Source organism: Halorientalis sp. LT38, assembly GCF_037031225.1.
Lineage (GTDB): Archaea > Halobacteriota > Halobacteria > Halobacteriales > Haloarculaceae > Halorientalis > Halorientalis halophila.
Genome location: NZ_JAYEZN010000001.1, coordinates 987,810 through 1,449,182, shown reverse-complemented (window position 1 = coordinate 1,449,182; position 461,373 = coordinate 987,810). Strand labels below are relative to the sequence as shown.

The 461,373-nt window shown below is 65.1% G+C and carries 420 protein-coding genes, 6 tRNA genes and 6 pseudogenes (2 of these 432 running past the window's edge); 240 read left to right on the top strand and 192 right to left on the bottom strand.

Features of this window, described 5'->3' with window-relative positions:
- From U5918_RS07420 to U5918_RS07385, 8 genes are all read right to left on the bottom strand, one after another.
- On the bottom strand, window positions 1–308 hold the 5' portion of the coding sequence (locus tag U5918_RS07420; protein ID WP_336000585.1) for a DUF5811 family protein. 52 nt of this gene lie to the left of the window's left edge; only the first 308 of its 360 coding nucleotides appear in the window; it begins with the start codon at window positions 306–308; its stop codon lies off the left edge, out of view.
- A 40-nt stretch (window positions 309–348) separates the two neighbouring features.
- Complete coding sequence (locus U5918_RS07415; protein ID WP_336000584.1) at window positions 349–825, bottom strand: pyruvoyl-dependent arginine decarboxylase; 477 nt, start codon at window positions 823–825, stop codon at window positions 349–351.
- A gap of 204 nt (window positions 826–1,029) precedes the next feature.
- The gene (locus U5918_RS07410) at window positions 1,030–3,876 is read right to left on the bottom strand and encodes a PKD domain-containing protein (protein ID WP_336000583.1); all 2,847 of its coding nucleotides are present in this window, start codon (window positions 3,874–3,876) and stop codon (window positions 1,030–1,032) included.
- Window positions 3,877–4,813: 937 nt separating this feature from the next.
- The gene (locus U5918_RS07405; RefSeq protein WP_336000581.1) at window positions 4,814–6,733 is read right to left on the bottom strand and encodes a heme-binding protein; all 1,920 of its coding nucleotides are present in this window, start codon (window positions 6,731–6,733) and stop codon (window positions 4,814–4,816) included.
- A gap of 48 nt (window positions 6,734–6,781) precedes the next feature.
- Window positions 6,782–8,608 carry a site-2 protease family protein gene (locus tag U5918_RS07400; protein ID WP_336000579.1) on the bottom strand — a complete coding sequence of 609 codons (1,827 nt, stop codon included), beginning with the start codon at window positions 8,606–8,608 and terminating at the stop codon, window positions 6,782–6,784.
- Window positions 8,609–8,698: 90 nt separating this feature from the next.
- Window positions 8,699–10,345, bottom strand: a complete 1,647-nt coding sequence (lysS, locus tag U5918_RS07395; RefSeq protein ID WP_336003306.1) for a lysine--tRNA ligase — start codon at window positions 10,343–10,345, stop codon at window positions 8,699–8,701.
- Between the two features lie 50 nt (window positions 10,346–10,395).
- Window positions 10,396–11,088: a UMP kinase gene (pyrH, locus tag U5918_RS07390; protein WP_336000578.1), complete on the bottom strand. Its 693-nt coding sequence runs from the start codon at window positions 11,086–11,088 to the stop codon at window positions 10,396–10,398.
- A gap of 26 nt (window positions 11,089–11,114) precedes the next feature.
- A complete protein-coding gene (locus U5918_RS07385; protein WP_336000577.1) occupies window positions 11,115–13,097 on the bottom strand; it encodes a PAS domain-containing protein in 1,983 nt (660 codons plus the stop codon).
- Between the two features lie 132 nt (window positions 13,098–13,229).
- On the opposite strand from U5918_RS07385, the gene U5918_RS07380 reads away from it, so the two are divergent.
- The 5 genes from U5918_RS07380 (at window position 13,230) to U5918_RS07360 (ending at window position 16,885) form a co-directional block, all read left to right on the top strand.
- Window positions 13,230–14,060 carry a molybdopterin synthase gene (locus tag U5918_RS07380; RefSeq protein WP_336000576.1) on the top strand — a complete coding sequence of 277 codons (831 nt, stop codon included), beginning with the start codon at window positions 13,230–13,232 and terminating at the stop codon, window positions 14,058–14,060.
- A gap of 323 nt (window positions 14,061–14,383) precedes the next feature.
- Window positions 14,384–14,641 (top strand): DUF7123 family protein, encoded by a 258-nt coding sequence (locus U5918_RS07375; RefSeq protein ID WP_336000575.1) that lies wholly within the window; start codon window positions 14,384–14,386, stop codon window positions 14,639–14,641.
- Window positions 14,642–14,757: 116 nt separating this feature from the next.
- Window positions 14,758–15,864 (top strand): site-2 protease family protein, encoded by a 1,107-nt coding sequence (locus U5918_RS07370; protein WP_336000574.1) that lies wholly within the window; start codon window positions 14,758–14,760, stop codon window positions 15,862–15,864.
- Between the two features lie 131 nt (window positions 15,865–15,995).
- The gene (locus tag U5918_RS07365) at window positions 15,996–16,487 is read left to right on the top strand and encodes a YciE/YciF ferroxidase family protein (RefSeq protein WP_336000572.1); all 492 of its coding nucleotides are present in this window, start codon (window positions 15,996–15,998) and stop codon (window positions 16,485–16,487) included.
- A gap of 191 nt (window positions 16,488–16,678) precedes the next feature.
- Window positions 16,679–16,885 (top strand): hypothetical protein, encoded by a 207-nt coding sequence (locus U5918_RS07360; protein ID WP_336000571.1) that lies wholly within the window; start codon window positions 16,679–16,681, stop codon window positions 16,883–16,885.
- A gap of 98 nt (window positions 16,886–16,983) precedes the next feature.
- Here U5918_RS07360 and U5918_RS07355 read toward each other — a convergent pair whose 3' ends face one another.
- Together U5918_RS07355 and U5918_RS07350 are read right to left on the bottom strand one after the other, a co-directional pair.
- The gene (locus U5918_RS07355; protein WP_336000570.1) at window positions 16,984–18,276 is read right to left on the bottom strand and encodes a YncE family protein; all 1,293 of its coding nucleotides are present in this window, start codon (window positions 18,274–18,276) and stop codon (window positions 16,984–16,986) included.
- Window positions 18,277–18,319: 43 nt separating this feature from the next.
- Window positions 18,320–18,496, bottom strand: a complete 177-nt coding sequence (locus U5918_RS07350; RefSeq protein WP_336000569.1) for a hypothetical protein — start codon at window positions 18,494–18,496, stop codon at window positions 18,320–18,322.
- A gap of 285 nt (window positions 18,497–18,781) precedes the next feature.
- On the opposite strand from U5918_RS07350, the pseudogene U5918_RS07345 reads away from it, so the two are divergent.
- Window positions 18,782–18,940: pseudogene (locus U5918_RS07345) on the top strand (D-beta-hydroxybutyrate dehydrogenase); the annotation flags it as partial.
- Window positions 18,933–19,955 (top strand): patatin-like phospholipase family protein, encoded by a 1,023-nt coding sequence (locus U5918_RS07340; RefSeq protein WP_336000567.1) that lies wholly within the window; start codon window positions 18,933–18,935, stop codon window positions 19,953–19,955. The pseudogene U5918_RS07345 and the gene U5918_RS07340, both read left to right, overlap by 8 nt.
- 33 nt (window positions 19,956–19,988) lie before the next feature.
- Here U5918_RS07340 and U5918_RS07335 read toward each other — a convergent pair whose 3' ends face one another.
- Window positions 19,989–20,723, bottom strand: a complete 735-nt coding sequence (locus tag U5918_RS07335; protein WP_336000565.1) for a helix-turn-helix domain-containing protein — start codon at window positions 20,721–20,723, stop codon at window positions 19,989–19,991.
- A gap of 88 nt (window positions 20,724–20,811) precedes the next feature.
- Between U5918_RS07335 and U5918_RS07330 the strand changes: the two genes are divergently transcribed.
- The 6 genes from U5918_RS07330 to U5918_RS07305 all read left to right on the top strand — a co-directional run bounded on the left by U5918_RS07330 (window position 20,812) and on the right by U5918_RS07305 (window position 27,009).
- Complete coding sequence (locus U5918_RS07330) at window positions 20,812–21,924, top strand: MBL fold metallo-hydrolase (protein WP_336000562.1); 1,113 nt, start codon at window positions 20,812–20,814, stop codon at window positions 21,922–21,924.
- Window positions 21,925–21,927: 3 nt separating this feature from the next.
- Window positions 21,928–23,214, top strand: a complete 1,287-nt coding sequence (locus tag U5918_RS07325; RefSeq protein ID WP_336000560.1) for an MFS transporter — start codon at window positions 21,928–21,930, stop codon at window positions 23,212–23,214.
- Between the two features lie 167 nt (window positions 23,215–23,381).
- Entirely contained in the window at window positions 23,382–24,809 is a 1,428-nt protein-coding gene (locus U5918_RS07320; RefSeq protein ID WP_336000558.1) for a dihydrolipoyl dehydrogenase, read from the top strand.
- Between the two features lie 86 nt (window positions 24,810–24,895).
- Window positions 24,896–25,252, top strand: coding sequence for a DsrE family protein (locus U5918_RS07315; protein ID WP_336000556.1), 357 nt, complete (start codon window positions 24,896–24,898; stop codon window positions 25,250–25,252).
- Window positions 25,253–25,364: 112 nt separating this feature from the next.
- On the top strand, window positions 25,365–26,426 hold the full coding sequence (locus tag U5918_RS07310) for a DUF3179 domain-containing protein (RefSeq protein ID WP_336000554.1): 1,062 nt from the start codon (window positions 25,365–25,367) through the stop codon (window positions 26,424–26,426).
- Entirely contained in the window at window positions 26,413–27,009 is a 597-nt protein-coding gene (locus tag U5918_RS07305) for a hypothetical protein (protein ID WP_336000553.1), read from the top strand. Before U5918_RS07310 ends, U5918_RS07305 begins: the two co-directional genes overlap by 14 nt.
- A gap of 51 nt (window positions 27,010–27,060) precedes the next feature.
- Here the strand turns inward: U5918_RS07305 and U5918_RS07300 are convergent, their stop codons facing one another.
- The 3 genes from U5918_RS07300 to U5918_RS07290 form a co-directional block, all read right to left on the bottom strand.
- A complete protein-coding gene (locus U5918_RS07300) occupies window positions 27,061–27,477 on the bottom strand; it encodes a histidine kinase (protein ID WP_336000552.1) in 417 nt (138 codons plus the stop codon).
- 344 nt (window positions 27,478–27,821) lie between these two features.
- A complete protein-coding gene (locus tag U5918_RS07295; RefSeq protein WP_336000550.1) occupies window positions 27,822–28,118 on the bottom strand; it encodes a DUF7521 family protein in 297 nt (98 codons plus the stop codon).
- 2 nt (window positions 28,119–28,120) lie between these two features.
- On the bottom strand, window positions 28,121–28,471 hold the full coding sequence (locus tag U5918_RS07290; protein ID WP_336000548.1) for an ArsR/SmtB family transcription factor: 351 nt from the start codon (window positions 28,469–28,471) through the stop codon (window positions 28,121–28,123).
- Window positions 28,472–28,601: 130 nt separating this feature from the next.
- Here U5918_RS07290 and U5918_RS07285 point away from each other — a divergent pair, with 130 nt between their 5' ends.
- The 3 genes from U5918_RS07285 to U5918_RS07275 all read left to right on the top strand — a co-directional run bounded on the left by U5918_RS07285 (window position 28,602) and on the right by U5918_RS07275 (window position 30,144).
- Window positions 28,602–29,276, top strand: a complete 675-nt coding sequence (locus U5918_RS07285; protein ID WP_336000546.1) for a plastocyanin/azurin family copper-binding protein — start codon at window positions 28,602–28,604, stop codon at window positions 29,274–29,276.
- Between the two features lie 375 nt (window positions 29,277–29,651).
- A complete protein-coding gene (locus U5918_RS07280; RefSeq protein ID WP_336000545.1) occupies window positions 29,652–29,825 on the top strand; it encodes a UPF0175 family protein in 174 nt (57 codons plus the stop codon).
- The gene (locus U5918_RS07275) at window positions 29,815–30,144 is read left to right on the top strand and encodes a PIN domain-containing protein (protein ID WP_336000543.1); all 330 of its coding nucleotides are present in this window, start codon (window positions 29,815–29,817) and stop codon (window positions 30,142–30,144) included. Before U5918_RS07280 ends, U5918_RS07275 begins: the two co-directional genes overlap by 11 nt.
- Before the next feature lie 83 nt (window positions 30,145–30,227).
- Here U5918_RS07275 and U5918_RS07270 read toward each other — a convergent pair.
- From U5918_RS07270 to U5918_RS07260, 3 genes are all read right to left on the bottom strand, one after another.
- Window positions 30,228–30,335, bottom strand: a tRNA-Ile gene (locus U5918_RS07270).
- A 43-nt stretch (window positions 30,336–30,378) separates the two neighbouring features.
- Window positions 30,379–31,125, bottom strand: a complete 747-nt coding sequence (locus tag U5918_RS07265; protein ID WP_336000541.1) for an HFX_2341 family transcriptional regulator domain-containing protein — start codon at window positions 31,123–31,125, stop codon at window positions 30,379–30,381.
- Window positions 31,126–31,528: 403 nt separating this feature from the next.
- Window positions 31,529–31,633, bottom strand: a tRNA-Asn gene (locus U5918_RS07260).
- A 96-nt stretch (window positions 31,634–31,729) separates the two neighbouring features.
- Here U5918_RS07260 and cca point away from each other — a divergent pair.
- The gene (gene cca, locus U5918_RS07255) at window positions 31,730–33,124 is read left to right on the top strand and encodes a CCA tRNA nucleotidyltransferase (RefSeq protein ID WP_336000539.1); all 1,395 of its coding nucleotides are present in this window, start codon (window positions 31,730–31,732) and stop codon (window positions 33,122–33,124) included.
- Here the strand turns inward: cca and U5918_RS07250 are convergent.
- The 5 genes from U5918_RS07250 to U5918_RS07230 all read right to left on the bottom strand — a co-directional run bounded on the left by U5918_RS07250 (window position 33,103) and on the right by U5918_RS07230 (window position 37,521).
- Entirely contained in the window at window positions 33,103–34,113 is a 1,011-nt protein-coding gene (locus U5918_RS07250; RefSeq protein ID WP_336000537.1) for a histone deacetylase family protein, read from the bottom strand. The two genes, cca and U5918_RS07250, sit on opposite strands and share 22 nt — an antisense overlap.
- Window positions 34,110–34,550, bottom strand: coding sequence for a histone family protein (locus U5918_RS07245; RefSeq protein ID WP_336000535.1), 441 nt, complete (start codon window positions 34,548–34,550; stop codon window positions 34,110–34,112). Before U5918_RS07245 ends, U5918_RS07250 begins: the two co-directional genes overlap by 4 nt.
- A 56-nt stretch (window positions 34,551–34,606) precedes the next feature.
- Entirely contained in the window at window positions 34,607–36,073 is a 1,467-nt protein-coding gene (locus U5918_RS07240; RefSeq protein ID WP_336000533.1) for a single-stranded DNA binding protein, read from the bottom strand.
- Window positions 36,074–36,196: 123 nt separating this feature from the next.
- Window positions 36,197–36,844 (bottom strand): twin-arginine translocation signal domain-containing protein, encoded by a 648-nt coding sequence (locus tag U5918_RS07235; protein ID WP_336000532.1) that lies wholly within the window; start codon window positions 36,842–36,844, stop codon window positions 36,197–36,199.
- 59 nt (window positions 36,845–36,903) lie between these two features.
- On the bottom strand, window positions 36,904–37,521 hold the full coding sequence (locus tag U5918_RS07230; RefSeq protein WP_336000531.1) for a DUF7504 family protein: 618 nt from the start codon (window positions 37,519–37,521) through the stop codon (window positions 36,904–36,906).
- 149 nt (window positions 37,522–37,670) lie between these two features.
- Between U5918_RS07230 and U5918_RS07225 the strand changes: the two genes are divergently transcribed.
- From U5918_RS07225 to U5918_RS07215, 3 genes are all read left to right on the top strand, one after another.
- A tRNA-Arg gene (locus tag U5918_RS07225) sits at window positions 37,671–37,743 on the top strand.
- A 369-nt stretch (window positions 37,744–38,112) separates the two neighbouring features.
- Window positions 38,113–39,063, top strand: coding sequence for a metallophosphoesterase family protein (locus U5918_RS07220; protein ID WP_336000529.1), 951 nt, complete (start codon window positions 38,113–38,115; stop codon window positions 39,061–39,063).
- A 1-nt stretch (window position 39,064) separates the two neighbouring features.
- On the top strand, window positions 39,065–39,766 hold the full coding sequence (locus U5918_RS07215) for a DUF7260 family protein (protein WP_336000527.1): 702 nt from the start codon (window positions 39,065–39,067) through the stop codon (window positions 39,764–39,766).
- Between the two features lie 34 nt (window positions 39,767–39,800).
- Here the strand turns inward: U5918_RS07215 and U5918_RS07210 are convergent, their stop codons facing one another.
- Together U5918_RS07210 and U5918_RS07205 are read right to left on the bottom strand one after the other, a co-directional pair.
- Entirely contained in the window at window positions 39,801–40,529 is a 729-nt protein-coding gene (locus tag U5918_RS07210; protein WP_336000525.1) for a DUF726 domain-containing protein, read from the bottom strand.
- Between the two features lie 111 nt (window positions 40,530–40,640).
- Window positions 40,641–41,579, bottom strand: a complete 939-nt coding sequence (locus U5918_RS07205) for a DUF726 domain-containing protein (RefSeq protein ID WP_336000523.1) — start codon at window positions 41,577–41,579, stop codon at window positions 40,641–40,643.
- Window positions 41,580–41,946: 367 nt separating this feature from the next.
- On the opposite strand from U5918_RS07205, the gene U5918_RS07200 reads away from it, so the two are divergent.
- Window positions 41,947–42,561: a DUF309 domain-containing protein gene (locus tag U5918_RS07200; RefSeq protein ID WP_336000522.1), complete on the top strand. Its 615-nt coding sequence runs from the start codon at window positions 41,947–41,949 to the stop codon at window positions 42,559–42,561.
- Here the strand turns inward: U5918_RS07200 and azf are convergent.
- Both azf and U5918_RS07190 read right to left on the bottom strand, forming a co-directional pair.
- A complete protein-coding gene (azf, locus tag U5918_RS07195) occupies window positions 42,558–43,337 on the bottom strand; it encodes an NAD-dependent glucose-6-phosphate dehydrogenase Azf (protein ID WP_336000520.1) in 780 nt (259 codons plus the stop codon). The genes U5918_RS07200 and azf overlap by 4 nt on opposite strands.
- 68 nt (window positions 43,338–43,405) lie before the next feature.
- Window positions 43,406–44,020: a translation initiation factor IF-2 subunit beta gene (locus tag U5918_RS07190; RefSeq protein ID WP_336000518.1), complete on the bottom strand. Its 615-nt coding sequence runs from the start codon at window positions 44,018–44,020 to the stop codon at window positions 43,406–43,408.
- A gap of 127 nt (window positions 44,021–44,147) precedes the next feature.
- Here U5918_RS07190 and U5918_RS07185 point away from each other — a divergent pair, with 127 nt between their 5' ends.
- The 3 genes from U5918_RS07185 (at window position 44,148) to U5918_RS07175 (ending at window position 46,168) form a co-directional block, all read left to right on the top strand.
- Window positions 44,148–44,495: a dihydroneopterin aldolase family protein gene (locus tag U5918_RS07185; RefSeq protein WP_336000517.1), complete on the top strand. Its 348-nt coding sequence runs from the start codon at window positions 44,148–44,150 to the stop codon at window positions 44,493–44,495.
- Between the two features lie 72 nt (window positions 44,496–44,567).
- Complete coding sequence (locus tag U5918_RS07180; RefSeq protein WP_336000515.1) at window positions 44,568–45,566, top strand: DUF7544 domain-containing protein; 999 nt, start codon at window positions 44,568–44,570, stop codon at window positions 45,564–45,566.
- A gap of 116 nt (window positions 45,567–45,682) precedes the next feature.
- Window positions 45,683–46,168 (top strand): DUF5790 family protein, encoded by a 486-nt coding sequence (locus U5918_RS07175; RefSeq protein WP_336000513.1) that lies wholly within the window; start codon window positions 45,683–45,685, stop codon window positions 46,166–46,168.
- Here the strand turns inward: U5918_RS07175 and U5918_RS07170 are convergent.
- Entirely contained in the window at window positions 46,165–46,914 is a 750-nt protein-coding gene (locus U5918_RS07170) for a creatininase family protein (RefSeq protein ID WP_336000511.1), read from the bottom strand. The two genes, U5918_RS07175 and U5918_RS07170, sit on opposite strands and share 4 nt — an antisense overlap.
- Before the next feature lie 106 nt (window positions 46,915–47,020).
- On the opposite strand from U5918_RS07170, the gene U5918_RS07165 reads away from it, so the two are divergent.
- Window positions 47,021–47,371: a hypothetical protein gene (locus U5918_RS07165; protein ID WP_336000510.1), complete on the top strand. Its 351-nt coding sequence runs from the start codon at window positions 47,021–47,023 to the stop codon at window positions 47,369–47,371.
- A gap of 81 nt (window positions 47,372–47,452) precedes the next feature.
- Here U5918_RS07165 and U5918_RS07160 read toward each other — a convergent pair whose 3' ends face one another.
- From U5918_RS07160 to U5918_RS07150, 3 genes are all read right to left on the bottom strand, one after another.
- Entirely contained in the window at window positions 47,453–49,381 is a 1,929-nt protein-coding gene (locus U5918_RS07160; RefSeq protein ID WP_336000509.1) for an ABC transporter ATP-binding protein, read from the bottom strand.
- 69 nt (window positions 49,382–49,450) lie between these two features.
- Complete coding sequence (locus tag U5918_RS07155; protein ID WP_336000507.1) at window positions 49,451–50,098, bottom strand: DUF192 domain-containing protein; 648 nt, start codon at window positions 50,096–50,098, stop codon at window positions 49,451–49,453.
- Window positions 50,099–50,152: 54 nt separating this feature from the next.
- The gene (locus U5918_RS07150) at window positions 50,153–50,656 is read right to left on the bottom strand and encodes a DUF192 domain-containing protein (RefSeq protein WP_336000505.1); all 504 of its coding nucleotides are present in this window, start codon (window positions 50,654–50,656) and stop codon (window positions 50,153–50,155) included.
- Window positions 50,657–50,742: 86 nt separating this feature from the next.
- On the opposite strand from U5918_RS07150, the gene U5918_RS07145 reads away from it, so the two are divergent.
- The 5 genes from U5918_RS07145 to U5918_RS07125 all read left to right on the top strand — a co-directional run bounded on the left by U5918_RS07145 (window position 50,743) and on the right by U5918_RS07125 (window position 56,098).
- A tRNA-Val gene (locus U5918_RS07145) sits at window positions 50,743–50,816 on the top strand.
- Between the two features lie 274 nt (window positions 50,817–51,090).
- The gene (locus U5918_RS07140) at window positions 51,091–54,081 is read left to right on the top strand and encodes a MoxR family ATPase (protein WP_336000503.1); all 2,991 of its coding nucleotides are present in this window, start codon (window positions 51,091–51,093) and stop codon (window positions 54,079–54,081) included.
- Complete coding sequence (locus U5918_RS07135; RefSeq protein ID WP_336000502.1) at window positions 54,074–55,429, top strand: hypothetical protein; 1,356 nt, start codon at window positions 54,074–54,076, stop codon at window positions 55,427–55,429. The genes U5918_RS07140 and U5918_RS07135 overlap by 8 nt, the downstream gene beginning before the upstream one ends.
- A gap of 135 nt (window positions 55,430–55,564) precedes the next feature.
- Window positions 55,565–55,723 (top strand): hypothetical protein, encoded by a 159-nt coding sequence (locus U5918_RS07130; protein WP_336000500.1) that lies wholly within the window; start codon window positions 55,565–55,567, stop codon window positions 55,721–55,723.
- A 90-nt stretch (window positions 55,724–55,813) separates the two neighbouring features.
- Window positions 55,814–56,098: a hypothetical protein gene (locus U5918_RS07125; protein WP_336000499.1), complete on the top strand. Its 285-nt coding sequence runs from the start codon at window positions 55,814–55,816 to the stop codon at window positions 56,096–56,098.
- A gap of 62 nt (window positions 56,099–56,160) precedes the next feature.
- Here the strand turns inward: U5918_RS07125 and U5918_RS07120 are convergent, their stop codons facing one another.
- The 4 genes from U5918_RS07120 to U5918_RS07105 form a co-directional block, all read right to left on the bottom strand.
- Window positions 56,161–56,811 carry an A/G-specific adenine glycosylase gene (locus U5918_RS07120; RefSeq protein ID WP_336000498.1) on the bottom strand — a complete coding sequence of 217 codons (651 nt, stop codon included), beginning with the start codon at window positions 56,809–56,811 and terminating at the stop codon, window positions 56,161–56,163.
- Between the two features lie 155 nt (window positions 56,812–56,966).
- Window positions 56,967–58,085 (bottom strand): Fic family protein, encoded by a 1,119-nt coding sequence (locus tag U5918_RS07115; RefSeq protein WP_336000497.1) that lies wholly within the window; start codon window positions 58,083–58,085, stop codon window positions 56,967–56,969.
- 303 nt (window positions 58,086–58,388) lie between these two features.
- Window positions 58,389–59,528, bottom strand: a complete 1,140-nt coding sequence (locus U5918_RS07110) for an acyl-CoA dehydrogenase family protein (RefSeq protein WP_336000495.1) — start codon at window positions 59,526–59,528, stop codon at window positions 58,389–58,391.
- Between the two features lie 121 nt (window positions 59,529–59,649).
- Window positions 59,650–60,084: a DUF8152 family protein gene (locus U5918_RS07105; protein WP_336000494.1), complete on the bottom strand. Its 435-nt coding sequence runs from the start codon at window positions 60,082–60,084 to the stop codon at window positions 59,650–59,652.
- A 184-nt stretch (window positions 60,085–60,268) separates the two neighbouring features.
- Between U5918_RS07105 and U5918_RS07100 the strand changes: the two genes are divergently transcribed.
- A tRNA-Phe gene (locus tag U5918_RS07100) sits at window positions 60,269–60,342 on the top strand.
- A 691-nt stretch (window positions 60,343–61,033) separates the two neighbouring features.
- Here U5918_RS07100 and U5918_RS07095 read toward each other — a convergent pair.
- A pseudogene (locus tag U5918_RS07095) lies at window positions 61,034–61,592 on the bottom strand (transposase).
- A gap of 652 nt (window positions 61,593–62,244) precedes the next feature.
- Between U5918_RS07095 and U5918_RS07090 the strand changes: the two are divergent.
- Complete coding sequence (locus tag U5918_RS07090) at window positions 62,245–63,219, top strand: BtrH N-terminal domain-containing protein (RefSeq protein ID WP_336000493.1); 975 nt, start codon at window positions 62,245–62,247, stop codon at window positions 63,217–63,219.
- Between the two features lie 215 nt (window positions 63,220–63,434).
- On the opposite strand, the gene U5918_RS07080 is transcribed toward U5918_RS07090, so the two are convergent.
- Window positions 63,435–63,578 carry a hypothetical protein gene (locus U5918_RS07080; RefSeq protein WP_336003357.1) on the bottom strand — a complete coding sequence of 48 codons (144 nt, stop codon included), beginning with the start codon at window positions 63,576–63,578 and terminating at the stop codon, window positions 63,435–63,437.
- Between the two features lie 143 nt (window positions 63,579–63,721).
- On the opposite strand from U5918_RS07080, the gene U5918_RS07075 reads away from it, so the two are divergent.
- Entirely contained in the window at window positions 63,722–64,618 is an 897-nt protein-coding gene (locus tag U5918_RS07075; RefSeq protein WP_336000492.1) for a CoA transferase subunit A, read from the top strand.
- Entirely contained in the window at window positions 64,615–65,382 is a 768-nt protein-coding gene (locus tag U5918_RS07070; RefSeq protein WP_336000491.1) for a CoA-transferase subunit beta, read from the top strand. The genes U5918_RS07075 and U5918_RS07070 overlap by 4 nt, the downstream gene beginning before the upstream one ends.
- 222 nt (window positions 65,383–65,604) lie before the next feature.
- On the opposite strand, the gene U5918_RS07065 is transcribed toward U5918_RS07070, so the two are convergent.
- Window positions 65,605–66,603 carry an LLM class flavin-dependent oxidoreductase gene (locus U5918_RS07065; RefSeq protein ID WP_336000490.1) on the bottom strand — a complete coding sequence of 333 codons (999 nt, stop codon included), beginning with the start codon at window positions 66,601–66,603 and terminating at the stop codon, window positions 65,605–65,607.
- Between the two features lie 212 nt (window positions 66,604–66,815).
- Between U5918_RS07065 and cofH the strand changes: the two genes are divergently transcribed.
- Window positions 66,816–68,171, top strand: a complete 1,356-nt coding sequence (cofH, locus tag U5918_RS07060) for a 7,8-didemethyl-8-hydroxy-5-deazariboflavin synthase subunit CofH (protein ID WP_336000489.1) — start codon at window positions 66,816–66,818, stop codon at window positions 68,169–68,171.
- A gap of 56 nt (window positions 68,172–68,227) precedes the next feature.
- Here the strand turns inward: cofH and cofG are convergent, their stop codons facing one another.
- From cofG to U5918_RS07030, 6 genes are all read right to left on the bottom strand, one after another.
- A complete protein-coding gene (gene cofG / locus U5918_RS07055) occupies window positions 68,228–69,340 on the bottom strand; it encodes a 7,8-didemethyl-8-hydroxy-5-deazariboflavin synthase subunit CofG (protein WP_336000487.1) in 1,113 nt (370 codons plus the stop codon).
- 74 nt (window positions 69,341–69,414) lie between these two features.
- A complete protein-coding gene (locus U5918_RS07050; RefSeq protein ID WP_336000486.1) occupies window positions 69,415–70,944 on the bottom strand; it encodes an aldehyde dehydrogenase family protein in 1,530 nt (509 codons plus the stop codon).
- 127 nt (window positions 70,945–71,071) lie between these two features.
- On the bottom strand, window positions 71,072–71,770 hold the full coding sequence (locus U5918_RS07045; RefSeq protein WP_336000485.1) for an enoyl-CoA hydratase/isomerase family protein: 699 nt from the start codon (window positions 71,768–71,770) through the stop codon (window positions 71,072–71,074).
- 363 nt (window positions 71,771–72,133) lie between these two features.
- On the bottom strand, window positions 72,134–72,898 hold the full coding sequence (locus U5918_RS07040; protein ID WP_336000483.1) for an IclR family transcriptional regulator: 765 nt from the start codon (window positions 72,896–72,898) through the stop codon (window positions 72,134–72,136).
- A gap of 452 nt (window positions 72,899–73,350) precedes the next feature.
- Window positions 73,351–74,568 (bottom strand): CaiB/BaiF CoA transferase family protein, encoded by a 1,218-nt coding sequence (locus tag U5918_RS07035; RefSeq protein WP_336000481.1) that lies wholly within the window; start codon window positions 74,566–74,568, stop codon window positions 73,351–73,353.
- Window positions 74,569–74,574: 6 nt separating this feature from the next.
- The gene (locus U5918_RS07030) at window positions 74,575–75,738 is read right to left on the bottom strand and encodes an acyl-CoA dehydrogenase family protein (RefSeq protein WP_336000479.1); all 1,164 of its coding nucleotides are present in this window, start codon (window positions 75,736–75,738) and stop codon (window positions 74,575–74,577) included.
- Between the two features lie 106 nt (window positions 75,739–75,844).
- On the opposite strand from U5918_RS07030, the gene U5918_RS07025 reads away from it, so the two are divergent.
- Together U5918_RS07025 and U5918_RS07020 are read left to right on the top strand one after the other, a co-directional pair.
- Window positions 75,845–77,482, top strand: coding sequence for a thiamine pyrophosphate-binding protein (locus U5918_RS07025; RefSeq protein WP_336000478.1), 1,638 nt, complete (start codon window positions 75,845–75,847; stop codon window positions 77,480–77,482).
- Window positions 77,483–77,567: 85 nt separating this feature from the next.
- On the top strand, window positions 77,568–77,798 hold the full coding sequence (locus U5918_RS07020) for a DUF7979 domain-containing protein (protein WP_336000477.1): 231 nt from the start codon (window positions 77,568–77,570) through the stop codon (window positions 77,796–77,798).
- Between the two features lie 25 nt (window positions 77,799–77,823).
- Here U5918_RS07020 and U5918_RS07015 read toward each other — a convergent pair whose 3' ends face one another.
- On the bottom strand, window positions 77,824–78,969 hold the full coding sequence (locus tag U5918_RS07015) for an NAD(P)/FAD-dependent oxidoreductase (RefSeq protein ID WP_336000476.1): 1,146 nt from the start codon (window positions 78,967–78,969) through the stop codon (window positions 77,824–77,826).
- Between the two features lie 93 nt (window positions 78,970–79,062).
- Here U5918_RS07015 and U5918_RS07010 point away from each other — a divergent pair, with 93 nt between their 5' ends.
- Window positions 79,063–80,034, top strand: coding sequence for an ornithine cyclodeaminase family protein (locus tag U5918_RS07010; protein WP_336000475.1), 972 nt, complete (start codon window positions 79,063–79,065; stop codon window positions 80,032–80,034).
- Between the two features lie 12 nt (window positions 80,035–80,046).
- On the opposite strand, the gene U5918_RS07005 is transcribed toward U5918_RS07010, so the two are convergent.
- Genes U5918_RS07005 through U5918_RS06990 form a run of 4 tightly spaced genes read right to left on the bottom strand, consistent with a single transcriptional unit; the run spans window position 80,047 to window position 84,165 of the window.
- Window positions 80,047–80,847 (bottom strand): ABC transporter ATP-binding protein, encoded by an 801-nt coding sequence (locus tag U5918_RS07005; protein WP_336000474.1) that lies wholly within the window; start codon window positions 80,845–80,847, stop codon window positions 80,047–80,049.
- A complete protein-coding gene (locus U5918_RS07000; protein ID WP_336000473.1) occupies window positions 80,844–81,902 on the bottom strand; it encodes a branched-chain amino acid ABC transporter permease in 1,059 nt (352 codons plus the stop codon). Before U5918_RS07000 ends, U5918_RS07005 begins: the two co-directional genes overlap by 4 nt.
- 2 nt (window positions 81,903–81,904) lie before the next feature.
- Entirely contained in the window at window positions 81,905–82,777 is an 873-nt protein-coding gene (locus tag U5918_RS06995) for a branched-chain amino acid ABC transporter permease (RefSeq protein WP_336000472.1), read from the bottom strand.
- A gap of 56 nt (window positions 82,778–82,833) precedes the next feature.
- Window positions 82,834–84,165, bottom strand: coding sequence for an ABC transporter substrate-binding protein (locus U5918_RS06990; RefSeq protein ID WP_336000470.1), 1,332 nt, complete (start codon window positions 84,163–84,165; stop codon window positions 82,834–82,836).
- A gap of 263 nt (window positions 84,166–84,428) precedes the next feature.
- Between U5918_RS06990 and U5918_RS06985 the strand changes: the two genes are divergently transcribed.
- The 6 genes from U5918_RS06985 to U5918_RS06960 all read left to right on the top strand — a co-directional run bounded on the left by U5918_RS06985 (window position 84,429) and on the right by U5918_RS06960 (window position 91,471).
- Window positions 84,429–85,913, top strand: coding sequence for an aldehyde dehydrogenase family protein (locus U5918_RS06985; protein ID WP_336000469.1), 1,485 nt, complete (start codon window positions 84,429–84,431; stop codon window positions 85,911–85,913).
- Between the two features lie 109 nt (window positions 85,914–86,022).
- On the top strand, window positions 86,023–86,895 hold the full coding sequence (locus tag U5918_RS06980; protein WP_336000468.1) for an FAD binding domain-containing protein: 873 nt from the start codon (window positions 86,023–86,025) through the stop codon (window positions 86,893–86,895).
- Entirely contained in the window at window positions 86,892–87,380 is a 489-nt protein-coding gene (locus tag U5918_RS06975) for a (2Fe-2S)-binding protein (protein ID WP_336000467.1), read from the top strand. Before U5918_RS06980 ends, U5918_RS06975 begins: the two co-directional genes overlap by 4 nt.
- Window positions 87,377–89,797: a xanthine dehydrogenase family protein molybdopterin-binding subunit gene (locus U5918_RS06970; RefSeq protein WP_336000465.1), complete on the top strand. Its 2,421-nt coding sequence runs from the start codon at window positions 87,377–87,379 to the stop codon at window positions 89,795–89,797. The genes U5918_RS06975 and U5918_RS06970 overlap by 4 nt, the downstream gene beginning before the upstream one ends.
- A 139-nt stretch (window positions 89,798–89,936) precedes the next feature.
- Entirely contained in the window at window positions 89,937–90,605 is a 669-nt protein-coding gene (gene npdG, locus U5918_RS06965; protein ID WP_336000464.1) for an NADPH-dependent F420 reductase, read from the top strand.
- A 98-nt stretch (window positions 90,606–90,703) separates the two neighbouring features.
- Window positions 90,704–91,471, top strand: coding sequence for a coenzyme F420-0:L-glutamate ligase (locus U5918_RS06960; RefSeq protein WP_336000462.1), 768 nt, complete (start codon window positions 90,704–90,706; stop codon window positions 91,469–91,471).
- An 18-nt stretch (window positions 91,472–91,489) separates the two neighbouring features.
- On the opposite strand, the gene U5918_RS06955 is transcribed toward U5918_RS06960, so the two are convergent.
- Window positions 91,490–91,933 carry a CoxG family protein gene (locus U5918_RS06955; protein ID WP_336000460.1) on the bottom strand — a complete coding sequence of 148 codons (444 nt, stop codon included), beginning with the start codon at window positions 91,931–91,933 and terminating at the stop codon, window positions 91,490–91,492.
- Window positions 91,934–92,144: 211 nt separating this feature from the next.
- Here U5918_RS06955 and U5918_RS06950 point away from each other — a divergent pair, with 211 nt between their 5' ends.
- On the top strand, window positions 92,145–92,849 hold the full coding sequence (locus tag U5918_RS06950) for an ABC transporter ATP-binding protein (RefSeq protein ID WP_336000459.1): 705 nt from the start codon (window positions 92,145–92,147) through the stop codon (window positions 92,847–92,849).
- 67 nt (window positions 92,850–92,916) lie between these two features.
- On the top strand, window positions 92,917–93,627 hold the full coding sequence (locus tag U5918_RS06945) for a DUF2848 family protein (protein WP_336000458.1): 711 nt from the start codon (window positions 92,917–92,919) through the stop codon (window positions 93,625–93,627).
- Between the two features lie 93 nt (window positions 93,628–93,720).
- Here the strand turns inward: U5918_RS06945 and U5918_RS06940 are convergent, their stop codons facing one another.
- Complete coding sequence (locus U5918_RS06940) at window positions 93,721–94,077, bottom strand: cupin domain-containing protein (protein WP_336000456.1); 357 nt, start codon at window positions 94,075–94,077, stop codon at window positions 93,721–93,723.
- A gap of 156 nt (window positions 94,078–94,233) precedes the next feature.
- Here U5918_RS06940 and U5918_RS06935 point away from each other — a divergent pair, with 156 nt between their 5' ends.
- Window positions 94,234–95,022 carry a carbon-nitrogen family hydrolase gene (locus U5918_RS06935; protein ID WP_336000455.1) on the top strand — a complete coding sequence of 263 codons (789 nt, stop codon included), beginning with the start codon at window positions 94,234–94,236 and terminating at the stop codon, window positions 95,020–95,022.
- A 244-nt stretch (window positions 95,023–95,266) separates the two neighbouring features.
- Here U5918_RS06935 and U5918_RS06930 read toward each other — a convergent pair whose 3' ends face one another.
- Complete coding sequence (locus tag U5918_RS06930) at window positions 95,267–96,397, bottom strand: XdhC family protein (RefSeq protein ID WP_336000454.1); 1,131 nt, start codon at window positions 96,395–96,397, stop codon at window positions 95,267–95,269.
- 147 nt (window positions 96,398–96,544) lie between these two features.
- Between U5918_RS06930 and U5918_RS06925 the strand changes: the two genes are divergently transcribed.
- Window positions 96,545–96,937, top strand: a complete 393-nt coding sequence (locus U5918_RS06925; protein WP_336000452.1) for a universal stress protein — start codon at window positions 96,545–96,547, stop codon at window positions 96,935–96,937.
- Between the two features lie 47 nt (window positions 96,938–96,984).
- Here the strand turns inward: U5918_RS06925 and U5918_RS06920 are convergent, their stop codons facing one another.
- Together U5918_RS06920 and U5918_RS06915 are read right to left on the bottom strand one after the other, a co-directional pair.
- Window positions 96,985–98,670: an acyl-CoA synthetase gene (locus U5918_RS06920; protein WP_336000451.1), complete on the bottom strand. Its 1,686-nt coding sequence runs from the start codon at window positions 98,668–98,670 to the stop codon at window positions 96,985–96,987.
- A 73-nt stretch (window positions 98,671–98,743) separates the two neighbouring features.
- Entirely contained in the window at window positions 98,744–99,646 is a 903-nt protein-coding gene (locus U5918_RS06915) for a DMT family transporter (RefSeq protein ID WP_336000450.1), read from the bottom strand.
- Window positions 99,647–99,764: 118 nt separating this feature from the next.
- Between U5918_RS06915 and U5918_RS06910 the strand changes: the two genes are divergently transcribed.
- Both U5918_RS06910 and U5918_RS06905 read left to right on the top strand, forming a co-directional pair.
- On the top strand, window positions 99,765–100,817 hold the full coding sequence (locus U5918_RS06910; RefSeq protein ID WP_336000449.1) for a zinc-binding dehydrogenase: 1,053 nt from the start codon (window positions 99,765–99,767) through the stop codon (window positions 100,815–100,817).
- Between the two features lie 190 nt (window positions 100,818–101,007).
- Window positions 101,008–102,504: a class I adenylate-forming enzyme family protein gene (locus U5918_RS06905; RefSeq protein ID WP_336000447.1), complete on the top strand. Its 1,497-nt coding sequence runs from the start codon at window positions 101,008–101,010 to the stop codon at window positions 102,502–102,504.
- A 36-nt stretch (window positions 102,505–102,540) separates the two neighbouring features.
- Here the strand turns inward: U5918_RS06905 and U5918_RS06900 are convergent, their stop codons facing one another.
- Window positions 102,541–103,434, bottom strand: coding sequence for an EamA family transporter (locus U5918_RS06900; RefSeq protein WP_336000446.1), 894 nt, complete (start codon window positions 103,432–103,434; stop codon window positions 102,541–102,543).
- A 106-nt stretch (window positions 103,435–103,540) separates the two neighbouring features.
- On the opposite strand from U5918_RS06900, the gene U5918_RS06895 reads away from it, so the two are divergent.
- Complete coding sequence (locus U5918_RS06895; protein ID WP_336000445.1) at window positions 103,541–103,948, top strand: PPOX class F420-dependent oxidoreductase; 408 nt, start codon at window positions 103,541–103,543, stop codon at window positions 103,946–103,948.
- A gap of 127 nt (window positions 103,949–104,075) precedes the next feature.
- Window positions 104,076–105,599: an aldehyde dehydrogenase family protein gene (locus tag U5918_RS06890; protein ID WP_336000444.1), complete on the top strand. Its 1,524-nt coding sequence runs from the start codon at window positions 104,076–104,078 to the stop codon at window positions 105,597–105,599.
- Here the strand turns inward: U5918_RS06890 and U5918_RS06885 are convergent.
- Entirely contained in the window at window positions 105,596–106,978 is a 1,383-nt protein-coding gene (locus U5918_RS06885) for a methyl-accepting chemotaxis protein (RefSeq protein ID WP_336000443.1), read from the bottom strand. The genes U5918_RS06890 and U5918_RS06885 overlap by 4 nt on opposite strands.
- Window positions 106,979–107,165: 187 nt before the next feature.
- Between U5918_RS06885 and U5918_RS06880 the strand changes: the two genes are divergently transcribed.
- The 5 genes from U5918_RS06880 (at window position 107,166) to U5918_RS06860 (ending at window position 112,799) form a co-directional block, all read left to right on the top strand.
- Window positions 107,166–107,468, top strand: a complete 303-nt coding sequence (locus U5918_RS06880) for a hypothetical protein (protein WP_336000441.1) — start codon at window positions 107,166–107,168, stop codon at window positions 107,466–107,468.
- Between the two features lie 60 nt (window positions 107,469–107,528).
- On the top strand, window positions 107,529–108,680 hold the full coding sequence (locus tag U5918_RS06875) for an acyl-CoA dehydrogenase family protein (protein WP_336000439.1): 1,152 nt from the start codon (window positions 107,529–107,531) through the stop codon (window positions 108,678–108,680).
- Between the two features lie 26 nt (window positions 108,681–108,706).
- Window positions 108,707–109,861, top strand: a complete 1,155-nt coding sequence (locus U5918_RS06870) for a 2-methylaconitate cis-trans isomerase PrpF family protein (protein ID WP_336000437.1) — start codon at window positions 108,707–108,709, stop codon at window positions 109,859–109,861.
- 138 nt (window positions 109,862–109,999) lie between these two features.
- Complete coding sequence (locus U5918_RS06865) at window positions 110,000–111,943, top strand: aconitate hydratase (protein WP_336000435.1); 1,944 nt, start codon at window positions 110,000–110,002, stop codon at window positions 111,941–111,943.
- Window positions 111,944–112,013: 70 nt separating this feature from the next.
- Complete coding sequence (locus tag U5918_RS06860; protein ID WP_336000433.1) at window positions 112,014–112,799, top strand: enoyl-CoA hydratase/isomerase family protein; 786 nt, start codon at window positions 112,014–112,016, stop codon at window positions 112,797–112,799.
- Here the strand turns inward: U5918_RS06860 and U5918_RS06855 are convergent.
- A complete protein-coding gene (locus U5918_RS06855) occupies window positions 112,796–113,284 on the bottom strand; it encodes a VOC family protein (protein ID WP_336000432.1) in 489 nt (162 codons plus the stop codon). The genes U5918_RS06860 and U5918_RS06855 overlap by 4 nt on opposite strands.
- A gap of 118 nt (window positions 113,285–113,402) precedes the next feature.
- Here U5918_RS06855 and U5918_RS06850 point away from each other — a divergent pair, with 118 nt between their 5' ends.
- Window positions 113,403–114,527, top strand: coding sequence for a citrate/2-methylcitrate synthase (locus U5918_RS06850; RefSeq protein ID WP_336000431.1), 1,125 nt, complete (start codon window positions 113,403–113,405; stop codon window positions 114,525–114,527).
- Between the two features lie 15 nt (window positions 114,528–114,542).
- On the opposite strand, the gene U5918_RS06845 is transcribed toward U5918_RS06850, so the two are convergent.
- Window positions 114,543–115,559: a glycoside hydrolase family 88 protein gene (locus U5918_RS06845; RefSeq protein WP_336000430.1), complete on the bottom strand. Its 1,017-nt coding sequence runs from the start codon at window positions 115,557–115,559 to the stop codon at window positions 114,543–114,545.
- Between the two features lie 105 nt (window positions 115,560–115,664).
- On the opposite strand from U5918_RS06845, the gene U5918_RS06840 reads away from it, so the two are divergent.
- Window positions 115,665–116,444, top strand: a complete 780-nt coding sequence (locus U5918_RS06840) for an SDR family oxidoreductase (protein WP_336000429.1) — start codon at window positions 115,665–115,667, stop codon at window positions 116,442–116,444.
- A gap of 18 nt (window positions 116,445–116,462) precedes the next feature.
- Here the strand turns inward: U5918_RS06840 and U5918_RS06835 are convergent, their stop codons facing one another.
- A complete protein-coding gene (locus tag U5918_RS06835; RefSeq protein WP_336000428.1) occupies window positions 116,463–117,284 on the bottom strand; it encodes an SDR family NAD(P)-dependent oxidoreductase in 822 nt (273 codons plus the stop codon).
- A 108-nt stretch (window positions 117,285–117,392) separates the two neighbouring features.
- On the opposite strand from U5918_RS06835, the gene U5918_RS06830 reads away from it, so the two are divergent.
- The 3 genes from U5918_RS06830 to U5918_RS06820 all read left to right on the top strand — a co-directional run bounded on the left by U5918_RS06830 (window position 117,393) and on the right by U5918_RS06820 (window position 120,981).
- A complete protein-coding gene (locus U5918_RS06830) occupies window positions 117,393–118,292 on the top strand; it encodes an MBL fold metallo-hydrolase (RefSeq protein WP_336000427.1) in 900 nt (299 codons plus the stop codon).
- Between the two features lie 52 nt (window positions 118,293–118,344).
- A complete protein-coding gene (locus U5918_RS06825; protein WP_336000426.1) occupies window positions 118,345–120,039 on the top strand; it encodes a long-chain fatty acid--CoA ligase in 1,695 nt (564 codons plus the stop codon).
- Between the two features lie 102 nt (window positions 120,040–120,141).
- The gene (locus U5918_RS06820; protein ID WP_336000425.1) at window positions 120,142–120,981 is read left to right on the top strand and encodes a creatininase family protein; all 840 of its coding nucleotides are present in this window, start codon (window positions 120,142–120,144) and stop codon (window positions 120,979–120,981) included.
- A gap of 30 nt (window positions 120,982–121,011) precedes the next feature.
- Here U5918_RS06820 and U5918_RS06815 read toward each other — a convergent pair whose 3' ends face one another.
- Window positions 121,012–122,265, bottom strand: a complete 1,254-nt coding sequence (locus U5918_RS06815; RefSeq protein ID WP_336000424.1) for an MFS transporter — start codon at window positions 122,263–122,265, stop codon at window positions 121,012–121,014.
- A 130-nt stretch (window positions 122,266–122,395) separates the two neighbouring features.
- On the opposite strand from U5918_RS06815, the gene U5918_RS06810 reads away from it, so the two are divergent.
- A complete protein-coding gene (locus U5918_RS06810; RefSeq protein WP_418771182.1) occupies window positions 122,396–124,018 on the top strand; it encodes a SufS family cysteine desulfurase in 1,623 nt (540 codons plus the stop codon).
- 16 nt (window positions 124,019–124,034) lie between these two features.
- Here the strand turns inward: U5918_RS06810 and U5918_RS06800 are convergent, their stop codons facing one another.
- Together U5918_RS06800 and U5918_RS06795 are read right to left on the bottom strand one after the other, a co-directional pair.
- On the bottom strand, window positions 124,035–124,877 hold the full coding sequence (locus U5918_RS06800; protein ID WP_336000423.1) for a VOC family protein: 843 nt from the start codon (window positions 124,875–124,877) through the stop codon (window positions 124,035–124,037).
- A 43-nt stretch (window positions 124,878–124,920) separates the two neighbouring features.
- The gene (locus U5918_RS06795) at window positions 124,921–125,958 is read right to left on the bottom strand and encodes an alcohol dehydrogenase catalytic domain-containing protein (protein WP_336000422.1); all 1,038 of its coding nucleotides are present in this window, start codon (window positions 125,956–125,958) and stop codon (window positions 124,921–124,923) included.
- A gap of 111 nt (window positions 125,959–126,069) precedes the next feature.
- On the opposite strand from U5918_RS06795, the gene U5918_RS06790 reads away from it, so the two are divergent.
- Complete coding sequence (locus U5918_RS06790; RefSeq protein ID WP_336000421.1) at window positions 126,070–127,023, top strand: PLP-dependent cysteine synthase family protein; 954 nt, start codon at window positions 126,070–126,072, stop codon at window positions 127,021–127,023.
- A 336-nt stretch (window positions 127,024–127,359) separates the two neighbouring features.
- Here the strand turns inward: U5918_RS06790 and U5918_RS06785 are convergent, their stop codons facing one another.
- Together U5918_RS06785 and U5918_RS06780 are read right to left on the bottom strand one after the other, a co-directional pair.
- Window positions 127,360–127,752 (bottom strand): acyl-CoA thioesterase, encoded by a 393-nt coding sequence (locus U5918_RS06785; protein WP_336000419.1) that lies wholly within the window; start codon window positions 127,750–127,752, stop codon window positions 127,360–127,362.
- Between the two features lie 51 nt (window positions 127,753–127,803).
- A complete protein-coding gene (locus tag U5918_RS06780) occupies window positions 127,804–128,973 on the bottom strand; it encodes an acyl-CoA dehydrogenase family protein (protein WP_336000418.1) in 1,170 nt (389 codons plus the stop codon).
- Between the two features lie 150 nt (window positions 128,974–129,123).
- On the opposite strand from U5918_RS06780, the gene U5918_RS06775 reads away from it, so the two are divergent.
- On the top strand, window positions 129,124–129,888 hold the full coding sequence (locus U5918_RS06775) for an enoyl-CoA hydratase/isomerase family protein (protein WP_336000416.1): 765 nt from the start codon (window positions 129,124–129,126) through the stop codon (window positions 129,886–129,888).
- Window positions 129,889–129,955: 67 nt separating this feature from the next.
- A complete protein-coding gene (locus U5918_RS06770; RefSeq protein ID WP_336000415.1) occupies window positions 129,956–131,062 on the top strand; it encodes a zinc-binding dehydrogenase in 1,107 nt (368 codons plus the stop codon).
- Between the two features lie 51 nt (window positions 131,063–131,113).
- On the opposite strand, the gene U5918_RS06765 is transcribed toward U5918_RS06770, so the two are convergent.
- Both U5918_RS06765 and U5918_RS06760 read right to left on the bottom strand, forming a co-directional pair.
- Window positions 131,114–132,301 (bottom strand): CaiB/BaiF CoA transferase family protein, encoded by a 1,188-nt coding sequence (locus U5918_RS06765; RefSeq protein WP_336000413.1) that lies wholly within the window; start codon window positions 132,299–132,301, stop codon window positions 131,114–131,116.
- A gap of 63 nt (window positions 132,302–132,364) precedes the next feature.
- Window positions 132,365–133,384, bottom strand: coding sequence for a glycoside hydrolase family 88 protein (locus tag U5918_RS06760; RefSeq protein WP_336000411.1), 1,020 nt, complete (start codon window positions 133,382–133,384; stop codon window positions 132,365–132,367).
- 128 nt (window positions 133,385–133,512) lie between these two features.
- On the opposite strand from U5918_RS06760, the gene U5918_RS06755 reads away from it, so the two are divergent.
- Both U5918_RS06755 and U5918_RS06750 read left to right on the top strand, forming a co-directional pair.
- Window positions 133,513–135,093 (top strand): long-chain-fatty-acid--CoA ligase, encoded by a 1,581-nt coding sequence (locus tag U5918_RS06755; protein WP_336000410.1) that lies wholly within the window; start codon window positions 133,513–133,515, stop codon window positions 135,091–135,093.
- Window positions 135,094–135,136: 43 nt separating this feature from the next.
- Window positions 135,137–135,958 carry an SDR family NAD(P)-dependent oxidoreductase gene (locus U5918_RS06750; RefSeq protein WP_336000409.1) on the top strand — a complete coding sequence of 274 codons (822 nt, stop codon included), beginning with the start codon at window positions 135,137–135,139 and terminating at the stop codon, window positions 135,956–135,958.
- A gap of 19 nt (window positions 135,959–135,977) precedes the next feature.
- Here the strand turns inward: U5918_RS06750 and ppnP are convergent, their stop codons facing one another.
- Window positions 135,978–136,289, bottom strand: coding sequence for a pyrimidine/purine nucleoside phosphorylase (gene ppnP, locus U5918_RS06745; RefSeq protein ID WP_336000408.1), 312 nt, complete (start codon window positions 136,287–136,289; stop codon window positions 135,978–135,980).
- A 100-nt stretch (window positions 136,290–136,389) separates the two neighbouring features.
- On the opposite strand from ppnP, the gene U5918_RS06740 reads away from it, so the two are divergent.
- Genes U5918_RS06740 through U5918_RS06725 form a run of 4 tightly spaced genes read left to right on the top strand, consistent with a single transcriptional unit; the run spans window position 136,390 to window position 141,239 of the window.
- Entirely contained in the window at window positions 136,390–137,487 is a 1,098-nt protein-coding gene (locus U5918_RS06740; RefSeq protein ID WP_336000407.1) for a Glu/Leu/Phe/Val family dehydrogenase, read from the top strand.
- A 20-nt stretch (window positions 137,488–137,507) separates the two neighbouring features.
- Window positions 137,508–138,611, top strand: a complete 1,104-nt coding sequence (pdhA, locus tag U5918_RS06735) for a pyruvate dehydrogenase (acetyl-transferring) E1 component subunit alpha (RefSeq protein WP_336000406.1) — start codon at window positions 137,508–137,510, stop codon at window positions 138,609–138,611.
- Window positions 138,612–138,613: 2 nt separating this feature from the next.
- Complete coding sequence (locus U5918_RS06730) at window positions 138,614–139,609, top strand: alpha-ketoacid dehydrogenase subunit beta (protein WP_336000405.1); 996 nt, start codon at window positions 138,614–138,616, stop codon at window positions 139,607–139,609.
- A 1-nt stretch (window position 139,610) separates the two neighbouring features.
- Window positions 139,611–141,239, top strand: coding sequence for a dihydrolipoamide acetyltransferase family protein (locus U5918_RS06725; RefSeq protein ID WP_336000403.1), 1,629 nt, complete (start codon window positions 139,611–139,613; stop codon window positions 141,237–141,239).
- Between the two features lie 24 nt (window positions 141,240–141,263).
- On the opposite strand, the gene U5918_RS06720 is transcribed toward U5918_RS06725, so the two are convergent.
- On the bottom strand, window positions 141,264–142,028 hold the full coding sequence (locus U5918_RS06720) for an IclR family transcriptional regulator (RefSeq protein ID WP_336000401.1): 765 nt from the start codon (window positions 142,026–142,028) through the stop codon (window positions 141,264–141,266).
- 363 nt (window positions 142,029–142,391) lie between these two features.
- Between U5918_RS06720 and rdfA the strand changes: the two genes are divergently transcribed.
- Complete coding sequence (gene rdfA, locus U5918_RS06715) at window positions 142,392–143,009, top strand: rod-determining factor RdfA (protein WP_336000400.1); 618 nt, start codon at window positions 142,392–142,394, stop codon at window positions 143,007–143,009.
- An 89-nt stretch (window positions 143,010–143,098) separates the two neighbouring features.
- Here the strand turns inward: rdfA and U5918_RS06710 are convergent, their stop codons facing one another.
- Entirely contained in the window at window positions 143,099–145,054 is a 1,956-nt protein-coding gene (locus tag U5918_RS06710) for an archaea-specific SMC-related protein (protein ID WP_336000399.1), read from the bottom strand.
- A 550-nt stretch (window positions 145,055–145,604) separates the two neighbouring features.
- On the opposite strand from U5918_RS06710, the gene U5918_RS06705 reads away from it, so the two are divergent.
- The 5 genes and pseudogenes from U5918_RS06705 (at window position 145,605) to U5918_RS06685 (ending at window position 150,095) form a co-directional block, all read left to right on the top strand.
- Entirely contained in the window at window positions 145,605–145,772 is a 168-nt protein-coding gene (locus U5918_RS06705; RefSeq protein ID WP_336000397.1) for a hypothetical protein, read from the top strand.
- 54 nt (window positions 145,773–145,826) lie between these two features.
- Window positions 145,827–146,996, top strand: a complete 1,170-nt coding sequence (locus U5918_RS06700; RefSeq protein ID WP_336000395.1) for a thiolase C-terminal domain-containing protein — start codon at window positions 145,827–145,829, stop codon at window positions 146,994–146,996.
- Window positions 146,993–147,490, top strand: a complete 498-nt coding sequence (locus U5918_RS06695) for a Zn-ribbon domain-containing OB-fold protein (RefSeq protein WP_336000394.1) — start codon at window positions 146,993–146,995, stop codon at window positions 147,488–147,490. Before U5918_RS06700 ends, U5918_RS06695 begins: the two co-directional genes overlap by 4 nt.
- 124 nt (window positions 147,491–147,614) lie before the next feature.
- The gene (locus tag U5918_RS06690; protein WP_336000392.1) at window positions 147,615–148,799 is read left to right on the top strand and encodes a pyridoxal phosphate-dependent aminotransferase; all 1,185 of its coding nucleotides are present in this window, start codon (window positions 147,615–147,617) and stop codon (window positions 148,797–148,799) included.
- 606 nt (window positions 148,800–149,405) lie between these two features.
- Window positions 149,406–150,095, top strand: a pseudogene (locus U5918_RS06685) (IS6 family transposase).
- A 166-nt stretch (window positions 150,096–150,261) separates the two neighbouring features.
- Here U5918_RS06685 and U5918_RS06680 read toward each other — a convergent pair.
- Window positions 150,262–150,597, bottom strand: a complete 336-nt coding sequence (locus U5918_RS06680) for a DUF2892 domain-containing protein (RefSeq protein WP_336000391.1) — start codon at window positions 150,595–150,597, stop codon at window positions 150,262–150,264.
- Window positions 150,598–150,915: 318 nt separating this feature from the next.
- On the opposite strand from U5918_RS06680, the gene U5918_RS06675 reads away from it, so the two are divergent.
- The 4 genes from U5918_RS06675 to U5918_RS06660 all read left to right on the top strand — a co-directional run bounded on the left by U5918_RS06675 (window position 150,916) and on the right by U5918_RS06660 (window position 153,189).
- Complete coding sequence (locus tag U5918_RS06675; RefSeq protein ID WP_336000390.1) at window positions 150,916–151,293, top strand: YybH family protein; 378 nt, start codon at window positions 150,916–150,918, stop codon at window positions 151,291–151,293.
- 139 nt (window positions 151,294–151,432) lie between these two features.
- Window positions 151,433–151,834 carry a PPOX class F420-dependent oxidoreductase gene (locus tag U5918_RS06670; RefSeq protein WP_336000389.1) on the top strand — a complete coding sequence of 134 codons (402 nt, stop codon included), beginning with the start codon at window positions 151,433–151,435 and terminating at the stop codon, window positions 151,832–151,834.
- A gap of 261 nt (window positions 151,835–152,095) precedes the next feature.
- On the top strand, window positions 152,096–152,761 hold the full coding sequence (locus U5918_RS06665; protein WP_336000387.1) for a hypothetical protein: 666 nt from the start codon (window positions 152,096–152,098) through the stop codon (window positions 152,759–152,761).
- A gap of 89 nt (window positions 152,762–152,850) precedes the next feature.
- On the top strand, window positions 152,851–153,189 hold the full coding sequence (locus U5918_RS06660) for a DsrE family protein (RefSeq protein ID WP_336000385.1): 339 nt from the start codon (window positions 152,851–152,853) through the stop codon (window positions 153,187–153,189).
- A gap of 35 nt (window positions 153,190–153,224) precedes the next feature.
- Here the strand turns inward: U5918_RS06660 and U5918_RS06655 are convergent, their stop codons facing one another.
- Window positions 153,225–153,542: a DUF8152 family protein gene (locus U5918_RS06655; RefSeq protein WP_336000384.1), complete on the bottom strand. Its 318-nt coding sequence runs from the start codon at window positions 153,540–153,542 to the stop codon at window positions 153,225–153,227.
- Between the two features lie 128 nt (window positions 153,543–153,670).
- Here U5918_RS06655 and U5918_RS06650 point away from each other — a divergent pair, with 128 nt between their 5' ends.
- A complete protein-coding gene (locus tag U5918_RS06650) occupies window positions 153,671–153,865 on the top strand; it encodes a cold-shock protein (protein ID WP_077205918.1) in 195 nt (64 codons plus the stop codon).
- A gap of 63 nt (window positions 153,866–153,928) precedes the next feature.
- Here U5918_RS06650 and U5918_RS06645 read toward each other — a convergent pair whose 3' ends face one another.
- Window positions 153,929–154,675, bottom strand: coding sequence for a DUF429 domain-containing protein (locus tag U5918_RS06645; RefSeq protein ID WP_336000382.1), 747 nt, complete (start codon window positions 154,673–154,675; stop codon window positions 153,929–153,931).
- A 115-nt stretch (window positions 154,676–154,790) separates the two neighbouring features.
- Here U5918_RS06645 and U5918_RS06640 point away from each other — a divergent pair, with 115 nt between their 5' ends.
- Entirely contained in the window at window positions 154,791–155,138 is a 348-nt protein-coding gene (locus tag U5918_RS06640; protein ID WP_336000380.1) for a cupin domain-containing protein, read from the top strand.
- Here the strand turns inward: U5918_RS06640 and U5918_RS06635 are convergent, their stop codons facing one another.
- Window positions 155,139–155,990, bottom strand: coding sequence for an aldo/keto reductase (locus U5918_RS06635; protein WP_336000378.1), 852 nt, complete (start codon window positions 155,988–155,990; stop codon window positions 155,139–155,141).
- A gap of 152 nt (window positions 155,991–156,142) precedes the next feature.
- Between U5918_RS06635 and U5918_RS06630 the strand changes: the two genes are divergently transcribed.
- Together U5918_RS06630 and U5918_RS06625 are read left to right on the top strand one after the other, a co-directional pair.
- Complete coding sequence (locus U5918_RS06630) at window positions 156,143–156,274, top strand: hypothetical protein (protein WP_336000376.1); 132 nt, start codon at window positions 156,143–156,145, stop codon at window positions 156,272–156,274.
- Between the two features lie 90 nt (window positions 156,275–156,364).
- Entirely contained in the window at window positions 156,365–158,443 is a 2,079-nt protein-coding gene (locus U5918_RS06625) for an Eco57I restriction-modification methylase domain-containing protein (RefSeq protein WP_336000374.1), read from the top strand.
- On the opposite strand, the gene U5918_RS06620 is transcribed toward U5918_RS06625, so the two are convergent.
- Together U5918_RS06620 and U5918_RS06615 are read right to left on the bottom strand one after the other, a co-directional pair.
- Complete coding sequence (locus U5918_RS06620; RefSeq protein WP_336000372.1) at window positions 158,429–159,427, bottom strand: glutathione S-transferase family protein; 999 nt, start codon at window positions 159,425–159,427, stop codon at window positions 158,429–158,431. The two genes, U5918_RS06625 and U5918_RS06620, sit on opposite strands and share 15 nt — an antisense overlap.
- A gap of 84 nt (window positions 159,428–159,511) precedes the next feature.
- A complete protein-coding gene (locus U5918_RS06615; RefSeq protein ID WP_336000371.1) occupies window positions 159,512–159,724 on the bottom strand; it encodes a hypothetical protein in 213 nt (70 codons plus the stop codon).
- A gap of 132 nt (window positions 159,725–159,856) precedes the next feature.
- Between U5918_RS06615 and U5918_RS06610 the strand changes: the two genes are divergently transcribed.
- Window positions 159,857–160,387 carry a 50S ribosomal protein L16 gene (locus U5918_RS06610; RefSeq protein ID WP_336000370.1) on the top strand — a complete coding sequence of 177 codons (531 nt, stop codon included), beginning with the start codon at window positions 159,857–159,859 and terminating at the stop codon, window positions 160,385–160,387.
- A gap of 153 nt (window positions 160,388–160,540) precedes the next feature.
- Here the strand turns inward: U5918_RS06610 and U5918_RS06605 are convergent, their stop codons facing one another.
- Together U5918_RS06605 and coxB are read right to left on the bottom strand one after the other, a co-directional pair.
- On the bottom strand, window positions 160,541–161,131 hold the full coding sequence (locus U5918_RS06605; RefSeq protein WP_336000368.1) for a 50S ribosomal protein L15e: 591 nt from the start codon (window positions 161,129–161,131) through the stop codon (window positions 160,541–160,543).
- A gap of 391 nt (window positions 161,132–161,522) precedes the next feature.
- Window positions 161,523–162,290 (bottom strand): cytochrome c oxidase subunit II, encoded by a 768-nt coding sequence (gene coxB / locus U5918_RS06600; protein ID WP_336000367.1) that lies wholly within the window; start codon window positions 162,288–162,290, stop codon window positions 161,523–161,525.
- A gap of 156 nt (window positions 162,291–162,446) precedes the next feature.
- Between coxB and U5918_RS06595 the strand changes: the two genes are divergently transcribed.
- Both U5918_RS06595 and U5918_RS06590 read left to right on the top strand, forming a co-directional pair.
- On the top strand, window positions 162,447–164,711 hold the full coding sequence (locus U5918_RS06595; RefSeq protein WP_336000365.1) for a DUF6789 family protein: 2,265 nt from the start codon (window positions 162,447–162,449) through the stop codon (window positions 164,709–164,711).
- Entirely contained in the window at window positions 164,704–165,231 is a 528-nt protein-coding gene (locus U5918_RS06590) for a DUF7979 domain-containing protein (RefSeq protein ID WP_336000364.1), read from the top strand. The genes U5918_RS06595 and U5918_RS06590 overlap by 8 nt, the downstream gene beginning before the upstream one ends.
- On the opposite strand, the gene U5918_RS06585 is transcribed toward U5918_RS06590, so the two are convergent.
- Complete coding sequence (locus tag U5918_RS06585) at window positions 165,232–166,041, bottom strand: cytochrome c oxidase subunit 3 (RefSeq protein WP_336000363.1); 810 nt, start codon at window positions 166,039–166,041, stop codon at window positions 165,232–165,234.
- 101 nt (window positions 166,042–166,142) lie between these two features.
- Here U5918_RS06585 and U5918_RS06580 point away from each other — a divergent pair, with 101 nt between their 5' ends.
- The 3 genes from U5918_RS06580 to U5918_RS06570 all read left to right on the top strand — a co-directional run bounded on the left by U5918_RS06580 (window position 166,143) and on the right by U5918_RS06570 (window position 171,081).
- Complete coding sequence (locus U5918_RS06580; RefSeq protein ID WP_336000361.1) at window positions 166,143–167,984, top strand: SLC13 family permease; 1,842 nt, start codon at window positions 166,143–166,145, stop codon at window positions 167,982–167,984.
- Window positions 167,985–168,181: 197 nt separating this feature from the next.
- Complete coding sequence (locus tag U5918_RS06575; protein ID WP_336000360.1) at window positions 168,182–170,095, top strand: beta-CASP ribonuclease aCPSF1; 1,914 nt, start codon at window positions 168,182–168,184, stop codon at window positions 170,093–170,095.
- A 320-nt stretch (window positions 170,096–170,415) separates the two neighbouring features.
- The gene (locus U5918_RS06570) at window positions 170,416–171,081 is read left to right on the top strand and encodes a DUF7504 family protein (RefSeq protein ID WP_336000359.1); all 666 of its coding nucleotides are present in this window, start codon (window positions 170,416–170,418) and stop codon (window positions 171,079–171,081) included.
- A 12-nt stretch (window positions 171,082–171,093) separates the two neighbouring features.
- On the opposite strand, the gene U5918_RS06565 is transcribed toward U5918_RS06570, so the two are convergent.
- Both U5918_RS06565 and U5918_RS06560 read right to left on the bottom strand, forming a co-directional pair.
- Entirely contained in the window at window positions 171,094–171,255 is a 162-nt protein-coding gene (locus U5918_RS06565; protein WP_336000357.1) for a hypothetical protein, read from the bottom strand.
- Between the two features lie 37 nt (window positions 171,256–171,292).
- Window positions 171,293–171,520, bottom strand: coding sequence for a hypothetical protein (locus U5918_RS06560; RefSeq protein ID WP_336000356.1), 228 nt, complete (start codon window positions 171,518–171,520; stop codon window positions 171,293–171,295).
- Between the two features lie 268 nt (window positions 171,521–171,788).
- Between U5918_RS06560 and U5918_RS06555 the strand changes: the two genes are divergently transcribed.
- Entirely contained in the window at window positions 171,789–173,132 is a 1,344-nt protein-coding gene (locus U5918_RS06555) for an RNase J family beta-CASP ribonuclease (protein ID WP_336000355.1), read from the top strand.
- A 303-nt stretch (window positions 173,133–173,435) separates the two neighbouring features.
- Here U5918_RS06555 and U5918_RS06550 read toward each other — a convergent pair whose 3' ends face one another.
- Complete coding sequence (locus U5918_RS06550; protein ID WP_336000354.1) at window positions 173,436–174,347, bottom strand: serine/threonine-protein kinase RIO2; 912 nt, start codon at window positions 174,345–174,347, stop codon at window positions 173,436–173,438.
- Between the two features lie 144 nt (window positions 174,348–174,491).
- Between U5918_RS06550 and U5918_RS06545 the strand changes: the two genes are divergently transcribed.
- Complete coding sequence (locus U5918_RS06545) at window positions 174,492–176,369, top strand: histidine kinase N-terminal 7TM domain-containing protein (RefSeq protein WP_336000353.1); 1,878 nt, start codon at window positions 174,492–174,494, stop codon at window positions 176,367–176,369.
- Window positions 176,370–176,424: 55 nt separating this feature from the next.
- On the opposite strand, the gene U5918_RS06540 is transcribed toward U5918_RS06545, so the two are convergent.
- The 6 genes from U5918_RS06540 to U5918_RS06515 form a co-directional block, all read right to left on the bottom strand.
- The gene (locus U5918_RS06540) at window positions 176,425–177,654 is read right to left on the bottom strand and encodes a hypothetical protein (protein WP_336000352.1); all 1,230 of its coding nucleotides are present in this window, start codon (window positions 177,652–177,654) and stop codon (window positions 176,425–176,427) included.
- Window positions 177,644–179,053: a signal peptidase I gene (locus U5918_RS06535; RefSeq protein ID WP_336000351.1), complete on the bottom strand. Its 1,410-nt coding sequence runs from the start codon at window positions 179,051–179,053 to the stop codon at window positions 177,644–177,646. Before U5918_RS06535 ends, U5918_RS06540 begins: the two co-directional genes overlap by 11 nt.
- Window positions 179,046–180,044: a hypothetical protein gene (locus tag U5918_RS06530; RefSeq protein WP_336000350.1), complete on the bottom strand. Its 999-nt coding sequence runs from the start codon at window positions 180,042–180,044 to the stop codon at window positions 179,046–179,048. Before U5918_RS06530 ends, U5918_RS06535 begins: the two co-directional genes overlap by 8 nt.
- Window positions 180,045–180,240: 196 nt before the next feature.
- Window positions 180,241–181,707 carry a vWA domain-containing protein gene (locus tag U5918_RS06525; RefSeq protein WP_336000349.1) on the bottom strand — a complete coding sequence of 489 codons (1,467 nt, stop codon included), beginning with the start codon at window positions 181,705–181,707 and terminating at the stop codon, window positions 180,241–180,243.
- A gap of 93 nt (window positions 181,708–181,800) precedes the next feature.
- Window positions 181,801–182,631, bottom strand: coding sequence for a SipW-dependent-type signal peptide-containing protein (locus tag U5918_RS06520; RefSeq protein ID WP_336000348.1), 831 nt, complete (start codon window positions 182,629–182,631; stop codon window positions 181,801–181,803).
- Between the two features lie 116 nt (window positions 182,632–182,747).
- On the bottom strand, window positions 182,748–183,527 hold the full coding sequence (locus U5918_RS06515) for a SipW-dependent-type signal peptide-containing protein (RefSeq protein ID WP_336000347.1): 780 nt from the start codon (window positions 183,525–183,527) through the stop codon (window positions 182,748–182,750).
- A gap of 303 nt (window positions 183,528–183,830) precedes the next feature.
- Between U5918_RS06515 and U5918_RS06510 the strand changes: the two genes are divergently transcribed.
- On the top strand, window positions 183,831–184,364 hold the full coding sequence (locus U5918_RS06510; RefSeq protein WP_336000346.1) for a DUF7344 domain-containing protein: 534 nt from the start codon (window positions 183,831–183,833) through the stop codon (window positions 184,362–184,364).
- A gap of 27 nt (window positions 184,365–184,391) precedes the next feature.
- On the opposite strand, the gene U5918_RS06505 is transcribed toward U5918_RS06510, so the two are convergent.
- Together U5918_RS06505 and U5918_RS06500 are read right to left on the bottom strand one after the other, a co-directional pair.
- Complete coding sequence (locus U5918_RS06505) at window positions 184,392–184,982, bottom strand: DUF7344 domain-containing protein (RefSeq protein WP_336000345.1); 591 nt, start codon at window positions 184,980–184,982, stop codon at window positions 184,392–184,394.
- Between the two features lie 240 nt (window positions 184,983–185,222).
- The gene (locus U5918_RS06500; RefSeq protein ID WP_336000344.1) at window positions 185,223–187,145 is read right to left on the bottom strand and encodes a helix-turn-helix domain-containing protein; all 1,923 of its coding nucleotides are present in this window, start codon (window positions 187,143–187,145) and stop codon (window positions 185,223–185,225) included.
- A 125-nt stretch (window positions 187,146–187,270) separates the two neighbouring features.
- Here U5918_RS06500 and U5918_RS06495 point away from each other — a divergent pair, with 125 nt between their 5' ends.
- Entirely contained in the window at window positions 187,271–188,086 is an 816-nt protein-coding gene (locus tag U5918_RS06495) for a lipoate--protein ligase family protein (protein WP_336000343.1), read from the top strand.
- On the opposite strand, the gene U5918_RS06490 is transcribed toward U5918_RS06495, so the two are convergent.
- Window positions 188,083–188,616 (bottom strand): redoxin domain-containing protein, encoded by a 534-nt coding sequence (locus U5918_RS06490; protein ID WP_336000342.1) that lies wholly within the window; start codon window positions 188,614–188,616, stop codon window positions 188,083–188,085. The genes U5918_RS06495 and U5918_RS06490 overlap by 4 nt on opposite strands.
- A 108-nt stretch (window positions 188,617–188,724) precedes the next feature.
- Window positions 188,725–189,117, bottom strand: coding sequence for a winged helix-turn-helix domain-containing protein (locus tag U5918_RS06485; RefSeq protein ID WP_336000341.1), 393 nt, complete (start codon window positions 189,115–189,117; stop codon window positions 188,725–188,727).
- A 108-nt stretch (window positions 189,118–189,225) separates the two neighbouring features.
- Between U5918_RS06485 and U5918_RS06480 the strand changes: the two genes are divergently transcribed.
- From U5918_RS06480 to U5918_RS06440, 9 genes are all read left to right on the top strand, one after another.
- Window positions 189,226–189,894, top strand: coding sequence for a DUF7509 family protein (locus U5918_RS06480; protein WP_336000340.1), 669 nt, complete (start codon window positions 189,226–189,228; stop codon window positions 189,892–189,894).
- Between the two features lie 117 nt (window positions 189,895–190,011).
- Window positions 190,012–190,239: a hypothetical protein gene (locus U5918_RS06475; protein ID WP_336000339.1), complete on the top strand. Its 228-nt coding sequence runs from the start codon at window positions 190,012–190,014 to the stop codon at window positions 190,237–190,239.
- 19 nt (window positions 190,240–190,258) lie between these two features.
- Window positions 190,259–190,783: a metal-dependent hydrolase gene (locus U5918_RS06470; protein WP_336000337.1), complete on the top strand. Its 525-nt coding sequence runs from the start codon at window positions 190,259–190,261 to the stop codon at window positions 190,781–190,783.
- 96 nt (window positions 190,784–190,879) lie between these two features.
- Window positions 190,880–192,016 carry a glycosyltransferase family 4 protein gene (locus U5918_RS06465; RefSeq protein WP_336000335.1) on the top strand — a complete coding sequence of 379 codons (1,137 nt, stop codon included), beginning with the start codon at window positions 190,880–190,882 and terminating at the stop codon, window positions 192,014–192,016.
- Window positions 192,016–193,335 (top strand): glycosyltransferase family 4 protein, encoded by a 1,320-nt coding sequence (locus U5918_RS06460; protein ID WP_336000334.1) that lies wholly within the window; start codon window positions 192,016–192,018, stop codon window positions 193,333–193,335. Before U5918_RS06465 ends, U5918_RS06460 begins: the two co-directional genes overlap by 1 nt.
- On the top strand, window positions 193,332–194,639 hold the full coding sequence (locus tag U5918_RS06455; protein WP_336000333.1) for a sulfatase: 1,308 nt from the start codon (window positions 193,332–193,334) through the stop codon (window positions 194,637–194,639). The genes U5918_RS06460 and U5918_RS06455 overlap by 4 nt, the downstream gene beginning before the upstream one ends.
- Window positions 194,636–195,856: a sulfatase gene (locus tag U5918_RS06450; protein WP_336000331.1), complete on the top strand. Its 1,221-nt coding sequence runs from the start codon at window positions 194,636–194,638 to the stop codon at window positions 195,854–195,856. Before U5918_RS06455 ends, U5918_RS06450 begins: the two co-directional genes overlap by 4 nt.
- Window positions 195,853–196,965, top strand: coding sequence for a glycosyltransferase family 4 protein (locus U5918_RS06445; RefSeq protein ID WP_336000330.1), 1,113 nt, complete (start codon window positions 195,853–195,855; stop codon window positions 196,963–196,965). The genes U5918_RS06450 and U5918_RS06445 overlap by 4 nt, the downstream gene beginning before the upstream one ends.
- On the top strand, window positions 196,962–199,328 hold the full coding sequence (locus tag U5918_RS06440; protein ID WP_336000329.1) for a DUF2206 domain-containing protein: 2,367 nt from the start codon (window positions 196,962–196,964) through the stop codon (window positions 199,326–199,328). The genes U5918_RS06445 and U5918_RS06440 overlap by 4 nt, the downstream gene beginning before the upstream one ends.
- Here U5918_RS06440 and U5918_RS06435 read toward each other — a convergent pair.
- Together U5918_RS06435 and U5918_RS06430 are read right to left on the bottom strand one after the other, a co-directional pair.
- Window positions 199,291–200,826, bottom strand: a complete 1,536-nt coding sequence (locus tag U5918_RS06435) for a flippase (RefSeq protein WP_336000327.1) — start codon at window positions 200,824–200,826, stop codon at window positions 199,291–199,293. The genes U5918_RS06440 and U5918_RS06435 overlap by 38 nt on opposite strands.
- Window positions 200,827–200,924: 98 nt before the next feature.
- The gene (locus tag U5918_RS06430; RefSeq protein ID WP_336000325.1) at window positions 200,925–201,845 is read right to left on the bottom strand and encodes a glycosyltransferase family 2 protein; all 921 of its coding nucleotides are present in this window, start codon (window positions 201,843–201,845) and stop codon (window positions 200,925–200,927) included.
- A 53-nt stretch (window positions 201,846–201,898) separates the two neighbouring features.
- Between U5918_RS06430 and U5918_RS06425 the strand changes: the two genes are divergently transcribed.
- From U5918_RS06425 to U5918_RS06405, 5 genes are all read left to right on the top strand, one after another.
- On the top strand, window positions 201,899–202,846 hold the full coding sequence (locus tag U5918_RS06425) for a polysaccharide pyruvyl transferase family protein (RefSeq protein ID WP_336000323.1): 948 nt from the start codon (window positions 201,899–201,901) through the stop codon (window positions 202,844–202,846).
- Between the two features lie 274 nt (window positions 202,847–203,120).
- Window positions 203,121–203,945, top strand: a complete 825-nt coding sequence (locus tag U5918_RS06420) for a glycosyltransferase family 2 protein (protein ID WP_336000322.1) — start codon at window positions 203,121–203,123, stop codon at window positions 203,943–203,945.
- A gap of 193 nt (window positions 203,946–204,138) precedes the next feature.
- The gene (locus tag U5918_RS18570) at window positions 204,139–205,554 is read left to right on the top strand and encodes a sulfatase-like hydrolase/transferase (RefSeq protein WP_418771178.1); all 1,416 of its coding nucleotides are present in this window, start codon (window positions 204,139–204,141) and stop codon (window positions 205,552–205,554) included.
- Window positions 205,555–205,617: 63 nt separating this feature from the next.
- Complete coding sequence (locus U5918_RS06410) at window positions 205,618–206,583, top strand: glycosyltransferase family 4 protein (RefSeq protein ID WP_336000320.1); 966 nt, start codon at window positions 205,618–205,620, stop codon at window positions 206,581–206,583.
- A 139-nt stretch (window positions 206,584–206,722) separates the two neighbouring features.
- Window positions 206,723–207,217: a hypothetical protein gene (locus U5918_RS06405; protein WP_336000318.1), complete on the top strand. Its 495-nt coding sequence runs from the start codon at window positions 206,723–206,725 to the stop codon at window positions 207,215–207,217.
- Between the two features lie 7 nt (window positions 207,218–207,224).
- On the opposite strand, the gene U5918_RS06400 is transcribed toward U5918_RS06405, so the two are convergent.
- The 7 genes from U5918_RS06400 to U5918_RS06370 form a co-directional block, all read right to left on the bottom strand.
- Window positions 207,225–208,313, bottom strand: a complete 1,089-nt coding sequence (locus U5918_RS06400; protein WP_336000316.1) for a nucleotidyltransferase domain-containing protein — start codon at window positions 208,311–208,313, stop codon at window positions 207,225–207,227.
- Between the two features lie 39 nt (window positions 208,314–208,352).
- Window positions 208,353–208,799 carry a lasso peptide biosynthesis B2 protein gene (locus U5918_RS06395; RefSeq protein WP_336000314.1) on the bottom strand — a complete coding sequence of 149 codons (447 nt, stop codon included), beginning with the start codon at window positions 208,797–208,799 and terminating at the stop codon, window positions 208,353–208,355.
- Window positions 208,796–209,122: a PqqD family peptide modification chaperone gene (locus U5918_RS06390; protein ID WP_336000313.1), complete on the bottom strand. Its 327-nt coding sequence runs from the start codon at window positions 209,120–209,122 to the stop codon at window positions 208,796–208,798. The genes U5918_RS06395 and U5918_RS06390 overlap by 4 nt, the downstream gene beginning before the upstream one ends.
- 128 nt (window positions 209,123–209,250) lie before the next feature.
- Window positions 209,251–210,177, bottom strand: a complete 927-nt coding sequence (locus tag U5918_RS06385; protein WP_336000312.1) for an HPr kinase/phosphorylase — start codon at window positions 210,175–210,177, stop codon at window positions 209,251–209,253.
- On the bottom strand, window positions 210,164–210,319 hold the full coding sequence (locus U5918_RS06380) for a lasso RiPP family leader peptide-containing protein (protein WP_336000311.1): 156 nt from the start codon (window positions 210,317–210,319) through the stop codon (window positions 210,164–210,166). The genes U5918_RS06385 and U5918_RS06380 overlap by 14 nt, the downstream gene beginning before the upstream one ends.
- 66 nt (window positions 210,320–210,385) lie before the next feature.
- Window positions 210,386–212,260 carry an asparagine synthase (glutamine-hydrolyzing) gene (gene asnB, locus U5918_RS06375; protein WP_336000310.1) on the bottom strand — a complete coding sequence of 625 codons (1,875 nt, stop codon included), beginning with the start codon at window positions 212,258–212,260 and terminating at the stop codon, window positions 210,386–210,388.
- Between the two features lie 98 nt (window positions 212,261–212,358).
- On the bottom strand, window positions 212,359–213,012 hold the full coding sequence (locus U5918_RS06370) for a DUF1616 domain-containing protein (protein WP_336000309.1): 654 nt from the start codon (window positions 213,010–213,012) through the stop codon (window positions 212,359–212,361).
- A gap of 226 nt (window positions 213,013–213,238) precedes the next feature.
- Here U5918_RS06370 and U5918_RS06365 point away from each other — a divergent pair, with 226 nt between their 5' ends.
- Window positions 213,239–213,517 (top strand): hypothetical protein, encoded by a 279-nt coding sequence (locus U5918_RS06365; RefSeq protein ID WP_336000308.1) that lies wholly within the window; start codon window positions 213,239–213,241, stop codon window positions 213,515–213,517.
- Window positions 213,518–213,593: 76 nt separating this feature from the next.
- Here the strand turns inward: U5918_RS06365 and U5918_RS06360 are convergent, their stop codons facing one another.
- Complete coding sequence (locus U5918_RS06360) at window positions 213,594–214,409, bottom strand: CPBP family intramembrane glutamic endopeptidase (RefSeq protein WP_336000307.1); 816 nt, start codon at window positions 214,407–214,409, stop codon at window positions 213,594–213,596.
- Window positions 214,410–214,522: 113 nt separating this feature from the next.
- Between U5918_RS06360 and U5918_RS06355 the strand changes: the two genes are divergently transcribed.
- Genes U5918_RS06355 through U5918_RS06345 form a run of 3 tightly spaced genes read left to right on the top strand, consistent with a single transcriptional unit; the run spans window position 214,523 to window position 217,720 of the window.
- The gene (locus U5918_RS06355) at window positions 214,523–215,269 is read left to right on the top strand and encodes an ABC transporter ATP-binding protein (protein WP_336000305.1); all 747 of its coding nucleotides are present in this window, start codon (window positions 214,523–214,525) and stop codon (window positions 215,267–215,269) included.
- The gene (locus U5918_RS06350; protein WP_336000303.1) at window positions 215,262–216,497 is read left to right on the top strand and encodes an ABC transporter permease; all 1,236 of its coding nucleotides are present in this window, start codon (window positions 215,262–215,264) and stop codon (window positions 216,495–216,497) included. Before U5918_RS06355 ends, U5918_RS06350 begins: the two co-directional genes overlap by 8 nt.
- Complete coding sequence (locus tag U5918_RS06345; RefSeq protein ID WP_336000302.1) at window positions 216,494–217,720, top strand: ABC transporter permease; 1,227 nt, start codon at window positions 216,494–216,496, stop codon at window positions 217,718–217,720. The genes U5918_RS06350 and U5918_RS06345 overlap by 4 nt, the downstream gene beginning before the upstream one ends.
- A gap of 1 nt (window position 217,721) precedes the next feature.
- Here the strand turns inward: U5918_RS06345 and U5918_RS06340 are convergent, their stop codons facing one another.
- The gene (locus tag U5918_RS06340) at window positions 217,722–218,651 is read right to left on the bottom strand and encodes a hypothetical protein (protein WP_336000300.1); all 930 of its coding nucleotides are present in this window, start codon (window positions 218,649–218,651) and stop codon (window positions 217,722–217,724) included.
- A gap of 139 nt (window positions 218,652–218,790) precedes the next feature.
- Between U5918_RS06340 and U5918_RS06335 the strand changes: the two genes are divergently transcribed.
- Entirely contained in the window at window positions 218,791–220,410 is a 1,620-nt protein-coding gene (locus U5918_RS06335; protein ID WP_336000298.1) for a hypothetical protein, read from the top strand.
- 96 nt (window positions 220,411–220,506) lie between these two features.
- Here U5918_RS06335 and U5918_RS06330 read toward each other — a convergent pair whose 3' ends face one another.
- Window positions 220,507–220,698, bottom strand: coding sequence for a hypothetical protein (locus tag U5918_RS06330; protein WP_336000296.1), 192 nt, complete (start codon window positions 220,696–220,698; stop codon window positions 220,507–220,509).
- Between the two features lie 90 nt (window positions 220,699–220,788).
- Window positions 220,789–222,060, bottom strand: a complete 1,272-nt coding sequence (locus U5918_RS06325) for a glycosyltransferase family 2 protein (protein WP_336000294.1) — start codon at window positions 222,058–222,060, stop codon at window positions 220,789–220,791.
- Window positions 222,061–222,390: 330 nt separating this feature from the next.
- On the opposite strand from U5918_RS06325, the gene U5918_RS06320 reads away from it, so the two are divergent.
- From U5918_RS06320 to U5918_RS06305, 4 genes are all read left to right on the top strand, one after another.
- Window positions 222,391–223,227 (top strand): deoxyribonuclease IV, encoded by an 837-nt coding sequence (locus U5918_RS06320; RefSeq protein ID WP_336000292.1) that lies wholly within the window; start codon window positions 222,391–222,393, stop codon window positions 223,225–223,227.
- An 87-nt stretch (window positions 223,228–223,314) separates the two neighbouring features.
- Window positions 223,315–224,112 (top strand): class I SAM-dependent methyltransferase, encoded by a 798-nt coding sequence (locus U5918_RS06315; RefSeq protein ID WP_418771173.1) that lies wholly within the window; start codon window positions 223,315–223,317, stop codon window positions 224,110–224,112.
- Window positions 224,113–224,542: 430 nt separating this feature from the next.
- The gene (locus U5918_RS06310; protein ID WP_336000290.1) at window positions 224,543–225,805 is read left to right on the top strand and encodes a hypothetical protein; all 1,263 of its coding nucleotides are present in this window, start codon (window positions 224,543–224,545) and stop codon (window positions 225,803–225,805) included.
- Window positions 225,806–225,889: 84 nt separating this feature from the next.
- A complete protein-coding gene (locus U5918_RS06305) occupies window positions 225,890–226,261 on the top strand; it encodes a hypothetical protein (RefSeq protein ID WP_336000288.1) in 372 nt (123 codons plus the stop codon).
- 87 nt (window positions 226,262–226,348) lie between these two features.
- Here U5918_RS06305 and U5918_RS06300 read toward each other — a convergent pair whose 3' ends face one another.
- Together U5918_RS06300 and U5918_RS06295 are read right to left on the bottom strand one after the other, a co-directional pair.
- Window positions 226,349–226,840: a hypothetical protein gene (locus tag U5918_RS06300; protein WP_336000287.1), complete on the bottom strand. Its 492-nt coding sequence runs from the start codon at window positions 226,838–226,840 to the stop codon at window positions 226,349–226,351.
- Between the two features lie 37 nt (window positions 226,841–226,877).
- A complete protein-coding gene (locus tag U5918_RS06295; protein ID WP_336000286.1) occupies window positions 226,878–227,531 on the bottom strand; it encodes a DUF7095 family protein in 654 nt (217 codons plus the stop codon).
- 90 nt (window positions 227,532–227,621) lie between these two features.
- Between U5918_RS06295 and ncsA the strand changes: the two genes are divergently transcribed.
- Window positions 227,622–228,638 carry a tRNA 2-thiolation protein NcsA gene (gene ncsA, locus U5918_RS06290; RefSeq protein ID WP_336000285.1) on the top strand — a complete coding sequence of 339 codons (1,017 nt, stop codon included), beginning with the start codon at window positions 227,622–227,624 and terminating at the stop codon, window positions 228,636–228,638.
- A gap of 101 nt (window positions 228,639–228,739) precedes the next feature.
- On the opposite strand, the gene ftsZ is transcribed toward ncsA, so the two are convergent.
- The 3 genes from ftsZ to U5918_RS06275 form a co-directional block, all read right to left on the bottom strand.
- Window positions 228,740–229,957, bottom strand: coding sequence for a cell division protein FtsZ (gene ftsZ / locus U5918_RS06285; protein WP_336000282.1), 1,218 nt, complete (start codon window positions 229,955–229,957; stop codon window positions 228,740–228,742).
- 3 nt (window positions 229,958–229,960) lie between these two features.
- Complete coding sequence (locus tag U5918_RS06280; protein WP_336000280.1) at window positions 229,961–230,146, bottom strand: ribbon-helix-helix domain-containing protein; 186 nt, start codon at window positions 230,144–230,146, stop codon at window positions 229,961–229,963.
- Between the two features lie 228 nt (window positions 230,147–230,374).
- A complete protein-coding gene (locus U5918_RS06275) occupies window positions 230,375–230,902 on the bottom strand; it encodes a double zinc ribbon domain-containing protein (RefSeq protein WP_336000279.1) in 528 nt (175 codons plus the stop codon).
- A 149-nt stretch (window positions 230,903–231,051) separates the two neighbouring features.
- Between U5918_RS06275 and U5918_RS06270 the strand changes: the two genes are divergently transcribed.
- Window positions 231,052–231,125 (top strand) — tRNA-Tyr (locus U5918_RS06270).
- A gap of 83 nt (window positions 231,126–231,208) precedes the next feature.
- Here U5918_RS06270 and U5918_RS06265 read toward each other — a convergent pair.
- Window positions 231,209–231,871, bottom strand: coding sequence for a class I SAM-dependent methyltransferase (locus U5918_RS06265; protein WP_336000277.1), 663 nt, complete (start codon window positions 231,869–231,871; stop codon window positions 231,209–231,211).
- A gap of 220 nt (window positions 231,872–232,091) precedes the next feature.
- Here U5918_RS06265 and U5918_RS06260 point away from each other — a divergent pair, with 220 nt between their 5' ends.
- Window positions 232,092–232,394, top strand: a complete 303-nt coding sequence (locus U5918_RS06260) for a HalOD1 output domain-containing protein (RefSeq protein ID WP_336000276.1) — start codon at window positions 232,092–232,094, stop codon at window positions 232,392–232,394.
- Between the two features lie 3 nt (window positions 232,395–232,397).
- On the opposite strand, the gene U5918_RS06255 is transcribed toward U5918_RS06260, so the two are convergent.
- A complete protein-coding gene (locus U5918_RS06255) occupies window positions 232,398–232,592 on the bottom strand; it encodes a DUF7129 domain-containing putative zinc-binding protein (protein ID WP_336000275.1) in 195 nt (64 codons plus the stop codon).
- 241 nt (window positions 232,593–232,833) lie between these two features.
- Here U5918_RS06255 and U5918_RS06250 point away from each other — a divergent pair, with 241 nt between their 5' ends.
- The 7 genes from U5918_RS06250 to U5918_RS06220 are packed head-to-tail and all read left to right on the top strand — an operon-like array spanning window position 232,834 to window position 238,307.
- Entirely contained in the window at window positions 232,834–233,493 is a 660-nt protein-coding gene (locus U5918_RS06250; RefSeq protein WP_336000274.1) for an HAD family hydrolase, read from the top strand.
- Between the two features lie 16 nt (window positions 233,494–233,509).
- A complete protein-coding gene (gene cbiB / locus U5918_RS06245; RefSeq protein ID WP_336000273.1) occupies window positions 233,510–234,418 on the top strand; it encodes an adenosylcobinamide-phosphate synthase CbiB in 909 nt (302 codons plus the stop codon).
- 56 nt (window positions 234,419–234,474) lie between these two features.
- On the top strand, window positions 234,475–235,230 hold the full coding sequence (cobS, locus tag U5918_RS06240) for an adenosylcobinamide-GDP ribazoletransferase (RefSeq protein ID WP_336003300.1): 756 nt from the start codon (window positions 234,475–234,477) through the stop codon (window positions 235,228–235,230).
- A complete protein-coding gene (locus U5918_RS06235) occupies window positions 235,230–235,808 on the top strand; it encodes an NTP transferase domain-containing protein (RefSeq protein WP_336003298.1) in 579 nt (192 codons plus the stop codon). Before cobS ends, U5918_RS06235 begins: the two co-directional genes overlap by 1 nt.
- A gap of 36 nt (window positions 235,809–235,844) precedes the next feature.
- Window positions 235,845–236,897, top strand: coding sequence for a threonine-phosphate decarboxylase (locus U5918_RS06230; RefSeq protein ID WP_336000271.1), 1,053 nt, complete (start codon window positions 235,845–235,847; stop codon window positions 236,895–236,897).
- Complete coding sequence (locus tag U5918_RS06225) at window positions 236,894–237,619, top strand: adenosylcobinamide amidohydrolase (protein ID WP_336000270.1); 726 nt, start codon at window positions 236,894–236,896, stop codon at window positions 237,617–237,619. Before U5918_RS06230 ends, U5918_RS06225 begins: the two co-directional genes overlap by 4 nt.
- A gap of 28 nt (window positions 237,620–237,647) precedes the next feature.
- The gene (locus U5918_RS06220; RefSeq protein WP_336000269.1) at window positions 237,648–238,307 is read left to right on the top strand and encodes a cob(I)yrinic acid a,c-diamide adenosyltransferase; all 660 of its coding nucleotides are present in this window, start codon (window positions 237,648–237,650) and stop codon (window positions 238,305–238,307) included.
- 130 nt (window positions 238,308–238,437) lie between these two features.
- Here U5918_RS06220 and U5918_RS06215 read toward each other — a convergent pair whose 3' ends face one another.
- On the bottom strand, window positions 238,438–239,370 hold the full coding sequence (locus U5918_RS06215) for a calcium/sodium antiporter (RefSeq protein WP_336000267.1): 933 nt from the start codon (window positions 239,368–239,370) through the stop codon (window positions 238,438–238,440).
- Window positions 239,371–239,504: 134 nt separating this feature from the next.
- Here U5918_RS06215 and U5918_RS06210 point away from each other — a divergent pair, with 134 nt between their 5' ends.
- From U5918_RS06210 to U5918_RS06200, 3 genes are all read left to right on the top strand, one after another.
- The gene (locus U5918_RS06210; RefSeq protein ID WP_336000265.1) at window positions 239,505–241,022 is read left to right on the top strand and encodes a cobyric acid synthase; all 1,518 of its coding nucleotides are present in this window, start codon (window positions 239,505–239,507) and stop codon (window positions 241,020–241,022) included.
- A gap of 67 nt (window positions 241,023–241,089) precedes the next feature.
- Complete coding sequence (locus U5918_RS06205; protein ID WP_336000263.1) at window positions 241,090–241,860, top strand: nucleotide-binding protein; 771 nt, start codon at window positions 241,090–241,092, stop codon at window positions 241,858–241,860.
- A complete protein-coding gene (locus U5918_RS06200; protein ID WP_336000261.1) occupies window positions 241,857–242,417 on the top strand; it encodes a DUF8054 family protein in 561 nt (186 codons plus the stop codon). The genes U5918_RS06205 and U5918_RS06200 overlap by 4 nt, the downstream gene beginning before the upstream one ends.
- A 214-nt stretch (window positions 242,418–242,631) precedes the next feature.
- Here the strand turns inward: U5918_RS06200 and U5918_RS06195 are convergent, their stop codons facing one another.
- From U5918_RS06195 to U5918_RS06185, 3 genes are all read right to left on the bottom strand, one after another.
- Entirely contained in the window at window positions 242,632–242,868 is a 237-nt protein-coding gene (locus tag U5918_RS06195; RefSeq protein WP_336000260.1) for an HTH domain-containing protein, read from the bottom strand.
- 66 nt (window positions 242,869–242,934) lie between these two features.
- On the bottom strand, window positions 242,935–243,123 hold the full coding sequence (locus tag U5918_RS06190; protein ID WP_336000259.1) for a hypothetical protein: 189 nt from the start codon (window positions 243,121–243,123) through the stop codon (window positions 242,935–242,937).
- Window positions 243,124–243,174: 51 nt separating this feature from the next.
- Entirely contained in the window at window positions 243,175–243,327 is a 153-nt protein-coding gene (locus U5918_RS06185) for a DUF7837 family putative zinc-binding protein (RefSeq protein ID WP_336000258.1), read from the bottom strand.
- Between the two features lie 302 nt (window positions 243,328–243,629).
- Here U5918_RS06185 and U5918_RS06180 point away from each other — a divergent pair, with 302 nt between their 5' ends.
- A complete protein-coding gene (locus tag U5918_RS06180) occupies window positions 243,630–244,883 on the top strand; it encodes a CBS domain-containing protein (RefSeq protein ID WP_336000257.1) in 1,254 nt (417 codons plus the stop codon).
- A gap of 271 nt (window positions 244,884–245,154) precedes the next feature.
- Window positions 245,155–245,907, top strand: coding sequence for a hypothetical protein (locus U5918_RS06175; RefSeq protein WP_336000255.1), 753 nt, complete (start codon window positions 245,155–245,157; stop codon window positions 245,905–245,907).
- Between the two features lie 14 nt (window positions 245,908–245,921).
- Here the strand turns inward: U5918_RS06175 and U5918_RS06170 are convergent, their stop codons facing one another.
- Entirely contained in the window at window positions 245,922–246,086 is a 165-nt protein-coding gene (locus tag U5918_RS06170) for a hypothetical protein (RefSeq protein ID WP_336000254.1), read from the bottom strand.
- A gap of 90 nt (window positions 246,087–246,176) precedes the next feature.
- Between U5918_RS06170 and U5918_RS06165 the strand changes: the two genes are divergently transcribed.
- Together U5918_RS06165 and U5918_RS06160 are read left to right on the top strand one after the other, a co-directional pair.
- On the top strand, window positions 246,177–246,623 hold the full coding sequence (locus U5918_RS06165; RefSeq protein ID WP_336000253.1) for a hypothetical protein: 447 nt from the start codon (window positions 246,177–246,179) through the stop codon (window positions 246,621–246,623).
- 96 nt (window positions 246,624–246,719) lie between these two features.
- Window positions 246,720–247,778 (top strand): DUF2249 domain-containing protein, encoded by a 1,059-nt coding sequence (locus tag U5918_RS06160; RefSeq protein WP_336000251.1) that lies wholly within the window; start codon window positions 246,720–246,722, stop codon window positions 247,776–247,778.
- Between the two features lie 390 nt (window positions 247,779–248,168).
- Here the strand turns inward: U5918_RS06160 and U5918_RS06155 are convergent, their stop codons facing one another.
- The 4 genes from U5918_RS06155 to U5918_RS06140 all read right to left on the bottom strand — a co-directional run bounded on the left by U5918_RS06155 (window position 248,169) and on the right by U5918_RS06140 (window position 252,777).
- Window positions 248,169–249,476, bottom strand: coding sequence for an acyl-CoA dehydrogenase family protein (locus U5918_RS06155; RefSeq protein WP_336000249.1), 1,308 nt, complete (start codon window positions 249,474–249,476; stop codon window positions 248,169–248,171).
- On the bottom strand, window positions 249,473–250,264 hold the full coding sequence (locus U5918_RS06150; RefSeq protein WP_336000248.1) for an acetoacetate decarboxylase family protein: 792 nt from the start codon (window positions 250,262–250,264) through the stop codon (window positions 249,473–249,475). Before U5918_RS06150 ends, U5918_RS06155 begins: the two co-directional genes overlap by 4 nt.
- 431 nt (window positions 250,265–250,695) lie before the next feature.
- Window positions 250,696–252,510 carry a cbb3-type cytochrome c oxidase subunit I gene (locus U5918_RS06145; protein WP_418771170.1) on the bottom strand — a complete coding sequence of 605 codons (1,815 nt, stop codon included), beginning with the start codon at window positions 252,508–252,510 and terminating at the stop codon, window positions 250,696–250,698.
- Between the two features lie 63 nt (window positions 252,511–252,573).
- Window positions 252,574–252,777 (bottom strand): hypothetical protein, encoded by a 204-nt coding sequence (locus tag U5918_RS06140; RefSeq protein WP_336000247.1) that lies wholly within the window; start codon window positions 252,775–252,777, stop codon window positions 252,574–252,576.
- Window positions 252,778–252,883: 106 nt separating this feature from the next.
- Between U5918_RS06140 and U5918_RS06135 the strand changes: the two genes are divergently transcribed.
- Entirely contained in the window at window positions 252,884–253,189 is a 306-nt protein-coding gene (locus U5918_RS06135; protein ID WP_336000245.1) for a hypothetical protein, read from the top strand.
- Window positions 253,190–253,290: 101 nt separating this feature from the next.
- On the opposite strand, the gene U5918_RS06130 is transcribed toward U5918_RS06135, so the two are convergent.
- Window positions 253,291–253,659: a rhodanese-like domain-containing protein gene (locus U5918_RS06130; protein ID WP_336000244.1), complete on the bottom strand. Its 369-nt coding sequence runs from the start codon at window positions 253,657–253,659 to the stop codon at window positions 253,291–253,293.
- Entirely contained in the window at window positions 253,656–254,216 is a 561-nt protein-coding gene (locus U5918_RS06125; protein ID WP_336000242.1) for a class I SAM-dependent methyltransferase, read from the bottom strand. The genes U5918_RS06130 and U5918_RS06125 overlap by 4 nt, the downstream gene beginning before the upstream one ends.
- 196 nt (window positions 254,217–254,412) lie before the next feature.
- Between U5918_RS06125 and U5918_RS06120 the strand changes: the two genes are divergently transcribed.
- The 7 genes and pseudogenes from U5918_RS06120 to U5918_RS06090 all read left to right on the top strand — a co-directional run bounded on the left by U5918_RS06120 (window position 254,413) and on the right by U5918_RS06090 (window position 261,102).
- Entirely contained in the window at window positions 254,413–254,766 is a 354-nt protein-coding gene (locus tag U5918_RS06120; RefSeq protein ID WP_336000241.1) for a rhodanese-like domain-containing protein, read from the top strand.
- Window positions 254,767–254,908: 142 nt separating this feature from the next.
- Window positions 254,909–256,654: a cation:proton antiporter gene (locus tag U5918_RS06115; protein ID WP_336000240.1), complete on the top strand. Its 1,746-nt coding sequence runs from the start codon at window positions 254,909–254,911 to the stop codon at window positions 256,652–256,654.
- A 99-nt stretch (window positions 256,655–256,753) separates the two neighbouring features.
- A pseudogene (locus tag U5918_RS06110) lies at window positions 256,754–256,960 on the top strand (hypothetical protein); the annotation flags it as partial.
- Window positions 256,961–257,118: 158 nt separating this feature from the next.
- Window positions 257,119–257,928 (top strand): CPBP family intramembrane glutamic endopeptidase, encoded by an 810-nt coding sequence (locus U5918_RS06105; RefSeq protein ID WP_336000238.1) that lies wholly within the window; start codon window positions 257,119–257,121, stop codon window positions 257,926–257,928.
- A gap of 113 nt (window positions 257,929–258,041) precedes the next feature.
- Entirely contained in the window at window positions 258,042–258,812 is a 771-nt protein-coding gene (locus tag U5918_RS06100) for an ABC transporter ATP-binding protein (RefSeq protein ID WP_336000237.1), read from the top strand.
- A complete protein-coding gene (locus U5918_RS06095) occupies window positions 258,727–260,571 on the top strand; it encodes a hypothetical protein (protein ID WP_336000236.1) in 1,845 nt (614 codons plus the stop codon). Before U5918_RS06100 ends, U5918_RS06095 begins: the two co-directional genes overlap by 86 nt.
- Window positions 260,572–260,700: 129 nt before the next feature.
- On the top strand, window positions 260,701–261,102 hold the full coding sequence (locus U5918_RS06090; protein WP_336000235.1) for a hypothetical protein: 402 nt from the start codon (window positions 260,701–260,703) through the stop codon (window positions 261,100–261,102).
- Window positions 261,103–261,176: 74 nt separating this feature from the next.
- Here U5918_RS06090 and U5918_RS06085 read toward each other — a convergent pair whose 3' ends face one another.
- The gene (locus tag U5918_RS06085) at window positions 261,177–261,635 is read right to left on the bottom strand and encodes a DUF6141 family protein (protein ID WP_336000234.1); all 459 of its coding nucleotides are present in this window, start codon (window positions 261,633–261,635) and stop codon (window positions 261,177–261,179) included.
- 276 nt (window positions 261,636–261,911) lie between these two features.
- On the opposite strand from U5918_RS06085, the gene U5918_RS06080 reads away from it, so the two are divergent.
- Window positions 261,912–262,625: a CPBP family intramembrane glutamic endopeptidase gene (locus tag U5918_RS06080; RefSeq protein WP_336000233.1), complete on the top strand. Its 714-nt coding sequence runs from the start codon at window positions 261,912–261,914 to the stop codon at window positions 262,623–262,625.
- A 229-nt stretch (window positions 262,626–262,854) separates the two neighbouring features.
- Here U5918_RS06080 and U5918_RS06075 read toward each other — a convergent pair whose 3' ends face one another.
- Entirely contained in the window at window positions 262,855–263,550 is a 696-nt protein-coding gene (locus tag U5918_RS06075; RefSeq protein WP_336000232.1) for a GIDE domain-containing protein, read from the bottom strand.
- 260 nt (window positions 263,551–263,810) lie between these two features.
- Here U5918_RS06075 and U5918_RS06070 point away from each other — a divergent pair, with 260 nt between their 5' ends.
- Both U5918_RS06070 and U5918_RS06065 read left to right on the top strand, forming a co-directional pair.
- Window positions 263,811–264,239 carry a universal stress protein gene (locus U5918_RS06070; RefSeq protein ID WP_418771169.1) on the top strand — a complete coding sequence of 143 codons (429 nt, stop codon included), beginning with the start codon at window positions 263,811–263,813 and terminating at the stop codon, window positions 264,237–264,239.
- 130 nt (window positions 264,240–264,369) lie between these two features.
- Window positions 264,370–266,550, top strand: coding sequence for a heavy metal translocating P-type ATPase (locus tag U5918_RS06065; protein WP_418771168.1), 2,181 nt, complete (start codon window positions 264,370–264,372; stop codon window positions 266,548–266,550).
- 234 nt (window positions 266,551–266,784) lie between these two features.
- On the opposite strand, the gene U5918_RS06060 is transcribed toward U5918_RS06065, so the two are convergent.
- Together U5918_RS06060 and U5918_RS06055 are read right to left on the bottom strand one after the other, a co-directional pair.
- Window positions 266,785–268,470: an alpha/beta fold hydrolase gene (locus tag U5918_RS06060; protein ID WP_336000228.1), complete on the bottom strand. Its 1,686-nt coding sequence runs from the start codon at window positions 268,468–268,470 to the stop codon at window positions 266,785–266,787.
- A 127-nt stretch (window positions 268,471–268,597) separates the two neighbouring features.
- Window positions 268,598–268,975 (bottom strand): hypothetical protein, encoded by a 378-nt coding sequence (locus tag U5918_RS06055; RefSeq protein WP_336000226.1) that lies wholly within the window; start codon window positions 268,973–268,975, stop codon window positions 268,598–268,600.
- A gap of 290 nt (window positions 268,976–269,265) precedes the next feature.
- Between U5918_RS06055 and U5918_RS06050 the strand changes: the two genes are divergently transcribed.
- From U5918_RS06050 to U5918_RS06040, 3 genes are all read left to right on the top strand, one after another.
- Window positions 269,266–270,573 carry an MFS transporter gene (locus U5918_RS06050; protein WP_418771167.1) on the top strand — a complete coding sequence of 436 codons (1,308 nt, stop codon included), beginning with the start codon at window positions 269,266–269,268 and terminating at the stop codon, window positions 270,571–270,573.
- Window positions 270,570–271,442, top strand: coding sequence for a polymer-forming cytoskeletal protein (locus U5918_RS06045; protein WP_336000224.1), 873 nt, complete (start codon window positions 270,570–270,572; stop codon window positions 271,440–271,442). Before U5918_RS06050 ends, U5918_RS06045 begins: the two co-directional genes overlap by 4 nt.
- Before the next feature lie 318 nt (window positions 271,443–271,760).
- A complete protein-coding gene (locus tag U5918_RS06040) occupies window positions 271,761–272,804 on the top strand; it encodes a zinc-dependent alcohol dehydrogenase family protein (RefSeq protein ID WP_336000223.1) in 1,044 nt (347 codons plus the stop codon).
- Window positions 272,805–272,880: 76 nt separating this feature from the next.
- Here the strand turns inward: U5918_RS06040 and U5918_RS06035 are convergent, their stop codons facing one another.
- The 4 genes from U5918_RS06035 to U5918_RS06020 form a co-directional block, all read right to left on the bottom strand.
- The gene (locus U5918_RS06035) at window positions 272,881–273,243 is read right to left on the bottom strand and encodes an Ig-like domain-containing protein (protein WP_336000222.1); all 363 of its coding nucleotides are present in this window, start codon (window positions 273,241–273,243) and stop codon (window positions 272,881–272,883) included.
- Window positions 273,244–273,787: 544 nt separating this feature from the next.
- Complete coding sequence (locus U5918_RS06030) at window positions 273,788–274,069, bottom strand: DUF7521 family protein (RefSeq protein WP_336000221.1); 282 nt, start codon at window positions 274,067–274,069, stop codon at window positions 273,788–273,790.
- On the bottom strand, window positions 274,066–274,401 hold the full coding sequence (locus U5918_RS06025) for a hypothetical protein (protein WP_336000220.1): 336 nt from the start codon (window positions 274,399–274,401) through the stop codon (window positions 274,066–274,068). The genes U5918_RS06030 and U5918_RS06025 overlap by 4 nt, the downstream gene beginning before the upstream one ends.
- Entirely contained in the window at window positions 274,401–274,745 is a 345-nt protein-coding gene (locus U5918_RS06020; RefSeq protein WP_336000219.1) for an ArsR/SmtB family transcription factor, read from the bottom strand. Before U5918_RS06020 ends, U5918_RS06025 begins: the two co-directional genes overlap by 1 nt.
- A gap of 157 nt (window positions 274,746–274,902) precedes the next feature.
- On the opposite strand from U5918_RS06020, the gene U5918_RS06015 reads away from it, so the two are divergent.
- Window positions 274,903–275,544, top strand: coding sequence for a YIP1 family protein (locus U5918_RS06015; RefSeq protein WP_336000218.1), 642 nt, complete (start codon window positions 274,903–274,905; stop codon window positions 275,542–275,544).
- A 246-nt stretch (window positions 275,545–275,790) separates the two neighbouring features.
- Complete coding sequence (locus U5918_RS06010) at window positions 275,791–276,021, top strand: hypothetical protein (protein ID WP_336000217.1); 231 nt, start codon at window positions 275,791–275,793, stop codon at window positions 276,019–276,021.
- Between the two features lie 875 nt (window positions 276,022–276,896).
- Here U5918_RS06010 and U5918_RS06005 read toward each other — a convergent pair.
- Window positions 276,897–277,607: a hypothetical protein gene (locus U5918_RS06005; protein ID WP_336000216.1), complete on the bottom strand. Its 711-nt coding sequence runs from the start codon at window positions 277,605–277,607 to the stop codon at window positions 276,897–276,899.
- 200 nt (window positions 277,608–277,807) lie between these two features.
- Here U5918_RS06005 and U5918_RS06000 point away from each other — a divergent pair, with 200 nt between their 5' ends.
- The 7 genes from U5918_RS06000 (at window position 277,808) to U5918_RS05970 (ending at window position 284,533) form a co-directional block, all read left to right on the top strand.
- Complete coding sequence (locus U5918_RS06000) at window positions 277,808–278,329, top strand: helix-turn-helix transcriptional regulator (RefSeq protein ID WP_336000215.1); 522 nt, start codon at window positions 277,808–277,810, stop codon at window positions 278,327–278,329.
- A gap of 200 nt (window positions 278,330–278,529) precedes the next feature.
- The gene (locus U5918_RS05995; RefSeq protein ID WP_336000214.1) at window positions 278,530–279,138 is read left to right on the top strand and encodes a hypothetical protein; all 609 of its coding nucleotides are present in this window, start codon (window positions 278,530–278,532) and stop codon (window positions 279,136–279,138) included.
- Between the two features lie 484 nt (window positions 279,139–279,622).
- Window positions 279,623–280,546: a helix-turn-helix domain-containing protein gene (locus tag U5918_RS05990; RefSeq protein ID WP_336000213.1), complete on the top strand. Its 924-nt coding sequence runs from the start codon at window positions 279,623–279,625 to the stop codon at window positions 280,544–280,546.
- Window positions 280,547–280,744: 198 nt separating this feature from the next.
- A complete protein-coding gene (locus U5918_RS05985) occupies window positions 280,745–281,521 on the top strand; it encodes a class I SAM-dependent methyltransferase (RefSeq protein ID WP_336000212.1) in 777 nt (258 codons plus the stop codon).
- Window positions 281,518–283,203, top strand: a complete 1,686-nt coding sequence (locus U5918_RS05980) for a serine hydrolase domain-containing protein (protein WP_336000210.1) — start codon at window positions 281,518–281,520, stop codon at window positions 283,201–283,203. The genes U5918_RS05985 and U5918_RS05980 overlap by 4 nt, the downstream gene beginning before the upstream one ends.
- A complete protein-coding gene (locus tag U5918_RS05975; protein WP_336000209.1) occupies window positions 283,200–283,604 on the top strand; it encodes a hypothetical protein in 405 nt (134 codons plus the stop codon). Before U5918_RS05980 ends, U5918_RS05975 begins: the two co-directional genes overlap by 4 nt.
- Window positions 283,605–283,831: 227 nt before the next feature.
- Window positions 283,832–284,533 carry a helix-turn-helix domain-containing protein gene (locus tag U5918_RS05970; RefSeq protein ID WP_336000207.1) on the top strand — a complete coding sequence of 234 codons (702 nt, stop codon included), beginning with the start codon at window positions 283,832–283,834 and terminating at the stop codon, window positions 284,531–284,533.
- 97 nt (window positions 284,534–284,630) lie between these two features.
- Here the strand turns inward: U5918_RS05970 and U5918_RS05965 are convergent, their stop codons facing one another.
- From U5918_RS05965 to U5918_RS05955, 3 genes are all read right to left on the bottom strand, one after another.
- The gene (locus U5918_RS05965) at window positions 284,631–285,428 is read right to left on the bottom strand and encodes an alpha/beta fold hydrolase (RefSeq protein ID WP_336000206.1); all 798 of its coding nucleotides are present in this window, start codon (window positions 285,426–285,428) and stop codon (window positions 284,631–284,633) included.
- An 834-nt stretch (window positions 285,429–286,262) separates the two neighbouring features.
- The gene (locus U5918_RS05960; RefSeq protein ID WP_418771165.1) at window positions 286,263–287,123 is read right to left on the bottom strand and encodes a PstS family phosphate ABC transporter substrate-binding protein; all 861 of its coding nucleotides are present in this window, start codon (window positions 287,121–287,123) and stop codon (window positions 286,263–286,265) included.
- An 824-nt stretch (window positions 287,124–287,947) separates the two neighbouring features.
- The gene (locus U5918_RS05955; protein WP_336000204.1) at window positions 287,948–291,655 is read right to left on the bottom strand and encodes an ATP-binding protein; all 3,708 of its coding nucleotides are present in this window, start codon (window positions 291,653–291,655) and stop codon (window positions 287,948–287,950) included.
- Window positions 291,656–292,405: 750 nt separating this feature from the next.
- Here U5918_RS05955 and U5918_RS05950 point away from each other — a divergent pair.
- The 3 genes from U5918_RS05950 (at window position 292,406) to U5918_RS05940 (ending at window position 294,699) form a co-directional block, all read left to right on the top strand.
- The gene (locus U5918_RS05950) at window positions 292,406–293,278 is read left to right on the top strand and encodes a DNA-binding protein (protein ID WP_418771362.1); all 873 of its coding nucleotides are present in this window, start codon (window positions 292,406–292,408) and stop codon (window positions 293,276–293,278) included.
- Window positions 293,279–293,388: 110 nt separating this feature from the next.
- Window positions 293,389–294,348: a homing endonuclease associated repeat-containing protein gene (locus U5918_RS05945; RefSeq protein ID WP_336000202.1), complete on the top strand. Its 960-nt coding sequence runs from the start codon at window positions 293,389–293,391 to the stop codon at window positions 294,346–294,348.
- A 207-nt stretch (window positions 294,349–294,555) separates the two neighbouring features.
- Complete coding sequence (locus U5918_RS05940; RefSeq protein WP_336000201.1) at window positions 294,556–294,699, top strand: hypothetical protein; 144 nt, start codon at window positions 294,556–294,558, stop codon at window positions 294,697–294,699.
- Between the two features lie 121 nt (window positions 294,700–294,820).
- Here U5918_RS05940 and U5918_RS05935 read toward each other — a convergent pair whose 3' ends face one another.
- Entirely contained in the window at window positions 294,821–295,057 is a 237-nt protein-coding gene (locus tag U5918_RS05935) for a hypothetical protein (RefSeq protein ID WP_336000200.1), read from the bottom strand.
- 239 nt (window positions 295,058–295,296) lie between these two features.
- Between U5918_RS05935 and U5918_RS05930 the strand changes: the two genes are divergently transcribed.
- Complete coding sequence (locus U5918_RS05930) at window positions 295,297–299,718, top strand: AAA domain-containing protein (protein WP_336000199.1); 4,422 nt, start codon at window positions 295,297–295,299, stop codon at window positions 299,716–299,718.
- A 31-nt stretch (window positions 299,719–299,749) separates the two neighbouring features.
- Here the strand turns inward: U5918_RS05930 and U5918_RS05925 are convergent, their stop codons facing one another.
- Window positions 299,750–299,992 carry a hypothetical protein gene (locus tag U5918_RS05925; RefSeq protein ID WP_336000198.1) on the bottom strand — a complete coding sequence of 81 codons (243 nt, stop codon included), beginning with the start codon at window positions 299,990–299,992 and terminating at the stop codon, window positions 299,750–299,752.
- A gap of 83 nt (window positions 299,993–300,075) precedes the next feature.
- On the opposite strand from U5918_RS05925, the gene U5918_RS05920 reads away from it, so the two are divergent.
- Window positions 300,076–301,437: an AlbA family DNA-binding domain-containing protein gene (locus tag U5918_RS05920; RefSeq protein ID WP_336000197.1), complete on the top strand. Its 1,362-nt coding sequence runs from the start codon at window positions 300,076–300,078 to the stop codon at window positions 301,435–301,437.
- A gap of 17 nt (window positions 301,438–301,454) precedes the next feature.
- Here U5918_RS05920 and U5918_RS05915 read toward each other — a convergent pair whose 3' ends face one another.
- Window positions 301,455–301,898 carry a phospholipase D-like domain-containing protein gene (locus tag U5918_RS05915; protein WP_336000196.1) on the bottom strand — a complete coding sequence of 148 codons (444 nt, stop codon included), beginning with the start codon at window positions 301,896–301,898 and terminating at the stop codon, window positions 301,455–301,457.
- Window positions 301,870–306,039 carry a DEAD/DEAH box helicase gene (locus tag U5918_RS05910; protein WP_336000195.1) on the bottom strand — a complete coding sequence of 1,390 codons (4,170 nt, stop codon included), beginning with the start codon at window positions 306,037–306,039 and terminating at the stop codon, window positions 301,870–301,872. The genes U5918_RS05915 and U5918_RS05910 overlap by 29 nt, the downstream gene beginning before the upstream one ends.
- A gap of 397 nt (window positions 306,040–306,436) precedes the next feature.
- Here U5918_RS05910 and U5918_RS05905 point away from each other — a divergent pair, with 397 nt between their 5' ends.
- The 8 genes from U5918_RS05905 (at window position 306,437) to U5918_RS05870 (ending at window position 322,767) form a co-directional block, all read left to right on the top strand.
- Window positions 306,437–307,339, top strand: coding sequence for a hypothetical protein (locus U5918_RS05905; protein ID WP_336000194.1), 903 nt, complete (start codon window positions 306,437–306,439; stop codon window positions 307,337–307,339).
- A 70-nt stretch (window positions 307,340–307,409) separates the two neighbouring features.
- Window positions 307,410–311,849, top strand: a complete 4,440-nt coding sequence (locus U5918_RS05900) for a DEAD/DEAH box helicase (protein WP_336000192.1) — start codon at window positions 307,410–307,412, stop codon at window positions 311,847–311,849.
- On the top strand, window positions 311,843–312,295 hold the full coding sequence (locus U5918_RS05895; protein WP_336000191.1) for a hypothetical protein: 453 nt from the start codon (window positions 311,843–311,845) through the stop codon (window positions 312,293–312,295). The genes U5918_RS05900 and U5918_RS05895 overlap by 7 nt, the downstream gene beginning before the upstream one ends.
- Window positions 312,296–312,759: 464 nt before the next feature.
- Window positions 312,760–317,292 (top strand): DEAD/DEAH box helicase, encoded by a 4,533-nt coding sequence (locus tag U5918_RS05890; protein ID WP_336000190.1) that lies wholly within the window; start codon window positions 312,760–312,762, stop codon window positions 317,290–317,292.
- Between the two features lie 37 nt (window positions 317,293–317,329).
- A complete protein-coding gene (locus tag U5918_RS05885) occupies window positions 317,330–318,226 on the top strand; it encodes a hypothetical protein (protein WP_336000189.1) in 897 nt (298 codons plus the stop codon).
- A complete protein-coding gene (locus tag U5918_RS05880) occupies window positions 318,226–319,074 on the top strand; it encodes a hypothetical protein (protein WP_336000188.1) in 849 nt (282 codons plus the stop codon). Before U5918_RS05885 ends, U5918_RS05880 begins: the two co-directional genes overlap by 1 nt.
- A complete protein-coding gene (locus tag U5918_RS05875) occupies window positions 319,071–322,091 on the top strand; it encodes a hypothetical protein (protein ID WP_336000186.1) in 3,021 nt (1,006 codons plus the stop codon). The genes U5918_RS05880 and U5918_RS05875 overlap by 4 nt, the downstream gene beginning before the upstream one ends.
- Window positions 322,075–322,767 carry a hypothetical protein gene (locus U5918_RS05870; RefSeq protein WP_336000185.1) on the top strand — a complete coding sequence of 231 codons (693 nt, stop codon included), beginning with the start codon at window positions 322,075–322,077 and terminating at the stop codon, window positions 322,765–322,767. The genes U5918_RS05875 and U5918_RS05870 overlap by 17 nt, the downstream gene beginning before the upstream one ends.
- Before the next feature lie 66 nt (window positions 322,768–322,833).
- On the opposite strand, the gene queC is transcribed toward U5918_RS05870, so the two are convergent.
- The 3 genes and pseudogenes from queC to U5918_RS05855 all read right to left on the bottom strand — a co-directional run bounded on the left by queC (window position 322,834) and on the right by U5918_RS05855 (window position 324,806).
- Window positions 322,834–323,544: a 7-cyano-7-deazaguanine synthase QueC gene (gene queC, locus U5918_RS05865; protein ID WP_336000184.1), complete on the bottom strand. Its 711-nt coding sequence runs from the start codon at window positions 323,542–323,544 to the stop codon at window positions 322,834–322,836.
- Window positions 323,545–323,552: 8 nt separating this feature from the next.
- Window positions 323,553–324,334 (bottom strand): annotated as a pseudogene (locus U5918_RS05860) (7-carboxy-7-deazaguanine synthase QueE).
- Window positions 324,335–324,338: 4 nt separating this feature from the next.
- The gene (locus tag U5918_RS05855; RefSeq protein ID WP_336000183.1) at window positions 324,339–324,806 is read right to left on the bottom strand and encodes a 6-pyruvoyl trahydropterin synthase family protein; all 468 of its coding nucleotides are present in this window, start codon (window positions 324,804–324,806) and stop codon (window positions 324,339–324,341) included.
- A 144-nt stretch (window positions 324,807–324,950) separates the two neighbouring features.
- Here U5918_RS05855 and U5918_RS05850 point away from each other — a divergent pair, with 144 nt between their 5' ends.
- From U5918_RS05850 to U5918_RS05835, 4 genes are all read left to right on the top strand, one after another.
- Window positions 324,951–326,861: a tRNA-guanine transglycosylase gene (locus tag U5918_RS05850; protein ID WP_336000182.1), complete on the top strand. Its 1,911-nt coding sequence runs from the start codon at window positions 324,951–324,953 to the stop codon at window positions 326,859–326,861.
- 76 nt (window positions 326,862–326,937) lie between these two features.
- Window positions 326,938–327,399: a DUF6884 domain-containing protein gene (locus tag U5918_RS05845; protein ID WP_336000181.1), complete on the top strand. Its 462-nt coding sequence runs from the start codon at window positions 326,938–326,940 to the stop codon at window positions 327,397–327,399.
- A complete protein-coding gene (locus U5918_RS05840) occupies window positions 327,392–328,654 on the top strand; it encodes a tRNA-guanine transglycosylase (protein WP_336000180.1) in 1,263 nt (420 codons plus the stop codon). The genes U5918_RS05845 and U5918_RS05840 overlap by 8 nt, the downstream gene beginning before the upstream one ends.
- Entirely contained in the window at window positions 328,647–330,179 is a 1,533-nt protein-coding gene (locus U5918_RS05835; RefSeq protein WP_336000178.1) for an ATP-binding protein, read from the top strand. The genes U5918_RS05840 and U5918_RS05835 overlap by 8 nt, the downstream gene beginning before the upstream one ends.
- Window positions 330,180–330,191: 12 nt before the next feature.
- On the opposite strand, the gene U5918_RS05830 is transcribed toward U5918_RS05835, so the two are convergent.
- Window positions 330,192–330,674, bottom strand: coding sequence for a GIY-YIG nuclease family protein (locus tag U5918_RS05830; RefSeq protein ID WP_336000177.1), 483 nt, complete (start codon window positions 330,672–330,674; stop codon window positions 330,192–330,194).
- Between the two features lie 309 nt (window positions 330,675–330,983).
- Here U5918_RS05830 and U5918_RS05825 point away from each other — a divergent pair, with 309 nt between their 5' ends.
- Window positions 330,984–331,292 (top strand): hypothetical protein, encoded by a 309-nt coding sequence (locus tag U5918_RS05825; RefSeq protein WP_336000175.1) that lies wholly within the window; start codon window positions 330,984–330,986, stop codon window positions 331,290–331,292.
- Window positions 331,293–331,361: 69 nt separating this feature from the next.
- Here U5918_RS05825 and U5918_RS05820 read toward each other — a convergent pair whose 3' ends face one another.
- Window positions 331,362–332,225: a DUF2250 domain-containing protein gene (locus U5918_RS05820; protein WP_336000174.1), complete on the bottom strand. Its 864-nt coding sequence runs from the start codon at window positions 332,223–332,225 to the stop codon at window positions 331,362–331,364.
- 104 nt (window positions 332,226–332,329) lie between these two features.
- Between U5918_RS05820 and U5918_RS05815 the strand changes: the two genes are divergently transcribed.
- The 16 genes from U5918_RS05815 (at window position 332,330) to U5918_RS05740 (ending at window position 347,988) form a co-directional block, all read left to right on the top strand.
- On the top strand, window positions 332,330–333,268 hold the full coding sequence (locus tag U5918_RS05815) for a DUF955 domain-containing protein (RefSeq protein WP_336000173.1): 939 nt from the start codon (window positions 332,330–332,332) through the stop codon (window positions 333,266–333,268).
- Between the two features lie 475 nt (window positions 333,269–333,743).
- Window positions 333,744–334,724, top strand: a complete 981-nt coding sequence (locus tag U5918_RS05810) for a transcription initiation factor IIB (RefSeq protein ID WP_336000172.1) — start codon at window positions 333,744–333,746, stop codon at window positions 334,722–334,724.
- Between the two features lie 282 nt (window positions 334,725–335,006).
- On the top strand, window positions 335,007–335,591 hold the full coding sequence (locus U5918_RS05805) for a DUF7437 domain-containing protein (protein WP_077206797.1): 585 nt from the start codon (window positions 335,007–335,009) through the stop codon (window positions 335,589–335,591).
- Between the two features lie 3 nt (window positions 335,592–335,594).
- The gene (locus U5918_RS05800) at window positions 335,595–336,134 is read left to right on the top strand and encodes a PIN domain-containing protein (RefSeq protein WP_336000169.1); all 540 of its coding nucleotides are present in this window, start codon (window positions 335,595–335,597) and stop codon (window positions 336,132–336,134) included.
- Between the two features lie 155 nt (window positions 336,135–336,289).
- Window positions 336,290–336,895 (top strand): SprT family zinc-dependent metalloprotease, encoded by a 606-nt coding sequence (locus U5918_RS05795; protein ID WP_336000168.1) that lies wholly within the window; start codon window positions 336,290–336,292, stop codon window positions 336,893–336,895.
- A gap of 135 nt (window positions 336,896–337,030) precedes the next feature.
- The gene (locus U5918_RS05790) at window positions 337,031–337,333 is read left to right on the top strand and encodes a hypothetical protein (RefSeq protein ID WP_336000167.1); all 303 of its coding nucleotides are present in this window, start codon (window positions 337,031–337,033) and stop codon (window positions 337,331–337,333) included.
- On the top strand, window positions 337,333–337,845 hold the full coding sequence (locus U5918_RS05785) for a PIN domain-containing protein (RefSeq protein WP_336000166.1): 513 nt from the start codon (window positions 337,333–337,335) through the stop codon (window positions 337,843–337,845). Before U5918_RS05790 ends, U5918_RS05785 begins: the two co-directional genes overlap by 1 nt.
- A 169-nt stretch (window positions 337,846–338,014) precedes the next feature.
- Complete coding sequence (locus tag U5918_RS05780; protein WP_336000165.1) at window positions 338,015–338,467, top strand: SWIM zinc finger family protein; 453 nt, start codon at window positions 338,015–338,017, stop codon at window positions 338,465–338,467.
- A 403-nt stretch (window positions 338,468–338,870) separates the two neighbouring features.
- A complete protein-coding gene (locus U5918_RS05775; protein ID WP_253741509.1) occupies window positions 338,871–339,116 on the top strand; it encodes a hypothetical protein in 246 nt (81 codons plus the stop codon).
- 215 nt (window positions 339,117–339,331) lie between these two features.
- Window positions 339,332–340,834 (top strand): DUF8186 domain-containing protein, encoded by a 1,503-nt coding sequence (locus tag U5918_RS05770; RefSeq protein ID WP_336000164.1) that lies wholly within the window; start codon window positions 339,332–339,334, stop codon window positions 340,832–340,834.
- The gene (locus U5918_RS05765) at window positions 340,835–341,728 is read left to right on the top strand and encodes a hypothetical protein (RefSeq protein ID WP_336000163.1); all 894 of its coding nucleotides are present in this window, start codon (window positions 340,835–340,837) and stop codon (window positions 341,726–341,728) included. It abuts the gene before it with no gap.
- The gene (locus U5918_RS05760; RefSeq protein ID WP_336000162.1) at window positions 341,721–343,058 is read left to right on the top strand and encodes a TrbL/VirB6 family protein; all 1,338 of its coding nucleotides are present in this window, start codon (window positions 341,721–341,723) and stop codon (window positions 343,056–343,058) included. The genes U5918_RS05765 and U5918_RS05760 overlap by 8 nt, the downstream gene beginning before the upstream one ends.
- Window positions 343,059–343,067: 9 nt before the next feature.
- On the top strand, window positions 343,068–344,096 hold the full coding sequence (locus U5918_RS05755) for a TraC-like domain-containing protein (RefSeq protein ID WP_336000161.1): 1,029 nt from the start codon (window positions 343,068–343,070) through the stop codon (window positions 344,094–344,096).
- Window positions 344,093–346,111, top strand: coding sequence for a VirB4 family type IV secretion system protein (locus U5918_RS05750; protein WP_336000160.1), 2,019 nt, complete (start codon window positions 344,093–344,095; stop codon window positions 346,109–346,111). Before U5918_RS05755 ends, U5918_RS05750 begins: the two co-directional genes overlap by 4 nt.
- A gap of 132 nt (window positions 346,112–346,243) precedes the next feature.
- On the top strand, window positions 346,244–347,701 hold the full coding sequence (locus tag U5918_RS05745; RefSeq protein ID WP_336000159.1) for a lamin tail domain-containing protein: 1,458 nt from the start codon (window positions 346,244–346,246) through the stop codon (window positions 347,699–347,701).
- Window positions 347,698–347,988 (top strand): DUF3006 domain-containing protein, encoded by a 291-nt coding sequence (locus U5918_RS05740; RefSeq protein ID WP_336000158.1) that lies wholly within the window; start codon window positions 347,698–347,700, stop codon window positions 347,986–347,988. The genes U5918_RS05745 and U5918_RS05740 overlap by 4 nt, the downstream gene beginning before the upstream one ends.
- A gap of 245 nt (window positions 347,989–348,233) precedes the next feature.
- Here the strand turns inward: U5918_RS05740 and U5918_RS05735 are convergent, their stop codons facing one another.
- Window positions 348,234–348,599: a DUF7344 domain-containing protein gene (locus U5918_RS05735; RefSeq protein ID WP_336000157.1), complete on the bottom strand. Its 366-nt coding sequence runs from the start codon at window positions 348,597–348,599 to the stop codon at window positions 348,234–348,236.
- A 223-nt stretch (window positions 348,600–348,822) separates the two neighbouring features.
- A complete protein-coding gene (locus tag U5918_RS18565; RefSeq protein WP_418771156.1) occupies window positions 348,823–349,071 on the bottom strand; it encodes a HalOD1 output domain-containing protein in 249 nt (82 codons plus the stop codon).
- Window positions 349,072–349,340: 269 nt separating this feature from the next.
- Here U5918_RS18565 and U5918_RS05730 point away from each other — a divergent pair.
- The 6 genes and pseudogenes from U5918_RS05730 (at window position 349,341) to U5918_RS05705 (ending at window position 355,216) form a co-directional block, all read left to right on the top strand.
- A pseudogene (locus U5918_RS05730) lies at window positions 349,341–349,754 on the top strand (TRAM domain-containing protein).
- Between the two features lie 594 nt (window positions 349,755–350,348).
- Window positions 350,349–352,019 carry a hypothetical protein gene (locus tag U5918_RS05725; RefSeq protein WP_336000156.1) on the top strand — a complete coding sequence of 557 codons (1,671 nt, stop codon included), beginning with the start codon at window positions 350,349–350,351 and terminating at the stop codon, window positions 352,017–352,019.
- Window positions 351,994–352,968 (top strand): hypothetical protein, encoded by a 975-nt coding sequence (locus U5918_RS05720; protein ID WP_336000154.1) that lies wholly within the window; start codon window positions 351,994–351,996, stop codon window positions 352,966–352,968. Before U5918_RS05725 ends, U5918_RS05720 begins: the two co-directional genes overlap by 26 nt.
- Entirely contained in the window at window positions 352,968–353,771 is an 804-nt protein-coding gene (locus U5918_RS05715) for a polymer-forming cytoskeletal protein (RefSeq protein ID WP_336000153.1), read from the top strand. Before U5918_RS05720 ends, U5918_RS05715 begins: the two co-directional genes overlap by 1 nt.
- Window positions 353,771–354,016: a hypothetical protein gene (locus tag U5918_RS05710; RefSeq protein ID WP_336000152.1), complete on the top strand. Its 246-nt coding sequence runs from the start codon at window positions 353,771–353,773 to the stop codon at window positions 354,014–354,016. Before U5918_RS05715 ends, U5918_RS05710 begins: the two co-directional genes overlap by 1 nt.
- Before the next feature lie 741 nt (window positions 354,017–354,757).
- Entirely contained in the window at window positions 354,758–355,216 is a 459-nt protein-coding gene (locus U5918_RS05705) for an RDD family protein (protein ID WP_336000151.1), read from the top strand.
- A 20-nt stretch (window positions 355,217–355,236) separates the two neighbouring features.
- On the opposite strand, the gene U5918_RS05700 is transcribed toward U5918_RS05705, so the two are convergent.
- From U5918_RS05700 to U5918_RS05685, 4 genes are all read right to left on the bottom strand, one after another.
- Window positions 355,237–356,772 carry a bacterio-opsin activator domain-containing protein gene (locus U5918_RS05700; protein ID WP_336000150.1) on the bottom strand — a complete coding sequence of 512 codons (1,536 nt, stop codon included), beginning with the start codon at window positions 356,770–356,772 and terminating at the stop codon, window positions 355,237–355,239.
- A 54-nt stretch (window positions 356,773–356,826) separates the two neighbouring features.
- Window positions 356,827–357,810 carry a sensor histidine kinase gene (locus U5918_RS05695; protein ID WP_336000149.1) on the bottom strand — a complete coding sequence of 328 codons (984 nt, stop codon included), beginning with the start codon at window positions 357,808–357,810 and terminating at the stop codon, window positions 356,827–356,829.
- Between the two features lie 527 nt (window positions 357,811–358,337).
- Window positions 358,338–358,994 carry an AIM24 family protein gene (locus tag U5918_RS05690; RefSeq protein WP_336000148.1) on the bottom strand — a complete coding sequence of 219 codons (657 nt, stop codon included), beginning with the start codon at window positions 358,992–358,994 and terminating at the stop codon, window positions 358,338–358,340.
- A gap of 124 nt (window positions 358,995–359,118) precedes the next feature.
- A complete protein-coding gene (locus U5918_RS05685; RefSeq protein ID WP_336000147.1) occupies window positions 359,119–359,700 on the bottom strand; it encodes a response regulator in 582 nt (193 codons plus the stop codon).
- 239 nt (window positions 359,701–359,939) lie between these two features.
- Between U5918_RS05685 and U5918_RS05680 the strand changes: the two genes are divergently transcribed.
- The 3 genes from U5918_RS05680 (at window position 359,940) to U5918_RS05670 (ending at window position 363,775) form a co-directional block, all read left to right on the top strand.
- Window positions 359,940–360,371 carry an ArsR/SmtB family transcription factor gene (locus tag U5918_RS05680; RefSeq protein ID WP_336000146.1) on the top strand — a complete coding sequence of 144 codons (432 nt, stop codon included), beginning with the start codon at window positions 359,940–359,942 and terminating at the stop codon, window positions 360,369–360,371.
- Between the two features lie 84 nt (window positions 360,372–360,455).
- On the top strand, window positions 360,456–362,123 hold the full coding sequence (locus tag U5918_RS05675; RefSeq protein WP_336000145.1) for a PAS domain S-box protein: 1,668 nt from the start codon (window positions 360,456–360,458) through the stop codon (window positions 362,121–362,123).
- The gene (locus tag U5918_RS05670) at window positions 362,120–363,775 is read left to right on the top strand and encodes a sensor histidine kinase (protein ID WP_336000144.1); all 1,656 of its coding nucleotides are present in this window, start codon (window positions 362,120–362,122) and stop codon (window positions 363,773–363,775) included. The genes U5918_RS05675 and U5918_RS05670 overlap by 4 nt, the downstream gene beginning before the upstream one ends.
- Before the next feature lie 27 nt (window positions 363,776–363,802).
- On the opposite strand, the gene U5918_RS05665 is transcribed toward U5918_RS05670, so the two are convergent.
- A complete protein-coding gene (locus U5918_RS05665) occupies window positions 363,803–364,918 on the bottom strand; it encodes a hypothetical protein (RefSeq protein WP_336000142.1) in 1,116 nt (371 codons plus the stop codon).
- A 234-nt stretch (window positions 364,919–365,152) separates the two neighbouring features.
- Between U5918_RS05665 and U5918_RS05660 the strand changes: the two genes are divergently transcribed.
- Window positions 365,153–366,520, top strand: a complete 1,368-nt coding sequence (locus U5918_RS05660; protein ID WP_336000141.1) for a hypothetical protein — start codon at window positions 365,153–365,155, stop codon at window positions 366,518–366,520.
- A 136-nt stretch (window positions 366,521–366,656) separates the two neighbouring features.
- On the top strand, window positions 366,657–367,139 hold the full coding sequence (locus U5918_RS05655; RefSeq protein ID WP_336000139.1) for a DUF4112 domain-containing protein: 483 nt from the start codon (window positions 366,657–366,659) through the stop codon (window positions 367,137–367,139).
- Between the two features lie 37 nt (window positions 367,140–367,176).
- On the opposite strand, the gene U5918_RS05650 is transcribed toward U5918_RS05655, so the two are convergent.
- From U5918_RS05650 to U5918_RS05585, 14 genes are all read right to left on the bottom strand, one after another.
- Window positions 367,177–367,812, bottom strand: a complete 636-nt coding sequence (locus U5918_RS05650; protein WP_336000137.1) for a hypothetical protein — start codon at window positions 367,810–367,812, stop codon at window positions 367,177–367,179.
- Between the two features lie 184 nt (window positions 367,813–367,996).
- On the bottom strand, window positions 367,997–368,677 hold the full coding sequence (locus U5918_RS05645; protein ID WP_336000136.1) for a DUF2238 domain-containing protein: 681 nt from the start codon (window positions 368,675–368,677) through the stop codon (window positions 367,997–367,999).
- Window positions 368,678–368,765: 88 nt separating this feature from the next.
- Window positions 368,766–369,413 (bottom strand): metal-dependent hydrolase, encoded by a 648-nt coding sequence (locus tag U5918_RS05640; protein ID WP_336000134.1) that lies wholly within the window; start codon window positions 369,411–369,413, stop codon window positions 368,766–368,768.
- A 79-nt stretch (window positions 369,414–369,492) separates the two neighbouring features.
- Complete coding sequence (locus U5918_RS05635; RefSeq protein WP_336000132.1) at window positions 369,493–369,894, bottom strand: DUF2267 domain-containing protein; 402 nt, start codon at window positions 369,892–369,894, stop codon at window positions 369,493–369,495.
- 58 nt (window positions 369,895–369,952) lie between these two features.
- Window positions 369,953–370,177, bottom strand: a complete 225-nt coding sequence (locus U5918_RS05630) for a hypothetical protein (protein WP_336000131.1) — start codon at window positions 370,175–370,177, stop codon at window positions 369,953–369,955.
- A gap of 58 nt (window positions 370,178–370,235) precedes the next feature.
- The gene (locus tag U5918_RS05625) at window positions 370,236–370,628 is read right to left on the bottom strand and encodes a CBS domain-containing protein (RefSeq protein ID WP_336000130.1); all 393 of its coding nucleotides are present in this window, start codon (window positions 370,626–370,628) and stop codon (window positions 370,236–370,238) included.
- Between the two features lie 103 nt (window positions 370,629–370,731).
- The gene (locus U5918_RS05620) at window positions 370,732–372,711 is read right to left on the bottom strand and encodes an AMP-dependent synthetase/ligase (RefSeq protein WP_336000128.1); all 1,980 of its coding nucleotides are present in this window, start codon (window positions 372,709–372,711) and stop codon (window positions 370,732–370,734) included.
- 64 nt (window positions 372,712–372,775) lie between these two features.
- Window positions 372,776–373,648 carry a DUF58 domain-containing protein gene (locus tag U5918_RS05615; RefSeq protein ID WP_336000127.1) on the bottom strand — a complete coding sequence of 291 codons (873 nt, stop codon included), beginning with the start codon at window positions 373,646–373,648 and terminating at the stop codon, window positions 372,776–372,778.
- Entirely contained in the window at window positions 373,645–374,601 is a 957-nt protein-coding gene (locus tag U5918_RS05610) for an AAA family ATPase (protein WP_336000125.1), read from the bottom strand. The genes U5918_RS05615 and U5918_RS05610 overlap by 4 nt, the downstream gene beginning before the upstream one ends.
- A complete protein-coding gene (locus U5918_RS05605; protein WP_336000123.1) occupies window positions 374,594–375,412 on the bottom strand; it encodes a DUF7502 family protein in 819 nt (272 codons plus the stop codon). Before U5918_RS05605 ends, U5918_RS05610 begins: the two co-directional genes overlap by 8 nt.
- 2 nt (window positions 375,413–375,414) lie before the next feature.
- Window positions 375,415–376,011, bottom strand: coding sequence for a hypothetical protein (locus U5918_RS05600; protein WP_336000121.1), 597 nt, complete (start codon window positions 376,009–376,011; stop codon window positions 375,415–375,417).
- The gene (locus U5918_RS05595) at window positions 376,008–378,338 is read right to left on the bottom strand and encodes a vWA domain-containing protein (RefSeq protein ID WP_336000120.1); all 2,331 of its coding nucleotides are present in this window, start codon (window positions 378,336–378,338) and stop codon (window positions 376,008–376,010) included. Before U5918_RS05595 ends, U5918_RS05600 begins: the two co-directional genes overlap by 4 nt.
- Window positions 378,338–380,155, bottom strand: coding sequence for a VWA domain-containing protein (locus tag U5918_RS05590; protein ID WP_336000119.1), 1,818 nt, complete (start codon window positions 380,153–380,155; stop codon window positions 378,338–378,340). The genes U5918_RS05595 and U5918_RS05590 overlap by 1 nt, the downstream gene beginning before the upstream one ends.
- Window positions 380,156–380,316: 161 nt before the next feature.
- The gene (locus U5918_RS05585) at window positions 380,317–382,047 is read right to left on the bottom strand and encodes a histidine kinase N-terminal 7TM domain-containing protein (RefSeq protein WP_336000117.1); all 1,731 of its coding nucleotides are present in this window, start codon (window positions 382,045–382,047) and stop codon (window positions 380,317–380,319) included.
- A gap of 102 nt (window positions 382,048–382,149) precedes the next feature.
- On the opposite strand from U5918_RS05585, the gene U5918_RS05580 reads away from it, so the two are divergent.
- The 5 genes from U5918_RS05580 to U5918_RS05560 all read left to right on the top strand — a co-directional run bounded on the left by U5918_RS05580 (window position 382,150) and on the right by U5918_RS05560 (window position 385,550).
- Window positions 382,150–383,232, top strand: a complete 1,083-nt coding sequence (locus U5918_RS05580; protein WP_336000115.1) for an ATP-binding protein — start codon at window positions 382,150–382,152, stop codon at window positions 383,230–383,232.
- A gap of 110 nt (window positions 383,233–383,342) precedes the next feature.
- The gene (locus U5918_RS05575; protein ID WP_336000114.1) at window positions 383,343–383,852 is read left to right on the top strand and encodes a helix-turn-helix transcriptional regulator; all 510 of its coding nucleotides are present in this window, start codon (window positions 383,343–383,345) and stop codon (window positions 383,850–383,852) included.
- 64 nt (window positions 383,853–383,916) lie between these two features.
- Window positions 383,917–384,663, top strand: a complete 747-nt coding sequence (locus U5918_RS05570; RefSeq protein ID WP_336000112.1) for a YkgJ family cysteine cluster protein — start codon at window positions 383,917–383,919, stop codon at window positions 384,661–384,663.
- Window positions 384,664–384,757: 94 nt separating this feature from the next.
- Entirely contained in the window at window positions 384,758–385,153 is a 396-nt protein-coding gene (locus tag U5918_RS05565) for a TRAM domain-containing protein (protein WP_336000110.1), read from the top strand.
- A 145-nt stretch (window positions 385,154–385,298) separates the two neighbouring features.
- Complete coding sequence (locus U5918_RS05560; protein WP_336000108.1) at window positions 385,299–385,550, top strand: DUF7123 family protein; 252 nt, start codon at window positions 385,299–385,301, stop codon at window positions 385,548–385,550.
- A 30-nt stretch (window positions 385,551–385,580) separates the two neighbouring features.
- On the opposite strand, the gene U5918_RS05555 is transcribed toward U5918_RS05560, so the two are convergent.
- The 7 genes from U5918_RS05555 to mfnA form a co-directional block, all read right to left on the bottom strand.
- Window positions 385,581–386,186, bottom strand: a complete 606-nt coding sequence (locus U5918_RS05555) for a winged helix-turn-helix transcriptional regulator (RefSeq protein WP_336000105.1) — start codon at window positions 386,184–386,186, stop codon at window positions 385,581–385,583.
- A gap of 111 nt (window positions 386,187–386,297) precedes the next feature.
- Complete coding sequence (locus U5918_RS05550) at window positions 386,298–387,482, bottom strand: SPFH domain-containing protein (RefSeq protein ID WP_336000102.1); 1,185 nt, start codon at window positions 387,480–387,482, stop codon at window positions 386,298–386,300.
- A 500-nt stretch (window positions 387,483–387,982) separates the two neighbouring features.
- Entirely contained in the window at window positions 387,983–388,570 is a 588-nt protein-coding gene (locus tag U5918_RS05545; RefSeq protein WP_336000100.1) for an NfeD family protein, read from the bottom strand.
- Between the two features lie 46 nt (window positions 388,571–388,616).
- On the bottom strand, window positions 388,617–388,874 hold the full coding sequence (locus U5918_RS05540) for a DUF7312 domain-containing protein (RefSeq protein ID WP_336000099.1): 258 nt from the start codon (window positions 388,872–388,874) through the stop codon (window positions 388,617–388,619).
- Window positions 388,875–388,950: 76 nt separating this feature from the next.
- Entirely contained in the window at window positions 388,951–391,041 is a 2,091-nt protein-coding gene (metG, locus tag U5918_RS05535; protein ID WP_336000098.1) for a methionine--tRNA ligase, read from the bottom strand.
- 64 nt (window positions 391,042–391,105) lie between these two features.
- Window positions 391,106–391,687 carry a DUF7504 family protein gene (locus tag U5918_RS05530; protein ID WP_336000096.1) on the bottom strand — a complete coding sequence of 194 codons (582 nt, stop codon included), beginning with the start codon at window positions 391,685–391,687 and terminating at the stop codon, window positions 391,106–391,108.
- Between the two features lie 118 nt (window positions 391,688–391,805).
- Window positions 391,806–392,858 (bottom strand): tyrosine decarboxylase MfnA, encoded by a 1,053-nt coding sequence (mfnA, locus tag U5918_RS05525; protein ID WP_336000095.1) that lies wholly within the window; start codon window positions 392,856–392,858, stop codon window positions 391,806–391,808.
- A 125-nt stretch (window positions 392,859–392,983) separates the two neighbouring features.
- On the opposite strand from mfnA, the gene U5918_RS05520 reads away from it, so the two are divergent.
- Window positions 392,984–393,733, top strand: a complete 750-nt coding sequence (locus U5918_RS05520; protein WP_336000094.1) for an SDR family oxidoreductase — start codon at window positions 392,984–392,986, stop codon at window positions 393,731–393,733.
- Between the two features lie 28 nt (window positions 393,734–393,761).
- Here U5918_RS05520 and ppsA read toward each other — a convergent pair whose 3' ends face one another.
- The 6 genes from ppsA to U5918_RS05490 form a co-directional block, all read right to left on the bottom strand.
- On the bottom strand, window positions 393,762–396,035 hold the full coding sequence (gene ppsA, locus U5918_RS05515) for a pyruvate, water dikinase (protein WP_336000093.1): 2,274 nt from the start codon (window positions 396,033–396,035) through the stop codon (window positions 393,762–393,764).
- 217 nt (window positions 396,036–396,252) lie between these two features.
- Window positions 396,253–397,152, bottom strand: coding sequence for a PhzF family phenazine biosynthesis protein (locus U5918_RS05510; RefSeq protein WP_336000091.1), 900 nt, complete (start codon window positions 397,150–397,152; stop codon window positions 396,253–396,255).
- A gap of 331 nt (window positions 397,153–397,483) precedes the next feature.
- Window positions 397,484–397,705: a hypothetical protein gene (locus U5918_RS05505; RefSeq protein WP_336000090.1), complete on the bottom strand. Its 222-nt coding sequence runs from the start codon at window positions 397,703–397,705 to the stop codon at window positions 397,484–397,486.
- Window positions 397,706–397,793: 88 nt separating this feature from the next.
- A complete protein-coding gene (locus U5918_RS05500; protein WP_336000088.1) occupies window positions 397,794–398,843 on the bottom strand; it encodes a ScpA family protein in 1,050 nt (349 codons plus the stop codon).
- Window positions 398,836–402,429, bottom strand: a complete 3,594-nt coding sequence (gene smc / locus U5918_RS05495) for a chromosome segregation protein SMC (protein ID WP_336000086.1) — start codon at window positions 402,427–402,429, stop codon at window positions 398,836–398,838. The genes U5918_RS05500 and smc overlap by 8 nt, the downstream gene beginning before the upstream one ends.
- Window positions 402,430–402,453: 24 nt before the next feature.
- Window positions 402,454–402,780 carry a DUF7518 family protein gene (locus U5918_RS05490; protein ID WP_336000084.1) on the bottom strand — a complete coding sequence of 109 codons (327 nt, stop codon included), beginning with the start codon at window positions 402,778–402,780 and terminating at the stop codon, window positions 402,454–402,456.
- A gap of 221 nt (window positions 402,781–403,001) precedes the next feature.
- Here U5918_RS05490 and U5918_RS05485 point away from each other — a divergent pair, with 221 nt between their 5' ends.
- Complete coding sequence (locus tag U5918_RS05485; protein WP_336000083.1) at window positions 403,002–404,429, top strand: APC family permease; 1,428 nt, start codon at window positions 403,002–403,004, stop codon at window positions 404,427–404,429.
- Complete coding sequence (locus tag U5918_RS05480) at window positions 404,429–405,166, top strand: universal stress protein (RefSeq protein ID WP_336000081.1); 738 nt, start codon at window positions 404,429–404,431, stop codon at window positions 405,164–405,166. The genes U5918_RS05485 and U5918_RS05480 overlap by 1 nt, the downstream gene beginning before the upstream one ends.
- Window positions 405,167–405,190: 24 nt before the next feature.
- Here the strand turns inward: U5918_RS05480 and U5918_RS05475 are convergent, their stop codons facing one another.
- A complete protein-coding gene (locus tag U5918_RS05475) occupies window positions 405,191–405,502 on the bottom strand; it encodes a DUF6199 family natural product biosynthesis protein (protein ID WP_336000080.1) in 312 nt (103 codons plus the stop codon).
- 127 nt (window positions 405,503–405,629) lie between these two features.
- On the opposite strand from U5918_RS05475, the gene gatB reads away from it, so the two are divergent.
- Window positions 405,630–407,147 (top strand): Asp-tRNA(Asn)/Glu-tRNA(Gln) amidotransferase subunit GatB, encoded by a 1,518-nt coding sequence (gene gatB / locus U5918_RS05470; protein ID WP_336000079.1) that lies wholly within the window; start codon window positions 405,630–405,632, stop codon window positions 407,145–407,147.
- A gap of 195 nt (window positions 407,148–407,342) precedes the next feature.
- Here the strand turns inward: gatB and U5918_RS05465 are convergent, their stop codons facing one another.
- On the bottom strand, window positions 407,343–408,110 hold the full coding sequence (locus tag U5918_RS05465) for a HEAT repeat domain-containing protein (protein WP_336000078.1): 768 nt from the start codon (window positions 408,108–408,110) through the stop codon (window positions 407,343–407,345).
- Between the two features lie 175 nt (window positions 408,111–408,285).
- Between U5918_RS05465 and U5918_RS05460 the strand changes: the two genes are divergently transcribed.
- Together U5918_RS05460 and U5918_RS05455 are read left to right on the top strand one after the other, a co-directional pair.
- On the top strand, window positions 408,286–410,823 hold the full coding sequence (locus U5918_RS05460) for a DNA topoisomerase I (RefSeq protein WP_336000076.1): 2,538 nt from the start codon (window positions 408,286–408,288) through the stop codon (window positions 410,821–410,823).
- Between the two features lie 70 nt (window positions 410,824–410,893).
- On the top strand, window positions 410,894–411,613 hold the full coding sequence (locus U5918_RS05455) for a phosphoglycerol geranylgeranyltransferase (protein ID WP_336000074.1): 720 nt from the start codon (window positions 410,894–410,896) through the stop codon (window positions 411,611–411,613).
- A gap of 36 nt (window positions 411,614–411,649) precedes the next feature.
- On the opposite strand, the gene U5918_RS05450 is transcribed toward U5918_RS05455, so the two are convergent.
- Together U5918_RS05450 and U5918_RS05445 are read right to left on the bottom strand one after the other, a co-directional pair.
- Window positions 411,650–413,863: a universal stress protein gene (locus U5918_RS05450; protein ID WP_336000073.1), complete on the bottom strand. Its 2,214-nt coding sequence runs from the start codon at window positions 413,861–413,863 to the stop codon at window positions 411,650–411,652.
- Between the two features lie 269 nt (window positions 413,864–414,132).
- Entirely contained in the window at window positions 414,133–414,612 is a 480-nt protein-coding gene (locus U5918_RS05445; RefSeq protein WP_336000071.1) for an Lrp/AsnC family transcriptional regulator, read from the bottom strand.
- Window positions 414,613–414,725: 113 nt separating this feature from the next.
- Here U5918_RS05445 and aspS point away from each other — a divergent pair, with 113 nt between their 5' ends.
- Window positions 414,726–416,030: an aspartate--tRNA(Asn) ligase gene (aspS, locus tag U5918_RS05440; RefSeq protein ID WP_336000068.1), complete on the top strand. Its 1,305-nt coding sequence runs from the start codon at window positions 414,726–414,728 to the stop codon at window positions 416,028–416,030.
- Between the two features lie 95 nt (window positions 416,031–416,125).
- Here the strand turns inward: aspS and U5918_RS05435 are convergent, their stop codons facing one another.
- Window positions 416,126–416,653, bottom strand: coding sequence for a PIN domain-containing protein (locus tag U5918_RS05435; RefSeq protein ID WP_336000067.1), 528 nt, complete (start codon window positions 416,651–416,653; stop codon window positions 416,126–416,128).
- Window positions 416,650–416,952: a UPF0175 family protein gene (locus U5918_RS05430; RefSeq protein ID WP_336000066.1), complete on the bottom strand. Its 303-nt coding sequence runs from the start codon at window positions 416,950–416,952 to the stop codon at window positions 416,650–416,652. The genes U5918_RS05435 and U5918_RS05430 overlap by 4 nt, the downstream gene beginning before the upstream one ends.
- Window positions 416,953–417,076: 124 nt before the next feature.
- Here U5918_RS05430 and U5918_RS05425 point away from each other — a divergent pair, with 124 nt between their 5' ends.
- The 7 genes from U5918_RS05425 (at window position 417,077) to U5918_RS05395 (ending at window position 427,582) form a co-directional block, all read left to right on the top strand.
- A complete protein-coding gene (locus U5918_RS05425) occupies window positions 417,077–417,373 on the top strand; it encodes a hypothetical protein (RefSeq protein ID WP_336000065.1) in 297 nt (98 codons plus the stop codon).
- A 221-nt stretch (window positions 417,374–417,594) separates the two neighbouring features.
- Entirely contained in the window at window positions 417,595–418,533 is a 939-nt protein-coding gene (locus U5918_RS05420) for a UbiA family prenyltransferase (RefSeq protein WP_336000062.1), read from the top strand.
- Window positions 418,534–418,615: 82 nt separating this feature from the next.
- Window positions 418,616–420,331 carry a histidine kinase N-terminal 7TM domain-containing protein gene (locus tag U5918_RS05415; protein WP_336000060.1) on the top strand — a complete coding sequence of 572 codons (1,716 nt, stop codon included), beginning with the start codon at window positions 418,616–418,618 and terminating at the stop codon, window positions 420,329–420,331.
- Between the two features lie 39 nt (window positions 420,332–420,370).
- Window positions 420,371–421,198, top strand: coding sequence for a pantoate kinase (locus U5918_RS05410; protein ID WP_336000059.1), 828 nt, complete (start codon window positions 420,371–420,373; stop codon window positions 421,196–421,198).
- Between the two features lie 81 nt (window positions 421,199–421,279).
- On the top strand, window positions 421,280–424,279 hold the full coding sequence (locus tag U5918_RS05405; RefSeq protein ID WP_336000058.1) for a DUF1508 domain-containing protein: 3,000 nt from the start codon (window positions 421,280–421,282) through the stop codon (window positions 424,277–424,279).
- Window positions 424,280–424,337: 58 nt separating this feature from the next.
- Window positions 424,338–425,084, top strand: coding sequence for a 4-phosphopantoate--beta-alanine ligase (locus tag U5918_RS05400; protein ID WP_336000055.1), 747 nt, complete (start codon window positions 424,338–424,340; stop codon window positions 425,082–425,084).
- Entirely contained in the window at window positions 425,084–427,582 is a 2,499-nt protein-coding gene (locus U5918_RS05395) for an AAA family ATPase (protein WP_336000053.1), read from the top strand. Before U5918_RS05400 ends, U5918_RS05395 begins: the two co-directional genes overlap by 1 nt.
- Here U5918_RS05395 and U5918_RS05390 read toward each other — a convergent pair.
- Window positions 427,579–429,417, bottom strand: coding sequence for a histidine kinase N-terminal 7TM domain-containing protein (locus U5918_RS05390; protein ID WP_336000051.1), 1,839 nt, complete (start codon window positions 429,415–429,417; stop codon window positions 427,579–427,581). The two genes, U5918_RS05395 and U5918_RS05390, sit on opposite strands and share 4 nt — an antisense overlap.
- Window positions 429,418–429,579: 162 nt before the next feature.
- On the opposite strand from U5918_RS05390, the gene U5918_RS05385 reads away from it, so the two are divergent.
- From U5918_RS05385 to U5918_RS05370, 4 genes are all read left to right on the top strand, one after another.
- Window positions 429,580–430,500 carry a sulfide-dependent adenosine diphosphate thiazole synthase gene (locus tag U5918_RS05385; protein WP_336000050.1) on the top strand — a complete coding sequence of 307 codons (921 nt, stop codon included), beginning with the start codon at window positions 429,580–429,582 and terminating at the stop codon, window positions 430,498–430,500.
- A gap of 455 nt (window positions 430,501–430,955) precedes the next feature.
- Window positions 430,956–432,929 (top strand): CARDB domain-containing protein, encoded by a 1,974-nt coding sequence (locus U5918_RS05380; protein WP_336000048.1) that lies wholly within the window; start codon window positions 430,956–430,958, stop codon window positions 432,927–432,929.
- Window positions 432,930–433,124: 195 nt separating this feature from the next.
- A complete protein-coding gene (locus tag U5918_RS05375; protein WP_336000046.1) occupies window positions 433,125–434,318 on the top strand; it encodes a PQQ-binding-like beta-propeller repeat protein in 1,194 nt (397 codons plus the stop codon).
- 52 nt (window positions 434,319–434,370) lie between these two features.
- The gene (locus U5918_RS05370) at window positions 434,371–435,135 is read left to right on the top strand and encodes a DUF7001 family protein (RefSeq protein ID WP_336000045.1); all 765 of its coding nucleotides are present in this window, start codon (window positions 434,371–434,373) and stop codon (window positions 435,133–435,135) included.
- Between the two features lie 18 nt (window positions 435,136–435,153).
- Here U5918_RS05370 and U5918_RS05365 read toward each other — a convergent pair whose 3' ends face one another.
- From U5918_RS05365 to U5918_RS05355, 3 genes are read right to left on the bottom strand one after another with little or no spacing between them, the layout of a single operon-like run.
- Window positions 435,154–436,467: a hypothetical protein gene (locus U5918_RS05365; RefSeq protein WP_336000044.1), complete on the bottom strand. Its 1,314-nt coding sequence runs from the start codon at window positions 436,465–436,467 to the stop codon at window positions 435,154–435,156.
- Between the two features lie 35 nt (window positions 436,468–436,502).
- The gene (locus U5918_RS05360; RefSeq protein ID WP_336000043.1) at window positions 436,503–437,174 is read right to left on the bottom strand and encodes a class I SAM-dependent methyltransferase; all 672 of its coding nucleotides are present in this window, start codon (window positions 437,172–437,174) and stop codon (window positions 436,503–436,505) included.
- A complete protein-coding gene (locus tag U5918_RS05355) occupies window positions 437,174–438,070 on the bottom strand; it encodes a thiamine-phosphate synthase family protein (protein ID WP_336000041.1) in 897 nt (298 codons plus the stop codon). Before U5918_RS05355 ends, U5918_RS05360 begins: the two co-directional genes overlap by 1 nt.
- Before the next feature lie 271 nt (window positions 438,071–438,341).
- Between U5918_RS05355 and U5918_RS05350 the strand changes: the two genes are divergently transcribed.
- A complete protein-coding gene (locus tag U5918_RS05350) occupies window positions 438,342–443,477 on the top strand; it encodes a S8 family serine peptidase (protein WP_336000039.1) in 5,136 nt (1,711 codons plus the stop codon).
- Window positions 443,478–443,649: 172 nt separating this feature from the next.
- On the opposite strand, the gene dcd is transcribed toward U5918_RS05350, so the two are convergent.
- The gene (gene dcd, locus U5918_RS05345) at window positions 443,650–444,240 is read right to left on the bottom strand and encodes a dCTP deaminase (protein ID WP_336000037.1); all 591 of its coding nucleotides are present in this window, start codon (window positions 444,238–444,240) and stop codon (window positions 443,650–443,652) included.
- Window positions 444,241–444,329: 89 nt separating this feature from the next.
- Here dcd and pth2 point away from each other — a divergent pair, with 89 nt between their 5' ends.
- From pth2 to U5918_RS05290, 11 genes are all read left to right on the top strand, one after another.
- Window positions 444,330–444,668 carry a peptidyl-tRNA hydrolase Pth2 gene (gene pth2, locus U5918_RS05340; RefSeq protein WP_336000035.1) on the top strand — a complete coding sequence of 113 codons (339 nt, stop codon included), beginning with the start codon at window positions 444,330–444,332 and terminating at the stop codon, window positions 444,666–444,668.
- A gap of 97 nt (window positions 444,669–444,765) precedes the next feature.
- Complete coding sequence (locus U5918_RS05335; RefSeq protein ID WP_336000033.1) at window positions 444,766–445,404, top strand: phosphoribosyltransferase; 639 nt, start codon at window positions 444,766–444,768, stop codon at window positions 445,402–445,404.
- A 106-nt stretch (window positions 445,405–445,510) separates the two neighbouring features.
- Window positions 445,511–446,887, top strand: a complete 1,377-nt coding sequence (gene truD / locus U5918_RS05330; RefSeq protein ID WP_336000031.1) for a tRNA pseudouridine(13) synthase TruD — start codon at window positions 445,511–445,513, stop codon at window positions 446,885–446,887.
- Between the two features lie 50 nt (window positions 446,888–446,937).
- Window positions 446,938–447,663 carry a DUF2103 domain-containing protein gene (locus tag U5918_RS05325; protein ID WP_336000030.1) on the top strand — a complete coding sequence of 242 codons (726 nt, stop codon included), beginning with the start codon at window positions 446,938–446,940 and terminating at the stop codon, window positions 447,661–447,663.
- 118 nt (window positions 447,664–447,781) lie between these two features.
- Window positions 447,782–448,060 (top strand): 50S ribosomal protein L37ae, encoded by a 279-nt coding sequence (locus tag U5918_RS05320; RefSeq protein ID WP_336000029.1) that lies wholly within the window; start codon window positions 447,782–447,784, stop codon window positions 448,058–448,060.
- On the top strand, window positions 448,057–448,191 hold the full coding sequence (locus U5918_RS05315) for a DNA-directed RNA polymerase subunit P (RefSeq protein WP_077205698.1): 135 nt from the start codon (window positions 448,057–448,059) through the stop codon (window positions 448,189–448,191). The genes U5918_RS05320 and U5918_RS05315 overlap by 4 nt, the downstream gene beginning before the upstream one ends.
- 1 nt (window position 448,192) lies before the next feature.
- A complete protein-coding gene (locus U5918_RS05310) occupies window positions 448,193–448,453 on the top strand; it encodes a KEOPS complex subunit Pcc1 (RefSeq protein ID WP_336000024.1) in 261 nt (86 codons plus the stop codon).
- Between the two features lie 159 nt (window positions 448,454–448,612).
- Complete coding sequence (locus tag U5918_RS05305) at window positions 448,613–451,849, top strand: PAS domain S-box protein (RefSeq protein ID WP_336000023.1); 3,237 nt, start codon at window positions 448,613–448,615, stop codon at window positions 451,847–451,849.
- 54 nt (window positions 451,850–451,903) lie between these two features.
- Window positions 451,904–452,302 carry a DUF7344 domain-containing protein gene (locus U5918_RS05300; protein ID WP_336000022.1) on the top strand — a complete coding sequence of 133 codons (399 nt, stop codon included), beginning with the start codon at window positions 451,904–451,906 and terminating at the stop codon, window positions 452,300–452,302.
- Window positions 452,303–452,452: 150 nt separating this feature from the next.
- Window positions 452,453–452,842, top strand: coding sequence for a prefoldin subunit beta (locus tag U5918_RS05295; RefSeq protein ID WP_336000021.1), 390 nt, complete (start codon window positions 452,453–452,455; stop codon window positions 452,840–452,842).
- A 1-nt stretch (window position 452,843) separates the two neighbouring features.
- Complete coding sequence (locus U5918_RS05290) at window positions 452,844–453,086, top strand: DUF3194 domain-containing protein (RefSeq protein WP_336000020.1); 243 nt, start codon at window positions 452,844–452,846, stop codon at window positions 453,084–453,086.
- Window positions 453,087–453,101: 15 nt separating this feature from the next.
- Here U5918_RS05290 and U5918_RS05285 read toward each other — a convergent pair whose 3' ends face one another.
- The 4 genes from U5918_RS05285 to U5918_RS05270 form a co-directional block, all read right to left on the bottom strand.
- Entirely contained in the window at window positions 453,102–455,237 is a 2,136-nt protein-coding gene (locus U5918_RS05285; protein ID WP_336000019.1) for a BGTF surface domain-containing protein, read from the bottom strand.
- Between the two features lie 98 nt (window positions 455,238–455,335).
- The gene (locus U5918_RS05280) at window positions 455,336–457,234 is read right to left on the bottom strand and encodes a DUF2070 family protein (RefSeq protein WP_336000017.1); all 1,899 of its coding nucleotides are present in this window, start codon (window positions 457,232–457,234) and stop codon (window positions 455,336–455,338) included.
- A 138-nt stretch (window positions 457,235–457,372) separates the two neighbouring features.
- Window positions 457,373–457,921 (bottom strand): GMP synthase subunit A, encoded by a 549-nt coding sequence (locus tag U5918_RS05275; protein ID WP_336000016.1) that lies wholly within the window; start codon window positions 457,919–457,921, stop codon window positions 457,373–457,375.
- A 46-nt stretch (window positions 457,922–457,967) separates the two neighbouring features.
- Entirely contained in the window at window positions 457,968–458,582 is a 615-nt protein-coding gene (locus U5918_RS05270; protein WP_336000014.1) for a DUF7097 family protein, read from the bottom strand.
- 208 nt (window positions 458,583–458,790) lie between these two features.
- Here U5918_RS05270 and U5918_RS05265 point away from each other — a divergent pair, with 208 nt between their 5' ends.
- Window positions 458,791–460,479 carry a methyl-accepting chemotaxis protein gene (locus U5918_RS05265; RefSeq protein ID WP_336000012.1) on the top strand — a complete coding sequence of 563 codons (1,689 nt, stop codon included), beginning with the start codon at window positions 458,791–458,793 and terminating at the stop codon, window positions 460,477–460,479.
- 5 nt (window positions 460,480–460,484) lie between these two features.
- Here the strand turns inward: U5918_RS05265 and U5918_RS05260 are convergent, their stop codons facing one another.
- On the bottom strand, window positions 460,485–461,373 hold the end of the coding sequence (locus U5918_RS05260; protein WP_336000010.1) for an ATP-binding protein. 908 nt of this gene lie beyond the right edge of the window; 889 of the gene's 1,797 nt are visible here — the last part of the coding sequence; its start codon lies beyond the right edge, outside the window — the gene reads right to left on this strand; it ends in the stop codon at window positions 460,485–460,487.

The window sequence follows — 461,373 nt, the reverse complement described above, 5'->3', positions numbered from 1 at the left end:
GCCGCGCTCGCGGCCAGTCCCTGGGCCAGGTCGGTCTGTTCGTCCTCGCCGATCCGGAGGTCGGCGTCGTCCTCGGGCGTGTAGCCCGCGCTGACCGCGGAGCCGACGGGGGGCTGGACGGCGACGGTGGCGCGGGGGCCCTCGGCGCCCTGGGCGAGTTCGAGGCCGACGGCGAACTCGTCGGGGAGGAGCTCGCGGGTCCGGGCGGCGACGGTAGCGAGATCGCGGCGCAGGCGGCGGCGCTGGTCCGTGGACAGCTGCGGCGGGGCGTCGCCCTCTGCACCCGCGAAGGGAGTGTTGCCGTACATTGAGCTGCTGATAAGTGACTCCCACGTAAAAATCCGCCGGCTACCGCAGGAGTGACCGGCTCTCCCCGTAGGCCGCGAGCACCAGCGCCGTCGCGTACTCCTCGGGATCCGGCTCCGCCGCGACGACGATGGAATCCTCCTCGACGAACGACCAGTCGCGCAAGTCTTTGCCCGCCGCCAGCCCCTTCTCGATCCGCTCGCGGACGACCGTCTCGGACTCCCCGTCGGCCTCGTAGAAGATGCCGCGGCCGGACTCGCTGCGCGCCCAGCCGATCCCCGCCGCGCCGGCCTCGCCCGGGGCCGCGGTGTGTCGCCCCTCGACGACGGTGAGGCCGTCGCCGACCGCCCCCAGATCCGGGGCCGTCCCGACCGCCTCCAGGTGCGCCTCGGCCGGGATGACCGAGGAGACCCGGATCAGGTTGAAGTTGTGGACATTGGCCTCGGCCAGGGCTGCGTCGTAGGAGGCCGTCCGCGTCGGCCCCGTCGCCACGCCCCAGACGAGCCGAATGACGCTCATACACCAGTCAAGACGAACGAGCGGGTAGAACGTTTCGAACCCACCTTTTTCCCGCTCGGGTGCGCCTCCGGCGCACCACTCACGACAAAAACGTCTCCAGAGAACCGCGCTCGCTTCGCTCGCGCGGCTGCTCGTCGAGTTGATCGGATGCCACGGAGACAGCGGGCGGTACCGGAACGACAGAAAGGGAACGTTCGTGCCGGGTTAGCGCTCGTCGCGGCGGCGAGCGAGCAGTAGAACCGCCAGCAGGGCGAGGACGGCGATGCCCGCGCCAAAGCCCGACCCGTCTGCGGCAGTTCCGGGTGCAGTAGCGGATGCGGGTCCGTCGCTATCGGTCGGTGTCGTGGTCGGTGTGTCCGTCGATTTCGGATCCTCCGTTTCCGCTGGCCGCGGCGTCGCCGTCGCGGGCTCGGTCGTCTGGTCCGGCGTGTCAGTCGTCTGGTCCGGGGTGCTCGTCGTCGAGTCCGGCGTCGCCGTCGCGGTATCGGTGGTCGTCACGTCGACCGGAGCGTCGTAGCCCGCCCCTCCTCCGCCGGTCGTACTCCCACTCACGTCGACCGAGAGGGTATCGGTGTCGGTGTTCCCGTTCCCGTCAGTGACTCGCAACGTCACCGTTTTACTGCCGCTGCCGGAGTAGGAGTGGGACGGTTTCGAGCCGGTCAATTCGTACGTGCCGTCGCCGTCGGTGTCCCACTCGTAGCTATCGACGACGCGGTTGTCGCTCGAGGCGGTCCCGTCGAAGCTGAACGACGACCCTGCCGTGACGCTCTTGTCGGCCCCGGCGTCGGCGGTCGGTGCCGTCGAATCGGGTTCGAGTTCGACCGTCCCGCTGGAGTAGTGGATCCCGGTGGTCTTGATGTACAGTCCGCCGCCGTCCGTCGTTCGGACGACCATGTCGGAGAGGCTACTCGTCGAGCCGCCGCTGGTGTACTTCGCCGCGAGCTCGCCCGGGTTCTGGATGCCCATCCGGGAAACCAGGCCGGACGGAATCGTCGCCTCGTAGAACCCGGAGTTCGTGTTCGAGGCCACCTTGCTACCGCTCGCGTTCCAGTGTGGGGCAGCGACCGAGTACGTCAGCTTGTTCGTCGCGGCGTCGTACCGTGGCGGGCTGAACAGCTGCGCGTCGGAGCTCAGCGTCGCCCCGTCGAAGTCGGACTCGAACTGGGAGCCGTCGGGCATGTCGAAGGTTGCGAGGTGCGCCCCGGGCGCGATCGCCATATCGGCCTGCTTGTTCGTGCTGGGCCACCGACCCGGCGACCTCGCGCTGATACTCGAGAGCCGCTGCATGTTGATGGCGTGCATCTTGATGGCGAGCTTCGTCTTGCCGCCGCCTGCGTCCTCTGTCACCCACTCGTCGACTTTGGCGCTGGCCATCATCGCGTTGGGCTCGTAGTTGCTCATCGTGACGTTGACCCACAGCTCGGTGGACTCGTCGACGCCGATGGAACTGAGGTCACGGTTGCCCTTGCTCGCCCCGTGGTAGAGGTGGATTTTGAGCATCCCGCCTTCGTTCCGGGTCGCGAGCTCGACCGTTCCGCCCGGTGCCGTCCCGTTCCCGGTGTGTTCGACGCTGGTTCTGCTGATCGACGCCGGTTCCTGGACCGTGACGGTCTTCGTAACCGTGTCCGTGTTTCCGGCGTAGTCGGTCACCCGGGCCCGCACGTCGTGATCGCCCGTCGAGGAGAACGTGTGCTGGGTGATGCTCTGGCTCGTCGAACTGTACTCGTAACTGCCATCAGCTCCGACGTCCCACTCGTATCTCTCGATGCCGCTCGGGATGTCGTCGCTGGACTCTTGAGCGACGAGGTAGGCGGCCTCGCCTCTGGTCACGTACCGCGGGAAGACGTCGAGTTTCGCGGTCGGCGGGCCGCTCTCGCCGACCAGCACGTTCACCGTGCTGGTGTCGGTGTGAGTGCCGTCGGACACCCGCAACCCGACCGGGTGAACACCCTCACTCGAGAACGATACCGACGGACTCGACCCGGATGCGTCGTCGTAGGTGTTGTCGTCGTCTGTGTCCCAGGCGTACGAGGAGATACTGCCTTCGGAGGCGCTCCCGCTCAGGGAGACGCTCTCACCGGTAGCGGGCGCCGTGGGCGTGGCACTCGCGGCAGCAGCCACCAGCTTGTACGTCTGGGCGGCACTCCGCATGGTCGATACGCTACTGTCCCAGTAGTGTACGGTGATGTCGTCCTGGTGTGTGACGTAGAGTTCGTCGTTGCCGACCAGACCGCCGGTTTTGATCGTGATCGTCCCGTCGAACGTACCGGTGTCGGGGCCGGTCTCTGTCAGCTTTACCGTCTCGGTAGTGAGATATTCGATCTTCTCCGTGCCTTTATCACCGTCGCTGTTGCTGTCGGTGATCTCCACGTCTGCCGTGCCGTCGGGGTTCCGAACGACGTTCGTGATCGACTCGTCGTCCGATTTCGTGACCAGGTCGACGTCTGCGGCCGTGATCTCACCGTCACCGTTTCGGTCGCCGACCGGGCCGGTCGTCCGCAGCGTGGTCGGGCTCCCCTGCTCGGTGTCACTCCCCGTCTCCAAAGAGGTGAGTGCGTCGTAACCGACGTACTCCGTGCTGGAATCGGTATAGGTGCTACCGGCGTCGCTGATCGTCACGTCGTAGTCGCCGCCGTTTCGGGCGACGTTCGTGATCGACTCGTCGGGAAAGCCACCACTGAGGCTGAAGTCGCTCGCGGTGATCGTGCCGTCGTTGTTCGCGTCGTAGACGCTGTCGGTGATCGTAATCGTCTGCGTGCCCCCGTCCGGGGTGTCAGAACTCGTCTGCTGTCGCCTGGTCGGGCTCTCTCTGGTCGATTCGATATTGACGACGTGTGTCTCCGTCACGCCCGCGTTCGTGTTCAGGTCGCCGTCGTCGACGGTGACCGTCGCCTGGTTGCCCGCGGTGGCGGCCGATACCGCAACGCTGCCCGCCGTGTTTCCGGCCGCAGCCCCGGCGGTTCCGGTCAGCGCGACGCCTGACGTGACCACGGAACAGACGATCACGACTGCGAGAGTGAGTGCCCGCAGTTTGCGTGTCGAAGCCGTCATGTGACCCCTCCGGGCCACCGACACGTTGAATCGTCAGCCACTCTCTCACGCGGTGTGGCACCCGTATCGCGGCGCCCGCCGACTCCGGGCGCCGCGCGGGCACCAGCGCTGTCCCGTTCACCGCCATCGGTCGTACCGGATTCAGTCGTCATAATTGTCCTCGGATTCGGTTTCTCGGACGGCCCATCGTCGACCGAGAGACACTATCAAGCCAATCTCAGTATTATTATATGAGTACTGGGGGCAGTTCGGATCGCTGAAACATCGGTTTCGGGCGGCTGGCTGTACGCGCAACGGCACTGCAGTCGATTCGTCGGAGAACCTCCGAAGTCGAGGCAATTCAGACCGGTGGGGGACCCATCACGATCCGAGGGACTCGAGTGGAGCGTGCGTTCGCCGAACCGGCACGCGTTGCTCGGCGCGGATATTGGTGCTCAGTACAGGAGGTAGAAATATCATCTTGGGTTTTGATTTACCGAGGGAATGAATGGGAACAGGATCCAAGAGAGGCTACAGGAGGTACAAGAAGGAGACTACTTGTTATGGAATGGAAGGACGAGCCCCCAACCTGTTACAGGCGTCAATGATGACACGTTTATCGTGGAAGGAAGACAGGGAGGACGGTATCGATTCTATACCTCTGGGATCCCAAAGTTGACCAATCTAAGCAGTAGAAACGACTTCGACGTTGAAGAGCTGACCGTCCTTCGACCTCTATCCTCACTCGATAAGTAAGCACGTCCCCTGTACCAGCCGTTACACGGCATTCTCCTCGAAACCAGTATCCGCGCGAGCGGAGCGAGCGCGGTTCCCCGGACGCTCACTTCGTTCGCGTCCGGGACGTTTTTTACGGCCGATTTTCGAGACTGTGGGACCTTCGCTCCCGCATACAATGCGAACGGGGATTGCTGCAGGCGACCCCCGACGGGAGGAGGTGCTAGGCCAGGAAGACGTGCCGCGGCCGGTCGGCGAGCACTTCGCGGCCGAAGGCGACGGTCTCGGAGAACGCCTCGGAGCGGAAGAAGTCGAGGGCGTCGTCCTGGGAGCGCCACTGGCTGGCGATGAACATGTCGTTCTCGTCCTCGCGGTTGACCAGCAGGCTCGTCTCGTCGTGGCCCTCCATCTCGGCGAGCAACTCGCCGACCTCGTCGAACTTCGCGGTGAAGTCCTCGCGGTGCTCGGGCACGACGGTGTAGAACATGCCCATCGTCCCGAACCCGCCGCCCTCGCCGGCGCGGCCGACGATCTCGGGGAGATCCGAGAGGAAGCCGGCGGCCTTCTCCGCGGCGTCGTCGGTCTCCCAGATGCTGACGATAGCGGAGCGGTCGTCGTCCTCGCTGCGAGTTTCGTAGACGGCCGTCTTCACGTGGCTGTCGTAGTGGTCGAAGCTCTCCCGGAGACCGTCGACTTCCTCGAACAGCGTCTCGGGGTCGGCCTCGGAGTAGAGGACCAGCGCGAACACGTCCTCACCGCGGGGCTGCCCGGCGTAGATGTTCTGGGCCTCGAGTTCGCCCCGGATGTCGTCGCTCGCGCTCTCGGTTTCGGCGTCCTCGGAGTCGCTCTCGTCCTGTTCACCGAGGGGGCCGCGATAGCCCTCGACGATCCCTCCCAGGTCGTTCAGGAAGCCCGCGGCGGTGTCGGCGGCGCTCTCGGTCTTCCAGACGCTGGCGATGGCCGCCCGGCCCTCGTTGGCCCGCACCGTGGTCAGGACGTGCGTGTCGTAGTGGTCGAAGTTGCCCCGGAGGCCGTCGACCTCGTCGGCGAGGTCGGCGGCGTCGGCCTCGGAGTAGAAGACCAGCCCGAAGGTCCCCTCGTCGTAGTCCTGCCCGGGGAACAGGCCGAGGTTGGCCAGTTTCCCCTCGAGTTCGTCGTCCTCCGGGAGGTCGACGTCGCCCACGTCGGGGCGGCCGCCGGAGGAACCGCCGTCGTCTGCCTCGCTCTCGTCGTCACCGCGGGCCGACGCCGGCGGGTGTCCGTCGCCGTCGGTCTGGCCGTGGGCGGGGGCTTCGCCGTGGCCTCCCGCAGCGGCCGGTTCGCCGGCTTCACCCTCACTGGGGACCGGTTCGCCGGCCAGCAGCGCGTCGAGGTCCGCGGGCGGGAAGCGCTTCCCGAAGTAGAAGGGACCGAACTCGGCGAACTTCGAGGAGGAGGGGTCGAAGCGCATCTCGTTGAGGAGGTCCTTGATGTCGGTCGGGTCGTCGGCCCACAGCGTGATCCCCCACTCGTAGTCGTCGAAGCCGACGCTGCTGGCGATCATCTGGTTCACCTTGCCGCCGTACCCGCGCCCGATGTCGCCGTGGCGGGCCATGTGTTCGGCCCGCTCGTCGAACGGCAGGTCGTACCAGTTCTGCTCGGGGTCCCGTCGCTTGCTCATCGGGTAGAAACAGACGTGGTCGTCGTCGGGGATCTCGGGGTGCAGCCGCTGCTGGATGTACTGGGCCAGCCCGGAGTCGTCGTCGACCTCGCCCTCGAAGTACTCGCGGGCGCGTTCGGTGTAACCCGAAGCCTCCGTCACCGAGAGGTAGGAGGTCGGCTGCTCGGTGAACTCGGCCAGCGCGGTCCGCTCGAACCGGCGCTCGGCGGCCTCGACGTGGCCGACGGTGGGTCGCAGGTGGACGATCATGAGGTCGGCCTTGTGGCCGACGACGGTGAAGACGGCCGTCGCGCCGCCGCCGAACTTGCCGGGGTCTTCGACGTCCTCCAGCGCGGCGTGCGAGCGGAGGTAGTCGATGCCCTCCGCGATCGCCTGCCGGCGACGGCGCTCGGGGGCCGCCCGCCAGGCGTCCCAGTCGATGGTCCGGAAGTCGTGCAGCGCGTACCACCCTTCCTCCGTCGGCGGCGGGTCGCGTGAATCCATACCCGGCCCTTCGGACGGGTTCCTAAGGAGGTTTCCGTTCTCGCCCCGCTACAGTCCGCCGACCAGCCCGGGCCCGAAGATCATCAGGAACAGGCCGGCGATCATCAGGAGGCTGATCGAGACGGTGACCGTCGTCGTCAGCCGGCGGCCCCCTTCGATCGGGAGTCTGGAGATGACCGCCTCTGAGCTCGTGCGGAGGATGTGACCTCCATCGAGCGGGAAGGAGGGGACGAGGTTGAACATGCCGAGCTGGAGGTTGACCCACGCGGTCCAGAAGGCCATGTTCGCCAGGATCAGGACGCCGTCGCCCAGGCCGGAGAGCAGGCCGGTCGCCTCGTAGAAGTTCGCGATCTCGGGGACGAACCCGGCGAAGTTGTCGCCGATCTGGGGGACGATGACGCCGATGAAGGGCAGAATGAGCGCGATGTACACCCTGTCGAGCAGCGAGCCGCCGGTCAGCCCGCCGAAGGCGTTCGCGTCGCCCTCGAGGAGGCCGAGGAAGTCCTCGGCGGGGTAGGTCCGGATGCCGAAGTCGTTGACCACCACGCCGCTCACGCCGCGGGCGGGCGAGACCCCGATGAAGCCGCCCTCCTGGTTGGGGTGTGCGTCGAGCGTGACGTTGTAGGTCTCGGGGTGGAAGTCGCCGTCCCGCAGGACGTAGGCCTCGATGGGGACGGTCGTGTTCGGCTCGTCGTTCCGGAGCGCTCGATCGAGTGTCTCGGGATCGATCACGCGCTCGCCGTCGACGGCGGTGACGATCAGGTACCGATCGGTCGGCGCGCTGGCGTTCGCGAGCGGGCCGTCTTCCATGACCTGGATCACGAAGACCCCGGTCGGGAAGGTCGCGGTCCCGTTGTCGGTCTCCACCTGGGCCATCGTGTTGTTCGCGACGGCGTTCTCGAACTCCCGTTCCGTGCCGACGGCGGTGCCGTTGACCGCCTCGACGTCGGTCGGGTTGCGCTCGCTCCAGTTGATCCCGCCGTCGCCCTCGCGGCCGGCGATCACCTGCGGGATCGCGGCCGTGATCGTCGGCGAGCGGGTCACCTCGACGCGCTCGCCGTCGTTGCGTTCGACCGTGACCCGCTGCCCGGAGGTGTCTCTGAGGACCGTCTCCAGCTCGTCGGGATCCTCGACGGCCGTGCCGTTGACGGCCGTGATGAGGTCGCCCCGCTCGATGCCGGCGTCCTCGGCGGTCGAACCGGGCATGGCCTGCCCGACCGGCGCGCCGTCGGCCACGGCGATGGAGCCGACGATCGGGCCGAAGAGGAGGGCGAAGGCGAGCACGGTGATCGCGAAGTTGTTCATGACGCCCGCGGAGAACATCCGCGTCTGGGCGCCGCGGTCGGCCTCGTTGCGGCTCTCCTCGTCGGGTTCGACGAACGCACCGACGGGGATGAAGGCCAGGAAGGCGAGCCCCATCGAGTCGATGTCGATGTCCTCGACGCGGCAGAGCAGGCCGTGGCCGCCCTCGTGGACGACCAGGCCGACGAGCAACCCGAAGATGATCCCGGGTGCGGCCGCGAGCGGGAGGAACTCGTTGACGCCCGGGATGACCAGGACGTTCTGGGGGTTGCGCACCTCGGAGGGCGTCGCCCCCGGCGAGAGGACGCTGCCGAGCGCGGCCGTGAGCACGACCACAAGCATGGCGGCCATCACGACCAGTGCGATGCCGACGCCGAAGTTGCCGTACGCGCGCCAGAATCGCTTCGGGCGCGCCAGCCAGTTCAGGAAGGCCCGGCCGCGTTGGGTGTGGACGGTGGTGATCGGGCCCGAGACGCGGACGGACTCGGGGAGCATCCCCCGGGTCCGCAACGCCATCATCACCAGTGTGTACAGGAGGATTCCGGCGAGCACCCACACCAACAGGTCTGCCATCGCTCCGAGTGACGGGCCTGTCGGTCAAGAGGGTTTGGTTCGGGGACCGCCCGCGGCCGGGACCGCCGGTCCCCGTCGCCGGTCGCCGACCTACCCCTCCCGCCGGAGCCGGTCTGTGACGAACGTCTCGTCAAGCGCCGCCAGGAACGGGCCCAGCCGGGGCCCCTGGTCGGTGTCGAGGAAGAGGCGATACCCCGCGGCGAAGAAGTCGCTCACCTCGATGCCGTGGCGCTTTGCGGTCTCGTAGATCTCGCCCTGGATCTCCTCGCCGTCGTCGTGTGACTCGACGAAGTCGGCGAGATCCGAGAGTGCGGCGGCCACGTCCTCGTCGAAGTCGGTCTCGGGCAGGGCTTCGGCCAGCCGGTAGTTGTACTCGTTGTCCGTGCGCTCGGCCCAGGCGCGGGCGCCCTCGACCCGGGAGAGGGCCGCCCCGACCTGTTCCGGCGTCGCGTCCTCGGGAACGTGGCCCTCGCGGCGGGCCATCGTCTCCCGGAGTTCGGCGTCGTCGGTCATCCCCAGCACCGCCGCGAAGGTGTATGGAATCCTGATCGGCTGGCTTTCGGGGACGTCGCCCCCGACGGCCATCGGGTAGGCCCGCTCGACCAGTTCCCGCTCGTTCTCGTCGCGGGGCTCCTCTGCCCCGAAGAAGACGGCCTCGAAGCGGTCGAACTCGTCGACCAGCTGGTCGAGCGTCGCCACGCTGAAATCGCGCTGCTTGCGCGGGTTCTTCACGAAGAAGTAGCGGAACGCCTCGGGTTCGAGCAGGTCGAGCACCTCCGCCACCGTCACGACGTTGCCCGACGAGGACGAGAGCGCCTCGCCGTCCAGCGTGAACCACTCGTAGACCATCGGAACCGGTGGCTCGACGTCGAGCAGATTCCGGGCGACGTCCTCGCCGCTGGGCCAGGAGCCCTCGGCGTGGTCCTTCCCGAAGGGCTCGAAGTCCACGCCCAGAATCTCCCACTGGGCGGGCCACTCGAACCGCCACGGGAGCTTTCCCTCACGGAGCGTGGCCGTGCCCTCGTGCCCGCAGCCCTGGATGGTCCGGTCGCCGGCCTCCAGGTCGGTGCAGACGTACTCGACGTCGCCGGCGTCGAGATCGACGCTGGTCACCGAGCCGGTCAGCTTCCCACAGGCCTCACACAGTGGCGTGAAGGGGGTGTACTCCTCGTCGACGCCGGCCTGGTACTCGCACAGGAGGTCGCGGGCCTCGTCGGCGCGTGCGAGCAGATCCCTCGTCACCGGCTCGAACGCACCCGTCTCGTAGAGTTCCGTGTTCGAGACGAACTCGATGGGGACGCCGACGAGGTCGGCGCTCTGCTGGAGCAGGTTCGTGAAGTGGGCGCCGTAGGAGTCACAGCAGCCGAACGGATCAGGAATCGACGTGTAGGGCTTCCCGAGGTTCTGACCGACGGCGGCCGAATCGACCGCGTCGTCGCCGAAGTCGACCACGTTCCAGTCCAGATCGGCGAGCGTCCGGGGGATCTTCCGGAGCGGGTCGCGGTCGTCGGTGGTGAACACCTGCCGGACCTCGCGGCCCCGATCCCTGAGAGCCTCGGCGACGAAGTAGTTCCGCAGGATCTCGTTGAAGTGGCCGATGTGGGGTACGCCTGAGGGGGAGACGCCGCCCTTGATGACGATGGGATCCTCCGGCTCGGTCGCGAGAATCGCGTCCGCCACCGCATCGGCCCAGAAGGCCCGCCGGTCGCCCGTGCCGACGGCGTAGGGGTCGTAGATGGCCGCCTCGTCGAGATCGACGTCGATCTCCGGGGGCGCGCGCTCGCCGGTCACGACTCCTCACCCGGGCGGATCTCCGTGCCCTCGTGCTCGTCGTCGAGGACCGCTCGTTCGACGGCCGTCGGGTCGGTGCCGTCGAGGACGACCGCGTGCAGGCCCGCGCGCTGGATGACTTTCGCCGCCAGCAGGTCGACGGGGGCGTTGCTCCCCGCGGCCATTTCGATGTCGGCGATGACGTCCACCAGATCGTCGGCCGAGAGGGTGGCGTACTTCTCGGCGTCGTCGTGTTCGTTCGGGTCGGCGCTGTAGACGCCGGGGACGCTCGTTGCGTACACGAGCAGGTCCGCGCCGACGTATTCGGCGAGGGCGGCGCTGACGGCGTCGGTCGTCTGGGCGGGGGCGACTCCGCCCATGACGGGCACGTCGCCGCGGTGGAAGGCCGCGCCGGCGTCCTCGTACGTTTCCTGGGGCGTGGGGGCGGCGGCGTCGCCCAGCGCGGCGATCAGCAGCCTGGCGTTCAGCCGGGTGACGCCGATGCCGAGCTGGTCGAGTTGCATCTCGTTGGCGCCGAGTTCGCGGGCGGTCTCGATGTAGTCGCGGGCGACGGTGCCCCCGCCGACGACGACACCCACGCGATGGCCGGCCGCGAGCAGCGACTCGACGACGTCCGCGTAGGCGCGCACTCGTTCGGGGTCCAGATCCGGCGCGAGGACGCTCCCGCCGATGGAGACGACGACTCTCATTACCACCGGATTGCCCGGTTGCCGGCTTAAGGGTTGTCAAGCCGCGAGCCGATTCCATCGGTTCCGCCGTCGGGTCGCGGCAGCCGCACCGTCACGACCGTCCCCCGGGGTTCGTTGTCCACGACGTCGATCGACCCCTTCGAGAGCGCGACGATCCAGTAGGCGAGCCACAGCCCCATGCCGAGGCCGTGATACAGCGGCTCGACCGACTGCGTGCCGGTGACGATCTGGCGCTCGGCCTCGGGCATGCCCTCCCCGGTGTCCGCGACGCGGACGGTGACGCGTTCCGCGTCGGCGGTCACCGCGACAGACACGGCGTCGTCGTCACCGCAGGAGTCGACGGCGTTCCGGAGGAGTTCGGCCAGCGCCGTCTCGATGGCGGTGATCGCGAGCGCCTCGGCCGCTTCGGGTCGCTCCAGCGCGACGTCGACGGTCGGGTCGGCACGGGCCGATTCCACGACGCGTTCGACGATCGGTGCGAGATCCATCGCGGTCGGCGCGGGCCGTTCGCTCAGCAGGCGGACGATGCGGCGGTGTTTGTCCGTGATCGCGATCAGCCGGTCGGACTGGTCGACGATCTGTGCGGCCCGGTCGGCCGTCTCGCCGTCGGTGACGTCGGTCAGGTACTCGGCCCACCCCCGGATGACCGACATCTGGTTGGCGAGGTTGTGGCGCAACACCCGGTGGAGGACCCGCAACTGGCGGGTGGTCTCCTTGCGCTGGGTGACGTCCTGCTGGAAGCCGACGTAGTTGACGACCGAGCCGTCCTCCTCGACGGGGGCGACGGAGACCCGGTTCCAGAACTCGCTGCCGTCTTTCCGGTAGTTCCGGAGTTCGACCGACACCGGCCGCTCGGCCGCGATGGCCTCCCGGAGCTCCGCCACCCTCTCGGGATCGGTGTTCTCGCCCTGCAGGAGGCGGAGGTTGCGTCCCCGGATCTCCGCGGCGTCGTAGCCGGTCAGCTCCGTGAACCGCTCGTTCTCGTAGATAGTCGGGTTGTCCGGCCGGTCCGGATCGCTGATGGTGATGCCGACCGGGGCCTCGTCCATCGCCCGGTCTTTCAGCTCCAGTTCCGCCTGTCGGCGTTCCCGTTCGGTGACGTCGCGGGCGAGCCACAGCCGTCCGAACGCCGTCCCGCTTTCGCCCTCCACCGGCGTCGAGTACTGCTCGATCACCCGGCCGTCGGCCAGCGGGATCTCAGAGTGATCCGACTCGGCGTTCGATTCCCGGATCTCGACCACCTGATCGGTGAACGCCTCGGGATCGCGAACCTGCTCGCGGACGTGTTCGAAGACGTCCGCCCCGGTGCCCGTCGCGAGGACCTCCTCGGGCAGGTCCCACAGGTCCCGAAACCGGTCGTTGAAGGAGACGATCTCGCCGTCCGGCGCGACGACGAGGACGCCGTGGGGGATCGCCTCCTGCTGGGCTTTCAGGACCGACTGCCGGTATTCGAGCCGTCGCCGCTGGCGTGCGCTCCGCCGGTTGCGCAGCGCGCGGTGGACCACGTCGGCCACGTCGGCGGCGAACTGCACGTCGGTGTCCGACCAGTCCCGGACCGACCCGACCTGTTCGTGACAGACGACGCCGACGACGTCGCCCTCGGCCCGGAGCGTGGCGTCGAGCAGCGATCGGACCCCCTCTGGTTCGAGGTAGTCGTCGGTCAGTTCGGCCGTCCGCTCGTCCGTCCGGGCGTCGGCGGCCGCGATGGTACGGTTCGAGCGCAGCGCGTCGAAGTAGCGGGGATAGGCCGCGGCGGCCAGTTCCCCGCCGCTGGTGTGCGTGTCCGCGTCGCTGTCGTAGTGGTCCACGCGGGTGAGTCGGTCGCCATCGTCGTCGACGAGCCAGACGCCGACCCGGCTGACCGACAGCAGGTCGGCGGCTCGCTCCGTGATCGTGCGAACGGCGCGCTCGAAGTTCCCGTCGGCGACGTCGTCGTCCGTCGTGAGGTCGTACAGGGCCGCTTGCTGTCGCCGACGCTCGCTCGGCACGTCGTCGCCGCCCTCGGTCATTGTCCTATCCGCGTCCGGCGACGGGATTACTCTTGTGCCCGACACAGCGACGGTGGGGCCCAGTGGCGGTCGCGAGTTCGACCGAGCGCCGGCAACCGAAGGCCTATGCCCCGCGGTGCCCGAGGACGGGTCATGAAGCTACTCGGAGTCGTCGGGCCCTCCGACTCGGGGAAGACGACGCTGGTCGAACGCCTGACCGAGCGGCTCGCGGCCCGGGGCCGCGTCGCGACTGTCAAACACATGACCCACGCCCCCGACGTCGACACCGAGGGGAAAGACACCGCCCGGCACCGGGCGGCCGGCGCGTCGACGACCTACGGGCTCACCGACGACGACGGCTGGTTCGCGACGGGCGAGACGCGGACGCTGGACGACGCGCTGGACGCGCTCGCGCCCGACTACGACTACGTGCTCGTCGAGGGGTTCAGCGACGCGTCGATTCCGCAGGTCGTCCTCGGCGGCCGCGACCACGCGGGGACGGAACTGGCCGCGGGGGAGACGGCGGACGACGTGGACGAAGACGCGGTCCTCGACGCGCTCGCCGGGACCGAACCGCACGAGACGCTCGGATCGCTGGTCGCCCGGGTCAAGGCCTCGCCGCGGGCCGACCGGGCCGGCGCCATCGCCACGTTCACCGGTCGCGTCCGCGCGAAGGACGACCCCGACGACGCGCCGACGGAGTACCTCGCCTTCGAGAAGTACGAGGGCGTCGCCGACGACCGCATGGAGACGATCGAGGCCGAACTCGAGGAGCGGGAGGGCGTCCTCGACGTCGTCCTCCACCATCGCACGGGGGTCGTCGAGTACGGCGAGGACATCGTCTTCGTCGTCGTCCTCGCCGGCCACCGACGGGAGGCCTTTCGGACCGTCGAGGACGGTATCGACCGCCTCAAGGACGAGGTGCCCCTCTTCAAGAAGGAGGTCACGGTCGACGAAGAGTTCTGGGTCCACGAGCGCGAGTGATCGGACGTGAGTAGCCCCACCGACCGGCGCGCCCGCGCCGTCGCGTCCGGCGGAGGACGTCGCTGAAGCAGCAAAGTATGCCGGCTCTCCCGACCGTTCGACGTCCGTCAGACGGACGTTGTGTGCTCTCATACCAGACGCAAACGACGGGCTCAGAACGGGTTATAAAACGTCTGAGTGCCTCTCGAAACGTCCTGAAAGAAGTATTTCACCCCGATTTACGGTCGAACAGACGCGAAGCGGCGCTAAAACCGACGAAGCGAGTCGAAGGTTCCTCGTTTTATATGGGGGTGTAGTCGGAAGGGGGGAATGAGGTGTCACAGATGAGCGCAACTACACAGCCCTCCCCGACCGAGGACGACGAGACGGCGACGAAGGAAGAGCGACTGAAGGCCTATCTCGCGCAGAAGGCCGAGGACGGCGAGCTGTACTTCAAGAGCAAGTTCATCGCCGAGGAAGTCGGCCTCTCCCCCAAGGAGATCGGTGCGCTGATGGTGAAACTCAAAGAGTCCGCGAGCGAACTGGAGATCGAGAAGTGGTCCTACACGAGCGCGACCACCTGGCGCATCGAGTCCGCCTGACCCGACACCACGCCCCCTGTCCCCGCTGCCCCGATCGGACGACCGTTCGCCGCCCCGCGAACGGCTCGCCGGATCGACACGAGCTTTTTAGCGGTCCCCGACCACAGTAGTATCCAATGCCGGCCGCCCGGACGCCGGGGGACGGTCCGCCGCTGGAGGCGTTCGCGTCGGTGTTCCAGGTCCGCGAAGTCCGGACCGACGGCGACCGCCTGCTGTACGTGGGCCGTCCCACCGTGCCCGCCGACGCCCTGGAGCGCGAGGTCTACCCACTCTTCCGCGAGCACGGGTACGACGTCTCCCTCCAGCGCCACGGCCCCGCCGGTCCGACCGCCCACGAGAGCTACGCTCTCGTCGCCCGCCCCCAGTCCGTCGGCCTCGACGGCGTCCCCTGGACGAACCTCGCGCTCGCGCTCGCGACCGTCGTCACGACGCTGTTCGTCGGCTCGCTCTGGTACCGGGGAAACGCCTTCGCCGACCCCGCCTCCGCGCTCCGGGCGTGGCCGTTCACCGCCGCCGTCCTCGGCGTGATCGGGACTCACGAACTCGGCCACTACGCCATGAGCCGCTACCACCGCGTCCAGGCCAGTCTCCCCTACTTCATCCCTGTCCCCATTCCCCCGTTCGGGACGATGGGCGCGGTCATCAAGATGGAGGGCCGCATCCCCGACCGGAAGGCCCTCTTCGACATCGGCGTCGCCGGCCCCCTCGTCGGCCTCGTCGCCACCCTCGTCGTCACCGTGATCGGTCTCCACCTGCCCCCCGTGGAGAACCCCTTCCTCATCCAGTTCAACCACCCGCCGCTGCTCGCGGCCATCGCCGGGGTCACCGGTCGACAACTGACCTACGCCGACCCCGGCCTGATCTTCAACCCCGTCGTCTTCGGCGGGTGGCTCGGGGCCTTCCTGACCTTCCTGAACCTGCTGCCCGTCGGCCAGCTGGACGGGGGCCACGTCGTTCGCGCGATGTTCGGCGAGCGCACCGAGACCATCGGCGCCGCCGTCCCCGCCGGCCTCTTCGGCCTCGGGGCCTTCCAGTGGCTCTCCCGGAGCAGCGACGTGACGCTCGTCTGGTTCCTCTGGGGCGCGCTCGCGCTCGGACTGGCCTACGCCGGGCCGACGACGCCGATCAGCGACGAACCGCTGGATCGACGCCGGATGCTGCTCGGCGTGGCCACCTTCCTGCTCGGTGTGGCCTGTTTCACGCCGGTTCCGGTGCAGGGGTGACCGCTCGACCCGTACATCTGCGCAACGGGAACCACGGCGGCCGGTCGCCGCGCTGTTGGGCGGAAATCCGGCTTTCACATTCAGCCCGTCCACCTATTGCCTGAATTCCCCTAGCCGAGCGAGACCGCACCATGACCACCGACTCGATCGAGGCACTCATGCGACAGGGGCTCCAGGAGCTGTACTACGCGGAAGGACAGTTCGCCGACGCGCTGGACACGCTCGCCGACCAGACGACCGACGACGCCGCCAGCCAGGCGTTCTCGGACCACCGCGAGGAGACGGAGGAACAGCTACGCCGGCTCGAGCAGGTGTTCGAGGCGATGGGCGAAGACCCCCAGCCCATGGAGGACGCGGCGGTGAAGGCGATGATCGACGAACACGAGCAGTTCGCGGGGGAGAACGAGGGCGACGTGCTCGACAGGTACAACATGGAGCTCGGACAGAAGGTCGAGCACTACGAGATCGCGGCCTACGGCAGCCTCGCCTCGCAGGCCGAGAAGATCGGCCACGACGAGGCGGCCGACCACCTGACCGAGACGCTTCGCGAGGAGGAGGCGGCCCTCGAGACGATCACCGAGGCCAGCGAGCAGTTCGACGAACAGATGATCGCGGGCGACTGAAGCGCGATCCACCGCTGGGACGTCGTCAGGACCGGCCACAGCCGCCAGAACGCGAGCATCGACGTGATGGCACCGATCTCGTCGACCGCCTCCCGTAAATCCGCAGCTCACTCCCGCGTAACCCCGTTGACCCGCCCTCAGTGGCCTCCTGCGACGGAATCCTTTTCCCGAGCCGAGCCGTCTCTCCGGACATGTCGACGACTATCGAGACACCCAGGGCCGACGAGTCGTGTGCCTACTGCGGGTCGGACATCTTCGACCACGACCCCGTCTGCGTCCGCGACTGCACGGACGACTGCGGCTCGCCCAGCTACTTCTGCAACTACGCGTGTCTGTCGGCCCACGTCGACGAGAACGAGCTGACGACGGGCGACGCCTGCGAGTGGTCGCCCGAGTGACGGGCCCCGAGCCCGAGCGGTGAATCCACGGTTCCCCGCCGCCCGCTATTGGATAGCGGACCCGAGAAGGCGCCTGGAACCCGACCGCGACCTGCGGTTCACAACTCGTGCCCGCAGGCGCAGTTCCCGATGCAGTAGGTGGTTCCCTCGCCCGAGAGCCGCTGTCGGAGGCGCTCACGCGACTCGGGGTTCGACGTCAGCCCCGCCTCGCCCGGACGGACGCGCCCGCTCGTCCCGCCGTAGGGTCGCGACCCGACCGGGATCGTCGTTACGACCGCGCGCCGCTCGTGATCGATCACCTTCACCTCGTCCGCGGTCTGGACGGGGACGTAGAGCTTCTCGTGGTCCGGATCCCAGGTCCCGACGAACGCCGACCCGCCGACGTCGATGCGGTCGGTCACCGAGCCGTCGTCGAGGTCGATCACCGTCACGTCGTTCGTGCCCGGCGTGAAGACGTAGCCGACGGCCGAGTCCGGTCCGATCTCGCTGGTGAGCGGGCGCTCCCCGAGTCCGTCGTCGCCGGTCAGTCGGACCCGTTCTTCGGGGGCCGCGGGATCGGCCAGGTCCCAGATGCTCTCCGTGCCGGCCGCTCCCTCGTCGTGTTCGACGAGCATCGTCTCGCCGTCGGGCGCGACCGTCCCCATCCACGGCTTGCCCGCGTCGCCGACCGCCGCGGGCACGTCGATCTGCCTGGCGATCTCGAAGGCCTCGACGTCGAGGACCGTGAGGGTGTCGCCGTAGAGGTCCGGGACGTAGGCGTACGCGCCGTCGGGGTGGATCGTCACGTCGCAGGGTCCCGGGCCGTCGTTGGACCCGCGGCCACCCTCCTCGGTCCGGTCGAGTTCCGCCGTGACCGTCCCGAACGAGTCCGAGTCCGGGTCGGCGTCGACCCGGACCTGCTTGTGCGCCGGCTCCCTGGCGCTGACGACGAGGTGGGATCCGTCGGGGGTGACCTCCTGCCAGTTCGCTCCCGAGCCCGTGTCGACGGCGGCGACCTGCGAGAGCGAGCCGACCGCGACCGCTCGAACGCCCGAGCCGACGTTGAGCCACAGCGGCGCGGCCGCCGAGTCAGTGAGGTCCGGCGCGTACTGGTTCGCCGGGAACGAGGCCGTCACCCCCAGGTCGGGCGTGGCGACGACCGAATCGCTCGCCACGTCGATCACGCTCACCGTCCGGTCGCCGGTGTTGAAGACGAACACCGTGTCGGCAGTCGTCACGGATTCCGATTCCGTTCCGGGCTCGGTCGTCGTCTCGTCGTCCGAGTCCGACGAGCAGCCGGCGGTCGCCGCGACGCCCGCGGCGGCCGAGCCGGCCAGCAGCAGGCGACGAGAGACTCGAGCGCCGTCCTCGATCCCGTCCTGGTTCGGGTACAGGAACGCGTCGTCACTCATGCGTTCCCACCGGCGGTGTCCGTCTCGAAGGTCGGGTCGTCGATCATCGGCAGTCGTCCAGATCGAGGATCCGCGTGGCCTCGATCCACTCGGCGGGGCGGTCGACGTGGTAGACGATTCCGCCGTGCTCGGTCGTGACGTACCGATACTGTTCGAACGACGCGCGCGTCGGTCCGGTCCGGTGAGTTGCACCGTCGGAGCCGCGAGTGTCTGTGGGCATCGTGGCTATCGTGCTGGCCGGGCCAGCTCTCATGCGAATCCAGGGGTCGGACACGCAAAGGCCTTCAGCAACCCCGGACTCACCGGGTTACCCGTTCGTAACTCCGGCATCGAGCAGACGGGCGCCGTCCGTCGACGCGGCGTTACGCTGACGTGAAGTGCAGTTATGCGTCGAGAGAGCCCGGATACAGGCGAGCCCATGACCGGTGATTTCGATCTAAGTGCCCCCGAACTGACGTGAGAGGACCTCCTCGTCCTGGAAGACCCGTACTCCGGTCCGGAGACGGTCGTCGAGGACGTGATGCTCGGCCAGGCCCGGACGAAGGAGACGATGACTCCCGCCGAGGTGGCGACCCGCTTCACCTTCGGATTCTCCCGGCACGCCGATCTCCTCGACGGCGCAGACCTGTTGTTCGACGGCGGCTATACCCACACCTATGCGTGAACGAACGGCGAGCGACGAGGCAGCCGGCGAGCGAGTCGAACCCGACGGCGGAACCGACGGGACGACCAACGTGGCCATCGCCTGCCAGGGCGGCGGCAGTCACACGGCCTTCACCGCAGGCGTCCTCAAGCATCTCCTCGAGGTCTGGGACGAGGACGAGTACGAACTCGTCGGGATCAGTGGCACCTCCGGGGGCGCGTACAACGCCCTGGCGGCCTGGTACGGCATCGTCACCGGCGATCACGAGAAAGCGATCGACACGCTGGACGCCATCTGGGACGATCTCGCGACCGACGGCTGGACCGACCGGATGATGAACCAGTGGGTGACCGGAATGTCGAGACTGGAGAGCACCGGGGTGCCGATGCCCTCGATCAGCCCCTATCAGATCCCCGGGCCGGAGGTCGGCAAGGAGCGGATCACCGAGACCCTGGAGCGACACATCGACTTCGAGTCCATCCCGAACTTCTGTGGCCGGGACTCGCCCGAACTCGTGGTCGGGACCGTCGACGTCAACGCCGGGGAGTTCGAGACGTTCACGAACGAGGACGTGACGCCCGAGGCGGTGCTGGCGTCGGCGGCCGTCCCGAACCTCTTCGAGGCCGTCGAGATTCACGGCCACTACCACTGGGACGGCCTGTTCTCGCAGAACCCGCCCATCAACGCGCTCATGTCGGTCCCCCCGGAGCGCAAACCCGACGAACTCTGGATAATCCAGATCAACCCCCAGGAGTTCGAGGGTGAACCCGACACGCTCGACGTGATCGCGGACCGGCGCAACGAGCTCTCGGGGAACATCTCGCTCAACCAGGAACTGAAGTTCATCGAGCGGGTCAACGACTGGATCGACGACGGCTACCTCCCCGAATCGGAGTTCTCCCACACGGAGATCCACCGGATCGAGATGGGCGAGCGCTTCCACTGCTCGACGAAGGTCGATCGCGACAGGAAGTTCCTCGACGAGTTGATCGACCTGGGACACGAACGCGCCGCCGCGTTCCTCGACGCGAAATAGCTCGGGCCGTCCAGATCGGTCGGCTCGCCCCGGTCAGTCGGCGCCCTGCTCGGCCGGTTCCGACTGGCCCGCCCCCAGCGGGTTCGTCGACGACGTCGCGGTCACCAGCCGCAGGAAGCGCCCCGCGTTCGTGAGCAGCTTGTTCTCCGCCTTGCGGAGGTGTTCCTCGTACGTCGATTTGGCGACGGACGTCCGGCCGGCGATCTCCCGAAGCGACGTCTTCCGTGGCTGCTCGTAGTACCCCTGTTCGAGCGCCAACTGGAGCGCCGCCAGTTGCCGGTCCGTGAGATCGTCGAACAGCTGATCGACGGGCGTCAGCATACTGTGGGGGATACGTTTCTCCGCGATCGCGGTCTTCGAGAGCAGTTCGATGTCCCGGTCTGCACGCAGGTCGGCGAGCAACGCCCGGACGTCTGCCTCGTCGAACGCGATGACCGTGTAGTGTTCCCAGCCCTGCCGATAGATCGTCGGCGACTGGTAGAGGCAGTTGTGCGCCTCGAACCGATCGATTATCGACGCCTCCAGCGAGCAGAGACAGGACTGGGTCACGACGTGGTACCCCGCGTCGTCGCGCGATTCGTGGAGCACGGTCCCGAGCCGGTCGATGTCCTCGAGCAACCGGTCCGTCGGCGTCTTCTCCGAGGTGATTTCCAGGACCTGGCAGTCGCTCAACGGCCACTCGCGGATCGTCAGGTCCGGGTGGCGCTCCGAGATCTCCCTGTAGGGGCACTCGTGTTTCACCCGGAGCGACGCCTCGTACAGCACCATAGCGGAACGTAGGCCGCGACGAACCTAACGGTGCCGGTCATGTCCGGCAGTGCCTATTACCGAACTGTCCGTCTACGCACTGGTACTGATGCCAGAGATCGCGCCGGACGAGTTGAGCAGGCGGTTGCAGCGTGACGACGAGGACGTGCTGGTCCTGGATATCCGCCACGGGGCGGAGTTCGAGGACTGGCACATTCCAGGCAGTACGAACGTCGACGTGTACGACAGACTCGTGGACGACCCCGAGAGTGCGACGGACTCCCTGGGCGACCTCCCCGACCACGACGAGATCGTGACGGTCTGTACCGAGGGCGTCGTCTCACAGACCGCGACGGACGTGTTACTGGATATGGGCTACGACGCCACGACCCTCACCGACGGGATGAGCGGGTGGAGTCGGGTGCATCGACACGCCCCCGTTCCGGTCGGTATCGACGGGCAGTTGCTCCAGGTCGCCCGTCCCGGGAAGGGGTGTCTGTCTCACGTCCTCGTCTCGAACGGGCAGGCCGCCGTCTTCGACGCCTCCCACTATCTCGACGCGTACGAGGCGATCGTCGCCGAGTACGACGCCGAACTCGTGGCCGCGCTCGACACGCACGCCCACGCCGATCACGTCTCCGGCGGTGCGAAACTCGCGGCCCGCGAGGACGTACCGTACCACCTGCACCCCGCGGACGCGCTGGAGATCGACGCCGTCCCGCTCGAAGACGGTCAGACGATCACTCTCGGCGGGGTCGAGATCGACGTGCGCCACACGCCGGGCCACAGCGAGGGGAGCGTCTCGTTCGACCTCGAGGGCGAGGCGCTGCTCACCGGCGACACGCTCTTTCACGAGAGCGTCGGCCGGGTCGAACTCGGCGTCGAAGCCGGGATCGAGGACTCCGACGTCGAGGCAAACGCCGCGACGCTGTACGAGAGCCTACAGCGCCTGCTTGCGTACCCGGACGACGTGCTCGTCCTCCCGGCACACGATCCGGGATCGCCCGACCCGCCGGTGACGGCGACGCTCGGCGAAGTGAAAGCGCGAAACGCCGACCTCCAGCGGGACCGCGAGGCGTTCGTCGAGACGCTCGCCTCGGACGTTCCGGATCACCCGCCGAACTTCGAGCGGGTCAAGCGGGTGAACGTCGGACAGGAGTCCGTGGCCGACGCGGAACTGGCCGACCTGGAACTGGGGCCGAACAACTGTGCGGCCGAGTGACCGATGAGTGAGACCGAACTGAAACAGGGCATTCGCGAGCACCTCGGCCAGTTCTCGCTCCACGTCCTGCTGGTCTTCGCGACGGGGCTCACCATCGGGTCGGAGCGTGCCGTCGTCCCCGTCCTCGGACGGGACGTGCTGGGCGTCGAGTCGCTGTTCGTCATCGGCTCCTTCGTCGTCTCCTTCGGGATCGTCAAGTCGATCCTCAACCTCTACGCCGGGAAGTGGGGCGAGGAGTACGGCCGCAAACCGGTCCTCGTCCTCGGGTGGGCGACGGCGCTTCCCCTTCCCGTGATCCTCATCTTCGCCCCGAGCTGGGCCTGGATCACGGTCGGGAACGTTCTGCTGGGCGTCAACCAGGCGCTCACCTGGAGCATGGCGATCAACGCGAAGATCGACCTCGCCGGGCCCGATCAGCGCGGGCTCGCCGTCGGCATCGACGAGGCCTTCGGCTACTCCGGCGTCGCCGTCGGTGCCTGGGTCACGGGCCTCATCGCCGGCCAGTGGAACCTCCGTCCGGAGCCGTTCTACTTCCTGGCCGTGGTCGTCGTGCTGGCCTTCCTGATCTCGATCTTCCTCATCACGGAGACGCTCCAGTTCGCACAGGCGGAAGGTGACGACGACCACCACGACGCGAACCTGCCGTTCGTGGCCGTCCTCGAGCGCGCGACCTACGGCGATCGGACGCTGTTCGCCGCCGCACAGGCCGGCCACATCGAGAACTTCGTCGACACGCTGTTCTGGATCGCCGTCCCGCTGTACCTCACGAGTCGGGGACTCGGCATCGAGGCGGTCGGCGTCGTGGTCGGCGTCCACAGCGCGATGTACTTCCTCCAGATCGGTACTGGGGGCCTCGCCGACCGGATCGGTCGGCGGCCACCCGTGATCGTGGGGATGTTCCTGGCCGGCGGCGGCGTGCTCGGGATGGCACTCGTCGACGGGTACCTCCCCTGGGCCGTGCTGGCCGCCGTCTCCGGACTCGGGATGGCGCTGCTCTATCCCAACCTGATGACCGTGCCGAGCGACGCCGCCCACCCGACGTGGCGGTCGGCCGGCATGGGCGTCTACCGGATGTGGCGCGACTCGGGCTACGCGGTCGGTGCAATCCTGATCGGGCTCTCCATGGAGCTGATCGGCGCCGAAGCCGCGTTCTACATGACCGCCGTCCTGATGTTCCTCTCCGGGGCGATCGTGTACGTCTGGATGGAAGAGACTCATCCCGATTTCGGGACGCACGAACCACCGGTACCCGCCACGGAACCCGCAGCGGCGGCGGTGCCAGAGGACTGAGGCCATCCCCGTAGCGGGTCGGCGTTCGCCGACCCCGGTCAGTCGTCGTCCGAGCGTGACTTCCAGGCGGTGATGGCCGCGTCGACGACCGGACGCGCCGCACCCGTCGGCTGCGGTCACCTCCGGGTAACTCGCCATTCAAGGCCGCGGAGCCACTGGCACTTGGCATGGAGGAGTTCGACTTTCTGGTCATCGGTTCGGGGTCCGGACTCGAGGTCGCGAACGTCGCGGCCAACCAGGGGCAATCGGTCGCCGTCGTCGAGAAGGGCCCGCTCGGTGGGACCTGTCTCAACCGCGGCTGCATCCCCTCGAAACACCTGCTCTACCACGCGGACGTGCTCGAGACGATCGAGCGCGCCGACGAGTTCGACATCGAGACCACCGTCGAGGACGTCGCCTTCGCCGACATCGTCCGAAAAGTCAACGAGGAAGTCGGGGAGGACGCGGCGTCGATCCGCAGCGGCCTCCGATCGTCGTCCCAGCACGAGTTGTTCGAGGGCGAGGGGCGGTTCGTCGACGACCGGACCGTCGAGATCGCAAGCGGCGAGGACGAGGGCACCCGGCTCCGGGCGGAGACGGTCCTGATCGCGACGGGGACGCGACCGTCGATCCCCGATATCGACGGCATCGAGGAGGTGCCCTACATGACGAGTACGGACGCGCTCCAGGTGGAGTCGCCGCCCGATCACCTCGTGATCGTCGGCGGGGGGTACATCGCGGCCGAACTCGGCCACTTCTTCGGGACCTTCGGCAGCGACGTGACCATCGTCGGTCGGCGGCCGACTCTGCTCCCGACGGCCGACGCGGAGGTCGCCGCGGCCTTCACCGATCGGTACGCGGCACGGTTCACCGTCCACACCGGCCACGCGGCCACGGCCGTCTCGGAATCCGATGGGACGATCACCCTGGAGGCACAGCCCTACGAGTACGGCGAGGACGGCGGGATCGTCGCCGACGAGGGCGGCGTCACCGTGACGGGTGACGAACTCCTCGTCGCCGCGGGACGGCGGCCGAACACGGACGCGCTGAACCCGGCGGCGACGGGCGTCGAGACCGACGACCGGGGATTCGTCGAGACGGACGAGTACCTGCAGACGGGGGCCGAGGGAGTCTGGGCGCTGGGCGACGTGGTCGGCGAGTACCTGCTGAAACACAGCGCGAACCACGAGGCCCGCGCCGTCGCGCGCAACCTCTTCGGGAGCGACCCCGAGCCGGTCGATTACACCGCGATGCCCTTCGCGGTGTTTTCCTCCCCCGAGGTCGCCGGCGTCGGTGCACGCGAGCGGGAACTCCGCGAGGCCGGCCGCGAGTACGCGACCAACACCTACCGGTTCGAGGACACGGCCCGGGGCGACGCGATGAACGCCAGCGGCTTCGTCAAGGTCATCATCGACCCGGAGGGCGAGATCCTCGGCTGTCACATCGTTGGCCCCGAGGCGTCGACGCTGATCCAGGAAGTCGTCGTCGCGATGACGGCGGGATCCGGGACCGTCCGTGACATCCGGGAGGCCATCCACGTCCACCCGGCGCTGCCCGAGGTCGTCCAGCGCGCTTTCTCGGGCCGGTTCAGCCGCGGCGACGGCCACCAGCACTGACGCCGCCCCGTGGTTACGCTCGCGTTATCGGGTTACCCGGAGGTTCGGGTACGGTTTAGTAACTCACTGTCCTACCGTAACCAGTAATGGTGAACGCAGCGATCGTCATCCTCGCCGGCACGGAATCGCCCGCAGATACAGGGCGGCTCGTCAACGGACTGGAAGCCGCAAAGGAGTTCGCGGAGACGGAGGGCGACGAGGTCGAACTCATCTTCGACGGGGCCGGAACGGAGTGGATCCCGGAACTCGAAGCCGAAGACAGTGACTATCACGACCTGTATCGGGCCGTTCGCGACGACGCGTCCGTCTGTGACTTCTGTGCCGGTGCCTTCGGCGTCTCCGACGCCGTCGACGATTCGGGCGTCGTCCGCCTCGACGACCACGAGGGCCACCCGAGCATCCGGTCGCTCGTCGACGACGACTACGAGATCATCACGTTCTGAGCGGCGACGGCCGGCGCACGCGCGGTCGAGACGGCCGCTCCGCGGCCCTGCGTCCGGGTCGCACGCGAATGCCTCTCGACCGGTTCCCCGGTCACCTATCACCCACACAACGATGCCAACTTCAAGACGTACATTCCTCGCCGCAGCGGGACTCACCGCGGTCGCCGGCTGTGCCGGTCCGTCGACGGAGGCGACGAGCGAACCGCTGTCCCTTCCCACGGCGGACGAGCGACTGCCGCTCCCGACCTCGCCCGACGAACTCCGGGACGCCGCCCAGTCGGGCGGCCCGTCGAAAGACGGGATCCCGTCGATCGACGAGCCGCGGTTCGTCGAGCCGTCCGAGACGGCGTTTCTCGACGGCGAGGATCCAGTCTTCGGGGTCGTCCGCGACGGTGTCGCGAAGGCCTACCCGCAGAAGATACTCGCCCAGCACGAGATCGTCAACGACGAACTGGCCGGCACGCCGGTCAGCGTCACGTACTGCCCGCTCACCGGCACCGTCCAGGGCTTCGAGCGCGGGAACACGACCTTCGGCGTCTCCGGTCGCCTCATCAACAGCAACCTGGTAATGTACGACCGCCACACCGAAACCTGGTGGCCGCAGTTGCTGGCCACGTCGATTCCCGGGCCGTGGAACGAAGACCCGGAGATCCGTTCGCTCCGGGAGTTCAGACTGATCTGGACCACCTGGGACCGCTGGCACGAGCACAACCCGGACACGCGGGTCCTCTCGACGGACACCGGACACGCCAAGAACTACAGCCGCGACCCGTACGGCTCTTACAACCCGCCGCGCGGCTACTACGTGCGGTCCGACCTCCTGTTCCCGGCGCTCAACAGCGACGACCGGTTCGACCGGAAGACCGTCGTGATGGGGATGCGGACGCCCGATGGTGCCGCGGCCGTCTCGAAAGACGGGCTTCGGTCGACGGGGCAGCTGACGGCCGCGGTCGGCGGGACGCCGGTCCTCGCGGTCTACGACGAGCGCTACGACACTGCCTACGGCTACCTGAATCCCGACGACCGTTCGTTCGAGCGGTCGGGCACCGAGTTCGTCGACGCGGCCGGGACGAGCCACGCCCCGGACGCGCTCCCGCTCACCCGGGTCCACACGTTCGACGCGATGTGGTTCGCCTGGGCCGGCTACTACCCCCAGACCGATGTCTCGGAGTGAGCGCCGGGCGGGGAACCGGGTCCGGACCGCGCTCTCGCGGACGCGGGCGGCGTCGGCGCTGGTCTTCCGTCGGGGCGATAGCCTGGCCGTGTTCACCGTCGTCACCGCGATCTATCTGGTTACGTACCTCTGGGCCATCGGCCACCTCGCACCGGGTCTGGGCGGGTTCGATCTGCTGGTCGTGTCCGACCCGCTGGGGAAACTCCTGCGACCGGAACTCGGTCCGTTCTCCTTCACGCCGGTCGCCCGGGTCGCCCTGGGCCCCGTGACCTACCTGTTCTCGCTGAACACCCTCGTTGGGCTCGGACTCGCCGCCCTTGTCGGCCTGAACCTGGCGTTGACGTACCTGGTCTGGCGCCAGCCCGCGGCCTGTGGGATCGGACGCTCGTCGACGGGCCTGCTCGCGAGCGTCCCGGCACTGCTCTCGGGGACGGCCTGCTGTGGGCCCGTCGTCTTGCTCGTGGTCGGCGTCCAGGCGTCGGGCGTCCTCCTGACGGGATTCCAGTTGCTCCTGCCCCTGGCCGTCGCGCTGTTGCTCGGGAGCCTGGTCCTCGTCGGTCGCCGAGTGACCGTTCGCGACTGATTCCTCTCGATTTTCGGCTCTGGTCAAAAAACCGCGGAGGCGGGTTCTCGGTCAGTCGGACGTGAACAGCGCGTAGGTGACGGCCAGCGAGACCGCGTAGACGACGTGGCCGAGGAGGCTGACGAGCGTCCCCGGGATCGCGATATTCGGGAACGGCGGCGCCCCGGCGAAGCCGACCGCCGAGAGCCACAGCGGCAGCACGAACACCGGGAGCGCCATCGTCACCACGCCGTACGCGACCCCGAGTCCCAGACTGCCACCGACGCGAGTCGCCGTCTGGTGAACCCCGACGAGCTGGACCAGCGCGACGTAGACGACGCCGAGCACCACGCCGTGGAAGAGGTGGAGCGCCCAACCCGCCAGCAGTGCCGGTCCCTCGATACCGTACATCGCGGGGATCGCCATCTCGAGCAACGGCGCGGGCATCACGTACTGCATCATCAGCCCGAACAGGACGCTACCGACCACACCACCGACGATTCCTGCGACCCACTCACCACCGTGAACGGTGCTGAGAGCGGGACGGGTTTCCGTATTCGTTTTCATAGGTTGCACCCGTCTCGAATTGAGACCAGCACCCATGATAATCGTTAGCGAACCTCTGCGTAACGCGGTTACCAGACCGTAATCGTCACTTCGTGCCACGTGGTTGCGAGTGATTGCAGGTTAGTTTCAGACCGGTCGAACGACCCAGGCTGACGGCGACGTGCACTGGTTGGATGGGCCCTTGGGAGACTTGCCAGAATCTACACACTCTTCAGCCAATCGTCGCGTCGTGGGTTCGGTTCGCGACCGCGGTCGGGACCTGGCTCTCAGATCTCTTTTTCCTGCGTCCCGGTATCGATGTTGCCGTACAGTGAATAGAGGATCACGAGCATCCCACACGCGACGATCGCGGTCTGAATGGTTCCTGCCAGAAATATCGATAGCCCAACGAGATCGAACAGGACGCCCTCGATGACGGAGCCGACGCTGATGAACAGGAATCCGATGGCCACGTACAGCATCGGCTGACTGTCGTGGACGCTGTATCCTTTGTAAGCCTGGTAAGTAATCAACAATCCCAGTCCGACCGTGATGAGCTTCGCGATGACGAGTTCGATGTGCATGATTAAGTCTCTCGGATGCCCTTCCAGATGTTCGAGAACCGCTGTGATGCGCCCTCCCGGACCGCGACGCTGACACTGATGCTCCCGTCGTCGATATCGACGGTCAGCCGATCGACGTTCGCGGCGTAGACGCTGTGATGGCTCCCGTCCGTTTCGAGCCGCGTCCGTTCGACGAGCAGATCCGCTGCGACCATGTCCTCGACTCGGCGGTAAATCGTCGAGCGGGCGACGTCACACTGTTCGCTCAGTTCCTTCACAGAGAGAGGCTCCCGACTCGTCGCCGCCAGTATCTGCCGGACGAGTTCCTCACCGAGCAGTTCCAGCAGCCCGTCAGTGTTCGGCTCACCGGACACGCCTGTTCCTCGCAATTGCTGCTACTCCGCCGACCGTACGTAAGAAAGGCGCAGTTTTGCGCGCGATGCAAACCACGGTTCTCACCTATGTGTCTGCCACCGGTATTTCCATCTGTAGGTGACTGATGACATGACTACCCCATCCCGATTCACGCGGCGGCGATTGCTCCAGGTGACTGGCGGCTCGATGCTGATCGGGCTGGCGGGCTGTACGGGGTCACAGACCAATCAGGACCCGACTGACGATTCCACCACCGAAGCCAACGCCGATCACACGTCCGAGTCCGGTCACCATTCCGACGAGGGTGACCATAGTGACACGGAAAGCGACCACGGTGGTGAGAGCCACGGCCACGACGACACGGTCGGTGAGCCGACCGAAACGGCCGACGTGAAGATGCTCACGGAGGACGGCGGCTTCCACTTCGAGCCCCACGTCGTCCGGGTCGAGTCGGGCGGCACTGTGACGTGGGAACTGGCCAGCGGGAGCCACACCACGACTGCCTATCACCCGGACAACGACCAGCCGCAACTCGTTCCCGACGGGGCCGCAGCCTGGGATAGCGGCTCCGTGTCGGACCAGGGAGCGACGTTCGAGCACACCTTCGAGACCGAGGGCGTCTACCACTACTACTGCGCGCCCCACGAAACGGGCGGGATGATCGGGAGCGTCATCGTCGGCGACCCCGACGCCCACGGCCAGCCCGCACTCGAAGACCCGCCCCAGGAGAAGCCCGAGGCAGTCCGCACCAAGATCGAGGACCTCAACGCGATGTGTAACGAGGCCCTCGGGCATACGCACTGACCAGCGACGCAGTCGTTTTTACATCGGCTACAGCACTCCGGGTCGTCCTCCCGGATAGCGAGCGGCATCGCTCGCAGCTCAGGAGTTGTTCGCAGCGGAGTCGATGGGCCCTGGGAAGATCCTTCAGAATCTGCTGGCCTGTCAGACAGTACCCATTTCGGGACGATAGGTGGTGACACCGTCGATTTGGTAGCGGTCACTTCGATATTGTGTTCCCATCTGAAAACCGCCGCTCTCGCCAATCGCTGCTGCGAGCCAGAAGAGGGCCAAACACTCAATAATCGGGTCTGCCAATAGTCGGGTATGGCTACTATCGAGATCGACGACGAGGTCTACGAGGCGTTGCAGATCCCGGAGGGGGAGCGGTCGTAGGCGATGAAACAGGAACTCGCCGTGTCTCTGTACGCACGTGATATCCTCTCGTTCGGAAAGGCCCGTGCGTTGGCGGACCTGTCCAAGCGTGAGTTCCACGAATTACTCGGTGAGCGCGAAATCCCCCGTCATTACACGGATGCTGAACTCGCCGAGGACCTCGAATATGCCCGATAGCGGTCTCGTCGTATCGGATACGTCCCCGCTTCTCAATCTCGCACTGATCGATCGGCTCGATCTCCTCGAATCGCAGTTTCCCGGGATTGCGATCCCGGAGCAGGTCTGGAGTGAACTTACAGCGGGAGATGATGGACTGGACGTGGTTCGTGAACTGCGTGAGAACGGATTTCTCACGGTCGTCGAAGTGGCGCAATCAGATCTGTTCGTCGAAATATTTCACGAGCTGGATCTCGGCTCCTCGTTCAAATCCGCGGGCGGTACGTTGCCGTCGCTCGCGAATTGCTCGCAGCGAGAAATGGGCCCTGGCGGATTGTGAACCTCGGTCGCAGCAAGCTGCTCCCTGCTTCAAATCCGCGGGCTGCACGTTGCCGGCGCTCACGAGTTGTTCGCGCCGGCAAGTGGGCCCTGGCGGATTTGAACCACCGACCGCCCGGTTACCCACAATCCCTGACCGCTGTCAGTGATTGGTATGAGCCGGGTGCTCTAACCAGACTAAGCTAAGGGCCCGTATGCTGGCGTTTTCGGGGCCCCGCTCTTTAGCCTGTCGGGATCACCGATCCCGGAGCTTGTGCCGGAACGCCCGCAGCGCGTTCTCTCCGGTGTCGGTCAGCCCGACCTGCTTCTGCCGCCCGACCGACTCCACCTCCAGGTACCCCCGCTCGACCAGCGGCTCGACGATGTGGGTGTTCAACAGCGCGAACTTGGCCTTGTCGTTGGCCGGGTTCGCCTCGACCACGTACGACAGCGCCGCCTCCTCGGAGTACTCGATGAGATCGGACTTCTTGGGCGTGTAGGCCTGCGTCGTCGCCTCCTGAACGTAATTCATCACGGCCACCTGGTCGGTCGTCGGCGTCTCGACGGGGTAGGAGGGCAACACCTCCACGTCGGCGACGCCCTCGGTCAGGGGCTCCCGATCGAGCGGCGGGACGTGGTCCTCGGGGTGGACGTAGTAGGCGGTGGCGTCGGTCGCCATGCAGGCGATGGCGCAGCCGATGTCGGCCAGTTTCGCCCCGCTCGCGACGTTGACCCGGACGATGTCGTCGGCGTGCTCGGCGGTGATCGTGGTCACGATCCCCAGCACGGCGTAGACGTCGTGCAGGTCGACCGAGCGCCAGGCCACCTCGACGCCCTCGGCCTCCAGTTCGGCGGCCAGGTCGTCGTGATAGTGCGCGTGCTCTGTCGCGTTCTCCGGGGCCAGCAGGTACACCTCGTCGGCGTCGTAGGTCCGGGCGGGCTCCAGGATGCGGTCGTACTCGTACCCCAGCGGTGCGACGTGGACTTCCCGTATCTCGCGCATGTCGGTCTCCGACCGCCGGACTGCGGGCCCGCGGTCGTCCGTACCGACTGACAGGATAGTATTGATAGTTTCGATACTATCGATCGTATAGATAGTACCCGCACAGTAGCTAATACCCGACCGGCGCTACGATTAGTCGCATGCCGGGTGACTCTGACACGGCATCGGCATGCAGCGCCGCCCACCGCTGACGTGGGTGGGTTGGGGGTGTCGGGGGCGTCCCGCACCGCCGACTCACAGCCCTCTCGGGGAACTCGGGCCGACCCCCTCGCGCCCGGGCCGACGGACGCGGCGTCCGTCGCGGTCGGTTCGCTACCGACCCCCCGTTCTCGACACGCCGGCTCGACGGACCACGAGCAACTGCAGACGGAGCGACGGCTGTTCGAGGTGGGTTCCGAGAAAGCGCCACCGCCAGGGTTCGAACCTGGGACAACCTCGTCTCTGCGGTGAACAGGCGTGACCTCCTCACCGTAACAGCGAGGTGCTCTACCAGCTGAGCTACGGCGGCTCGTACGCATCATCGAGTAGCCGGAGTTATTTGATAGGGCTTTCGCTTTCGCGGCGCATCGACACGCTTTCACGGGGTCGTCGGATACGCCACTCCATGAGCGAGGAGTTCGAGGCCGTCGTCGCGGCCGTCCGCGAACGGGTCACGCCCGACGACGAGGAACGCGAGCGACTCCGGGCGGTCACCGACCGACTGGTCGACCGCACCGAGGCCGCCGCGGCCGACCTGCCGGTCGAGACCGACGTGATCCTCGTCGGCAGTACCGCCAGGGGCACCTGGCTGGCCGGCGACCGCGACGTTGACCTGTTCGTCCGCTTCCCCGCCGACCTGGATCGGGAGCGACTCGAGGAGTACGGCCTGCAGGTCGGGACCGACGTCCTCCCCGACGGCCGCGAGGAGTACGCCGAACACCCCTACACCGTCGGCGAGTTCGAGGGCTTCACCGTGGACCTGGTCCCCTGCTACGACGTGGCCGACGCCACCGCCATCCAGTCGGCCGTCGACCGCACCCCGTTCCACACCGCCTACCTCGAAGCCCGGCTGGACGACGAAATCGCCGCCGACGTCCGGGTCGCGAAGGCCTTCCTGAAGGGAATCGGCGTCTACGGCGCAAACCTCAAGACCCGCGGCTTCTCGGGCTACCTCACGGAACTGCTCGTCCTCGAGTACGGCGGCTTCCGCCCGTTCCTCGAAGCGGCTGCCGACTGGCACCCGCCGGTCGAACTCGACCCGAAGGACCACGGTCAGGCGACCTTCGACGACCCGCTCGTCGTGATCGACCCCACGGACCCGGAACGCAACGTCGCCGCCGCCCTCTCCCCCGAGAACGTCGCCCGCCTCCAGCACTACGCCCGCGACCTGCTCGCAGACCCCCGCGAGTCCCTGTTCGAACCGGCCGACCCCGACCCCCTCGACGCCGACGGGGTCCGGGCGGCGCTCGACGCCCGCGGCACGACTCCGGTCGCCGTTACCTTCGAAGCGCCGGATCTCGTGGACGACCAGCTCTGGCCCCAGCTCCGCAAGTCCCGCCGTGGCGTCGCGAGCGAACTCGACCGCCGGGGGTTCGACGTGTTCCGCAGCGCCGCCTTCACCGGCGAGCGAGGGGTCCTCTTCCTCGAACTCGCCGTCGCCGAGCGCCCGACCGTCGAACGCCACGCCGGCCCGCCGGTCCACGTCCGCGAACACGCCGAGGGGTTCTACGGGAAGTACGCCGAATCGAGCGTGACCGACGGTGACGCCGACACCTCTGCCCCCGACCGCCCGCCCTACGGTCCCTTCGTCGTCGAGGATCGCTACGTGGTCGAACGGGAGCGGGAGTTCACGAGCGCCGAGGCCTTCCTCGAGAGCGACGCCCTCTTCGAGGTGGCGCTAGGGGCCCACGTCGAGAGCGCCCTCCGGGAGGGATACGAAGTACTCGTGGGTGCGGACGTCGCGACGCTCGCCGACGCGTTCGGGACCGATCTGGCCGGCTACTTCTCGCCGAAGCCCTGATCGCGGAGGTCGCCGAAGATAGACCGCGCGCGGTCGGTCGCGTCCTCGTCGGGTTCGACCGGTTCGCGCCCGTCGAACACCTCGTGGACCATCGTGACGCTCTCGGCCAGGGTATCGAGTCCGTAGCCCCCTTCGAGGACGAAGCCCAGGCCGGCGTCGACGGCCTCGGCGACCTCCCGCATCCGGACCGTCAGGGCACCGTACCCCTCCGTCGTGACGCGCATCCGGGAGATGGGATCGTGGCGATGTGCGTCGAAGCCGGCGCTCACCAGAATCAGGTCGGGGTCGAACTCGCGGAAGGCGGGGCCGACGAACTCGTCGACGGCGGCGCAGTAGTCGGCGTCGCCACACCCCGGCGGGAGGGGAACGTTCAGCGTCGTCCCCTCGCCCTCCCCCTCGCCGGTCTCCTCGACGTCGCCGCTGCCGGGGTAGAGGCCGGCCTCGTGGATGGAGGCGTAGAACACGTCGCCGTCTTCGTAGAAGATGTCGTGGATCCCGTTGCCGTGGTGGACGTCCCAGTCGAGGATCGCCACCCCGTCGGCGTCGCAGTCGTCGATGGCCGCCTGCGCCGCGACGGCGGCGTTGTTCACGAAACAGAAGCCCATCGCGTCGTCTTCGACGGCGTGGTGGCCCGGTGGACGGCCCAGCGCGAACGGCGTGTCACGGCCGTCGTCGCCCGCGAGCGCCCGTTCGGCGGCCCAGATGGCCTGCCCGGCGGCCGCCAGCGCGGCGTCCCAGGTGGCTTCGACGGCGACGGTGTCGTCGTCCCAGTCGCCGCCACCCCCCTCGCAGAAGTCCTTGATGGCGCTCACGTAGCCGGCGTCGTGGACCGCGGTGACGGCCGACTCGGGCGCGGGGTCGGCGGCGACGTACTCGACGCCGTGTTGTCGGGCCAGCGACCGCCGGATCGCCCGGAGCCGGTCGGGACTCTCCGGGTGGCGGTAGCCGGTCTCGTGGTCGAGGCAGTGCTCGTGGTAGCCGAAGTTCATCCGAAGTACTGCGCGAGTTCGAAGTACGCCTCGACGTCCTCGGCCTTGACGGTCCGCCGGTCGGCGTGGCGGGCCAGCACCGTCGCGGCGGCGGCCACGTCGTCGGCGAACGCCTCGAGCTGTTCGGCCAGCGCGATCCGGGCGTCCATCGACACCCGGTAGGCCTCGTCGATGTCGAGCCGCGCGATCCGGTCGATCGGCGCGATCGGGAGTTCCAGGTCGTCCTTGTCCGGGGTCGACGAGACGCCGAAGTCCTCGGCCATCAGCGTCTTTCGCCCGTCCGCGGTCGCCGCCTCCGCGGCGTCGACGGCGAGGCGTGCGCCCCGCTCCTGGATCCGTCGAGCCAGTTCCTCGGCCGCCCCGGCGCTGACCCGAAGCGTCCCTGCGTTCCGTCGAATGACCGAGTCGACCGGCGCGAACGGGAGCTCGACGCTCATACCGAATACCGGGACTGTCGCGGTCTTAAGGCTTTCCGTGAGCCAGTTGCGCCGGCTCAGAAGACGTCCTCGGCGTCCAGGCGGCCGTCCGTCACCCGCCCGCGTGCGGTCACTTCCTGGCCCAGCTGGAGCGTCGCGCCCGTCTCGACGCTCATCGTCTCCTCGCCGTCGTCCAGCACGACCGGTTCACCGGTCTGGACCACCGTGCCAGTGAACTCGACGAGTTCGCCGTCTCCGTCGCCGTCGTCGCTCCGGCCATCGTCCGCTCCGTCGACCGCGGCGGTGGCCGTGCCGCCGTCGCTCTCTGCCGTCTCTCCGTCTGCGAAGGCGTCCAGCCCGGTGGCCGCGCCGTCGCTCGCGCCGCCGGCCGCGCCGCCGCTACCGCCCGCAGTATCGACCGGTTCCGTCGTCGCCCCGTCCTCGAGGACGACGACCGTGGAGCGCCAGTTCGCGGAGGCCTCGAGGTCGTCCTGCCAGCCGTCGTCGATCTCCACGTCCGCGAGGAACACCTCGTCGCCCGGCTGGAGCTCCTTGTCGGCCTTGTCGCCCCAGAGCGCGACGCGGATGTCGCCGGTCTGGTCCTGCACTCTGACGTTCCGGACCTGGCCCTCGGAGCCGTCGTCGCGGTCGAACGTGCGTTTCGGGTCCGCCGAGCGGATCACGCCGCCGATGTCGACCTGCTGGCCGATCTCCACGCCGTCGATGGGTGCGGTCTCCGGCGTGAACTCGACCGTCTCCTCGATCGCCTCGACCGCACCGTGCTCGCCGACGTGGAGTTCGAGGTCGCCGTCGCGCTCGCGGACGTACCCGTCGACCACCTCGACGGCCGTCCCCGCGGACAGTTCCTCGGCCCGGTCGGCTCGCTCGTCCCACATCGTCACGCGGACGCGGCCGGTCTCGTCGCCCAGCGAGAGGTTCGCGACCCGGCCCTCCGAGCCGTCGTCGCGGTCGAACGTCCGGACCGACTCGGTGTCGAGCACCAGCCCGCGGACGTTGACGTCCGACTGGCCGAGCGTCAGGCCGTCGATCGTCGTCGCCCCGCCGGGCTGGACGTCGATCGTCTCCTCGTCGTCCGGCTCGGCCTTGTCGACGCTCACCTCGAGGCCGTTGTAGCCCTCTTTCGGTCGGCCCTTGATCCGGAGGACGTCGCCGACGTCGAGCTGGCCGTCGTCGATGGAGGCGGCCTGCTGGTCCCAGAAGGATAGGGTGACCGCGCCCGTCTCGTCGGCCACCTCGACGTTGATGACGCGGCCGTCCTCGTCCTCGCCGTCGCGCTCGAAGGTCCGCAGGTCGCCGACGGCCATCACCTTCGCGATGAACTTCACCTCGTCCATGCCGGGCTCGATGTCCGCGACGCCGTTGACCTCCCCGTCCGCGAGTTCGTGCGCGATGAGCATCGCCGCGGTCTCCTCGTCCGCGAGGCCACCCATCTGTTCGATCTTCTGCTCGACGGCCTCGCGGAACTCCTCCTCCGCGACCTCGTCGGTCTCCAGATCCGCGTAGATGTCCTCTATCGCACCCATACTGTGCAAGTGCAGGGCTGGACTCCGTTTAAGCGTTGCCGTCGCTCGCCAGCCCCCGCGCCGCCCGGCGGTTCCTGCGCTCGTCGATCCATACCGGGAGCTGCGTCGTTCCCGCCCTTAAGTCTACGTCGCGTCCCCGGTCCCGGACTCGGTCGCGCTCGCGCTGTCGCTGGCGTAGCTCGCGCCGGCGATCTCTTGCCCGTCGTGGCTGACCGTCACCTCGCTCGGGAGGTCGCCGTCGACCTCGAAGGTCCCCTCGTAGTCGATCCCGACGAGCGCCTGGGCGCCCGCCTCGCAGTTTTCGATCTCGGTCGTCTCGACGCCGACGGCGAGCGTTCCCGCCGCCTCGTCGTAGTCCAGCGAGCCCAGCTTGGCCCGCTTGCAGCTGTCGCTCCCGCTGATCGTCCCGTCGACGCGGACCGCCCCCATCTCGTCGTCCCGCGTGATGTCCGCCTCGTCGCGGTCCTCGCCCGTCTCCGGGCTCTGGGAACTGAACGAGAAGTCGACGCCGTTCATGCGCCCGCCGCTCCCCCACGCCTGGCCGCTCGATCCCTCGACTGCGGTCGGTTCTGGCTCGTCGGTCGCCGTTCCGGACTCGTCGGTCGGCGTCCCGGCTTCCCCGGTGCCCTCCGGTTGGCTGCCCGGCCCCGCCCCGTCGTCGGTCGTCTCCGGACTGGAGCCGTCGCCGCGGTCGCCGGGCTCTTGCAGGCAGCCGGCGACTGCGAGTGCGGTTGCGGCGGCGGTGCCCGTCAGGAAACTGCGTCGTCGCATACCTCAGTCGTTGCAGCCCTGTAAAAAACAGATTGCGGTAACTCAAACGACCGTTTGTCTCACCGGGTCGTGACCGCCCAGTCGCCGCGGTCGTCGACCTCGACGACGGCGTCGAACAGCCCGCGGATCGTCGCCACCGTCTGTTCGTCGTGAGCCTCGGGGTCGAGGTGGTAGTGGGCCACCGCCCCGGCCGAGGACACCCGGCCCGTGATCACGTGGAGGAACTGGAACGCCTGTTTCAGGTCGATGAACTGCAGCAGCGCCGTCAGCGAGTCGAAACAGAGCCGCTTGTGGCCCGCGCCCTCGCTCGGCTCCGCCTCGAGAAACTCGCTGAGCGTGATCCCGAGCGTCGTCAGGTCGCCGGCGTGGTCGACCGTCTCGATGGTCCATCGGCTCGGCGTCGCGTCGTCTTCGCCCCAGTCGCCGACGCTGATGACCGTCCCGTCGGCGGGTGTCGTCCCCGTCGCCCGCTCCCAGTCCGCAGCCCACTGGCCGGGGGACTGGGTGTAGGTCACAGCCAGGACGCTCGCCGGGTCCCGCGAGTCACCGCCGAGGAGGTCGATACAGACGCCGGCCGCGCCGTCGGGAAACGACCGGGCCAACACGAGGATGTTGGACGCCTCGGCCACCCGCTCCGAGACCGACGTCGCGTTCCGTCCCGTGACCTGTTTGGCCATAGCAGATGCCCGACCGCTGTTTGCAAAAGTATGCTGATTATAACATAAAAGGCACCGCCACTCTGCAACCGAACGTCCGCGACCCGCAATCGAGTCGCCGCCACCCGAATCGTAACCCCTTTATCTGCAACCCCAGTACGACTGATTGAGTCCTGGTAGGGTAGTGGACTATCCTCTTGGCTTGCGGAGCCAGGGACCGGAGTTCAAATCTCCGTCAGGACGCTTCTGCCGCGAACAACACGGCGAGCACCGCGTAGCGTGTGCTCGCCTCCGTGAGCGGCAAAGCGACGGAGGAGATTTGAGCAGCGAACGAGCGAAGCGAAGTGAGTGAGTTCAAATCTCCGTCAGGACGTTCATTCCTCTTGGGCGCTCACGGGGTGAGCACCCGCTCCGTCATTCACGTCCTGACGGGCCCCACTCGCTGCGCTCGCGGGGACTCCGTCGGGACTGTTTCTACCACCGGATGACCGAGGACCGAACCCCGCCATACACGTCCGTCTATATTGGTCTCCGGACCGATAGGTGAGAAACGTAGGATAAAATATTAAAATTACGACATCTTTATCGAGCGCCGTCGATCAGTATCCGGTGATGTTCTACCGGAGTGCTCCGGGGCCGACCCTGGCACGGCTGGACGGGCCGACGGCGTCGAGACCGACCAGTCTCGCCGTGCTCGCGGATCCACACGTCACCGCGCGGGGGCGCGGGACGTGGCGGGTCCTCCACCGAACCGTCCAGCGCGCCCGGACGGCCGTCACGGAGGCGAACCGACTCGACGTCGACGGGGTGGTGGTGGCGGGCGACCTGACCGACGGCGGGGCACCGCACGAGTTCGACCGAGCCGACGCGCTGCTCGCGGGGGCCGACGCACCGACCCTCGCGGTCCCGGGCGATCACGACGTCTCGGGTGCCGGCGACGACCCCGGGAGCGCACCCGCGACGGCCTTCGCCGACCGCTTCGCCGACGGCCGATACCCCTTCGTCGCGCGGATCGGCGGGATCGATCTGGTTGGGATCGACACAGCGAGCGGCGTCGCGACCGACGGGGCCGCCGGGGTTTCGGCACCGCAACTGGACTGGCTGGAGTCGATCCTCCCGGGTCTCGAACGCCCGGTCGTCGTCTGCCACCACCCGCTCGCAGACCTCGACGAGGCGGGAACTGACGCGCCGGGGAGCCGGATCGAGAACGCCCAGGAACTGGCGCGCGTCCTCCGCGACGGCGGCGTCGAACTGGTGCTCTCCGGCCACCGCCACTGGCCGGGCACCGGAACGATCGGTGGCGTCCGCGAGATCGTCGCGCCGGCGGTCTGCTCGCTCCCGCAGGCGTTCCTCCACCTCCGGATCGACGCCGAGGGTGCGATCGTCGACCTGATCCCGCTGGCCGAACGCACCGGCTTCGAGGAGGCCTACGCGCACGCCCGCGACGACGGACGCTGGCTGGCCGAGCGGGTCGACGACGGCGGGCTGGCCCGCTTCCCGCTGGTCGACGAACGGTCCGAGCCGACCGCTGCCGCAGACAAGCGCGTCACCCCGGGGCCCTGAGATGCCGGGCACGACGCACCCGCTGGAACCACTCCAGACGGCCCGCGACCGACTCCGACTCCTGCGCCGTCGCGCCGTCGACGAGCGCGACGCGTTCGACCAGTTCTGTACCCGCGTCGAGGTCGTCCCAACGACCGAGGCCACCGACGTGCCCGACCCGATCCTCTCGATGACGACAGCCACAGAACGGGGAGTTTCGGCCCTCCGCACGTCCTACCGCGACACCGTGCTGGCCGTCCCGCACGCGGTCGAGCCCGACGTCTCGCTCCCGGCCTTCGACGACTTGCTCCCTCCGGGCGAGGCCGTCGAACTGCGGTGGGCGACTCGGCTCACGCCTGCCCTGCAAACCGCGATCCGCGACCCTGCGACGGCCGAACACGAACGACGGGTCGAGCGCATCGGCGCCGTCGACGCCGAACTGGCGGCCCTCGATCGGACGGAGGGGCTGGCCCGGGACCTGCTCGCGGTCGAGTCCGGGACCGACGGCTCGACCGCCGACCGGTCGCGGCTGGCGTCGCTGTCCCGACGCTGTCGCCGTCATACCGCTCGCCGGCGGGCGACGCTCGCGGCTCGCGATCAGGACCCCGAGTCGACGGCGCTGCCGGCCGACTGCTACGCGGACCTGTCGGTCTCGGATCCCGTGCTGTCGGTCCTGAACGCGGTCGCGGACCTGCTCCCGGCGTCGGGCGCGGACACCTCGTAATTCTCGTCACCGCCGCCGTCCGTCGCCACCCCGGTTACGCGAAGTCCGCGATGACTTGGTCGAGACACCCGCCGCTCTCCCGGAGGTAGGTGTAGTGGTTGTGGACGCAGCCGCCGACGTCGTGGTCGACGTAGGTGTCGGGGGTCGGCCCGCAGGCGCCGTCGTCGCCGAGCGCTCCGTTCCCGAACTCGGCGGAGCGGTAGAGCAGCGACAGCGTGTCGTCGCGGCGCATGTGGTAGTTGTGGACGCGGTCGGCGCCGTCGCGGACGCCGTCGTACCAGCGCCCGTCTTCGGCGACGGTGTCGCAGTCCTCCGCGGCACCCAGCAGCGAGAGCGATCGGACCTTCTCGTTGCGTTCGGCGAGCGTGTCGAGGCAGGAAAGCGCCGTCCGAGCACCGAGCGAGTGCGAGACGATCCGGACAGGGGTGTTCGTGTACTCGCCGATGAAGGCCTCGACGCAGGCGGCCAGTTGCGTCCCCTTCCGGGTGGCGATCGCCTTGCTGGGGTTCCACAGCGGCAGGTTCGCCGGGTAACTGAACCCGACTACCGCGGCGTCGTAGCCGGCGTGGTCGACGGCCTCGGCCACGGCGTTGGCCTGTGCGGCCGCGTCCCCGGTGACCCCATCGAGCCACCCGTGGACGTACACCAGTAGTTCGTTCGGATCCGCCGGGAAGTCACCGCACAGCTCCCCGTCGCGGATCATCGGGAACTCCGCCGGGGCGTCCGCACCCATCGATATCGCGTCCAGTGATAACCATGCCATCTACGTGATCCTCCGCCCGGCTCGTCGCCGGGTTAGCAGTTACTCACATCGAGGGCGACGCGACGTATAGCCCTGTCGCCGCAAAAATATGGTGACAGATTACCCGGCGCGTCAGAACAGCCCGCCCAGCCAGCCGCCGTCGTCCCCGTTCCCGGTTTCGACGCCGTCGAAGTTCTCGACGACCTGATCCACGATCCCCTCCTCGGGTTTGTAGTAGATGCAGTGGCCATCGATCTCGTCGTTGACGTCGACGTCGTAGTAGTTATCGGGCGTCTCGGCCCCCTCGGGCGGCCCGTAGGCACCGACGGCTTCGGTGCCGAGTTCGCCGATCTCGTAGATCCAGTCGAGGATGTCGTCACCGTCGCTGTAGTAGTTGGTGACCTGCCCGGCACCGTTCGCAATGGCCTCGCCGAACTCCCCGTCGACGGTGACGGCATCGCGCGGGATGGCCGCCCCCAACATCGTCAGCGACTCGACCGGGGCCTCGCCCAGCTCGTTGACGAGTTCGTCGAGACAGCCGAGCGAGGTCCGCGCTCCGAGCGAGTGGCCGACCATCCGGATCGTCGTCTCCGGGTTCGACTCGCGGTAGTCCTGCAGCCACGAGGCGAAATCGCGGCCGTCCTGCTCGGCGTCGTCGACCGTCCCCCACCAGTTCGGGCTGTTCGTGGGGTACTTGTACGTGATCGTCGGGTGGTCGTACCCGTTGTTCCGCAGGGCCTTCTGGAGCGTGTACCCCTGATCGGCCGCACCGCCGGCGAAGAACTCCAGGTACCCGTGGACGTAGATCAGGACCTCGTCTTCGCCCTCCGGGACGTCGTTCTCGACGAACCCCTCGCCCCCGATGCCCAACACGCCCTCGTCTTTCTCGACGACCGGGTAATCGTCCGGTGCATCCTCGGCGAAGAGACACTGCTCTTCCGCTGCGGACGCGCTGCCGGTCATCGCGCCGAGACCGACCGCCGCCGTTCCGCCTGCGGCGATCCCCCGCAGGACATTCCGCCTGTTGATCTGCGAACTGCTCCCCCTCTCCCTGCCTGATTGATCAGACATCGAACTGGGGACTCTGCTATCCCTCGATAGGTATTTCGACGTTCATATCCGGCGCTTTTTATGAGCGACCCCCGCTCCCGTGGTTCTGAAACGGATAAACCCGGCGCCTATAACGGTCGGCTTTATATAAGTCGGCGCGGGCGCGTCGCCGATCACGAACCTGCACGCACGTGACGACGGAGCCTGTCCAGTGAGTCGCCTCGCGACGGCCTCACATCGAACTGACTCATAATAATTCCGCATGGTTACCGACCGAATTTTTATACACGCTCCGCTCTATTTATAAAAACACGATTATATCCTCACGAAGCTTTATATGGGATGATCGGACCGAACGCATTTCTTCCCAGCCGCGCTCGGCTGGGACATGGAGACGGTCCTCCGCGCCGGACTGGCCATCTACAACGCCGGGGACTACCACGAGGCCCACGACGCCTGGGAGGACCGCTGGCTCGACCTGGAGTCGGGGACCGACGACGAGCGATTCCTCCACGGGTTGATCCAGTTCACCGCCGCGGTCCACCACGCGACGCAACGCAACTGGGCGGGGGCAACGGGACTGGCCGAGAGCGCGCAGGAGTACCTCGCCGACCTGCCCGACCGCTATCGCGGCGTGGACGTGACAGCCGTTCGGGCCCACCTGGCCGCGCTGGCGGCCGACCCCGAACGGATCGAACGCGCCCTGGCCCCGAAACTCGCGTACGACGGCGAGCCGATCGCGCTGTCCGATCTGGACTTCGAGTCGACCGCCGTCGCCGCCGCAGTGTACGCCGAGGCCGGCCCTTTCGAGGAGTCGGTCGTCGACCGCGCCGTCGAGTACGCCCGCAGTGATCTCGACGCGGACCAGCCGTCGAGCCCCTTCGTCACCTTCGTCACGGACTTCGTCCGCGACCCCGCCCACCGCGGGATCGTCTACCAGCGGCTCTCCGAACACGTCGATCGACGACAGCGGCGAGAATCAGACGTCGACGGGCTGTTTTAGACTTTCCGCTCGTAGTCGGCGACGTGTTCGTCGCCCTCCCACTCGGCGGAGTTGTCCTGCGGGTCGTAGCCGAGAACTTCCTTGGCGCGCGTCAGGGAGTAGTACTTCCGGTCGTTGTCCGAAATTCCGTATACGATCTCGTACTCGTAGTCGGCTTCGAGGGTGCGCTCGTGGAGGTGGGCGCAGTCGGGGTAGGAGAGCCACATGGCCTGGCCACGCTCGTAGTCGATCGGTGGGTGGCCCTCCGTCAGGTTGCCGATCCGGACGTTACAGACCTTGATACCGTGTTCGTCGTGGTAGTACCGGCCCAGGACCTCGCCGGTGGCCTTCGAGACGCCATAGAGGTTGCCGGGGCGGGGCAGTTCCGTGCCGTCCAAGCGGTAGTCGTCGTCGGTGCGGTACATCTCGGGGGTGCGCTCGTCGGTCTCGAACGCGCCGACGGCGTGGTTCGAGGAGGCGTAGACGAACCTTTGGACGTCCGCCTCGACGGCCGCCTCGTACATCTTCTGGGTCCCGTCGATGTTGTTCGAGAGGACGCTCTTCCACGGCGCGGAGGGACGCGGGTCGCCCGCGAGGTGGATGATCGCACCGACCCCCTCGACGGCTTCCCGGACCGTCTCCTCGTCGATCACGTCGCCGACGAGGTACTCGTGGTCCGGTTCCTCGTCGGGCGGGCTGTGGAGCAAGAGCCGCCAGTCGTAAGTCTCGCCGAGGCCGCGCAGGATGGCCTCGCCGACGCGTCCGCCCGCACCCGTGAGCAAAACCGGGTCGTCCATTCGAGTGAACCTCAGCGACGGCGTCAGTAAGTAAGATGCGGTTCGCGACCTTTCGGATCGGTAACTGCTTACTGGACCGGGCGGGCGAAGGCCAGCGTCCCGCTGATGTTGTCGATGTAGACCTGCACCACGTCGCCCTCGCTCGTGCCGGGGACGAAGATGCGGTACTTGCCCTTCTCGGCGACGCCGTCGCCCTTCCGGCCCATGCCGGTGATCTTGACCTGGTAGGTCTCGCCCTCTTCGAGGGTGGCGGTGGTCGACGAACTCGAGGACTTCGTCGAGCGCTTGTCGACCGGGCGGAAGGCCCCGCAGGCCTCACAGCGCAGCATCTGGGTGCGGTCCTCGGTCGTCAGTTTGGTGTCCGGCAGGCCACACTCCGAACAGACGACGTACTCCTCGGCGTAGGCGTCGAGGACGGCCTCGAAGTCGCCGGCGGAGAAGGTCCCGTTGTAGCGGCTCCGGTCGCCGTCGAACTGGCCGCTGGTCCCGAACTCCCGCTGGACGTAGCGGTGGACGTGCTCCGCGTCCCGCGAGAGCGCGTCCGCGATGGATTTCAGGTTCGTCAGCCGGGTGAACGCACCGTCTTCCTGGGCCGCCGGGTCGGGGATCTGCAGTCGCTTCTGGCTCGCGGTTCGCTCGGGCAGCGCCTCGTAGGCGCGGTCGAGCGCGACATCGTAGTCCATACCGTCCGGAGTCGGCCGACACCTAAATGCGTTCCGTGGTGGACCGTAGCGAGGCACGGCAGGCCCCCCGGTACTCGGCCGACGCTCCCGTCGGAACACACTTGCCCGTCCCGGTCCCCACGCCGGTATGGACCCGACGGACGCCCAGACCGCCTGTTTCGAGGCGGGCATCAAGTTCGGCTCCCTGTACCACCAGTTCGCCGGCACGCCCGTGAGCCCCGACAGCGCCGACTCGCTGGCTCGCGCCATGGCGGAATCCATCGAGAACCAGCCCTACTGCGAGTCGGTGACCGTCGACGTGCTGACCGACGAACTCGAATCGGCGCTGGCAGACGGCCCCGCCGACTACACCGAGCTCACCGGCCGCTTCCTCGACGTCGAGATCCGCGTCGACTACGAGGGCCACACCGTTCGCGCACGCATGGAGATGGAAGACGGCTACCCCCTCATGTCACTGGTCGACGTCGAGGAGTGATCGCCGGGGAGGCGGGCACAGTCCCAACAGACCGGCGAAAGAACGATGTGGCCGGTCCGCAAACGAGCTGATATGTCCCTCCACGCGGTCGACGACGTCGGTGACGCTGTCGAGGCGGCACGCGAGTTCCTGTTCCCGGTCGATCGCTCCCGGTGGCTCAGACTCGCCGTCGTCGCCTTCTTCGTCGCCAGCGGCTTCGGTATGAACGCCCCGTTCAACGCCGGCTCGGGCGCCTCGAACGGCGGGGTCCAGACCTCGCCCCCCTCGGAGTTCCCCGACCCGCTCCCGGACGATTTCGTCCTCGTGATCGCCGTGGTCGTCGCGGCGATCGCGCTGCTCGCCGTCCTCTTCGGCCTGCTCGCCTCGATCATGGAGTTCGTCCTCGTCGAGTCCCTCCGTGAAGAAGCGGTTCACGTCCGACGGTACACGCGCCGGTACCTGGGGGCCGGCCTGCGACTGTTCCTGTTCCGCCTGGCGCTGTTCGCCGTCGCGGTCGGGATCGTGCTCGGCGTGGTCTTCGTCGCCGGCCCGTCCGGCACCGTGACGGAGTGGACCGACGAGCAGGTCCTCTCCGCCCTCTTCCTGGTCCTTCCCTTGCTCGTGATCTTGCTCCCCCTCGTCGCCCTGCTCGACGGGTTCACCGTGGACTTCGTCGTTCCGACCGCAGTGCTGGGCGAGGGCTCGATCCTCGGCGCGTGGCGACGCTTCGCCGCGACGCTGCGGGGCAACCTCGGGCAGTACGCCGCGTACGTGCTCGTGAAGTTCTTCCTCTCGATCGTGATCGGCGTCCTCGCCGCGACGGTGACCGGGATCGCCGCCGTCCTCATCGCGATCCCCTTCCTCGTCGTGGGTCTGGTCGCCTTCTTCGTCGGCGGGACGGCCTTCACGATCCCAGTGATCGCAGTCCTCGGCATCCTCGGGGTCGTCTTCGTCCTCCTCGTGATCGCGGTGGCAGCGCTCGTCCAGGTCCCGCTCCAGACGTTCCTGCGGTACTACGCGCTTCTGGTCCTGGGCGACACCGACGCCGACCTCGACCTGATCCCGGAGCGGCGCGCGGCGATCCGGGAGTGACCGGCGGCGGCCGGGCCGGTATATCTCCGCCCCCGAATCCGGCCCCCTCGCCGTCGGCCGGTTTCACTTTCACTTTCGGGCGGGTTTTTATACCCACACGCGTCGAATCGGTGGGTATGGGTCAGACGACTCTGGACGACGACGACCTGTTCGACGAGGCGGCCTCCGAGATGCGCGAGGACGTCGAGGAATCGCTCGCGAAGGCCCGCGAGTCCCTGCCCGAGGGCGACGCCATCTGGGACGTCGACGCCGACAACACCCTGGGCGTGCTCAACGGCCTCCGCTCGGCGCTCGATCCCGGCGACGCCGCGGACCACCTGACCGACGCCAAGAAGTGGTACACGATGGGCGAACGCGCCGGCGCCTTCGAGGACGCCGACGACCTCGCCGCCCAGATCGAGGCCCTCGACGACGTCTTCGAGGACATCGAGGACGCCCACGAGCAGGTGAGCGACCTCGCCAGCACCGTCCCCGAACTCCGCGGCGCGCTCGACGACGCCCACGCCGCAGCAGAAGGAGACGAGGAGGCTGACGCGGAGGCAGACGCCGACGCCGAAGCCGACGCGGACGCCGAGGCCGAAGAGGCCGAAGCCGCGGACTAGCGGTGCTCGGGCAGTCCGGTGTCCCGGTCCGCCACCCGATCGAGTAGCGCCGTCAGCGCGTCGACGGCTTCGTCGACCAGTCGCTCGCCCAGGTCGGCGTCCCCCTCGCGGGGGTCGCCCACCGCCCCGTTCTCGCTGAACTCCGCGCTGTCGTAGGCCAGATTGGTCCCGCTTTGCCACTCGCCCCAGCCGTCGGCGGCACCGGCCGCAGCGTCGTCGAGCCGATCCTCCGCGACCAGTTCCGGATGGAGATGTCGGAGCGCGCTCGTCTCCACCGGCCCGCCGTGGCCCATCTCCACGTCCGCCGGATCGACGGCGTCGAACCAGGTGAAGGATACGGCGAACCCGTCGGTCTGGCGGGTGAGCCGGGCACAGACCTCCCGGAGCGCGTGGACGTTGCCGCCGTGGCCGTTGACGATCACGACTCGCTCCCAACCGTGGGACTGGAGGCTCTCGACGGTCTCGCGGACGTAGTCCCGGAAGGCGTCCTCGCCGACCCAGAGCGTCCCGGTGAACTGCCGGTGCTCCTCGGCGACGCCGACGGGGATCGGCGGGGCGACGATCACCGGGTCGCCGGTCTCGTCCTCGTAGGATTCCGCGCCGGCCTCGGCGATGGCTTCGGCGGTCAAGACGTCGGTTCCCAGCGGCGCGTGGGGGCCGTGCTGTTCGGTGCTGCCGACGGGGAGCACCGCCAACTCGGCGTCGGCGGCGTCCGCGTCGGTCCAGGTGGCCTCGGCGAGTCGCATTACCGGACCTCTCGGACGGCGGGCACGTAAGCCTGCCTCAGCACGGACGGGGCCACCCCGTACCGAGCCACCAAGCTATAACCCCCGGCGCTCGCTGTGAGGGGGTATGGAGTACCTCTTCGTCGGGGCCGGCGCCGCGGCCGTCGTCGTCTTCCTGCTGTTGATCGCCCTCCTCCGGCGACGCTCGTCGAGCGCGAGTGCGTCGAAACGCGCCCACGAGGCCGCCCAGGAACGCGAACCGCCGGTGGAACTCGGCGAGACCTACGAGTTCGGGGTCAGCGAGTTCACAGACCACCACTCCGGCGAGCGCGTCGCCGTCGGCAAGGTCGAGGGGTTCGTCCTGTTCACCGAGGACGTCCCCGACTCCCTCTCCGAGGGCGAGGTGATCCGCGCCAAAGTCCTCTCGTTCAACAAGGGTCGCACCTCCGCCGACGCGACGTTCGTCGGGCGGGTCTGAAACGGTCGCTCCTTCTCAGTCGTCGTCCTCCGGACGCCGACCGCAGTTTGGACCGTTCCGAATCGGAACGGTCCGCACGGATCAATCGTCGCCCGTCTCGGTCTGCGCCCGGCGCTCGGTCGCCCGCTCGACGAACTCCTCGGGGAGCTCCTCGATCTCGCCGGCCTGCACCGCCCAGAGGTTGGCGTACAGGCCGTTTTCGGCCAGCAAATCCCCGTGGGTGCCGCGTTCGACGATCCGTCCGTCCTCGACGACGACGATCCGGTCTGCGTCCTTGATGGTCGACAGGCGGTGGGCGATGGCGAAGGTCGTGCGGTCCTCGGCCAGGCGATCGAGCGAGCGCTGGATGAGCATCTCCGTCTCGGTGTCCACGTCGCTGGTCGCTTCGTCCAGCACGAGGATCTCGGGGTCCTTGAGGATCGCCCGGGCGATGGCGATGCGCTGGCGCTGACCGCCCGAGAGTTTGACCCCGCGCTCGCCGACCTCGGTGTCGTAGCCCTCGGGGAGATTCCGGATGAACTCGTGGGCCTCGGCTCGTTTGGCCGCCTCGATCACGGCTTCGCGGTCGGCGTCGAAGGAGCCGTACTGGATGTTCTCCGCGACCGTGCCGTAGAACAGGAACGTCTCCTGGCTGACGTAGCCGATGGCCTCGCGGAGACTCGGAATCGTCACGTCCCGGACGTCCTGCCCGTCGACGCGGATGGCCCCCTCGTCGACGTCGTACATCCGCATCAGGAGTTTCAATACTGTCGATTTCCCCGCGCCGGTCGGGCCGACGAGGGCGAACGTCTCGCCGCCGTCCACCTCGAAGGAGACGTCTTCGAGGACCGGCTCGTCCTCCGAGTCATAAGCGAAGGTCACGTCTTCGTACTCGACGCGGCCGTCGTCGAGGACCAGTTCCTCGGCGTCCGGATCCGCCGCGATGCGGGCCGGCGTGTCCATCAGGCCGAAGATGCGCTCGGAGGAAGCGCGGGCGCGCTGGTACATGTTGATGATTTGCCCGAACTGGGCCATCGGCCAGATGAACCGCTGGTTGAGCAGGATGAAGGTGACGAACTCGCCGACGTACAGCCGATCGGTGAAGGGACCGGGCGGGCCGTTGAGCACCCAGAACCCGCCGACGGCGAAGGTGAGGACGAAGCCGACCCCGGAGATGATCCGCAGGCCGGGGAAGAACTTGATCCGGGTATCGATGGCGTCCCAGTTGGCGTCGAAGTAGTCCCGCGAGACGTCCTCGACGCGGTCCGATTCGTAGCCCTCGGTGTTGGCGCTCTTGATGACCTGGATGCCTCCGAGGTTGTTCTCCAGCCGGGAGTTGACCTGCCCGACCGAGGAGCGGACTTCGGCGTATTTCGGCTGGATCGTGCGGATGAACCGGTAGGTGAAGTAGGCGATGAGCGGAACGGGGACCAGCGCGATGACGGCGAGTTGCCAGTTGATCCAGAAGAGGATGGCCGCGATCCCGATCACCATGACGCCCAGGCGGAACGCGGAGTTCATCCCGTCGTTGAGGAAGTTCTCTAACCGGTTGACGTCGTTCGAGAGGATCGACATCATCTCGCCGGTCTGCTTGTCGGCGAAGAAGTCCATGTCCAGGCGCTGCATCTTGTCGTACGTGTCGGTGCGGATGTCGTGCTGGATCTGCTGGGCGAAGCCGTTCCACCCCCAGTTGCGCACCCAGTGGAAGGCCGCGCCAATGAAGAACGCACCGGCGATCAGGCCGACAGTCAGGAAGAGCTTGCCTTCCTGGGTCGCCGGGATCCATGCGTCGGGGACCAAAAGCAAGGTGAAGGACTTGTCGTTGCGGAGGATGGCGTCGACTGCCAGTCCCAAAAGAACCGGCGGGAGGAGGTCGAGCACGCGGGCGACGACGCTGCCGAAGAGGCCGACGAGGAACCACGATCGGTTCTCGCGGCCGTACTCGGCGAACAGCCGGCGCATGGGGTTCTCGGCGCGCTCGCGGGCCTCCTCGAACGGATCGTCCTCGGTCTCGGCGGCGCCGAATTCCATCAGCGGTTCCACGGCCCGCCAGCGCAAAAGACCGTCGCCTGCGGGCTGTGACGGCGGTCCGGCTCCCTGCTACTCCCCGCCGCCGGCCGTCGGCGTGGGCGTCGCGTCGGAGGTGGCGATCGCGGCCGGGATCTCGACCGTGTCCCCGACCCCGAGGCCGGTCCGGTTGGCGTAGCCGCGGTTCACCTCCAGCACGTACTGCCCGTCGCCCGGATAGCGGGTGAGTTCGCCGCCGCTCTCGCCGGGTTCGGTCTCGGCGTGGTGGATCGTCGTGATCGTGCCGTTGGGGGCGACGAAGACGATGTCCAGCGGGAAGGCCATGTCCCGCATGACGTACGCCGCGTCCCGCTGGGGCGAGTCGTAGACGAACAGCATCCCCTCGCTCTCGTTGAGGTCTTCCGTTTCACTGAGACCAGTGTAGCGCTCGCTCCCGGTGTCAGAGACCATCACGGTCACAATTCCCAGTCGGGTGCCGTTCGCGTCCCGCAGCGTCACCTGCGGCCGCGACTCGTTTTCCGTCCCCTGCGTGGGACCGCCAGCGTCGGTGGTCCTCGTTTCACCGTCCGGCGTCGGAGCCGTGGTCGTTTCCTGTTCCCCCGACGTGCTCCCCGCGTCCGCGGGCGTGGTCGTCGGCGACGTCCCGACCGGGTCACCGGCGCAGCCGGCCAGGAGGAGCGACCCCACCACCGCCAGCGCGACGAGAACGTTCCGTGACACGGCGGGAAATCCACGCCGGCCAGAATAAATCGTGCGGTCGGAGTGGCGCTCCCATCAGGCCACGCCGTCGGGAATCTCGACTGCGTCACCTTCCTCTATCCCCGTTTCGTTCGCGTACCCACGCGGGACCTCCAGGACGTACTTCCCGCGGCCCTCGTAGCGGGTGAGATCCTCCCCGCTCGCGTCCGGTTCCGGGTCGGCGTGGTGAATCCTCGTGATCGTGCCGTCAGGGGCGACGAAGATGATGTCGAGCGGGAAGGCCATGTCCCGCATCACGTAGCCGTGCGTGTCGACTCCGTCGTGGACGAACAGCATCCCCTCGCCGGGATCGAGACTCTCGGTCTGGCTGAGGCCGACGTAGCGCTTCCGGTCGGTGTCGGCGATACGGACGTCGACGGTCGCGAGTGTCGTGCCGTTGGCCTCGGCGACGGTGACCGTCGTGTTCTCGTAGTCGCCCGGCTCCAGGGTGGAGTCGAGGACGCCGAACTGGAGGGCCACGCCGACCGCGAGGATGAGGAGCAGGCCAGCCGTGATCGTGTAGACGGCCTTCGACGCCATGTTGTCGAGGGGTGGCGGTTCGGCGAGGTAAGGCTGTCGACCGAGACAGTAAGGGTTATTCTTCGGCGTGGGTTTCCCTCGAATACGGGTTCGTGGTCTAGTCGGTTATGACGCGGCCTTTACAAGGCCGAGGTCGGTGGTTCGAATCCGCCCGAACCCACTCGCGGTGCGTACGATTTCTATTTACTATAGTGGCGTAAACACTAAGCGTCCTCTCAGACCAGTGTCAAGGAATTACGATGCCTCGGGACGCTATTGAGGACTGGTTGACGATTCTCAGACGACGAGCAAATGACCGCGGTATCGCGGTAGATACCGACGTCAACGGACGAATCTTCCATTTTCAGTTAGGCGACGAGGACCCGGTGTTGGGAAAAGTTCGAATATCTGTCGCCTCGAGCCGTAGTTTTCGGACTGAAAGCGGCGAAGAGCAGATGTGGCAACGATTCGACCGCGAGCAAGAGAAGCTCGAAGAAGACCCCGACCAGCGGGTGTGCAGTATCCAGTTGGATATCGAATCCAAGGGCGGATTCGATGAGTCTCGAGACCACTTCCTGTTCATCCCCGGCGAAATCATTCTCCAGGAGACGTACTCGAAGGGCGATCAAAAGATCACCATCAACGGCGATGGCACCTATGAAGGTGAACTTGCCCGATTCCCCGACGACTGGGATGCCCTCTTCGAGTACGCAGCGGGCTCACTGGTATTGGATGATGTCGACGAAGATCGTATCCAAGCGAAACTCGATGAAATGAGCTCCGGGAGTGAGACGAGTGGTCAATCGAGCAACTCCGATTCCGAGCCGCGAGTCTGGATAGAGAAGACCGAAATCGAGGGGCGGACATACAAGAAAGAAGGTGAGTTGCAACTCGGCAACGCGATCTATTCCCCGACACAAGACAAGCAGGGACACGACCGATACGCGCAAATGCGTGAGGCCGACCCCGGAGATATCGTCCTTCACCTGCTCCAGGACAAAGGACGGATCGTGGGCGTCTCTACGATCGAGTCCGAGCTCGAAACAGACTTCGAGGGGCTCCCTGAGTTCGGCTGGACTGACGAACAAGCGGGATACCGCCGCTGGCTGACCGACTACCGAGAGCTCGGAGAACCGATAGACGTCTACGAGCAAGTCCTCAATAACCGGTCGCACGAGGCCCGACTACGAGACGTTCGGGACCAGTACAGCAACATCTTCTTCGATAAGAACCTCGCCCTCGTTCAAGGCGGATACTTCACGCGGTGTCCTCCGGAACTTCTGGCCGTGATAACCGCTGAATCGCAGGAGTTAGAATCGGAGTTGCAAGAGAAGGGGTATCCGATCCGGGACCTCGCAAGTCCAGGTATCGAAGCCAGAGACGAGTACGACTCGATCGACGGCGCGATAGAAGATATTCGAAATCGGCTCGACCGGGCTCCTGAGGGCCTCTCCTGGTTTTACGACCGCCTCAGCGAGGCGGTCATCGCCGACTGGTCGACGGCGCTCACCGGGTACAAACCGTCCGACGAGGTTACCGCCGGTACGGCCGCAAAATTCGACCAACTTCGGACGTTTTACGAGTCCGTCGAAACGGAATTCGAAGCGAAAGCGGACGATCTCGGCGTCGGCTCACTCGGTCGTTTCTCCCCCGCGAAGACGCTTTTCCTGGGCTATTTCCGAGTGATCCAGGACGAGTTAGACGTACCGAACGGCTCTCTCAGCCAACCACGGCTCAACAGTATTCTCGAAGATTCATACACTGTACCTACCCAGAATCGGAAACAACTGACACCAGAGGAACCAGACCATCCCCTGATAGAATCAATCGAAGACTCAGATCTACCTATCCGGAAATTCACCGCGCCACCGGAGTACTGGCTGACAGCGGTCCAATACGGTACCGTCTCATTCGAATCGGACACGGAGCAAATCTGGGAATCGATCCAATCGGGAACTATTGCATTTCTCCACACCCGTTCAGAGGCCGCGACCGAATCGATCAGTGACCAGCCGCACGGAATCTTCGGCGTCGGTATCATCGGAGAGAAATCGGAGAAAAACGGCCGCTGGTGGACCGACGAGACTCAAGAGGATCCGTTCCCCTATTTGGCCGGATTTGATGAGCTGTATCTCACCAGCGACCTCGATAGCCTGAACACCTCGAAAAGAGTCGACGAGATGTCCCAAGATGAGCTCGAGGACCAGATGGCGGCCCTCACTGCCAATCTCCTCGAGTTCGAGCGGGTCCAATCCATCTGCCAAGAGACGAACGGAATTAGTTTCCCAGCTCAGGGGGCTCACGGCGTTTTCAGAGGGAAGGACGACTCTCAGGACTATGAGCGCCCCAGGGCGTTACTCGAAGCACTCACAGACCGGTTGGAGCCGACTGGAACGATCAACGCACACGTGGAGTTCGAGGGCTCTGTGCCTATGGATCCGCTCGACGGTCTGTATTTCCCCGGCGATCAGAAGCGCGAGATCGTCCAGCAGATCGAGGCGGCTCTACGGTCGGGTAAGCACATTATCCTCACTGGGCCACCTGGGACAGGGAAGACAGAGATAGCTCGACGCGTTTGCTCGCATCTCGCGTCGGAGTACCCATACCTCTATTCGGACTTCCAACTCACCACAGCCACTGCGGACTGGTCTACTTTCGACACAGTTGGTGGTTACATGCCCGAGTCGACTGATGAGGGAAGCGACGATCTCTCGTTTACGCCGGGAGTTGTCCTGAACCGACTCAAAGAGCGCCGGACGGATCGGCAAGTGAACGAACCGCTGGTCATCGACGAGCTCAATCGCGCGGATATCGACAAAGCATTCGGACAGCTGTTCACCCTCCTCTCCGGCCAATCGGTTCAGCTACCGTACACCAGAGACGGCGAAGAGATCGAACTCCTCTCAGCGGCGGAGACCGATCGACGACCGGCGCCCCATCAGTACGTCGTCCCCGAATCCTGGCGGATCTTCGCGACCATGAACACTTACGACAAGACGTCGCTCTACGAGATGAGCTACGCGTTCATGCGCCGCTTTGCGTTCATCCGCGTTGGTGCTCCTTCGATACCGGACGACGACGAAGAGATGGGCGACCTAATGCACGATTACGCAGCAGCGTGGGATATGCCGGTGAGTGAGCGCGACCAAGCAGAACTACTTGCCATCGGTCGCGTCTGGAGAGAGATGAACGGCGCCGTCGAGGACCGAGCCATCGGTCCGGCTATCGTAAAGGACATCGTCGAGTATGTGGACGAGAACAAGGCGATCGATCTCGAGGACCGCCTCACGAGGGCCGTCATCAGCTACGTCTTCCCCCAGTTAGAGGGCGTTCCGAAACGGGAGCAGATCGTCCGCCAGATCTCGAACGTCCCGCAGATTGATGCAGACGGGCTCGGTGATGCGGCGGCCGAGATGCTCCAAGTGAACATCGCCGACGATGAATAGAGAAGAACTGCTGGACCAGTTGACGCAGGACGTACTCACCTACGTCATGCACGGGGCGTTCCCGGAAGACGAGATAGCTCGGTCGATCAAACCCGACCAGTTGGACGAGCGCTTCGAGGACTACGAGCTGCTCCTCGACCTGCACTTCATCTTGACTGAGGACGTCATCGAGTTCGTCCGCGAGCTACCCGCCCATCTCCGGAACGTCCGAACGGAGACCGAGACGGTCTCGCGGACGCGCCGCGGGACGATCGACGGCCACATCAACTGGAACTCGACGATAAAGGAGCGGTATTCTCGGAACCCGGACGACGGGTCACTCTTCGTCTGCGACAACCGGTCCGAGGACTACGACATCGCCGAGAACGTCGTTCTGAAGCGGCTGCTCTCCGTGATTCACGGGACCTTGCGCGAAGCCGAAGACTACCTCAGAGGCGAATACGAGTGGGTGAGAGAGACGTGGCGAGGGAACGAGGACCTGATCGACGAGCTGAACCGGATCGTCGAGCGGAACGTCCACGTCAGACGGATCAGGGAACCTGACGTCTACGAGCCAACTGAGCGGATGCTCACCACCGCTGAGGAGTCCCGGCAGCGGGTGTACCGAGAGGCCGCCTCGCTACTACGAACTCGCGCCGCTCTGTTCGAGGGGGAGGAAGAGGCCCTCCGGGACCTGCTCGACGAGACCGCCATCACTCCCGACGACGACCACGCACTCTTCGAGCTCTTCGTGCTCTTCCGGTTCGTCTCGACTCTGGAGGACCTCCGAGAGGGGGATCTCCGGTTCAAGACGATCGCATCGGATAGACAAGAGCTCGCCAGGCTCGAGGCTGAGAAAGAAATCGTCCTGTATCACGACAACTCCGCCCGAGACCGCGATCTCTCCTTCGTTTCCGACGTTCCCGAAGCGGCGGAGAGGGCCCTTTCTCGGACGGAGAAGGTCCAGACCGTCGCCCGAAGCGTGGCGAACGAGTACTTCTCGGAGCGGTCGTTCGAGAATCACACGGGCCGGCCGGACGTCATCGTGATGGAGGTGATCGATGAGGAAAAGGGGGAACACGAATATCTGATCGTCGAGGTGAAGAACAGCACCAGCACCGACACCATCCGGAGGGGGATCAAAGAAACGGCCGAGTACCTGGCCTTCCTCCGTGTCAACGACGAGTTCGTGTTCGGCGAGCGTGACAAAGAGGACTACTTCGGGAGCGGATGGAACGGTCTGCTGGTGATACAGGACTTGGAGGAGGACACCGCTTCGGTAGGCGATCAGGGGTCGAATGAGATTTCGATTTTACAGGCGGCAGAGCTCGAATCGGAGCTTGCGGCCGTGTTAGAACACGTGATCTAAAGCCCCGGAATCGAGCGTCATAAATTGGAACTGGGTGCTTTGACGAATTCTTCACCTGATAATAAATGACAGGTGTCGTGCTAAATTGAGGGCGCGATCCGGGCGATCGACCTCGCCGATCTCGACCGGGATGATGTGGTAATCCACCTCCGCCACCGACCCGAAGCGACGGAGGACCTCGGAACGCCGCTCAAGAACGGCTCCGATGGCGAGCGGATCGTCAATATCTCCCCCGAGCTACGGGACTTCGTGGTTGACTACGTCGACCACAATCGCCACGACGTCGTCGACTAGTACGGACGCGAGCCGCTGTTCACGACGACCGCCGGCCGCGTCTCGACGGCGACGATCCGGCGGGACTTCTACAAGATGACCCGACCGTGCGTGTACTCGTCCGACTGCCCGCACGGCCGAGACGCGACGGACTGCGACGCCGTGAAGAACAGGAACGCGCCGGAATGTCCGTCCGGGTTCACGACCCACCCGCTCCGGAAGTGGGCCATAATGAACCAACTCGACGCCGGGATGCCTAAGGAGCTCCTAAGCGACCGGGTGGACGTGTCGGTGCCCGTGCTCGACAAGCACTACGACCAGCGTACCGAAGAGCGGAAGTCGAGGCGACGACGTGAGGAACTCGAGAAGCACCTCGCCGAATACTCCGGCACTTGATCGACGAACGGGGGTCTGTCCGTGACCGTCGACGGCACGAATCGCTCGTCCCTCCTGAGCGTTCAGTTCGGCCCGTCTTCGCCCTTCGGACTATCGCACCTGGCCTCGACCGGACACTCTGCACAGTTCGGCGACCGAGCGGTACACACCGCGGCCGCGAAGTCGAGCATGGCGTGGAGGGAGTCGCTACTGCGTCCCGGCGGCGTGAGGTCGTCTGCGAGGCCCTGGACGTCGCTCTCGTCGGAATCGATGCCGTAGAACCGGGACAGTAATCGTTCGACGTTCGTATCCACTGCGGCGACGGGTTCGCCGTGAGAATGGACTGAGACCGACCTCGCGGTGTACTCCCCGACCCCGTGGAGCCGCGATAGATCCGAGCGGTCTCGCGGTACCCGACCAGAGTGGCGATCGAGCAGCTGCCCCGATATCCGTTCCAGATAGGCCGCGCGCTTCGAGAGGCCCAGCGGAGCGATGCGGTCGCGTATCTCCCCGGACGGCGCGGCGACCACCGCCTCGGGCGACGGGTACCGGGAAACGACGGGAACGTACGCGCCGGCGACCGCAGTCGCCGTCGTGCGCTGGAGGAGCACCTCCGCGATCAAAACCTCGAACGCCGACCGCCGCTCCTCGCGCCACGGGAGGTCGTGACGTCCGTTCGCTTCGTACCACTCGAGTAGCTGCTCCTGTAACCCATCTCGTCGACTCGCCGGCATAGAGGGTCTCGCGCGTTATAGTTGAAATACGTGTGGCAGGTGGTGGTATCGGTGATACGGACTGTTTCGCAGGCGAAAAAGCCCGAAACCGCTCGGGCGAATGGCATCCGCTGCTGGGGTTCCCCGATTCCCCTTTCCGGCGCTGCCATCCGGTGTCACTCGGCCATGAGTTCACCTGGCGACGGGATCTCTTCGACGTCCCGATTCAGGACGTCGAGGACTTCCGTGGCCCGGAACTCCCGGTATCGATCTTTGCCGGTCTGTTCCTCGAGTAGCCCGTCCGCCTCGAGACGGTCGACCGCATTGTTGGCCGCCGGGTACGACATGTCGATCAGCTCCGCCGCCCGAGAGACGGTGAAAATCGGTTCGACGAAGACGGCGTCGGCGAGCTCCCGGACAGAGGGTGCGGCGTCGCTGTACCGCTCTCGGTACTCCGTCCGCAGTCGGAGGAGGAGCTTCGCGCGGCTGAACGCTTCGTCGGCCTGCTCTCTGATCCCCTCGAGGAAGAACTCGAGCCACGCGTTCCACTCGCCCTCCTCGTTGACGGCCAGCAGGAGGTCGATGTACTCGTCGCGGTTGCGTCGGATGTAGGAGCTGAGATAGAAGGGCGGGTGGACGAGGATGTCCGACGCGATCAGCAGCAAGACGATGAGGAGCCGACCCACGCGTCCGTTCCCGTCGACGAACGGGTGGACGGTCTCGAGCTGATAGTGGAGGAGCCCGATATCGACCAGGTCGGGGTACTCCCCGTCCGACTGCATGTACTCCTCGAAGTTCTCCATCTTCGACTCCGCGGCGCTCGGCATCGGCGGAACGAACCGGACGCTGGTCCCGTAGCCGCTCTGGTTCTCCTCTTCGATCCAGACGTACCGCGAGCGGAACTCCCCCGGACGGGGATCCTCGTCGTCCGTTCGGCCGGACTCCATGAGCGACTCGTGAAGCGACGTGACGAGTTCGAGGGAGAGGTTCCGCCGGCGTCGCCCCTCTCGGAGCAGCTCCCTCGTCGCTGCCCGTAACGCCTCGGCGTAGTTCCGGGCTTCCCGGACGTCCTTCGAGTCGGTCCCCTTCCGCAACATGTCCGAGACGGTCACCTGCGTCCCCTCCACCTGCGACGACTGCTCGGCCTCTTTGTAGACGAACAGCCCGAACGCCGCGTCGGGGTCTTCGATCTCGCTCCAGAACCCGTCGAGCCGACCGAGCGAGTGCATCGCCCGGCCGTTCGCCTCGATGACTTCCGGTGACAGCTCTATCGACGGCGGCAGGTTATCCGGCATGTAGAACTACGACGCGGGAAGCGAAGCGCCGGAATCGGCGGACAGGTACTTTCCCGGGGCGGGTGAATCGACGAGGTACCCGTCTTTCATTAGCGACGCTTCTCACCGTGTTAGTAAATGCTTTTCTCAGATCGTTTAGTTAGAACACCGGATCCACGTCTTAGTGAACGGACGGGGGGAGCACTTTGCCCGCCGCGAGCTAAGTAAACGAGCCTCGGAAACCGATTATTAATAACGAAGTGTGCAAATTGATGAAACGGAGAGCGCGGGAGATTGAATAACGTCGACCCTCGACCTCGCCGATCAGTTCGGGATCGTGGGGATCCCGTCGCGTTTGAGCCAGCGGGCGATCGTGTTCTTCTGGATCTCGTCGGTGCCGCCGGCGAACCGCCAGCCGCGCTGGAGTCGGTAGAGGTACTCGAGCGGGTGGCCCTGCTGGTAGCCGTTCGCGCCGCAGATCTGGAGGGACTCGCTGATGACCGTCTCGGCCATCTGCCCCGAGAAGAGGTTGGCCGCGCCGGTCTGGAGCGGTTCGGGGATTCGCCCCTTCGCAACGGCGTCCTCGGCCGCCCGGTAGGTGAGCGACCGTGACGCCTCGAGCTGGGTGACGAGATCCGCGAGTTTCCACTCCAGGCCCTGGAACTCGGCGATCGGCTGGCCGAACTGCTCGCGGTCCTGTGCGTACTCGAGCGCGTAGTCGAGCGCCGCCAGCGCCCACGTGTTCGAGATCGAGGCCACGCCGAGGCGCTCCCAGTTGAGCGCCTTCAGCTGGCGTTTGAACGCGTCCTCGCCGCGCGCGAGGACGTTCTCCTCGGGGACGACGACGTCTTCCATGTAGTAGTGGGTCTGCTCGTGGCCGGCCATGTTCGTGTAGTGATTGCTGACCTCGACGCCGGGGTCGTCGAAGTCGACGATCACGGTGCCCAACCCCTCGGGGAACTTCACCCAGGTGACGCCGGCGGAGGACTCCCTGAATCGCGACACCCAGGTTTTCTCGCCGTTGACGACGAGGTCGCCGTTTCGTTCCTCGACGGTGGTGTTCATCGCGTGCAGGTCGGACCCGGCCTCGGGCTCCGAGATACAGATGGCGACGAAGTCTTCGCCCTTCGTCAGCGGCGGCAGGTACCGTTCCTTGGCCGCGGGCGTCCCGAACATGTCGATCGCCCGCGGTGCGGTCATGTGCAGCGAGTTGAGATACGCCGCCGTGTCCGGACAGACACGGCCGACGGCATCGTTGAGCAACAGCGCCTCGAACTCCGAGAGTCCCGCGCCGCCGTACTCCTCGTCGATGTTGATCCCGAGAAAGCCCCGGTCGGCGAGCAGTTGCAGGTTCTCCCATGGCGCCTCCCCGTCCCACTCGTAGGCCCGCTCGGCGAACTCGTTTTCGGCGAGGTCCGAGGCGGTCTCGACAAGCATCCGCTGTTCGTCCGTGAGCGAAACCATTGGCCGGTACACTGCCACCATCGAGTTAGGTCTTGTCGTGCCGGCATCGAGGCAAGACCGGGAGCCTGGCCGACGCGACCGGACGCCAGCACGCACCGGCCCCGCTACGCGGCCCGCCCGGTCAGGGCTTCAGCCGCCAGAGGAGATCGCGCACGGCCTGTCGCGCGGCGTCGATGTGGCCGTCGGCGTCGGGATTCTCCGTACTCTCGGCGCGCTGGAGGAGGTCGTCGACCTCCTGTGTCCGGTCGTGGGCCACCGCTTTCGATGGCGTCCCGGCCGAGAGATCCCGGGAGATGCGGCCGGCCTCCTGGAGCCGGTGGCCGTGGTTCTCGCGTTCGCGCTCTTCGGCCATCCGGAGGTGCCAGCCGACGTCGCGCATGGTCTCTTTGGCGCGGCCGTCGACGTCCGGGCCTGATGAGCCGGTCGCCGGGCCCGAACCGGCGTCGGCGTCCTTCGTGCGGCGGATGCCCCGGCCCTCGTAGGATCGCCTGTGGCGCTTCCCGTTCCTGATCGATCGTTCCGACTCTCCCCCCCGGGAGCTGCTCCGATCCCTCATTACGCTCCTGTCACTCGGCCAGCGTGAAAGTTCTATCGCTCCACCCGATCGTTGCGGCCGCTCAGTCCCGCTGTCGCGTGCTGTGGGGGTCCTGGCGGCTGCGATCGGGCGCACCGGTTGCGGCCCCGGCTTTCGAAATCCTTTTTTCTACCACCCGCAACTGTCGGGATGCGCACGACGGCGCGCCGCCTTAGCTCAGACTGGGAGAGCACTCGACTGAAGATCGGGCTGTCCCCGGTTCAAATCCGGGAGGCGGCATCCACTTTCCGGTTGAATCATATTCGACAGCGGCTTCGCTGTCCTGCGATTCCGAAATTCCTCGTGCGATTTAATCGGTCACTGGACGCACCCGACAGCGTGTTGCGTTCTGCAATGTTTGATACGGTCGGGGGCAACTTAATCCCCTGGTACAGGCCATATACGGTCGTTCTATGGCCGAATTGGGATACAGACAAGATAGTGGACGTCGTTTTGAGTCAGTATTTTCTACTTGTCCGAACCAATACAGATTCGACTATGTCGATTTTCCGAACCAGTCACGGAGCTCGTCCTCATACTTCTCCCCGATTCGAGCCACAGATTGGAGAAGTCCATCATCTACCCTATGGATACCATAAGTCTACGGATAGGACCACTGAGTGATTCCTATTTCTCCACAGCCAAATTAGTCAAATCGTATTGATAGCTCAGACCAAGTGTATGAAGAATGGTGGTTATCAGTGAGTTTCCCTCTTCTGCTCAACTTTTGGGAAGGAGTAAATTTTCTAACGTGGTTTCTAAGTGGACATCCTGCATCGGCTCTCACAACATTCCCGCCTAAGCACGTCTTTGGCCATCTCATCCCTGCTGAGACGTAGTCCAGTTCGGATCAGTAGTTGACGTTAATTCTTCTACTGGCTAAGGGCGAGTCATAATTACGCCACGCTCTCGTGAAGCACGTTGTTGATTTTCAGAGAGCGGCGTCGAGAGCATGTTTGAGCGCTTCGTCGCATGGTTTTCTGTAGAGTTCGCGGCGGAGCTGAAAGGCTCTGAGATCCGGCGTTAGTTTGTCGTTCGAGACGCCTCGGTGGGGCGAGAGCCACCGTCGCGCCAGCGGCCTTTCAAGCCCGCTGAGACGTACACTTCGTCGATTTCGACCGGCCCGGACAGCCGTATTGCAGGCGCGTCGAGCGCTCTGGCGAAGCGCTCGACGCGCCGTCTCACCGTCTTGTACGAAAGATCGAGTTCCGCCTCGATCTGGCGAAGGCTCGTGTTGAACCGTAAGAACACGTAGATCGTGAAATACCACTCTTTCAGCGTGAGCTTTGAGTGAGCGAAGATCGTGCCGGTCTTGTCGTTGAACGTCCGACCGCAATTCTCACACAAATACCGCTGATACACCCGATAGCTGCCGTTTCTGACCGTCAGGCAGAACGGCAGCGGGGGCACTCAACACCATCACGCCAGCGAACCTGCTGCAAGAGGTCCGCTGCAGCCGATTCCGAGAAGAATCGGCTCCACGGGGTCATATCGGGCACCGCTGGCGCGGTGCCCTCGCCCTCTTCGACTTTCAGCCGCTGCTCTCGCCGTCAACAATCTCCTTCCCAAGAGCGATTACGTTATCTTCGGGCCGAAAAATATTCTGCAAATTTCGTAATGATGCCTGGACTGTCATTTCCAGCGTTGAGGATTGTTCGCTCCAACAGCTATTAACAGATTCTAATGTATTATTCAAATATGTCATTATGAGAATATCAACCTGACATAACCACCTGGTGGTAAATATAAACAAAATTTTAATTTGTCCGATACGAGACTCTTTTTCACCCAGGACCACACGCAGTGAGGCTGAAAGTACACTCTCGCAGAGGGACAGGAAAGCATCTTCATCTACCCCACTGATTTTGAACCTTTCTTGGTAGGTCTCTGGGAGCGTGATTTCGAGGCGGTGAACGTCGTCTTCCGTATCCCAGAGATCAGCACTAACGAGGTAATAGATGTCGTCTTCAGTCTCGCAGAAAGATTCACCGTCGTAGAGATTGACGATAGTAGATGCATTGTCGTCCTGGCGTGTGTGTCGGTACCCACGATGCCGACCGGATCCTGTGACAAAGACTGCTCCTCACGGTTGGCACCCCCCACTATCGGTATTGTTTTCAGAGACTCGTCGCACTGTCCGGTATGATCGCGGACTATCCGCACGCACCGGGTGACCACTGTGGTTCCACGTCCCTCCGAAACCTCGCGGATTACTACGGGTGGGGGCTCGAGGAAGCCGGATGCTTCGGCATCGGTGCTGGTATCGGCTTCGAGTACGACGAGCTCGGGCCCACTTCACGCATAATCCTGGGCCGGAACGCACACCTCGAGACGAACTTTTTCGAGAATCTCGGAATCTCGGTCGTCCAGCAGGAGGGTGGCTCGAGACCGTCGGCCTGGGACGGACTCGAAACCCAGCTCGAATCGGGGCCGGTTCTGTGTTACGTCGACCTCTACTACCTCCCGTATTTCGGCAGCGACACGCATTTCGGTCCACACACTGTCGTCGTCATCGATGTGACGGACGACTCGGTGACGATCTCGGATAGCGAGTTCCCCGAGCTACAGACCGTCTCGCGACAGGCGTTCGACGACGCGTGGCGATCTGATTACGGGTTCTGGCCACTCGACCGATGGTGGCTCACCGTCGACACTCCCGAACTGACAGTGCCGACGGACACCGCGACGCGGCAGGCGATCGAATCCGCCGCACGGACGATGCTCGACGGCAGGCAGGACGAACGTAGCGGTGTCGCTGCCATTCGGGCGTTCGCGGATGATCTCCCGCAGTGGACGGCGTTCGACGATGTCCAGTGGACAGCCCGTTTTGCCTACCAGAACATCGAGCGTCGGGGTACTGGCGGTGGTGCGTTCCGCCGCCTCTACGGCACCTTTCTCGAAACCCTCGGGACGAACGCCGGACTGGACGATCACTTCGGCGAACGGATGCGTCGAATTGCCGACGACTGGTCCGAACTGGGGAGTGTCCTGAGAGACGTGAGCGAGACCGACGATACAGCCGAGCACGCGACGCTCCTCGAAGATGCGAGCGACCGTGCTGCCGCCCTCGCTGCCCGTGAGGAAGAACTGTTCACGGATCTCGCCGCCGGTCTGTGAATCGGTCCCAGACCGGGTGACGGTGTGAACCGCGTCCTGGTCCGGTTCGTACGGTCCGTATGATCACACATCGGACATCGCTGACTCGTGTACTCGGTGTGCAGCGTCGGTCCATCCGCGTACCCTCGTCGATACTGTCGTGTATCTCTTCGAGGTCTTCAGAGACGATACACGGTCTCGAGATCGTCGGGATTCTCGTCGGAACGGTTCTCATACTACCGATCGACTTCGTCGAGCGCTTCGGTCGCGACGTCACCGAGTTCGCCGGCTTCGATGTGGGAGTAGCGTTCGCGAACCATCTCCTCGTGATCGGCGATCCCGGTTTTCCGGCAGGTGGGTCGGCACTGAGCGACCGGCAACAGAAGCGAGTCCCGAATAGCTTTTTATGGGCCGGATGAGTGGAATGGGTGAAGCAATGCTACCTACGTCGATTACGGACGTCCGTGAACAAACCGCCGATCGGGAGACCAGATTGGTGGAGAAAACGGGGCGTCTGGAGGAGGTGACAGATCTCATCGACGACGGAGACGAGATCTACGTCGGTGGGACGTTTTACTCGCGAACACCGATGGCGCTTCTGTGGGAACTGGTCCGATCAGACGTCACGGACACGACCGTACTCCGGAATCTCGCCAGCTACGAGTGGAGTTATCTCCTCGAATCGGACACGACCGACAAGATGGTGACGTCGTGGCTCGGGTCGGCCGTGCCACCGATCATCCCCGACGTCATGCGGACGGCGATCGAGGGGGGCGATCTGGAGCTCGAGGAGTGGAGTCACTACGGCTACTGTCTCCGCCTGATGGCCGCCGCCATGGGACTCCCGTACCTGCCGACGCGGACGATGCTCGGGTCGGACCTCATCGAGGTCACCGATACGGTCGTCCAGGAGTGCCCGTTCACCGGGTCCGATCTCGCGCTCATCCCGGCGATCGTCCCCGACGTCGCGTTCATCCACGCACAGCGGGCCGACCCGTACGGCAACGTCCAGATCTCGGGGATGCCCCAGATCGACTACTACGGGGCACTGGCAGCCGACACGACGATCGTCACCTGCGAGGAGATCGTCTCTGAGGACGACACCCGGTCGGGAGACACTGACATCCCGTACTTCTGTGTCGACGAAGTGATCTCGGTTCCCTTCGGCTCGTTCCCCCACGAGTGTCCGGGCTATTACGAACAGTCGCTCGATCACTTCGAGGCGTACAGTCACGACCTGGCCGAAGACGGGCTCGACGGCATCGACGAGTACCTGCAGCGGTACTTCTACGAGCCAGATTCCTTCGAAGCGTATCTCGACGAGTTCGATACTCGGGAGATACTCTCGTGTATCGTCAGTATGCAAAATGTCCCGAAAGATGAAGAAGCGACGGAACACCTCCGGGAGGTATGGAAATGAGCGACGATAACGCACCCGAGTACTCGGACGAGGACCAGATGGTCGTCACTGCGTCACACCTCATCGAGGACTACGGAACGACGTTCGTCGGAATCGGGCTGCCAATGCGAGCGGCCCTGCTGGCACAGCGGCTGTACAATCCGGAGCTGGTCATGGTCTTCGAGGGCGGCTCGATCGGCCCGGAAATCTCGACGGATTACTTCCCCTCGTCGACCAACTCCATGCGCGTCTCTCGGCAGGCGCTGATGCTCCCGTCGATCACGGACACGTTCGCCTTCACTCAGCGAGGGTACATGGACGGTGCCATGGTCGGTTGCGCACAGATCGACAAACACGGCAACATCAACACGTCGGTGATCGGCGACTTCGACGATCCGAAGGTCCGCCTGACCGGTGGTGGCGGCGCCGGCGATCTGACGGCGCTCGCCGAGGAACTGACCGTCGTGACGAAACACGAGAAACAGCGGTTCGTCGAGGAAGTCGACTTCGTCACGTCGCCCGGCTACCTCTCGGGCGGATCCGCGCGTGAGGAGTCCGGACTCCCGTCCGTCGAGAACATCCGCGTCGTGACGGACCTCGGGCTGCTCGGGTTCGACCCGGAGACCAAGGAGATGCGAATCGAAGGCGTCCACAGCCACTCGTCGGTCGAGGAGATCAAGGAGAACACTGGCTTCGACATCGGCGTGGCCGACGACGTCGAATCGGTCGCCCCGCCGAGTACCGAGGAACGGACCTTCCTCGATCGGATCGAGAGCGCCCGCTGACGCGACGGAACGAATCGCGGTTTCTCTCGCTCGGACTCGGCGCCTGACCCCGTAGTCGACTCGCGTGTCGGACGGATCAGGGGCGCACTCGCGCGTTGTACGGCTCTGGGCGCTCTCCCGCGAGAGCCGAGAACGGTCTCCCGCGTCCGAACGGTGGCGGCCTGGCTGTTGGGCACGTACTATCCGTCTTCTTTCGAGAACTGATCGCGGGTCGGGGCCGATTCAGAATTTTTCGGGCGCCAGCTCTCTGACGTTGCGCATCTTGATCTCCTGCGGGCCGTAGTTGTAGATGACCGGACAGTCGATGCCCGTGTCCATGTACTCGCGGTAGCGATCACGGACGTGTTCGGGGGAGCCGACGGCGGCCACGGCGTCGAGGAACTCCTGGTCGACGATCTCGGCCATCGCTTCGGAGTCGTTCTCCCGCACTGCAGTCCGGAGGGCGTCGATGTCGTACTCCACGCCGGCCATCTCGACGAGGGGCTGGATGTGGTCCGAGCAGCAGTGCCAGGCGGTGAACTCCAGGATGTCGCGTTTCTGCTCCTCGACGCTCATCTCGGAGTCCTCGTCGACGACGGCCGTCGGGATGTTCAGCGCGTAGGTGAACTCCTCGCGGTCGCGGCCGAACTCCTCCAGGTGCTCCTCACCCTGCTCGACGACTTCCTCCGTGAACGGGGCGGTCGCGTTGAACGGCAGCCAGAGCCCGTCGAACTTCGCGGCGGCCATCTCCTGCATGACCGGCCCGGCTCCGCAGGCGAACAGCGGGACGTCGCCCGAGAACTCCGTTCGGAGCTTCCAGTTGTCAAGCTGGAAGATCTCGCCGTCGTAGGTACACTCGCCCGTCTCGATGATGGCGTTGAGGATGTCGTTGGCCTCGCTGAGGCGCTTGATCGGCCGGTCCATGTCGATGTTGAGCTTCCGGATCACTTCGGGCGCGCTCGTCCCGATGGCGAGCCCCTCGACGCGGCCGTCGGCGTAGTCGTCGATCGAGGACAGCACAGTCGCGATGATGGCCGGGTGGCGCGTATAGGGACTCGGAAGCCCGACGACGATGTCGATGTCGATGTCCCACGCACCGAGCGCGGTCGCCGTGGTGAACCCGTCCTTGACGTCGATGAGCTCCTGCGTCCAGTAGGAGTCGTAGTCGAGTTCCGCGGCGAGTTCGGCCTGTTCACGAATTTCAGACCCAGGTCCAACTGTGTCTGAGACAGCGATTTGCATACAGTGTCACCATTCCAGTGTTACCCTCATAGCAGTATCGGTTTCTGGGGTCACCCGTGCGTCTACGCCGCCACCGACGACGGTTCCACGCACTGTCGACGACGGTCTCACGTACTGTTTCCCTCAGGTGCCCGGATCACGAACCGCCGGTTTCGCGCGCCGGCGGTGGTGGAGACACAAGGTTTAGGTGGGTATCAGGCGTCTCCAGAGCCATGTCAAAACCCGTACCGGATAGCGACCAGATTCCGCAACAGGACTTCGAGCGCCTTCCCGAGACCGACCAGGCCTTCGAGAACGCGCTCGCGAAGGCCAGGGCGGGCGAGCGGTTGACGGTCGCGGACGGGATCGAGCTGCTCACGACGGGGACCGACCGCGAGGGGATCGACCGCGAGCGCAAAGAGCAGGTCCTCGAAGCGGCCGACCGCCGCCGGGCCGAGGTGGTCGGCGAGGAGGTCACTTTCGTCGCCAATCTCAACAACAACGTCACGACTGCCTGCAACACCGGCTGTCTCTTCTGTAACTTCAAGGACCGCTCCGAACAGTTCCGGACGAGCTATCAAGAGGACCACGACGGCTTCACGAAGCGGCCGGCGGAGTCCCGCGAGATCGTCCGCGACGCCGTCGAGCGCGGGGTCTACGAGGTCACCTCGGTCTCTGGCCTCCACCCCGCCTTCGCCCTCGACGCCGAACACCGAGAGATCCTCGAGGCCAGCGAGCGCGAGGACCTGAACTACCGGTCGCCCGAGGAGTACGACACCGATCCGGGCACCTACTGCGAGCAGATCGAGGCGATGAGCGTCGACGGCGTCCACGTCCACTCGATGACGCCCGAGGAGGCCTACCACGCCCGCCGCGGCACCGACTGGTCCTACGAAGAGGTGTTCGGCCGGCTGAAGGACGCCGGCCTGGATTCGGTGCCCGGCACCGCCGCGGAGATCCTGGTCGACGAAGTGCGCGACGTGATCTGCCCCGGCAAGATCGGCACCGACGAGTGGCTCGAAGCGATGGAGGCCGCCGCCGACGTGGGCCTGGACACGACGGCGACGATCATGTACGGCCACGTCGAGAACGAGGCCCACAGGGTGTTACACCTCGACCGAATTCGCGAACTGCAGGACCGGACGGACAACATCACGGAGTTCGTCCCCCTCTCCTTCGTCCATCAGAACACGCCGCTGGCCGAGTACGGCATGGTCGACTCCGGCGCCTCGACCGACGAAGACGAACTGCTGATCGCCGTCTCTCGGCTCTACCTCGACAATATCGACCACATCCAATCCTCCTGGGTCAAGTACGGGGACGCCCAGGGGCTGAAGATGCTCAACTGCGGCGCCGACGACTTCATGGGGACGATCCTCTCCGAGGAGATCACCAAACGCGCCGGCGGGGACTACGGCGAGTTCCGCTCCTTCCAGGAGTACGTCGACATGGTCTCGAGCATCGGCCGGATCCCCGTCGAGCGCTCGACCGACTACCGACAGCGCCGCCGCATCGACCCCGACGACCGACCCCACGGGCCGGAACTCGGCCCGAAGGCCGACGGCACGCCGCTCGTCGAGTCGTCGTAATCCCGTCCGCCGTCTCGAATCTCTTCGCTTCCGTCCTCGAGCCCGGTCCGCGACGATCAGTCCAGAAGTCGCCGGTAGCGCTCGCCGGCCTCGTCGTCGGCGGTGATGGCGTCCCGGGCCCGTTCGGGGACCCGGGGGCCGTCGCTCGGCCCCGGCGCGTCGAGGTCGAGGTGGCGGTCGTACACCGGCAGGCGCTCGTGCAGGGGGAGGCCGGCGTCGGCGGCGATGTCCTCGAGCTCTCGCAGCGCCGGCCACTCGTAGTCGGGGTTGATGTGGTCGTCGGTGACGGGGGAGACGCCGCCGAGGTCGTCGACGCCGCAGTCGATCAGCTCGCGCGTGGGCGAGAGGTTCGGCGGCACCTGGACGCTGACGTCGTCGGGCAGGCAGTAGCGGGCCATCGCGACGACGCGGCGCATGGTCTCGACCGAGGGACTTTCCTGCTTCCAGCGCTCGTTGGGGACGACGTTCTGAACGATGACCTCCTGGATGTGTCCGTAGCGCTCGTGAAGGTCCCGGATGGCGAGCAGGCTCTCGGCGCGGTCGCGCCATCCCTCGCCGATGCCGACGAGGAGGCCGGTGGTGAAGAGGACGCCGGCCTCGCCGGCCGCCCGGATCGTGTTGAGTCGCTGGCCGGGGTTCTTCGCGCGGGGACCGCCGTGGGCCTGGACGTCGGCGGTCGTCTCGAGCATCACGCCCATGCTGGCGTTGACGTCGGCGACCGTCGACAGTTGCTCGGCCGTGAGGTCACCCGGATTCGAGTGGGGGAGCAGCCCGACGTCGAGCGCGAGTTCACAGGCCGCCCGGAGGTACTCGTGGATGGAGCCGTAGCCCCACTCGGCGAGCTGGTCGTGGATCTCGGTGTAGCGGTCGTCGGGCGTGTCGCCGAAGGTGAACAGCGCCTCCGTGCAGCCGGCGTCGACGCCGGTCTCGAGAATGGACCGGATCTCGTCCATGTCGAGCAGGGTCGCCTGCCCGGGCGGGTCGTAGTAGGTGCAGTACGTACAGGTGTACCGGCAGGCGGTCGTCAGCGGGACGAAGACGTTGCGGCAGAAAGAGAGCGCGTCCGGGGCCTCGACGTCGGCGGGGGTCACCGCGAGCAACTCGTCGACGTCGGCCGCCGGGATCGACACGTCGATGCCGTACGCGTCGGCTCCTGGTATCGTTCCCATCACACCGGCGTTTCGCCCCCTGCCTCATAAGCTATCCTGCTCGGCGTTCGAATCGGACGCGCCGTCGACCCGCCTCAGAGGGACGGGTCGTCGAGCGCGACGTGGACGGCTTTCTCCTGGGAGTAGTGGCGAAGAGCGTCCCGGCTGCACTCCCGGCCGATCCCGGACTGCTTGTAGCCGCCGAAGGGGCCACCCGGGATGGGCGTGGCGTAGTTGCCGTTGACCCAGACGCTGCCGGCGTCGATGTCGGCGGCCGCCCGGTGGGCCAGCGTCGCGTTCTCGGTCGCGACGCCGGCGGCCAGGCCGAACTCCACGTCGTTCGCCAGTTCGATGGCCTCGTCGTAGCTCTCGAAGGTCGTGACGACCTCGACCGGCCCGAAGATCTCCTCCTGGGCGACCCGCATGTCGTTGTCGACGTCGGTGAGCACCGTCGGGCGGACGAACCAGCCCTCGGCGAGGTCGCCGTCGTCGACGGCGCCGCCGGTCGCGAGCGTCGCGCCCTCGCCTTCACCGACGCCGATGTAATCGGTGACTTTCCCGAACTGGTCCTCGGAGATGAGGGGGCCGACGGTCGTCCCTTCTTTCAGGGTGTCGCCCGGGGTGAGCCCTTCGGCCCGCGCAACGAGTCCCTCGGTGAACTCCTCGGCGACGTCCTCGTGGACGAGCACGCGCGAACAGGCGTCACAGGACTGGCCGGCGTTGTAGAAGATGCCGTGGGCCACGTCGCGGACGGCCTCCTCGATATCGGCGTCGGGGAAGACGACGTACGGCGACTTCCCGCCGAGTTCCAGCGTCACGGGTTTGACGGTCTCCGCGGCGGCCTTCATCACCGTCTTGCCGGTGACGTCCTCGCCGGTGAACGAGACCTTCCCGACGCCCGCGTGCTCGGTCAGCGGCGCGCCGGCCTCCTCGCCGAACCCGGTGACGACGTTCAGGGCGCCGTCGGGGAGGATTCCTTTGGATAGCTCGGCGGCGTACAGGAGCGAGAGCGGCGTCTGCTCCGCGGGTTTGATGACGGCGGCGTTGCCCGCCGCCAGCGCCGGGCCGACCTTCCAGAACGAGATGGTCAGCGGGAAGTTCCACGGCGTCACGAGCCCGACCACGCCGTAGGGTTCGTGGCGGGTGTAGACGTGCATGTCGTCGTCCGTCGGGACCGTGATGCCCTCGTCGGCCTGGATAACCTTCCCGTAGTACTCGAGGAAGTCCAGGGCGTACTTCGTCTCGACCAGGGCGTGATTCAGCGGTTTGCCGCCGTCGAGGCTCTCTATCAGCGCGAGGTCGCCGACGTTCTCGCGCAGGGCGTCCACCCACGAGAGGATCGCGTTGGACCGCTCCTGGGGCGAATAGGCGCCCCACTCGCCGTCGAAGGCGTCCCGGGCGGCGTCGACGGCGGCGTCGACGTCCGCCGCGGTACACCGGGGCACCGAGCAGATCTCCTCGCCGACGACGGGGTCGAGCGTCGCGAACGCCTCGCCGTCCGCGGCCGTCCTCGCCTCGCCGCCGATCCAGGCACCGAACTCGCCCAGCGCCAGTACGTCTTCGCGGGCGGCCGCGTGCGTCTCCTCGATGCTTCCCGTGTAGTAATCGATTGAATCCGATGTCATTTGGTACCTGCACGCATTTCCAAGAGGGGCCGTATAAACGTTGGCCAGTCGAATTCCCGAAGAGTCCCTGGGCCGGTCGCCGTGACACCGGACCCGAAATCGGCGTCGCCCACCACTTACCGCCCGGCTACCACCCCATGTCCTCGATGTCGTGGCAGTACTCGTTGATCAACTCTTCCCGTTTGAGGACCTCCTCGACGGGGAACGCCTGGTCCATGGCGCGTTTGTTGAGTCGCAGCGCGTTCGCCGACTTGTTCTCCACGATGTCCGTGGCGACGTCGATAACTTTGTCCTCGAGGTCGTCGGCGTCGTCGAAGACACCGGCGAGCAACCCGTGTTGCTCTGCCTCCACGGCGGGGAGTTCGCGACTCGTGTAGACGAGTTCGCGGGCCGTCCCGGCACCGACGTACAGCGGGAGCAGCAGCGTCGAGGCGTTGGTTACCGTCACGCCGATCTCGGACTCCGTCAGCTTGAACGTCGTGTCCGAGTGGGCGTAGCGCAGGTCGAACGAGAGCGTCCACTCGAATCCGCCGCCGATGACCCAGCCGTGGAGTTTCCCGATGACGATGCCCTCGAACTCCCGGACGGCACGGGTTATCTCCTGGAACAGGTCGCCAGCGCCCTCCTCCTCGTCGAGGTCGGCGCCGGCGGTGAACGCGTCACCGGCCCCCTCCAGGATCAGCACCCGGTACTCACCGTCGGCGGCGCGGACCTCCTCGGCGATCCGCGAGAGGAGGGCTCTACTGAGTGCGTTGAGCGAGTCCGGACGGTTCAACGTCAGTCGCCGAATCTCCTCGGTCACGTCTTCGGTCTTGAGTATCGACATTCGTCCAGTGATCGATTCGAACCCGCATAAACCTCCTGTTTAGCTCCCACTGGGCAGTCGGGACGAAATCCGGCGTTCCTCATAACGGAACCGCGTCGGATACGCGTCCGAGGAAGTCGGACGCCGGAATGTACGGGCTGCCCCGCATACGGCTTAGAGTTGCTGTAAGTGTCAAAAACAGCCGAATAACTGCTCGAAATTGAGTGCGTAGCCGATGCAGAGGGAGGGAACAGCAATCGTCCGACGGGCTACGATCTCGGGACTCGGCCCGGTGAACCGGTCCAAGATTACAAAGCTAGTGTTGTAATAGGTGCCGGAGCCGAAACTGTTCCGCAAAGCGGAACGGAGTCTTGTGAACCACTCTCAGGCATAGGTGATGTCGAGTTGGAACTCGGTGATGGTGCCCAACAGGAGTTCCGGGATCTCCTCGGTGAACCAGTCGCCTTTCATCCGGTGGCTGGGGCCGGCGACGTTGAACGCGCCACGGAGTTCGTCGTTCGGGCCGTACACCGGTGCTGCGACGGCGTGGAGGCCCATGAGGTGCTCCTGGCGGTCGACCGCGAACCCGCGGTCGCGGATCGCGTCGAGTTCCTCGCGGAGTTCGTCGGCCTCGGTGATGGTGTTGTCCGTGTACGCTGGAAGGCCGTGGGTCTCGATTATCTCGTCGACGCGTTCGGGCGAGAGCTCGGCGAGCATCGCCTTTCCGGCCGCCAACGAGTGGAGGTGAAACCGCTTGCCGACCCCGGCGTCGGTCCCGACGGCGTTGTCCCCGATGCCGCGGAAGACGAACACTCCCTGGCCGTGTTCTTCGACCACGTACGCCGAGAGTTCGCCAGTCTTGTCGGCCAGCTCCTCGATCCGCGGGCGGATCTGTTTGGCAATCTCGTTGGTCCGGCGAACGTAGCCACCGTACTCGAGGAACTTGAGGCTCAGCCGGAACTCCTGGCCGTCCCGGATCACGTACTCGTGGTCCTCGAGCGTCGTGAGGTGGCGGTGGATCGTGCTTTTCGAGACGTCCATCCGGGTGGCTAGCTCGGTGACACCGGCGCCGTCGAGCTGTTTGAGCGTCTCGATCAACTGGAACAGCGTCTCGTTGGACTTGATCCCTTCTTGCTCGCCTCCTTTCATGTTCCGTCCTAGCGCCCTTCCGCACTTAACTGTTCCGCGATGAGAAACGGTTTAACCGTAGCTACGTTTGCCTAAGTTTACTGCGAAACCCACGCATAGTCGTTTAAACGTCCGAACATGTGTGGTTGACGGGGTTACGGATCCGACGACGGTCGAATCTGATTCCGTATCGCGGACACGCAAACTACGGGGCTCTACGCCCTGAACACACGGGATTAGTGATCTGCGACCGACGGCCGAACCCTGGTATACTCTTCCAAACACGGCCCCGGCGCCGCACTGGAGACTCGAAGGATTGGGAGAAGAAGCCTCGAAACTGTCGTTCTGGGCGGTTACGATATCGCGGCAAAAACCTCGTTCCGTGTCGCGGATCAGCGATTCCCCCTCGAAGAACGGGTCTGGAGCTTCCGTGAGGGAAACGGATTGCAAAGGACGGGCGAGCAGTGACGGGGTCAGACGACGCCGTTCTCGTGGAAGCGAGCGATGGTTTCGTCGTCGAATCCGAATTCCGAGAGGATCTCCTCGGTGTGTTCGCCGAGCAGCGGCGGGTGACGGTCGATTCCCGTCGGCGTGTCGCCCAGGTTCATGGGGCTGCCGGGCATCTCGACTTCGTCCGCAGTCGGGTGATCGACCTGCTGTCGCATGCCGCGTGCCAGGACCTGCGGGTGGTCGAACACGTCGGCCATGTCGTTGACCCTGCTGGCCGGGACGCCGTGGTCGTCGAGGCGTTCCTTCGCCGCCGCGGTGCTGTACTCTTCGAACTCGGCTTCGAGGATGGCGTCGAGTTCCTCGCGGTTGGTCACGCGGTCGTCGTTGGTCTCGAACCGCGGGTCCTCGACGAGGTCCTCGCGGTCGATGGCCCGACAGAAGCGCGGCCACAGGTTCGGCGACGGGACGGCGACCACGATGTAGCCATCGGTCGTCGGGAAGGCCTGGTAGGGCGCGATGGTCGGGTGTTTGCTCCCCATCCGCCCGGGCGGGTCGCCCGTGGCGAAGTAGTATGAGGCCATGTAGGTCTGCCAGGCGACCATCGCCTCGAAGAGGGCGACGTCGATGTACTGGCCGCCGGCGTCCTGGAACTCGCGGTGGAAGAGCGCGGCCAGGATGGACTGGGCGGCGTACATCCCCGCGCCGATGTCCGCGATCGCGACGCCGACGCGGACGGGCGGGCGGCCCTGCTCGCCGGTGATGCTCATCATGCCGCCCTCGGCCTGCATGATGAGGTCGTAGGCCGGTCGGTCCTTGTGCGGGCCGTCCTGTCCGTATCCGGAGATGGAGCAGTAGACCAGGTCGGGGTTCTCGGCCGAGAGGGTCTCGTAGTCGAGGTCCCACTCGGCCATCTTGCCGACGCGGAAGTTCTCGACCACTACGTCGGCCTTCTCGGCCAGGTCGCGAAACACGTCGCGGCCGTCCTCGCTCGCGAGGTTGAGCGTCAGCGAGCGCTTGTTCCGGTTGGTGCTGAGGTAGTAGGCGGCCTCGCCGGAGTCGCCGTACTCGGGCGGACTCCAGCTGCGCGTCTGGTCGCCGCCGTCGGGACGCTCGATCTTGACCACCTCCGCACCGAGGTCGCCGAGCTGCATCGTACAGAAGGGGCCCGAGAGGACCCGTGACGCGTCGAGCACGGTTACGCCGTCCAGCGGTCCGCCGGTCGTGGAGTTCGGTTCAGACATCGTCGGTCACTCGTAGGCGGCGAAGCCGGTCAGGTCCTCGCCGAGGATGAGGGTGTGGATGTCGTGCGTGCCCTCGTAGGTATAAACCGTCTCGAGGTTCGCCATGTGACGCATCGGCGAGTAGTCCGCCGTGATGCCGTTGCCGCCGAGCATCTCGCGGGCGACGCGGGACTCGTCGCGGGCCATCCGGACGTTGTTGCGTTTGGCCATCGAGACGTGTTGCGGGCGCATCTCGCCGCGTTCCTTGAGGTCCGCGAGTCGGTGTGCCAGCAGCTGTGCCAGGGTAATCTGGGTGGCCATCTCCGCCAGCTTCTGCTGCTGGATCTGGAACCGGCCGATGGGCCCTCCGAATTGATCGCGATCCTTGGCGTACTGCCGGGCGGTCTCGAAGCTATCGCGTGCGGCGCCGATAGCGCCCCAGGCGATGCCGTAGCGGGCCTGGGTCAGACAGCCCAGCGGGCCGCCCATGCCCTCTGCGCCGGGCAGCAGGTTCTCCTCGGGCACGAACACGTCGTTGAGGCCGATCTCGCCCGTGATGGACGCTCGCAGCGAGAGTTTCTCCGTGATCTTGTTGGTCGAGACGCCGTCCCGATCGGTCTCGACGAGGAACCCGCGGACGGGGGTATCCGGGTCGGTCCGATCACGCGCCCAGACGATCGCCACGTCCGAAATCGGTGAGTTCGTGATCCACGTCTTCGACCCGTTGAGCAGGTAGCCGCCGTCGGCTTCTTCTGCGCGAGTCTCCATCGCGGTCGGGTTCGAGCCGTGTTCGGGCTCTGTGAGGCCGAAGCAGCCGACCGCTTCACCGCTCCCGAGTTTGGGGAGCCACTCCTCTTTCTGCTCCTCGCTGCCGTAAGCGTGGATCGGATACATCACGAGGGCGCCCTGGACGCTCGCCATCGAGCGCAGACCGGAGTCACAGGCTTCCAGTTCCTGCATCAGGAGGCCGTAGGCGGTCTCGCTGACGTTGGGCGATCCGTAGCCCTCCAGATTCGGGGCGTAAAAGCCCATCTCGCCCATCTCGGGGATGAGGTCTTTCGGGAAGGTGCCCTCGATCCAGTGCTCGCCGATGTCGGGGCGTACATTCTCGTCGACGAACTCGCGGGCCGTGTCCCGGATCATCCGCTCTTCCGCACCGAGGTCGGCCTCCAGGCCGAAGTAATCTAGCATCGTCCGTACTGACAGGACTGATCTGATTAACGTTTCCGATGGGTGGGCCAGGACTCTCGTTCGAGGGACAGGTAGGACTAAGTAGGCCCCTCAAGTATCCCAGGCCATGCTGATCAACGAGGCGGTCATCGACCGGCTGGTAGCCAACGGGATCGATACGGTGTTCGGGATTCCCGGAAAGCAGACGCTCCCGCTGAACCAGGCCATCGGCGAGAGCGACGCGATCGAGTTCGTCGTCGCCAGACACGAGACCGCGGTCACCCATCAGGCGTGGGGGTACGCCGAGACCAGCGACCGGATGGCCGCGACATTCGTCGTGCCCGGACCGGGCGACATGAACGCGATGAACGGCCTGAAGAACGCCCTCAACGACTGTACGCCGTTGATCCACTTCGCCGTGGAGACCGAGCCCGAGATCCGCGGCGGCGACGGCATCCACGAGACGCCACCGGACACCTACGACAACGTCGTCAAGGAGAACATCCTGGTCGAGCGTCCCTCGGCGACCGCTTCGGAGGTCGACCGAGCCGTCGCCATCGCCCGGACACCGCCGATGGGGCCGGTCCGGATCGGCATCCCGAAGAACTTCCTGAAGATGGACGTCCCGCTCTCGCAGGCTCGTGACTACGACACGGACTGCCTGGAGTCGGTCGCCGACGAGGACGTCGAGGCCGCAACGGACCTGCTGGCCGACGCCGACGCGCCGCTGATCCTCGCCGGCGGCGGCGTTCGGTCGTCCGGGGCGAGCGACGAACTGCGCTCGCTCGCCGAACGGCTGGGCGCACCCGTCGTCACGACCTACAAGGGCAAGGGAGTCATCCCCGAGGACCACCCGCTATCGGCCGGCACGCTCTCGGGCAGCGCGACCCCCGAACTGCTTGCGGCCATCGGCGATGCGGACGCGGCCCTGGGCGTCGGAACCGACTTCGACGCCGTCGCCACCCGGTCGTGGTCCGTCGACGTTCCGGAGCGACTGGTCCACGTCACGCTCCACCCCGACGACCTCGGCACCGGCTACGACCCGGCCGTGGCCGTCATCGGTGACGGGGGCGAGGCGATGCGGAAGATCGAGGACCGACTGGCCGACGACCAGGAGCCGGCCGACGGGGAAGCGACCGCCGAGCGGTTGCGGTCGGCCAGGGACGAGCGGATCGAACCGCTGCTGGGCGAGGAGACGCCGCTGACGTCGGTCCAGGTCCTCCGGACGGCCCGGGAGACGATCCCCCGCGAGGCGACCGTCGCGGTCGACGCCGGCGGGTTCCGCGTCTGGGGACTCAACACCTTCGAGTCCTACGGGCCCGACAAGTACGTCAACCCCGGCTCGTGGGCGACCATGGGCACCGGACTCCCGTCCGGTATCGGCGCGCAACAGGCCAATCCCGACGAGGACGTCGTCGTCCTGACCGGCGACGGCGGGCTGATGATGTGCATCCACGAACTCCACACCGCCGTCGCCGAGGACCTGCCGATCACCGTCCTCGTCCTCAACAACAACGACTACGCCATCATCACCGAGGAGGCGGAACGGACGTACGACCTCGATACCGGCGTGTACGGCTGGGAGGACTCACCGATCAGCTTCACCGCGCTGGCCGAGAGCATGGGCATGCGCAGCCTCCGCGCCGAGACCGGGAGCGACCTCGAAGACCGACTCTCGACGGCGCTGGCCGCCGACGAACCCGTTCTGGTCGAGATCCCGACCGATCCTCGGGAGCCCCAGGCCAGCGAGTGGATGTCGGAGTAACGCCGCCGCGAGCGCTCAGGTCTGCCGTTCCCGTCGTTTTTCGAACCAAACGTTTAATAGATCGTAAATCGCGTATACGAGTACCATGGCTGCCAGTAACAACGAATCGCGGATCCGGATCCACCGCCCCGAGACGGTTCCGGAGGACGCTCGCGTCGCGCACTTCGACGAACTCTCCGAGACCGCCAAAGAGCGGCTCTTCACGCTCGTCTCCGGCGACACCGGACGGGGTCGGCTGGACCTGACGACGGCGACGGAGCTCGTCCAGTACGACCTGGTGAAGTTCACCGACTACTACCGCATCGATTTCGCCTGAGACGGCTCGGAGAACGGCCGGAAAACTACGCGACGTTGTGTTCTATCATGCCGGTTCCGTCCTCGAACCGGCTGCTCGACAGACACGAGATGTCCGCGAGCGACGCCTCCCCGTCGAAACAGAGTTCGGCGACCAGCTTCCCGGTCGCGGGGGCGTGCTGGAAGCCGTGGCCGGAGAAGCCCGCCGCGGTGACGAACCCGGGCGCGGTCTCCTCGATGATGGGATGGTGGTCGGGCGTGACGGCGTAGAGGCCCGCCCAGCCCCGGCGGATCCGCGCATCGTCCCCGAAGTAGGCGGTGTACTCCGCGGCGTGCTCGACGGCCGTCGCCGCCCACTCGATGTCCAGCGAGTCCGAGTACCGGTCCGGATCGACGTCGGGGTCGTCGCCGAAGTGGCCGCCGACCAGGGCCGCACCGTCGCGCTCGGGCCGGAAGTACGACCCCGTGTCGAGGTTGATCGTCAGCGGCACGTCGTCCGACAGACTGCGCTGGGGGTCGACGACGGCCAACTGCCGTCGCCGGGGGCTGATCGGCAAGTCGACGTCCGCCAGGTCGGCGAGGGCCTGGGACCAGGCGCCGGCGGCGTTGACCACGATGTCCGCGTCGATGCGGCCCTCGTCCGTCACGACGCCGGTGACCTCGTCGCCGTCTGTCTGGACGTCTGTGACGGCCGTCTTGGTCCGGATGTCGACGCCCTCCTCCCGGGCCTCCCCGGCGTAGCCCTGCATGGCGAGGTTGGGGTCGGCGAACCCGTCCTGACCGTTGTACGTCGCCGCGACGAGGCCGTCGGTCTCGAGCCCCGGACAGTGTTCCTCGGCTTCCGCCGGCGTGATGAACCGACTCTCGGCGCCGAGTTCGTTTTGCATCTCGACGTCCGTCCGGCACCGATCGGCGGTCTCCTCGTCGCCCGTCACGAACAGGTAACCGTTTCGCCTGTGGGCGATATCGACGTCGAACTGCTCGTGGAAGGAGTCCCAGACCTCGAGGGAGCGCAGCGACAGTTCCACGTTGATCTCGGTCGAGAACTGCGTCCGGATGCCGCCGGCGGAGCGAGCGGTGCTTCCCATCCCGAGCGATCCCTTCTCGCAGAGCGTGACGTCCGCACCGCCACGCGCGAGATAGTACGCTGACGAGAGACCGACGATACCGCCTCCTACTACCGTTACCTTCATTGGGAATTCTCTTTTCCGGGGATTGGAATAAGTGTACCGCTGTCGGGCCATCCGAGAGGAACACATAACTACCGTGGGTCCGGACGATCTGTCATGGTACTGTTCCTAACCGACGACGACGTCCAACGTGTCCTCGACCTCCGGGCACTCGTTCCGATCGTCGAATCGGCGCTCGTCAAACAGGCAGCCGGTGAGGCAGAGCGCCCGCATCGTCCGCACTATCCGCTCGGGCAGGGGCTCGAATCCGACGATCCCCTCGGTATGGGGATCGCGATGCCCGCCTACGTCCACGGCGACGACGTCTTCGCGACCAAACTCGTCAGCCTCCACGAGGGCAACGAGGACCGCGGGTTACCGACGCTCAACGCACAGATCGTCCTCTCGAACGCCCGGACGGGCGTGCCGCTGTCGTTCATGGACGGGACGCGCATCACGAACGCGCGGACGGGCTGTATCGGCGCGCTCGCGGTCCGTGAATTCGCCTCCGAGCCGGTGCGGCTGGGCGTCATCGGCGCCGGCGCACAGGCCCGCTGGCAGACGCGGGCCATCGCCGCGGTCAGCGAGGTCGAGGACGTCCGGATCTACTCGCCCAGCGACTCCCGCTTCGACTGTGCCGACGAGCTCGAGGCGGAGGGACTGCCGGCCTCGGCCGTCGACTCGGCCGCCGAGGCCGTGGCGGGGGCGTCGGTGGTCGTCACGGCGACGACGAGCACGGACCCGGTCTTCCCGGCGGACGCCCTCGACCCGGGAACGCTCGTCGTCGCCGTGGGTGCGTACAACGAAGCGATGCAGGAACTCGAGCCGGGCGTCTTCGACCGTGCGGCCGCCGTGTTCGCCGACGTCCCCGAGGAGGTCGCGACCATCGGCGACCTGGCGGCCACGTCACTGCAGGAGTCGGACCTCGTGCCCCTCGCCGCGGCGTTCGATGGGACCGCCGGCCGGGAGCGTGACGACGATATCGTCGTCGTCGAGAGCGTCGGGTCGGCGGTGCTGGACGTGGTGACGGCGGGTCACGTCTATCGAACGGCGCGCGAAGAAGGAGTGGGAATCGAACAGACGCTGTAAAGGGGACGCCGGTCAGGCGTCGGTCGCTTCGCTCTCGGTGCCGTCGTCGAGGTCCATGGCCTGCCCCATGTAGACGTTGATGACCTGTTCGTCGGTGACGACGTCGTGCGGGTCTCCGTCGGCCAGGACGGCGCCCTCGTGCAGTACGATGAGGCGGTCGACGAGCTGGACAAGCTCGCGCAGGCCGTGCTCGATGATGACGAACGTCATCCCCTCGTCGTTGAGCTCCCTGATGTAATCGGAGATCTCCTCGACCGTCGCCTCGTTGACGCCGGCGAACGGTTCGTCGAGCAGGAACAGCTTCGGATCGAGCATCAGCCCCCGGCAGATCTCGAGGATCTTCCGGTCACCGCCGGAGAGCTTGCCCCCGTAGGTGTCCTTGTGGTGGCCGAGGTCGAAGCGATCGAGCAGTTCCTCGGCCCGTTCGGTGATCTCCGCCTCGGCCTCGTACAGGTCGTCGCTCTGGCGGAACGCGGTCCAGGCGTTCTCACCGGGGTGATCCATCGCCGCGATTTGGACGTTCTCGAGAGCGGTCATCGTCTTGAGCGTCCGCGACAGCTGGAACGTCCGGACCATGCCCTCACGCGCGAGTTCCGCGGAGTCCATGTCCGTGACGTCCTGCCCGTCGAACCTGACCGTGCCGTCGTCGGCGTCGAGGAGCCCGGTCACGCAGTTGAAGTACGTGGTCTTGCCGGCCCCGTTCGGCCCGATGAGTCCGACGAGTTCGCCCTCGTCGATCGATACGTCGACGCCGTCGAGGGCCTGGAGGCCCCCGAACGACTTCTCGATGTCGTTGGTCTCGAACAGAGTCATGCATCCACCTCCAGCTTGTCGGGGTCACCGAAGAGCCCCTGTGGCCGGTACACGATGATGAGGATCATCAGGAGTCCGACGGCCATCAGTCGCAGTGACGCGAACGTGTTGGAGCCGACCGGGATCGACTGGTTCGCAAAGCGGGTGAACAGCTGGAACGACGAGATGATGAGCAGTCCCACCAGCGCGCCCCTGTTGCTGCCCGCGCCGCCGATGAGCATCCCGACCCAGACGAGCACCGTCACGTCGATCGTGATGAACCCGGGAGCGACGCCGCCGTTGATCAGCCCGAGGAACGCGCCCGCGAGTCCCATCGGGACCGACCCGATGAGGAACGTCTTGATCTTGTAGGAGAAGATGTCCTTCCCCAGGAACTCGACGGCCGTCTCGTCGTCGCGGATGCCGCGGAGCACCCGACCGAACGGCGACTCGCCGAGCCGTTGCATGACGGCGTAGCTGATTATCAGTAACCCCGTGAGTGCGCCGAACGCGGCCAGACCGGCCGTGAACGCGTCTGGGGCGATGTCGTGGAAGATCCGGGGGATGCCGGGGATACCCTGGTTGCCGCCCAGGGTCGCCGGCAGTCCCGCGGCCATCTCGTGGAAGATCTCCGCACCAGCGAGCGTGACGACGGCCAGGTAGTCGCCGCGGAGCTGGATGGTGCTGAGGCTGAGGATGAACGCCACGACGAGGACGACGACGAGCGCAGCGGCCACGCCGACGTACCACGGCATGCCCATGCCGAGGTCGCTGAACGTGCTCTCGGCGCTGACGAGCGCGACCGTGTACGCGCCCAGCGCGAAGAACAACACCGGTCCGAAGTTCACGATGCCGGCGTACCCGTACTGGAGGTTGAGGCCCAACAGCAGGATGCCGTAGAGGACGAAGTTGACGATGAGGACGTTGAACACCAGCAGGACCCATCCGGGGTAGCCCGCCTGGAGCCCGGAGAACAGGTAGACGACAGAGAGGATCGTGACTAACGCTCCGACACGCAGGTAGTTGAGGGGCGATTCCGTCCAGAGTTCCGAGATTTTGGCTGTGAGTTCACTCATTGTTATGCCTCCTCCACGTCCGCGATGCCGGTCGGGCGGATCAGGAGCACCACGATCAGGATGACGAAGGCGAACATCGTCCCCAGGTTCGCGAACTCACCCGGCAGGTACGACCCCGCCAGCGTGACCGTCAGCCCGATGATGTAGGCGCCGGCGATGGCCCCGTAGGCGCTGCCGGCACCGCCGAGGATGGCGGCCGACAGGACCAGCAGGATCTGGTGGAACCCGGTCAGCGGCGTCGCCGCGGTCGACGTCGCGAGCATGAAGCCCGAGAGACCGGCCAGTCCCGACGAGAGGAGCCAGACGTTGCGCCGGATCTTGTCCGTGTAGATGCCGGAGATCGTCGAGAGCTTCTCGTTGTCGCTGGTGGCGCGCATCGCGATCCCGGCGTCGGTTCGCGTCAACAGCAGGTGGATCGCCAGGAACGACACCAGGCCGATCGCGATGATCGTCAGGTGCCGGGTCGTGACGAAAAAGCCCAGCGAGTCGAACCGAAACGTCGTCGGCGACATGTCGAAGTAGCGCGGACTCCCGCCCAGCAGGATCCGGTACCCGTTCCGGAGCACGAACCCGAGCCCGATGGAGATCAGCAACAGCGGGATGGGACCGGCGTCGTGGTTCGGTACGAAGACGATCCGTGAGATGACCCATCCCAGGATCGCCGAGACGACGATGACGACCGGAATCGCCGCCGCCAGCGGGAGGCTGAACTCCGACATCGCGAACCAGCCGACGAAGGCCCCGATGGTCATGTACTCGCCGTAGGCGAAGTTGATCATGTTGACGATACCGTAGATGATAGTAAACCCGATCGCTGCGATAGCGATATACGAACCCATCTCGAGTCCGAATATCAGGTTTTGGATTAACGACATTGTGTCACAGGTTGCCCATCTCTAGGGGAATTAAAAACGTTTGTGCTCGACGGCAGCTATTCGCTGACTTCGTAGTCGTCGCTCTCGAGGACGGCCGCGATGTCCGCCGCGGGGACGGGGTCCTGCTCTTCCCAGCTGCCGTCGGTGCCGGAGTAGATGGCGGTGTCGGCCGAGACGTCGCCCTTCGGGGTGAAGTTGACGTTGGACATCGCACCCTGGAAGCTGATCTCCTCGTCGTTGTCGAGGGCCTCCTTGCCGTCCGCGAAGGTGGTGACCTCCGTGCCGCCGGGGCTGGTGACGGCGCGGATGTTCTTCTGGATGGCCGCCGCGTCGTACTCGCCGGCGCTGTGGATGGCCAGTGCGGTGACCGTCAGCGAGTCGTAGGCCGAGATGGCCCACGGGTGGTTGTCGTCGCCCATGCTGTCGGTGTCGTACATCTCGTCGAAGTCGCTAATCAGCTGGTCGCCGTGTGGTCCGGACGCGCCGGCCAGCGCAGCGAAGTTCTCCTCGGGCAGATCGCCGCCGACCTCGTTGACGAGGTCGTTGTGCTTCAGGCCGTCGGACATGAGGAGCGCGCTGTCGTAGCCGCCCGACGCGAAGTCCCGGATGGCGGTGATCGCGTCTTCGACCGCGAACGACATGACCATCGCGTCGAAGTCCTCGTTGTGCAGGCGGTCGATTCCGCTCTGGTAGCTCGATGCGCCCGATTCGACCTCGATCGAGTTGACGACTTCGACACCGTCGACGGCCGCGGCGGCGTCGGTGAAGCCGGTCATCCAGGAGCGCTCGCCCTCCGTGGCGGTGTTGATGGTACCCACGCGGCTGTAACCCCGCGCGGCCGCGTTCACCGCCTGGCCCGCGGTGTGTACGGAGTCGCTGATGATGGTGCGCCAGACCCACTCGTCGTCGCTGAGATCGTCCGGCGTGTCGTTGTCGCCGCCACGCGTGTCGAGGAACCGCGACCCCGGCCAGTAGGTGACGATCGGCACTTCCTTGGACTGCAGGAAGTCCCAGTTCGCCGGAATCTCGTTCGAGAACAACCCGCAGATGACCTCACAGCCGTCGACGGTCGTCATCTGGTCGACGACGTTCCGCGCCTGCTGGGGGTTGACGGCCGTGTCCCGGAGGAGCAGCTCCATCTCCCGGTCGAGCGGCCCGCCGGCCTCGTTGATCTGTTCGAGCGCGAGCTCCAGGACTCTCGTACACCCTTCCTGGAGGTAATCGTACTGTCCGGTCTGGGCTGCCGGTGCACCGATCGAGATGGGGCCGCTACCGTCGCCGCCACCGCCGCCCGTACAACCGGCCAGTGCGCCGGCTCCGATTACACCGGTGATTTTCAGATAGCTACGCCGACTCCGTCCCGAGTTCGACTCGTCGTGTCGTGTCATATCCTCCTCTTTGCGTGTGCATAACAGCCTCATTAATGTTTTGTCAGGGTTCGTATGGTTTAGGCCATCAATATATACCTCCGTGTGAAAACAGACCACACATAGTGGCGGGTAGTCTACAGAACCCGCAGGGAGGTGGCCGGGGGGATGCCGGCGAGCACGGCGTCAGTTCGACCGGTGTGCCCGCCGAGTTCGACAGGTACGGCCGCTGACGTTGTGCTAATCGTAAGGACTTTCATTCTGCCCCTGGACCGTCTCTTCGTATGCCTACAGACGCCAGCGTCCCTAGCCACGAGGCCAACTACATCGACGGTGCGTGGACGACGCCCGACGACGCCGAGACCATCGAGCGCCGGAGTCCCGCGGACCCCGAGACGATCGTCTCCGAGTTCCCGAGTTCGCCGCGTGCGGTCGCGCAGGAGGCGATCGACGCCGCAGTCCGTGCCCAGGAGGAGTGGGAGAACACGTCTCCACACACCCGGGGCGGCTACCTGCGCGACGCGGCCGAGTTCGTCGAGGACAACCGGGAGGCCATCGGCGAGCTCATCGCGACGGAGATGGGCAAGCCGATCTCGATCGCCGACGGCGAGATCCAGCGCGCCATCGATCTCCTGAACTACTACGCCGAAGTCGCCCGCGACTACGGCGGCGACGCGCCGCCGAGCAGCGCCGACAACACCCGTACGTACACCACGCGCGAACCGCTGGGGACCGTCGGCCTCATCACGCCGTGGAACTACCCCATCGCGATCCCCATCTGGAAACTGGCGCCGGCGCTCGTCGCGGGCAACACCGTCGTCCTGAAGCCCGCCTCGTCCTCGCCGGCCGTGGCTGCCACCATCGCGCAGGCGTTCGACCACGCGGGGCTGCCCGACGGCGTCTTGAACTTCGTCACCGGGCCGGGCAGCGAGATCGGCGACGAGATCACGACGAACGAGGACGTCGACGTCGTCTCGTTCACCGGCAGCACCAAGGCGGGCATGTACGTCTACGAGGACGCTGCCGTCGAGGGCAAGCGCGTGCAGTGCGAGATGGGCGGGAAGAACCCGCTCATCGTCGACGACACCGCGGACATCGAGACGGCGGTCGAGGTCACGACGGGCGGCGCGTTCGCGGCGACCGGACAGTCCTGTACGGCGACCAGCCGGGTCTACGTCTTCGAGGACGTCTACGACGAGTACCTGGACGCCCTGACCGAGGCGACCGAGGAGATGGTCGTCGGCGACCCGCTGGATCCGGCGACGGAGGTCGGTCCGAAGGTCGACGAGGACGGCTTCGATGAAGTGCGTGACTACGTCGAAAACGCCCAGAACGAGGGTGCGACCCTCCACTACGGCGGGCAGGCCGTCGAGCCCGAGGGCGTCGAGGACGGGTACTTCGTCGAGCCCGCCATCTTCACCGACGTCGACCGCGACATGCGGCTGATGTGCGAGGAGATCTTCGGACCGGTCGTCGGCGTCACGCCGGTCGCCGACTACGACGAGGCCATCGAGCTGGCGAACGACACCAACTACGGCCTGTCGGCGAGCATCTGTACGAACCGCCTCGACCACGCCGAGGAGTTCGTCGGCGACATCGAAGCGGGCGTCGTGAAGGTCAACCAGACCACGACCGGCATCGAGTTCCAGCTGCCGTTCGGCGGCATGAAGGACTCCAGTACGCAGACCTACAAGGAGCAGGGTCGCCAGGCGATCGACTTTTTCACCCACGAGAAGGCGGTCTACGTGACCCACGTCGCGAACGACTGACGGGTCGATCGGACCGGGATCGCCCCCGGGCCTCACAGTGTCCCTCGCGGGTGCACGGGAACGATAAATCCTTATATGATCGGCCAACCCTCTCTCTAGCGAGAGGGATATGCTACAAGATATCAAATACACAAGCCCGGAGACCATCGCCGACGCGGCGGCGTTGCTCGGGGAGTACGGTGAGGACGCGACCGTCATGTCCGGCGGCCAGAGCCTCATGCCGATGTTACGGCAACGACTGGCCGACTACGAACTCCTGATCGACATCAACGAGGTGGCGGATCGCGACTACCTCAGAGTGGACGACGACGAGCTGCGGATCGGGTGTCTGGTCCGTCACACCGACGTCGCCAACTCCGACACCGTCGCGGAGAGTTGCGAGACGCTCGCCGAGACGGCGGCCGAGATCGGGGACACGCAGGTCCGAAACCGGGGCACCTTGTGCGGTGCCCTCGCCCACGCCGACCCCGCGGGCGACCCGCCGGTCGTGGCCACTGCCCTCGACGCCGAGATCAAAAGCCAGGGGCCCGACGGCGAGCACACCTACGACGGCTCCTCGTTTTTCCACGGCTTCTACGAGACGGAACTCGGGGAAAACGAGATCGTCACCGAAGCGTCGTTCCCCGTCGTCGAGCCGCCATACGGTGCGGCGTACCAGAAGTACGAGCCGAGCGCCGGCGCGTACCCGACGGCGACGGTTGCGGCCGTCGTCGAACTCGACGACTCCGTCGTGACCGACGCGACGCTGGTCACCGGCGCCATCGAACCCGGCCCGACGCCGATGCCGGAGGCCGAAGCACACCTGGCGGGCGAGACCCCGACGGAGGACCTCGTCACGACGACCGCGGAACTGGTCGGTGACGGGTCCGATCCGATGGAGGACTCGGACGGCTCGGTCGAGTTCAAACGCGAGATCACGAAGACGCTGGCAAAGCGGGCGCTCGTCACGGCGATCGACCGCGCTGGAGGTGACATCGAATGAGTGGATCCGACACCGTAACGATCGAGGTAACGCTCAACGACCGATCGCTCGAGGAGACGGTCCCGGCCCGGACGCTCCTCTCCGAGTTCCTGCGCGACCACGAGCACCTGACCGGGACCCACCGCGGGTGCGAGACGGCGAAGTGCGGGGCCTGTACCGTCCTGCTGGACGGCGACCCGGTGAAGTCCTGTAACATGCTCGCCGCACAGGTCGACGGGAAGGAACTCACGACCGTCGAGGGGCTCATGGACGGCGACGAGCTCCACCCGGTCCAGGAGGCCTTCTGGAACGAACACGGGATGCAGTGTGGCTTCTGTACGCCCGGATTCGTCGTCTCCTCGGCGGCGCTGCTCGAGGAGAAGGAGGACCCGACGATCCCGGAGATCCAGGACCACCTGGCGGGTAACATCTGTCGGTGCACCGGCTACACGAAGATCATCGAGAGCGTCCAGGAAGCTGCCGACATGCAGCAGGAGGAACGATGAGCCAACCGGACCTCACCCAGGAACACGAACAGGAAGAACAGAGCGAAGCGGCGGCAGAGACGGAGGGCGAGGTCGGCAAATCCGTCAACAGCAAGTTCGGGCGCCGGCTCGTCACCGGTACCGGGGAGTACGTCGACGACATCAACATCTCCGGGCAGCGCCACGCCCGGTTCGTCCGGAGCCAGATCGCACACGCACGCATCGTCGACGTCGATACCAGCGAGGCCGAGGCGATGGAGGGCGTCGAGCTCGTCTGGACCGCCGAGGACATCGAACCTTACGTCGAGCCCTACGGACTCATCCTCCCCGACGAGGAACCGCTGGTCACCGACTGCGCGCGGTTCGTCGGCGACGAGATCGCCGTCGTCGTCGCGAAGGACCAGCAGACGGCGACGCTGGCCGCAGAGAAGGTCGACGTCGAGTACGAACGCCTCGAGACGGTCGCCGACGTCGACGACGCCCTCGACGAGGACGCTCCGATCTTGCATCCGGCCCTCGACGAGGACCCCGACGTCGACGTCGACGGGAACGTCGCCTCCGAGTACGACCTTCAGGTCGGCGACGTCGACGGCGCCTTCGAGGACGCCGCGGTCGTCGTCGAGGACACCTTCGAGACGAACAAGACCAATCCGACGCCGCTGGAGCCGAAGGGCTGTGTCGCCGACTACAACGCCGGCGAACGGGAACTGACGCTCCACACGTCGAACCAGGCACCCCACCTGATGAAGGAGTACATGGCCGAGGCGCTCGCCGACCTCGAACCGTCGGACATCGTCGTCAAGATCCCCGACATCGGCGGCGGCTTCGGCGTGAAGATCGAGGCGTTCCCCCACGAGGTCTGTGCCTCTGCGCTCTCGATAGCGCTGGGCCGGCCGATCAAGCTCATCCTCGACCGGTTCGAGGAGATGAAGGCGGGCCGCGGTCGCCACGACGAACGCCTGAACGCCCGGCTGGCGCTCGACGAGGACGGCGACATCGTCGGCTGGGACGTCGAGGTACTCCAGAGCACCGGCGCACACGCGAGCTTCGGGCCGGCCGTCATCTCGTCGGCCGGGATCACCTCGGCGGGGCCGTACTACATCCCGAACCAGCACATCCGCGGGAAAGCGCTGTACACGAACGTGATGCCCGGGTCCGCGGTCCGCGGCTTCGGTGACCCCCAGTACACGTTCGCCCGCGAGCAGTTGCTCGAGCGAGCCTCCGCGGAACTGGGCGTCGACCCGATGGAGATCAGGCGCCAGAACGCGCCGGAACTCGAAGAGATGCCGATGCGCACGCCGACCGGCATCAACTGGCGCGGCGCCGACGTCCACGAGTGCTTCGACCGCGTCCAGGACATGATCAACTGGGACGAACACCGCGGCTTCGGCCGGACCAAGGACGGCAAGCTCCGGGGCGTCGGCATGGGGACGCTCATGAAACGCGGCGGCAACAAGAAGGTCGCCGGGACCGAGTCCGACGCCGCGGTCGTCCAGATGAACAAGTTCGGCGAGATCACGGTGCTCATCGGAAGCGCCAGTATCGGCCAGGGGACCGAGACGGGCATCGTCCAGATCGTCGCCGACACACTCGGAGTCTCCTCGGATCGGGTCAAACCCATCATCGGCGACTCCGACGTGACCCCGGAAGGCTTCGGGGTCTGGGCCGACCGCGGGACGATCATCGGCGGAACCGCGGCGGCCAAGGCGGCCGAGGACCTCAGGGAGAACCTCCAGCCGCTGGCCGCGCTGATGCTCGACGTCGACGTGGACGACGTCGAGTTCGCCGACGGCGGCGTCCGCGCCGCCGATGACCCCGAGAACGCCGTCTCGATGGAGGACCTCGCCTACGAGGCCACCTTCGCGAACCCCGACGAGCGGCCGGACGGGATGAAAGACGGAATCTCGCTGGTCGGTCGTGCGCGCTTCGACAGCCAGGAGGCGGAGATCCCCGACCCCAAGGGCAGTCTCTCACACGGCTACACCTGGGGCTGTCTCGCAATCGTCGTCGACGTCGACCCGACCACGGGCGAGATCGACGTGGTCGACGTGGCGATCAGCGAGGACGTCGGCAAGGCCATCAACCCGAAGATGATCGAGGGCCAGACCCAGGGCGCCATCGCACAGGCGCTCGGCGAGGTGCTCTTGGAGGACTACGACTACGACGGGAGCGGGAACCTCACCAACGGCTCGCTCGTCGACTACCACCTCCCGACCGCCAAGGACGTCCCCCTCATCACCAAGATCGACGAGGTGGAGACGCCCGACCCGACTACTTCCCACGGGCAGAAAGGCGTCGGCGAGTGCCCGCTGGTCCCGGTCCCGGCGGCCGTGGCCAACGCCGTCGCAGACGCGACGGGCATCCGCTTCACCGAACTGCCCCTGACGCCGGACCGCGTGCTGCCCCGGCTCGCCGAAGAGGGGATGCGCGAACTGTAGGGACCGCATCCGGCACTCTCTTTCGCACTGGGTCGCTTCCACCACACTGACTGTCCCCGATGCCGGCGTCGGCGCCCGGGACCGATGCCTCGTGGCGCGCATCAGAACCTATAAATCTGCGCTGACGGAACCGTTTTTCATGCGAGTCGCACTGTTAGGCGGTACTGGCGACATCGGTGAGGGAATCGCACTTCGACTGGCGCGTGACGCGGACCACGAGGTTCACATCGGCTCACGCGACGCGGAGAAGGCCGAGCGCCGGGCCGCCGAGTACGTCGAGTTGCTCGGCGACCGGGGGCACGACGTCGTCGTCTCTGGGCACGGCAACCAGGCGGCGACGGCAGCGGCCGACGTCGTCGTCGTGAGCGTGCCGCCGGAGTACGCGGCCAGTACCGTCGAGGCCGTGGCCGAGGACCTCGACGAGGGCGACGTCCTGGTCTGTCCGGCGACGCAGATGGACCGCGACGAGGACGGGTTCCACTACGACCCGCCGAGTGCTGGCAGCGTCGCCGAGGCGGTCGCGGCGGCCGCGCCGGCGGGCGTCCCGGTCGTCGGTGCCTTCCAGAACGTCGCGGCCGGGGCGTTGACCGACCTCGACAACGACCTCGAGGTCGACGTCGTCATGACCGGCGACGACGCCGACGCCAAAGAGACGATCCGCGGCCTCGTCGAGGCGATCGACGGGATCCGGGCCCTCGACGGCGGCGGCCTGGCCAACTCGTCGGAGGTCGAGTCGATCACGCCGCTGCTCATCAACCTCGCGATGAACAACGACGGGATGCACGACCTCGGCGTGCGCTTCCAGTGACCGACCGGTGACGACGACGCCCCGGACCGCTGACTAGACGCGCCGATCGCCGGGTCCGCCATCGCGGTGCTTTTGCCGGTCGTCCGCGAGCGGCCACTATGCACGTGACAGGGATCTCCGGGCTCCCGGAGTTCGAATCGAACGACGACATCGCCGCCCTCGTCGAACGCGAGGCGACGGTCAGGGAGGGCGACGTCCTCGTCGTCGCGAGCACCATCGTCTCGAAGGTCGAGGGCCGGACGGCCGACTGCGCTGCGTTTCCGGCGAGCGAGCGGGCCGAGCGGATCGCAGGCGCGCTCGCGGACGCCACCGGCGAGGAGCGAGACCCGCGGTTCGTCCAGGCCGTCATCGAGGAGAGCGAGGAACTGCTGCTGGAGACGCCGTTCGTGCTGGCGGTGACGCCCTTCGGGCACGTCACGGTCAACGCCGGAATCGACCGATCGAACGTCCCCGACGCGGACCTGCTCCTGTTACCGCTGGACCCGTCGGCCAGCGCCGCTCGCATCCGCGAGCGCCTGTCGGTGGACGCGTCTGTCGTCGTCACGGACACGTCGGGACGGCCGTTCCGACACGGGCAACGCGGCGTCGCCCTCGGCTGGGCGGGGATGCCCGCGAACCGGGACTGGCGCGGCGAGCACGACCGCGAGGGGCGCGAACTCGGCGCGACGGTCCAGTCGGTGGTCGACGAACTCGCGGCCGCGGGGAACCTCGTCACCGGTGAGGGCGACGGGGGTCGCCCGGTCGCACTCGTCCGCGACTTCGCGTTCGGCGACCACGCCGGTGACGACACGCTGTTCCGTGCGCCGGAAGACGACGTGATCCGGGACGCGCTGCTGGCGTACTCGCGTGATCGGAAGAAGTCGTAGTCGGCAGGTCGGTCACGCTTACGCTTCGGCGTGGTCTCTGAGGTTGTCGAAGAACGTGTTCATGTCGGATTTGATCTTGCGCTTCATGATGCGCGAGCCGAGCGTCGCCAGCTTGCCGGTGAACTCGACGTCCATCGTGTAGCTGAGTATCGTGTCGGCGCCCTCCTCGGAGAGGTCCATCTGGGCGTCCGCGGTCATGATGCTGCCCGTCAGCTCGTCCTCGCCTTTCACGTCCGCGACCATGCGGTCGGGCGCGTCGAGCTCGAGCATCTCGACCTCCCCGTTGAGTTCGACGTTGACGCTGGCGATGCCGCGCTTGATCGTCCCTCTGTAGTGGGTCTCACTGATCCGTTCGACCTCCTCGGCACCCGGGACGCACAGGACGAGCGCTTCCGGGTCTGAGATCGTTTCCCACACCGTTTGCTGGTCAGTACCGATAGAGACCTCTCCATCGAATTGCATGTAGTTTCACTTCTCCGGGGCGAATATATTAGTTTGTTGTCTGCGGTCGGCGACGGCCGCACGTCGCCGGCCGTTCGGGGAGAAGTATCCGATTTCCAATCAAAAAGGTTATACTACGAAGCTGATTGATTTACACCACGCTGGTCATGGCACACACAAACTGTATTCGTTGCGACGGTACAGCCGATATCGCCCCAGTCGGTGATTCACGATGACGCTCCTCGAAGTTTCGGACCTCCGGGCCGGATACGGGGACCTGCAGATCCTGAACGGGATCGACCTCTCCGTGAACGACGGCGAGTACGTGACGATCATCGGCCCGAACGGGGCCGGCAAGAGTACCCTGATGGACTCGATTTTCGGCCTGACCGACCACAAGGGCGGGACGGTCAGCTACGACGGCGAGGACATCACCGGCCTCGATACCGAGGAGTGCATCCGCAGAGGGATGAACTACGTCCCACAGGACGATAGCATCTTCCCGACCCTCTCGGTCATGGAGAACCTGAAGATGGGTGCCTACACCGAGAGCGAACTCTCCGATGAGAAGCTGCAGGACATCTACTCGCGGTTCCCCATCCTCGAGGAGCGGACGGCGCAGGTCGCAGAGACCATGAGCGGTGGGCAGCGGCAGATGCTCGCCATCGGCCGCGCACTCATCTCGGAACCGGACCTCCTCATACTGGACGAGCCGAGTTCGGGACTGGCACCGCACCTCGTCGACGAACTGTTCGACAAGATCGACGAGATCAACGCCGACGGCACGGCCATCCTCATCGTCGAGCAAAACGCCGAGGAGATCCTCAACCGGGCCGACCGCGGCTACCTGTTGACCGAAGGCAAGATGCAGCGCGAAGAGGGCGCCGAAGCGATGCTGGCAGACGAGGAGATCCGCCAGGAGTTCCTCGCGGGCTGAAGCCCCCGACACACCGCTTCCGGCGGCCGAGCCGTAGATTTATATCCTCGGCTCGTTATCTCCACCTGTGACAACCCTCGACTTACAGCTTCAGCGACAGGGATCGTCGGAGTCGGAACCTGTGAACGTCTCGGTCGACCGCATCGCGAACTGCGGCTGGACGGGACGCAACGAGGAGGAACTCCGCAAGCACATCGAGGAACTCGAGGAGGAGGGGATCGAGGCCCCCGACGAGTTCCCGGTCATCTACCCCAAGCCGTACCACCTGATCACGACCAGCGACGACATCGAGGTCGTCTCCGAGGAGACCTCCGGCGAGGCCGAGTTCGTCTTCTTCCCCCAGGCGGACACCGACGAGGTGTACGTGGGCGTCGGGAGCGACCACACCGACAGGGAGATGGAGACCGAGAGCATCGTCGTCGCGAAGAGCCTCTGCCCCAACGTCGTCGGGAGCGACCTGTGGCTGCTCGAGGACCTCCGTGACCACTGGGACCAGATCGAACTCCGTAGCTGGACCGGGAGCGACGACGAGCGTGTCCTCTACCAGGACGCCACGCTCGAGGCGATCCTCCCGCCGGCGGACCTCTTCGATCTCGTCGAGGAGAAGACGACCGAACCGACCGAGCACACGGCAATCTTCTCGGGCAGCGTCGGGACCGAGACCGACGAACTCGTCCACGGCGACTTCTTCGAGGTCGAGCTCCACGACCCCGTGCTCGACCGCACGCTGCGCGCCGAGTACGACGTCTCGAAGCTCGACTGGGTCGTCGACGACTGACGCGCCGCTTGCGTATTCGACGTGAACGAAAAAGTGCGAACGGGCCGCCGTCGCACGAATCCTCCGAAACGCGATGCTGCCGGGAACCGTCCGTCAGTTACCGTCTTCGTAGTACCGCGTCTCGAAGGTCATGCAGCCGATGGGGGTCTCGTAGGGGCCGTGTTCCATGCCCGGCGTCCGGCAGGCGTAGGTGCCGGCCTCGAAGACCTCGCCGAGTGTCTTGTCGATGAGACCCCCGGAGATGACGTAGACCTCCTCGTAGAAGTCGTGGTTGAGGACCTCGTCGGTCTCGACGCCCGGCTCGAACTTGAGGATGCGGCTGTGGCTGCCGTCCTCGTCCATGTAGAGTACCTTCTCGTAGATTCCGTCCGGATAGCCTTCGACGGGCTCCCACTCGATACCGCTATCGTCCGCTAACGGGTCGAAAAGCTCCTTGTCTTCGGTTGGCATGCACCCTATAGGTTGTCTGCATCAGATATTATAAGTTGTGGTCGGAGAATTCGAACCCCGACGAGCGGGCCCTGCGACAGCGACGAGTGCGGGACCGGCCTGCCTCGCCACGGCAGGCGAGCAACAGTTAAGGGCGGACGCCCCGGTTGTACGTGTATGCGAATCGCAAGCGTTCAGTTAGAGGCAGGAGCGGATGCAGAGAGTAACGTCGCGAAGGGTGAAGCGCGGATCCGCGACGCCGCCGACAGCGGCGCCGATCTGGTCGTCCTCCCGGAGATCTGGAACCTCGGGTACTTCGCCTTCGACGAGTACTCGGCGGGCGCGGAGCCCATCGACGGTCCGACGATGACCCACCTGCAGTCGCTGGCGGACGAACTCGACATCTACCTTCACACGGGAAGCATCGTCGAGGAAAACGGCGACGACCTCCACAACACGAGCGGGCTCGTCTCGCCGGAGGGCGAACTGCTCGATACCTACCGGAAGATCCACACCTACGGCTACGGCTCCAGGGAGCAGGAACTGCTGACCCCCGGCGAACGCGTCGTCACGGTCGAGACGGACTTCGGCACCGTCGGACTGGTGACCTGCTACGACCTCCGGTTCCCCGAACTGTTCCGGGCGCTGGTCGATCAGGGCGCAGAGCTGTTCCTCGTCACCTCGGCCTGGCCCATCCCCCGACTCGAACACTGGCTGATGCTCAACCGGATGCGAGCGGTCGAGAACCAGGTGTTCCTCGCGTCGTCGAACCTCGTGGGCGACAACCAGGGGGTCGAACTCGCGGGCCACAGCCTCGTCGTGGACCCGTGGGCGACGCCGCTTGCCAACGCAGGGTTCCACGAGCGAACCGTCATCGCAGACGTCGACATGGACATGGTCGCGGAGGCACGCGACGACTTCCCCGCGCTGGCCGACCGTCAGTTCGACCTCTCCTACGACCTGTAACGACGACGAAGCTACCGGTAATTGTCACCGCATCGGTGTGACTTACGTGTCACATTCTCATAGGTGAACGTGACCGGACGTGGGTGCACCGCATCCCCCCAACCCCATCGTTACCCACGGAACCGAAGCGACCGGCGGTGCGATCCTTCGAGACGGACGCAGTTCCCCGTCCGGTTCCCCTCTCCCGGCTTCTCTCTCCCGGCTTCTCTCTCCCTTCGATCGTCCGTGAGCGACCGCGCCGAGATCAGACCGTCTCGTCGACGCGCGGGTGAATCGGGCCTTCCCGGTCTCTGACGTGTTTCGGGTCGCGGTCGTTGTGGACCGCGAGGAGTTCGGCGACGATGCTGTGGGCGATGCCGTAGGGAGTCCCGCTCCCGAGGTCGAGGCCGACCGGCGTGTAGATCCGTTCGCGGTCGCGTCCGTCGAGGTCGATCCCGTCCCCGTTCAGGTCCTCGCGGATCTCCTCGAACCGGTCGCGCGGCCCGAGCAACCCGACGTAGGGGACCGGCGTCGACAGCAGTGATTCGAGGGCCAGGCGGTCGTCGACGAAGTTGTGTGTCATGAGGACGGCGTAGGTGGACTCGTCGAACTCGCAGGCCGATCGCAGGTCCGAGGGGGAGGTCGACGAGACCGCGTCGGCGTGCGGGAACCGGTCCGGGTCGGCGGCCGCACCGCGGAACGCGACGACGGTCACGCGGAAGTCGCAGTTCTTGGCCAGTTCCGTCACCGGCCCGACGTCGGGGCCGCTCCCGAACACGACCAGTTTCGGGGGCGCGGTCAGGGCGTCGACGAACACCGTTGCCGTTCCCTCGTCCCCCTCGACGGTCACGGCAGCGGACTGATCCCGTTCGAGCAGGTCCGTGACCGTCTCCCGGATTCCGGAGCGGACCCACTCGGGCAGGTCCTCGTCGTCGGTGAATCCCGAACCCGGCCGATAGACCGCTCGCGACCCGGCGGGGGCGTCGCCGTCGAGGACGGTGATCGTCGCGACGTCGTCCCCGGCTTCGCTCGCCTCGACGACCGGGCGGAAGGACTCGTCGATCGGCTCGATCAGCACGTCTATGATGCCGTTGCAGCCGACGCCCAGGCCCCAGACGTCCTCGTCGTCGTTCATCAGGTCGTAGGTCTCGACGCGGGGCTCGCCTGCGTCGAGGACGTCGGCCGCGATGCGTCGCACCTCGTCTTCGAGACAGCCCGCGGTGATGTTGCCGACGCCCTCGCCGTCGGCGTCGACGACCATCTTCGCCCCGGGGCGGCGGTAGGCACTCCCTTCGACGTCGACGACGGTCGCGAGGACGGCCGACCGATCGCACACGAGGGTGTCCCTGATCCCGTCGATAACGTCAGCTTCGGGGACGCTCCAGTCGGATCCCATGTTCGTGGATAGGGTCACTGAGTCACAAAAGCGTTCTCCAATCGACCCCGGCGACGTCGACGCTGCCCGCCGCTTCGGCGAGTTCGACGACTCCGTCGAGGGACTGTCGGAGGAATCTTTTTGTGACCCCGAATGTGATATCAGTCCATGACACGATTCGTCGCTGGGACGAGGAGTAAAGCGGATAGTGAACACATCGGCGCGTATCTCGCGAAACGGGCGACTCCCGACGACGACATCCTCGTCGTCAACGCCCTCTCGGAGGGGTCCGAGGACGTCGAAGAGGTCCGGGCCGGCGAGCAGGCGGTCGACGACCTGCAGGCGGCCCTCGGCGGCCTCGATGTCGAGACACACCAGCTCATCCGCGACAACGACCCGGCCGAGGAGATCATCGCGTTCGCGTCCGAACACGACGCCGACGAGATCGTCATCGGCGTTCACAAGCGCAACCCCACGGGCAAGGTCGTCTTCGGGAGCACCGCACAGCAAATCCTGTTGAACACGTCGATCCCCGTCGTCTCGGTACCCGTCCCGAAGTGAGAGCGGTCGCGGCGCGTCACCGAATTGCAGTCGCCCGTGGCTGCTGATTACTCGAGTCCCTCCCGCTCGCGCAGTTCGAAACGCTGGATCTTCCCCGTCGCCGTCTGGGGCAGGTCGTCGACGAACTCGACCTCGCGGGGGTACTGGTACTTCGCCAGTCGATTCTTGACGTGGTCCTGAAGCGTCTCGACCAGTTCGTCGCTCGGTTCGAACTCGGGAGCGAGGATCACGAACGCCTTCGGGATCTCGCCGCGGCGTTCCTCGGGCACGCCGATGACGCCGGCGTCGACGACGGCCTCGTGACCGGCCAGTGACTCCTCGACTTCCTCGGGGCCGATCCGGTAGCCCGAGCAGATGATGACGTCGTCTTTGCGGCTCTCGAAGTAGAGGTAGCCGTCCTCGTCCATCCGGCCGAGGTCCTCGGTGAGGAGCCAGCCGTCCTGGACCTTCGCGGCGGTCTTTTCCGGCTTGTTCCAGTACTCCTTGAAACAGATCGGGTAGCTGCTCTCGTAGTCGACGGCGATCTCCCCGAGTTTGTCGCGCTCCTCGTAGGGGTCGCCCGTCTGGGGGTCGACGATCGTCACGTCCGCGCCGAGTGTCGGCTTGCCCATCGAGCCGTCGCGAGAGACGCCGATGGCAGCACACTCACAGACGATGGGGTCGGCCTCGGTCTGGCCGTACACCTCGTTGACGGCCGCGCCGTCGAACTCGTCGTTGGCCCAGGTCTTGATGCTCTCACCGACGGACTCCCCGCCGCTGGAGATGGCGCGCATACTGTCGACGTCCACGTCGAGGTCGGTCGTGTCGACCTGCATCATCATCCGCAGGGCGGTCGGGGGCGCGAAGAATGCGGACACGTCGAACGTGTCGATGACGTCGAAGGCCTCGACGGGATCGAACTGGTCGCTCTCGACCGCGACGGTGGGCTGGCCGTAGAACAGCGGCGGGAACACGACCAGGTAGAGTGTACCGATCCACGCCCACTCCGTCGGCGACCAGAACACGTCGTCGTCCCTGACGTCGTGGTTCCCGATCGTGTTGACCAGCATCGGCAGGAACCCGAGCAGGAGGCGGTGTGCGTGGACGACGCCCTTCGGGTCGCCGGTCGTCCCACTGGTGTAGAGGATGATGGCGGTCTCCTCTGCGTCGGTCGTCACGGGTTCGAACTCGGGGTCGCCGTTCTCGACGACGTCCCAGAGGTCCTCCTCGGCGGGCTCTCGGTCGTCCACCGCGACGGTCAGGACGGTTTCACAGCCGTCGACGTCGGCACACCCCTCGCGGAACGAGTCGACGTTGCCTGCGTCGACGATGGCGGCGACGCAGTCGGCGTCCTCCAGACGGTAGGCGACCGAGTCCGGGCCGTGCAGGACCGACAGCGGGACCGAGACGGCGCCGAGTTTCCACGCGGCGACGTGGGCGACGACGGTCTCGGGCTTCTGTGGGGTGTTGACCGCGATGCGGTCGCCGCGCTCGACGCCCTGGTCGGCCAGGTAGTTCGCCAGCGCGTTCGTGTATTCGCGGAGTTCCTCGAAGGTGATGGCGTCTTCGGTGCCGTCGCCGCGCCTGGTGTAGATGGCGACCCGGTCGCCGTCCTCGGCCCAGCGATCACAGATATAGTCGGCCATGTTGAACTGCTCGGGGATCTCCCACTCGAAGGCGTCGAACAGTTCGTCGTATCCGCTCCACTCCTGCTCGTAGAAGTGGTAGGCGTCCAGTCTGGGTGCGTCTGTCATACTCCCATCGTGTGCCAAGAAGGGTAAAAGGGCTTTCTTTCTGTGGATACTCGGTCGGCGGAGTCGTCGCCGCTTACCCGGCCGTGACGAGGACCACGCCCGCGATGGCGACGAGGACGCCGACGACCGTCCCGAGAGTGACGCGCTCGACGTCGCGCAGGAAGGCTGCCGCGAAGACGGTCGTGAACAGCGGTGCCGTGGCGGTCAGCGGGTCGACGATGGCGACGTGGCCGCCGTCGAGGGAGAGCGCCTGGAACACCAGAAGGAGACCCATGCCGGCGAACAGACCGCTGACGGTGAAGTAGGCGTACGACTCCCGGGAGCCGTGCAGGTCGTGGTTGTCGGAGACGACTGCCGTCCCACTCACGAAGATGAACGCCGCGAGGTTCGCGATGGCGATGGCCTGGAGGGGCTCGATGGTGGCGGTCGTGAATCCGAACCGGCGGATGATGTTGCCGAGCGCGAAGAACGTGGCCGTGAGGAGCGGCAACGCGAGGTACCGGCGGTCCCAGCCCTCGATGTCACCGCCCTCCGACAACGTCATCACGACGAGGCCCGCGACGATGACGAGCGTCCCGATCGCCATCAGTACCGTGACGTCCTCTCCGAGCAAGACGACGGCGAGCCCCACCGCGAACAGCGGTCGCGTGTTCGTGAACGCGTTCGTGATGGCCGACCCGATCTCGTCGACGGCGACGTAGAACAGCAACCGACCGAGACCCGACGCGACGACACCGGAGAGCGCGAACAGGACGACGGTCTCGGCGGTGATCCCCGTCAGGGCGGCCGCCCCGCCCGTGACGACCAGCAGGACCCAGTATAGTGCCGTCCGGGTCCCCAGGACGACGAGCGTGTTCTGCATCCACGTGCCGGCCCCGTCGAGTCCGCGCTTCGAGAAGGCCGGCTCGAACCCCCAGAACAGCGCGGCTCCGATGGCCAGCGCGGACACCTCGATTGTCGACCCGATTCCCATCATGTCTGGCGTTTCGCGTCACACGTTTAGTCCATCCGGTCGTGGCAATCGGCTCGGTGGTCCGCTCGGCCCGTCGCTGACGGTAACTTACTTCATCCCGGCTCCTGTCTCTGGGGTAAGGATGTCCGCAGACGAGATGCGCGCGATCGGTTTCCACGAACACGGCGACATCGACAACTTCGAGTTGCTATCGGTCCCGAAACCGGAGCCGGGGCCCGAAGAGGTGCTCGTGGACGTGAAGGCGTCGGCGCTCAATCACCAGGATCTCATCGCCGTTCGAGAGCTAGACCACTACGTCACCGAGTACCCCTTCTGGGGTGGCGGGGACACCGCCGGCGTCGTCGCCGAGGTCGGCGAGCGCGTCGACGACTGGGCCGTCGGCGACCGCGTCGTCGTCAACCCCGCCCACGCCTGTGGCGAGTGCGAGTTCTGCCTGCAGGGCGAACAGTCCATGTGCGCAAACTACGAGGTCCTCGGCGAGCACCGGAAGGGTGGGTTCGCCGAGTACATCACCGTCCCCCGGACGAACCTGTACCCGGTTCCGGACGGCTACGACCTCCAGACGGCCGCGGCGGCGCCGATGGCGGCCGGGACCGCCTGGCGGGCGCTGGCCGACCGCGCGGGGGTCCGGCCCGACGACGACGTCCTGATCGTCGGGGCGACCGGCGGCGTCGGCACGTACGCGGTCCAGTTCGCGACGGAAGTGCTGAACGCCGAGACGGTGTACGGGACCACGAGCAGCGAGGAGAAGGCCGAGTTCCTCCGGGACCTGGGCGTCGACCACGTCATCGACTACACCGAGGAGGACTTCGACAGCCGGATCTGGGAGCTGACCGACGGGCGCGGCGTCGACGTGGTCTACAACAACGTCGGCGGCGACACGTGGGTCCCGTCGATGCGCTCGCTCACCCACGGCGGCCGACTCGTCCTGTCCGGGGCGACGGCCGGGCCCAACCCGACCTCGGAACTCCGATTGATGTTCGTCCGCCAGCTCGAGATCTACGGCAGTACGACCCACAGCCGCACCGCCTTCGAGACGGCCATGGGGTTCGTCTTCGACGGGAGCGTCGAGCCCGTCGTCCAGGAGACGCTCCCGTTCGAGGAGTTCGCGCGTGCCTTCGAGCTGATGGACCAGCGACGCCTCTACGGAAAGGTCGTCCTGACGCAGGACTAGGTGTCGACCGCCACGGGAGGGTTCCGCCTCGAACGATCACGTGGCCACCGGGTGTGAGCGTCGCCGTTGGCACTGCTGGACGAGCCATACATCGCCGCACGTTCGGGCGGTTTTTGGCGGTCAGCGACCGATCGTCGAGTCGACAGGAAACAGTACTGTTAACACCGATCGGCGGGAACCTGCAGTATCCATGCTTCTCGGACGGATCCTCGACCAGACGGCGACGCGCTGGCCGGACACCGACGCGATGGTCCAGGGCGATCGCCGGCTCACCTACGACCAGTGGAACCGCCGGGTCGACCGCGTCGCGAACGCGCTGGCCGACAGCGGCGTCGAGGCGGGCGGCCGGGTGGGCATCCTGACACGCAACCGGGTCGAACAGGCGACGGCGTACTTCGCCGCCCAGAAGCTCGGCGCGGTCGCGGTCCCGATGAACTTCCGGCTCTCGCTCGACGACCTCGTCCACGTGGTGACGACGGCCGAGACGTCCGTCCTGCTGTACGACGAGGAACTCGCCGACCGCGTGGCCTCGGTCCGGTCGGAGCTCTCGCCCGTCGAGCACTACTTTTCGACCGGGGACGACCCCGACCTGGGCGACCCGTTCGCGACGCTCGGCGCGGACGCGCCGGCGACGACGCCCGACGACGGGGACGTCGCCCCGACGGACCTGGCCGTGATGATGCACACCTCGGGAACGACGGGGCGGCCGAAACTCGTCGAGACCGACCACCGGAGCGTGTGGGCCAACGCGATGGCCTGCCTGGCCGAGTTCGACTTCCGTCACACGGACCGCTCGCTGCACGTCGCGCCGATGTTCCACTCGGCGGACTACCTGAACGTGTTGCTACCGAGCGTCCTCGCCGGCGCGGCGAACGTGATGCAACCGCGGTTCGATCCCGAGCGGACGCTCGACCTGTTCGAGTCGGAGTCGATCACCCTCACTCTCGGGGTACCCACGCACCTCAAGCGGCTGAAAGACGCAGGCGCGGACGGGTACGACTGCTCGTCGTTGCGGCTCGTCATGAGTTCCGGTGCGCCGGTCCCCGACGACGTCGCCGACTGGATCACGACCGAACTCTGCCACGACCACTACAACGTCTACGGGCTCACGGAGACGACGGGCTTTGTGACCCTCCGCGACTCGACTGCGCCCGCGGCCCGTCCGAACGACTACTGCATCGGGAAGCCGTTCCTCAACGTCGACGTGCGCCTGATCGAACTGGCGGACGACGCCAGGCCGACCGACACCGTCGAGCGGGGCGACCGCGGCCGGCTGATCGTCCGCGCACCGAAACTCATGCACGGCTACTACGAACAGCCCGAGAAGACCGACGAGACGCTCCACGGGGAGTGGCTCTACACCAACGACGTCGCGTTGCTCGGCGAGGACGGCCGCTACTACATGTTCGACCGCATCGACAACGTCGTCATCTCCGGCGGCGAGAACGTCTATCCCCTCGAAGTCGAGCGCACGCTCCGGACCCACCCCGACGTGGCTGACTGCGCCGTGACCGGCGAGCCGGACGACGACCTGGGCGAGCGCGTCGTCGCGTACGTCGTCCCGGCCGACGAGTCGCTCACCGCGGACGCCATCGACTCGTACTGGCTGGACGAGCAGACGGCCGTCGCGGACTACAAGCGGCCGCGGGCGATCCACTTCGTCGACGAGCTTCCGGACGACCTGTAGCCGCGACCCGCGCCGTGGGGCGAGTACGCGTCCGGGTCACAGCGTGATCAGCGCGACGCCGAAGACGACGACGGCGATGCCGAGGACCGTCCCGATCGTCACTCGTTCGAGGTCTCGCAGGAGCGCCACCGCGAAGACGGTCGTGAACAGCGGCGCCGTCGCCGACAGCGGATCGACGATGGAGACGGTACCGCCCTCGAGGGAAAAGGCCTGGAACAGCAGGAAGATGCCGGTCGCCGAACAGAGACCGCTCAGCAGGAAGTTCGCGTAGGCCGTCCGCGAGGCGGCCAGGCCGCGGGAGTTGCCGACGACCGCGACGACGCCGACCAGCAGGAAGGCGACGAGGTCGCCGATGGCGACCGCTTCCAGGGTGCTGATGGCGCTCTCGGTGAAGCCAAAGCGCCTGGCGACGTTCCCGATCGCGAACAGCATCGCCGCCAGCAGCGGGAGACCGAGATCCACCCGCTGCCAGCCCGTGACGTCGCCGCCCTTCGACACCGAGAGGACGACCAGCCCGACGACCAGGAGCAACACGCCAGCACCCATGCGCGGCGTGACCGTCTCGCCCAGCAGGAGGATGGCGAGCAGGACCGCGAAGAGCGGTCGGGTGTTCACGAACGCGTTGGCGAGCGTCGAGCCGACGTCGTCGACGCCCTTGTAGAACATGAAGCGGCCGACGCCGATGGCGGCGCCCGCGAGGGCGAAGAAACCGGCCGTGGCCGGCGCCACGCCGTCGAGCGCGCCCGTTCGAGCGGTGGCGAGCAGCACCGCCCAGAAGAGGACGACGCGCGTCCCGACCACGACGACCGTGTTCTGTATCCAGTCTCCCGCGTCGGCGAGCCCGCGCTTCGAGAACACGGGGCCCAGGCCGAAGGCGACGCCACTCCCGAGCGCGAGGAGGAACACCTCGCCCGGCGCTTGGAACACCATCTACGCGGGCAGACATCTCGTGGGGTCTTAAACGTCCGGTCGCGGCGGCGGCTCGACGTCCACGGCGAATGAAACCTTGATGGTCCCCGGAGGTGAACGGACCCTCGTGACAATCATTCCAGACGACTTCACGGACCTGTTCGAACGGCCATCGCACACCGTCATCGTGACACTGGACCCGGACGGCATGCCGCACCCGACCGTGGTCTGGGTGGATTACGACGGCGAGCACCTCCTGATCAACTCCGCGGAGGGCCGACGGAAGATCCGAAACGTCCGGAACGATCCGCGGGTCGCGCTGACGGTCATCGACCCCGAGAACCCGTACCGCTACCTCACGGTCCGGGGCGAGGTCGTCGAGATAACCGAAGAGGGCGCCGAGGAGCACATCAACGAACTCGGTCGCCGGTACATGGATCTCGACACGGACTACATGACCGAGATGCACGAGGGCGAGACCCGGATAATCGTCCGCATCGACCCCGAGGAAGCCATCCCCGTGGTCGCGGCCTGAGCCGCGACGGTGACCGATTCCGTCCGTCAGCGACCGCCGCGACGCGGTCGGGACCGATGGTCGGCAGACGTGCAGTGAGAGGCCTAGAATCACAACCGTTATTGGGTCATTCCTCTAGTGGTTGTACATGGCAGACGACATCTACCGACACTACATCGACGGCGAATGGGTCGCCGGCGACGGCGAGGAGACCTTCGAGAGCGTCAACCCCGCGACCGGCGAGGCGATCGCGACGTTCCAGAAGGGGACGCCCGGAGACGTCGACCGTGCGATCGACGCCGCCGACGACGCGTTCGAGGAGTGGCGGAGCCTCTCGTACATCGACCGCGCGGAGTACCTCTGGGAGATCTACCACGAACTTCGCGAGCGGACGGACGAACTCGGCGAGGTCGTCACCCGGGAGTGTGGCAAGGAGATCAGCGAAGGGACCGCCGACGTGGTCGAGGCGTACCACATGGTCGAGTGGGCCGCCGGTAACGCCCGTCACCCCCACGGTGACGTGGTCCCCAGCGAGATCCCGAGCAAGGACTCGTACATGCGCCGCAAGCCGCGGGGCGTCATCGGTTGCATCACGCCCTGGAACTTCCCGGTCGCCATCCCCTTCTGGCACATGGCCGTCGCGCTGGTCGAGGGCAACACCGTCGTCTGGAAGCCCGCCGAACAGACGCCGTGGTGTGGCCAGATCATCGCCGAGATGTTCGACGACGCGGGCATCCCGGACGGCGTGTTCAACATGGTTCAGGGCTTCGGCGACGCCGGCAACGCCATCACCGAGAACGACGACGTTCCGACGATCCTGTTCACCGGCAGCGCCGAAGTCGGTCACCTGATCGGCGGCAAACTCGGCGGCGAACCCGGTCGCGAGGCCTCCCTGGAGATGGGCGGGAAGAACGGCATCGTCGTCACCGACGAGGCCGACCTCGACATCGCCGTCCACTCGGCGGTCATGTCCTCGTTCAAGACGACCGGGCAGCGCTGTGTCTCCAGCGAGCGCCTGATCGTCCACACGGACGTCTACGACGAGTTCAAATCGCGGTTCGTCGAGGTAGCCGAGCAGGTCGCGGTCGGCGATCCGCTCGACGAAGGCACCTTCATGGGTCCCGCCGTCGACGAAGACCAGGTCGAGAAGTTCAACGAGTGCAACAACCTCGCCCGTGAGGAAGGGGTGAACGTCCTCGTCGATCGCAGTGAACTCGGCGACGACGAGATTCCCGAGGGCCACGACGACGGCTTCTGGATCGGCCCGTTCGTCTACGAGACCGAGTACGACCCCGACCTGCGCTGCATCAAAGAGGAAGTGTTCGGGCCGCACGTCGCGCTCATCGAGTACGACGGTGACATCGAGGACGCGGTCGAGATCCACAACGACGTCCCCTACGGACTGTCCGGGGCGATCATCAGCGAGGACTACCGCCAGATCAACTACTACCGCGACAACGCCGAGGTCGGCCTCGCCTACGGCAACCTGCCCTGCATCGGTGCCGAGGTCCAGCTTCCCTTCGGCGGCGTCAAGAAGTCCGGGAAGGGCACGCCAAGCGCCCGTGAGTCGATCGAGGCCGTCACCGAACGCACCGCCTGGACGGTGAACAACTCGAAGGACATCGAGATGGCACAGGGGCTGTCCGCGGACATCAAGACCGACGAGGACTAGAGCGCTTCGAGCTCGCCTTCGAGACGCTCGATGCTCTGGGCGATCTGATCGACCATCGCCGTCTGTTCCTCGTTGGCCGCGGCGATGTCTTCGACCGCGCCCGCAACGCCGTCTGCTTTCTCCACGACGGAATCGGTCATAGTAGCGATCTCTTCCGCGCTCTGGGCCTGGGAATCGGTCGCGTCGGCGACCCCCTCGATCCCCTCGGCGACGTCTCCGACGGCGTCGGCGATTGTCTCCTGGTTCGCCGCGAACGCACGGACCTCCTCGGCGACGTGCTCGATGCGCTCGTTAGTGGCCTCGACGTTACCGGCGGTCGTGTCGGCGTTCTCTAAGATGTCGTCGACGATAGTCTCGATCTCGTCGATGCGTTCTTTGGTCTCCTCGGCGAGCGTCTTGATCTCGTTGGCGACGACCTCGAACCCGGCACCGTCGCTGCTCCCGCGCGCGGCCTCGATGTTGGCGTTGAGTGCCAGGATGTTCGTCTGCTCGGCGATGTCGGTGATGACGTCGACGACGCGGGTGATCTCCGTGACCTGTGACTTGAGGTCCTCGGTGCTCTCGGCGACGACCTCACCCGATTCGTCGAGTTCGTCCAGGAGCGCGAGGACACGTTCGGCGGTCTCGGAGGACTCCTGGGCGAGTTCGCTTGCCTCGTCCGCTCGAGTGGACACCTCGTTCGCGCTGGAAGCGATCTCCTCGACGGTGGCGCTGAATGAGGAGACCTCGCCGTTGACCTCGGTCAACTCGTCGGACTGATCGGCGGCGAGGTCGCTGATCTCCTGGGCGTTCTCGGTGATGTCCATGGACGTTTCGCGGAGTTCCTCGACGGCGGACATCACCTCTATCGACATCTGTTCCTGGAGGTCCTCGATGGCTCGCTGTTGCTCGACGAGTTCCGTGACGCGGGTGACGAAGCCGAACCCGCCGACGACGTCGCCGTTGGGCGTCTCCAGGGGCACGCCTTCCGAACGGACGTGCCATGGCGTGCCGTCGGCGCTCGTCCCGGATCGGATGTCGTCCTCGCGGACCGTCTCGCCGGTGCGCGCGACCGTCTCGGCGACCGTCTCGCTCTCGCCGTCGGTCCCGATGACCTCGTAGGCCGTCCGTCCGATGGCCTCCTCGGGCGGCACATCGATGAGGTCGGCCATGCGTTCGTTCCAGTGCGTGATCGTCCCGTCGGGCGTCACGACCTGCGCAGGCTCCGGGAACTCCTCGACGAGCTGTTCGAACATGTGTCGCCAGCAGTCGCGCTCCCGGCGCACCGCTTCGAGCGTCTCCTGGTTCGTATCGGCGTCCGCGTCTGCGTTCGTGTCTTCGTCACCGAGGAGAAACTCGGTCTCTCCGGCAGGGTCAGCGTCGTTCCGAGAGGTCGGCATGCCTTTCACGTATTCCGACCTATCGTAAGAAAATATCGGTGAATTTAATGAACGATTGACACCGGACGCCGCCCGCTCGAACTTGGCGTCGCCCCGGTGACGGCAGGGCCGTCGGGCGACTGGCCACGGCGATGGCGAAACGCTTTAGCGGACGTGCACGCACCTCGAACGTACCGGAGTCGAGCCAATGCTCAGAGACAAGATCGAACGTGAGATCGGCGACGAGACCGTGGACGTGATTCTCTACCGGGAAAACGGTGGAACGCTCTCGGACCCGGACGAACGGTGGCGGGAGTTCTCCTCGCTCGCGGCGGTCCCCGAACGCGCGCTCGACGGCTGGGAAGAACTCATCGTCTACACGTCCCAGCACATCTACCAGTGGGTGCCGACCGGGTACGACAACGGCCCGACGTCGGTGCCGCGCTATCCCGAGACAGCCAGTAGCGACACGGCGGCCACGGAACGCGACGTCCGGCGCGGCCGGTCATGAACCGGCGTGCAGTGGCGGGAGCCGACGCCGTCGAGACGACCGCGGAGAGCGAGGAGAGTGATGACGTTCCGGCTCGCTGACCCGGTCCGCGAGTTGCGCGATCGCGCCCGCGAGTTCGCGAGCGCGGAGATCGAACCCGTCGCCCACGAGCACGATCGCGAGAGACGGTACCCGACCGCCGTCGTCGAGAAGGCGGCCGACCAGGGGTTCCTCGCCCAGCGGCTTCCGGCCGACCTCGGCGGGCCGGACCGGACGATGCTCGAGTGTGCGGTCGTCTCGGAGCAGCTGTGGCGCGGTGACCCGGGAATCGGCTTCGCGATCGACATGACGGCCTTCGCCTCGGCCTGTCACGTCCTCGCGTCCTACGCTCCGGATCGGCTGCGGGAGACGTGGGTCTCGAAGCTCCCGAGCGCGGACGCTATCACTGCCATCGCCGTCTCCGAGCCCGGCGCCGGATCCGACGTCGCTGGCATCGAAACCCGGGCCGAGCGGGACGGCGACGAGTACGTCATCGACGGCCGAAAGGCGTTCGTCGGGAACGCACAGGTCGCCGACGTGGCGTTGCTGTTCGCGAAGACCGACCCCGGGGCCGGGGCCCGCGGCATCAGCGCCTTCCTCGTCCCGACCGACGCCGATGGGATCGCGGCCACGGCGATGGCCGATACCATGGGCCTCAGGGCCTGCGACTGGGGCGACCTGGTCCTCGACGGCGTTCGCGTCCGGGCGGACGCCCTCGTCGGTACGGAAAACCGGGGTTTCTACCACTTCATGGAGGCGCTGCCCCAGGCCCGCGTCCAGGTGGCCGCCGGTGCGGTCGGGGCGGCCCAGGCCGCCGTCGACCGCGCGGTCGAGGCGGTCCGTGAACGCGAGCGGAACGGCCGGGCGGGCGAGACGCAGGCGCTACGTCACGAACTCGCCGAGATGGCGACGAGGGTCGAAGCGGCGCGCGCGATCACCTACCGCGCGGCGGCGCTGATCGACGCCGGCGACGACCGGGCCGGGCGGTCCGCGAGCACGGCGAAGCTGTTCGCCACCGAGGCGGCCTCGACGGTCGCCGACGCCGCGATCCAGGTCCACGGACGCGCCGGCACGCACGGGGGAAACCACGTCGAGCGCTACTTCAGGGACGTCCGCGCCTGTCGGATCTACGAGGGGACCAGCGAGATCCAGCGGAACATCGTCGCCGACGCCCTCCTCTCGGCACAAGACTGACGGCGACGGGCCTCACAAGGCCAGCTATGACCGGCTCGACCCAGCAGGGAACTGTCGACGGCATGCTGATCCGCGGCGGCACGAGCAAGGGCCTCTACGTCGCTCCCGAGGAACTCCCGCCGGCGGGCGATCGGCGGGACCGACTCCTCGTCGAGTTGTTCGGGACGCCGGATCCGTTGCAGATCGACGGCCTGGGCGGCGGAAATTCCCACACCAGCAAGGTGATGGTCGTCGAGGCGTCCGACCGCCCGGAGATCGACGTCGAGTACACGTTCGGCCAGATCGCAGTGGAGAATCCGACGGTCGACTGGACGGGCAACTGCGGCAACCTGACGAGCGGCGTCGGCGTGTACGCCATCCTGAACGGGCTGGTCGAGGCCGACGCCCCGGAAGCGAACCTGCGGCTCTACAACACGAACACGGACACGGTGATCGAACAGACCGTTCCGGTGGTCGACGGCGAGCCGGCGGTCCGGGGCGACTACGCCATCGACGGCGTCCCCGGCACGGGCGCCCGGATCGACTCGTACTTCAGGGACCCGAGCGGCGCGGTCACCGGTGACTTACTCCCGTCCGGGTCCCTCGTCGACGAGGTGACCGTCCAGGGCGAAACCTACGAGGTGTCGCTGGTCGACGTCGCGAACCTCAACGTGTTCCTGCGGGCGTCAGATCTCGGGCTCGACGGGACCGAACTGCCGGCGGCGATGGACGACCCCGAGCTCCTGGAGCGAATCGAACTGCTCCGCGGCGCCGCCTGCGAGCTGCTGGGGCTGGTCGAGGACCGCCGCGACGCCGTCGACGAGCGCGCGGCCATCCCCCAGATCGCGCTGGTCTCGGAGCCCCAATCGGCCGAGTGCACGACCGGCGACGCCGTCGACGCGGCCGACGTCGACGTCACGTCCCGGATCGTCACGACCCAGACGCCCCACCACTCCTACGCGATGACGGGGGCGATGTGCCTCGCCGCGGCGAGCCAGTTGCCGGGAACGATCCCGAACGAGTTCGTTCGGGACGGTGACCTGACGGACGTGACGATCGGCCATCCGAAGGGTCGGATCACGGTCGGGGTCGAGACGACCACGACGGACGGTGAACCGACCGTCGAGCACGTTCGCGTCGGTCGCACGTCCCGGTTGCTCGTCGACGGCGACATGTTCTACCGCTACGTCGACGACCTCTAGCCCGCGGTCTGAGCCGCACGACAGCGGGTCGCGGCGACCGACCCATCCCGTGTGAACGGAGTGCTCGCCGAATCGGTCCGCCTCGGCCTGCCGACGTATCCGACAACGATTATAAGCCCGGGTGTGTTTGCAGGCCTCATGGGTCAGACGCTCACGGAGCAACTCGTCTCCGAGCACCTCGTCGACGGTCGGATGGCGGCCGGCGAGGAGATCGGTATCGAAATCGACCAGGTACTCCTCCAGGACACGACCGGAACGATGGCCTGGTTGCAGTTCGAGGCACTGGGGCTCGACGCGGTCCAGACCGAGGTCGCGGCCCAGTACTGCGACCACCAGAGCTTCCAGTTCGACTTTCGCAACACCGACGACCACGCGTACCTCAAGTCGGTAACCGGGAAGTTCGGCGCGTACTTCTCGCGGCCGGGCAACGGCGTCTGCCACCAGGTCCACCACGAGCACTTCGCCAGACCCGGCGAGACGCTGTTGGGCTCCGACTCGCACACGCCGACACAGGGCGGGATCGGGATGCTCTCCATCGGCGCCGGCGGGCTCGACGTCGCGGCCGCGATGGGCGGCTCGCCGTACTACCTCGAGATGCCCGACGTCGTGAACGTACACCTCACCGGCGAACTGCCCGAGTGGGCCACCGGCAAGGACGTCGTCCTCGAACTGCTCCGGCGGCTCACCGTCAAGGGCGGGGTCGGGAAGGTGTTCGAGTACACCGGGCCCGGCGTCGAGACGCTGCCCGTCTCCGAGCGCTGTGCCATCACCAACATGGGGACGGAGCTGGGTGCGACGAGCTCCGTCTTCCCGACGGACGAGGTCACGCGCGAGTACATGGAGAAACTCGGCCGCCCGGAGGCCTTCGAGGCGGTCGCGCCGGACGAAGACGCCGAGTACGACGACCGGATCGAGATCGACCTCTCGACGATCGAGCCGCTGGTCGCCTCGCCGTCCATGCCCGACAAGGTGGTGCCAATATCCGAGCTCGCGGGCACGTCGGTCGAGCAGGTGATCGTCGGCTCGTGTACCAACGGGGCCTACGAGGACCTCAAGGCGTTCAGCGAGACCGTCGACGGGCAGCAGGTCCACGAGGACGTCCACGCGATCGTCCAGCCGGCCTCGAAGCAGGCCAGCGAACTGCTCGCGCGCGACGGGACCGTCGCCGAGATGATGGCCGCGGGCGTCAACTGGTCCGAGGCGACCTGCGGGGCCTGCTGCGGCGTCGGCCACGTCCCCGGCAGCGACTCGATCTCGGTCCGAACCTTCAACCGCAACTTCGAGGGACGGTCGGGCATCGAGGCCGACGACGTCTACCTCACCTCACCGCAGGTGGCCGCCGCGGCGGCCGTCGAAGGGGAGTTCGTCGACCCGCGAGACTACGGGGCCGAGCACGGCATCGCCGACCCGGGCTACCCCGAGCCCGACCGCTTCGACGGGAGCGACCGCGACCTCGTCGCGCCGCCGGAGACCGACGTCGAGCTCAGGAAGGGACCGAACATCGGGTCGGTCCCCGTCAACGACGAACTGGTCGACGCCATCGAGGGCGACGTCTTGCTGCGGGTCGGCGACGACGTCACGACCGACCACATCATGCCGGCCTCCAGTGACATCCTGATGTACCGCTCGAACATCGAGAAGATCTCCGAGTTCACGCTCACCAGGATCGACGAGACGTTCCCCGAGCGCGCGCTCGACGCCAACGGCGGGTTCGTCGTCGCCGGCGAGAACTACGGTCAGGGCTCCTCGCGCGAGCACGCGGCCCTCTGTCCGATGTACCTCGGCGTGGACGGCGTGCTCGCGAAGAGCTTCGCACGCATCCACAAGGCCAACCTGATCAACTTCGGGTTGCTCCCGTTGGCGTTCGAGGACCCGGACGACTACGAGGCCCTCGAGCAGGGACACAGACTCCGCCTGACCGGCCTCCGGGAGGCGGTCGCGGGCGACGAGGACGTGACTCGGCTGACCGTGATCGACGAGACCACCGGCGAGGAGATCCCGGTCACGCTCGACGCGACCGGGCGGGAACGCGAGTACCTCCTCGACGGCGGCCGGCTGGCACACGTCCGCAACTCGCAGTAACCCCTCGCCCCGCGGCGGGCGGTCCGTTCGTCCCGAACTGTTTTGCCGACTCGACCGAAACCGGGGGCGTATGACCGAATACGGTCCGTACCGGAACGTCTCGCTGTCCGTCGAGGACGGCGTCGCCGCGCTCACCCTCGAGCGTCCAGACTCGTACAACGCCCTCGATACGGCGACGATGCTGGACCTCCGGCGTGCGTTTCACGAGCTCTCGCTCGACCGGGAGATCGCCGTCGTCACCGTCGAGGGCGCGGGTGCCTCGTTTTCGGCGGGCGCCGACCTCTCGGAGTACGCCGGCCCGACGGAAGACCACGAGGGGACCCAGCGCCGCCGCCAGGAGCTGTTCCGCGACCTGTATCGGCAGGTGTTCGAGTTCCACGCGCCGGTCGTCGCGAAGATCCACGGCTACTGCGTCGGCGCGGGCCTGATCCTGGCGATGCACTGCGACATGCGGATCGCGACCGAGTCGGCCGAGTTCGCCATCCCCACCGGCGACATCGGCCAGATCCCCGGCGGTGGCTCGACGCGCCGGGCCGTCGATCTGCTGGGGGAGACCGCGGCCAGGGAACTCGTCTACACGGCCGAGTACGTGGGCGCCGAGCGGGCGCTGTCGCTGGGCCTGCTCAACGACGCGGTCCCGGCCGCGGACCTCGACGACGCCGTCGCCGATCGCGTCGACGGGATCAGGAGTTGCGGCCACGGCGCGGTGAAGGCGGCCAAGCGGTCGCTGAACGAGAGCGTCGAGGCGCCAGACCCCGAGACGGCCGCCGAGCGCGAGGCCGAGCTCTGGTGGGAGCAGTTCGCCACCGAAGAACGGGAGCGGCTCGTCGCCGCGTTCCACGAGGACCGGGACTAGCGGTCCGAGAGTCGCTCGCCCTGCGGGAAGATGGTCGCGCCGACCTCGTCGGCGGCGTACTCCTCTGCGTACCCCGCCTCGTATTCGATGAGCTGGAGGAGGATCCCGCCAGTGTCCCGCGGTGAGACGAACGCTTCCTCGTACTTGGGGCGGTGGGTCCGATCGACCAGCCCGATGCCGTTCTCCTCCAGATGTGCCTCGAAGTCGTCGATGTTGGCGACCTCGAAGGTGACGTGGTGTAGCCCCGACCCGGCGTTCTCGATGAAGTCGGTCAGGAAGGTATCCTCCTCGGTCGGGACGAGCAGTTCGATCCGGCTCTCCGGACCGATCTCGTAGTAGAGCCACCGGGCGCCGAGGAAGTCGAGTTCCTCGTCGACCAGGGTCTCAGCCCCGAGCAGTTTGAGGATCGGTTCGATCGTGTCGACGTCTTCGACGGCCAGTCCGACGTGGTCGAGCAGGATGCGCAGATCTCGCTCCTTGGACATACACCCCTGGTTCACCACGGCGGTACTTATAGTTCCCTCCGGACGGCGGCACGCTCGAACGCCGGTACGTGTCGCGATTCCCCAACTATTATTACGTGTGTGGGTGAGACTACCAACCATGTCATCCGAGCGAATCAGGCGGATCGGACTCGAGAACGTCGTCATGGCCGACACCGAGATCACCCGCATCGACGGCGCGGCGGGTCGGCTCATCTACCGCGGGTACGACATCGAAGACCTCGCGGACAACGCCTCCTACGAGGAGGTCGCGTACCTGCTGATGTTCGGTGCGCTCCCCGACGAGGCGGAACTCGCCGAGTTCACGGCCGATCTGGCGTCGCGGCGCGGTCTCCCCGGGCCGCTGGTCGCGACGATCGAGGAGCTGGCCGACCAGGCCGCCCCGATGACGATGCTGCGGCTCGGCCTCCTGTACCTCTCGGCGCTCGACGACCGGGAGGACGTGGACGACCGCGACCTCCACGTCGACCGCGGCATGGACATCCTCGCGAAGGTCCCGACCATCCTGGCGTACTTCGACCGGTTCAGGAACGGGCGTGAGCCGGTCGAACCGCGGGAGGACCTGGGCCACGCGGCGAACTTCCTGTACATGCTGAACGGGGAGGAACCCGACGAGGCGACGGCCGACTGCCTGGACACCTGCCTGATTCTGCCCGCGGACCACGGCATCAACGCCTCGACGTTCACCGCGCGCGTCGTCACGTCGACGCAGTCGGACATCTACTCGGCGATCGTCGGCGCGATCAGCGCGATCAAGGGGCCGCTGCACGGCGGCGCGAGCGGGAACGTCCTGCGCATGTTCGAGGAGATCGAGAGCCCCGAGACGGCCGGGGACTACATCGAGGACATGATCGACCGCGGCGAGCGCGTGCCCGGGTTCGGCCACCGGGTCTACGAGACGGTCGACCCGCGGGCGGTCATCCTCCGGGGCATCTCCGAACGGCTGGCGTCGAACGCCGACGACCCCGCGATCTACGAGATCGCACACATCATCGAGGTACACATGCGCAACGAGGTCGGCATCGACACGAACCTCGATTACTACTCCGCGGTCGCCTACCACTACCTCGGCATCCCGGACGACCTGTTCCCGCTGATGTTCTGTCAGGCCCGGGTCGCCGGCTGGGTGGCCCAGGCGCTGGAACAGTACGAGGACAACCGCCTCATCAGGCCGCGTGCCGAGTACGTCGGCGAGGAAGACCTCGCCTACGCCGACCGGAACTGAGCCCGGGGGGCGGACTCACCCGAGTACGTCCGCCGCCATGAGGAACCAGCCGCCACCGTAGGACGTCTCGTCCAGGGGCGCGTCGGGTCCGCCCGGCGGCACCGCGACGCGTCTGACCTCGCCCTTCTCGTTGACCAGGTCCGTACAGACCTCGAGCGCCCGCTCGGCGGCCGTCTCGTACTTCTCGGGGAGGAGTCCCATGTCGACGCCGCGCTTGAAGGTATACGCGAACTGTAACGTCGCCGAGGTCTCCAGCGGGGAGTCGGGGTAATCGAGGATGTGGTGCCAGAGGCCGCTGTCGTCCTGCAGGTCGTACAGCGCCGCGGTGTGTTCCTCGAAGACGTCGACGAGGGCGTCGTAACGGTCGTGGTCCTCGGGGAGGCGCGCGAGCGTGTCGACGGTGCCGGCACAGACCCAGCCGTTGCCCCGCGCCCAGAGCGAACTCTCCGGGAAGGTGTCGGGCGTCTCGCGCCACTCGTGGCGGAACAGGCCCGACTTGTGGTCCTGGAGGTAGTACGCCTGGTCCTCGATGTGGGCGGCCGCCTCGTCGAAGGCCGCCTCGTCGCCCGTGATCTCGGCGTAGCGGGCGAACCACGGGCAGATCATGTACACCGAGTCGACCCAGACGGCCACCGGCCCGGTCGAGTAAGCGAGACACCCCTCGGCGGTCCGCTTCGCGTCGTCGCGGAGGTGCTCGTACTGCCGGCGGGCGGCCTCGAGGTACCGGTCCTCACCGGTGCGCTCGTAGAACTCGAGGACGACGTGGCCAAGCGTCGCCGGCTCACACTGTGCGCGGTGGATGTCCTCGCCGTGGAGCCACGGCTTGGGGTCGTCGTAGTTGAACACGCCCTCGCTGGTCTGGGTCGCGACGGCGCGGTCGGCGATGCGGTGCGCTTCCTCGTCGTACTTCTCTGCACCGACCGACAGGAGGCCGTTGACCGCAGCCCCCTTCTCCCAGTCTTCGTTCTCCATGTCGCGGTCGACGACGTTGTCGGCGACGCGCGTGACTAACTCCGAGAGTTCGGTTGTCATGTGACGTTCACGCACACAGAGCGACGGAGCCGGCTTAAACGCTGGGTCCGGGGTGAGCGCTCACGGCGGGAACCGTTATTAGCCTCCCGGCGGACGAATACAGTCATGGCAGGACCACTGCTCGACGGCGAGACCGCCGTCGTCACCGGCGGTGCCAGCGGTATCGGGCGTGCGATCGCACGGACCTTCGCGGCGGAGGGCGCGGACGTCGTCGTCGCGGACGTTCGGGCCGACCCCCGGGAAGGCGACGTCCCTACCCACGAACTGATCGAGCGAGAGACCGACGCCGCGGCGACCTACGTCGACTGCGACGTGACGGATCGGGCGGACCTGGTCGCGGCCGCGGACGCGGCCGACGAGTTCGGCGGCGTCACCGTCATGGTCAACAACGCGGGCATCTTCCGCAGCGTGGACTTTCTCGACATCACGGAGTCGGAGTTCGATCGGATGTTCGCGATCAACGTCAAGGGGACGTTCTTCGGCGCGCAGGTCGCCGCCGAGCGCATGCTCGAGTCGGGCGACGACGGCGCCATCGTCAACCTCTCCAGCGTCGCCGGGTTCCGGGGCTCGGGCAGCCACGCCCACTACTGCGCGTCGAAGGGCGCGGTGCGGCTGCTCACCTACTCGCTGGCGGACGCGTTCGGCGCAGAGGGGATCCGGACCAACGCCATCCATCCCGGGGTCGTCGAGACGACCATGACGACCGACGACGTCCCCATCGTCGGCTCGGAGGACGGCGATCGCTACAAGGACCCCGTGCCGGCCGGGCGGTGGGGAAAACCGCAGGACGTGGCCGACGCCGCCCTCTACCTCGCGAGCGACATGGCCGGGTACGTCAACGGCGAGTCGCTCGTGGTCGACGGCGGGCGCATCTCCACGAACTGACGGGCGGTCCCACCCTCGTTATCGCCCCTTCGAGCCCCAGCCGAAGGCGAGCCAGCCGCCGTCGGCGTGCATGATCTCGCCGGTCATGTAGTGGTCGCCTCCCGCGAGGAAGAGCGCGCAGTTGGCCATCTCTTCCAGCGTCCCGAACCGCCCCATCGGGTTCCGGTTCTCGATGTGCTGGTCGTCGTAACCGTAGTACGGGTAGTCGGCCTCGTCGAGGGTCTCGTCGTCGTCGCCGGACTCGCGGGTCTGCTCGTCCAGTTCGGTACGGATGAACCCCGGCGCGAGGGCGTTCACCTGGACGTCGTGTTCGGCGAGGTCGACCGCCAGCACCCGGGTGAGGTTGTTGACGCCGCCCTTGGAGGCGTTGTACGGGCCCCGACCCTGGACGCCGACGCTGCCGAAGATGCTCGAGATGTTGATGATCTGGCCGCCCGTGTCCTGCTCGGCCATCTGCTTGCCGGCCGCTTGCGCACCGAAGAACACGCCCGTGAGGTTCACGTCGATGACCTCGCGCCACTCCTCTTCCGTGAGTTCGAGGATCGGCGCGATGTTCGAGATGCCCGCGTTGTTGACCATGACGTCCACGCTGCCGAACTCCTCGACGGCCGCCTCGACCAGTTTCTCGGCGTCGGCTTTCTCGGAGACGTCGGCCTCGACCGCGATGGCGGTCCCGCCGGCGTCGCGGATGTCCTCGGCGGTCGACTCGGCCCGTTCCAGGGACCGCGAGTTCGTCACCACGTTCGCGCCCGCCTCGGCGTAGGCCTCGGCGATTCCCATCCCGATACCGCTGCTCGAACCCGTTACGATCGCCGTCTCTCCGTCTAAGGATTCTGGCATACGTCCACAGTAGTGAATGGATCGAGAATAAAACTATGGGACCGGCGCGAACGGCGGGGCGGGGGACCGGCGAAAGGATTTTTACACCGATTGGAGAAGGACCTGCATATGACGACGTTCGACGTGGCCGACGACGTCTACGGTATCGAACTCGCACTGGAAGGGACGGTCGTGGCGTACCTCGTCGACGACGAGGCCCCGACGGTGATCGAGACGGGAGTCGCGGCCGCGACGGACCGACTGCTGGAGGGTATCCGCGAGGTCGGCGTCGACCCGGCGGCCATCGAACACGTCGTGCTGGGCCACGCCCACCTCGACCACTCCGGGGGCGCGCAGGCGCTGGTCGAGGCGGCCCCCGACGCGACGGTGTACCTCCACGAGTCGATGACGGAGTGGCTCACCGATCCCGACCGGTTCGACCACCTGGTCGAAAGCTCCCGCGAGGCCCTGGGCGAAGCCTTCCCCGAGGTGGGTGCGCCGGACGGCCCGCTCCCCGAGTCGCGACTCACGGCCGTCCCGGACGCGGGGACGACCGTCGAGACGGGCGACCGGACGCTCGAGATCGTCCACACGCCGGGGCACTCGCCGGACCACGTCTCCGTCTGGGACGAGGCGTCGGGCCTGCTGTTCGCCAACGAGGCGCTGGGACGGTACTACCCGGCGGCCGACACCTGGGTCCCGCCGACGACCCTCCCGGCGTTCGACTTCGAGCAGGTCGAGGCCAGCATGGCGAGGCTTCACGAGCTCGGCCCCGAGACGCTCGTCCTCTCGCACGTCGGCGTCCGCCCGGACGTGGACCGGGCGTTCGAGCGGGCGGGCGACCGGCTGGCGACGTTCCGAGAGCGGGTCCCGGAGCTGTACGCGGCGAGCGACGAGGACCTCGCGGCGACACGTCGGGCGGTCGGCGACGAACTCGTCGCCCTCGAGCCCGAGTACTCGGCGCGCGAACACGAGACCCAGTCGCGGATGGCTACGGACTGCGTCCTCAACACGCTCGGGCTGACCTGAGACGGGCGGCGACGACCCGTACTTTCTTCGTCGGGTCCTGCGATGGGGGTATATGGCCGGCACTGATCAGCGGGTCCGCTCGTTTCTCTGGCGTGCAGAGCGGCTCTACCCCGACGTCGAGATCGTCTCCCGAACCGACGACGAGACGACACGGTACGACTACGCCGAGTACGGCGACCGCGTCGCGCAGCTGGCGAACGCACTGGCGGCCGCCGGAATCGAGCCCGGCGACCGCGTCGCGTCGCTGTGCTGGAACCATCACCGTCACTTCGAGACGTACTTCGGGGTCCCGTGCATGGGCGCACAGCTCCACACCATCAACCCGAATCTCCCCGAGAGCCACGTCGAGCACATCGTCGGCGACGCCGCCGACGAGTTGCTGTTCGTCGACCCCGACGAGCGAGCGACGCTCGAAGCGCTCGCGGACAGCGAGGCCTTCGAGAGCGTCCAGCAGTACGTGGTGATGGGCGACGAGGTGCCCGAGACGTCCCTGGACCCGGTCGTCGACTACGAGTCGTTCCTCGCGGGCCACGACCCGTCCTACGTCTGGCCCGATGTCGACGAGGACCGGCCCGCGGGAATGTGTTACACCTCCGGGACGACGGGGAACCCGAAGGGCGTCGAGTACACCCAGCAGATGATCTGGTCGTACACGATGTCGACGCTCACGCCGCAGATGCTCGGCCTCACGGACGACGACGTGGTCATGCCGCTGGTCCCGATGTTCCACTCGACCGGCTGGGGGCTCTCGTGGGCGGCGACGGCCGCCGGGTCCAAACAGGTCTACCCCGGCCCGTCCCCGGACTCGGCCACTCTCGCTCACCTCATCGAGGACGAAGGCGTGACGCTGACCGCCGGCGTCCCGACCATCTGGATCGACCTGCTGGAGCACCTCGAGACGAACGACGCCGATATCTCCTCGCTGGACCGGATCGTCGCCGGTGGCGCGCCGGTCCCCGAGAGCCTCATCCGGCGTTTCGACGAGGAGTACGACGTCGAGGTGCTCCACGCGTGGGGGATGACCGAACTGACCGCAATCGGGACCGTCGCCCACCTGACGCCGGCCCTGCGCGACGCCGACGCCGAGGCCCGGTACGCCAAACGCCAGAAACAGGGCCGAATCATCCCCGGCCTGGAGTTCAGGGTCGTCGACGAGAACGGCGCGGAAGTCCCGTGGAACGACACCGCGGTCGGCGAACTCTACGTCCGCGGGCCGTCGGTGACGACGGCATACTACCGGAACCCCGAGGCCAACGAGGAGGACTTCGAAGACGACCCCGGGCGTGGCGCGACCGGGGTGTCGGAAGACGGAACGTCTTCCGGAAGGTGGCTGGGAACGGGCGACCTGGTCACGGTCGACGCCGATGGTTACATCTCGCTCGTCGACCGGGACAACGACATCATCAAGAGCGGCGGCGAGTGGATCTCCTCGGTCGAACTGGAGAACACGATGATGGGCCACGACGCCGTCAGCGAGGCGACGGTCGTCGGCGTCCCCCACGAGCGCTACCAGGAGCGACCGCTCGGGTTCGTCGTCACCGCCGAGGGCGCGGCCGTCGACCCCGAGGCGCTTCGGGCGGCGTTGCGGGATCGCATCCAGGCGGAGTACCCGAAGTGGTGGACGCCCGACGAGATCCGCCTGGTCGAGGCGATCCCCAAGACGGCGACGGGCAAGTTCGACAAGATGCGACTGCGCGAGGCCTCCGAGGCCCGGGACGTCGAGACGGACGTCGAGCGGGAGGAGTGAGCCGAGCGCAGAACGCGGCGGTCCCGCGTCGCCGACGACCGACCTGTCGCGGGTCGACACTCGCGCCGTAGCTTTTACCCGCTGGGGCGCCTCGGGGCGCGTATGGTAGCAGCAGACGAAACGGTCTGGATCCAGGAGATGACGTGGCAGGACTTCGAGGCGTACGTGGAGAACGAGGACCACCCGACGGTGATCGTCCCGATCGGGTCGACCGAGCAACACGGCCCGCACCTCCCGCTCGGGGTCGACGCCTACCAGGCGAAGGACACGGCCGAGGAGATCGCCGAACGGACGGGCGTGCTCGCCGCGCCGCCGATCTGGTACGGCGACGCCGACCACCACCTGGCGTTTCCGGGGACCATCTCGCTGTCCAGCGAGACCGTCGTGTCCGTGCTGACCGACGTCTACGAGAGCCTCCTCTCACACGGCGTCGAGAACATCCTGACCGTCAACGGCCACCGGATGGCCAACAACGCGGCCATCGAGATCGCGGCGGACGGCGTCAAGGACGAGCACCCGGAGGCGTTCCTCGCGACCATCGACCTCGTGTTGTTCGGGGTTCGGATCTACCGCGAGATGCGCGAGGGCGACCCCGAGGCCGGCTTCCACGGCGGCGAGTTCGAGACGTCGTTCATCATGCACAAACACCCCGATCTGGTCAAAGAGGAGGAGTTCGTCGCCCAGGCCGGCGGCGGGTGGACGCGCTTCACCTCGAACGACTACGTCAACCTGGACGACAAGGTGTTGGCCGCCAAGTCCCGACACGACTGGCCCGAGGACGCCCTCGGTCACCAGGGCGATCCGACGAAGGCCAGCGCCGAGAAGGGTGAGGAGCTGATCGAGCGGCTGCTCGACAACGCGGAGGAGTTCGTCGACGACCTGCGAGCGTTCCGGGAGGCCCAGCGGAGCGACGACGGCGACTCGCTGGGGCTGAGTTACTGACGAGGGAAACGACCGGCACCGTCGCCGGTTTCAGGCCGGAGCCGCCCGGACCGGCCGGAGGAAGAACGTGGCGATGCCGGCCAGCAGGATGAGGGCGCCGCCGAGCAGGAAGGTCTCGTTCCAGCCGATGGAGACGACGAGGCCACTGGCGACGGTCCCGCCGGCTACGCCGCCCCAGAGCTTCGCCGAGTACAGCATCGCGTAGTTCGCCGAGGAGTGGGCCTTCCCGTAGTACTCCCCGACGATCGTCGGGAAGATGGCGTAGGGCGGCGCGCGGAGGAACGCGGCGGCAGCAGCCAGGGCGACGAACGCCGGGGCGATCCCCGCCTGAGCGACCGTCACGAGGCCGGCGATCGCGACGCCACAGAGCGTCAGCGAGATCCCGACCGTCCGCTCGCGACCGAACCGGTCGGAGGCGCCGCCGATGAGCACGATGCCGATCGCGTCGCCGAGCGCGACCATCGACGCGGCGCCGGTCGCCGCTCCGGCGGAGACGCCCGCGTTCGCTGCGAACGCGATCACCTTCCCGAGGAGCATCAGCGTCACGCCGTTGACGATCACGAAGATGGCGTACAGCAGCCAGAACTGCCAGGTCCGGACGACCTTGCGCCAGGTGTAGGCCGCCGCTTCGGGGGTCTCGTCACCGGGGTCTGCCTCGCGTTCCGCGACGGCGTCGGTGCCTCCGTCGGTTTCTGCGTCGTCGCCGGCAGTGGCGGTCGCCGGGTCCCGGAGGAGGGGGACGGCGACGAGGGCCACGAGGCCCGCCAGCGCGCCCAGGGCGAACAACGTCCCGACGAAGTCCGTGATGATGTACCGTCGGATGAACGGGATGAGCACGAAGCTCAGTCCGCTGTAGGCGACCATGGCGATGCCCGTCGCCAGGCCGCGCCGGTCGTCGAACCACTTCACCGGCGTGTTGGCGGCCACGGTGTAGACGATGCCGACGCCCATGCCGCCCAGCGAGTAAAACAGGTAGACGCCCCAGATCGAGTCCGCGAGCGCCGTCCCGGCGTACCCGCCGGCGAGCAGGACGGCGCTCGCGAGCATCGGGAGCTTCGGCCCCCAGCGGTCGCGGACCCAGCCGGCAGGGAACTGGACGGTCGTCTGGAAGACGACGAACAGCGTGAAGACGGTCCCGATGGCCGCCTCGGACGCCGCCAGGCGGGTCTCGAGCGGGAGTCTGATCGACGACCAGGCGAACTGATAGGTCCCGGCGACCCCCATGGCCGCGGCCGCGACGACGACGAGCCACCAGGGCGAGAACCCGAGTTCCTCCTGTTCCATCGTGTGACAGTCTCCCACTGCGACCGGGAGGCTAATATAAGTACCCCCCTGGGGTCCGCCGACTGCCGAACGATGAATTAGCGGGGGAGACAACAGTACGCTTAACTTTCAGTGTCTGGTACGGCGGAGCATGCCAATCGACGTTGGGTCAGTGAGAGGTGACTTTCCGATCCTCGACCGTCGGGTCGGGAACGACCCGCTGGTGTACCTCGACAACGCGGCGACGACGCAGACGCCGACGCAGGTCCGCGAGGCCTACGACGACGTCTACGATCGGTACAACGCGAACGTCCACCGCGGCATCCACGACCTGAGCTACGAGGCGTCCATTCGATACGAAGCGGCCCACGACCGCCTCGCCGAGTTCCTCGGGGCCTCCGGGGGTCGCGAGGAGATCGTTTTCACGAAGAACACGACCGAGAGCATCAACCTCGTGGCGTACGCCTGGGGGCTGTCCGAACTGGGGCCGGGTGACGAGGTCGTGCTCACGGAGATGGAACACCACGCCTCGCTGGTCACCTGGCAGCAGATCGCGAAGAAGGCCGGCGCCGACGTGACGTACATCCGCGTCGACGACGACGGCCGCCTCGACATGGACCACGCCCGCGAGGTCGTCGGCGAGGACACGGCGATGGTCAGCGTCGTCCACGTCTCGAACGTCCTCGGGACGATCAACCCCGTGCGCGAACTCGCCGCCCTCGCCCACGACCACGGCGCGCGCGTGCTCGTCGACGGCGCGCAGGCGGCGCCGACCAGGCCCGTCGACGTCGAGGCCATCGACGCGGACTTCTACACCCTTTCGGGCCACAAGATGTGCGGGCCGACGGGGATCGGCGTCCTCTACGGGAAACGCCGCCTCCTCGAGGAGATGGACCCGTTCCTCTACGGCGGCGAAATGATCGCCGACGTCACCTTCGAGGACGCCACCTGGAACGAACTCCCCTGGAAGTTCGAGGCCGGCACCCCGCCCATCGCCGAGGGCATCGCCCTCGCCGCCGCCGCGGACTACCTCGACGACCTCGGGATGGCGAACGTCCGCGACCACGAGAACGCCCTCGCGCAGTACCTCCTCGAACGGCTCGAAGCTCGCGACGACGTCGAGACGTACGGTCCGCCGTCGGGCGAGGAGCGCGCGGGACTCGTGGCGTTCAACGTCGACGGCGTCCACGCCCACGACCTGTCGGGCATCCTCAACGAGAGCGGCGTCGCCATCCGCGCCGGCGACCACTGCACCCAGCCGTTGCACGACGAGCTCGGCATCTCGGGCTCTGCGCGCGCCTCGTTCTACGTCTACAACACGCGCGAGGAGATCGACCGCCTCCTCGCGGCCCTGGGCGACGGCGAGTCGATGCTGACCGACTACCTCCGGTCGGACCGGTTCAGCCCCGACGTCGAGTCCCACTACGAGCGCTCCCGAACCGCCGAGGGCCTCGCCGATCCCACGTTCAGCAAGACCTCGCAAGCGACGACCTGCGGCGACGAGGGTCGCTTCGACGTCGAGGTCGACGACGAGGGCGTCATCCGTCGGATCGCCTTCGAGAGCGAGAGTTGCGCCGTTTCGAGCGCGACGGCGAGCAAGCTCTCCGAGTCGCTCGTCGGCCGGTCACTCGAGGAGATCGCCGACCTCGACGGGCACGCCCTGGACCTCTTCGACGGGCAGATCCCGCCGCTCCGGGTGGACTGCGTGGAGGGGCCCGAAGAAGTCATCCGTCTCGCCGCCCGGGAGTACCTGGACGCGCGTGCCGGCGAGTGAAGAGAGAGACGCGCTGTCAGTCGTCTGTGCGATCGATCACGCCGACGCGCCCGGGGAGCGCGAGGTCGAACCAGCGCACCTCGTCGGTCCCCCAGGCGATCGGGGCCGAGAGGTCGAACCGGTCCGCCGCCGCGGTCGGGTCCGGGGTTCCGAGGAGATACGCACAGGGGACGGGACCGAACGCCTCGACGCGGGCGGCCAGCGAGGAGTCGGGGGAGCGCGGTTCGGCCAGGGTCGCCGGCGCGTCCGGGAACCTGGCGAGCGTCGCGTCGAGGGCGTCGTTGTCGACTCGCGTCGGGGCCTCGCAGTCGAACAACGCCTGGTACTGATCGACGTGGTCCTCGATCGCGGGGACGGCGACGACGACCTCGACGACGCCGACCAGCGGCGTCGCGGCGAGTTCGTCGGAGACGTTGACCCGGAGGTCGCGCGGTGTCCGGTCGCTGACGAGGAAGGGGACGGCGGTCCCGAGTTCGCGGTCGCCCACGACGGTGAGATCCCACTCGACGAGCTCGCCGTCGGGTCGCTCGCGCTGGTAGTGGGTGGGACCGTCGACGGCGATCCCCTGGTCGGCGATGCGCTCGGTCTGGGTGTCGATGTCGTCGACGAACAGCGCCCACGCGGCGGGGCCGGCGTCGCCGTCGATCTGGGCGTCCCACCACGGTGACTGCGCGTCGGGGTCGAGCTTCGAGATGAGTTCGACGTACGAGCCGTTCTCGAAGCCGACGGTGTAGTTGTGAGTCACGCCGTTCGAGTGCTCCCCGCCGTACTGTGGAGGCAGGCCGATAGCCTCGAAGGCGTCCCGCATGCGCTCGATGTCCCGGTCGGCGTAGACGACGTGGTCGACAGCGTCGTTCATACCGGCGGGACGGCGCCCCGTCACAAAACAGTTCGCCCGGCGCTCACTCCTGGGTCAGCACGATCTTCCCGTACAGCCCCCGGTTGTCCATCCGCTCGAAGGCGGTCATGTAGTCCTCGATTGGGAACGTCTCGTCGATCACGGGCTCGACGTCGCCCGACCAGACGTAGTCGTAGAGTTCGGCGAGTTCGTAGGAGTTGGCGCCGGAACTGCCGACGACGTCGAGCTGGCGCATGAAGATCTGGCGAATCTCCGTCTCCGGGTTCGGGCCGACGGTCGCTCCGGAAGTGACGAGTCGGCCGCCCCAGCGCAGCGTCCGCATCGACTGCACCCAGGTGTCGCCGCCGACGTTGTTGTAACACACGTCGACGCCCTGCTTGTCCGTCAGCTTCCAGATGGCCTCGTCGAAGCGTTCTTCGGTGTAGTCGACGACGTGGTCCGCACCGAGGTCTCGCAGGAACTCGGCTTTGTCCTCGCTGCTGGTCGTCGCGTAGAGGGTGTCCACGTTCAGGACGTTCTTGCAGATCTGGACCGCGTAGGTGCCGACGCCGCCGGTTGCACCGACGACGAGGACGTCCTCCGTCGACTGCACGTTCGCTCGCGGGACGAGCGCGCGCCAGGCCGTGCCGCCTGCGACCGGAACCGCCGCCGCCGTCTCGAAGTCGGCGTCGTCCGGGATCGGAATCAGGTTCCGTTCGGGCATGGCGACGTACTCGGCGTGGCCGCCCCGTCGCATCTCGCCCATCATCGTGAACTCCTCACAGAGCATCTCCTCACCGCGGACGCAGAACCGACAGTCGCCACAGGAGATGAAGGGGACGGCCACGACGCGGTCGCCCTCCTCCCAGGCGGTGACGGCGTCGCCGACCTCGGTGACGACTCCGGCGACGTCGCCGCCGCCCCAGAACGGGTACTGGGGGACGTAGTTGTCGAGTTCGCGGACGGCGAACAGGTCCATGTAGTTCACCGCCGACGCCTTCACGTCGACCAGGACCTCCTCGTCGTCGACCTCGGGCGTGGGTACGTCGAGCAGTTCGTAGTTGTCCAGGGGCCCGTGTTCGTGGAATCCAACGGCTTTCATGTCCTACATCGTGGTCGGGGTCGATCAAAAAGGTTGCTCGCATCCCCGTCCGGCACGGACGGCGTCCCCGGTAGCTTGAAGCACACCGCTCCCGACGGCTGAAAGGAGAGTATGGAGTACGCCAGCGCACTCGATGCCATCGGCGAGACGCCGCTCGTAGAATTGTCTACTATCAAACCAGAAGGTGGCGCGTCGGTCCACGTCAAGTGGGAGGGTGCGAACCCGACCGGGAGCCTCAAGGACCGGATGGCGCTCGCGATGATCGAGCAGGCCCGTGAACGGGGCGACATCGAGCCCGGCGACCCGGTGGTGGAGTTTACCGGTGGTAGCACGGGGACGAGCCTCGCGCTGGCCTGTGCGGTCCTCGACCACCCGTTGCACATCGTGACCGCCGACTGTGTGGCCGAGGAGAAACGCGCGTCGATGGAGGCCCTGGGTGCGACCCTCGAACTCGTCGAGACGCCCGACGGGTCGGCCCACGAGGGCCTGTTCGAAGACATGGAAGCAGCCGCCGAGGACCTCCAGGAGCGCACGGGCGCGTACTTCACCAACCAGTTCGAGAACACGGACCAGCTCGCCGGCTACCGGGGACTCGCCGAGGAGATTCTCGACCAGTGTCCGGAGGTCGACGAGTTCGTGATGATCGTTGGCACCGGCGGGTGCGCGATGGGGACCTCGAAGGCGTTCGACGAACTCGGCGCCGACGTGGACGTGACGCTGGTCGAGCCCGCGGAGTCGCCCGTCCTCTCGGAGGGACGCGCCGGTGGCCACGCCGTCGAGGGGACCGCCATCGTCAGCTCCCCGCCGCTGGTCGAACACGACCGATACGATAGCGTCCGCACGCTCCCCGCCGACGACGGCGTCGAGGCCGTCCGCAGACTCGCCCGCCACGAAGGGTTGCTCGTCGGGACCAGTTCCGGTATGAACGTCGCGGCCGCACGCGAAGCCGCCGCCGAGCGCGACCCCGACGACGTCGTCGTCACCGTGGCCTGTGACACTGGCCTCAAGTACCTCTCCGGCGGCCTGTTCGAGGGCCGGGAAGGCACGTCGGTCTGCATCTGCTGACCGGGCGCCGCGACGGCCGCCCACCCGTCGGCCCCGATCGTCCGATCACGATTTGCCCCGGAACAGTCCGTGGACCGGACCGCGTGTCATACGTCCCGCATTGCGGAACGATACAGTTCCCGGCGAGTCAGCTGTCGGCGCTCGAATCCGGCGACGTAGTCGGGTTCGTATTTATTCCCGGACTGATCTGCCGAAACAGGGTTCCGCATCGCGGAACGACTCTGGATCGGTTGCCACGACTGCGGTGGCCTGTTTCGTGTGGTGGGATCGGCGCCGTGCACGGCGGTGCGCGCCTCGGCCCGATCACGGGCCTTCGAGGCCGGTGGTGGCCGGCTCTCAGTCCCGGTAGGCGGCGATGCGGTCGCGCCACTCGTCGGGGACGGGCATGGCGCCCTCCCGATCGTCGTCCATCGCCACGCGGACGGCAGTGGCGCTGGCGGCGGTCGCACCGTCGACGCGGAGTTCGTGCTCGAAGGTGAGGCTCCGATCACCGATCTCGGCGATCGAGACCGCCGACGTGACTTCGTCGCCGATCTCGATCTGGCGCTCGAAGTCGAGTTCGAGGCGGACGATGGCCAACGGCACGTCGTCGATCGGGACGTCGAGCAGCTCGGCGACGAACGACGTCGCGGCGTGTTCCATGAACGAGGAGTAGACGGCGTTGTTGACGTGACCCATCGCGTCGCTGTCCCGGTACCGCGTCGTCATTTCGGTCTCGTAGTCGGCCATGCGTGGCCGGGTCGCCCGGGAGCCCCCTCACTGTTGCGGTACGGGCGAGTCTTACTGTCCGAGCAGGCGGCCGCCGATGATCTCCTTTTGAATCTCGTTGGTTCCCTCGTAGATCTTGGTGACGCGGACGTCCCGGAGATACCGCTCGACGGGGTGGTCGGTGACGTAGCCGGCGCCGCCGAATACCTGGACGGCCTCGTCGGCGACCTCGAACCCGCGGTCGCTGGCGAACAGTTTGGCCATGCTCGCGAACCGCTCGGAGAGTCGCACCTCGCCCGCGTCGTAGAGGCCCGCAGCGCGGTAGGTCAGCGAGCGAGCGGCCTCGACGTTCGTGGCCATCTCGGCGAGCTTGTGGCGGATCGCCTGGAAGTCGCCGATGTGCTGGCCGAACTGTTCACGCTCGTTGGCGTACTCGATGGCGGCGTCGAGCGCAGCCTGGGCCGCGCCGACGGCCTGGGCCGCGACCTGGACCCGAGCGGGGGCCATCGCCTCGTTGAAGTACTGCCAGCCGCGGTTTTCCTCGCCGACGATGTTCTCGGCCGGGACACGCACGTCGTCGAAGACGATCTCGGCCGTGTCCGAAGCGTGCAGGCCGAGTTTGTTGTCGATCTTGCTCGTCGTCACCCCGTCGGCATCGAGTGGCACCAGAATCGTGCTGATACCGTCGTAGCCGGCGTCCGGATCGGTCTTGGTGACCAGGAGGACGGCGTCGCCGACCGACCCGTTGCTGATCCACATCTTGTTGCCGTTGATGACCCACTCGTCGCCGTCCTTCTCGGCGCGGGTCTCGATGCTGGCCACGTCGGAGCCGTGGGCGGGTTCGCTGATGCCGATGGCGATGGACTTCTCCCCGGCGGCGATGCCCGGGAACCACTCCTCTTTCTGTTCCTCTGTGCCGTACTCTTTCATCACGTGCAGCGTCGAGTTGAACGCCATCAGGTCGATCGCCGCCCCGATCCCGGGGTCGGCCCGCCACAGTTCCTCGGTAACGATCGCCGTCTCCAGGACGTCCATGCCGGCGCCGCCGTACTCGATCGGGACCATCGGGCCGACGAGGTCTGCCTCCGCGGCTTTCTCGACGACGTCCCACGGATACTCGTGGCTCTCGTCGTACTCGCGTGCGACGGGGGCGATTTCCTCCTCACCGAACTCGCGGACGGCGGTGCGAATGGCCTCTTGCTCGTCGCTCAGCATGAACTGCTGATCGGACTGGGATGCCATAGCAAGTCAGTACAGCGTTTCGGACTTAGGCTTTTCGACGCCGAAGACGCGTGAAACGCCCGTTTTCGCGATCTGACGACCGGTCGACTGCCGTTGTAGGGCCGCTTGCCCCATCACAAGTGATTTGACGGTGCCGAGTGAGTCACACCCATGGCGTACGAGCACATCGTCCGCGACGTCGACGGACCTGTCTGTCGAATCACCTTCGATCGCCCAGAGCACCTCAATGCCGTGTCGGTCGAGATGTGGGAGGAGTTCCGAGAGGCACTGCTGGCCGCCGAGGACGACCCCGACATCCGAGCGATCCGACTCGAAGGCAACGGCGACACCTTCTGTGCCGGCGACGACATCCAGGACATCCGTGACCTGACGTCGGCGACGGAGGTCATGGAGTACTGCGAGTACATCCGGGAAGCCAGCGGGACGATCGAGCGGATCGCCACCCCGGTCGTCGCCAAGGTCGACGGGATCGCCTACGGTGTCGGCTGCGAGATCGCCGGCCTCTGTGACGTCACGATTGCCACCGAGGAGGCCGAGTTCAGCCTGATCGAGCCGAAGATCGGCGTGAGCTCACTGAACGGTCTGTTTCGCTTCCCTGATCTCATCGGTACCAAGCCGGCCCGGGAGATGATGGTGACCGCGCGGACGCTCGACGCCGAGGAGGCCCACCGTGTCGGCCTCGTCTCGGCCGTCACGACCGACGACGAGGTCGACGACGTCGTCGCCGATCGCATCGACGAGATCGTCGAAAGCGCACCGCTGGCCGTCGAGATGACCAAGCGTCTCGTCAACGGGGAGCGCGAGGGGGCCAACGAGGCGGTCACCGTCCTCGCGAACACGTTCCTATCAGAGGACCGAATCGAGGGGACCAGCGCGTTCCTGGAGAAACGCGAGGCCGACTGGCAGCGCGACTGATCCGTCGGCGGGCGTGGGAACCGGGGGGGCGAAGAGTATTTGTCCCGGGCGAAAATGTGGTAGTAGTATGGCGGATAGCCCCACCGGTAGGCTCGCGTATCTGCAGAGCCCCGAGACAGTCGAGATCAAAGAGTACGACGTTCCAGACCCCGAGCCCGGAGCGCTCGTGACCCGAGTCGAGCAGGCCAACGTCTGCGGGTCGGAGTTGCACATCTGGAAGGGCAACCACCCGGTACTCGACCAGATGGTACTGGGCCACGAGGCACTCTGTCGAGTCGACGAACTCGGCGCAGGCGTCGAGACCGATTACGCTGGCGAGCCGATCGAGGAGGGCGACCTGATCGCCCCGACGTACTTCGTCGCGTGCGGAAAGTGTCAGTTCTGCGGCGCGGGCGAGTTCCGCTCCTGTGAGAACGCACTCCAGCACTGGCTGAAGGACCCGGACCAGTGGCCTCACTTCCACGGTACCTTCGGGACCCACTACTACGTCCACCCCGAGCAGCACTTCTACAAGGTGCCCGAGGAGATTCCTCCGGGAGTCGCGGCCGCGGCCAACTGCGCGCTCTCGCAGGTCCTGTTCGGCCTGGACGAAGTGGGCCTCTCCTACGGTGAGACGCTGGTCGTCCAGGGTGGCGGCGGCCTCGGTCAGAACGCCATCGCCGTCGCAAACGAATACGGCGCTGAGACGATCCTCGTCGAGGGCGTCGACGACCGCATCGAGCGCGCCCGCCGCTTCGGCGTCGACCACGTCGTGGACTTCCGCGAGTACGAGACGCCGGAGGCACGCGGCGAGCGCGTCGCCGAACTCACCGGCGGACTCGGCGCGGACGTGGCCGTCGAACTCGCGGGCATCCCGCAGGCCTTCGCGGAGGGACCGCACCTGCTCCGGGACGGCGGCCGATACCTCGAGATCGGGAACATCACCCCCGGCCACACCACCGAGTTCGACCCGGCGCTGCTCACGCGGAAGAACATCGAGGTCCAATCGACGATGCGCTACGACCCGTGGTACCTCGGGAAGGCGCTCGAGTTCCTCGCCGAGACCGTCGAGGACTACCCGTACAGCGACCTCATCGACGCGGAGTTCGACCTGGTCGACGTCTCGACCGCACTCGAAAAGTCCGACGCACGCGAGGTCGGGCGAGCCTCGCTCATCCCGTCACACGGGGACTGAACGTCGTCGAAACCCGGTCGCCTGGATCCGCGCGGGTCTTCTCGCTGCCGGTCAGCGGTCCCGGTTTCGCGCCTGCATCTGCTCGATGAACTCCTCGGAGTAGCCGTACTCGCGGAGGACGTCCTCCGTCGCGTTGCCGAGCGCCGGCGGCGCCTCGTGGATGTCCGGCGGCGTCTCGGTCATCCGGAAGGGCACGCCGGTGAGTTCGATCTCGCCCAGTTCCTCGTGTTCGACCGTCTGGATCATGTCGTTGACTTCGACCTGCGGGTCGTCGACGACCTCCTCCATCGTCTGGACGGGGCCGCCCCAGATGTCGTGTTCGACGAGTTTGTCGATCCAGTGGTCGGTCGGCTTCTCGCGTAACACCTCCTCGATGAGCGGCTTGATCTCGTCGCGGTGCTCGTAGGCGGCCTCCCAGGTGTCGTATTCCTCGAGTTCGTCGATCCCGAGGGTTTCGCCGACGATCGAGGGCATGGTCAGCGAGAGAGTCATGTGCCCGTCGGCGGTCTCGTAGACGCCGAACGGCGCCTGGTAGTAGGGATGGGAGATGCCGGTCTCGCTCCGCTCGGGCGGCTCGCCGGTGTTGAGGTAGGTGTCGATCTCCATCGACTGCAGGTGGACCGACGCGCTCAGCAGGTCGGCCTTGATGTGTTGCCCCTCGCCGGACTGCTCGCGGTGGTAGAGCGCGGAGACGGCCGCGAACGCGAGCATCGCCGCGGAGTAGAAGTCGTTCAGCGGGAGGCCGACGGGCGTCGGCGGGTCGTCGGCGCGGCCGTTGAGATTCGCCAGGCCGGAGACGCCCTGGATGATGAGGTCCTGCCCGGGGCGGTCGGCGTAGGGCCCTTCTTCGCCGTAGCCCGAGGCAGAGCAGTAGATCACCTCGGGGTTGATCTCCGAGAGGTCCTCGTAGCCGAGGCCGAGGCGGTCGACCACGCCCGGCCGGAGGTTCTCCACGAACACGTCGGCGTCCGCGATGACGTCGTAGAGCACCTCGAGTTGCTCGTCGTCCTTGATGTCGAGTTCGACGCTGCGCTTGTTCCGGTTGGCCGTGAGGAAAGTCAGGTTGACGCCGTCCTCGTAGGCGTTGGCCATCGACCACGACTGGCGCATCCACTCGCCGCCCGGCGCCTCGATCTTGATGACGTCGGCGCCCATGTCGCCGAGGAACTGCGTCGCGAGCGGTCCTTGTACGAGCTGGGAGAAGTCTACGACGGTAACGCCGTCTAACGCTCCAGGCATGCGGTTTTGGACTCGCGGGAGCGACAAAGAGTTAACGGTGCGTGCCCCCTCGCTGACGTGGAATCAGCCGTGGAGCTGGTCGGCCGCCAGGAGGAACCAGCCCTGGCCGTAGGAAGCCACTTCGAGCGGGACGTCCGGGCCGCCCGGCGGGACCGCGACGCGAGTCACCGCACCGTCCTCGTCGACGACGCCTTCACAGACCTCGAAGGCGCGCTCGGCGGCCTCGACGTAGCCTTCGTCCGCGTCGAGGTAGCCCTGCTCGACGCCCTTGTGGAAGGCGTAGGCGAACTGGAGGGAGCCGGAGGCCTCCTTGGCGGTCCACGGGTCGTCTGGGATGTGGTGCCACATGCCGCTTGCGTCCTGGAGGTCGAGCATCGCGGCACAGACTCGCTGGAAGCTGTCGACCAGGGTGTCGTAGTGCTCGTGGTCCTCGGGGACGTACTCGAGCATGTTCAGGATGCCCGCGGCGGCCCACCCGTTGCCCCGGAGCCAGAAGGTGCTCTCGGGGTAGGTGTTGGGCGTCTCGCGCCACTCGTGGCGGAAGAGGTCCTCGTAGGGGTCCTGGAGCAGCTTCTCCTGGGCGACGATGTGGGCGACGGCCTCCTCGAGTGCGGCGTCCTCGCCCGTCTCGTCCCCGTAGCGAGCGAGCGGCAGCGCGACCAGGTAGATGGAGTCGACCCAGAGCTCGATGGGTTCGGAGGCGAAGGAGATGGTCCCGTCGTCGAGTCGGGTGGCGTCCTCGAGCAGGAACTCGACCTGTTTCCGAGCGGCGTCGAGATACCGCTCCTCGCCGGTGCGCTCGTAGAACTCAAGGCACCCGTTGACCAGGGCCGACGACTCCGACTGGGCGCGAGCGCCGTCTGCGAGCCACGGCTTCGGGTCGTCGTAGCCGAGTTTCCCTTCGGTACCCTGGAGTTCGATGGCCCGGTCGATGAGGTCCTGTGCCGCGTCGACGAACTCCGACTCCCCGGTCGAGAGCAGGCCGTCGATGGCCAGCGACATCTCCCAGTCCTCGCCCTGCATGTCTCGCTGGTACGTTTTTCTCGCTACCCGTTCGACTAACGCTTCCGTCGAGTCGCTCATGTGTCACTGGCTACCTCTCCGCCCGCGATAATAAGTATTCGGCTGGCTGGGCCACTAAACCGGCAGTGGGTCGGCCCGACGCCGAAACAATGATGGTGATTCCCCGTAAGACGTGCGAACACGTACCAATGAAGAAGGAACTGCTCGCGACGGACTTCCTCGATCGCGCGACGGATCTCTACGGTGACAGTACAGGGGTGATCGCCGACGACGGGACGAGGTACACCTACGCCGAGTTCGGCGACCGGGTCAACCAGCTGTCACGCGCGCTCGTCGACCTGGGCGTCGAGCAGGGCGACCGCGTGGCGGTCCTCTCGCCGAACACCCACTGGTTCCTCGAGACGCTGTACGCCACGACGCAACTGGGCGCCATCCAGGTGGCGCTGAACTACCGGCTCATGCCGGGAGACTACGAGTACATCCTCGAGGACTGCGGCGTCGACGTCGTGATCGCGGACTACGAGTACGCCGAGAAGGTCCAGTCGGTCCGGAGCGACATCGGGGCCGACCACTACGTCGGGTACGAGGCCGATCGCATCGACGGCGAGTGGCGCGATTACGAGGACCTCCTCGCGGGCCGGTCGACGGTCGCGGTGGACCGGCCGGACATCGACGAGAACGACCCCGCGACGATCAACTACACCAGCGGGACGACCGGTGACCCGAAGGGCGTCGTCAGGACGCACCGGACGGAACACTACCACGCGCTCTGCGTCATCCACCACATGGAGATCGACGACGCGGACACGTACCTCTGGACGCTGCCGATGTTCCACTGCAACGGCTGGGGCCACGAGTACGCCATCACGGGCGTCGGCGGGACCCACGTCTGCCAGCGTGACTTCAGCGCCGAGCGGACGTTCGAGCGGATCCAGGCGTACGACGTCTCCTACCTGTGTGGTGCACCGGTGGTCCTCAACCGCCTCATCGAGTACGCCGCCGAGAACGACGTCGAGACGACCGGCGCGGCCGACGTCCGCATCGCAACCGGTGCGAACGCGCCACCGGAGTCGACCATTCGGAGCGTCGAAGACGAGATGGGCTGGAAACTCATCCACCTCTACGGTCTGACGGAGACGGCGCCGGTCATCACCACGAGCAACGCACCGGCCAAGATCGAGAAGAACGGGCGCATCTACACCAAGAACCGCCAGGGGTTCGCCGCGCTCGGCGTCGAGCTCCGCGTCGTCGACGAGAACGGCGAGGACGTCCCGCGGGACGACGAGACCATGGGCGAGATCGTCGTTCGCGGGAACCAGGTCATGGACCGCTACTGGAACAAGCCCGAGCAGACCGAGCGGGCGTTCAACGAGCGGGTCGAGGGCTGGTTCCACACCGGCGACATCGCCACGATCGACGAGGACGGGATGGTCAGCATCAAGGACCGCAAGAAGGACGTCATCGTCAGCGGCGGGGAGAACATCTCGAGCATCGAGGTCGAGGACGCCATCTACGACCACCCCGACGTCACCAAGACGGCCGTCATCGGCGTCCCCCACGAGGAGTGGCAGGAGACGCCGCTGGCCCTGGTCGTCACGAAGCCGGACAGCGACCTGACGCCCGCGGACCTGGAGTCGTTCCTCGCCGACGAGCTCGCCGGCTACAAGATCCCGACCGAGATCGAGGTGGTCGACGACGACGAGCTCCCCGAGACGGCCACCGGCAAGATCCAGAAGACCCAGCTCCGCGACCGCTACGCCGAGGAGTGAGGCAGGCGGGACGTTTACCTTTCGACGGTTCGTTCGGAGAGCCGTGCCATCCGATATCGACGGGGCGACCGCAGTCGTCACTGGTTCGAGCAGCGGCATCGGCGAGCGAATCGCGACGACCTTCGCCGAGGCGGGCGCGAACGTGGTGACCAATTCCCGTTCTCAGGAACGGGCCGAGTCGACCGCCGCGGACATCCGCGACGCCGGCGGGACCGCCATCGCGGTCGAGGCCGACGTCTCCGAGAAAGCCGACGCCGAGAAACTGGTCGACGCGGCCGTCGAGGAGTTCGGCAGCGTGGACGTCATGGTCAACAACGCGGGCGTCCTGATCGTCAGCCCGATTCTGGAACTCACGGAGGAGAAGTGGCGCGAGGTCATCGACGTGAACCTCACGGGCGTGTTCTTCGGCGCGCAAGCGGCCGGCGAGCAGATGGCCGCCCAGCCAGGGGACGGACGAATCATCAACATCTCGAGCATCTTCGGCAGCGTCGGCGTCCAGGGGCGGGGCCCGTACAACGCCGCCAAAGGGGCCGTCGACAACCTCACACGGGCACTGGCGGTCGACCTCGCCGAGCACGACGTCCAGGTGAACGCCCTCGCGCCGGGGTTCGTGCGGAGCGACCTCAACCGGGACCTCCGGGCGGACGAAGGGAGCGAGGCGCTCAACGACGCGGCCGACTGGCCGTATTACGACTACGACGATCGACATATCGAGAACCGGACTCCGATGGGGCGGTTCGGGACCCTCGAGGAGGTCGCCAACTGCGCGCTCTTCCTCGCGTCGGGCGACCACTACATGACCGGCGAGATCGTGCACGCAGACGGCGGCTGGCTCGCCTTCGGCTGGGGCTCGACGGGTCGATAACGAGGGTGTGGCCCCCGACTCAGCGGTAGGTACAGCAGTAATCGACGACCGTCTCGACGTCGAGGTCGAACTCGGTGTCCGGGGGGACGGTGAACACGTCGCCGACCTCGTAGCTCGTCGGCTCACCGTCGACGTCGACGGTGAGTTCGCCCGCGACGATCTCGATCTCCTCTTCGTCGTCAGTCTCGAAGGTGTACTCGCCGGGAAGCATGATCCCGAGGGTCTTTCGCTGGCCGTCGGCCGTCTCGACGTCGCGGCTCGTGACCTTGCCGTCGAAGTAGACGTTGGCCTGCTTGCCGATGCGCGCGTTCTCGAAGTGCTCGTCCGTCATCGGTGAAGGTACCGTCCGTCGTCAGGATAAATGTTTGCCGCGACGGGTGATCCTCACCGTAAGCTATAACGGAATGCCCGGGCAGGTCAGTAGTACCGCCATGAGCGACTTACACGAGCAAATGGGCACGTACGGTCACAACGAAGTGAAGTTCTTCCGGGACGACGCGACGGGACTCCGCGGCATCATCGGGATCCACGACACGACGCTCGGTCCCGCCGCCGGTGGAACGCGCCGGTACGCGTTCGACTCGGAGGAGGAAGCCCTCGAGGACGTCCTCCGGCTCTCCCGGGCGATGACCTACAAGTACGCGATCTCGGGCATCAACATGGGCGGCGGCAAGGGCGTCATCTGGGTCGAGGACGACGACCACGACAGCGAGGAGCTCTACCGCTCGTACGGCCGCATCGTCGACAGCTTCGACGGGCGGTTCGTGACCGGCGGCGACGTCGGGACCGACGCCAAGGAGATGCGCTGGATCGGGATGGAGACCGACTACATCATCGGGCTGCCCGAGCAGTTCGACCACCCCGAAGGGTTCCACGGCGGCGGGCTCGGCGTCGTGAAGGCCATGGAGGCCTGCTGTGACCTCGCCTACGACGGCGACCGCGACCTGAGCGACCTGCACGTCGCCGTTCAGGGCGCGGGTGACATGGGGGCCAGCCTCATCAAGTACCTCACGGACCGCGGGGTGCAGGTGACGCTCGCGGACGTCGACGACGAGCAGGTCGACTACATGGAAGACGAGTACGGCGTCGGCTCGGTCGCCCCCGAGGACGTCTACGACGTCGACTGCGACGTGTTCGCGCCCTGTGCCCTCGGAATGGTCCTCAACGACGACACGATTCCGCGGCTGAAGTGTGACATCGTCTGCGGTGCGGCCAACAACCAGCTCGACGACGTCGAGCGCCACGACGAGATGCTCCGCGAGCACGACGTCCTCTACGCCCCGGACTACCTGGCCAACTCCGGGCGGACCATCGACGACACGGACCTGCTCCGGAAGGGCGGGTACAAACACGACCGGGCCCGGGCGATGATCGACGATATCTACGACCGCATGGTGACCATCGGCGAACGCGCCGAACACGAGGGCCGCCCGACCCAGGCCATCGCGGACGAGATCGCCGAGGAGCGAATCGAGGCCATGCGCGCCTCGCGGGCGAAAGTCTACGAGCGTCGTCGTCCCGACTGGTAACGACCCCACCGAACACGATCATGAGCGAATCAATACGCAGCGATACGGACGTACAGATACTCGACAAGGACGGCTCGGTGTTGCCTGACGCGACCGTCCCCGACCTGGACGACGACACGCTCGTCGAGATGTACGCACAGATGCGGCTGTGCCGGTCGTTCGACGAGCGAGCGGTGAGCCTCCAGCGACAGGGCCGCAGCGGCACCTACTCGACGATGCTCGGCCACGAGGGGACGCTGGTCGGCAGCGCCTTCGCGCTGGCCGAGGACGACTGGATCGTGCCCTACTACCGCGATCAGGGCGCGACGGTGACACACGGGCTCCCGCTTGAGAACATCCTGATGTACTACATGGGCCACGAGCAGGGGAGTGTCATCCCCGAGGACGTCAACGTGATGCCCATCTGCATCACGATCGCAGACCACATCCCACACGCCACCGGCATCGCGTGGGCCTCGAAACTGAAAGGCGAAGAGAGCGCCACCGTCTGTTACTTCGGCGACGGCGCGACCAGCGAGGGCGACTTCCACGAGGGGCTGAACTTCGCCGGCGTGATGGACACGCCGAACCTCTTCATCTGCATGAACAACCAGTGGGCCATCTCGACACCGTTCGAGCGCCAGACGGCCGCCGACACCATCGCCCAGAAGGCCCAGGGCTACGGCTTCGAGGGCATCCGCGTCGACGGCATGGACCCGCTGGCGGTCTACACGGTGACCCAGCAGGCCCGCGAGAAGGCGCTCGACCCGGACGCAGACCAGGCCCGACCAACGCTGATCGAGACGCTGCTGTACCGGATCGGCGCACACAACACCTCCGACGACCCCTCGGCCTACCGCGGCGAGGAGGAAGTCGAGGAGTGGCGCGAGTGGGACCCGCTCCCGCGGTTGGAGACGTTCCTCCGCGAGCGCGGGTTGCTCGACGACGAGGAGATCGACGCCATCGAGGAGCGCAACACGGAACAGGTCGAGGCCGCCGTCGAGGCGGCCGAGAACGTGACCGCGGACCCGGAGGAGATGTTCGAGCACGTCTACGCCGAGCAGACACAGAACGTCCGCGAGCAACAGGAGTACCTGCGTCGCCTGCGCGAGGAGTTCGGCGACGAACAGCTACTGGAGGACTGACAATGAGCACTGACGACACTACACCGGAACGGACGCTCGTCGAAGCGGTGAGCGACGGGCTCCACACGGAGATGGAGCGTGACGACAGCGTCGTCGTCCTGGGCGAGGACGTCGGCGCGAGCGGCGGCGTCTTCCGTGCGACCGAGGGTCTCTACGATCGGTTCGGTCGCGACCGCGTCGTCGACACACCCCTGGCGGAGTCGGGGATCGTCGGCACCGCGGTGGGACTGGCCGCGAACGGCATGCGGCCGGTCCCGGAGTTGCAGTTCATGGGGTTCGTCTACCCCGCGTTCGACCAGATCGTCAACCACGTTGCGCGAATGCGCACCCGGAGTCGCGGCCGCTACAGCTGTCCGATGACGATCCGAATACCCTTCGGCGGTGGCATCCGCGCGCCGGAGCACCACTCCGAGTCCAAGGAGGCGTTCTTCGTCCACGAGGCGGGCCTCAAGGTGGTCGTGCCGTCGACCCCGTACGACACGAAGGGACTGCTGGCGTCGGCCATCCGCGACCCGGACCCGGTGATCTTCCTCGAACCGAAGCTCATCTATCGGTCCTTCCGCGAGGAAGTGCCCGACGAGCCCTACACCGTTCCGATCGGGGAAGCGGCGGTCCGCCGCGAAGGCACGGACGTGTCGGTGTTCACCTGGGGCGCGATGACCCGTCCGACGATGGAAGCGGCCGAGAATCTGGCCGAGGAGGGGGTCGACTGTGAAGTGGTCGACCTGCGGACCCTCTCGCCCATCGATCGGGAAACCATCGTCGACTCGTTCGAGAAGACCGGGCGGGCGGTCGTCGTCCACGAAGCGCCCAAGACGGGCGGGCTCGCCGGCGAGATTACGTCGCTCATCCAGGAGGAGGCGCTGCTCTACCAGGAGGCGCCCATCGAACGGGTGACGGGCTTCGACGTGCCCTATCCGCTGTACGCGCTGGAGGACTACTACCTGCCCGAGGCCGCCCGCATCGAGGACGGCATCCGCGAGGCCGTCGAGTTCTAACATGACGGTCGAGTTCGTACTTCCCGACGTGGGCGAGGGGCTGACCGAGGCGGAGATCGTCCAGTGGCTCGTCGGCCCCGGCGAGGCCGTCTCGGAAGACCAGCCCATCGTCGAGGTCGAGACCGACAAGGCGGTCGTCGAGGTGCCCGCGCCCGTGACCGGCAGCGTCCAGGAACTGCACGCCGAGGCCGGCGAGGTAGTTCCGGTCGGCGAGGTCATCGTGACGTTCGCGACGGACGCCGGACCCGCCGACGCGGCCGACGAGGCCGACGAGACTGACGAAGCCGCCGACGCGGCCGATCCGAGCGGCGGTTCGGAGGCCGACGGCGAGGGGCACGAGAACGACGAGAGTGAGACGGCCGACGGGCGGATGATCGCGCCACCCCGCGTACGACGCCTCGCCCGCGAACTCGGCGTCGACCTCGGGTCGGTCGCCAACTCCAGTGCGGGCAGGCGCATCACCGAGGGCGACGTCCGAGCGGCCGCAGGCACCGACGACACGAACCAGGGCGACGACGGTGTCGCCGACGACACCGTCTCCGCGAGCGACGACACGGCAGCCCCCACGACGGCGGGTGTGGCGTCGCAGGGCGCGCCGGCGAACGCAGAGCAGGCGGGCACGGCTGACACCCGGCCCGCTTCCGGGGCGACTCCAGCCGACCGCGAGCAGACCCTGGCGGTCCCCGCGACCCGTGGGCTGGCCCGCGAACTGGACGTCGACCTGAACCGGGTGCCGATGGTCGAGGAACGCAACGGCGAGGCGTTCGTCAGCGCCGAGGCCGTCCGGGAGTTCGCCGCGAGTGGCGAGCCCGACCGGACGGGTGAGAGGGTGACGACGAGCGAGCCCGGGAGCGGTTCGGCTGGTGGGACGACGGCGACACCGAGTCCCGACGCGGGGCCCACCGCCGGCGAGCGCGTCCCCTACGAGGGCGTCCGGCGGACCATCGGCGAGCGGATGACCGAGTCGAAGTTCACCGTCCCACACGTCACCCATCACGACGAAGTCGACGTGACGGAGCTGGTGGCGGTCCGCGACCGACTCCGCGAGCGGGCGGCCGAGCGCGGCGTCGATCTCACGTACATGCCGCTGATCCTCAAGGCCGTCGTCGCGGCGCTACAGGAGTTTCCCCGTTTCAACGCGCGCCTCGACGAGGACGCAGCGGAGATCGTCATGCTAGAGGACTACGACATCGGCGTGGCAACGGCGACCGACGCCGGCCTGATGGTGCCCGTCGTCGAGGCCGTCGACGAGAAGTCGGTCCTGGAGATTGCACGGACGACGACCGACCTGGTCGAGCGGGCACGCGATCGGACGATCGACCTGGACGACCTGCAGGGCGGAACGTTCACCGTCACCAACTTCGGCGCGGTCGGCGGTGAGTACGGGACGCCGATCGTCAACTACCCCGAGGCCGCGATCCTCGGCATCGGGGCTATCAAGAAAAAGCCCCGGGTCGTCGAGTCCGACGAACCGGCCGACGACGGCGTGAGTGGCGAGGTCGTCCCCCGGCACGTCCTGACACTCTCACTGTCGTTCGACCACCGGATCGCCGACGGCGCGGACGCGGCCCGGTTCGTCAACGCCGTCAAGACGTACCTGCGAGACCCCGACCTCCTGCTCCTGGAGTGACCGTCCGACATCGCCGGACGCGCATCAAGAGTACTTCAGCGCGACTTCGATCTTGTTGGCGGTTCGCATGACCAGTTCCGGCACTTCCTCGGTGAGGCGGTCGCCGCGCATCTTGCTCGCGAGGCCGGAGACGCTGACGGCGGCCAGACGGTCGCCACCGCCCGCGTTGACCGGCGCGGCCACGCACTGGATACCCTCGGCGCGCTCCTCGCGGTCGATGGCGAAGCCCTGGTCGCGAATCGTCTCGATCTCCTCGAACAGCTGGTCCCGTTCGGTGATCGTGTGCGGTGTGATCTCCGGGAGACTGACCTCGTCGACGATCTCGTGGATACGTTCGTCGGGCATCTCCGAGAAGATGGCCTTCCCCAGGGCCGTAGAGTGTAACGGCGTCCGGAAGCCGGGGTAGGTGTCGAGGCGCGCGGCGTCCGTGCCCGTACTCTTATAGATGTAGACGCCCTTGCCGTGTTCCTCGATCATCAGGTTGGCGTGGTCGCCGGTCCGGTCGGCCAGGGCATCCAGTTCCGGCTTGGCAATGTCGTAGACTGGCAGGCTCTCGCGCTCGTATTCGCCGAGTTCGAGGAACTTGGTACTGACCCGGTAGCTGCCGTCGACCTTGACGACGTACTCCAGATCGTGTAGCGTCCGCAGGTGATCGTGGACCGTGCTCTTGGGCTTTTCCAGGCGGTCGGCCAACTCGGTCACGCCCGCGCCGTCGAGTTCGTGGAGGAGTTCGACCACGGTGAGGCTCGTCCGCGTCGCTTCGATGTTGACTGAGTCGTCGTGATTCATTACACCACACACTCTGTCACGCAAACTTAAATCTATCCGATATCGTCGGACACGTTTCCCGGCTTCCGGGAGATTTCCGGCTGGAGGAATTCAGACGGATCATGGGTTACGATCCCTGTAGATGCGAGTATCGAGTGTCCCGGAACTGTGATGGTACAATCGAACGGGACCCTGCCAGACTCGGAGCCGGGATTTCGTTCGGTATCGTCGGACACGATCGGGCGTGGATTGGTGGCCGTAGTCGCGGTTCGGTTCAGCGGCGGTGAGACGGCGGTTCGCGGGCCGGAGACGGCGACCATCGCACGCAGTTGGTCCGCCGGCGGTGGCAACGTTTTAGTACTGCAGTGGTATACGGTCGTGAAAATGACGACGGGGAACGCCGACACGGACGGTGCGACGTACAAGGTGGGAAAGGTCATCGAGCGCTACGATCTGACGGGGATGGGCGAGCGCCTGGAGCGGCGGTGGCTGGGCGCCGACGGCGAGTCCCACAGCCTCCGCGAACTGGCCGAGGAGTTCAACCTCGCCGTCCTCCGGGCGGCGCTCGAAGAACGCGGCGAGCGACCTCTCGACGGGGAAGTCGAGACCACCTACCGCGCGTTGGCCGACGAGGACACGAGCAGCGGCGACCGCACGCAGGTGCGCCGAGCGCTCGAGCGAGACGGCATCGACGTGGAGCAACTCGAACGTGATTTCGTCACCCATCAGGCGATCCACACCTACCTCACCAAGGGCCGGGGCGTCCAGAAGAAAAACGACGGGACCGACCGCGTCGCATCGATCCGTGAGACCATCCAGCGCCTCCAGAGTCGACTGAGTGCGGTGACGGAGACCTCACTTACGCGACTGCGCGACGCGGACGTCATCACTCTCGGCGAGTTCGAGGTCCTGGTCACCGTCGACGTGGTCTGTCGGGACTGTGGCGCCCACCGCTCGATCGCTGACCTCCTCGACGAGCAGGGCTGTGACTGCGAGGCGTGACGCGGGCGACGGCCAGCGAAAATTCGTTCCTGCGGGTCCCATTACACCCATAGTTCTGTAATGGGGGTCCGTCGGCCCGGACGCGGTCGTCAGATCGACTCCACGTAGTGGTAGTCGTCCGGGAGGGCGGCGGCGTCCTCGGGCAGTAGCGCGACGACGAGGTTGTCGGCGTACTGCTCCAGGTACTCGATGAGTGCAGCGATGCGGTCGGAGTCGATGGCCTCTAGCGAGTCGAGCAAGATGGCCGGGATCTGCTCGTACACCTCGTGTGCGAGGTAGCCCGCCAGCGAGAACACGAGGCCGGTCACCTCTCGCTCGCTCTCACTGAGGTGGTCGACCGTGTCCTCGTAGGTCGCCCCGGACTCCGAGGTTCGAACGAGGTGGAGGTCGAACACGCTCTTCGAGACCTTCCGGCGACCCTCGCGGACCTCACGCTCCTTGCGCTCGATCCAGATGCGTTCGATGTTCGCGTACTCGAGGACGTCGAGGACGTTCTCCATGTGGGTATTGAACTCCTCGATGGCGCGTTCCTCGATCCGTTCGACGTGGGTTCTGAGTTCGGACAGTTGGTCCTTGACCTGCTCGCGCTCGGCTTCGAGCTCGTCGCGGGTGCCGAGACGGTCCTCGATCTCCGCGATGCGCTCTTCGACCTCGTCGTGTTCCTGGCGGTGCTGGTCGAGCTCGAACTCCAGCTGATTGGCTTCCTTGTGACGCTCGAGGATCTCGCTCTCGGTCTCGGCCTGTAGTTCGTCGACGGTCGCCTCCGTGTCCTCGACTTCGGTCTCATACTCCGCACGCTCTTCGGTCAACTGTTCGATGCGCTCCTCGCGCTCCTCGATCTCCTCTTCGATGCGGTCGAGCTTCCGGGTGATGTCCTCGCGGCGCTGCTGTTCTTTCCGGTAGCTCCGTTGTTCGGACTTCAGCTCGTCGATCTGGTCGTCGATCTCGTTTCGCTCCGCGAACTTCGACTGCCGAAGCGACCGCAACTGATCGACCGTCTCTTCGATCTCGACCATCTCGACGGCCGAGCCACACGTCCAGCACGAGACCGTCTGGTCGTCGTCGAGGAGTTGGTCCGTGATGGCCCCCTCGTCGTCGGACTCGGTGTCGCCGTTGCCGGCGAGCGATTCGACCAACTCGGTGTCGTCGCCCTCCAACATCTCCTCGTTGAAGCTGACGACGTTTTGTAGCTCCGAGATCGTCGATCCCAGTTCCTCCTTGCGCCCGCGCAACCGCTGCAGGCGGGACTCGATCTCGTCGATCTCGCCCGCTGGCGTGTCCGGAAGGTCGTCGAGTTCGTCCGCGAGGTCGGACTGCTCCTCACGGAGCGACGCGAGACTCTCGCGCTCGGTCTCCAGCTGGTGGCGGACATCCTCCAGGCGGGACCGGGCCGACTGCAGGTCGCTCATGTGCGCTTCGATCTTCTCTTTTTCCTTGCGCGTGTCTTCGACGCTCCCGTCGGCGGCCTCGATCTCCTCGCGCTTTTCTTTCAGTTTCTCGCGGGTCTCCTCGATTCGATCTTCGATCCGCTGACGCTTTTTCTCCAGTTTCGTTCGTTCCTCGGACAGCGAGTCGATCTCTTCGATCTCATCGGTGATCCGTTCTCGCTCGTCGAGCAGTCGGTCGATCCGCCGCTGGATCTCGTCGGTGTCGACCGGGCGCATGATGATCTCCCGGAAGTCGGTGCCCTGCTCGACAGTCCGGCGCGCCTCGTTGTCCTCCAGGAGCGCTCCGAACAGGTCCAGAATCTCCGGATCGGAGAGGTAAGGGTCCCCATCCGTCGTCACCCGACCGTTCTTGCGCTCGAGCGTTCGTGTGTACGTCTCACCCCCGAGGGTAAGTTCGACGTACCCCTCGTCGGCGTCGCCTTTCAACGCCGTCTCGTCACTTCCCAGCGCCATCAGTATCGCTCGTAAGAACGAGGTCCGGTTCGTCGCATTCCGGCCAGAGAGAACGTTTACCCCCGGTGAGAGATCGACCTGTGTCTGGTCGATCCCCCCGATATTCTCAACTTCTACACTCCCCCTCGTTTTCTCTCGTTGCATGTCTCCCAGTTCGGTATCTCCTTGTATAATTCTTGTTGTGCCAGGACAGAGCGGGAGTTCTGCCCACGTGCTATCGGTCTAGGTCGGAGCGAGCAAACCCGCCCGGTCGGGTACACATCGCACACGGGCAGCGGACGCGACGAGTGCAGAACCGAGGTGGAGCGTATTACCCTCGATAGTATTTTTATTCATACACATGGCACATATTATGTCCTAACGTACAGGTTTTCGAGGCGGCCACAGTTGACCGGGTTCCGATCACTCGAGGAGTGGCGATTGGCTGTCACCCCCATCATCTGCGTGCCTGGCCCGACTTCGAGTCGGTTTCTCCCGGGCGTCACGGGCCTCGCTGGCGTTCCGATCGCGTTCGATAATGTCGGACGAGCCTGTGTAGAGTTCGCCGCCCACAAACTGTCCCGCCCGTCGCGGACCAGGTAGGCCGATTTCCGGTCATACATATCACCTACAGATTATAGTTTATTCGATGATATTCGGGCCGGCGGTGGGCGGTCGACGGTATTTTTCGGCACGTGCCCGTTACTGCGGGGCAATGACCCACGACGACATGTGCTGGCGCGAGGCCGCCGTCGAAACCGTCCTCGAACTGCGGGCGGCGGCGCTGCTGACCCCGGCGGAAGGCGCAGTCGCCGTCGAAACGGGCGATTACGGGGTCCACCGCGACGTGGATCGGCCAGCGGACCTGACGGACGTCGAGTGACCGTCGTTCCGGGCAAGAGAAGGTCTATTAGCGACCGGGCCGAAGTCGGCGAACATGACGACGCCCATGATCGCGGCGGTCGGTGCACCGCCGGTCGAGACGTCCGACCTCCCGGGACGGGACATGTTCTCGGTCGCACTCGCGGAGGCTTTCGACGGGTTGCCCGATCCAGCGGACCTGGTCGAGGCAGTGTACGTCGGCGCACAGTCCGAGCGATACGAACATCAGATCATGCAGGGATCGGTGCTCGCGGAGTGGGCGGGGCTGCGCAACGTGCCCGCCGAGCGCGTCGAAGCCTGTGCCGCTGCGGGCGCGCTCGCGCTCCGCCACGCGGTCAAGGACGTGCGGACGGGCGAACACGACGCCGTCCTCGCCTGCGGCCTCGAGAAGATGTCCGCCGGTGGCACCGGCGGCGCGACCGAGTCGCTCTCGGCGGCGTTCGACCGACCGATCGAACAGCGCTCGGGCGCGACCGCGCCCAGCCAGTACGCGTTGCTGGCCCGCCGGTACCTCCACGAGACCGACGCGACCGAGCGCGACCTCGCCGCCATCGCCGTCAAGAACCACGACAACGCGCTGGCGAACCCGCGTGCGCAGTTCCGGAAGGAAGTCGCCATCGAGGACGTCCTCGAGTCGCCACCGGTGGCCCAACCGCTGAAACGCTACGACTGTGCCCCCGTCGGGGACGGTGCGGCGGTTGCCCTCGTGACCACGCCCGAACTCGCCGCCGATCTGGACGCGCCGGCGGTCGCCGTGACCGGCACCGGTGCGGCCGCAGGCGGCATCGGCGTCGCCGAGAAAGACATGACCCACCTCGAAGGCGCCCAGGCCGCCGTCGAGACGGCCTACGACGAGGCGGGCGTCACGGCCGCGGACGTCGACGTCGCCGAAGTCCACGACGCGTTCACCGTCTCCGAGGCGCTACTCGCGGAGGCCGCCGGGTTCGCGCCACCGGGGACCGGCTACCAGAGCCACCGACCCCAGACCGAGCGCGCCGACGGCTGGACCGACGTCACGCTCTCGACGAGCGGCGGACTGAAGGCCCGGGGGCACCCCGTCGGTGCGACCGGCCTCTACCAGGCGATCGAGGCCTACGAACAGCTCACCGGTGAGGCGGGCGACCGATCGGTGGCCGACGCCGACACGGCGTTGCTGATCAACGAGGGTGGCCTCGCCGACGCGATGACGGTCTCGCACGTCCTCGAAGCGGAGGTGGCAGAATGACGGGTGATCGTGGCCGGGACGAGACGGGCACGGAGGGCGATTCCAGTTCGACCGACGGCGGGGTCGGTCCCGGCGAACTCGACGCCGACAGCCCGCTGACGCTGCCGGGTTTTTTCGACGCACTCGCCGACGGCGACCTCCTCGGCGGCGTCTGTGGCGACTGCGGCGAGGTGCTCTTGCCACCTCGGCCGGCCTGCTACGCCTGTGGGAGCCGGGACGTGTCGGTCCGCGAACAGCCTCGCGAGGGCGAGGTCTACAGTTACACCGAGGTGCACACGCCGCCGCCGGCGTTCGAAGACGACGCGCCCTACACCCTCGCGGTGGTCGAACTCGCCTCCGGCGGTCGGCTGTTCGGCCGCGTCGACGCCGACTATGCGGACGTGTCCATCGGCGATCGGGTCAGGCTCACGACCCGCGAACCGACCGAGGCCGAGTTGTCAGCTGCAGTGTCCTACGAGCGCGAGTGGCCGCTGCACGTCTTCGAGCCCAGGTGACCGACGGCGGCGGGCAGTCCCGTCCCGTGCTGTCGGTACGCCGTGGCGACGACGTTCGTAGCCACGGTGACGTATCGAGACCGTGTGGATCGACTTATTACCCCACCGGGCATCGCTCCTGGATATGGTCGCAACTGACGAACAGTCGAAACGGATCACGGAGCGGGCACGGTCGGTCGAACACTCGGCGATCCGGGACATGTTCGAACGGGCCGCCGAGTACGAAGATAGGGACCTCGTCCACCTGGAGATCGGCGAACCGGACTTCGACACGCCCACCCACGTGGTCGAGGACGCGATGGCGGCTGCGGAGGCCGGGGGGACACACTACACCTCCTCGGCCGGAATGCCGGAGCTACGGGAAGCGATCGCCGACCGGACCGGCGCGGACGGCCAGTTCGATCCCGAGACGCAGATCACCGTTACGACCGGCGGCATGGAGGCGCTGTACCTCACGCTACAGGCGATCGCCGGACCTGGTGACGAGGTCGTCGTCCCCACGCCCGGGTGGCCCAACTACTTCACGCAGATTCGTCTCGCCGGCGCGGAGCCTGTCGAGGTGGCGCTTCCGGCCGAGGACGGCTTCGACCTGGAGCCCGACCGCGTCGCCGAGCAGATCGGCGAGGACACGGCGGCTGTCGTCCTCTCGTCCCCGTGCAATCCGACGGGTCGCGTCTTCTCGCAGGATGCCGTCACGGAGGTCGTGGAGGCCGCGGCGGCCCACGACTGCTACGTCGTCGCCGACGAAGTGTACGACCGCATCACCTACGGCGATCACCCCACCGGCATCGCCACGTATACTGAGTACGACGACGTCATCACGATCAACTCCGTCTCGAAGACCTACGCGATGACGGGCTGGCGGATCGGCTGGCTCGCCGGACCGGCCGACGTCGCGGACGCGACCGCGAAGGTCCACGGGTACACCTCGGCGTGCGCCCCCAGCGTCTCCCAGCACGCCGCCGTCGCCGCCCTGACCGGTCCCCAGGAGCCGGCCGAGCGGATGGCCGAGGCCTTCGCCGAGCGCCGGAACTACGTCGTCGACCGACTCGCCGAAATCCCCGAGATCGCGGCCCCCACACCCGAAGGTGCCATCTACGCGTTCCTCGACGTCGAAGCGCTGTCCGGCACCAGCGTCGAGATCGCCAGGCGACTCCTCGACGAGTACGGCGTCGTCACCGCCCCTGGCGAGGGCTTCGGCGACGCCGGAAGCGGCTACCTCCGGATCAGCTTCGCCAACAGTCGGGATCGGATCGAACTCGGTTTCGACCGCATCGAGGCCATGATCGAAGACGAACTCCGAGTGTAGCCTCCCCGGTCGTACTCATCCCGATCGGCCCGTCGATTCCGACGTGGTCGAACTCAGCCGCCACGTGACACTCGGAATCCATACGAAGCAAATTGATACTATCTATTCTAGTATACCTTTTGCCGCCGTTCGTCCGCCGACCGATCGGGAGTCTTTGGTAACCGTAGTAATGGCAATTTAGTACTATACTACGAACGGGTGAGCAGTCGATGGCTGCAGTTAAAGCTTTGAGACCCGCTCAATTCAGGTCGGGGATTAGCCCACGCCAGATAGACTTGTGTATTATTTCCATTATTGGTGATTATCGACTTCGAGATTGCTCCCGCCCACGTCGCCAATCCTCTCACACTCTTACTATCCGGTATTCACCGTTTTCAGCGACTTTCTGAGACGTTTCTCGGTTCGCGTGGACATTCGAACCGCCGAACTACTCGCGTCCTACAGTATCTCGTTTTGACAGTGCCTTCGTACGTATATTTACATGGAAATGATAGAACAGTACCTGCGTGACGATTCCGTTACCAGCTGCGTTCCCGCTTTGACTCCGTGCGGAGGGCGGTTTTCAGATACGGATGAATAGCGAGGCGGTGTGTTTTCTACGTGTCCATGCCCGAAAACAAACGCCTCGGCGGTTTATCGACCAGATCGACGTAGAGTTTGTTGAACGCGAGGCGACACCGTGACTGCTGATGAAACTCGGTATTCAGCTGCATCTCGCCGGACTCTCACTTTCGAATACCGTTTCGATTCTCGAGGTATTCGGTGTCGAGCGAGCGCGATCCACCGTGCATAATTGGGTTCACGAGGCAGATCTACAGCCCGAAACTGGGTGTAGTCCGGATCATGTTGCTGTTGACGAGACCGTGATTCGACGCAACGACGAGCAATATTGGCTGTACGCTGCGGTCGATCTCGACACGAACGAATTACTAGATACAACGCTTGAACCGACCAGAACAAACGGTATCGCTCGCCCATTTTTGCCGAACTTCGCGAGAAACACGACGTTGACGACGTCCTTAGAACGCTTTGCGTTCTAATGGGCTGCACGAGAACTCTGTTCTCGTGAAGGCCGTGTTTCTCGTCGATGGCGCGGCACCGCTGGAAGACGCCTGCCAGCGACACGGCCTCGATTTCAGATACGAACGCCATGGAAACCGGAATGCCGTCGAACATATCATCCGTGAGGCAAAACGTCGTACCTCCTCGTTCGCAAACTGTTTCAGCAACGCCGAGCGAGACACAGCTGACGACTGGATCCAATCGTTCGCCTTCGCATGGAATCAACTACTCTGAACACTACCCCGCGAGCGGAGCGAATTCTTTCGGAAGCTCACTATCCGGGAGGCGGCATACGTCTGCAGGTGCTCGACGCCCGAGGGCCAGCGTGGAGCCAACCGTGTGGCGACACGTCGACGGACGTTCTCCCGACGGACCCGTGATCGGAACGGGCGTCGGTCACTCACGCGGGCGCTTCGAGACAGGCCTCGTGGACGGTCTCGTCGTTCTCGTTCGGCTGACGGCGTTGCCCCGGGACGATGGGTTCACCACACATCGCACAGCGAAGCTGTCCGGACTCTGTCGTCGACTCCGTACCGAGACCCGCCGCAAAGGATTCCGTGACGTCGCCGGACTCGGTCGCCGTGGCGTACCCGAGCGCTACCGCACCGAGTCCCGCCAGCCCGCCACGCAGGCGCTTGCCCTTCCGAAGCGACAGGAGCGCGTACACCGCCAGGCCGACGGCGAGGAGTGCGCGAGTGAGCCGGTTACGGTCGCCGAGATACTGTGGCAGTTCCATACCCTCACTTCGTGTTCCGTGCCCTTGTACTCGTCCGTCCACCGGAGCGGAACTGGCCGGCGCCATCCAGGCAGTGACTGACGATCCCGGCCGTCGGTTTCGGTGGTCGACTCTCGGCCGTTCCACCGTCGTCGCCGCGACCGGAACTCGGACCGGGTGCGCACTCGACTGAGGACCGCTGCTCCAGGTACACGATCCGGGGAGCGGAATCCCGGATTCACTCGGATTCGCGCCCCGACCACCGCTGCCGTTCCCCGTCAAAGCGCCACTGCCGGCCCCGACGGACAGAACCTTCACCGGCGGGGACGTGTTGGGAGTATGGATACCGAACGGGCGGTCCGCGAGTTCGTCCACGACTACGCCGAAACCTTCTCAGACGGCGACCCCGAAGCCATCGCCGCGCACTTCCACGAACCGGCGCTGCTGGTGGCGGAGAGGGTTCACATGCTCGAAAGCCGGGACGCCGTCGCGGACCTCTTCGGGGCCATCCTCGACTCGCTGGAAGAGCGGGGGTACGCGTATTCGGAGGCCGAGGAAGTCGACGTCGAGGTCGTCGCCGACGACAGGGCCCGCGTTCGGGTCGACTGGGTGCGGTACACGGGCGACGACGCGGTGCTCGAACGCCTGGTCACGACCCACGTCTTCCGGCGGACCGGGGATGGCTGGAAGATGATCGTACTCCTGCCACACGACTGAGCCCCCCGCTCTCGTCCTCGCTGAAAGCCGGCATCCGCTCACCGGTCGATCGATGACCGGGAGCAGCCGTGCCGATCTGCGATCGACGCGTTCCCCGTCCGAGAGTACGTTTACAACCCCCCGTTACGATTAGGCGCCAATGGAGCGAATCTCAGACCAGTTCGTCGAACTGTTCGAGAGTACCGCCCACGGCGTCATCGCGACGCTCAATCCCGACGGGTCCCCCCAGCAGTCGGTCGTGTGGGTGGACCACGACGGCGACCGCATCCTCGTAAACACCGCTCGGGGCCGCCGGAAGGTGAAGAACGTAGAGCGCGACCCACGGGTCGACGTGCTCGTGACCGACCCCGACGACCCCGGACGATACGTGGAGGTACGCGGGGAGTGCGTGGCGATCACCGAGGAGGGCGCAGACGAACACGACGACAAACTCTGGCGTCGGTACAAAGACCGCGGGAAACCGGAGGGTCTCCACGCGGATCTGACCCGGGTGATACTGGAGATCGAACCCCGACGAGTCGTAGAGCGCAGTCCGGACTGAGCGCGGGCGAGTCGCCTGCGGACTCGCCCGCGGCTGACATCACGTCGTGTCCGGTCCGGAACGGCCAGGAGGGTCGCACGCCCGGACTCACAAGCAGCGGTTCAAATCCGAGGCCGCACGTTCCTGCGAACGACGTGTGGTGCCACTGAAACGACGCCGAGCGGATTCTGCACCACGCGCTCAGCGGTGATCGTCACCGCGCTCGGCTGCCCAAGTCGGGGTCAACCGTTATATCATCCGGCTTTGATGTGGCAGGTACAAATGAAAGCGGGAGTGCTCGGCGTTGTCGATGGCTCGTTCGACGCGATCAACTCGGTCACGGAGACGGTCACCGAGGACGATCACGACCTGGAGCGGTGTCTCGTGATCGATCGCGTGTTTTCGCTCTCGGGCGGGGAGGTGGCCTTCGCCGGCCGCGGCGCGGCAGACGTGCTCGCGGACCGGACTCGGGCGTCGATCGACGGCGGGGAGATCACCGTCACCGACCGTGAGGAGACGGTGACGCGCCACACCGAGTTCGTCGGCGTCCCCGGCGAGTTCGTCGTGGTCGGCAGCGGCGACGGAACCTTCGCGTTCGACCTCATCGGCGCGGAGACCGGCACCGACGTGTCCCGGGCGACGGTGGACCTCGACGGTTTCTTCGACCGCAAGGACGGCGCGACGCCGTGGAAAGCGGGGTTCTACGGCACCGGTGACGACGCCGTCAACGGCACCGTCCACGGCGCGGACCTCCGGACCGACTACGACCTCGAGGCCATCCTCGAAGAGTCGACGCTCAACCAGCTCGGACTGTCCCACGCCTACGGGGACGCGCAGGTGAAGATGACTGCCTCCCGGAGTGGCTACGTCGAGGTCTACCGCCCGACGGAGTTCGACTCGACCAGCTACCTCGAGTACGTCCTCGACGAGATCATCCCCCACGTCTGACCCCGACCAGTCGGTTGCTCGACGATCGTCGCCCCCGGCCGGGATGTGCAGGCAGCACGCATTCCCCCATCGAGAGCGGATGGTGAGCCATGCGAACAGTGGTCCACCTAGTCTCCGGCGACGAGGGCGAACAGGAGACCGGCCTCGCGATCGCTCGCAACCTCCTCGACGACGAGTCGGGTAGCATCGACGACGTCGCCATCGTCGTCCAGGCCGGTGGGGTGCAGTCGATCGTGGCCGACGGCGAGAACGCCGAGACGGTACGGGCGCTGCTCGACGACGACGTCGCGGTCAGCGCCTGCTCGAACACGCTCGAGATGATGGACATGGACGAATCGGACCTCGTCGAGGGCGTCGAGACCGTCCCCGAGGGCGCCGTCGAGGTGACTCGCCTTCAGGACGAGGGCTACGCCTACCTGCGACCATAAACTCATCAACCAGCTTCACGAACGCCCGACCGCTCCTACGCGTCGTCGGCCCGAGCGATCAGTTCCTCTGCGATCGCCGACGCCGCGTCGAGGTGCCGGACGGCGTCGGCGTTGGCGGGATCACCCGCGTTCTCCAGGAGCCGCCGCACCTGTCGGGCTCGCTTCTCGACTGCCCGGTCGGGGGCCGTCCCGTCGGCCACGTCGGCGGCCGCGGCCTGCGCTTCGCCGAGCCACCGGTTCGCTGTGGGATCGATCGGCAACTGCTCGGTCGCGGCCAGGTGGGCGTGGAGCGCAGCGGCGAGCTCGCTCCGGTCCATCGTCCCCGGATCGACGTCGTCGGTGTCTTCCGGCACGCCTCGTCCTTCGAGGCCGGGCGCCGTAGTACTGGCCCTCGACGTCGACGGCGGCATATTACCCTCGAAGGCACGGTACTTGCTGTCTCGGAAGGGTTATAAGAGTCGCTCGCATGTGTTCAAGAGCAATGGCAAACGGTACGGTTGATTTCTTCAACGACACAGGCGGTTACGGTTTCATCGACACAGAGGACGCGGACGAGGACGTATTCTTCCACATGGAAGACGTCGGCGGCCCGGACCTCGAAGAGGGACAGGAAGTCGAATTCGACATCGAGCAGGCCGACAAGGGTCCGCGGGCGACCAACGTCACCCGCCTGTAATCTGTCGACAGCGTTCTTCATTTATCAGGCTCTGAGCGACAGCGCTGCCGATCGCTCGCGCGCTTACGCCTCCTCGAGCGGCGTCTCCGCCCGGTAGACCGTCCCCAGCGGGAGCCCCGTCGGGTCCGTCGGGGGGTCCGCCGGGAGCCGCCGGAGCGAACCGGGGCCGGGACGGGCGGTGTACCCCAGCGCCACCGCGTCGAGCACGTCGCGGACGCTGACGGCGTGGCCCGCAGTGGCCTCGGCGGCTTCCTGCACGACCGGCGGCGCGTCCCGGTCGAACGTCGCCAGCGCACGCATCCGTTCGGCGTAGCCCGCGGCGGTGTCTGGATCTTCTTCCAATGTCGTCCCGGCGAAAGCCCGGAAACAGACCTCCGGGTCCGCCTCCACGAACACCGGTCGGGCCGCCGACACCTCCTGCAGGAGGTCGTCGAGCGCGACGATCGCGTCGCTTCGCTCGAAGGCCGGCCGCGAGAGTTCGCGCCCGGTCTTGCGTTCCATGACCCGTGCGGCCGCCGGATAGCGCCGTTTCCGCGCCGCCTCCCGGACCGGCGGGTCGACGACGGCCTCGGCCCGCGGCCCGAGGACCGCACGGGCCGCGGCATCGGCCGGCCGTGGTCCGTCACCCGCCTCGCGGAGGCCGATCGGGACGTCGACCAGGATCGACTCGGCGATCTCCTCGTAGCGCGCCCAGACGCTGCCGATCTCCGGGAACACGTCGGCGTGGTCGAACCCGTCCGCGGCGAAGGCGACCGCCAGCCACTCGCCGTCGGTCTCGACGACACCGAGGTACCGCCTCTCCTCGGTCATTACTCGGAGAGAGCGGCCGAGCGCCCAAAAATCACCGGGGGCCGTCTGACGCCTGGCATGCGGTCCGACGCTTCGAATCGAAGGCTACTCCGACCGCCCGGCCGAATCGCCGGTCATGGAACGCGTGGACTTCGACGCGGCCGAGACGTACGAACCCGACGCGGGCTGGCGGCGCGTCGCCCTCGCCGGCAGCGACGACGCCAGCCTGGAGTGGTTCGAGAAACCGCCGGGGCACTCCTCGCCGATGCACGACCACGAGAACGGCCAGGTCTGTCTCGTCCTCGCCGGCGAACTCACAGTTCACACCGAGGACGACGCGGCGACCCTGGAACAGTACGACTCGGTGTATCTCGAACCCTGGGAGTCCCACCGCGTCGAGAACACGGGCGAGGAGACCGCGGTGGGCCTCGATATCTTCACGCCCGGGCGCTCCTTCGACTTCTGGACCGACCGCGAGGAGTGATCACTCGCCGATCCGGGCGAGTTCCTCGTCGGTCAACCTGATCTCGGTGGCAGCGACGTTCTCCTCGAGGTGCTCGACGCTCGAGGTCCCCGGGATCGGCAGAGTCACCGGCGAGTGCTGCAGGTGCCAGGCCAGCGTGACCTGCTCGGGGGTGGCGTCGCGCTCTTCCGCGACGTCCGCGATCACGTCCGCCTTCTCGTCGAGTTCGCCGCCGCCGAGCGGGAACCACGGGATGAAGCCGATGCCGTACTCCTCGCAGGCGTCCAGCACTCTCGCCGAGCCCCTATCGCCCTCCCTGTCGCCGGGGTTGTACTCGTTCTGGACGGTCGCCACGTCCACCACGTCGCGGGCGGTCTCCAGTTGCTCGACGTCGACGTTGCTCAGGCCGACGTGGCGGACCAGCCCCTCGTCTTTCAGTTCGGCGAAGGCTTCGACCGACTCCTCGAAGGGCGTGTCCGGGTCGGGCCGGTGGAACTGGTAGAGGTCGATCTCGTCGACGCCCAGTCGATCCAGACTCACGAGCACCTGGTTGCGAATATAGTCCGGGTCGCCGTGGGGGAGCCAGTCGCCGTCGCGGTTGCGCAGGAGGCCGGCCTTCGTCGCGACCGCGACGTCCTCGGTCACGCCGGCCTCGCGGATGAGCCGCTCGCTGACGCCCGGCCCGTAGGAGTCGGCCGTGTCGACGAAGTCGACGCCGAGTTCGACCGCGCGCTGGACGACCGCGCGGGCCCGCCCCTCGTCTGCGGGCGGGCCGACGATCCCCTCACCGCAGAGGCGCATCGCCCCGAATCCGAGCCGGTGGACGGTCAGTTCGCCGCCGACGTCGAAGGTGTCGCTGCGGTTCTCGATCATGCGTCCCCTGCGGTCGCGACCCGGAAAGATGTTGGCTCGAATCTTTAATTGCGCCGCGAGAGATGGATACGTTTATATCGAATGAACGTTCGTGATAGACTACGGCGACGATCGGTGGGGCTGGGGGGTCCCGTCCGTCGCCGGGAGTATCCATGACACGACGCTACACGGACGCCGAGAACACGGGGGCGCCGGTCGTTCCGCTGGTCGCGGAACGACCCGAGACAGGGAGCCGGACTGACCACGACGAACAGGTGCTGAGTCACCGCACCCCGCGGGCCTGACGACGCGTTCCTGCCGACGACGAGGTGTCGCTCCCGCGACTCACGGATCGCTGTGAGCTATATGCAGCTGGAGCACGACACACGGTAACGATGTCCGAGCAGCCGACCGAGGCGCTCGACGCGCGGGTCGCGGCCGTCGCCGACGCCGCGGGCGACCGGTCCCGGCCCGACTGGCTCGCGACGGCCACCGACGCCGCGGCGGTTCGCCAGCGACTCGCGAACCTCGCCGAGACGATTGCTACAGACGACGTGGCCGACGGCTACCAGCGCTCGCTCTCCGCCGAGCGCCGCCGCGCCGACGGCCACTTCGTCACCGATCCGGTCGTCGCGACGGCGCTCTGTCGCTGGGCGATCCGGCCGCGGCCGGACGACCGTCCGCCGCGCGTCCTCGACCCGGCGGTCGGGAGCGGCGCCTTCCCCGTCGCCGCTACGCGCCGACTCGCCGCCCTCCACCCGGAGCTGTCGCCGGCCGACCGGCTCCGGCGGGTCGTCGGCGTCGACACCGACCCGGTCGCGCTCTCGCTGTCCGCCCACCGCCTGCTCGACGCGACCGACGCGGGCCCGGACGCCCGCTGTCGCCTCTACGAGACGGACTTCTTCGCCGTCGAGCCCGACGCCGACCGCTCGGTCGCGGTGACCGACGAGGGCGTGGTCGCCGGCCGCTTCGACGCCGTCGTCGCCAATCCGCCCTACGTCCGCCAGGAGGACGCCGACGTCGACCGCCTCCGGGCGCACCTCGCTTCGTTCGGCCCCGACGGCGACCGCCCCTACCGCGACGGCGACCGCGCGCTGAGCCGGCGCAGCGACGCCTACGTCTACTTCGTGACCCACGCCACCCGCTTCCTCCGCGACGGGGGCCGCCTGGCCGTCGTCGTCCCGAACAAGTGGCTCACCACGCGATACGGGGCCACCTTCCAGCGGTTCATCTTCGACCACTACCGGCTCGCCGCCGTCGTCGGCTTCGGCGCACCGGTGTTCGACGACGCCGTCGTCGACGCCGTCCTCCTCCTGGCCGAGCGATGCGCCGACCCCGACCGCCGCCGAGCCAGCCCTGCTCGGTTCGTCCGCCTCGACGAGCAGGTCTCGGTCTCCCGCCTGCTCGACCTGATCGAGGGCGCGGACGCGACGGCCCGCGACGACGGCCTGACCAGCCACAGGACCGACGACGCCCGTCGCGTCACCGTCCGACAGGAGCGACTCGCCGACCGCGAGTCCGCGAAACTCGCCCCCTATCTGGACGCCCCGGCACCGATCATCCGCCTGCTCGCCAACGACTCGCTCGTCCCGCTGGGCGAGCGCTGCACCGTCCACCGCGGGATCATGACCGGCGCGAACGACTTCTTCTTCCTCGACGCCGACGGCCGCGCCGCGGCCATCGACGACCGCTTTCTCGCCCCGGCCATCAAGAGCATCCGCGACGTCGACGGCCGGGTCGTCACCGCCGCCGACACCGACCGGTACCTGCTTGACGTCCACGACTACGTGGTCGAGGTGCTGGAAGAGCGCGACTCCGACGATCCGGCCCATGCCGTCCGGGCGGCGCTCGAACGGGACGGATACGACGCCCTCGCCGACTACGTGGCGTGGGGCGAGCGCCGGGGATTCCACGAACGAACGTCCTGTGCGGCCCGGCGCGTCTGGTTCGACCTCGGCGACCGCTCGGCGCCCGACGTGTTCGTCCCGAAGTTCTTCGACGAGCGAGTGCCGGTGATCGCCAACCCCGACGGCCTGCTGGCGAGCAACGCCGTCGACTGCCTCCGCGTCGACGACCCGCCCCAGGACCGCTCGATTGGCTCCGGCGAACTGGAGCGGGCGACGCTGGGCGTGCTCAACGCGACCGTCACCGCCGCGATTCTGGAGTGCTGGGGCCGCAGCGAGGGCGGCGGCGCCCTCCAGGTGATGACCTACGAACTGGAGACGCTCCCGATCCCCGACCCGCTGGCGTTCGACGCCGACACCCGCAGCGAGGTCGTCGCCGCGACGGACGATCTGCTGGCGGGCGAGTCCGCCGCGCACGACCGCCTGGACCGACTGGTTCTGGCGGCCATCGATTCGGGCCTCGGGGTCGATGCGTGTCGACGCCTCAGAACGGAGATGGTCGAGCGCCGCGTCGAGTCGGACCAATGTGGCGCCGCCCCGCTGGTCCGCGAGGACTCAGGCCAGCGGTAGCAGGTCCTCGGGCGGCGCCCCCGGCAACTCGTCGCGGTCGTGTTCGGCGTCGAAGTCCAGATCGGGACCGACGGCGACGATTCCCGAGGGGGTCACGTCCGGGTGGGTCGTGTAGTAGTGCTCCTTGATGTGGTCCATGTCCACGGTCTCTGCGATGCCCGGCGTCTGGTAGAGGTCGCGCAGATACGGCCAGAGATTGTCGTACTCGTGGATGTGCCGCTTGTTGCACATGAAGTGGGTGTGGTAGACCTCGTCGAACCGGACGAGAGTCGTGAACATGCAGACGTCCGCCTCGGTCAGGCGGTCGCCGGCGAGGTAGCGCTGCTCGCCGAGCACCTCGTCCCAGTGATCGAGTGCGTCGAACAGGTCGGCGACTGCGTCGTCGTAGGCCGACTGGCTCTTCGCGAACCCGGCGCGGTAGACGCCGTTGTTGATCGGTTCGTAGATCTCCTCGATGATCCGGTCGACCGCCTCGCGGTAGCCCTCCGGATAGAGGTCCACGTTCCGGTCCGCGACCGACCCCATCTCGGTGTCGAGCATCCGCAGGATCTCCGCGGACTCGTTGTTGACGATCGTCCCTTCCTGTTTGTCCCACAGAACCGGCACCGTCACGCGGCCCGTGGCCTCCGGGTCGGCCTCGACGTAGGCCTCCCGCAGGTAGTCGAACCCGTTGATCGAGTCGGGGGTGCAGCCCTCCTTTTCGGGCGTGAACTGCCAGCCGTCCTCGGCGCGGTAGGGGTCGACCACGTCCACCGTGATCGCGTCTTCGAGTCCCTTGAGCGCCCGCACCAGCAGCGTCCGGTGGGCCCACGGGCACGCGTAGGAGACGTAGAGGTGATAGCGGCCGGCCTCGGCGGGGAACCGCGCGTCCGGATCGTCCTGAATGCGGTCCCGGAAGGTCGTGGTGCCCCGCTCGAACTCGCCCTCCTCGTTGGTGGATTCGTACGCTTCCGTCTGCCACTCGCCGTCGACGAGTTGATTCATAGGACACAGTTGGGACTCCGGGCCCAAAAGCGAGGCAGTAATATCGGTGTAACCGGGCGGATTCCCGGTCGGTCTCACCGGTCGTTACGCGGTCGAGGCGTCGTGGCAGTTGGGGTTCTTCGCCCCGACCACGTCCGCGCCGTTCTCACAGCCCGGGACGGCGTGGCCGGCCGGGTTGTGCGCGACGGCCTCGCCCGCGGCCCCGATCGTCAGGAGCACGACGAGCAGCCCGGCGAGCAGGATCTTCTGGGAGTGCTGTGCGACGACGCCGTACGCGTCGAACCGTGTCGGTGCCATGCGATCGATCCTTGTCCGGTTAATTTACTAAAATATTCCGTTCGAACTAACGGCCGGCGCGCCGGGGGCCGGCGACGGAACAGTTCGACGGGTTTTTGTACGCGCTTGGCCTCGGATCTGCCAAGAGAATCTATGTCGGACAAGCCTGCCTCGATGTACCGGGAAATCGACAAGCCGTCGTACACCCGCCGCGAGTACATCACCGGCATTCCCGGTTCGAAAGTCGCACAGCACAAGATGGGAGACAAACAGGCAAACGCCGAGGACTACCCCGTCCAGATCAGCCTCAGCGTGGAGGAAGAGGTCCAGATCCGCCACGGCTCGCTCGAGGCCTCCCGCCTGTCGGCCAACCGCTACCTGATCCAGGAGCTCGGCGAGAAGAACTACAAGATGGTCCTGCGGAAGTTCCCCCACCAGGTCATCCGGGAGAACAAGCAGGCGACCGGTGCAGGTGCGGACCGTGTCTCCGACGGGATGCGCCAGTCCTTCGGGAAGATCGTCGGCACCGCCGCCCGCATCCAGAAGGGCGAGCGCCTCTTCACGGCCTACTGCGACGTCGACCAGGCCGAGGAAGTCAAGGAGGCCTTCCGCCGCGCGTACAACAAGATCTCGCCGCCGTGCCGCATCACGGTCGAACGCGGCGAGGAACTGCTGATCGCCTGAGGCGGGCCCCACTTTTCCGATTTTCCGGTCGTCGAGAGCCGTCTCTCTGTCCACCGTCGTCGAGATCCGATTTCCGCCGTCGATCGACGCAGCGGCCGCTCCGTGTCGGATCGAATCGCATTCGAGCAAAAAATCGCGTCGCCGGCGGCCGCGTTACTTCGCGCGGCCGGTGCCGCCGTGGTTGCTCGGGCGGTTGTGCTCGGTGCCCTTGCCCTTCTTGTCGAGGCCGCGGTTGGACTGACCCGCGCTGGTCAGGCCGCGGTAGGCCCGCCCGCGCTGGTCGTCCTCGCAGATCCAGTTGAGGTCGTCGTCGTTCTCGATCGCCGGGTGTTCGGGGTCGAGCAGGATGACCTCGAACCACTTCTGTCGGCCGTCCTGGCCGACGGCGTAGGAGTTGAGCACGCGCAGGTTCCGGTACTTCCGGGTGGCGCGCTCCTCGGCGACCCGCTGGAGGTTCTTCCGGCGGGTGACGCGGGTCACGCCCTGGCGCTTCGAGCGCCGGCCGGCCGTGAACCGCTGCTTGCGCGCGCCACCCTTGCGGATGCTGGCGCGGACGACCACGACGCCCTGCTTGGCCTTGTAGCCGAGCGAGCGGGCCTTGTCGAGTCGGGTCGGCCGCTCGATGCGCTCGAGCGCGCCCTGGTCGCGCCACTCCTGCTGGCGCTGCCACTGTAGTTCCGCGAGCTGTCCGTCGTCTGGGTTCTCCCACGCTTCCTTGATGTGGGAGTAGAAGCTTCGTGTCATGGGCTATCACCACGGGCGTCGAGTGGTTCAATTCCCCGTCGGGGAATCACATCCCGTCCTGTGGGCGATAGCGAGGTCTCGGACCTCGGTGCCGGCAGGTGCCCGCTGGTGCCCGTCGACCAGCGAGTTACTCCCTCCTTTCCCGGTCCCGGGGTTAAACACTTCGAACTCCGCCGTTCGGCCGTGACCGCGGGCCGTCGCCTCGAGCGCCAGTCACTGTCGATACCGACTCGGGGAGCGGTCGAAACTCCGAGTCCGCCTGGTCGATCCGTCGAGCACGGTCCGCCCGGACGATTTGCTATAGCGACATGTGGTTTCGATACGGCTGGGGACCGGTCACCGGATGCCGTTCTCGAGGCCGGCTGTGGCGTCGAATCCGGACGGAAGCGCCTCAGTTCCTCGGCTCGGGGGCCGCCGTCACGTTGGATTCGCCCTCGTGGCTCGCGAGCCAGTCCTCGTAGGCCGACTGCGAGAGGACGACCACGTCCGCGCGCATCCGCGAGTGGCCCACGCCGCAGAGCTCCGTACAGTAGCCCCGGTAGGTCCCCGTCTGTGTCGGTCGCGTCCGGATCCTCGTGTACTGGCCGGGGAAGGCGTCCTGCTTGACCCCGAGGTCGGGGACGTACAGGGAGTGAATCACGTCCGCCGAGGAGAGCCTGAGGACCGCGTCCCGCTCGGCCGGGAGTACGAGGAGGCCGCGCGTCGTCACGTTCGACGCCGGATACTCGAACTCCCAGTCGTACCGGTAGGCCAGGCCGCGGACGACGACGGCGTCCCCCTCGGCCGCGGACCCGTCCGCGGCGTCGATCGACTGCGCGCCCGCGCCCGGTGAGAGATAGGGCGTCCCGAGGACGACGTACGCGGAGACGCCGACGAACAGCAGGATGATCCCCGTCGCGGCCGTCCAGGTGATCTCCAGGTTCGGCGAGTCGATCGTCGGCCGGGGGTCCGGATTGTTCCGGAACCGGATCACGGCGTAGAGGAGGATCACCTCGACGAACACCGCGAGCGGCAGCGCGACGTACAGCAACTGCGTGTTCAGCTCCCGGATCAGGTTCCGGTTGACCGACTGGGCGGCCGCTGGCGTCGCACAGAGCAGCGCGAGCGCCAGCAGACTCGCGAGGGCGAACGCGGTGCGCCTGACTGCAGGGGACCCCATCGACTGAGGCGTCCACGTCGACTCCCAAAAGCTTCCGCCGACCTCTCGAACCGGACAGAGGTCAGCGCTGCGACCGGTCTGAGGCTTTTTGGCCGTGTCCGTGGACCACCCGTCCATGCCAGCCCGCCCAGTCGCCCCTCCCTCCCGTTCGGACCAATGAATCGGGCGCTCGTCGAGTTCGGCGCGCTCTGTGCGCTCGCCGTCCTCCTCGTCGGGTTCGTCGCCGTCGCCCGTCGGGCCGGCGGCCCCCGCGCCGACGGTGGGTACCGCCAGCGCAGCTCGCTGCTCGACCCGTCCGTCCTCCGGGCGGGCGTCGTCAGGTGGACGACCACCACCGACCACAGGGACGTCGGCCTGCTCTACATCGCCTTCGGCACGCTGGCCGCGCTGTGGGGCGGCGTCGACGCGATGATGATGCGGACGGAGCTGCTCACCCCCGCCGCCGACGTCTGGTCGGAGGCGACCTACAACGCCCTCTTTACCACGCACGGGATCACGATGCTGTTTTTCTTCGTCACGCCGGTCTTCTTCGGCATCGGGAACTACTTCCTCCCGCTCTTGATCGGCGCCGACGACATGGCCTTCCCCCGGGTCAACGCGATCGGGTTCTGGCTCCTCCCGCCGGCGCTCCTGATCACCCGGGCCGGCCTCCCCTCGCAGGTCGCCGCACAGGTGCTGGGCGCACTGGTCGAAGGGCCACTGGTCGACTTTTTCGCCGCGCTGGAGGAGCCAGGGATCGGCTGGACCCTCTACACGCCCCTCTCGACCGTGACGGCGAACCCCCAGATCGACCTGGTCCTGCTGGGCCTGCACCTCTCGGGCATCGCGACCACCGTCGGCGCGATCAACTTCGTCGTGACCGTCTTCTACGAGCGCGGGCCGGACACCGACTGGGCAACCCTCGACATCTTCTCCTGGACCATGCTCACGACCAGCGGGATCGTCCTCTTCGCCTTCCCCTTGCTCGGCAGCGCCCTGCTCATGCTGCTGGCAGACCGCAACCTCGGGACCACCTTCTTCACCGTCGGCGGCGGCGACCCGATCCTCTGGCAACACCTGTTCTGGTTCTTCGGCCATCCCGAGGTGTACATCCTCTTTCTGCCCGCTACCGGCCTGATGAGCTTGATCCTCCCCAAGATGGTCGGTCGCGCGCTCTTTGGCTTTCGCTACATCGTCTACTCCACCCTGGCGATCGGCGTCCTCTCCTTCGGCGTCTGGGCCCACCACATGTTCACGACGAGCATGAATCCGCGACTCTCCGCCTCCTTCATGGCCGTCTCCGTCGCCATCGCCGTCCCCTCGGCGATCAAGGTGTTCAACTGGATCACGACCATCTGGGACGGCCGCCTCCGCATGGCCGCGCCCGGCCTGCTCTGTATCGGTTCCATCGGCACCTTCGTCGTCGGAGGCGTCACCGGCGTCTTCCTGGCCGCCGTCCCAGTCGACATCTTCTACCACGGCACCTACTACATCGTCGGTCACTTCCACCTCATCACCGTCGGCATCATCCCGATGATGATGATCGCGGCCTCCTACTACTGGTACCCGCTCATCACCCGCCGGTGGTACGACCGCCGGCTGGCGCGCTTCCAGGTCGGCCTCCTCGTGGTCGGGTCGGTCGTCACCTTCGGCATCCTGCTGGCCCTTGGCTTCCAGTCGCTCCCCCGCCGGTACGCCAACTACCCGGCCGCCTTCGCGCCGCTCCAGCAGGTCGCGACCGTCGGCTCGTACGTGATCGGCCTCTCGGCGATCCTCTGGCTCTACAACATGATCTGGTCGTACTGGAACGGCGACCCGATCGACGACGCCGACGTCTGGGACCTCAAGGAGACCGGCCAGTTCACCGCGGAGTGGCAGTGGCTCGAAGGCCGCCTCGAACGCGAGTACAACGTCACCCCGACCGAACCCGAGTCGGTCCGCCCCGCCTCCACCACCGATCCCGAGCGCGGGAGTCCGCACGTCCTGGCCGACCCCCGCGGCCTCGTCCGATCGGTGCTCGACGACACGCTCTACGGGGCGATCGGCGGCCTGCTGGGCACGCTCGCAATGTCTGGCGTGCTGTTCACCGCGGCCTTCATCGGCGTCTTCGACGTGGCGGCGTTCGCCGAACTCGCCGGGCTGGTCGGCCTGCGCGAGAGTGCACTCGCCGGCTACCTGCTCTTCATCGTCGGCGGCGTCACGACCTGGGCCATCCTCTTCCGGGCCATCGCGGAGTTCCTCCCCGGCCAGGTGCTCGTCGTCTCCGGGCTCTCCTACGCGACGATCATGTCCACCGGGTTCATGATCGCCTTCTACACCGGTCAGTCCGGGCTGGAACTCGTCGGCTACCTCGGGTTCGTCCTCGTGGCGCACTGGCTCTACGGCCTCGGGCTGGCGGGGACGATCCGCTACGCCGAATACCGCCGGACGGTGGGTGAGTGACGTGCGCGCGGCCTTCCTGACCTACGGCGTCCCGTTCGTCGGCTCGGTCCTCCTCGCGGTCGGCATCGCCGGGGGCGTCATGGGCGGCTACGCCCTCTTCCAGGAGCAGACCGACCGCTGCGGGCAGCCCGAACTCTCGGTCGCAAGCGCCGAGGAGACCGAGCGCGTCCGCGAGGGGTTCACCCCCGCTGGCGGCCCGAACGTCCCCCGGCTGCGGTTTGCGGACCTCTCCCCCGCCGAACGTCGAGCGGTCGAGGCCGGCATCGAAGACCCCGATACCGAGGGTACGGTCGAGGGCTCCTTCCCCAATCGCGACGCCTTCCGGCGCGGCGTCCTCGTCGTCGCCGAGAACGAGACCCGGTACGTGACCCTCGCGACCGACGACCGGTGTCCGCAGGTCAGCCCGCTCCTCCTCCCGCTCGGGCTGGCCGCTGGGCTGCTCGGCGTCGTGGGCGTCCTCACCCCGCCGCTGTACCGGCGCTATCTCGCCTTCGAGCGTCGCCAGCGCGAGGATGGTTGATCACAGCGTCGCGCCGGCGTAGAGGACGACCACCAGGAAGAGCCAGACCCCGTCGACGAAGTGCCAGTACAGCGACGTCGTCGCGATCGAGGTGTCCCACTCGGCGTCGTAGTCGCCCCGGAGCGCCCGCCCGAACGCGAGTCCCAGGAGCACGACGCCGAGGAAGACGTGGAAGCCGTGCAGGCCAGTCAGCCCGTAGAAGGCGCTGCCGAGCACGCCCGTCTGCAGGGAAAAGCCCTCCGCGACGAGCAGTTCGTAGTACTCGACGGCCTGCCCCACGAGGAAGATCACGCCGAGCGCGACGGTGACTCCCAGGAGGCCGACGAACCGGCGGCGGTTCCCGTGTTCGAGGCCCTCGTGGGCGAAGTGTAATGTGAAACTGCTCGCCACGAGGATCGCGGTGTTCAGGAGGACGAGCGACCCGAGCAGGTGGGGCAACTCGCTGGGCGGCCACGCGCTCAGCCGGACGAAGAAGTAGTAGACGAAGCCCGCGCCGAACGTCGCCACGTCCGTCCCGAGAAAGAGGATCGTCGCCAGCCGGTAGATCGCCCCCCGGTCTCCCGGGCCGGGATGACCGAAGAACGCCTCGACGACCCAGCCGGCCAGGCCGACGCAGAGCCCGACGAAACCGAGGACTGCCATGCCCGCACCGATCGCCCGCGGCGCGACGCCCGTCCGCGCCGTGAGGACGTAGAGCGCGACGCCGGCGTACAGCGCACCCGCGCCCATCGCCGCGACGAACGGCCACCGGCTCCGGTGTTCGCCCTCCTCGTGACCGCCGTGGTCGGTCCCGGTCGCAGTCTCGACCATGGCACCCGTTCCACGTCCCGCCTGAAAACGCTCCGGTCGGTCGCGGCTTCGGTCGGCGGCCGAAGGCAACAGTCAAGGATCCGACCCGAGTGGGATCTGACATGCCGATCTTCGAGGTGTCGGGCGTCCTGGTCGTCTTCGCGCTCATCCTCGCGGTGCTCGTCGCCTTCCTCACCGAGGTCGTCCCGAACGACGTCACCGCGATCAGCGTCGTCGCGGCGCTCGTCGTCCTCGAGCCCTGGACCGGCGTGGGCGCCCGCACCGCGATCTCCGGGTTCGCGAACCCCGCGACGGTCACCATCATCGCGATGTACATGCTCAGCGCCGGCGTGCAGGAGACCGGGATCGTCGAACGCCTCGGCGTCTACCTGGCCGACTTCGTCGACGGCGAGGAGTACCGCGCGCTCGTCGCGACGGTCTGCACGACCGGTCCCATCGCCGGTTTCGTGAACAACACGCCCGTCGTCGCCGTCTTCGTCCCGATGGTGACCGACCTCGCGGAGAACACGAACCTGAGCCCGTCGAAGCTCCTCTTGCCGCTCTCCTACGCCGCGATCCTCGGCGGGACGCTCACGCTCATCGGGACGTCGACGAACATCCTCGCCAGCGACTTCGCCCGGCTCCTCATCGACGGCCGCGACGGGATCGGGATGTTCGAGTTCACTGCCCTCGGCGCCGTCCTGCTGATCGTCGGGCTCACCTACCTCCTGACCGTCGGTTGGCGACTGACGCCCGCGCGGGTCCCCGTGGACGGCGACTCGGTGTCCGAGTTCGACCTCGACGACTACCTCACCGTCGTGCAGGTGCGGCCGTCCTCCCCGGGCGTCGGCCTCACCGTCGAGGCGTTCGACGACGCCCATCCGAGCGTACGCATCCTGCAGGCGCGCCGCGACGGCGAAGCATACGCGGGGCCCCACTCCGACCGACTCGTCGAGGCCGGGGACAGGCTCGTGGTCCACGGCTCGGTGGAGACGGTCGACCGGTTCTGCGACGAGGCTGACCTCGCACAGCGTGGCCGACAGTCCGTGACCGAGGACACCTTCGATACGGCGGAGACGGACGGCACCCTCGCGAAGGCCGTCGTCCCGGACCACTCCCGGTACGTGGGCGCGACGGTCGGAGAGGCGGGGTTCCACGACTTCCACGAGACGACGGTGCTCGCCGTCCGCCGCGGCGGCGACCTCTACCGGACGGACCTCGCGGACCGGACCCTCGAGGCCGGCGACCTGCTGCTGGTGCGGACCACCCCGGCGGCCATCGACTACTTCACCGACACGGGCGACCTCGTCGTCGCGGACGAACGCGCCGTGGACGGGTTCGCGTCGAAGCCGGCCGCCGAGATCGCACCCCTCTCGGAGAAGACGCCGGTCGCGATCGCGATCCTCGCGGGCGTCGTCGGGCTGGCGGCCATCGACGGGCTCCCCATCGTGATCGCGGCGCTGGGTGGCGTCGTCGCGATGGTCGTCACCGGCTGTCTGACCACCGCCGACGCCTACGACGCGGTCTCGTGGAACGTCATCTTCCTCCTGGCCGGCGTCATCCCGCTCGGCCTGGCGCTCGAGTCCACGGGCGGTGCCGCGGTCGTCTCGGAGTTCCTCGTGTCGACGGGCGACCTCCTCCCCCCGGTCGGCGTGCTCTTCGTCCTCTACCTCGTCGCGGGACTGCTGGCGAGCGTCATCACGCCCGTGGCGACGGCGGTGTTGATGATCCCGGTCGGGATCGACGCCGCCGCCCGCCTCGGGGCCAACGAGTTCGCGTTCCTGCTCGCGGTGATGTTCGCCTCCGCGACCTCGTTCATGACGCCCGTCGGCTACCAGACGAATCTGATGGTGTACGGCCCCGGCGGCTACAAATTCACCGACTTCCTTCGGGTCGGCGGCCCGCTGCAGCTCCTGCTCGCAGTCGTCGCCACGGCCGGCATCGTCCTCGGCTGGGGGCTCTGAGCGGTCCCGTCGACCGAGACCCGCGACGGCGCGCACGCCGAGCGCGGGACGCCGGGAACAGAACACATATAAGCGACGGCTGGAATGCCTAAGCAGATTGCGGCGAACGGTTTCGTTCTCCCGCAGACGCGGTTATCTCGACGCGACCCACAGCACATGCCTATTCGACGACTTCCACGCGACGCGACCGAGAGCACATGAGTACGAACGAATCCGAGTTCGATGACCTTCGACAGCAGATCGCGGCGGAGATACCCGACGACCTGTCGGTCGCCCGGGTCACCTACGAGGGGCCGAAACTGGTCCTCTACACGGACACGCCCCGCAAGTTCGCCGACGCCGACGGGGTCATCCCGAAGCTGGCGAGCACGCTCCGCAAGCGGATCACCGTCCGCCCGACCCAGGGGAGCCGAACCGACCAGGAGACCGCCCGGACCCAGTTGCTCGAACTCCTGCCCGAGGAGGCCGGCGTCAACAACCTCGAGTTCTACCCCGAGACGGGCGAGGTGCTGATCGAGGCCGAAAAGCCCGGCCTCGTCATCGGACGGCGCGCGAGCAAACTCGACGAGATCACCCGGGAGATCGGCTGGACGCCGGAGGTCCTCCGGACGCCACCGATGGAGTCCTCGACCGTCGCCAACGTCCGGAACTTCCTCGTCCAGGAACGCGCCGAGCGCCGCGAACTGCTCGAAGACATCGGTGCGGACATCTACGGCCATTCGGCGGACGACCCCGAGTGGGTCCGGATCACCACCCTCGGCTGCTGCCGTGAGGTCGGCCGGGCCGCCTTCATCCTGAGTACGGCCAACACCCGGATTCTCGTCGACTGCGGGGACAAACCGGGCGCCGAGGGCGAGGTCCCCTACCTCCAGATGGAGGAGGCGAACCCCATCGCCGACCTGGACGCGGTGGTGCTCACCCACGCCCACCTCGACCACAGCGCCCTGCTCCCGCTCCTCTTCAAGTACGGCTACGACGGCCCGATCTACACCACCGCGCCCACGCGTGACCTGATGGGCCTCCTGCAACTGGACTACCTCGACGTCGCCGCCAAGCAGGGCCGCACCCCGCCCTACGAGAGCGAGATGGTCCGGGAGACGCTCAAGCACACGATCCCGATCGACTACGGCGACGTGACCGACATCGCGCCGGACGTCAAGCTCACGATGCACAACGCCGGGCACATCCTCGGCAGCGCCGTCTCGCACTTCCACATCGGCAACGGGATGCACAACGTCGTCTTCTCCGGCGACATTCACTACGACGATACCCGACTTTTCAACGGCGCCGAGAACGATTTCCCGCGCGTCGAGACGCTGATCATGGAGTCGACGTACGGTCGGAAGGGCGATTACCAGACCGACCAGGAGGACTCGGAACGCAAGCTCTGTCAGTTGATCTCGGAGACCCACGACCGGGGCGGGAAGGTCGTCATCCCCGCCTTCGCGGTGGGGCGCTCCCAGGAGATGATGCTGGTGCTCGAAGAGGCCATGCGCGAGGGGCGGGTGCCCGAGATGCCGGTCTACCTCGACGGGATGATCCGGGAGGCGACGGCGATCCACACCGCCTACCCCGAGTTCCTCCGAGACGGCCTCACCGACCGGATCCTCCACCAGGACGACAACCCGTTCCTGGCCGAGCAGTTCCAGCAGGTCGACGGCGGCGCCGAGATGCGCGAGGAGATCGCGAGCGAGGGGCCCTGCGTCATCCTCTCGACCTCGGGGATGGTCACCGGTGGCCCGATCATGTCCTGGCTGGAACTGCTCGCGCACGACCCCGAAAACCGGATGATCTTCGTCGGCTACCAGGCCGAGGGGACGCTCGGCCGCCAGATCCAGGGCGGCAACCGCGAGATCACGCTGAACGACGGCCGGGGCGGGCCGGACCGCCTCGAACTGCAACTCGACGTCGAGTCGGTCAGCGGTTTCTCCGGCCACGCCGACCGCAACGGCCTGCTGAACTTCGTGCGCACGATGAACCCGCGGCCCCACGAGGTGCTCTGCGTCCACGGCGACGAGACGGCAACCGACCAGTTCTCCTCGGCGCTGTACCAGAAACTCGACTGCCGGACCTACGCCCCGAAGAACCTCGAGACGTTCCGCCTCGAGTGAGCGGCGGCGTCGGTCGGCGAGGTCGCTCGCAGGCGACCCGTCCGGGAGAAGGCTTTTACGGCCCTGCTGACTAGTCCTACCCAGTCGGGCGTTCGGTCCCGTCCTTTCTGCGCTCGCCGTTGGCCGCCGTCGCACCCGGTGGCACTGTGCTGAAAACGTACGTGCCGACCGTTTGTGCGCCGCTTCGCTGCCACCGGCCGCTCCGCCGGGACGTCGACGCGACCGCCCCCAGGAACAGCAATGACACGTGACAACCACCTCCCCCAGTCCGACAGTAGCGCAGCCCCCAGCGACCCGTGCCCCCGCGGTGGTGGGCCGGGATGAGTTCGAACCCCGACCCGGAGATCGACGGCACGGACGCTCCGATCGAGTTCCCCGAATCCGTCGCCACCGGGACCACGGTCCTGCTCTGCGGGTTCGACCCGACCGAGTACGCGCTGGGCCTTCGCGCGCTCGCGCAGTTCGGCGGCCCCGAGGACGACGCGGTCGTCGTGACCACGACGCGCGGCGCCGAACCGACCATCGAGCGGTACGACTCGCTCGCCCCGGCCGATTCGACCCCGTCGCTTCGCGTCGTCGACATGGTCTCGGAGGGCCAGTCCATCTCGGCCACCTACGGCGAGGTGCCGACCGTCTTCACGCCCTCGCAGGGCGACACCGAGCGGCTGGTGCTGGCGCTCTCGGAACTGACCGGGCGCAAAGTGATCGACGGGGAGCGCCACCTCGTGGTCCGGTCGCTCTCGCCGATGCTTTCGGCCGCGTCGACGGCCCGGGTCACCGACGTCCTCGATCGGATCTCCGGACTTCGGACCGCCGACGGGCTGGCGGTGTTCGCCCTCGATTACACGGCCCACGACGAAGACACGGTCTCGACGGTCGCGGAGACGGCCGACCGCGTCTGCTGGGTCACGAAACGCGCCGACGGGCGCTTCGAGACGGACCTGCGCTCGACGCGCGCGGCCGTCGGCCGTCCGGTCGGCGAGTGACCCGAACTGCCGTCAGTCGCTCCGTACCTCGGCGGTGATCCCTTGGACCGTCTCGTACTCCTCCTTCGAGTAAGCGATGACGCGCACGTCCGACAACGTGTCGGCTCGTAACGCCCACACGGCGTGGCAGACGGTCCGGGCGCCGTCGGCGAAGGCGTGGCCCGCGGCTCCCACCTGCGGCCACTAAAATCCGGAGGGCGGGCCCGCCGTCTCACGACGACCGATCGAGTCGCTCGTGTCCGAAGACGTCCCCCTCGGTCGTGATCCGGACCCGGTGGTCGTAGGCGTCCGCGTAGGTGTGCGTCCGGAACTCCACGACCCAGACCCCCTCCGCGCGCTCCACGTCGAGGACGTCGCCGAGTTCGCCGACGCAGTGCTCGTCGGCGTACGCTTCGGCCAGTTCGGTCGCGGTCTCGGCCTCGCTGACGGTCCCCTCCATGGACGACGGTACGACGCGTGCGCGGGAAAGTCACACGCCCACACTCGACCGCGACGCCGGTGGGCCCTGGGACCGTCATCCTCGGGTATTTACGTCGCGGCCCCGAAGGCTAGGTACCTGAAAGACGCGCCGTCCCCGGGACGGGCGTGACGCGCGGTCGGTCGAACGCGGGACGCCCTCGTTCTTCGTCCGCGATACGTTTACGCCCGAACCTCCTTCACAGGCGCACTCCACCGAGTTCTGGGACTGTGCTGATCGGACTCCAACAGTGGAAATTGAAATCGCGACGATCGGCGGTTACGAGGAGGTCGGGCGGCAGATGACTGCGGTGCGTGCGGGCGAGGACATCGTCGTCTTCGACATGGGGTTGAACCTCTCGAAGGTCCTGATTCACGACAACGTCGAGACCGAGCGGATGCATAGCCTGGACCTGATCGACATGGGCGCCATCCCCGACGACCGGGTGATGCGCGACCTCGAGGGCGAGGTCAAGGCCATCGTGCCGACCCACGGTCACCTCGACCACATCGGCGCCATCTCGAAACTGGCCCACCGCTACGACGCACCGATCGTGGCGACCCCCTTTACCCTCGAACTCGTCAAAGAGGAGATCAACGACGAGGGCAAGTTCGACGTCCAGAACGACCTGATCGAGATGGAGGCCGGCGAGACGATGTCCATCGGCGAGCGCACCGAACTCGAGTTCGTCAACGTGACCCACTCGATCATCGACGCGATCAACCCCGTCCTCCACACCCCCGAAGGCGCCGTCGTCTACGGGCTGGACAAGCGGATGGATCACACCCCCGTGATCGGCGACCCGATCGACATGAAGCGCTTCCGCGAGATCGGCCGGGAAGGAAACGGCGTCCTCTGTTACATCGAGGACTGCACGAACGCGAACAAGAAGGGCCGCACCCCGAGCGAGGCCGTCGCCCGGCGCCAGCTCAAAGACGTGATGTACTCCCTCGAGGACTACGACGGCGGCATCGTCGCCACCACCTTCTCTAGCCACATCGCGCGGGTCACCTCGCTCGTCGAGTTCGCCGAGGACATCGGCCGCCAGCCCGTCCTGCTGGGTCGCTCGATGGAGAAGTACTCCGGCACCGCCGAACGGATCGGTGCGGCGTCGTTCCCCGACGACCTGGGGATGTACGGCCACCGGAAATCCGTCGATCGAACCTTCAAGCGGATCATGAACGAGGGCAAGGAGAACTTCCTCCCCGTCGTGACGGGTCACCAGGGCGAACCCCGGGCGATGCTCACCCGGATGGGCCGCGGCGAGACGCCGTACGAACTGACCGAGGGTGACAAGGTCATCTTCAGCGCGCGCGTCATCCCGGAACCGACCAACGAGGGCCAGCGCTACCAGTCCGAGAAACTCCTCGGGATGCAGGGCGCCCGGATCTACGACGACGTGCACGTCTCGGGCCACCTCCGTCAGGAGGGCCACTACCAGATGCTGGACGCGCTCGAACCCCAGCACGTCATCCCCGCCCACCAGGACATGAAAGGGTTCTCCGGCTACGTCGACCTGGCCGGACACAAGGGGTACGACCTGGGCCGCGACCTCCACGTCACCTCGAACGGCAACACGATCCAGCTGGTCTAGACCGTCGCCGTTCGGTTTTCGGCGATTCGAGTCTTCCGTTTCGACCGTTTACCGACCGTGAGCGACGTCATCACCGCGAAAGCAGGACACCTCGAGCGCCGGGACCAGTCGAACGGGCCGGAGAACCACTATCGACGACTCTCGAACGGTCTCGGAACACCGCGGGCTGCGCCCCTGGTCTCACATTTGATATAGCGATCTGTGATTTATCGGTATGTTACGCGCGAGTCCACTCGGGGTGGGCAGAACACCAGAAAAACGCTTCTTCCGTCCGAAAACTGGCGATTCAGTGCGTCTGACCGCTCACTCGGACCGGTGGTCGGCGACGGTCTCGAAGGCGCCCTCGGCGATGGCCCTGGCGAGGTCGTCGATCTCGACGTCGCCGATCTGCTGGGGGTACTTCCGCTTGAAGTAGGACGCGAGGTTCTCGACGTCCCGGGCCAGGAACTCGCGGGCGTTCTCGTGGTCGGTCGGGACGGCCTGGGGCCAGTCGAAGACGGTCACGCCGTCTTCGCCGACGAAGACGTTGTACTCGCTCATGTCCGCGTGGACGTACCCCTCCTCGTAGGCCGTCTCCAGTTCCGCCAGGATCAGGTCCAGGACCGGGACGACCTGCTCGGGTTCGAGTTTCGTCCGCGAGAGCTCGGTCGCGTCGATGCGCTCCATCACGATGGCGTGGCGGTTCTGATCCACCGGTCGCGGGACGCTCACGTCGGGATAGAGCGTCTCGAGGGCGTCGTACTCACGTTCGGCCGCTTTCCGGGCGGTGTACTGCCAGGAGACGTGGTCCCGATCCGAGGTGTAGTCCCGCTCTTTCATCACTTCCCGGAAGTTGGTGTACCCCTCGCGGTGGTACTTCAGGGCCAGGGGCTTGTACGATCGGACCTCGTAGACGTCGCTCTCCTTGCCGACGCCCAGGGGCGCGCCGAACTCGGAGACAGACTCGCGTTCGATGAAGGTGTGCAGCGCCAGGGCGTCGTAGCCCTCGAAGGTGAGCTTGAACCCCTGGTACTGGATCGTCTTTCGTTCGATCAGCCCGCGGTCTTCACAGCGGTCCAGCCGGTAGTCGACGTTCTCCGGCGAGAGCCGCGAGAACTCCGGGAGCTTCCCCCGCGCCACCCACTCCGAGAAGCGCATCCCCTGCTCTATGCCCGAGAGCAGGTGGAAATCCTCGGGTTCGAGCTCCCGCATCAGCGGGGCGACGTTTTCGACCATTACAGGGGCGTAGCGGCCCGATCCGTAAAAGCCCGACGCGTCCGCCTTCTGGCGGTCGTAAATCGCATGGCGCGATATCGAATCCTGCCCGACCCGCGTGAAAGGGGCCGTGAAGGGCACGCTTTTTGTACTGCAATGACAAGTATGCTCGTTCACATGGACGTGGCCTGGCAATACGCGCCGTCCATGCTTCTGTTGCTGGCGGCGGGGGTCCTGTCGACGGGCATCGCGTCCTACGGGCTCCTCGCGCTCCGGCGGTCGGGGCGCTCGCTCCTGGTGGCGGCGTTCGTGGTCCTCAACCTGGCCGTCGCGGAGTGGGCGCTCGTCTACGCGGTGCAGGTCGCCAGCCCGACGCTCGCGGCCAAGACCGTCGCGTACAACCTCCTCCACATTGGCGGGGTCCTGGTGCCGCCGGCGTGGGTCGTCTTCGCCGCGGCCTACGCTGATCGCGACCGATGGATCACTCCCGTCACGGTTGGCGCGTTGCTGGTCGTCCCCGCGGCGTTGTTGGTCACGCTCCCGACGAACCCATGGTCACTCGCGGTGACCGACGTTCGACTGGTTCGAGTCGGTGGTATCGTGTCCCTGGAGACGGGAACCGGGCCGGTCTACCAGCTCTTCCTGGCGTACTCCTACGTCCTGTTGCTGGCCGGGAGCGCGCTCGTCGCGGGCGCCGCGCTCAGTGGCGAGCGCCTCTACAGCGCACAGTCCGCGCTCCTGCTGGCCGGTGCGACCGTGCCCCTGGGCTTCAACCTGGTCGAGATGACCGGCGTCACGCCGCTGGGTAGCCCTGGGATCAACTACACGCCAGTGTCGCTGTCGATATCGGCACTCCTGTTCGGCATTGCGCTGTTCCGCTACCGGTTGTTCGACCTCCAGCCGGTCGCTCGCAGGACGGTCTACGAGCACGTCCGCGAGGGCGTCGTCGTCCTGAACGCGGCCGAACGCGTCGTCGGGACGAACGACGCGGCGCGGCGACTGCTCGCCGACGCCGACGCGGGCGAGTCCGACCGACCAGCGGGATCCGACGACGGGGCTATCGGCAGGACGGCGGCCGCCGTCCTGCCGGAGTACGAACGCCTCGGCGACGACCCGGGGGAATCGGTGACGCTCACGTTCGATAGCCGGGGCCGGAAACGGTACGTGGAGGCTCGCCGCTCGCCGCTCGAACGGGACGGGCGACGACGGGGCTGGGTCGTCCTCTTCCGCGACGTGACCGCCCGCGAGGAGTCGCTCCGGGAGGTCCGACGCCGCAACGAGCGCCTGGACGAGTTCGCCAACGTCGTGGCCCACGACCTCCGGAACCCGCTCGACGTCGTCGCCGGCCACGCCCGACTGGCCCGCGAGACCGGCGACGAGGACCACCTCGACACCATCGAGGCCACCACGACCCGGATGGGCCGACTGCTGGAGAACGTTCTCCGACTGGCTCGTAGCGGCCGGACCATCTCCGAGCCGCGACCGGTCGCCGTCGCGGACGCGGCTGGCGACGCCTGGTCGTACGTCGACGCCGAGGCCGCGGCCCTGACCGTCGAGACCGACGCCACCGTCACCGCTGATCCCGACGCCCTCGGACAGCTCTTCGAGAACCTGTTCCGGAACGCTGTCGAACACGGTTCGACAGGCCATCGGACGACGTCCGATGACGCCGTGGAGCACGGCTCTCCGAACCCTGACTCGCAGGATCGTCAGAACAACGTCGAGCACAGCACGACGACCGGCCCCTCGGCAGCCGACGAGGCCACCGGGGAGACCGATCCCGCTGTCACGATACGCGTCGGCGAACTGGCCGACAGAGACGGCCTCTACGTGGCCGACGACGGAGCGGGGTTCGACGGCGACCCGACGACGGTGTTCGATCCGGGCTTCTCGACCGACGCCGACGGGACCGGCCTCGGGCTGCACGTCGTCGAACAGATCGCCGACGCCCACGAGTGGGACCTCACCGCCCGGGACGCCGACGGCGGCGGATTCCGGATCGACATCGAGGGCGTGGAGTTCACCGAGCGAGCGACGGACTAGAAACGGTGGCGACCGCCTGCGTCATGCCCCTCTGCCGTCCCCGTGATCGCGCCGGCTAGCCGTCGTCGGTATCGGTGCCCGAGGTGCTGTCGTCTTTGCTGCCGTCAGTGGTGGTGTCGTCAGTCGTCCCATCTGTGGTGCTGCCGTTCGAGGTGGTGTCGCCAGAAGAAGAGCTATCCTCAGTGGTGGAATCGTCTGTGCTGCCGTCGGTGGTGGAATCGTCTGTGCTGCCGTCGGTGGTGGAATCGTCTGTGCTGCCGTCGGTGGTGGAATCGTCTGTGCTGCCGTCGGTGGTGGAATCGTCCGAGCTGGTGTCGCCAGAAGAAGTGCTATCGTCAGTGGTGGAATCGTCCGAGCTGGTGTCGCCAGAAGAAGTGCTATCGTCAGTGGTGGAATCGTCCGAGCTGGTGTCGCCAGAAGAAGTGCTATCGTCAGTGGTGGAATCGTCGGTTGTACTGTCAGTGGTGGTTCCGTCAGTGGTCGAATCGTCGGCGGTCGTGCCAGTGTCGTCGCCAATGTCCGTGGAGTCGGTGTCGTCACCGCCGTCGTCGGCTCCATCGGCCGTCTCGCTGCCGTCCGCGTCACCGGATCTGTCGGTCTCGGTCGACCCGGTGTCGGAATCGGTGGTCCCGTCGTCGGGCGTCGTGTCTCCCTCGTCACTCGCCGTCTCGCCATCGTCGACGGGTTCGTCGTTACTGCCTTCGTGGGCATCATCTTGTCCGTCGTCGGAGTCGGTCGCCTGGTCACCGTCTGCGCCCTCGGCATCGTCCGGCGAGTCAGTGGTCGGCGTCGTCTCGGATCCATCGCTGTCCCCGATTACCGCCCGTGGCAGGCCGACCGGCTTCGACGCCTCCTCGCCGTCCCCGGACGGAGCGTCGTCGGTCTGGTTACCGTCGTCGTCGGGCTCCGCGTCCGTGCCGTTCGCGGCGTCGGTCGCGTCCGAGGTGTTGCCGATCGACCCGGTGTCTGCCGAGTTACTGCCGTTCGAATCGTTCTTCTCGGAACTGTCGGCGGCGCCCCCGTGCTGGGCCACCCCGAGGCCGTCCGGGCTGGAGGCGTTCCCGTCGGTGGCGTTCGAAGCGGTCACATTGCCCAGCGACAGCCCGTCGACGGGTGCGGTCCCGCTGAAACTGACCGTCAGGTTCTCGCCGTCGGTGAGGAACGCGCCGGTTCCCTCGGGGTTCGCGATGGCGAACGCGAGCACGCCGCTGCCGGCGAACACGAGTGCGACCGCCAGCCCGAGCGTCAGCACGGTCCGCAGCGGGAGGGGCTGGCTACTCGTCATCCGTGCCTCCGTTGCCGTTGCGGGCGTGATCGTGTGTCTCGGGCGGCTTCGAGGCGGCGACCTCGCCGCCCTCTCGCGGGCCCGTGATCTCGTTCCAGTCCGGCTCGGCGGTGCCGTCCGCGTCGTCACCGTCCGGAGAACCGTCGTCGGTGAGGTGGTCCGGGAGGTAGTCGACGACGGTCTCGCGGTCGCCGGTCCCGTCGGTGCAGGGCGTGTAGGCCACGCCGTCCCGGAAGAGGAACAGGCGATCGGCGTCGGGGTCGCGGACGACGACCGAGCCGTCGGCCGCGCTCGACTCTCTGAGCGACGCCGCCGAGTCGACCTCGAGCACCGGCCACGTCCGCAGCCGATCGGGCACCCGTCCGACGGCGATCGGTGCCGGCGCTCGCGTCGCCCCCCGGTCCTCCCCGTCGTCGAGACGGCGGTCGGCGTACAGGACGAGCCCGGCCAGTAGCCCCGCGGTGAACAGGCCGGTCCCCACGGTCGTTGCGGCGACCGACTCGTTGCGGAGGCCGACCCAGCCCGCCAGGAGGCCGGCGGCGCCAAGCCCCACCGCGGCCACCAGGAGCGTCAGGGAGCTGACCGTCAGGCCGCCGTCATCGGATGACGCGGAGGCGTTCGAGGGGCCGGAGGGGTCGGGCGGGGCGCCGTCGCCGTCGGACGGCGGTCCCTCGCCCCAGTCGTCGACCGCACGGTCGGTGTGGGGGTCCGCGGGCGATCCGCCGTCGGCGCGGCCGGCATCCGCGGACCGAACGGTCCGGATCGCGCTGTCGACCGCCAGCAGCCCGAATGGGACGATCACCAGCAGGAGCATTCCGAGTTTCGTCCCGCCGAAGGTGATGAAGTGACCCACGAGCGGGATCGAGAAGAGGATCGGCCCGACGCCGGGCACGTCGACGGACGGCACCCTGCCGACGAGATCGGCGGCCTGGACGGTCCCGCGGTCCGCGTTCTCGTTGTTGTCCCCCTTGGTGACGAACTCACGGCCGTCGCCGGTCTCCTGGACTTCGATCACCCGGTGGGTCGTCGGGGGCGCGCTCGCGCTGCCGCCGAAGGTGATCACGTCGCCGCTCTCGATGGATTCGGGGGCGGTCTCCGCGACCAGGATCACCGAGCCGGTCTCGATGGTCGGCTCCATGCTCCCGCTGAGCACGACGAAACTGTGCTGGGCGCCGGCCAGTTGCGGGATCGCGAACACCACGAACGGCGCGACCAGGGCGACGAACACGACGACCGCGAGGACGCGCAGGACGTCCCGTGCGGTCCACGCCGAGACGGTCTCGGCGGGCGACCAGTCGGCGAACCGGGCCCGCGCCCGGTCGACTGATACCGTTTCGTCCTGCGATTCCACATCTTCCCGTGGCTCCAGTTCGTCTCGTTGCTCGGGCGCCTCAGGCATCGCGATCACCCCCGTCGCTCGGCGTCTCGAAGTCCCCCTCGTACTTCAGGCCGGAACGCCCGGGACAGGGCCTCGGATTCGAGCGGGGCGGATCCGTCTCGCTATCGGGGAATGCGGACCCCTGCTGCTCGTACGTGTCGTCGCCCCCTCCGGTGACGAACGTGCCCGGACCAGCGTCGCGGAAGACGTCGAGCGCGGGGCCGTGTTTCAGCAGGACCGTAGCCAGCGAGTCGGGGGCCGTCTGGAGGGTCAGCGTGTCGCCGTCGACCTCGAAGTCGAGATCCTCGTCCCGGATGGTCGTGCCTGACTCGGCGCAGAATCCGACCCAGCTGATATCGCGCCCGGTCGGCGGGTCGTCGCAGTCGCTCGTCTCCGCGCAGTCGACGGCGCAGGTCGCCCCCTCCCAGGGCGCCACCGCGGCGGCGTTCGCCACGTTGCGCGCCTGTGTGGCGTGGAACTCGACGCCGATCTCCACGCTCGCGTCCTCCTCGAGGGATTCCTCGAGCGACCATTCGAGGTCCAGACAGCGCGTCTCGCCGGCGTCCACTGCACGGCCATCGGCCAGCGCCGTCCCGGCGCGGAGCGCCGAGAGGACGTCACAGAGTCGGCCGCGTTCGAGCGTCCGGCCGGCGCGGCCGCAGGGTCCGTCCGAGACGGTGAGTTCGAGTCGGTCGGCGAGCCCGCAGGCCTCGGGCGGACAGGTCGTGCGGACGTGGAGATAGGCGGGATTGGTGTACTCGGGGAGTCGGTACTCGACCGTCTCCGAGCCGGTCGAGCCGGCGTCGGGGCCGACCACGATGGACAGCGGTCGGTCGCAGTCGTCGTGGGTCCAGCAGGTCTCGAGGTCCAGGCTGCCGGCGGCGACCGAGACGCCGTCGACGGACTCGCCGTCGGTCAGCATCCCGGCCGTCCCGCCGACCCCGGCCCCCAGCACCCCCGCCCCCGCGACCGCGCGGAGCACCTGTCTGCGTGAGATCGAATCGTTCCCCATAGCCACCTGTTACTCGACCGATATTCAGGACGGTTCGATCATATCTATTCCCTCGTTTGAGCCGGTTTAGCGCGAGGTTAAACCGGATTCGCGGCGAAACGGGTGGGTGGAAAACGCGCGCCGAATCGCTGGACTCGGTGCCCTACGTGCCGATCGGAGCGGGATCGCGAAAAACGAGTGCGTCGCTCGTGGTGGTTCAGCTCTGGACCGAGCGGGCGCCGTCGTTGTTGCGGCACTGCTCGGTGTAGAAGCCGAGGTCGAAGCTCACTTCGTCGCCCTGGATCTCGTTGCCGACCTCGAGCGGGACCCACCAGCGCACGCCGATGCAGTGGCTGGTCTGGGCCGCGAAGCAGTCGCGCTCCTCTGCGGTGTCGCCTGCCCCGTAGCCCATCTCGCCGGTGCCGTCGAGGGGCACCATCCCGTCGTTGTTCTCGATGATGGACATCGCTTCGGCGAGCGTGACGGGCGAGTCGTGTTCGCCGTCGCCCACGCCGAGGATGACCTGCTCGCCCGAGGTCACGACCTGGGCGATGTCCGCGTAGATGCTCTGCAGGTCCGAAGCGCTCGGGGCGACGTAGGCGTCGTCCGGACTCGAGGCGATGCTCTCCATGAACGTCTGGTTGACGTTGCTGCCGAGGGCGATGGTGAACACGCGGATGCCGTCGTCCTTCGCCGCGGTGGCGGCCGCCGCGGTCGCTGACTCGGAGTCCGGCGTGCCGTCGCCGAGGACGATCATGACCTTGTTCGCGCCCGCGGTCGCGTTGGTCCCGTTCAGCAACTCGTCGGCGGCTTCGTCGATTCCGCCGTCCATGTTCGTCGAGCCGTTCGCCGTGTAGTTGTTGATCTCGTCTTTGACCGCCTGGTAGTCGGTGGTCAGCGGCTGGTCGACGCTCGCGCTACTCGCGAACGAGACGGCGGCCGCCTCGTCGGGCGCGGCGAGCTGGTCGACGAAGTTCGTCGCTGCCACTTGCAGGTCGCCGATCGAGTCGGTCATCGAACCGGAGACGTCGCTGACGAGGGCGACCTCCAGTTCCTGGCCCTCCTCCTCGCTGCTGCGGTCGAGCTGGTTGTCGCAGTCCTCGTCGTACCAGATCTCGACGAAGGTGTTCTCGGCGAGTTCGCCGTCGTCCGTCGCACCGTCGTCGAGTTCGGCCTCCTCCGGCTCCGTGGTCGCGCCGCCGGACTGGCTGAAGTCGTCGGCCGTGAGCCAGATGTAGCCGGGGTTGTCACAGAGGTGGAGGCTGAACGTGATCTCGCCCTCGTCACCGGGCTTGACGTCCGAGAGCGACACCAGGTTCGCCTGGTCGCCGAAGTTCTCCTCGTAGTCGCCGCTGAGGTTCTGGCAGGTGAGGTGGTCGACGATGTTGCGGCTCTCGTCGCTGTAGCGCACCACGCCGTCCTGAACCTGCAGGGACTGCTCGCCGTCGCCGTCGTGGTCGGGGTGGGCGTTGACGAACTCCGGCTGTTCGGTCGGGCCGGCGTAGATCTGCTGCCAGTCGACCTTCAGGTCGAGCGTGCCGGCGGTCAGGGTGTTGTTCTCGAACGATTCCGTGTCGCTGAACAGCGCGCTCGTGCCGAGGCCGGCACCGGCGCTGGCGAGGCCCGCCGTACCGAGGCCGGCCAGGACGCGTCGCCGCGAAAGCTGAATGTTGTCGTCGGTCATGTGTACCCCCTCGCGGGGAAACCCACCGGCGGAGTCGAACCGCCGTCCGCGACCGCGTGTGCGCGGTCGAGGTGCCAGCGTGGGCGTCGCACCTCAGGACCCGTCGAACGGCGTCGGGTTGTTGCGGACCTGCTCGGCGTCGAACCGCATCGTGAACGTCAGCTCGTCGCCCTGGATCTCGTTGCCGACACCCACGGGTAGCTCGAGGCACTGGTAGAACCACGCCGCGTTGCCGGTGCCGTTGGTCTCGACCGCCATCGGATCGCCGTTGCCGTCCCGCAGGGTGACGCCCGTCTCGTAGACGGCGTGGGCCTCGTTCATCGTCGTGTAGTGCGCGCCACCGGGCGTGGTGCCGTCGAGGTCCGTCGGCTCCTCGTAGGCGGCCAGGCCGCTGTTCGCGTTGTCGGTCGTGGAATCGAGGCCTTCGAGGTACTGCCGGTCGTCACCCAGATTGTCGTAGGTCGCCCAGACCGTCGAGAGCAGGGCGTCGCCCAGGTCCCCGGGCGAGGCGGTGTCGGTCTCCGATTCGGGATTGGCACCCTCGGCGTTCACGTAGTCGTCGTCGACGGAGGTGACCTGGACGTGGCCGGGGTTGCCGACGACCTCGGCGTTCCACTCGAGGATGAGCCAGTCGCCCGGCTTCAGGTCGGCCACCGAGACGGTCACCGCCTGGCCGTCGGCTGTGTCCTTGGGCGTGATCGTCGTGTTGTCACGCACGATATCGGTGCTGTGGACCACGTTGTCCACGCTGACGCGCATGTTCAGCGCGCCGGCGGTGAGCTGGTTGTCGTCGAACGATTCCTCGTCGCTGAACAGCGCGCTCGTCCCGAGTCCGGCGCCGACGCTGGCGACGCCGACGGTCCCGAGACCGGCCAGTAGCGACCGGCGCGAGAGCCGCGTGCCGCGGGTGTCGTCCTGTGTCATGGTTTGTGCCCGGGGTCCGGGCGAGGCCCACCGGCGGAGTCGAACCGCCGTCGTCGCGGGAGGCGACGAGCGCCGACGTGGGTGATCCGAGAGCGGCGGAGACGGGGCTGTCCTGATCAGGTACCGGGCGTGCCACTCGGCGTGCTGTCCGGCGTCCCGCTGTCGAAGGGATCGTCGTTGTTGCGGACCTGCTCGGACTCGAACAGGAGATCGAAGGTCAGCGAGTCCCCCTGGATCTCGTTGCCGACCGTCTCGGGGATCTCGAGCAGCAGGCAGAACTCGACGGCGTCCTCGCCGTCGCCGACTTCGGTGGGGTCCTCGCTGCCGCCGAGGGTGACGCCGCCCTCGTAGGTCGAGAACGCCTCTTCGAGGGTCGTGCCAGCGGGCGTCGTCGAGTCCAGATCGCTCAGGTAGTCCCGGGGTTCCTCGGAACTGACGGACTCGTCGAACTCGCCGTAGATCTCCGCGACGATGTTCTCCTCGAGTTCGCCCTCGCCGTTGTCGTCTTCCGGTTCGGGCTCGGTGTAGCCGTTCTCCTCGGAGACGAGATCGGCCGTGCTGACGTTGACGTAGCCCGGGTTGTCAGCGATGGAGATGTCGAAGCAGATGATCCCCCAGTCGCCGGGCTTGACGTCGTCGATCGAGATGCCGGAGACGGCCTCGCCGTCCGCCGTCGCGCTGAGGTCGACGGCCTCGCTCCAGTACTCGCTGGCCGCCTCGACCGTCGCCGTCACTTCCATGTCGAGCGTCCCGGCCGTGATCGTGTTGTCCTCGAACGATTCCTCGTCGCTGAACAGTGCACTGGTCCCCAGCCCCGCACCCGCGGACGCGACGCCGACGGTGCCGAGTCCGGCGAGCAGGCGCCGGCGGGACAGTCCGATGTGTTCCTCTGACATTGTGTATTCGCCCGCCCGGTGACCGGTGCGGACTCGACCGACCCCACGAACTATACCCCGTTAGATAATTGCCACCTCGCTGTGCAAACGGCCGATTCCACGCCGTTCAACGACTCGTTAGCCGTACTTGCGACCGGCTCGGAATCGTTGAACGAGTGGTTTGATCGACGTCGATCCACCATCGAACGGTTGAACCACCGGTTAGAGCGGGCCGAGAACGACCGGGAGGGGGTTCCTCCCGGTCCTGTAGCTCAAGCGAGTTGATAACTAAGCAACAGGCCCACCGAGATGGGGTGGAGAACGATGGGGGTACTCAGTCGCGAACGCACGGTGTCGGACGAGGAGATTCACGACATCCTGCGCAACTCGCGTCGGCGGGCGGTACTGGAACTGCTCCGCGAGTCGGTGGGGTCGATGTCCGTGCGGGAGCTGTCGGTGTCGGTCGCCGAGTCCGAGGCGGGGGAGTCCCCGCCGCCGACGAATCTCCGGCAGAGCGTCTACAACTCCTTGCACCAGACGCATCTCCCGAAACTCGACCGGGAGGGGATCGTCGTCTACGACAGCGACCGGAAGACGGTTCGCCTCGACGACCCCGCGAGCGAGGTCGACCTCTACATGGAGGTGATCACCCCGTACGGCATCACCTGGGCGGGGTACTACCGGACGCTCACGACCGTCGCCCTGCTCGCCCTGCTGGCCGCCGAACTCGAGGTCGCGCTGCTCGGTGCCATCGGAGCGCTGCCGCTGCTGATTCTCTTTTTGCTCGTTCTCGGGGCGTCGACGACCTACCAGCTCTGGTCGCGCCGCTGGGTCGTGTTGCGCGCGCTGGCGGACTGAGTGGTCGAACCGAACGGAGCGCTGCAGTTAGCGGAAACGCTCGAAAAACGAGGCGGGGAGGCCGACGCCCGCGGCGCCGACCCGGTAGGCGAGGACGGCCATGAGGACGACGAGCGTCGCGACGGCCGCGGTACCGCTCGATACGGCTTCGAACGGCGGGAGGCCGAACTCGCTCGCGCCGGCGACCGACAGACCGAGGGCGACGAGGGTCGCGTACGCCGCGGTCCAGGACGACGAGTCGCCGGCGCCATGGTCGGAGCTGTCCCCGCTCGATTCGAGGACGTCTTCGGCCCGTGGCCCGAGGTCGACCACCTTCTCCCGGTCATCGTAGGCCACGACGTCGAGGCGGTCGAGTTTCGGGAGGTGGGTCTGGTGGAGGGTGACGTAGACGCTGTTGCGCTTGTTCCGCGGCGGCGGTCGCTGGTCGGTCTCCGCGGTGGCGATCTCCTCGGCCAGGACGGACAGCTCGCGCGGCGCGTCCTCCCGGAGCAGCCCCAGCACGCGTCGTCGCCGCTCGTTGCTCAGCACCTCGTGGACGACCGTCTCGTCGAGCGACTCAAGAGTCTCCTCGCCCAGGTCTGCCGCCGCACCGTCGTGTGCAAGTTGCGATCGTGACATGGCTCCTGTCTATTGGCGAACCCGCGGCAGACGGCAGTCACACTCGCGACTCGGCGCGCGGGCGTCGGATCGAACCAGTCCCACCCGGTCGGGCACCCGCGTCTGGAGGGTCGTCGTCGGACGGCCACCACACCCCGCTGCCACCGCGTTCGTACCCGCTACACTGTCCGGTAGCGGCTAATAAGTCATACCCGCATGATCCGGTACCGCGCGACGCTCGAACCGCAAAACCGCCGGCCGTCACCGGGCCGAGTCGAGCACCGCGTCGAACAGTTTCCGCTGGGCGGCCCGGAGATGCTGGAGGAACGTCGACCGGCTGACGCCCAGGGTCTCGGCGAGTTCCTCGGAGTTGCAGCGTTTGGGACGCTCGAAGTAGCCGCCGCGGTAGGCCGTCTCCAGGGCCGTCCGCTGGCGCTCGGTCAGGGCGGCGGTCGGGTCCGCCCCGCGATCCTCGTCGAGGCGGTCGACGGTGCGATACGAGGCGACGGAGGCCTCGGGGAGGGCGTCGGTCACGCACCTGACGGCCCCCTGCACGTCGTCGCGCGCGTGGAAGGAGGCGACGACTGCGAGCCGGTCGTCGCGGAGCGCGACGGACTCGATGCGACCGCCGCGGTCGACGAGCAGGGAGTCGACGGTCGGCCGCGAGAGGACGACGCCCAGTCGCACCGCGTCCCCGTCGCTGCCCACGCGGCGCACCGCCTCGACGCCCGGGACCGACTCCGGATCCGGCACCGGGTCGACGGGGTCCGGGATCGAGACGACGTGCTGGACCGTCTCGTCGTCGTAGGGGACGGTCCCGTCGACGGTGACCGGTGCGTCGAACAGGTCGGTGACGGGGTAGGACTCGGCGGGGAGCGTGAGCGTAACCGCGACGCGTTCGCCGCTGAACAGCGCCCGCTGGAACGAGACGAACGCGATGGCGTACGCCAGCTGGTCGGCGAGATCCGAGAGCATCTCCCGCCAGCCGGCGTCGAAGGCTCCGGGCTCGGTCGTGTACGCGGCGACGACGCCGAAAGGCAAACCGTCGCGGCGCAGGGGGATCGCGCCGCCCGCAGCGATCGACGTCTCGGCCGCGGCGTCCGGGAGGTCCGGGGCCGCGGCGAAGACGGGCTCCCGGGTCTCGAGCGCGCGCACCCCGGGGTCGGCCGCGGCCCCCGCCCGCACCGCGTCGAGGTAGGCAGTGGCGGGCCCGGCCGCCTCGCGGACGACGGGCGAGCCGTCCGCGTCGTGGTCGCCGATCCAGACGAGCGCGTCGTCGCGGACGGCGGAAAGTCGCTCGCAGAAGGCCCGTTCGAGCCCGCTACGGGTCGACGCCGAGAGCAGCGCCTCGCGGACGCCCTCGCGCGTCGCCAGTTCGAGTTCGCGGGCGGCCTCCCGCTCGGCACGGGCCGTGATAGTCGTGAAGGTGTGACAGCGGCGGTCGGCACCGGTCAGGCGCGCCCCGCGGTGGAGGAACACCTGCCGGCCCTCGGTCGTCTGGCACTCGAGTTCGCACTGCTCGCCCAGCGGCGCGTCGCGGACCGCGGCGGGGAGCCGATCGATATCTCCGAAGGTCGCCTCGTAGGCGGGGTTCGTCGACTCGATATGCCCGTCCGCGTCGGCGATGGCGACGGGTTCGGGGATCGCCTCGAACAGTTCCGCGAAACGCTGCCGGCTCTCGGCCAGTCGGCGCTCCGTCCGCTGTCTGGTGACCGCTTTGCGGATGCGGGCCGCGAGCACTGCCGACTGGTCGGTGCCCGGTTCCTTGACGACGTAGTCGGTCACGCCCGCGGAGATGGCCCGGCTCGCGACCGACTCGTCGCCCCGGCCCGTCGTGAGGATGAAGGGGATCGTCGGGCGCGCTTCCCGGACCCGCGATAGCAGGTCGAGGCCGTCCAGCGGACCCATGTCGTAGTCGCTGACGACGCAGTCGACCGCGTCGACCGTGTCGGTCACCGTCAGGGGATCGGTGGTCGCCTCGACCGCGAACCGGTCGTCGCGACGCTCTAAGAGTTTCGCCTGCATCGACAGCCAGTCGGGGTTGTCGTCGACCAGCGCGACGACGATGGGCTCGCTCTCGGCGCCCGCCGCCGGGTCGACGACCAGCTCCTCAGCCGGCCCCCCGCGTCGCGAACCGCCCGCTCTGGCCCCGGATTCACGCCGTGTCTCGTCCGTTCTTCCCATGTGAACCCAGTCCCGTTCTCGTGACAACTAGTGATTGGTTTCCTCATTTATATTTACTCCCGTGTAGGAAAGGCTGCCCCGGTCGACAGGAGAACCGATTTGACCGCCCGGCACCATGCGGTGATATGACCGACCTCGCCGACCGGGAGTGGCGGCTGATCCGCGAGGAGCCCTGGGATGGTCCGATGAACATGGCCCTCGACGAGATCGCCGCCGAGACCGCCGCCGCGGGCGGACCCCGGACGCTCAGAGTCTACCGCTGGGAGCCGAGCACCCTCTCGCTGGGATACAGCCAGGATCCCGATACCGTGGACTGGGAGTACTGCGACCGCGAAGGGGTCACCGTCACCCGCCGCCCGACGGGCGGGGGCGGCATCTACCACGATTCCGTCGGCGACGTCTCCTACTCCATCATCGCGCCGGCCGACGAGTTACCCGGTGATCTGCTGAAATCCTACGAACTGTGCTGTGAGCCCGTGCTGGACGCCTTCGAGCGCCTGGGCGTCCCGGCACAGTTCGCCGACGAGAAGCAGCCCGCCGTCTACCAGCCCGCCTGCTACCTCCGGGCGCTCCATCCGGCCCACGACGTCGTGTCGGCGACCGACGGGCGGAAACTCAGCGGGAACGCCCAGTACCGCCGCAAGGACAGTATCGTCCAGCACGGCTCGCTGACCTACGCCGCACGACCCGACCGTCACCTCGCCGTCTTCGCCGGCCTCGACGTGACTCCCGAGGCGTTCGCGGCGCGAGTCGGTGCCATCGACGAAGCGTGCGATTGTTCGCGCGCCGAAGCCGTGACCGCTCTCGAGGACGCGCTCGCCGAGTGGGCCGACGCCGAGGCGGGCGGCTGGACGGACGAGGAACTCGAACGGGCACGCGAGCGCGCGGCGGAGAAGTACGAGGCGACCGCCTGGAATCGCGAGGGGGTAGACCCGACCTAGGCCATCCCGAAGCTCTCGGGTTCGCCGCCGAGTTCTTCGACGATCGCCTCGTGCATCTCACGGACCGGCGGCGTGTCCCGGGTGGGATCGAGCCAGTGCTCGGAGAGCCACTTGTACCGGACGCGCTGGTCCTGATCGATCAGGAAACACGAGCGGCGCGCACGGCTGGTGATCTTGAACGCGCGATACCGGACGCCCAGCGCCTCGGCGATCTCCAGGTCCGGATCGGCGTAGAGGGGAAAGCCCAGATCCAGGTAGTCGATGAATCGTTTGTGGAGGGCGGGCCCGGACTTGCTGGCGCCGACGACCTGCACCTGCTCGCCCGAGGCGAACCAGTCGAAGTCGCGGAACGAACACCACTCGTCGACGCAGTCCGGGCTGAAGTCGGCCGTGTAGAAGTTGAGCAAGACCGGTTTGTCTTCGAGGAGTTCCGAGAGCGCGACCGTCCGCTCGGTCCCGTCCGGGTCGACCAGTTGCGCGGTGAAGTCCGGTACCGTGTCGCCGACGGCGAGCCCGGTCGAATCTGTCATTGCGGTCGATAGGGAAACGATCCGTAATATCCTTGGCATGGTTTCGGCGAGGAATACCCGATCGACCCGGAGGGGTGGGATCACCCACTCGAACTGAATGGCGCTCGGTCAGGAGTACGCGTCGTTGAACTCGCGTTCGCGGCGCATCAACTCCGCGACTCCATATTCGAGGATCCCACGCCCCATTCCAGTCGGTCGGTAGTACGTATAGAAACCGTGACTGTCGGCAGTCTGTCGCTGGCGCTTGTCGACGAGTCCGACGTCGACCAGTTCGTCGAGGTGATAGTGGAAATTGTGTGGTTCCACATCGACTGCGGATTTGAGTTCTGCAGCGCTCAACTCGTCGTTGACCTCGAGCGTACGGAGGATGTGAAAGCGCGTCGGGTGCCCGATCGCCTGTTGCATCGCGAGGTACTCCTCGAGCGTAAGACCACTCTCTTCGGGGAGCGGGGGCTCGGGCTGGCGAACCTCGTCTGTGGGTCGGCGATCGGTTTCGACCATCGGGTGGCTCTACGTGACAGTGTGCGCGCCACGTACTTAGGTATTCTCTCGTAGAATATTCCTTAGAACACCTGTCTTTATATGTGGCCCTCTCGACCGAACACTCGAATGCGCGATCGAATCATCGACAATATTCCGGAGGCCACTGGCGATTCGGACGCGCTCTCACCCGTTCGACGCGAACGGTTTCTCGTGTATCTGATGGGTCCGTATCGCACGTTCGATGTCGATGCCCTGCTTCCCGATGACGCCGATACCGAAACGGATGCGCCGTCGTTCGCGACGTGGAACGAATCCAGCGGCGAGTACGCGGAAGACGACGTCTTGCGGCTGCTTCAAGAAACACGTGACTGTCTTCGGGATCGAGGCTTCAACGCGTTTCTCGCGATCGACGTCGGCATTCCGCTGGAAGAGATGGACGCCGCAACACAGAGTATCGCCTTCGCGCGGGCGAGCAACGCGACGATTTTCATCGCCCCACAGGTTGGCGACAATCTCGGGGTCGGTATCGAAATCGGGAGTGTCCTCGAAGAGCTCCTTTCGACCGATGGAATGGCTGGTCCAGCAGCAGCTGCCACCCCTCCTGAGCAGTCCAAACGCATGATGGTGGTGACCGAACCATCGGTACGGAGTGCCATGCTTGGATCGGTTTCCACTCGCTGGGATACGAGTATCCGGACGTTCACCGATGCGTCCGACTGTTGTCGGCTCTGCGCGCAATTCTGCACCCACATTCAGAACGCGGAACTCTACGGCTCACTCGACCGTCTAGATTGAACCTTAGCCTTCGAGGATGAATTGGTCGATTCGCTGGCGGCGGCTGGACCGGTCAGAAATCGGTCGAGAAGGTAACGATTATGTGAGTAGCATATCATATCTCGGATAGAGACCGTCATGAGTCAACAGCAGGTGCGGGACGTGGAACTCCCGGAACGGATCGTCGAACGCGTCGAGCAGCGCCTCCCGCGGACGGAGTTCGACTCCACTGGCGAGTACGTCACCTTCGTGATGGAAGAGGTCCTCTACCGGGTCGAACAGGAGACCGAGGACGAGGACTTCGAGGAGGTCGACGAGGACGAGGTCAAGGACCGCCTGAAGTCGCTGGGCTATCTCGACAAGTAGTCCGAACGGAGAGGGCACAGTGGACTTCCTGACGCACCTGACGCTGCCGCTGACGGTGGCCTACGTCATCCGACGTGACCTGTTCCCGTCGCCGCCGTACCTCCTTCTGGGCGGCTTCGGATTGCTGTCCGACTTCGACAAGTTCCTCGGGATGCCCGGCCTCCTGCACTCGGCCGTGTCGCTCGCCGGGATCTCGCTCGTCGTCGGCGGCGCCGAGCGACAGTTTCGCGGGGAGATGGAGTACTCGCTCCTGATCGTTTGCCTGATCTGGAGTCACCTGCTGCTGGACCTGGTGGACGGCGGGCCCGTGCCGCTCCTGTATCCGTTCGTCGAGTCCGGGATCGGGCTCCAGTATCCGGTCCGGACGGTGTTCGGCGAGGGCCTGCTGGGGTTGCGCTTTGAGGGGTCGCCGGTGTCGCTCCGGACGGCGACGCCCCGACCGGGACACAACACCTACGGGTTCGTCAAGGGCGGCGGCGTCGCGAGCGCGCTCGCCTTCCTCGCGGTGTATCTGGGACTCCGAAACCGGCCGCTATCGGATTGATCGGCCGGTCGCGCAATTCGAGACAGTTCCAAAACAGATATGACGTTATCGTAAGCTATCTAGAGGCGAACGAAAGGTGGGCACGCTGGTGGGGACATGAGAATCTGTTACGTGTACGACGCGATCTACCCGTGGGAGACGGGTGGCGTCCAGAAACGGGTGTGGGAGATCGCGAGACGCCTGGCCGACGACCACGACGTCCACTGGTACGGCCTCAAGTACTGGGACGGGCCGGCGACGACGGAGCGCGAGGGCGTGACGCTCCACGGCGTCGCAGAGCCGCCGGACCTGTACATGGACGACCGGCGATCGATCGGCGAGGCGCTCTCCTTCACCGCCGCACTGGCCGGTCCCCTGGCGGGCGCGGAGTTCGACGTCATCGACTGCCAGGAGTTCCCGTATTTCCCGGCCTTTGCGAGCAAACTCTCCTCCGTGCTGGGGGAGGCGGCGCTCTGTCTCACCTGGCACGAGGTCTGGGGCGACTACTGGTACGAGTACCTCGGGCGCAAGGGGCTGTTCGGGAAGGCCGTCGAACGCGCCGTCGCGACGCTCCCGGACGCCCATCTGGCCGTGTCCGACCGGACGAAGGCGGATCTGGCCGGCCTCGGCGTGGCCGACACGTACCACGTCCCGAACGGCATCGATCAGGCACAGATCGCGTCGGTGGCGCCGGCCGACCGCGACGTGGACGTGCTGTTCGCCGGACGGTTCATTCCGGAGAAGAACCCGGAACTGCTCGTCGAGGCGATCGACGACCTCCGGGACCGCTGGCCGGACGTGTCGTGTACGCTGGTCGGCGACGGCCCGCGACGCGAAGCCGTGGACGAGGAGATCGAGCGCCGTGCCCTCGAAGGAAACGTGTCGACGCTCGACTTCCGCGAGGACTACGAGGACGTCCTCGCGCTGATGCAGGCCGCGGAGGTGTTCGTCCTGCCCTCCCGGCGCGAAGGGTTCGGCATCACGGCACTGGAGGCGCTTGCCTGCGGGACGCCGGTGGTCACGATCGACCACCCGCAGAACGCGGCGACGGAACTCGTCGACGACGAGACCGGCGCCGTGACCGCCGAGACGCCCGCCGCACTGGCACAGGGTATCGAACGGGCCCGGTCGGTGGACGGCGACGCCTGCGTCGAACGCGCGTCGCGGTACGACTGGGACCGGATCGCGGCGCAGACGGAGGCGACGTACGCCGCCGTCGCCGATCAGACTGTGGATCGGGAGGTGACGCTCTGATGGAGATCGTTCACGTCTACGACGGACACGAGCGTGTTCACGACGGGCGCGGGTCAGTTCCGAACGTCCTCTGGAACGTCGCCCGCGAGACGGCTGCGGCCGGCCACGACGTGACGGTGCTGGAGCGCCAGTGGGACGGGCTCCCGGCCCGGGCGAGCCACGAGGGCGTGCGCTTCGAGCGGTTCGACCTCAGTACCGGCGCGGACGAGCCCTGGGAGCGAGTGCCCTACGAACTCGTGGAATCGCCGGTGGGGCTCGCGCGGCTCGTCGGCGACCGGACGAACTTCGCGCGAGCGGCGTTCTTCCGCCTGCGAGATCTCGACCCGGACGTGATCCACGTGCACCTGCCCTTCGCCGCCTCGGTGCTGGCGACGGTCGCGCCGTGGCTGCGCGATCGGCTGGTGTACACCGCCCACCTCGGCGAGTTGCGACTCGACGCGCTCACCGACGATCAGCAGGGGGCGGCGGCCGCCGACGGGGGGACCGTCGAAGTGGGCGAGGACGCAGCGAGCGGCGACGACGAGACAGGCGGACTCGACGCACCGGACGTGCTGTCGCTCGCCTCGCCGGACACCTTCCTGGCGAATCGGGTCGCGCACACGACGGTGCTGAACCCGGACGTCGCGGACGTGTTCGCCGATCGGGGCGTCCCGCGAGATCGGTTGACGGTCGTCCCCAACGGCGTCGACGTCGACCGGTTCGGGGACGTCCCGGCCGAACGGCAGCGCGAGGTTCGGAGGGCCTACGACCTCGACGACAGTCCGGTCGTCCTGTTCGTCGGTACCGTGATGCCCCGGAAGGGGGTCGACGACCTGGTGCGAGCGACGGAACGGCTGGTCGCCGAGCACGGGTACGAGGACCTGCAGGTCGTCGTCGCCGGGGAAGACGACCTCGACGGCGAGTACACCGCGGAGGTCCGGGAGCTGGCCGCCGAGGCTGGCGTCGCCGACGTCGTGCGGTTCGCCGGGTTCGTCCCCGGCGAGGACCTGCCGGCGCTGTACGCGCTGGCCGACGTCTTCGCCCTGCCCTCCCGCGAGGAAGGCTTCGGGATGACCGTCACGGAGGCGCTGGCCGCGGGGACGCCCACCGTTGCGACCGATGTCGGCGGGATTCCGCGACTGGTCGACGAGGGCGAGCAGGGTTCTCTCGTTTCGCCGAACGATCCCGACGGCCTGGCCGCGGGGATCGACCGGGTACTCTCGGTCGAGGGTGACGAGCGATCGCGGATGGCCGACCGGGCGCGCGAGCGTGCCGCCGAATACTCCTGGCGGGGCGTCGCCCGGCAGTTCTGTACGATCTACGAGGAGGTTGCACGATGAGCGAGGACCAACGAAACATCGTTTTGATCACGTACGACAGTTTGCGGGCCGATCACTGCGGCCACTGGGGGTACGAACGCGACACGACGCCGACGCTGGACCGGATGGCCGAGGACGGCGTGGTGTTCGAGAACGCTGTCGCCTCGGGGGTCCCGACCATCGCGTCGATGACCAGCGTGATGACCGGCGAACACTCCCTGGCCAGTCCGGAGATCGGCTTCAATACGGAGCAGCGCGAGCAGGTGACCTCGCGACCGACGATCGCCGAGGTCCTCTCCGACGCCGGCTACACGACCGGCGCGCTCTCCCCGAATCCGCCAGCGTCGTCCTATTTCGGATTCGACGACGGGTTCGACTGGTTCGAGGACTTCCTGGCCGAGGACGAGGGAGTCTTCGAGCGGGCGATGAACCGGATCTTCGAGAGTTCCATCGAGGGCGGCGGGCTCTCGACGTACGTGCGGCTGTTCAAGAACGTCGCGACGAGAGACGAGATCCTGCGGCCGTGGGAGGACTTCTACGAGGAGATCCAGGCGTGGCGCGAGCGCGCCGAGGAGCCGTACTTCCTGTGGGTGCTCCTGCTGGAGCCCCACCACCCGTGGATGCCGCCCGCGGAGTACCAGCAGTGGAGTTCGCGGTCGGACAAGTACCGCGCCTTCCGCCAGTACTACGAGATGTTTACCGGTGGCTGGTCCCCGGACTTTGACCCCGAGATCCGCCAGCGGCTGATCGACCTCTACGACGACTCGATCCGGTACGGCGACGCGTTCCTCGAACGGATCCAGGAGGACTTCGCGGCCGACGATCCGGCCTTCCTCGTCCACGCCGACCACGGCGAGGAGTTCGGGACCCACGATCGCTACGGCCACCAGCCGGATCTGTACGAGGATCTGGTGCACGTCCCGCTCGTGATCGGGAACGTGGATCGGTCGGACCGCGTCGAACGACCGGTCGCGTTGCGTCAATTGGCGCCGACGATCGCCGAGCTGGGCGACGCGTCTCACTCGTTCACGGCGCCGTCGTTGTTCGAGGAGTCTGAGCGACCCTGGGTCACCTCCAAGGTGTTCGCCGAGGGCGACCGGCGCGTCGCGATCCGGACGCAGTCGGGGAAGTACATCACCGAACCCGGCCGGGAGGAACTGTACGATCTCGCGGCCGATCCCGAGGAACGTTCGGACCTGGCCGACGACGGGGCGGAAGGGACCGAGGCCTTCGGTCTAGCTGTCGAGCATCACGTCGCCAGCGAGCAAGAGCGACGTGCGATCCGCAATGGCATCGGCGAGGTTCTCGGAGGTGGGGATCTGTGAGCGACGACCGCGAGAACATCGTGCTGGTGACGGTCGACAGTCTGCGGGCTGACCACTGCGGGTTCCACGGCTACGGGGAGGATACGACGCCGACGCTCGATCGGATGGCCGAGGACGGGCTGGTGTTCGAGAACGCGATAGCACCGGGGCCGGCGACGCCCGAATCGATGCCGGTGATCTTCACGGGCCAGTGGCCTGTGGATCGGGACGTCGACGCGGACTCGGAACTGACCGCCCGGCGCGAACGGATCAAGGCTCACATGGAAGCCCGGGAGACGCTTCCAGAGCGGATGCAACGGCTCGGCTACGAGACGGCCGCGTTCACGCCGAACCCGTTCACGTCGCGGCATTTCGGGTTCGACCAGGGGTTCGACCACTTCCAGGACTTCATGGACGAGTCGAATCGCGGCTCGGTGTACCAGAAGGTGTTCCAGGGGTTCCTCGATGAGAGCGGACTGTCGTCGATGGCGCGGGTGTTCATGAACTTCTGGCAGCGCGAGGAGGTGTTCAAGCCCTGGGAGTCCTACTACGACGAGATGCTGGAGTGGGTCGAGGGGACGGACGAGCCGTACTTCCTCTGGGTGTTCCTCATGGACGCCCATAATCCGTACCTCGCGGGCGACGAGTACCGGACCCAGGCGAAGTGGAAGGAGTTCCACGCCAACTTCGAGTTCTGGCGCCAGAGCCACGAGACGCCGTTCGAGGATCCGGTTCACGAGCGGCTGGTGACGGCGTACGACGACTCGATCCGGTATTCAGATGCCTTTCTGGAACGGTTGCGCGGGGACGTCGGAGACGATACGGTGATCGCCGTCCACGGCGACCACGGTGAGGCCTTCGGCGAGCACGGGACGTACGGCCACGAACCGTATCTCTACGAGGAGAACGTTCACGTGCCGCTGGTGGTCGACGGTGTCGGTGAGGAGACCGTCTCCGATCCGATATCGCTGGCAAATCTTGGCGAGCTACTATCGATTTCGAGCCGTTCTGACTCACCAACAGACCTCGCTTCAGCGTTCGAAGTGAGCCACACCAGGGACGGACAGACGGTGGCAGTCCACACGGCGGATGGGTCTCTGCAGCAGTCGGTCTCCGGGAGCGCGGAGTCTGCCCCGGGTGGCGACTCGCCCGTCCTTGCTCGCCATCAGCTGAACCGCCGAGAACGGGACGCTATCGTCTCGGCTGTCGACGACGTTGGCAGGGGCGAAGGCGTATGAGTGACTCCATCGTGATCGCTCACGGTGGTGATCTGAGTCACCAGAGCGGTGGCACGAACCGGGTATCTGCGTTCGCTTCGGGTCTGGCGGCGAAGGGTCACGACGTGACGCTGGTCGCACCCGAGCCGGACGGGACGCTGCCGGACCGATTGGAAGCCTTGGACACCTCCTTCGTCTCGGTGCCGAACTCCGGTGTCGTCGACCAGCCGATCCGTGCCGCTGCTATCGCTCGCAGGGCCAGGTCCCAGGCGAACGACTCCGGTGGGACCGTTCAATTCGAACATTCGACGCTCGGTGGTGTCGGTCAGTTCTTCGGAGAACGGGAGTACGTTCTCGACATGCACGATCTCGCCTTCGCGTCGCCACTGTATGGTGATCTCCCGCTCGGGTCGGCTGTTCAGCGAGTCATTCGGGGAATCGAGGGGAGAGCCGTTCGCTCGGCCAGTGCGATCGTCGTCGTATCGGAGAACATGAGGCGGCTCGTCCGTGAGGAGTGGGACCTGCCCGCCGAGAAGATCAGGGTGATTCCGAACGGGTACTTCGCCGATACCGTCCGCCCCTACCGGGCCGACGAAACGGTCTCCGGGCGTGTGACGTTTCTCGGCACGCTTCACCCCAAACTGGATACCACGGCGATTTACGAGATCGCCGCGCTCCCCGAGGTGGAGGAGATGGTCGTCATCGGCAGCGGCGCCAAGGAAGAAGAACTCCGTGACGGCAAAGAAGAGCGAGGGCTCGACGCGTTACGAATCGAAGGCCATCTCCCCGACGACGAGGCGTTTCGACTCCTCTCCCGGTCCGCCGTCGCGATCAACCCCCAGCACCGGTCGTCGTTACAACGGGCGTCCTCTCCGGTGAAGATCTACTACTACGCAGCGCTCGGACTGCCGATGGTTCTGTCGGCGGGACCGAGCGTGGCAGCGAAACTCGACGACGAGGGGGCAGCGAAGACCGTTCAATCGGACGGATCGTTCGTCACGGCGGTCCAGAACGTCCTTTCGGACGAAACGCAGCGATCCGAGATGCGAGCCACAGCCGAGCGGCTGGCGGACGAATTTTCCTGGTCTCACCGTGTGGCGTCCCTCTCCGAGGTGTACGAGTCCGTATGAGCGAGATCACAGCGCTCGACGATGGGCTGCCGTCGATAGCGTCCGCGCTCCCGGTTCGACTCGATGCGGACAGTCTGGTAGTCCGGTTTACCGGGACGAATCTTCTGTTGGTGACAGTCGCATTCGTCGGTCTGATCAACGGGATTTCCGTCGTCGAAACCTACGTCTGGAGCGTTCCGCTCCTTCGGGAACTCCTCGGTATCGTGTTTCTCACGTTCGTTCCAGGACTGATCGTCCTGGTCGTTCTCGGATATCCCGATGAATCGGTCGCGACTACAGCGTGCTTTGCGTTCGGCCTCAGTCTAATCTCGATCATGCTCGTCGGCGCTGTGGCGAGCATCGTCCTTCCTGAAGTCGGAATTGCTCGCGTCATCGAACTCCCTGTCCTGTCCCTGAGCTACATCGGATTCGCTGCTCTCGGTGCAGCGGTATCCGACGGCGATATCACACTGGTCCTGGAGCGAGACCAATTTGTGAGCCCGGTCACGCTCGGGCTGTTGCTGCTGCCGTTCCTGAGCGTTCTGGGATCGGTCTATTACCACCAGACCGGCACCAACTCGATACTGCTGGCTCTCGTGCTCGTGATCGCCCTCCTTCCGGTGTGTATCGTCGCCTTCAGCGACGAGAGCTGGTACTTCCCGCTGGTCATCTGGTGTGTCTCGCTCGCCCTCCTGTACCACGGCCGTGTCATTCAGTTCTATACCTTTACGCAGCCGCTGCCACAGATCACGATGGAGCAGGGGCGCTGGATTCCTAACTACGGCGCGGGCGTCGGTTCGTTGCTCGCTAACGGTGTCCTCTTCCCCTCGTATGCGGTCGTGACTGGGCTGCCGATCGAAGTCGAGTGGAATCTCGTGAACCCGCTTCTCGTGTCGTTTCTGCCCGTCACGCTCTACGAGATGTTCCGACGGTACTTTTCTCCGAGAGCCGCTCTCCTCTCGGTCTTCATCTTCGTCTCGTCGTACTCGTTTTACGTCCTGTATCCGACTGCCGGCCGGGCTGCAACGCCCGTCATTTTCCTCGCGTTACTTGGGCTGGCGTTTAGCACCGACCGACTGTCGCCACGGACGCAGCACGTTTCGCTGCTCGCTTTCGGATTCGGTATCGCGGTCTCACACTACGGAACGGCGTACGTCGTCATGTTCGCGCTCGTCGTCGGTGCCGTCGCGTTCAAGACGCTACAGTTGCTGTTCCGGTTTGGCATTTCGACCACCATCTCCGAGCAAGTCAGGCGAGTAGCGCCGGCGGAGTGGTTCGGAACGTCCGAAGCCGACCTCGATCTGGAGACGCCGTCGATCCTCCGGCCATCATTCATTGGATTCTACGCCGCACTGGCTATCAGCTGGTACCTGTACACGGCGAAGGGTGCCAAGTTCGCCACGCTCCCCCGGAAGGTACTCGACGCCATGTACGGCGTGCTGTACACGCAGGTAACCGGCAGTGCAGCGACGAGCTTCCAGCAGTCCTATCAGGCACAGGCGATCACGATCTCGAAGTACCTCTACGTCGTTTTCGGCCTGCTGATGGCGATCGGCATCGCGGCCACGGCGATCAGGCTCGTCGTCTTCCGGGACCAGCGCGTCGATCCCGGATTCCTCGCGGTCGGTACCGGTTTCTTCAGTATGTTCATCGGATCGCTGCTGCCCTCCGGGAACGCCTTCGCCGTCGCCAGAGTGATGATGATCATCTTCGTCTTCGCCGTCCCCTTCGCCGTCGTCGGCGTCCGGGAACTGGCTGGGGCTGGGCGGTGGTTCGGTCGGCGAATCGGTCGGTTATCGCGGTGGGTCCCGTGGCCGTCCGGTAGCGTGGCGATCCACGCCCTGGCAGTACTGTTGGCGGTCTTCCTGTTGCTCAACATTGGATTCGTCTCCGAGACCGTCACCCACGACGTGGCGCCGAGTAACAGTCTCAGTGAGCACAGATTGGAACAGAGCGAGAACCCTCCGCTTCGCCTCCGGACGACCAAGTGCGTCCCATGTAACATTCAGTCTCACGCCTGGGTTGGAAATAAAATTCCTCCAGGTGAAGCGACTTACGCTGATATAACCGTCGAGAACCAACTCGACTTCTATCGTGGTTCTATCACGGCTGCCGCTCCGAACGGTACCTTCGGGTACGTACCGATTCAGATGAACCAAACAGACGTTCCGTCGAACAGCTATCTGGTACTGCAGCCACGGAACACGGATCTGGGTGGGTTCCCGATCGGCTACAAGTTCAACTTCTATCGGAAGAATATGAGTGAGTTCACCGACGGCAACCAAATCTACACCAGCGGGTACAACCATATCTACCACAAACCGTCGTTCAATCGGACGAACGCTTCTACCCGACCAACCGAAACGCCCGCCGGACGAACGTGAGCTCGTAGCCCGTTCGGTCCTCGACCCGCGTCAGTAACTGCTCGTCTTCCGGTTCTGGGGCGAGTGTTGCAACGATCGGGACGTAAGCGATACCGACGATAACGACAACGAAGTACGTCGGTAGGTTAGCTGCCTGTACGAGAGCGTAGCCGAGCACTGCTACAGCACAGACCGCTCCCACTGGGCCGAGGATAGCTTTCGTAAGCGGGTGCACTTCGTACTCTCTGTATAGAATACCAACACCCACCACGTCGCCAAGTATCGCACTTACCATCATTCCGATCGCCGCACCCTCAATTCCGATGATCGGAATTAGTGAGTAGTTGACAATCACGTTGACTACAGTCTGGAAGAACACCAGATACGAGACAAATCGGTTCTCACCCAGTGCGATCAATGCCTGCGTGTTCAGACCCATAACGATAGCAACTACTTTTCCGATCAGGAGAATCCGGAGCGCCGTCACTCCGGGGACGTATCTCTCCCCGAACAACAGGCCGATGACCAGTTCGGGGGCGAAAAACAGAACGACTGCACCCGGTAGAATGAGAACGACCATCCACTTCGTGAGCACCTGATAGGTTCGCCGCATTTCGGCCGTCTGGCCGTTCTTCTGCAACCGAGTCAACATCGGCGGCAGCAGGAACCCAGCCGTAGATAGCAGTGCAGTCACCAGATTTCCGATCTGCAGCGCGATGTTGTAGATCCCGAGATCGGACGACGCCAGAAAGTAGCCTACCATGTAGATGTCGACGTTCGTGTTCAGAAAGCCCATCCCCTGAACTGCTAAAAGTGGAATGGAAAACGTAAGCAGTGATTTGTGCATGGGGACCGGCGTAGTGTCGAACGTTGGAAGACTACGGTGTAGGAGAAGAAGTGCCAGTATGGCTGCCAGAACCAAGGCAGTGGTCTGACCCGCTATTGCGCCGGCAGCCCCAAACCCCCCAATCAAGAGACCAGAGATAGCGAGGAACCGAACAATTGGCTGGAACAGCTGTTTTACGTATGTATGTGGTCGGGCATTCCTCGCACCTTGGGCTAACGAAACGGCGACCCAGCTGAGTGCATTAAATGGGATTATTACTGCTGCAATACGGAACAGGACCGTTAGCGACGGTTCATTGAAAATCCTTTGAGCAATAAATGGTGCTAACACGAATACGAGACAACCGACTGCAACTCCCGAGATCCCTGCGATAAAAAGACTTGAACGGACGACACCGAGCGCTTCCGCTGGCTCACCTTCGTGGTGCGGATACTTTCTCGTGACTCCACTATCCAATCCGAGTTTAGCCACTAATCCAGCGACACTGATCACGGAAAGTGTAAGGACGACCTGTCCATATGCCCCTTCAGCCAGCAGACGTGCCATCGCGACCTGTGTGAGAAATCCAAGGCCTAGAGCGACGACTTTTCCCGCTGAGACGAGTAAGCCACCCGAAAATACTGTGGAAAGAGAATCAGTGACTGATTGCTCTTCTTCGGACGCCTCAGACATTAATCGGAATTCGACATTCCTGCAGCAATATATTGTCGGTATTAACTATATTATGTGTGGGACTCACACGGTTCGACATCAATCAGATAAAATATACTTCATGCTATCTTCCCTCGGTGGTTGTCAGACTGGAAAGACATGTATACTCTTCGAGCAAAATCCCGAAGCGGTCGCCCACCGATACTAGCAAGAGCAAACCCGCCTGTTTCAAGAGTTGGATAGTAATAGAACGCTCGCCAGGCATCGAAAATCGCAGACTTCGACCATTTTTCGTCGTTGAGTTCCGATTGGGCAGCCAGTAGATTAGTATAGCCGAGTGCTTTGCGTTTCGTCTCTGGATACTCTTCGTACAAGGATTCGTAAGACTCGATGGTCGATAATCGGTTTTTCACGGTTCTTGAGGCTGAGCCAAGACCTTCATCTCCCCCGCCGCGTTTTATTACAACATCGGCAATGAAGTCAAAATCGGCCACTTTTGCCAGTTCGATCATCATTCCATGATCGTCGCTGGGAAGGGACTCTAGCAGCGGCATTTCCTCGAAACACGACCGTTCGACGAGAAGGGTAGAGGGAATACAGGGTGCCATTTGGAACGAAAGTGCATATCGAAGAACATCTCCCTTGATAGCAGTATCCGGGAGAACCTGATGTCCATTCTCCCATTCGATTCCACCGTAGACTACGCCACAGTCTTTCGACTTCGAGAGATCGATCTGAGACTCAATCGCATCTTCTATCAACATATCATCGTCGTCGAGTAATCGAATATAATCCCCCATTGCGGCTTCGATTCCAATATCTCGACAGCCTGCGAGACCTGGATCATCTGTTGGACAATAATAGTCCGCACCGTATTGCTCTGCTATGGATCGACCGTTTTGATCATCTTCTGATCCATCGACGACAATAATTTCGATCTCAGATTGAGGAAGTGTCTGTTGGTGGACGCTCTCGAGTGCATCTTCGAGGGCGTCGTTCCGGTAATAGGTTGGAACTATTACGGAGGCCGTCGGTGTCACATGAGACATTATAGATGGTAGGTTTTTTAGCCTGACTGATTAGATAAACGAATATGCGAAGCGGGACCCGTTTAGAGGAAGAACTTCGCGAACGGGCCGATCAGTCTTTTTTATTAATTCCTCCTGGTGGTAACTACGGTGACGTCCTGATATACCGTGGTTTCGAGAAACTGGCTAAGGAAGTCGGTATAAACTACAGTGACCTTAGGACATCAGCCATCGATATGAACTTTCTCCGAGAGAACCTGCGCGGAGTACCGTTCGATGCCTCGATGGCGGAACCGTCCATGTTTGCGCACGACCTACTAACCAGAGCTCTCTACTTCTACCACCGTTATTTCGCTAACCCCGATATTGTATATATTCATGGTGGAGGGCATTTCAACGACATTTGGGGAATTGGGGCTGATGCTCTTAGAATCGCTGACGAGTACTTCGATAGCCGAATCATGATCGGGCCCGCGAGCTGCAACTTCGCGGACACGGACCCCATCTGCCTATTCCAATCGATAGAAAGTGAGGTTACGTTCTTCTGTAGGGAGATGTATAGCAACGAAATTATGGCCGACATCGCAGAGGATGTTGACAATCTTGAAATTTGCACGGCCAATGACACCGCACTACACCTCACCCCAGAAGACTTCGATATCCGTCATACAGGATCTGAGTACACTTTGGTTGCTCTTCGGACCGATAAAGAGTCAGCGCTTACATCGCAAACAATTGATTTTGGAACCGGAAAATGGCCCGTGGTGGAGGAAGACGTGAGCATCGAGGCATCGACTATACGGGAATTTGTCTCTCGAATTGCGAATGCTAACGAAATCTACACAGATCGCCTCCATGTGGCCCTGACTGCCTCGATATTTGACGTCCCCACGACGCTCTATGGAAATTCCTATCATAAAAACAAGGGTGTGTATGAGTTCAGTCTTTCAGACCATCCGAAAATAAACTTCGCCAATATTGGAGATGGAGTGTGCCAAGTTCAGAGCGCTTAGAAAACGGAGTCGCCCGACAAGGGAACATCATGACGGGAATCGCAGGCGACGAATGCGGGTTTGAAGTCAGCTTGACGATGGCTTCATTTCAACCGTTGATTCCAGATCATAGGTACTTAGGAGACGAAAGAGCATATTAATCGAGTCTGATTCAGAATTCAGTTAGCTTACCGGACAAGTCGTTCTCTGCCGAGACAAAACCTGACCTCTCAAACCCTATCCCGATATCCAATGACTTAATATTTGACAGCTAAAATCTAAATTTAGGGCAAGTATGGATGTGACTGCGTGTACCACTGTCGTAAGTCGGTGGGAAAAACTTGATAACTGCTTGCAAGCTTTGTTTTCTGGAAACCAACAACCTGATGAAGTGATTGTGCTTGATAACAGTAATACTCCAGGAGCAAATCCGGTTCTTGAGAAGCATGATGTTTCTGTTATTGAGGTTGAGGAAAAAATCGGTCCTTCAGAGGCACGTAAACGCCTGTCCGATAGCGTAGAAACCCCTCTAACGCTATTTATTGATGCCGACGTTTCAGCGAATTCACAGGCTTTGGAACGCCTTCACTCGAGACTCACGAATACTGAATACTCTGTAGCTGCAGGAATTTGGAGCGACTACAATAAATTCTACCGTCGCGTTGGAAATAGTCTCCATTTCGACCCCGTAGAAAGGAACGTAATCAAAAAACCGATCTCCTACGGTGACGTCCAAGACTTCGAAACGGTTGAGGTAGAGTTCTCGACCCCGCAAGTCATGCTTGAGACGCAGGTTCTGGATCAAGTGGGATTCGATCCAGAATACCGGTTTTACTTCGAGTGGTGGGACTTCTTCATGCAACTACGCGAGATAGAAGAGCCGATATTGACCGTCTTAGATGCGGAGTTTATCCATGAACCTGGTGGGTACAAAGGTAATGAAAGTACTCGCCATGATAATTATGATCCGAAAATTGACCAGCAGTATTTTGAAGAAAAGTGGGGATATACACCAAAAACTTTAGATATTGAGGACGGAACATATAGTAAATCACAACTCAAACGGCGGGCAAGTCACTACTTGAAGCTTTTAGATGTCGCACAGAAGCGTAAACTGTGAAACAATTATCGCACGTCGAATCTATATGTTGTCATATTCATCAATAAACATTTGCTGAATAAGTGACGCGTTTCAACATTGAGGAAAGACACCTATCGTGATTGCTGAGGCAATTCGTTTGTGAACACTTGGTTAGCCAATCTTAGCTCAATCTCTCAAAGGACAGTGTTGGGACACATTCAGCACCTGAACTATGGATTTAAAATTATATCTTGGGTCGGCTACAACTACTCTGTTAATGAGAGTGGGACTCGTCGTTCTCGATACGCTACGCCTCGGTACATTCCGCGACGAGATGGCGCAGATCTCTGAGTACGCCGATCATAGGTTCTCGAATTTCTATTCGAGTTCACGGTGGACTGTCCCAGCTCACGCCTCACTATTTACAGGTCTCTATCCGACGGAAGTCGGCAGCCACGCCGGAAATCGCCACTACACGAGCAACTCCGAGACGTTGGCTGAACGATTCGACGCAGACGACTACGAGACGGTAGCCCTGAGCAACAACGTTCACATCGATTCGTTCTTCGGCTTCGACCGTGGATTCGAGACCTTGCATAGGGGACCCAACCTCGAAGGCCGCCCCGACGAAGAGACTGGCGAGTTCGACTGGGACGAACTGTTCTCGACGATCGGCGACGGTCCCTTCCGCTATCTCCGTGCTCTGCGACGGATCGTCAGCAGTGACGCTCCTACTGTACCAACACTCCGCACTGGTCTCGAATTTCTCCGCTCGGGCACCGCAATGGATCATACCGGAGGCATCGACTGGGCACACGATGCAGCCGAAAACCACCTGACTGACCCGCCGGAAGACCTCTTCTTCTTCGCGAACCTGATGCCGGTCCACTTCCCGTACGAACCGCCGGAGGAGTACTCCCCGGTCGAACCGCTCGACGAACAACCGTTCCATCTTTCGCTGCGAGACGAGCCTGTAACCGACGAAGAACACCGGCGTCACTGGGAGAACTACACTGGTGCTGCACGCTACCTGGACGACGAACTTCCGAAACTCATCGACGGCGTCGACTGGGACTGTCTGTTCATTATCTCGGACCACGGCGAACTGTTCGGTGAACACGACGGGCTCCGCGGACACGAGTACGGTATCCACGAAGAACTGGTTCACGTCCCCGCCGTTGCACTGGGGAGCGAAGTCCCAGAAGGGACGACCGACGAACTCACGAGCATCCTCGACGTTCATCGGACCCTGCTGGAGATTGCGGGGATCGACGTACCGGAACACGCTCGCGGATACAACCTCTTCGAGGACGAGATTCCGGACGATCGGGCGGTCTATGCCGAGAGTACTGGCGTCGGGCAGTATTCGCCGGACGCGAAGGGGGTTCTCGCCAACATCCCAGCCGAATGGGATCAGGAGCACTACATGCTCAGAACCGACGACGCGATGTTGATCGTGGACGGTGACGGTACCCGAGTGATCGACCCGGAAAGTGGCGACGAACGACCGGAACGCGAAGACGAACTCCTCGATCGCGTCGAACGAATCCGTGCCGACCGACGTGATTTCAGCGGCGAATCGACCGACGATGACGAGGACGTCCCCGAGGATATTCAGGACCGACTGGAGCACCTCGGATACAAGTGATCTCGATCGTACTCCTCGCCCAAATCACAACGCCTTAGAAACGGTCAGATGAACGAACAGTCGATGGCGGACTCACTGAAGGTCCACTTCTTCACGCTCACCGATACCGAGGGGTCCGAGCACATCTACATGGGGGAGCTACAACCGGCACTCGCGGAGCGAAACGTCGTCCCCGTCGACGATTGGCGCGACGCCGACGTCGTTCACCTCTTCGAGGTCAACTTTCTCACTGCGGATACGCTTCGCAACTTTCAGTTTCCGAAACTCCTCCGAATCATCCGATCGGACACATCGCTCGTCATCTCCACTGACGACCTCTACTTCTGCGACGACCCCGATCTCACCGTTCGACCGCGACTCTACCCGCTGAACCACCACCTCCAGCGACTGCTCTTCGAACGAGCCGACGCACTGATAGCGATCTCCGAGAGTGTCCGCGGCCGACTCGAACGCCACGTCGACTCGACGCCGATCCACGTCGTCCGTCATGGCGTCGACGACGCGTACCGCAACGACGACACACCGAGCGGGGACCCGTTCGTCCTCCACGTCAGTCTGGCCGCACCACGGAAGAACCCGGAGGCGGTCGCCGAGGTGGCGGAGCGACTGGACCACCGGATGGTGATCGCGGGAAGCGGCTGGGACGAACGCATCCCCGAAACGGCGACCAACGTCGAAACCCCTGGATTCGTCCCGGAAGACGAACTGATACGGCTCTACGAGGACGCGGCCGTGTTCTACTTCCCGACCCGGCACGAGGGGTTCGGGCTCCCGGTACTCGAAGCGATGGCTGCCAACACGGCCGTCGTCACCTCCGACGTCTACTCTGTCCCCGAGGTTACCGGTGAACACGCGGTACTTCGGAATCCCCACGCCATCGACGCTCATGTGGAGGCGATCGAACGACTGCTCGAAACCGACGCCGAACGTCGTGAACTGGCCCAGCAGGCCCACGAACGCGCCGAGCAGTTCACCTGGGCCAAAGCGGCCAGGGAGACCGAATCCGTCTATCGCGACGTGCGCGTGTAACCCTCAAATCCGATCTCACAACCGCGAATCCAGTCCAAAATCAATACTGAGCCGAGCTCGGGATCGGTCAATTTAATCGAGTACAGACATATCGAACTCGCAACGGCTCCGGGGAGCAACCGCGGAGCGCACCGAACCGATGGACGTCTCCGAACACCGCACGCTCGCGTTGATCGCGCTGCTGGTCGTGGGGGGAATCGCCGCCTCGCTCGGATACGTCGCGCTCGCGGAGAATCCCATCGAACCCGAAACCGACGTGACCATCGAGGATGCGCCGGCCACCTACGACCTGAACGAGCCGGGTCGCGTCTCGATGGTCACGATCCGCCACGTCGACGGCGACTCGATCCCGCTCTCCGAACTCCAGATCGTCCTCGGGAGCCGCGGGAACGGGATCGTCCTGCAAGAGTCGAGCAACTGGACCGATACCCAGTCCGGCGTCACCGTCCGCGCGTTCGCCGGCGACCGGCCACTCCCCAACGCGTCGGTCAGCCAGTTCGACGGCGAGCGTGAACTGGTCGTCGCCAAGACAGACGGAACGCTCTCGCTCCGCGGGCCGGCCAACGTCACGGTCCGGCTCAGGCACCTGCCGTCGGACGCGACGCTCCGGCGCGAGGTCGTCACGATGGAATAGCCCTGCCCTACGGACTGCCCGACAGGACCCGACGGAGCGTCCGAACCGCGAGTCGAACCGGCCGGACGACAGCGTACAGGGGCGTCAGCGGTGTCGGCAGGTCGAGGAACTCCCGGTCGGCGACCGTCGGCGCGAACGCGAGCGAGCCGAGGAAGCGCGCGCTGTCACCGGCGCTATCCAGCGCCTGCAGCTGATAGCGGATCCGGTCGCCCCACTCGGGCGGCTCTGGGTCCGGGTCGAGCACGCGATCCAGCGAGGCATCCGCGAGGCGGTCCGCGACCGGCTGCTCGACGTCGAAAGTGCGCGCCGGCGGCCCTGAAGCGCCGAGACACGCCTCGGCGAGCGCGACCGCCGATGCGACCATCCTGCGGCTCCTGCTCGCCCGTGCCCGATCTGCGACCGTTGCCCACGACACGCCCTCGGCCAGCGCCGCGACGTCACAGATCCAGGAGAGTCGATACCAGCAGTGTTTGGTGCCGTGGATCGCCAGCACGACGAACAGGTCGGCCGGCGCGAGGCCGGGGAGCGTCGTTCCGGCGACGTCCACGTCGACGTGACGAGCCCAGAGATCCTCGAACGGGAGGTCGCCGGGGAAGTAGCGCGGGATCGGCGTGGCGTGGAGGTCGACGTGATATCCCTCCGGCGGCGCGAACGCGACCTCTCGGAGGCCGTCGAGGCGCTCCGCAACGCGGTATCTCCGGGACGCGAGCACGTCCTGGGCGGCGTCGAAATCCTCGGGCGCGACGAGGAGGTCGATGTCGTCGAACGCTCGCCGGCCAACCTCTCCATAGGCTCTCGCGGCGAGCACGGGCCCCTTGTAGACGAGCGCCTCGATGCCGCGGTCCGCGAACGCGTCGACGACGGTGCGCGCCTGGGCGACGGCCTGGAGGTTCGACTGCGCCGTCCGGCGTCGTTCGTCCGCGACGGCAGCGACGTCGCCCGCCGAGGAGTCGGCCAGGACCGACGACACGAGTGGCTCGACGCCGTGAGCGCGCGCGACCGAAAGCGTTCGCCGGGCGAACTCATCGTCGAGGTCGGGCGGGGACCCGCGGCTGGTCCCGAGCGCCTGCCGACAGCACTCCCGAACGACTGACATCGGATCCGGTGACTCTGCTGTGTCCACGACTGGTCCCTCCTACTCGAATTCGTAGTCCGCGGCGTCGACGTCGGCCAGGGTTCCCAGGGGCTCGTACTGTTCGAGCCGGTAGTCGTCGCCGACGACGACCCATCCATCGCTCTCGACCCAGCTGTGGGCCTGAAATCCCTCGTCCGGCCTGGCGACGCCGAGTCGGACGGTCGCGTCCCGACCGGCCGCCTCGAGGAGCGCCGCGGCGACGAGAGATTTGGCGAGACAACTCCGCTGCCCCGGCATCGCGCCGTCGGCCCGACGGACCGCACCCCGGACGACCGGTCCGTCCACGGAACCGGATGTCACCAGGACGACGACGCGTGCCATTCGTCGGAGGTGTGTCCGGACCCGCGTTGCCGAAATCCACCGCAGGCCGGCCGAGGCGACGATCAGCAAGAGCCCCGTGGGGACCGCGAGCCGTCGCGCTCGTCTGGCGTGACCCGACGCCGTCACGTCTCCGTCCCGTCCGATTCGACGAGTTCGAGCAGCTGTGCCTCCCGGAGGTCCGTCAGGAACGCCTGGACGTCCTCGCGACACGCGGCGGCCGAGACGTCGAACTCCGCCCGGATCGTCTCCTCGACGTCCGCGACGCGCCGTGGTTCCTGAACGGCCTCCCAGATCCGGGTGCCGACGGCGTTGAGCCCGTAGTACTCGCCGGTCTCGGTCTGGAGGAGTACCTCCTCGCCGTCGACGGTCGTGTGCAGACACGCGTCGGTCGCCTGGACGACCGCATCGGCTGGAAGCGTCCGTTCACGGTCGCCATCACGGCCGTCCATGCGTCGTACTGTCACTATCTCACAAAAGAGGTACTGGTCAGCTCAGCGTCTATAATCCGGACTGCGGGGCCGAGCCCGTCGACCATCGTGAAGACGCGGGGCCGAGAACGCCGTCGAACCTTCAGCAATCAGTCGCTCTCGAGATCGGATTCGACGGCCGAGACGACGTCTGGCAGGTCGTCGAGGTCCCGCCCGCTCTGGAGCCGCCGCATCCGACAGGCGTCCGCGACGTCGGCGCACTGGAGGAACTGTGCCGTCTCGAAGTCCGCCTCGCGCAGGAACGCCGAATCCGACGCGAAGAACGACTGGCGTCGCAGTTCGATCGCCGCCTCCCGACCGGTGACCGGTTCGACGCCGACTGGCGCTCCTGGTTCGAGCAGGTAGATCCGGTCGACTGGCAGGGGCTCGCTCCCGACTTCGCCGCCGACCCGGTACCATCGTTTCCCGAGAGCGGGTCCGCTCCCGTCGTCGAGGACGGGATCGATATCCGCGACGGCGCAGAGCGGGTTGTCGGCACTGAACTTGACGAGCGGCGGCCCGGGCTGCAACGTCGGGTCGGCGTCCGCGGCGATCGGCGCGACGTCGTCGGTGACGAACGAGCCGCCGTCCCGGGACAGCGCCACCGCGAGCGCCGTGGTCGATTTGCCGGCCCCGCTCGGCCCCGCGAAGAGGACGGCGCGACCGTCGACGGCGACGGCGCTCGCGTGGAGACAGAGGGACCCGCGCAGGACGAGGACCATCCCGATCACGCGCCCGAGCAGGTACTGACGGAAGAGCTGGTCCGGCTCCCGGATCGGATCGGCGACGACGGTGGTCTCGTCGACGAAGAACGTCCCCACGTCGTAGTTCAGGTAGACCCCACCGTCGGCGACCCGATACGAGGCCGTCTCCGACGCCGGGAACGCGAGAGAATCCCGCTCGATCCGTACGGTCGGCTCCGCCCGGATATCGGTCCGTGGCAGTTCCGGGAGTGGAATCGAAGACTCCAGCGTCAGGCCGAACGCACGATACGTCTCGTCGTCCATCGACTGTGGGACGGTCTTACCGTCCGCCACCGAGGCCGTCGCCCCTGCTCGCCCCGCGCCCACGCCCGCGACCGCGTCCGCGACCCTTCCCCTTGCTCCCCTCGGTGATCTCCTCGAGAGAGCCGAACGAAACCAGTTCCGGGGGTTCGTATTCGTCGTTTGCGTCTGTCACGTTGGTTCGTTTTTATTTCTCGCGCATAATCGTTCTGCTTTCCCGGCAACAGTTGCGTCGCCACCGTCAGGTGTTCCGGCGCCGCCGTAACCACGATCCCAGCAGTGCGGGTCGCCAGACCGCCCTGCGGGCGTTCAGGTCACGGCCGTCGAGGAAGGCGTCCACGTTCGTCCCGAACGCCGCGCGGTCGACGTATCGCCACGTCTCTACTTCCTCTTCCTCCCCAGCGAGACTCCGGAGTCGCTCGGCGTCGTGTGTCCGAAGTCCCTCGAGGAAACACGGGCGCAGGTCGGCCTTGTCCTCGCGCCAGCGGACGTCCGATGGCAGGTACTCGCCCAGCGCCCGGCGGAGGACGAATCGCTCCCACCCCCGCCGGAACTTCTGGTCCGCGGGCAGCGCCAGACAGAACTCCACGAGCCGCCGATCCAGGAACGGGAACCGCGGCTCGATGCCGAACGCGATCCCGGCCTTGTTGGCGGCGACCAGATCCCGAGACAGCAGCCCCTGTGTCACCAGCCAGCGGTGGTCGTCCCGGACAGTCTTTGGCGGTGGTTCCTCCCGTCGTTGCAGTCGCTTGCGGATTCCGATCCGATCTGTGAAGTCGGTATTGAGGACCGACGTCCGATCCGCCAGCGGATCGGACTCTCCACGGACGAGTCGCCGGGCTCGCCACAGCGGCTCCGGTACCAGCGGGGCAACGACCTCGTTCAGGAGCACCGTCCTCACGGACTCTCCCCGCCTGTCGGCGGTCGCGGGTATCTCCGCTGCGAGTCGACGGAGCTGGCCACTGCGAGCCAGCCCGGCCAAATACGCGACGCCCCGACCCAGCGTCTCGTCGCCGCCGTATCCGTCGAGCATGACTCGGACGTCCATGTCGGCGGCTGTCCCGTACATCCCCCAGTGCAGGAAGAGGCTGTTCGCGAAGAAGGGTGTCTCCTGGGCGGTCAGGACACGGTCGACGTCCCGGAAAGGGTGGAGGTCCGCCGCCGCGACGAACCGGCCGTCGAAGTCACCGGTCTCGAGGACAGACTCGGCGTACGCGGTCTCGTCGACGCCCGGGATGCCCTCGAAGGAAAGTGAAACCGTCGGGAACGGGCCGGTCTCGGCGGGCGTGAACCGCTGGGCCACGGTGGCGATGGCGGAGGAATCGAGCCCGCCGCTCAGCGTCGACCCGACCCGTCCCTCAGGCGGGCGACGCAACCGACACTGGACGGCCCGCTCGAACAGCTGTTTGAACGCCGCGGCGTAGGCCTCGTCCGACTCCATGCTGATCTCCACGGTCGGGTCGAGGCTCCAGTACTGCCACGTGCGCACCTCGTCGTCGGTCGCGACCAGCGCGTGCCCCGGTGGCAGGCGCGTCACGTCCTCGAAGAACGTCCGCTCCGTGTCGGCCGGGTCTCCGACCAGGAAGTCGCCTACCGCGATCTCGTCGAGAGCCGTCGAGACGAACGGGAGTCGCCGGAGCGCTCGTATCTCGGAGGCGACGGCGACCCGTCCGTCCCCGGTTGCCACGTAGCACGGCCGGATTCCGGCGTGGTCCCGCGCACAGAACAGCCGTCGTCTGCTTTCGTCCCAGATCGCGAACGCGTAGGCGCCCACGACGTGCTCCGGACACGCCGTCCCCCACTTCCGGTAGGCGGCCAGCAGGTACTCGGCGTCGGTCGTCACGCCGGCGTCGAGATCGAGCAATTCCTCGAGTTCGCGGCGATTGTCGACTCGGCCGTCCGCGACGACGACGCAGTCGTCCCTCCGGAGCGGCTGATCGGGCCTCCCGGCCGTCGGCGTCGTGTAGTGGTGCAGATGGCCCAGCCCACATGGACCGTCGACCCACTGGTCGCTCCCGTCGGGGCCGCGATGGGAGAGCGCCTCGACCATCGAGTCGACGGCAACGGAGTCGACCCCCTGCCCGGATCGATCGACGAGCGCGACGATACCGCCCATTGACAAAGGGTTCGGAATGCAAGCTATTTGAAAATACCTTCCGCCCGACGAACGGACGCTGTGCTATCGTCGCCTCGAACTGGATCGCCGACGCTCGACTATTCGGGAGACTCTGTCCCGTTGGCCGTTTCGTCTCCAGCGTCGACCGTCTCGTTCCCGACGTCGATCCACAGCCGATTGGGCGGCGTCGGTTCGCCGCCGGCCTCGTTCGTCAGGTGGAAGAGAACGCGATACCGTCCCGACTCGTCGGGCGCGGACAGGCTCACCCGGAACTCTTCGGTCGCCTCGTCGGCCACGGATACGTTCCGCTCGAAGGACTGACTCCCGTTCCAGGTCACGGCCACGCGATAGTCGACGTCTCGCTGCTCGTGATTGGTGATCCCCACGATCACGGTGCCCGTGTCGCCGGGGGCCAGCTGCGTCGGATAGCCGCTGGCGTTGCCGTCTGGGCCCAGGATATAGAACTCGGTGTAGGGGTCGGTCGTCTCCGGGGGAACCATGGCGACGTAGACGACCCCGGCCAGCGAGAGGAGGAGCGCGAGCGCGAGCACCCAGGTCAGGACGCGCTCGCCGCGGGCCAGCCACGCCGATCGCCCAGTGGGTCCCGGAGCGTCTTCCTCGGCCGCCACCGATTCCTCGGCGTCGCCGGTCGAGGCGCCGTCCGCAACCGCCTCCGAACGGTCCCCACTCGTGGCCTCGTCCCCGTCGGGACCGTCACTCTCCGGGCGGTCCGTCGGGTCGTCGTCCGTCATCGACGGACCGCCTCTGCAGGCGCTCGGAGGTCGATCTCTGGCAGTTCAGGTTGCCGACTCGAGGTCCCCCGCGTCACCGTACTATCACTGAGTTGAACTCACCTGAAAAGCGTTCCGTGTTCGATAGACCTCGGCTATCCCGACCATCGTTTCCTGGCTGTGCCGATCGAAAGTATTGCCCAGCCGGAATTAATTTATGCCGCGGTATCCAACTCTGGAATAGAGAATGGGACTGACCGCCATCGTCTCCAGTTCGGCCAGTAGCGCCTCCAGTTCAGCGGCCAGTGCCTCCGCGAGCGCGACGTCGCTGACCTCGCCGGTCGGACTGGGCGTCGGCGGCATCTTCGTCGCCGCGGCGCTCGTCCTCCTGCTGGCGTACCTGGACCTGCTGGACGCGTCGCGGTTCGAGAACCCCCGCCTCCGGCGGTCACTCGTCGCCACCGTCCTCCCGCTCGGGATGGCCTTCGGCGGCGTCGTCGTCTACGAGTCGCTACAGCTGATCTAAATCGGTCCATCCTCGGTTCAGTCCCCCGCTGTTTTCACGAAGCCGTCGCCGATCGGCTCTCTTCCGCCCGCGTTCATCACCCGCCCAGTCGCAGCACGTCCATCGGCAGGGCCCCGAACAGGAAGATGTTGAGCAGGCCGTGGGCGACCGTCACGGCGGCCAGACTGTCGGTCCAGTCGTAGAGAAGGCCAAACGCCAGCCCGATGCCGGCCGCCAGCGCGACCTCGTTGGGGTCGCTGTATCCGGAGTGCATCAGGCCGAAGACGACGCTTGCGGTGAGGATGCCGGGCCAGTAGCCCATCCGGGACTCGAGCGTGCGCTGGAGGATCCCGCGGAAGAGCAACTCCTCGACGAAGCCGACGAACCCGATCATCACGACGGCGAGGAAGGCGACGTGGAGGGGCGACCAGGCCGGGAGGAGGCCGTCGGGTTGAATGACCGCGAACTCGAGGTGGGCGAGCAGCCACGCGCCGAGGAGGATCGCGGGAAACAGCGTGACGGCAGAGCGGAGGCCGGCACGGGGATTCAGATCGTTGTCACCGCTGACGACGAGATACAGCGCGGGGACGAGCGGGCCGTAGATGAAGGGGAACCAGGAGAGCGTCAGCACGAAGAAGATCGGCATCCCGAGGTTGACCAGGCGAAAGAGCGGCACGAGTGCGAACGCACGCAACGTGGCGGTCTCGCCGTCGAGCCACAGCGGCGCGAATAGGCAGGCGAGCAACGTGAGCGCGTGGCCCCACAGCGTGACGTCGAGGTAGCCGAGATAGAGCGCCGTCTCGCTGCCGGCGATGGCGAGGAAGGGGCCGACGACGGCGAGGTCGCCGACCCGGAGACCGCGGGCTCGGAGTCGCCCGAGCGGACCCGACGCGAGGGCGTTTTCGTCTGGCATGGACTGGGGACGCTGGCTTGGTCGACAGGTCATCCCGCCGAACAATAAGGGGTATGGTTCGGGCGAACGCCCGGCGGAATATTATTCAGGCCGTGCCGCGATGATCCGTCAACGTGCGAACAGACGAACCGGACGGGACGGCTGCACCGTCCTGGGAGGGGGAGCGGTCGGCCGTCGCGCGCTGTGAGTCGGTCGTCCGGGAGTACAGTCGCGGCGGACGGCTCGGTCGCCGGAACGGGTCGAGTCCCGCGGTCCGGGCCGTCGACGGCGTCTCGATGGCGGTCACTCCGGGGGAGATCCTGGGCATCGCCGGGCCGAGCGGCAGCGGGAAGACCACCCTCTTGCACCTGCTGGCAGCGCTCGACACGCCGACGAGCGGGACCGTCTCCGTGGCCGGGACCGACACGGCGACGCTGTCCGAACGGGGTCGCGCCCGGCTGCGACTCGAACACGTCGGCGTCGTCTTCCAGCGGTTCCACCTGCTGCCCGCGCTGTCCGCGCGGGCCAACGTCGCGCTCCCGCTGGTCGAACTCGGCTGGAGCAAACGAGATCGAAGAGAACGCGCCACCGAACTCTTAGAGCGGGTCGGACTGGCCGATCGGACGGACCATCGGCCGGGCGAACTCAGCGGCGGGGAGCGCCAGCGAGTCGCCATCGCCCGCGCGCTGGCGACCGACCCCGAACTCGTCGTCGCGGACGAACCGACGGGTGAACTCGACACAGCGACGAGCGAGCGCGTCCTCGATCTGCTGGCCTCGCTGGGCGAGGACACGGGGGTCGTGATCGCCTCCCACGACGGCCAGGCGCTGGATCGGGCGGATCGGCTCCTGCGGCTCAGGGACGGACGCGTCGATGACTAGAGAGGGATCGCGGCTCCGACGGCTCCGGGGCGTCCTCGGCATCGCCGCGTACCGCGTCGTCGGCCGCCTGACCGGCGCGGCCTCGCGGCGAGTGCTGATTGCCGTCGTCGGCGTTGGCTTCGCCGTCGGGCTGATGGTCGCCGTCACCGGCGTCGCGCTCGGGCTGGCGACGCCCGCGACCGTCGAGAGCGAGGGCGTCGACTACTGGATCGTCCCTTCGGACGGCGCGGCCTCGGCGATCACCGTCGAGGTCGGCCAGCCGCAACTCGGCGACGTCCACCGCACTCGCGAGCGCCTCCTCGCGGACGATCGGATCGACGCGGTGACGCCGGTGTTGCCACGGCTCGTCTCCGTCGAGAGCGACGCGGGGAGCGAATACGCGCTCGCCGTCGGCCTGATCCCGGGCGAGCGAACGGAGACGGTCGCCGGGGTCAACACGAGCCAGCTCACGCCGGGCGATCCCCACTACGCGAACGGGAGTTACGACGGACCGCGCACCGACGAGGTGGTCCTCAGCGCCGCGGCCGCGGGACTCCTCGACGCGTCGGCGGGGGACCGGGTTCGAGTACGCGCACGCGGGGAGGCCCGGAACGTGACCGTCGTCGGCGTCGACGGGGCGACCGATCCCGGGAGCGAGCAGCTCCCGGTCGTCGCTATGCACCTGAGCGAACTCCAGTCGCTGACGGGGACGACCGGATCGGATCAGGCCAGCCAGATCCTCGTGTCGACGAGCGACCCGTCGGTGAGGTCGCAACTCGAGGGGGTCTACCCGGACACGACGGTCGTCGCGAAGGAAGGGTTCGCGTCGCGGCCGCCGACCGACGACCTCTCGCTCGCGGTCGCCGTCGCGGCCTTCGTCACGGCGCTGGTCGTCGGCGTCCTCTTCGTCGGGACGATGATGGGGCTGGAGGTGACCGCCGACCGCCGGCAACTCGCGGTCTTCTCGGTGGTCGGCTACTCGGCCCGATCGCGGTCGCTGCTGGTCGCCGGTGAAGTGCTCTGCGTCGCCGTCTGCGGTGGCCTCGTCGGGCTGGTACTCGGCCTGGGCGGGATGGCGCTCGTCGACGCCGTCGCGGCGTGGCAGTTCGGCGTCGACTCGGTGACGGCCTTCCACCCGCTCCTGCTCGGCTACGGGCTCGCCGTCGCGATCCTGATCGGGCTGCTGGCCGCGCCGTACCCGGCCTGGCTCGACCGCCGGAGTTCGGTCGGGGAGGTGCTCAGGCGGTGATCCCGCGGCTGCGGGCCGTGGTCGGGATCGCCGTCGCCCAGCTCCGACACGACCGGACGCGGACGACGCTGGCCGTCTTCGGCGTCGTCGTCGCGGTGCTCGCGACCACGCTCCTGGCCGGCGTCGGCGTCGGGGTGCTGGAGGCCGGCGAACGCCAGTTCGACCAGTCCGGCCGGGACCTCTGGGTCTCCGGCGGCCCGGGTCGGATCCAGCCGGGGACTGTCGGCGGCTTCGAGAACGGCCTGGTCGACGCCCACGCCGTGACGGCGAACGTCTCGGCGATGCCGGACGTGGCGACCGCCTCCGCACTCTCCTTCCAGGCGGTGTACGCCGGCCCGAACGAGTCGGCGCTGGAGACGGTCGTCGGCGTCGGCGGTCCGGCCTCCAGCAACGCCGTGCAACTGACCGAGGGATCGGGGTTCAATTCGTCGGACGTCCACTACGCCAACGGGAGCTACGACGGCCCCTGGACGAACGAGACGGTGCTCAGCCCGCGCGCCGCCGCGGCGCTGAACGTCTCGGTCGGCGACCGGATCCACGTCGGCGGGACCGTCGCCGAGGCCAGAGAGCGCCAGTTCACCGTCGTCGGGATCTCGCCGACCTACTCCCGATTCCTCCGGACGCCGACGATCGCGCTCCACCTGAGCGAACTGCAGGAACTGACCGGGACCGCCGACGCCGATCGAGCCTCGCTGCTCACCGTCAGGCTCACCGAGGGCGCGAGCCCCGCCGCCGTCGCGGACCGGATCGAACGCGAGTACCCGGAATACGAAGTGCGAACCAACCGCGAGCAGTTGCGCTCGATCGTCGGCGACCAGTCGCTCGTGATCGCCGGCGGGCTCAGTCTCGTCGTCCTCGCCGTGCTCGCGGGCCTGTCGCTGACGGTCAACCTCGTGCTCTCGCTGGTCTCCCAGCAGCGTGAGGAACTGGCCGCGTTGAAGGCGCTGGGCGCGTCCGCGAGCACGCTCGCGGGCGTGGCACTGGTCGAGGCACTGATCATCGGGATCATCGGGGGTTCGCTCGGCGTTGCACTGACGATTCCCGTCGCAGCAGGCCTGGAGGCCGTCGCGTCGGCGGTCGTCGGGTTCGAGGGACTCGTCCAGACGCCCCGGCTGGTCCTCGCCGGCGGATTCGCCATCGCCGTGGTCGTCAGTTTCGTCGCCGCGCTCGCGGCGGGCCTCCTCGTCGCTCGCGTCTCGCCGCTCCGGCACCTCCCGCGGTGATTCAGCGGCGACGGCGACTCGCCACCACGAGCCCGTATGCCGCGAGCAGCACCGCCAGCGCCGCAGGGGCCGTACTCTGCCCGTCCGCCCGCGTCGTCGTGAACGAGTCGTTCGGCGAGAGCACGTCCGCCGCGCCGCCGGGCGAACTGCCCGACTCGTTTCCGGACGGGTTCCGGTCGTCGGTCGCACTGCCGTTCGGGGCCGGCGTCTCGCCGATCGTGACGGTTCCCGCGTCGCTGACGCCGAGGACCTGATCGACCGCGTCCGAGCGCCGCTCGGTCGCGACGGCGAAGACGCGGTACTCCCCGGGCGATCGGCCGGCGACCGGGACCGATGCCACGTAGCGCGTCCCCTCGGTCGCCGTCGCGGTCGTTCTGATCGTCTCGCTCCCGTTCGCCAGCACGACCTCGACCGCGTCGGGTCGGTCCCGCTCGCCGCGCGGGGTGAGTTCCACCTCGATCTCGGCTCGCCGGTCGGTCACGGGTTCGTCGGGGGCGGTGACGGCGACGTCGTACCCGGTGACGACGACGGGGAACACGTCGCGGAACTCGCCCTGTTTGTAGACCGCTATCACGTACGACCCCGGCTCGAGCCCGTCGGTCTGGAACGTCGCCGCTCCGGGGCCGGTCTGCCGCGCCGTGGCCTGGATGCTCCGATCTGCGTCGTAGAGGTAGAGGTCGTACCCGGTGTCGGCTGGCGCGCTCACCGTCGCCGTCACGGACTCACCCGGCGCCCGCCTGGCGACGGCGGAGAGTTCGAAGGTGGTGCCCTCGAAGGAGATAGTCCGGGTCGGGCCGTCGACGGCGTCTGCGACCGTCACGTTGTAGTCGGCGTCGGCGGACTGCGTTCCGACAGCAGCCGCACCGGCGCCCACGCTCAGCAGACACAGCGCGACGAGGACCAGCGAGCCCGCAACCAGTCCGGTTCGCATACTCGAACTGAGGGCCCACTCGCGGAAAACTGTTTCCAGTCCATCACGTCCCCGCCGTCGCCGATCCGCCGCTCGATGGTTGCAGACAGTACTCGGCGGAAACCAAATCGATAAGAAACTGTGCGTAAAATCACGACGCATGACACTTCGGGTGGGTACGGCGTGTCTGCTGGCGGTCGGGATCGCGGCGCTCGCGTTCGCGGGCGTCCAGCCCGGGCTGGCACAGTCCGACGGCCAGGCAAACACGGCCGTCGCGATCGAGAACGAGAGCGTCCTCCAGGTCACGGACGAGGTCGACGTCTGGAAACGCGCCGCGTTGCCGCTCCGGGCGACGACCCCGGGCGCGACGCGAGTCACGAGCGTGAATTCGTTCGTCAACGTGGAGGAGTTCAGCACCGGCGACGTGCCGCTGAACAAGCGTCAGCTGAACGTCTACGACACCGGCGAGCGAATCGAGCTGTCGCTGGACCCTGATACGACCGGCGCCGGGACCGGCGACTTCGCCGGGAAGGAGGCACAGGTGCTCGTGGCCAACGTGCAGGACGCCGAAACGGCTCGGGCGGTCCTCAGCCTGGGCGGATTCGGGGGTGACGCCGCCGACCTGCTGGCCGGGACGAACGAGAACGTCACGTACGACCTGCTGGACGATAGCCAGGGCGTCGACGAACTCGACGCCGAGGGCGGCCTGGAGACGTCCTTCACGCCGAGCGAGAGCGGCGTCCACGTGTTCGCCGTCGCCGTCGTCGAGGACGGTGACGGGTTCGAGGTCGCGGACGGCGACGCGACCGTCGACGGCGAGGTGACGATCGTCGGCGTCGACTCCGCGCCGGTCCAGCGCGCGGCGGCCGACGTCTCGCCAGCGGATGCACGGATCGCACCCGGCGACGAGGCCACCTTCGACGTGGACGCGAACCTGGGCGAAGACGACGTTACGCACGCGCTCGTGCTCTACCATCGACCCACCCTCGTCGGCCAGCGGGCCACACTGAACGTCGACGAGGTCAGCGGCGACGTCCGGCCCGAGGACGTCGCCATCGAGCACTCGCTCGACCGGGTCAACGGCGTCGGCGAGATCGAGAACGACCTCTCGGTGATGGGCGTCGACGTCTCGGACCGCCGGGTCTCACCGACCGTCGAACTGCCCGGCCTGATCGACTTCGTCGCGACGAGCATCGGGACCGAGCCGCCGGGAACCGTCTCGACGGGCGACGCGACGCTCGACGCCTCGGCGGTCGCCGTCGAGAAGGACGGTTCCGAGGCGGAACTCACCGTGGAGACGTTCGTCAACTGGTCGAACGGACCCTACCAGTACGTCTACGTGGCCGAAGGCGAGGGGCCCAACGAAACGGCGACGAAGACCGGGCAAATCCGGATCAATTCCGGCGGCGGGAACCCCGGTGCCGGTGGCGGCGGTGCGGGTGACGACGCTGGGCCCAGGAATCCCGGGAACGACGAGGACGATGACGCCGACGAACCCGACGACGGAGGCGATGGTGACGGCACCGACGACGGCGTGACCACGACCGAGGACGACGCGGACGAAGGCGAGGGCCAGCCCGGTGAGGGCGACCAGGGTGACGACGACGAGGACGGTGAACCAGGCGAGGGGAGCCCGCTGGCCGATCCCGGTCAGGCAGCGGCCGACCCGGGCACCGAGGCGGCGACCGACACGACCAGCAGTGACGGCGCCGGGTTCGGACTCGCGGCAGCCGCCCTCGCGCTGACTGCGCTCGCGCTGCTGGCCGGTCGGCGACGGTAACGAGCGCTCCCCATCGCGGATTCGAACCGGGCTGCGACTGCGAGAACGAGGCGTCTTCGATTCTCTGCGTTCGCCGAAACGCTCTGCGGAGTGACCTCAACGACGCGACGAGCGCGGCCGCGAGCGGCGACCGACGACCTGGCCGCCGGCCGATCGGATCCGGCCGAGGGTCCGCTTGCCCGTCGCCGCGACGGTCAGGCCCGCCAGGGCCGCGACGTACACCGCGAGCAGGACGAGGATACGACAGACGGCGATACTGTACCCGAGGGGGCCTCGCTGTGAACTCATTACTTCCGAGTCCCAACACTCGTATATAAATCGAACTTCCCGGTTATCAGCGACTGAATTCGGAGGTCGGGACGACGGGAAGACGCGGCTTCAGGCCGCGTCGCCGGAGGTCGCCAGCATGCTGAGGAAGAAGGAACAGAAGACGGTCTGGACGCCCAGCAGCGTCACGGTCGAGGCGAGCAGGTTGACGGTCGCCGACGGGACGGCGGCGTAGCCGGTGATCGTCCAGCCGACGACGGCGTAGCTCAGGACGAGCGCGCCGGCGACGAAGAGGACGACCCCCACTGACGCCCCGTGTTCGAGCTGGAACCGGTTCCGGATCCACTGCGTGATCGGGTCGCGCGGTTCCCGGATGGGGTCGGTCGCGATGGAGCTGAACATCGCGAGGCTACCGACCTGGTAGCCGACGATGGTGATCAGGCTGCCGCCGATCATCGTCTGGAGCCCGAAGGTCACGGCGCCGAACTGCGCGCCGACGAGCGAGAGTGCCATGATGGAGACGCCCAGCAGCGCGAACAGCGCAGCCGGCAGCGAGAAGAGGTAGCCTGGGGCGTTGACGAGCATGAACTTCACGTGTCGCCAGCCGTCCCGGAAGCTGTCGAGGGTCGCCTCCCCCTCCCGTTCGTGGTAGGTGATCGGCACCTCCTCGATGTTCATGTCCTGGGCGGCGGCGTCCATCACCATCTCGCTGGCGAACTCCATGCCGCCGGTCTCGAGGGCCAGTTCGTCCAGCGCGTCGCCGTCGATGACGCGGAACCCGCTGTGGGCGTCGCTCACCCCGGCGTCGTAGAACGTGTTCAGGAAGGTGGTCAGGAGGGGGTTGCCGACGTAGCGGTGCAGGGGCGGCATCGCCCCGTCCTTGATCTCGCCTTCCAGCCGGCTCCCCATCGCGATGTCGACGTCCTCGCGGGTCGCGAGCCGGACGAGCTTCGGGAGCTCCTCGAAGTCGTAGGTCGTGTCGGCGTCGCCGATGGCGACGTACTCCCCGCGGGCGTGCTCGAAGCCGTACTTGTAGGCGTTGCCGTAGCCGCTCTCGGTCGGCTCGACGACGATGGCCCCCATCTCGCGAGCGATCTCGGGCGTGCGATCGGTCGAGCTGTCGCTGATCACGATCTCGGCGACGACGCCCAGTTCCTCGATGGCGCGTTTGGCCCGCTGGATGCACTCCTCGATGCCCTGCTCCTCGTTGAGCGTGGGCATCACGATCGTCAGGCTCGGCGTCTGGTCGCTGTCTGCACCCACCAGCAGTTCGTCGCCGCTCAGATCCGTCTCCGGCGTGCGCTCGGCGATGGGATCCGCGTCCGCCGTGGCCTCGGCGTTCACACCGGACTGGTCGTGCGGCGTATCAGACGCGTTCGACATGACCGCTGGATCACCTGCCGTCCCGTCCGGTGCGCGACCGGATCGGCGAGCTCCCACACTCGGCACACACGTACGCCCGGTCGACCGTCTCGACGACTGGCGCGTTGCAATCGATACACTTGATACTGGCTGCCCGGACCGCCTTCGGATATCTGCCCACCGTTTTCACCCTGGTAACTAACTATTCTGCGTTGATGCATTTAGTAATTTCCTCTTGGATGAAATTTAGACTATCGTCGAACGTGATGGACCGAACCCCGCTCACCGATGTGATCGCGCAGCGTCGTCTCGCATCGAAGCCACTTTGCTCCCCTGCCCCCCAGAGCCCCTATGCTCAGAGTCGGCGCACACACGTCTATCGCCGGCGGCGTCCACAACGCCGTCGACGAACAGCTGGAGTACGAGGGCAACTGCGGGCAGATCTTCTCACACTCGCCGCAGGTCTGGCAGGACCCGAATCTCGACCCCGACAACGCGGCGCAGTTCCGCGACAGCTCGGCCGAGGCCGACGTCGGTCCGTGGGTCATCCACTCCTCGTACCTGGTGAACCTCTGTACGCCCAAAGACGATCTCCGCCAGAAGTCGATCGACTCGATGCAGGCGGAACTCGACGCGGCCGACCAACTGGACATCGGGTACGTCAACGTCCACCTCGGCGCCCACACCGGTGCGGGCGTCGAGGGCGGCCTGGACAACGCCGCGAGCGCGTTGGACGAACTGGACGTCCCAGACGGTGTGACGATCCTCGTCGAGAGCGACGCGGGCAGCGGCACCAAACTCGGCGGCGAGTTCGAGCACCTCGCGGGTGTCCGCAAACGCACCGACCAGGACATCGAGTTCTGTCTGGACACAGCCCACGCCTTCGCCGCGGGCTACGACCTCTCGACGCCCGAGGCCGTCGACGACACCCTCGCGGAGTTCGACGACGTGGTCGGCCTCGAGGACCTGGCCTGCGTCCACCTCAACGACTCGAAACACGACTGCGGCACGAACAAGGACGAACATGCCCACGTGGGCGAGGGCCTGATCGGCGACGACGGCATGCGCGCGTTCGTCAACCACGACGCCATCCGCGACGTCCCGCTGGTCCTCGAGACGCCCACCGAGGACGGCCGCGGCTTCGCCTGGAACGTCGAACGCGTCAAGGAACTCCGGGAAGACGAATAATTGCCTTCGTGTGAAAATAACCAAATTCACACGAAGGAAATAATCGAACACCGGACGGTTTTTGCCTCGCTCGCGTCAATCGGGGGTGTGCGCCAGTTCAGCGCCGAGTACCTGGAGGCGACCAGAGTCGGGATGTGGGACGACTCCCGGGCCGCCCTCGACGGGCTCGCCCTCCCCTCCCGCGAGCGCGTCCTGGACGTCGGCTGCGGAACGGGCGAACTCACTCGGGTCCTCCGCGAGGAATCGCCGGGGACGGTCGTCGGCCTCGACGCCGACCGGGAACTCCTCGCGTCGGTCGACTCGCCGAGAGTGCAGGGCGACGCCGTCCGGCTGCCCTTTGCCGACGACAGTTTCGACCTGGTGGTCTGTCAGGCGCTGCTGGTCAACCTCCCCGATCCGGCCGCCGCGGTGGCGGAGTTCCGGCGCGTCTCCACGGACCTGGTCGCGGCGATCGAACCCGACAACGCCGCGGTGTCGGTGACCTCGTCGGCCGACCCCGAGGCCCGCCTCTCGCGACGCGCGCGAGAGATGTATCTCGACGGCGTCTCCACGAACGCCGCCCTCGGCGCCGACGCGGCCGACGTCTTCGAGGACGTCGGCCTGTCCGACGTCCGGACTTCCCGGTACGATCACGAGCGCCGGATCGACCCACCTTATTCCGAGCAGGCTGTCCAGGCGGCCCGCCGGAAGGCCAGCGGCGACGGCCTGGAAGTCGATCGGGAGACGATGCTCGCCGGCGACGCCACGCCCGAGGACGTCGACGACCTCCGAGCGGCCTGGCGCGAGATGGGCCGTGACGTAATCCGGCAGATGCAGACCGAGGACTACCGCCGCCGCGAAGTGGTTCCCTTCTTTGTCACGATCGGATCTGTCTCTCCGGGGTGAATTCACACCCCGGGTGATAGACATGGCCAGTCATCAGGACAGCGGCTGAAGCCAGCTGGGAGTGGGCCCCCAGGAGTGCATGCGATCGACTCTCACCCGGTATGCCTTCATGGTTGATAACTCGACTCTCGGAAAAGTCGTAATACCAGAGGGCGAAGATGTTGACTATCCATCTGTCTGCCAGATCGTCGAAGACGGCTATAATGACGCTGAGGACAGCAGAAAATCCCAGTTGCGAACTGAACGCTACACGTGCTGGACCAGTACTGCTAGGCGAGTGACCGGATACATTCCGAGGTGCGGCTTGAATGCACCACCTACTGCTCAGACCTCTCACGTCGAAATATCGGTTCTGTGAGTACGTTACGCGGGACTATCGCACCCACAAAAATCCCCAAGAATCTTTACATTATCCCGAGTAGTCCAACACGTGTATCGACGTAATTTCCTCTCTCACTTTCAGGCGGGAGCCATCGTCGGGCTCGGGAGCGCACTCGCGGGATGCTCCAGTTCGGACGACGACGGGAGCGACCGGACCGGCCCACCGGAAGATCAACGGTTCAGATACGTTTTCGAGGATACGTCCGGAACACTCGGCGCTGTCGCCGAGCATTCCCCACCACCAGCGGACGCTGCGGACTGGCAGGTAATCGAGAACACGCGCACGGAAGCTGACTGGGAAGAACTCCGATTGAACGATGTCGAATATGCCGAGGCCTACATGGCCGGTGAGACGGTACAGCCAACAGATGGAACCCCCGGCACACCAGACGAAATCATCACCCGGACCCAAGAGAGGTATGAGAGTGCCGAGACGAGCGGAGCGGTCGCGTTCACGGAGGCGTTAATCGCCGCCGAGGACGACGTTTCAGGGGCTGAGTTCCCGAGTAATATCGTGACGAATATTGCAAAATACGCCATCGAAGAACTCGACTACGATTTCCCAGCCTACAGTCTCTCTCCAATCCTCGCGGTAAACCCTGTCCCAGCCCGCTACGACGACCTCAAGCCGGAGACGATCCGGAACACGGGCGCTAGCCCGCCGGTCGCAATGGAACGGGTCGGGACTTTCGGGGAGATGCGAACGACTCTGTACCTCCTCATGTTCGAAACCGACGATGGGGTCCAACTACGATACGTCGATAGGCCGCCATTCAATCCGTGGTATCTACGCGATACGCTTCGGAGACCAGCCGAGAGCGTCTACCGGGAACCGCTGTCCACGGATTTCTACACGATGCACGGGACACAGGGCCGACCGCTGAAACAGTTTCCCGAACACTTTGTCACGGCCCTCGACTACCGAAAAGCGGCGAAGATGCGGGAACAAGAGCTACTCAAGGACGGGGAACTCCGGAAAGCCCTCGTCGGCTCCGCCTTATCGGTGGTCGAAAACGGGGAGCAGGACAAAAGCAAGCCTGCGGGAGCCCCCCTCGGGTGTAACGGCAATCGTGGCTATCAGATCGAACGGCTCACCGACGAATTTGGCACCTCGATCGACGACTTCGTCACAGATCCATCCCCCGAGCTACGGTCGCGATTCATCGAGGTCGGGCGGGCAATTTACCTGATATTCGAGACACAGTTCGGTGAAGATTACAAGGGAGACCCGGTATTCGGCTATGACCAACCACTGGAAGTCGCTGGAACGCTCGCCGCTCCCGAACTGTACCACCTCCCGAAGGAGTGTTAGAGAGCCCGCAGACGACAAAGGAGGCCAGTCTATACCCCCTCTGACGTGGAATGGAAGACATCGCGCCGTTGAAACGCCCCGTCGATGAGCGAGTCTGGCGGTCGTGCTGAATCCAGCGGCGTCCATCGACTACGGTGGGAGAGCCCGGCTCTCAGTGAGCGGCGTGAACGACTCGACCCGCCCGGATGGAAACAGGAACTCTCAGTGAAGGTCGAGACACCCACCGATTACGACGTAGTCTCTCGTCGAGCGAGTTTCGATCCCTCCGAAGATGGCGTCGTAGTCGAACACGAGAGCGGCGAGCAGATGCGTGCAACCTGCCATCTGAGGAAGATGGCGATCGCGCACCGCGGCGCAAATGTGATCTCGATGTGTCGGACCGCGACTGCGGGTGTGCTGGTGATTCCCTCCGACGTCGACTCCGTTGCGCTCGGGAGCACTGAGAACGGTGTTTAGATCCTCTGAGAGCAATATTTTGATGTTTCGATCCCACGTTTCGGCCGGGAGTACCCCACGGAGTGAGTGAGACGCGCGTTCGCTCTCTCACACCCGATCGGTCGTCACCAGAAAGTCGGCCAGGAACTTCTCGCCCCAGCCCCTGGCACCCTCCACGCACTGGTCGGCGTAGTAGGGAATCGGCTCGGGATCGTCGAGCCCGCCATCGCTCGTCGCGATCAGACGCTCGTCGAGGGGCTCGACGACAGGCTCGTCGGCCTCGAAGTAGGGCGTCACGTCGTTCGCCGGCACGTCGACCAGTTCGTAGCGAAACTCCCGCCGCTCGTACTCCTCGAACTCGCCCTCGGGAACGTCCGGGACGAGCACGGCGTTGAGCCAGCTCTCGGGATCGGGCGCAGCGTTCAGGATGGCCGTCTCGCCACCGTCGCCCTCGCGGTAGGCCGAGGCCTTGTCGAACCGGCGGCGATAGCCGTCGACTTCGACCGGGACCGCGTCGGCGACGGTGCCCTCGGAGAACGTTGCCGCCAGCGTGGGCTCGTGGAGCAGGCTGCCGTACACCAGAACGCCCCGACCGGTCATACCCGAACTCGACGGGGGACCGACATGACAGTTGCGTTCAGAGCACGTCGCCCCGAACCGTCACGCCGTCCTCTTCGGCCCGGTACTCGCGGACCGCCTCGGCCGCTTCCGCTGCCTCCTCCGGATCTAGCCCGAGCATCTCCAGCGCCCCGGAGAGCGGCGGGAAGGCGAACTCGCTCTCGCGGAGCTTCCGGAAGGCCTCGTCGCTGCGCTGACCCTCCGCCCAGAGACAGACCCCGCGTGGGTCCAGGATCCGCTCGTAGTTCTCCTGGGCCATCGCGCCCTCCAGTCGCTGTCGGACGTTGCCCTCGAAGGAAGCGTTGCAGACCTCCAGGTGGATCGGCTCGTCGTCCTCGAGGAGGTGGGCGGCCAGGCACTTCTCGGGGGCGGCGTGGCCGCTGGCGTTGGCTCGCAGGTACTCGGGGTACTCGGCCGCCCAGTCGGCGTCGACCGTCTCGCCGACGCCCTTCACGCCGTGGGACTCGCGGAACTCCGATTCGCGATCCGAATCTCGACCGAACAGCATGTCCTTGGTGACGTAGACGTCCAGCCGCTCGACCGGATCCAGGCCGAGGGCGACGTCGCCGTAGACCCACACTTCCGTGACCGGGACGGGCATCGGCGCTGTCGCGACGGTCTCGACGAGATCCGCGACGCGGTCGACGGCCGCGTCGCGCTCGAACTCGCTCATTGCTCGCCGGTTGGTCGGCGACGGCCTAAACGGTTCGCTCCCGGGTCCGGAACGTAACGGTCAACCTGCCGGGGCGAGAAGGGGTCGCCAATGGACTGCGACAAGTGCGGCGACGAGGCGGTCATGCACGCCGCCTACTCGGGGCTCCACATGTGCGCCGAGCACTTCTGCCGCTCCGTCGAGACCCGGGTCCGCCGACGGGTCCGCGAGGACAACCTCCTCCCCGACGACGCCACCCCCGACGACCCCGAGACCTGGCTGATCGGCCTCTCGGGGGGCAAGGACAGCGTCGTCCTCACGGAGATTCTCCACGACACCTTCGCGCAGGACCCGCGAGTCGAACTCGTCGCGCTCACCATCCACGAGGGCATCGAGGGCTACCGCGACGAGTCGCTCTCGGCCTGTCTCGACCTCACCGACGACCTCGACATCCGCCACGAACTGGTCACCTACGAGGAGGAGTTCGACCTCCGGATGGACGACGTGGCCAGCGACGACCCGCTGGACATGGCCCCCTGCGCCTACTGCGGGGTCTTCCGCCGGGACCTCCTCTCGGAGTACGCGGCGGAGTACGAGGCCGACAAACTCCTGACCGGCCACAACCTCGACGACGAGGCCCAGACCGCGCTGATGAACTTCTTCGAGGGGGACGTCGAGCAGATGGCCAAGCACTTCGACGCGAGTCTGGGCGCCTTCCCGAGCGCCGATGATTCCGAGAACGCCGCCGACCGCGACGGCACACCGACCCGCGTCAGCACTGACGGCCCGTTCGTCCCGCGCGCCAAGCCCCTCCGGGACGTCCCCGAGAAGGAGGTCGCTCTCTACGCCCAACTGAAGGAGCTACCCGCTCACATCACGGAGTGTCCCCACTCCAGCGAGGCCTACCGCGGCGAGATCCAGCAGCTCCTCTTCGAGATGGAAGAGGGCCACCCCGGCGTCCGCCACTCGATCATGGCCGGCTACGAGGACATCGCCGCGATGGCCGCCCGGGCCTACCGGAACGGCGGCGGCCCGGAGTACGGCGAGTGCGAGCGCTGCGGCGCCACCACGACCGGCGAGGTCTGTCGGAAGTGCTCGCTGGTCGAGGCGGTCCACGCCGCGGACTGATCGGCGGGCCGCTACCGTCGAGTGAAATAATCCTCCGAGCGATCGTTGGAGAGCCGCGGCTCGCGGGGATGACTGTGCGAAAAAGGCGAAGTTGGGTGGCGTCAGTTCGTCCGGATGACGTCGAGTCCGTTCTTCTGCTCGCTGGACTCGTCCTGGCCGCCGTCGGCCCAGCCGTCGCCGCGGGCGCCCGAGGCGTTGGCCGCACCGTTGTTGACGTTCTCGCTCGCGTCGAACTGGCCGTCGAAGTCCTCGCTCTCGGCGTCCATCGCCTGCTTGGACTTGTTGGCCTGCTTCTGGGTCGTCGGACCCAGGATCTGGGCGCTCTGGACGCCGGTCATGATGGCCATGACGCGGACCTTGCCCTTGTACTCCTCCTGGATGCGCGCGCCCCAGATGACGTTGGCGTCGGCTTCCAGTCGGTCGGTGATGTTCTGGGCGATGCCCTCGGCCTCCTTCAGCGTGAGGTCGGGGCCGCCGGTGATGTGGACCAGCCCACCGGAGGCGCCGCGGTAGTCCACGTCGAGGAGGGGATGGTTCATCGCGTCTTTGACGACCTCCTCGGTCTTGTTCTTGTCCTGAGTCTCCCCGACCAGCATGACTGCCACGCCACCCTTGTTCATGATGGCGGACATGTCCGCGTAGTCCAGGTTGATCAGGCTCGGCTGGGTGATCGTCTCCGAGATGCCCTTGACCGTCTCGGCGATGATCTGGTCCATCACCGAGAACGCCTTGCCGATGGGCAGGTTCGGGACGTAGTCGAGCAGCCGGTTGTTGTCCAGGACAATGATCGAGTCGGCCTCGTTACGCAGTTTCTCGAGACCTTCCTCGGCCTTGACAGTCCGGGCGCGCTCGACGTTGAACGGCGTCGAGACCATGCCGACGACGATGGCGCCCTGTTCCTTGGCGATCTTCGAGACCACGGGGGCCGCACCCGTGCCGGTGCCGCCGCCCATGCCCGCGGTGACGAACACGAGGTCCGCCTCGCCGAGGACTTCCTTGATCGTGCCCTGTGCCATCTCGGTCGCGCGCTCGCCCATGCTGGGGTCGCCGCCCGCGCCGAGCCCGTTGGTGAGGCTCTTGCCGACCAGGATCTTCGTGTCGGCCTCGATCATCTCGAGGTGCTGGCGGTCGGTGTTGATCGCGACCGTCTCGGCGCCGTCGACGCCGATGTTGTACAGTCGGTTGACCGTGTTGTTGCCGGCACCGCCCGCGCCGACGATCACGATGCGGGGGTCACCGAACCCTTCCGCGCCAGCGTTCTCCTGCTTTTCCTTCTCCTTCTCGTCGTTCTCCAAGGCCGACTTCACGAGGTCCTGCATCGTCTACACCTTGGCCCAGGAACGTTTGCGCTTCTCGGAGGACCGCTCCCGGCTGTCCTCTTGTTCATTTAGCATGTCGCGGACGGCCGATCGGATGGCCTCGCTGCGGTTCGGGTACTCGCCCGAATCGACCATTCGTTCGACCTCTTCGATCTGCTGCTTCGGAATCCGTAGTGTCACACGCTCCATTGTTGGTTCCCCTGTGAGGTAAGACGACGCGGGGTTGCGCACCGCGCCCCGTGTTTACACACCGGAAACCGCCCGAGGGCGGTGGGCGTCGTGCCCCGGACCCGGTGTGTAAGACGCATCGTCTTACGCAGAGTTTACATCATACTGTTGGGTTATAAAGGTTTCCCCTGCTGTAAGACACGGCTTGCTTACCCGGGTAAACGCGGCGTTTTTGCCGTTTACGGAGTATTACGATCGGTCCAGTACGTCGGCGGCCGGGGTCCGGCGGCCGCAGCCGGGGCAGAACGCCCAGTCCGATCGCAGTTCGTCGCCGCACTCACAGAACGCACGCCGGGCCGCCTTCTCCCCGCAGTTCGGGCAGTAGACGTGGTTCGGTCCCAGCTCGTCTCCGCACTGCTGGCACGACGTGTGTTCGTCCGCGCTCGCGTCCGCGTCGTCCTCGACGGTCGTCTTACGCCGGTCGACGTTCACGTCGTCGGACGACGCGGATTCGCCGTCGAGAGCGATGTTTACGTTGATATCCTGGGGTCGGGTCGGCGTAAACGCGGTCTCCAGCCGGTCCGCGATCATGGCGTCGACCCGCTCGGCCACGAGGTCGTCGAGGCTCTCCTCGGTGGGGTCCGTCGACGTCGCGTCGTCGTCGGCCCCGTCGAGGTACGTCCGAAGGGCCTCCCGCATGACCTCGCTCTTCGACGCGTCGAACTCCTCGAGCCGCTCGATGAGTTCGTCGTCCGCGCGGAAGGTTATTTTACTCATTCGACCTGTCAACGGCTTCTCACCCGAGGTATATCAATCTTCCCGAGCGTCTGACGATGGTCGGCCGCGGCGACGACGGCAAAGGCCCCCACGGGCGGCCACTGAATGGTAACCGTTAAGTCCGGCAGTGGTCCTACGTTTTCATGCGACCGCCCTTAGCTCAGACTGGTAGAGCAGTCGACTGTAGATCGACTTGCCCCCCGTTCAAATCGGGGAGGGCGGACTCGTTTTGCTACTCCGATCGCGCGGAGTTGAACGTGTGTTCACTGGCCTCCTCCAGGGCCGAACTTCCGTGTCAACGCCCCCTCAGGTCACCTCGCCGACGATCAGCGTCCACCAGGTGACGACCTGTGTGCGCTCGTATACGGGGAACAGGTACTTCGATAGTTCGGACTCGGAGATGCAGGCCATCATCAGTGGCGACCCGAGCGGCTCGTCGGCCACGATCTCGAACTCCTGCCCGAGCAGGTCGCGAAGTTCCTCCCTGGACAGGTGGCCGTAGAGGTCGTTGTCCTCGTCCATGACGCCGAGCCGGAACGCCATCCCCTTGGTCACCCGTCGGTAGAGCCCGGGGGTGCCTTCGAGGAGGATCAGCCTGCCGCCGGGTCTGAGCACGCGCTCGCACTCCCGGACGATCTCGTGGCGATCCCGTTCGGGGACGTGGTGGAGGAACCGGCGGCCGATGATCCCGTCGAAGGAGTCGTCGGGGACGGGCAGCGACCGGGCGTCCCCGACGATCGCGGGTTCGTCCGTCTCGCGGACGTTCGAGGGCCAGGCCTCGAGTCCCACGTCGGCCTCGGGGTGCATGTACTGGCCGAAGGCCACTTCGAGGAACTCGCCGTCGGGGAGGTGCTCTCCGATCAGGGCGTCGTGGTGGTCGTAGACCGCCGACAGCAGGGGGTGGTTCCGGATGCGGCGCGGTCGCTCGACGATCGCGTCGGAGCTGACGCTCCAGTCTGCTTCGGCCATACTCGCCCCTCCACGTGAAGCCCTAAACCCTTATTTTCGGCAGGAATATGGGTCGAAACGGACAATTTCGCGGTCACGTCGGCCGTCGACGGTCGGTCGGATTCCGCGTGACCGCACCGGCGAAAGACTGGACGGAGAACGACACGTTAAATAGACACCTCGCGAACCTTGCACCGAGACGATTTTGTCGTTCTGCGGCGGCCCCGAGACTCAAATCGATATGACATCCCCTGAAGACAGGGAGGTTGCGTACGATGCCGGGACCGGCACGTACCGCACCTCCTACGACACGGCGACGGAGAACCCGAGTATTCGGGTCCTCGAAGCCGTCGGTGCGGTCAGAGACGCCGAACCGACGGCGCTCGAGCCACTCGACGAGTACGTCGATCCGGACGCCCTCGATCACGTCTTCGGACCGACGACCGACCAGTCGGGGGTCCACGGCTCGCTCTCTTTCAACTACGAAGGACTCCTCGTCGTCGTCCACAGCGACGGCGAGATCGAACTCCGCGAACAGGTCTGACCCTTATCGGTCGTCACCGTCCGGATCGTCGCCGCTATCGAGCCACTCCCGCGAGCGCACGTCGTAGCCGCCACACTCCGGACAGACCTGGTGCTGGCGCTCGAATCGCGCGCGACAGCTGAGACACTCGTAGCTGGCCGCCGAACCGTCGTTCGCGAAGTACGCTTTCAGTCGCCCCAGCGTCCCCACTGCTGTCACCTCGGGCCTCGAGGTGTGCGGGAGGCGTTCGGAGCGAGGACGGTGGACCGACCGTGGATGGCAGTCATACCTGGCCAGTTGGGCGTCGGGGTATTGAAGGGGGCAGACCGTTCAACCGGGAGATGGCGACGCCGTCACGCCGCCCTCGGCGGCCCGTGAATTCACGCTCCGAACAGGTCTCTCAGGCCAGACTTACCCCCGACCGCGGAGTTGAAGTGAGTACCGCGAATTGAGACAGCGCGTGGCAGTATCGTTCGACCTCTTCGGGACGCTCGTCGCCGTCGACAGGACGGCCGACCCCGCGGCCGCAGTGGGCGCGGCGCTCGCTGAGCGCGACGTCGAGGTCCCGCCGGACTGGGCCAGCGCCTACCGGGAATCTCACGTCGACGCGCCCGCGGGCGCGGAGGTCCCGTTTCCGGCGCACGTCAACGCCGCCCTCGCCAGCCGCGGCGTCCACGCGCCGGGCACGGCGATCAGGCGGGCGGTCGTCTCCGCGTTCGATCCCGAGGTGGAGACCCGACCCGGCGCGGTCGACGCCGTCCGCGCCGCCGCGGATCGAGGGCCGGTCTGCGTCCTCTCGAACTGCAGCCTGGGGGAACTCGTCTCGCGCGTGCTCATCCGCTCCGAAATCTCACGCGACGAGCTCGACGCCATCGTCACGAGCGCCGGCTGTGGCTGGCGCAAACCCGACCGGCGCGCCTTCGCCGAGGCCGCTGCGCAACTGGACGTCCCCCTCGCGTCGCTCTGGCACGTCGGCGACGACCCGGAGACGGACGGGCGGGTCGTCGACCGCGACGGCGAGGGGGAGCGAGGGGCCGACGCCGGTCCGAACCAGGTCCTCCTCGCGGACGTCCCCCTCACCGAACTCCCGTCCTACCTGGAGGGTCGCGCGTGGGACTGAACGGGGTGAGTCAGCCGTGCTGAGCGCCGGCGCCGTCGGGCTGGCGCTCGCCCTCGACACCGCCGTGGCGGAACTCCCGAACTCGCTCCACCCCGTCGCCTGGTTCGGCCGCGCCGTCGCGCCTCTCGATCGTGAGTGGGGCGCGCCCCGACTCGTGGGATTGTGCAGCGCGGTCGCGCTCCCGCTGACCGCCGCCGCGGTCGCGTGGGTCGGTATCACGGCCGCGACGACCGCTTCCCTCCTGTTGGGGGCCGTGCTCGCGGGCCTCGCGCTGTTCGTCACGACGAGCCTCCGGCGTCTGCTCTCGACGGCCCGGCAGGTGAGCGAGGACAGCGAGCGGGACCTCCCGGCCGCCCGCGAGGGGTTGCGCGCGCTGGCGGGCCGTGACGCCTCGGAACTGACGGCCGGGCAGGTTCGCAGTGCGGCCGTCGAGAGCGCCGCCGAGAACCTGGCGGACGGGCTGGTCGCGCCGCTCGCGGCCTTCGCGCTGGGCGCGCAGGTCTCGCTGGCCCTGGGTGCGGCCGCCGCGGTCTGGGTGAAGGCGGTCAACACGATGGACTCGATGCTCGGCTACCGCTCCAAACCCGTCGGCTGGGCGCCCGCGCGGCTGGACGACGCGGTCATGTGGACCCCCGCACGCGCGAGCGCGCTGCTGCTCGCGGTCGCGGCGGGCGCCCCGACGGCGCTCGCTCGGGCCGCCTACTGGGTCGAGTCGGTCCCCTCGCCCAACTCCGGCTGGCCGATGGGGACGCTCGCCGCGGCCCTGTCGGTCAGACTCGAAAAACCCGGCGCGTACGTCCTCAATCCGACGGCGGCGTTGCCGACCGTCGAGGACTCCCGGCGGGCCCGGCGGGTCGTCGCCGTCGCGGGCGTTCTGGCCTATGCGCTCGCCGCGTTCGTCGTGGTACTTCCGGAGGTGCGGTGACCGTGGCCGACGACCGCCGATCCGAGTCCGCGGGCGCCGACCACGCCGGGACCGGACTGACCCAGGCGGGCCTCGGCGCGCTCGGATTCCTGACGCGGCTCCCGGTCGGGACGGACCTGCGGGCCTGGGAGGCCTTCCGTCGAACGCCGGCGACGTTCGTCCCGGTGGGCTACCTCGTCGGCGCGGTCGCTGCGCTCCCGTTCTTCCTCCCGCTGCCGACCGCGACGCTCGCGATCGCCTTTCCCGTACTGCTGGTCGCGCTCACCGGGATCAACCACGCCGACGGCGTCGCGGACGTCGGTGACGCGGCGGTCGTCCACAGTCAGGGAGAGGACGAGATCGCGGCGCGCCGACGGGTACTGAAAGACAGCGCCGTCGGGGTCGGCGGGACATTGGCGCTCGCACTGGTCGTTGCCGGACTGGTCGTCGCGGGGGCCGCGCTCGCTGGCATCCCGCCGGTCGCGGCGCTGGCCGTCGTCGTCGCCGCCGAGGTGAGCGCGAAGTTCGGGATGGCGCTGCTGGCCTGTCTCGCGAGTGCGCCAGCCGACGGACTGGGCGCACAGCTGACGCAGGCCTCCGGCGATCGCGACCTGCTTCTCCCTGCACTCCTGGCCCTCCCGGCGGCCTTCCTCGGCGTGCCCTCGCCCGCCGCTGCGGTCGCGTTGCTCACGGGCGTCCTTACGGTACTCGCGCTCCGGGGCTGGGCCGACCGAAATCTCGGGGGCGTCAACGGGGACGTCTTCGGCGCCGCGAACGAACTCGCCCGCGTCGTCGCGCTGCACGCCGGGGTGATCGCGTGGACGCTCTTCTGATGTGTGGCGGTCGCGGGACGCGCCTGGACGCGCCCGTCGAGAAACCACTCTACGAGATCGCGGGGCGACCGATGGTCGACCGGGTCCACGACGCGCTGGCCGGGAGTTCGATCGATTCGGTCGTCGCAGCGACGTCTCCACACGCGCCCGCGACCGCGGCCCACCTCCGCGAGCGGGGCGCCGCCGTCGTCGAGACGCCCGGGGAGGGCTACGTCGCGGATCTCGACGACACGCTGTCGACCGTCGAGCAGCCAGCCGTCACCTGCGCGGCCGACCTCCCCCTGCTCGCGCCCGAATCAGTCGACGCCGCGCTTGCCGCGTATCGATCGCGATCGGCACCCTCGCTGACCGTCGCGGTGTCGGCGGCGCTGAAGCGCCGACTCGGCGTGAGTGCCGACACGACCTTCGAGGAGAACGACCGGGAACTGGCCCCCTCGGGGCTCAACGTCGTCGGCGAGGGGGCGGACGGCGACGTCTGGGTCAGCGAGGACGCGCGGCTGGCGGTCAACGTCAACCGCCTGTCGGACGCGGCGGTCGCCGACTGGCTGGCGCCACGACTCGGCGGGCCGAAGGAGTGAAAAGTATATTTCGGCCGGGCCCGGTGGTCACAGGCGATGGATCCCGACGCGGTCGAGGCCTTGCTCTCCGGCGCTCGCGACGACCAGGACCCCGTCTCCGACGGTGCGCGGGTGGCCCACGGGAGTTCGGACGACCCCCAGGTACTCGACTTCAGTGCGAACACCAACCCGCGATACCCCGAAGCGGTCCCGCGCGTGTACGAGTCCGCGTTGCCTAGCGCCCGCGACTACCCCGCCGACGACTACTGCTCTTTCCGGGTGACCGCCGCCGAGTACGTCGATTGCGCTCCCCAGTGCGTGCTCCCCACCGCGGGCGGCCTCGCAGCGATCCGACTCGCCGCGAACACCGTCCTCCGGTCCGGCGACTCGGTCGTCCTCCCCTATCCGAGTTTCAGCGAGTACGCCCGGGAGATCCGACTCCAGGGCGCCGAACCGGAGTTCGTCCCCCACGACGAACTGCTCGAGACCGACCCCGCCGGGCACGCGATGGTCGCGGTCTGCAACCCGAACAACCCCACCGGCGAGCTGTACGACGCCGACCGGCTCCGGGCCTACGCCGACCGCTGTCGCGAGGCCGACACCGTCCTCCTGGTCGACGAGGCCTTCCTCGACTTCACCGACGATCCCTCGCTCGCGGGGACCGACGGCGTGATCGTCGCCCGCTCGCTGACCAAGATGTTCGGCCTGCCCGGACTCAGGGCCGGCTTCGCGGTCGCCACGGGCGACCTCCGCGAACGACTCGCGGCCGCGCGGCTCACCTGGTCGCTGTCGGAACCGGCCAACGCGGTCTCCGTCCACTGCATGAACCAGTCCGAGTTCGTCGCCGAGACGCGCCAGCGCGTCGCCCGGGAGCGGCCCCGAATGGCGGCCCGCCTCGGCGACCGCTTCGACGTGTCCGACTCGGACTCGCCGTTTCTCCTGTGTGACGCCGGATCGAGCGAGGCCGTCGACGACGTGATCACCGAAGCACGAGAGGCCAACATCGCCGTCCGGGACGCCCGCACGTTCCGCGGGCTGGACTCACATTTCCGCGTCGCCGTGCGGATGCCCGGCGAGAACGACCAGTTGCTCGCCGCGCTCGGGGTATGAGTTTCCGGACGACCATTGCCGAGGGCGTCCTCCAGTTTCGCGGTCCCGCCACGCGCTGGCTGGCGACCGGACCGGACGGCGGTTATCGGAACGCCCCCGCGGCGTACAACGTCTCCGTCCCCGAGGGGTTCGACCGGACAGATCTCTCCGCCTACGTCACCGAGCGACGAGAACGCGCCGGGTTCGAGGATTCCGGCCCGGCCCTGCTGACGGGTGTGAACCTCACGCACGCCTGCGGCGCTCGCGCGGGGCCCGTCACCGTGGTCGCGACTGCCGGGCTCTCGAACCCTGCCGAACTGCCGATGGATCCCGACGAGGGTGTTCCGAAAGGCGATCCCCGGGACGACCAGGCCGACCGCCGCGTCGGCACGGTCAACCTGCTCGTCGGCACAGAGAGATCGCTCGACGACGGGGCGCTCGCGACCCTGCTGGCGACCGCCGTCGAGGCCAAGACCGCCACGCTCCACTCGGCGACGGGTTTCACCGGGACCACCTCGGACGCGGTCGTCGTCGGCTGCGACCCCGAGGGCGATCCCGCCGCATTCGCCGGCAGCGGGACCGACGTCGGGTCGGCGACCCGGGCCTGCGTCCGCGAGGCGGTCCGGGCGAGTCTCGACTCGCGCTACGCGGACCGCTCGGTTCCGGACTCGGTGGGAGACGCCGAGCACGGGGTCCGGACCGACCGCCGGGCGACCGTCTTCGAGCCCGGCGACCGGGAGTGATAGGTGCCTCGCCCTCCCAGCCGTAACTATGACCGATTCGCCAGCGGAGAGTGACCCGCTCGGCCCCCACCCGATCGAACCGAGCGCACCCGACGAGTTCGGCCTCGTACAGGTCTGGTGGGGCGACGGGAAAGGCAAGACTACCGCGGCTCTTGGCATGGCTTTCCGGGCCGCGGGCCACGGCTACCGCGTCCACGTCCTCCAGTTCATGAAGGGCGGGACGAGTACCGTGGAAGACGTCCGCGGGGAGTACAACGCCATGGCCGCGATGCCCGCCATCTCCTACGAGAACGCCGGCCACTACGGCTGGCACGGGTTCATGGACGACAGCGAGGACGACGAGCACGAGGCCCGCGCCCGCGGCGCGCTCGCTCGCACGCGAGAGCTGATGGAGGGCGCCGACGAAGCCGACCTCTCCGAACCGTTCCCGCTGGACTCCGACCCCGCCGAGGGCGTCCACATGCTCGTCCTCGACGAGATCCTCTACGCAGCAAACCGCGGGCTGATCGACCCGTCGGACGTGGTCGCGCTGATCGAGGACAAACCCGACGACCTGGAACTCGTGCTGACGGGCGGGCACGATCGGCCCGAGTACGTCACCGACCTGGCGGATCTGGTCACCCAGGTCGGGAAGGAGTCCCATCCGATCGAGGCCGGGCAGGGTGCGCGGAAGGGAACGGAATTCTGAAAACCGACAGACGGCCGTCCGACGCGCGTCGAACGACTGCCACAAGACACATTACCCACCCCCTCCCCTCGTAGTTCGTGGCGGACGGGCGCGACGCGCTCTCCCCACAGTCACACGCTCCTGCGGACGATCAGACCAGATCGACGACCCACTTGGCCACGGACACGAGTACCAGCGGGACGCCCTCGATACGCGAGATACCGCCGCCGGTCGCGAGCAGCACCACCGCGAGGGCGCTGAGTCCGAGCAGCCAGACGAGACTCGTCGCGGCGGCCGGCGCGACCGACAGCGGGACGAGCAGTCCGGCCAGTCCCAGCACGCCCAGCAGGTTGAACACGCTGCTGCCCAGCAGGTTGCCGGCGGCCACGTCGCCGAACCCGCGGCGGGCGGCGGCGAGCGAGGCGACGAACTCTGGCGACGACGTGCCAGCGGCGACGACGGTTTCGCCGATCTCCCACTCGCTGAGGCCGACCACCCGCGCGAGATCGGCCGCCGAACCGACCATCAGGTTCGCGCCCAGCACGATCGACGCGAGGCCGACGACCAAAGTCAGTCCCGTGCGGAGGGTCGCCGCTTCGGTCGCCCCGGCCGCCGGTTCGCCCTGAACTTCTCGAATCACGACGAGGAGCAGGTAGGACAGAAACGCGGCGAACAGCAGTCCGGCTTCGAGCCGGGTGACCGTCAGGTCCCAGCAGACCAGGCCTGCGAGGACGGTACTGGCGACGACGGCGCTCCCGTCCCGGCGGACGAGCGTCCGCGAGACCGTGACCGACCCGAACAGCGCGACCGCTCCCAGAACGAGACCGAGATTGAACACGTTCGAGCCGACGACGTTCCCGACGGCGATGTCGGCCCGTCCGACCACGGCGGCGTCGAGGGTCACTGCGAACTCCGGGAGCGACGTCCCGAAGCCGACGACGGTCAACCCGATCACGAGGTCCGAGACGCCCAGCCGCCGCGCCAGGGCCGAGGCGGACTCGACGAACCGGAGCCCGCCGTACCACAGCGCGACGACGGCCGCGGCCACCAGCAGGAGGTCGAGCGCTACCGCAGCGACCGCCATCCTCGCCTCCCGAGTGTCTCTTGCCGACCCGGAATTCTCGCGCCTGTCATCGTCTGGGAGACGGTGTCCGTCGGCATGTAGGCGGCGGTTGGACCCCGGAAGACTCGTGTGCCGGCCGGTCGAAGCGGAGTCAGATGGCGCGGACGATCCTCGTCGCCGGCACCGCCAGCCACGTCGGCAAGAGCACCGTCGCCGCCGGCTGCTGTCGTCTGCTCTCCGACCGGGGCGTCGACGTCGCCCCGTTCAAGGCCCAGAACATGAGCAACAACGCCCGCGCGGTGGCCGATCCGGACGGCTCGACCGGCGAGATCGGCGTCTCGCAGTACGTCCAGGCGCGGGCCGCTCGCGTCCCGGCGACGACCGACCACAACCCGGTTCTCCTGAAGCCCCGCGGGGACGGCGAGTCCCAGCTGGTCCTGCAGGGCGAGGCCGTCGCCCACTACGGCGCCGGGGAGTACTACGACGAGCACTGGGACGACGCGCTCGAGGCGGCCCGCGACTCGTTCGCCCGACTCGCCGCCGACCACGAGGTGATCGTCGCCGAAGGAGCAGGTTCGATCGCGGAACCGAACCTCCGCGAGCGCGACCTGGCAAACGTCGAGACGGCGCGGTTCTCTGATGCTCGGATCCTCCTCGTCGCGGACATCGAACGCGGCGGGGTCTTCGCCTCGCTCGTCGGGACCCTGGAACTCATGCCCGAGGATCTCCGCGACCGCGTCGTGGGCGCGGCCATCACGAAGTTCCGGGGCGACCGCTCGCTGCTGGCGTCCGGCATCGCGGAGTTCGAGGACCGGACGGGTGTGCCGATCCTGGGCGTGCTCCCGTACGACGACCCCGGACTCCCCGAGGAGGACAGCGTGTCGCTCCCGGCCGAAGGCGAACGGGCCGTCCACGGCGACGACGGCGTCCCCGACGAGGAGAGCGTCCGGATCGCCGTCCCGCGACTCCCTAGGGCCTCCAATATGACCGACCTCGAACCGCTGGCCCGCCAGCCCGGCGTCCGGGTGGCCTATCTCCCCCTCGACGCCTCCCTCGGTGATGCCGACGCCGTCGTCGTGCCCGGGTCGAAGAACACGGTCGACGACCTCCGGGCGCTCCACGACGCGGGGTTCGGCGAGAACCTGCGAGCGTTCGACGGCCCGGTCGTCGGCCTCTGCGGAGGCTACCAGATGCTCGGCGAGCGGATCACGAACGCGGGCGTCGAGAGTACCGACGACCTCGACGTCGTGGACGGATTCGGACTCCTCCCCGTCGAGACGCGCTTCGAGACGGCCAAAGACGTCGAGCCGGTGGCCCGCGAACTGCGGGGCGTCGGTCCCCTGGCCGGCGCGGCGGGCTCGATCACCGGCTACGAGATCCACATGGGCCGAACCCGGTTGACGGGTGAGGTCGAGCGCCCCTTCCCCGCCGATGGCGAGCGCGCGGCCGAGGGAGCCGCGATCGAGCGAGTGCTCGGAACCTACCTCCACGGCCTGTTCGAGAACCGGATCGTCCGCGAGGCGTTCCTCGACGCGGTGTTCGCGGACGCTGGCCTAGATCGTCCGGCCGACGGCGGTGTCGCGGACAGCGCTGACGGCGGGATCGACGCGGCCGCCGACCGGGCCGCGGCGCTCCTCCGCGAGCACCTCGACCTGGCTCCGATCGGATTCTGATTCGTCGCCAGCGCCCGTCGACCGCGATGCGTAGGTTTAAATGTGAAACCGCGGCCACCTGCCGGTAATGGTCGAGGCGTTCGCGGTCGCGAGCGGGAAAGGGGGCACCGGCAAGACCACCAGCACGCTCGCGCTGGGGATGGCGCTGGCCGAGGAGTACGACGTGACGGTCATCGACGCGGACACGGGGATGGCGAACCTGCTCTTTCACGCCGGCCTCTCGTCGGTCGACACGACGCTGCACGACGTGCTCGTCGCGGGCGGCGCGCCCGTCGAGGCAGCGGTCTACGACCGGTTCGGGATGTCCGTCGTCCCCTGCGGGACGAGCCTCGCGGGCTTCGAGGCGGCCGAACCCGAGCGCCTGCGCGAGGTGGTCGCCACCCTCGCCGCCGACACCGACGTGATCCTCCTGGACTCGCCCGCCACGCTGGGCTCGAAGTCGGCGGTCCTGCCGATCGTGCTGGCCGACCGGGTCGTGGTCGTCCTCCAGCCCACCATCCCGGCGCTCTCGGACGGGCTGAAAGTCCAGGAGTACGCCCACTCCTACGGGACGGAGACCGCGGGCACGATCTTCAACAAGGTGACCGAACCGGACGACGTGGAGTCGGTCGCCGAGAAGTCCCGGCGGTACTTCGACGGGCCGACGCTCGCGACGGTCCCGGACAGCGACGCCGCCCGCGAGGCCCGTCGCGCCGGCGAACCGCTGCTCGCGCACGCCCCGGCGACCGAGGCCGCCGCGGCCTACCGCGAGGCCGCCCGGACGCTCGACGTCCGGTCGGGCGAGGCCGACGACGTGGCCGCTCGCTTCCGGAGCGCCGTGATCCCGGATCCACGATGAAACTCCCCGAGGGACGGCTGGTCCACTCGCGGGTGGTCGACGACCCCGGCCGCGCGCTCGCGGCGGCCCTCGACCGCGACCTCACCGGCTACGCCGTCCTCGAGCCCCAGGAGACGCTGCTTCTGGCCGCCGACGCCAGGGGCGTACTCACCTTCGCCGAGGGCGTTCCCGTCCTCTGCTACCACACCGAGACCGACCGCGGTGGCCCGCCCGCGCTCGCGGACCTGGCGGTGCCCGGCCCCTACCGGCTGGAACTCGTCGCGCTGGCGGCAGACGTCCTCGCCGACCTCCACGAGGCGACCGCCCTCCGCGTGCCCCCGGGGATGCCCGCCGAACGGCTGGCCGGCGACCCCGAGCTCGCCGCCCGGACGCGGGACAGGGCGCCCGAGGACCACCTCTGCGACCGCACCACACCGGACGAGGGTGAGCCGGGCCAGGAGAGCGCCGTCGAGGCGTTCCTCGAGGACGAACGGAAGATCGAGGCGATCCGCGAACGCGCTCGCGAGGAGGCCCGGGAGCGAGCGACCGAATGGGGCCTCGAGGACGTCTGTGAGTGACGTTTACGGCCGAATTCGACGAGCTAGCTCGCACAAACAGTTATTACGTTCCGTGGTGTTTGTACTCCCGTATGGCGACACGCCAGCACTCGATGGCCTACCACTCGTGTGGCTGCGGTGAGCAGTTCGACTCCACGGAAGAACTGCTGGAGCACGCCCGGCGTGAACACGGACTCTGGGTCCACTGAGCGGCACCGTCGCTGACGCGGATTTTTCAGTTATCGACGTGGACGGGAATCCACCAGACGCGGCTCCGACCGCCGACCTTCTTGCTCGTGACTTCGGTCTTCTCCGAGAGCGCGTGCAGTTTGTTCAGCGCCGTCCGGCGCGAGCACTCGAGTCGCTCCGCCACCTCCGTCGCCGTCAGCGGTTCCGCGTAGTCCTCGCGTCCGGTGAACACGTCCAGCACTTCCGACTCCGTGAACTGCGTCTCTCTGCCTGCCTCTGGCATGTTCGAAGCCACTCCGCGGTCGTACTTATTTCCTACGTGTGAATACTTCAGCCGACGGTCGCCGGCTCAGGACCGGCGATCGGTCGCCGAGCCGTCCCGACGGTGGCTGAGTTTCTCCCCGACGATGCCCGGGACCGACGTTCCGCAGTAGGTACACGACCAGGATCGGCCGGCCGTCCCGGTCTGGCGGTCGAGTTCGTCGACGGACTCGAGCAGTGCGCCGCAGCCGGCACAGCGGTGTGCGGGTGTACTCACGGTTGGAAATCAGTACGGCGGCCTCGGGCATGAAGCCACGGTCCGGGTATCTCAGACGGGACGAACCGGGATCTCGCAGTCGGGACAGGTCGCGTACCCCGCGGTATCGTCTCCCCGTTCGTACCGGATGAGCAGGTACCGTACCGGTATCGGCGTCTCGCAGTCCGGACAGGACCCGAGACTCTCGCTGGTGGTGTTGTGCATCGAAAGGAGCGTGTGACACGGGAGGGCTGATCGCCCTCTACCCACAGTGAGAACCTGGAGGGATATGTAGGCGACCCATGCGGAGTGAAAGTGAAACTGTCGGACGGAGCGGGCTCTGAGGCGCGAATATAATAATTATGATAGCTCGTCGAACGACCGGCGCGACACCGGTCGTTGGTGGCTCGAAATCACTCGGTCGATTCACCCCTTCTCGCCGAACGTGTGGCTGCCTGCACGTGCCGGGGGCGTGTTTGCATGCGACGGCAGGGCGTTGAAACGTCTCCGTCGCGTCCCGTCGGTCGATGGACTGCACCGACATTCTCACGACGGAGTTTCCGTCCATCGACGCGTCGACCCGGGTCGCCAAGCTCGTCAGCGCGTTCACAGACCGGGCGGCGCGGGTCGTCGTGGTCACCGACGACGACGGGTTCGTCGGCGTCGTGAACCGGCGCCAGCTCCTCGCGTCGAAACACGACCCGGACGAGCGCGTCGCGAACGTGGTGCGCGACGATCCGCCGCGGATCGAGCCCACCGAAGACGTCCGCGAGACCGCGCGGCTGATGATCGAGAGCGAACTCTCGACCCTGCCGGTCTTCGAGGACGGAACCTTCCGCGGCGTCGTCACCGCCGAGAACCTCGTCGCAGCGGTCCAGCCCAACCTCGACGCGCTCGACGTCGACGACGTCTACACCCGCGATCTGATCTCGATCGGGCCGGAGACGACCATGGGCGAGGTGATCAACACTGTCCGCGAGCGCCGCATCTCCAGGGTCCCCGTGATCGACGAGACGGACGCGGGCGGGGGCGTCCGCCGTGAGGTTCTCGGGATGGTGAGCCTCGCCGATCTGGTGGGCTTCATCGTCCGCTCGACCAGCAAGCAACAGGGCGGCGATCACGAGGGGTTCGACGGCCACGACGGTGGCGGCTCGAACGACACGTTCCAGTCGCACGGCGGCTTCGGCGAACGCGCCGGCGACGAGGACCGCCTGCTGGACCTGCCCGCGAGAGACGTGATGAACGTCCCCGTCGCGACGATCACCCCGAGCACCTCCCTCGAGGCGGCGGCCGACGAGATGCTCTCGAACGGGTTCGCCTCGCTCGTGGTGGTCGACGGCGACGACCAGCCGGTGGGCATCCTGACCATGACGGACGTGGTCCGCTCGCTCACCTGGACCGAGGCGGAGCCGTTCCGGATCCAGATCTTCGGCGTGGACCTGCTCACCGGAATGTCCCGGGAGGAGGTGGCCGAACTCGTCGAGGAGATCGACGAAAAGTACGCCGAGATGGACCTCATCGAGGCCTACGTCGTGCTCCAGGCCCACACCGAGCGCCAGCGCGGGACGCCGCTCGTCCGCGCGACCATCCGCCTGTTCACGAACAAGGGCCGCTTCGCCGGCACGGGCGAGGAGTACGGCGCGGCCCCGGCCATCCGCGGCGCCCGCGACAACCTCGAACGCAACGTCCTCGACGACAAGGAGTACGCCGACAGCAAGAAACGGTCTCCGGGCGACCGCGAGGACGCCCAGAAACTCCTCGGCTGGTGGCTGGAAGCCTGAGGATCGATCCGCACACCGAGGTCTGCGCGCCGGTCGCCACCCGATCGGTTTCGGCTCGCGACGACATGGCCCGGGACCGACCACACCCGTCCGCGCGCTTCGCCCCGGTTGGCTGCACTCGCGACCGTTTCCCGGCCGTTCGCATCCGACCAGTCCCGGCGTAGCGACGGCTTGGTTACCGTCAGCAGCGTCTCCCGCCCGTCTTGCACCCGCTTGCTTGCCCGTGAGAACTGGTTTCATACGGGGTATCGTCGAACGAAACCTCGGACCGATGCAACGCAGAACACTGCTCCGCTACGCGGGCGCGGGTGCCCTGTCCGTCGGCCTACTGGGCGGCGCGACCGGGACCGCACTGGCCGGCGAGTTCGACGTCGACTTCGAGGTCGAGGACCGCCGAACCGACGCGGACGACGCCGAGGAAGAGGTCGACGTCGACTGCGGGACGCCCACGACCGTCCGCGGCCTGATCGTCGGCGAGAAATCCTGTCACACCGCGAAACTGGCCGACTACGGCCGCGAGGACGGCGAACTCTCGCTGTACGTCGAGACCGTCGCCGACTCCGAGGACTGCACGCACGAGCGCGTCGCCATCGAGTATTCCGTCGAGGTCTCGGACCTGAACCACCCACCCGAGGGCGTCTGCGTCTACCACGACGGCGACCGAGTGGCCCGCGTCGACTGCGAGGACCACGCCGACGACGAGGATGGCAAGGGGGACGGCGAGAAGGACGGGAAAGACGACGATCACGACGAGTACGACGACCACGACGACGACCGACGGAAGTTCGAGTTCGACGTGGACGACGAGGAACCCGAATTCGATTTCGACGTAGACGAAGAAGAGCCGGAGTTCGACTTCGACATCGACGAGGAGGAGCCCGAGTTCAGCTTCGACATCGAGGAAGAACCCGAATTCAGCTTCGACATTCCGGAGGAACCCGAATTCAGCTTCGACATCGAGGAAGAACCCGAATTCAGCTTCGACATTCCGGAGGAACCCGAGTTTAGCTTCGACGTCGACTGACCCTCGAATCCTGGTCATTCGGCCGCCCGTGAGGACGCGTGGTCCCTCTCGGTCGGGACGGCTCTCGTCACGTCGGTGACGGTCACGACGAGCGGTTCGTCCTCGGGTCCCATTCCGCCCCGCAGCTCGCGGAGAATCTCCAGGGCGGTCGTGGTCGTGTCCTGGGGAGCCGTCGGCACTCGAACGCGTTCGACCGTACTCCTTACCTGTCAGACCAGTATATGCGCACACATGACTGTCGAACGAATGTACCAGGGGGTTGACCGGTGATGGAGTCGTCGGCGACGCTGGCACTCGGCGCGAGCGGCGGACTGTTCATGGTCGGACTCGTCACCGGCGTCTGGAAGTACGCACAGATGTGCGCGAGCGAGGACACGAGCGCACACTACTACGTCAACACCGCCCACCGGGCGTCGCTATTGTACTCCTTTGCGGCGCTGATACTGTACCAGTTCGCCCTTGTGAGTCAGTTCCCGCAGTGGCTCGAACTCCTCGCGGTCGGCGTCACGCTCTTTTTCTTCGTGTTCGCCATCGGGACCTACGTCGTCCACGGCGTGCTGCAGGATACGGACAACCAGTTCCGTAAGCCACACGTCCTGGGCCGCTTCGAACTCCCGCCGGTCGTCGTCCACGGATCGATGTGGCTGCTAATCGTCGGCGAGATCGGTGGGTTCGCGGTCCTGTTCGTCGGGTTTCTGCAGGCGGCGGTTCTGTAAACCGATCGCCGGACCGGCCAGTTCCCGTCGCCGGCGTGGCGGAAACCGAATCCCTTCGGCACAGTTCTCAACTGTTCGCTCCGATACCATTGGCGCATGACCACGGACGTCGACGTCCGCGACTGGCCGGAGACGGAACGCCGCGAGCGCCTGTTCGATCGACTGGAGCGCGCAGACTCCGGCGACGAGTTCGAGATCGTCGCCGATCGAGATGTCGACCCGCACCTGGTTCGCTATCAGATCGACTGCGATCGCGCGCTGGACTGGGAGTACGCCGACCCCGACGCGGAACCGCGGGAACTCCGGGTGACCGTGGGCGAGTCCCTCGACGGCACGCTCGGGACCATCGACGTCCGCGACCTCAAACCCCAGCGGCGACACGAGGCGCTCCTCGGGATCTTCGACGAACTGGGAGCGGACGAGGGGTTCGTGCTGGTGAACGACCACGACCCGAAGCCGCTGTATCACGAACTCCGGTCGATGCACGGTGACGTGGTCGACTGGGAGTACGCGAGCCAGGGCAGCGAGTGGCGCGTCGAGGTCGCCAAGACCGGCGAGTCCGACGCGGCGGACGAGGACGTCGTCACGCGGTACGACGTCCGCGACATCCCGAAGCCGGAACGCCACCCCACGATCCACCACCGGTACGGGATGATCCCCGAGGGCGGGACGATGGAACTGATCGCCCCCCACGAGCCGCGACCGCTCCACCAGGAGTTCCGCCAGCGCTACGGCGACTCGTTCACCTGGGAGGTCGTCGAGTCCGAACCGGGTCGCTGCCGCGTACAGGTGACGAAGGGCGAGGACGCCGGTGGGGATGACGGATCGTCCGGCACCGACGCGGACGCGGCGCCGTCGTCGGCGGGCGACGACGAAATCGAGATCACCGAGGAACTCGACGTCCGGGACCTGCCGCCGGCCCAGCGTCACGAACGGATCTTCGACGCGTACGACGAACTGGCGACGGGTGAGGGATTCGTGCTGGTGAACGACCACGATCCGAAGCCGCTGTACCACCAGTTCGAGGCCGAGGCCGGTCCGGAGTTCCGCTGGGCGTACCGGCAGAAAGCACCCGGCGAGTTCAGAGTGGTGATCGGCAAGGCCGAAGGGAGCGCCGACTCGCCCGGCGCGGGGGAGACGGAAGCCCCGTTCTGAGTTCGATCGGCTTCCCTGCCGTCGGTTAGGCCCCGGGGACGAAAATTACAGACTCGATCCGGTAGAAAACACCCCACAGCTCTTTGGGTGTGTGTTAATCCCTCTCACTGACGTAGCCCGTCACGCATGTTGGGAAGTGTATCCTGGGACGACGCGGACTGGGACGAGGTAATGGACGACGAAGCCGAGTAAGGCGACCGACCGTGGTTCTTTTCCGGCCGATACCGGACAGGCGAGTACCGTCTGGAAAACCCGCATCGAGGGCACGACGCGACGGTGTCGATACCGCGCGACCGTGGCCGAGGACTTTGTGGGGGCCGATCCCGGGTCACGGGACCGCCTCGAACACGAGTCTTTCGTCAGTCTCCTCGAACCGGGCGGCAGGCGTGGTCACCCGACTTCGTAGTTCTCGATGACGCCGTCCGCGGACTCCAGCCCGAGGACCTCGCAGGTTCCGTCCTCGATCAGTTTGACGCGGGCGTCGCGGAACAGCTTCTCGACGGGGTAGTCGCGGGTGATCCCGTTGGCCCCGTGGATCTGCACCGCCTCGTGGGCCACCTCGAAGGCCGTCCGCTTGCAGTACACCTGCGCGGCCAGCGCGTGCCGGTGAGAGGCGTCGAACTCGAAGGCGCTCATGTTCCGGTCGAAGACGTGTTCACAGACCCGGCGGGAGTAGGCCCGGCAGGTCTCGACCTTCTCGAACATGTCGTAGAGCTTCGCCTTGACCGACTGGTGCTCGCAGATCGGTTTCCCGCTCTGCTCGCGCTCGCGGGCGTAGGCGAGGGCCTCCTCGAAGGCGGCCCGCGCGAGGCCGGTGGCGATCGCCGCCATCCCGGAACTCGTGATACAGAGGATCTGGGTCAAGTCGACGTAACCCGTGTCCGGGTGGAGCATCGACGGCGTCATCACGACGTTGCAGTCGGGGACCCGGACGTCGTCGAAGACGAGTTCGCCCTGCGGACAGTCCCGCTGTCCGAGTTTGTCGATCGGAGGCCCCTTCGTGACGCCGTCGGCGTCGAGCGGGACGAGGACGGCGTAGCCGGGGTCGGCGTTCGACGGGTCCATTCCCGCGTGGAGCGCACAGTGGGTCGCGGCCGGCGCGGCCGACACCCACGAGGCCTTCACCCCGTTCAGGATCCACTCGTCGCCGTCCTGCTCGATCGTGATATCCGGCGGTGAGATGTTCTCCCGGCTCGCCCCGTCGATCCCGTTCTCGGTGAACGAGGCCGAGGAGACCAGCTCCGACCCGTGGTTCGGTTCGGTGACGCCCCAGCAACCGATGTACCTGCCGGCGTCGTCGGCCAGGTAGGGATCGAGGAACGACTCCTGGATCTCGTCGTCGAACGACAGCGACGCGAAGGTGGCCGGCAGGAAGTCGACCCCGAGCGCGATGGCGAACCCGGAACTCCCCCAGGCCAGTTCCTCGAGCATGACGTGGAACTCCCGACCGGAGAGCCCGCCGCCGCCGAACTCCTCGGGGATCACCGCGCTGTGATAGCCCAGTTCCTTCATCTGGGCCATGACCTCGCGGAAGGGCGAGCCCGCGTCCCCGATGTCGAGGTACTCATCACGACCCAGCCGGTCGATCTCCAGCGCCGCCGGCCGGACCTCGTTTTTCGCGAAGTCGTGGACCTCCTCGCGGAGCATCTGCAGGCTGTCGTCCTCGCCGTACTCCGTGTCGAGTTCGAGGTAGCTCATAGCTCCCACTCCTTGTGGACCTCGGTCGTCCCGAGCGCCATGTCGAACTCGCCGTAGAGGCCGGTCATCAGCCGCTCGACCGATACCTTGTGGACGGGGTCGTGGGGCGACTCGGCCTCGTAGCTGAGGTCGGCCGGGCCGACCCATCGCTTTTCGCGCCCCTTCGCGTCCGCCAGGAAGTCCATGTCGGCGTACCACTTGACCAGTTGCGTACAACCGTCGCCACCCTCGATGGGCGGGAGGTGCCGGATCGAGAGCAGGGGCATGCGCTCGTCGAGCAGCGTCTCGACGAGGCCGCCCCGGGCGCGACTCTCGGGTTTGACGGACATGGCGGCCAGCCGATCGCCCTCCCGGTCGAGGTGCCCGCTCACGATTGTCCCCTCGGTATCGAGGTCCATCTCGGCGAGTTTCTTCGGTGCGCCCGCCATCTCGCGACCGGCCGCCAGCGCCGCGTCGTTGGTCACGTAGATGTAGGGGATGTAGTACGCCAGTTCCCCGTCGAGGTCCTCGACCTGGATCACCGTCAGGTACTCGTGGTACTCCCCGACCGTGCTGAACGGGTAGTGGGTCAACAGGACGCCCGCCGTCGGCGGGTTCGAGTAGGGAACGATCCCCTCCGGCAGGATCGCCTCGACGTCCGGCGTGGTCGTGAAGAACGCGAGCACCGCGTCGCAGTCCCGGTACTCGATCTCGTGTTCGCTGGCCGGCGTCGACGGCGTCAGCGATGCGTTGTACAGCGATGCGTCGAATGGCGGCGCTTGACCGTTCGAATCCCCCTGTAACACCATGGACACCTCGTTGTGGAGGGGTCCCGTAACAGTGCGACCAAACCATTCGGGGGGATTTTATTCGGCGACGACTCGGAGAAATCTGCGCCGCAGCGACCACGATAAACGACCGAAAACCATCGACCGCCCGTTCATACGGGAATCCGGCCCGCGAACGGCGCTCCTGAGGCATTCGGAACTGGACTGAAATACCCCTCCACTGTTCAGGTCGTCCTGATCACCCGGTCTCTCGGCGGGGGAGTGGATTCGGTACCACTGCGAAAACCATGACGGATCGATCACGACGACTGTCAAGCGGGTGACGTACCGTACGGAACGACCAGGAGGGTGGCCAGCCGACCGAGGAGACGACCCACGGTCAGGTCCGCCTCGACTGTGACTGGGCGGACCGAGGAGGGGCACCTTGACCGGCTCCCGGCGTCCGAGATCGGTCAGGTATCGTCGGTCGACGACGGCGCCGAATCTTCGATCTCTTCTCCGCCGTCGGACCGGGGGTCCGACGAGGATCGCGAATCTTCGATTTCCTCACCGCCGTCGGTCATCGCCGGCAGTCGCTCGTCCCCGAACCAGTCCCACTCGCGACCGAGCTGTCCGGACTCGTCCAGATCCCAGGGGTCACCGTCGGCGACCCGTGGCCCTTCGAGCCACGAGGTGACGATGTTGTAGAGGAAGATGATCTGCCCGATGGCCAGCACGAAGGCTCCGAGGGTCGCCAGCTGGTGGAGCAGGGTGAACAGGTCGATCGGCCCCACCTCGAGGACGTAGGTGGCGTAGCGCCGGGGCATGCCGGCGTAGCCGAGGATCACCATCGGGAAGAAGGTGAGGTTGGTGCCGATCATCGTCAGCCAGAAGTGCCCCTTCGCCAGCGACCGCTGGTAGTGCCGGCCCGTCACCAGCGGGAACCAGTAGTAGATCCCCGCGAACACTGCGAAGGCGATGGCGCCCATGATGACGTAGTGGAAGTGCGCGACGACGTGGTAGGTGTCGTGCAACACCAGGTCGACGGGGATCGAGGCCTCGAAGACGCCGGTGACCCCGCCGATGATGAAGTTGAAGACGAACCCGACGCAGAAGAGGAAGGGAGCAGTGAGTCGTAGCTTCCCGTTCCACATCGTCGCGATCCAGTTGAACGTCTTCACCGCGCTGGGTATCGCGATGGCGATGGAGACGGCCATGAAGGAGGCGCGCAGGCGCGGGTCCATCCCCGTCGCGAACATGTGGTGGGCCCAGACGCCGAAGGAGAGGACCCCCAGCGCCAGCGTCGAGTAGACGACGAACTTGAACCCGAACAGCTTCCGGCCGGTGAACTTCGGGAGGATGTAGCTGATCAGTCCCATCGGCGGGAGGACGAGGACGTACACCTCCGGGTGGCCGAAGAACCAGAACAGGTGTTGCCACAGCATCACGCCGCCGCCGTCGGCCGCGAAGAAGGTCGTCCCGAAGTTGCGGTCCATCAGCAGCATGATCAGCGCCGAGCCAAGCAGCGGGAAGGCGAAGATGATCTGGGCGGACTGGACGAGGACGGTCCAGGAGAAGATGTCGAGTTTCGCCCAGTTGACGTCCTCGCTGCGCTCGGTGAGGATTGTCACGATGAAGTTGATCGCCCCCATCGTCGCCGAGACGCCGGTGAGGTGCAGGCCGAGCAGCATGAGGTCGACGCCGGCGTTGGTCTGCTCGACCGACAGCGGCGTGTACATCGTCCAGGCGGTCTGGGCCGGGTCGATGCTCGGCAGGAAGAAGCCGCCCCAGATCAGGAGTGCGCCGGGCGGGAGCAGCCAGAACGCGATGGCGTTGATCCGCGGGAAGGCCATGTCGTCGGCGCCAATCAGCAGGGGGATCACGTAGTTCGAGAAGGCCGCGAGCATGGGCGTGCCGAACAGGAACAGCATCGTGATCCCGTGGCTGGTCAACAGCCCGTTGTACACCGAGGTCTCCATGATGTCCGCGGCCGGCCCGAGCAGTTCGACGCGCATCAGCAGGACGGCGACGCCGCCCCACGCGAACGCGAGCACGGCGAAGGCGCCGTACATCAGTCCGATGTCCTTGTGGTCGACGGTCGTCAGCCACCGGACGATGCCGCCCGGTTTCTCGACGTGTCCGTGTTCGGCGCCCCCGAAGAGGCCGTCACCATCGGCCGACCCTATCGGCGTGTACGACTGCCAGTCTTCGACCCGACGCAACCAGGCGGCGGTGCCGACAAGCACCACCCCCATCAGTACGACGCTCGTCCACGACGGAATTGCCATTCTACGGCCGCGTTCAAGCGAGTTCCCTAAGGGTGTTGTCGCGAATATCTTCGCCTCCCCCTGTCACTCGGTCCCAGTCCTGAACGTGCGGACGACGCTCCGGAGCGATTTGCCGAAGAAGAACCCGATGGTGCCACCGAGGACGGTCGCGGTACCCCCGCCGACGGCGAACCCGACGCCCACGCCCAGGAGTCCCAGCGGCAGCGACGGCCGTCGGCCGAGTCGCGAGCGAACGGTCACATCGTCCACGAGCGGTCGGACCGGCATGTCGTCTCGGCCGAACCGGTTCGGTCGGTCACCGATGGGACCCCGTGACCGGCCGGACAACATGTTCGCCACCGCGGCTATGGCCGATCGTGACCTACTATCGTCGATGACCGACCGCGCGGACCGACTCCGCGAACTCGCGACCGACCTCCGCGAGCACGAGGCCGTCGCGGACGCGTGGCTGGCCAAGAGTTTCACCGACCGCCTGCTGGTCCTCGACCTCGCCGAGGGAACGAGCGTCCCCGACGAGATCCGCGCCCTGCTCAACGAGCACGACTGCTACGGCGCGAACGAGGTGTACGAGACCGGCGCGGCCGACGCGTCCTTCGCGGGCGCGGTCGGCGACGAGACGCGCCACCAGTTCGTCGACGTGCAGACGCGCGGCGACCACCAGTCCTACGTGGTGGAGTGACGGCGTCGCCCGCGCGTTCCCCTCGGCTTCCTAGCCCCCGCAGTGACACGGGTCGACGCCGACATTTCGGCCGGACCGACGAGAACCGATCTACCCTCGCGTCAGGGCAGGATGCGCCGGGCGAGCGCGGCGAGGCGGTACAGCACCGTGTTCCGCTCGTACTGTCGCCACCCGGCGTAGCCGCCGGTGAGCGTGGTGGCGTCGTACCCCGCCGATTCGAGGTGGTCGGTGGCCGTCCGGGCGACGATGCCGGCCTTGCAGACCGTGACGATCTCGGTATCCTCGGGGAGCGCGTCCAGGTGCGGATCGAGAGCCTCCACGGCCCCCTCCCGCAGGTCGTCGTATACCGGCGCGTTGTAGCTCCCCTCGAGGTGGCCGTCCCGGTAGCTGTCCGCCGGTCTGACGTCGAGGACGAACACGTCGTCGGCCGCACGTCGGTCGTCGAGTCGACCCGGCCCGATCCCGCTCATCGTCTCGTCGCGACCAGCAGGAACGTTTCCGACCGCGTCGCCCGGAACTCGATCTCGAAACCGGCCGCGTCGAGCGCCGAGGCGGCCTCGGTTTCGCTGAACCGTTCGTCGAGCGGTGGTCCGTCCTCGCCGGTCCCGTCCGCGGACCAGTCGGCCACGACGAGGCGGCCGCCGGACGCGAGGACTCGGGCGAGTTCGGCGAGCGCACCGTCCGTTGCGAACTCGTGGTAGGTCATCGTCGAGACGGCTGCGTCGAGTTCGCCGTCGTCGAACGGGAGATCCTCGATTCCCGAGGTGACGAGGGCCACGTTCTCGGGGACGCCCTTTTCACGGTAGTGGTCGTGCATCGCCTCCTGAATGTCGACGGCGTAGACGCGATCGACGTGTGGAGCGACGTCGTCGGTGTAAAACCCCGTCCCGCTCCCGAGGTCGACTACCGCGTCCGTTCCTGTCGGGTCGAGTGCCCAGAGGAGTTCCTCGCGGGAGACGGACCGATACCGGGCCGCGGCGTCCTCGAGTTTCGCCGCTTTTCCCGCGTCGAACGTGTGATGTCCCATTCGAAGATAGTTGTGTATGGACCGTGAAATGACTGCTGAATTCCGCGGAACACGTCCGGGTTGTCCAGCCTGTCGCCTCGCCGGACAGTCCCTCCCTCACAGACGCAATTATCCTGTTCGTGGGACTATACGAACGCGAGAAACCGTTTCACTTCCGACATACTTATGGCTTCGACACTCTCCGATATTGGTCAACGTGAGCAATACCGATATCGAAGTCGCCGAGGTCGCGCGTCGTCTCGCGACGGAAGACGCTCCGGACCTCTTCGTCGTTGACGTTCGCGAGACGGACGACTACGCGTCGCATCGGATTCCCGGGAGCGCGAACGTCCCCGTCTACGAGGACCTCCTCCAGTACGACTTCTCGGGACTCGAGACGCACCTCGACGACCTCCCCGACGACGAGGAGATCGCGGTCGTCTGCAAGGCCGGCGTCACGTCCGCTCGCGCTGCCGAGTTCCTGCGGGCACACGGCTTCGACGCGAAGTCCGTCTCCAACGGAATGCGCGCCTGGAGACGCTTCGAACGACAGACCGAACGACTGGGGTGACCGCACGCTCGATCGAGCGGCGCTGAGTCGGTCGCCGTCGCGGTAGGCGTGCCGACGGCAGGCGAGCGACGGAGCCAGGGGTCAGACATGTGTCTCGGCGGACCCACCCCGCGTTTTTCCGGCACAACGTGGAACCGGGCGTATGGGGATCGAGGGGCAACTCTGGGGACTGCTGGCGCTGTTCGGGATCGCTGCGGTCGTCGGCGTGCTCGCGGCGAGGGACGCCCGGATCCAGTACACGATCGGTCTGGTCGTCACCGGGTTGCTCGTCTCGGCACTCGGGCCGCCGATCCCCGACCCCATCACGTCCGAGTTCATCCTGCTCGTCTTGCTCCCGGCGCTGATCTTCAGAGACGCCGTGACGATCGACGCCAGGGCGCTCCGTGCGAACCTGACGCCGATCCTGTTGCTCGCCGTCGTCGGCTTCTGTTGCTCGATCGCGCTGGTCGCGGTCGCGAGTCGCTACCTGTTTGGCTTCTCGCTCGTCGTCGCGGTTCTGTTCGGTGCGATCGTCATGCCGACCGATCCCGTCTCGGTCGTGGCGATCTTCGAGGAACTCGACGTCCCCGATCGGCTCGCAGTCCTCGTCGAGGGCGAGAGCCTCCTGAACGACGGGGTCGCCATCGTCGTCTACGCGACGGTTCTGGGCGTCCTCGAGGCAGGGCCCCTCGGCGTCGATCCCGTCCGGTTTCACGGGCCGGTCGAACTCGCTCTCGACGTGGGGGCTGGCATCACCGTCGCGTTCGTCGGGGGCGTCCTCGTCGGGGGCGCCGCGGGCGCGCTCGCCGCGGTCGTCGTCGCGTTCGCCGACGACCGACCGACCGCCGTGATCGTCTCGGTCCTGACCGCCTACGGCGTCTACCTCCTGCTCTACCAGTTCGGTACCAGCGGTGTCATCGGCACCCTCGCCGCAGGGTTCGTCCTCGGGGCGGAGGACGGGCCCGCCGACATCGCCCCGGAGATTCACTTTTCGATCGGGTTCGCGTGGGACCTGGTCGCTGTGCTCGCCAACACCATCGTGTTCGTCTCGATCGGACTCATCACGCCGGTCGATCTCCTCGTGGCCCACGCGCCGGCCATCGCCGTGACCGTCGTCCTCGCGTTTCTCGCCCGGGCGCTGGTCGTCTACCCGTTGCTCGAACTGTACAACTGGTGGCAGGCGACGCCGATCTCGCGTGCCGCCCAGCACGTCGTCGCCTGGTCGGGCATCCACGCAGCGGTCTCGGTCGCGCTGGTACTCGACGCCCGGGCGCAGCTCCCGACCGCGCTCGCCGAAGAGTTCACGGCGTTGCTGTTCGGCGTCGCCGCGTTCACGCTCGTCGTCAACGGGACGACGATGTCTGGACTCGTCGACCGACTCGACCTCTCCGGCGACGATCCCTGGCGACTGCTCTACGACGCGCTCGTCGGCCGCCTCCACGGCGTCGACGCGGCCCTCGAAACCGCCGACAGCCTGTTCTCGGACGACGAGATCCCCGAGAGCGTCTACATCGATATCACGGCGGCCTACCGGGACGAACGGACCGAGATCGTCGACGCGATCGAACAGTTGCTCCGGACGTATCCCGCGCTCAGAGCCCACGAACGCCGACGGAGCGAGCGGCGCGTCCTTCAGGCCGAACACGAGGCGATCAAGCGAGTCGTCCAGCGCGGGGAGATCCGCGGGGACGTCGGCGAGTCGTTGCTGGCCGACGTGGAACGCGAACTCGACCGCGTCCTGACCGACGACCAGTCGATCAGGGGGTCGATGCCGCCGGCGAAGCCACACTGGCGGGAGTTGCTCGATGGGGTGCCGGTCGACATCGAGGTCGGGACCGAGGACTGGTCGGAGCCCGACCGGGAGACCTCCGAGTCGGAGGGAACGGACGGGACCGACGGGAGCCCCTGATCGGTGAGTCGCGTCGTGGGTCGGTGGCCCGCCCCGCCAGTCGGCCTGGAGCAGGCGGGAGACCGTGCTTCTTTGTCTCTGCTGGCTCCTGGGTGGAGTATGCGCGCAGCAGTCTTTCACGGCCCCGGCGACGTCCGCGTCGAGGAGGTCCCGAAACCGGAACTGACGGCTCCGACCGACGCGCTCGGCCTCTGTGGCGTCCTCGCCGCTCGTCGGCTGGGCGCCCGCCGGATCGTCGCCGTCGGCCACCACGAGGACCGCCTCGACCTCGCCGAGGGGACGAGCGTCCCCGACGAGATCCGCGCCCTGCTCAACGAGCACGACTGCTAGGGCGCGAACGAGGTGTACGAGACCGATCCGGGTGCCGCGACGGTGCCGACTGCCGGCCCCAGTTCGGAGGGGCAGTGACGGGGGAAGCCAGCGGTTCCATAACTCCTTTCTCGACACCGGGAGTCGTCGGGGTCATGTCTCCGACTGAAAACGTCCCTTCGTTCGGGAAGCGATTCGGTCTGGGCCTGCTGCTGGGTTTGCCTGGAATCCTGGCCCTCGTCGGCTACATCTACCTCATGACGCCGGCTACTGCGGTCCCGGCCGGGCTGTCACTCCCGCTTCTCGCTGTGGTCTCGGCGATCAACCCACTGTTGCTCCTCGGTGTCGCGTGTCTGCTTGGTGCGTTCGCAGCGCCGCGGGTCCGACTGCGCTCGTACGCCATCGAGGGATCTGGCACCGATGACGGCATCTGGCAACACCTCCGTGCTGAAGCCGGTCTAGCGGTCGGAAGCGGCATCATCGGAGGTATCCTGATCGTCGTCCTCGACGCAATGTTGATGCCGTTCGTCGCCCAGGACCTGCCACAGTCGGTTCTCGGAGCGACCAGGCCAACTGTGCTCGATGTCCTCGCCTACGCGCCCGTCCGATTTCTCTACGGGGGAATCACCGAGGAACTCATGCTCCGGTTCGGACTGATGTCCGTCCTCGTGTATGCCGGCTGGCGCGTCACTGGGCGACGAACTGACGGCCCGCAACCGAGAGTCGTCTGGTTCGCAATCGTCGTGTCCGCCGTCCTGTTCGGCGTGGGTCATCTTCCGGCACTCGCCCAGTCAGTCGCCCTCACGCCGGCACTGGTTGCTCGGACGGTACTGCTGAACGCGGTCGCCGGCGTCCTCTTTGGCTGGCTCTACTGGCGACGCAGTCTCGAAACCGCGATGGTCGCTCACGCCTCGTTTCACGTCCCCCTCCTCGTGCTCTCGCTCGTACAGGTCGCGGTGCTGTGAACTGAACGCCCGCTGGGCCCAGCACAGCAATTCTACGGGCTGCTGGGGACGTCAACAGCTCCAGTGAGTCACATTTTTCGTGCACGGAGGTGATGGTGCTCCCGAGACCCTCCATGCGAGCGATTGAGACCTCCGCTTTGACCAAACGCTACGGCGAGACGACCGCCGTGGATAGCCTCGACCTCACCGTTCCCGAGGGAACCGTCTATGGCTTCCTCGGTCCGAATGGCTCCGGCAAGACCACGACGATGCGGATGCTCACCGGCCTGACAACGCCAACCAGCGGAACTGCAACTGTCACTGGTGTTTCCGTCACCAACCGAAAAGCTCTCCGCCCTCACATCGGCTACCTCCCCGAGGAACCACCCCTGTACGAGCAGGCCACGGCCTATGAACAACTCGAATACATCGCCGGTCTCCGGGATATCCCACAGCAGGAAGTCCAGAACCGCATCGATAGTCTCCTCGACCGTGTGGGCCTGTCGCCGGACGATGCCGCAACCCGAATCGCCGACTACTCGAAGGGGATGCGCCAGAAGGTCGCCTACGTCCAGGCAGTACTCCACAGTCCAGACATCGCCTTTCTCGACGAGCCGACATCCGGGCTCGACCCACGCGCGGCTCGAACCATCCGTGAACACATCCGCGAACTCACCGACGAGGGGACGACGGTTTTCCTCACGACACATATTCTTCCAGTGGTCGAGGAGATCGCCGATACTGTCGGCATCCTCTACGAGGGACGACTCGTCGCCGAGGACACGCCCGAGCAGTTGACCCGGCGCGCTGAAACTGGTGATGCCCGAACCCTCGAAGACGCATTCCTCGAAGTCACGAGCACGGACCCAGCAGCCGGGGCGTCCGTGGAGGCCGAGGATGACTGAACCGGGCTGGCCACGCCACGTCCTCCAGGTTGGCGTTTTCGAGTTCCGGCGCACAATCCGCGCCATTGTCGACGACAAGGCACGGGCGTTCCTGATGGCTGCTGGACTGGTGTTCCCCTCGCTCATGCTCGTCGGCTTTCTCTACCTCTTCGCCGACGTGATCAGGGAGGCCGGCTCGATTTCACTCCCCCCGGTCGCCCGTGGAACCGTCGCCCTCCTCTGGCTGTTCGGCGTGTTCATCGCCACCCAGAGGGTTGTTTCCGCTCGCCCGCGTATCGACGCCGAACCACTCATGCTCACGACCGTCTCCGCACGGACGGTCGTGGGCGGTCTCCTGATCGCCGAGACGCTTCGCGTGCTCGCCTATCTGGCCCTCCCGGTACTCGTCCTCACGGGTGGGGTGGTCTCCCTCTTCGCCTCCCCCGTGAGTGCCGTCCTGATTCCACTCGCGGCGGTGCTTTTCGGCCTCACCGCCGTCCTCCTGGGAATGGTGCTGGGTTACGCCATCGCGCTCTTGATCGCAACGTCACCGTTCGTCGCTCGTCACAAGACCGTTCTCGGAGGCCTCGCCGCGTTCCTCGCAATCGGAGGCTACCTGCTTGTGACCCTCCCCCAGTTCGGCGGTATCGGCCAGGAGGCGCTGGCGGTACTCCCCGTCGGATGGTTCGTGGACCTCGCCGTTCTCGGCAGCCCCGTCCGTGGCTCGACGACCCGTGCAGTCGTGGCCCTGGGTGGGAGTCTCTTGGTCGTCCTCGTCGGCATCCTCCTCGTCGAGCGGGAGGCGACGCGGCTCTGGTTCACCGACCCCGTCAGCGGTGACGTCGAGAAGGCTGCACCCACCGATCACACCACGTCCGGATCGGAGAGGACGCGGACGGCGCTCGCCGATGGGATCGCCCCGGTCGGGATTCCACGTAGTGTCACCCAGCCGGTTCGCCGCGTCGCCCAGTGGAGTATCCTGCGAACTCGCCGAGACCCGAGACGACTCAACTTCCTGTTGCTCCCCGTAGTGGGGGTCGGGAGTGGCCTGCTCAGCTCGAGTGCGCAGTTCGGGTCGCCCTGGGCCGTCCTCGCCCCAGCGGCTACCGTTTTGCTTCCCTGGGTGGCCGGCGCCACGTTCGCCATGAATCCGTTCGGCGACGAGGGACCGGTCCTCCCGACGACGCTCATCGCGATCTCCGGGTCGGCGTACGTCCGTGGTCTGATGGTTCCCGGTCTGCTCTTCGGGCTCCCGCTCGTCGTGCTGGTAACGACCGGGGCCGCGCTGGCCGCCCCGTTCGAACTGTCGGTCGCCGCCGGACTCGTCGGGACCAGTGTCCTCGGGACCCTCGTCGCCGTCACAACCGCCCCGGCCGTGGGGATGTATTTCCCACGGTTCAGCGCGATCAGTATCGGGCAGAGCCGTGACGTGATTCCGCCGCGATTGCTGACGACGTTCGTTCACTTCTTCGGCGTGACGATCCCCGGACTACTGCTGGCTCTCCTTCTTATTGACGCCGGGATCGCCCGGTCGGTCGTCGCTGGTGTCGTGGGCTTTCTCCCGGCGACCCTCCTCACACTCGCTGCCGGGAGCGATGGGGGCATCCTCTCGGACGTCGGAACGTGGTTTCACGGCATCGGTGCCGGAATCCAGTCCATCGGTGTCGGACGGTTCCAGTTCGCGGCCAGTGGGCTGCTCGTCGTCGGAGCGGTCGTCGTCGCCGTCGTCTCGTACCGCCTGGCTGTGCGGCGGTTCGACAGCTACTCGCCACCGGCGTGATCAGAGGGGGTCACCGCTCGGCGCAGGCGACCGTCGCGACGGCGATCTCGGTCGCTTGGCCCCTGACTGGAGAGAACGGGATGAAAGCGGATCCCAAATGCTTAGGATTGGTCAGTCCTGGCTTCGCCCGTGACGTCCACACTGGAACAATACGGGACGGGGAGTGGAATCCCGTTCGGTGCCGGTATCGGAGCGACAGCGGCGACGCTCTCTGGCGTGGGAGAGCAATTCGCGGTCGTTACCGGATTCGGCGTGATGGGTGGGCTCGTCGTTGGGGGCTTCGCAGGCCGCTTCACTGCCGAACATCTCGACCGACCGAACTGGGAACGGCGCGTGGTGGCGTTCACGCTGCTGGTGAGCCTCTTCGTCGGCGGTCTGCTCGGCGCGCTCACGGGATGGATGGTCGATGGGCCGATCCTTCCGGGATTTCTCGTCGGTGCGGGTACTGGGGGTGTTTTCAGCTTCCTGCTGAGTGGTACGCTCGTGGCGACGGCACGCAAGGAACAGTCCCCCGACGCTCGTACCCCCTGAACGTGTTGACCCCGGTATCGAAACACGCGCGTGCAGTACTGCAGGCCTCTCGGAGCTGTTCCTCGTCGCTTGGACTACCCTCGACGAGTCGCGTCCGACATCGCCGCTCGAATCGCCGTTGCCAACTCCTCAGGGCGCTGGCTCCCGACCAGCAGATCGCGGTCGCCGGGCCGCGTTAGGAACACACCGCGCGAGCCACGGACGTTGTACGCGATCGCTCCTGGACGCCAGCGGATTCCCCACCCGCCGTAGTCGCGGAGTGGCCGATACGTCGTCGCCTCGACGAACTCGATCGCCGTCCACGGTACCCGCCTGAACGACCGGTGGAGTGGAGCAAACCTGATGTAGAGTCCGTCGTCTCGTACCTCCGAGACCAGGCGAAGTGACCACATGAACCCGTAAACGGCTCCCATGATGACTACTCCGAGCGGTCCACTTCCCACGATAGTCACGAGACCGACGACTCCCAGCAGGGCCCAGAGCCACCACTGTCGGAATCTCTGCTCCTCGCGGAAGGGAATCTCATCTGCCACACCTGTACTCAGGAAGCGAAGGTGAAAAATCGGCTAGCTTCTCGCCGGGTCCATCCACCAGCATCTCGTGAGCACGCTGGGTTAGTCGATTCTCGTCGGCGTGTTCGGTGGCATTGCCGGCGGGTTCGCCGGGTCGATGCTCCCGGCCGATGGGCCGGACAGGGCGAGCGTGCCATCCTCAGATCGTTGTTCGGTGACTTCTTCGGCGTCTACTCCGTCGCGTTCTATCGAACGCTTTCCCAAATGCCTACTTGACTCGCGGCGGTCGTGTCTCCCATGTCGAACGTCGATACTCGTCGCTCTGGCCTCGTTCGTCCAGTTGCGGAACTGGTGGGGCTCACCGTTGCCGCGTTTCTCGTCTCGTTGATCGCTGGCGTGGCGTTCATCGTCCCGATGTTTGTGCTGGGGTACGGAATCGAAACGACGCTGGTTCTCGTCGGGTCAACAGCCGCAGGCCAGGTCGCGTTTCTCGGTGTTGGCTACGCCTACAGCAGGCTTCGTGACATCTCAGTCGCCATCGCGCGCCCGTCAGGTCGACAGCTCCTCGTCGCGCTCGGTGGAACCGTGGCCGCGCTGGTGGTCGCAACTGTGCTATCGGTCGTGCTGACCGTTCTCGACCTGTTGCCACAGTCGGTGATCGGCGAGATCGCCACGCGGAATCCGACGTTCCTGCTCGGATTGGCTGCGCTCTCGGTGGTCCTCGTCGCACCCGCAGAGGAGTGGCTCTTTCGCGGCGTCATCCAGGGCCGCCTCCGCCAGCGGGTCGGTCCTGTGCCCGCGATCGCGGGGTCAAGTCTTCTGTTCGGGTCGATGCATCTCGCCAACTACGCCGGTTCACTCCTCTCCGTCGTCGCCGGCGCAGCACTCATCGTGGCCGTCGGCTGCATTTTCGGCGCACTGTACGAATACACTGACAACCTCACGGTCCCCATCGTGACACACGCGACGTACAACGTCGTGTTGATGGTACTCGCATACTTGACGATATAGCGTGTCCGGACGGTGGCCGTGGCGGCAGTTCCCCGAAGGGAGCGTTCCCAAGTCCGACTCCAAGAGCGATGGTGCCGTGTGAGTTGGAATCCATAGCGTTCCCCTGTTTTCTGCGGATATAATTCTGCGTAACACGTACCCACACTACCGCTGAGAACCAACGCCGGTTTATCGCGCACGTCGACCGGGCACTCACAGGTTTCGTTGTGGTGGTAGCAGTCTCGTCACCTCAGAGAACTACCAGGGCCGCTGCTGCACCGAGGAGTGCGATGCCGATGAGAGCAACAACGATCACGGGCCAGAATACCCGAAAGACGGTTCGAAACGGCGTGGTTTCCGACAGTACGAGCGGATGGTCTCCGGCTTTGAGTACAGCATTCACTTGGCCGGAACGCGTACTGACACCGGATTCACTGTGAGCCTCCCCGAATACCGTCACTGACTCACCGGGATCGAGTCGGCGCTCGATGTATCGTCGGTCGTCGCCGACTTTCAGTTCGATGATCTTCAGGTCCCAGGTTCGCTCTTCGGAATCGACGGCCTCGGTCCGGTCGATGAACTCCCGAATCCGAGCGGGGGGTCGATCACCACCGGCGACGTCGATCGTCGTGCTCGTATCGAGACCGAGTCGGACCGTCGACGGATCGACGAGGACGCTCGCAGTCTCGTCTTCGAGCAGGAACGGAACCGCAGCACGTCCAGAGTCGATCTCGACCCACGTCGTGCCCTTGTCGGTCGTCCGACGCTCCTGGACCTCGTACGCGAGGGCAAGAGACTCCGTTCCAGTGAATGGGCTGGGGAGGCTGTCTTCGTACTGAACCGCTGTCCCCGAAATACTAACCGGGCCAGTCGTCCCTGTCGTGAGCGAGTAGACGTCCGTCGACGGGCCGAGGACCTGCCGAATCGCCCCTGCCTCTCGAAGCACGAAGGCGAGTGCGAGCAACCCACCGCAGACCAAACTGACTATCAGGAGTAATCCGAGCGACGACGATGGGAGACCAACCACGTGTCGAACTACGTTCGATTTGACCTCAGTGTACCGATGCCGGTATCGTGACAGTGAATAGCGACCACGCTTTGGCAGTCTAGGGGGATGTGAGGGCGTTCTGGTTCAAGTCGGTCACACGGGGACAGGAATTGCTTCGGAGCGGTACGTTCATTGGAGTCTCTGTCAAAATCAATCGCATGCCTGACAACGTGCTCGTCGCCATCGATGGGTCCCCACTCGCCGAGCGGGCGCTCGGCTACGCACTGGAAACCTTCCTGGATGCGGCAATCACCACTATCTACGTCATCAATCCAGTCCACTCGGTAATCGACGTGGAGGCCAGGGGGCTCTCAGTCGCAGAGGACTGGCACGAAAACGCCCAGGACCGGGCGAACTCGATTCACTCGGCGGCCAGCGATCTCGCAGCAGAACACGGTATCGACCTCGATACTGTCACCGAGATCGGCAAACCGGCACGTGCCATTCTGGCGTACGCAGACGAGAACGATATCGACCAGATCGTCATCGGTAGCCACGGCCGGTCGGGAATCGATCGAACACTCCTCGGGAGCGTCGCCGAGACGGTCACCCGGCGCGCACGGATCCCGGTGACAGTCGTCGCATGACCTGGGCTGGACAGAAGGACGACGGGGCGATGACGACCGAGGGTCCGGACTATCCCGCGCGCAGATGGTCGAACGAATACCCGGCAGAGTGCCCGCTTCGGGATACCCGTCCCAACCCGAGGTAGAACACGTGGCCATCACTGACCCTGCCACGATCTCGACGTGCACGATCGATATCGAACGCCGGGGCGGTCGTAGCGAGGCAGGAGCGCGCGCACTCGAACGACAGTTACAGGGCATTTCTGGCGTTCACGACGTGGACGTCTCGTTTCGAACTGGAAGTGTTCGGATCTCCTACGACGAGGGTGTCACGTCCGACGACACGCTCAGGGAAGCGGTCCGCGACCAGCGCGTCTCACTGCAGGAGGATCTCGAGAGGGGGACCGCCGACGCGAGTACCCGTTCGGAACTCAATCGAGAAGCCCTGTTCGTCGGCCTGACATTGCTCGGCATGGCGACCGGCCTCGTGACCGGGTGGCTCGATGGCCCGCCACTATTGCTCTGGACCGGCTACGGCGTCGCGTACGTCTTCGGCGGTTGGTACGGTCTCAAAGGCGCAATCGAGACACTGCGCCACCGCGCGGTGGATATCGACCTGCTGATGATCGTCGCCGCACTCGGGGCGCTGTCGATCGGCGCGCCGTTCGAGGGAGCGATGCTCCTCTTCCTGTTCTCGCTCTCGAACACGCTCCAGCATTACGCCATCGGCCGTTCGCGCCGGGCGATCAAGTCCCTCGTGGAGATGCGACCGGACGAGGCGCAGGTGCTGCGGGACGGTGCGGAAGTGACGGTCCCAATCGACGAGGTCGCCGTCGGTGACGTGTTCGTCGTCCGTCCCGGCGACAAGATCCCGCTCGACGGCGTCGTCAGGGACGGCGAGGGAACGGTCGATCAGGCCTCGCTCACCGGCGAGTCGGTGCCCGTGCCGAAAGAACCCGGCGACGACGTCTTCGGCGGGACGATCAACGAGAGTGGGAGCCTCGAGATCGAGGTAACCAGGCAGGCCCACGAATCGGCGATCAGCCGACTCATCCACATGGTCGAGCGTGCCCAGAGCGAGAAGGCCCCGACACAGCGACTCATCGACCGGCTCGAACAACCGTACGTCCTCGGGGTGTTCGCGCTCACGATCGCAGCGATCGCGATTCCGCTCGCGCTCGGCAGCGAATTCACCGGCACGTTCTACCGCGCGATGACGCTCATGGTCGCTGCCTCGCCGTGTGCGGTCATCATCTCGACGCCCGCGGCGGTCCTCTCGGCGATCGCGTCCGGTGGCCGACAGGGCGTCCTGTTCAAGGGCGGAGAACACGTCGAGACGGCGGCGAACATCGACGCCGTGGCGTTCGACAAGACCGGGACGCTCACGCGGGGCGATACGCAGTTGACCGACGTGTTCGTCCGGGATGGCGCAGGGGACGGGACACTGACGGACGACGATCTGCTCGCGGTCGCGGCCGCGGTGCAGGCCCGCTCCGAGCATCACCTCGCTCGCGCGACCGTCACAGCGGCAGACGACCGCTCCCTGACGGTGCCCAGTGCACGGGGGTTCGACTCGGTCGCGGGGAAAGGCGTCCGAGCGGACGTCGAGGCGCGGACCATCCACATCGGGAACCGGAGTTACTTCGACACCGTCCTTGGGGACACACGGATCGATGGGCTCCAGCCCGGGTTAGAGCGGCTCCGAACGCTCGAATCGGAAGGCAAGACGAGCGTGCTCGTCGCCGAAGAACGAGGGGACGCCGTTACCGTGCTGGGGTGGCTCGCGTTCACCGACACAGTCCGTCCCGGCGCGGCCGAGATGATCGCCGACATCCGCTCGCTCGGAGTGGAGCACATCGTCATGCTCACGGGCGACAACGAGCGCGTCGCCCAGCGGATCGCCGCGGAGGTCGGCATCGACGAGGTGCAGGCAGAACTGCTCCCGGAGGAGAAAGTGACGACTATCGAGGATCTCGTCGACCGATACGAGAACGTGGCGATGGTCGGCGACGGCGTCAACGATGCCCCGGCGCTGGCAACGGCGAGCCTCGGTGTCGCAATGGGTGGTGCAGGAACCGACGTCGCGCTCGAAACCGCCGACGTGGTGTTGATGGGCGACGACCTCAGCAAGATCCCATTCGTCCTCGGACTTGGGCGAAAGACCCGTCGGACGCTGCTGGTCAATCTCGCGATTGCGTTCGGTGCCATCGCGCTCATGGTCGGTACGATCCTCCTCCGAGGCATCCCGCTCCCGCTCGCAGTGGTCGGCCACGAGGGATCGACGGTTCTGGTCTCACTGAACGGCCTCCGGTTGCTCGGGTACCGCGAGTGACGGACCATCTCGATAGCGTATCGAGTCTCCGGGCCATTTTGAGACCACTCTTTCGGGGAATCCCCTCAGCACTTACACTCGAACGTGAAGAGAGTCCCTCGCCCGTCGACAGCCGAGACAGCGACGTCCCGCAGTCGCTCCCGTGTGTCCGCTGTGAGCGGCCGGTCGTCGAACACCTCGTGGCTCGTGACACGGGTCGTGAGCGCGTCGAACAGTTCGGTCGGTCGCGGCGCTTCAGAGCGCCTCACGAAACGAACCGCCGTCGACGTCACACACTGTTCTGACGAACTCGCGGACGATGTCGGTGTAGGCCGCTGGGCGTTCGAGATTGACGGTATGACCGGCATCACGGACGACGACTGGGGTCGCGTTCGGCAGTTCCGTGCACCGCTCGATTGCTGCTGGGCGATTGATCCGATCGTCCGCGCCGTTGACCAGACAGATTGGCCCTCCGAACGCCGAAAGTCGCGACGGGAAATCCCTGCCGACGAGTGCTATGCCGGACTGTCCCCACGCGTCTAGCGATAGTCCCGTTTGCAGAATCTCGTCGGTCACCGCATCCGAAAGTGGGAGTGACCTGAGCCGCTGGGCCATCGTTCGCTCGAATCGGCCCTTTCCGCCGGGGATCCTGGCCCCAAGTCGAAACAGATAGCTACTCGCGGTCGTCCTGAGTCCCAGCAAACCGCGGTAGTCGGCACTGCTCCCGGAGAGGACCAGCCCTGCCACGTCGTCTGGGTGGCGAGCAGCTACTTCGGTCGCCACATACCCGCCGAGCGAGTGGCCGACGAGCACAGTGCAGTCGCTCTCCACGTCGGCCAGAACCGCTTCCACGGTCTCGACAGCCTCCTCGAATCGGAACGGTTCGTCGATGCGATCTCCGTGTCCGGGAAGGTCAGGTGCGATGGTCCTGTACTGGTCCGAAAGCGATTCGATCTGTGGAACCCAGAGCTTCCGCGAAATACCTGCACCGTGGACGAAGACGACAGCGGGCGCGTCGACTGGACCACGGCTATCGACCGACGACGTCGAGAGTCCTCGCACCACGCTGTGAAGATGCTCGCGGAGCGGCGTCGGGTTCAGCGTCGCCGTGATGTGCCCGCGATCGACGACCGCTAGCTCGGACGCATCGTAGGAGGACCGCTGGACCTCGGACTCGACGTATCGGTCGTGTCTCGCCAGCAGTGGATAGACCCTGCCCGCATCGCTACGTCGGAAGTCCGCGTCGAAATCCAACGTCCGCTCGATTGCGTCGGGATCGTCACGTCCGGCTCGCCCCAGCAGCCGTCGGTAGGCCGACCTGGTGAACAGCTTCCCGAGCGCCGCCCCAGCGAGCATCGGGACGTACACGTCCGCGGTTCCCTCGTACGCGCGATGCAGGTTCGTGACCCAGCCACCGAGACTCACGCCCGAGACGACGACCGGCCCACCGCCGCTCTGCCGGGCGACGATTCCGTCGACGGTCGCGACGGACGTCGCGAGCATCGCGACGAAGTTCGACAGGTCGCCCATCTTCCGCGCGTAGTCCTGCGTCGTCCCGTCGTGAAACGGAGCCCTGAGTCCGATGACGTTCGCCTCGAACTGGTCTGCGTGGTCGACCAGAATATCTCGGAACGTGTTCGGAGTGAAGCGACTCGACGAGAACGGTCGCTCGTCGTTCCCGTGATGGTAGACGACCGTCGGATGAGCAGTACCGACCCACTCGGCCACTTTGATGCCGACATCGACTGTACCAGCGGGTGTCTCCGCTGAGAGTTCGTGTAACTCCTCTTCGGTCAGGGATGGCACCGAAACGCTGACCGAGGGGAGCATCTCGTCGACGCGCGGGGAGTCGACACTCCGGGCGAAGAAGCCGTCGTCACCGACGAGGAGCGAACCGAGGCGGACGGTCGCCTCGTCGACCAGTGCGTGGTGGGAGCGCATCGCTGTTACGGCTCCGACGAGGGGTCGTTCCCACGTCTAGTTTCGGGAAAGGGTGGCCGAGCACAGACCAGGAGTCTGTACAATATCAATACATCCGCTGTATGAGACGGTATCCTCACCATAAATCTCAGTTAGATGTAATATTGATATGCTGCTGTGAGCAGAATGCCAGGTTGACAACGACACCAGCGTAGGCGACGGTATAGTCGAGCAGGGTCAACGTCAGCGAAACGACCGCGATTGCGCCCACGAGTAACGGCCAGTACTCCCAGTCCGTGAGCACCGCGCCGACAGCGACGACGAACCCGGTGGCGGTCACCGCCCAGAGGACCCCAAACACCCGCATCCCCGCGTCCCCGAGGTTTACTGCACCGCCGAGAAGCGTCGTTTTGTAGGGGAATTCGGCGACGTCAGTGCGTTCGAAATAGACGGCGGTACCGAGAAAATGAACCAGTCCGTGTCCGAGGAGAACGATCGATCCCACGTACGTCAGGAGAGTTCTCATATCTACTCATACACGATGTCTCGATATGATATTGCCGACAGATGAACTCTTGCGCCGAATGCGATCAGTACTGGCGAAACCGGGACCACAGACGGGCGTCTCTGAGAGATCTCGTCCACCGCTGATTCCCACGCGCCGTTCCGAAGAGCGAACATCTATGGTGATTTTCACGCTATCCCGAGGTGCCGATTACTCCCATTCTGTGATCGATACTGCTGGTAGAGAGGTTTCTGACAGCTTCGACACCGTTATTATAGCGTCTCGGTCACCCCTATACGTCAGACAGATCGATGCAGTTTCTCACACACCTACGGCACCAACGGTGGACGACAGTGTCAGGGTATCTTCTGTTCGTCGCGCTGATGGTCGCCGGCTACTACTACAACATCACGTTCGTCCAGCTGGGGCTCATCGATCTCGGGACGCGCCTCGTCGGGATGTCCGAAACCGCCGTCTCGATGTGGATGGCCGCGCTCGCGCTCGTGACGCTCGTCGTCGCGGTCGTGACCGGCGTGACGATGGACCGCCGCGGCTGGAGCACGGACCTTCGAACGAAGCTTCGACTCCTGTTTGGCGTGGTCTGCGTCCAGTTCGCGCTCACGGTCGTTGCACCGATGATACGGAGCGTTCCCGCGTTCGGCGCGTGGATCGTCCTCGCGTCGATCGGACTCGGTGTCGGCTTTCCGGTCTCGTTCTCGCTCGCGATCGATCTCGTTCCTGTCCCGGACCGGGGGTACGTCGCTGCGGCCATCACGGCGATCACGTACTTCCTCGCGAACGCCATCCCGCTTTCCTGGTCGATCGACGTCTTCAGTCGGCTGCTGGTCGCCGTGATGGCACCAGGACTCGTCGTGTTGGGCGTCCTTTCGTTCGTCAGTGTCGACCGTCTCGACTCCTTTCTCGACGCCCTGGGCACGCAACACGAGACCTACGGCATCGGCCGGTTCTGTCACGGGGAGCGGATCCGGACGCGGAGTCTCGCGTTCGTCGTGCCGGTCGTCCTGATGTTCGGCGTGTTCTTCATCGACAGCCTCGGATTTCTCCGGATCATCGACACGCCATCGCTCCTCCTGAGTTCCTGGCAGTCGCCCGACCTCTCGACGCGCCTGTTCATCGCCGTCGCACACGTCATCGGTGCGGTGATGGCCGGCGTCATCTACGCGAACTACTCGCTCTCGCGCATCTTCCTCTGGACGTTCGCGCTGTTCGCGCTCACGCACGTCATGTACACGTCCGACCTCCGATTCGCGGAGTTGTTTCCCACTATCGCCGGCGACGGGACGTCTCCCCTGAGTCCCGCCCTGTATGCGGTGGCCGTGAGCTTCTATACGACGCTGAACTTCGCGCTCTGGCCTGACCTCTCCACCCCAGAGACGATCGGGACCCACTCCGCGATCGGCATCGGCGTCGCTGGGTGGCTCGCCACGTTCTCGAGCACCGCGCTCGCGCTGTACTTCCAGGCGGCCGACCTCACGCTCCTCTCGCACCTGAACGTGGTGCAGGCGCTCTCCTTGCTCCTCCTGTTCGGACTCGGGGTCGGCCTGTACGCGAGACGGATGGCTGAACTCGCTCGCGAGAACGGAGGTGTCGGTGCGTGAGTCCGACCGAGGCTATCCCGCTTCTCATCGTCGTCCTCCTCATGGTCTCCATCGGGGGCGGCGACGTCCAGGAGCTGTCCGTGACGTTCCAAGGGGACAGCGAACCCGATTCGCTCGCGGACGTGCATGTCGTCGCCGGCGGTACCTCCACCGTCCCCGGAAACGCGACTCTCGACGGCGATATCTACGTAATCGGTGGCACCGCAGCCATCAACGGCAGCGTCGACGGCGACGTGACCCTTCTCGATGGGAATCTCTCGATCACTGACGGCGCAACTGTGACTGGGACTCTCCAGACGTATTCGGGCGCCGCTGCTGTCAGCTCCGACGCGTCGGTCGGGCAGATCTCACAATTCGAGGCTCCCACCCCATCGAACTCGCCGGGACAGCGGATTGGGGCCTTCCTCCTGCAGTTCTTCGTTCTCGGTGCGTTCGGGTGGTGGCTCGTACGACGGCACCCACTCCTCTTCGAGCACGTCGGCGCGGCTATCACCGATCACGGGCTCGTCAGCGGCGTCGTCGGCAGCCTCGGCGCAACGACCCTCCTCGTCCTGTTCGTCTACATGGCGTTCACCCTCATCCTGCTTCCGCTCGCCATCGTCGGGCTGTTCGCCGAGTTCCTGGTCATCCTCTACGGCCAGGCCGTGTTCGGGTATCTCGTCGGGACGCGCCTCCCGATCGAGTCGGATGGCATCGCGACGCTCGCTGGAATTGCCGTGTTTCTGCTCGTCCTCGAGGTACTCGGAGCCGTCCCCTACCTCGGTGGGGTCGTCCAGATCCTCTTCGCAGTCGTCGGGTTCGGTGCCGTCCTGAACACGTACTTCGGGCTCCAGCGGTTCGAACCCGTCACGATCCCCGGAGGCACATAGTCATGGACACAGGACGCAACGACCCGAGTACCCGAATCGAGGTCTCCACGGGATGACGCCAGCACTCCACGTGGGCTGGCGACACGTCCTGTTCGCGAGCTGACTCGCCGACCCCGGCCTTATCCACGTACACCTCATGTCGGCACTCTCGGTCGATCCCTGCGCGTCGCCGCGGTCGGCGTCCTCGCCTTCGGCATCGGACTGTTGGGCTGGTGGTGGTGGTACCGCAGTCGTGCGATCGATGGGTGAGGCCGGCGGCGGGTCCGAACGGACCGCAGCCTGCGCATGCTATTAGTACCGGCTGTCCCTGCACTCGGTATGCGCGCAGCAGTCTTTCACGGCCCCGGCGACGTCCGGGTCGAGGAGGTCCCGAAACCGGAACTGACGGCCCCGACGGACGCGCTTGTCCGGGTCACCCACACCGCAATCTGCGGGTCGGACCTGTGGTTCTACCACGGCGACAGCGACCGCGAGGCTGGATCGCGAGTCGGTCACGAGCCGATGGGCATCGTCGAAGCCGTCGGTGACGACGTCCGGCGCGTCGAGCCGGGCGACCGCGTGTTCGCCCCGTTCGTGATCAGTTGCGGCGAGTGCGAGTTCTGCCGGACGGGCCTGCACACCTCCTGTGTGAACGGCGACTCCTGGAACGGCGACAACGGCGGCGCGCAGGGTGAGTACGTCCGTGCCCCACACGCCGACGGCACGCTCGTGCGCGTCCCCGACCGCTACGCCGAGGACGAGGACGCCCTCGAATCGCTCCTCCCGCTCACCGACGTGATGGGAACCGGCCACCACGCCGCGGTCAGCGCCGGCGTCGAACCCGGGAGCACCTGCGTCGTCGTCGGCGACGGCGCGGTCGGCCTCTGTGGCGTCCTCGCGGCCCGTCGACTGGGCGCCCGCCGTATCGTCGCCGTCGGCCACCACGAGGACCGACTGGACCTCGCCGACGAGTTCGGCGCGACCGACACAGTGCTGGGCGGCGGCGAGACCGACGAGGTCGAGGCCGTCCGGGAAGTAACAGGTGGCGGCGCCGATCACGTCCTGGAGTGCGTCGGCGCGGCGTCGTCGATGGAGACCGCCGTCGGCGTCTGCCGGCCCGGCGGGACGGTCGGCTACGTCGGCGTCCCCCACGGCGTCGACGCCGCGGGCCTGGATCTCTTCGACTTCTTCGTCGACAATATCACGCTCCGGGGCGGAGTCGCACCGGTCCGGGCCTACGCCGAGGAGTTGATGGACGACGTACTCGGCGGGACGCTCGACCCCGCGCCGATCTTCACGAAGACCGTCGACCTCGACGGCGTGCCCGAGGGCTACCAGGCGATGTCCGACCGGGAGGCGCTGAAGGTGCTGGTCAAGCCCTGACGGGCTCCCGTCGCTATCGAACCCCTGGGGATAAAGACCGCCGCAGTAGCGTCACCCGTTCCCAGGCGCGTGACCGTCAAACGACGCCTTCTGCGACGCTCACGAGACCGTTTCCGACTTCGACGAGCGCAGTCTCGGACGGGGCGCTCCCAACGAGACAGTCGGCGCTGTAACTGTCGGCACCGTCGACCCGAACTTCGACGCGGTAGACCGCGCGCTGGAGTCGCGTCTGGATGCTCGTGACCGCCTGCGGGGTGAGGGTGTAGGTCTGCTGGAACGCGATTTGGTCGTCGGCGTTGCGAAACTCGACGACGACTTGGTGAGTGGTCTCGCTGTCGTAGTTGCGAAGGACGAGGGTCTCGTCGGAGACGAGCAACCACTCTTCGCCAACCGACGGATCCACCGCGGATCGATCTTGGAGGGGCGAGTCGGGCATCATAGTTGCAAAAAAGCGGTGACGCCACTAAAAACGGGGTTCGGTGTTTCCGGCTCTGAAACTGAGCGTGTATCGTCAAGCGGTCGCGGTGTTCGAACCGAACTGTGGGCGCACGTTTCGAGCGGACCACCCACCTTTCGAGGGCACGAACGACCCCGAAACGGTTCGACCGCTAGTTCGACTCGACGACCAGCGTCACCCGCCGCTCGCCGCGCTCGGTCGTGACGGTCTCACGTTAGCCACGCGTGAGGGGGATATTCATTCGTCCTCATCCCAATTTTACTGGTTCCAGACATCCCTCAGTACAGATTTATACTGGATCAGGACCACTTACTACCAGACAGTTTCAGTCGAAAGTGGCCTGCTGTATATTGGCGTCTCTAGAGCACAACTGGCATACGATATCTGCGTCTGTGAACCGCTCCTGGGGCAAGTGTTTCGAGATCGACGGTCTCTCGTCAGCACGAAATGGATACGCCGTTTCGGACAACCCCGAGGCTTCCCGTGGTAGATTGCAACGATGCCAGCGCACTCGGTTCCGGCATATTCAATCCTGGACCAGTCCGTAGAAGACCACCAGGAGGCCGACGATGCTAATTGCCTGGAAGATCAGTGCCGATTGGGTTGTACCCACGAGTGCGAAGCTATCGATCGCGAGTCGAACCAGAGACGCGACGGGGATCATAAGGACGAGGCCGACCGCCAGCGCCAGCATCGCGGGGCTCTCATTTCGTCTGTAGCCGCGATAACTCTGATAGGCGACAAAGGTCCCGATCAGAAGCGTCGCGACTTCCGTGACCAGCCCGAGCGGGACGAGCAGGCCACTCATCGTCGGTCACCTCGACTCCCGTAGATGACCACCAGGAGGAGGCCCAAGCCGAGGAGGCGAAGGCAATTCGTGAAGACCGTGATCGCCGCCGTCTCCAGATTGGCCGCTGTCGAGAGCCCCATGTTCGCCACGATCGGGATGCCGGTCGTGAAGGCGATGCCGACCGAAAGGCCGAGCAGGGCAACATTCCGATCCTGCCAGTAGCGTCGAACCCCGCGCCAGAGGATGATCGCTGAGACGACCACGGTCACGAACAACCCCAAGAACAACAGGATAGCGAGCACTGTCTCGGGCGTGTTCGTCGACGCGGTTTGCAGTGGGTGTGGGATCATTAGAGGTTCTCGAACAGTTCGGTAAAGTGGTCAGCGACGTCCAATTCCCGGCGCTCGATATTACACTCGAACTCACCACCTTCGAGACCGATGTGCACGTCCGAGAGTGATGCATAGTACTCTTTGGCGTGGTTGCCGTCCGGGTCGACCCGCTGTCGCTCCTCGACGAGGTCTGCCGCACGCAAATCTTCTAGCCGTCGGTAGACTGTCGGCTTGGACATCTCGCAATGACTGCTGAGTTCGTCGGCCGACATGCCCTCGACGTTGGTTGCCCTGAGGATCGACTGCGCGTACTCGTCGGCGAGGAGGTCGACGATGTCCTCGAAGGCATCCTCGTCTGTCATAGGGGGGTGGACGGTTTCAATCGAATTGAGGTGTCACAGCGAACGCACTTGGGTTTGCTGGAACGGCTGCTGGACCGGAGAGCGACCGGCGAACCGGACGACAAGGCAGTCGACCGACCACGGAACTCTTAATGTGTTCGGCTGGACACTACCACCCGTGTCGAATCGAGTCTCCGTGACAAATTTGCGGTCGTTTTTCGCTACACAACGCGACGACCCAAGCCGACTTGCGATACTGGCGATCGTCGTCGGCACCGCACTCGTTCCCTTGCTCGCGCAGTTGTCGCTCACCTCTGCGATTGTCGTCGGCACGAATTCGGGGCCGACGTTGTCGTACGCTGTCGGTGACCAGACGGTCGACGTCGCCGTTTCACTCGTCGCTGGGTCGGTCGTGAGCTTTGCCAGCGCGCTTGTGTACTGGTTGGTCGCGACTGTTGGCGCGTATCTGCTGACCGCGCCGGTCTCGGATGCGGGCGACCTCCGCACCACCCTCTGGATTCTCGGCTGGGGATTCGGCCCGGTGTTGCTCTCGGGTGCTGTCTGGCTCCTCGCCATGCTCGTGAGCATCCAGATGACGCCACCACCCGAGACTGCGGCCGGGAGCGCCGAATTTGTCCGGGAAGTTCAGGAGACGCAACTCGTCCGGGCCACCCAGTATCTTGACGCCGTCGCAATCGTCCTGGCAGGAGGCCTTTGGACCGTCGGTATACAGGTCCTGCGACGGGTGCGATGGTGGCAAGCGGCACTGGCCGCCGTCCCTGGCGTCATCGTCCAGTTCCTCCCCTACCTCTTGTTGTGATACGGTGAGGCAACCGAATTCTTGCAAGAAGGAAGAAAGGACCGTGGCGAGCCAGCATGAATTGCTGACCCGTGACGCGGAACAGGTCTCACGGGACGAGGATGGTGAACTAAAGGATCCAAATGACGAGTAAGACCGAGTTGAACCGGAAGGTGACCGAACAGGCGGCAAATCAGTTTGTCAGTTGTGATCTCAGGTTCGACGACCGCGAGATCGCGGCCCTATTCCTGACCGTACACACTTTGTGTGCAGCACGGCGTTTCTGATAGGTGCTGGACAGACCGCAAACCGGTGTGTTACCTGGTTCATCTGTCCGGTTCGAACGCGGACTACGGGACGGGCGAGTCCCTGCTCGCCGATCTGGCCGAAGCCCTTGACGTGTCGGACTCGGCGGTCTCTGTCCGCGTGCGAATCGGCGTCTCCGCAGTGCTGGAACAGACGATCGACGCCGACGCGATACCGGATTCGGTTGAGTGACGAGATCCAAGCAGTCCGTCACTCGTTCACCGTTTCGATCACCAGGGCCACCCGTCGCCGTCCACGCTCGGTCGTGACGGTCACAAGTCGCCTTTGCGTGAGTGGGTTATAAATTAGTCCTCATACCTTGTTTCCTGATCCCCAAAACCGCTCAGTGCAGATAAGCGACGAATCACGGAATTTTTCGGGAAATCTGACTACACTGAGGAAGCAAACTGGTAGGTGTTATATCCGGCATATAGAAACCCTCCGACACCGAGAATGAGGAGAGCAAGTCCAACAGTAAGTCCCAACCCCTGATATGTCCAGATACCTGCTCCCAATAGAGAGATGGCTAAGAGGAACAACACGACCAATTGTAGTGCCCGAACTAAGTTTTCACCCATATGTGGATGGTTAGTACTTTATAATATGTATCTTTCCTGGATCTCGTTAATCTTCTCAGTCCTTCCTAACGGCTGTTTCAGCCGGAAAGGTTTCGTTACAATTGGATCTCAACAGAGCCTGTAACTTCGAATGCTAGAGTGGCACCTCCAGCGAGAACATTTGAGAGACGATCGCTTGCGACCTCTAGCGTTTGCCGAAATAAGAGTATCGGGTCCGGTGTAATGTGGCTTTCTGGTAGCACTGCTATTGCTTGAGGTCCGCTGCTTCTTACTTGCGACGGACATCTAGTTCGCCATGGCTGCGCTAAGCGATTGTACCAACGTTGATGGGGCAATATTTTGACCCCGTCCCGACGCCTCCCTTTTGATGGGTGTGTCGAGGTTGGGAGACAGCCACCGTGATGGATCTCCGATTCGTAGCAGATTCTAACTCACATTTGAGTTTGGGCCTGCAGTTGAAACACTGTTACTCTGTAGCCTGTTCTATGTCTAATCCCCTATCCCGGTCACATTGAGGTTTTCAGTCGTGGTAACGGTGGGCGCCCCCTTTCGAATAGCATCCCAGTCGGTAATGTCCGTGACTGTTTCATTCTTGAGGTCAACATCCACCGAATACTTCAGATCCTCTGACTGCGGTGCATCTGGCTGGCGGATCCGCACAACCGCGCGATCTTCGACATAATTGGACTCGCGCGTAATCGTGATAGCTCCATAGTCCTCCTTTTTATTTGATACTTCAATGATGGATATCCCATCGCTCGTTTCGTGGCTCGTAGTGCCATCGTAGGAAACTCGATTGAACGCTGAGGCGTTTATCTGCTGAATCGGATCGACCGAGAATTCGTAGGAGTCCATCTCAGAGAGTGCAGAGTTCACGGTTTGGTTCGCGAGTGTGATTTCACGCGCTCGCTCGCGCTCACGCACCGTCAGTGGCTGCTCCTCAATTGTCTGGATCGTGAACTGGCCGGTGTCGGTCTCTTCGATTTTCACTTCCCGAACCTTTGAGAGATTCTTGACGACAGTCTTCGATTCACCACTTGAATTAAATGTTATATTGCCATCGGCGACGACAAATTCACCCGATGGGTCCGATGTAAGGGGCTCAGTCATGCCGAAGGCGGCTCCAATGCCGGCTAATCCAATACTGACTGCGACAAGCCCGACAAGCACGAGCAGGCGTGTGCGAATACCATCATCCATACGGTCTAAGTAGGCTGAAAGACCTCATCAATCCCGGGGTGAAACGCGTTCGAAACACGTTGGAAACGCGTTTCATGTCCGTTTCACGGCCGGATACCGGCATATAGATCGATGGACATAAAGTCCCAGTATCGCATGGTGACCCTATGCGTTTCCGCCCTCCCCAACACATACACTTGTTAGCTGCTGTCATTTTCGTTGTGGCAGCTCTCGTGTTGTCCCTCCAATTAATTACGCCCTCCCCGGTGATGATCTCGCTCAACGAGAATGGGACACAGACGACGAGTGTTGGTGAGTATTTTACGTATCGTGAGGTGACCATTGCCGTGGTCGCGGCTTTCGTGTGTGGGGCTAGCGGCGTGTGGCTCCTCTTCTTTAATAAGGCAACCCAGTTCGACCCACAGGAGCAGTCACCACCGCGAGCGCAGACACAGCCACCTGTTGAAATACATGATGGTGGGGGACCTGCACCACCCAGAATGAATCGGGACCAACAGCCAGATGTAGACCGGTGGGAAGAGACACTCGAGAAACTCTCGAATAATCAAGCGACTATCTACGAACGACTCATCGAGGCAGAGGGGGAGCTGGCACAACGGCAACTCGTCGAGGAGACCGATCTTTCGAAGGCGACTGTCAGCCGGACGCTCGACAAACTTGAACACCGACACCTTGTGGAGCGAGAACGGGATGGAATGGGGAATACGATCTATCTACAGTGACTAGGCGTAGGGCCAGAAACAGCGTTTTCGCCTGTTTCAACGTGTTACAAACGGCTTTCGTAGCCCTTCCCAATCAAGGACTATGAGGTCTTTCAGCGAAGGTCAAAGCGAGGCGAGCCGGGGCAACACGGCTGTGGTCCCCACTGACTGACCGTGGATATCAGCCCTCCCACTCCGGTTCGCTGCCGACAACTCCAACCATGCGAAGAAACGCACTCACGCTCGCGATCGTGGCATTGGTTGCACTCAGCGCAACCGGTGTCGTGGCCGCCAGTATGACCGCGCCGACTGCCGACACCCCGTCGGCAGCTGCATCACCTGCTAACCAAACCATCGATGTCGTGAATCCCGAAGAAGTGAGCGACGAAGAAGTCGATCAGGCAGTCGACATCGCCTGGGCGAACGACGAAGTCCAGAGCTACTTCGACGACGATGCCGCCGTCCACTTCGAGGTCTGGGCCTCGGAACTGAAGGACGGCATCGTCCACGTCGACGTGGCTCCGCAGGATGCCCCCGATGAGACGCGCGTTACGGCCACTGTCGACCTCGACGCCGAGACGGTCACCGACGTCTCCGAACCGGTGAAACTCAACGCTTCGAGCGCCATCTCGATCAACGAGACCGAGTACGGTATCGTGTCGGACGACGGTGATGAGTTCACGTTGAACGACAACAACGATGAAGACAGTACCGAACAGCACGACATCAACGCGACAAAGATCACTGCCGACCAGGTGCACGAAGAACAGTTCAACATGAGTACGGCTGAGTCACAGGACAACGGTGTGTTCACCATCGAACTGGAGTAAGGTGACACTCACATCACCGCGTAAGTGGCGTAGTCGAACAAACAGATTGCAACGCTGCCGATAAACACGGCCGTCACCACTCGGCCGTCACGCTCCATCCCCCTTTTTCCTCTGTGCTGTCGACCAAAGTTGTCGTGTCGGCCCAGGTCAGTTGAGCCTCACCGATTTCTGGATTGATCTTCACTTGATTCGAGATTGATTCACGACACAATTTCTAGGGCCATTACGAGTGCTGCCTGTACGCTTTCGTGACTGCATTGGCGTAGACGTAGATCGATCAGTCGTCCCAATCCGACAGCCCGGCAAAGCAGAAGGAACTGATCTGCAATAAATGACTTTACAGCTGAGGGTAGGTCTTATCCTCCCGTCGTCTCAAACCAGCCCGATACCGGCACAATGTCTTAGGAACCTGGTGCAAAAGTGTACGTAATCGGCGCCCGAGGTTTCAATATCAGCGCAGAACTGGAAGTAGATACTGGAGACAATGACGGAGAAACGTTCGGCAACGGATATTTTTCATCTTCTTGCCGATGAGACACGTATCGATATTCTCCGTGCCGTTGCTGTCGCACAATACGAACGTGAGCAGGCAGGGTCGGGGGCTGCTGAACTGGCCTTCTCAGAGATTTACGATCACGTCGATGTGGAGAATACGTCGAAACTGTCGTACCACCTGGGCGAACTTACTGGGACGTATCTTCGAAAAAGCGACAATGGGTATTCGCTTTCACATGCAGGTGAGCGCATTGTCCGGTTCATCCTGTCGGGAAATTACGAACAACCGGAGTCATTCGGACCTGAACCGGTCGATGGGATGTGCGTCTTTTGTGGAGAAGAAGCGCTCGTAGCAAGTCTCTCCCATCAGTTTTTCCGTATCGACTGTTCGGCGTGTGAGCAGCAGGTAATGGGACAGCCAGTAACGCCTGCACAGGTCAACACACGAGAAGTCGATGCGATACTTGAGAGTGTCAGGCTACGAAGTGCCGAGGATGTCAAGCAGATTCGGCGAGGGATGTGCTCAGAGTGTGGCGCAAATCTGTCTACTGAGGTAGTTGAAGTGCACGGGAGTGCATTGCCAACTGCTGATCCGTTTCTCGTAATGAGTTCCTGTGAGGAGTGTCTACGGGAGTACAACAGCCCACTGACCTACAGCGTCGTCTACCACCCGGCGTCTATCGCGTTCTATTGGGAGCGCGGGATCGATGTGACGTCACGAGGCATCTGGGAGTTCCACGAGTACGTCTACGAGGGTCGCTGGACGTCCGACCGGATCGCGTCTGATCCCGACGAATACGAGGTGGTATTGCGCCACGAGGAGGATGCGGTCAGACTTTACCTCGATTCGACTGCGTCGGTTGTGCGGACGGAGCGCGTGCGCCGCGAGAGTGGTGAGTTCCGCCTATCCTGACAGTATTGTTACGAAAGCGGCGTTGAGCAGATATTGTACAGATCGAATGGCTCTCTGATTAGCGGTTGGAGAAAGTCACTCTCCCGGTATTCTGCTCAAACTCAGTTTTGATGCGACTCTGATAAATTATCAAATCTCCAATACATTTATTGGTGTCGCTGGCTCGATCCATAATCGCGATCAACGGAGGTCCACACTATGCAATCGAACAATTCACACGACTCGACAAGCCAGCAGAATCGAACGCAGACCAAGAACTCCGACCGACAACAGTCGGTACAAAGACGTCCGAAATCAGCTGAAGAGATCGCCGACGCGTACGCAGACGTAGCTGACAAACTTGCACGCTGGCGGGAACTTGACCGGCTATTCGCTGGTCGGTATCGTCGCCATCAGTTCGAAAATGTAGACGGGCAAGTGCTTGACGTCGCCTGTGGCACCGGGCGAAACTTCCGCTATCTCTCGGATTCAAGCGAGGTCGTTGGCATCGACATCAGCGATGAAATGCTCACCCATGCCCGTACTGAGCTCACCAGACTCAATCTGGAGGGCACCGTCCATCAGATGGATGCACAGGCACTCGACTTCCCAGACGATAGCTTCGATACTGTCATTTCGTCGTTTTCCACGTGTACGTTCCCCGACCCAATTGCGGCACTCCACGAGATGGAGCGAGTCTGTACCTCTGACGGCAAGATCCGACTGCTCGAACACCGTCGGAGCGATGCTGCACCGCTCGCCTGGCTCCAGGACTGGCGTGCCGAGGCCCATTATGAGAAGACCGGCTGCCGGTTGAACCACGATCCGCTGACGACCGTTCGGCAGGCCGGCATCTCCGTTGACAACGCCTCCACTGCGTGCTTCGGCCTCGTCACCGCAATCGATGCCATCCCGAGGTCATCAGGTACCGAACGCGCACAGGACCGTCCCGCCCAGCAATGGACCCATTTCACCCACAGTCGTTCCGACGAATGAAACGGCCACAACTCGCCACGATGCGCGATAAGAGCGCTGAATCTACAAGGCGGTCGTTCCTCGCTGGTCTCGGTATCCTCGGCGCTGTCGGCCTCGGCACCGCAAGCGGTCGAGCGAGGGCCAAGATCACCTCACAGCCAGGTGTCGAGTCGTTCACAGACCAGGCCGAACTCAAGGCGTTCGTCGATGGTGTGATGGACGAACGGATCGGGACGGCGACGCCCGGGGCCACTGTCGCTATTGTCAACGGAGAGACTCCCCTATTGATAAAAGGATACGGCTCCGCCAACCTCGGCTCCGAGGTTCCGGTTCGGGCTGACGAGACAGTCTTCCGAGTCGGTTCAGTCGGCAAGCTCGTTACCTACACCGCTGTGATGCAGAGTGTCGAACGAGGCGTGCTAGATCTTGATACCGACGTCAACTCGTATCTGAGTGACTCGGCTGTCACAGTTCCGGCTGCGTACGACGATCCTGTGACACTTCGGCACCTCGGAACCCACACTGCTGGGTTCGAATCTGCGCTCGATCCTGGCGTCGTGGCCGATCCCGATGATCTGGAGTCGCTGGAAACAGTCCTTGCCAACCGACAACCCTCACGCATTCGTCCACCCGGCGAACTCGTCGGCTACTCCAACTACGGTGCGGCACTGGCTGGCCACATCGTTGCCGAAGCCCACGGCTTGACGTTCGAGGAGTACGTTCAGTCGGAACTCTTCGAACCGCTCGGCATGACCCACAGCACGTTTGCTCAGCCCGTTCCGGCAGATCACCCAGGTCACCTCGCGACGCCTCACGTCCGCGATGGAAACTCGCCCGTCGCGGCTGAGGACGCGTATATCAATATGCGCCCCGCTGGCTCGTTGAGCGCGACTGCCACTGATATGGCGTCGTTTATGAGCGCACATCTCGGGGATGGCGCAGTCGGCAACACGCGAATCCTCGAATCAGAGACTGCCGATCGAATGCATAGCCGCCACCACGTTCGCCATCCTGCGGTCACAAACTGGCGGTACGGATTCTACGAGTACGGTGACCCGGACGCCAACCTCATTGCCCACTCGGGAGCAACAGTCAACTTCACGAGCCATCTCCTGCTCGCTCCAGACCACGATGTCGGAATCTTCGTCGCCTACAACAGCAACCCCAAGGAGCTACCGGCAGCTGTCGTCGACGAGATAGTTGCGGCATACGACCTTCAGGCAGCTCCGACCCCACCGACACCGACATTACGGCCGGGCGGTCAGGAGCGCGCCGAAACCGTCGCTGGCGAGTACAGTCTGACGCATCTCCCGGAGAGCGGTCCGCTTCAGATCGTCGACCTGCTCGAACATCTGACCGTCAAACCCATAGACGACGGCCGACTGCGAACATCGACACTCGGCGGAGACACCCGGCAGTGGGTCGAGACCGAACCGTACGTGTATCAGGAAACTGGCGGTCACGACGCCCTCGCTTTCGAGGTCACAGATGGTGATGTAGAGGTGGTGAATATGAGCAGCAAACCTACCGCCGTCTACCAGCCAGTTCCGTTCCACGAACGCCAGCTCGTCACCGGCAGTGTCCTCGGGACGGCACTGTCTGGCTTTGGCCTCTCACTCGCCGGATGGGGTGGACACACCGGCAGGCAGCTCTGGAATCAGCACCGCTCTGAGAACGATCCTGGGGTGGGGGATCTCGAATGACAGACCCAAACGTCCCAGAACAACCAACCGGACAGCCAGAAGAACACAATGATCCAAACGAGTTCGTCAAAGACATCAAACGCCGACTGGCCAGTCTCTCCTGGCTCGCCCGTGCGGCAAGCGTTGGCGTGAGCAGTCTCGCGATCGCGTTCGTCCTGCTCTTTGGATACGTTTTGGAAACCGGCGGCGATCTCACACTCATCACGCGCCCGCTCCCGATGCAACTCGTACTTGCGCTCCCGTCTCTCATTGGGGCCCTCACACTCGGAACAACTGCTGGTGCATTGCTGGCATGGCGGTACCGATATTGGTCACTGGCTGCACGCATCCACCAAACAATACTGGCGCTGTTGGGCCTCTTGTTTAGCTGGCAGCTCACGACACTTGGACTCTTGCCGTAGTAACCCAGTTTCGCCCGTTCCGCTTGCTTGCCGAGCAGAGAGAGCTAGCCCACAACTGAGAAAATCATAGAAGTCTTAGATCACTTCAACCGAGGTCGTTTATTCTGAGGGTAGACAGTCCATCTCCTCACACAACAGCTCTTGAGCGTGAATCGGGGATAGCCAAACTACCTGGTTGAGAACTAATCATCGATATTTCCAAGCCTGTGTATCCGAATTGGGAAGACATGGGGCTCGTCGCTGAGTACGAAATGCACTGTGAGACGCTTCCGCTCATTGATGTTGCAAGAGAAGTATCGGGTGCTACGATTGAGGTAGAACTCCAGTACAATCACGGGGAGCGCGCGGTGTTTCTGGCCTATGTAACTGGCGCGTCGAGACCCAAGCTCTCAAAAGCGCTGGAAGCCTCCGATTTCGTCGGCGAATATACTTTCATCGGTGAAGCTGGTGACACTCTCCACTATCAGATTGTTCCATCAAAGAGTGAAGAAGAACAACTGGGTGATGTTATCGACGATTTCAGTGCGTTTCGCTCGCTCGCGACAACTGAGGTAATAATCGAACGAATACGAGTTCAAGAATCATGCTGGGTGCAAACTGGTTGGTTCGCAAACCGTGAAGCATTTGATGAACTTCGGAAGTTTTGGCAGGAAAATGGCGGCCTCACGTTACGCCGACTCACAAGAGACAGAGAACCTGAACCTCCTGGAGAAGGACTCAGTGATCAACAACGTGAGGCGCTTCGGCTCGCTTACGAGATGGGATATTTTGAAATTCCCAGCAAGGCGTCTTTGGAGGATATCGCAGACGAACTCGGCGTGACATCCTCGGCCGTTTCAGAGCGACTTCGGCGAGCCCAGACCCACATTATCGAGACGTCAGTTGCGCCAATGTGGCCGCCCCTGCCTAACCAATCTAACACCAATTGAGAGCGATTCATCGGAGTTGATGTCTCCCATAAGAACCCAGTTAGAGAATTTGGGAGATTACAGGGGAAGGTACCGATCGGACAACCTCTCTACTCAGCTAGTTAGAGACTTGGGGGTTTGTGGATCGAAGGAACTCCTGAATCTCGGGCAGGACCTGCTCGGGTGCTTCAGACGGGCCGCCGTGCCCGACACCGTCGAACTCAACGATCTGTCCTTCGTTCATCGCATCATCTACAGCACGAATACCGTCCTGGAGATGTGGGGGTCCCTCGGTCCCGGTGAGGAGGCGCGCCGGTGCATCAACGGTAATCGAATCGGGAAGACGATACTGTTCGATAGCGTTGTTGATGCGCACGATGTTTTCGGCCAGTTCAGCGATTTCTGGCCAGGGAGGCCAGTTTCGTAGCCACCCATCCAGGTTTTCGATTTCGCCACCGTGCATGACTTCGCGAACGTAGAACTTCATTGCCTCTCGGCGGTCGCCATCTTCGAGTCGAGTCTGCATTTGATCGGCCAAGGAGGCTTGCTCGCGATAGTCGCCGACGAGAACCGCGGGTTCGTAGACGATGAGGCTCTTGATTGGCGTTCTTCGAGCGGTTTCAAGTGCGAGGAGTCCACCGAAGGAGTGGCCGAAAAGAGAGGGCGTACCTGAGACATCGTTGATGACTGCTTGGATGTCCTCAATGCCTCTTTCGAGGGAATAGTCGTCACTGTCGCCGCTTTTTCCCACTCCCCGTCGGTGCGGGACAATCACTGTGTAGTTGTCGGCAAAGCTAGGGATAAGCGGCATCCAATACTTCGGAGAAGAACCTCCGTGAATGAGAAGAAGGGGCGGCCCTTCGCCGTGTTTTTCATAGCTAATGCGAGTTCCATCATCCGATGTTACTGATTCCATCGCTACACGCCACACTTTCCACCGTGATCAGGAATCAGTGACTTCCATTCATCCAGCGATTTAAATACTAATGGCTTAGTGTAGTTGTTCCCGTTCATGTAGCCCCTATTGATTTTAGCAAATCCTCTACCTGAGTGGATTATGAATCGTGATTGGCTCAGGGTGGTGAAATTGGTGGTGTAATCTTGGCTGTCGCCACCGCTAGGTAGTGGTGTATATTTGATACAGTTGCCTAGACTGGGACTCGATTGACTGTGGTCTGGACGACCCACAGGGGGCATTGCTGAAGCGGTCGAAAGCGTGCTGCTCAGGCTGATCGGCGAAGACTGTACGAAGTCAATCTGGTTGAACTACCTGATCCACGAGGTGTTGTAAGGATAGTTGTAATCCCCATACGGGATCCGGGGTTAGGAATTTACAGAAACTATTAACTCTACAATCTGATATACTCACTGGGTGCCCCCAACTTCTAGATCCCTTCGAAGTCCTCCCGAGAACGACCCTGCCCGGCAATCCAAATTTTCGCCTGTTCACACCCAGCCAGTGAGCACCCCCGCTTCTAGTCGCCTTCCTCTCAGAACTGTTCCTTTCTAGCGGTGAATCGGGCTACTGTTACACTCCGTTTCGCTGTCGACTGCGACGTCGTTGAATCCCATTCGAACGTGTACCAGTATTGCAACTTGGTCTACTCAGCCACTAAACCAAACTCTTCAGAATTAACGTAATTGACTCGACACTGTTGTAACGGTCTGCAATTATCAGGCCTAGTCTGCTGCATAGAGAGGAGATATCTACCGAATGACTCGCTATGCGAAAATCGATGGTGCTGGGCCGTCAGTTCTGGCTCGGCAGGCGTCGAAGCTGGGTCGCTCTCCGGTTTTCGGGGAGGGTAAAGTAGTGATTGTCAGCGACGAACGTCTCCTGTCCGAACTCCGAGAGGAGCATGTCGATGAAGGCGGCCTCTTTCTTTGACGTGTCCTCCCACGTGTAGCAATGGAGGTCGCGACTGAGCGGGTACCCCGTGGCACCGAGGTTTTTCCCGTACTCATAGGTCGTCCCGTCGAGTTCGAGCGCGACCGGCGGGACTGGACCGTCGGGGTCGACGAACGCGAGCGCGAGATAGGCGATGGCGTTGTCGGACTGCTCGACGAGTTGCTTAACTTGCTGGTTCATCCCCTTTCTGTCGTCGGGTTTGATTGGTGCCTCGGGATCGCCGTAGAGGTTCGCGCGGAACGCAGTTGCGGTCCCGGACCCCTCCAGCCGGCCGATTGTCCGAATCTCCTTGTCCGGACCGCCGACTTCACTCCAGTTGGTAATCTCTTTTTTGTAGATTTTCTTCAGTTCGTCGCCGGTAAGTGATGTGACGCCAGAGTCGTAGATTTCGCGTGAGACGACGATGGGCTGGCCGTCCACAGCGACGACGTGATCGACGAGCGAGTCCAGCGTGGACTGACTCGCGTTCGGGAGTTCGGACGCGGCAGGGGCCGAAGCGTTTCCGATGTCGACGCGGCCGTCTTTGATGGCTTTCAGCCCTCGCTCTGAGTGGCTCAATCCCACATTGATGACATACGGGGGCTCCGAGCGGTCGCCGGTCGGTTCGAACCCGTACTGCCCCGCCCAGTAGTCCGCGAGGTTCTGGTCGGTCTCGATGCCGTACTCGTCGTGGGGCCAGTACTCCTCGTCGTCGGCGGGCACGTTCGAGTTCCAGTACGAGGCCGCTTTGTTCGCGATCGGATAGACCGTGGAAGACCCGTCCGCCGTGAGCGGGGGGAGCGACTCGGTGGGTTCTTCGTCCGTCGTCTCCGCCTCGGTGGTCTCGTCGACCTCGGTCTCGGTTGCGGTGGGTGTGTCGGTACCCTCTGGGGCCGTCGCGGTGGCAGTTGGCTCGTCTGTCGCTGTTGTGCTGTTCGGTTCGGGCGTGCCGGGCGCGCCGTCTTGAATACAGCCGGCGATACCGGTCAGGGCGACCGCGAGTCCCGTCGCACGCAGGAACTCGCGCCGGTTTGGAGGGGCATCGGACATCACCGATTGGATTTTCAGCGCTGTCACTTCGTATTGTTGATTTCTCTGCAGGTCGGTCCACCTGTCGCGGTGACGACGGCATCGACCGACGCCGTGGCGGGGCAGGTGCGATTGGTATCACTCCGGGAGGGAGTACCTGTTGAATGGGTTCTGAGTCCTCTTCAGAACGGCTCACAAAGTGATTCTATGTTGATAATGGCGAACATCAGGACGATACCTATTGACGGAATCGCTTGATAATCTGCCTATGACCGAAGACGCCAGAGAACCGGATGAAGAGGGTGAAAATCGAGTGGCTTGATCGTATCCTCAACTTTCTCGCTACGTATCTTCCATGAGCTCTAGAAGGATTTCTCACTGATATGCACAGTAGGCGCTCTGTATTTAGCAATCACGTTGAATCCACTCACTGGATGCGAGTTTCAAGGGACCAGATCGGAAGCTCGGTGTCCGACACTACACAGCCGTAGAACACGCACGACCAGCACTTCTGAAAATCACTCCTCGCGTACCTTCGAGAGCAACTGTTCCAGGGTATGCATCTGCGTGAACCCCGGCTCGTCGATCCTGAACTTCTGTACCGGGCTACTTTCAGAATACGTCTTTTCGACACGCTGGTCACCCTCTAGAGGATCGTTCAGCGCCTGGAGAATCTCGTGTGCCTCCGAATGGGACATCGCCACCCAGATCGCCTCGTCAGGATCACAGGCAGCCATCTTATCGTAATCACTCGGGGCCGCTCTTCGGAGATCGTGATTGACGCGTTCGATCTCACAGACGACAACGATCTCCTCATCCACGTCCAATCCAGCAAGATCGAGTCGGTGTTGCTCGAAATCCGAACTCGCCTCAGCAGCATCAGAATCATCGCCCATGAACCCAGCTACCGGAACCGATCCCTCTCGGAGTTCGTAATAGGGCCGGACCTCCGTGACTGGTGACTCTGAATCCTCGCGGAACTCCCGTTCGAGCCATTGGCGCGTCACCTCGACACCCAGTACGTGCTGGGCAGACTCATCGAGATCGCCTTTGCCATGGCCGTAATGGACACCGTGTTGATTCACCTGGCCGATCAGATTGCGTCCCTCCGGGCGAAGCGAATACAATCGATGTGGACGCGTCGTATCCTGACTCAGCAACCCCGCATCGATGAGCGCATCCACCTCCGAAGACTCTACACCGACGTACTCCCGTAAGCGGATCATCGAATCCGAGAGCAGATCGTATCCCGGTGGCTCGTAGGTGAACTGACTCGCATTGTGCACAGCCTGGAGGAACATGAGCGCCTGATCGGACCACTCACTCTGACGACGCTCGCTCTCGTCGAGTCTGAGATTTACGTCGGTGATCGGGATATCATCAGGGTCAACCTCAGAGCGGGAGTGACAACACTCGATCGCCTGTTCGAGTCCGGCATCATCAGGCGAGTAGCGCGTCTCACAATCAACACACAGCAGTGCATGGCCACCCTCATCGTAGCTGACCATCCCCGGGAGTCGCTTGGTATGTGGGAGGGCACTATCCACTCGCACCGGAACTGCTTCTTCGTCCTCGTCTCCCTCTTGACTCGCGTTCTCGACAGTCTGTGGCTCTGTGAGCTCAAGCCCGACCGTTTCTATACTACGGGCTTCAAGATCATCACGAGCGGACTCGAAGTCTGAGTGAGTCTCCCCAGCAAGCGGCATCGACCCCTTCGGATGGCCGGGCGGGAGCGGCAGAGACTGCACGAGGAATGGCTCGGGAGTTTCACCGAGGAATTCACCGGGTAGCTTCACGAGCCACTCACCACGGCGAAGGCCATCGAGGCGATCAGCAATCGTCTGTGCATCCGTTTCCCCGGTCGCCAGCCGTTTGGCCAACTCAAAATCAGACGGGACGCTTCCCGAGACCACCGACTGGACGTTGTTCAACAACTCATCTGCTGCACTGGCATCAGCACCGGCGAGTTGGCTCGGAAACTGCATCGCCAGCGTCACCGAGACGTCGAACTCTCGGCCCTGGGCCAGGAGCTCTTTCAAGAGCGAGGCGTTTGCGATACTCGCTGCTTCCTCGATATAGAGATTGACCAGTGAGTGATCGGTTTCGGGGCCACTCGAGCGCGTCCGACGCTTGAGTGCCGACCAGGCATTCGAGAGGATCGCGAGTGCAATTGCACGCTGGGCTGCCGTCCGAATGCCGCCCGTGTCGACGATGATGACCACGTCCTCGTCGAGGTACTCCCCGAGATCGAAATGGGGTGTCTGTGCAGTGTCTTCGGCAGTGCCGTCTTCGTCGGGGCTCGCATGCTCGTCGTCAGTCGGCTCATCGACAGCGACGTGATTGAACATCCGAGCCAGTCTGGCATCGATCGTGATCTTCTCGATCCGACTCGCCACACCAGCCATGATCTTCGAGAACGTGCGAGCATCCGTATCGGGTTGCTTGCTCAGCGAGCGTTCGAGTTCTGCATCCGAGACGGCAGGCGGACTCCCATCCTGTTGCATCGTCTTGACGGCGAGGTGGAGCTCACGATGGGAGAAGGCATCCGAGCCATGGACTGGATCGAACAGTGCGTGAATCAGATACCGAATCAAGTCTGGTGAGCGAACGGCACGCTCGAATCGCTCCGTGCCCATGATCTGGCCGAGCAACTCGATATAGTGATCTGCGACGTCCTGGACGGCTGTGGTTCGTGGAATGCCCGTCTCGAGTTGTGGCCTGATGTCGAAAAACGAGAGGGCAGGCACCGTCTCACTGCAATCGAAGTAGACGACGTCGTCCAGTCCATCGAATCTCGCATAGTGGGCCAGCAAATACTCTGTAACAGCATTGCCGCCCTTGGGGAGAAAGAGAACACTTGGTCCATCCGTCCTGGCGTGATTTGAGAGCACACCACTGAGATTCAAGACTGACTTTCCGGAACCAGTCGCACCCAGAATCGCCTGATGCATCGGCTGGAGTGCAGGCGGGACGGCAACAGGACTGTTCCTTGGAGTCTTATCGGCAGTGAGCGGGAGGCCAACCTCGAAGCCCGGTTGCTGGTAGTTCTCCAGGACGGACTGGGGTGGGAGCCTCAGTCCAGTTTTTGCGGCCGGTGTCGGAGCCACTGCACGCCTTCCTTCGGTGGTGAGTGCATCGCCATCCAACAGGCAGAAACTCCCGACCTCGGCGGGGTCAGCGACGATTCCGGCACTCCCTGTCTGGGTTCCCGGGAGTCGCTGTGTGAGTGTCTCGTAAGTTGGGTGGTGGATGGTTCGGTCAGTGATACGCTCGAAGAGATCTTGCCCTGGATTTCCAGTGGAGATGGACGCGCGTATGTCGTAGGTCTCCCCACTCACCTCGGCGAAAGCGCTTTCGAGGGTTCGAATCAGGTTTTCTGACTCCCGGGCTTTCCCACCCATCGCAACTGCTCGGGCATTCACGATGAACGAATGGCGACCGTCCTTCTCGGCGAGGGTCTCTAGTCGCGTTTGATCAGTTGCCGTGAGTCGGATATCCTCCGGGTCGGGATAGCCAGCCAGTGCGTTGATGGCCTGATCGAGGATGCCAACGGAACCCGTCTCGATGGCCCTGCTATAGGTGTCGAGTTCACTCGTGAAATCGTCATAGGGTGTGAGGAGTGCCTGATACAGGACTGGTGTATCGCTTCTCGCCATCGCCTCTGCGATGGTCGCGAGTGGAATCGTCTTCGTCTGGCCCTCACGTGAGGAGTTCGATCCGTTCGCTCTGTATCGGTTTTCGGGACCGTAGAAGTCCGTATATGGTGTGAGTCTCGTCTGCCAATCTCTGGGCGATCTGGGCCGGCCCTCGAATTCGATTCCAGCGATCGATCCATGATTGGGGTCCGTCAGTGAGTCGGTATGGAACTCGACACGCTGGAATTGGTAGCTGTTGGGAACGGCCTCTCGTAGCAAGCCTTCGAGTGCGTCGAGTTTCTCGGGAGCGCTGCATCCGAATAGGTAGGCAATCTCTCCGTGTCCACGGGTATAGAGTGTTACTTCGATCGTGGAGTGAGCCGGCGAATCGAAGGGTAACCAATGACGAGCGCTATCGTCGAAGCAGAGTCGGTGGAGGCGCTTCAGGTGCAGCGGGAGATTCCAGGGATCAGCGTGATCTGTCGTCGGTCGGATCTGGATATAGGGGCGCGCATCATCGGCAAGAACGGGGAGGGAGTCTGCATTCGGGGACTGTTGGGACCTTGCGGGGGATGTGGGTGGAGTCGTCATTACGCTGGTCGATGATCCCCCCTCGAATGTGGATACTATAAGGCAAGGGATTGCTGTGGCAGGTTTGGAGATGTCATGGGTGAGCAGCGTGTCTTGGTGGGGATCATGTATTCGAGTTGTTAGTGGTCGTGTGTGGGTGAAAGGAGAGCGTAGTTCGGGGTGAGCAGGGGCGTCGATTGTGATGCACTGAAAGCCCTCGTGCGCTCCAGTCCCGCGACCGCGTCTGCGCTCCTGTCGGTGCTTGACGGGTCGGGGTTCCCGGAGCGCACTCGCCCTTCATCCACCAGGCGTGGTTTTTCGAGGTGGCGAAGCGGATGTTTGTTGACATTATGAGTGGCACGCCCCGCTCGCCTCTCTCGCCCGGCACTTGCTCACGGCTTCCAGCCGTTCGCACACGCGGTTCTCCTTGCAGGGAGAACCGCTCGTCCCTCGCGACCGACCATTCCGGGCGTGCGGCTCCCTTTGGGAGCCGTTCCGGGCGTCTGGTTTCGCGCCAGCACCAAGCGCGCTGTCGGTCCTCGCAGGCTCGGACACGAAACCGGCTTGTGTGCTGGCCGGTCGTGCCGGGCGATCCGGCGCGCGTCGCTGGTTAGCCGTCCGAGAGAGCGCGCCGCTCGCGCCCTGGCGGGCGCAAGCGAAGGCGCGAGCGGCGCGCAGCGTTGTGACTGATCGAGTCGGTCGGTGTGTAGAAAACCGCGAGTAGTGATCGCGGTTGTCGGCGCGGTGAGCGCCTTCGGGAATAGGATCCCAATGTCAGATACAAACCCACGAGGTAATGAAGTTTCGTCCGTTGCACAGGCAGTCAAACACGTCGATCTGGATGTCCGTGAGCCGATCGCGGATGAACAGGCACTGGAAGACGTAGTTGAGGAGAAATCCGAACTGCGGCCGTCTGTTGAGCAGGAAATACAGGGGAAAGTGGATACGAACCACCCGGATGCAACACCCGAGGGGCTGACCCTCGAAGCAGAAGAACGGATGCAGGCACGAGAGGCGGAGATCAGTCGGACGTTCCAGCGGGTGGATCGGCGAGTGGACTCCGATCGAGAGAAACGAACGCAAGCGGTGGCTCGGTCGGGGAGTATCAAGCGCCGGCGTGCATTCGAGAAGCGCGCGGCGAGTGTCGACCCCTGGGCGGACCCAGATCGGGAGGACGCGCGACTGCAGTTGTCTAGAGCTGAACTGGCGAAAGTGAATCAAGAGGCAGCGCGGGTGAGCGAGGAGCTACGCGGGTGGTCACGAGCGGCGATCAGTCGGCGGATAGCAGAGCGGGTTGCAGACGGTGTGGATGTGGCGAGTGCAGTGATGACGGTGTTCGAGGAGTTACAGATGGGCCCCGGACAGGTGATCCCGATTGCAGCACTGGAGCGGGTAGACGCCTACGAGGTGAGCATCCGCGGGGAAGTCGTCCAGTTGTGGCAATCGGACTCAGCAAAAATCCACCAGGTGGGTCTTCTAGATGATGGCTCGGGCAGAACGAAGTTCACCAGTTGGGTAAAAAGCGAGCCTAAGACGGTCGAGGAAGGTGATAGGGTGGTTCTCCGAAATGTCGTAAAGAATTGGTACCAGGGACGGTGTTCGGTCGCGGTTACGGGGTCATCGATGATGACCGTCTCTGAATAGTCCAAGAATCGACTTCTTATTTTGATTTTGTAGATCAGGGTCTGTCCTGCAAATCAATCGCTGCTCACGGTGATTTCTATTCGCTCCTCGATGGGTGCGGAGCGAATACAATGACAGGCCGCACTTCTCGTGAAGAGACCTTTGTTGAGACAACCGAGCAACTTAATCAAGATTCCGATTCAAATCGGGCTCATAATCGAATTTCAGAGAAACAGTTGATATCAGAATTAAACAAATTATCTGACGAGTTGGGGCATACCCCATCGCAGAGTGATATGAATGACGACGGAGCATATTCCGCTACGACATACGGAACTCGGTTCGGGTCATGGTCAGCGGCGCTCAAAATTGCCGATCTCGAGCCACAGAAGGCTGGACTAGATGTTCAGATCAGTGAGAAAGATGTCTGTGGCGCGATACAAGCGTTAGGGGATCAATTAGGACGGGTACCGACTGCCCCGGAAATGGAGGAGCATGGTCGATATTCACTGAAAACAGCCCAGAGCCGATTCGGGTCTTGGAACGAAGCCCTCCGCGCTTCGGGGTTCGCGCCGAACATGGAGAAGCGGATTTCAAGGGACCGGCTTCTGGACGAGATTCGCAGACTTGCCGAAGAACTGGGACATCCCCCGTCTACGAACGATTTGAAGCAAGACGGTCGGTTCTCTCACCGGCCGTACTTTCGCAAATTCGACGATTGGGAATCTGTCATCACTGAGGCGGGGTATGAACACCGGGGCTGGCCCTCTGGACCAGACCATCCTGGCTGGAAAGACGAAACGACCACGTTCTATTACGGGTCGAATTGGGAGGAGGAACGCAAGCAGCGACTGGAACTTGATGACTTCATATGTCAAATGCCCGGTTGTGAGATGACGCGGGATCTACACTTGGACCGTTTTGGGCGTGATCTCAATGTCCATCACATCATTCCTGCTCCAACCTTCGGCGAGGGAGAAGACGTGGACTTTGACAAAATGAACCGGATAGATAATTTGGTCACATTGTGTATTCCTCATCACCGGTACTGGGAGCAATTGTCTCCACTCAAGCCAGATATCCGGGAGTGAGCTATGCGGCAATTTCTTTTTAATTTGTAGACCAGACCTCTCACGACCCACCTCCCCACCCTCCGCTCCGTGCTCGCTCACGAGGCATTCCTGTCGTCACGCCTCGCTACACTGTGCGCGCAGCCACAACCTCACGCTGTGGATGTTCTGCATCAGTCAACCCAAACTATCCATAAAAACAACGTGCTAGTGCCTCTTTGATTTCCGATGCTGGCCCAGGAGATGTCTCTGATCCATCTCCGTAAGACCGAGGACCAGTTCAGAGAACTATTCTTAAAGCCCGGGATGGAGTCAGGCTATAGATCAAGTGATGCCCTGGAGTTGCTGGGTGATGAGCTGATCGATGAGTGAGGATGAACAGGCATGGCTGGTCCTGGATAACAGCGTTCTGTCAGCTTTTCATACGGCTCGATGGTTTAAGAACTGAATTCGGTGGTGTGGTTCCTGACGCGTTCTTTTCTGGGGAACAGAATTAGGTGTAAGGATTGAGATGCTTGTCAGCGGTGGCAAGTAACCAGCAAAGAAGGTCGACGCGATCTTCAACAAGTACGATGAGTAAAACGTGGATGTCGATTAGATCCACATCGCTTTGAAGAACTTCACCTTCCACCGGCACTTGAATCAACTCAGCAACATCCAGCACCTCTACGCCCTCCGCACAAACAAGGACGGCGAACCACTGATCGAGTTCGGAACACTCAATCTCCACAACGGTGGGCTGCTCTAACTTAATACAGTATTCGATGATGTGCAGAAACTGGGGCAGTGACGCTGATTCTGCGAAAATTAGGATCGTCGGTATCTGTATCCGATACCCGGTTTGCTGATCGGACGCTTACCGTTAAGGAGATGGGTTGTTTCAGTGCTAGGGGTATGGGAGCACGTGACGACCGCCCTATCTTGAGCCCAAGTGCAATTGGCCAATTCTTTCGTCTCCAGAGCTGTCCGATGTATCTGCAGTGGGAGTACGATGATGACGCGCAGGACCGGATCGAAGCGCGTGACTGGTCCCCAGCCTCGGTCAACCCTGTGCTGACAGGGGAAGGTGATAACTTTGAGTTCGCGCAGTTAGAGCATCTCGTCGGCGAGGCGGATGCAGTCTTCGGCCTCGACGACACGGACACCAGTGGAACAGCTGTTGAGTTTACCGGGACCTGGGAAGACGACAGCGACACAGGCCGCGACGAGGTCCAGTCGGTCATCGCGGACGTGGCGAACTCTGAGCTCGGGACAACAGTCATCCATCAGCCCCACTTGTCCGGACAGATTGGGGCATACCCGGTTGGCGGGAAGGCAGATGCTCTCCTACTTGAACCGACCGACGACGGGCTTGTCCCGACGCTATACGAGATCAAGTCCTCAAGCGAGCAGAAGGTCCACCACCGATACCAGGCCACAATCTACGCCATCCTTCTGGAACAGTACCTGGATGCAAACGATGATGCAGCCGTGCCAGACTCGATTCCGGTCAAGATCATCACGCCGGAGAACCACCTTGATGACGGCGATCCCGACGGGTTCGACACAGCGCCATATCGGGCGAAGTTGGAGCTCAAGCTGGGTGAAGGCGGGTCGTTCGACCAGACCATTCTCGACACCGATTTCGAGCAGACGACGAACCGTATCGCCCGACGCTGCTCGGGATGCGAGTACGAACCGTTCTGCGTGACGCTGGGCGCAGAGAACAAAGGACTCGAACTGCTGGGTTTGCAGGCGGGGACGCAACAGGCGCTCCACGAGCTCGGAATCACCGATATCGAGGACTTCGCAACGCTGTTCGAGCATGATCCTGAAGGCGGTGTCCACTGGGATTACGGCGGATTGACACCCCAAGATGAGAGGTTGACGCAACGGGTCCGGCAGGAAGCGGACATCACGAATCTGCAGAAACGGGCGCAGATCGCATACCGGTTCCTCGCTGAAATCGACGATGACTACGGCCGTGACGGCCCAGACTACTTTGCCCATCCGCTCCGTGGCACGGGGGATGCCCTGCCGCAGGATGCTCACGGCGAGTTCGATGTTGATTGGGACGCTTGGGGCGGGCCTGACTATCCGTCCGAATCCTTGGTCCGTGTTTTTCTCTACGTCCAGCAGGACTTCGCCCAGAACCGGGTCACCCTCCTCAGCGCATACATCGAGTGCTCTCTTTCCGGCCGCAGCGGGTCCGTCACGGAGCTGCCAGATGGTCTCCCAATCGAAACCGGTGCAAAACAAGCTGAGGAAAACCGGTTGTTCTCCCAGTTTTTCGAGCAGTTAGCTGACGAGGTTGACCGCGTCTCCCCTGATTGGTCGAATCACCCTCACATCGATATCGACCTCGACGACGACCAAGGTTTCCTCCACCTGTATCTCTACAGCGATACGCAACGGGACGCGTTGATGGACGCAATCCGCCGCCATCCGACGGCGGAATGGCAGCGCCCGTTCCGCACCCTGCTGGGTCTCCGTCCCAGCATCGACCAGGAAATGGTTTCCCTGATGCAGGAGGACTTCCGGCGGCGGTGGGCGCTCCGGTTCCCCGGGCTGGGATCGGTCCAAAGCGTCGGCCAATTCCTGTGGAACGGCGACTTCTTTGACTGGCGGGCACCCGTCACCGCCCTTGACGACGATGCACTGCGCAACGAAGACGAGATCGAGGAAATCAGTGATGATGGCTTCGTCCAGCTGCATCGAATCTTCGAGGCAGGGCTGTTCGACGGCACCGTCCGCTACTATCCCGGGCCGAACCTGGATCACAGCCAGCAGGAACCAGCGTGGACGCCGGACGACCGTCGAATAGGCCGCCATATCTACCCGGTGCAGTACCGGGAAACCGACCAAATCCCGATCGAATACATCTGGGGCCGCCACGACCGCCTTGATCCTGACCTGGCTGACAACCCTGACGACCTCGATCCATACCTCACTCGGACGCCCGACTCCGACAACCCGATCACAGATACGGACCTGACCTTGCTTGCGCAACGATTCGCACGATCTTCCCACCACATCGAGCGGACGATCGAAGAAACGGATAAACTGGCGAACGACCAGTTCGTCACGAAAGAACCGATCGAGCTCGCGGAGTTAGCCGACTTCTCGTTCGCACCCCGCAGCCTGGATGACGTCTGCATCGAATACCAGCGGTTGGAGTACCAGACCACGAAGAAGAACCTGGAGGACTACTACCGGCAGCCGTTGGAGGAACGGGTCGACTCCGGATCCTCACTCCTCTTCGAATGCACCAACGTCGATACAGATAATCACATCATCGAGGGACAGTTGCTACTCAGTAACCGGGATGAATACGACCCGGACGTCCACGACGGCCTGACCGGCGGCGCGATCTCCGTCACTGACGACGACTTCATGGTGCTGACTCGGTTGGACGACCAGGGTGACCGGCCGGAAGCCTACCGATTAGATGACCCAGACGACCCCAGCTCAATTGGGAACTCGACCACCGTCATCATCTCGGACATTGACGAAGCGGACGGCACGATCACGATTGCGGGCACCTTCCACTGGGGATGGCCGTACTGGGGCGAGTATACGGTCCGACACCGCGGCTGGTCAAACGATCCAGCCGACATCAATGCGGAGTGGGAAACGTACGTCGCGGAAGGCGAACAGTACGTCCTCGATCCGAACTTCGACCAGATCCCGCAGGAACGTGCCTTCGAATCCCTGCAACACGCCTTCGATGCGCCGGTACGGCGGTGGCTTCGCCAGATCTACAATGGCCGCCGCGACGCCATCCCGATCGACCACTGGGACGAGGACGACATCCAAGAGTACATCCGGTTGATGGCGGTGACCGTTGGATGGCAGCGGCCGAACACAGCACAACGGGACTTGGTCGCGGACGTCAACAACGGCCTTGTCATGCTGCAAGGCCCGCCAGGCACCGGCAAAACCAAGTTCACCGTCGCACCCACTCTGCTGAGCCGTGCCTATGCAGCCATCAACCAAGGACAGCCGTTCCGCGGGGTCGTCTCCGCTGTCTCCCATACCGCCGTCAACGAAGCCTTGGAAGGCACCATCGACCTCGACAGCGACTGCCCGCCTGGAACCGGTGATGACGAGGTCGCGTTCATCCGGGTGATGTCGAGTGCAGGACAGAGCATCAATGATCCCCGTGTCGAGACGATCAACTACAACGCGGATGACAACACCGCGCAGCTGGAAGATCTATACGACCGGTACTTTGCCGACGACCGGGACACCAGCAACCGCGTCGTGTTCTTCTCAACACCGACCTCGCTGCGCGGCCTGTTCAACCGGATGGCCGGCGAGGTGGACGACTTCGACTACGACGAGATCGAGGACTTCCTACAGTCCCAGGACTCCTCGCCGTTCGACCTAGCGGTGGTCGACGAGGCCAGCATGATGGACCTCCCCCTGTTCCTCCTCGTCGGGTCCTACATCGATGGGAACGGCCAGATCATCCTAGTCGGCGATCACCGCCAGATGCAGCCCATCCAGAAACACGACTGGGAGGAAGAAGACCGTGAACCCATCGAACAACACGTCCCCTTCCTCTCAGCACTGGACTTCATCCGCTACCTCCGCGGCGAGACCGAGATCGAGTACTTCGACCGCCCCGTCGAAGTCCCGGACGAACCCGACGAAACGCTACCTGTCCACCGCCTCAACGTCACCTACCGCCTCCCCCAGGAATCGGCGGACATGCACACTGACCTGTTCTACGAGGACGACGACATCGACCTCGTCAGCGCAAGCGACAGCGACGAACTCGCCGAGGTGGACGGTCCAGCCGCAAACATCCTGAACACTGACGACCGGGTGACGCTGTTGGTCCACAACGAGAACCAGTCCCAGAAGACGAACGCCGTGGAGCAGGCCTTGATCGCCGAACTGCTCAACGCCGTCGACATCCACCCGCCGGATGAGGAAGAGCCGGACGATGATGCGGTGACGGCAGGTGTCGTCGTCCCGTTCCGTGCGCAGCGCCGCGACATCATCGGGTTCGTCTCGCCGGATGCAGCGGTCGATACGGTGGAACGGTTCCAGGGCGGGGAACGAGACTTGATGATCCTCTCGATGACTGCCTCTGACCGTGGCTACATCAGCCAGATCAGTGAATTCCTCCTCGAACCCAACCGGTTCAACGTCGGTGCAAGCCGCATGAAACAGAAAGTCGTCATCATAGCCTCAGCCGGCCTCTTCGAAGAATCCAGCGACGACGTCGAAACCTTCGAAGAACAAAAAGCCTGGATCAACTTCTACCAAGCAATAGGAAACCACCACGACGAATTCGACACCTACGACCTCGAGGACCTCGTCAGCCCAGACACAGCAGACGAATTCCTCGACCCCAGCGACCTCGATGAACCCATCCGCATGTACTCCGGCTACCAGCGATAGACTTCAAGACACACAATCCTGAATCACCAACCTAACCCTCGAACTCGCCTGCATCAGCGAGGACACCGACGACGGGCAGACCCACGCCACGTACAGCCCCGACGACGAGACCGCCTACCTGAACGCGCTCGCTGACGACTGGAACGAACCCACACCGCGACGGATCGTGACCGTCCTCCACGAGTTCGGCCACCACGAATCCAATCCGGCTGAGGATGGCCACGGCCCGGACTAGTACCACGCCGTCGAGAAACTCAGCGGCGATGTCATCCAAGATCTTCAGGAGCGACTGGACGGCTTATACGACGACCCGAGGCAGCCGGTAGAACTTATTCACTGGAAACAACATCGAAGTTAATGGCAGCTTCCGGGATAGTACCCATTGTCCACCCGGTCATCAACTGGTCGGACTGGACGCCGCTCTTTCCGACCAAGGAGCTTGATGTCATTCCGCAGGAGCCGGGCATCTATCTGGTGTCGCATGAATCGTTGAGCGGGATCCAGTATGTCGGGCACAGCCGGACGGATCTACGGGACCGTATCCGCCGCATGGGATACGCGATCGATTCAGAGGAGATGCCGTACCGGGATCCGCATACGGCAGCGCCGTGCCTCTGGGCTATCGCCCAAGAGTACGATATGGACTATCAGGTGTGCTGGGCCTCGATCGGCCGGATCGGCGGAGACGAAACACCGGCGAGTTTGACATCGACACGAACTATCGGCGAGTTGGCCACAGTCAACGAGTTAGTCGGGCTGAAGGCGGCCTATATCGCGGGGTATCGTTTTGTCTCGCGGCAGTCACCGACCGCCAACTTTGGCTATATGCTTCCCGGGTATGAGCAGTCAGGTCCGAGCAGCTCCGGAAAACGTGGTGGAAAAATCGAGCAGGACGATGTCGAGCCGGGCGTCCGAGAGGAGACCATCGCGACGTGGGATGCGTGGGATGACTTGACCTCGGACAGCTGGATGGGCTTCGACTGGGAAACATACGACTTAGGCGACTTTGAAGACCCATATCCGGAAGCGGAGGGCGTGTTCCGCATCTGGCAGAAGGGGACCGACACCTTGGCCCAAGTCGGTGTGACGACAGACATCCGGAACCAGGTCTTGGACGCAGAAATGCACGAAAACGGGACGATGGTCTCATTCGACCAACGCGACATCGGGGATGTCGCTGACCGACAGGCCATCGCGACCGATCTCGTCGGTGCTCACTACCTGGCGAAAGATATCGTACCCAAATCCAGTGTGACGAAAGAGGATCTCCCCAACGACGAGATTAGAGACCTGATTGACGAATACGAGTCCCAGACGGTGGAAAGCAAGGCAGAATTGTCCGACCCACAGAAGATCCGGAAAGCAGTCGTCGCCTTAGCCAATGCCGAGGGTGGCTACCTCTTGGTCGGTGTCGAAGACAGCGGCACAGTAGCAGGGATCGAAACGACATCCAGCGGCAAGGATCCACAACGAGTTGAAGAACGGTTATTGAACATCATCGAGGACGGTGTCGACCCTAACTCCCCACTCCGGTTCACACAGATTGCGGAAATCGACAGCAACCAGGTACTCATTGCTGAAATCGAGAAGGCAGACGAAATCCCCTACAGCGAGAACGGACGGTTCTACCAGCGGCGGGGGTCCGAAAGTCGCAAACTGAACGGCGTTGACTTACGACAGTTCGTGGAAGAACGCCATTCCGATCTCCCATCAGAATAGGCCCCGTTGCCAAGTGATTAGAGGTCAACGTTGAGCTCTTTTTGGACGTAGGTGTTGGCGTCGGAGTGAGTGTTGGTGACGATTTTACAGAGTTCGCGGTTGACGAGGAGGCCGCGGCGGGTGATGTTGGCGGATCCGGCGTAGACCCAGTCGTCGGTGATGACGGCTTTGGCGTGGAGGTCGGGGACGTCAACGATCTCGGCGTTCCGTTCGACGCGGGATTTGATGTAGTCGTTGTGGTCTTCGTTGCCGTTGATGAGGAAGATGATGTCGGTGTCGGTGAGTTCGGCGACGGCTTCGGAAAGGAGGAGTTCGCGGCTGGATGTCTGGTCGTTCACTGGGAACCGGAGTTCGACGTCGCTCAGCCACGGCGAAACAAGGACGACCTTGTCGGCGTGGATCAGGGTGTACCCGATGAAGTAGGCGAGTTCGTTAGAAGGTAAAGTAAATGCTCGTGTCATTGATTTCTCCTGCGGGGACTTGCTCACGGTCAAACATCTCATCAACGGCGTCGTCGGCGTCCACGAAGTCGACGAGGTGGTGGCGGAGTTCCTGCAACAAGACGTGGCTCAGGACTTCCTCTTGGTCATGGCCAGAGATGCATTCCCCGGTGTGCAGGTTTTCGACGCAGCCGTCGATATCCGGGGAGAAGAACAATGACTCGACACGGGACAGCTCATCCAGGTCAACGTTGAGTGCATCAACGCGTCCCTCAGGGAATGCATCAGCTCCGTCCAGCTGGGCATCGGCCACGGTGTGCTTTACGGTGTAGGCGTCGCGGAGCGGGATGGTTTCCTCGTTCCTGAGCTGGGCGGCCCGGTCACAGGTCGATAATACCTCCTGCACCACTTCATCCCGGATCTCGGGGAAGACCATGTCGAGCTGCTCGTCGAGATGTGTGTCGACACAGCGTTGGACAGCGTCTTCATCGACGCCGTGCTCGGGCAAGTCGTCGACGAAATCGGGGTCTGCCCAGAGTTGTTCGTTGATGACCTGCGTGTTGTAGGTGATGCGGACCAAGGATTCGAGCAGGGTGCCGGGATTGTTCTCCAGTTCATCGTAGACAAGATCGACGATCCCTTGACCTCCTTCCGTCCGTTCGAAGATGAACACGATGCCTTCCTCGGGATCCAGGCCGTAGAACAGCATGGACGGGTTGACACCGCCGACGTCCGCGACCAAGTGGAGGAAGAAGTGAGCGGCTGTATGGTACGCTAGTTCGTCGATCGGGACCTCGTCCAGGTTCTTGTACCGGGCGACGTCAGCGATGAGCTCCTCGTTATCCTCGACGTAGGCGACGAAGTCGGTAAGGTCGTAGATGAGGCCGCGTGTCTTCAGGTCGAAGCCGAGCGGCATCTCCGGACTGTTGATTTCGCGTTGAATGCGGTCATCACCGGTGAACTGGATGCCCATGTCGCCCATCGGCCGGGCCGGTGTGATATCCAGAGAGACTCCTTCCAGGGTGACTTGGCCGCGGAGCCCGGCGAGCGCGAGACTGCCGGTCGCGTCCTCGACGTCGGTGTCGCGAGCGACGGTCCGGACCTGGGGTTCGGCATGGACCTTTCCCCACCCAATCTCGTTGTGCCGGACGCACCGCTGATCGTCAAGCAGGGTGAGGCACTGCGGGCAGTAGGCCACGATGTTGAGCGCGCGTTGCCCGGTGACGTCAGGGATTTCCGAGAGCTGGATGGAGTCCGGGATCAGCATCCCGTTCCGCCGATCGCCGGGGATGTCGCTGAAGTCGAACCGGACCTCGTTGCCTGTCGGCTGTTCACCGTAGTTCTCGACTTCGGTCGGCGGGAGGAAGACGTGGAGATTGGTGGATTCATTTTGGAATTCGCTGCGGTACGGTGCGTGGGAGTGGACGAGGCTGTCGATGGTTTCCTCGTTGTCGTTGAATCCGTCGGGGCCAATCACGGTGAAGAACTGGCCGCTACTGTCGAAGTATGACGGCGGCACGTACCAGATTTCGTCGCTATATGTGCGGTCGGTGACCTGGAGGTAGCGGTGGAGGTAGTAGGCCGCACGGAGCATGTGCTTCACGTAGTGGAGACTCATATGCGGCCTGTTCACCCGGCTTTCAGGGTCTCGTTCGAGGTCGCGATACTCTCCGAGTTGGTCGAGGACGCGGCGCAAGTAGTAGATCTGGTAGCGCTCGTCGATGTTCTCCTCGAGTCGGCCGTCACCCGCGATCGAACTCAGAATGTCGACGGCGTCACTGAGATCGGTAATCCGGTCAAGGGAGACGTCCTCGGGGCGGTCATCGATGTGGATGTTGACCTGGGCGCGGAGCCCGGTGAGGTCGCCGACTGCCGAGATGATGCTGCCGAAGAGCTGTTCATACTGTTCGACGCGTTCAGTTTCAGCACCGCGGTAGCCGTAACGGGCCTCCTCGCGTAGCTCTTCGAACTCGTCGCGAAGCTCGTCAAGCTGGTCAACGAGATCAGAGGCGTCGCTGCTGTCGATGTGGTCTTGGTACTGGTCGGCGATGTCGACGTAGTGGCTAATGACTTCGAGGGTTCGTTGCCGGACTTCGTCGACGTACTGTTCGAAGGCGTTGTCGCTGCGGGTGATTTCACCGCTGTCGATATTGATCAGGTCATCGACCTCCGCGAACTCCTCTTCCAGCTCGGTTTCGCGTTCGTTGAGGATATCGCGGAAGGAATCGATTCCCGCCTCCGTGGTCAACGGTTCGACGGTTTCGTCGATATTGAATTCGGCGAGGAGGAAGTCGCTGGGATTGACCAGCAACTGGTAGAACTCCTGATACTGCTTGTCCTGAGTGAGGAATTCTTCGAGGAAGGTTTCTTCTTCACCGCGGCGGATGCGACGGTTCTCTATGTCGCTGGCCCGGGTGTAATAGGTGTTAAGCGTGGTGTGGATCCACTCGATGACGTCGTTGTCGGGTTTGAGCGGGGTGCGAAGTTCGGAGCTGAGGAAGCGGTCCGCCCGGTAGAACATGTTGGCGTCGTTCGTCAGGTTGGAGAGGAAGACGAAGATGTGGGCGTCCATCCCTTCCTCCCGAGCGGCCCGGCCGGTCCGCTGGACGAAGGAGGACAGGTTTTGCGGCGTCCGGTACTGAGTGACGTGCTTGATCTCGCCGATGTCGATTCCGACTTCGAGGAACGAGGTAGAGAGGAAGATATCGCTGTCAGCGGCATCCTCCGCGTCGAACCCGATCTTGGAGTAGACCGGGAGAAAGTCCAGGGCACGGTCCTCGATGAAGTCGTAGCCCATGGCGTCGGCGATATCAGCCCAGTCTGCTTCCGGATTAGCCGGTTGCTGGCCGCGCGGTGACCGATCAGTATGATGGTGCCAGAGGGGGGGTTCGTCTTGGCTGTCGTCGCCGCGTTCGGCGTCGTCAAGCTGGGCTTTCTTCTGGTTCACCTGACTGATGCTGTCGATGAACGATAGGGCTTTACCCTCGTTGCCGTCAATGTCGCGGAGGAGGCCGTGCCCGATCAACAGCAGCTGCTGGATCATCATGGAGGAGGCGCCTGGGCCGTCCTCCGGTGATAACAGGAAATAGTAGTGTTCTTTGTCGTTGTGGTCTTGTTTGAGGTCGGATTCAGGGACGTCAACCGTGGCTAGATGGTCGGAGGGGAAGTCAAACAGTTTCCGGATGAACCGATCGGCGTTGTCTATTGTGGCGCTCGCCCCAATCCAGAGCAGGGGCTGGTCCGTGATGTCGTTGATGTTGCCGATGATTTTGGCCGCGTGCGCGCCACGCAGCCGGGTATACAGGTGGACCTCATCCAGGACGAACGTGTCCACGTCGTCGATAATGTCGTAGTTCGGTTTGAGCGCGAAGAGTTCCAGCGATTCCAGCGTAGTCAACAGGATGTCTGGGGTTTCCCCGTTCTTGATCCGTTCTCGGCTCAGGACCAGTTCGTTGTTGGTGAAACTGTGGGTGTCGTCCGCCTCGCAGCGAATGGTGTAGGAGTTTGAACTCCCATCATAGGTGAACGCATTTGTCGTGTTTTCATCGCCGCACCAGCAGTGCGCTAATTGGAACGTTTCCCGTCCGTTCTCGGATTCGAAGTAGTCATCGCGGACTTCGTCCACGCTGTAGGGCATACCACCCATGTAGACACCGACGGAGAGCGGTGCCTGCTCATCAGCAGAACGCATGGAGTGGACGTGCTTCAGGATGCGGCCGAGCTGGTCTTGGAGGAGTGCCCGCCGTGGATAGACGATAACTGTGGTATCTTGCTCACCGTTCCGCAGTTGTTGGTATAGCGGGCCGAGAAATGCCTCGGTCTTCCCGAATCCGGTCGGGGCCGAAAGGATCGCGGCATGTGGCTGCCCCGTGTCGTAGCGTCGCTGGTGGAAGTCGTTGATCAGCTGCCAGCTGTCAACCTGGAAATCAAGCGGGTCGAAGTCGAAAATGTCGAGGATGTCATCGACGAACGGGTCGTCGCCGTCGTACGGAGTGGACTGCCGGCGTTTCTGCTCTTCGCTTGTATATTTGACTGCGTCGGTCACCGGGTCGCCGTCGTGATCGGTGCCGAGCAGCTGGCGATTGAATAACATCCCGCGGATCAAGGGGCGGACATCGCCCGGAATCCGGTCAGGGTTCGTTGTATGGTCGCTATATTGCATTAGTGGCGAGGTGGACGATCCGCCAGGCAGTTGGAGAATGTGTCATCAATTCGTATGCTGAAGAGATACAGAGGTCTATCTAAATAACTTTGCTCTGGGACCTCGTTGTTCGCTTATCGAATTGCTGTTACCCGACACCGATTTTCTCTGGAGAAAATGTGTCGCAACCCTCTAGCAAATTATATATAGTGGTAGTTAACAGATGGGCTCCGACGACTTCTATCGGCTGGTAACCGGAGGAGTCGGGCCGTCAGCCGCCCACTGCGACGGTGCTCTCCGATCCCGGTCAAAAAGATGTGATCGGAGTCGATATATGAACCTCAAGCTTTGATATCAAAGTTGTGCAGGACCATGAAAACGACTTTTATATAATGAGGGTATGTTGGAAACGGTGTCTATGCAGTACCTATTGGCTCTGGGCGCTGGTGTCAAATATGGGGCTCTTTCATTGATACACAAAAATATTAATTTAATAACAGGGGGGGCATATATATCACAACAGTCTGATAATTTTCTTGGTGGATGGTCGCCATCTGAGCTGGAAGCACTGGCAGCGCTACTGTCAGTGGTACTCACCACATTGATTGTCCTCGTATATCGTGAACAGGTAAAACTGAAGAAATTGGAACAGCGGCCCATTATCGCCGCTCAAGCATACAAGAAACACGATGTTGACAGCATCGCGGTCCAGTTAAAAAACTATGGCCATGGGAGCGCAACCCAGATACAGGTACGAACAATTGTTGCACCAGTGGATGCACGAGTGATAGATACATGGGGAGATCGCTTAGTGGTCTGGGGTAAGAACCGAATTCCAACATCTTCATCCGCGTACCCGGTTATAAAACCGATATCTGTAAATAATGAATCTGAGGAGAACGGAGAATCCGATTCGGATGCTTGGAAACAGCCGTACGGTGCTCGAATGGCCCCGTCCGGTTCCGGCCAGTATCGTGTCGAACTGTCGTTGAAAACTAACCCAAATGTTTTCCCTGACAGTTTCTCGCGAAGATGGCATCAGTTCCGCCCATGGCTTCCAAAGACAGTCAACCAGCAGAATCCATATGTCAAGACATTCGGAGCAGCCATCGAGGACCTCCAAGATAGTGCTGAGCATTACCGTCTCCGGGTGCTTGTGCGGCCAGCGAACGAATTCGGTGTAGCAGAAAAGGAAACCGTGTTTGATTATGTGATTCCAGCAGTTGATGGCTTAACAATAGAACAGGCGCTGGATATCGGCATGCCATACGATCGATTCCGGAATAACCGCGAGGAATACGAAGCACAAACATCCGAATAATCTCATTTCAGACACGAGTCGCTCTCCTCCAGTTTTATAAGGGTTCATACGGAAAAGAGCAGCAATAATAATGCGACATTTTGACTTTTCATCCTCCTTTGATACCCTCGACTTACCGCGAGACGTCACCGAAATCCTCCGGGCTACGGCGCACAACAAACGGCTTTTCAATGAGAGCCAAATTCACGATGACGAACGCTACACGACGGGCTCACTACGATACGATAACGAAAATCGCCCGCGAGCCAAATTCTCCGATCTAGAAAGCTTCCCGGAGCGATTACAGACCGACCGGGTTGAAGATATCTTTCGATTTTTCGACTTTGACCGCCAAGCATCCCGCTTCCAACTCGAAAGCTGGCAGACGATCACAGACCAACTCGAACACATTCGTGATGCCACCGAAACCACAGACAGAGCAGCCGTCGTCAGCGCTCCAACTGGCTTTGGAAAAACTCCTGCCTTTCTCGGACCAGCATTCCATAACGCGGTGCTGCAAAATGGCGACCGAACAATCATTGTCTACCCGAGTCGCGCCCTACTCAAAGACCAACTCGGTCGCATCCTCAAAACCGTACATAAAGTCAACAACGACCCCGACTTTGAAAATGACCTATCAGTGGGGGCGTGGATGGGTCGACAACCCTACTCAAAAGACGACTTAGTCACTGATGGCCGCAGCTTTGTCGAACCTGGATCTCCTGCAAAACTGAAAGTAGCGAGCCATTGGTCGGACAACCAAACAACGTTCTATATTGCCCGGAGGTCGCTTCCTCGCGTCGACCCCGGCTATGAAGTGTTTGATGAAGTTTATCGGAGAACAGATGGCACCGACGGAATACGGTTCACCGAAGATGAACTCGTGCTACACCGAAACGCTATCAAAGAGGATGATAGCAACGATCCCCGACCAGATATTTTACTGACGACTCTCGAATCACTGGAAATCCTAGCTGCAAAACCCCATTATGATATTGTCCTTAATGCCGAGTATTTCATCTTCGACGAAATCCATCAATATCAGGGGCTACGTGGCAGTCACGCCGCACAGATCATCAGAAATATCCGACAAATTCGAGACGACAATGCAGTATTTCTTGGAGCAAGTGCAACCGTCGACACCCCAAGCTCCTTCGCGGAATCGCTGTTTGGGTTTAGCTCTCGAGCCATAGAAGAGTATGACGAATTTGAAGCCGGCCCAAACACGGTGGAGCTGTTAGAACCATACGAGTCCGACATAGATGACTCGAGCTCTGATGCACTCCACTATTACTTCATGCTGACTGGGCAGAACCAACAACCTGGAGTGGCATCTCAGTACCTCCAACATGCCATGATGATCGGGCGGTCACTCCTTCAACCCGATCCCACATCCCAGAATGATTCTGAAGCCAACGACGACGAGATGTCTCTCTTGTCGCTGACTGATGGCTCCGACGCACGTCGAAAACTGTTAGCGTTTATTCAGAGTAAGAGTCAAATCAACCGACTCAAACACCAGTTCGAGAACGCAGATAAAACGCGCGAGCTATGGCGTTACCACGATCTCGGCCAACCAGGGGATTGGCGAACTCTTGCCGACCGGACTGACCACGAGTTCTTAGACACGACAGACGAACTGGATAACCCCATCGCAGTGTATTCCGGAAGTGAAGCTGACGTGGATGATATCGACGATGCAGATATCATCCACGGCACTAGCTTCCTTGAGGTTGGCATCGACATCGAGAACCTCCATTTCGTCTCCCAATACCGCCCACCGGAAAACATCACGACTTTCAAGCAACGAGCTGGACGGGCCGCACGCGAGAAAGACGGCTCCGGGCACGTTTTCATCCATCTGTCAGAGTTTGCCGGCGATAGCAACTTCCACTACCGCGCCGACCGTTTCATCCAAAACAACGTCACCACCCCCATTTGGGCTGAAAACGCCGTCATCTCATGGATGCATGACCGCTTCCACGAGTACTACCACACCCTCGCAGAGTTTAGGAACGAATCCTGGTATCACGGAAGTTGGAGTGATGATAGTAACGCACCAGAACTCATCAAAGCGTATTTCACACAAGAACTTGGGTGGACGGCGTTCACGAAATTCCTCCTCTACCCGAACTCACAATTCGATGAGATTTATGACATCCGCACCTCTGGGCAGAACTTGCTCCAGAGTGGTGAAAACCTCGACACAATCCGGGAGAAGATCGAGGAGAAAATCCGATCAATTCGTGATGAGTACTCAGACATTCAATCGGTTGTAGATGAAGATACCGGTGACCTCTTACTGGATCAGGATGCTGTCACTCAATTCATCTTGGAAATGAGTGAGGCAGGTATCGCACTCCACGATGACTTCACCAATACCATAACCGATGACTCCTTTGACGAGGCACGAGCGACATTGGAGTCGGTTACTGACGCGCCGAACCCCGGCGATAGAGTTGATGAATTCCTATCCGCTCTGAACAAGATCAAGGTATCGATAGAATCGAAGCGGATATCGCTTGGTCCAGAGGCATTCCCTAGTGATAGATTGGATCGGCTTGATAGAGCAATCACCGTCATTCAGGAGGCAATCGGAGGCGGCGCATTAGAGAGGAAAGCTCGTGAACGACGTGCTCTCTACTATCTCGACCAGGCCTTGGATGGGATTGAAGAATACCGAGAACCATGGGTCGCCAACCATGGCCAGTTATCTGCGATCAAGGGTCTGTTCAGAGCAGCGTATTATTATAATCGTAGTCTGAAAACGCTGCGCAACACCCAAGAGTTCCAACTTCACCAGCCGCCATCAGAATGGGAAGCTGGAGAGGCAGCTGAGTCAGCGCTCCCCGATGAGTATGTACAGATCTGGTATGTGCCACCGAACTACTTCAACGATGCGGGCCGGTACTATACGTTAGAGCAGCCCGAGTTCGGTGATGGTGATGATTACAAATTGGATGAGAAGCCGGTCACGTCGATGCTCTCGCAGTTTATCCCCTTCAAAGTTGAACATAAACCCGATGTTGGGGAGTGTCAGGTATTCCAGCCGCGTGTGACTACAGAGGACGGACAGCCGAAATTTGACTTCTCAAGCATCCCCGGAGAGGACCCGACGGAGGACCTCCGGGTCCCAGACCGGATACGGTTGGATGGTGTCCGTGATGAGTCGGGAGAACTCGCGCAGGGTGTGTTTGAGTTCGATATGGACAATTATAAGATCAAACCGGCTGCTGATGGCCCAACTCCCGCCTCAAGTAGTGGCGGGAGTACCCGTCCGGTAAAACTGTTCGCAGAGGCTACCATCCAATCAGAGGTGACTGCGACCGGTGATATCGACTTTGAGTCCGGCAACCTTCAGTTGTGTGCTGCGGACGCGAAGGTGTGGCTAGAAGATATCTTACTGCAAATCACGGAACAAGTGCCGCTGGATGATGGCGATGAGAACGAGTACGTTCGGGTTGGGGACCCTGAGCCTCATCGTATCGAAGCAAGCACTCCCAAACTTGGCTATCAACTGAATACCCGGACACTTACTTGGGATGTTTCAGACTTTATGGCTGAGTATGAATCTGGTGGTGGGCTTGATGTCGACGCACTGGGGTCGGGCCGTCGGGTGCCGGGTGACAGTGAGGTGCGGGCTGCGATGTACAAGCGCTTTGATCAGGTTGACCCACGAGAGACGATGTATACGACAGCAGCCCATCTTCTGACATTGTTAGTGGCTGACGTCACTGGAGTCGATCCAAACCTCCTCCTGTATGGCTATGACACTGACATGCAGGAGATATATGTATTTGAACAGACAGAGGGGGGCCAGGGGATTGTAGATCTGTTCTGTGAACATCAAGAGCAACGTCCTGACTTGGTGTTGAACTCGCTGTACCGGCTGTTGCACAACCCCCAGATTCTGACTGAACGTCTGTGGGCACATATGCCAACTGTAGATCGCCTCTACGATGAGGTAGAGATAGAAGAGTTTACGAGGACTGGTGGTGACCGAGCAGTGGCAGTGGAGCAGATCGAATCGATTGTTACGGATGTCTTTGGGTTCTCGTATCCTGATTCGTTGTCTCGGGTAACGGAGGAGGTGGCGGCAAGTATCGACCGGATGGCGTCGCTAACAACAGACGAAGTCTCGATGGAACAGCTATTCCACCTCAAGCATGAGCTTGCAGCCGCACTCGTGCATAACTCGCAAGCAGACAACACTACAGTCCGGACGGATGAGATTCCTGCGGATGTACATACTGAATTTGAAGACACTATCGAGACGTTAGGCGAGGAAAGTATACGGTCACTCTTACTCCCGAAAGATATCGATAGTTGTCAGGTTAATTTACAGCTCGATCGGAGCATATCCGATGTTCCTCAGGACGAGGCACTGAGTTACTGTATTTTAGAGCAACTCGAGGACTATCTTGTCGATGCAATTCCGAAATCCGAGAACCGTGAAGCGATGATTGAACGAGGCGCGTACTGGGCATGGCTTGATGCGTCGAATGAGGAGGTGTTTTTCGTCTCATGGTAACGCTCAGTTGCGACTCGTTTCCGCGAGGTGTACGGCGATATCTCACGACACAACTCGCCCAAGATGACCTCGAAATCCTCGCATTAGCGATTCCAAATGTAGAACGTGTTACGGTGAACCGTCCGACTGACACCCCGGGTAGTGACGACTACTATCACCGCCTCCCAGAGAGATATCCAGACATCGATTTCGGCGTCTGCATCGAGGCAGAACAGCTTGATCATCGCCTCATGGACAAGTACCGTAACAACATGGTTGTGTTGGTGGTTGAGTCCATCTCGGAGTATACGTGTATCTCGAATCTTGAAGTGTACTTTGAGGAAGGCAAGACACAACATCGTGAAGTGACCGACGGCGAGGCGAACCGGTGTTCTTATGATGACAGCTTGCGAGATTGTATCGAATCGTTATTTAGTGTTGAAGAAGCCATCAACCCAGGAGACTAAATCATCGAACCGATGCACCAAACCCTCTCATAGGGGCTGTCAGGTGAGCTGCTAGGTATTTGACTCTACTTTTGTGTGGATCGACGAATTCGGAGACCGGTTCCCGAAATCGGATAGCCCGTACCGAATTTGGAATATAGGCCCTTACAGGTTGAAGTGATATAGAGGACCTTTCCGCAGGGGCACTCTCGTATTGCGAATAGGCTGGAAACATAAAGCCTTATTGAGGGGTCCACGTCTTCAGCTCTATACGGTCAATGCCGTCCCCGTTGAATGCATTTACAACCGCCACGGATCGTGCCTCCGAGATCACGTGGTGGAATCGGAAACTTACCAAGCTCAACCGTATTTCAGGCGTCACCAACGCTAGCTCCTTCGTCTCCAACGAATTGGTGGATACCAAAGGACCGTATCTCGAGTTTGTCTCACCGCCAGCCACAGCGGAGCGGCCAGCCACCGAGTTATTGGACCAGTACGGCTACGATGACCGGGTTGTGGACGCGGTCGTCGACGAGTTATTCGGCGGGGACCGTACCGGGTCGCTCTATCAGCACCAGGCAGATACGATTGAGGCCATCGAGACGGACCCCAACGACAACATCTTGGCTGTGCCGACAGCGACCGGGAAAACGGAGTCGTTCTTCCTCCCGGTACTCAATGACTGTGTGTCGACGGACGCCGACGGGTTGAAAGCGATCGTCATCTACCCGATGAAGACGCTGGGTGTCGACCAGCTCAACCGGTTCCTCCGCTACATCGACACGGTGAACCAAGAACTGCCACGCGAAGACCGCGTCACGATCGGAATCTGGGACCGAGATACGCCGGCAGCTGTCGGACCGCGTGACTTCGACCTGGATATCGGTGCCAACGTTCGCGGCCTGGAATGTCCCCGCACGCAGGACGATTTGCGGGTGACCAGCGATGGGACACCGGGCAGCGAGGACTGGACGTATCCGTGGCTCAAGATCACTCGGGAGCAGATCCGGGACGGGGTCGACATCCTCCTGACGAACCCGGAAGCGCTCGACTACATGTTCGTCAGCGACAACGAGGCTACCCGTGACATCTTGGGGCAAGGACCGGAGAAAAGCCCGGTCCAGCACTTAATTTTCGACGAGGCCCACGTGTGGAGCGGGATCTCCGGGTCAAGTATCGGGTTGCTCACCCGTCGCCTCAAACAGTTTTACGCAGCGCACGACCCGCAGGTCACGCTGGTCTCTGCCACCATCGAGAACCCCAGCGACTTGGCATCCGTCCTGACCGGGGCGGACCGAGACGACGTCAACGAGCTCGGGTTCACCGCTCGCGACTTCCCGGTCACCGGGACGACTGACTTCGACAGGTTTGCGGAATGCTCACTCCGAGACATCGTTGAAACACTCGTCCTCATCGGACGCCACGACGTCGACCGGGAGACGTTCTGCGACAGCTATCCCCAGTTGACCGGCGCCGTCACTACATTGGAGGAGATCGGACTCCTGGCAGGGCCAGACCCGTTGACCGTGCCAGACCAGCACCGAGACTGGGTATTCGCCCCGATCGCCGATCGCATCGACACCGAACAGGAGGACGGTACAGCGAGAGCTGTCCAGAACGGTGGGACACTTGGCCTCGCCGCCGATGAACTGGATACCTTGACGGAACAGGTGGTGGAGCACGGCGATCTCGGCGGCAGATGGTTCCAGTTCATCCGTGATACGGTCCCGGAAGTCGCAACTCTTGCATCGTGGTTCATGGACGAGTCGACCACCGAGGTCGAATTCGAGCACTACGCTGACCTCGTGAACCGGCTCGAGGAAGCAGGTGCATCGAACCCGGAAGAGGCGATGTCAGCTCTGCTTGCCTTGGGCCGGGCAGCCGGGATGGTGACGGCGAAGTACCACATGTTCGCCAAACCGCCGCGGAAGATCTACTGGTGCCAGACATGCGAGGAAGTGACCCGTGGCCGGTCCTGTCCCGAGGGCCACCAAACACGGGAACTCCGGTTTTGCCGGACCTGCCACCACCCGTTCGTCGAAGCCGACACCGAAAACGAAGACGAGGACGAGGATGAAGAGGTGTTTCAACCGGTCTATGGCGGCGGGACGGACGGTCCGTGTCCTGGCTGTACGACGTCGCGGCTCCGTTTGACTGATATTACGGTGCCGACGCCGACCCTGCTTTCGTTCATGTTGACGTCGCTGTGCCGGTCGATGCCGTCCGAGAAGACGTTGGTCTTCTCTGATTCACGGTCGACAGCTGAATCGGTCAGCAACGAGATCATCGGGACGGAGTACGGGTTGACCGCTGAGACGCTGTACGTGAAGCAGTTGATCGAGGAAGGTGGCCGAGCCGAGGCCCGGTCGCTATTTTACCCGGTGTTGGATACGCTGCGGGAGAAGTACTGGCAGCCGCTGCGACAGAACACTCCGGACCGGGAAACGGATGCGAACGATATCCTCGTTGAGCTGTGGAACGAGATTGAGCCGAACGCACGGCTCTCCCAGTGCCAGCACCTCCGTGAAGCAGCGCTTGTCACCCCTGCCTGGGTCTACACCTGTCCCGATCCGAAGACCGCGGCAATCGGCCACGAGGTGTTCAATCTCTTCGTCAGCCGGTTCCCGCCCCAGTTCCAGAAACACGGAATCAAGTTCCAGGGGTACACCCGGGAACGGTTGGTCAACAAGCTCGAGTCCGAGACAAGGTTCACCGAACAGGAAATCGACGAAGTTGTCGATGACGTGTTGCAGGGCTTGCTGGACAGCGACGTCCTAGAACTCAAAACGTGGGATGACGTCCGCAACACGATTCTCAACGCGGGGAAAGATGAAGCAACTGAGGACGACGTCTTCGAGTACATCGAAGACCAGATCGACGGTCTGGAAGCATGTGACGGCTATAGTGATGTCGGCGGCGGCATCTTCATCGTCCACGACTACGCGAGTAAGACCGACCTCCAACTGGTTCCCCAGGTAACGTTCTGCGACGACTGTTACACGGCATCACCTGTCCCCCGTGACGGTGACGGCCTTGCTCACTGCCCGACCTGCGGCAACACGGTCGACGTCCACCAACGGTTCCGTGTCGAGGAAGACGACTCAATGACCCTCCTCGGCTGGGCAGACGTCGAGACAGACTGGGATTACCCGGTTGACCACTGGGGCCACGACATCCTTGCACCCCTCATCCCGAGTGAAGGGCCGCCAGTATCGCGCGACAAGGTCGAGACGATGGAGTTGGACTTCATCACGGTCGGAATCCACAAAGGGGACGTTCCACCGACACTGCGGAGCGCCATCGAGGAAGGGTTCCGGAAATCTGATCCGGACGTCAACATCGTCAGCGCGACCCCGACGATGGAACTCGGCGTGGACATCGGCACCCTGGATTCAGTGGCACAGGTCGGGATACCGCCAACCTTGACCAACTACGTGCAACGCAGTGGCCGCACCGGACGGACACGCGGCAGCGAATCCTTGGTAGCCACTACGGTCCGCGGCACACATCCTGTCGACGCACACTACTACGACGACCTGGACCGGTTCTTCGGCAGCTTCGACCCTGTCCGTGTCCCGGACCCGTTTGACTTCGACGAAGTCCTGGCCGGCCACGTCGTGACCGAAGTCGTTGCCTATCTCGCCCGTAATCCGCATCCCAGCGACACCTTCGAGGAGACCTACCAGATTGATCAGTCGGTTGACTCGGTTGCTGAGTTCGCCGACCGAGTGGAAGCGAATCTTGACGAGCTACGCACCTTCGTCCGTGACGACGTGACGGACCGGTTGCGGGACCATATCGAGGCCGTGTTCGGGCAGCGCGGCTTGGAAATCTTCGACGCGGTCTTTACCAGTGACGGCCCGGTGAGCTTCCGGCAACGGACACAGCAAACTTGTGGCCAGCTCCGCAGCTTCAGTGACAGCACCGACCTCGACGACGTGCGTGACGGGAATGACCGCCTGGATTTCTGGCTTAATCGGCTTGGCTACTTAGCGAACTACCGCGAGTTCGGCCAACAGTTCCCCGTCCAGTTCGAGGGTAGCAGTGAAAGCATCTCGTTCCAAGGTGACGGCCGCCTCTACGACTTCTACCCCGGTGAGGAAAATGAGCGAGGGGCAGTGATGACCCTGTACGGCTCAACCTACCTGGTGTCGGACGTCGAAGGCACGCAGGAATCGTTACAGACGGTGGCGATCTGTACCAATGAGGACTGTACCCGGCCGTTCGAAAGCTACCGGACAGCAGCAGAGCAGTGTCCCCACTGCGGCAGCCCGTTAGACGCGATCTCGGTCCACGGCGTCCAGGCAGTCAACTGCCGGAAAGCCCGCCAGTTCGAAGATCAGTACAGTACCTCGCCCATCATGACGACCCACGTTACGAGCCGTGACGAAACGACGGCAGGCGAAGAAGCCACGGTATTCGGGCTTCCCTGCGACGTCGCGGTCGGCGGCTACGATGTGATCGACTTCATCCCGGTGTTCGAACGTCGGCATACGATGGGGTCCGGGAAAGAGATCAAACGGTCTGAAGCACGGATCTCTGACAGCGACGACGGCGATGCTCGGTACGCGCCTGTTGGGAAACAGTACGCGACACAGGGAATCTGTCTCACATTTGACCAGGCAACGGTGGCTGATCGTCTTCCGGATGAATTGTTGGAGCAGGAAGACGAGGCGGTGTGGCCCCAACTGTTCATCAGCTTGGAACAAGCGTTGACGAAAGCGGTCGCCGTCGAAACTCAGAGTGACCAAGATGATTTCCGCGTGAAGGTGATGACGACCGGTGACGAAGTCCGTGTCTACATCGTCGATAACCGGCAGGGTGGCAACGGGATCGCGACACAGGTTGACCGGAACTTGGACGCTGTCGTCGACGAGGTTCGAAACGTGGTTGACTGTGACGAGTGTAGCGGTTACTGTGAGAACTGCCTCTTGATCGAGCGGACACCGGCTACCTATCTCGACAACGACTTGCTGAACAGGACGCTGCTCGCGGAGGCATTAAAACAAACACCATGACCGTCGTTCCCCCGTTCCCGATGATGAGACAGTACCGATGAAGTGGGAGACACTCCAATCGTTCCTCTCCCAGCAGGGCGTGTTCCTCATCCACGACACGACCGAGCAACGGTCACAGTTCGGCCTGCTCCGCTGTCTCCCCGCGCTAGATCGCCTCGGCGTTGAGGAGTTCACGTATCCCTGGCGGTGGCGGCAGCTTCAGAGCGGCGATGGACGGGGCTTGTTCTCTTATGAGTACAGCTTGCTCCAAAACATCGAGTATGAGGACCAAGTGTTGGCTGCCTTGACGACGCAGTACTACGAGGATGAGACGCAGCATTCGATCGGCAGCTTGATCAACCGGTGGCAGGGGAGAGGGATGATGGTTGTCGTTGCGGACGAGAAACAGTTCCAAACCCAGCTAGGGCTGCGTCCGCTCTACCACGAACCCTTCGCCATCGCACAACGCCCCTACGACGATGTGTATGATGCCGTGAACCAGTGGTACAACGATCAGGGCTTCGATTTCCCGCTTACCGACACACGGAACGTGTTCCTCCAAGACAACGCCATCCTGTATGAACGTGTATCCGGTGAGACCGTGACGCAGACGACCGAACTCTTCTCGCTGTTAAACGATGCACCGTACCTCCCACTGTACGACGCGATTGCAGCAGCGTTCCAAAGTGACGACGGGCCTGGCACCAGTCCCAAGAAGGATGATGCGTTGCAGAACCTGGCCTCGTGGCTGCGCCGCCGTATCGAATGGGACTCCTCTACGGCTATGTCGGTGGTTCGTTCTCTGAATTCGACGGTCGCGGAGAACACCCGTGCGTTCGATCAAGCTGCTGTCGCCCAAGATGCGTCGATGAGCGATGCGCGGCGCGAAGCACGTAACCTTGATTCAACTCCTATAGGGCAAACTTACAAAGCGTGGCTACAACGGAGTCCATAATGCCAGATCCTGACCAGGGATATCTTCTCAACACCATCCAGAATCCCAGGTCACTCAAACCGGTCTACGAATCAGTCAACCGCGGCAATACGACTGACGACGAAATTGTCGATGATACCGGGCTGAGTGTTGCTGCCGTCGATGAAGGGGCAAAGGGGTTACAGCGGTTAGGGCTGCTTGATTCCAAAGACGAAGAGTACACCGTCCATGACTACACGTGGTCGACAGGCGACGAGACACTGGACTTCCGGTTAACCTCGTTAGAACATCTCGCGTCATCTCTCACACCGCCTGACTGGGGGAAGCAAGCCGTCTTCCACTTGAACTACGCGTACCTCATCAAAGAAGACTACCAGCGGATCAACGACAACGACGAAGCAGTCAGGAAGCAGATGGACCGCTGGGAACGCGATACCCTGGAGTACTACCCGACGTACCGTGGTGACAGGATCGACCTGAACCCGAACAAGATGGAAAACTGGGGCCGTCTCGCCACCTACCTTGGCCTGCTCCACCAGTATGAGACACACGAGTTCACTGTCTACCCCGACCCGTCACTTATCTACCACTCGATCAAACGGGCACATGACGCCGCTGGCCGAACGGTCGACGGTAACCCTGTCATTGAGGTGCCGACGTATCTGGACTGGGTGTCGAACAACCTGCTCTACCTTCCAGACGACACTGGCGGTGTGCCCGCTCTCCTCAGCCGTTCCCTCTATCAACTGATGAACGAGGAACGGATCCGCCTGGCAGAGATCGGTGATCAAGGTGCTGTCGCCTTCGACCGGATGCCGACGCACGACCGCCGCGAACAATCAGCGAACTCCATCGTTATCATGTCATGAGTAGCGAAACTGCATCTTCCCCTCCCGACGATCTGTTCTGCCCACACTTCCACGAAAAGGACGAATCCGACCTGCGCAGCCTGTTCAGCCGGGTTGCTGCCGTTCGCGCCGAGAATCCAGACCTGTTTTGGTTCACGCACCGCCCGATCGAACTCTTCCAGACCGAAGGCGGTGTCGACGGCCCATCGCTGGAAACCGATGAGGAACGAGTCGTTACCGAGAACGATGTCTACCAGGATTTCTCCGGAAGCCGCAACAAGAACTTCGCCGTCGTCATTGAGGGCGAGGTCGGAACCGGGAAATCGGAACTCTGCGTGGCGCTCACTCACCGGTTAGAGAACGACGCTGACCGGCCGATCCTCCGCGTCGACAAAGACACGGACTTGATGTCGATGCTGACGGAGGACATCCCTGAATTCTACCAGGACCACTTTGACGAGACGTTGGAGACCTCGTCACAGTTCAAGCGGCTTGAAGACGACATCAAACAGCGGCCGCGGATGGTCGCTAGCCAGGCCGTCTACACCGCGTTGTTGGAGATTGGGTGGGACGGCTATGAGACCTCGACGACACCGGAGCAAGAGGATGCCATCGTCGAGTTCGTGGCGGAACGGATCCGCGACCGGTTGGTTGAGCCACGGCAGTACGGCGAAGAACCGAACTTGGTGACTGAGCAGGAATACGAACAGAATAGCTTCCTACAGGTCTTTGATGAAGACGCTGATGCCTTTGAGGGGCATCCAGCGGAGAAACTGAGCAGCGGGTTCTGGCAGGCACTACTCGACCAGTACGATACCCCGCCGTTGACTGATCTACTGGAGGAAGTTGGTGAGAAGTTCAAAGAGGAATACGGTGACAAACGGCCGGTCGCTGTCTTCGAGGACTTCTCGATCACCGGGATGCAGGCGCGACAGCTCCGCAAATTCATGGAACGCGACAACCCCGGTGATAACTGGGATTTCATCGTTGCTGGCACCCGCGATTCAACGGCGGTTCTCCACAAACGGACAGCGGAGGACCGGTTCCGGTTCTACCGAACGAACAAACAGAACTCCAACCAGGTCCTCTTCCTTGACGACGAGACGGCAGTTGACTTCATCCGGCCGTACCTCGGCTACATCAAGCACCACGATGGCAGCGTCCGCTACGACAGAGACGACGGCGGCTTCACCTTGCTGAACCCAGAGCCGGGCTCACTTTGCGCGACGTGTGGACTGTGTGACGACAGCTTCCGCGACCTGTTCCCCTTCAACCAGCAGTTTATCGAACGGATCTACACCGGGCTTGATGAGAGCGAGCAGTCTCCCCGTGAACTGATCATCGTCGTCTTCGAGACCGTGCTCGAATACTTCAACGGAACGTCAACGTGTCCCGCCACGGCAAGCCCGTTGAATCACGTGACCAACCGGGTGGCAGCCCATGACGACGTCTACCGGGAAGCCGAAGTCTTCGCCCACGTCGCCAAATGGTACGGCGATACCGACCGATACGACGAGTATATCGCCGTTAACCGGGCCTTCCTCGAAGCATTCGGGCTACTCCCCGAGAACCCGGCAGCGGACGACCTCCCGGCAAACATCGAACTGCTGGATGACCATGTTAAGATTCCCGGTGTCGAGTATATTCCGCCCGAGGATGAAGAGACAGAGCCGGGTGAAACCGACGAGGACGACGAAAGCGAGGATGAGACAGGTGGAGACGAGGAGGAAAGCGAGGGAGGCGATGAAGATGGTGAAAGCGGTGATGGTGGAGGTTTGAGCCGTGTTGAGCGGATCATCAACGAGCAGAGAGGGTACGTGGACAACTGGTACACTAACCCGCAGGACGAATCGTATGTCGAGACGGACGCCTACCTGCGGACGGCGTTCACTGACCTTATCAATACGTTGACGCAGGATTACTCGCTGTGGACGGACTGCGACCTCCGGTACAACCTCAGCCGGTCGGATGATCCGTTTGTGTATCCCTCTGCGGAGTCCTCGCCTAGCCCGGACCAAATCGTGCTTGATCCGCAGGATTTCCAGCGGTCTGATGTCCGTGAACTGCTGAAATACGGGATCCGGAGTGACGAGGCGGATGCGAGTGCCGACGAGCAACGGATCCTCACGTTGGTCGGTGGCCAGTTAACGGAGTATGCCCGGCAGTGGCGGGCCAAGGTCAGGGAGCAGTATATCGAGGATACCTCGGTCTACTACAAGTACGATCCACCGTACGGGTTCGACGACTTCGTCCTCGCAGCATATGCCTGGATCGTCGTACTGGACGATCCGTGGCAAGAGGTAACGGCAGCAACCTTGAACGAGCGGTTCGCCGAGGGTGAGGACTACGCATTGGACACCACGTTAGAGACGGCGCTAACCGATGAACTGGCTCCTGAAGCACAGGAGTACATCGAGGAGTTCATGGAGTATGCGGAGGCGTTCGACGCACTTGTCGCAGAGCGTCTCGCCGTCAATGATTCCACATTGGACCTGCCTCGTCTCCGTCGGTGGTTCTCCTATCACGACCCGCAGGACGTGTTGAGCCGTCTCCGTGCTGACCCAGACGAGTTGAGCTCACGTGTCCGATTCGATACCGACACGAAACTGGTCGACATGGTGACCAAGGCGTATCGGATGCAGAAGTCACTGGATCAGCAGGAAGACCAGATGCAGGAATACTCGACGGCCCGAACAGCGCAGGATGAACTAGCAGGGACCGACATGGCGCGGATCCATGACAAGGTCGACGTCTTGGATAACTACGAGGTAGACCGCTCGTTGTACGAGTCGCTGCTACAGTTCGATTCGTACAGCCAGGCCGAGGTGGACGAGGTGGTCGCTGCCAGTCAGCTGTGTCTCGACACGTTGGGAACGTCGACGCAGGACGCGATCCACAAGATGCTGATCGAGTACAAACTGATGGAGCACGAAGTCATCGAGGCGTTCAACGACATCGACTTCGAGACAGGAGAGTCGTCGTCATCCTTTGCCCCGTATTTCCAGGAGGTGAGTCAGTACTATGTCGGAGACGAGTGACCAGTCCCTGTTCGAGCAGGAGCTGGAAACGGTCCACCAACAGTATCTCCGCCAGGACTTGGAGGACCGGTTAGAGGAGGTAGCGACCGAGATGGAGGAGACCATGCTCCAGGCGATCATCGCCAGGGACTTCCTCGGTTTAGCGGTCGAGGTCTCTCACGAGGCCAAGGAGAAGGTCCGCGAGGCGAAAGGGTACGCCGACGACCGGGATTTTGACGCCTTGGACGACGTCATCGACGACGTCGAGGACCAGGTCAGTCAGGAGGCCCGCCAGATCGAAAATGCGATTCAAGAGGAACGGACTGAGGAACGGGACCGGGTCAGGGCGATGCGGAAATTGAATGAGCACGTTGAGGCGGCCGACATTGGAAAACTCAAAGCACTTGAGTCGTTGCTCGACGACTGGGACTGGAAAGCCCAGGTTTACACTGACGAAGCCGAGGATTCGTTCGAGGCGAATCAACAGGAGGCCCGCGACGTTGCAGACACGATGTCGAACGCGCTGCAACAGGTCCAGGAAGACTTGCTCGGAAGCTACAGCGGTACCACTCTCGAAGATGTTATGGACCAGCTCCTATCAGACGATCCGCTGTACTTCAATGACCTTTCCGAGGAAGAACGCGAGGCACTGACCGGGTCAAGTCTTGCCGACTACCTTGAAATCCGACTGGGATAGATTATACGGGGGGATCGTGCTCGAAGCCGTCGAAAACAGCAAATTCCCTGAACTGACCGACGACAGCTACGACTCGCAATAGGTTGGTCGCTCCGCGTACTCAATCGGATCCTCGACACCGGCTTCCTGAAACGCTTTGAGCCGGTAGGCACAGGCGTCACAGGTACCGCAAGCCGGAGCTTCCTCCCGGTAACAGCTCCATGTCAACTCGTACGGCACATCCAAGTCGAGGCCACGCTCCGCAATCTCGGTCTTGTTCCAGTCGACGAACGGCGCGACCAACTCAATCGAGGTCGCCGGTTTCGTCCCAACTTCGATGACCTGGTGGAATGCGTCGAAGAACTCCGGTCTGCAGTCCGGGTAGCCGGAATAGTCCTCACTGTGCGCACCGATGAAAATCGCCTCGCAGTCGTTGGCCTCAGCGTACGACGTCGCCATCGACAGCAGGTTCGCATTCCGAAACGGAACGTAGCTGGACGGGACCTCGTCGCTGTCGAGATTCACTTCCTTGACGTCAATACTATCGTCGGTGAGACTGGAGGCACCAATCCGGGCAAGGTGATCGGTTTCGATGTGGAGGAAGTCCGTTACATCCATGCAGCCGGCCAACTGCTGGGCGCACTCCGACTCTTTGTCCGCTGTCTCTTGGCCATAGGTAGTGTGGAGGAAGTACAGGTCGTAACCTCTCTGTTTCGCCTCGAACGCTGCCGTCGCACTATCCATACCGCCCGATACAAGCACAACAGCACTGCCTTCGTCGTCTGTATGGTCAGTCATCGTCGTGGTTAGGTCTCTGGTGCGTCATTCCAGAGGTCGACGTGAAGCCGCGGCGTATACTGATATCCGTGCTCCATCGCCACCTCAGCAGTCAGTTCACGCCTCTCCGCCAACCGCTCCCGCGTCGCTCCTTCCGGCATCAACAACACGTCCGAATCCCGGATCGCCGTCGCAGCAGCGTCCCGCAGTCGGCCGACCAACTGGTTGATCTCCTGTATATCGTCGCGGCCGGTGACAACGAACTTCAGCTGGAACTCGTAGGTCTCCACGAGCTGGGTCAGCACGTCGATGTCGATCCGGCGTTCTCATGTCGGTCAGCCCATTCTCCGTCGCCTTGCGGATCCTTCCCTGCGGTTGGGGTACTGTTCGCCAGCTTCGGACTGATACTTGCAAGGTCGATCGCGGTGTCGCGGTAGATCGTGCCGTTCGTCTCGACGGTCGTGTGGAAGCCGGCAGCACTGAGTCGGTCCAGTAACTCGGCTGTCTCATCGTGGAGCAACGGTTCGCCACCGGTCACGACGATGTGCTCAGCTTCGTCGTAGTCGGTGACGCGGTCGATGATAGCGTCGATGTCGAGCCAGGCATGGGTCGGTTCCCAGCTAGTATGGTACGAGTCACAGAACCAACACCGGAGGTTACACCCGCTGGTCCGGATGAACACGCTTGGCATCCCGGCTAGTTTGCCCTCGCCCTGTAGTGAGTAGAACAACTCGTTTACCGGTAGCCCCTCTTGGGCATCTGGATTAGCTGCCTCGTCATCGACCGTTGGGGCGTCCGAGCTCGCCGGCATCGGTCTACAACGAGCCTCCAGCAGCTAGTTCACCGGTCTCTCGGATCTCGACTGCGACGTCACTGACCGTGTCCGGTAACGCATCCTCCAATCGTCGTTCGAGGACGAGTCCCATGACTTCGGCGGTTGGTGGCTGGTCAAGGACGACGACGGCGTCGCCGTCGCCGCTGGCCTCGAATGCCTCGATCAACGGGTCGCCCTGTTCAACTAGGAACCTATGGTCCCAGTCAGATAATACGTCAGTAATACTCCCTTTGTCGACGACCCATCCTTCCTCGGTCAGGGTGCCGGTCACCCCGACACTGATTGCGTAGTTATGGCCGTGGGGACGGCTACACTTGCCGTCGTGGTGCAGAATACGGTGGCCTGCGCTGATCCGTATTGGCCGATCACGTCCGATATGGAGGGTTCGTTCAGCCTCTGTAAGATCCTGTGAGGAGATAGCTGGTTCGCCTAGTGTGCGTTGAGGCATATCGAGGTATTATTGGGGGCATACTTAAGGTTGGGTTACTCACCGAAAGGAACGAAGGCCATCTTCGATTTGTAGTATTCATAATGGTTTCTGGAACGAGAGATTAATTGAGGTGTCGCATAGAGGTACTACACAGGTTATTTGATGGCTGCATTCAGGACTCTCGCAAAAGCCAGGTACGGTCGGCGAGGCGAGATAGAGACGCCTGCCGGCCAGATTCAGACACCTGCACTTCTCCCTGTTGCGAACCTTATCGGAGGAACAACACCAAAATCAGGCGGTATTTGGCGGTACACGCGTCGCCATCTCTTTCAGAGTGACACCGTCCAGGGTATCATGTTCCAGACGATGACGTTTCTCGACTACAACCTCACCCCGGACAACCTGGCGGCGTGGCGGGAGAAGCCGCTGAAACAGCACTTCGAGGAGAGTGACGTTGAGCCGGGGTTCACGCAGCCATTGTTTGTCGATTCCGGCGGGTTCAAGCTGATGAACTCAACGACGTTCGGACAGCCGCCGGAAGAGGGTGGGAGTGAGAACGACTGGGGTATCTACACGAATCCAGAGAGCATCCTGAAGCTACAGCTGGATTACGGTGCGGACATCGTCGCCACGTTGGACTTCCCGATTCCGCAGAACCTGAACCGGGATGAGGCCACCGAGCGAATGGAGCGGAGTATCGACAACGCAGTCCAATGTCTACAGCTGCTCAATGACGATGAGAAGCTTGAGGAATGGGGTGTCGAGAAGACACCGTCCGTCTACGTGGCGATTCACGGCCATAGCTACGAGGACGTCAATTGGTACGTGAGCCGATTTCTGGACCGGGCTGAGGAACTCGATGAAGCGTTCGAGGGCTTTGCGCTTGGATCACTTGTCCCGCTCAGCAACTCGCCGGATGTCCTCGTCGACATCGTCCAAGGTGCAAGGGACGCGATACCGGAGGAACGGTACGATGACATCGCGCTCCACGTTTTCGGTATCAGTGGCCGGCTCTGTCCACTACTCTCTCTTCTCGGCGTCGATACATTCGACTCCTCGAACTACCTGAAAGCGGCTCGCAACAAGAGTTTCATCCATCCAGAGACGTGGCAGCGGACCAAGTTGAGCGACTGGGACGAGGAGTACTGTGATTGTCAGGCGTGCCAAGATATCCACTTCGACGATATGCGGCACGCCCTGTTGGAGTCCGATGTCAGCTACAAACGTATCGAGGGAGAGCACGGCAAGCACTACAAGAGCGAGTACTACGCACAGATAGCTCACCATAACTTCGAGTTGTACAGCCGCCAGATGCAGGAGGTACGGGATGCCATCGATGACGGCGAACTGCTTGAACTCGTGGCGAAGTTCGCTCAGGGAAAGAACATCGTCGAGAAAGGGTTGAAGCGAGCGCAGCTTCACAACCCGGAGCTCCGCGAACAGTTGGCCGACATCGGCTACGAGGAACTTGTTGCGGGACCGGACGCCGAAACGTTCCAGACCAAACTCTCTGGCTTCCTCGAAGGGGTTGAGGACACGACACGGGAGAAACGGACCATCTCGTTGAAGCATGGTCCCAACGATTTCAACATCCTCCAGCAGAACGCCTACCAGCCGCCAAGCGAGGCAGATGTCCTGCTGATTCTGCCCTGTAGCCAGGAGAAACCCTACTCCGATTCTAGGACGCAGCAGGTAGTGCTCTCTCCGCTTGAGGAGTACCGGGACCAGTTCCACAAGATATCCGTCTCAGGGCTGTATGGTCCTGTGCCAGAGCAGTTCGAGGAGGCGGACCCTGTGATGAGCTACGAGTATGTCCTCACCACTGCGGATGAGGACCAAATCGAATTCGTTACGAATCGCCTCGTCCAGTACTTGGACCAATTCGGTGAGCAGTTCGACCACATCCTGGCCTACACGACGAGCAAAGCATATCGCCATGCTATCGACGAGGCGTTCACTCAGTATGGCCGGGGTGAGATATACCCATCTGATCCGCGAGCTCTCCAGCTTACCGAGCACTTCCGTGGCGAGAACATCGACGAACTGGTGGAGCGATTTACCAGTTCGCTGTAAGGCATCACAAGCAATCTTGCAGACCTCCGGTGATTCTCCACAAAGGTTAAGGTCTCCTCACGTGATCACCCGGTAGATGGCGTCACTACTCGTCCAGTCGTGTTCCGCGACTAAGGAACCGGTGGACACACCGGTGCCTGCTCTTGATTTGTATGATGGCTACTTCTTCAGAATCATAAAGAAGGCGCTGCGCGCGGACCGATTTCAGCCTGGACTTGACATCATAATTATATCTGCTGAGCATGGCATCGTTGAACCAGATGATAAAATAGAATATTATGATCGTAAGATGGACACAAATCGTGCTAACGAACTGAACGACGAGCTGGTCAGTGATCTTTCAAAGAAAGTCAAGGAGAATGAGTATGATAAAGTATGGATCAATCTTGGAAATGATTATCTGCCGGCTGTTGATGGACTTGAAGCTGCTGTCGATGTTCCAGTCCACTATATCGAGGGAAGTGGCATTGGTATGAAAGGTAAGCGACTGAAGCATCTAGTTTCAAGCAGCCGATCCGTACCGGCGCACGGTGACTGAAAGTATGGTGTCGTTTGATATCGTAGCAGAGGCGGGTGAGGCACGACGTGGTCAGCTCCAGATCAACGACCGTACCTTAGAAACCCCCCATCTTTTCCCTGTCATCAACTTCTACGGCGGTGGCAACGAGGGCGCTCTATTCGGTGGCGGCGTCCATCGTACAGTCAAGGAATTCCTTGCCCACGACAAAGAAGTCACAGCCGGGAAGGATTATAGTGACCTGTTCCACGGCGTGATGACCTCCATCGCCTCTCTGACCGACTACGGGATTCGTGAGAAGAAACTGGACTGGTATCTCGACAACGAGGTCCGTGAGTGGGACTGCTTCAGCGACTATGACGGAATGATCTTCGCAGACTCCGGTGGCTACAAAATCCTGAAGCATGGCGGCGGCCTCGAGGGTGAGGATTTCGAGAAGGACATCGACCAGGACAAAGCCTTGGATATGCAGCTGGACTTGGGTCCCGACATTTTGGTTAATCTGGACCATCCGATCCATCCTGATGACGAGTTCGAGGAACGGATCGAAAAGATGGAGCAGACCGCCGCTAACGCTGCCCGGTTCGCGGAACGCCGCGATGAGGTTGACGGTGCCTGCTATTTGACGGTCCACGGCTACTACGAGGCGATGCTCGAACGGTCTTTTGACCTTGTCGAAGACGAACTTGCAGTACCTATCCCTGAAGCGTTCGACGGGATAGCTTTGGGCAGTCTTGTTCCGCGGAAGGACAATGTTGAGGTGCTGGTCGAAGCCGTCTCAGACTGCAAGCGGGAGATGCAACAACGCGGCTACGACGACCTTCCACTGCACGTGTTCGGTATTTCAGGGAAGGCGATGCCATTGCTCGTCGCCGTTGGAGCTGACTCCTTCGACTCCGCCTCCTACCTACACCAAGCGATCAACGGGAAGTACAGTGTCAACCTGTTCGAGACCGTCCCAGTCGACGAGGCGGACTTCGACGCCTGTGATTGTCGTATCTGTAACGACGATTTTCACCGGGCACGGATGCGGAATGAGATGGACGACCTGTACCAGAAGGATATCCTCGGCTCAGTCGCAGCACATAATTTGGCGATCCAGCAACGGGAGCTCCGTCAGTACCGTCAATTAATCGCCGAGAGTGATCAGGAACAGGTAGCTGAGTATCTTGAGGAGGCCGTGAAGGACCAGAAAGGCTTCCGAAAGTTTGTCTATCAGCTAATCAATGAACGGATGAATCCATACTTCGAGGAGACAGATACAACCTATGCATAAGACACCACAAGTCAATGAGGTCAACGAGTTCATCGAGATTGCAAGTGATTTCGAGGATCCGTTGGAAGTTATCAGAGAAGCACTATCGAATTCCTACGATGCGAACACGACGCAGGTCGATATCAATATCGAGCAGGACGAGGAGGGCCGGAACACATTAATCATCGAGGACGACGGCCAGGGGATGGATGAAAGCGATCTGTCGTCGTTCTTTGATCTCGGAAACTCGAATAAGGACGACGCGATTGGATACAAGGGACACGGCACAAAAATCTACTACAAGAGCGATAAGATCCGGGTTGAGACAGTCAAGGACGGGACACGGACCGACTCGGTGATGGACCAACCCTGGGCGAAACTCAACAACCGCGAGCTCCCCACCTATTCAATTGAGACGGCGGATGTTGACGAGCCGTCAGGCACCCGGATTGAGGTGCATGGATTCCGAGCTGGCCAGGGTTTCGATCCGAAGCAACTCACCTACAATAAGATTGAGCATTACATCAAGTGGAAGACAATCGGCGGCTCGACGGCCTGGCACTTCAACGACGACTTCCACGAGATGGATATCAGCGTTGAGCTCTCATCCACGATTGACGATACCCGAGGTCTAATCGATACCGATAACCGGCTAAAATTCCCTGCTGAAAACCTGGATCCAGATGGCGAGTTAGTTGCCGAGGAAATGTGCAAGCACTATCCACCCCGAGAGCTGACCGTGACTCTTGATGACGGCCGTGAACTGACCGTTGAAGTTGTTGGAATGGTTGGTGGAAAGGAAGCACGAAACAAGTTGCCGACTTATGGCAAACACTCTGCCCAATTTGGTATTTGGCTGGCGAAAGACCACATCAAGGTTGAACGGTACAACGACGCCATAGGTGCGGACAACGAGTTTTTCCACTTCTTTTTCATCGCCAACTGTCAGGGCTTGGAACTTTCGGCTAACCGAGAGAAAATCCGGAACAAATCCGGTGATGCATACCAAGCTATCACGGACGAACTGGATCGGTACATGACCAAGGTATGTCAGGACTCATGGTATCAGAATTATATCGAACGCCGAAAACTTGAGGACAAGAAACGAAGTATCCAGTCTCAGGAAAGCTCTCTGCAAGAACGCTTGGAACGCACCCAAAAGCAGGAGGGGCTCTCGCCGTCAAACTCAGCTGAGGTCATAGCCGCATTAGAACGGTACAGCGCCAACGGTGCACCTGAAAACATACAGATTGCGGACTTCCAGATGGACAACGAGGTCAATGCGATTCTCGCTACCGACGATGGGTTCGACAATGCGTCATTGCAGGTGAAACTTAGCGACTTCTTTGAAGAGGAGACACCGCTTACCAACATCGACCAATTCGTCTGCTGGAAGCTCGGTGATCTTGACGCTCTGACCCGAATTGAGCGCTCGTCATATATGGGCGAATCCATCCGCTTCGATTTCCAGAACAACAATATCCAGTACGGCGATACCGATCCGAAAACAATCCCGGTCCTCGAGTTAAAGGATAAGGTCTCCTAAACTGTCTTGCGGTCACTCTGGGATGTCGTCGACCCCGAGGAAGTCTTGGAGGTTCTCTTCCAGGATGCGTTTGTGCTCGTAGAGCGTTTGTCGTGTATCGTCGCTGTGGTTCGCATACTTGATTTTGTCCACCATGCGGTTGATGTGTTCGATTTTCTGCTTGACACGGTTGTACGGTTGCCGACGAAAATCCTGTTCCTCGTCGGAGAAGAGCGCGAATTTACCGTCAGGCTCCTCAAAATCGAATTCTCCACTTATTGGCTGAGAACCACTCTCCGCTGGGAAGTTCAGATAGGGTTGGAATGTGTTTAGCAAGTCTCGCTCTGCTTTGTCGGTTTGATCGGTGGTCCACCATTCTACCGAAGCGATGTCCCAAGGATCAAGTCGCCCGTAGCTTGAAACGCTGGAGTCTTGACGAACGAAATGTTGACGTAGCCGGCTTCGGAGATTACTGGTTTGCCCAGCATAAGTGGGGGTGTCATCCAGATCAAACATACAGTATACACCGGGATCAGTGGGAATGGCGGTCATATCCATAGGTAACTACTAAAATCTACATTGGTCAATTTATAAAATTTCTCGGATCAATACATGCTACACGACCACTTACAATAACGGTGTCAGACAGACAAACCTATCCTGCTCGTATGGGGTGTCTATTCATTTCGATAACAGAATCTCCAGTATACCGGCCAACCTGATCCGATTGATTACCTGAAAACCCGATTATCCGAAGTTATCGACTTAAGCAGGTTCACCGGCCATGCTCGTTTTTCTGGGCCCTAACGGGCGAGGCCCAGGAACATGAACAAAGAGTTTGTCATAACGGATGATACAGGTAAGAAACAACAGATAACTGGCATTCGACACCCTGATTGGGAGAGCATGGAACAAGAGTGTCCAGAATGTGGGGGGCGTGATTATCGCCATTTCGCTACGGACGGTGGCCGGTACGGCCTTCATCAAGAAACAATCATCATGCGGAACGATTACTGGGATGCGAACCGCCCTCTACTGACCCAATGTCTCTCATGTGATGAAATTCTGCACAAACACCCAGCATTTGACTTGCTGTATAAGACAGATTCTGATGATTCTCTCGGCCTGTTCTAGGGTTATTCATCTCTCTTGACTCTCCTCAATTGAGCAGGAAAAATCAAAACCCGCATTACAGGGACCCTCCTACTCCTCTAACTCCCGCAGCAATTCTTCAGCCACGGCTGTCGTCACGTAGTAGGTGTGCTTGCGGTGGGTCTCGTCTTTGGGTTTCAGCTTGCGCTCGCTGGCCTTGATCGTACTTCCCTCGTAGGTAGTCACCAGTCCCACACGCCGAAGCGCACGGTACAGATGGCGGACGTACTCGAACTCCATGTCCAGTTCATCAGCGGTCATCCGCGGGTAGTCGGGGCCACCACGAGCCAGTCGCTTTGCGATCGTCTGCCCATCGGGCAAGTGCCGGAGGACGTTCTTCTTGCCTTCTCGCTCTTCCAGAAAGCGCAGCAGGTGATCGCCCTCCCGCGAGAGGCGGTAGTAGGTATGGTGCTGTCGGACCTCGTCAGCCTTCTTGGCCTTCACACGGCGTTGCTTGACCGTTCCCGACTCGACGCGTTCCAGAATGCCGGCCGTTTCCATCTCCTCGCACAGCGCTTCGACCTGTTTCCGTTCGGCATCGAGGTGGCCGGCCATCGACCGCGGATAGTTCCCCTCGACCGTGTCGAGGTGATACAGAACCTGATACGCCACCGGATTGGCCGGAAGTGGTGCAAGCTGTCCGACGACGGCCTGTTGCTGTTCGAGTTCGGCTTCCAACTCCTTGGCCCGTTCGTAGCGCTGCTGGGCGTTGGCTGCCGGATCCTGATCGAGATCCAGCACCACCTCGATGGCCTCTCCCTGTGGGGTCTCCAGTGTGACCGTAAGTTCGCCCTCCTCCCAGTGGTCGCCGGGTTCGTTGCGCGCCTGCTGGAGGGCCTCCTCGACCGTCTGATAGCGAGTCATGATCGTGTCGGCTTCCAGACGGAGGCGCTCGATCTCGGCCTCGGAGACCATCCTGGTATCCAGTAGACCCGGAGCCCGCTTGAACCCACCGCGCCGGTCTGTTTTTGGCCCCCGAAGGGGTGCGGGGCCACACACTGTGGTCGCGCTGATTCGGGATGGCGACTAGTGACAATACGACATTCGACGACCGGGAGACGCGTGATGAACAGATGCGAGCAACCATCGACGAATGGGTCGATGACCTGACCGATCTCGTCGACGAGGCACAAGCCAGTGCGGAGTTCCAGGAGTGGCTGGATGTCCAGAGTCGCCTTCACGACTACTCACATCGGAATACACTCCTGATCAAACAGCAGTGTCCGGAGGCGACGAAGGTTGCGGGCTACCGGACGTGGCAGGAGGAGTTCGACAGACACGTCACAGAAGGTGAATCGGCCATCTGGATCTGGGTACCGATCATCACCACGCGGTGTCCCGAATGTGAGAACGCACCGTCGTATCACGACACGTCGGGGTGTGAGTACGATGAGACGCCACCGGAGGAGTGGGGCCAGGGGTTGGTCGGGTTCAAGCCCGCACCGGTGTTCGACGTCTCCCAGACCGAAGGCGAGCCACTTCCCGAGCTCGAGACTGAGACGTACGGCGATGGAACAGAGTTAGTCGACGCACTCCAGGTGGCTGCACCCACTCTCGATATCGAGGTCCAAATCGTAGCTCAATCCGATTGGACCTATCCGAGTGCAACTGGTGTCTGTAGTCAGTCGGGGCAGGACGAACGGCCGGTGGTGAAGGCAAAGAACAGAGCGAACGATGCCGATCTGGCGACGACATTGATCCACGAGTATGCCCACGCACTGTTGCATTTTCAGGTCGCTGACGACAGCGAACGGGCGAAACGCGAGGTCGAAGCCGAAGCGGTGGCGTACATCGTCGGTCGGTACTTCGGACTCGACACGCACAATGCGGCCTTCTATCTGGCGGCGTGGGTTGACGAGGAGGCGGACACGATCACTGACAGACTCCAGCGTATCAGTACGACGGCGACAACGATCATCGACGCAGTTACCGACCACTTGTGTGACAGCACAAGCTAGAGTAGGTCAGGCCACTGGGAGATAGAAACGGCCACTTACGCCTGATTAGTCCATCCCGGTTTTCGTACCCCTGCTGGACGGAATATGTCTCCTTGTTGGTTCACAATTCTAGTTCATACTGAGCTACTTCAGAGGATCCACATGCAGGACAGTTCATACCAGCGTTGTCGATACGTGAGCCACAGTGCCGACACTCACAAAACCGATTCCGTCCTTGATGTCCTGTGACCGCGCGCTTGATTCGGTTGATCATGTTATCGGTACATGCGCAAGAATCCGTAAATAGGCCAGCCAGCCGTACTGAAACTAAAAACCACAGGACGGCGCACTAGTCACGGATCTTGCGTCAGCCGAGTGTCTGACGCTCGTCCCGAAGAACAGTGGCTTCTCTGCAGACGAGTCTCTCTGCCTACGCGCCGCACGTTTTTGTGTGCCCCTGAGGGGTGCGGGGCAAGCAAGTCCCTGGAATACGAACATGACTTCGAGAGAAATCTACGACTGTGGCTTCGATGAGGATGACGGAAAAACAATCGCTGCGACCGAGTGTCCCGATTGTGCGGGACCACTCGAAACGGATGGCGGCGAAACTGCCTGTACGGAGTGTGGCCTGATCCTTGACGAGTATCGTCTTGACCATGCGGCACGGCCTTTCTCCCGTCCGAGTAACGAGCAGAACCGAAAGCGGACTGGCCCGCGACTCACTCAGGCACGTCACGATCGAGGGCTGTCCAGCGAGATTGGCTTCAAGAGAGATGCGAAGGGAAACAGCCTCTCGAACCGTAAACAACGCCAACTTGGTCGCCTTCGTCGTGAGCACAACCGGGCACGCTGGCGGAGCAAGGCCGAACGGAATCTCGGGCTCGCGTGTACAGAGATCGCTCGACTCACAAGTGCATTAGAACTCCCCAGAAGCGTCCGCGAAGAGGCATCCAAGCTCTATCGAGAGGCACAAGCGGCCGATCTGATACAGGGGCGGTCGATCGAAGGGATCGCTGCAGGCGCTACGTATGCGGCCTGTCGCCGAAGCAAGCACACCAGAACACTCACCGACGTTGCCGAGGTCGCGCGGTGTTCTGACCAGCAGGTGTGGAACGGGTACAGTACGCTGAACCGGGAACTCCAGATGGCGGTTCGCCCCTTGTTTCCAGTGGAATTCATTCCGACGCTCGCTTCGGCTCTTGATCTGGCATCCGAGATCGAATTCTACGCCAGAAAACTCACAGAAGTAGCAACGGAGGCGGGAATCACGACCGGATGTAATCCAGCAGGAGTGGCTGGTGGCTGTCTCGCGGTTGCGGTTGATGCCTTCGACGAACCGATCACACAGCAGGCAATCGCCGATGCAGCGGACGTGACACCAGCGACGATCCGGAGCCAGCGAAATGCGATCTGGGATCTGGAGCGGACGAATGATATCGATCTTAGCGCATCTGCATCTTCGGCGGTGGTCGAGTGATGTTCGATTTCATCACTCGGGTTCTGAGACGATCTCGGTTCGAGCAGATCTGTGAGTGTCGTCACTGTGGAACGACTGTCGAGTCCTCCGGTGAATCCTGTCCGCTCTGTGGGCGAGCTGGCATTGCAGTGTATCAGGTAGAGTAGCTTTCACCAGAACTTGGTGTATGGGAGTCTTCCTCGTAGGCGTCTTCGGGGAGATTCTACGCGACACACCGTAGGCACATCTGTAGTTGCTCGTCCGTCCAAAGCGTTATTACCCAATACACGAATTATGTAATGTATGTCGAAAGCCACGGAGGGTCCCGAACGGGCGGTCAATGGCCTCTTATCGGTTGCACAACTTCTAGAGGAGCCTCGGCTGGCACGCCTGTACACGTTTGTCCTCCGTGAAACTGAGGTTACGATCGACGACATCACCGACAACCTCGCGCTGCCACGGACGACTGCATACTCGGATACTGCGACTCTCGTCGACCTCGGTCTCCTCACGCGAGACGACGACCAGAAGACACACACCTACTCGGCCGTCCCGATCACGCTCACCGCGACGCTTGACGGCGACAAGTACACGGTCACGCCGACGCTCATTGCTGCGTTCGGTCGCTCGCCCCACGACCAAGATCTAGATCTCCTGCTCGAGAAGCATGGTCTTGGTAAGCTCGCTGCCGCCCTCACGTACGCGGTCCCATACACGAATGGCGAAATGTCTGAGCGTGTTGCGTCTCGAGAACTCGATCTCCAGTACGCATTCGGTATCGCGGTGCTACAAGCGCTCCGAGACGTGGTTCTCGATATGCAGTCGTTGGATCCGTACTTCGAGGACATCCAGAATGCGCGTGAGCAACCCCCCAGTTCGGAGGACTGAAGGTTGCCCAAAGAGAGCGGGCCGTTCGACGATGTCGATGAGTCAGTGGTCTGGATCGCCGATTCCGGCCTGTTCATCGCGTGCGGTCGACAAGAGAATAACAAGTACACCGCACTCGAACGGTTTGTACATCGACACGACATCACATTCGTGATTCCCAAGCGTGTCTACGCTGAACTTGGCGGCGCACCGGACCGCAGTACTCCTGGCCAGACCCCCATCAATAGCGCTATCGACGCTGGGTGGGTGACGGTTGCTGCGGACCCGGACTACACGGACAGCACAGTCTCGAGCGTGATGGACGATATTCGGACCTTCATCGCTACCTCGTCGAACCGTGACGAGGATCAAATCGAGAAGGCAGATACAGCGCTTGGTGCTGTTGCCGTCGACTGCTTGACCAACGGTAATGCAGAGTTTGTCTCGGTCGTAACGACGGATACCGATGCAGGGGAGGGAGTCGTTGCGTCTCTCACAGCAAATGGCTTCGAAGACCGAGTCCAATTCGTAGATGGATTTGAGCTGATTGAGGAGATCTCCTGAATGAGTCAAAAAGCGAAGATACATCTCTAGTCCACGACGGATCAGATCAAACCGACGACGGGATTGGTTCCAACTTTGCTGAGACCGGCGCTAGCTGCTCTCTGTTGTGTGCGCCCTGCGGGGCGAGGGCGCATTTCGTGTGCCCCTGAGCACTCGTGAGAAAACAGACGACACTCGACGCTAATCGATTTCACCGACCGACTCAGAAACAAGATCCCCAAAGCAAAGCAGCGCTGCTCGAACGGGCCCCTGAATACGCACGAGCTGTCGACCTCGACGTCGACGTTCCGCTGATTGACTGGAAGATTTCCCAGCGAGCAAAGCGCTATGCGGGCTGTTGCGAGTACAACCACCTCACAGAACAGATTACGATCACACTTGCCTGGGCTGCCTACGAAGAATACGGGTGGGCGGAGTTCACCGGAACGATTCGACACGAACTCATCCATGCCTGGGAGTTCCAGCACTTCGGCGAATCCACGCATGGGGAGCGATTTCTCCAGAAGGCTCGAGAGATCGGTGCACCACGCTATTGTCGGCCGTTCACTGAGGCTCGTCTCCAACTCGTCTGCATCAATGCAGACTGTGGCTGGCACCTCGATCGACACCGTGCCTCAAAGTCAGTGACCCATCCCGATGACGGGTACCGGTGTGGTCGCTGTAAGAGTCGCTATGAGGTCCGACACGTCGACTCTGGTGCGTGCTGGCGGACGAACGATGAGTACGAACGAGTTCGAGAGTGGCTGGGGGACGATTGGTAGAGCTGTAATTTGACTGTTCTCTGCACAACCGCAAAGGGGCTGTTTTCCACACACTGGCTAGATCTGTGCAAGTTGTTTTGGCTCACACTGTACACACGAGAAGGGCTAAGTAGTCTGGCTCACAATGTACACATAATGAGTAGCGAGAAGAAACGCGTCCAGTTCCGAGCACCACACAGGCTCGTTGACCGAACTGACGCCCTCGCAGCGGTCCTGGGAGAAGACCGGACGGATATCCTCCTGACTGCCCTTCGAGAGTATCTTCAGGAGGCTACGCACGACGATGCACTCACCCAGGAGATTGCGGCCGCGTACTACGACAACGAGATCACCTTCGAACAGCTCAAAGCGCTCGTCGGTGCCGAAGAGGCGGCGAATCTCCGGGTATTGAAACAACAGTTGGACGAGGATTTTATCGACGAAGTCGCTGACGCATAATGTCGCCACTCGTCGCAGATGCCTCTGCTCTCGTCAGTCTCGGAGTCGTTGCTACGGACGATCCCGACCCACTCGGAATCTGTCTTGCCCAATATGAGGTTGTCGTCCCAACGGTTGTTATCGAGGAACTCCGAGAGATCGCCTCCTACGATGATACACACGGCCGTGCTGCAAGCACCGTCCTTGACCGAACTGATGCGCTGGAGACGCGGTCAGTTAACCTTGATGCCGAGTTTCCGCTCGATGATGGCGAAAACGCTGCCGTCAAACTTGCGAACGAACTCGATGTCGCCCTGTTGCTCTGTGACGAATTCAATCAGCTTGGCTTGATTCACGCCTCGCTCGCTGATACCCGGCTTGTCACGACCCCGACACTACTCTCGATTCTCGTTCGAACCGAGCAGTTGTCAGCTTCTGATGCACGGTTGCTCCTCGATGAGATCAGCGACGCCCGCAGTTGGGACGCGAACAGCTACGTACAACGGGCTCGCTCGTTGCTTTCAGAGTCCTGAGACTGACGACAGCGGCCCCGATTCTCTGTTACCGCACGGTCTACGACAATTGAAACAGCCGCTTACCGGTGGGTTTGGGAACAGCGTGGCTATCCTGCATCCGTATCGTGTTTTGTTGGTGCCCCGCGAGGGGCGCGGGGCACATCGATCGATGTGTCCTGAAATACGAATGTCGAAGACAGACAATCCACTTGCCAGACTTCAGTTCACGAACCGTGTCCGAAAGCGTGCCCAGTACGAAGCCTTCGAGTACACGCTCACTCCCGGGGGCGTCCAGGTGCGAAACGGTAGCTACGCAAATCCCGAGGATCACGAATATCTCATCACGATCAGGGATGGGCTCCCCACACACTGCACCTGTCCAGCGGATGCCCGCTTCGAGGGTGCCTGCAAACACCGCGTCGCCGTTGCGATCCGCAAGCCGATCCTCGATGCAGCGACGACCCGCGTCGCAGCCGATGGTGGAACCACTCGTACAGACGAGCGTCCCATTGGGGACAGGACGACCGCCGACGATTCCCCTATAGCTTCTCAGACAGACCCAGACGAGTGCGAGGAGTGCTTCGAGGATTTCCCCTGTTGGGAATGTGTGAGAACTGGTAAAAAGCCACTGCCAGAGTAATATCAGCACCATCCCCAGACGCGAAGTGGTTATGTCAGAATGCTACACTGGATGGCAAGTTTAGGAGTCAATTGCTACTAAGATAGTTGCGCCTTACTCACGAAAAACGCCATACAACGATCGAATCTATAGGTTTATATCCCACCCATTCACCAGATCAGATGTACTCGTCGCGTTGCGGTCAATTCCATCCTTGGGTGGGGTTCGACGCAAAGTGACTCCCTGAGTAGCAACTATGTCAGCTGATACTACAGATACTGCAGGTTCGTTGTCGATTCGTTGTTCAATCAGTCCATCTGTCCGCACAGTTCGGTGGACAATTCTCACCGGATTTCTCCTGAGTGTCGTCGCTGTCGACCCCGTCCTGGCCCAGTCAGTCGGGAACGACTTCTGCTCGACTGATATGGCAGAAACCGTCCGCAACATCTTCACCATCATCCAGTTCGGTGGCCCGCTACTCGGCGGGACGATCTTTCTGGGTGCGACGGTTGCGACGCCGGCCGTCCGCCGTGCGGATCTGAAAAAGGAGATCAAGGAAATCCGGAATCAGGGTCTCATCTGGGGTGTGATCGTTGCACCGCTGGCAACGGTGATCCTGCAGTTCCTCCTGAACAACGTCGTTGCAGGTGGGGCAAGTTGCGGCTTCTGAAATCCCTCGTCGGTGGGATTGGATTGAGCGTCATCCTATTCGTGACGCTCGTCTCGACAGCCACTGCAACGACTGCCTATGCGCCTGCATCGCGGTCGCCACCGAACCAGACCGATCACGGACTCTCGAATGAAACGTTTCATGTCCTCTGGTCGGGCGATCGAGATGCTTTCGTCTCACCGGCAAACGTGACCGGCCCGCGAGCGCGATCGGCGATGGCTGTCCTCGCGAACGGGACGGACATCCCACTTGATGAACCTCCGGCTACTGTCGAGCAGTGGAATCGAGGGGATCTGGGTGACGTTCCAAACACGGGTCGAGAGCAGTCGGTCTATCCACCGAATGCGACCCTCACGGATGGATCGTTCCTGAAGGATGCAACCGCGAATATCTTCGCCGTCCAACCCTCGACACGAGCGCGCATCCAAGAAGGTGAGAAGCCCTTGTTCGTTGGCCCATCGGGATCCGTACTGGGGTCGGTCGATTACCGCCTCGAAATCGAGGAGCCCACTGCGATGCTGGGCGAGCGTAATTTCTGGAACCTTCGCTCTCACGAGGTCTCTGAAGTGCGACTCCTCGTCGACGGCGAGGTTCTGTCACGCCAGTCTGGCTCACAGCGAGTGACTGTCCCATTCGAGGACCTCGATAGCTATCGTAGTGTGAATCTGACCCTCACGCTGGAAGCCGATATCAGGGTTGATCTGATCCACATTCTGGAGAATTGCAACCAGTACAACCGATATGGCAGGGCCTGTATCGATTTCGACAGAGAACTGGAGCCTGATTCGGAGACCCTCACAGTTCGGGACTCGCAGAATGTGACAGTCTACGATCTCGATATTTCGGGGTATCGGACGACCTATCCAAATGGTGATCTGGGACTCGTCGTCTACAAGAACTACCCATGGCTTGGACACGCGCTCCCGAATGGCGAGGTCCGCGGTGTCTGGCGCTTCTATAGCGCTCGTGACACAGAGTGGGACTCACTCGTTCAATCGAGTGACGACGGCCAGAAACGAATCTCCTCGCCAGCACAGCCACTGCAGGTGACGGCCTACCCGATCGAGACTGGGCCGACTCCATCACCGCGTGCGAACGTGACGATCCTCGAAACCTACGGCGAGCAAACTCAACCGGGGGCGCTCCCCGACGCGATCAACCTCGATACACTCACGGAACCATACACAGCGAGCTTTGGAATCGCGACGCGAACGAAGACGGATCGGGATCCTGACCCGGTGGTTGCAACGGGTCTGGTACGTGGTGTGACAGCCGAACGCCCCTTCTCGTCATTCGAGGAGATGGAACTCTCCGAGAGCAACTTTACACTCGAAATTCTCGACCGTGATGCGTCGACGATTCGGATCAAGGCGACACTCCGATCGAACGCGACCGGTGACCCAGTTGAAACTGGAGACCGTGATGGATACGTGATAATCGCAGGTGAGCGATTCAACACCACGAGAAACGGAACGGTCATCACGACGCTCCCCAGGGGAGATGGTTCGATTGCTGGGCGATACGTTCCGAGTTTCTGGTGGTGGGACACGCCGGGCTACATGGCTGATTCGGACGTGGTCTATGCTCGTGGAACTGTTCTTGAGTGGTTAGCGACGCTGTTTCGGTTCGCCGTTCCAGTGTCGCTGTTTCTGGTCGGGGTGTATCTCATCGACCGGATCACTGGATGGCGTGTCTGGCCACCGTGGAGGGGTGTCTAAATGGAGGATTCTTCGGGACGTACCCGTCTCTCCCGTCGGTCGTTCGTTCGCCTCGGATCAGTCGGTCTCCTCACGAGCGTTGCGGGCTGTCTCGGTTCAGGTGAGACAGATCAAGAGTCCAATCCGGACGCTCGCGAAGACGGATTGGCTGCCCAGAGTTCACTCGTGCAGGCGATTGGGTTCGAGGGTCAGGACATCGTCGTTCGACTCGTCGACGGACACGACATCTCGAAGTTGAATCTGCTCGATCCAGAGGGGAGTCTCTACACGTCGACATCGGTCGCGACAGGAGAGACAACGGTGCGTCTGCAGATCATCGAAATCCCGTCGGTTATGGGTCGCTACTCCCACTATACGCCAGGTACCCACGAGTTAGCACTCATCTCAGATGGATCGATCAGCGATACGGTAGCGATTGATTTGAACCCGGATCTGGAGATTACAGAAGTCAAGCAGTATAGGAATGGAAAATTCGATCAAGAGTACGCCAAAATCGAAGTCACGGTTCATAACAGCGGAACCGGGCCAACTTGGGTATCCGATATCGTCTTTGAGGACTCCCCATACTTTGCTGCAAATCACGATCTACGGGGCCATTCAAGCATTCCAACTTATACAGAACCTGAAACGCCAGAGAAGATCTTGATTCCTTCTGATGGAGACCAAACATATGTGCCAGACGAAGAGGCGCTTCTGTTCTCCACAAATGAGCACAGTGGGTGTGCTAATCTATCTGGTCAAATAGGAATCATTGCTGGTCTCGCAGATGGGAACAACGTTCGTGCAACTGCCCAATTTGACGCTGGTGGAAAAATAGAGCAGGGGAGGTATGGTCGCCGTTACTCCTGCACAGAGGTTCAGCTTGATCTAATCGAGGAGGATAGCGATGGCTGATTTCAGCGCACTGGGTGATGTCATTGTCGATGCTCTCAAAGAGGTTCTTCGAGGTCTCTTTAGCCCAATCACTAAACTCATTGAGGACTACGGATCCGACTTAGTAGACATAATTGTCGGAACACCCCATCCGAACTCCGTCTTCGGGCCGCCGACGAACGGTGCCTGGCCCGCGATCTACGAGTACTACTGGGAGAGCATGATCCCATTGTCGCTGTTTCTCTGGGCGGTCTCGATCGGCTTGGTAATCTTCTTCGAGATGACGAGTCACCTATTCAGTAGTTACCACCGAACGAAGCTCAAGAAGCGAGCTTTCACTGGCCTTCTCGGTATTCTCATGTGGTGGTGGATCGCCGCTCTCTCACTTCGGTTTATGAGTGCGCTGGCTGAGATTATCGTCCCGTCACTGTCGGATATCGCGCTCTTCGAGACACTTTCGTTCAGTTCGATGGGCGTACTCGGTCTCGTCCTTACGCTCTCTGCAGATTTCGTTCTCTTCGTACTGATCGCACTGATCTATCTCGCTCGTGAGGTCGTGCTGTATCTCTTCGTCCTCATGATGCCGATTTTGATCGCACTCTGGGTTCCTGGCGTCGGGCCGTTCACGCTTGTATCGCGATTCGTGAGCCGGCTCTCGGGATTCTACGTACCGTTCCTGTTCATGACGATCCCGGTCGCGATCCTATTCCGACTCGGTGCGCTTCTGGGATCGAGCTTCAGCGTCTCGATGGGTGGATTCGGTCTGTGGCTGACGGCACTCGTGATTCCACTGATCGCAGTTATCTCACCACTGGTGCTGTTCTGGCAGGCAGGTGCGATCTTCTTCGTTGCAGACCGTGCTTCCCAACGACTGTCGGGGTCACAAGCTCGAAACCGAGTCACTAAATCGCGCGATGTTGGCTCGCGTACGGCTCACGGGACGAGAAACTTCTCGCGTGGTATGGACGGGAAGCCAGCGATCAAACCCAACGGGCAGTCTGTTCTTGGCTCCGGTGACTCACGCGCTCACGCTGCAGGGAAACAACTCGCTGACGCGACACAGCGATTGCAGAGTACCTCCAACACTCGAAAGGGTGGCGGAGGTAGTAGCGGTGGAACGACTGGCTCGAGTGCAAGTCCTGGCCAGGGCCCCGATGACCATACTCCGAATTCTGGCGCTGACGCCTCGACTACGACTGATTCGAGTGCACCCGGGACAGCCGACCGAACCCAGCAGAACAAATCGACGAATTTCGAGACACTCCGTGATCGAGACCGGCCCCGAACGCGTAGATCTCGATCCAGTACTGACAGCAATAGCGACGACGACCGACCACGGTACATCAACTAACATCAACTAATGGCAGATACTCCGCACTCCGATCCGTCGAAGCGCATTCCAAAATCACTCAACACTGACGCGAACCTCATCGGTAGCTACAGTCTGACCGACGTTGCCGTGGCACTCTTCCCGGGCGTCCTCGTCGTCCTCTGTACGCAACTACTCTTTCCCACAGCAATCATCGCCGGCTATTCGATCCAGACGCTGACGCTCCCGATTGCCGGTGTGGCGATTACGATTGGGGCGATCTTCGTCTCACTGACGCCGAATTATACGACCAGTCTAGACTGGCTCCAGACGGTGATCAGCTTCTATTCGAACGACACCGAACTCGAACACGACGACGCAAAGGAATATACACAGGTCGAACGCATCCACCCAGATCAGAATGCCATAGAGCGGACTGACGGAGCGCTCGTCGGATTGATTCAAGTCGAGCCACCCAACATGGCCCTCGCGACGGGAGCGCAGTGGGCACAGAAAGCAGACGCCTTTCAGGACTTCCTGAACACGGTCGTCGAATTTCCGATCCAGATCTACTCGACAACGCGGGACTTCCCTGTCGAGGAGTACCTCGCACACTACGAATCACGACTCGGCGATGACGACGTGAAGGCTAATCCGCAACTCGCCGCCTTGATCGAGAACTATATTGAGTGGTACGAGACCGACCTCGAACAGCGCCAGATGACGATCCGTGATCACTACGTGATCGTCACGATCGCGCCCGAAGAAGTACAATTCGAACACGAAAGCCTCGTCGGAAAACTCGCTCGGGTACCCCTCCTCGGAACGCTCGTTCGCGTTTGGTTAGCGCCCTCCCGAAACGAGCAGCGCGATGCCATGTTCGGGACGCTCGAACAGCGACTTTCTCGAATTGAACGCGGCCTTCGTGAGATCGAAGGCTGTGGGGCGCGGGCAGTCCCTGCGACAGAAGCCGTTGAATTGTTGGCCTCGTTCTGGGCCGGTGAGCAGATTGAGTATGGCGACTCGGAGAAAGCCTTCCAGGTGCGCTCGATTCTTGACGCTGAGAGGGCTGCCCAATGAGCAGCGATATCGAACACGTGAAGGAAGACGATACCTCCCAAGAACAACCCGAGACAGACGCTGAGGCCCAATCAGCCGAACAAGAAACGACTGATGCTGAAACTACAGGCCACTCTATCGAACCCGAGTCAGACACGGACGATACATCGCCGTTCTCGGTGACCCACGAGACGCCGAATAGTCCACTCCAAGAAGAGTCAGACGTTCATTCGTCGATTATCGCACCATCAGCAATCGAGAAGACGCCGGGTGCGATTCGAGCGGGCAACCGATGGCTCCAGACACAGTGGATCGGCGAGTTCGCGGATGCACCAGCCGATGGCTTGCTCGAAGCGCTCTATTCGACGGGCGAAACCCGGCGGACGGATATCTCGATGCATCTTGACCCGCGGGATACCCAGAGTACACTCGATTCGCTGGAGAACCAATTAGAGGATCTGGAAGCTGAATTCGAGTACCTCTCCGAGAAACACAGAGCCAGCGCTCGGGGTATCCAGAAAGACCTCGAAGATCACCGCGAACTGTACGACGTCCTCCGGAATACGTCGATGCGGGCCTTCGACGCCTCGATGTATCTCACGACTGGCGCTGCAGAACGTGATGAGTTAGAGACCGACGCTGTTCGGAAAGCAACGAGACGTGCGCCTGCAAATCTCACACCCGTCACGCCACGGTGGGCACAGACGGAGTCGCTCATCTCGGCCAGTCCTATCGGTGTCGACAAACTTGACGAGTCACTGGATGCCAAGACGCCGATGCTCGCCGGCGCTGTCGGGGCGATGTTCCCGTTTGTCTCGGGGTCGTTCGCTGAACCCGGTGTCGAGTACGGTACCTATGCACTCAACGAGAGCCCGCTCATTCTCGATCGATTCAATCGGGAGACGGGCTACTGTACGATGGTTATCGGCCAGTTGGGTGCAGGGAAATCCTTCTCGACAAAGTTGCAACTGCTCAGGCGGGCGATGTACGATCCGGAAACGCTGATCGTCATGCTCGACCCGATGGAGGGATTTGCAGGCGTGAACGAAGCCCTCGGTGGCGAGCGAATCACCGTTGGCGGTCGGCGTGGGTTCAACCCACTTGAGCTGCAGTCGACACCACAGCATGTTCTAGATCGAGTTCCCGATCTGGACCCGTGGGCCGAACAGATCAGCTGGGTGCTGACCTTCTGTGATACCTTCTTCACCCACATCGCCAACAATCCCCTTGAGGAGCGTAAGCAGACGCTCAGGCGTGCGGTGCAGGAAGCCTACGAGCGCCAGGGGATCACGCGCGATCCGGAGACCCACCATCACGAGTCGCCGACGATTCGGGACGTAATCGCTGTTCTCGAAGATCTACTGGATGATCCGGTCTCATTTGGTTATCCGACGGCCAGCGAGCAGGAAGGGGTTCGAGAGGATGCCCAATCTTTGCTGACGGATCTGCGGCCGTCGTTCCGGCCGGATGGTGACCTGGCGAATCTCGCCCAAGCCACTGAGTTCGATCTGGACTCGAAGGTACTCTATCTGGATTTGCACCAGGAAGAAGGAGCCCGCGGAAGAACTGAAACGAGTCTGATGATGTCCGTCCTGTTCAATGCCGTCTACGAACGGGCGAAACAGACGGACAAACGGGTCGTGTTCGTCATCGACGAAGCCCACTACCTGATGAACGATGCGACCTCACTGGAGTTTCTGGAGATGGCTGTCAGGCACAGTCGCCACTACGACCTTTCGCTTCACTTCATCACGCAGACGGGTGGTGAGTTCACGCTCACACCGCAGGCACAGACGATCGCAAATCTGTGTTCGATGACACTGATCCACCGGGTAAACGAAGAAGCCGAGAAACTGGCCGAGTGGTTTGGGCTAAGCGAGCGTGAGGTGAACTGGGTTCGCACGGCGAAAGCCGGAAACGACGAAGACGGGTTCTCGGAAGCATTGCTTGGAATCGATGAAGAGGGCTGGTTCCCGTTGCGAGTGCGAGCAAGTGGATTCGAGAAGAGAATGCTTGACTCAGGGGTAGATACGTGAGTTTCTGATTGCAGATTCCATCTGGTGATCGGGCCACACTCACCCTTCCCGTGAAACGGTCAGGGATCCAAATTCTTCCGGCGACCAACGATGCCAGCAGACCTATTCGGCTGGCCCTCCCCGTTGTACTGTATGCGAAGATGGGCTGCTGTCGTTCTCGTTGCTTTCCTCGTCGCCCTCGCCGGTTGCGGGAGCATGACGGACGTCGGGATGGACGGAACACCGGCGTCGACACCGGGCACAACTGGGGATGGATCGACTACTGGAACGCCGACTGTCGCGAGTGCGAATGGCTCGCTCTCGGTCCACTTCATCAACGTCGACCAGGGGTCGAGCACGCTGGTCGTCGGGCCGAATAACGAGACGATACTGATCGACAGTGGCGACTGGCAGGACGACGGGGAGTACGTTCTCGAGTACCTGCGCGACAACGACATGGAGCGCATCGATCACCTGGTTACGACTCACGCCGACGCAGACCACATCGGTGGGCACGCGGCGGTAATCGACTACTTCGAAACCGAGGCCGACGGCGTCGGTGCCGTGTACGACCCGGGGATCACGTCGAGTAGCCAGACGTACGAACGCTATCTCGACGCCATCGAGGAACACGACGTGACGCTGTACCAGACGCGAGCCGGCGATGGGATTTCCTTCGAGGGGGCATCGGTCGACGTGCTCGCACCACCGGATGGGTACGTCGCTAACGGTGACCGCAACGAGAACAGTATCGTCCTCCGGGTCGCTCACGGCGGGTCGAGTTTCCTGTTGCCCGGTGACGCCGGCCCCGAAGGCGAGGAGTATCTCGTCGACGAGTACGAGTCGGCACTGAACGTGTCGGTCCTGCAGGCGGGCCACCACGGCAGTGATACGAGCTCGAGCGCCGCGTTGCTGGACGCGGCGACCCCACGGCTGGCAGTGATCTCCAGTGCGTACGACTCCCAGTACGGCCATCCAGACGAGGCCGTGTTGGACCGGTTGACGTCACGGTCGATCCAGACCTACTGGACCGCGACTCACGGTGACGTCGTCCTGACCAGTAACGGGTCGGCGATCGAGGTCGCGACTCAGCAGGCTGCACCGACGTCGCCGCTCGAACTCCGAGACGGTGACTCGATCGCTCCTGGCAGTGGTGGTGCAGTGCAGACACGGACCGTGTTCGACGTCGGTGGTGAGACGGAACCCATCGTGACCGACGACGGTTCTGACACTTCGACGGCGACGGCGACACCCATGTCGACGCCCGAGGACACTGGTGGTGACCTCTCGATCACAGAAATTCACGAAGAGGCTGCCGGCGATGAGTACGACAACCTGAACGACGAGTACGTCGTCTTCGAGAACAGCGGTGGCGAGCCACTGGATCTGTCGGGGTGGACCGTTGCCGATGCGGCCGATCACACCTACACGTTCCCGTCCGAGTTTACACTGGATCCGGGTGCGGAGGTCACGTTGCACACCGGGAGTGGACAGGACACTGAGACGGACCTCTACTGGGGCTCTGGCAGTCCGATCTGGAACAACGGGGGCGATACGGTTATCGTCCGCAACGAGGCGGGTAAACTCGTGATTCAGGAGGAGTATTCATGATCGACGACGGAACCCACACGGCGGTACTGGACCGATTCGAGGACGAACTGGCGGTGCTGCTCGTCGAAGGTGAGGAAGACCTGGTCGGGGAGTTGGTGGTGGATCAGAAGGAACTGCCCGAAGATGGGCAGCACGTCGATGCGGTGTTCACCGTCGAGATTGCAACTGGTGAGCTGTCTGCGGCGACGTACCAGGCAGCGGAGACGAACGATCGAACTGATGAATCCCAGTCACGGTTCGATCGGCTATCTCAGCGACCACCATCCGATGACGACGATGATCAGTAAGTAACGGTTGTCGGTGCTCCGTGCTCTGGGAGGACTTCAATGAACGACGCCCACGAACCTGACGCCGACTGAATCGCATTGTGTCTACTCCTTGATTACCACGTGGTTTCTCGGTCGTTCACCGTCACAATTGGTCCCGCCCGTTCCGGTTTCCCTCACCGACTCACATCGTTGAATCAGACTCATCGAAGAGAACAGATCCGTGCCTGAATGCTCCACCAGCAGGTCGCCTACCGGCGGTGAATCTACTGTGCCGACGGCAGGGCGAATCCTTTGAGAGACAGGGCAGCTTGCTGAATCCGTTCCATCGGCGTGATGGTATGGTGGTCCGTATCAAAGTGGAGGAGGTCTGCATCCTCCATCTTCGGAAGGTGCACGTGATGGAATCGGACCTTCGCCCGCCTGTGGGTATCTTCCGATTCCGATTGTTCGTCCTTCTTCTCCACCACGTGGTCTACCAGTTCACTCATCGAAACAGTGTCTTCGGCTGTAGCTAGATACTCGACCGCAATACACCGCGATTCATTTTTCAGTATTTCGAGACTCAGAGACGGGTCTGATACGTGCAGCGGATAGAGTCTGTCTGCTTCGTCGGAAGTCTGTGTTGCCATATTGGCCTGAAGGCACGGTAGCGGATTAAGCCAATCCCCAAAATTATTCAACGACCATACTGGGACACGACCTAGTTTCGATTGCACATGGTGTGTTGCCTTTCAGGTCCCCGGCACAGCCTCCTTGATCGGCTATCGCCGGGGTGGACTGATAGCAGAATGAACTGGCTGAAGTACTATCCTGAAACCATCGGTTACGCCAATGTCCAACTCTAATGGTGACCTACGTGTCGCGAACGGTGACCTCTTGGGGGCTCACTGTAACGTGATGTCCATTATATTCAAACTTGACAGTAGAACCGCTCTGGACGAGACTATCTAACGCCTCTGGATCGAGGACGTACGCTAATGGAGGGAGATCAGTACTCGTACAGTCCTGGGCCCTTGCAACAGCACGCACCACCTTGTCAGTTGGGTTGGGTTGCTGATGCACAGACCCTTTCGTGCCGACTTGTGTGCAGTCAGAATCCATCACACGAGTGCAATACAGTGAGCGCTATAAGCGTTTCCGATAGAACGCTTAGAGATGGCCTAAAACCCGAGAATATCACTCTGTTGTGCTCGGGAGGTTGGCGCCGATCTCAACCATCGGACAGAAAAGCAATCGCTCGGGGTCTAAGGAGTCCAGTGAGAAGACAGATAACCGGTTCTCCGGTATCGCCGCTACCAGCTCATTCACCAGTTACTGTTGGGCAGTAGAACCAAGTGGTCTGCCCCAGAAGCGGGCCCAGAAACTGACTGATGGAAATTCCCGATCAACTCCAGTGTCTCTTCTCGGCGAAGCTCGAAGCGCAACATGAGTCCGGCGTAATCGAAATCCCGGCCCAGGAGATCAAACTTGGTACCCTGCAGCCCGGTGAGACATAACGGGTGGCGATTCTACCGGCCTCCGAGCGGAGCGGAAACAGTAGATCTGCGCCCGAGTCGGAACGAAGATCCGGCCCAGAGACGCCACCAGTCGAGACTGGGGAACAACGGGACGTCGAGATTGAGGACATCGGCGAACAGGGTGATGGCGTTACCCGTGTCGAACGGGGATTCGTCGTCATCGTCCCCGATACCGAACAGGGCGAACGCGTCACCGTCGAGATTACCGACGTGCGGGAGAACGTCGCCTTTGCGGAGGTTGTCGAGCGCCTCAGCTATTACGAGTAGGGTCGAGGCACGGTTCTGTTGGTTTTTTCGAGCTAGCTTATGTTTCCAGCGTTATGAAGATTCTAAAGGGTGCTTGGACGACACGGTTGATCAGTCTGTAATCAAGGGCCGGCTGGATGTTCTAGTGGCTCTTGACAGTGGATGCTGAGATTGGATGAGAGGGTATCGAGATATGGTATCGTCTACTCTTGGCCAACTATGTAACCTGATTTGTTATCTTTAGACAGCTTCAGAAACGAGCCAGAGCTAATTTAGGCTGATATTACGGATATAGTTAGAATTATGTGATTTGGAAAATACACTTGCCGCGTGTGGGGGGATGTAACAGTGTCCACCGTCAGGATCGCCACCAAGCTGCGAAAATATCCAAATTTTCCTCCACAAACACTGACCGCCCTTTCCATCGCCCAAGGGGAGTATTCCGTAGTCAATCCTCAGGAGCGTTCCGTTCCAACTGGTCCCTCATGTTGCCCTCTCAAGCAAATCTAGCATTCAGGCTAGCAATCCGTGAAAGAAAACCATGAAATCGAGAAACAGCGATACCAGTGCCTGGAGAGTCGATTACAAACGTAGCTGTCTGCGGGTGTATCACAAATGAAGGCAACTGATGTTGTCTACGAGAAGGATACAGCAGTCAGTGAAACCAGAGCCCGCGTGTTAGCTATCAACGAAGCTCTCAACGAACGTCTTGAGTCACATCTGGATGATCGTAAACAGACAGTTTACCGTGCCGGTATTGTAGGTGGCATAGGGGCTATAATTGGGCTTTTGGGACTGGTCATTGCCAGTAGCCCATTCTGGGTGTTCGTAATTCTCGCAAGCATCGGAATCGCAGTAGGTGGATATGTATACGCGGATCAACAGTCCTCAGACATCGAGATCAAGGGGGTCGAGAAGGGGTACTGGAACGGCTATTGTATCCCACGAGGGCCAGAAAGTGTCGTTGTCTACGACGGCACGGACTCGGTTCCTAGAACTGAATTCAACTTAGAACGTCTCACCAGTACTGACCCCATCCAGAATGCCCACGAGCGTCTGGACGAGATCAATGAATTTCCGGTCATCATGCCCGAATCCAACGATCTAGAAAAGGAGGTAACGGATGTTCTTACAAGTGTGGAAGAAACACTTGATTCTTCGGAGGAGCAGACCGTTGAGGTTCCGGTCGTCCCGGCGGATTCACCGGAAAGTGAGACGCTCGAATATATCGCCGAACAGGCCGATTCAGAGACGTTCGAGTGGGGGAAGGCTATCGACGAGACGACTGCAACTGAAGACGTCGAGATGCTTTTCGAGCTCCAGAAGACAGCGGCTGAAGACGGTGGAGACGAGGCGCTAGAGGACATCTCAGAACGGAGTCAACAGCTTGTTGATGATCTCTCGGGATTACAGGAGACGGCCGTAGAACTCCTTAACGACCACGTCCAGACTGCCGCCGACGCGTTTGGAATAGTGAGCTATAACTTCTACTGTCCAGACTGCCTGCGAGACGACATCGATTCACAGGTGACCCTTTCCGATCCGGAGACCAGTGATTGGTACTGTGACACCTGCCGATCCCACCACGAGACCGAGAATTTGGTTCCGCGACACGAACTGAAAGATGACCTCGTCAATCCTGTGTGGGATCAGCTATGGGCCGAAAAGGACGACGAGCGACGCAAGATATACGGGAACATCGAGGATCAAAAATCGGACCTCAAGGAACGAGAGTTCGAACAGCGTCAGGAGGAGATACGCTCGGCGACGGATCGAATCCGTGATCTACGAGCAGAGATCCGAGACCTTCAGACGAAGGCGAAAGCGTCCAGAGGAACTGTCGATCGAATCGGCGAGTTGATGGTCAAATACGATCGCCTCAACGAACAGCGAAAAGAAGAGTTCCGAACAGACGTCGAAGAGAGTTTCGAAGATATCGACGAGAAGACAGAAGAGATCCTTGAGGAAACCCGGAACGAGGATCAAGAGCGGCTGGAAGAAGCCGAGCAGGCAGCCAAACAGAAAGCCGAGCTTCTAAGAGAAGAAGAGCGGCAGCGCGAGCGCGCGAAGTTTATCGCCGAACAACAAGCGGAGAACCAACGGATGGCGCACGAACAAGAGCGGGCGGATGCACGCACTCAAGCAAAAATGGAGCAGGAGTACGAACAACACGTCGAACAGCACAATTTCACCACGCGGGGGAAAATGAGTTCCTCGTCCGTCATCAACAAAGCCCGGTACGCGTGGGACCGACTCACCGGTGCATCAGTTCGAGGAGGGAAGTGAAATGGCGGGCAGCGATGACCTTCACCCGTTGCTCAAGCAGCTCATTAAGTCAACGAACAAAGTAAAAGAGGAAGTCATCGAACTCACCGGTGAAGTCAAGAAAGTCAGAGAGACGCTCAAGGAAGGATTTCAATCCATCAGTGATGCCATCAAGGAGAACATTCAGGCCCAGGCTGAGCTGAAAATGATGGAACACGTGATGGAGGTCGAGGCGATCGAACCGCAGATCGATGCAGAAGAAGAACAGATCGAGATCGAACGAGCGGAACTCGACGAGAGACTGGAGAATATCGACGAACGGTATGAGCAACGACACGCAGAACTTGATCAAAAGGCCGAGGAGCGGATCCGTGAACTCGGCGATCACATTTTCCAGATTAACGAAGAGCAATTCGAGGATGGCATCGAGAAGCCGTTCGTCGAACAGGTGACGACGGCCTGGGAAACCTTCCAGTCTCACAACGTCACAGTCAAAGAGGAACGCAACGAACGAATCACGGATACGACCGACTCTGTAGTTGAGTCAATTCAGGATTTCATCGACCGACAGGAATCATTGGTCGAAGAGATCCACGGACATCGACACACGAGCGGTTCAATCGTGGAGAAAACGACTGACGAGGTGAGACAGTTGCAGTTCCCGTACTACGTTGTTACGTACGAAGTTGATGGGGTGACGAAACGGGATGTTGTCGCGCCTTCGCACCTATCGACTGCAGAGAACGATAACTGGTGTGGGGCTGAACTCTCTTCAATCGGCGGTGCCGACCGTCTTCTGGATGACGCTGACGGTGTCTCCGAGGGCAACGTAGACTATCTGTCTTCGGACCGGGCGGTCGATATTATGTCGGAGTACGGCGAAACCTCGTTCGGACAATCGTATGCAGACGTCTTTGGCAAAACGTTGCCAGACCGGGTCCCAGTACAGACTACTGGAGGTGAGGACTGATGGCAGATATCGAAAAAACTCGTGCAGTCGTTGAAGCCAATGAAACTTACGACGGAAAACTGATTCCCACTGTTCAAGCTGAGTTAGGACGCCCAGTCCGGATTCGAGAGGGAGCAACGGTCCAGGGTGGAGTATATGGTGAGACAATAGATGTCGATTCCGATGGAACCGTCGAAGGATCGGTCATGGCAAGCGATGCTATCGAATTAAGCGATTGCCATGTACAGGGCGAGGTTGGATCACCCGGCAAAGTCGTTTGCGATGGTGTCCATGTCGAGGGGACCGTGACCGGTCAGCGTGTCCGACTCACAGACTGCATCGTTCGCGGAAATGTCGTCGGTGCACAGGTGATTCTCGAAAACTGTATCGTCCTTGGCATTACGACTAGTGACGAGGAGCTGACGATTGAGGACTCGCTCTGTTACACATTCAGGGCCCGCGGCAGTACGACGCTGATGGAGGTCACCACGATCTTACCCCAGGTTATAGCCGATGGACCGCTGGATCTACAAACGCCGGTTTCGGTGGCCGGTCTAGGTCCGCTCGATACTGGTACCAACGACGACGGTCAGGATCTCCCTCAAATGACGGACGAAGATCGGTATGTCCAAAACGATCGGACGTACCTCACGCTTGCTCCTCGTATTCTGAATCTCGAGAAGGTGACTGACCGACTCGAAGAACTCGAGGCTGCTATCATGGAGATCGTTGCTGACATGAACGGTGAGGGCCCGGCGGAGATCGACATTGATGTGGTGTTGTCGTCCCTCGATATCGATCAGGCCGGCTTCGCAGTGGACTGATGGTCGGCATCGCCCCCATTGCCCTCGCCGCACTCGCCGCTCTCTATATTGCCTATCAAGTATTCCGATCGATCGGGCCATGGAACGCCGTGTTGGCGCTTGGCGTCGGACTGATAATCGCCGTCCTCATCGGTGGTGCATGGAGTATCCTCTTGCCACCCCTGTTCGGATTGATGTCCGGGGTCGGCATCTGGGTCATCGTGATTGGCGTGATCAGCGCAGTTCTTCTGCGGATCCTTTGGTAAGCCTGGTCCAACCCTCTCTTTGCCTTGCGTTCAAAAATCGATGCTGTGAACTTTTTCTTTCAAATTCTAAGGAATACAGCACGAGACTGTAGTTCCAACGAGCAAAAAATTCAAAACACCTCTTGCTTGGGCTTACGTGACGGCCCGCACCGCTCGCCGCATGCCGCCTTCCGGTGAGCAAGCTCACCGGCGTCCCGCTCACTTCGTTCGCGGAACCTCCGCGTCGCTCGCGACCAACCATTCCGGGCATGCGCCGAGCAAGCTCGCCGTTCCGGGCTAAAGTGAATGTGCCTTCGGCGCCAGCGGGAAAGCGCGGGGGGCTGCGCAGGTTGCTCACCCCCCACGCTTTCTCCGCTGGCCGCTCGCTCCGGGCGGGTCGGCGCGCGGTGCTGGTTCGGGCCACGGCCGAAAGCGCGCGTCGCTCGCGCCCAGAAGGGCGCTCGCGGATCGTCGCGACGACCCCCGGATGGACCTCGTCTTGCGTACACACGTCGGGCGCGTACCAGGCGTCCGGATCGTCCGGCGGAACCGGTGCCGGCACCTGCCGTTCCCCTACCCGCTGGCTCATGTGTCGGCTTGGTATCGTTTTCCGACTTAAACTTACGGTACCGGCGGACGAAATCTGATGGATTTGATAGCACTTCGTCCCGCGAGGCTGGGCGACCGCCGCCCGGCGCTGTTTCTCGGCCTGAAACAGCGCTCCAGGCTTGACGTTTCCCCCGGTCCTCGATCAGGCCACACATGTCTGATCACGAGACGACGAACCGCTGTGGCGTCGGCATCCGCGGGGTCGCGATGGGGATTGACTCGGCCGTCTGGTTCCTCCTGTTCATCGTCGCCTTGACGATCGTCGGCGTCGCCACCGGGCAGGCGGAGACGACCGCGAGCGGCCTCGACACCGACCTCGAGGGCACCCCGGCCGCAATGGGACTGGCCCTCTGGCTCGGCCTCTCGATCGGGTATCACACGCTGCTCGAGTGGCGATTCGGGAAGACGATTGGGAAGGCGCTCGTCCGCATCCAGGTGGTCAGGGCGGACGGCTCGCCCGCGTCGTTCGGGGCGTCTCTCACCCGGAACCTCCTGCGACTGGTCGACTGGCTTCCGGCCTTCTACCTTGTGGGGATCCTCGCGCTCGCGCTCTCCGAAAAGCGGTCCCGACTCGGCGACCGGGCGGCGGGAACGGCAGTCGTGCGGGTCTGAGATCGGCTGGAATTGACCCGCTAGGGGTCACCGGCGTCGAAGAACGCGGCGAGCAGTTTCCGCTGGCCTGCCCTGAGGTGATGGAGTAACGTCGGTCCAGTGATATCGAGCGACGTGGCCACTTCCTCGGCGGTACTGTCTCGTGGCGACTCGAAGTAATTGGCGAAAAACGCGGTCCGAAGCACAGTCCGCTGGCGATCGGTCAGCCGTTCGTCCAGGGCGTTCCGGAACTCGCTCGCAGTCCTGTTGTCTCGCCTGTGTTCGCGCTTGGCGGCGACGGTAGCATCGTATTGTCGCGTAAACGCATCCGCGATCCGTCGGATGTCCTCGTCCGGCGGGAGTTCGACGACGATTCGGGCACCGTCCTCACCATACGTGGCCGACTGAAGCGTTGCCCCCTGACTCACCAACTGACCGAGTGGTGTCGCCTCAGCCAGCGTCGCTTCCACGGTGACCTCGTCGTCATGTGTCCCGATGAGGCGCGTACCGGTTACTGTCCCGAACGTTCTGAGTGTTCTCTCGACGATATCGGGAGCGTTGGTTTCGACCTCGAGATAACAGAGAAGTTGATCGGCATCGGGAACGAGACCCTCGACCGACAGCGTTGCCTCCAGTTCCGTTGCGGCAGCGACGAACGGCGCCTCGTGGTCGGTCAGGCGAAAGGTGAGTTCGACGACCGTATCGGAGAGCAGCAGCGAACGGTTGCGGGTGGCGTTGATGGCAAACCCGGCCATCTCACCGACCGTGTCAAAGTTACTTCGTTCGCGTTCGGTGAACCCGTCTCGATCGGACACGTAGATTCCGACCACGCCGTAGACGCTCGACCCGTAACGCAGGGGAACTGCCAGCAGCGACTGTACTCCGTCGGCGAAGGCCGCTCGGCGAATCGGTTCCGGGACGGACTCCTCTTCCCCTAGCGGGTGGACTGACTCCGGCGTGCCGCTCTCGATTGCACGGAGTTCCGGGATGGACGTCTCGTTCTCGAGTTCAGCTTCGATACATTGGAGCGTCCGGTTTGTCGTCCCGGCCGTTGCGCGGACGACGATGTCACCAGTACCTACCTCACGCTCGCCGACCCAGGCGAATTCGTAGATGTCAGTTTCGCCCAGCTGTGTACAGATCGTCTCCGCGATCTCTTCTCTGGTCGAAGCTGCTACGAGCTCCGCCAGAATATCTCCAACGAGTTCGTTCGTGATCGTCGAGCGGTCAAGATCGTCCCGAACCGCCTCCAGCCGACGTTCGGTTCGGTAGGCGGCTGTTCGGTCGCGGAGATACACCGAGACCGCGTCGCCGTGGGGTACGAGCGAGACGGTGAGCCAGCAGTCGAGATCCGGATAGTACTCCTCGAATGAGCGCTCCTCGCTCAGTGGCGTGTCCAAGGCCCGCGGGACACGTTCCTCGACGGAGGCGGGAAACACTGCGTCGAGAGACTCCCCGCCTGCGGTCTCCGCGTCGACCTGGAGGAGGTCAGCGGCAGCCGGGTTGATGGCACGGACGTACCCGTCCGGAGAGACGTCCAGTATCCCGACCGGCGCGTTCCGTAATCGTTCGTCCATGTCGTACCGACCTCTCGAGTATGATGAGTTACAAGTACCAGATACATATACCGTTCACGTCTCGTCGCCGGGTGACTCGACGTCGCCGATCTCGAACCTCGCTCCCCCCGAGGCGGACTCCGTGACTGTGATCGACCAGCCGTGGAGGGCGACGATACGGGCGACGATCGCGAGGCCGAGCCCGGTCCCATGCTCGTCGGAGCTAAAGCCAGGTTCGAACACGCGCTCGCGCTCGGCTTCGGAGATGCCGGGCCCGTCGTCGGCGACGAAAAAGCCGCTGGCATCGCCTGCGAGCTGTCCGACTACCACAGTGACGTCACGTCGATCGTCAAGGCCCGCTGGCTGGTGGGCTGACGACCCGTGTTCTACTGCGTTCCGAAACAGGTTCTCAAACAGTCGGCTGACGCGGTCTGCGTCGGCAATCGCCGTCGGTAGGGGGCGCTCGACGTCGAGTGTCGCGTCGTCGGTTTCGACGGTGTCCCACGCCGACTCGGCGACGTCGGTCAGCCCGACTGATTCCGCAGGCTCGACCACGTCGGCGCCCCTGGCGAGTGTCAGGACGTCCTGTATGATCCGCTCCATCCGGCCGTGGGCCTGTTCGACGTGATCGAAATGCTCGCGCTCCCCGCTTTCACGTCCGGCTCGAAGACGGGCCTTCGCGACGTCGAGCGGGTTCCGGAGATCGTGGCTGACCACGCTCGCGACGTGGTCGACGTCGATCCACTCTGCCCCGTCATCGAAGTCACAGCTCTGTCGAACGTGTGTGAAAACGAGAAACCCATCGTCCGATGGCTCGGGTGGCACGCTTTGGACGAGGTACTGTTCTGTGTGGCCGTCAGTATCGGACCCGCAAGACACTTGCACAGCGAGCCGACCGCTACCCGAGAACACGGCCTCGAAGCGAGTGGTGGGCGAACGGGGCCGTATGCCGATATTGTCCAGGGCTGCTGTAACAGCCGTTCCCGACGATATCTTCTCGAAGGCCTCCTCGAACGGGTCGTTGACGGACTCTACGATGGGTGTCCCGTCGTCGATCACGAAGTAACAGACCGGATCGGGCCAGTGAGCGATCGGAATCGACCGGTTATTCGCGCTGTCGCCGCTCACGTTGCTGCCCACCCCCTTCTGGGCAGTCGCGGTACGTGGCTGAGGGGTGGTATATCGGGATGCATCGTGCGATCGGTCTCGGTACGGGGTAGACGGCCGAGCGGTTTAATCACGGACTCTAGCTATTAAGATGCCTGCCGATATCGCCAGGAGTCGACCCGAAACCCACTGCTCGAGTATCGCCGTTTCGACGTGGCGAGTTGGCCGAAACAGGTCTCGGTGGGAGCGAGACGCGCGAGGGCGTGCCCGGAGTGGATTGTCTCCCGGACAAAAAACGAGGGGGGCTGTCCAGAGAGCGGGTGGGGTCGGATATTTCCAGTCCCGCCTCCGACCTCGGCGGGCAGCTATCGGTTGGAGTGGGTGGTAATTCAATCACTGGGCGGTGTTGCACCGCCTGAAACACTGCCAGACGGTCCGGATTAGAATTCGACTGACCCGAGGAGGGGGACCAAGCTAGCCTACACGTGTTCTTCGTAGGGCTGGACGACCACGAAGCCGCCCTCGCCGGCGAAGTCCATCTGGAAGCGTTCGCCCGATTCCTGGCCGATCATGTCGGAGAGGTTCGTGTTGACTTCCACGTCCGGGGTCGTACCGCTCCAGGCGACCGTCGCGCTCGGATCAGTCGAAACCGGCGGTTCCATGACGAGCGGATCGCCGTGGGTGGTAAGGGCGACGTAGCCGGGCCCTTCTAGGTAGACGTTGGTGAAGCCGCCGGCGAACGAGCCGGCGAGACTGTCGATGGTACTGATCTCGTAGTTCAGTTCGGATTCGAAGGCCAGGACGTCTTCACCGTTGACCGTCACCGATTCACCAGCGTCCAGTTCGAGAACCTGGACCTTCTTTCGTTCGTCGGCGAGGTAGACGTGTCCCTGCCCTTCGACGGCCATCACTGGCGTCCCTTCACCGGTGGCGGCTTCCTTGATGAACCCGGTGATTCCACCTTCGGCCGAGGCCTGCCCGGTAAAGGAGAGGTCTCCGGTGTACGCGACCATCGAACCGGCCTTGGCCATCACGGACCCCTCCACTGTTACGTCGAGGGCATAGCTATTCTCGAGCTGGAACGTCTCGTCGGTCTCTGTCGGCGCGTGGTCGGATTTGAACTGATCGATGTCCATAGTTTCACGGAGCCCGGATCTGACTCCGTCGGAGCATCGTCCCTGTGGCAACAAGAGTGGATCTGCCGAGTTTCAGAGTCAGAAACACCTGACAAAATGCATTGCTTAGTGCCCAAGACGCCGTCTACTTGCTTTCGCGGTCCACGTTCTCGAACGCGCTCAAGATCTCTGGTGTGTCGGTCAGCAACCGCCGGGCCCGCTGTTCGAGGTCTCGTGCACTGGTTTCCAGTGCCTGGTACTCGTCGTGGGCGTTGCATTCGTCAGCTGAGAGCTCGGCCGCGACGACTCGCCGTTTCGATTCGACACCGAAGTACTCACCGAGCGTCTCGTAGCCCAGAATGGTACACTGGTGTGTGACTGCTGCTTGCACGTCCTCCCTGTCGACTGGTTTACAGAGATAGTCGTCGAAGGGCATGTCGAGGATGTCGAAGCCGGGATCGATCGCCGTGATCATGACGATTCGACCGGGGAAGTCCCGTTCTTCGAGACGTTCGAGGACCTCATCCCCGGACAGGCCAGGCATATGGCGGTCCAGCAGGACGACGTCGATCCGGCGGTCATCGACTGCCCGTAACGCGGCTTCACCGTCGTAGGCCGTCTCGACGTCGCAGACGCCACGCAATCGGAGTGCGTACGCGTCCGCTACCTCCCGCTCGTCGTCGACTACCAGGGCACGCGGGAGCGCCTCGTCCGTCGGTTCGACCATGTCGGGTCACGCTCGATTCGGAGCGCATCCGTAATAACGGCTGTCGTTCCGCTTTCAGGAGACCGAACTCCGACGACATGAGGCTCTCGATCGCTCCGGGAATCGGTCCCTGAGACGTGCGAAGGGGCACACTGTCGCACAGACTATCGAACTCTATACTACTAGATGCGCCCTGATAGGTTGGTCTCGATAGTTAGCATGCGTCGATAGCAGGATACGGGGACTGGGTAGAAGCAACGATGACGACAAATCCACGACCCCGGCGACACGACCACACGACGACGCTCGAGTCACCAGCGGAGAAGCGACCGTCCGGAAAATCCGGGCAGGACCACCCGGAGGAGTTTCTTGACCTGTTCGGTGACGAGTATACCCGACTGGTGCTCGAAGCGGTCCTCGAGGAACCAATGAGTGGTGCGGACGTTGCAGACGCAACGGGCATCTCCCGAGCCACAGCGTTTCGGCGACTCAACGAACTCGTCGACTACGGACTCGTAGCGACGAGTCAGTATCTAGATACCGATGGTGGGCACCATCACAAACAATACTGTGCTGTGATCGATAGATTTTCCGTCACGTTCGACGAAGACGGACTCCAGATCGTCGTCGAAACGGAGTCAACGGCCGAAAGACAGTCACCAGTCCCGACTCGCGTTCCGGCAGACGATTGACTGATCGAGGGGCCGGCCGATACGATCGGTGGTCGGCTCTGCGAACATCGCTGACGGGTACACAGCCATCGGAACACGGAACATATGAATGCCATCGCTCGCGGAACGCGACTGGGAATCAGCACTCTGGCGGTCCTTCTAGCTGCTTCACTGCTGCTCTCGCTCTGGCGACATCGTCGCGACGCGACCGCTCGCTCGTTGCTCGGCGTCGCGACGGTCATGTTCGTCGGCAGCGTGCTCCATCTTCTGGTTGTCGATTTGAGTGGCTCGAGTGGGGTCGTCGATCTGACCGGCTGGGAACCGACTGCCCTGCTCTGGGTCGTGTTAGCGGCAACCGCGAGTGTAGTCGCCGGCGGGATCTGGTCACTGTTTGCATGTCAGTACACCGGTCGCGCTCGGCGACTGCGGCGAGTGCTCACCGCCGGTGTCGCGGTCGTCTCCATCGGGAGTATCAGCATCGCGGGACGTGCAGTACGCGTCGGCCCGGAGATCGCGCTCGTAAACGCGCTCACGGTGGGCTATATCTTGGTCGGCTTTCTCGTGACGGTGGGGATCTTCCTGTTACTGTGGGCCTCGATCGGACAGAACGCGTTTCCTGTCCGGGAACCGCTACTGTTGTCCGCTGGAATCGTCGTCCTGTTGTCGGGGATTCACGTCGCACAGGTGTTCGATCAGCCCCCGTTGTTTCCTGCGAGCGTCGCACTCTCGGGCGTCTTGTTTCTCGTCCCGGTGCATCGATACCCCGTCTTCGAGACGCTGCCGGCTGCGCGAGTGGCCGGCCGGGACCGCGTCATCGAAGAGATGACCGACGGTGTACTCGTCGTCGACCGTGCGGAGAACCTGGCTGATCTGAACCCTGCTGCCGAAGCGCTCTTCGGTGTGCAGCGCTCCGAGATCGTAGACGAGCCACTCTCGACGATTCTCGATCCGGTGATCGATCCCACTGACGTGGTCGAATCCCGGAACCCAGTTCGTGTGGAACTCGACGGCCAGACGACGCTTGAGATCACGGGTACTCGCGTCCGGGATCGACACGACCGGTCCGTTGGGACGCTTCTTCTCTGTGAGGACGTAACCGACCGACGGATCCGAGAAGAGCAACTGACCCTCCTCGGCGGGTTCGTTGCTGACGTGGTACGAAGCCACATGATCGAGGTCTCCGAGATCGCCGCCGATCCCGCTGATCGCAATCCATCACCCGATCGGAGTCAGATCGCCGATCGTATATGGACGACGACGACCGAACTCACGACACTCGTTGCACGGGCCCGAGATGTCGAACGGGCGATCGCCGCCGGGAAAGATGGAGCGAAACCTGTCATGGACGTCCGGTCCCGGATCGAGACGGTTGTGGAAACGGTAACCGAGGACGTCGATCTACCGATCACGGTCGATATCCCCGACGCCCCCCTCTCGGCCGTAATTTCTGGCCCCCTGTTCGAGGTGATCATTGAAACTGTGCTCGAAGACGCGGTGGAGCACGCGAGTGACGCCGTCAGACTGCAGATAACTGCCGATGAGCAGGTGACGGTCACGGTCACAACAGCCACTGACGGGCCGAAGGATCCCGCGCCGGTTCCAGCATCTGACGAAGCAGGCATCTCTGTGATCCGTCTCGCGGTGGAACAGGTCGGGGGCAGTCTCTCCGTGATGCGTGAGTCCGATGCACGGCGGCGTGTGACGATCCGCCTACCGACGACCACCAGTCAGATCGATCCTGCAGTGCGGGGTGGGCCAGAGGGTAAGTCATGATGTCCCTCGGCTGGATCGTCGCAGGGGCGTTTGTGGCCGCAGTTTGTCTCGTACTGGCTGGACGGGTGGCCCGGGACCGAGAACATCCTGGCGCGATCCCGTTTGCACTGCTGCTCTCTCTCGTCGGTTTCTCGACGGTGGCAATCCCGGTGCTTCGGACCAGTTCTAGGTCGATCGGGGAGGGGTCGTCGATCTACCTGCTCCTTCTTGGTGGGTCAGTCTTCACCGCGATACTCTGGATCGCGTTCGTGTTCGAGTACACCGGCCGGGGTCCAGCAATCACTCGCCGACGTGCTGTCGGGTTGGCTGGTCTCGGCTGTGTGACGATCGGGAGCACGCTCATTACGTGGGTCCACGAGATCGGAAAGATGGATCTCGGAGCGATCGGGCGCGTGTCGTATCTTTCGACGTTCGTCCTCCAGCTGACCGTATTTTCGCTGGGTTTGCTCGGAGTGTTCCTCATCGCACGGGGGACCCTCACGTACGATGACTTATCCAACGGGCGCGCGGTAGTGCTGGTGAGTGCTGGTACCGGGATCGCGCTCCTCCCGCTAACTATCGGGTTCGGGCAGCAGTTTGGGCAGTCCACTTCCCTGGCGGTCACGTTCGTGCAGCTTTCCGTCATCGGCGGAATATTTGCCACGTTGCAACTCCGGGGCGGTCTGTTTGAGCCGGGGCCGACTGCTGGCCATCTCGCCAGGGAAACGGTCCTCGATACATTGGAGCGGCCGATGGTCGTGGTCGATCGCGAGAACCGCCTTCTCGACGTGAACGTGGCCGCCAAAGACGTCTTCTCTATCGATAGGTCCGCTCACAGAGACCGATCGCTGGAAGATGTCGCCGGAATCACCGCAGAGACCGATCTCACCGATCCCGTTTCGATTTGGACGGCGGCGGGACGCAGAGACTTCGCCGTCACCCGCAACTCGATTACCGACGGGGCCGAGACCATCCTCGGTCGCGCATACCGCTTCCGTGACGTGACCGATCGCCAGACACGCGAACAACGGCTTCAGGTACTCAACAGAATCGTCCGGCACAACCTTCGAAACGATCTGGACGCGATACGCGGATTCTCGGAAACCGTTCGCGACGACGAAATACGGCCGGACGAAACAGAACTGTACTTGGAACGGATCGAAACGATGGCGAACGAACTCGTCGAGCTTTCGTCTGCTATCGAACGCTCGGAGCAGTTACTGACCGAACCGACGCTCGAACGGGGGCGATGTGATCTGGGCAGTGTTGCTCGAGAAGTGGCCGCTGAGTCTCGAGACAGGGAGATAACCATCGATACGCCCGATGAACCCGTAACGATACGATCCGATCGACCCGTACTACGGCTCATCCTGCAGGAGTTGGTGGACAACGCCATCGAACATGCGGATGGTGAGAACTCGGCCGCCGAAATTGAAGTGGCGCAAACATCAGATGGCGGAATCATTGCGGTACACGATGAGGGTCCCGGTATCCCCGAGCACGAAAGAGCAGTGTTGCTCGAAGGCGAGGAAACAGCCGTCATGCACAGTCGAGGGATCGGACTGTGGCTGGTATACTGGGGCACAACTCGGCTCGGGGGGCGCCTGGAATTCACAGCCCGGGATGCTCGTGGGAGTACTGTGACGGTTCACCTTCCTGACCTCCGAAATTGACCGACTCCCGGGGATATCGATGTCGAATCAGGGGTGATATCGCTCGCGATGGATCACGTCGGACGAGCCGTCGGCCGTCAGGGTGACGACAATTTCGTCGCCTTCGGGAGCGATTCCGATGACGCTGTGCGAGGCGTTCGAGACACTATCGAACGTCATTTCTGAGCCCTGCACGGTCGATTCCACCCGGAGGCGTCCGTCCCCGCCGTTGCCAGTGAACGTGATCCGTGCTTTGGCATCATACAGGCCTGTTTCCGGATCTTTGTCGAAGCTGATGCTCTCGACGATCCGATCCGACGGGGGATATCGTTCGCGATGAACGGGTCGAGATTTCTCATCTACCGTCACCGTCACGATCACGGCATCCCCCTCGGGGTTCAGGCTAAGGTCAAAATACTCGATGATCTCGGGTGTCTCGGAGGATCGAGACGAAAACGCGTTCCCTGCTTTCGCGGTGACACTGTCGGCTTGCAGCGAGTCAGCAAAATATACCCGAGCGCTGTCTTCTTCGGTGTCGAACGTTACGTCGTCGACGACAGGGATTTCGAGCGATGGACTCTCACCAGTCATTCGTATCCCCTGGGCGAGGATGACCCAGCTGCCCTCGTGGGTGACGGTCACGATGCGGGAATCGTTCCTGAATCCGGTTTCGGTTATGACCGTCGCTTCGACGATGGCGCTCCGTTCGCCATCTACTGTGTCCGCGATTGTGTCTTCACCGATATCGTCCATCGACAGAAGCGGGGCAGTGAGAACTGTTTTCACTGACACTTCGTGTTCGTCTGTTGCAACATCGATATCTGTGATCGTGCGCGTTGATCGCGTGAGGAACTGATCTGCATCTTCTGAATCCATGTTGTCCGGATGGAGCGGATGCACAGGATGGAAGTAGCCTTGGACTTTCGCCGCGTCATCAGTACTTGATTCCAGATACGCACGAACGACTGCAGTCGGTGAACCGTCAGTGGCAGTGCCACTGCCGTTGTCTTTGGTCCCATCGGTGGTATCAATGTCCGTCCTGGTGGGCGTGTCTGTACTGTTAGTCCGGTCGTCCTCGAACGAAACTGTACAGCCGGCGAGGGCGGTGAGACCGGCCAGTGAGAGACCACTGAGGTATCGTCGTCTCGTGATGCGGGGAGCCATTCCAGGCGTCGATACTACCGGGCTCCTGTTTAGGTGTGAGTGAGCGTTTCTCGGAACGATACACAGGGAAAGATACTTTCCGAGCGGACTTGGGTCCCCTTCCCTCAGGAAGGGGGAATGTCCACCTATCAGCCGGTATGCACGGATGAAGTCAGTATACTTTAACAATATCCGCTCGAATTCTGACGTATCCGGTTACCTGTTCGTGCTGGTGACCGGCTCTGACCTCCAATCATGCCAGCTTTTGATCGACGTCAATTCCTGGGAATCGGTGCCGCGGCGGCTGCTACAGCACTCGGTGGATGCTCCGGAACCGGGAGCACTGAGTATCCGGCGTATACTGACTGGATTCCCCCTGCAGACGACGGGCTCTTTACTGCATACATCGACCTTCGGATTTCCCAGGAATCATCGAAAGCCAATCAGTTGCTACCGGTGATCTTGCCGTCCAGAGACGACACGGATGTAACCGAATTTGTCCCCGGGTTCTCTGGACTCGACGAGATCGACGATCCGCTCCTGACGTTCCCTATCGAGGTCGGGGGTCAGATGATCGTGGCTGGCAATATCGGACTCGCCGCGTCGGGGCTTGGGTATCTCATCGATCCAGCCCAACCGACCCGTGGCGTCGAGGAACTCCTCGTCGCGAACGGCACCGTGATCGGGATCGGTGAGATAGACCTCGAGAAAGCCGACGAAAAGCTCCAAGCGGGAACGGAGGGAGTTCTCGGGGAGATCAGGTTCGAGGAAGCCGGCGAAATCGACAATTTTGCGCTGTATGAACCCGTTTCAGGAGATCTGGACGGCGTTACAGCAGTCAGCGAAACGGCAGTCCTGATAGGCGATACCCGTAACGAGATCCAGACCGTTATCGATACCAGAGGTAATAACCACCGGCGAGCCGTAGACGAGACGGACTCGTTCGGGTGGGGGGTCGACACTGCTGGTCATGGCCACTTGGCGATGGGCTGGTGCGGCGGTGCCGATCTTTCAGATATCTACATGGGCGATCCATCTGAGCGGCCTGCAGCGGACCTCGTCTCCACGGACGACGATGTGGTATCGTCAGTGACGTTTTCGGCTGACACTGAAAACATAACCGCCAGATTCGCCGTTCAGTCCCCCGAACTGGGAGATTCCATAGAAAATCGACTGAAGTCACGATTCGGTTCGGCGAGTCAGGAATCGTCTTTCACCGCCGAAAACGACAGGATTACAGCAACCGGAACGTACCCGGACGACATCCTCGACTTGGAGTTCACCGAACCGGAAGAGACTGTCGACGGAACAGAAACTACCGATAGCGGTGAGGGGACCGGGACCGGCAACCCACCAGCAAAGGTGGCTGAGGCGGTGCCGGACGGTGCATTCGAATTCTCGTACACGGAAAAGCAACAGATGGTACGTGTCGATTTCGTGAAAGAGTTCGAAGCTGACAAGGTGACGGTTCGCTCGGTCGAGGGCGAAGGGGAAACGTCGATATCGACTACTGGTTCGGTCACGTTTCTCAATGTGTTTGTGGATTCCGAGGGGGACGAGGTCATTGTGACAGTCACCGTCGACGGCGTCACGGGAACGGTCGCTCGGCGGGAGTTCCCCTGAGACGGTATGATGTGGATTCAGAGACTCCACTGACGGGCGTACGCCCTGTATCGGTCTATGTGCACTCGTCGGATGCGCCGCCGGCCTGCAGATGCAAGGAATGTGACGAAGGGGCTAGTGGCCCTCTTCGAATGGCATGACCGACTCCGCGGATTCAGACAGCGACGACCGCACTTGGCGCACCGACGGCAGCGGCGGGGGTCAGGGAGCCGTGACGGTCGGGGCCGCCCTGGAGGACACCCGCGAGGCGCTCTCGCTCGCCGCCGACCCGGACGTGACGAGCCGCGAGGCGGCGGCGATCCGGCGCGCCAGCCGCGTCGCCAGACTGCTCGACGAGGCGGTCCGCGTCCCCGGCACCGACTTCCGGATCGGACTGGACCCCATCATCGGCGTGCTCCCCGTCGCAGGCGACTCCGTGGCCGCGGCGCTGTCGCTGTACCCGGTCCTGGAGGCCTACCGGCTCGACGCCTCGCGTGGCACGCTCGCGAAGATGCTCGCGCTCGTCGGAATCGACGCCTTCATCGGGTCGATTCCGGCGCTCGGCCCGGTCTTCGACGCGTTCTGGAAGGCAAACGAGTGGAACGTGCGGGCGCTCGAACGGCACGTCAGGGGCGAGTGACGGACTCCGGCTGGGCCGGTCCCAGCCCCGGGATCGGTCAGCAGGCGCCGCCGCCGGCACCGCCCGCACCGGCTCCGGCGCAGCTCGCGGCACTCGCGCTGGCGCCTGCCGCGGCGGCCGCGCCGGCGACAACGATCGCCGCGTCGTCGGTCTGGCTGTAGTCCTTACACTCGCCCCACGCGACGGGCGCGATCTCGTCGTCGATGTCGTCGGCTTCGAGGAGCGCCTCCCGGAGGTCCGCGACGCCGAATCCGGGGTCGGACGTATACCGGTCCACGAACTCGTCGGTGAGCGCGACCCGACGACACGTCTCGGCCTCGAAGAGGCCGTCGCCGTCGAACGTGAACTGCACGTCGTAGTGACGGACGAACACGTCCTCGAAGGGCGTCTGGAGCGCGTCGGTGGCTTCGCCCACGAGGTCCCAGACCAGGGCCATATCCGGCTCCTCGACGTCCTCGCCCAGGGAGAACCGCGCGACAGGGACGACGATCGGTTCGCCGTCGGGCCCCTCGTTGACGACCGCGATCCCGGTCACGCCGCAGTCCTCGACAGCGTAGCTGCCGCGTTCGACCGCGTCTCGCAGCCGTTGGTCGGCCGTCTCCTGTCGTGATTCGAGGTCGACCTGTTCGTCTGGGGTGTCGTCGCCGAGCAGTCGTTCGAGCAGGGAGGGCATCGGTGCTCCGTTCTCCCAGCGAACACTTCGTCGTTCGGGTGCCGGTCAGTTTGATCAGGAACTGGGATTCGGGATCGGTGTCCGGAACGCTCAGTTCGCCACCTCGGCGGTCTCTAACGGCGGACCGGCCTGATTGGGCCACTCGGCGCTCGAACCCCACGTCCGTGGCTGCGACGCCGCTTCGTCACTCGCCACCGATGGGCGCGAGCGAGACGACCATGACCAGCGACCCGAGGAGGATGACGCCGGTGCCGCCGAGAAACAGCGTGCGGGTGATGCTGGGGAACCGGCCGAACACGTGGACGAACACACGGAGGTTGAAGCCGACCACGAGCAGTGCCCCCACGGCGTCGAAGACGAGGTCCAGGGCGGTGTCGCGCCAGCCGTAGTGGACCAGCACCGGTTCGACGTCGTACCGCTCGGCGACATCGCGGGCGACGAGTTCGATCAGTTCCCAGAACACGCCCACGATGAGGGTGTAGCCGACGGTCAGCACGGCGATGGCGGGCGTGGAGGCCGCGAGCGTGACGACGAGGGCCGCGTACACGAGCGCGGCCACCAGCGCCGCGGAGACGGTGTGCGTGAGGTGGTCCCACCACCAGACGGACTCGTAGAGCCCCAGCATCCCCAGCGAGTGGAGAACGCCCGCCGCCGCGATCCAGATCGTGACGGTCGCATCCACGGTGAGGGGTCGGCCGAACACCGCGTCGACGACGAACACGACGACTGGGGGCAGCACCGCGATGCCGAGCGCGAGGAGCGCGTTCGCGACTGCGGCGAGGTTTCGTCGCCGAACGGCTTCGACGAGCGTCACGGCGATCGCGACCTGGAGCGCGACTGCCAGGAGCGAGAGTGCGTCACTCATCGGTAGGGTGCCTCGTGGCGAACCTGGCGGGTTGTGACGCTCGGCTCCCTCATTTCACCGGGAACTGACCGTCGCGGCACAGGAGAACCTACCGGTCGACGCCCGTTCGCTGGGCGCCGTCCGGCAGATAGCGGGCCGGCAGCCGCGTCAACAGGGACGGGGGGAGGAGTGACCCGAGCACACCGCCGAAGAGCCACTCGGCGATCGACGGCAGCACGCGCCGGACGGTCGCGTACGCGACGGCGACACCCAGGCCAGAGAGTACGAGCAGTTCGAGGCGACCGTCGACGGTCGCGACGAGCGGGGCGGCGAGGACGCCCGACAGCAGGAGGTCGCTCGGCGAGCCGTCGTACCCGACCCACCGCCGGGGTGCGATCCACTGGCCGTTGTAGTGGTCGTAGACGGCTCTGTCGGAGGTCGCCTCCCAGGGGCGCAACTCCAGGCCGCCGCCGAAGACGTCCGTGACGCTGTGGAGTGCCGCGGCCAGCAGGAAGAGGGCCAGTCCGACCGTCGTCGCTGTGGGAGCGAGCGCGGCGATCGCTCCCGCCGGCAGGGCGAGGGCGGCGAAGTACACGGGGTAGTGCAGCGTCTTCCGGTGCCCGACGTACAGATCGAGATCCGGGAAGACGCCCCCGACGAACCCGGCCGCGAAGGCGACGCTCGCGTACTCCGGCGCGACGAACGCGACCGGGAGCGCCAGTGCCATCCCCGCGAGCGCGTGGGTCGGGAGCATCATCGTGTCCTATTGCAGGGGACAGAAGGATATGAACGTGTCGGTGGTCGGACCGGACGGTCGAACGGACGGCCTCGGGGCTTCAGCCGGCCAGTTCGGCCGTCTCGAACAGCGGATCGAAGTCGTCGGGCAACTCGGCGTGGGCTCGCTGCAGCTCGTCGTGGCCGCCGTGGGCAGCGATGGCGGCCATGAGCGCGCGGGCGTGGATCACGGCGTCCTCGGCGTCGACGCCGAAGCCCTGGCGTTCTGCGACCAGGGTGACGAACTCCTCAACGTCGCGCTCCTCGTGGGTCTCGGCGCGCTCGGTGATGGCGTCGCCCAGCGCGCCGGGGAGGACGACTCCGAGGGCGTCGGCCTCCGCGGTGGGGACGGACTCCCCGAGCGTGAGCAGCGTCTCGATGGCCGCACGCTCGGCGTTGGCCATGTTCCCGATGCCGGCCCGGTCCCCGAAGTCGTCCACGATGGTGTCGTAGTCGGTTCGCATCGAACGACCCCTGGTTTCCCCCCGGTCGGCTTGAATATTCGGACCGGTTCGAGACGCGTTACTGGGGGCCGCCCGACGGCCGGTCGGACCGGTCGCTGGCGCCGCCGGTCAGGGCCTCGCCCGCTGGCTCGTCCTCGGTCGCGAACGCGGGGGTGCCCCCCGTGGACGCGGCGTCACCGTCCGCGTCCGCGTCGCCGCTCGCTGCCGCTCGTTCGACCTCGGTGAGCAGTTCCTCGGCGATCTCGTCCCGCAGGACGAAGGCTGGCGCGAGTCCGTGACACATACACGCACACCAGGGGCTGGACGCGGATAAGTTACGGGTCGATCCCAGACCTCCCTGTTTACGGGGCGGGTGCGCCAGCGGTGTGGCGGAGGATGTCGGTGGTGGTGAGGATGCCGACGACGCCGTCGTCGTCCATGACGGGGAGGTGGTTGAACCCGCTGTCGAGGAGGTGTTCCGAGGCGTCCGCTACGGTGGTGTCCGGCGCGACGGTCTCGACGTCGGTGGTCATGTAGTCGGCGACGGTGGTCTCGTCGGTGGAGACGTCGTCGGCCGCGGCCTGGACGTAATCCGTCGAGGTGAGGATACCCACCGGGTCGCAGTCCGCGTCGATGACGGCGATGGACTTGATCTCGGTGTCGCGCATCGCCCAGGCAGCCTCCGAGAGGGTCTCGTCGGCCGCGACGGTCAGGACCGGCGTCGTCATCACGTCGCTGACTGCAGTGTCGCTCATACTACACTCACGCCCCCCCACGCCATACCCCCTGGTTTTGCGGCGAGTGTTGACGGGGCACACGATTGTGCTGGACCATCTCGACTCGGGGATGGCCGCGCGCTCAGTCGTCGGCGAGGGCGGTTTCGCGACCGTAGATCCGGTCGACCTTCTCGGCGTACTCGTCGAGGATGTTGCGGCGTTTCTTCTTCAGTGACGGGGTCAGCATGTCGTTTTCGGGGGTCCACTCCTCGGGGGCGAGCGCGAACTCCTTGATGGTCTCGTGTTTCTCGAGGTTCCGGTTGACAAGCGAGAGGTCCTCCGCGATCCAGTCCTGGACGCGCTGGTCCTCGCAGATGTCGTTCCGGCCGGCCGGGAGCTGGATGTTCCGGTTGTCGGCCCACCGCTCGATGGCGTCGAAGTTCGGCACGATCAGCGCGCTGACGAACTTCTCGTCGTCGCCCATCACCATGATCTGCTCGATCCGGGAGGACGTCGAGAACCGCTCCTCGATCGGCTCGGGCGCGACGTTCTTCCCGGTGTCGAGCACGAGCAGGTTCTTCAGCCGGTCGTGGTAGACCAGGTAGTCGTCGTCGAGGCGCTCGACGATGTCGCCGGTCCTGAACCAGCCGTCGGCCGTGAAGGCGTCCTCGGTCTTCTCGGGTTTCTCCCAGTAGCCCTCGGTCACGTTCGGGCCCTTGATCAGGAGTTCGCCGACGAACCCCTCCGCGTCCGCGAACTGGTCGTCGGACACCTTCGACGGGTCGACCCGGATATCGACGTCAGCAAGCGGCGGGCCGAGCGTCCCGGTCTGGAGGTCCTCGGGCGCGTTCGCCGTGACTACGGGTGCGGCCTCGGTCAGCCCGTAGCCCTCGAAGATGGGGATGCCCATCCCGTCGAAGAACTCGGCGAGCCGGTCGCTCAGACTCCCCCCGCCGCTGACCATCAGGATGATGTTCCCGCCGAGTTCCTCCCTGACAGTGCTGTAGACGAGTTTGTCGGCGATCGCCCGTTTCACCCGCAGCCCCATTCCCGGGCTGTCGGCGCGACTGTACTGGCGGGCCACGTCGACCGACCACTCGAAGACGCGCTCTTTGAAGTCGGAACCGCTGGCCTGCTCGCGCGCCTGGGCGTAGATGCGCTCGTACACCCGCGGGACGCTCGACCCGCCGTGTGGCTGGATCTTCTTGAGGTCCTCGCCGACCGTGTCCGTGCTCTGGGCGTAGCCGACCGTCGCGCCCGCGGCGAACATGCTGAAGTGCCCGACCGTCCGCTCGAAGACGTGCGCCAGTGGGAGGATGGAGATGGCCCGCTTCTCCGAGTCGAGCACGGGAACGTCGTCGCCCTTGTCCGGCCGCGGCCCGACGCGTTTGCGGATCTGGTTTACGTTCGCCCGAAAGTTCTGGTGGGTCAGCTTCACTCCCTTCGGCTTGCCCGTCGTGCCAGAGGTGTAGACGAGGCTCGCTAGATCGTGTGCGTCGCGTTCGTCGAGCCACCCCTGATACTCGGCCTCGTCGAACTCGTCCGCCCCGCGGTCGTAGACGTCCTTGAGCGTGTAGATCTGGTCGACGTGCTGGTACTTGTCGAGTTCGTCGATGACGACGACGAACTCCAGACTGAGCTCGTCTTGCACCCGGACGAGCCGGTCGAGCAGTTTCTCGTTCTCGACCACGACCCCCGTCGCGCCCGGGTCGTTGAGCAGGTACTTGATCTGCTTGGGCGAGGACTCCGTGTAGATGGTCGTCACGACGCCACCGGCCGCCAGGATGCCGAAGTCCGACTGCGCCCACTCCATCCGCGAGTCCGACATGATGCCGACGCGATCGCCCGCCGACACCCCCAGATCACGAAAGCCGGCGGCGAGGGAGCGGACGATCCGCCCCATCTTCTCGTAGGTGATCGACGTGTACGCGCCCGGATCGGGTTCGTCGACGACCTCCGGCGTCATCGATCGGGGGTAGATGCCCCCTTTGTACATCTGTGCCTCGCCGTCGCCGAAGCGCTCGACGCTCCCCTCGAACAGTTCCGGAATCGTGCCGGTCCCGATCACCTCGTCCTCGTACTCCCGTTCGGCCTCGAGCCACTGCGGATCCCCCGACGTCATATTTTCCGTGTCTATCTCTGTCGTAATATGTGCCGCGGTCTGACACCAGCGTGCGCTCCCGAGCTTACTCCACCCAGACTTCGCCGAAGGCGTCGAAGAAGTCTGCACCGGTGTCGACGGGGACGTGCCGGGCACCGAGGCGATCCGCGACGGCCTCGACCGCGTCGCGGTGGTCGTCGAGTCGGTCGCGGTACCGCGTTTCCACCGAGCCGCCGAAGTAGGTCCGCAGCCGGGTGTCCCGCTCGGGATCGCGAAAGATCGTGTCCCCGCGCGCCGGCGGATCGCGCTCGTCGGGGGCGAGGACGTGGGCCAGCGTGAGGTCGGTGCGCTGAAGGGCGCCCAGCCCGGCCTCGATCTCGGCGGGGTCCGCGAGGAAGTCGCTGGCGACCAGCACGAGCGACTTCGAGTCGATCGTCGCGGCGTAGTCCGCACAGGCCGTCCGGAAGTCGGTCTCGCCCGACGGCTCGATCTCGTTACAGCGCTCGATCAGGCGCAGAACCTCGCCCTGGGTCGCGCGGCCCCGATCCAGTCGGTCGAAGGTTTCCCCGAGCAGCGACACCCGGAAGTCGTTGCCCTCGGCGGCGGCCAGCGCGGCGAAGCCCAGGCCGAGTTTCGCGGCGAACTCGAACTTGTGCGGGGTCGCACGCTCGGTGCGGTCGCCGCCGAAGTCCATCGACGCGCTGGCGTCGAGCAGGATATGTACCGTGAGGTTGCGCTCGGCCTCGTACTGCTTGACGTAGAGCTCCTCGGTCCGGGCGTACACCCGCCAGTCGACCAGCCGGGTGTCGTCGCCCGGCGTGTACCTGCGGTGATCGCTGAACGTCAGTCCCTCCCCGACCTCCGTCGAGCGCTGTTCGCCCTGCCGGACGGCGTCGACCCGGCGCTGGACGGAGGGGTCGAAACGCGCCAGTTCGTCGAGGAAGGCAGGTTCGATCACAGCAACGCCTCGATGACGTCGTCGGCGGTCACGCCGTCGCGCTCGGCCCGGAAGTCCACGACGACCCGATGGCGCAGCACCGGTTTCGCCATCGCCTCGACGTCCTCGCCCGTGACGTGGGCCCGTCCGGCCATGAACGCGCGGGCCTTCGAGAGGACGACGAGGCCCATGCTGGCGCGGGGGCTCGCGCCGTACTCCAGTCGGTCCGCGGTCCGGGTCGCGCGCACCAGTTCGACGGCCCGATCCCGGAGATCCTCGGCGATCGGGACCTGCCGCACCAGTTCCTGTGCGCGCAGCAGGTCCGAACTCGTCAGGTGCTGCTCGACCGGGATCGGTTCGTCCACGCGGCCGGTGAACCGGTCGACGATCTCCCGTTCGGCCCCCTCGTCTGGGTAGTCGACGAGAATCTTCGCCAGGAAGCGGTCCTTCTGGGCCTCGGGCAGGCGGTACACCCCTTCCTGCTCGACGGGGTTCTGCGTCGCCAGGACGAAGAACGGGTCGGGAAGCGCACGCGTCTCGCCGCCCGCCGTGACCTGCCGTTCCTGCATCGCCTCCAGCAGCGCGGCCTGGGTCTTCGGCGTCGCGCGGTTGATCTCGTCGGCCAGCACGACGTTGGCGAAGATCGGACCGGGCTCGAAGACGAACTCGCGCCCGTCGCGGGTCTCGCGAATGATCTCGGTGCCCGTGATGTCGCTCGGCATCAGGTCCGGCGTGTTCTGGACCCGCGAGAACGAGCAGTCCGTGACCTCGGCGATGGTCCGGACGAGCATCGTCTTCCCGAGCCCGGGCGTGCTCTCGAGGAGTGCGTTCCCGTCGGCCAGCAGGCAGGCCAGCACCTGATCGAGCACGGCCTCCTGGCCGACGAGCCGCTTTTGCACCTCCGAGCGCACCGCGCCGAGTCGTTCCTGGAGCCTGTCCACCGCCGCGTCGTCGATCTCTGTGTCGTCAGTCATCCGAATCACCAGCCTGCACGCGCAGGTTGTACTCGCGGACCAGGTCCGCGTCCTCGAGGTTCCGGTCGGCCGCGAATCCGGCCTCCCGGGCCGCGACCGCGTCGTCGCCCGCCGAGAGCCCGCTGTCCTCGTACTCACGCACCTCGTCGCCCGCCCCGCCACCGCTGCCGGCCGAGACGTTCAGGTCCAGTTCGTCTCGCCCCTCGGCCGCCTGCTTGCGCTCGCCGAGGACGTCCTCGGGATCCTGCAGTTCCGACCGGCCGTTGTCCGGCCCGACGAAGGAGTCGTCGGACTCCCCCTCGTCCGGCGCGGTGCCCTCCGGCGCGAAGGCGACGCCGGCGACGGCCGCCTGGACGGTGAGCGCACTCGCGAGGACGACCACGAGCGCGCCCGCGGAGAGCCACCTGGTGTCGAGGAAGCCGGCGGCGCTCGTCCGCTGGAGCCGCTCGGTCACGTCCCGGTAGCACCGCCGGGCCATCGGCGTATCCTGCGCTTCGGTCGCCGCGTCCCGGGCGGTCCGGAGCGCGTCGGCGACGACCGGATTCGCCGCCTCGAACCGCTCGACCGGGTCGCCGCGAACCCTGAGCCAGAACTCGATGGTGCCGACCAGGAGGCCGACGCCAGCCGCCACCAGCGTGGCCCCGCGGAGCGGGCCGATCGCCGGCAGCGAGAATTCCAGGGCCCGGGCCAGCAGGTTCGCCACCAGGAAGACGGCCACGGCGTCGACCACCGCGTGGAGGGCTGCGGCCTTGCGGTCCTCGCGTCTGATCGCCCGGATCGCGCGCTCGATCGTCTGGCGTTCTTCACTCATTCTCAGTCACACTCCTGGTAGTCCGAACTGTTGTCGATCTTCCCGCAGAGCGAGTCGAGGTCGCCCTCCAGGTCGTCGATCTCCTGATCCCGATCGTCGATCGTCGCGTTCAGCTCGTCGGCCCGATCCTCGAGATCGGTGATCCGATTCTGCAGGCGCGCGTTCTCCTCGAGCAGTTCGTCGCGTCGGTCCTCGAGTTCGGCGACCTCGTCGCGGAGGTTCGCCCGCTCGCTGAGTAACTGATCGATCTCGGTCCGGAGGTCCGCCTTCTCTGCCTCCAGATCGTCGATCCGGTCGCGGGCGTTCGAGAGGTTCCGTTCGGTCCGGTTCAACTGGACGGCGAGGTCCTGCACGTCGGACTGTCTGGTCTCGAGGCTGTCGTTGATGCGCGCCAGTCGTTCCCGCGAGCGGTTGAGCCGCTCGTTGACGGTTGCGAGTTCGCGCTCGACGCTGGCTTTCTCCTCGGCGAGTCGCTCCGTGCGGTCGCCGACGTCCGACACGCTGTACTCGTAGTAGACGGTCACGCCGGCGACGCCGACGACCGACAGGCCGACCAGGGCGAGCAGGACGACGTTGAGTCTGGTTCCGATGAGAGTCATTGTTGTTTGATGCGCGTGAGTCTGCGGGCGCCGACCTCGAGGAGGAACAGGACCAGGGCGGCCACGAGCGCGAGCCACGCCCACTCGCGAGCGACCGGCTCGGGCGCCGGGGACTCGGCTTTCACCCGGTCGGCGACGGCGGCGGCCTCGTCGGGCTCGAAGGTCTGGCCCCCGGTCCGCTCGACCGCGGTCGCGACGGCTCGCGACTGGCCGAAGCCGCCGAACTCCTGGGGGTAGTTCACGGCGTACTCGGCGTCGAGCAGGCTTGCGTACCCCGCCTCGGCGGGGACGAACGTGCTCTCGTACTGCCCCGCGTCGACCTGCCGGAACCGGTGGCCGTCGGCCGACGGTCGGCTATTTCCTTCGTAGGTAGCGGTCACGGGACTGCCGACGCGGGCGTCGGCGACCGACGTCAGGTCCGTCGCCAGTCGCTCGGGGTCGCCGATGGCCCAGTTGACTGTCTTGGTGACTCCGAGCGAGTCCGGTGCCGAGAGCAGGCCGCCGAGGGTCCCGTCGTCGTCGTAAGCCGTGATCGCGGCCGTCCGACCGAGTCCGTACCGCCAGGTCGTGATGGCGGGCGCGCCGGAGGGGCCGGCGACCAGCAGGTCCGCCCCGCGAGCCGCGGCGACGGAGTGGGTGTTTGCCGGCTCGGCGGCGAACTCGACGCCGCTCGTGACGAAGTGCGTTCGGTCGAGGACGGTGAGCCCGTCGCCCTCGAACTGGCGGCTCTCGCCGCCGAACTCGATCCGGAGTTTGTTGGACTCGTCGGCCCGGAGAAAGACGCCGCCGCCCGCGTCGGCGACCTGCCGGAGGTGGTCGACGGCCACGTCCTCGCCGACGCCGACGGGGATCACTTCGATCCCTCGCTCGTTGGCCTCGGCGGCGGCAGCCGGGGCGTCGCCCCCGTGGGCGCGGCCGTCGGTCAGGAGGATGATGGTGCCGCTCCCGCCCAGCATCTGCGTCGCGCCCTCGATGCCGGCGCTGACGTCCGTGCTCCCCTCACTCTCCAGCCGGCGGATCCGGTCCTCGAGGAACCGTCGGGAATTCCCTAGTCCCGTGAGGCCCGCCACGCTGTAGACCTCGTCGTTGAACGCCACGACGCCGACCCGGTTGTCGTCGCCGAGCTGGTCGAGAACGTCGAGCGCGAGCGCCTGCTGTGCCGACAGCGTCCCGCGCGTGCTCCCAGAGATGTCGACCGCGACCACGACGCGGGAGGTCTCGCCGCCCTCGCCGATGGTGATCGGCAGGAGGTCGGTGACGGGCGACTCGCGGTAGTTCCCGCGGTCGAAGGCGTTGGGCCCGCCGACCGAGACGAAGCCGGTCCCGTCGATGACCGCCCGCTGGAGCGCGCTGACGTTGCCAAGGTCGCCCGCGGCCACGTCCTGGGTCACGACGGCGTAATAGTCCGAGAGGTTCGCGGGGATCGAGTCGGCGCGTTCGACGTCGTAGACGCGGTCGAGGAAGCCCGCGAAGGGGTACTCGCCGCGGGCGACGTAGAGGATCTTCGGGGGTTGGACCACCCGGACGGTCTTCCGGAAGGCGTCGTTGCGGTCGTACAGGTCCGACCCGTCGATCCTGGCGGTCACCCGGTGGCTCCCGGTCGCCTCGAACGCGTGGGTGAACTCGACGCCACCGGTCCCCTCGATCTCCTCCCGCCGTATCTCCTCGCCGTCGACGCTGACCGAGAGCGTGGCCGTGTCGCCGTCCAGTCCCGTGCCGTCGACGCGGACGCGGAAGGTGTTCGAGACGCCCGTGCTCGTTTTGGCCGGGCCGGCGACGCTGACCGCTCGTTCCGTGGCGTTCGCGTCCAGGTCGACGGCGTGGATCGACGCGTTCACGCCCACGGCGACGCCGGCGGCCTCGTCGAGCGAGCGGCCCTCGGTCACGCGTCCGTCGGAGACGAGCAGGACGCTCCCGTTCGGCGAGAGCGCGCTCGCCACCGCGTCGCCGACCGGCGACCCCGTCTCGCTCCCGACCGTCCGCGTCCGGACGGTGACGCCCTCCTCCTCGATCGCCGCAGCGAGGTCGCCCGCCGCCGCGTCGGTCGTCGCCATACTCGCCGAGCGATCGACCACCATCGTCACCGACGGCTCGCCGGCCGCGCCCGCGGTGCTCATCGTGTACGGTCCGGCGGCCGCGACGACCAGCAGCGTCACGAGCACGAGTCGAGAGCCGGCCAGAAGCGCGCGCGAGCGCCCCGTAAAGACCGCCCCCTCCCGCTGGCGGAAGACGTATCCCAGCGCGGCAACCGCGACGGGCAGCGCCAGCAACAGGAGTGGGCGCTGGAGCCCCGTCCGGACCCCTGCGAGGGTGGTCTCGACGGGCATCACAGATCACCCCGTCGTCGGAGGTAGGCCAGTTCCGCCCCGAGCAGGCCGAGCACGCCCAGCAGGATCAGCGGCGTGAGGTCCCGCCGGACGGGCTCGTCCGTGGTCGGGCCGCCGTCGGTCCCACCGTCACCACCCGCCGCCGCGTCGAGCGCCGGGGCGGACACGTTCGATTCCGTGGGATCGAGCAGGCTCGCGCTCACACGCCGGTTCGCAGTGCGATACGTGCCGACCCGATCCAGCCGGATCTCCGCCGTCTGCTGCTGGCCGGTGGGACCCTCGACGGTCGTCTCACCGTCGAGCCGAATCCGGTCGCCGGTCCGGCCGTTCAACTCCGAGAGGGCGGGCCGCGTGGCCAGCCAGTGAGTCGCCCGCTTCCAGAACACGGGGTACCGATAGTCGAACCGGAAGGCCGTCTGGTTGGGCAGGTAGCCGTGGTAGACCACCCGCCCGGCTGTTCGGTCGTCGACGGCCAGCAGCGGCGAGCCGTCGTCGACCGTCACCACCGCCGTCGCCGTCCCCGCCGTCTCGGCCTCGAGGTGGGCGCCGGGCGCGGGGAACTCCAGCCCGCGGGTCACGGGGTGGCTCTCGACGTCGGCGACCCCGCCGGTCGCCCGGACCGTCCCGGGACTCACGGCCAGCAGGTCGCCGTAGCCGACCGTACTCACGTCGGACTGGGCCTGGATCGCGACGCCACCGCCGTCGGCGACGGTCTCGCGCGCGGTCTCGACCGTCGAGCCCAGCACTCGCTCGGCGGTTACGTTACTGAACAGGATCACGTCGTAGTCGCCGAGTTCGGTCGCCGGCGGATTTCGAACCGTGACGTCGACCGTCTCGATCACCTCGAGGGCCGTCCGCAGGTTCCGGTTGCCCCCGTTGGTCAACAGCAGCGCGTCGACCGTCTGCTCGTCCGGGACGGTCACGTGAACCCGATCGTCCGTCGGGAAGGCGTCGCTACCGTCCAGCCGGGCGGTCGAGGGCTCGGCAGGCAGCGGGAAGACGAGCGACCGCCTGTCGCCAGGTTCCAGCGAGACCGTCTGGGACTCGCCCGCGAACGTCAGGGTGCGCTCGGCGGCCTCGGTGCCCGTGTTCGCGACGCGGAAGACGACCTGCCGCCCGTCGAAGGACCGGCCGACGATGCCGACGTTCTCGGTGTGGCCGTCGTCGAACTGCCGGAGGGTCACCGAGGCGCCCGTCGCCCGGACGCCGTCGACGGCGCGACGCCAGTCCGAACCGTCCGACCCCGCGAAGTCGCTGAACACGAGCACGCGACTCTCGGAGCCGGCAGCCTCTCGCGCCCGTTCGACCGCGCCCCGTAGATCGCCCGGCGCGTGCGTGACCGAGAGCTCGTCGAGTGCACTTCTGGCGGCCTCGGGGTCGGCGTCGGTAACCGGCGTCCGAACGTCGCCGCCCGCGACGACGACGGTCGTCGGCGTCCCGACCGAATCCTTCGCGGCGGCGACGGCCTCGGCGAACCGGGTCCCGTCGCCCGTCTCGGTCGCCATGCTGGCCGAGGCGTCGACGACCAGCACCGTGGGCTGGGCGCTCACCTCCCGGGTCGTCGTCACGTACGGCGCGGCCAGCCCAGCCGCCAGCAGGACGATTACGAGCACCTGCAGGAGCAACAGGAGGTTGCGACGCAGGCGCTCTAGCACCGGGTTCGAGCCGCCCTCCTCGGGATCCGAGCGGAGGAATTCGGCCGTCGGCAGCGAGAGCTCACGGGGATCCGGCTGGATCAGGTACAGCGCGAGCAGCGGAACCAGGGCGACCAGCGCGGCCAGGCCGAGCGGGGCGGCGAAGACGTCACCGAGGGCCATGTGTTGGAGGGGACTGGGTCACCGTCCCCTTGTGGGACGGGTACTATAAGCCTCGTGGAAACTTCAACTGGGGTTTGTGTCTGGCGGTCGAGTCGCCGTCCCGGACTGGACACCGACCGACTTCGACTCACCGTCTCCCGATCCCGTCGTTTCGAGGGTTCTCAGGGACCGGACCCGACCGCGCCCTCGGTCGTCCCGTCCCCGCCGACCGTGGGGAACCGGACGGTCGCCGTCGTCCCCGCGTCGCTCACGTCGAACTCGATCTCGCCGCCGGCGGCTGTCACGCTCCAGGTGATCAGCCACAGGCCGAGCCCGCTCCCGTGTTCGAGGTCCGTCTCGTCGCCGTCCTCGATCACGGCCAGTTCGTGGTCTGGCACGCCCGGGCCGCGGTCGCGGACGGTCACGACCACTTCCTGACCGTCGTCCGCAACGCCGACCGTCACGTCCGGTTCGTCGTCGGTTCCAGTCCCCTCCCCGGTTCCGTGTTCGAGCGCGTTCTCGACGAGGTTGCGGACGACCACCCGGAGCAGGGCGGGGTCGATCCGGAGCACGGCGGCGTCGGTCCCCTCGACCCGGACGGTGGCGTCCGGGAACGACTCGCGCAGGTCCGCGACCACCTCGCCGACCGCGTCGGCGACCGACACGAGCGACGTCCCGTCCTCTTCGATCACGCGCTCGAAGGTGCGCGCCTTCTCGCTGAGTTCGACCAGCCCGGTGGTCTTCTCGCGGGCGGGGTCGAGTAGGTCCGCCACGTCGCCGTCGGCCCGCTCGGCCGCGGCGTCGAGGTTCATCCCGACGACGGTGAGGTCGTTGCGGAGGTTGTGGCGCAGGACACGGTTGAGGACGGCCAGCCGTTGCTCGCGTCGGCGCTCGGCGGTGATGTCCTGGAAGACGAGGGTGTACCCGAGGTGACTCCCCGACCCGCCGTCGAGGTCCGTCGACGTGACCTTGAACGTCCGTCGCCCGTCCTCGGTCCCGATGGTGGCGTCCTGTTCGGGCAGGGACGGGTCGATCGCGTCGCCCTCGTAGCAGTCGGCGAAGGACTGGGTCAACACGTCCCGGTCGGCCAGGTCGAACGCCCGCCCGGCGGCGGGGTTGTAGTTGACCACGCGCTGGTGCTCGTCGACGATGACGACGGGGTTGGCCAGGTCGGCGATGGCCGCTCGGTTGCCCGCGCGCCTGGTCGCGGGGTGGAAGTCGAACATGCCGCTGCCGACGAAGGCGTAGGCGTCGAAGGCGACGTGGGCGAGGAAGAGGACGGGCGCGACGTTGATCCCCGGCGCGGGGACGATGCCGAACGTCCAGGCGATGAGACCCAGGCCCGGCGGCAACGGAGAGAGCGCGACCGCCAGGGCTTCGGCCCGGTAGAGCTTCCCGTAGCTGATGATCGTATCGACGAGGAGGAGCGTCCCGACGGCGGTGCCGATGCTGGTCACCCCGAGGATCAGGAAGGTCCCGCCCCGACGGGTGAAGATGGCCGTCGCCAGCCCCCCGGTCGAGCCGACCGCGAAGTCGGCCCAGACGAGCTGGTGCAGCGGGTTGGTCAGGACCAGCGCCGTCAACAATACCGTGAGCACCAGCAGCAGGGCGAACCACGGCGAGCGAACGACGTGCCCGCGGCCGGTGTAGGCGAGCGCGAAAGCGACGAACAGCGCGCCCAGCCAGATGTACGACACCCAGAACAGCACTTCGACCGCCCAGCGCAGCCACGGGGTGGCGACCAGATACCCCAGGCCGTAACCGGCCGTCAGGACGAACTGGACGCCGAGGACGAGGAGCAACCAGGTCGCGCCCGGCCGGTCGCGGCGGGGCCAGATCGAACGGGCCAGCGCGACCGTCCCGGCGGCCGCGGCGAGCGAGCCGACCACGGGCCAGAGCGTGGTCGGGAGCACGTCTCCCGGGAGGGCGGCCCGGAGGACGTACTTTTCGGTCGACTCACGCGACCGAAAGGCGGGGCCGAACCTTCAAGGGCGGTGACGGGACCACCGGGCGGTGTGACGTTCGTGATCGGACGCGGCGAACAGTCCGAAACCGGCCCGACCGGCCACCTGGGTGCCTACCGGGCGCTGGACGGCAGTCGCGGGGCGCCGCTCGAACTCGATCTCGACGGCCCCCACGCCGGGCTGATCGTCGGCAAACGCGGCTACGGGAAGTCCCACACGCTGGGCGTCGTCGCAGAGGGACTCGCCCGGGCCCGCGGCGTCGCGCCGGTGCTCGTGGACCCGATGGGCGTCTTTCGGGGACTGGCCGACCCCACAGACGCCGGGGCTGACCCGGTACCAGCGCGCGTGGTCGCGGAGCCGGCGGTCGCGCCCGACGCACTCGACCCGCGGTCGTGGTGTGCGCTGCTGGGCCTCTCACCCGAGTCCGGGGCCGGAGGGCTGGTCTGGCAGGCCGCGACCGAGGCCCAGACGATAGACGGGATGTGCGAGCACGTCGCCGCCACGGACGCGCCGGGGACCGACAGGCGGGCGGCGCGGAACCACCTCGCCATGGCAGCGCGGTGGGGCGTGTTCGACCCCGACGGGCTGACGGCCACCGACCTGGCCGGCCCGGCGGTGACGGTGGTCGACGTCTCCGGGCTGGCCCCGGCTCCGTCGAACGCCGTCGTTCGCGGGATCGGCGAGGCGCTCTACCGGGCGCGGGAGACGGAGACGATCGATCGCCTCCCGTGGCTCCTGCTGGACGAGGCCCACGCGTTCTTCGAGGGGGTCGCCCGGCCGGCGCTGGAGCGCGTCCTGACCCGCGGGCGAGCGCCGGGGGTCAGCCTCGTCGCGGCGACCCAGCGACCCAGTGCGGTCCCCGAGGTCGCCATCTCCCAGGCCGACGTGCTCGTCGCCCACCGGCTGACGGCCGAGGCGGACCGCGACGCGTTACGGGCCGCCCAGCCGACGTACGCGAACGGGGCGCTGACGGACCCGGACCGGATGCCGACGGCGACGGGCGATGTGATCGTCGTCGACGACGCCACCGAGACGGTCCACGCCGCGCGGATTCGGGCCCGCGATACGCCCCACGGCGGGGACAGCCCCAGCGCCAGCGACGTGGTGATCGAGCGGACCGCGGGGGGTGAGTAGCACGGCCAGCCGATCGCCGAGAGAGGTGCTGCCAACCGTCCCGCACCGGATACTCCGGAACCAGTACCAGTCCGGCGGCTTTCCCGCAAGGAGGCCTATGTTCCCGGCCGGTGTCATCTCACGCGTTCCTGATGCGCCTCTCCGATCCCATGACGGACGCGATCCGCGGTACAGCCGCGTCCCCGGCAGCCACGGGCCGACGGCGGGCCGGCGCCGCGCTCGGTCCGGTCACCGCGCTGCCCCTCGTCACGGTCCGGCCCCTGGTCCTCCTGGGGAGTATCGCCCTGCTCGCGCTGCTGGTCGGGACGATGGCTCTCGTCACCTTGCGGACCGGGGGAACCACCGACTCGGCAGAGTCCGACGACGCGTCGGCGCCGGCACACCCCGACGCCTGGCAGGTCCGCCGGTTGCTGGACGAACACGGCGGACGGCTCCCACAGTCCGAAATCGTCGAACGGACCGGCTGGTCGAAGTCGAAGGTGAGCCGCGTCCTCTCGGCGATGGCCGAGGACGATCAGGTCAGGAAGATCCGCCTCGGGCGGGAGAACCTGGTCACCCGCCCTGGCGAGGAACCGGAGCACGCCGGGAGTCCGTTCGACGAGGACGCGCGGAACCGATAGGCCGGCAGGTTCCGACCGGGCGTAGAGCCGCGCTGCTTTTGCGTCTCGGCCAGCAACCGGAGCCATGGAGAGCCTCGAAGCCGAACTGGAGCGAGCGCGCGAGCTGGACGTCGACGAGCTCGCCGACGCCATCGAGGCAATCGGCTTCGAGTGCACGCGCTGTGGGGCCTGCTGCAAGGCCGAAACCTGTGGCGACGGGGGGAGCGACGACGGTGAGGAGTCCGGCGACCCCCACACTGCGACGGTGTTCCCCGACGAGATCCGCCGGCTCCAGGACGCCGGCGACGAGGCGTACGACTACCGGGACGTGTCCGTCCCGACGTCCCCCTCGGTCCCCTCGCGGGACTACCGGGACGTGGCACGGCCGATGCCCTACGGCCTCGAAGAGGGCCCGGACGGGCCGGAGGGCGAGACCTTCGAGTGGGCGCTCCAGACCGACGCCTGCGGCGACTGCACCTTCTACGCCGAAGACGACGCGGGGACGGGGGCCTGTACGGTCCACGACGACCGGCCGCTGATCTGTCGGACCTACCCCTTCTCCGTCGCACTTGGCGGGACGAGCCAGCCGATGGGCGAGGCGGTCGATTCGGAAGGGATGGTCCGCGCCCACGAGTGCGAGGGGCTGGGCCGGGACATCTCGCGGGCCGAGGCCGAGGACCTGGCGGGTGCGCTCAAGGAACGGGCGGTCAGGGAACTCGAGGAGGCCATCGGCGTCCGGGATAGCTACGACCCGGTCGAGACCGGGCGGGGTGAGGTGGTCGTCCACGACTCCGAGGGGGCAAAACGGCCGGACGGGACGCCGGTCGAGTGAGCGAGCCGGGATCGGTCGACTTCGGTCGCATACCGCCGAGCTACGGGCAAGTTCTTTACTGTAGGCCTACCACGTGCCGGTGAGGGATCTTACATTGGAAATCTCTGATAAACTCCTGTGTTTGTTCAGCGCTGAAGTCGAGCGGAGCGACGACGGGTACGTGATCGAGATTCCCCAGCGGGAACTCGACACCGGATCCGTCGAGGCGGGCGACACCTACCGCGTGGCGCTCATCGAGCGCGAGCGCGAGGGGTCGGTCGACACCGAACCCGAGGCACCGTCGTCGGAACCGCAGCCGCCGGTCGAGGCCGGCGAGATACGCTACGTCGAGATCGAGGACATCGGCAAGCAGGGCGACGGCATCGCCCGCGTCGAGCGCGGCTACGTCATCATCGTCCCGGGGGCCGAGATCGGCGAGCGCGTCAAGGTCGAAATCACCGAGGTCAAGTCCAACTTCGCGGTCGGCGAGATCATCGACGAATCGGTCTGAGCCGTTACCCGGCTGTACCAACGCGACCCGCTCGGCGTCGCCCGGAGACCGTTGGCCAGTCGGTCCGGGTGACTAATCGCCGGACAGCGACCGATTAACCGTCTGTACCAAACCCGCTAAAGGGGACCTTACCGTAGAATCTGGTATGAGCGCGACCGCGAACGCGGCGACCGCAACCCGCGCGACTCTGTCCGAGAAACAGCTCCGCATCCTCGAGTACCTCAGCGAGAACGCGGACACCCAGACCTACTTCAAGTCCCGTCTCATCGGCGACGCGCTGGACATGTCCGCCAAGGAGGTGGGGACGAACATGCCCGCCATCCAGCAGGGCGAGTTCGACGTCGACGTCGAGAAGTGGGGCTACTCCTCCTCGACGACCTGGAAAGTGACCGCCTGAGAACGGGCGCCCCTCTTCTTCGCGGCTCTCTCAGCGATCGTAGGTGAGCAGCTGATCGGCCTCGGCGGCCAACTGCGTGGCCGCGGGGCCGAAGGAGTCCGCGTAGCGGACGAGCAACAGCGTCACCGTCTCCGGATGCTCGACGGCGTAGCCGTCGGCCCGGGAGAGCAGATCGGCCGCCTCGAGTTCGCTCGCGTACTTGCTGACCGTCGGCGCAGACACGTCCAGCTGCTCGGCCAGCCCGCCGGCGGTCAGCGTCGGATCGCGGAGGAGGGCGATCAACATCCCGCGGGGCGTCTCCCGGCGGAGATATCCGAGCGCGACCTGCTCGAACTCGGAGAACTGGTCCGCGGGGAAGTACCGGCGGTAGTCGCCGTCCTTGCGGGTCTCGACGGCGCCCGCCCGGACGAGCCGCCGGAGGTGGTGCTGGGCCTCGCCGGTCCCCAGCTTGAGGTCGTCGCGGAGCTTCGAGAAGTGCGCGCCCGGGGTCGCGGCGACGTAGCCGGCGATGGCGTCGGGGGCGTCGCTGTCGCTCCGGTCGTCGGACTGAAAGCGGGCGAGGGGACTAACGGCGCCGACGGCAGCGAACCGGCGCAACGTGGACCGCTTGGACTCGTCGACCCCCTCGTCGGGCATGACTATCGGTTGGTAAGACGAGGATAAAACGGCTTCGACTACTCGACCGTGCCCGTTACGGACGGGCTGGTGAGGGGTCCGTACGGGATGGTTGCGGGGCCGGCAGCCGGATTAGTTCTGGTCCGACTGCGAGCCGCCGTCGCTCGACCCGGCGTCGGTGCCGCCGCCACCGCCGGTCTCGAAGTCGTCGTCCATCTCGTCGATCACGTCGTCGGGATCCTTGATGTCGGCGGGGTTGTCGCCCTGTTTGACGGCCTTTGCCTGCTGTTCCATCGCCTCGACGTCGACTTCCGCTTCCTGGTCGATCTGGCCGAGGATCTCCTCGATGTTGTCCAGGCCGAGCATCTCCCGGGTCTCCGAGTCGAAGTCCAGGCTGTCGAGGGTGCCCTCGCCGTTGGTCTGGACGTCGCTGCCGGAGAGGTGCTTGCCGTAGCGTCCGACCATCGACGTCAGTTCCTGGGGCAGGACGAAGGTCGTGGACTCGCCCTGACCGATGTTCTCCAGGGTCTCCATCCCCTTCTCGATGACCGCACGTTCGCCCATCGACTCGGCGGATTTCGCTCGCAGGACCGTGGAGATTGCGTCACCCTGCGCTTCGAGGATCTGGCTCTGCTTTTCACCCTGCGCGCGGATGATGTTGGACTGCTTGTCACCTTCGGCCTTCTCGACGGCGGAGCGGCGTTCACCCTGCGCCTCGAGGATCATGGCGCGGCGGCGACGCTCGGCGGAGGTCTGCTGTTCCATCGCCTGCTGGACGTCCTGGGAGGGGTTGACCTCCCGGACCTCGACGGACTCGACGCGGATCCCCCACTCGTCGGTGGGTTCGTCGAGTTCGCGGCGGATCTTCGCGTTGATCTCCTGGCGCTTGTTCAGCGTGTCGTCCAGTTCCATGTCGCCAAGGACGGCGCGGAGGGTGGTCTGGGCGAGGTTCGAGACTGCCCGCTTGTAGTCGTCGACCTCGAGGTAGGCCTTCTTCGCGTCCATCACCTTGATGTAGACGACCGCGTCCGCGGTCACCGGCGAGTTGTCGCGGGTGATGGCTTCCTGCCGGGGGACGTCCAGCGTCTGCGTCCGCATGTCGAAGGTGTGGGTCCGCGAGACGAACGGCGGGACGAAGCTGATACCCGGTTCGAGGAGCTTCCGGTACTCACCGAAGACGGTGAGCGCGCGCTTCTCGGTCGCGTCGACGATCTCGACCATCTGGTAGACGGTGACCACGGCGATCAGCAACACCAGAATCAGGACGGTGCCGACGACGCCGCCGCCGCCCAGGGCCAGTACTGTCGGAGGGAGCATTACTTCGACCTTCGGACGAGTCACAGAAAAGGGTTCGGTCGGGACGGTGGTTCCGAAATGGTTGGGTTGGGGGGGGAAACGGGCGTCGACAGGCAGTCGTGGGGGCCTGTCACACGCTTGGATTCGGAACCACAGACACCAGTGGTGACCAGCCACGTGTTATCGCTGACTGCGCGCGGTGTCGGAGCTAGCCTGGCGACCACCTCCCCGGACCGGCGGTGCCGGCGAGCACTCCCGCCACACGCGACCTGACCGTACGTGCAGCGCAGTCCGAGTCCCTGTACGCCCGTCGCCTGCTGTGCATTACATCTACACGAGTGTCCGGCGGTGGTAATAAAGATTGGGTATAAGGACAGTAATATCTGCTATTAGTGTGTGCACGTGTCGAAAAACGCCGCGATTCTGGATGAGATACCGAAAAACGAACTGCTACTGGTCGTTCGGTACACTCTCGGTGGTGCGGCGGGCAGAAACTGTGCACGCGTCCGAAGAACAGGTGTTCAGGCGGCGTCCGCGTCGGCGTCCGGTTCGCTGGTCCCGGTCTCGGCCGCGCGGGCCTCCTCGGCCAGTTCGCGGTCGATGTCGTCCTCGATCTCGCTGATCGCCTCGACGGTGACGACGTTGCCGCCGCCGGGGTCGATGACGATGACTTCGGTGCCCTCCGCGATCTCGCCGTCGACGCAGCGGGCGCGGTAGAGCGGGTTGAACCCGCCCTCGGCGAGCTTGACCTCGCCGCCGGTCTCGGTGACGCGTTCGGTGACGTGACCGGTCTTCCCGCGCAGGTCGTCCGAGGAACTGGTCTGGCCGGAGCCCTTCCCCCCGTAGAAGTCGAACTGGCGGTAGCCGTAGAGGGTGATCCCCCCGACCACGAGTACTAACGCGGCCAGTACGAGCGGGGCGAAGATGCCGATACTCGACGGGAGGAGCAGGCCGGCGATGCCAGCCACCAGGAGGGCGACGCCCAGGACGATGAAGTGAGCACCGGGGGCCATCGCCTCGGCGATGACCAGCCCGGCCCCCGCGACGACCAGGAGGAGCGCGAGGTCCTGCCCCAGGATTGAGGCCTGCGCGAACAGCCAGGATGCCATACCCGCGGGTAGGGTCGCCCGGCGGTTAAGCTTCGGGGTCGCCCGCTCAGAGGATCCCCAGGAGCAGCATGAAGAAGACGACCGTACAGAGCGCGCCCAGCAGGACGAACGCGGTGTTCTCGAGCGACGGCGAACCCGGCTCCAGCGGCTGCTCGAGGACCATCGAGCCGGCGACGTTCCCGCCCTCGTCCTCGCCCTGCTCCTCGTCGCCGGGCTGCTCGTCCCCGTCGGTCGAGTCGCCCGCCTCGTCGGGCAGGTCCTCGACCGCGAACTTCCAGCCGCCGTCGTCCTCGCCCTCGGACATACGAACGGGTACTCGCCTCACGACCAAAAGGACACGGTCCGCGCGCCGAACCGACGGCCGCGACCGGCCACCCCGCCTAACGGACCTTCGACCCGAGCGGCGCGTCGCCGTGGGTCGTCAGCAAGTCGGCCTCGTCCCCCGCCGCGAGGATCATCCCGTTGGACTCGACGCCGAACAGCTCCGCTTGCTCCATGTTCGCGAGCAGGATGCACCGCTCGCCCGGCAACTCGTCGAGGTCGTGGAGTTGCTTGATGCCCGCGACGACCTGCCGGGTCTCGAACCCGATGTCGACCTCCAGTCGCGCGAGGTCGTCCGCGCCTTCGATCGGTTCGGCGACCTCGATGCGGCCCACGCGCATGTCGAGCTCGCCGAAGTCCTCGAAGCCGATCCGCTCCTCGGCCAGCGGTTCGAGGTCGCCGTCGCCGTCGTCTCCGTCGTCGTCTTCGTCACTCGTGGCCTCTTCGACCCGTTCCTGCAGTTTCTCGTTCAGTTCGTCGATCCGGTCGTCCTCGATCTTGGAGAACAGCTCTTCGGGCTCGCCGAACGCGGCGGGCGGGGCTTCGAGGGCCGCGCTCAGCTCGGTCTCGTGGACCGAGCCCTCGGCGTCGAGCTGGTCCCAGAGGGCGGCGGCCTTCTCGGGCATGACCGGCTGCATCAGGACGGCGCAGGCCTTGGTCAACTGGACGCAGTCGCGGATGACCTGCGCGGCCTCCTCGGGATCCTCGTCGGTGAGCTTCCAGGGCTCGTTGCGCTGGATGTACTCGTTGCCGAAGTCGGCCAGGTCGACCGCGGCCGCGCCCACGTCGCGGATTCGGTAGTCGTTGAGGGCGGCCTCGAACTCCTCGATCGCCGTCTCGATCGTCTCGCGCACGTCGTCGCTGACCGCGGTGTCCGGCGTGCCGTCGTAGTTGCGGTGGGCGAACAGGAGGGAGCGATAGGCGAAGTTGCCGAGGTTGCCCACCAGTTCGCCGTTGACGCGCTCGGCGAAGCGGTCCCAGGAGAAGTCCACGTCGGTCTCCAGCCCGCTCCCGTCGATCATGTAGTAGCGGAACAGGTCCGGGTGGAAGCCCTCGTCGAGGTACTCGTCGGCCCACACCGCCCGGTTGCGCGAGGTCGAGAGGGCCTTGCCGTCGATGCCGACGAAGCCCGTCGCGAGGATCGCGCGGGGCTCGTTGTAGCCCGCCCCGCGCAGCATGGCGGGCCAGAACACCGCGTGGTGCTGGATGATGTCTCGGCCGATCACGTGGACGATCTCGCCGTTGTCCGCGCCGGTCAACTCGGACTCGTCGTCGACTGTCCAGACCTCCTCCCAGTCGTACTCGTCGGCACCCACGCGTTCGGTGTACTGCTTGGTCGAGGAGACGTACTCGATGGGGGCGTCGACCCAGACGTAGAGGACGAGATCCTCACCCTCGCCGTCCTCGCCCGGGTAATCGATCCCCCAGTCCATGTCCCGGGTGATACAGAGGTCCTGTAGTTCGCCCTCGATCCACTCCCGGGGCTGGTTCTTCGCGTTGTCGGTGCCCTCTATGCGGTCGATGAACGCCTGCAGGTAGTCCTGGAAGTCCGACAGACGGAGGAACTTGTGCTCGCGCTCGCGGTACTCCGCGGGGTTGCCGGTCAGCGTCGAGACGGGGTCCTCGACCTCGCCGGGTTCGAGGTGACGCTGACAGCCCTCGTCGCACTCGTCGCCGCGGGCATGCTCGCCGCAGTAGGGGCAGGTCCCCTCGACCAGGCGGTCCGGGAGCCACTGGTCGGCGTCGGGGTCGTAGGCGACCTGGATCTCCTTCTCGACGACGTGGTCGCCGTCGATCCACGAGCGGACGAACTCCCGGGTCGTCTCGACGTTCGTCTCGTCGTGGGTGTGGCCGTAGTTGTCGAACTCGACGTTGAAATCGGGGAAGGTCTCGGCGTACTCCTCGTGGTACCGCATCGCGAAGTCCTCGGGCGAGACGCCCTCCTCGGCGGCGTTGACGGCGATGGGCGTCCCGTGCATGTCGGAACCGCAGACGAAGGCGGTCTGCTGGCCGACCCGGCGGAGCGCGCGGGCGACCGTGTCGCCGGTGACGTACCCCCGGAGGTGACCGACGTGCAGGTCGCCGTTGGCGTAGGGCAACCCGACCGTCACCACCGCGGGGTTCTCGGTGGGGAACTCCTCGTGGCTCATGCCTTCACGTATCGCCAAACGGGCCTAAAACCCGCCGGTTCGCGGACGGACGTCGCCCGCTCGCTCACTCCCGGATCGTCCGGCCGTCCGCCTCTCGCCGGACGACCGCGTCGAACAGCGTCGCCACGGTGGCGACGGTCTGATCGTCGGCTCGATCGGGGTCCAGGTGCGCGTGGACGGTCGCGTCGACGGCCAGACACCGACTGGTGACTGTGTGCAGGAACCGGAAGACCCGGTCGCGCGCCGTCGCGTCGAGGAGGGACGACACGGAGTCGAGACAGACCGCGATCGGCGCCTCCGTCTCCGCCCAGCGGTCGAGGTACCGCGAGAGGGCGATGCTCGCGCCCGTCAGATCGCTCGTGGGGACGTGGGTCGTGTGGACGCCCGCCTGTGGCTCGCCCTCGACGCGTGACTCGGGGCAGATCACGGCCATCGAGTCCGGCAGCGTCCCGTGGACCGTCTCCCAGTGGTCGGCGATCCGGGTCGGGCGTCGCCCGTACGAGAGCGCGAGCACGCGCTGGGTCGCCGGGCGCTCGGTCGCCAGCAGGTCGACGCAACAATCCGCGGCCGCCAGGTCGGACGTCGACGCGAGGACCAGGATCCGCGAGCGTTCGCCAGCCGACCGAACCGCTGCCTGTCGTTGCATGCCCCGTTCTATCCATCGTGTCACTCTGGGGGATCGAATAGCTTTCGATCGTTTCGATCCGAATAAATTTGGCGCAGCAGCGAGCGTCCGCGGACGGAAAGCGGCCGGTCGACGGCGCTCAGAACCAGTCCAGTTCGGCCACGAACGACCGCAGCATCGAGCGGGTGACGTGGGGCATACAGACGACGCGCATCTCGCCCGCGCCGGTCTTGGTGACCCGCCAGCCGCGCTGGCGCAGGTCCTCGGTCACCGGCATCGACATGTCCGCCGCGACGATGGGCAGGTCGGGCTCGACCACGTCGTGGCCCCGCGCGGCCAGGCGGTCGGCCAGCCACTCGGCGTTGGCCATCGACTCGTGGTACTGCTCTCGGTAGCCGACGGGCCAGAGTTCGTCCATCGCCGCGACGGCGCTGGCCACCCCCGCGCCGCTACGCGTCCCCGTCAGCGTCGCCTGGGATTTGGACTCCAGATACGGGGTCTCGACGGCGAGTTCGTCGAGCAGCGACTTCGAGTGGGTGAGCAGTCCGCCGGAGGGGATGGCGGCCTGTCCCATCTTGTGGGGGTCGATCGTCATCGTGTCGACGTCGGCGTGGCCGAAGTGCCACCGGTGGTCGGTGAATGGGAGGACGAAGCCGCCCCAGGCGGCGTCGACGTGACAGAGCGCGTCCACCTCGTTCGCGATGTCGGCCAACGCCGGGATGGGATCGACGCGGCCGTACTCCGTCGAGCCGGCGACGCCCACCACGAGGACGGTGTCCTCGTCGACGACCGCAGTGGTCGCGTCCGGGTCGGCGCGGTGGTCCGCGTCGGTCGGCGTCGTCCGCAACTCGACGCCGAGGATGTCTGCCGCCTTGTTAAAGGAGAAGTGTGCGCTCTCGGGCGCGACCATGTTCGGCCGGTCGGTCTCGGCGCGGTTGCGGGCGATGCGGACCGCCTGGATGTTGGCCTCCGTCCCGCCGCTGGTGACGTACCCCGCGGCGCTGGGGAGGCCGGCGATGGTCCCGAGCATCTCCACCGCCTCCTGCTCCATCTCGGCGACCGCCTCGTAGGTTCCGGGGTCGCCCGGATTCGTCGCCAGAAACTCCTCTGCGGCGTCGCGGGCCGCTGGATGTGGCCTGGTGCACATCGAGGAGAGCACGCGGTTGAAGTCCTGCGGTTCGGCCCGCTGCATGTGCAGGACAAGTGAGGGCACCGGCTTAGGGGTTGCGCTCTGTTCACTCGCGCCCGCCGCGACGGAAACGCTGTTTCCCGGGCCGGGACGAACGATTAACAGCCTCCACTCCGTACGTCGGTGGGATGACACGGGACTCACTCGACGGGCGGACGGCAGTGATCACCGGCGCGAGCGCAGGCATCGGGCGCGCCACGGCCCACGCGCTGGCACGCGAGGGCGCCGACGTCGTCCTTGCGGCTCGACGGGAGGGTCGTCTCGACGAGATCGCCGACGCGGTCAGTCGAGCGCACGGCACCGAGGCGCTGGTCGTCCCGACCGACGTCACCGACGAGGACGCCGTCGGGGCGCTGATCGAGGCGACCGTCGACGAGTTCGGCGGCCTCGACCTGCTCGTGAACAACGCCGGCCTCGCCCGCGGCGCGAAGATCGAAGACATGAGCACCGAGCAGTACCGCACGATGATGGCCGTCAACTGCGACGGGATGTTCTTCGCGACCAGGGAAGCGCTCCCGCACCTCCGGGAGTCCAGCGGCACGCTCGTCTACCTCGGGAGCTTCGCGGGGAAGTTCCCCCGGCCGTCCAACCCGGTCTACGCCGCGAGCAAGTTCTGGACCCGCGGCTTCGCCAAGAGCGTCTCCGCGCAGGTCGGCGACGACGACGTCGCCGTCACGGTCGTCAACCCCTCGGAGGTGCGCACGGAGTTCGGCGGCGTCTATGGCGAGACCTTCGCGGAACGGTTCGACGAAGGGGAGGTGAGCGAACCCGAAGAGATCGCCGAAGCGATCGTCTTCGCCGCCGAGCAGTCGCCCTCGATGGCGAGCGAGATCGACCTCTACCGGCGGGACAAGTTCGAGCTGTTCGGGACGATGTGACGGCGGGCGAAAACCCTGGCTGTCGAAGTTAGCGCACCGAATCGAGCAGGAGTTTCTGCTCGACGCGCTTGACCTCGTGCTGGACGTCGCGCACGGCGTCGATGTTGGCCGAGATGGAGGTCGCACCTTCGTTGACGAGGTGCTGCACCATCCGGGGCTTGGAGCCGGCCTGGCCGCAGATCGACGTGTTGACGTCGTGTTCGCGACAGGCCTCGATGGTCTGGCTGATGAGGTCGAGGACGGCGGGGTGGAGTTCGTCGAACCGGTCGGCCACGTTGCCGTTGTTGCGGTCGACCGCGAGCGTGTACTGGGTCAGGTCGTTCGTGCCGAAGGAGGCGAAGTCGATGCCGGCTTCGGCCATCGACTCGACGCCCAGCGCCGCGGCGGGCGTCTCGATCATCACGCCCCAGGAACGCTTCTCGGGGTCGATGCCGGCCTCCTGCATGAGCGCCTTGGCCCGCAGGACGTCGTCGGCGTCGTTGACCAGCGGGAACATGATCTCGACGTTGTCGTAGCCCATGTCGTAGAGCTGGCGGAACGCCTCGAGTTCGTGTTTGAACACGTCCGGGCGGTCCAGGCTGCGGCGGATGCCGCGGTAGCCCAGCATCGGGTTGTGTTCCTCGGGCTCGTCCTCGCCGCCGTCGAGCTGGCGGAACTCGTCGGTCGGCGCGTCGAGCGTCCGGACCCGGACCGGGCGCGGGTAGAACTCGTCTGCGACCCCGCGGACGCCGTCGACGATCTCCTGGACGTAGGCCTCCTCACCGTGGTCGTCGATGTACCGCTGGGGCGTCTTGTTCGTCGACAGGATCATGTGCTCGATCCGGAGCAGGCCGACGCCGTCCGCGCCGGTCGCGGCCGCACGCTCTGCGGCCTCGGGGATCGAGACGTTGACCTTGACCTCCGTCGCCGTCATCGGCTTGACGGGGGCCTGGGGGCGGACCTCCTCGATGGGCTCGGTCTCCTCTTCTGCCTCCCGGCCCTCGCGGATGGTCCCCTTGTCGCCGTCGATGGTGACGACCTGATCGTCCTCGAGGGCCTCGGTCGCCCCGCCGGTCCCGACGACCGCGGGGGCACCCAGTTCGCGCGCGACGATTGCGGCGTGGGAGGTCATCCCGCCCTCGCTCGTGACGATGCCGGCGGCGCGTTTCATCGCCGGCACCATGTCGGGCGTGGTCATCTCGGTGACGATGATGTCGCCCTCGCCGACCTTGTCGAGCTGGTCGAGCTTGTCGACGATCCGGACGGCACCGGACGCGATCCCCGGGCTCGCGCCGAGTCCCGAGAGCAGGACGTCTTCCTCGTCTTTCTGGGCGGCCGTCGCGCCGCTTCCGTCGGCGGTCGCGGCCGTCCCCTCGCCCTCGGCGATAGTGGTGATCGGGCGCGACTGCAGCATGTAGACGTCACCCTCGAAGATGGCCCACTCGACGTCCTGGGGCGTGTCGTAGTGGTCCTCGACCTGCTCGCCGAGTTCGACGAGCCTGTCGATCTCGCCGTCGTCGATGACGCGCTCGTTGCGTTTCTCCTCGGGCACCGGCCGCTCGTCGGTCTCGCCGGTCTCCGGATCCTTGGAGTACATCGTCTTCTTGTCGGCGACCTCGACGTCGGTCACCGCACCGTTGGCCCGGTCGATCACGTAGTTGTCCGGGGTGACGGAGCCGGAGACGACGCCCTCGCCCAGACCCCAGGCGGCCTCGATGATGACCTGCTTCTCACCGGTCGAGGGGTGCGAGGTGAACATCACGCCGGACTTCTCGGCCTCGACCATCTGCTGGACGACGACCGCGATGTCGACCTTGTCGTGGGCGAAGCCCTGCTCCTGGCGGTAGTAGGTCGCTCGCTGGGTAAACAGGGAGGCCCAGCAGCGCTTGACCTTGTCCAGGAGGTCCTCGCCGGTGATGTTCAGAAACGTCTCCTGTTGACCGGCGAAGGACGCGTCGGGCAGGTCCTCGGCGGTCGCCGAGGAGCGGACCGCGACGAAGGCCTCGCCCTCGCCGATCTCCTCGTAGGAGGCCAGGATCTCCTCGCGGAGATCCTCGGGCATCTCCGTCTCCAGAATGAGTTCCTGGGCGCGCGCCTCGGCTTCGGCCAGCGCCTTCGAGTCCTCGGCGTCCACGTCGACCGCCTCGAACAGTTGTTCGTCGATGCCTGTCTCCTCGATAAATCGTCGGTAGGTCCCCGCCGTGACGACGAACCCCGGGGGAACTGGCAGGCCTGCGGCCGTAAGTTCCCCTAACGAGGCCGCCTTCCCGCCAACCGACTCGAGGTCGTCTGCCCCGATTTCGTCCAGCCAGAGTACAGCCATGTCCTCACCTGGGAAGTACAGAACACCGATAAAGAAGGTTCCGAACCGCGCCAACCGCGCGACGCGTGCCAGCGTATCTCACCCCGGCTGAACGGTCGCCGGACCGCCCTCGTCTGGCGTTTGCCATACCCCTCGTCACCCCTCGCCGTCCGTTGGTATCGTGGGACTACTCGCACTCTCAGGGCCCGGAGGAATCGGCCCGCAGGGTAAGGGGTTCCTACACCTCGATGATGTCGTCCGATTCGGTGTCCGGGACCACGAGGTCGCCGTCGAGTGCGGTCACTGCCCACCCACCCACGCGGATCTCGGCGCCGACTTCGACGTACACCGTCCCCGGCCGGTCGACGAAGTATCCCTGCTCGAAGATCATCTCGTCGGGCAGATCGTCGAAGGCTTCGAACTCGCGCAGGTAGGCCCCCACTGCCCCGCTGGCGGTGCCGGTCACCGGGTCCTCCGGGACGCCTTCCTTCGGGGCGAACATCCGGCCGTGCAAGGTCGATTCCTGCTCTAGCGTGTCGAAGGTAAAGGCGTAGACGCCCGCGGTGTCGAATTCGTGACTCAGGTCCTCGATGGCGCGCATATCGGGGTCGAGCGCGCTCAGGTGCTCCATGAAGTTCACCGGCACGACCAGGAAGGGGAGGCCGGTCGTGCTGCGCGCGAGCGGGAGGTCCGCGCCCACGTCCTCCAGGGCCGCGACGTCGATCCCGAGCGCGTCGGCCACGCGGTCGTAGTCAAGGTCGACCCGGCGGATCTCCGGCTGGTTCTGGGTCATCCAGACGCCGCCGTCGTCGGTGACTTCGATGTCGAGGACGCCCGCCTCGGTCTCGAGGGTGTGTTCGCCCGCGTCGATCTCGCCGCGCTCGTAGAGGTACGCGTGGCTCGCGATCGTCGCGTGGCCGCACATGTCGACCTCAGTTTTCGGCGTGAAGTAGCGGATCGCGCGGTCGGCCGCGTCGGACTCGCGGAGGAAGACCGTCTCGCTCGCGCCGAGTTCCGCGGCGACGGCCTGCATCTGCTCGTCGTCGAGGCCGTCCCCGTCGGGCACGACGCCTGCGGCGTTGCCCGCGAGCGGCTCGTCGGTGAACGCGTCGACCAGAAGCGCCTGTCGGGTGTCCATGCCAGCGCGTTCGCCCACCGGTCGGATTAAGTTACCGTCGGGCCGCGACGCGGCCGCCACCCGCGTCGCTCTGGCCCGGAGAGCACCAGCCGCGAGTAATCGAACCGCCGCTCCGCACCGTCCCGCCCGGCGCCGCCCACGCCCTCACTTGCGCCCGTCGTCGCGGACGTACTGGAGCGCCTGGAGGAACTGCTCGGTGTCGACTCGGCCCTCGGTCTCGGCCAGGCGCTCCTGGAATTTCGTCGGCGTCATGTGTACTGCTACCATATGTCATGGTCCTACATAGCTCTTTCGCCGACGGGGACGCAACGGAAAAAACGGGGCCGATCGGTCAGTTCGTTCTGGTCGTGGTCGGCTCTTCGGCCGCGGTCGGGTCGTTCCCGTACCAGAACAGGATCGCGCCCGCGGCGGCCAGCAGTGCGAGCGCGCCGGTGACGGGTAGCGACACCGGCCACTGCGCGATGCCCTGCATGTCGACGACGTACAACAGACTCAGGATCACGAAGCCCGCGGCCGAGAACCAGCCGAGCGGGCCGAGTTCGTTGTTTGCCATTGCACGTCCCGGTTCGACGTGGAGACGGTTAATCACCCGTTCTTGGCCGGTTGAGATGACGAGCCCCACGAATTACCGCGCTGAACCGTCAGTCCGCGACGGCTTCTTCCGAGGCCTCGGGCCCGTTGGGGTCCTGCACCCAGAGGTCGCCGAAGAGATCGTCCTGCTGGAGGTACACCTGTCCCCGGTGGGAGAGAAAGAGCAGTCCGAGGAAGGTCTCGACCCGGCTCCCGCCCGCGTGCTCGATCTCGGCGTAGAGCACCTCGTCGCGCCCGGCCTCCCACTGTTCCAGGCAGGCCCCGTACACGTCGTCGATGATCGCGTCGATGTCCTCGCCGTGGGCGGTCCCGGTCACGTCCGCCGCCGTCGGCTCGTCGTCCATCCGGAACTCGTCGCCGGCCCGGTAGTCGAGTTCCTGCGTCCCGCGCTGGTAGGTCCCCGGACTCCCGCTGGTGTCGTACTCCCTGGACTCCTTCCACCAGGTGTCGCGCTCCGCTTCACGCAGATCGCGAACGAGTTCGTCCAGCGTCTGGGGCATCCCCCGGGCCCGCTTGCGGTCGAGCCGACGGTCCATCTCCTTCTCCAGCGACGCGAACGGGTCCGCCTCCGGGTCGATCGGCGTGTCCTCGCCCATCGCCGCCGCCTCCCATGGCTCGGGCTCGGGTTCTTCGTCCGCGTCGTCGTTCAACATTGCGTCGCTTTTCATCCGCAACAGGACGCTCGCGTAGAACAGCGCCCGCCCGGAGGTCTGGAGGTCCGCCTCGTCCAGGCGGTCGAGGAACTTGTCGGTCACCGTCACGATGTCGATGTCCCACGGTTCGATCTCGCCGTCCTTGGCCAGCTGGACCAGCACCTCGACTGGCTGCACGTCGTCTTCCTCCGGCGGTTCGGGACCCTCGAAGCCCGCACCGAGTCCGGGCTGTTCGGCGCGAGCCTCGTCGTCGCTTCCGTCGGCTTCGTCCTCACTGCTATCCGACTCGCCGTCGTCACCACCCAGCATCGACGACGCTCCGTCGGGCCGCTCCCGGTCCTCGTGGCCTGCGATGTTCAGCGGGATTCCGTCGTCGCTATCTCGCGGGTCGCTGCGCTCCCCGCTCGATTTCTCCGAGGACTCCCTTCGGTCGTCCTCGCTAGTCATCCGCTGGCACCTCTTCATCTCCGTCCCCGCCACCGATCTCGCTCAGATCGATCCCGGTCACGGCGGAGACGTTGTCCTCCTGCATCGTGACGCCGATGGCTCGCTCGGACCGCTCCAGCAGGGCCGAGCGGTGGGAGACCACGACGAACTGCGCCTCGCCGGCGAGTTCGTCGACCATCTCGCCCACCATCTCGGCGTTGGCGGCGTCGAGGAAGGCGTCGACCTCGTCCAGCGCGTAGAACGGCGCCGGGTTGTACCGCTGGATGGCGAAGATGAAGGCCAGCGCCGTCAGGGACTTCTCCCCGCCGGACATCGCCGCCAGCCGCTGGATCGGCTTGTCCTTGGGCTGGGCCTTCATCGTCAGCCCGTCCTCGAAGGGGTCTTCCTCGTTTTCGAGGTGCAGCGTCCCGGTCCCGTTCGAGAGGCGCTCGAAGATGTCCTCGAACTGCTCGTTGATGCCCTCGTAGGCATCCATGAAGGTCGCCTTCTTGCGCTGCTCGTAGGTCTCGATCCGCTCGCGGATGCCCTCCGCCTCCTCGACGAGCGTCCCCTTCTTGTCCTCCAGGTCCTCGAGGTCGTCGGCCACCTCGTCGTACTCCTCGATGGCGAGCATGTTGACGGGTTCGAGTTTCTCCATCTCGCCTTCGAGGCGTTCGATCTCGGCCTCGACCTCGTCGTGGTCCGGCACGTCCTCGGGGTCGTAGTCCCCGACCTCGCTCTCGAGTTCGGAGACCTCCCAGTCGAGGCGCTCCTCGTCCTCGCGGAGGTCCGCGAGGTCGTCCTCGACGCTCGTGACCTTCGACTGCTGCTCGTCGCGGCGTTCCTTGGCCGCCTTCAGTTCGTCCTTGTGCTCCTGGCGCTCTTCCTTGAGGTCCGCGAGTTCCTCTTCGAGGTCGGCGACCGCTTCCTCCTTCTCTTCGAGCAGTTCCTCCTGCTCGTCGATCTTCCCCTCGAGTTCTTCGATGCGCTCTTCCTGCTCGGCCTTGCGGTTCTGGGCGGCCTCGATGTCGTCGTGGAGCTCCTCGATGGCCTCTTCCGCGTACTGTTTCTCGAGCTGGAGCTCGTTGAGGTCGGCGTCGAGGTCGTCCCGGCGGTCCTCGAGGTCGTCGATCGCCTCGCGGACCTCGTCGGCCTGACTCGTCAGCTTCGGGAGTTCGGAGTCCTCGATCTCGCTCTCTAGCTCTGCGATCTCGGCTTCGATCTCCTCGATCTCGGCGGTGCGGGCCTCGATCTCGCCTTCGAGTTCGTCCATCCGGTCGGAGACCTCCTGCCGGTCGGCCTCGATCTCCTCCAGCTCGGCCTCCAGGCGCTCGATCCGCTGTTCGGTCTCCTCGTACTCGCCCTCCAGATCCTCGATCTCGCTCTCGATCTCGCGGACCTGATCGGTCGCGTCGGACTTGCGGTCGCGCGCGTCGTCGAGCCGGTTCTCGACGTCTCGAAGATCGGAGCGGATCGACTGCCGCTCGTCCTCGAGGTCGTTGATCCGCGCGGCGACCCGCTCCAGCTGGCCCTGCCCGCCGGAGAAGGAGTAGCGGGTCCCCTTCGAGGAACCGCCGGTCATGGCGCCGGATTTCTCGACGAGGTCGCCCTCCAGCGTGACCATCCGGAACTTGCCCATCAGGTCGCGGGCGGTGTCCATCTCGTCGACGATCACCGTGTCGCCCAGCACGTACGAGAAGATGCCCGCGTACTCGGGGTCGAAGTCGACCAGGTTGTACGCGAAGTCCACCACGCCGTCGTGGCTCGGCAGGCTCGGCAGCGAGCGCTGGCTCATCTTCGTGATGGGCAGGAAGGTCGCCCGCCCCGCGTTGCGCGACTTGAGGTACTCGATGCACTGCTGGCCGATGCCGTCGTCGTCGACGACGACGTGGGCGAGCCGACCGCCCGCGGCGGTCTCACAGGCAGTCGCGTACTCGGGGTCGACGCCGCCCAGCTGGCCGACCGTGCCGTGGACGCCGTCCATCCCGCCGTTCAGGATCGTCGTCACCGCCCGGCCGTAGGAGGAGTCGCCGTCCTGGCCCGCCTTCGCCTCGAGTTCGGCGTACTCCTGCTGTTTGGCCGAGATCTCGTCCTCGATCTCGTCCAAGTCAGACTGCAGTTCGCGTTTCTCGGCCTTGAGGTCCTCGACGACGCCCGCGATGGTCGTCTGGTTCTGTTCGGCCTTCTCCAGTTCGGTCTCCAGATCGGAGATCTCGGCCTGGATCTCGGGGAGGCGGGCTTCGGCCTCCTCGATGGCCTCCTCCTTCTCGCGCTGCTGGTTCGAGCGTCGGCGCGCCTCGTCGAGCAGGCGGTCCTGCTCGCGCTGGAGGTCGTTTTTCTCGCTCTTTTTGCCCTCGATGGCTGCGCGCTTCTCGTCGAGTTCGGCCTTGACCTCCTCGAACTCCTCGCCGACCTCGTCGATGCGCTCCTGGAGGTCCTCGAGTTCGCCCTCCTTCTCCTGGATGTCGGCCTTGACGCCCGACTTGGCGACTTTCGTCTCGCGGATGTCGCTCTCGAGCTCGTCGATCGACTCCTGTTTCCGGTCGATCTGGACGAACGCCTGGCGGCGCTCGTTTTCTGCGTCCTCGATTTTCTCCTCGGCGCTCGCGACGGCGTCTTCGAGCCGGGAGATCTCGCCTTTGACCTCCTCGATCTCGCGTTTGATCCGCAACTGCTCGTCCTCGCCCTTGCGCTCGATCTCGGCGTTGAGGTCCTCGAGGTCCTCCTCCAGGCGGAGGACCGTCCCCTGGCGCTCGTCGAGTTCGCGCTGGAGGTCGTCGAGTTCGCCCTCCAGTTCTTCGATCTCCTCGCGGACGGCCTCGAGTTCGCTGCGCTTGTCCTCGAGCTCGGCGGCTTTCCGGAAGGACTCGTACTCCTGTTTCTCGTCCCGGAGGTCCTGGTACTCGAGGGCGGTCTCGCGCTCGTCTTCCAGTTGTTCGAGGCGGTCCCGCTTCTCGTCGATGCGGAGCTGGGCCTCCTCGATGCGTTCCTCGACGACTTCCAGCTCCTCGAAGGCGTCCTCCTTCTTGGCGTCGAACTGGGCGACGCCCGCGATCTCGTCGATGATCTCGCGGCGCGCGCCCGGGGTCATGTTGATGATCTCGGTCACGTCGCCCTGCATGACGACGTTGTAGCCCTCGGGGGTGACGCCGGCCTGCGCGAGCAGGTCCTGGATGTCCGAGAGGTTGACCGAGCGGCCGTTGATGTAGTAATACGAGTAGTAGTTGTCCTCGGTCTCCTTGACGCGGCGCTTGATGGAAATCTCCTCGCAGTCGCCCACGTCTTCGGTGCCGGCGGCGTTGACGACGGTCCCCCGTTCCAGGGTCCCGTCGGCGTTGTCGAGGATGACCTCGACGCTGGCCTCGCGTTCCTCGTCGCTCTCGCGATCGCCGTCGTGGTGACCGGGGTTGTAAATGAGGTCGGTCAGCTTCTCGGCCCGGATGCCCGAGGTGCGGGCGAGTCCGAGCGCGAACAGGATCGAGTCGATGATGTTCGACTTGCCCGAGCCGTTCGGGCCGCTCACGGTAGTGAAATCCTCGTAAAACGGGATTCGGGTCTTCCGGCCGAAACTCTTGAAATTGTCGAGGACGAGCTCTTTGATGTGCATGGGGGTGCTCGTTGCCGGAGCCCGTCAGGCGATGATGATGTCGCTGGATTCGGACTCCGCGTCGTCTTCTGCCTCGGGGGCCTCCGATTTAGGCGCTTCGGCCGGCTCGGCGGGCTGAGCGCGCTCGGCGTCGGCTTCGGACTCCGAGTCGGCCTCGCGCTCCCGGGGCGGGGTCGACGAGCCGACGCCGCTGCCGTCGATGGTGTCCAGGCCGACCTGGTCGTCGACGACGTTCTCCAGTTCGCGGATGCGAACCTTGCACTCGACGAGTTCGTCCGTCAGCCCGTCGACCGTCGCTTCCAGTTCTTTGACGCGCGATTCGAGTTCCTCGACGCGGTTGCCGCTCGCCATACCAAGCAAACCCGCCCCTGACGCCATAAAGTTACGTCAGACATTCACATCCTTTCTGATAGGATCCGGTCCGGGAAAACCGGCCAGTACATGACCTGACGCTGGCGGGGTTCGCCACCCCGCTCCACCGGCCATTAGTCTAGAGCCTGCCGACACGCCGTTGTGCCCGCCCGGTGGGAATTTCCCCCAGACATTAGGGCGTTCACTCTGTACTCGATGACATGTCCACGGAGCCGGAGCCGCCGGGCGGGGTCAATCGTGGCGGCGAGACCCCGGAGCCGACCGCACCGGTCTCGGACGGCGATCCGTCGGTCGACGAGGCCGACGGCGTCGAACTCGAGCGGACCCTGTCGCTGTCGGGCGCGCTCTCCATCGGTATCGGGACGATGATCGGCGCGGGTATCTTCGTCTTCCCGGGAATCGCCGCGGGGGAGGCCGGACCGGCGGCGGCCGCTTCGTTCGCCATCGGCGCGGTCGTCGCGCTCCTGGTCGCGATTCCGACCGCCGAACTCGCGACGGCGATGCCCCGCAGCGGCGGCGGGTACTACTTCATCTCGCGCGGGCTGGGGACGCTCGCCGGAACCGTCGTCGGTATCTCCCTGTGGCTCGGCCTCGTCTTCGCCTCTGCCTTTTACCTGGTCGGCTTCGGCAGCTACGTCGCGGCGGTCCTCTCGGAGGTCGGCGTGGCCATCGGCTTCGACCCCGTGATCGCGTCCGGCCTCCTGTTCGGCGTCTTCCTCACTGCGCTGTCGATGACCGGGACCGAGAACACCGCGAAGCTCCAGAACGGCGTCGTCGGTCTCTTGCTCGTGATCCTGACGCTCTTTCTGAGCTACGGCGGCCTCGACGCGCTCGGCGTCTTCGGTCGCGTCAGCACGCCGGAGGCGTTCGCCCCGTTCGGGCCCTTGCCGATCTTCACGACCGCGGCGCTCGTGTTCACCTCCTACCTCGGCTTCGCGCAGGTCGCGACGGTGGCGGGCGAGATCGAGGAGCCGAGCCGAAACCTCCCGCTGGCGATGGTCGGCTCGGTGGTGATCGTCGGCGTGTTCTACGTCGCGACGGTGTTCGTCGCCACCAGCGCCTTCGAGAGCCAGCGTCTCGCCGGCTTCGGCGAGACGGCGATGGTCGAGGTGGCGCGGAACCTCCTCGGCGCGCCCGGCGCCGTCGCCATCCTGGTCGCGGGACTCCTGGCGACCATCTCCTCGGCCAACGCGTCGATCATGAGCTCCTCGCGGGCCATCTTCGCGCTGAGCCGCGACGCTCTCTTTCCCCGCAAGGCCGGCGTCGTCAACCTCCGGTACGGCACGCCGCACGTCGCACTGTTGCTCGCCGGCGTCCCCGTGGTCGTCCTCGTCGCGAGCGGCGAAGTGGAGGTGCTCGCGGAGGTCGCCTCCTTCCTCCACCTCGTGATGTACGGGCTGATGTGCGTGGCCCTGCTCGCGCTCCGGCGTGACGAACCGGATTGGTACGACCCCGACTTCCGCGTCCCTGGGTATCCGGTCGTGCCGATCCTGGGTGCGCTCGCGAGTTTCGCGCTGATCCTGCTGATGCAACGGCTCTCGCAGATCGTCGGCCTCGGATTGATGGTGGTCGCGGCCGGGTGGTACTATTACTACGCCAGGGACGTTGAGTTACGAGGTGTCCTCTGATGGTTCACGCACTCGTCCCCGTCGAACTCCTCGAGAGCGAGACAGTTCCGCAGGGCGTCATCGAACTGCTGGCACCGGCGAAAGTCACCGTGCTGGGGTATCACGTCATCCCCGAGCAGACCTCGCCCGACCAGGCCCGGCTCTCCTTCGAGGACCGGGCGCGGGACAAACTCGACGACATCGAGGAGGCGCTCGAAACCGCGGGCGCCGACGTGACGACGCGGCTCGTCTTCACGCACGACAGCGAACAGACCTTCGATCGGGTGGCGGCCGAGACCAAGGCCGACGTGGTCGTCCACCTGAACCCGTCGATGGACGCGACGGACCTGCTGGTCGCGCTCCACGGCGCCGTCGCCGCCGAGCGGATCGGCGAGACCGTCGCGGCGCTGGTCGCCGGACGCGACATCGACGTCCGCCTCCGGGAGATCGACGGCGGGGACGAAGACACGCTCAATCTACTCGACCGGGCACGCACGGCGATGGAGGCCGGCGGCGTCGACCCCGATCGGATCGACGCCGAGCGGATCGAGACCGACCGGCCGGTCCGGACCATCGGCGAACTGGCCGCCGGGACCGACGCCACCGTCCTCGGGGAGCGAGCGACCGACTGGCGGGAACTGGTCTTCGGCGACTTCGAAGAACGGGTCGCCGAGGCGTCGCTCGGCGCGGTCCTCGTCGTCCGCCCGAAGGGAGCCGCCGGTGACGACGGTGACGACACCGAAGACGGCGACGACTGACCGACCGAACTCGCGACGTCGCGGTCAGGCGTCGTCCGGATCGATCGTGATCGGGTCGACGGACTCGCCGTCGACGTCACCGGCTGCTTCGGCGTCGCTCTCGGCGGCCCGATCTTCGAGCAGGAGTCCGACGCCGCCGGCGGCGAGCATCCCGACGCCCGCGGCGCGGACCGACCGGACGTACCACGGACGGGGCTCCAGTTCGCCGGTGTTCTCGAAGGCGATGCCCCACAGACGGGCGTTCAGGCGGACGCTCGTCTTCGGTGCGAGGGCGGCGACGACTCCCTGGACGAGCAGCCAGCCGTATCCCAGACGGCGGAGCGTGTCGGTGGCCATACCGGACGTACGCGGAGGACGGCAAAGAAAGCCGTGTTCGCGATCGGCGCCGCCGGTGGTGTGGGATGGCGACGCGGGACTCGCGCGGGTCGTTAGCCTTTAGCCGGCGGCTCTCGAACCGCGGGTAATGACAGCACAGGCTGCCGAAACGGGGGAGCACGTCGCCGTGATCGGGCTGGAGGTGCACGTCCAGCTCGAGACGGCGACGAAGATCTTCTGTGGCTGTTCGACGGCCGACGGCGACGACGAGCCGAACACCCACACCTGCCCCGTCTGTCTCGGCCTCCCCGGCGCCCTGCCGGTCCTCAACGAGGGGGCCGTCGAGGCCGCCGTCAAAGTCGGGAAGGCCATCGACGCCGAAATCCCCGAGGAGACCGCCTTCCACCGGAAGAACTACTACTACCCCGACCTGCCCAAGAACTTCCAGATCACCCAGTACGACGCGCCGATCTGCCAGGACGGCGACCTGGAGTTCTCTGTCGACGGGCAGCGCCGCACCGTCGCCATCCGCCGGGCCCACCTCGAAGAGGACCCAGGCAGCATCAAGCACGTCCGAGAGGGCACGGAGGGCCTGGAGAGCCGCACTGTCTCCATCGAGCGCGCCGACTACACCCTGATCGACTACAACCGCGCCGGCACGCCGCTGATGGAGATCGTCACGGAACCCGACTTCCGCGAGCCCGCGGAGGTCCGCTCCTTCCTCGAGAAACTCGAGGAGGTCCTCGAGTACCTGGGCGTCTTCGACCCCAGCCGCGACGGCTCGCTGCGCATCGACGCCAACCTCTCGCTGGTCCCCGCCGATGAGGTCGACGGCGACGGCGAGATCGACGATACAGTCCTTGCGGACGCGAACCGCACGGAGGTCAAGAACATCTCCAGCCACAAGGGCGCGGAGAAGGCCCTCTCCTTCGAGCGCTCGCGCCAGAAGAAACTCGTCGAGTCCGGCCGCGCCGTCGAGCAGGAGACCCGTCACTTCAACGAGACCCACGGTAACACGGTCTCGATGCGCTCGAAGGAAGAAGAGAAAGATTACCGCTACTTCCGGGAGGCCGACCTGCCCCCGCTGCAGGTGGCCGACTGGAAGGAGCAGATCGCGATCCCGGAACTGCCCGACGCTCGCCGCGAGCGCTTCGCCGACGAGTACGGCCTCAGCGACGAGGCGGCCTCGAAGCTCACCAGCACCAAACAGGTCGCGGACTTCTTCGAGGACCTCGCCGGGGAGTACGACCCCGACCTCGCGGCGACCTGGGTCGCGGACAACCTGCTCGGCGAACTCAACTACCGCGACATGGAGATCACGGAAATCGACGACCGCCTGGACGAGGTGACGCGTCTCGTCGAACTCGTCGCCGAGGACGAGATCACGGCCAAGAACGCCCGCGAGACCGTCCTCCGGTCGATGCTCGACGACGGCAAAGACCCCGATACCGTCGTCGAGGCGGAGGACCTGGGCAAGACCAGCGGCGACGAGGTCGCCGACGCGGTCACCGAAGCGATCGAGGAGAACCCCGGCGCCGTCGAGGACTACCACGGCGGCGACGACGGCGCGATCAACTTCCTCGTCGGCCAGGTGATGCAGAAGACCGGCGGGAGCGCCGACCCCGGCGACGTGAACCAGTTGTTGCGGGAAGCGCTAGAGGAATAGCACCGCGAGCGACCAGTGGGAGCGAGCGCTTTTTCGCCCACGTTTTTCGACTAGTGAGGGAGCTCCGCTCCCTCATACCATGCGAACGGGCCGCTCCGCGGCCCGTGAGCAGAGAGGGGTCGCCGTCGGCGACCCGAGGAGAAAAAGGTGGTCGTGAACCAGTTGCTGCGGGCGGAACTGGACGACTAGTCGTTCTCAGCCGGTATCGTTTCGCAGACCGTCCGCGGCCGCGTCTCTGACCCGCTCGTCAGGGTCGTTCTCACGCGCGTCGCGAAGCGCCTGCCGCGCCGCATCGTTCTCGACCAGGCCGAGCAGCGTCGCCGCCTGCGCTCTGACCGCTGCCGACTCGTCGTCGAGCGCGGCCACGAGCGTCGCCGTCCGTTCGGCGTCCAGATCGGTCAGGTCCTGCGGGGCCGCGCCGCGGTCGAGGGTCGCCAGGAGGTACTCGCGGCCCAGGTCGGCGTCCTCGGGGTTCGATCCCCTGGACTCGCCCGCGGCCGCGACTGAGTCCAGCAGCGCTTCGACCTGGGCGGGCGTGAACTCGTAGGTGACCCGAGTCAGGGCGTGGTAGAGCCCGACCGCGCCCGCGGCCCGGACGCCGGGATCGTCGTCGAGCGCGTAGGGGAGCACGTCGTCGACCGCCGTCGCGTCGGTCGTGATCGTCAGCGCCCGCGCGGCCGCGAGGCGAACCTCGCGGTCCGGGTCGTCCAGCCGGCCGATCAGCGGGTCGGCCGGGACGAGTTCGTGGTAGACCTCGACCGACCCCAGGATCTCCGCAGCCGTCGCGCGGACGAGCGGAGAGCGGTCTTCGAGCGCGTCGAGCACCTCGTCGGTCCCCGCCTGGCCGTGTTGGAGCGGATCGCGTCCGATCTCGCGGATCCGGTCGGCACGGGCTTGGGGATCCGGGCCGTCGCCGCGCTCGTCGGCCGCGCCGGGGAGCCACGCCAGCAGACGCCGGAGCATCGGATGGATCGTGACGGGGGAGGGCAAAAAGTGTTGAGCGAGCGCGAGCGCACCCGCGCGGGAGCGCGTACCCGCGCAGTCCGGCGGTTTCGACACTCCTATTGCCGAAAGCTTTAGAACCGACCTGAACTTATCGTGGACCGATGACCACCCAGGTGTCGGGAGGTGTGATCGCGTGGAACTGATCATCACGGAGAAGGACAACGCCGCGCGACGCATCGCCGAGATCCTCAGCGAGGACAGCGCCGAGGCCGAGCGCCGCAACGGCGTCAACGTCTACCGCTGGGGCGACAAACGCGTCGTCGGCCTCTCGGGCCACGTCGTCGGCGTCGACTTCCCGCCCGAGTACAACGACTGGCGCGACGTCGAACCCGTCGAACTGATCGACGCCGACATCACGAAATCGCCCACGAAGGAAAACATCGTCCGGACGCTACGCGAACTCGCGAAGCGGGCCGACGAGGCCGTCATCGCGACGGACTACGACCGCGAGGGCGAACTCATCGGGAAGGAGGCCTACGAGATCATCCGCGACGAGACCGGCGTGCCGATCCAGCGCGTTCGGTTCTCCTCCATCACCGAGCGCGAGGTCAAAGACGCCTTCGCCGAACCCGACGACCTGGACTTCGACCTTGCGGCCGCGGGCGAGGCCCGACAGATCATCGACCTGATCTGGGGCGCGGCCCTGACCCGTTTCCTCTCCCTCTCGGCGCGGCAACTGGGCGAGGACTTCATCTCCGTCGGCCGGGTGCAGTCGCCGACGCTGAAGCTGATCGTCGACCGCGAGCGCGAGATCGAGGCCTTCGAGCCCGACGACTACTGGGAGCTGTTCGCCGACCTGACCGAGGAGGGGCAGTCCTTCGAGGCGCAGTACTTCTGGGACGACGACGGCAAGGAGGCCGACCGCATCTGGGACGAGGCCGCCGCCGACGAGGCCCACGAGCGCCTGCTCGACGCCGACGCGGCGACGGTCACCGAGGTCCGCCGTCGGACCCGCACCGACGAGCCGCCCGCCCCGTTCAACACCACGCAGTTCATCAGCGCCGCGGGCTCGCTGGGCTACTCCGCCCAGCGGGCGATGAGCATCGCCGAGGAGCTGTACACCGCCGGCTACCTGACGTACCCGCGGACGGACAACACGGTCTACCCCGACGACCTCGACCCGGAGGAACTGCTGGAGGCCTTTACCGAAACGGGCGCGTTCGGCGAGGACGCGGCGGGGCTGCTCAACCTGGACGAGATCGAACCGACCCGCGGCGACGAGGAGACGACCGACCACCCGCCGATCCACCCGACGGGGGAGCTCCCGAACCGGAGCGAACTCGACGACGACGAGTGGGAGGTGTACGAACTCGTCGTCCGCCGGTTCTTCGCGACCGTCGCCGAGGCCGCGACCTGGGAACACCTGCGTGTCGTCGCCGACGCCAACGGCTGTCAGCTGAAGGCCAACGGCAAGCGCCTGGTCGAACCGGGCTACCACGCGGTCTACCCCTACTCCAGCGCGAGCGAGAACTTCGTGCCCGACGTGGAGGAGGGTGCGGAACTCGCCGTCTCGGACGTGGAACTCGAAGCGAAGCAGACCCAGCCGCCGCGCCGCTACGGCCAGTCGCGGCTGATCGAGCGCATGGAGGACATGGGGATCGGGACGAAGGCGACGCGACACAACGTCATCGAGAAGCTCTACGACCGCAATTATATCGAGAACGACCCGCCGCGCCCGACGACGCTCGCGAAGGCGGTCGTCGAGGCCGCCGAGGAGTTCGCCGACCACGTCGTCAGCGAGGACATGACCGCGGAACTGGAGGCGGACATGGCGGCCATCGCCAGCGGCGAGGCGACGCTGGACGACGTGACCGCCGAGTCGCGGGAGATGCTCGACCGCGTGTTCGAGGAACTCCACGAGTCCCGCGAGGAGGTGGGCGACCACCTCCAGCAGTCGCTGAAGGCCGACCGGACGCTCGGACCATGCCCCGAGAGCGACCACGACCTGCTGATCCGGCAGAGCCGCCACGGCTCCCACTTCGTCGGCTGCGACGGCTTCCCCGACTGCCGATACACCCTCCCGCTGCCCAGCACGGGCAAACCGCAGGTGCTGGACGAGGAGTGCGAGGAGCACGGCCTCTCGCACGTCAAGATGCTGGCCGGCCGTGATACATTTGTCCACGGCTGTCCCCAGTGCAAGGCCGACGAGGCCGACGAGAGCGAGGACGAGGTGATCGGTGACTGTCCCGATTGTGGGGAGGGCGCGTCGTCGGAGACGACGCGAGGCGAAGGCGGTGAAACCGCCGAAGCGGGCGGCGAACTCGCCATCAAACAGCTCCGGAACGGCTCGCGACTCGTGGGCTGTACGCGCTATCCCGACTGCGACTACTCGCTCCCGCTGCCCCGCCGCGGCGAGATCGAGGTGACCGACGAGCGCTGTGAGGAACACGACCTGCCCGAGCTGATCGTCCACAACGGCGACGAGCCGTGGGAACTGGGCTGTCCGATCTGCAACTACCGGGAGTACCAGGCCCGCCAGGCCGTCGACGACCTCGTCGACCTGGACGGGCTTGGCGAGCGCACCGCCGAGAAACTGGAAGAGGCCGAGATCGAGACGCTCGACGACCTGAAGACGGTGGACCCCGACGACGTCGCGACGACGGTCCAGGGGGTCAGCGCCGACCAGATCCGGGAGTGGCAACAGCAGGCCGGCGCCGAGGCCGCGGACTGAACTGGTCCGACCGACCCGGCTCGGCTGGCTTTCCGAAGTAGTTTTGAGGGTCGATTGGATTTGGCCGGGTATGAGCGGGCCATGGACGGAGTGGGACCACGTGCTGAAGATCGACCCGGACAAGTCCCTGGTCGACGGCGAGACGTTCGAGGACGTCGCCGCGACCGGGACCGACGCCATCGAGGTGGGCGGTACTACGGGCATGACCGAGGAGAAGATGGCGCGGGTCGTCGACGCCTGCGGGAAGTACGACGTGCCGGTCTACATCGAACCGTCCAATCCCGCCTCCGTCGTCCACAGCGACCGCCACGACGGCTACCTCATCCCCGTCGTGATGAACGCCGGCGACGTGACCTGGATCACCGGCGCGCACAAGGAGTGGATCCGCCTCGACGACGATGTCGACTGGTCCCGCACCTTCACCGAGGCGTACATCGTGCTGAACCCAGAGGCCTCCGTCGCGACGTACACGCAGGCCAACTGCGACCTCGAGGCCGACGAGGTGGCCGCCTACGCCGAGGCGGCCGAACACCTGCTCGGCCAGGAGATCGTCTACGTCGAGTACTCCGGGACGCTCGGCGACACTGAGAAGGTCCAGGCCGCTCACGACGCGCTCGACGACGCGACCCTCTTCTACGGCGGCGGCATCCACGACTACGACTCCGCGCGGCAGATGGCCAGCCACTCGGACGTGATCGTCGTCGGCGACCTGGTCCACGACGAGGGGGCCGACGCAGTGCGCGAGACCGTCGAGGGCGCGAAGGACGCGAAAACGCCGGTGCAGGACTGACGCGGTGACAGAGGGGTCCGATCCCCCGCGGGATTTTCAGAAGACGATGCGCTCGACGACGCGTCGCAGGAGGCCCGGCCGCTCGGAGTCCGCCGGCTGGATCTGGATGGCCGTGCAGTCCACGCTGTCGACGATGCGGTCGGCCGGGCGGCCGAACAGGTTGCTCCGGATGCGGCCGCCGTCGGTGCCGATGATCAAGACGTCGGCCGGGTCGGTCGCGTCGACGAACTCCCGCGCAGGCTCGTCGCTCTCGACGACCGACCGGTAGACCGGCACCGAACAGAGGGCCTCGAGCTCCGCGAGGTACTCGTCCAGCGTCTCCCGCTGTGCGCCCGTCGCGTCGCCGTCGACGGGATAGAGCAGGTCGATCCGGGACCCCGTCTCGGTCGCCAGCGCGTTCGCGACGGTGATCTTCTGTGGGTCGAACGGACCGCGGTCGGTGACGACCGTGATCGAGTGGATGTCGCCGAGGTCGCGCTCCTCGATCAGCAACACGTCGCAGTCTGCCTTCCGGGTGATCCACTCCACGTTCGTCCCGAACACCGACGCGTAGAGGGGGTCGTCCTCGCGCTCGAGCAGGAGGATGTCCGCGTTCTCGTCGGCGGCGAAGTTGACGATGGCCCGCTTGGCGTCGTGGCTGACGATCTCGCCGTAGTGGATCGGGACCTCGAACTCCTCGCTGAGGTCCGCGGTGTAGCGCTCGAAGGCCTCGTCGGCGGCCGACTGGGTCCCCGACACCTGTTCGAGCGGGGCCTGGTCGGGCACCTCGTCGAACTGGACGACGGTGACGCTGCCGTCGTTCTCCCGGGCGATGTCGGCGGCGATCCGGACGAGCGAGCGCTCGCGCGCCTCGCTCGTGTCCTCGTCGATCGCGACGAGGACCTCGTAGCCGTCGATCTTCTCGAAGGTCGACTTCGTCCGCTCGACGGCCCCCTGGCCGATCGCGCGGCGGACGACGTCCGTGGCCGCGCCCTCCCGGGCCACGTTCTCGCGAGCGTAGTAGTAGTACCACAGCATCGACCCGACGGTGATGACGACCGCGCCGACCAGCGGGATCGTCCCCATGAACCCGATGAGGGCGAGGCCGCCGAGGATGCCCGCGATCTGGGTCCAGGGGTACAGCGGCGACTCGAAACTGGGGTCGTACTCGCCGACGTCGCCCTCGCGGAAGGCCACGACGGCGCCGTTGACCAGGGCGAAGACGACGATCTGGAAGGCGCTCGCGAGCTTGGCGATCTCCTCGACCGGGACGAACGCGATGAGCACGAGCATCACGGCGCCCGTCAGCGTGATCGCCTTCGAGGGCGTCCCCCACTTCTCGTGGATCTCGGTAAGTGAAGGGGGCGCGAGCTTGTCGCGGGCCATCGCGAAGGGGTAGCGCGACGAGGAGAGGATGCCCGCGTTGGCAGTGCTGATCAGCGCGAGCACGGCAGCGAGGATTACGGCGACGACGCCCGGCAAGTCGAGCGTCGCTTCCGCCGCGTCGATCATCGGGACCGGGGAGTCGCTCAGCTGCGACGGATCGGTGACGCCGACCATCACGACCACGATCAGGACGTAGAGGACCGTCGTGAACCCGAGCGAGGCCAGGATACCCAGCGGGATGTTCCGATCGGGGTTCTCGATCTCCTCGGCGACGCTCGCGACCTTCGTCACGCCCGCGTAGGAGACGAAGACGAGGCCGGTGGCCGCGAGGAGGCCGGTCGCGCCCTCGGCGAAGAAGCCGCCGTAGTAGGTACTGTCGGCGACCGGCGGGAGGCCCCCCGCCACGAACCAGACCATCGCCGCGAGCATCACCACGACGATGCCGATCTGGAGGCGACCGGTCTGTTTGGCGCCCACGAGGTTGACCGCGACGAGCAGGGCAGCGAGGACCAGCGCGACCGGTTTGACGGGCAGGTCGAACAGGTAGAGGAGGTAGGGGACGCCGCCGACCAGGGCGAGCGCGCCCTTGAACGCGAGCGAGAACCAGGTGCCGACGCCGGCGATGGTGCCCAAAAGCGGCCCCATCCCGCGTTCGATGTAGATGTAGGTCCCGCCGGCTTCGGGCATGGCGGTGGCCATCTCGGCTTTGCTCAGCGCCGCGGGCAAGACGAGGATGCCCGCCACCAGGTAGGCGAGGATGACCGCCGGACCGGCCGTCTTCAGCGCGATGCCGGGGAGGATGAAGATCCCGCTGCCGATCATGGCGCCCACGCTGATCGCGATGACAGCGGGGAGTCCGAGGTCGCGTTCGAGTTCTTTTGGCATTGGTTGGAACGTCGGCGTGGAAAACGCGGTCGCGTTCGCGAACGGGTGCGGGGGACCGGGCTGGACCCTCCCGTTGGGTCACCCATCTGCCCGGAATGGGCTTCGTCGGCTGTTGGGCCCCGAGTTCGATAAGCGGTTGGGGCCCGCGACCCACGACCGCGATTCGTCCGCCGGTTACTCGGACCTATCTGTCGAGTCGGGATAAATGGACCGATGTATTTGTCGAATCCGCAATCGATGGGCAGAAAAAGACCGGACCCGATATGCCCTCACTCGTCGGGCGAGAACCCCTCGTAGGGGTGGACGTACTCGTTGCGGATGATGTCCTCGTCGACGACCTCCAGGCCGAGGGCGTCCAGTTCCTGGCCGATCCGGCTGAGGTCGTCGCCGTCGCGCCCGACCACTTCGACGTGGACGTTCTCGCTGCCGGTCATCACCTCGCGGACGGCGACGACGCCCTCGATCTCCAGGGCTCGCCGCGAGAGCGACTCCCGTTCGGGGATCTCGGCGTTGCAGACGATGAGCGTGTGTAGCTGGAAGCCGGCCCGTTCGTAGTTCACGTCGAGGTAGTAGCCCTCGATGACGCCCTTCTCCTCGAGCTGGCTGATGCGGTTGCGGACGGTGCTGGCGGCGACGTTCGTCTCCTCGGCGATCGTGCTCGCGGAGGTCTTGCGGGCGTTCTCCTGGAGGCGATAGACGATGTGGCGGTCGAGCGCGTCGAGTTCGACGATGTCGTCGCGGTCGCTCATAGCGAGGGGACTGGGTACCGGACAAAAAGTGTACCGTCCCGGACAGCGGCGGCGGCTCCACGCCGTGACGGGAAACGGCGGGGCTTAAGTCCCGGCCGCCGATACCGGACTGCATGGACGACCGCACCTACACCGCGGACGCCGAGCCGGGCCAGACCGTCACGGTCGCCGGCTGGGTCCACGAGATCCGGGACCTCGGCGGCATCGCCTTCATCATCGTACGGGACGCGACCGGGAAGATCCAGGTCAAGTTCGAGAAAGACGAGATGGACGACGACCTCGTCGAGACGGGCCTGGACGTCCACCGCGAGAGCGTGGTCGCCGTCACCGGCGCGGTCGAGGAGGAAGACCGCGCGCCCACGGGCGTCGAGATCGTCCCCGAATCGGTCGACGTGGTCGCCCCGGCGGACCCCGAACTGCCGCTGGACCCCTCCGGCAAGGTCGACGCCGAACTCCCGACCCGGCTGGACAACCGGACGCTCGACCTCCGCAAACCCGAAGTGAAGGCCATCTTCGAGATCCGCGCCGCCGCCCTCGAGTCGGTCCGCGACGCCTTCCGCGACCTCGGCTGTACCGAGATCAACACCCCGAAGATCGTCGCCACGGGGACCGAGGGCGGGACCGAGCTGTTCCCGATCACCTACTTCGGCCAGGAGGCCTTCATGAACCAGAGCCCGCAGCTGTTCAAGCAGCTGATGGTCGGCTCCGGCCTCGAACGCGTCTTCGAGATCGGTCCGATCTTCCGCGCCGAGGAGCACAACACGCCCCGCCACCTCAACGAGGCGACCTCCATCGACTTCGAGTCGGCCTTCTACGACCACACCCAGGCCATGGACGCCTGCGAGCAGATCGTCAAGGCCGCCTACGAGGGCGTCGCAGAGAACTGCCAGGAGCAACTGGAAGCGCTGGATCTCCAAGACGAATTCGAGGTCCCCGAGGGCGACTTCCCGCGCATCAGCTACGAGGACGCTCTCGACCGGATCAACGCGACGGGCGAGATCGACGAGGTGCTCGTCTGGGGCGACGACCTCTCGACGGAGGCCGAACACGCGCTCGGCCAGGAGGTCGGCGAACACTACTTCATCACCGACTGGCCCAGCGAGATCAAGCCCTTCTACATCAAGGACCACGACGACGACGCGGAGGTCTCGACGGGCTTCGACATGATGCACCCGTCGATGGAACTGGTCTCCGGGGGCCAGCGTGAACACCGCTACGACCGCCTCGTCGAAGGCTTCGAACAGCAGGGCCTCGACCCCGAGGCCTTCGAGTACTACACCAAGATGTTCAAGTACGGCATGCCGCCCCACGCCGGGTGGGGCCTCGGCGGCGAGCGTCTCATCATGACGATGCTCGGGCTGGGGAACATCCGGGAGGCGGTTCTGTTCCCGCGAGACCGTCAGCGACTCAGTCCGTAGGACTGATCGCTGGCAGTCGAGCGGGAGCTCGTCACGAGCGTAGCGAAGTGACGGTGTTCCCGCGAGACCGTCAGCGAGTGAGCCCCTGAGTCGGCTCAGCCGTCGGCTTCGCCGACCGCCTGCTCGCGCAACTCGCCGGTGAGGTGGAGGCCGTGGCTGTCGATCCGCCGAACGACGCGTTTGGCCTGTGACTGTGAGAAGTACTTGTCGGAGATGGCCGCTCGAACCACCACGCCGAACGTGCCGGTGACGGTGGCGCCGAATCCCTCGGCGACGGTCCGGAGTCGGCGGTCGTCGGAGATCAGCCCCACGGCGATGTCGTCCTCGCCGGCGGCCTCGTCGGTCGCCCCGAGGACGGCTTCGAGGACGCGGACGTCGCTCCCGGGCTCGGTTGCGTCGAGAACCCGCAGCGCGTCCTCGGTCCAGTCGGTCTCGACCGGGCCGGTCAGGACGTCCCGGTCGTCGACGAAACGGTCGAGGTTCGTCCGGGCCGGCTCCTCGGTCACCTCGGTGCGAACAGCGTCGGGGATCGCCACGGTGCCGTCGAAGGCACCGAGCAGTTCGAGTTCGCCGACCTGGCCCAGCGAGACGAGCGTGGTCGCGTCGACGTAGATGCGCGTCACAGCTCCCTCGCGTTGTCGGCGTCCCGGCGGAAGTCCGCGGGCGTCAACTGCGTGGTCAGGTTGCGCTCGCGAGCCACCTCGAGCCACTCGGCGACCGACAGGCCCGAGATCCGTGCCGCCTCGGTGACCGCCACGTCGCCCTGCTGGTAGCGCCCGACGGCCTCCCGGGTCCGCAACTCCGCCAGTCCCTCCTCGAGGGCCTTCCGGATCGTCGTGCTCCGGTCGTCGTCCAGCAACTCGGCGACGGCCTCCAGTTCCTCCAGCTCGTCTTCCGACAGCCGCGCGCTGATCGTCGGCATGTTTACGGAGTACTAGGACGCACACAATGAACCTTCCCCCACGGTGTCCCGATTCCACCATCGAACGGTGCTAGCACCCCACTGCGGATACAGTTATGCCGTATTCCGTCGTATCCAGGTGGGTATGTCCACGCTAGCAGCAACCGACGGGACCGAAGGGGAGTGGGTCGACGTCCGCATGACCGACCCCGACCAGGGAGAGTGGGAACTCGACGCCGTCGTCGTCGACGGGCGGACGGAGCACGTCGAACTCAGAGTCCGAGCCGATCTGGTCGAGTCGTTCGTCACGTGCCTGACCGAGGACCTCCCGAAATCCCGCATCCGGGATATCAGGGCGAAACTTGGGGCGGCGGCCGGGATGGACGACGACGAATCCGCCGACACCAGCGACGAAGGCGACGCCTCGGCGTCGCAGGACTGACGGCGCAGGTCGAAGCCGGCGCTTTTTCGAGGACCGATTGGGACCCGACCGACCGGTCCGAATAACGGGGTATCTGTGCGGTGAAAATATGTTATCTTAGCGATAGCTATCGCCCAATCCGGGGTGGATTCGACACTGACCCCGTAATTTAAACATACCAGAACTCTAATATCTACCGGCAGGAGGGAAATAAATATTTCTTTTCCTGCAATGTGATACCAATGACAGAAAAAGAGTTCAGGACCGGAGAGATCGACCGATCGCCGCCGCGTTACGACCGAGCGATACGGCGGGCGTGGCGGGCGCTGGATCGGAAGTGGCGGGCGTTCAAGTACAGTTCGCTGTACGTCGCCGTCCTCGCGATGACGGAGGTCGGCGTCGCGATGTTGCTGCTGGAACTGCCGGCGAATCCCGCGCCGCTCGTCGTCGGGTTGGTGACCTTCGCCGTGTACGCGACCGATCGGATCACCGACGTTGAGACGGACGCGCTCACCGACCGTCGAAAGGCCGAATTCGTCCGGCGATACGAACGGTTCCTCTATCCGCTGGCGGCGATGGCCTACGGGCTGGCGGTCACCCTCGCGGTGCTGGGCGGCCCGATCGCGCTCGCGCTGACGCTCCTTCCGGGGGCGTTCTGGATCTTCTACGCCTCGAGCTGGTTCGACGGCGTCAGCGAGACCTTCTACCGGCTGAAAGAGCAATTCCTGCTGAACACGACGATGATCGCGGTGGCGTGGGCCGTCACGCTGACCTTCCTGCCCCTCGCCTTCGCCGCGGAGGGGTTCTCCCTCGCCGCTTTCGTGGTGTTCGCGTACTTCTTCCTCCGGGTCTTCGTCCTCGCGGAGGTCTCGAACATCCCCGACCGGGTCGGCGACGAAGTGATCGGCGTGGACACCATTCCAGTGCGCTACGGCGTCGACGGGACCCGGCGCGCGCTCTACCTGGTGAACCTCCTGACGGCGGGGCTGCTCGTCGTCGCAGCTCTCGGCGGTCGCCTGTCCTCGTCCCTCGTCGTTCCCCTGTTCGTCGCCACGGGGTACTCCCTCGTCGCGATCGGCCTGATCGGTCGCTGGGACAACAGTTCCGCGCTCTCACAGGTCGTCGAATCTGAACACTTCGTGACGTTTGTCCTCCTCTGGCTGTTTGTCCCACTGATCTGAACGTTTAATTTACCCCAGACTTACTCCTTTATTATAAGATACCCGACAGAGTTATGCGGTAACGCTCCCTCGAAAACGAAAAGTGTGGAGCATCGACACACTTTCGGCCGTCTACGCGATCACCCTCGGCGTCGGCGTCACCGCCACGCTCATCGCCTGGCGTGAACGGGACGAACCCGGCGCGCTGCCGCTAATGGGGATGTTCGTCGGCCAGTGTCTGTGGGTGACCTTCTCCCTGTTCGACCTCCAGTCGACGACCTTCGAAGGAAAGTTGCTGTGGAGCGAGTTGCTCTGGATCGGCGTCGTCATCATCCCGGTCGCCTGGCTGCTGTTCTCGCTCGAGTACACCGGTCGCGATCAGTACGTCACGCCGCGGTTCGTCCTCGCGCTCTCGATCGTGCCGGCGATCACGGTGGTACTCGCGCTGACGAGCAGATCGCACGAACTACTGTACACCGCGTCGGAACTCGTCGTCTTCCGGGGCGAGACGTTCCTGAACCGGACGATCGGCCCCTGGATCTGGGTCATCATGGCGTACACGTACCTGCTGGGGGTCCTTGGATCGATCCCGCTGCTCGACTTCATACGGTCCGAGTCGCGGCAGTTCCGCGGCCAGAGCGCGGCGATCCTCCTGGGCACGCTGGCCCCGTGGGTGAGCAACGCGCTCTTTCTCGGCGGCGTGATCTCGTTCCCGGCGTTCGACCCGACGCCGATCGCCTTCCTCGTCTCCGGCGTGGCGTATCTCGGCGCCGTCACGCAGTTCCAGCTGTTCAGCACGACGCCGTCGGCCAGCCAGCACGCCCGTCGCCTCTTCATCGACCAGTTGCGGGAAGGCGTGATCGTCGTCGACGACCACGGGTTCGTGGTCGACATGAACGACAGCGCGCGGGAGATCTTCGGCGTCGGCACGGAGCAGGTCCTTGGGGAGCGCGCCCGCGACCTGTTCCGACGCTGCGAGACGCGCGATTGGGAGGCGTTCCGCGCCGGCCAGGGAACGATCCAGAGCCCGTACACGGACACGCTCTACGACATGACGCGGACGGAGATCACGGACAGTCACGATCGGACCGTCGGCACGATCATCTCCTTCCACGACATCGGCGACCACGTCCGGAACCAGCAGCGCCACGAGGTTCTCAACAGGCTCTTCCGGCACAACATCCGGACGCAGACGAACCTCATCATCAGCCACGCCGAACTGCTCGAGTCCGACGGCGACCTCGGTGACGTCGCCGCGATCACCGACGGCGCGTACGGCATCGAGGAGACGGCCGAGAAGGCCCGGAAGATCCTGGACCTCTTCGAGCGGAGCAGGGGACACTCGGCCCCCTCGGAACTCTCGGGCCTTCTGGCCGGCTGTCTCGGGCGGACGGCGGACCGGTATCCCGACGCGACCGTCGAGTGCGAACCCGTTCCGGACGGCGTGTACGTCGACGACATCCTCGAGACGGTGTTCCTGAACATCCTCGACAACGCCGTCGCGCACAACGACGACCCGAACCCACGGGTCCGCGTGAGCGTCGAACGGCTGGACGGGTCCGTGGCCATCGAGTTCGCCGACGACGGGCCGGGTATCGACGAGTACGAACGGTCGGTCATCGAGCGCGGCAGCGAGGACGCGCTCCAGCACGGGAGCGGCCTGGGGCTCTGGCTGATCAAGTGGGGGACCGAGATCGCGGGCGGGGAGGTGTCGTTCCGGGCCAACGAGCCGTCCGGGACGGTGCTCACCGTCACGGTGCCGGAGTCCGAGCAGCCCGAGGAGCGCCCGACGGATCTGGAGCGACTGATCGAGCCGTAACGACCGGGGTTTATTCGGACGGGGGTCCGACGGGGGAGCATGACGGAAGTCGAGGCGTTCGTCCCCGGGCACGTGACGGGCTTCTTCACGATCCACCGGGACGACGACCCCACGAAGGCGGGCTCGCAGGGCGCGGGCCTGACGCTGACCGACGGCGTGACGGTCACCGTCCGACCGGCAGAGGAGACCAGCGTCCGCTGTAACGACGTGCCGGTCGATATGGACGCCGTCGAGACGGTGCTGGACACCCTGCAGGCCACCGCCCGGGTGGACGGCCAGACGCCACTCCCCATCGGCTCGGGCTTCGGCGTCTCCGGCGCGATGGCGCTCGGCACCGCACTGGCGGTCAACGAGGCCTTCGACCGCCGGCTCTCGACGAACGAACTGGTCACGATCGCCCACGGCGCGGAGGTCCAGGCCGGGACCGGGCTGGGCGACGTCGTGGCCCAGGCCCACGGCGGGGTCCCGATCCGGCTGGAGCCCGGCGGGCCGCAGGACAATCTGCTCGACGCGATTCCCGCGCGCGGACCCGTGGAGTACCACACCCTCGGCGAGCTCTCGACCGAGGAGGTCATCTCCGGGGGGACGGACCTGCTCGACCAGGCCGGCAAGCGCGCCCTCTCGATGGTCGTCGAAGAACCGACGGTCCCGACGTTCATGCGCGCCGCGCGGCAGTTCGCCCGCGAGGCCGAACTGCTCACGCCCGACGTGCGGGACGTCATCCTCGACGTGAACGAGGCCGGCGGCGACGCCTCGATGGCGATGCTGGGCCAGACGGTGTTCTCCGTCGACGGCGGACTCTCCGCGGCCGGGTACGACCCCTCGACCTGCCGGATCGACCCGGCGGGAGCCCGTTTGCTGGAGTGAGGGTCCAACGCCGGCTTCGAAGGGACGTGTGAACCAACCACACGTTTAAGGTACCGAGTGGACCAACCGGCAAGCGAACCTATGGCAACCGGATCGCAACCGGGTGGCGTCCTCTACGGGGTCTACGACGAGTACGTGGGGGAAGCCCGGACCAAACCGGCGGTGTACGGCTACTGGATACTGGTCGCGGGGCTGGTGGCGATTCTCTCCGGTCTCGCCGCGTTGCTCCTCGGGCGCGCCGGCCTGCTGGGCCTCTCCGCGGTCGCGGTCACCGAACTCGCCCTGATCCTCGCGCTGGCCGGCCTGCCGGCCTTCCTGCTCGGGACGGTCCTCCACCTGCCGCTGCGGCGGCTGGCGGTCCCGGTCGCGGTACTGGGCGCGCTCGTCTCCGTGGCCTCGGTGGGCTACTTCCTCCAGATCTTCCCGAACCAGTGGGGACTCTCGCGGGCGCAGGGACAGCTATTCCTCGCGGGCTACGGCGGCGGGCTGGCGATCCTGGCGCTGGTCGCCGCGCTCGTTCCAGTGGTGACAGGCCGGCGCAGCTACTTCCTGCCCGAGGAGGACGCGGCGGACATGGGCTGGATCGCCGAAGTGGAGTCCGAACCGCGGGTCTCGGACGTCCTGATGGGCGAGGCGACCCGGGACGGCGTCTTCGCCGTCTTCCCCGACGAGGCGGGGTGGCGCTGGTGGTTCGTCGAGCAGGCGGCCGTGGCCGACGGCACCGCGCAGTTCGAGACCCAGTCCGACGCCGAGACCGCTCTCGAGGGGATCAAGACGACGGTCGCCGGCGCGAGCCTGCTGGAGATAAACACCGCCGCGTTCCGCCTCTACCGGGACGAGTCGGGCGTCCGCTGGACGCTGGTCGACGAGGACGGCGTCGTCCTGGCCGACAGCGACGGCCGATACGCCGACCGCGAGAAGGCCGAGAACGGCGTCAATCTCCTGAAAGAACACGGCCCGGGCGCCTCGCTCCTGGACGTCGACGAGGGGGCCTTCGAGGTGTACGCCGACGGAGCCGACTGGCGCTGGCGACTGGTCGACGAGGACCGGGGCGTCCTCGGCGAGAGCCCGACGGCCTACGAGGACCGCGAGGGCGCGGAGGCCTCGGTGGCCGAGATCCGGGAGGTCGCGACGGCCTCGCCGGTGATGGACGTCGAAGGGGTCGGCTTCGAACTGATCGAGGACGAGGGGACCTGGCGCTGGGAACTGGTCGACGCCGACGACGAGACGATCGCGGTCGCCAGCGACGAGTACCAGGACCGCGACGCCGTCGAGGCCGCGGTGCGCCGGATCATGGACGGGGCGATCGACGTCCCCTTCATCGAGGCCGGCTCGCCCGCCTACGAGATCGTCGAGGCCGAGGAGGGTGGGTGGTGCTGGCGGCTGGTCGACACCGAGGACGAGATCGTCGCCCGGAGCGAGGGCGCGGTGCCCTCCGAGGAGAGCGGCCGGTCGGTCGTGCGGCGGGTGAAGGACGTCGTCGAGACGACCGCGGTCGTCGAACTCGACGACGCGGAGTACGAGATCTACCCGGAGGGCGACGTCTGGGCCTGGCGGCTGGTCACGGAGGACCGGACGACCGTCGCCCGGAGTCCGGCGAGTGCGACCTTCGAGGACCCGGAGGCGGCCGAAGCCGCCGTCGAGCGGATCCGCGAGGAGGTCGAGACGGCCGACCGCATCGAGTTCGACAGCGCGGCCTTCCACCTCTACGAGGCCGACGAGGGGGCCTGGAACTGGCGGCTGATCGACGCCGACGGGAGCGTCGTCTCCGACAGCGGGCAGGAACACGCCTCCCGCGAGGACGCCGCGTCTGCGATGAACACGATGAAAGAACACGCCCCGGAGGCAGATCTGGTCGAGATCGACAGCGCCGCCCTCGAACTGTACCGGGCCGAAGGGAGCGGGACGAACGGCGCCGCCTCGGACGCCGAGGCCGACGCGGAGTGGCACTGGCGGCTCGTCGACGCCACCGGGCAGACGCTGGCGACCAGTCCCGGCCGCTACGGGGACGACGAGGCGGCCCGGGACGCCATGGACTCGCTCTCGCTGCTGGCCCCGGACGCCGACGCCCGGCGGATGGACGCCGCCGTCTTCCAGGTGTACGTCGGCGACGAGGAGCCCCGGCAGTGGCGCTGGCGGCTGATCCATCCCGACGGGAGCGTCGTCGCCCGGAGCGTCGGCGGCTTCACCGACCGGGAGTCCGCGTCGGAGTCCGCCCGGACCGTCGCCGGGTTCGCGGCCGACGCGGCCGTCCACACCGTCGAGGACCTCGCGATCCGCTTTTCGGTCACCGACGGCGAGGAGGGCGAGGCCTGGGAGTGGGAACTCGTCGACCGCGATCGAAACGTCCTGTCGGTCGGCACCGAGACCTTCCCCTCCCGCGACGCGGTGGCCTCGACCGCCCGGCTGGTCCGGGACAACGCCGGCGGCGCGAGCGTGTTCGCCGTCGACCCCGCCGCGTTCCGCCTCGAGGAGAGCGACGAGGGCTGGCGCTGGCGGCTTGTCGGCCCGGACCGGGACACCCTGGCGGTCGGCGCCCGGACGACCGACGACCGGGAGGGCGCTCGCGCCGACCTCACCCGCGCCCGCGAGATCGCGGGCGGCGCCGGCCTGCTCGACTTCGACCTGGCGGCCTTCGAGATCACCGAACTCGATGGGAGCGATCGACCCGACGGGTCGCGATCCGCGACGACTCGACGGTCCACCGGTGGCTGGATCTGGCGGTTCGTCGATACCGCCGGCAACACCGTCGGGCGCAGCGGCCCCACCTTCGACTCGCGGGGCGAGGCCGAGCGCGCGCTCGCGTCGATCCGCGAACTGCTGACCGCGGCCAGTCTGCTGGAGATCGAGTCGCCGACCTTCGAGCTCCACGAGGACACCGAGGCGGCGGCCGAGTCGGCCGACGACGTCGCGGCGCAGGGGGCCGAGCGATCCGGTGGGTGGCGCTGGCGGCTGGTCGACACCGACGGGTCGACCGTCGCCGAGAGCATGCGGACATACCCCACCCGCCGCGAGGCCCGGGAGGCACTGGGCGGCCTCCGGGAGTTCGGGCCCGACGCCGCCACAGAGACGCAGGCCTGACCGCGAGCGGACGGCCGGCCACCGGGCGATTTTTTGCACCCGAGGATACGTTACTCGTATGGAAGAAATCGACGTGCCCGAGAGCCACCCCCGGTACGAGTCGCTGTTGACGCGACACCGGATCGAGGCGGGGGTCGACCGGGGGATCACCTCCCGGCAGGGACTGATCGCCCAGGGCCGTGGCGAGGCCTACGACTACCTCCTCGGCGAGCGCACGACCGAGAGCGCCGACGCCGCCGAGCGGGCCGCCGCAGCCCACCTCCTGCTGGCCGAGCACCCCGTCCTCTCGGTCAACGGCAACGCCGCCGCGCTCGTGCCCGGCGAACTCGTCGAACTGGCTGCGGCGACCGGCGCGGACCTCGAGGTCAACCTGTTCAACCGGACCGAAGAACGGATGGAGCGCATCGCCGAGTACCTCCGCGAACACGGGGCGGACGAGGTCAAGGGCCTCGACGCGGACGGCCGCATCCCCGGCCTCGACCACGAGCGCGCGAAGGTCGACGCCGACGGCATCGGCGACGCCGACGTGGTGCTGGTCCCCCTGGAGGACGGCGACCGCGCCGAAGCCCTGGCCGAGATGGACAAGACCGAACTCGTAATCGACCTGAACCCGCTCTCCCGTTCGGCCCAGACCGCGACGGTCCCGATCATCGACAACATCATCCGCGCGGTCCCGGGGATCAACGAGCACGCACGCGACCTGGCCGACGCCTCCCGCGCGGAACTGGAAGCGGTCGTCGAGGAGTTCGACCGCGACGCCGCCCTGCGAGCCGCCGAGGACGCCATCCGATCCGGTGATCTGTGATGTCGCTGCCGCCCTACGTCTACGTCGACCGGCGACTCCCCGACGCCGACCGGGTCCGCGAGACGCTCGAAGACCGAACCCTCACGCCCTTCGGCGAGGACGAACGGCTGGAACGCCTCCACCGCGTCTTCTATCCGGCCTTCCGGGTTTCGTTCCGGTACGAGACGGGCAAAGGCCAGTGGTTCGGGACCGAAGAGCGCGAGGACACCGTCTTCCTCGACGGCCTCTGGGCCGACAACGACGCCCACGTCTCCCGCTACGCCGGGGAGACGGACGAACTGCTGAACGTCGCGACCGGTGACTACGACTTCGGCGACGGCGAGGGACTGGGCCCCTCGGTCCTGTTGCAGTTCCAGGTCGACAACGACACCGCCGGGACCCTCCTGCCCGAACGGGTCGCCGACTGGGCGCGCCAGCGCGACGCCGGCCGCGGCGACCAGGCGGACGTCTTCCTCCGGAAACTCCGGGAGAACTACGGGCTGCCCGGCGAGTTCGATCCGGCGGGATTCGACGAAGTGACGGAGGTGACCCGCGTCTACCTCCCCTTCTGGCTCGCGGAGTACCGGAGCGACGACGCCGACCACTCCATCATGCTCGCCTTCCGCGACCCCGAGGCCGACGAGGCCGAGTTCAAGCGCCACGGCTGGCTCTCGGAGTTCGTCGCCGACGACCCGACGCGACTCGCGGAGTACGGCTACGACCTCTCGCTCGACCGGGTGCAGAAACAGCTCTCTCGGGACGACAGGGCGGGCGCCGGCGGTGGCGACGACGCAGGTGATGGTCCCGATGGTCGCTCGCCAGACCGGTCGTTCGGTGGTGGAGACGGTGCCGGGGGCGACGGCGAAGACGAGATCGTCCAGCCGGAGGGCGTCGACATGGACGCCTCGTCACTGGTCGAGCGGCAGGTCGAGCGCGGCTTCGGCGACGTCGGCGGGATGAGGACGCTCAAGGAGACGCTGCGACACAAGGTGATCCGCCCACTCGAGGATCCCGAGACGTTCGAGGAGTACGGCGTCGGCGTCGTGAACGGCGTCCTCCTGCACGGGCCGCCCGGCTGCGGGAAGACGTACATCGCGGAGGCGCTGGCCGGCGAGGTCGGCCACGACTTCGTGGAGATCAGCCCGGCCGACCTGACGAGCAAGTACATGGGCGAACCGGCCCAGAAGGTGAAGGAACTGTTCGAGATCGCCCGCGCGAACCAGCCCTGCTTGCTCTTCATCGACGAGATCGACGCCATCGCGGGGACCCGGGACGGCGACGCGAACATGAACTCGAGCGAACAGCAGATGGTCAATCAGTTGCTGACCGAACTGGAGGACGCGAGCGAGGACGACGTGGTCGTGATGGGCGCGACCAACCTCGTGGACGACGTCGACCCCGCCATCCGCCGTTCGGGCCGATTCGACGAGCGCGTCGAGGTGCCACCGCCGGACGCCGACGCCCGGCGGGAGATCGTCGAGGTCCACCTCGCCGGCCGGCCGACCGCCGACGAGATCGATCTCGAGGGGGTCGTCGAGGCGACCGCGGGCTACGCGGCCAGCGACCTCGAACTGATCGCGGAGAACGCCGCGCGGAAGGCGCTGCGGGCCGGCGAGGCCATCGGCGAGTCGCACCTGCTCGCGGCCGCCGAGGACGCGTCCTCCTCGATCCCGGACTGGAGCGGGCCGACCGACGCGGACGATCACGTCGAGCAGCCGGCGGACGCGGACCTCAACGCCCGCTCGCTGGTCGACCCGGATCCGGCCCTCGACTTCGCCGACGTGGGCGGGATGGCCGACCTCAAGGACCGCCTGCGCGAGACGGTGATCGAGCCCCTGAACGACCCCGACCGGTTCGCCGACTACGGGCTGGACGTGCTCGACGGCCTCCTCCTGTACGGCCCGCCGGGCTGCGGGAAGACGTACCTCGCCACCGCGCTCGCGGGCGAACTCGGCCACAACTTCCTCTCGGTGACCCCCGCCGATCTGACGAGCAAGTGGATGGGCAAGCCGGCCCAGAACGTCGCGGACCTGTTTTCCATCGCCGCGGCCAACGCGCCCTGCGTCCTGTTCGTCGACGAGATCGACGCCATCGCGGGCTCGCGGACGGGCGGGATGAACACCAGCGAACAGCAGATGGTCAATCAGTTGCTCGCCGAACTCGAGGACGTGGGCGACGACGTGGTGGTCGTCGGTGCGACGAACCTGCTCGAGGACATCGACGGCGCGATCCGACGCTCGGGCCGGTTCGACGAGCGGATCGAGGTCCCGCCGCCGGACGCCGAGGCGCGCCGCGAGATCCTCGGCGTCCACCTCCGTGACCGGCCGCTGGCCGACGGACTGGACTGGACGACCGTCGTCGATCGGACGGAGGGGTACGCGGCGAGCGACCTCGAGTTGATCGCGGAGAACGCCGCCCGGGCGGCGATGCGGGCGGACGAACCGATCGACACGGCGCACCTGGAAGGGGCCGTCGACCGGACGGGATCGAGCATCGAGGACTGGCTCGCCCGACGTTAACCGAACTCGAACCCGACGTCGGTGTCGCCGAGAGCCAGCCCATCGGCGGTCGTGACGCCGGTGATCTCGAAGCGCGCGCCGCCGTATTTCCCGTCCTCGCGGCCGCTTGCGAGCGTGCCGTCGACGGTCCTGATCTCCCAGCCGTGGGCCTCGACGATCTCCTTGACGATGGCCAGCCCGAAGCCGGTCCCGTCGTCCTCGGTCGTGTGGCCGTAGTCGAAGACCTGATCGCGCTCCTCGGGCGGGATGCCGTGGCCGTCGTCTTCGACGGCGAACCCCGCCCGCGTGCCGGCATCGGACTCGTCCGCCGCCGTCTGTTCGTCGTCCCCGTTGGTCCTGCGCGAGGCCACGCCGCCCTCGGCGTCGTATTCGAGCGGCTCGACCAGCAGCGAGACGTCCTCCCCGACGTGGTCGACCGCGTTCCGGAAGAGGTTCTCCAGGGCCTGCTGGAGGCGGTCGCGGTCGGCCTCCAGAACAGTGTCGCCCTCGATCGACAGGCTGGCGTCGGGCGCGTTCACCAGGGTCCAGGCGTCCTCGGCGACCTCGCGCAGGTTCACGCGCTCGGTTTCGTCGACGGTCTGGCCCTGCCGGGCGAGCTGGAGCAGGTCGTCGATGAGCCGGTCCATCCGATCGGCCGCCCGGTCGAGGGCGTCGAAGTGCTCGGCGGCCCCGGTCTCGCGGGCCAGCTGTGACCGGGCGCTGATCACGTTCAGCGGGTTCCGGAGGTCGTGGGAGACGACGCTCGCGAACTCCTCGAGCTGCTCGTTCTGCTGGCGGAGCCGCCGCTCGCGACGGACCCGATCGGTGATGTCCTGCAGAACGACGAGCTGGCCCATCACGACGCCGTCGTCGTCGGTCAGCGGCGTCCCGGTCCGCTGGTAGGAGCGACCGGTCTCGGGGTCGGTCACCACCTCGCGGTCGCTGTCGGGCTCGTCCGAACGAGGGGCCGGCGGGACCGCGAACGGGCGGAGCACCTCCCCGACCGACCCGCCGATAGCCTCCCTGTGGTCGACCGTCAGGAACGGTTCGGCCTGTTCGTTCACGTTGACGACGAGCCCGCGGATGTCGATGACGACGACGGCGTCGTCCATCTGCTCGACCGCGGCCTGGCTCGCGATCGGGACGAGCGTGAACAGGCCGTGCCGGGCGACCGCCCAGCAGTACGCCACCGCCGTCACGGCCAGGGAGATCGTCATCACCTCCAGACCGGGGAGTGGGTTGACCCCCGAGAAGTACACCCCGGCGGCGACGATCGGCACGAGTGTCCCGGCGACGAGCAACACCGCCTGCTGCCGGTAGATGCCCGCCGTCGCGATGGCGCGCTGGACCAGCAACGCGGTGCAGATCCCGACTATCGCCACGCTGACGGCGGCGTAGGCGAGGACCGCCTGCCCGTAGTCGGGGCGCAAGGCCAGGAAGAGTCCGTTGTCGATGACACGCTGGTTCGTCCACACGAGCCCGTGAAGCTGGTTCGTGAACGCCAGCCCGATCATCGCGACCGGGACGAGGAGCAAGAGCCCCACGCTCCACCAGGTGAGATACCGATCCCGGCTGGTGTACTGGAGGGTAAACACCAGCACGAGGACCGGGACGGGCATGAACCCGATGTAACCCACCCGGTACCAGTGGAACTTCTGGACGAGTTCGACGCTCGCAAGCTGGAGCGAGTAGGCCGCGAGCACCCAGCAGATCACCGCCGCCAGCGCCACTGCGGTGTAGCCCCCCGGAACCGGCTCGTAGGCCCGCTGCTGGCGGACCACGGAGAGCGCGCCGATGGCCACCACCCCCGCGGCGACGAGCGTGAACGTGATTACTGGCGTGTACTGCCAGGGCATGCGGAGTTGCGGAGTGTTACCCGTCCGATGGTTTATGCGTTTTCGCTATTTCGGGCGAGGAGTCGGCCCGGAGGGGACCTCTCGGCCCGGTTTCGGCTCGGCCGCGGGGCGACGCCGCCGATCAGAACATCTTTTAACCACCGGATGGTATTACTGACTACTATGTCCGAGTTCGAGCAGTTCAGCGACGTCGGCGAGGCGGAAGTCACCCGCGCCATCGGCCAGGAGTGGACCGAGGAGTTCATGGACTTCTCCGACAGCGACGTGATCATCGTCGGTGGCGGGCCCTCGGGCCTGATGGCAGCCAAAGAGCTCTCGGAGCGGGGCGTCCAGACGATGGTCGTCGAGAAGAACAACTACCTCGGCGGGGGCTTCTGGCTCGGCGGCTTCCTGATGAACAAGGTCACCGTCCGCGGCCCGGCCCACCACGTCCTCGACGAACTCGACGTGGACTACAAGCAGTCCCAGGACAGCGAGGGCCTCTACGTCGCCAACGGCCCCGAAGCCTGTTCCGGCCTCATCAAGGCCGCCTGCGACGCCGGCGCGAAGATGCAGAACATGACCGAGTTCACCGACATCGTCATCCGCGAGGACCACCGCGTCGGTGGCATCGTCATGAACTGGACCCCCGTCCACGCGCTGCCCCGCGAGATCACCTGCGTCGACCCCATCGCCGTCGAGGCCGACCTCGTCATCGACGCGACCGGCCACGACGCCATGGCCGTCAAGAAACTCGACGAACGCGGCGTGCTGAACGCCCCCGGCCTCGAAGACGAGGCCAGCGGCATGGACCAGACCGGCGACGACTCCTACGGCGCCCCCGGCCACGACTCCCCCGGCCACGACTCCATGTGGGTCGGAAAGTCCGAGGACGCCGTGGTCGAGCACACCGGCCTCGCCCACGAGGGCCTGATCGTCACCGGCATGGCCACCGCCACGACCTACGGCCTCCCGCGCATGGGCCCGACCTTCGGCGCCATGCTCCTCTCCGGGAAACGGGCCGCCCAGGCCGCCATCGACGAACTCGGCGTCGACGCCGAGGACGTGGATATGACCTCCCGAGCGAGTCCCGCTGACGACTAACCGGCACCCACTTTTTACGTCGGGGGTTCGCCGCTGGCGAACCCCCCATCTGCTCACGGGCGCGAAGCGCCCGTTCGCATGGTATGAGGGACCGGAGGTCCCTCACTATCGCAAAAACTTGGGGAAACACTCCCTCGGCGCTCGTTTCACTCGCGCCGAGTGTTCCCGCGAGTGACCGCAGGGAACGAGTGGGTGCTCGGAAGTCGCAGTCACCGAACCGAGCGGAACGAGGTGAGGTGAACCGTCTTCCGGTGAACCGCGGCGCAAAGCGCCGCGGATGCTCCTGACCACCGCACAGCTCCGCAACCGTTCTCCGTACCCGAACTGCGCACCGCATTAACGGCCACGCGAGTACAGCCACTTGGCCGTCGAGCCTGCCATCGGAACTAAGTTCGCGCTATCCCACCAGGTAGTTGATGAAACGTCGACGACACGTGCTGTGTTGTTGTCTTCTGGTGGCTCTCGCAGTCGGTCTCGGTGCGAGTGGCGGCGCGAGCGCCGAAACCACGGGATCGACCGCGACGAATGCCACGGTCGACGGGGCACAGGAGGAGCAACTGATCCTCACGAAGTCGCTTCGGCTGACGCCGAATCAGCCCGGCGAGATCACGGTCACTGCACGATTCGACCCGCCCGAGAATCTGGTCGAACTGGAGACCGGCCTCCCGGACCGCACGACGGTGATCGACACCGACGGCTTCTCGGCGGCGGGCGACGGCTACGAGTGGGACGGCCGGACCGAAGATCCGAGCGTGACCTACCGGCTGTCGGTCAACGAGACGCGCGAGGCCCAGGGCCCGCTCTCCGGCCGGGGCGACCTCGTCTTCGTCGACGCCGGCCCGTGGGCCATCGTCCGCACGCCGCAGGTCTCCGTCTCCTGGAGCTGGCGCGGCGGGAACGTCACCCTCGACCGCCGAACGACCGTCCCCGGGGAGGGCGTCGCCAGCGAGTCCATCTCCTATCTGGGCCCCTACAGCGAGTCCACTCGGCTCGCCCACGGCCAGCGGTTCAGGCTGATCGTACCCGAGGCGGCGGAGCTCCGGGAGTCACCCGACCGGATCTTCGAGTCGACGATCGACGCCGCGGACCGCCTGCGCGTCGGCGACCGCGACGACAGCGTGTTCATGTTCGCCGCGCCGACCACCGGCGTCGGCTGGTCCGTCCAGGGGCTCCAGACCGGCGACGACGCCTTCTGGGTGCGCGATACCGAGATGGTCGACACGGCGGACAACGTCTGGGTCCACGAGTACGTCCACACGCGCCAGGACTACCTGACGGAGGCCGAGGCCCGCTGGTTCACCGAAGCCAGTGCCTCCTACTACGCGGCACTCATCACACTCGAACAGGGCCTGATCGACTACGACGAATTCCGAGACCGGCTGGCACTCGGTGAACGCCGCTCCGAGCGCGACACGATTCTCTCGCAACCGGGCACCTGGACGGAGATGACGCCGTATCTCCGCGGCGCGCTCGTCGCCGGCGAACTCGACCGGCGGACCCGACTGGCGACCGACGGCCGCACCCTCCAGGGCGTGTTCCGACGCGTGAACGCGGCGGGCGATCCCGTGACCGGTCCGGACCTCCGGCAGTTCGCGAGCGCGACCGGCGGTTCGACGGTCGGCGACCTCACCCACCGGTACACCACGACCGACGCGCGACCGTCGACGTGGAGCGAGATCGAACACCAGCGTGCCTTCGAGGGCGCTGCCCCACGCTTCGAGTACTCTCTCGGGCCGGCCGCCGACCGCTATCGCGTGGACGGCCCCTACCGCAACGGCTCCCTCGAAGCCGGAGCGCCGGTCCAACTCGCCACCGACGAGCGGCTCTCCCTGACGGTGCTGGTCGAGAACACCGGGGACGCGAGCGGGACGTTCGACGCCGCACTGACGGTCGACGGTGAGGCCGTCTCTCGGCGGACCGGGTCGCTCGACCCCGACGAGGGCCGCACACTGACCTTCTCACACGCCTTCGACGAAACGGGGACCTACACGCTCGCGGTCGGGACGGAGTCGGTGACCGTCGGGGTCAGCGAGCCGGCCGCGCCGACGGTCGCCGACCTGCGCTCGAACGCGTCACGCATCGATGCCGGCGACCGGGTCGGTCTGACGGCGGCGGTCGGCAACGACGCACCGGTCCCGGCCGCCGGGACCATCACCCTCCGCCGGAACGACACGGTGATCGACACGCGCTCGGTCGTCGTCCAGCCGGGCGCCGATCGAACGGTCGCCTTCGCCGACGCGCCGGGCGTCGGGGTCCACCGCTACACGGCCGGGAACGCCTCGACGACGGTGACCGTCGAGGCGCCCGCGACCGAGCCGGGTGACGGAGCCAGCGCGACCGCCGCCGACGGCGCCGGGTTCGGCGTTTCCGTCGCCGTGCTCGCCACCGCACTTCTGGCGGTCCGGGCGCTGCGATCCCGGCCCTTCTGACGTACTCCGAACGGTCGTTTCGGGCCCGGAGCGAATCTCTCGTGGGGAGTCGACTACCTGTCTGATAGAAACACTCATCCGTGGGATCGGGCGATACGTCACGAGATGGGGATCGAAGGGACACCGAGTCGTCGACGGGTACTGCAGAGCGTCGCGGTCGCTGGCGCCGTGGGGGTGGCGGGCTGCACGCGGACCGTGAGCGACGATAGCTGCGAGGAGAGTACGGGCTTCGAATCGACGGTCGGCGACGCCGCGGACGACGCACTCGCGGTGACCGAAGCGGGGGACTGGCCGATGCGACACCGCGACGCGGGGAACACGGGCCACACGAGCGCGCCCGGGCCGCGCGAGTCCGTCGTCCGCGGCTGGGAGTTCCAGGCGGAACCGGCCGACGGGCAGGGTGCGATCGGCCACAGCTATCCCGTCGTCGACGCGGGGACCGTCTACGTCGGAACGTACCAGGGGCGCGCGCTGGCCGCACTGGACCCCGCCACCGGCGTGGTCGACTGGCGGTACGACGCCCTCGACTCGGGCGGCGTCCCGGCGGTCGTCGGGCCGTCGGACGACCGCATCGTCGTCGTCCCCGGAACGGACGGCCTCCACGGCGTCGACGCCGCGACCGGCGAGCGCCGATGGGTCCACGCCGTCGGTTCGTTCGATCGGAACGGGAACGTCGTGGCCGCCGACGGGGCGGTGTTCGCCAGCGGCCCCGACGGCGTCTACGCGGTGGAGGTCGGGACCGGCGACGAGCGCTGGGTCGTCGACGGGGACGCGGTCGGTGCGGCCGCGGACGGGACGCTGGTGTTCGGCGACGACCCGCTGCGTGCGGTCGACACGGCGGACGGGACGGTCGACTGGGAGGTCGATGACGTCGCCCCGCACGGGTCGGTCGCCGTCCGCGACGGCACGGTGTTCGTCGGCGAGATGGGACGCGTACTCGGCTTCGACCTCGCGACCGGTGATCGGCTGTGGACCTTCGAGGGAGAGACCGAGGAGCTCCGGACCCCGGTGGTGACGGACAGCGCGATCGTCGTCGGGTCGGTGCGGACCGAGTCTGAGCGGGACGCCGTCGCAGGCGGAACCCTCTACGTCCACGACCGGAGCGACGGCGAGCGACTGTGGTGTCGCAGTTACGGCGAGCGCGGCGTCTACGGGACCGCCGTCGCCGACGGGGTCGTTTACGTCGCGGCCGGCGACGTCCTCGAGGCCAGAGCGCTCGCGGATGGGACGGCCATCTGGACCGACACCGGTGGCTACCGGGACAACCATTCCCTCGCCGTGACCGGCGACCTGCTCGTCGTGGGCAGCGCCGACGGACGCGTTCGGGCCTTCGGTGAGGGCGAGGCCGCAGGGACGACCGCCGACTCGACACCGACGACGGACGCCTGAGGCGACCCGGGTGACCCAAAACCCGTAACTCGGGCGCACTCGGAGGTATATTATGGTCGACTGCGTCACCCTCTACCGCGCGCCCACGACCGAGGCCGACGCCGACGCGATCGCGGAGTGGCTCGACGAGCGCGTCGCGGCCGAGGTCACCGTCCGCGACCGCTTTCTCGACGTGCGCTCCGACGACGACCTCGCCGAGGCCTTCGCCGAGGCTCGCGTCCTAGACCCCTACGACCGGGAGACGGGGAACACGATGCTGGGGATCGTCCGCTACGAGGAACGCGCGCTCGAACACCCGGAACGCGCCGGGGGCGTCATCTACGACGGCCTGGCCGTTCAGGAGGCACTCCGGGAGCTTCTGCCGGCCGCTGAGCGGTCGCTCTCGCACCTGCACGTCCCGCTGCTCGATCGCGTCCTGGGGACCTGGGGCGACCACGACGGCCGCTGGCACAAGCGCGTGAACGTCCTCGGCCAGCCGGCGCTCGTCTCGGTACCCGGCCTGTACGAGGCGCCCGCCAAACCCGAGCAGTACTACAGGGTGAAACAGCGCACGGCGATGGTCAGCGGCGACGCGCCGCCCCGCGAAGTCCTCGAAGCCGAGGTCGAGGGCGAGTTCCTGGTCGAGGACGACCCCCGGACGACCGAGGCGCTGCGGGGGTACGTGCTGCAGGCCTACCACTATCTCGCGACGGGCGAGGCCTTCTGCGAGCAGGAGGGGTGTCGGCTGGCGAACCCACACCGCCAGCCCGGCGTGATCGAGGCGCAACTGCGCGAGCCTGAATTCTGCGAGGACCACGCGGAGCTATACCGGCCGTAAAATCGGTGCGGTCGCCGGTCAAGAGCCGACTGCGACGGTCACGTTCGCCGTAGTCCCGTCCACGCTGGCCGCCTCGACGAACTGCGGGTCGCCGAACACGAGGGCAGTCGTCTCGTCGCCGATGCGCCGCGTCTCGAAGTCGACGCCCTGGTCGGTCTCCCGGATGCTCTCGTACTCCTCGAGCGCGGCTGCGGCCTCGTCGGCCTCGTTGCTGTTGTCCCACTGGAAGATCCAGGCCCAGCCGTAGCGGTCCACGGCGCTCGTGTTCTGGAACACGTGGAGCTCGTCACTGCCCCAGCCCGTCGCCGCGGCGGTGGCCCGGTCGCGCGACAGTTCCGTGCCGAGCGAGTGCCGAACCGTCAGCTCGCCCAGCGTGTTGTTGCCCAGGAACCGCCAGTCGGCGCCCGTCCTCGTCGTGGTGACGGTCAGGTTCGCCTCCGGTTCCTCGGCCCGGGTGTAGTTGTGGAGCAACTGCTCGGTCGTCCGCGGCGGGTTCTGGTAGACGGCCGTGAGGTTCGCCGGTGTGTCCACCTGCTGGGCCACGTACTGCGAGCCGAACAGGTACGGTGCCAGCGCGGACTGATAGGAGGCCCCGCCCTGTTCGTACTGTTCGCGGATGAACGCGGAGTTGTTCTGCACGTCCAGGTACCGATCAGCGTAGGCGTCTGCGGTGAAGACTGCGGCGCCCTCCTGCAGGGCGCGGTAGACCTTCGCCTGGTCGGTGAGCACCCGCTCGGTCCGGAACCGGTCGAGCCACGGGAGCTGGTTCGCCTGGTACTGGACCATGTGGGTGAACTCGTGTGCGAGCACGCGCTCGGTCGCCCCGGGCGCGCCTGCACCGGGGTGGATGGCGACGTAGCCCGTCCCTCTCGTCGCGCCGGTGGGCTGGCTCCAGTTCACGGAGACGTTCTCGAAGCCCAGCGCGGCGTTGAGCGGACTCGCCCCGATGCGGGGAAGCGTCCGGCGCCACTCGCTCAGGTTCTGGATCCGCACGGGACGGGGCTCCACGTCGGTCCCTAGCAGCGACTGCGTTCGCACTAACGTCCGGTTCGCGTCGAACGGCAGCGTCCCGTTCTGGACCTGTACGCTGTACGCGGCCGTCTCGTTGCCCCCACCGTCGTCGCTCCGGTTCGCGGGTTCGGCGGGCGTGTCGGTGCCCGTCGGAGTGGCCGTCTGGTTCGGGTCGTCGGTCGCGGCTGGCGTGTCGGCGGCCGCCGGCGATTCAGCGTCCGTCGGTTCCGTCGCCGTCCCGTCGCTCGGGCCGGCCCCACACCCCGCGAGGACGAGGAGGAGGGCGACCGCGAGCGGCGCGAGTCGGTGGGCGAGCGACATATACACACGAACCGAAACCACGGAAAAAAGCGTTCCTATTCGGCAGGTACTCGGCCAGTGAGCAGGCCGAGATAGCCGCCCGCGAAGCGCTCGAACCGGCGATCCTCGGTGCGGGCGGCGAGCGCCGTCCGGCCGGCGGCCACCCGGTCTTCGAACGCCGTCGTCACCGGGCCGTCGGGACGCTCCCACCCGGGCGACGACGCCCAGACGAACGCCCCGAACGCGCGGTTCAGCGGCCAGGCGAGTGGATGCGGGCTCCGCTGGAAGTTGCAGACGGCGACGCGGCCGCCCGGTCGACACAGCTCGCACCACTCCGCGATTGCCGCCGCCGGGTCCGGGAACATCCCGAGGACGAACGTGCCGAGGACGGCGTCGACGGGGCCGGAGACGGGGGGCCGCGTGGCGTCCCCGAGACAGCAGTGGACGTTCGCCCAGCCGCGGTCGGCGCTGCGCGCCCGTGCCCGCTCGAGCACCGCCGGCGTCAGGTCGACGCCGACGACGCGTCCCTCGGGGCCGACCCGCTCGCACAGCGAGGGGAAGTTCGCGCCGGTGCCACAGCCCATCTCCACGACGGTGTCGCCCGGTTCGAGGTCGAGGGCCGCGGCGGCCCGACGCCGCCAGGAGCGGACACCGGGAGCGGTCGCCAGCCGGTCGTACAGGTGCGCCCATCGGCCGTAGAAGTCCCGGACCCGGTCGGCGTCGGCCATCAGAGGGCGTCCCGCAGCCGCTCGGCGACCGTCGGCGCGTCCGGGCCGAGGACGTAGATGACGGGCTCGATCCCGAATCCGCCGGTCTGGTAGAGCACGTCGGCGTCGGGCTCGCGTTCGAGCGCGGCGGGAATGGCCGATTCGATCCCTTTCTCGGCGTCGAACTCGATCGCACTGTGCCCGGCGGCTTCGAGTGCGTCGAGCAGCGTGGGGTCGTATCGGACGTTGACGGCCGCGCGCGCGTCGCTGCCGTGTTCGCGGGCGGTCAGCAGCACGCTCGCGACGTACTCGCTGACGCCGAACTCGGGTTCGGCGGGGACCTCCGGCCGGCCCTTCAGCTCGATGATCCGGCCGGGGACCGCGACCACGTCCTCGATGCCGCCGGCGTCAGGCAGCGCTTCGACGAGGTTCGTCCCGACCGCGGGGATGTACCGGGCGAAGTCGGCGGTGTTCTCGACCACGGTGAGCCCACGCCGGACCGAGGCCAGCGCCTGCTCGGCCACCCGGACGTCGCTGTCGGGGTCGTGGACCTCGAAGGCGCCGCCGTAGGACGCGAGTTCCGGCACCGCTTCCTGGTGGAGCTGGGCCAGCACGTCCCCCTGTTCGAGCTGGCGGATGACCACCTCCGTCTCGACCAGCGCCTGGACGGGGCTCATCTCGCCCTCGGTCAGCCCGTGGCCCAGCCGCTCGACGAGGTCCACCAGTCGCTCGTCGGTCAGCAGCCGCTCGTTTCGCGCGACCTCGCCGTGGACGTACTTCGAGACCGCGCTCTGGCTGATCCCGAGGAGTTCGGCTACCTCGCTCTGGGTCAGCCCGCGCTCCCGCAGCGCCTCGGCCAGCATCGACCGGAACGTCGGCAGGAACTCTTCGACCACCACCTCCTCGATGAATCTCATTCGTTGTCGCAACTCAGTCCCGCGCCGGCATAAAAACCCTGCCGCACGGCGCGGACGCCACCGACCCACGAATTCGCGATGCTATCAGAATACTACTACTATCGGAATTGAAGACAGTATACCGGTACGAAGCTGAGAGAGACTCATTCAGACCAGACTGATACCGACTGGTAAGTAACTGAATACCAAAAAATATTATATATCTACAAAATAGTCAAAGTACAAACAATAATGAGGGGTGGTGGTGAACACCGGACACGGATTCGCAGAGATGGTCGCAACTCATCGGTGGTCGGTCGTCGTCGGCGTCGTACTGTTCGCCGGACTCCTCGCGGGCGCGGCGGGAGCCGCGCCGGTCGCCAGCGTCTCAGTGCTCGACGGCGGCGACGCTGCGTCCGGTGACGGGAACGAGACGCAACTGGAAGACGAGAACGGGACGGCCGCGACCGATTCGAACTCGTCCGCCCACCCCCGGATCAACGGCGATCTGCTCTCCGATCGCGGCGGCTCACCGGCGACCGCGACCGGTCCCGTCGCTCGCGAATCGGGCGACGAGACGGTCGTCGAGGCGACGGTCGTCGCCCAAGACGGCGGTGCCGAGGGTGCGGCCGCTGCCGTCAGGACGGCCGGTGGCCGCCTCGACTCCGGGTACGAGAACGAACTCCAGGTCAGACTCCCGGTGGCGGCACTGGAACAGGTCGCGGACGACGCGTCGGTCCGGGTGATCCGGCCGCCGACGCCGGTCGAGCCGACGAGCGTGGCGGGGCTGTCGTCGATGAACGCCGTCTCGGTCCACGAGGCGGGCTACGACGGGACGAACGCCACCGTCGCGATCGTCGACACCGGCGGCTACGACCTCGACAACCCCGAATTCGGCGACCAGGTCGTCGAGACCCGGGACTTCTCGGGCGACGGAATCGAGGGCGGCGCGGGCTCGCACGGGACGAAGACGGCCGAACTGGCCGCTCGCACGGCCCCGGGTGCGGACGTGGTGCTGGTCCGCATTCGGACAGGGACGGACCTGAAACGCGCCGTCGACTGGCTGGGGTCGTCGACCGACGCGAACGTGGTGTCGATGTCGCTGGCGTGGGCCAACACGGCCGGCCCGCTCGACGGGACCGACGACATCGACCGGAAGATCGGCGAGTTCGTCGCCGACGGCGGCGTCTGGGTCACCTCGTCGGGCAACTACGCCAACGGCCGCCACTGGAACGGCTCCTGGCGCGACGCGGACGGCGACGGCGTCCTCGACGTCGACGGGGGAGAGTCCGTGGGAGTCCAGCCGCCGGGCAGTGGGTCGGCGACGGTCTTCGTCAGCTGGACCGACTGGGACGCGCGCGACCAGGACTACGACGTGGAACTCGTCGACGAGGGCGGCACCGTCCTCGACCGGTCGACGAACACCCAGGACGGCTCGACGTTCGGTCCCTGGGAGCGGGTCACCGTGAGCGCGAGCGATTCGAATCCGCGACTCCGGATCGTCCACCAGTCGGGCGAGACCGATGCTGAGTTCAACGTCTTCACCTTCGGCGGCGCGCGATTCGACCCGAGTGAAGCCCGCCAGAGCCTGCTCATCCCGGCGGCCAGCCCGGACGTGCTCTCGGTCGGCGCGGTCCACGACGACTCCCTCTCCCTCGCGGGGTACTCCTCGCAGGGGCCGACGGTGGACGGCCGCCTGAAGCCCGAGGTGGTCGCGCCCGACGGCGTCTCGACCGACGCCGGCTGCTGTTTCTACGGCACCTCCGCCGCCGCACCGCACGCCGCCGGCGTCGCCGCGCTGGCGCTCGGGGCCAACGCCAGCCTGACGCCCGCGGCGGTCGAATCCGCCATGCTGGGAACGTCGACGGCCATCAGCGGGACCGAACCGTCCGTCGCGACCGGCTGGGGGCTGGTGAACGCCACTGGCGCGGTCGGTGCCGTCGAGGGCACCGCCCCCGAAATTGGGAACGCGACCGTCACGGCCCCCTCCGACGGCTGGCTCGGCGTCGGCGACGAACTCGAGGTCGCGGCCCCGGTCACGGACGACATCGGTGTCGAGTCCGTCGACGTGGACGCTGCCGCACTCGGTGCCGGCACCGTCTCCCTCACGGACGACGACGGGAACGGAACGTACGACGCCACCATCGCGGTCGGCGAGAGCGCGACCACCGGTTCGACCGCACTGACGGTCACTGCGACCGACCGGGCAGGCAACACCGACGCGAACGAGACCGGCGAGGTGCAGGTTGACGCCGCGGCACCGACCTCCGCAGGCGTCACCGCGACGGACGCGACCGACGGGGACGGCATCGTCGGCGACGGCGACGCAGTCGCGATCGGAGCCACGGTGGCGGACGAACACTCGGGGCTCGCGACAGTGACGGCGAACGCGTCGGCGTTCGGGGCCGGAACCGTCGCCCTCACGGACGGGAACGGCGACGGGACCTACGACGCGACAGTCGCCGTCGTCGGCGACGGGGCACGGACCGACGGTGACTACGACGTGCCCGTCAGGGCCACCGATGCCGCCGGGAACGACCGGATCACGACGACTGGAACGCTCTCCCTCGACACGCCGCCCCGGATCACGAACGTCTCGGTGACCAATCCCGACGGCCGGGTCCTCGAACTCGGCCTGGACGCCTCCGAGTCGCTCGCCTCGATCACCGCGAGCGTCGACGGACCGGAATCGACGACGCTGACCGAGGCGAACTTCACTGCCACGGACGGGCGCTACGTAGTGACCTGGACTCCCGGCAGTGACGGGGAGTACACCGGGACGCTCGACGCGGCGGTCGACGACGCGGGCAAGGACGGAGCCAGCGGCGAGTCGGAGACAGTCGTCGTCGACACAACCCCGCCCGAGCTGTCGGCCCCGACTCTCGCGGACGCCGCGGACGACGACGGGACCGTGGGCGACGGCGACGCCCTCGCGATCGGTGCGACCGTCTCGGACGCCATCGCGGGCGTCGGGACCGTCACGGCGAACGCCACGGCGTTCGGCGCGGGGACGGTGACGTTGACCGACGGCGACGCGGACGGGACCTACGACGCCACTGTCGCCGTCGACGGCCCCAACGCAACGACTGACGGCGACTACGGCGTCGAGATCGCGGCGACCGACGCGGCCGGAAACCGGGGGACGGCGGAGACGCCCACGGTCGCGCTGGACACGGCGCCGAGGATCTCGAACTTCACGGTGGAGAACCCGACCGGACAGCGCGTCGCGGTCGGCTTCGACACGTCGGAGCCCCTTTCCTCGATCACGGCGACCGTCGATGGCCCTGCGAAGACGACGCTGACCGCGGACGACTTCTCGGCCACCGACGGGCGCTACGCGGCCACCTGGGACGCCGAGGCCGACGGGACGTACACGGCGACGCTCGACGCCGCGGTCGACGAATCGGGTAACGACGGCGCGAGCGCGCAGTCGGGACGGATCGTCGTGGATACGACCGCCCCCGTGCTGGGCGATCTGCGACTCGACGGCGGGCCGGTCGGAGACGGCGACCCGCTCACCGTCGCGGTGAACGTGACCGACGCGACGTCAGGCGTGGCCGCGGTGCGTGCGAACGCCTCGGCGTTCGGCGGTGGGACGGTCACCCTGACCGATCCCGACGGCGACGGCACCTACGGGGCGACCCTGACCGTCGACGAGCGCGACGCGGCCGCCGACGGCCCGCACGCGGTGCAGATCACGGCGACCGACGCGGCCGGTAACGAAGCCGAGGACACGACTCCGACGGTCACGCTCGACACCGCGCCGCCCTCGCTCTCCGTAGCGGCCCGATCCCTCGACGTGAACGGCACGCTCGGAAACGGCGACCGGCTGGCGATCACCGCCACCGCGACGGACGCCCTGAGCGGCGTCGCGACCGTTCGCGCCGACGCGTCCGCTCTCGGGGCCGGGACCGTCACGCTCACCGACGCCGACGGCGACGGCACGGCGAACGCGACCGTGACCGTCGGCGCGCAGAGCCGGGCGGCGGACGGCAACCACGCGATCCCCGTAATCGCAACGGACGACGCGGGCAACGAGGGTCGGGCGACGACGGACGCCGTCGCCGTGGACACCCCGCCGTCCATCACGTCGTTCTCGCTGTCAGCGCTGTCGAACCAGCGCGTCTCGGTCACCGTCGAGTCCACCGAATCGCTCGATGCGCTCGGGGTCGATCTCGACGGCGCGATCTCGACGGCGCTGACCATCGAGTCCTTCGACCGGTCCGGGTCGGGACCCTACACGTACCGCGCGGTGCGGAGAGTCGGGGCCGACGGCCAGGTCCGCGCGACGGTGACGACGGCGACCGACGACACCGGAACGGACGGCACAACTGGCGAGTCGGCGACGGTCACCATCGATCAGGTCGAGACCCGTAGCGGTGGCGGCGGATCCGGTGGTGGCGGTGGCGGCTCCGGCGGCGGAAGTTCCGGCGGGTCGGGCGGCGACACCGCGCCCGCCCCGCCGTCGGCGGACGTCTCCGTCCTCCCGACGAGCCCCAGCAGCCAGCGGGCCACCGTCTCGCGCGCCAACCCCGGCCAGACCGTCGAGGTCTCGTTCGCCGTCGCCGACTCGGGCGAGCGGTTCCGTCTGAACGAACTGGCGCTGACCGCGGCGGCCACGGACTACGAACTCGAAGTGGCCGCGACGGCGGCCGCGCCCGACGGTGCCCCGGCACTCGACGCGCCGGTCGGCTTCCTCACGGTCTCGCACACCGTCTCCGACGCGGACGTCTCCGATGCGACCTTCCGGTTCGGCGTCGACGCCGAGACGCTCGCAGATCGGGGCACCGATCCCGAATCGGTCACGCTGCTTCGTCAGACCGGCGGGACGTGGTCGGAACGGCCGACCAGTCACGTGGGCACCGCGAGCGGGATGCACCGCTTCGAGGCGACCGCGCCCGGGCTCTCGGTCTTCGCCGTCGCGACGGACGCGGCCGCGAACCTCTCGGTGACGAACGCAACCGTGAACCGCTCGACCGCCGCGCGGGCCGACCCGGTCGGCGTGTCCGTCACGGTCGCGAACGACGGCCCCGTGACCGGGTCGCGAACGGTCGCGGTCACCGCCAACGGAACCGAACTGGCGAACGAGACCGTGCGCGTCCCCGGCGGCGAGTCCCGAACGATCACGCTCCCCGTCGAGTTCGAGCGAACGGGGACCTATGCGCTCGCGGTCGACGGGACCGCCGCTGGCACGGTCGGCGTGTCCGTCCCGGTCGACGCACACGACTCGACGACGGCGACCGATTCGACGTCGGCCACCCCGACCGAGACAGAGACAACTCCCACCAGCGAAAACGACGAGGAGACCGTCGCGACCGACGGTGAGCAGCCCGCGAGCACGGCCGGCGACGGCCCCGGCTTCTCGCCGATCGCCGCGCTCTTCGCGATCGCCGTCGCGGGGCTGGCACTTGCGCGACGGCAGTTCTAACTCGGGAGGTTCTGTTTTCGGCGCTCAGACCTGTTCGCCTCCGGACTCTGCTCGTTCTCGCCGACGGGGTCTCCCGCGACGGACCACTATCCGTCGCGTTAGACCTGGTCGCCTCCGAACTCTGCTCGTTCTCGCCGACGGGGTCTCCCGCGACGGACCACTATCCGTCGCGTTAGACCTGGTCGCCTCCGAACTCGTGATCCCCCTGAATCTTCGACGCCTGCGGCCCCGACTGCCCCTGATACTTCGAGCCGCGCTCTTCCCCGTATGGCCGGTCGGCCGGTGTCTTCAGCTCCGTGAAGGTCAACTGCGAGATGCGCATGCCGGGGGTCAGCGCGACCGGGGCCGTCCCGAGGTTCGAGAGCTCGAGCGTGATCTGGCCCTCGTATCCCGGGTCACAGAGCCCGGCGGTCGCGTGGACGACGATCGCGAGGCGGCCGAGCGACGAGCGACCTTCGACGTGGGCGATCAGGTCCGCCGGGATCTCGACGCGCTCGATGGTCGTCCCGAGCACGAAGTCACCGGGGTGGAGGATGAACTCCTGGCCCTCGTCGACGTGGGTCTCGTCGACGTACTCGGCGACCTCCTGCTCGCTGTTGGGGTGGATGCAGGGGATGTTCGCGTGCTGGAACTCCAGGAACTCCCGACCCAGCCGCAGGTCGACGCTCGCGGGCTGGACCTGGAGATCCACGTCTTCGAGCGGCTCGATCACGAGGTCGCCCTCGGCGAGCCGGGCGAGGATGTCCGCGTCCGAGAGGATCATACCCCAACCAGCGGAGTCGGCCGTCTAAAGTTATTGGGTCCGCGACGCCGACGGTCAGACCTATTGCCCACCCCGCGCTTCGAGGTCGTATGAAACAGGCGATCGTCGCGCGCACCGACGTCGGAATGGGACAGGGAAAACTCGCCGCGCAGGTGGCCCACGCCTCCCTCTCGGCGTACGAGGACACGCCGGACCGGACCCGCAAGGAGTGGAAAGGCGGCGGCCAGAAGAAGGTCGTCCTGAAAGGAGAGAGCGAACAGCAGCTGTTCGAGCTGGCCGACAAAGCCGAACGCGAGGGGCTGCCCAACGCCATCGTCCGGGACGCGGGGCACACTCAGCTGGAACCCGGTACGGTCACGGCGCTGGCGGTCGGCCCCGGGAACGAGGACGCCGTCGACCGCGTGACCGGCGAACTGTCCCTGTTCTGATCGGCAGCCGTCTCGCAGACGGGTGGCCACGTCCCGGCACGCGAGCGACTGGAGTCGGCACGGAGAGCTTTGCTCGTGGCCGTCCTCTGTCCGGACCATGTTCGCGAACAGAACCGCGGCGGGCGAGCGCCTCGGGGAGCGACTCGCCGCGGAGGGCGTCGCCACCGACCTCGTCCTGGCGATTCCGCGCGGGGGACTGCCCCTTGGCCGTGCGGTCGCGGACGCGCTCGACGCCCCGCTCGACGTCGTCGTGGCCAAGAAAATCGGCGCCCCGGGCAACGCGGAGTTCGCGATCGGCGCCGTCGCCAGCGACGGGAGCACCTGGTACAACGAGGACGCTATCGACCGTCTCGGGGTGAGCGGAGCGTACATCCGCGATGCGTGGGCGAACACGACCGTCGCCGCCCGCCAGAAGGCCATCGCGTACCGTCAGGGCGAGACGCTCGGTGATCTCACGGGACAGACGGTCGTGGTGGTCGACGACGGCGTCGCGACCGGCGCGACGGCCCGGGCCTGCCTCCGACAGGTCCGCGAGGCCGGGGCGGCCGAGGTGATCTTCGCGGTCCCGGTCGGCCCCCCGGATACCGTCGACGCCCTCGCGGCGGAGGCTGACCGGGTGATCTGCCTCGAACGTCCGCGGAACTTCCAAGCTGTCGGCCGTCACTACCGCGATTTCTCGCAGGTCCCCGACGAGGAGGCGATGACCTACCTCGACACCGGGGAACAGCGGGCCTGACCGGCGCGTCCACCGCGACTCGCGATTCACCGACGCGGATCTCCAGGCTTTTGGCGGGTCGGCACGAACCCCGCGCCATGACAACCGAGCAGGGGGCCGGACGCTGATGCGGGACGCCCAGCCGGTCGAGCGCGCCGTCGGGATGGACTACTACGTGAGCGACGCGGACGGCGTCGGCGGCCGTCTGCGCGCCGAGCCGGCGGACTTCCGGGTCACCGAGATCGAAGCGTTCGATCCCGAGCCGATCGACGCCGACCCCGGCGCGTATCCCCACGTCCTCCTGCGCGCGACCCTCTCGGGGTGGGACACCAACGACTTCGCGAGCGCGCTGTCGGACGGCCTCGGCGCCAGCCGCGAACGAATCTCCTGGGCGGGCACGAAGGACAAGCGGGCCGTGACGACCCAGTTGTTCTCCGTCGCCGACGCCGATCCCGACGAAGTCGCGGCCGTCGAGGTCGGCGACGCGGACATCGAGGTGCTGGGTCGAACCGGCCGCCGTATCTACTTCGGCGACCTGGCGGGCAACGCCTTCGAGGTGACCGTCCGCGACCCCGACCGCCCCGACGCCGTCGCGGCGATCACCGCCGACCTCGTTGCGTTCGCCGGGTCGGCTGGCGACGATAGCGCGCCGGGAGACGGTCCCGTCACCGTCGCGGTCCCCAACTACTTCGGCCAGCAGCGCTTCGGCAGCCAGCGTCCCGTCACCCACGAGGTCGGTCTGGCCGTCGTCAGCGAGGACTGGCGCGACGCGGTTCTCGCCTACGTGGGCGGCCCCTCCGAGCGCGAACCCGAGGAGACGCAGGCGGCGCGCGAACGCGTCGACGAGGTCGCCGAGCGCGGCGGTGACTGGGCGGACGCCCTGGACGAGATGCCCCGATACCTCGGGTACGAACGGGCGATGCTGCACGAACTGGTCGACCGCGACGCGTCCGAGCCAGACGACTTCCGTGCGGCCCTGGAGACCATGCCGACCAACCTCCAGCAGTTGCTGGTCAACGCCGCCCAGTCGTACGTCTTCAATCGGATCCTCTCAGAGCGGCTGGAGCGCGGCCTTCCTTTCGATCGGCCCGTCGCGGGCGACGTGGTCTGTTTCACGGACAGCGACGCGCCGCCGGAGATCACCGTCCCCGACACCGACCGGCTCCAGCGTGTCGACGCCGACAGGGTGGAGACGGTGACCCGCCACTGCGAGCGCGGGCGGGCGTTCGTCACCGCACCGCTCGTCGGCACGGAGACCGAACTGGGGGACGGCGAGCCCGGCGAGATCGAACGCGACGTGCTCGACGAGGTCGGGATCGAACCCGGTGACTTCGACCTGCCCGGGGAGTTCCACTCGACGGGGACGCGGCGCGCGGTGCTTGTGCGAACCGACCTGACGGTCGAGCGCGAGCCGCTGACCTTCGCCTTCTCGCTGCCGAAGGGGAGCTACGCGACGGTCCTGCTCCGGGAGTACCTGAAGGTCGATCCCGCCGAACTGGGGTGAGCGGGTTCCGAACCGTCCGGCTTATCCGGGAGAGCCGCCCAGAGACACGCATGGAGTGCCGGCAGTGCGCCGCTGACCTCGCGCGACCGGGCGATTACTGCCTGGTCTGCCGGACGGGCAACGCCGACACCGTGGTCCTCGAGCTCGCCCGGGATCGGGCGACGGTGACGACGCTGCTCGAAGACGAGGTCGTCGGCCAGCGGACGATCACGACGACGCCGGAGGCCGAAGACGGCGAGACGGACGTGATCGAGCTGCGCAACTTCGCCGGCCTGATCGCAGACGAGATCCGCCGCAAACGCCCGGAAGAGGTGTACGCGACGGGCGATCGAACCGTGCTCCGGGCGGTCCGCGGCGAGGTCCACTACGAGTTCTACCGCGTCCCCGACGAGGACCCGGTCTCGGCCGTCGTCGAGCGGAAGGGCCGGCCAGCCCTGGAGGTCGTCGAGGCCTCGACGGCCGACATCCTCGGCGGTTCCCACACCACGCTGATCGGTGAGCGGGCGGGCCAGCGGGCCATCGAGACGGTCGCGGGCCACCCCCACGTCAAGAAGATCATCCCGGGTCCCATCGACGCGAGCGGGTCGGGATCGCGGGGCGGCGTCCGGGCGAAGGCCACGCGGGCCGACGCGAACGGGAACGTCCGCCTGCTGATCCGCGACGGCTCGAGCGTCCAGGAGAACCGGGTGGTCACGACCGCTGGCGACCGCGAGCTGGGCGAACGGGTCCGGGCGGACCTCAACGAGGCCCTCGACGAGGCCGGCCTGCGGGAGTGAGAGCGACGAGAGGGTGGTCGGGCGGGCGCGATGGGGCGGGGTCCTCCCGGCCCCGGGTCGCCGGATTTCGATCGAACACGCAGGGTTTATGAACGCGCTCGCACGAGTGAACGGTACTATGGCCAAAGACAAGGCACGAACGGGGAGCGCCGGCCGGTTCGGCGCTCGCTACGGCCGCGTCGCTCGCCGCCGCGTCGCGGACATCGAGGACGACATGAACGACGACCACGAGTGCCCCGAATGCGGGCAGGACGGCGTCGAGCGCCAGGGCACCGGCATCTGGGAGTGCGGTCGCTGCGGCTACAAGTTCGCCGGCGGCACGTACCGCCCGGAGACCCCCGGCGGCAAGACGGTCACGCGCTCGATCCGCGCGGCGCTGGCCGACGACGAAGAATGAGCTACAAGTGTTCCCGCTGTAAGCGCGACGTCGAACTGGACGAGTACGGCGGCGTGCGCTGTCCGTACTGCGGCCACCGCGTCCTGCTGAAAGAGCGGAGCCGCGACGTCAAGGAAGTCGACGTCAACTAGCGTGGCCCGCGCCCACGACGCCGTCCTCGAGTTTTCTTTCGAGGACGAATCTCGCGCCCGGATCGTCGAGGCCAGCGTCCGCCCCGAGGTCGGCGCGATCGCTGGCGACCGAACCGAGGCCGCCCTCGACCGCGACGGATCGACGGTGACGGTGACGGTCGGAGCCGACGATCTGGTCGCGCTCCGGGCCGGGATCAACACCTGGGCGACGCTCGTCGGCGTCGGCGAGGCCGCCGACGCGGCCGCCATGTCCTCGGCCTGAAGGCCGGCGATCCCGCCGTGTCCGCGGGGAACCCGGAGCACGAGAATCGGGGGCCGATCCTCGGCGATACGCTTATCAAATTGATCGTCTAGTGGCCCGTATGTTCGAACTATCGTCGTCGACGGTAGCGGCGACGCTCGCATGCGGGAGGCAGCAGCGATGAGCCGAGCGGCGCGACACTCGGGGGAGTGGTGGGTCGATCCGGAAAAGCGCGAGCAGTGGCCCGAACCGGACCACGCCTCGAAGGCCATCCTCGACACGCTGACCGACTCGCTGTACGTGCTCGATCGGTCGGGGCTGCTCGTCGACTGGAACGCCCGCTTCGGCGAGATCGTGGGCAAGTCCGACGAGGAACTCGCCGAGATGGATCCGCTGACGCTGATCCCGGAGTACGACCGCGAGCGGGCGGCCACCGCGCTCGGTCGGGTCGCGTGTGGCGAGGAGGTCTCGCTGGTCCTGGACGTCGAGACGGCCGAGGACGGACCGGTCCCCCACGAGGTCACGGCCGCACCCCTGTACGAGGACGGCGAAGTCTGGGGCCTCGTGGGAACCGCGCGGGACGTCAGCGAGCGAAAGGCCCGCGAGCGCGATCTGGAGCGATACAAGTCGCTGCTGGAGACGGTGGGGGACGGCGTCTACGTCCTCGACGAGGACCTGCGCCTCGCGAAGGTCAACGACGCGATGGCGACGCTGACGGGCTACGACCGCGAGGAACTGCTCGGGATGCACTACGCCGAGTTCCTGGACGCCGAGACCGCCGAACGCGGCCGGGAGCTGGCCGAGTCCCTGCTGGAGACCGACCGGACCGTCGAGACCATCGAGTGCGAGCTCGTCCGGAAGGACGGGACGCGCCTGCCGGTCGAGGGGCGCTTTTCAGTCACGACGGACGAGGAGTACGCCACCATCGGGCTGGTGCGCGACATCAGCGATCGGCGCGAGCGCGAACGCGACCTCGAGCGGTACAAGTCGCTCCTGGAGACGCTGGGCGATGGCGTGTATCTCGTCGACGACGACCGGTACGTCCGCAAGGTCAACGACGCGATGACGTCGATGGTGGGCGCGGACCGGGACGAACTCCTTGGCCGGCACGTCTCCGAGTTCGTCGACCCCGAGACGGCCGAACGCGGCCGGCAGCTCTCCACGGCGCTCAAAGAGACGGGAGAGACGGTCACGACCATGGAGTGCGACTTGCTCCGGGCGGACGGGAGCCGGCTGCCGATCGAGGGGCGGTTCTCGACCGTCTCCGACGACGAGTACGCGACGATCGGACTGGTGCGGGACGTCAGTGAACGACGCGAGCGCGCGGAGTTGCTCGAACGGCTCCACCGCGGCACCCGGGATCTGATGGCGGCCGAGACCCGCCGGGAGGTGGCCGAGGCGGCCGCCGCCGTCTCACAGCGCCACTTCGAGTTCTCCTCGACCGGCGTCCGGCTCGAGACCGAAGACGGCCGGCTCGAACCCGTCGCGGTCGACACCGACGAGGAGCGGTTCGACCAGTCGCTGCCCACCTACGAGGTCGGCGAGGGGTTCGTCGGGCGCACCTACGAACGGGGCGAGCCCGTCGTGATCGACGACTTCCACGACCTGGAGACGGCGTTCGACTACGATCCGATGCGGAGCGCGCTCTTGCTCCCCGTCGAGGGCTACGGCATCATCGGGATCGGGTCGACCGAGACGGACGCCTTCGACGACACCGACCGCGAACTCGGGCGCCTGTTCGCGGCCGACGTGGAGTCCGCGTTCCGACGGGCCGAACGCGAGGAGAAGCTCCGCGAACGGACCGAGGAACTTCGGCGGTACGAGACCCTGGTCGAGACCATGAGCGACGGGGTCTACATGACCGACGCGGACAACCGGCTCCGGATGGTCAACGACGCCGCCGAGGAGAAGTTCGGCTACGATCCGGAGGAGTTCTACGGCACGAACGTCGGGAGCCTCGGCGACGGGACGCTCGTCGACGAGGACTTCCTCAGGGAGGCCCAGCGCGAGCGCGCGGCGCTGCTCGACGGGGAGCGCTCGGTGGGCACCGTCGAGGGACGGTTCCGGACGGCCGCCGGCGACGAGATCGCCATCGAGAACCGGTTCTCGCTGCTCCCGCCAGAAGACGGCGAGTTCGCGGGGACCGTCGGCGTCGTCCGCGACGTGACCGACCGGAAGGAGCACGAACGCCAGTTGCGGACCCAGCGCGACGAACTGGAGACGTTGAATCGCATCAACGAACTCGTCCAGGAGACCATCCGCGCGCTGGCCTCGGCGGCGACCGCCGAGGAGATCGAGGAGACCGTCTGTGAGCGCCTGGGCGGCTCGTCGCTGTATCGCTTCGCGTTCACTGGCGTGGAGCGACCCGGCGAGGCGGTCGTCGAACCCAAGGCCTGGGCCGGGGACGGCGCCGGGTACCTCGACGCGGTCGATATTCCGGTCGAGATGGACCACGAAAGGGCCGGTCCGGCGGCCAAAACCTTCGAGACGGGCGAGGTGACGGTCACCCACGACGTGACCTCGGACCCCCTGTCCGAGCCGTTCCGCGAGCAGGCCATGGAGTACGACTTCCGCTCGATCGCGACGATCCCGTTCAACCACCGGGGGGTGACACACGGCCTGCTCATCGTCTACGCCGACCGGCGGGGCGCGTTCAGCGACCGCGAGATCACGGCCTTCGAACTGCTCGGCGAGATGGTCGGGTTCGCGATCAGCGCCACCCAGAACCGAAAGCTCATCGAGTCCGACGAGCGACTGGCCGTCACCTTCGAGCTGGACCGGCCCGACACCTTCTTCTCGACGGTCTCGGCCGAACTCGACTGCACCTGCCGGTTGCTCGGCTCCGCGGCCGCCGCGGACGACGAGCGGCTCACCTACGCGGCCATCTCCGGGGCCAGCCCCGAGGCGGTCCGCGACATCGCGGCCGCCGAGCACGTCCCGACGCCGGATCACCTCAGACTGGTCACCGAGACCGACGAGCACGCCGTCTTCGAGGCCCGCGTCGGGTCGTCGCTCACCGCCTTTCTCTACAGCGTCGGGGTCGAACCGGTCGACGTCGAGTCCAGAGCGGGGCTGACGACGGTCGACGCGTCCGCGCCCAGCGGCTTCGACCTGCGCGGGTTGACCGAACGGCTGGACGACCGGTTCGGGGGCGTCACGCTCGCGGCGAAACGCGAGAGCACGAGTCCGCCCGACCCCGCGGAAACGACCTGTGAGGACCTCGCGGACGACCTCACGGATCGCCAGCAGGCCGCGCTATCGGCGGCGTACTTCGGCGGGTACTTCGACTGGCCCCGCGACAGCACGGCCGAGGAGGTGGCCGACTCGCTCGGCATCACCTCGCCGACCCTGCACCAGCACCTCCGCCACGCCGAGCGGAAACTCCTGGCCGCGTTCTTCGACGACGGGCCACCCTAGACAGTTAGGTATCGCCCTCATGCCACCGGGGTCCGACGTTGCAGTGTAGCCTCCATGAGAGACGACCATCAGTCCGAAGGAACGGTGGGTTCCCCGAACGTGACGAACCCGCTCGGGACGAACCGCGCGGCGGTGACGCCGCCGATCGACGAGGTCTTCGAGTTGCTCTCCGACTCGCGTCGGCGTCGGGTGTGCCTCTATCTGCGTCGCTCGGGCGTCGAAGTCACTGAGCTTTCGGACCTGATCGACGCCCTCGCGTCCGAGGACGACGCGGTCGACCGCGACCGCCTCGCGATCGATCTGCACCACCGGCACCTGCCGAAACTCGACGACGCGGGGATCGTCGACTACGATCCGCGGAGCCACACCGCCCGCTACTGGGGCCAGCCGACGGTGGAGAAGTGGGCCGAACACGTCGAAGCAGTGGACGGACCCGAACGCGCAGAATCCTGAGCCGCTCTGGGGAACCCCGAACCGCCCCGCGGAGACGCCCAGGTCGCCCGTCCGGGCCGTCTCGCGACCGACCTGCCCGTCGTCCGTCCCCGTGACCCCGCCGGTGCTGAGATGCGTGGGTTTTTCACTCCGGGTGCCGACCGTCGGAGTATGCAGGGTAATTTGCCGCCGGAAGCACAGGAGAAAATCGAGGAGCTACAGGACCTCCAGGAGACCGCACAGCAGGTCGCCGCCCAGAAACAGCAGGCCGAGACCCAGCTCACCGAGTCCCAGACGGCGCTCGAGGAGCTCGACGACGTCGACGAGGACACGACGATGTACCGCGAGGTCGGCGAACTCCTCGTCAAGACCGAGTACGGCGAGGCCAAGGAGGACCTCGAGGAGTCCGTCGAGAGCCTCGAAGTCCGCGTCGACACGCTCGAAAAGCAGGAAGAACGCGTCCAGCAGCAGTTCGAGGAACTCCAGCAGGAGCTCCAGCAGCTGCTCGGCGGCGCGGGCGGCGGTGGCGGCCCGATGGGTCCCGGTGCCGGCGGCGCCTGAGATGGGCGACCCGACAGACGAGGACGTCGTCGAGACGGCCGCCGAGGCCGCAGAAGGGGTCGTCTTCTCGCGGTACAAGCAGTCGAACGTCGACGACCTCGACGTGACCGTCACCTTCGAGGACGACGTCCTGGAAGTGGACGTCTACCTCAACGCGCCGGCGGACGAGCACGACCCGGAGCGGGTCGCCGACGACGCGGCGCTCGCGGCCCGGTCGGCCGTCGACGACCTCTTCGCCGAGTGACGGTCAGCCGGACTCTCACGACGCACTCTCACCGCCGCGTCTGGCGACGACGACGCGCGCGACGACGTACCCGGTGATCACCAGCACCATCGAGCCGAGGGTGTAGGGAACCACGCCGGCCAGGTAGCCGAGAACGCCGCCCAGGAGCGACCCGCCGGAGTCGTCCGCGGCGGCCGATTCGTTGCCGCCGTCGGTCGTCGGCACGCGCTCTTGCGTCACCGTCCGGGTCGGGGGGTCGTCGGTTCCGGTCGCCGTCCCGGTCGGCTCGGGGGTGGGCGCCGCCGTGGTTGGCGTGTCGGTCGGGACCGGAGTCGCCGCCGCCCGGATCGTGAGCGTTCCGGAGCGGGTCTGATCACTGTCGGCGAGGCGCACGGTGTAGGGGTACTCACCCGGTGGCAGTGACGGGCGGGCGCCGTCGAAGGCGACCGTCCGGTTCCGGTCGGGCGGGACGGTCACCGACTGGTTCCCCCAGCGTTCCCCGTCGACGTCGAGGAGGACCCGGGCGTTGCCGTGGTCGACGCCCACGTTCCGGACCGTGGCGGCGAGTCCCGCGAGCGTCTCGCCCTCGGTGATCGTCAGCGCCCCGGTCGCGTCGGCGAGTTCGAGGTCGGCCGGGTTCGCGGGGTCCTGGGCGATGACGACCGGGCGGCGATCGTACAGCTCGTTCCGGAGGAACAGCTCCGCTTCGACCTCGTGTTCGGGGTCCAGTACCGAGTAATCGACCGGTGGCGTCCGGAACGTCCCGTCCTCTGCGATCGTGACGTCGTCGATCCGGATGGTCGTCGGCGGCGGGTCGTCACGGGAGATGAGCTGGATCGACAGTTCGGTCCCCGGCGCGTAGGTCGTCGTCCCGGTGATTCTGTGCTGGCCGTTCGCACCGACGATCAATTCCCCGTCGCGGGTCAACCGGACGGGGTCGTACTCGATGCGTGGTTCGACCACGGTGAACGTCGTCGTGGACTCGACGGTCGACTCGCCGCTCTCGAAGTAGGGGTACTGTTCGCCCAGACTCGAGTCGCTCTCCGAGACGGCGCTGAAGGGCGCGGGCATGCCGCCGCCGTCCGGGAAGCGGTACCGCTCGCCTTCGGTGCCCTCGAAGGCGAAGGTCACCTCGAACTCGTCGCCGGGCGTCGCTCGGCTGCCGAACCACGTCCCGGGCGAGGTGTCGAGGACGACGTGGAACTCCTCGTCGCCGGTCTCGTAGCTCACGAACAGGTCGTCGGCCTCGGCCCCGTCGAAGGAGAACTGCTCGGGCGGTTCGTTGGTCCCCGGGTTGGTGTGCTCGATGGTGACGTTGACGCCCTCGGGGTAGGCCTTCACAGCCCGGAGCATGTCGAGGCCCTCGGCGTCGGTGGCGGCGAGCGTGCCCCGGAACCCGCTGGTGTCGAACCCGTCGATCCGAATCCGGTCGCCGACGGCGACTTCGTCGCGGCTCGTCGTCGGCGCGAACTCCTCGTCGGCCGCGCCGGTCGGCGCGATGGCGACGCCCAGGTCACCCTCGAAACTCGGCTCGGTCAGCCTGAGGTTCGAACGGTCGAGCGGATTCTCGAGGTACGGGACGCCGTCGTCGCCGAGGACGACGGTCGCGTTGGGTCCCGCGAGCAACCGGAACCGAGCGGGCTGGAGGGGCCGGGGCAGGCGCGAGACGCCGAGCCGCTCTTCGAACTCCGCGAGCGTCGAGGCGACCTGGTTGCCGTCCTCGTCCTCGAAGGTGAGGCCGGAGAACTCGCTGGTCTGGCCGGGCGGGGTGTCGGGGCCGTACTTCTGGGCGTAGCTGACGACGCCGCCGGAGTAGGCCGACCGGTCGGTGCCCAGCAGCCGGGTGTTGACGGTGGTGGTCGTACCGCCGCCGGAGACGTACAGCACGTCGAAGAAGTTCGTGTTCTCGCCGCCGTCGACCGGCTTGTCACCGCCGACGAGGACGTAGCCGCCGCAGTTGATCGAGAGTTCGACTTCTTCGCCGGCGACGCCCTCGGTGACGTCCGTCCCGAAACACTCTCCCGACTGCTGGGCCGCGGCCGGGCCGCTCAGGAATGCAAGCACGGCTATCGCCAGTGCACAGACCAGCAGCGACGACCGGAGCGACCGACCCGGTAGCCGATCGGCCGGCGCTGCGGGCTCCGGGTCGGGGCGGGGTGAGCCAGGGTGCATCGTCGACGTTCGTCGGAGTCGCGCGACTCCGCCGTTTCCCGGTCCTCGGGCGTGACCCGGCTTAAAACGTCCCGTCGGGTTATCAGAATCGGTAACCGCTAGGCGAGCACGAACAGGATCACCGAGATGGTGATGACGGCGACGATGACGGCGGCGGCCAGCGTCGCGCCCATGGAGATCATCGCGTTGGCGTGGGCAGCGAGCGTCTCCGTCCGGTCGTTGCCGAAGACGGTCACCTCGGCGCGTTCGGTCGCCATGCCCGCCTCGACGGGTTCGAGGTCGTGGATCGCGCGGTCGACCAGATCCGTGACGACGGCGATCAGGTCGTGTTCGGGGATGGCCGCACCCACCTGGTTGTCGGCCTCGACGGTGTTGACGATGTGCGTGTCCGTCGTCATCACTTCGGCGTGGTCGACGCCTGAGATGGCGTCGATCAGCTTCCCGCGGAGACCCGGTTCCATGTTGTTCCCGTCGACGAGCACGTAGGCGGTGCGGTGGTCGCCGACCTCGAGGACGGCCACGCGGACGCCGAGCGGGCCGATCCCATCGGTCGGTTCCCAGGGGGTCTCGTCCCAGGCGACGCCCAGTTTCGGCCGGCCGCGCTCGGCGTCGGTCAGGGTGGCACCGATCTCGCCGGCCCCGCTGATCATGTCGAAGGAGCGCCGGCTCCCGGGGGTGACGTGGCCCAGGTCGTCGCCCTCGAGTCCGTCGTTGCTGTTGTGGGCGTCGACGAGCATCACGTCGCCGAGGCCGGCCGAGCGGGCCTCGGCGGCGGCCGAGAGGCCGACCGCGTACTCCACGTCGTCGGCGAAGCCCGGGGCGTAGGTCGCCACCGCGAGCGCGTCGTCGCCGAAGGCCTGCCCGAGCAGTTTCGCGTCGCCCTCGGTGGTCCGGACGCTGACCGACGCCTCGTCGGTGTACTCGATCCCCTCGATGGCGGTCTCGGCGGCCGCGAGGATCGAGTCGACCTCTCGCTCGGTCACGAGGTTGAAGTCGTGGCCCGCGGTCGCGTGGGGCGGGAAGGCCAGGCCTTCGGCGCGCCGGGCGACCCGTTCGGGGAGGTTCCCGCCGCCGATCTCGCCCATCGGGCCGGGGTGGATCATCGGCAGGACGAACCGGGCCTTCTCGGCCCCCTCGTCGGTCCGGAAGCAGAGGACCGTCACCGGCACGACGGCCTCCTCGCCGATCTCCTCGAAGAAGTCCTCCAGTTCGCGGGTCCCCTCGGCGATGTGGCCGATGAACCCGCGGACGAAATCGAGCACGGAGACGTCCATGCTGCGCCGCCACGGCGAGTCGATCGCCCGGAGGAACAGCCAGACGCCCCCGGCGTACAGCAGACAGGTCGCCGCGAGCAGGACGAAGTCCTCGGGGGTGATGATCGTCAGTTCCGGTGGTGCCTCTTCGGTCCGGGAGAGATAGGAGTTGGCGAGGGGGCCGCCGACCTCCAGATACCGGAGCGTCCCGCTGTAGATGAACAGGAGGACGGCGGCCGCGACGGTCTGGACGCTGGCCGGGATCGCCGCGACGGGCAGCGAGTGCCGGGAGACCGCCACGATCACGAACAGCCGCAGCGCGAAGATGGAGGCAAGCGCCACCAGCAGCGCGTCGAAGACGAACTCCTGGCCCAGCGGCCCGACGACGACCTCCCCGAGGACGAGCGACTGTACGGGCCCGGAGAGGACGCTCACGAGGCCGGCCGCGACCAGCGCCGCGACGATGACGAGTTCGCAGGTCAGCGCCAAAAGCGACGCGCGGTTGTGGGTGAACTGGCCGCCGAGCCACCGGTCGACGGAGGCGGTGACGAGGCTCGCGGCGACGGTCGGGAGGCCGACGAAGAAGATGCCCTCCCAGGCGTCGGCGAGGACGTAGCGGCCGTCGAAGACGGCGACGCCGGTGACGGCGGCGATGACGAGGGCGAAGGTGAGACTCGAGTACCAGTTGGGCGCCCGGAAGATGTACCGGGAGAGCCCGGCGAGATCGCCCTGCGTCGTGGTCATCGTCTGGGGTTCCACGCCCCTCCGTCATAGTTCTTGATGCCCGCCTGACTATAGACGAACGTATACGTACGGAGCAAAAGGGCTCACGTCCGCCGTCTCAGCCCGCGAAAAACCGGATACGTCGCCCCCGATCGGCCGTCACTGACAGATATCGATGAAGTTCTCGAACACGGCCTCGCCCTCCTCGGTGTGGGAGACCTCAGGGTGCCACTGGACGCCGTAGAGGTCGCGGTCGGTGTCGCTCATGGCCTCGACGCCGCAGACGTCGCTGGTGGCGGTCCGGACGAAGCCTTCCGGCACTGCTTTGACTTCGTCGGCGTGGCTGGCCCACACGCGCGTCTCGGGGGCCAGCGAGCCGATCAGCGGGTCGGTCTCCTCGACGATCTCGACGGTGACGTCGGCGTAGCCGCCGTAGTCGCCGGCCCCGACCCGGCCGTCGAGTTCGTGTGCGATCAACTGCATGCCGAGACAGATCCCCAGCACCGGCACGTCCAGGTCGAGGTAGGCCGGGCAGTTGCCGATGTCGTCGATGTCCGGGCCGCCCGAGAGGACGAGGCCGTCGGCGTCGATTTCAGCCGGCGGGGTCGTGTTGTCGATGAGCTCCACGTCCACGCCCAGGTCCCGCAGCGCGCGGTGTTCCAGGTGGGTGAACTGGCCGTGGTTGTCGACCACGTCGATGCGCGTCATTGGCGGGAGAGAGGTCGGTGGAACGGATAAGTCGCCCGGAACCGACTCACTCGCCGTCGCGGTCGAACCGCTCGGCGGCGGTCGAAAACCCCAGTTCGTCCTGCTCGCGGGCCCGCCGGGTCTCGGCCTCGGCGATGGCCTCCGGGTCTGGGTTGACGTCGTCGTCGATCCGCGCCCAGGAGTCGTGGACCTTGCCGTGACACCACCGGCAGAGGACGACCGTGATCTCGTGGCTGGGCTCCCCGGCCTCCTCGGCGGCGTCGGCGTAGGAGAGGTGGTGTTCCTCCAGCAGGGGCCGCTCGTCGTCGTGGGCCAGTCGCCGCTCCTCGAGACCGCAGCGGAGACACTCCCGGCTCGCGGTTGCACCGCTCGCATTGCCCGAGGCGCTCACTCCGCTCGCGCCTCGCTGCCCGTGGTCACGACAACGAAAGTGCGGGCAGTCGGCCCAGTCCCAGGGGCCGGTCAGTCCCTCGGCGTCGCGGTCGCCGGCGACCGGACACTGGAAGTCCTCGGCGCTGCGGGCGTCGGCGAACTGGGGGTCGCGCTCGCCCTGCTCGACCGCGAACCGGCACTTCCCGGCGTCGGTGAGGTGGTCACAGCGGTCGACGTGGACGTAGGGGTCGTCGACTCCGACGGCGGTGCCGGTCGGCGTCTTCTCCATACCTCCGCTCCGGGCGGGGGCGCCTTGAATCGTCTGGCACCCCCGCGGCCGGTTCTCGCTGTCGCCCGCGATCCGAATCTCACCTGTGAATACGAAACTTCGGGGGAAATAACGCACAGAATGCTTGCAACTGGGCTGCAGGGAGGAATTTCACGAACTGAGAATTACTGGGTGGCTAAAAGCCATTCCCCGAAGACGTTCGAGGTACATGCATAGCGTCCTCGACGCGTATCGGACCATGCTGTGGGACACGATGGATCGCATCGGCGTGAACGGCTCCGTCGAGCGGAAGGTCGCCGTCGCGGTGGCGATTCAGTTCTGCATCTCGCTCGCACAGGCGGTCCTCCCGTTTCTCTTCTCGGGCCCGGTCCGCCTCGCGCTCGTGATCGCGTTCGTCGTCGCGGCCGCCGTGGCGTTCGCGAACACGCTGCTGATCGCACGAACGGACCTGGTCGAACCGATCCTGGAGATCGAACGGCGGGTCGAGGCCGTCGCCGCCGGCGACCTCGACGTGTCGGTCGCGCGGTCGGACCAGCCCGACGAAATCGGCTCGCTCACCAACGCCGTCGCGGACATGAGCGAGTACCTGCAAACGGTCTCCCGGCAGGCAGACGCGCTGGCCCGTCAGGAGTTCGACGCGCCCGCCCTGGACGAGGACGTCCCCGGCGCGTTCGGCGAGTCGCTCTCGACGATGGCCACGGAGCTCGAGTCGTACACGACCGAGCTGGAGACGATGACGGCCGAACTGGAGACGCGGTCGGCGAACCTGGAGGCGATGGCCGAGGCCTTCGCGGCGGCGACCGAACAGGCCCGCGAGGGCGATCTGACGGCGACGGTCGACGTGGAGACCGCCGACGGCGAACACGCCGCGGTGCTCGAGAACTACAACGACCTCCTGCGGACGCTGGCCGACGCGATCGAGGAGGTCGCCGGGTTCGCGGACTCGGTCGCCGAGACGAGCACGGACCTCCGCTCGTCGGTGGCCGAGATCGACGACGCCAGCGACGAGGTGGCCGGTTCGACGGCCGAGATCTCCGATGGCGCGTCGACCCAGAGCGACCGGCTCCAGTCCATCGCCGCGGAGATGAATACGCTCTCGGCGACGGTCGAGGAGATCGCCGCCTCTGCGGACGAGGTGGCGGACACCGCTGCGGCGGCAGCCCAGCGCGGTCGGTCTGGGCGGGAGGCCGCGGCCGAGGCCATCGACGAACTCGACGCCGTCGAGTCCCGGATCGACGACGCCGCCGGGGCGGTCGAGGGCCTCGTCGAGAAGATCGACCGGATCGACGAGATGGCCTCGACGATGGAGGGGATCGCCGAGGAGACGAACCTGCTGGCGTTGAACGCCTCGATCGAGGCCGCACGCGCCGGCCAGGACAGCGACGGGTTCGCCGTCGTCGCCGACGAAGTCAAGGCGCTGGCCGACGCGGCCCGCGACTCCGCCGACGAGATGTCCGGGCTCATCGCCGAGATCCAGCGCGAGGCCGACGAGACGGCCGCGGAGACCCGCGAGATGAACGACCAGGTGACCGAGAGCATCGAGACCATCGAGGGGACGCTGTCGAACTTCGAGGACATCGTCGACGTCGTCGGCGACCTGAACACGAGCGTCCAGGAGATCTCGACGGCGACCGACGACCAGGCGAAGACGACCGAGGAGGTCGTCGAGACCGTCGACGAGGTGGCGGCGATCAGCGAGGAGACCGCCGCCCAGGCCGAGACCGTCGCCGCGGCCGCCCGACAGCAGACCACCTCGGTCTCCGCGGTCGCGGATCGGACCGACGCGCTCTCGACGGCGGCGTCGGACCTGACCGAGTTGCTCGACCGCTTCACCCTCCCGCGCTCGACGCCGACGGACGACACTGCCCCGGTCACGCCCGCGCCGACCGACGACTGAGCGGGTCAGGACGCGATGCGGGTCTGCTGCTCCTCCGTGACGGATTTCCCGCCGACCTCCGCGAAGACGAAGCGCGCGCCGCCCTCGTAGTCGGCGTCGAGTTCGACCGTCCAGCCGTGGGACTCGGCCATCGTCCGCACGATGGAGAGCCCGAGGCCCGTGCCCTCCTGGCTAGTGGTGTAGCCGTACTCGAAGACGTTGTCCCGGTGTTCCGCTGGAATCCCCGGGCCGTCGTCAGCGACGAAAAAGCCGGTGCTGCCTTCGGGCCCGTTCTCGCCCGCCGGGGTCGGACCGCCGGTCGTGGGGCCGACCGTCACGGTCACGTCGGGCGGCCCGTGATCGACGGCGTTCCGGAAGCAGTTCTCGAGGATCGAGAGGAACTTGCTGTGATCGGCCGGGATCGTCAGATCGCCCGTGACGGACAGTCTCGCCTCGCCCGTGTCGACGTTGTCCCAGGCCTCCCGGGCGACGGCGGCCAGGGAGACCGGTTCGGTCTCGTCGACGGTCTTGCCCTCGCGAGCGATGGTGAGGACGTCCGCGATGATCGCCTCCATCCGGGTGTGAGTGGACCGGATCTCGCCGACGTGGTCGGCGGCCGTGGCCGCCTCGTCGGGGTCGAGTCCGTCCGGCCCGAGCAACCGCTCGAGGATCTCGGCGTAGCCGTCGGCGACCTGGATCGGGTTACGGAGGTCGTGGGAGATCGTCGAGGCGACCTGATCGAGCCGTTCGTTCTGTTTCTCCAGTTGCCACCGAGACCGTTCGAGCGCGGTGACGTCGCGCAGGAGGATCGAGAGCCACTCGGTTTCGTCCCTGTTCGTCCGTGCGACCGACGAGACGGTGACGGAGAAGTGGCGCTCGCCGTCCTCGGTCGGGAGCGTCACCTGGGCCGTCCGC

Coding starts and splice junctions, on each gene's coding strand:
- U5918_RS07415 (WP_336000584.1), bottom strand. CDS start 825: ATGAGCGTCATTCGGCTCGTCTGGGGCGTGGCGACGGGGCCGACGCGG.
- U5918_RS07410 (WP_336000583.1), bottom strand. CDS start 3,876: ATGACGGCTTCGACACGCAAACTGCGGGCACTCACTCTCGCAGTCGTG.
- U5918_RS07405 (WP_336000581.1), bottom strand. CDS start 6,733: ATGGATTCACGCGACCCGCCGCCGACGGAGGAAGGGTGGTACGCGCTG.
- U5918_RS07400 (WP_336000579.1), bottom strand. CDS start 8,608: ATGGCAGACCTGTTGGTGTGGGTGCTCGCCGGAATCCTCCTGTACACA.
- pyrH (WP_336000578.1), bottom strand. CDS start 11,088: ATGAGAGTCGTCGTCTCCATCGGCGGGAGCGTCCTCGCGCCGGATCTG.
- U5918_RS07385 (WP_336000577.1), bottom strand. CDS start 13,097: ATGACCGAGGGCGGCGACGACGTGCCGAGCGAGCGTCGGCGACAGCAA.
- U5918_RS07380 (WP_336000576.1), top strand. CDS start 13,230: ATGAAGCTACTCGGAGTCGTCGGGCCCTCCGACTCGGGGAAGACGACG.
- U5918_RS07375 (WP_336000575.1), top strand. CDS start 14,384: ATGAGCGCAACTACACAGCCCTCCCCGACCGAGGACGACGAGACGGCG.
- U5918_RS07370 (WP_336000574.1), top strand. CDS start 14,758: ATGCCGGCCGCCCGGACGCCGGGGGACGGTCCGCCGCTGGAGGCGTTC.
- U5918_RS07365 (WP_336000572.1), top strand. CDS start 15,996: ATGACCACCGACTCGATCGAGGCACTCATGCGACAGGGGCTCCAGGAG.
- U5918_RS07360 (WP_336000571.1), top strand. CDS start 16,679: ATGTCGACGACTATCGAGACACCCAGGGCCGACGAGTCGTGTGCCTAC.
- U5918_RS07355 (WP_336000570.1), bottom strand. CDS start 18,276: ATGAGTGACGACGCGTTCCTGTACCCGAACCAGGACGGGATCGAGGAC.
- U5918_RS07350 (WP_336000569.1), bottom strand. CDS start 18,496: ATGCCCACAGACACTCGCGGCTCCGACGGTGCAACTCACCGGACCGGA.
- U5918_RS07340 (WP_336000567.1), top strand. CDS start 18,933: ATGCGTGAACGAACGGCGAGCGACGAGGCAGCCGGCGAGCGAGTCGAA.
- U5918_RS07335 (WP_336000565.1), bottom strand. CDS start 20,723: ATGGTGCTGTACGAGGCGTCGCTCCGGGTGAAACACGAGTGCCCCTAC.
- U5918_RS07330 (WP_336000562.1), top strand. CDS start 20,812: ATGCCAGAGATCGCGCCGGACGAGTTGAGCAGGCGGTTGCAGCGTGAC.
- U5918_RS07325 (WP_336000560.1), top strand. CDS start 21,928: ATGAGTGAGACCGAACTGAAACAGGGCATTCGCGAGCACCTCGGCCAG.
- U5918_RS07320 (WP_336000558.1), top strand. CDS start 23,382: ATGGAGGAGTTCGACTTTCTGGTCATCGGTTCGGGGTCCGGACTCGAG.
- U5918_RS07315 (WP_336000556.1), top strand. CDS start 24,896: ATGGTGAACGCAGCGATCGTCATCCTCGCCGGCACGGAATCGCCCGCA.
- U5918_RS07310 (WP_336000554.1), top strand. CDS start 25,365: ATGCCAACTTCAAGACGTACATTCCTCGCCGCAGCGGGACTCACCGCG.
- U5918_RS07305 (WP_336000553.1), top strand. CDS start 26,413: ATGTCTCGGAGTGAGCGCCGGGCGGGGAACCGGGTCCGGACCGCGCTC.
- U5918_RS07295 (WP_336000550.1), bottom strand. CDS start 28,118: ATGCACATCGAACTCGTCATCGCGAAGCTCATCACGGTCGGACTGGGA.
- U5918_RS07285 (WP_336000546.1), top strand. CDS start 28,602: ATGACTACCCCATCCCGATTCACGCGGCGGCGATTGCTCCAGGTGACT.
- U5918_RS07280 (WP_336000545.1), top strand. CDS start 29,652: ATGAAACAGGAACTCGCCGTGTCTCTGTACGCACGTGATATCCTCTCG.
- U5918_RS07275 (WP_336000543.1), top strand. CDS start 29,815: ATGCCCGATAGCGGTCTCGTCGTATCGGATACGTCCCCGCTTCTCAAT.
- U5918_RS07265 (WP_336000541.1), bottom strand. CDS start 31,125: ATGCGCGAGATACGGGAAGTCCACGTCGCACCGCTGGGGTACGAGTAC.
- cca (WP_336000539.1), top strand. CDS start 31,730: ATGAGCGAGGAGTTCGAGGCCGTCGTCGCGGCCGTCCGCGAACGGGTC.
- U5918_RS07250 (WP_336000537.1), bottom strand. CDS start 34,113: ATGAACTTCGGCTACCACGAGCACTGCCTCGACCACGAGACCGGCTAC.
- U5918_RS07245 (WP_336000535.1), bottom strand. CDS start 34,550: ATGAGCGTCGAGCTCCCGTTCGCGCCGGTCGACTCGGTCATTCGACGG.
- U5918_RS07240 (WP_336000533.1), bottom strand. CDS start 36,073: ATGGGTGCGATAGAGGACATCTACGCGGATCTGGAGACCGACGAGGTC.
- U5918_RS07235 (WP_336000532.1), bottom strand. CDS start 36,844: ATGCGACGACGCAGTTTCCTGACGGGCACCGCCGCCGCAACCGCACTC.
- U5918_RS07230 (WP_336000531.1), bottom strand. CDS start 37,521: ATGGCCAAACAGGTCACGGGACGGAACGCGACGTCGGTCTCGGAGCGG.
- U5918_RS07220 (WP_336000529.1), top strand. CDS start 38,113: ATGTTCTACCGGAGTGCTCCGGGGCCGACCCTGGCACGGCTGGACGGG.
- U5918_RS07215 (WP_336000527.1), top strand. CDS start 39,065: ATGCCGGGCACGACGCACCCGCTGGAACCACTCCAGACGGCCCGCGAC.
- U5918_RS07210 (WP_336000525.1), bottom strand. CDS start 40,529: ATGGCATGGTTATCACTGGACGCGATATCGATGGGTGCGGACGCCCCG.
- U5918_RS07205 (WP_336000523.1), bottom strand. CDS start 41,579: ATGTCTGATCAATCAGGCAGGGAGAGGGGGAGCAGTTCGCAGATCAAC.
- U5918_RS07200 (WP_336000522.1), top strand. CDS start 41,947: ATGGAGACGGTCCTCCGCGCCGGACTGGCCATCTACAACGCCGGGGAC.
- azf (WP_336000520.1), bottom strand. CDS start 43,337: ATGGACGACCCGGTTTTGCTCACGGGTGCGGGCGGACGCGTCGGCGAG.
- U5918_RS07190 (WP_336000518.1), bottom strand. CDS start 44,020: ATGGACTACGATGTCGCGCTCGACCGCGCCTACGAGGCGCTGCCCGAG.
- U5918_RS07185 (WP_336000517.1), top strand. CDS start 44,148: ATGGACCCGACGGACGCCCAGACCGCCTGTTTCGAGGCGGGCATCAAG.
- U5918_RS07180 (WP_336000515.1), top strand. CDS start 44,568: ATGTCCCTCCACGCGGTCGACGACGTCGGTGACGCTGTCGAGGCGGCA.
- U5918_RS07175 (WP_336000513.1), top strand. CDS start 45,683: ATGGGTCAGACGACTCTGGACGACGACGACCTGTTCGACGAGGCGGCC.
- U5918_RS07170 (WP_336000511.1), bottom strand. CDS start 46,914: ATGCGACTCGCCGAGGCCACCTGGACCGACGCGGACGCCGCCGACGCC.
- U5918_RS07165 (WP_336000510.1), top strand. CDS start 47,021: ATGGAGTACCTCTTCGTCGGGGCCGGCGCCGCGGCCGTCGTCGTCTTC.
- U5918_RS07160 (WP_336000509.1), bottom strand. CDS start 49,381: ATGGAATTCGGCGCCGCCGAGACCGAGGACGATCCGTTCGAGGAGGCC.
- U5918_RS07150 (WP_336000505.1), bottom strand. CDS start 50,656: ATGGCGTCGAAGGCCGTCTACACGATCACGGCTGGCCTGCTCCTCATC.
- U5918_RS07140 (WP_336000503.1), top strand. CDS start 51,091: ATGTGGCAACGATTCGACCGCGAGCAAGAGAAGCTCGAAGAAGACCCC.
- U5918_RS07135 (WP_336000502.1), top strand. CDS start 54,074: ATGAATAGAGAAGAACTGCTGGACCAGTTGACGCAGGACGTACTCACC.
- U5918_RS07120 (WP_336000498.1), bottom strand. CDS start 56,811: ATGCCGGCGAGTCGACGAGATGGGTTACAGGAGCAGCTACTCGAGTGG.
- U5918_RS07115 (WP_336000497.1), bottom strand. CDS start 58,085: ATGCCGGATAACCTGCCGCCGTCGATAGAGCTGTCACCGGAAGTCATC.
- U5918_RS07110 (WP_336000495.1), bottom strand. CDS start 59,528: ATGGTTTCGCTCACGGACGAACAGCGGATGCTTGTCGAGACCGCCTCG.
- U5918_RS07105 (WP_336000494.1), bottom strand. CDS start 60,084: ATGAGGGATCGGAGCAGCTCCCGGGGGGGAGAGTCGGAACGATCGATC.
- U5918_RS07090 (WP_336000493.1), top strand. CDS start 62,245: ATGATCGCGGACTATCCGCACGCACCGGGTGACCACTGTGGTTCCACG.
- U5918_RS07070 (WP_336000491.1), top strand. CDS start 64,615: ATGAGCGACGATAACGCACCCGAGTACTCGGACGAGGACCAGATGGTC.
- U5918_RS07065 (WP_336000490.1), bottom strand. CDS start 66,603: ATGCAAATCGCTGTCTCAGACACAGTTGGACCTGGGTCTGAAATTCGT.
- cofH (WP_336000489.1), top strand. CDS start 66,816: ATGTCAAAACCCGTACCGGATAGCGACCAGATTCCGCAACAGGACTTC.
- cofG (WP_336000487.1), bottom strand. CDS start 69,340: ATGGGAACGATACCAGGAGCCGACGCGTACGGCATCGACGTGTCGATC.
- U5918_RS07050 (WP_336000486.1), bottom strand. CDS start 70,944: ATGACATCGGATTCAATCGATTACTACACGGGAAGCATCGAGGAGACG.
- U5918_RS07045 (WP_336000485.1), bottom strand. CDS start 71,770: ATGTCGATACTCAAGACCGAAGACGTGACCGAGGAGATTCGGCGACTG.
- U5918_RS07040 (WP_336000483.1), bottom strand. CDS start 72,898: ATGAAAGGAGGCGAGCAAGAAGGGATCAAGTCCAACGAGACGCTGTTC.
- U5918_RS07035 (WP_336000481.1), bottom strand. CDS start 74,568: ATGTCTGAACCGAACTCCACGACCGGCGGACCGCTGGACGGCGTAACC.
- U5918_RS07030 (WP_336000479.1), bottom strand. CDS start 75,738: ATGCTAGATTACTTCGGCCTGGAGGCCGACCTCGGTGCGGAAGAGCGG.
- U5918_RS07025 (WP_336000478.1), top strand. CDS start 75,845: ATGCTGATCAACGAGGCGGTCATCGACCGGCTGGTAGCCAACGGGATC.
- U5918_RS07020 (WP_336000477.1), top strand. CDS start 77,568: ATGGCTGCCAGTAACAACGAATCGCGGATCCGGATCCACCGCCCCGAG.
- U5918_RS07015 (WP_336000476.1), bottom strand. CDS start 78,969: ATGAAGGTAACGGTAGTAGGAGGCGGTATCGTCGGTCTCTCGTCAGCG.
- U5918_RS07010 (WP_336000475.1), top strand. CDS start 79,063: ATGGTACTGTTCCTAACCGACGACGACGTCCAACGTGTCCTCGACCTC.
- U5918_RS07005 (WP_336000474.1), bottom strand. CDS start 80,847: ATGACTCTGTTCGAGACCAACGACATCGAGAAGTCGTTCGGGGGCCTC.
- U5918_RS07000 (WP_336000473.1), bottom strand. CDS start 81,902: ATGAGTGAACTCACAGCCAAAATCTCGGAACTCTGGACGGAATCGCCC.
- U5918_RS06995 (WP_336000472.1), bottom strand. CDS start 82,777: ATGTCGTTAATCCAAAACCTGATATTCGGACTCGAGATGGGTTCGTAT.
- U5918_RS06990 (WP_336000470.1), bottom strand. CDS start 84,165: ATGACACGACACGACGAGTCGAACTCGGGACGGAGTCGGCGTAGCTAT.
- U5918_RS06985 (WP_336000469.1), top strand. CDS start 84,429: ATGCCTACAGACGCCAGCGTCCCTAGCCACGAGGCCAACTACATCGAC.
- U5918_RS06980 (WP_336000468.1), top strand. CDS start 86,023: ATGCTACAAGATATCAAATACACAAGCCCGGAGACCATCGCCGACGCG.
- U5918_RS06975 (WP_336000467.1), top strand. CDS start 86,892: ATGAGTGGATCCGACACCGTAACGATCGAGGTAACGCTCAACGACCGA.
- U5918_RS06970 (WP_336000465.1), top strand. CDS start 87,377: ATGAGCCAACCGGACCTCACCCAGGAACACGAACAGGAAGAACAGAGC.
- npdG (WP_336000464.1), top strand. CDS start 89,937: ATGCGAGTCGCACTGTTAGGCGGTACTGGCGACATCGGTGAGGGAATC.
- U5918_RS06960 (WP_336000462.1), top strand. CDS start 90,704: ATGCACGTGACAGGGATCTCCGGGCTCCCGGAGTTCGAATCGAACGAC.
- U5918_RS06955 (WP_336000460.1), bottom strand. CDS start 91,933: ATGCAATTCGATGGAGAGGTCTCTATCGGTACTGACCAGCAAACGGTG.
- U5918_RS06950 (WP_336000459.1), top strand. CDS start 92,145: ATGACGCTCCTCGAAGTTTCGGACCTCCGGGCCGGATACGGGGACCTG.
- U5918_RS06940 (WP_336000456.1), bottom strand. CDS start 94,077: ATGCCAACCGAAGACAAGGAGCTTTTCGACCCGTTAGCGGACGATAGC.
- U5918_RS06935 (WP_336000455.1), top strand. CDS start 94,234: ATGCGAATCGCAAGCGTTCAGTTAGAGGCAGGAGCGGATGCAGAGAGT.
- U5918_RS06930 (WP_336000454.1), bottom strand. CDS start 96,397: ATGGGATCCGACTGGAGCGTCCCCGAAGCTGACGTTATCGACGGGATC.
- U5918_RS06925 (WP_336000452.1), top strand. CDS start 96,545: ATGACACGATTCGTCGCTGGGACGAGGAGTAAAGCGGATAGTGAACAC.
- U5918_RS06920 (WP_336000451.1), bottom strand. CDS start 98,670: ATGACAGACGCACCCAGACTGGACGCCTACCACTTCTACGAGCAGGAG.
- U5918_RS06915 (WP_336000450.1), bottom strand. CDS start 99,646: ATGATGGGAATCGGGTCGACAATCGAGGTGTCCGCGCTGGCCATCGGA.
- U5918_RS06910 (WP_336000449.1), top strand. CDS start 99,765: ATGTCCGCAGACGAGATGCGCGCGATCGGTTTCCACGAACACGGCGAC.
- U5918_RS06905 (WP_336000447.1), top strand. CDS start 101,008: ATGCTTCTCGGACGGATCCTCGACCAGACGGCGACGCGCTGGCCGGAC.
- U5918_RS06900 (WP_336000446.1), bottom strand. CDS start 103,434: ATGGTGTTCCAAGCGCCGGGCGAGGTGTTCCTCCTCGCGCTCGGGAGT.
- U5918_RS06890 (WP_336000444.1), top strand. CDS start 104,076: ATGGCAGACGACATCTACCGACACTACATCGACGGCGAATGGGTCGCC.
- U5918_RS06885 (WP_336000443.1), bottom strand. CDS start 106,978: ATGCCGACCTCTCGGAACGACGCTGACCCTGCCGGAGAGACCGAGTTT.
- U5918_RS06880 (WP_336000441.1), top strand. CDS start 107,166: ATGCTCAGAGACAAGATCGAACGTGAGATCGGCGACGAGACCGTGGAC.
- U5918_RS06875 (WP_336000439.1), top strand. CDS start 107,529: ATGACGTTCCGGCTCGCTGACCCGGTCCGCGAGTTGCGCGATCGCGCC.
- U5918_RS06870 (WP_336000437.1), top strand. CDS start 108,707: ATGACCGGCTCGACCCAGCAGGGAACTGTCGACGGCATGCTGATCCGC.
- U5918_RS06865 (WP_336000435.1), top strand. CDS start 110,000: ATGGGTCAGACGCTCACGGAGCAACTCGTCTCCGAGCACCTCGTCGAC.
- U5918_RS06860 (WP_336000433.1), top strand. CDS start 112,014: ATGACCGAATACGGTCCGTACCGGAACGTCTCGCTGTCCGTCGAGGAC.
- U5918_RS06855 (WP_336000432.1), bottom strand. CDS start 113,284: ATGTCCAAGGAGCGAGATCTGCGCATCCTGCTCGACCACGTCGGACTG.
- U5918_RS06850 (WP_336000431.1), top strand. CDS start 113,403: ATGTCATCCGAGCGAATCAGGCGGATCGGACTCGAGAACGTCGTCATG.
- U5918_RS06845 (WP_336000430.1), bottom strand. CDS start 115,559: ATGACAACCGAACTCTCGGAGTTAGTCACGCGCGTCGCCGACAACGTC.
- U5918_RS06840 (WP_336000429.1), top strand. CDS start 115,665: ATGGCAGGACCACTGCTCGACGGCGAGACCGCCGTCGTCACCGGCGGT.
- U5918_RS06835 (WP_336000428.1), bottom strand. CDS start 117,284: ATGCCAGAATCCTTAGACGGAGAGACGGCGATCGTAACGGGTTCGAGC.
- U5918_RS06830 (WP_336000427.1), top strand. CDS start 117,393: ATGACGACGTTCGACGTGGCCGACGACGTCTACGGTATCGAACTCGCA.
- U5918_RS06825 (WP_336000426.1), top strand. CDS start 118,345: ATGGCCGGCACTGATCAGCGGGTCCGCTCGTTTCTCTGGCGTGCAGAG.
- U5918_RS06820 (WP_336000425.1), top strand. CDS start 120,142: ATGGTAGCAGCAGACGAAACGGTCTGGATCCAGGAGATGACGTGGCAG.
- U5918_RS06815 (WP_336000424.1), bottom strand. CDS start 122,265: ATGGAACAGGAGGAACTCGGGTTCTCGCCCTGGTGGCTCGTCGTCGTC.
- U5918_RS06810 (WP_418771182.1), top strand. CDS start 122,396: ATGCCAATCGACGTTGGGTCAGTGAGAGGTGACTTTCCGATCCTCGAC.
- U5918_RS06800 (WP_336000423.1), bottom strand. CDS start 124,877: ATGAACGACGCTGTCGACCACGTCGTCTACGCCGACCGGGACATCGAG.
- U5918_RS06795 (WP_336000422.1), bottom strand. CDS start 125,958: ATGAAAGCCGTTGGATTCCACGAACACGGGCCCCTGGACAACTACGAA.
- U5918_RS06790 (WP_336000421.1), top strand. CDS start 126,070: ATGGAGTACGCCAGCGCACTCGATGCCATCGGCGAGACGCCGCTCGTA.
- U5918_RS06785 (WP_336000419.1), bottom strand. CDS start 127,752: ATGGCCGACTACGAGACCGAAATGACGACGCGGTACCGGGACAGCGAC.
- U5918_RS06780 (WP_336000418.1), bottom strand. CDS start 128,973: ATGGCATCCCAGTCCGATCAGCAGTTCATGCTGAGCGACGAGCAAGAG.
- U5918_RS06775 (WP_336000416.1), top strand. CDS start 129,124: ATGGCGTACGAGCACATCGTCCGCGACGTCGACGGACCTGTCTGTCGA.
- U5918_RS06770 (WP_336000415.1), top strand. CDS start 129,956: ATGGCGGATAGCCCCACCGGTAGGCTCGCGTATCTGCAGAGCCCCGAG.
- U5918_RS06765 (WP_336000413.1), bottom strand. CDS start 132,301: ATGCCTGGAGCGTTAGACGGCGTTACCGTCGTAGACTTCTCCCAGCTC.
- U5918_RS06760 (WP_336000411.1), bottom strand. CDS start 133,384: ATGAGCGACTCGACGGAAGCGTTAGTCGAACGGGTAGCGAGAAAAACG.
- U5918_RS06755 (WP_336000410.1), top strand. CDS start 133,513: ATGAAGAAGGAACTGCTCGCGACGGACTTCCTCGATCGCGCGACGGAT.
- ppnP (WP_336000408.1), bottom strand. CDS start 136,289: ATGACGGACGAGCACTTCGAGAACGCGCGCATCGGCAAGCAGGCCAAC.
- U5918_RS06740 (WP_336000407.1), top strand. CDS start 136,390: ATGAGCGACTTACACGAGCAAATGGGCACGTACGGTCACAACGAAGTG.
- pdhA (WP_336000406.1), top strand. CDS start 137,508: ATGAGCGAATCAATACGCAGCGATACGGACGTACAGATACTCGACAAG.
- U5918_RS06730 (WP_336000405.1), top strand. CDS start 138,614: ATGAGCACTGACGACACTACACCGGAACGGACGCTCGTCGAAGCGGTG.
- U5918_RS06725 (WP_336000403.1), top strand. CDS start 139,611: ATGACGGTCGAGTTCGTACTTCCCGACGTGGGCGAGGGGCTGACCGAG.
- U5918_RS06720 (WP_336000401.1), bottom strand. CDS start 142,028: ATGAATCACGACGACTCAGTCAACATCGAAGCGACGCGGACGAGCCTC.
- rdfA (WP_336000400.1), top strand. CDS start 142,392: ATGACGACGGGGAACGCCGACACGGACGGTGCGACGTACAAGGTGGGA.
- U5918_RS06710 (WP_336000399.1), bottom strand. CDS start 145,054: ATGCAACGAGAGAAAACGAGGGGGAGTGTAGAAGTTGAGAATATCGGG.
- U5918_RS06705 (WP_336000397.1), top strand. CDS start 145,605: ATGACCCACGACGACATGTGCTGGCGCGAGGCCGCCGTCGAAACCGTC.
- U5918_RS06700 (WP_336000395.1), top strand. CDS start 145,827: ATGACGACGCCCATGATCGCGGCGGTCGGTGCACCGCCGGTCGAGACG.
- U5918_RS06695 (WP_336000394.1), top strand. CDS start 146,993: ATGACGGGTGATCGTGGCCGGGACGAGACGGGCACGGAGGGCGATTCC.
- U5918_RS06690 (WP_336000392.1), top strand. CDS start 147,615: ATGGTCGCAACTGACGAACAGTCGAAACGGATCACGGAGCGGGCACGG.
- U5918_RS06680 (WP_336000391.1), bottom strand. CDS start 150,597: ATGGAACTGCCACAGTATCTCGGCGACCGTAACCGGCTCACTCGCGCA.
- U5918_RS06675 (WP_336000390.1), top strand. CDS start 150,916: ATGGATACCGAACGGGCGGTCCGCGAGTTCGTCCACGACTACGCCGAA.
- U5918_RS06670 (WP_336000389.1), top strand. CDS start 151,433: ATGGAGCGAATCTCAGACCAGTTCGTCGAACTGTTCGAGAGTACCGCC.
- U5918_RS06665 (WP_336000387.1), top strand. CDS start 152,096: ATGAAAGCGGGAGTGCTCGGCGTTGTCGATGGCTCGTTCGACGCGATC.
- U5918_RS06660 (WP_336000385.1), top strand. CDS start 152,851: ATGCGAACAGTGGTCCACCTAGTCTCCGGCGACGAGGGCGAACAGGAG.
- U5918_RS06650 (WP_077205918.1), top strand. CDS start 153,671: ATGGCAAACGGTACGGTTGATTTCTTCAACGACACAGGCGGTTACGGT.
- U5918_RS06645 (WP_336000382.1), bottom strand. CDS start 154,675: ATGACCGAGGAGAGGCGGTACCTCGGTGTCGTCGAGACCGACGGCGAG.
- U5918_RS06640 (WP_336000380.1), top strand. CDS start 154,791: ATGGAACGCGTGGACTTCGACGCGGCCGAGACGTACGAACCCGACGCG.
- U5918_RS06635 (WP_336000378.1), bottom strand. CDS start 155,990: ATGATCGAGAACCGCAGCGACACCTTCGACGTCGGCGGCGAACTGACC.
- U5918_RS06630 (WP_336000376.1), top strand. CDS start 156,143: ATGACACGACGCTACACGGACGCCGAGAACACGGGGGCGCCGGTCGTT.
- U5918_RS06625 (WP_336000374.1), top strand. CDS start 156,365: ATGTCCGAGCAGCCGACCGAGGCGCTCGACGCGCGGGTCGCGGCCGTC.
- U5918_RS06620 (WP_336000372.1), bottom strand. CDS start 159,427: ATGAATCAACTCGTCGACGGCGAGTGGCAGACGGAAGCGTACGAATCC.
- U5918_RS06615 (WP_336000371.1), bottom strand. CDS start 159,724: ATGGCACCGACACGGTTCGACGCGTACGGCGTCGTCGCACAGCACTCC.
- U5918_RS06610 (WP_336000370.1), top strand. CDS start 159,857: ATGTCGGACAAGCCTGCCTCGATGTACCGGGAAATCGACAAGCCGTCG.
- U5918_RS06605 (WP_336000368.1), bottom strand. CDS start 161,131: ATGACACGAAGCTTCTACTCCCACATCAAGGAAGCGTGGGAGAACCCA.
- coxB (WP_336000367.1), bottom strand. CDS start 162,290: ATGGGGTCCCCTGCAGTCAGGCGCACCGCGTTCGCCCTCGCGAGTCTG.
- U5918_RS06595 (WP_336000365.1), top strand. CDS start 162,447: ATGAATCGGGCGCTCGTCGAGTTCGGCGCGCTCTGTGCGCTCGCCGTC.
- U5918_RS06585 (WP_336000363.1), bottom strand. CDS start 166,041: ATGGTCGAGACTGCGACCGGGACCGACCACGGCGGTCACGAGGAGGGC.
- U5918_RS06580 (WP_336000361.1), top strand. CDS start 166,143: ATGCCGATCTTCGAGGTGTCGGGCGTCCTGGTCGTCTTCGCGCTCATC.
- U5918_RS06575 (WP_336000360.1), top strand. CDS start 168,182: ATGAGTACGAACGAATCCGAGTTCGATGACCTTCGACAGCAGATCGCG.
- U5918_RS06570 (WP_336000359.1), top strand. CDS start 170,416: ATGAGTTCGAACCCCGACCCGGAGATCGACGGCACGGACGCTCCGATC.
- U5918_RS06560 (WP_336000356.1), bottom strand. CDS start 171,520: ATGGAGGGGACCGTCAGCGAGGCCGAGACCGCGACCGAACTGGCCGAA.
- U5918_RS06550 (WP_336000354.1), bottom strand. CDS start 174,347: ATGGTCGAAAACGTCGCCCCGCTGATGCGGGAGCTCGAACCCGAGGAT.
- U5918_RS06545 (WP_336000353.1), top strand. CDS start 174,492: ATGCTCGTTCACATGGACGTGGCCTGGCAATACGCGCCGTCCATGCTT.
- U5918_RS06540 (WP_336000352.1), bottom strand. CDS start 177,654: ATGACGAGTAGCCAGCCCCTCCCGCTGCGGACCGTGCTGACGCTCGGG.
- U5918_RS06535 (WP_336000351.1), bottom strand. CDS start 179,053: ATGCCTGAGGCGCCCGAGCAACGAGACGAACTGGAGCCACGGGAAGAT.
- U5918_RS06530 (WP_336000350.1), bottom strand. CDS start 180,044: ATGGGGAACGATTCGATCTCACGCAGACAGGTGCTCCGCGCGGTCGCG.
- U5918_RS06525 (WP_336000349.1), bottom strand. CDS start 181,707: ATGACCGACGACAACATTCAGCTTTCGCGGCGACGCGTCCTGGCCGGC.
- U5918_RS06520 (WP_336000348.1), bottom strand. CDS start 182,631: ATGACACAGGACGACACCCGCGGCACGCGGCTCTCGCGCCGGTCGCTA.
- U5918_RS06515 (WP_336000347.1), bottom strand. CDS start 183,527: ATGTCAGAGGAACACATCGGACTGTCCCGCCGGCGCCTGCTCGCCGGA.
- U5918_RS06510 (WP_336000346.1), top strand. CDS start 183,831: ATGGGGGTACTCAGTCGCGAACGCACGGTGTCGGACGAGGAGATTCAC.
- U5918_RS06505 (WP_336000345.1), bottom strand. CDS start 184,982: ATGTCACGATCGCAACTTGCACACGACGGTGCGGCGGCAGACCTGGGC.
- U5918_RS06500 (WP_336000344.1), bottom strand. CDS start 187,145: ATGGGAAGAACGGACGAGACACGGCGTGAATCCGGGGCCAGAGCGGGC.
- U5918_RS06495 (WP_336000343.1), top strand. CDS start 187,271: ATGACCGACCTCGCCGACCGGGAGTGGCGGCTGATCCGCGAGGAGCCC.
- U5918_RS06490 (WP_336000342.1), bottom strand. CDS start 188,616: ATGACAGATTCGACCGGGCTCGCCGTCGGCGACACGGTACCGGACTTC.
- U5918_RS06485 (WP_336000341.1), bottom strand. CDS start 189,117: ATGGTCGAAACCGATCGCCGACCCACAGACGAGGTTCGCCAGCCCGAG.
- U5918_RS06480 (WP_336000340.1), top strand. CDS start 189,226: ATGCGCGATCGAATCATCGACAATATTCCGGAGGCCACTGGCGATTCG.
- U5918_RS06475 (WP_336000339.1), top strand. CDS start 190,012: ATGAGTCAACAGCAGGTGCGGGACGTGGAACTCCCGGAACGGATCGTC.
- U5918_RS06465 (WP_336000335.1), top strand. CDS start 190,880: ATGAGAATCTGTTACGTGTACGACGCGATCTACCCGTGGGAGACGGGT.
- U5918_RS06460 (WP_336000334.1), top strand. CDS start 192,016: ATGGAGATCGTTCACGTCTACGACGGACACGAGCGTGTTCACGACGGG.
- U5918_RS06455 (WP_336000333.1), top strand. CDS start 193,332: ATGAGCGAGGACCAACGAAACATCGTTTTGATCACGTACGACAGTTTG.
- U5918_RS06445 (WP_336000330.1), top strand. CDS start 195,853: ATGAGTGACTCCATCGTGATCGCTCACGGTGGTGATCTGAGTCACCAG.
- U5918_RS06440 (WP_336000329.1), top strand. CDS start 196,962: ATGAGCGAGATCACAGCGCTCGACGATGGGCTGCCGTCGATAGCGTCC.
- U5918_RS06435 (WP_336000327.1), bottom strand. CDS start 200,826: ATGTCTGAGGCGTCCGAAGAAGAGCAATCAGTCACTGATTCTCTTTCC.
- U5918_RS06425 (WP_336000323.1), top strand. CDS start 201,899: ATGCGAAGCGGGACCCGTTTAGAGGAAGAACTTCGCGAACGGGCCGAT.
- U5918_RS06420 (WP_336000322.1), top strand. CDS start 203,121: ATGGATGTGACTGCGTGTACCACTGTCGTAAGTCGGTGGGAAAAACTT.
- U5918_RS18570 (WP_418771178.1), top strand. CDS start 204,139: ATGGATTTAAAATTATATCTTGGGTCGGCTACAACTACTCTGTTAATG.
- U5918_RS06410 (WP_336000320.1), top strand. CDS start 205,618: ATGGCGGACTCACTGAAGGTCCACTTCTTCACGCTCACCGATACCGAG.
- U5918_RS06405 (WP_336000318.1), top strand. CDS start 206,723: ATGGACGTCTCCGAACACCGCACGCTCGCGTTGATCGCGCTGCTGGTC.
- U5918_RS06400 (WP_336000316.1), bottom strand. CDS start 208,313: ATGTCAGTCGTTCGGGAGTGCTGTCGGCAGGCGCTCGGGACCAGCCGC.
- U5918_RS06390 (WP_336000313.1), bottom strand. CDS start 209,122: ATGGACGGCCGTGATGGCGACCGTGAACGGACGCTTCCAGCCGATGCG.
- asnB (WP_336000310.1), bottom strand. CDS start 212,260: ATGGGCGGTATCGTCGCGCTCGTCGATCGATCCGGGCAGGGGGTCGAC.
- U5918_RS06370 (WP_336000309.1), bottom strand. CDS start 213,012: ATGACGGACGACGACCCGACGGACCGCCCGGAGAGTGACGGTCCCGAC.
- U5918_RS06365 (WP_336000308.1), top strand. CDS start 213,239: ATGGGACTGACCGCCATCGTCTCCAGTTCGGCCAGTAGCGCCTCCAGT.
- U5918_RS06360 (WP_336000307.1), bottom strand. CDS start 214,409: ATGCCAGACGAAAACGCCCTCGCGTCGGGTCCGCTCGGGCGACTCCGA.
- U5918_RS06350 (WP_336000303.1), top strand. CDS start 215,262: ATGACTAGAGAGGGATCGCGGCTCCGACGGCTCCGGGGCGTCCTCGGC.
- U5918_RS06340 (WP_336000300.1), bottom strand. CDS start 218,651: ATGCGAACCGGACTGGTTGCGGGCTCGCTGGTCCTCGTCGCGCTGTGT.
- U5918_RS06335 (WP_336000298.1), top strand. CDS start 218,791: ATGACACTTCGGGTGGGTACGGCGTGTCTGCTGGCGGTCGGGATCGCG.
- U5918_RS06330 (WP_336000296.1), bottom strand. CDS start 220,698: ATGAGTTCACAGCGAGGCCCCCTCGGGTACAGTATCGCCGTCTGTCGT.
- U5918_RS06325 (WP_336000294.1), bottom strand. CDS start 222,060: ATGTCGAACGCGTCTGATACGCCGCACGACCAGTCCGGTGTGAACGCC.
- U5918_RS06320 (WP_336000292.1), top strand. CDS start 222,391: ATGCTCAGAGTCGGCGCACACACGTCTATCGCCGGCGGCGTCCACAAC.
- U5918_RS06305 (WP_336000288.1), top strand. CDS start 225,890: ATGAGCGAGTCTGGCGGTCGTGCTGAATCCAGCGGCGTCCATCGACTA.
- U5918_RS06300 (WP_336000287.1), bottom strand. CDS start 226,840: ATGACCGGTCGGGGCGTTCTGGTGTACGGCAGCCTGCTCCACGAGCCC.
- U5918_RS06295 (WP_336000286.1), bottom strand. CDS start 227,531: ATGAGCGAGTTCGAGCGCGACGCGGCCGTCGACCGCGTCGCGGATCTC.
- ncsA (WP_336000285.1), top strand. CDS start 227,622: ATGGACTGCGACAAGTGCGGCGACGAGGCGGTCATGCACGCCGCCTAC.
- ftsZ (WP_336000282.1), bottom strand. CDS start 229,957: ATGCAGGACCTCGTGAAGTCGGCCTTGGAGAACGACGAGAAGGAGAAG.
- U5918_RS06280 (WP_336000280.1), bottom strand. CDS start 230,146: ATGGAGCGTGTGACACTACGGATTCCGAAGCAGCAGATCGAAGAGGTC.
- U5918_RS06275 (WP_336000279.1), bottom strand. CDS start 230,902: ATGAGTAAAATAACCTTCCGCGCGGACGACGAACTCATCGAGCGGCTC.
- U5918_RS06265 (WP_336000277.1), bottom strand. CDS start 231,871: ATGGCCGAAGCAGACTGGAGCGTCAGCTCCGACGCGATCGTCGAGCGA.
- U5918_RS06260 (WP_336000276.1), top strand. CDS start 232,092: ATGACATCCCCTGAAGACAGGGAGGTTGCGTACGATGCCGGGACCGGC.
- U5918_RS06235 (WP_336003298.1), top strand. CDS start 235,230: ATGTGTGGCGGTCGCGGGACGCGCCTGGACGCGCCCGTCGAGAAACCA.
- U5918_RS06230 (WP_336000271.1), top strand. CDS start 235,845: ATGGATCCCGACGCGGTCGAGGCCTTGCTCTCCGGCGCTCGCGACGAC.
- U5918_RS06225 (WP_336000270.1), top strand. CDS start 236,894: ATGAGTTTCCGGACGACCATTGCCGAGGGCGTCCTCCAGTTTCGCGGT.
- U5918_RS06220 (WP_336000269.1), top strand. CDS start 237,648: ATGACCGATTCGCCAGCGGAGAGTGACCCGCTCGGCCCCCACCCGATC.
- U5918_RS06215 (WP_336000267.1), bottom strand. CDS start 239,370: ATGGCGGTCGCTGCGGTAGCGCTCGACCTCCTGCTGGTGGCCGCGGCC.
- U5918_RS06210 (WP_336000265.1), top strand. CDS start 239,505: ATGGCGCGGACGATCCTCGTCGCCGGCACCGCCAGCCACGTCGGCAAG.
- U5918_RS06205 (WP_336000263.1), top strand. CDS start 241,090: ATGGTCGAGGCGTTCGCGGTCGCGAGCGGGAAAGGGGGCACCGGCAAG.
- U5918_RS06200 (WP_336000261.1), top strand. CDS start 241,857: ATGAAACTCCCCGAGGGACGGCTGGTCCACTCGCGGGTGGTCGACGAC.
- U5918_RS06195 (WP_336000260.1), bottom strand. CDS start 242,868: ATGCCAGAGGCAGGCAGAGAGACGCAGTTCACGGAGTCGGAAGTGCTG.
- U5918_RS06185 (WP_336000258.1), bottom strand. CDS start 243,327: ATGCACAACACCACCAGCGAGAGTCTCGGGTCCTGTCCGGACTGCGAG.
- U5918_RS06180 (WP_336000257.1), top strand. CDS start 243,630: ATGGACTGCACCGACATTCTCACGACGGAGTTTCCGTCCATCGACGCG.
- U5918_RS06175 (WP_336000255.1), top strand. CDS start 245,155: ATGCAACGCAGAACACTGCTCCGCTACGCGGGCGCGGGTGCCCTGTCC.
- U5918_RS06165 (WP_336000253.1), top strand. CDS start 246,177: ATGGAGTCGTCGGCGACGCTGGCACTCGGCGCGAGCGGCGGACTGTTC.
- U5918_RS06160 (WP_336000251.1), top strand. CDS start 246,720: ATGACCACGGACGTCGACGTCCGCGACTGGCCGGAGACGGAACGCCGC.
- U5918_RS06155 (WP_336000249.1), bottom strand. CDS start 249,476: ATGAGCTACCTCGAACTCGACACGGAGTACGGCGAGGACGACAGCCTG.
- U5918_RS06150 (WP_336000248.1), bottom strand. CDS start 250,264: ATGGTGTTACAGGGGGATTCGAACGGTCAAGCGCCGCCATTCGACGCA.
- U5918_RS06145 (WP_418771170.1), bottom strand. CDS start 252,510: ATGGCAATTCCGTCGTGGACGAGCGTCGTACTGATGGGGGTGGTGCTT.
- U5918_RS06140 (WP_336000247.1), bottom strand. CDS start 252,777: ATGCCGGTCCGACCGCTCGTGGACGATGTGACCGTTCGCTCGCGACTC.
- U5918_RS06135 (WP_336000245.1), top strand. CDS start 252,884: ATGACCGACCGCGCGGACCGACTCCGCGAACTCGCGACCGACCTCCGC.
- U5918_RS06130 (WP_336000244.1), bottom strand. CDS start 253,659: ATGAGCGGGATCGGGCCGGGTCGACTCGACGACCGACGTGCGGCCGAC.
- U5918_RS06125 (WP_336000242.1), bottom strand. CDS start 254,216: ATGGGACATCACACGTTCGACGCGGGAAAAGCGGCGAAACTCGAGGAC.
- U5918_RS06115 (WP_336000240.1), top strand. CDS start 254,909: ATGGGGATCGAGGGGCAACTCTGGGGACTGCTGGCGCTGTTCGGGATC.
- U5918_RS06105 (WP_336000238.1), top strand. CDS start 257,119: ATGTCTCCGACTGAAAACGTCCCTTCGTTCGGGAAGCGATTCGGTCTG.
- U5918_RS06100 (WP_336000237.1), top strand. CDS start 258,042: ATGCGAGCGATTGAGACCTCCGCTTTGACCAAACGCTACGGCGAGACG.
- U5918_RS06095 (WP_336000236.1), top strand. CDS start 258,727: ATGCCCGAACCCTCGAAGACGCATTCCTCGAAGTCACGAGCACGGACC.
- U5918_RS06080 (WP_336000233.1), top strand. CDS start 261,912: ATGTCGAACGTCGATACTCGTCGCTCTGGCCTCGTTCGTCCAGTTGCG.
- U5918_RS06070 (WP_418771169.1), top strand. CDS start 263,811: ATGCCTGACAACGTGCTCGTCGCCATCGATGGGTCCCCACTCGCCGAG.
- U5918_RS06060 (WP_336000228.1), bottom strand. CDS start 268,470: ATGCGCTCCCACCACGCACTGGTCGACGAGGCGACCGTCCGCCTCGGT.
- U5918_RS06055 (WP_336000226.1), bottom strand. CDS start 268,975: ATGAGAACTCTCCTGACGTACGTGGGATCGATCGTTCTCCTCGGACAC.
- U5918_RS06050 (WP_418771167.1), top strand. CDS start 269,266: ATGCAGTTTCTCACACACCTACGGCACCAACGGTGGACGACAGTGTCA.
- U5918_RS06040 (WP_336000223.1), top strand. CDS start 271,761: ATGCGCGCAGCAGTCTTTCACGGCCCCGGCGACGTCCGGGTCGAGGAG.
- U5918_RS06035 (WP_336000222.1), bottom strand. CDS start 273,243: ATGATGCCCGACTCGCCCCTCCAAGATCGATCCGCGGTGGATCCGTCG.
- U5918_RS06030 (WP_336000221.1), bottom strand. CDS start 274,069: ATGAGTGGCCTGCTCGTCCCGCTCGGGCTGGTCACGGAAGTCGCGACG.
- U5918_RS06025 (WP_336000220.1), bottom strand. CDS start 274,401: ATGATCCCACACCCACTGCAAACCGCGTCGACGAACACGCCCGAGACA.
- U5918_RS06020 (WP_336000219.1), bottom strand. CDS start 274,745: ATGACAGACGAGGATGCCTTCGAGGACATCGTCGACCTCCTCGCCGAC.
- U5918_RS06005 (WP_336000216.1), bottom strand. CDS start 277,607: ATGGATGATGGTATTCGCACACGCCTGCTCGTGCTTGTCGGGCTTGTC.
- U5918_RS05995 (WP_336000214.1), top strand. CDS start 278,530: ATGCGAAGAAACGCACTCACGCTCGCGATCGTGGCATTGGTTGCACTC.
- U5918_RS05990 (WP_336000213.1), top strand. CDS start 279,623: ATGACGGAGAAACGTTCGGCAACGGATATTTTTCATCTTCTTGCCGAT.
- U5918_RS05985 (WP_336000212.1), top strand. CDS start 280,745: ATGCAATCGAACAATTCACACGACTCGACAAGCCAGCAGAATCGAACG.
- U5918_RS05980 (WP_336000210.1), top strand. CDS start 281,518: ATGAAACGGCCACAACTCGCCACGATGCGCGATAAGAGCGCTGAATCT.
- U5918_RS05975 (WP_336000209.1), top strand. CDS start 283,200: ATGACAGACCCAAACGTCCCAGAACAACCAACCGGACAGCCAGAAGAA.
- U5918_RS05970 (WP_336000207.1), top strand. CDS start 283,832: ATGGGGCTCGTCGCTGAGTACGAAATGCACTGTGAGACGCTTCCGCTC.
- U5918_RS05965 (WP_336000206.1), bottom strand. CDS start 285,428: ATGGAATCAGTAACATCGGATGATGGAACTCGCATTAGCTATGAAAAA.
- U5918_RS05955 (WP_336000204.1), bottom strand. CDS start 291,655: ATGACGACTCCACCCACATCCCCCGCAAGGTCCCAACAGTCCCCGAAT.
- U5918_RS05950 (WP_418771362.1), top strand. CDS start 292,406: ATGTCAGATACAAACCCACGAGGTAATGAAGTTTCGTCCGTTGCACAG.
- U5918_RS05945 (WP_336000202.1), top strand. CDS start 293,389: ATGACAGGCCGCACTTCTCGTGAAGAGACCTTTGTTGAGACAACCGAG.
- U5918_RS05940 (WP_336000201.1), top strand. CDS start 294,556: ATGCTGGCCCAGGAGATGTCTCTGATCCATCTCCGTAAGACCGAGGAC.
- U5918_RS05930 (WP_336000199.1), top strand. CDS start 295,297: ATGTATCTGCAGTGGGAGTACGATGATGACGCGCAGGACCGGATCGAA.
- U5918_RS05920 (WP_336000197.1), top strand. CDS start 300,076: ATGGCAGCTTCCGGGATAGTACCCATTGTCCACCCGGTCATCAACTGG.
- U5918_RS05915 (WP_336000196.1), bottom strand. CDS start 301,898: ATGACACGAGCATTTACTTTACCTTCTAACGAACTCGCCTACTTCATC.
- U5918_RS05910 (WP_336000195.1), bottom strand. CDS start 306,039: ATGCAATATAGCGACCATACAACGAACCCTGACCGGATTCCGGGCGAT.
- U5918_RS05905 (WP_336000194.1), top strand. CDS start 306,437: ATGCAGTACCTATTGGCTCTGGGCGCTGGTGTCAAATATGGGGCTCTT.
- U5918_RS05900 (WP_336000192.1), top strand. CDS start 307,410: ATGCGACATTTTGACTTTTCATCCTCCTTTGATACCCTCGACTTACCG.
- U5918_RS05895 (WP_336000191.1), top strand. CDS start 311,843: ATGGTAACGCTCAGTTGCGACTCGTTTCCGCGAGGTGTACGGCGATAT.
- U5918_RS05885 (WP_336000189.1), top strand. CDS start 317,330: ATGAAGTGGGAGACACTCCAATCGTTCCTCTCCCAGCAGGGCGTGTTC.
- U5918_RS05880 (WP_336000188.1), top strand. CDS start 318,226: ATGCCAGATCCTGACCAGGGATATCTTCTCAACACCATCCAGAATCCC.
- U5918_RS05875 (WP_336000186.1), top strand. CDS start 319,071: ATGAGTAGCGAAACTGCATCTTCCCCTCCCGACGATCTGTTCTGCCCA.
- U5918_RS05870 (WP_336000185.1), top strand. CDS start 322,075: ATGTCGGAGACGAGTGACCAGTCCCTGTTCGAGCAGGAGCTGGAAACG.
- queC (WP_336000184.1), bottom strand. CDS start 323,544: ATGACTGACCATACAGACGACGAAGGCAGTGCTGTTGTGCTTGTATCG.
- U5918_RS05855 (WP_336000183.1), bottom strand. CDS start 324,806: ATGCCTCAACGCACACTAGGCGAACCAGCTATCTCCTCACAGGATCTT.
- U5918_RS05850 (WP_336000182.1), top strand. CDS start 324,951: ATGGCTGCATTCAGGACTCTCGCAAAAGCCAGGTACGGTCGGCGAGGC.
- U5918_RS05845 (WP_336000181.1), top strand. CDS start 326,938: ATGGCGTCACTACTCGTCCAGTCGTGTTCCGCGACTAAGGAACCGGTG.
- U5918_RS05835 (WP_336000178.1), top strand. CDS start 328,647: ATGCATAAGACACCACAAGTCAATGAGGTCAACGAGTTCATCGAGATT.
- U5918_RS05830 (WP_336000177.1), bottom strand. CDS start 330,674: ATGTTTGATCTGGATGACACCCCCACTTATGCTGGGCAAACCAGTAAT.
- U5918_RS05825 (WP_336000175.1), top strand. CDS start 330,984: ATGAACAAAGAGTTTGTCATAACGGATGATACAGGTAAGAAACAACAG.
- U5918_RS05820 (WP_336000174.1), bottom strand. CDS start 332,225: ATGGTCTCCGAGGCCGAGATCGAGCGCCTCCGTCTGGAAGCCGACACG.
- U5918_RS05815 (WP_336000173.1), top strand. CDS start 332,330: ATGGCGACTAGTGACAATACGACATTCGACGACCGGGAGACGCGTGAT.
- U5918_RS05810 (WP_336000172.1), top strand. CDS start 333,744: ATGACTTCGAGAGAAATCTACGACTGTGGCTTCGATGAGGATGACGGA.
- U5918_RS05805 (WP_077206797.1), top strand. CDS start 335,007: ATGTCGAAAGCCACGGAGGGTCCCGAACGGGCGGTCAATGGCCTCTTA.
- U5918_RS05790 (WP_336000167.1), top strand. CDS start 337,031: ATGAGTAGCGAGAAGAAACGCGTCCAGTTCCGAGCACCACACAGGCTC.
- U5918_RS05785 (WP_336000166.1), top strand. CDS start 337,333: ATGTCGCCACTCGTCGCAGATGCCTCTGCTCTCGTCAGTCTCGGAGTC.
- U5918_RS05780 (WP_336000165.1), top strand. CDS start 338,015: ATGTCGAAGACAGACAATCCACTTGCCAGACTTCAGTTCACGAACCGT.
- U5918_RS05775 (WP_253741509.1), top strand. CDS start 338,871: ATGGCAGAAACCGTCCGCAACATCTTCACCATCATCCAGTTCGGTGGC.
- U5918_RS05770 (WP_336000164.1), top strand. CDS start 339,332: ATGGCTGTCCTCGCGAACGGGACGGACATCCCACTTGATGAACCTCCG.
- U5918_RS05765 (WP_336000163.1), top strand. CDS start 340,835: ATGGAGGATTCTTCGGGACGTACCCGTCTCTCCCGTCGGTCGTTCGTT.
- U5918_RS05760 (WP_336000162.1), top strand. CDS start 341,721: ATGGCTGATTTCAGCGCACTGGGTGATGTCATTGTCGATGCTCTCAAA.
- U5918_RS05755 (WP_336000161.1), top strand. CDS start 343,068: ATGGCAGATACTCCGCACTCCGATCCGTCGAAGCGCATTCCAAAATCA.
- U5918_RS05750 (WP_336000160.1), top strand. CDS start 344,093: ATGAGCAGCGATATCGAACACGTGAAGGAAGACGATACCTCCCAAGAA.
- U5918_RS05745 (WP_336000159.1), top strand. CDS start 346,244: ATGCGAAGATGGGCTGCTGTCGTTCTCGTTGCTTTCCTCGTCGCCCTC.
- U5918_RS05740 (WP_336000158.1), top strand. CDS start 347,698: ATGATCGACGACGGAACCCACACGGCGGTACTGGACCGATTCGAGGAC.
- U5918_RS05735 (WP_336000157.1), bottom strand. CDS start 348,599: ATGGCAACACAGACTTCCGACGAAGCAGACAGACTCTATCCGCTGCAC.
- U5918_RS18565 (WP_418771156.1), bottom strand. CDS start 349,071: ATGGATTCTGACTGCACACAAGTCGGCACGAAAGGGTCTGTGCATCAG.
- U5918_RS05725 (WP_336000156.1), top strand. CDS start 350,349: ATGAAGGCAACTGATGTTGTCTACGAGAAGGATACAGCAGTCAGTGAA.
- U5918_RS05715 (WP_336000153.1), top strand. CDS start 352,968: ATGGCAGATATCGAAAAAACTCGTGCAGTCGTTGAAGCCAATGAAACT.
- U5918_RS05710 (WP_336000152.1), top strand. CDS start 353,771: ATGGTCGGCATCGCCCCCATTGCCCTCGCCGCACTCGCCGCTCTCTAT.
- U5918_RS05705 (WP_336000151.1), top strand. CDS start 354,758: ATGTCTGATCACGAGACGACGAACCGCTGTGGCGTCGGCATCCGCGGG.
- U5918_RS05700 (WP_336000150.1), bottom strand. CDS start 356,772: ATGGACGAACGATTACGGAACGCGCCGGTCGGGATACTGGACGTCTCT.
- U5918_RS05690 (WP_336000148.1), bottom strand. CDS start 358,994: ATGGACATCGATCAGTTCAAATCCGACCACGCGCCGACAGAGACCGAC.
- U5918_RS05685 (WP_336000147.1), bottom strand. CDS start 359,700: ATGGTCGAACCGACGGACGAGGCGCTCCCGCGTGCCCTGGTAGTCGAC.
- U5918_RS05680 (WP_336000146.1), top strand. CDS start 359,940: ATGACGACAAATCCACGACCCCGGCGACACGACCACACGACGACGCTC.
- U5918_RS05675 (WP_336000145.1), top strand. CDS start 360,456: ATGAATGCCATCGCTCGCGGAACGCGACTGGGAATCAGCACTCTGGCG.
- U5918_RS05670 (WP_336000144.1), top strand. CDS start 362,120: ATGATGTCCCTCGGCTGGATCGTCGCAGGGGCGTTTGTGGCCGCAGTT.
- U5918_RS05665 (WP_336000142.1), bottom strand. CDS start 364,918: ATGGCTCCCCGCATCACGAGACGACGATACCTCAGTGGTCTCTCACTG.
- U5918_RS05660 (WP_336000141.1), top strand. CDS start 365,153: ATGCCAGCTTTTGATCGACGTCAATTCCTGGGAATCGGTGCCGCGGCG.
- U5918_RS05655 (WP_336000139.1), top strand. CDS start 366,657: ATGACCGACTCCGCGGATTCAGACAGCGACGACCGCACTTGGCGCACC.
- U5918_RS05650 (WP_336000137.1), bottom strand. CDS start 367,812: ATGCCCTCCCTGCTCGAACGACTGCTCGGCGACGACACCCCAGACGAA.
- U5918_RS05645 (WP_336000136.1), bottom strand. CDS start 368,677: ATGAGTGACGCACTCTCGCTCCTGGCAGTCGCGCTCCAGGTCGCGATC.
- U5918_RS05640 (WP_336000134.1), bottom strand. CDS start 369,413: ATGATGCTCCCGACCCACGCGCTCGCGGGGATGGCACTGGCGCTCCCG.
- U5918_RS05635 (WP_336000132.1), bottom strand. CDS start 369,894: ATGCGAACCGACTACGACACCATCGTGGACGACTTCGGGGACCGGGCC.
- U5918_RS05630 (WP_336000131.1), bottom strand. CDS start 370,177: ATGTGTCACGGACTCGCGCCAGCCTTCGTCCTGCGGGACGAGATCGCC.
- U5918_RS05625 (WP_336000130.1), bottom strand. CDS start 370,628: ATGAGCGACACTGCAGTCAGCGACGTGATGACGACGCCGGTCCTGACC.
- U5918_RS05620 (WP_336000128.1), bottom strand. CDS start 372,711: ATGACGTCGGGGGATCCGCAGTGGCTCGAGGCCGAACGGGAGTACGAG.
- U5918_RS05610 (WP_336000125.1), bottom strand. CDS start 374,601: ATGACTGACGACACAGAGATCGACGACGCGGCGGTGGACAGGCTCCAG.
- U5918_RS05605 (WP_336000123.1), bottom strand. CDS start 375,412: ATGAGTGAAGAACGCCAGACGATCGAGCGCGCGATCCGGGCGATCAGA.
- U5918_RS05600 (WP_336000121.1), bottom strand. CDS start 376,011: ATGACTCTCATCGGAACCAGACTCAACGTCGTCCTGCTCGCCCTGGTC.
- U5918_RS05595 (WP_336000120.1), bottom strand. CDS start 378,338: ATGCCCGTCGAGACCACCCTCGCAGGGGTCCGGACGGGGCTCCAGCGC.
- U5918_RS05590 (WP_336000119.1), bottom strand. CDS start 380,155: ATGGCCCTCGGTGACGTCTTCGCCGCCCCGCTCGGCCTGGCCGCGCTG.
- U5918_RS05570 (WP_336000112.1), top strand. CDS start 383,917: ATGGAGAGCCTCGAAGCCGAACTGGAGCGAGCGCGCGAGCTGGACGTC.
- U5918_RS05560 (WP_336000108.1), top strand. CDS start 385,299: ATGAGCGCGACCGCGAACGCGGCGACCGCAACCCGCGCGACTCTGTCC.
- U5918_RS05555 (WP_336000105.1), bottom strand. CDS start 386,186: ATGCCCGACGAGGGGGTCGACGAGTCCAAGCGGTCCACGTTGCGCCGG.
- U5918_RS05550 (WP_336000102.1), bottom strand. CDS start 387,482: ATGCTCCCTCCGACAGTACTGGCCCTGGGCGGCGGCGGCGTCGTCGGC.
- U5918_RS05545 (WP_336000100.1), bottom strand. CDS start 388,570: ATGGCATCCTGGCTGTTCGCGCAGGCCTCAATCCTGGGGCAGGACCTC.
- U5918_RS05540 (WP_336000099.1), bottom strand. CDS start 388,874: ATGTCCGAGGGCGAGGACGACGGCGGCTGGAAGTTCGCGGTCGAGGAC.
- metG (WP_336000098.1), bottom strand. CDS start 391,041: ATGAGCCACGAGGAGTTCCCCACCGAGAACCCCGCGGTGGTGACGGTC.
- U5918_RS05530 (WP_336000096.1), bottom strand. CDS start 391,687: ATGCAACGACAGGCAGCGGTTCGGTCGGCTGGCGAACGCTCGCGGATC.
- mfnA (WP_336000095.1), bottom strand. CDS start 392,858: ATGCAGCGGGCCGAACCGCAGGACTTCAACCGCGTGCTCTCCTCGATG.
- U5918_RS05520 (WP_336000094.1), top strand. CDS start 392,984: ATGACACGGGACTCACTCGACGGGCGGACGGCAGTGATCACCGGCGCG.
- ppsA (WP_336000093.1), bottom strand. CDS start 396,035: ATGGCTGTACTCTGGCTGGACGAAATCGGGGCAGACGACCTCGAGTCG.
- U5918_RS05510 (WP_336000091.1), bottom strand. CDS start 397,152: ATGGACACCCGACAGGCGCTTCTGGTCGACGCGTTCACCGACGAGCCG.
- U5918_RS05505 (WP_336000090.1), bottom strand. CDS start 397,705: ATGGCAAACAACGAACTCGGCCCGCTCGGCTGGTTCTCGGCCGCGGGC.
- U5918_RS05500 (WP_336000088.1), bottom strand. CDS start 398,843: ATGACTAGCGAGGACGACCGAAGGGAGTCCTCGGAGAAATCGAGCGGG.
- smc (WP_336000086.1), bottom strand. CDS start 402,429: ATGCACATCAAAGAGCTCGTCCTCGACAATTTCAAGAGTTTCGGCCGG.
- U5918_RS05490 (WP_336000084.1), bottom strand. CDS start 402,780: ATGGCGAGCGGCAACCGCGTCGAGGAACTCGAATCGCGCGTCAAAGAA.
- U5918_RS05485 (WP_336000083.1), top strand. CDS start 403,002: ATGTCCACGGAGCCGGAGCCGCCGGGCGGGGTCAATCGTGGCGGCGAG.
- U5918_RS05480 (WP_336000081.1), top strand. CDS start 404,429: ATGGTTCACGCACTCGTCCCCGTCGAACTCCTCGAGAGCGAGACAGTT.
- U5918_RS05475 (WP_336000080.1), bottom strand. CDS start 405,502: ATGGCCACCGACACGCTCCGCCGTCTGGGATACGGCTGGCTGCTCGTC.
- gatB (WP_336000079.1), top strand. CDS start 405,630: ATGACAGCACAGGCTGCCGAAACGGGGGAGCACGTCGCCGTGATCGGG.
- U5918_RS05465 (WP_336000078.1), bottom strand. CDS start 408,110: ATGCTCCGGCGTCTGCTGGCGTGGCTCCCCGGCGCGGCCGACGAGCGC.
- U5918_RS05455 (WP_336000074.1), top strand. CDS start 410,894: ATGAGCGGGCCATGGACGGAGTGGGACCACGTGCTGAAGATCGACCCG.
- U5918_RS05450 (WP_336000073.1), bottom strand. CDS start 413,863: ATGCCAAAAGAACTCGAACGCGACCTCGGACTCCCCGCTGTCATCGCG.
- U5918_RS05445 (WP_336000071.1), bottom strand. CDS start 414,612: ATGAGCGACCGCGACGACATCGTCGAACTCGACGCGCTCGACCGCCAC.
- aspS (WP_336000068.1), top strand. CDS start 414,726: ATGGACGACCGCACCTACACCGCGGACGCCGAGCCGGGCCAGACCGTC.
- U5918_RS05430 (WP_336000066.1), bottom strand. CDS start 416,952: ATGCCGACGATCAGCGCGCGGCTGTCGGAAGACGAGCTGGAGGAACTG.
- U5918_RS05425 (WP_336000065.1), top strand. CDS start 417,077: ATGTCCACGCTAGCAGCAACCGACGGGACCGAAGGGGAGTGGGTCGAC.
- U5918_RS05420 (WP_336000062.1), top strand. CDS start 417,595: ATGACAGAAAAAGAGTTCAGGACCGGAGAGATCGACCGATCGCCGCCG.
- U5918_RS05410 (WP_336000059.1), top strand. CDS start 420,371: ATGACGGAAGTCGAGGCGTTCGTCCCCGGGCACGTGACGGGCTTCTTC.
- U5918_RS05405 (WP_336000058.1), top strand. CDS start 421,280: ATGGCAACCGGATCGCAACCGGGTGGCGTCCTCTACGGGGTCTACGAC.
- U5918_RS05400 (WP_336000055.1), top strand. CDS start 424,338: ATGGAAGAAATCGACGTGCCCGAGAGCCACCCCCGGTACGAGTCGCTG.
- U5918_RS05395 (WP_336000053.1), top strand. CDS start 425,084: ATGTCGCTGCCGCCCTACGTCTACGTCGACCGGCGACTCCCCGACGCC.
- U5918_RS05390 (WP_336000051.1), bottom strand. CDS start 429,417: ATGCCCTGGCAGTACACGCCAGTAATCACGTTCACGCTCGTCGCCGCG.
- U5918_RS05385 (WP_336000050.1), top strand. CDS start 429,580: ATGTCCGAGTTCGAGCAGTTCAGCGACGTCGGCGAGGCGGAAGTCACC.
- U5918_RS05370 (WP_336000045.1), top strand. CDS start 434,371: ATGGTCGACTGCGTCACCCTCTACCGCGCGCCCACGACCGAGGCCGAC.
- U5918_RS05365 (WP_336000044.1), bottom strand. CDS start 436,467: ATGTCGCTCGCCCACCGACTCGCGCCGCTCGCGGTCGCCCTCCTCCTC.
- U5918_RS05360 (WP_336000043.1), bottom strand. CDS start 437,174: ATGGCCGACGCCGACCGGGTCCGGGACTTCTACGGCCGATGGGCGCAC.
- U5918_RS05355 (WP_336000041.1), bottom strand. CDS start 438,070: ATGAGATTCATCGAGGAGGTGGTGGTCGAAGAGTTCCTGCCGACGTTC.
- U5918_RS05350 (WP_336000039.1), top strand. CDS start 438,342: ATGGTCGCAACTCATCGGTGGTCGGTCGTCGTCGGCGTCGTACTGTTC.
- dcd (WP_336000037.1), bottom strand. CDS start 444,240: ATGATCCTCTCGGACGCGGACATCCTCGCCCGGCTCGCCGAGGGCGAC.
- pth2 (WP_336000035.1), top strand. CDS start 444,330: ATGAAACAGGCGATCGTCGCGCGCACCGACGTCGGAATGGGACAGGGA.
- U5918_RS05335 (WP_336000033.1), top strand. CDS start 444,766: ATGTTCGCGAACAGAACCGCGGCGGGCGAGCGCCTCGGGGAGCGACTC.
- truD (WP_336000031.1), top strand. CDS start 445,511: ATGCGGGACGCCCAGCCGGTCGAGCGCGCCGTCGGGATGGACTACTAC.
- U5918_RS05325 (WP_336000030.1), top strand. CDS start 446,938: ATGGAGTGCCGGCAGTGCGCCGCTGACCTCGCGCGACCGGGCGATTAC.
- U5918_RS05320 (WP_336000029.1), top strand. CDS start 447,782: ATGGCCAAAGACAAGGCACGAACGGGGAGCGCCGGCCGGTTCGGCGCT.
- U5918_RS05315 (WP_077205698.1), top strand. CDS start 448,057: ATGAGCTACAAGTGTTCCCGCTGTAAGCGCGACGTCGAACTGGACGAG.
- U5918_RS05305 (WP_336000023.1), top strand. CDS start 448,613: ATGAGCCGAGCGGCGCGACACTCGGGGGAGTGGTGGGTCGATCCGGAA.
- U5918_RS05300 (WP_336000022.1), top strand. CDS start 451,904: ATGAGAGACGACCATCAGTCCGAAGGAACGGTGGGTTCCCCGAACGTG.
- U5918_RS05295 (WP_336000021.1), top strand. CDS start 452,453: ATGCAGGGTAATTTGCCGCCGGAAGCACAGGAGAAAATCGAGGAGCTA.
- U5918_RS05290 (WP_336000020.1), top strand. CDS start 452,844: ATGGGCGACCCGACAGACGAGGACGTCGTCGAGACGGCCGCCGAGGCC.
- U5918_RS05285 (WP_336000019.1), bottom strand. CDS start 455,237: ATGCACCCTGGCTCACCCCGCCCCGACCCGGAGCCCGCAGCGCCGGCC.
- U5918_RS05280 (WP_336000017.1), bottom strand. CDS start 457,234: ATGACCACGACGCAGGGCGATCTCGCCGGGCTCTCCCGGTACATCTTC.
- U5918_RS05275 (WP_336000016.1), bottom strand. CDS start 457,921: ATGACGCGCATCGACGTGGTCGACAACCACGGCCAGTTCACCCACCTG.
- U5918_RS05270 (WP_336000014.1), bottom strand. CDS start 458,582: ATGGAGAAGACGCCGACCGGCACCGCCGTCGGAGTCGACGACCCCTAC.
- U5918_RS05265 (WP_336000012.1), top strand. CDS start 458,791: ATGCATAGCGTCCTCGACGCGTATCGGACCATGCTGTGGGACACGATG.